The following is a 448,565-nucleotide window of genomic DNA, read 5'->3' on the forward strand; positions in this document are numbered from 1 at the left end:
TCGCCGCCTTCGGTGACGGTGGTTTTATCCACGGTCAGGGTGGCGACCACTTCGGTTTCGGTGTCATTCACGACTACCGAAGCATCACCGCCGATCACCAGGTTCTCGAAGGATTTGCCGTCCACAGTGGCGGTATCGATGCCCATGGGCACGGTTTCGCCGTCTTTGTAGACGTCGTCGCCTTGCGCGGCACGTTCGTACGGAACGCTCAACTCGCCAGCCTTGATAACGACAACAGCGCCGTTTTTGAGGGTCACGGTCAAATCGTGATCCAACTTCTGGCTGACGCTGACGGTGAATTTCTGTGCTTGGTTCTCGAAGACCGGGCCGTCGCCAGTGATCGAAACAGTCACCTTGTCGCCTTCGCCGGTTGGCTGATCGGTAACGGTGGTGGTGTGCTCTTTCGGATCGAGAGTCAGTTTCTCGAAGTCATCGGCGCCATCAACACCGACGAGTTTGTTGACCAGCGAAGGTTGGCCGCCGGTGAACACGTCATTGGTGGTTTGGACGACCACAGTACCGGTGGTTTCGCCGGCCTTAACGTTAATTTTGGTGCCGTCGCTGAGGGTGAAGGTCAGTGGACCATGGCTCTCCATCGGCAGGCCGGCCTTGTTGGTCAGCGTGACGGTGTAAGTCACGTCGCCGCCTTCGGTGACGGTGGTTTTATCCACAGTCAGGGTGGCGACCACTTCGGTTTCGGTGTCGTTCACGACTACCGAGGCATCACCGCCGATCACCAGGTTCTCGAAGGATTTGCCGTCCACGGTGGCGGTGTCGATGCCCATGGGCACGGTTTCGCCGTCTTTGTAGACGTCATCGCCTTGAGCAGCGCGCTCGTAAGGAACGCTCAACTCGCCAGCCTTGATAACCACGACTGCGCCGTTTTTCAGGGTCACGGTGAGGTCATGGTCGAGTTTTTGGCTGACCGAAACGGTGAATTTCTGCGCTTGGTTCTCGAAGACTGGACCATCGCCAGTGATCGAAACAGTCACCTTGTCACCTTCGCCGGTCGGCTGATCGGTAACGGTAGTGGTGTGTTCTTTCGGATCGAGGGTCAGTTTCTCGAAATCGTCTGCGCCATCAACACCGACGAGTTTGTTCACCAGCGAAGGTTGGCCGCCAGTGAACACATCGTTGGTGGTTTGGACGACCGCAGTACCGGTGGTTTCGCCGGCCTTAACAGAGATTTTGGTGCCGTCGCTCAGGGTGAACGTCAGCGGGCCGTGGCTCTCCATCGGCAGGCCGGCTTTGTTGGTCAGCGTGACGGTGTAGGTCACGTCGCCGCCTTCGGTGACGGTGGTTTTATCCACAGTCAGGGTGGCAACCACTTCGGTTTCGGTGTCGTTCACGACTACCGAAGCATCACCGCCGATCACCAGGTTTTCGAAGGACTTGCCATCCACAGTGGCGGTGTCGATGCCCATTGGGACGGTTTCGCCGTCTTTATAGACGTCGTCGCCTTGAGCGGCACGCTCGTACGGAACGCTCAACTCGCCAGCCTTGATAACCACGACTGCGCCGTTTTTAAGGGTCACGGTCAAATCGTGATCCAACTTCTGGCTGACGCTGACGGTGAATTTCTGTGCTTGGTTCTCGAAGACTGGACCGTCGCCAGTGATCGAAACAGTCACCTTGTCACCTTCGCCGGTCGGCTGATCGGTAACGGTGGTGGTGTGTTCTTTTGGATCGAGGGTCAGTTTTTCAAACTGCTCCACGCCCATGCCTTCAACGCCTACCAGCTTATTAACCAGCGCTGGCTGGCCGCCAGTGAACACGTCATTGGTGGTTTGGACGACAGCAGTACCGGTGGTTTCACCTGCTTTGACGGAGATTTTGGTGCCGTCGCTCAGGGTGAACGTCAGCGGGCCATGGCTCTCCATCGGCAGGCCGGCCTTGTTGGTCAGCGTGACGGTGTAGGTCACGTCGCCGCCTTCGGTGACGGTGGTTTTGTCCACGGTCAGGGTGGCAACCACTTCGGTTTCGGTGTCGTTGATCTGCACCTCGGCGCTGTCGCCGATCACCAGGTTTTCAAAGGTCTTGCCGTCTACCGAGGCGTCGGTGATGCCCAGTTCCACGGTTTCGCCGTCTTTGTAAACGTCGTCGCCCTGCACGGGCAGGGTGTAGGTGGTTTGGGTTTCGCCGGCCTTGATGACGACGCTTTCGCCGTTGCTCAGTTTGACGGTGAGGTCGTGGTCGAGTTTTTGGTCGACTTTGATGGTGAAGGTCGGGGCGGCGTTTTCCAGGACATCGCCGGCGCCTTCGATGGTGACGGTCACGGTGTCTGGGGTGTCGGTGATGGTGGTCACCGCCGGGGTCGGGTTGGGCGCCAGGTCTTCGAAGTTGCCGCCGGTGGTGCCGGTGATGGTGGTTTCGACGGTACTGCCGTTGACGTAGACGTCATTGGCCGGCGTCGGGAAGCTTACGGTGCCGGTGGTTTGGCCCGCTTCGATGGTGATGACCGCGCCGTTGGACAGGGTCACGGTCATCGCGGTGCCGGCCGGGTTGGTCAGGGTCGCGGTGTAGGTGATCGAACCGCCTTCGGCCACGGTATTGGTGGCGGTCAGGGTCAGGCCGGTGGTGTCTTTGGAGTCGGTGATGGTGGTCACCGCTGGCGTCGGGTTGGGCACCAGGTTTTCGAAGTTGCCGCCGGTGGCACCGGTGATGGTGGTGGTGACGGTGCTGCCGTTGTTGTAGACGTCGTTCGGCGCGGTCGGCACGTTGACGGTGCCGGTGGTCTGGCCCGCGTCGATGGTGATGGTGGTGCCGTTGGACAGCGTGACGGTGACCGGCGTCTGAGCCGGGTTGGTCAGGGTCGCGGTATAGGTGATCGCGCCGCCTTCAGTAATAGAAGGGTTCGACGTCAGGGTCACGGTGGTGGTGTCGATGGTGTCGGTGACTTGGGTCACGGCCGGTGTCGGGTCGACGGTCAGCACCAGGCCGCCACCGCCGGTGGTGCCGGTCACGGTGACGGTGATCTGGCCCGGGTCGATGTAAACGCTGTCGTTCGGCGCCAGCGGCACATTGACGCTGCCGGTGGTTTGGCCGGCCGGGATGACGATGACCGAGCCGTTGGACAGGGTGATGACCAGGTTGGTGGTCGGTGCCTGCGTCACGTTGGCGGTGTAGACGAGTACGCCACCGGCTTCAGTGATGGTCGGTGTGGCGCTGAGGGTCAGGGTCGAGTCGCGCGGCACCAGGGTGTTGCTGGTGTCGGTGGGCTGGCCGCCGAGGATCTGGTTGGTCGCTGCTGCACCGTTACCCAGGCCTTCGGTGGGGAAGCCGATGGTGGGGTCAACCCGGCCTGCGGTGGCATCCAGCACCACGAAGCTGTGGCCGCCGCCTGCCGCACCGCTGTTGCCCGTGCCGGTGTTGCCGGCCGCGGTGGCTTCCAGGTCAGTGGTCGGGTCGACGCCCGCGACGATGGCTTGCTGCAGTTCTTCAACTGACGGCGCCGATTGCGCAGTGGCCTGGGCCAGGTCGGTGGTGGAGTCCGGCGCGGTGCCGCTCCACTGGGTGTCACGGCCCAGGTCGAGGGTGCGGCCGTCGGCCAGCTCGAGCGTGGCGGCACCGGACAGGCCGGTGTCTACCTGGTCGCCTGCAAAGAGGCGATCACCTTCAATCAGTACACGCCGAATGCCCTCGGGGGACACAACGAAAACTTGGCCAACAATGCTTTTGACGATGGCAACAACACTGCTCATTGAAGATTCTCCAGGTACCGTTCAGTAGACGTCCATGTGCCTGATGAGCATTGGCCCGATCAGACTGGATGTAAGTTCAAAATGTTTTGACGCTTCTATTCGTCAATTATTTGGCTATATTTTTTAGAAATTAACTTTATGCCAAACTATTGACCTTCTGGGTGCCATCCTAAACAATCGCCCCAGTAATGTCACATTGATATTTACGCGGCGACCTGTCCTACAGTGTGTGATCCAGTTCCGATTTTGAACTTTCCGACATACGGTCATTACGGTTGCTATTTTCCGAGACAGCGCCCCATGGAGCTGTGATTTGAGACAAGAAAGTCCTAGGAATCTTTAACATGCGTTCGCACTTGTTCAAGGCAATACCGTTCGTCCTCGCAGCCGGCTTCGTACAGGCCCAAAGCCTGCCCCAAGCGATGCAGCAAGCGCTGGATGTCCACCCGGAAATCCAGGCTGGCGTAAACAGTCGCCTGGCGGCTGACTATCAGTTGAAAGCAGCCAAGGGCGGCTACCTGCCCAAGGTTGACCTGCTGGCCGGTTATGGCCGCGAAGGCACCGACAGCCCGGGTTCCCGTGCCGGTAGCCCGCGCAACGACTGGGAGACGCTCAACCGCAGTGAGTCGAGCCTGCGCCTGTCGCAAATGGTTTTTGACGGTTTTGCGACGTCCAGCGAAGTGGGGCGTCAACAAGCCAACGTGAACTCGCGCGCCTACTCGTTGCTCGGTTCGTCCGAACGTACGGGTTTGACCGTAGCCCAGGTTTACCTGGATGTCCTGACCCGCCGCGAATTCGTGCGCCTGGCTGAAGACAACCTGAGCAACCACGAACGCGTCTACGACCAGATCAAGCTGCGCACCCAGCGCGGTGTTGGCAGCCGCGCCGACCTCGACCAGGCCGAAGCGCGCCTGGCCCAGGCCCGCAACAACCTGATTACCGAACAGACCAACCTGGCCGATGCCCAGACCAACTACCTGAGCGCAGTCGGCCAGTTGCCCGATCAGCTGGAGCGCCCGGCACCGTTCATGGCGTTGCTGCCGGCGAACCTGGATGAAGCCCGCCGCCAGATGCTGGAAAACAGCCCGATCCTGCGCTCGGCCGAGTCCGACATCGTCGCCGCCGAGAAGCAGTACGAAGCCGCCAAGTCGACCTTCTACCCGCGCTTCGACGCTGAGCTGGGCCGCACCGCCGACAACAACCTGGACGGCACCGAAGGGCACAACAACGAATGGCAGGCCATGCTGCGCATGCGCTTCAACCTGTTCGCCGGTGGTAGCAACAAGGCTGACCTGGAATCGAAGTCCTACCAGTCCAACCAGGCCCTGGATATCCGCAACAACGCCTTGCGCGTGTTGAACGAAGAGCTGGGCCTGGCCTGGAACGCGCTGGAAAACGCCAACGCCCAGGTGCCGATTGCCCAGCAGTATGTGGACTACAGTACAAGCGTTCGCACCGCTTACCAGAAGCAGTTCAGCCTCGGTGAGCGAACCCTGCTCGACTTGCTCGATAGTGAGAACGAACTGTTCACCGCTTCGCGCCGCTTGGCCGAAATCAAAAACACACAGTTATTTACTCAATATCGAATCAAGGCGACCATGGGCGAGTTGCTCAAGAGCCAGGGAGTGGTCGCGCCGATGGCCTCCGTCGTACAGAACGACGTGAAGCCCAAGGTGCAATTGCCTGGGATGAATTGAGTAGAACCTCATTGTCCAATCGGTAGAGAGTGTCCAGCGTGGAATCAGAAGTTAGTCGAGTTCATCTCAGTCATGATCCACGCACGCTGCACGACGATCCGTTACTGGATGGTCTGATGGCGTTGTGCACACTGCATCAGAAGCCTGCCAGCGCGGCGATGCTGACCACCGGTCTGCCATTGCCCGCGCAGCGCCTGAGCGTCGAGTTGCTGCCCCGCGCAGCTGCCCGCGCCGGCCTGCAGGGGCGGGTGTTGCAACGCAAGCTGGAGCAGATCCCCGAAATCGCCATGCCGGCCCTCCTGTTGCTCAAGGAAGGTCGCAGCGCCGTGCTCGTCGGCTGGGACGGCGACAATGCGCGCCTGCTGCTCAGCGAGAGCGATGGCGGCGAAGTCAGCGTCAACCGCGAAAAACTGGCTGACGACTACAGCGGCCAAGTGTTCTTCGCCCAACCCCAACACAAATTCGACGTGAACCACGGCACGCTGATCCCGCGCGCGCGCTCTTGGTTCCGCGACACCTTGAAGCGCTCGCGCTGGCTGTATGCCGATGCGATCGCCGCCAGTTTCCTGATTAACGTCATCGCCATGGCCGCCCCGCTGTTCGTGATGAACGTCTACGACCGCGTGGTGCCCAACCAGGCCGCTGCGACCCTGTGGGTGCTGGCCATCGGCATCACCGGCGCCTATATCTTCGACCTGATCCTCAAGAGCCTGCGCAGCCTGTGCCTGGACCTGGCGGGCAAGAAGACCGACCTGATTATCTCGGCCACGCTGTTTGAACGCATCGTCGGCATGTCGATGAAGTTCCGCCCGGCGCGGGTCGGCAGCTTTGCCCAGAACATCCATGAGTTCCAGAGCCTGCGCGACTTCCTCGCCTCGCTGACCCTGGCCAGCCTGATCGATTTGCCGTTCACCCTGCTGATCTTCATGGTCATCGGCATTCTCGGCGGGCACTTGGTGTGGATTCCGGTGCTGGCCTTCCCGATTGCCCTGGGCATCGGCTACGCCTTGCAGAAACCGCTGATGGCGACCATGGAGCGCACCATGGCCCTGGCCTCGGAGCGCCAGTCGAGCCTGATCGAAACCCTCGCCGGGCTGGACGCGGTAAAGGTCAACAACGCCGAAAGCGAACGCCAGTACCAGTGGGAACAGACCATCGGCACCCTCAGCCGCCTCGAGTTGCGCGTGAAGATGCTCTCGGGCCTGGCGATGAACATCACCCTGCTGATCCAGCAACTGGCTGGCGTCATCATGATCGTCTTCGGTGTGTACCAGATCATCGACGGCAACCTCAGCATGGGCGGCCTGATCGCCTGCTACATGCTTAGTGGCCGGGCGCTGAGCCCGCTGGCCTCGCTGTCCGGGCTGCTGACCCGCTACCAGCAGGCCAAGGTGACCATGGTCTCGGTCGACCAAATGATGGAACTGCCCCAGGAGCGCAATTTCGAAGAGCGCCCCCTGAGCCGCAAAACGGTGCAGGGCGCCATCGAATGCCGCCAGCTCAACTTCACCTACCCGAACCAGCAGAACGCTGCGCTCAAGAACATCAACCTGGTCATCAAGCCCGGCGAGAAAGTCGGCATCATCGGCCGCAGCGGCTCGGGCAAAAGCTCCCTGGCCAAGTTGCTGGTGGGCCTTTACCAGCCTGACGATGGGGCTTTGCTGGTGGACGGCGTGGACATCCGCCAGATCGACATCAGCGAGCTGCGCCACAACATCGGCTACGTGCCGCAAGACATCCAACTGCTGGCCGGCACCCTGCGCGATAACCTGGTGTCCGGCGCCCGCTATGTAGAAGACGAACTCGTCTTGCAAGCCGCCGAACTGGCCGGCGTGCACGAATTCGCCCGCCTTCACCCGCAGGGCTACGAGCTGCAAGTGGGCGAGCGCGGGCAGAACCTCTCGGGCGGGCAGCGGCAAAACGTCGCCCTGGCCCGGGCGTTGCTGCTCAACCCGCCGATCCTGCTGCTCGACGAACCCACCAGCGCCATGGACAACACCGGCGAAGAACGCTTGAAGCAACGCCTGCAAGCGGTGGTGGAAAACAAAACCGTGGTGCTGGTCACGCACCGTGCCTCCCTGCTGTCGCTGGTCGATCGCCTGTTGGTGATCGACCGTGGGCAAATTCTCGCCGACGGCCCTAAAGCCGTTGTGATGGAAGCGTTGAAGAAGGGGCAGATCAGTGTTGCTTAAGTCCGGTTGGAAAGATTCGATTCTGCGTTACTTCAAAGGCTCCGACTCCCTGCAAGGCCAGCCGCTGCCGGAGGTCAACAAGGCGTTGATCGAAGACGCCCCGCGCGTGGTGCGCCTGACCATCTACGGCATCATCGGCTTCTTCCTGTTCATGCTGCTGTGGGCCAATTTCGCGGTGATCGACGAAGTGACCCGCGGCGACGGCAAGGCGATTCCCTCGTCCAAGCTGCAAAAAATCCAGAACCTGGAGGGCGGCATCGTCGCCGAGCTGTTCGTCAAGGAAGGGCAGATCGTCGAAGCCGGCGCGCCGCTGATTCGCCTCGATGACACCCGGTTCGTCTCCAACGTCGGCGAGACCGAGGCCGATCGCCTGGCCATGCTGCTGCGGGTGGAGCGCCTGAGCGCGGAGGTCGAGGACCGCCCGCTGAGCTTCCCCGAAGACGTGATGAAAGCCGTGCCGGTGCAGGCCGACAACGAAAAATCCCTGTACGAAAGCCGCCGCCAGCAACTGCTCGACGAGGTCGGCGGGTTGCAGGAGCAGTTGATCCAGCGTCAGCAGGAGCTGCGTGAGTTCAGCTCCAAACAGGCGCAATACCGCCAGCAACTGAACCTGCAACGCCAGGAAATCAACATGTCCGAGCCGTTGGTGGCTCAGGGCGCGGTATCGCCGGTGGAAGTGCTGCGCCTCAAACGCGCCGAAGTCGAAACCCGTGGCCAGTTGGACGCCACCACCCTGGCGATCCCCCGCGCCGAATCGGCGATCAAGGAAGTGCAGCGCAAGATCGACGAAACGCGCGGCAAGTTTCGCAGCGAAGCCTTGGGCCAACTCAACGAGGCGCGCACCGACCTGAGCAAGGCCAGCGCCACCGGCAAGGCTTTGGAGGACCGCGTCAGCCGAACCCTGGTGACCTCGCCGGTACGCGGCATCGTCAAGCAGCTGCTGGTCAATACCATCGGCGGCGTGATTCAGCCGGGCAGCGACCTGGTGGAAATCGTGCCCCTGGACGACACCCTGCTGGTGGAAGCGAAAATCCGCCCGCAGGACATCGCCTTCCTGCACCCGGGCCAAGAGGCGGTGGTCAAGTTCACCGCCTACGACTACACCATCTACGGCGGCCTCAAGGCCAAGTTGGTGCAGATCGGCGCCGACACCATCACCGACGAAGACAAGAAAACCACCTACTACATGATTACCCTGCGCACCGAGCGCAGCCACCTGGGCACTGACGACAAGCCGCTGATTATCATCCCCGGCATGGTGGCCACGGTGGACATCATCACCGGCAAGAAAAGCGTCTTGAGCTACCTGCTCAAACCAATCATCCGCGCCCGCGCCGAGGCCTTGCACGAGCGCTGATGGGGCATTGGAGCGGCGCTCTAGCGGTGGGTGCTGGGTTTGGGGGCGGGGTGGGTAGGGAGGCGTCGGTTCGACTGCGCGGCGGTGGTGCCAGGTTCACGAGGGTTGGGACGGGCCCTTGGCCTTGAGCACCTTGACCACTTCCGTGACCAGGTTCACCACGATCACCCGTTCCTCGGTGGGCAGGCTCTGAATCAGTTCGTTGACGCTCTGTGAGTGGCTGTGGGCATCATTGGCACTGGCGCGTACCAGGTCGCTCAGCGAACACTCCAGCACTTCCGACATCTGTTGCAGGCGCGTCAAGGAGATGGAGATCACTCCGTTTTCCATGCGGCTGATGGTTTCCTTCTCCACTCCAATGGCCTCGGCCATGTAGGCCTGTGTCAGGCCCTTGGCCTTACGGCGAAACGCAATGGTTGCCCCGACTCTATGTGCCACCGTGCGTTCTTTCATGCGTGTTTAACCTCTTGCGTCATCATCCTTATCGTTAAGCGACAGTTTCCGGGCTTACTCCGTTCAAACGAATGATGTAATACGACTATGGTATTGATGCCTTGCGTCATGCTTTATTTGATTCAGATCAAAAAACAGCCGTAGGATTGGCGACATATTAGATAGTGGCCTTTAAATGGCTCCGGCTTTTCGACCATGGGATTTCATCTGCATGCTGACCCATTTGAAGATACGAACAGGGATGCTCTGGGTGTTGGCGCTGTTCGTCTGCGCGTTGCTGGTTTCCTCCCTGACCAGTTGGCGCAGCTCCATGAACAGCGATGCGCAGATCGAACGCCTGCATGAGGTCGGCGTTACCCAGAACAGCCGGGTGCACCTGGCCTACCTGCGTTTGCTGCGCTCACGGGTGGGAATGGCGGGTGCTTTCCTGGAGGCACGCGCCGGCGACAGCGAGAAGGCCGCCGCCAGCCTGCAGCGGGCCAAAACCTTGTTCGAGGAAGCGCTGGTGTTTTTCGAGGCGTTCAGCGCCCAGGAAAAAAAGCACCCGTCGGCCCTAGACATCGCCGCCCTGCAGCAGGCCTTTGCGGTGTATCGCAGCACCCTGAATGAACAGATGCAGGCCCTCAAGGACGGCTCCGAGGAGCGCTACATCGCGGTCAACCTCAAGGCCCGCGCCGCCAACGACAGCTTCGACACCGCCCTGACGGCATTCGAGCAGGCCCTGGATGCGCAAACCGTCGCGATCATGGACGAGGCGCACACGCGCTACAGCGTGGCCCAGGTCCAGGCCGTGGTGTTGCTGCTGATTGCCGGGTTGCTGGCGGCCGGTTGCTGGTGGTTTATCGCCACCCGGGTGCTGCGCCCGCTGCGCGAGGCCGGGCGCCATTTTGAGGAAATCGCCGCCGGGGATTTGCGCCACCCCATCGACGCCCAGTCGAACAATGAAATCGGCCAACTGTTCAACGGCTTACAGCAGATGCAGGCCAGCCAGCGCCAGACCATCGAACAGATCAGCCATTGCGCCCATCAGTTGGCCAGCTCTGCCGAACAACTGAGCCGGGTCACGGTGGAAAGCAATCGCGGCCTGCACCAACAGCACAACGAACTGGAGCAGGCCGCCACCGCCGTGACCCAGATGACGGCGGCGGTGGAGGAGGTGGCGCGTAATGCCGTTTCGACCTCCGAAGCCTCCAGCGCCACCAACCAATTGGCCGGGGAGAGCCGGCGCCAGGTGCAAACCAGCCTCGACGAAGTCGATGCCATGAGCCGCGAGATCAAGACCAGTTCCGACCTGGTGCAAGACCTGGCGGTCCAGACCCGGGATATCGGCCGGGTGCTGGAAGTGATCCGCAGCATTTCCGACCAAACCAACCTGCTGGCCCTCAATGCCGCCATCGAGGCCGCCCGTGCCGGCGATGCCGGACGTGGTTTCGCGGTGGTGGCCGACGAGGTGCGCACCTTGGCTTATCGCACCCAGGAATCGACCCAGGAAATCGAGCAGATGATTGCCGGTATCCAGACCGGCACCCACCAGGCCGTGGAGGCCATGGACGCCAGCACCCGCCGCGCCGGCACCACGTTGCTGGCCACGGAAGCCGCGGGCCAGAGCCTGGAAGAAATCTTCCTGGCGGTGAGCCAGATCACCGAACGCAACCTGGTGATTGCCAGTGCCACGGAGGAGCAGGCCAAGGTTGCCCATGAGGTGGACCGCAACCTGCTCAACATCCGCGAGCTATCGACCGTGGCGGCCGAAGGGGCCCACCAGACCAGTTCCGCCAGCGGCGAATTGTCGCGCCTGGCGTCGGAGTTGAGCGCCATGGTCAGGCATTTTAAGACCTGACCCGGCGGCTGCCACACAGGGCAGTGCAACCGGTATGCAATCCCAGGGGATGGGGCCCGGCGTAAAGATAAAAACAACAGTTGTCAGCAGGACGCACCCATGTCGAACCTCCAAGATCTCTCGCACATCTTCATCCAGACGTTGGAGCAGAGCATTGATAGCGTGGTGGTCATCGATCAGCGCAATCAGGTCATTCTGTTCAACGCCGCTGCTGAAAAGCTCTGGGGCTACCGTCGCGACGAGGTGCTGGGCCACAACGTCAGCCTGTTGGTGCCGCAACTGATCCGCGCCGATCACGACAGCTACATCGACAAAAACCGCGTGACGGGCATCAACCGGATTGTCGGCACCAGCCGCGTCGTGCTGATCGAGCGCAACGACGGCGGGCGGCGCTGGGGCGCGATGTCGATCTCCAAGGTCGAGACGCCCGGGCAACAGCTCTATACCGCGTTTATCAAAGACATCACCGACCAGCATGAGGAGCGCGAGAGGCTGTTCCTGCTGTCGTTGGTGGTCGATACCACGCAAAACGCCATCATCCTCACCGACAATCAATTTCGCATTGTTTACATCAACGAGGGCTTTACCCGCCTGTTTGGCCACCAGGCCGAGCAGGTGCGCGGCAAAAGCCCCTGCCAGGTGATTGCCCCGGACCTCGACCCGCTGGCGCAGACCGCCCTGCATGAGGCCCTGAAGCGCGGCCAATCCCACCAATCCCAAGTGGTGGGCTACCACCTCGACGGTTCGCGGGTGTGGTGCGACGTCACCTCCCATCCGGTGTGCGATGCCCAGGGTGTGCTGCTTAACAGCGTCAGCGTCCTCAACGATGTGACCCACTCGCGGATGCCCGAGGTTTTGCGCCACAAAATGCTCGAAGCCATGGTCCAGGAGGCGTGCCTGGAATCATTGATGAGCCTGGCGTGCCGGGAGGTCGAGCGCATCGCTCCGGACGTGATCGCCACGGTGCTCAGTATCGATGCCCAGGGCGCGCTGCATACCCTGGCGGCACCGAGCCTGCCTGCGAGTTACGGCGCGGCCCTGGAAGGGCTGGCCATTGGTCCGGCCATTGGCTCGTGTGGGGCCGCCGCATTTCGCGGCGAAGCCGTGATGGTCAGCGATATTGCCAGCCACCCGAACTGGGAAGACTTCCGCGACCTGGCCCTCCCGCTGGGGTTACGGGCCTGTTGGTCGACGCCGATAAAATCCAGCTCGGGGCGCGTGCTCGGCACTTTTGCCTTCTATTACCGGCAACCCGGCGAGCCCAGCGAGCTGCATCGCTTGCTGGTCAACGCCAGCATTCAGTTGTGTGCCCTGGCCCTGGAGCGTGAAGAGTCGCGCGCCCACATCCGGCAACTGGCCTTCTACGACGAATTGACCGGCCTGCCCAATCGCAACCTGTTGTACGCCCGGGCCGACCAGGCCATCGCCGAGGCGGGGCGCAACCATACGCAGCTGACCGTCCTGTTCGTTGACCTGGACCGCTTCAAGCAGGTCAACGATTCACTGGGGCATGCGGCCGGGGATGAATTCCTGCGCATCACCGCCCGGCGTTTGAGCGAACAGCGCCGCCAGGTAGACATTGTCAGCCGGTTGTCGGGCGATGAGTTTGTGCTGGTGCTCCCGCGGTGCGGGCCACAGCAGGCAGTGGCGGTGATCGAAGAGCTGCGCAAGAGCCTGGCGACGCCTTGCCAGATCGCCGGCGTGGTGCTGACCCCCTCGGCCAGCATCGGCGCCAGCCTGTTTCCCGAGGACGGGCGCACCATGGCCACACTCTTGCATCGCGCGGATATGGCCATGTTCCAGGCCAAGACCCGCGCACGCGGCAGTGTGAGTTTTTTCAGCGAGGGGCTGGACCAACTCGCCCGGGGGCGGCTCAACCTGGAAACCGCGCTGCGCCAGGCCATCAAGCAGAAAACCTTTTTCCTCATGTATCAGCCCCAGATCGACCTGCGCACCGGGGCCTTGTACGGCGTCGAAGCCCTGGCCCGCTGGCATCACGCGCAACTGGGGCATATCTCGCCCACCTGTTTTATCCCCCTGGCCGAAGAATGCGGGTTGATCGGCGAGTTCGGGCAGTGGGCGCTGCGCGAGGCGTGCCAGCAGTTGGCGGCTTGGCGGCGCGAAGGGTTGGCGGTGCCCTGTGTCTCGGTGAACCTGTCGCCGACCAATTTCCACAACCGGCAGTTGCCCATGCTGATCGGCGAAATCCTCGCCCAGCATGGGCTCACGGTGGCCGACCTGACCCTGGAAATCACCGAAAGCGTGGTGATGGACAGCAACCCCGATACCCTCACCACCATCAATGAGGTCCACGCCATGGGCATTTGCCTGGCGATGGACGATTTCGGCACCGGCTATTCGAGCCTCAGCTACTTGCGGCGTATCCCGATTCAAGAGCTCAAGCTTGACCGCAGTTTCGTCCACGACCTGGAGCACGACACCACCAGCCAGGCCCTCAGCGAGGCGGTGATCCGTATTGGCGAAAGCCTCAAGTTGCGTGTGGTGGCCGAAGGCGTCGAAACCGCAGCCCAACAACGGGTGCTCCAGCAGCAGGGCTACCAGGTGGCCCAGGGCTACCTGATCTCCCGGCCCCTGCTGGCCGAGGCATTCGGCCCTTGGCTGCAAAGCCGACGGCTGGCGCTGACTGAGGGCGATACGGTGCCTGGCTAGGCAAGCTGCTAGCATTGCGCCTGGCTCAATCTTCAACTTTTGTGAGTGCCTGGCATGCAGCTTCCCGATCTGAACCTACTTGTCGCCCTCGACGCCTTGCTCGACGAGGGCAGCGTGGTGGGCGCCGCGCGGCGCATGAACCTCAGCCCGGCGGCGATGAGCCGCACCCTGACGCGGATTCGCGAAGCGGTGGGCGACCCGATCCTGGTGCGCGCCGGGCGTGGCCTGGTGCCCACGCCCAAGGCCCTGGAACTGCACAACCAGGTGCGCGCCGTGGTGGAGCAGGCGGCGCGGGTGTTCCGCTCGGCCGACCAGGTAGACCTGCGCACCTTGCGTCGGCGCTTCAACATCCGCGCCAATGACTTTTTCGTCGGCGTGTACGGCGGGCGCCTGTTCGCCGCCATGGACCGCGAGGCGCCCCATTGCGAACTGCGCTTCGTGCCCGAGGGCGACGCTGACGACGAGGCGCTGCGCGAAGGGCGCATCGACCTGCGCATCAGCAACTCCCGCCCGCAAACCCCGGAAGTGAAGGTGCAGAACCTGTTCTCCACTACCTTCGTCGGCCTGGCCCGGGAAGATCACCCGCTGTTCGACGGGGAAATCACCGCCGAACGTTTTGCCGGGTTTGCCCATATCAGCATGTCGCGGCGCGGCATCGCCCGCGGGCCCATCGACACCGCGCTCAACGAGATGGGCCTGGAACGGCGGGTGGCGGTGATCGCGCCGAGCTTCCACGCGGCGATGTTCGCCTTGCCCGACTCGGACCTGATCCTGCCGGTGCCCAAGGAAACCATTTCCAGCGTCACCCGCCTGGGCCTGCGCCTGCGCGCCTTCGACCTGCCGATCCCGTTATCGACCCTGATGCTCACCCAGGCCTGGCACCCGCGCTACGACAAAGACCCGGCCCACAAATGGCTGCGCGAAACCCTCAAGTCCACCTGCGATGAAACCTGGTCGCAGGCGCAGCCAAGGTGAGAAAAGCCTTCACCCGCCATGGGAACGGGGCCTAAGGCCAGCCCCCACCCCTTGTGGGAGCGGGCCCCGCCCGCGATGAGGCCGGGGCAGGCGATGCACCTGCGGCGGATGGAATACCGCCATCGCGAGCAGGCTCGCTCCCACAGTGGAAAGTGAATACCTGCCACAAATCCCACCCACACCACAGTTGAACTGTGGGAGCGGGCCCGGCCCGCGATGAGGCCGGGGCAGGCGATGCACCTGCGGCGGCTGGAATGCCCCCATCGCGAGCAGGCTCGCTCCCACAGTGGAAAGTGAATACCTGTCACAACTCTCACCCACACCACAGTTGAACTGTGGGAGCGGGCCCGGCCCGCGATGAGGCCGGGGCAGGCGATGCACCTGCGGCGGCTGGAATGCCGCCATCGCGGGCAAGCCCGCTCCCACAGGGTTCATTTGTTACACCGCGGTCATTGTTCCCACAGGGATAGTGTTTAAACCGTTCTGCGCAATTGCTGCGCGGCACGCACTTATAAGCTGCCAATAAGTCAGTTTTCGTCAGCTATCAGCGTTCTTAAACTGCTCCGGTATTTCTCAACCGGAGTTGTGCTGCTTATGAGTTCCCTTGCTGTCGCCGCGCCTGCTGCTGTTGCGGCACCCGCCAAGCCGGCAGCCGCGGCGCCGCCGGTGTTCGGGCCGCGGATCATCATCGGTTTGGTGGGTGTGTTGCTGGCGGTGCTGGTGTCGGGCCTTAACGAGATGGTCACCAAGGTTGCCCTGGCCGATATCCGTGGTGCGTTGTACATCGGTTACGACGAAGGCACCTGGCTGGTGGCCTGCTACACGGCCACGTCCGTGGCGGCCATGGCCTTCGCACCCTGGTGCTCGGTGACGTTCTCCCTGCGCCGTTTCACCCTCGCGGCCATGGGCCTGTTCACCGTGCTGGGCGTGCTGTGCCCCTTTGCCCCCAACTACGAAAGCCTGTTGCTGCTGCGCACTGTGCAAGGCCTGGCCGGTGGCGCGCTGCCGCCGATGCTGATGACCGTGGCCCTGCGTTTTTTGCCCGCCAACGTCAAGCTCTATGGCCTGGCCGGTTATGCCCTGACCGCCACCTTCGGCCCCAGCCTGGGCACGCCGCTGGCGGCGCTGTGGACCGAATACGTCGGGTGGCAGTGGGCGTTCTGGCAGATCGTCGCGCCGTGCCTGTTGGCCATGGCGGCGGTGGCCTACGGCTTGCCCCAAGACCCGCTGCGCCTGGAGCGCTTCAAGCAATTCAACTGGCGCGGCCTGCTGCTGGGGTTCCCGGCGATCTGCATGTTGGTGATCGGCCTGTTGCAGGGCAATCGCCTGGATTGGTTCGAGTCAGGCCTGATCTGCACCTTGCTCGGCGGCGGGGCCCTGCTGTTGGTGCTGTTTCTGGTCAACGAATGGTCGCAACCGATCCCGTTTTTCAAGTTGCAGATGCTGGGGGTGCGCAATTTGTCGTTCTCCCTGCTGACCCTGGCCGGGGTGCTGATGGTGCTGCTGGCGGTCATCCTGATTCCGTCGGCCTACCTGGCCCAGGTCCAGGGCTATCGGCCCTTGCAAACGGCGCCGGTGATGCTGGTGATGGCGCTGCCGCAATTGATCGCGCTGCCGCTGGTGGCGGCCCTGTGCAACCAGCGCCGGGTCGATTGCCGCTGGGTGCTGGGGATTGGCCTGGGGATGCTGGCGCTGTCCTGCGCCGGCGGCACTCAACTGACCTCGGCCTGGATCCGCGACGACTTTTACGTGCTGCAACTGCTGCAGATCTTCGGCCAGCCCATGGCCGTGCTGCCGCTGCTGATGCTCTCCACCGGCAGCATCACGCCCATGGAAGGGCCCTACGCCTCGGCCTGGTTCAACACGGTCAAGGGCCTGGCGGCCGTGGTCGCCACCGGGGTGCTGGACGCCCTGACCACCGCGCGCCTGCACTTTCACTCCACCCACCTGGTGGACCGCCTCGGCAACTCGCCGTGGGTCGAAGGCAACCCTGCCGACCTTGCCCGGCGCCTGCACCAGCAAGCCCTGGTGCTGACCTCGGCGGACTTGTACGCCTGCATGGCCGTGCTGGCCGGCGCGATGATCCTGCTGATTTTCTGGCTGCCGACGCGGATCTACCCACCGCGCGCGCCCATTTGAATGCTTAACGACACAGAAGGTTGTTTATGACGATTTCCACGAAACACACCATCGCCGCTTCGGCGGCGGTTTTGGCCCTGGGTGCGCTGCTCTACGTGCTGGCCCCCGGCCTGTTCGGCCACGGCACGCGCCAGACCACCAACGACGCCTTCGTTGCTGCCGATTTCACCCTGGTGGCGCCCCGCGTGGCCGGGTTCATCAAGGAAGTGCTGGTGGACGATAACCAGCAGGTCAAGGCCGGGCAGTTGCTGGCCCTGATCGATGACCGCGACCTGCGCGCCGCTGCCCTGGCTGCGGCGGCGCAAACCGAAGTCGCCAGCGCCCAGTTGCAAAACGCCCGCGCCACCCTGGAACGCCAGGCCTCGGTGATCGCCCAGGCCCAGGCGCAAGTGGTGGCCGACCGTGCGCAAATGGCCTTCGCCGAGCATGAGTTGGCGCGCTACAACCACCTCGCCGGGGTGGGCGCGGGCACGGTGCAAAACGCCCAGCAGGCGCGCACGCGCATCGACCAGGCCACCGCGCAACTGGCCCATGCCACGGCGGTGCTGGCCGCCGAACGCAAGCAGGTGGAAATCCTCAGCGCCCAGTGCGACGCCGCCGAAGGTGGCCTCAAACGCGCCCATGCGGCGCTGGAGATGGCCAGTTACGAGCTGTCGTACACGCGCATTGTCGCGCCGGTGGACGGCATGGTCGGCGAACGGGCGGTGCGGGTCGGCGCCTACGTTACGCCGGGCAGCAAGATCCTCGCCGTGGTGCCGCTGGAACAGGCCTATGTGGTGGGCAACTTTCAGGAAACCCAGCTGATTAACGTGGCGCCGGGGCAGATGGTGCAGGTGCGTGTCGACAGCCTCGACGGCGAGGCCCTCAGCGGCCGCGTGCAGAGCATTGCCCCGGCCACCGGCGTGACTTTCGCGGCGGTTAAACCGGACAACGCCACGGGCAACTTCACCAAAGTGGTGCAGCGCATCCCGGTGAAAATCCTCCTCGACCCCGGCCAACCGCTGGTTGAGCGGCTGCGGGTGGGCATGTCGGTGGAGGCGAGCATCGACACCCACAGCTCGGCCACACAGGTGCGCGAGGTGAGCCAGCGATGAAACGCCTCAATCTTCTGCCGGGCCTGCTGACGTTGGCGATGTTGTCGGCCTGCACGGTGGGCCCGGATTTCCAACGCCCCGAGGCGCCGTCCATCGAACGCTGGAACACCCCACCCACCCCGGCCGCCAGCCAAGCGGTGAGCAGCGCCCTGGCCGAACACTGGTGGGAAGTGTTCCAGGACCCGCAATTGGCCAGCCTGAGCCGCCGCGCCCTGAGCGACAACCTGGACCTGCAACTGGCCAGCAGCCGCTTGCAGCAAAGCCGCGCCGTGCGGCAGGTGACCACCGCCAGCCAGTACCCGTCCACCAGCGCCAACGGCGGCTACGCGCGTAAACGTAACAGTGGTGAAGGCTTGAGCGACCCCTCGGGGCATAACGGCAACAGCGCCTTCAACCTGTGGGAGGGCGGTTTCGCGGCGGCTTGGGAGCTGGACTTCTGGGGCCGCGTACGGCGCGAAACCGAAGCCGCCGACGCGACCCTGGAGGTGGCGCAAAACGACCGGCGCGGCGTGTTGCTCGCCGTGCTGGCCGACACCGCGCAGAGCTATATCCAACTGCGTGGCGTGCAGAGCACCCGGGCCGTCACCGAGCAGAACCTGGAAGTGGCCAACCGCAGCCTGATGCTCTCGCGCATGCGCCAGGCCGATGGCGTGGCGACCCAACTGGACGTGGCCGAAGCCGCCGCGCAAGTGGCCGCCATCGAATCGCGCCTGCCGGTGCTGCGCCAGCGCCAGGACCAACTGATAAACGCCCTGAGCCTGTTGCTGGGGGAGGGCCCGCAAGCCCTGCAAGCCGAACTGGCCGCCGCCGCGCCGGTGCCCCAAGCCCCGGCCCAACTGGCCATCGGCTTGCCCTCGCAGTTGGCGCGCCGCCGCCCGGATATCCTCCAGGCCGAAGCGCGGCTGCACGCCGCCACCGCCAGCATCGGCGTGGCCAAGGGCGACTTCTACCCGCGCATCACCCTGTCGGGCAGTTTCGGCTCGCAAGCCATGCAGTTGTCGAATTTCGGCACCTGGGGCTCGCGTCAGTTCGCCATCGGCCCACAGTTCAGCCTGCCGCTGTTCGACGGCGGGCGCCTGCGCGGCATGCTCAAGCTGCGCGAGGCCCAGCAACAGGAAGCGGCGCTGGGCTATCAGCACACCGTGCTGCGGGCCTGGCACGAGATCGACGATCAACTGACGCGCTACAACGCCAGCCAGTTGCAGCGCGAGCACCTGGCCGAAGCGGTCAGCCAGAACCGTATCGCCCTGTTGGCCGCGCAGCAGCAGTATGTCGAAGGGGTGGTGGATTTCATCAACGTGCTCACGGTGCAAAGCGCCTTGCTCGCCACCCAGGAACAACAGGTCGAGAGCCAGGTGAACGTGTCGCTGGCCATGGTCGGGTTGTACAAGGCCTTGGGCGGGGGGTGGGAGTCGGTGTACCCGTTGCAGGCCGAGGAAGCAGCTTTGTAGGGCGCTCGCGTAGGGCTGTTCCTGATTCCCTGCTGCTTCACAAAATGCCCGGATGGCGGGCTTAACATCACGGGCCGTTTCCTTCACGAGCCCTTGTAGCCATGCCTACGATCGACCCCCCCTGTGTCCCACCCCTGGCCGACAGCCCTTGCGCGCCGGCCAGGGCGCGGTTTTTCTACGTCGTCGCACCGAGCAAATTCGTCATCCTGTTTGTGGCGACCTTTGGTTTCTACTTTCCGTACTGGAGCTACAGAAACTGGCGGCGCTACCGCGATACCACTGGCATCAAGGTGATCCCGTGGCTGCGGGCGGTGTTAAACGATTTGTTCATCTATTCGCTGGTAATGAAGATCGATCGCCAGGTGCAACGGCTGGCCGAGCCTCCCCGTTGGCATCCTCGGCTGCTTGCCCTGGCGATCATTCTCACCGCTCTGGGCGGCTCGATTCAGGTCTGGGTGCCCAATAACTTGCTGGGGCTGGCCGCAGGCCTGGGGGTGTTCGTGCTGCAAACTTACTGGTTGCTATGCGTGCAAAAAGCCATCAATGCGGTGGAGGGTGACCCGCAAGGGCAGGCCAATGCCCGGCTCAGCGGCCTCAATAGGCTATGGGTGGCGCTGGGGGGGTGTGTCTGGTTCCTCACCCTGGGTTCGGTGGCGTTAGAGCTGAGGTAAACCAAGCCCTCGCGGCGCCTATGGTAAATGGCCCTTTGCCTGCCCCCATACAAAAGTGTAATGATAATTGCTATCAATCATGTGTGTGGACCCTTCCATGGATGCAACCACTGACGGCAAGGCGCAGTTGCATCGCCTTTACCGTGACCACCATGGCTGGCTGCAAGGCTGGCTGCGCAAGCGCCTGGGCGACCGCGAGCACGCCGCCGATGTGGCCCAGGACACCTTCCTGCGCCTGCTGGTGTCGGGGCGTTTTCCGGGGCACCTGGAAAGCCGCAGCTACCTGACGCAGATCGCCCGCAACCTGGTGATCGACCAGTGGCGGCGCCTGCGCATCGAGCGCGCCTACCTGGAAAGCATCGCCCACCTGCCGGAACCGGAGTCGCCGTCCTTGGAAACCCGTGCCTTGATCCTCGAAACCCTGATGCAGATCGACGCCATGCTCGACCGTATGCCGGAAAAAGTGCGCCAGTCGTTCCTGCTTTCGCAGTTCGAAGGGCTGACCTACGCTGAAGTCGCCGAGCGCCTGGGGGTGACGGTCAGTTCGGTGCAGAAGTACATGATCCGCGCCATCCAGGCCTGCTATCAGGTGGTCTACGAGCAATGAGGGCGCAGCGCGAAGCGCCGATTGCCCCGGCGATCGTCGAGCAGGCCAGCGAATGGCTGATGTTGCACTGGGGCGGTGAGCTGGATGCCGAACAGCGCCAGGCCTTCGCCCGCTGGAAAACCGCCCACCCGGACCACCACCGCGCCTGGGCGCGCCTGCAACAGTTGCAGCAAACCCTGAGCGGGGTGCCCGCCGAAAGCGCCCGGGCGGTGCTGCGCGATGCCCCCGACCAGCAGCGCCGCGCCGCCCTCAAACTGCTCGGCGTGCTGCTGGTGGCGGGCGGCGGCTACGCGGTGCAGGGCAGCCAGCCGTGGCGTAACGCCATGGCTGGCGAGCGCACGGCGGTGGGCGAGGTGCGCCACCTGACCCTGGCCGACGGCACGCGCCTGGACCTCAACAGCGACACGGCGGTGGATTTGCGTTACAGCGCCCGCGAGCGGCGTATCACCCTCATCAGTGGCGAAATCCTGCTCAACAGCGGCCACGACGCCACCCGCCCACTGATCGTCGAGACCCAGGCCGGCGACATCCAGGCCCTGGGCACCCGCTTTGCGGTGCGTGATGCGCAGGGCGGTACGCGGGTCGATCTCTATGAAGGCCAATTGCATGTACGCCCGCAACATGCTGCTGCGCAGTACCTCAACGCCGGCGACAGCCTGTGGTTCAACGCCGCCCAGACCGGTGCGGTGCGCGCCGCCGACCTCAATGCCAGCACCTGGAGCCAGGGCCGCCTCACCGCCGAACGCCAGCCGTTGGGGCAGTTTATTGCCGACCTGGCGCGCCATCGCCCGGGCTGGCTGCGCTGTGACGCCGCCGTGGCTGGGCTGCTGCTCACCGGCGTATTTCCCCTCGACGACAGCGACGCCATCCTCGCCGCGCTGGAGCAATCGCTACCGGTGCGGGTAGAAGCCGTGACGCGGTATTGGGTGACGGTCAAGGCGCTAGGGTGAGCAAGCGGGCTTGCCCGCGTTGGGGTGCGAAGCGGTCCAAACATCGGTGTGGCGGCCCAGAAAAAGCTTAGGGTTGCTGCGTCCCCCCAGCCCGGGCAAGCCCGCCTGCTACGGGCCCTGCACGCCTTCAAAAAAAACTTCCCAGCGCCTTGTCGGTTTTGCCGAGTTATCCGGGATACCTCTTGAAAGCAAATCAAGAAGCATTCTCATGGGGAGTTCTGGAATGCCACACCGCCCGACGTCGTCTCGTACATTGTCCCGCCACCTGCGCCGTGGGCTGTTTGTCAGCCTGCTGGCCGCCGTGCCGCTGGCGTCCACCCTGGCCGTGGCCGCGTCGGCCCAGGCCGGGGAGGCGCGCCAATACAACATCCCGGCGGGTAACCTCGACCAGGCCCTGAACCGCTTTGCCAGCACGGCGGGCATTTTGCTGTCGGTGGACGCGCAATTGACCGCCGGCAAGCGCAGCCCCGGCCTGCAAGGGCGCTACGACACGGCCCAGGGCCTGGAGCAATTGTTGGCCGGCAGTGGCCTGCTGGCGCTCGAATCCCAAGGCAGTTGGTCGCTGCAAGCCGTGCCCCAGAGCGGTTCGCTGCAACTGGGCGCCACCCGTATCAACGCCGCCGAGGCCGCGGAAAGTGCCTGGGGCCCGGTCGAAGGCATCGTCGCCAAGCGCAGCGCCACCGGCAGCAAGACCGACGCCGCGCTGACGGAAATCCCCCAGACCATCAACGTCGTCACCGCCGCCGAGATCAAGTCCCGGGGCGCGCAAAGCATCGTCGAAGCCCTGCGCTATACGCCCGGCATCACCGGCGGTGGCTTTGACGACCGGGTGAAGTTCTTCGACGAACCAACTTCGCGCGGTATTTCTCCTACACCTCTTTACCTCGACGGCTTGCACCTGCCCTACGGCGGCGGCAGCACCGGTGGTGCGTTGCAGATCGAACCCTATTCCCTGGAGCGCATCGAGGTGCTCAAGGGGCCGGCCTCGGTGCTCTACGGGCAGAACCAGCCTGGCGGCATCGTCAACATGGTCAGCAAACGCCCAACCGAAACCGCCGTGCGCCAAGTGGTGTTGGAGGCAGGCAGCTACGACCATAAAAGCGTCGCCGTTGACCTCGGTGGGCCGCTGGACGAGGAGGGCAAGTTCCTCTATCGCCTGACCGGCCTGGCCAACGACTCCAATGGCGAGATCGACTACTTCGAGCAGAAGCGCCAGTTCCTCGCCCCCAGCTTTACCTGGAACGCCAGCGACGACACGCGCCTGACCGTGTTCGCCCAGTACCAGAAGGACGACGGCGTGCCCGAGGCCCAGGGCCTGCCGGCCTCCGGCACCCTGTTCCACAACCCCAACGGCAAGATCGACCGCGACGTGTTCATCGGCGAGCCGGGCATCAACAAGTACAACCGCGAGCAGTACGTGCTGGGCTACGAGTTGTCCCATCGCCTCAACGACGTCTGGACCCTCAAGCAAAACGCCCGTTACGCCACGGTCGACGACCACTACCGCGCGCCGTTGCACGGCTACCGCTTCGTCACCAACCCCCTCACCGGGGCCAACGACCAGCGTTACCAATCGCGCTTCGGGGTCAACTGGAAGCAGGAAAACCAGGTGTTTGGCGTGGACAACATCGCCCAGGCCGAATTCGACACCGGCGCCCTGAACCACACCGTGATCCTGGGCGTGGACTACTACCACTCCAACTCCGACTTCCACGGTTTGTATGACCGCAACGGCGCGGCCATCGACCTGTTCACCCCCACCTACGGCCAACGCATGAACTGGAGCGGGCCGCAGAGCTGGGACCGCACCATCGACCAGACAGGCTTCTACGCCCAGGACCAGATCAAGCTCGACCGTTGGGTGTTCGTCATCGGCGGGCGCTACGACCTGGCCAAGGGCGACAACTACCAGACCCTGTCGGCGGTGGAAACCCACAGCACCACCCGCGACGAAAAATTCAGCGGCCGGGGCGGCATCGTCTACCTGTTCGATAACGGCATCGCGCCGTTTGTCAGCTACAGCGAATCCTTCCTGCCGCAACTGGGCACTGGCGTGGGCGAAAAACCCTTTGAGCCGACCACCGGCAAGCAATACGAAGCGGGCGTGAAGTACCAACCGCCGGGGCAGAACAGCTTCGTGCAGATCTCGGCCTACCAGATCGACCAGGAAAACATGCTCACCCCAGACCTGGCCAACCCCGGCCATAGCAAACAGGTCGGCGCGCTGCGTTCCAAGGGCATCGAGCTGGAAGCCAAGGGCGAAATCAGCGAAGCCTTCAACGTGATCGCCTCGGTGTCGCGCAACGACGTCAAGTACACCAAGGACAACGACGGCCGCGAAGGCCGCCACCCGGCCAACCGCCCACCCGTGACCGCCGCGTTGTGGCTTAACTACACCCTGCTGGGCGACACCCCATTGGCCGGCCTGGGCGCGGGCATCGGCGCACGCTACGTGCGCGGCAACTACGGCGACGACTACGACGGCGCGTTCCAGATCCCGTCCTACACCGTCTACGACGCCAACATGAGCTACGACCTGAGCCAATCGCCGCTCAAACTCAAAGGCGTGAAACTGGGCCTGACCGTGCAAAACCTGGGCGACAAAACCTACGTCGCCAGTTGCGGGAGTTCGGTGGACTGCTACTACGGCGAAGGCCGCACCGTGGTGTCGAACTTGACGTATGACTGGTAAGGGCCACCCGCGCCGGGCGTGATGGCGGGCGCCTTGCCCGTGGCAACCCGTAACGCAAACTGACGCGCCTGGGGCACCTCGTGGTTGACCAGGCGCCGCCTCCAGCCAACGGGGCGGGTGGCGGGTGTTTGAATTCGGGGCAGTGCAGGCCAGGCGGGTTCGCCTGGCCTGCATTTAACGATCAAAGTGTTGGCCTGGACTGGTCCGGGCTCCAGAGCCAGAAGGTGTAGCCGTAGTCGCCTTCCAGTTTGGGAAAAATCGCGCCATCGCGAAAATACTGCCGCGAACCTTCACGGGCGGGGCTGAACCACCAACCGGCGTGGGGGCACGGCTCGCCGCTGGCTTTGCGCGGCGGGTGCTGCGGTTCGCTGCCGGGTGCATCGGCCATGGCGTCGGGGTCGCTGTCTTCAAACTCGCCTTCGAGAAGTTCGACGAAGTACCACTCGCAGGGGCGGTAAGTGAAGGAGTCGGATTGCACTTGATAACGGGCCGAAAAAATGGGATCCGTAAAAACACCCTTATATTGGTTTTGTGCAATAAATTTTGAAAAACCGTCCTCATCGCCCCACAAGCCTGCGCGGCCCAAGGTTTTCAAGACATCCAGACCTAATTCATTGAATGTTTGACATTCTTCCAGTGTCTTCCACATCCCTTCGCCGCCTCCGGTCCAGGCAAATTGCAGGGCACCCAGAGGATCATCTTGAGACACATAGACGCCGGTACGTGGCGGAACTTCCCCGGTTTTACCTTCAATATCCATATGCACTTTGAATTTTGGCAACCGCGGAAACTGTCCTTTGATTTGCTGCCAAATTGACCAAAATGTCATATCGCTCCAGTCCCGCTCCATAACACCGTCAATCTTGTAACCGTACGAGAACACCTCATTGGCCCGTTCGCGAAACTCGTTTTCCTGCTCTGCAGTGGCCCATTGCATTGAAAACTCGCCCAGCATATGGGCACATTGATTGGTTCCCGTGATGCCGTAGCACTGGTCGGCGCGCTTGGCCATATCCCACATGGTGTTTTCCCTGTACTCGATCAAGGCTGGAAACCCGCCGGTGCTCCAGTTGGCTGCAGTATCGCGCACGCCCCAGCGTTCGCTGACCATCAGGGGGTCGAGAATAGAGCGCCGCTCTAGAAGCATCTCGGCCATAACAATCAGCTCCTCGATTTTCGGCAACAACGCGTCCAGGTAACTTTGCGACGAGTAGTAATAAAGCATCGCCGCTTGGCGTTTTTGCCACAGGGACAGGTGATAAGTCGGGGACATCGGATAAAGCGGATTCATTTTTTAAACTCCGTTATTTGACCGGGCAAGTTGGGCAGGCCGAGGCGCACGTTATTAAGTTGGGTATCAAAGTCGGTCATGCCCCAGGTGGTATCAAAGGGGCCGCTGATGGCGGGGTGATTGATTTTTTCGCGCAGGCACTCATAGAACTCCTGTTCTTGTGGCGACAGGTTCTTGTAACGCTCGTAGTTCATGTCCGGCGCAGGTTCCATGCGACCGGTCTGGCGATCTACGCGGTAGTAGGTCAGGGTGTCGAAGGCTTCAGCGGTGCTTTCGCCGGCGCTGTTGCGGATGAACTTGGCATCGAACTTGATTTGCTCCCAGCCGCCCTCTAGATAGCGATCCGGCAAACCAGCCTTGGGCGCTTTGACCTGGGACGCCGCGGGGCCTTTCCAGACCTTGAGGGTTTCCCCAGCCTTGAGTTCGTACACCACGAACTGGCCGTTGACGTTCCAGTCCGGCCACACCGCCAGGTACTTGCGCCAGGCAGACTTGGGGTTGGCTGAATCCATGATTTGCTTGAACACGGCTTCCGTGACCCAGTCCTGTGCGCTGGCGACACTGCCGGGGCCTATGATGCGGTAAAGGCGTAGGGGGCCTTTGAGTTCAGCCGCCACCATGCCTTCGGCGAAGGTTCTGATCTGCTTATCATCGAGGCGTGGAAAGCCCAGACTGACGGCCCTGTTTATCTCGGCCATCATGGAGTCATCTGGTTTCAAAGGCTTAAACACCCCCGGCTTCCCCCGACTCAACCACCCCGGCAACGGCTTCGCATCCCGCATCAATTTCACCGCCCGCGCCTCGGGCAATCCGCCGTGAAAATGCACATTCACCGTGTTCAGGATCGCCCGATGCTGCATCAGGTGTTCCATTTCCAACCGGCGGATCACGATGTCGAGGGCGTCGCGTATCGGTTGCAGGGCTTTGCCGATATGGGCATTGGCTTGCAAACGCACGGCCTTGACCATGTTCAGGGTTTGCTCGGCCTTGGCGGCGGCCCCGGGGACGTATTTGACTTTGCCCAGCAAAGTGTTGAGCAGGGCAATGCCCCGGTCGAAGGCGTGCAGCAACCTCAAGACGTCTATTTGGTTGCGCACCTTTTTGATGGCGTCGGCCAGTGTCTGGAACACCTGGCCCCATTTCATGCCACGCCAGTACTTCACCACTTCCTTTTTACGCAGCAGGGTGATGACCCAGGTCATCGCCTCGTCCACGGCCTGCTCCACGGCATGGCCCCCCGAGCGGCGGATGAACAGGAAGAAGATTTTCAGCACGCCCTTGACCAGGGAACCGAGCACCGGAAACAGGCCGATCAGGGTCAGGCACAGGCCGACCCAGGCCCAGGTGTTGCTGTGGTCTTTTTGCAGTTCGCGGCAGTTGGCGACCAAATCGCGCATGTCGCAGACCTGGTCCACCAAGGGCACCATGGAAACCGCCGCGTCGAAGGCGATTTGCCCGGTGCTGCGGTCTTGGTTGAAATCCCCCTGGATCGCCTCCCACACCCAAAGGGCGGTATCGACACTGGCGTCGAAGAGTTTTTCCGGGGCACCGGTGATGTACGCCAGGGCGACGCGCATGTTGTCGGCGGGGACAGTGGGTTCTGGGGGAGAGGATGGCGGCATGGCACGCACTCGCGCAGGACAAAACGCGATGCTAGCGAGGCAATTTATTGCGCGAAATCAGACCAAACGGACGCGATTGGTGGGAATCGGCCTACGACAATTCGTAACGCTGGCCGTGGTTATTGCGAACAGGCTCGTACACAAGGGGCCCTTGGCGATGAGTACAAGGGCGAAAGCCTCCAGGGCCCCAGGCTGAGCTACTTCCCCCGTGCCAACGCCAACAACTGCTCGCGCCACCGCGCGTTGGCCGGCAGGGCCAGGAAGGAGCCGTTGAGCAGGGTGGCACGGGCCGGGTAGCAGAAGGGCGCGCCGTCGAGGTCGAGCACTTCACCGCCCGCGCCTTCAAGCACGCCTTGGGCGGCGGCGGTGTCCCATTGCGAGGTGGGCGCCAGGCGCGGATAGCAATCGGCCGCGCCTTCGGCCAGCAGGCAGAATTTCAGCGAGCTACCGATATTGGCCAGGTGCAGTTCACCCAGGCTGGCGCCCAGGCCTGCGAGCAGGCGTTCCTGCTCGGGGCTGGAGTGGCGGCGGCTGGCGACCACGGTGAACGGCTGTGCGGGCGGTGGTGTGTCGCGTACCCGGATCGGTTGCGCCTCGGCGCCCGGTTCTGCACGCCAGGCGCCTAGGCCCGTACCGCCGAAGTAGCAGCGGCCGTTGCTGGGCATCGACACCACGCCAAACACCACGCGGCCCTGTTCGATCAGGGCGATGTTGACGGTGAATTCCTCGCTGCCGCTGATGAACTCCTTGGTGCCGTCCAACGGGTCCACCAGCCACCAGCGCTGCCACGTGGCGCGCACGTTTTGGGGGATATCGGCGTCCTCTTCGGACAGTACCGGGATGCTTGGGTCCAGCGCCGTCAGGCCGGCGAGGATCAGGTGATGGGCGGCGAGGTCGGCGGCGGTTACCGGCGAGTCATCGGCCTTGGCGGTAACGGCCACATCGGCACGCCAGAACGGCAGGATCGCTTCGCCCGCCTGGTGCGCGAGCTCAATCACCGGGGCCAGCAACGGGTGGGGGAAATGTGGGCTCATGGCTGGAACACTCCGCGTTCGATCAGCAGGTCGCGGGCCAGGTACAGCGCGGCGAGGGCGCGGCCTTCGGTGAAGTCGGGGTTTTGCGCCAGGGCCGAGAGTTCGCGCAGGTTGACCCGGTCAACGCGCATCGGCTCCGGCTCGTCGCCTTCGAGGCGCTCGGGGTACAACTCGGTGGCCAGTACCACCTGGATTTTCTGGCTCATGTAGCCGGGCGACAGCGACAGCTCGGTCAGGTGCTCCAGTTGATGGGCGCCAAAACCGGCCTCTTCCTTCAACTCGCGCACCGCAGCGGCGAGGATGTCTTCGCCCGGCTCGATCAGGCCCTTAGGCAGCGACAATTCGTACTCGCCCGTGCCGCCGCAGTACTCCTCCACTAGCACCGCGTGCTCGTCGTCCACCATTGCCACGATCATCACCGCGCCATACCCGACCCCTTTGCTGACCAGCCGCTCATAGGTGCGTTCCACGCCGTTGGAGAAGCGCAACTGCAACTCTTCGACGCAAAACAGGCGGGTGGTGGCGACAACTTCGCGGGCGAGGACGGTGGGTTTCTGGCGCATGGCGGCTCCTATACATGAACGCGGTACTATACCCCGGCTTTTGTGAATGTCTGTGCCCCGTCTACCGTGTGAGAACCTCCCCATGCCCTTATTGCCCTGGCGCGACATCGATACCGTTCTGCTGGATATGGACGGCACGCTGTTGGACCTGCACTACGACAACCACTTCTGGATGGAACACCTGCCCGAGCGCTACGCCCAGCTGCATGGCGTGAGCCGGGCCATGGCCGAGTTGGAGTTGCAGCCGTTGTTCGAGCGCAACGCCGGGCAGTTGCAGTGGTATTGCCTGGATTTTTGGAGTGCGGAACTGAAACTGCCGGTGCGCGAACTGAAGCTGGAAACTGCCCACCTGATCGCCCTGCGCCCGGACGCCGACACCTTCCTGGCGGCCCTGCGCCGGGCCGGCAAGCGTGTGGTGCTGATTACCAACGCGCACCGCGACTCGCTGTCGCTGAAGCTAGAAAAGGTCGAGCTGGCGCCGTATTTCGAGCGGCTTATCAGCTCCCACGACTACGGCTTCGCCAAGGAGAGCCCGCACTTTTGGGATGCTTTGCACGCCGACATCGGTTTTGACCCGGCCCGCAGCCTGTTTATCGACGACACCTTGCCCATTCTGCGCAGTGCTCGGGACTACGGCGTGGCGCACTTGCTGGCGGTCAGCCAACCCGACAGCCGCAAAGGCCCCAAGGACACCGCCGAGTTCGCGGCGGTGGGGGATTATCGGGAATTGATCGAGGGTTTGTAGGCCGCAAGGGCCTAGCCAAAAACACTGTGGGAGCAGGCCCGCTCCCACAGGTTCAGATCTGCTTCAAGTGCAGGTTTATGCCTTACTGCGGCGGAATCCGCAGGCTCTGGCCCGGGTAGATTTTGTCCGGGTGCGAGAGCATCGGCTTGTTGGCTTCGAAGATTTTGTTGTAGAGGTTGGCGTCGCCGTAAACGGTCTTGGAGATCGCGCTCAGGGTGTCGCCTTTTTTCACCACGACGAAACGGGTGGCGGCCACGATGGGGGCGGCGCTGGTGACGGTGATCTGGTCATCGACCGTTTCCACGCCGGCAATGTTGCCCACGGCCAGCAGGACTTTCTCTTTCTCTTCCTGGGTGGCGACTTCGCCGGTGAGGGTGACGGTGCTGCCATCGACCTCAGCGTGCACGTTAGGGTTGCCCAGCCCGACCTTGCTGATGTGCTCTTTCAACTGCTCGCTGGCGTTGGCATTGCCGGGGGTCAGCAGGTCGATCAGTTTTTCGCCGGCTTCTTTCACAAAGCTGAAAAGACTCATGGTCACGCTCCTTAGGTTGAGGTCCGGGGTTGTTGCCCAGTCGCAGAAGACTAGACCAGCGGCGCGGGGCTAAGTTGCGATCCGACCAAATGCCTCGCTCACCTCCCAAGCGCGCTAGAATCCCCGGCCACTCGCGCCCAGGAAGTGAAGATGGACATCAAGCAGCTCAAATTCCTCATCGCCCTCGACGAAACCCGGCATTTCGGCCAGGCCGCAGCGCGGTGCCATATCACCCAGCCCACCCTGTCGATGCGCCTGCGCAGCCTGGAAGAAGAATTGGAGCTGCCGCTGGTCAATCGCGGCCAGCGCTTTGAAGGCTTTACCGCGCCGGGCGAGCGCGTGCTGGCCTGGGCGCGCACGGTGCTGGCGGCCTACGACGGTTTGCAGGCCGAGGCGGCGGCGTGTCGCGGCAACCTGGTGGGCACCTTGCGCCTGGGCGTGGTGCCGCTGTCGAGCTTCGACCCGCTATCGCTGATGCAGCGCCTGCACGCCGAGCACCCGAGCTTGCGTTTCGAGCTGTCGGCCTTGAGTTCGGAGCAGATCCTGGAGCAACTGGCGAGCAATCGCCTGGACCTGGGCGTGTCGTACCTCGAGCGCCTGGATACCGAGCGTTTCGATGCCCTGGCCCTGGGCGAAACCCGCATGGGCCTGCTTTACGATCAGCGGTTTTTCAGCTTCGGCGAAGCGCCGCTGAGCTGGGAAGCGCTGATCGAACTGCCCCTGGGCATGCTCACCAGCGGCATGCACTTTCGCCAATCCATCGACCACAACTTCCACAGCCGTGGCCTCAACCCGCAGCCGCTGCTGCAAACCGACGCCGTCCATCAGTTGCTGCAAGCGGTACACGGTGGCCTGTGTTGCGCAGTGATGCCGCTGGACGGCGGCCTCGAAGCGCTGACCGACCACCTGCGCCTGCAACCGATCGAACAGGCCAAGACCCTGGCGCGCCTGGGCCTGATTATGCGGCGCGGGGCGCCACGCTCGGCGTTGGCGGAAGCCTGTTTTGCGCTTTACGGGAAATCGGACGAGGCTGTTTGATCGACCGGATCTATCGGCACATCGGTAGTAGCAATTAGACGCGACACTTTGACGCGCCTAGGCTTACCGCTACTTAACCTGCCGGTACGCCCCCCATGAACGCCAAGCGCCCGGTTTGCGCGGCGCCCGCCCTGCCTGTGGCCGCGCCCGCCGCCAGCCAGCCCTACCAGTACAGCGACATTACCCAACACCACCAGGCCGGCACCGACCTGGCCGAAGAAGTGGCGCTGGCCATCGCTTACAACGGCATCAGCCAGGCCGTGATGCTGGTCACGCCCACCGACCTTGAAGACTTTATCGTCGGTTTCAGCCTCGGCAGCGGCATCGTCGAAGACGTTCACGACATCTATGACCTGCAACTGAGCGGCGACGGCTCCGCCCGCTACGCCCAGGTGCAGATCGCCAGCCGTGCCTTCTGGAACCTCAAGCAACAACGCCGGCAATTGGCCGGCACCAGCGGTTGCGGCCTGTGCGGCGTGGAAGCGGTCGAGCAGGCGCTGCCCGACCTCGCCGTGCTGCCCGGCGCACCGTTGCCACCGGCCCATTGGCTTGAAGGCTTGCGCCAACGCATCGGCCAATTCCAGCCCCTGGGCCAGCACTGCGGCGCGGTGCACGCGGCGGTGTTCATGGACGGCCAGGGCCAGTTGCTGTTGGGCCGCGAAGACATCGGCCGGCACAACGCCCTGGACAAACTTATCGGCGCCTTGGTGCGCCAGAACATTCCCATGGCCGGGGGGCTGGCGATTGTCACCAGCCGCTGCAGCCTGGAATTGATCCAAAAAGTGCTGCGCGCGGGCATCCAAACCCTCGTCAGCCTGTCGTCGCCCACAGGCCTTGCCGTGCAATGGGCGCGCCGACATCAGCTCAACCTCATCCATTTGCCGCAAAAAAGCGCACCGCGGGTGTATAGCCCCGCGCAGGAGACGCCCGCGTGAGCAATCATCATCAAGCCGATATTCCCCCCACCCCGCGCTACAAGCCCTACAAGGGTGCCGCCGGCGGCTGGGGCGCGTTGGTCAGCGTGGCGCAAGCCTGGTTGACCAGCGACAACGCCCTGAAAAACCTGCGCATGATGCTCAAGACCAACCAGAACGGCGGTTTCGACTGCCCCGGTTGTGCCTGGGGCGACTCGCCGGAAAGCGGCGTGGTCAAGTTCTGCGAAAACGGCGCCAAAGCCGTCAACTGGGAAGCCACCAAGCGTCGGGTCGATGCCGCGTTCTTCGCCAAACACAGCGTCAGCGCCTTGCTGGAGCAGAGCGACTATTGGCTTGAATACCAGGGCCGCCTCACCGAGCCGATGCGCTACGACGCCGCCACCGACCGCTACGTGCCCATCACCTGGGACGCGGCGTTCGCCCTGATCGGCAAGCACCTGCTCAACCTCGACAGCCCCAACCAGGCCGAGTTCTACACCTCGGGCCGGGCCAGTAACGAGGCGGCGTACCTCTACCAGTTGTTCGTGCGTGCCTTTGGCACCAACAACTTCCCGGACTGCTCCAACATGTGCCACGAGGCCAGCGGCGTGGCCCTGGCGCAGAGTGTCGGGGTGGGCAAGGGCACGGTGACCTTCGATGACTTCGAGCACGCCGACGCGATTTTCGTCCTGGGGCAAAACCCCGGCACCAACCACCCGCGCATGCTCGAACCGCTGCGCGAAGCGGTGAAGCGCGGCGCCCAGGTGGTGTGCGTCAACCCGCTCAAGGAGCGCGGCCTGGAACGCTTCCAGCACCCGCAGCACCCCATCGAGATGCTGACCAACGGCGACAAGCCCACCAACACCGCCTACTTTCGCCCGGCGTTGGGCGGCGACATGGCGCTGCTGCGCGGCATGGCCAAGTTCCTCCTGCAATGGGAGCGCGAGGCGCAGTTGGCCAACGCCCCGGCGGTGCTCGACCACGACTTTCTCAACGCCCACACCGCCGGCGTGCTGGAGTACCTGGCGGTGGTCGATGCCACGTCCTGGGAGGCGATTGTCGAGCAGTCCGGCCTGAGCCTGGCGGACATCGAGCAAGCGGCGCGCATGTACGCCAAAGGCAAGAACGTGATTATGTGCTGGGCCATGGGCATCACCCAGCACCGCCATTCGGTGCCGACCATCCAGGAAATCGCCAACCTCATGCTTGTGCGCGGCAACCTCGGCCGCCCGGGCGCGGGCCTGTGCCCGGTGCGCGGCCACAGCAACGTGCAGGGCGACCGCACCATGGGCATCAACGAGCGCCCGCCGGCGTTCTTTCTCGATGCCCTGGAGCGGCGCTTTGAGTTCAAGGTGCCGCGCCAACACGGCCACAACGTGGTCGAAGCCATCCACGCCATGCTCGATGGGCGCGCCAAGGTGTTTATCGGCCTGGGCGGCAACTTCGCCCAAGCCACGCCGGACAGCCCGCGCACCTTCCAGGCCCTGGGCAATTGCGATTTGACGGTGCAGATCAGTACCAAGCTCAACCGCAGCCACCTGGCCCACGGCAAGGAGGCGCTGATTTTGCCGTGCCTGGGCCGTACCGATATCGACGTGCAGGCCCAAGGCCCGCAAGCGGTGACGGTGGAAGACTCGTTCAGCATGGTCCACGCCTCCAACGGCCAGTTGCAGCCGCTTTCAGCGCAGATGCGCTCGGAACCGGCGATCGTCGCCGGCATCGCCGCCGCCACGCTGGGCGCCCACCCGGTGGACTGGAATTGGTTGGTGGCCGACTACGGGCGCATCCGCGACCTGATCGCCGACACCATCCCAGGCTTCAAGGACTTCAACGAGCGGGTGCGCAACCCCGGTGGCTTCTACCTGGGCAACTCGGCCGGCGCGCGGCGCTGGAACACCCCGTCGGGGCGCGCCAACTTCCGCGCCAACGCCTTGCCGCTCGACTTGGTGGACGAACGTACCCGCGCCACAGGGGTGCTGCCGGATCTCATCATGCAGTCGATGCGCTCCCACGATCAGTACAACACCACCATTTATGGCCTGGACGACCGCTATCGCGGGGTCAAGGGCCAGCGCAAAGTGCTGTTCGTCAACGAAGCCGACATCATCCGCCTAGGCTTCAAGCCGGGGGAGCAGGCCGACATCGTGTCGATCTGGAACGATGGCCGCGAACGCCGGGTCAAGGGTTTTACCCTGTTGGCCTTCGACATCCCCGCCGGGCAGGCCGCTGCGTATTACCCGGAAGTGAACCCGTTGGTGCCCCTGGAAAGCACCGGCGACGGCAGCCACACCCCCACCTCGAAATTCGTCGCCATCCGTTTGGAAGCGGCGAGCGAGACGGGGTTGATAATGGCCAGGTCGGCTTAGGCGAGGGGAGGCGGCGGGTGATGGCGCTCTCAGGATCGCCATCGCGGGCGAGCCCGCTCCCACAAAAAAGGCCGCTTCCTGTAGGAAAGCGGCCTGTCGCAAGCAGTAAAAGACCGACTGAAAAGTATTAAGTTCCATAGTTAAAACAATAACTTAGTGAATTGTGTACAAGTCGTGCTACTCGTCGGATTTCGATTGTAAGCCCCCCGCCACAGCCTCAGGATCGCGCCGTCATTCCCTTGAGGTTTCCCTGATGAAGTTCTCCTCGATTCTCTTGTTGTCCCTTAGCCTGGCCAGTGGCGTCGCCGCTGCCGGTGGCACCACCGAAGCAGGCGTGGGCGGCGCATTGGGCGGGGTTTTAGGCTCGGTGGTCGGTCAGTCTTTGGGCGGCAACACCGGTTCGACCATCGGCGCGGCGCTGGGTGGCGCGGGCGGTAGTGCGGTGGGTGCGGACAAACGCAGCCGCGGCGAAGCGGCCATTGGCGGCGCCCTGGGCGCGGCTGGCGGCAACGTGGTTGGGCGCAGCGTAGGTGGCAGCACCGGCAGCCTGATCGGCGCAGCCGCTGGCGGTGGCGCGGGCGGTGCGTTGGGCAACTACATGGGCAACAAAAGCGATGACGACGACCGCCGCCACAGCAGCAGCCGTGGCCGTGATGACCGCCGTTACTACCGCGACGACCACCCCGGCCGCGGCCACGCCTATGGCCATCGCAAGCACAAGAAGCACGATCGTCATCGTTGAGTGCATAACTGCCTGCCACACCCTTGTGGGAGCGAGCCTTGCTCGCGATGGCGGTGTTTCATGACGGCCTGATAGGCCGCCATCGCGAGCAGGCTCGCTCCCACCGGGGGGCGCCATGCCCCTCCTTAACAATCACCCCACCAACCGCTCCATCGCTTCGCGCAGGCGCGCCGGGATGGGCACCGGTTGGTTGCTGGCGCGGTCGACGAACACGTGGACAAAGCGCCCCGCCGCGCAGGCGTCGGTTTCGCCGGCCTTGAACACGGCCAATTCGTATTGCACTGAGCTGTTGCCCAACTTGCCCACCCGCAGGCCAACCTCGATGGGCTCGGGGAAGGCGATGGAGGCGAAGTAGTCGCAGGCCGAACTCACCACAAAGCCCACCACCTCACCGTCATGGATATCCAGCCCGCCCACTTCGATCAGGTAGGTGTTCACGGCCGTGTCGAAAAAGCTGTAGTAGGTGACGTTGTTCACATGGCCATAGGCATCGTTGTCGTGCCAGCGCGTGGTGATGGGCTGGAAGTGGCGGTAGTCGGCGCGTTGCGGCATGGAGTCGGGCATGGGCGTCTCGGCGAGGGAAGGTGGCCCAGCACATTCGCCGATTGCCCCGCGCAACTCAAGCGCGGCACTGCACCAGGGTCTGGCGTTGCCCGCCGTCGACCTGGTTGGCGTCCGCCAGCCAGCGCTCAAACCCGGCCCTTACCGTTGGCCATTCGCCGTCGATGATCGAGTACCACGCGGTGTCGCGGTTTTGCCCCTTGACCACCATGTGTTGGCGGAACACCCCCTCGAAGGTGAAGCCCAGGCGTTCGGCAGCCTGTTTGGAGCGGGCGTTGGCGTTGTTGCACTTCCATTCCAGGCGCCGGTAGCCCAGGGCGAAGGCCTCGCGGGCCAGCAGGTAGACCGCCTCGGTGCTCTTGGGCGAGCGCTGCATCGGCGCGCCGAAGGCGACGTGACCGATCTCGATGCGGCCCTGGGCCGGGACGATGGACATCAGGCTCAACAGGCCCTGCGCCTGGCCACTGGCGCGCTCGACCACGGCGAAGCTGTACGGGTCGCTGCCCGCCGCGTGGTTGGCCAGCCAGGCATCGAACGCCGCGCGCTCGGCAAACGGGCCGTAAGGCAGGTAGTCCCACAGTTTCGGGTCGGCGCCGGGGCCTTGCAGGGCGCGCCACAGGTCATCGCCATGGCGCGCGGGGTCGAGTTTTTCCAGGCGGATAAAACGCCCTTCCAACAGTTGGGCCGAGGGCGGCGGGGCGCCCTTGAAGTCAGCGGGTGAAGTGCTCATGCAACTCTCCTAGAGGGCGTGGCGGAACTGGATAAAGCCTGGGCGCTCGGCCATGCGTTCGTACAGCGCGATGGCGGTGGCGTTGCTCTCGTGGGTCAGCCAGTGAACCTTGGCGCAGCCTGCCGCGGCCGCCGTGGCGTAGACATGCTCGATCATCTGGCGGCCCACGCCGGTGCCGCGGGCGGCGGCGCTGACGAACAGGTCTTGCAGGTAGCACGAGTTGCCGATGCTCCAGTTGGAGCGATGGTAGATGAAGTGCACCAGCGCCAGTGCCTGCCCGTCGCGCCAGGCGAGGGCGGCGTGGGTCGGCTCGGCGGGGTCGAGCATACGCTGCCAGGTGCTGTGCATGACGGCCTCTTCGAGTTCGGTGTTGTAGAACTGCAAATAGGCCTGCCACAGGGGTAGCCACGCGGCGTGGTCGGCGGCGGTGACGGGGCGGATCTCAATGGGATGCATGTTGGCTCCTTAACGCATCAGGTGGGCGAGGCTGTGGTCACGTACATCGGTGCTGGCGCCCAGGCCTTCACGCACGCCGGCGATGTCGGCCGCGCTGCGCTGTTGGCCAAGCTTGCGCAGGCCCTTGAGGCGCTGGATGGGCAGGGCGAAACCGACGATGGCCTTGAGCATGCCATCGATGTACTCGGGCGGCGCGTCGCTTACCGCCCAGGGCTGGGCGCGGCCGCGTTCGTGGTGGTCGGTGAGGCGGCTGACCAGCGCCAGCAAACCGTGGCGGTCGCTGAACAGCTTGGCCTGGCCATGGGCGTGCACGGCGGTGAAGTTCCAGGTGGGCACCACTTTGCCGTGCTCGGCCTTGCTCGGGTAGAACGAGGGGCTGATGTAGGCGTCGGCACCGGGGAAGACCACCAGCACCGGATTGCCAGCGGCCAGGTCGCGGCTTTGCGGGTTGGCCTTGGCCAGGTGCCCGTGCAGCGTGCCGTGCTCGCCTTGGCTGGGCTCGAACAGCAGCGGCACATGGCTGGCGTGCAGGCCTTGCTCGCCGTGGGTGATGACGATCGCCAGGCGTGTGTCGTGGATGTGCTGGTGCAGGTGCGGCAGGTCGAACTCGGCGGCGTCGGGAGGCGTGGTCATGGAGAAACTCCTTGGCGAATGCCTGCATCCTAGGCAGGCTAATGGTCCGTTGTAAGAGCCACTTAGGCGCTATTTCATAGGTCCAATGCCATGAGCCAGCCACCGCTGTCCTTCAACCCCGCCGGGATCGAACTCGACCGCCGCCAGGGCCTGAGCCTTCAGCTTTACCAGGCATTGCGCCAGCGCGTGCTGGACGGGCGCTTGAGCAGCGGCACGCGGCTGCCGGCCAGCCGCGACCTGGCCCTGGCCTTGACGATTTCGCGCAACAGCGTGGTGCGTGCCTATGACCAGTTGTATGCCGAGGGCTTTATCGAGAGCCGGGTCGGTGATGGCACTTATGTGGCGCAACTGCCGCAACGGCTGAGCCCGGCGAACGTGTTATCCACAAAACTATCCACAGGGTTTTCAACAGGCTTATCCCCAGGGTTATCCACAAATGCGGTGGATTTACCTGGGTTTTCGTCCAGTAAAGTTATCCACAGCAGTGCCCTGGAGCGCCTTGATCGGCACTATTTGCCCGCCCCGGCCAGTGGCGCGCCGAAGGCGTTTCGGGTGGGTGTGCCGGCCTTCGATCTGTTCCCGTTCGAGGTGTGGGCCAAGCTGAATGCGGCTTTCTGGCGCAACCCGGATCTAGAGCAACTGTGTTATGGCGACCCGGCGGGGGACATGCGCCTGCGGGAAATGATCGCCGCGTATTTGCGTAACTCCCGCGGTTTGCAGTGCCGCGCTGAGCAAATAGTAATCACCAGTGGCGCGCAGCAAGGCATTAGCCTTTGTGCACAGCTGCTGGTGGAGCCTGGCGCCGGGGTGGCTGTGGAAAACCCCGGCTACCGCGCCGCTGGCCATGCCTTCGCTATTGCCGGGGCGCGGCTGCACGGCGTGGCGGTGGACAGCGAAGGCCTCGATTGCGCGGCGCTGGCGCGTTTAAGCGATTGCCGCCTGGCCTACGTGACGCCGTCGCACCAGTACCCCACGGGGGTCATCATGAGCCTGGCCCGGCGCCTGGAGTTGTTGGCCTGGGCCGAGCGCAGCGGGGGCTGGATCGTGGAAGACGACTACGACGGCGAGTACCGCTTCAGCGGCGCGCCCTTGGCGCCTTTGGCGGCGCTGGATCGCCAGGGCCGGGTGCTGTACGTCGGCACGTTCGGCAAAGTGGCGTTCCCGGCGCTGCGCCTGGGTTACCTGGTGCTGCCGCCGACCCTGGTGGACGCCTTCTCCCGGCGCCGGGCGCTGGATGTGCGGCATTCGGAGGTCAGCACCCAAGCGGTGATGGCCGAGTTTATCGCCGCCGGGCATTTCCAGCGGCATATCCGGCGCATGCGCCGCGCCGCCCTGAGCCGGCGTAACGCCTTGCTGGCGGGGTGGCCGGCAGACATTCCCGGCGTCGCCAACCTGCCCAGCGTGGCGGCGGGGTTGCACGTGATGGTGCGGGTCCAGAGCCTGGCCCGCGAGCAAGAGCTGTTGGCCCAAGCCGCACGCGTGGGGGTGGAAATCAATGGCCTGAGCAGCTATTGCCTGGGGGACGGGCCGCCCCAGCACGCGGGGCTGGTGCTGGGGTTCGCGGCGGTGCCCGAGGCGGCCATCGCCGATGCGCTGGCGCGCCTGCGCCGGGCCTGGCGCTAGGGCATAACCGGTTACCGCTGGCGGGCGGGTGGGCAGGGCTAAGTTGGCGGCTCCTATCATTGACGGAGCCTGCCGATGGAGCAGCCTGAAACCGCTATACCGAACGCCCCTGTGGATAACGCCATCTACCTGTCTGCACGCTTGCCCCTGGAGCGCACCTTTGCTGCGCGCCCGACTTTGGCCGATACCGCGCGGGCTTTTTTGCAGCAACAACTGGCCGAGGATTTCCCCGAGCTGAACATCGACGTCGCCAAGGCGCAGCTATTGCTGCCGCAATGGGGCCAGGAGCAGGGCCGCGCGGTTTTCCTGGGCTACACCACATTGACGTTGGTTGAGGTGCTGATCCAGCAGTTTCTCCAGGTGGCCCCTGCGACTTGGCCACCCGACAGCCTGTTGTCGTTGACGCCCATGCTGGAAGCCCCGGTCGGTGTCGCTGTCGACTTGGCCGACCTCAAGGCCTGCCTCCAAGAGTGGGCGCCCCTGTTGCTGGAGCACTACCAGCAACGCCTGGTGGATTACTGGGGCGAACCGATGGACGACGGCTTTAGCCCCTGGTTGTGGATGTCCAACCTGTTCAAAAGTGATGTGCAACAAGCCGCCGGGTTGCTCGACCCCCTGGGGCAGGAGACGGTCCAGGCTGTCCTGGACTTCCCCCTGGCCTCGGTGCGTCAGCAACAGCCTGGGCTGGAGACGAGCCAGGCGTACATCTGCCTGGTGGATAACGCCGACCGCGGCCCGGTGGGTACGGTCATGGGGCTGGTGTTGACGCGCACCTTTGGTGAGCATGAGCGGGTCTTGCTGTACACGCCGGTGGCCGGGCTCGAGGTGTTCGGCTCTCTTGAGGCGCTGGAGGACACCTGGCTGGGCCAGCCCAGTGACGCCGACCTGCGCTTGCACAATTACGAGACGCCGAACGACATTTTCGACACCCTCGCCTTGCAGTTGCTGGAGCGCCAGTTGCGCCTGATCGAGGCCATCGAACCCAGCCATTACGCCGACAGCGCCGCCCTGGGCCAAGTTTTGGCCGAGATCGGCAGCGTGGTGAGCCTGTTGGGCGGGTTTGGTGTTGGCCATCAGCCTGCGGGCGGGTCGATCCCGCCGTGGTTGAGGCAGGCCGAGCCGGGCGAGCGCCAGGCAGTCAGCCGCCAATTGACGGCGTTGGCGCAGATTGCCGAGCACTCGGGCGGGCAATCCTACCTGCGGGGCATTCCAAGCATTGGCGACTATGGCGCCAAAGCCCTGAAAACCGAGTTGCTCAAGCGTTATCCGGGGCAGGTGGACCTGCGCATCGATGACATCGAAATCACCCTGTACCACGTCGTCAACACGCCATTTGAGGCCATGGACCCGCCGTTCCCGCCAGTGCGTTATGAGCCGCGCACGTCGGGGCTGGTGGAACTGGCGCTGCACAGTGCCAGCGGCTTTCCCCAGGTACGCGCCAGCGTCCGCTATGGCGGTGGTGAAGCGCCGCCGTGGCTGACCTACGATTTTTTACGCGAGTGGGCGGTGGCGGCCGATATCGGCGCGCACTACCCGGCGTTGTTACAACAGCGCCTGTTGGACGATCCGGCCGAGCGGACCTGGCGCCAGCAAGTGTTCTGCGACCACATGCAGGTGTTGCTGCCGTTGCAGGCGCTGGAACTCAAGGCCAAGGGCCAGCTCACCCCTGCCCAGTACGAGGCCGTGGTAGCGGTGTTGCGGCCCGATGCGGCCCAGCGGCGAGTGGGCGGCGTGGAGCAAGTGGTGCGGCCTTTGGCCTTTGGCCTGTCGGGGCTTTCGCGGCGTGACGAGGTGCGCGCGACGTTTTTGGTCGGCCCCAGGGACGTGCGCCAAGGCCCGTGGGTGCTGTATCAAGCCGGCCACGGGGGCGCCATGCGGGGTTTCGCGGCACTGGGCCAAGTGCTCGATGCGCTGCGCGAGGAGCCGATGCTGGCGGCCAGTGTGCTGGCCGCCATGACGCCCGAGGGGCGGGTCGTTTATGGCAACGACGGTTTTCGTCAGCCGCACCTGGCGCGCCTGCTGGAGAGCGATTGGGAGGTGAGCATACAAGCGCCGCAGGTCGAGTTCGACACCACGCTCCTGGCGCAGGATTTCTGCACTTCGCTGTACCGGGATGTCGCGGTGAAGCTGGTGGAACAGGCCCGCCAGAGCGCGCTCTCGAGTGCCGACGACCGTTGGCAGCGCTATGAAAACCTGGCCTGGACCCTGTTTGACCTGTTTTTGCCCCTGGCTACGGGTACACCGGCCCGCTTGGGGTTACTGACGCAACTGGCGGCCAGCCTGAAGGCCTCTACCGATCCGCAGATCGAGCAGGCCCAAGGCATTGGCATGACCGTCGGCGTGCTGCTCAACCTGGCGCTGTTGCTGAGCCACGAACACCCGGGCGGGGTGCTTGCCGAGGAAGTGCCGGCGATGCCCCCCAGGTTATCCGCAGCGCAATTGCGTGAGGGCTTGCCCGCCGTGCTGGCGCGGCATCCGGGGGGCCAGGGGCGGCTGCTCTACGAGTACACCCAAGACCAAGGCGTTGCTTCGCCACGCCAGTTGCTGAGCTTGAACACCTTCCGTGCGCCAGTGGGCCCGCGCACGGGAACACGGCTAGAGGAGGACGGGCTCAAAGGCCTTTACCGCAAAGGCACGCAACTGTTTGCCCAGGTCGATGGTTACTGGTTCTACGTGGTGTCCACGCCCAACGGGGTGGTAATGGCCGACGCGCTCAACGGTCATCGCCGGGGCCCTTACCTGCAAGCAGATACCGCTGGCCGCTGGACGCTGGCCTCCGTCCCGCGTTTGCTGGGTGGGGTGAGCCAGAGGCAGCGCCTGGTGAAGCGTCTCGATAGCCTGGAGTTAGAGGGGCGAAAATTGCTCGCCAGCGTGAACGGAGAGATGGACGAGGCCCAACGCCTGGCTGATGCCGGGCACCTGAGTGCCGATGTGCAAGACATCCTCACGAGTAAGGTAACGACCTTGCGCAGCAAGGCGACGGATCTTGAGTCACTCGTTCCCCGCCTGGGCGACAAGGTGCCCGTGGCCCTGATCGACGGGTTGCGCAAGGGGGCCGCCCGCCTCGAAACGCTGGCGCAGGATCTGGTGGTGAGCATGGCGTTGAGTCGCCCGCCGAGCATCGCTGCGCTGTTGCGGCTGGGGGAGCTGCACCAGATCCGGAGTGTGCGCAAAAAAGGCGAGCGGGTGGACCTGTCCCAAGGCTCGGTGGGCGACTTTTTACAGGAGTACGAAATTCGCCTGCCTCAAGGCGTGTGCTGGTATGCCCACTTTCACTATCGACAGCGTGATGCGAACGTGCAGGACTATTTCGCCGGGCATCTGAAAACCGCCGCGCAGCGCGGCCAGGGCGTGGAGTACCAACGGGCGCAGCAGGCACAGGGCCGGGTGGTGGAACCGATTCTGCGGGTGCCGATCAGCAATGACGTGGCCCAGCGTCTGATCTTCAATCCGGCGTCCGAGCCACGCTAGCCAGGCCCGGGGCGTGCGCGGCACGCCCCGGGTACCTCAACTCTTGACGTTGAAAAACAATCGGGTGGCCTGCTCTAGATTGATTTCACTGCGGTAGTAGGCGATCCGTTGTTGCTCATCCAGCCCCTGCAAGGGCTCGGGGGCTGGCACCCAGATGCGTTCGCTGGAGGCGATCAGACGTGCGGAAATGAAGGCCTTGGCCGGTGTCCACGAAGTGGAATAGCGAAAGTGCGCGTACCACAGGACCTGGTGGGTCTTGGCGTCGCTGATGCTGTATTCGTCGAGGAAGTCGGGCTGTGGCGCCTTGATATGGCGCCGGGTGACGTTTTTCTCAATGATGATCCGCCCTTGGTTGTTCAACCATTCGAGGTTGGCGATGGTCGGCGGTTGGCGCTTGAGCATCGTCAGCATGTGGGTGTTGGCCTGTTGGTAGAGGCTGTCGATGGATTCATCCAGGGCCTTCTGGATGTTGGCTGCTGACCGTGAGCCGCTCTCGGTGGCATTGCTGCGGGTCAACGCCTGTTCGATGGCGTCGCGGACCGTCTCCAGGCGCTGGGCGTGTTGGTGAAACAGGAACTCGATACCGATGGCGGTGCGGCCCGGCAGGCTAGCAAGGGCGTTGGCGCGCTGCTTGAAGTCGGCCAGGCTGTCGAGCAGGGACTGGCCTGCGTTGAGGCTGGTGTCCAGATCCGGGGTGGCGGTGGGGGTGTCGACGGTTTCCAAGTGCTGGACCCAGACGCCCGGTTGTTTTTCATGGAAGGTGGCGATCACCTTGTTAGTCAACGGCGAGGTGATGTCCACCAGGCCGGTTTCCAGGCCGATCGCCGAGATCCGTGGCTCGCCGATGAGTACGCCGTTGTAGCGGGTTCTGATGAACTTGCGTCGTGGCCGTGGCGCGACGGACGGCGGGCGGGCTCGAGTGCGCAGCAGGCTGCGTTCGTTGTGCAGCCGCGCCAGGCGTCGGGTGGCGTGTTTGCGATATTCCTTGAGCCGCGTGCGCAGGTGGTCAAGCGATGCCTGAACGACGTGTTCCGTGTAATCCTCGGGTAAATCGATAATGCGTTCATCGAGTACGTCAAATTGCTCAATCAGGCTGCCCAGGGTTTCGATGCGTTCATCCAGGCGGCTTTCGTTACGCTCTTGTGCAGTGTCGCGCAGGCTCTGGATGGCGATGTCGGCGGCATCGACGATCTGGTCGAGGGTGGTCCAGGCAGCCGGCATGCTGTGCACCGACTCCGGGGCCAGGCACAGATTGCGGGCCAGGGTCACTTGCAAGGCCTTGAGGTCATCGCTGCTGTAGGCGGGCAGGTGGCGTTGGGTTTCGCGCACCAGCAGCATGCCGTCGCGGGCCAGTTCCTTGAGTTCGGTGAAGCGTGATTGCACGTAGTCCAGGCGCGCGATCATGTCCTGGCACATCTCGTTCATTTCCCGGGCGTCGTCGATATGGCGTTCCTGGGGCGCCTGGGCCTGGCGCTCGATCTGTTCGAGGACCGCTTTGATCCGCGGGGTGAAAGTGATGAGGCGCTCCTGGATGCCGGCACCCGTGAGTTCCAGTTGGACACGTAGGTAGCCGATGGACTTTTGCTGATAGTCGGCTGTAGTGGCGAGGACATTGAGCGCCTTGAGCTTTTGCAGAGCGTTCTCGTAATCGGTGCGCTGGCGCTGGAGGGTTTGCAGGTACGCCTCGCGCTGGGCCGTGGCCGATGTGGACGGGGCATCGAGCAGTTCCTGGCGGCTTTGTTGCAGTTGCTTGCGGGCTTGGGCTTTGTTGCGCTCGAAGGTGGCAAGGTCGTTGCGCAGCGCCGTGGCCTGGGCTTGGGCCTCGGCCCGGGCTTTGACGATGATGGCCTTGGGGCCGCCGCCGCGTAGGCGCAGGCGGACATCGACGAACCATTCGCCCTTGGCGTTATGGGTCAGCAGTGGCCCGGTGCGGCCCTCCTGCCGGGGGTTGTGGATCATCACGTTGCCGTCTTCCTCCTGCACCTGGAACCAGCGTTCGCCTATAGGCGCGTAGAGCTTGTTATCGAGGCGGTAGAGATGCTGGTAAGGGCCGGGTGTGGGGTCTGGCTGGGCCAGGCCTTCGGGCGGGGCCACCCCCAAACCGTCGAGCAGCCTGACCAGGTCGTTGGGTGCCCGGTTAAGGGCTCCGCTGGTGACGAGCGGCGGGATGTGCCCGGGAGGGAGGTCCTGGGCGGGCATGGTAGCCAGTTGCCGAACCGGGCCTTTTTCCGCCTTGCCAAGCGGTTCGCTTTCTGGCGCGGCGCGCAGGGCGGGGCGATTGCGTTGGGCGATGTGCAACGTGATCGCCATTCCCAAATTGAGAAACAGGTCAGCCAGGACACTCCATTGGACAGCGGTGTCGTGCTGCTCCTGGGCGTCGGCGAGGGCTTGCAATTGATCCAGCACCTGCCAGATCCAGGCGCCGATGCCCACGGTGGGGCCCAGGAACGGCAGGGCGCAATTGAAGATCAACCAACCGGCGTGCTTGAAGGTGGCCCAGCGGCTATCGGCGTTGGACACCGACTGGCGGTTGGCCAGTTCCACCAGCGCCTTGGCGTTTGCGGTGAACAGAGCTGCGAAGATGTCGCCCGCCACGGTGTCTTCGCCCAAGGCCAGGGGGCCGCTCATGCTCCAGAGTTTGTCCGGTTCCACGAGGACATCCACGACGGTCCAGGGCGAGGGTAATGGTGGGGGAAAGACGTAGCGAGCGTAGTCCTCGCGCACCGCATCCGGCAGCCAGGCCAGCACCGATTCGCGCAGGCTGGCCGATTGCTGGATGGCATAGATCAGGTTGGCCGGCGATGGGTGTTGGCTCAATGGCTGGTCCAGGAGCGGGCGGTACAGCAGGCACGGGCCGCTGGTCATGTCCCGGGGGCCAATGACGAACATGTTGGCGACCACGTCTGCGGGTTTGCCGGTGCGGCGCGAAGGGGCGAAGGCCAGCGGCCGGATTACGATGGTTTGACCGTTGACCCGCTGATCGGATGCTTCGCTAGCCATCAGCGCCACTACGTAGCGATAGCCGCGTTCGTCTATTCCCGCCTCGTTGCAAATCTTGCTTTGCAGGGCCAGGAGCGGCAGTTGGATGCGCAGGTGGTTGCTGAACAGCGCCTGGCGCCGTAGGGATTGCTGGGGGTCGTCGAGCAGCTTTTGCTTGACGAGCGCCGGGTAGGCGCTGCCCAGGTCCATGGCGGTGACGAGACCTTCGATGTAGTCCACGGTCATCCAGTTGGGCACGCTGACTCCCTCGGCGCCCTGGATGCTTTTATTGCCCAAGGGCAGGGCAATCAAGTTCTGCAAGGCCAGGTCGGCGAAGCTCAACAGCGTGGTTTGCACCTGGCCCGGAATAAATGAGCCCCACATCACCAGGCTTTCGACGCGCATCCGGTAGCGCTCCAGTTGCAGGGTCGTGGCTTGCGGATGGTCTTTGAGGATGGCGGCGCGCAAGGCGTCCAAGGCATAGGTGTGGATCGGCGGGATGTCGTCTTGGTAGGTTCGGCCCGCGTTGCCGCGGTGCAGGGCGGCAAGGTCCTTCAGGTGCCTTGAGTAAAAGGTCAGGTCGGCGGTTGAGGCGTCGGTCAGCCACTGCGGCATGGCGCTGTAGAACCACGACAGGTTGGGCTCTGCTGCAGCGCTTTGGCCCTCGCTACTGACCGGGCTGCTGAGCACGGCCTGGCCTGCGTCAAGCGGATGATCGGGGGAAAACCCGATGCGCTTGATGGCGTCGATCTGGTAGGCAATCAGGGCGCAGGCCTGCTGGTCGAAAAAATTTCCCTCGGGCTCGACCAGCCGCCACTTCAGTTTCTGGTAGGACAGCGATGAATCCAGATGCCCGGGCAGGGACAATTCCAGCTCCGCCATGGACTTGAACCATTCGTAGCCGTTCAGCAGGGAGTAGGTGAGGATGATGCGCCGGTCGTAAGTGTCGCCGATCAGCACCGCGATAGGGGGGGCTTCCAGGTGTTCGTTCTGGCTTTGTACCACCCGGTCGAAATCGATCAGGTACGCCCTGCTGTTGAAGGGGTCGTTAGCCTGGCGGTCGATGCGGTTCGGGTATTCGTGCAGCTTGCGCGCCAGGCTGCACTCGAGGTCGTTCCAGGTGTCGCTTTTTTCCACGCCCCACAGGCTGCGCAAGGAGCCGGCCAGTTCATGCCAGCGCGGTTGGCCATCGCTGTTAAGGCTGTTCCAGTATTCGATCTGTTGCTCCTGGTAAGCGCTGAGCATGACGGGGGCGAGGATGTTTATCAGGTTGGCGATTTCGCAGATGCGCACAGGCAACTGGGCCGCAGGCTCTACAACCGGTGGTTGGGTGAGGAAGTGGACGCCTTCGATGTAGATCAACGGGATGTCTTGCACCGACTGGCGGGCGAGGATGTTGGCCAGGGTTTCGTACTGGGTAGGCGTGGCGACGACCTGATCTTCGACAATGTCCCAGGCGGGGCTGCCGACCAGGGTGGTGGCCGGGTCGATTTCCAGGGTTGGATACAGCTGCTGCAAGGGTTCGAGCAGCAATTTTGCCGCAACCTCACGAAAGGCCGGGCCGACGCACAATTGGGTGACGATGGCTTCTGTAGAGATCAGCGGCGAAAGGTGTTGAGGGGCGGGTGGGGTTGGTATGGGCATCGAGTGTTCCTGTCTTGCCGTTGGGAATGGGGCACCGAAGGACGGATTGCGGTTTCCCAAGGCTAGGCAGCGGCAAGACAGGCACGGCGGTAACTATTTAGTGGCCCGGTTGCAGCTCCCCACACAGGTCCAGCTCCACCAGGCGCCGCACCTCGGCGGTCGGCAGGCTCGCCCCCAGCAGCGCGTGTAATTTGCCGAACGCCGCTTCGCGGGTCATGCCGCCGCCAGACAGCACGCCGACGCCGCGCAAACGGCTGCCAGCCTCGTAGACGTCCAGCGTCACGCCTCCTTCATGGCACTGAGTGATGGCCACGACCACGATCCCGGCGTCATGGGCCCGTTGCAGGCTGGCGAGAAAGAAGGGGTCGTCGCTGGGCCCGGTGCCGCTGCCGAAGCATTCGAGCACCAGCCCGGCGATACCGCTGCCCAGCACGGCGTCGAGGGTGGTGGCGCCGATGCCGGGGAACAGCGGCAATACGGCAACACTGGCTAGTTGCCTGGGTTGGCGATAGCCCAGCGCTGCGGGAAGGGACGAAGCCGGCACGCCGCCGCCCTGGCGGTTGAGGCGGGCGAACGGGTGGCGGCCGAAGCTGCGGATTTTCGCGCAGTGGGTGGGGGCCAGCAGTTCACCGTGGAAGTACAACTGCACCCCCGGCGCCAGGCCCTGGCCGAGGGCGACCAGCGCACCGCCGAGGTTTTCCCAGGCATCGCTGTCGGCCACGCCGGCCGGCAGCATGGAACCGGTGAACAGCACCCGCGCCGGCAGGCCGAGCAACTGGAACGCCATGGCGGCGGCGCTGTAGGCCAGGGTGTCGGTGCCGTGCAGGATCAGCACACTGTCGCAGCCCTGGCCATCCACCGCCTCGATCACCGCTTCGCGCAGTTGCTGCCAATACGCGGGGTTCATGTTGGCGCTGTCGATCAACGGCGTCATTTCGCGAAAGTGCCACGCCGGCACCACGAGGTCGGGTTGGCTGTGCAGGTGTTCGCGCATGCGCGCTTCAAAACCGGCTGCCGGGGCCAGGCCATGGGCGCTGGCCTGCATGCCAATGGTGCCGCCGGTGTAGAGCACCATCACGCGCTGGGCGGCGGGGTAGGCGTTGGGAAGCATGGGCGAGTCTCCGCGAGAGATGACGGGGGAGCGGGCCGGGCGGCGCTCTGCTTGCGCGCGATGGCGGTGTATCAGGCACGCGAGGGGCCGATTGGCCTGGCCACATCGCGGGCCAGCCCGCTCACAGAGGGTGCACTTTAGCTGAGGAGGGCGCCAGGGATCGACAGGCAAAAAAAAGGGCTTGGAGAGTGATCTCCAAGCCCTCAAAAGGTGAGAGGTGTCTAGTCCCTCAACCTGGTGAGCGGTGCAACAGCGTTTAGGCCTTCAGGGGCACCAGACGCGGGGCGATCATGTTTTCCGGGCGCAGGATGTCGGCGAGCATGGCGTCGTCGAGCAAGCCTTCTTCGCGCACCAGTTCCAGCACGCCGCGGCCACTTTCCAGGGCGATGCGGGCGATGCGGGTGGCGTTTTCATAGCCGATGTAGGGGTTCAGCGCGGTGACCAGGCCGATGGAGTGCTCCACCAGTTCGCGGCAGCGCTCTTCGTTGGCGGTGATGCCGACGATGCAGTGCTCGCGCAGCATGTCCATGGCGCGTTGCAGCAGGCGGATCGAGTCGAAGATCTTGAACGCGATCAGCGGCTCCATCACGTTGAGTTGCAACTGGCCGCCTTCGGCCGCGATGGTCAGGGCCAGGTCGTTGCCAATGATCTGGAACGCGACCTGGTTGACCGCTTCCGGGATGACCGGGTTGACCTTGCCGGGCATGATCGAGCTGCCGGGTTGGCGTGCTGGCAGGTTGATCTCATTGATGCCGGTACGCGGGCCGCTGGACAGCAGGCGCAGGTCGTTGCAGATCTTCGACAGCTTGACCGCGGTGCGCTTGAGCATGCCGGAGAACAGCACGAAAGCGCCCATGTCGGAGGTGGCTTCGATCAGGTCGGCGGCCGGTACCAGCGGCTGGCCGCTGATGAGCGCCAGGCGCGACACGGCCAGGTGCTGGTAGCGCGGGTCGGCGTTGATGCCGGTGCCGATGGCGGTGCCGCCCAGGTTGACTTCGGTCAGCACTTCCGGGGCCAGGGTCTTGAGGCGCGCCAGGTCTTCGCCCAGGGTGGTGGCGAAGGCGCGGAATTCTTGGCCCAGGGTCATCGGCACGGCGTCTTGCAGTTGGGTGCGGCCCATCTTCAGGACGTGGCTGAACTCTTCACCCTTGGCGGCGAACGCCTGGATCAGGCTGTCGAGGCTGGCCAGCAGCGCGTCGTGGCCCAACAGCAGGCCCAGGCGGATGGCCGTCGGGTAGGCGTCGTTGGTGGACTGCGCCATGTTCACGTCGTTGTTGGGGTGCAAGTATTGGTATTCGCCTTTCTGGTGGCCCATGGCCTCCAGCGCGATGTTGGCGATCACTTCGTTGGCATTCATGTTGGTTGAAGTGCCAGCGCCGCCCTGAATCATGTCCACCACGAACTCTTCGTGGAAGTCGCCGCGGATCAGGCGCGCACAGGCTTCGCTGATGGCCGCGTGTTTGGCCGCACTTAAGTGGCCCAGTTCACAGTTGGCGTCGGCGGCAGCCTGCTTGACCATCGCCAGGCCCACGACCAGCTTGGGGTAGTGCGAGATCGGAACACCGGAGAGGCGGAAGTTGTTCACCGCCCGCAGGGTTTGGATGCCGTAGTACGCTTGCGCGGGTACTTCGAGTGCGCCAAGCAGGTCTTTTTCAGTGCGGAATGATGCAGCAGAGGACATGATGGAAACCATCTCAATATGGACCCGGTCTGTGCCGGAACGCTGCCAATGCTAGGCTTGGCGGCATTTTTGGGCCAATGCCATTAAATACTGGCCTATGCACAAACGGCATACGGTGGGTGTGACCCGGGTATGATGCCGAGCGTGTGACCTAAATTGGTGCGTGTGTCCGGGAGGACGTGATGAATCTGGAAAGTAAATGGCTCGAGGACTTTAGCGCCCTGGCCGCCACCCGCAGTTTCTCCCAAGCAGCGGAGCGACGTTTCGTCACCCAGCCCGCGTTCAGCCGGCGCATCCGCAGCCTGGAGGCGGCGCTGGGCCTGACCCTGGTCAACCGCTCGCGCACGCCGGTGGAACTGACGGCGGCGGGGCAGTTGTTTTTGGTCACCGCGCGCACGGTGGTCGAACAGTTGGGTGAAGTGCTGCGCCATTTGCATCACCTCGAAGGCGGGCAGGGCGAAGTCATGCAGGTGGCGGCCGCCCACTCCCTGGCGCTGGGGTTTTTTCCGCGCTGGATCGCCCAATTGCGCAACGAAGGCCTGAACATCGCCACGCGGCTGGTGGCCACCAACGTCGGCGACGCGGTGCATGCCCTGCGCGAAGGTGGCTGCGACCTGATGCTGGCCTTTTACGACCCCGATGCGGCGATGCAGATGGACCCGGAGATTTTCCCCTCCCTGCACCTGGGGCACACCGAGATGCTTCCGGTGTGCGCCGCCGACGCCAGCGGCAAACCGTTGTTCGACCTCGAAGGCGAGGCCAGCGTGCCGTTGCTGGCCTACAGCGCCGGGGCCTTCTTGGGGCGCTCGGTGAACCAGTTGCTGCGCCAGCGGGCGCTGCGCTTCACCACCATTTATGAAACCGCCATGGCCGACAGCCTCAAGAGCATGGCCCTGGAAGGCCTGGGCATCGCCTGGGTGCCGCAATTGAGCGTGCGCGCCGAGTTGGCGCGGGGTGAGTTGGTGGTGTGCGGCGGGCCGCAATGGCACGTGCCGCTGGAGATCCGCCTGTACCGCTGTGCCCTGGTGCGCAAGGCCAACGTACGGTTGTTGTGGCGCAAGCTTGAAGGGGGCGCGGCGCACCCTCCGGCGAGCCAGCCCCCAGAGTGATTTTGTGGTGCCTGTACTGACTTCACGGTCAATAAAACCGCCACTTTGCGCCGTTTGACGGATGGTCAGCAAAGGGGCTGTTTATCTGTTTCATTGCGGTATACTGCGCGGCCTTCGGCCGGCTCGACTGGCCATAATTCGTACAACAAGCCACGCACATTGCGTGGCTTGTTGTTTTTTGACGCGCCTGCGGGCGCCCAGAGAGAAGAGGCACGACGATGAGTGCATTGGTTGGCGTCATCATGGGCTCCAAGTCCGATTGGTCCACCCTTAGCCACACCGCCGATATGCTGGAAAAACTCGGCATCCCCTACGAGGTGAAAGTGGTCTCCGCCCACCGCACCCCGGACCTGCTGTTCCAGTACGCCGAAGAAGCTGAATCGCGGGGCATCGAGGTGATTATCGCCGGTGCCGGCGGCGCGGCCCATTTGCCGGGCATGTGTGCGGCCAAGACCCACCTGCCGGTGCTGGGCGTGCCGGTGCAGTCGGCCATGCTCTCGGGCGTCGATTCGCTGCTGTCGATCGTGCAGATGCCGGCCGGCATCCCGGTCGCCACCCTGGCCATCGGTAAGGCCGGCGCGATCAACGCCGCGCTGCTGTCGGCGAGTATCCTGGGCGCCAAGCACCCGCAGTTCCACGCGGTGCTCAAAACCTTCCGTGCTGAGCAGACAGACAGCGTGCTGGACAATCCAGACCCACGCATCGCCTGAGGTTATTGACGATGAAGATCGGTGTAATCGGTGGCGGCCAACTGGGCCGCATGCTGGCCCTGGCGGGTACCCCGCTGGGCATGAATTTCGCTTTCCTGGACCCGGCGCCGGACGCCTGCGCCGCCACTTTGGGCGAGCACCTGCGGGCCGACTACGGCGACCAAGACCACTTGCGCCAATTGGCCGACGAAGTGGACTTGGTGACCTTCGAGTTCGAGAGCGTACCGGCTGAAACCGTGGCCTTCCTGTCGCAGTTCGTGCCCGTGTACCCGAGCGCCGAAGCGTTGCGCATCGCCCGTGACCGCTGGTTCGAGAAGAGCATGTTCAAGGATTTGGGCATCCCCACGCCGGCGTTCGCCGACATCCAGTCCCAAGCCGACCTGGACGCCGCCGTGGCCGCCATCGGCCTGCCGGCCGTGCTCAAGACCCGCACCCTGGGCTACGACGGCAAGGGCCAGAAGGTTTTGCGCAGCGCCGCCGATGTGGTCGGCACCTTCGCCGAACTGGGCAGCGTTGCCTGCCTGCTCGAAGGCTTTGTGCCGTTCACCGGCGAAGTCTCACTGATCGCCGTGCGGGCCCGCGATGGCGAAACCCGCTTCTACCCGCTGGTACACAACAGCCATGAGAGCGGCATCCTCAAGCTCTCCGTGGCCAGTACCGACCACCCGTTGCAGGCCCTGGCCGAAGACTATTCCAGCCGTGTGCTCAAGCACCTGGACTACGTGGGCGTGATGGCGTTCGAGTTCTTTGAAGTGGACGGCGGCCTCAAGGCCAACGAGATCGCGCCACGGGTGCACAACTCCGGGCACTGGACCACCGAAGGCGCCGAGTGCAGCCAGTTCGAAAACCACCTGCGCGCCGTTGCCGGCCTGCCGTTGGGTTCGACCGCCAAGGTCGGTGAAAGCGCGATGCTCAACTTCATCGGCAGCGTGCCCGACGTGGACAAGGTGCTGGCCATCGACGATTGCCACCTGCACCACTACGGCAAGGCGTTCAAGGCCGGGCGCAAGGTCGGCCACGCCAACCTGCGCTGTGCCGATGCGGCCACGCTGGAGCGCCAGATCCTCAGGGTGCAGGCGCTGATCGCCGAGTAACCCGTGTGGCATGGCGGGAACCATTGCGGCCCCGCCGCCCTCTGATGGCAGGATGCCAAAGTCTGGCTAGGCTTGGATCTATCTCACTTATCCAGAGGGCAATGCCATGGGAATTATCGGAACCATTTTTATCGGCCTGATCGTCGGCTTGCTGGCACGTTTCCTCAAACCGGGCGATGACAGCATGGGCTGGATCATGACCATCCTGCTGGGCATCGCCGGTTCGCTGGCGGCCACTTATGGCGGCCAGGCGCTGGGCATTTATGAAGCAGGCCAGGGTGCAGGCTTCCTCGGTGCGCTGGTGGGCGCCGTGGTGCTGCTGGTGATCTACGGCCTGGTGAAAAAGAACTGATTCATCGCAACAAGGCCCTCTGCGCTGCGCAGGCGTTGAGGGCTAGAATGCCCGGCGACCGTTCCTTCCTCTATTTGCCGAGCCCTTCATGCGCCGTCTTCTCCTGACTTTCCTACTCCTGGGCTGCGGCCTGGCCCATGCCAGCGAACTGGCGGAAACCGACTGGCTGGAGCTGATGCCCAAGTCGGACCAGCTCGCCCTGGAACAAATGCCGGACATCGACCACAACTCCCCCGAGGCCAATGGCACCTTCAACGAAAAGGGTGGCTTGAAGCAGAGCAAGGGCTTGCCGGCGGTGATGTACTCGAACAAGACCGTGGCGGCGATGAACAACAAGGCCATTCGCCTGGGCGGCTACCCGGTGCCGCTGGAAACCGACGCCAAGGGCCGTAGCACGTTGTTTTTTCTGGTGCCCTATCCGGGCGCGTGCATCCACGTGCCGCCGCCGCCGCCCAATCAACTGGTGCTGGTGCGCTACCCCAAGGGCTTGAAACTGGACGACATCTACACGCCGCTGTGGGTGACCGGCACCCTCAAGGTTGAAGCGGTCAGCAACGACCTGGCCGACGCGGCCTATGCGCTGGACGCGGCCAAGGTGAAGGTGGTGCAGGAGGCGGATTTGTAGGGGAAGGCTCTGTCATGAGTGGGAGCAGCGTCTGTGGGAGTGGGCGAGCCTGCTCCCACAGTGGATTGCCGCTGTAGTTGCGCACCCACAGAGTTGGCGCCGGTTACAGGGCAATGCCCATAACACTCACCCCCAGCGTATGGCTGGCCCCCGGCGCCAAGGTCACCACGTCGTCCAGCACATTGGCGGTTTCGATGCACAGCATGCGCTGCCAGCCGTCGTCGGCCATGTCGGCCAGGTGGGCGGCGCGTTCGCTCCAGGGGTTCCAGACCACTGCCGAGCGTGAGCCGCGGCTGGTCAATTGGATGCGGCGCTGCCAGTGCGGGTCGAGGATGCTCAGGTGTGGGGGCGCATCGAGGTAGATGCGGTCGGTTTCCCCGGCAAAGTGCAGGTCGCCCCGTTGGGTGAGGGTTTTCCAGTCGTCCAGGGTTTCGATGTAGCGGAGCCCGTCCACGCCTTGCACCTGCACATTGCGCACGTCGCTGACGGCGAAATAGGTGTGCAGCGCCTGGCTGAGGGTCACCGCGTCGGCGCCCAGGTTATGGCTGGTGAGGTCAATGTGCAGTTGCTCGTCGAGGCGGATGCTCAGCTTCAGCTCGACCCGGTGCGGCCAGCCCGGTAGGCCGGTTGCGGCTTGGGGCAGGGCGAAGTCGATCTTCAGCGCCTGGCCTTCGCTTTCGATGCCGCTCAGTGACCAGTCCATGGCACGTACCAAGCCGTGGGCGCTGGCCGGTTGTTCGCCGCTGTACATCGCCTGCACGCTGTGCGGGTTGCGTGCCAGGTTGCCGAACCACGGCCAGCACACCGGTACGCCGGCGCGGATGGCTTTGCCGGTGGTGAAGGTGGCGCGGTCGTTGAGCCACACCAGCGGCGGTTGCCCGGCCCGTTGATAACTGAGGATATGCGCGCCTTGCTGGGCCACCAGCAATTCGGCCCCCGCATGGCGGATGCGCCAGCAGTTCAGCTCATCGAGTTTTACCGCTTCAACAGTGGGCGTGGGCATGGTGCGCATCTCTTGGCAGGCAGGGGCGGGCGTTGGTTCAGCGGGCCCGGGAAGGTACCGAACGGGTGCGCCCGCTGCCGTCGATGGCGACGAACACGAACACCGCTTCGGTGACTTTGCGCCATTCGCTGGACAGCGGATCGTCGCTCCACACCTCGACCATCATCTGGATCGAGCTGCGGCCGATTTCCAGGGCCTGGGTATAAAAGGACAACTGCGCGCCCACCGCCACCGGCACCAGGAATGCCATGCGGTCGATGGCCACGGTCGCCACGCGCCCGCCTGCCACCTTGCTGGCCATCGCCGTGCCGGCGAGGTCCATCTGCGCCACCAGCCAACCGCCGAAAATATCGCCAAAACCGTTGGTTTCACGGGGCAGGGCGGTGATTTGCAAGGCCAGGTCGCCTTGGGGGATTGGATCTTCTTGTTCGAGCTCTATCATGCCGGAGGGCCTCTGACCCGTAATACATCAGGAGAATAGCCGTCTTCAGGAAAAACGATTCAGCCCCGAACATACTGCGTTCGTCACGTTCTTCATAAGGCGAACTAAGGAAAACTCTGCGAAACCGCCTGGCCCGGTGCCCGGGGGCGTCATTAGGCGTTTTCGCACAGCAATCCTTTGAGGTAGCAAGGCAGCGAGTATATCGGTGGATAGACCCCGCGACGACCGTCCGGTTCGCATTTTGGCCCTCTATTACGCGGCTGTATGTGCTTTTTAGAACAATTTGCTATCGTGCCGAACCCGCCCAGGCTTCAACCAGCGTTGTTGAGCTTGCAGAACCGACTATAAGAGAAGCCTTGCCATGACCAGCGTGCCCTCCAGCACTGCACAGCCTGTGCAGCCCGCCCGTCCCTTGACGCGCAACGATTACAAGACTTTGTCCCTGTCCGCCCTGGGCGGTGCGCTGGAGTTCTACGACTTCATCATCTTCGTGTTTTTCGCCACGGTGGTGGGCAAGCTGTTCTTCCCCGCGGACATGCCCGAATGGCTGCGCCTGATGCAGACCTTCGGCATCTTCGCCGCCGGTTACCTGGCGCGGCCCCTGGGCGGCATCGTCATGGCGCACTTCGGCGACCTGCTGGGGCGCAAGAAGATGTTCACCCTGAGCATCTTCATGATGGCCGTGCCGACCCTGATTATGGGTTTGCTGCCCACCTACGCGCAGATCGGCATGTGGGCGCCGATCCTGCTGCTGGTAATGCGCGTGATCCAGGGCGCGGCCATTGGCGGCGAAGTGCCAGGGGCCTGGGTGTTCGTGTCCGAACACGTGCCACAGCGCCATGTCGGCTACGCCTGCGGCACCCTGACGTCGGGGCTGACGGCGGGGATCCTGCTGGGCTCGCTGATGGCCACGGCGATCAACAGCCTCTATACCCCCGAGGAAGTCGCCGCCTACGCCTGGCGGATTCCGTTCCTGATGGGCGGCGTGTTCGGCCTGTTTTCCGTGTACCTACGCCGCTGGCTGCACGAAACCCCGGTGTTCGCCGAGCTGCAACTGCGCAAGGCCCTGGCCGAAGAAGTGCCGCTGCGGGCGGTATTGCGTGACCATCGCGGTGCCATCGTCATTTCGATGCTGCTGACCTGGCTGCTGTCGGCCGGGATCATCGTCGTGATCCTGATGACGCCCACCGTGTTGCAAACCGTCTACCACTTCGCGCCCACCACCGCGTTGCAGGCCAACAGCCTGGCCATCGTGTTCCTGAGCCTGGGCTGCATCGCCGCCGGCGCGCTGGCGGACCGCTTTGGCGCCGGGCGGGTGTTCGTGGTGGGCAGCGGTTTGCTGTTGCTCAGTTCCTGGACCTTCTACCACAGCCTGTTCAACCACCCGGACTGGCTGTTCCCGCTGTATTCGCTCACCGGCCTGTTGGTGGGCACCATCGGCGCCGTGCCCTATGTGATGGTCAAGGCGTTCCCGGCGGTGGTGCGCTTTAGCGGGTTATCGTTCTCCTATAACCTGGCCTACGCGATCTTCGGTGGCTTGACCCCGATGGTGGTGACCCTGCTGCTCAAGGAAAGCCCGATGGGCCCGGCCTATTACGTGGCAATCATCTGTGGCGTGGGGATGCTGGTGGGTGCGTACCTGTGGAAGCAGGGGCGCTAGCAGTGAGGGCTTATCGCGGGCGGGCCCGCTCCCACACAGGCCTGCGTTGAACCTGCGGGCTTGCCCGCGATGAACGATGCCTCGGTAGCCGGCCCCTAGCCAGATAATGGCCTTTCATCTAATTGTCATATTCCAGCCATAGAGTGTTCACACGGCCTGCTGATACTTGGCCCCGAATAACACACCCTATCTGCTAGGAGTAAGGCATGAAACTGAAGCGTTTGATGGCGGCAATGACGTTTGTCGCTGCTGGCGTAGCGACTGCCAATGCGGTTGCCGCTGTTGACCCTGCTATCCCGAGCTACACCAAGACCACTGGTGTGTCGGGCAACCTGTCCAGCGTCGGTTCCGATACCCTGGCCAACCTCATGACGTTGTGGGCCGAGCATTACAAAAAAGAATATCCGAACGTCAACATCCAGATTCAAGCCGCTGGCTCCGCCACCGCGCCACCTGCGCTGACCGAAGGCACCTCTAACCTGGGCCCGATGAGCCGCAAGATGAAGGACACCGAACTGGCGGCCTTCGAGCAGAAGTACGGCTACAAGCCGACCGCCATCCCGGTGGCAGTGGATGCCCTGGCCGTGTTCGTGCACAAGGACAACCCGATCAAGCACCTGACCATGGAACAGGTCGATGCAATCTTCTCCTCCACTCGCCTGTGCGGCGCCAAGGCTGACGTGAAAACCTGGGGCGACCTGGGCGTGACCGGCGACCTGGCCAACAAGCCAGTGCAACTGTTCGGCCGTAACTCGGTATCCGGCACCTACGGCTACTTCAAAGAAGAAGCCCTGTGCAAAGGCGACTACAAGCCCAACGTCAACGAGCAACCAGGCTCGGCGTCGGTTGTGCAGTCGATCAGCTCTTCGCTCAACGGCATCGGTTACTCGGGCATCGGCTACAAGACCGCCAGTGTGAAAACCGTGGCCCTGGCCAAGAAGGGCGGCACTGACTTCATCGAAGACACCGAAGAAAACGCCCTGAACGGCAAGTACCCGCTGTCGCGCTTCCTCTACGTGTACATCAACAAAGCCCCGAACAAGCCTCTGGCTCCGCTGGAAGCCGAGTTCGTGAAACTGGTGCTGTCCAAGCAGGGCCAGGAAGTTGTGGTCAAAGACGGCTACATCCCGCTGCCAGCCAAAGTCGCCGCCAAGGCACTGGCTGACCTGGGTCTGAAATAAGGCGCATAAGCCTGCATTACCCGGTGTAGCGCCGGGCCCACCCAGGCCCGCCTACACCCTTCAATTTTTCGGTCCGCTGCCAGTACCCACGGGCGGCGGATTTGTTGCGTCACTGCATTGTCATCTTTCTGTCATACAGGATCGCTAGGGTGTGCGCATGAATGATCTGGCCAATTCCCCCATGACTACGACTTCTCCTCCCAAGCGAATTGATTTCAATACGCCTGAGCTGCAACGCAAGCGCCGCATCCGCGCGTTTAAAGATCGCCTGACCCGCTGGTACGTCCTGGTGGGCGGGCTGGCCGTTCTCGCGGCTATCACCTTGATTTTCTTCTTCCTCGGCTACGTGGTGATGCCGCTGTTCCAGGGCGCCGATCTGACCGCCAAGGACCCGCTCGCCCCGGCCTGGATGCAGGACGCCGGCAAGCCCCTGATGATCTCGCTCGAAGAGCAGAACCAGGTTGCCATGCGGGTTTCCGACAAGGGCCAGGCCCTGTTTTTTGACCTCGACAGCGGTGCCGAACTGAGCCGCGTAAGCCTGCCGATCCCGGCCGGTGCCAGCGTCTCGTCCATCGGCGAAGACCAGCCTGGCAGCCCGCTGGTGGTGGTCGGCCTGTCCAACGGCCAGGCGCTGGTGTTCCGCCACACCTACAAGGTCACCTACCCGGACAGCAAAAAAACCATCTCGCCCGCCATTGAGTACCCTTACGGCGAAGCGCCGATTGCCCTCGATGAGCAAGGCCGCAGCCTGGAGCACGTGAGCCTCAATGCCACCGACACCACCCTGGTGCTCGCCGGCTCCACCGGTTCGCAGTTGCATGTGCTGTCGCTGACCAGCGAAGAAAACATGATGACCGGCGAAGTCACCAGCGAGCAGGCGCGCATCGACCTGCCGCAGATGACCGAGCCGGTCAAAGCCATCTTCATCGACCCGCGCCAGCAATGGCTGTACGTGGTCAATGGCCGCGCCCAGGCCGACGTGTTCAGCCTGCGCGACAAGAGCCTCAACGGCCGCTACAAACTGCTTGAGGACGGCGAGGCGCACGTCACCGCCAGCACCCAACTGGTGGGCGGCATCTCGCTGATCGTCGGCGACTCCAAGGGCGGCCTGGCCCAGTGGTTCATGGCCCGCGACCCGGACGGCGAACAGCGCCTCAAGCAGATCCGCACCTTCCAGATGGGCACCGCGCCTATCCTCGAAATCACCGCCGAAGAGCGCCGCAAGGGCTTTGTCGCCCTGGACGCCGCTGGCAAGCTCGGCGTGTTCCACAGCACCGCGCACCGCACCTTGCTGGTGGACCAAGTGGTCGACGGCGCCGGGATTTTCGGCCTGTCGCCACGGGCCAACCGCGTGATCGTCGAAGCGGGCGGCAAGCTGCAACCGTTGCTGCTGGACAACCCGCACCCGGAAGTGTCCTGGAGCGCGCTGTGGAGCAAGGTCTGGTACGAGAACTACGACGAGCCCAAGTACGTCTGGCAATCGACCGCCGCCAACACCGATTTCGAGCCCAAGCTGAGCCTCTCGCCGCTGACCTTCGGCACGCTCAAGGCCGCGTTCTACGCGATGCTGCTGGCCGCGCCGCTGGCGATTGCCGCCGCAATCTACACCGCCTACTTCATGGCCCCGGGCATGCGCCGCAAGGTCAAACCCGTGATCGAGCTGATGGAAGCCATGCCCACGGTGATCCTCGGCTTCTTCGCCGGCCTGTTCCTGGCGCCGTATGTCGAAGGGCACTTGCCGGGCATTTTCAGCCTGCTGATGCTGCTGCCGATCGGCATCCTGGTCGCCGGTTTCACCTTCAGCCGCCTGCCCGAATCGATCCGCCTGAAGGTCCCGGAAGGCTGGGAAAGCGCATTGCTGATCCCGGTGATCCTGTTCGTCGGCTGGCTGTCGCTGTACATGAGCCCGTTTATGGAGAACTGGTTCTTCGGCGGTGACATGCGCATGTGGATCTCCCACGACCTGGGCATCACCTACGACCAGCGCAACGCTCTGGTGGTGGGCCTGGCCATGGGCTTTGCGGTGATCCCCAACATCTATTCCATCGCCGAAGACGCCGTGTTCAGCGTGCCGCGCGGCCTGACCCTGGGCTCGCTGGCCCTGGGCGCCACGCCGTGGCAGACCATGACCCGCGTGGTGATCCTCACCGCCAGCCCGGGGATTTTCTCGGCGCTGATGATCGGCATGGGCCGCGCGGTCGGGGAAACCATGATCGTGCTGATGGCCACGGGCAACACCCCGGTCATGGAAATGAACCTGTTCGAAGGCCTGCGCACCCTGGCCGCCAACGTCGCGGTGGAAATGCCCGAATCGGAAGTCGGCGGCAGCCACTACCGCGTGCTCTTCCTCTCGGCGCTGGTGCTGCTGCTGTTCACCTTCGTCATGAACACCCTCGCCGAACTGATTCGTCAGCGTCTGCGCAAGAAATATTCGTCGCTTTAACAAAGGTAGAAGTCTGTGAAACAGAACTCCCTGAAAGGTTGGTTCAAGAGCGGCGCCCCAGGCGTCTGGATCAGCGGTGGCGCGGTTTCCATCGCGGTCATCATGACCATCGGCCTGCTGGCGGTCATCGCGGTGCGCGGCCTGGGCCATTTTTGGCCGGCCGACCTGGTCCACGCCAACTACGACGTACCGGGCCAGGCCAATCACCTGATCGTCGGTGAAGTGGTGCAGAAGGAAGAAGTGCCACGCGCCCGTCTCAAGAGCGCCGGCCTGCCGGTGCCCGATGACGGCCCGGAATTCATGACCCGCGAGCTGATTAAAGTCGGCAACCGCGACATCAACGGCACGGACTTCACCTGGATCGTCGGCGATTGGCTGACCAACCAGACCACCCCGCGCGAGCTGATGGCGCTGGAGCGCCGCGAGTGGGGCAACTTCTATGGCTACCTGGTCAACGTCAAGGAGGCCGGCAAGGTGGTAGCCGAAGGCGAAGCAGCCTGGCCCGAACTGCAAGCACGCATCGAGCGCGTGAGCAACCTGGCCGCCCAGCTCAAGACCCTGGAAAAATCCGATATCGGCGCCATCAACGCCGGCCTTGAGCGGGTGCGCCTGCACGGCCGCAAACTGGAACTGGCCGGCACCCTCGACGCCGCCGCCCAGGCTGATATGGACGCCGACCGCGCCGAACTGAACAACCGCTACCAGGCCATCGAGGCACAACTGGCCGACCTGCACGCCCAGTTCAACCGCGACAGCCTCACCGCCCGCGACGCCAACGGCAAAGAAATCGAGATCGACATCGGCAAAGTGGTGCACGCCTACCAGCCGAACGCCATGGGCACCTTCACCAAAATTGGCTTCTACTTCAGCAAGGTCTGGGAGTTCCTCAGCGACGACCCCCGTGAAGCCAACACCGAAGGCGGGATCTTCCCGGCGATTTTCGGCACCGTGATGATGACCCTCATCATGGCCATGATCGTCACCCCGTTCGGCGTGCTGGCGGCGGTGTACCTGCGTGAATATGCCCGCCAGGGCACCATGACCCGGTTGATCCGCATTGCGGTGAACAACCTGGCGGGCGTCCCGGCCATCGTCTACGGGGTATTCGGCCTGGGCTTCTTCGTCTATGTGCTGGGTGGCTCGGTGGACCGTTTGTTCTTCCCCGAAGCCTTGCCAGCACCGACCTTCGGCACCCCGGGCCTGCTCTGGGCGTCCCTGACCCTGGCGCTGCTGGCGGTGCCGGTGGTGATCGTGGCCACCGAAGAAGGCCTGGCGCGCATCCCGCGCACCGTGCGCGAAGGCTCCCTGGCCCTCGGCGCGACCAAGGCCGAGACCCTGTGGAAGATCGTGCTGCCCATGGCCAGCCCGGCGATGATGACCGGCATGATCCTCGCCGTGGCCCGCGCCGCGGGCGAAGTGGCGCCGCTGATGCTGGTGGGCGTGGTCAAGTTGGCGCCGTCGCTGCCCCTGGACGGCAACTACCCGTACCTGCACTTGGACCAGAAGATCATGCACCTGGGCTTCCACATCTATGACGTCGGCTTCCAGAGCCCCAACGTCGAGGCCGCGCGGCCGCTGGTGTACGCCACGGCGCTGTTGCTGGTACTGGTGATTGCCACACTTAACCTGTCAGCGGTGTGGATCCGTAACCACCTGCGCGAAAAATACAAAGCGTTGGACAGCTGAAGCTGTTAGCGGCAAGCGGCAAGCTACAAGCCGCTTTTGCTCAAACCTTGTAGCTTGCAGCTAAAAACTTGCAGCTAAAACGTACGTTTAGTCACAAGCGGCCAGCTACAAGCCGCCTTTGCTCAAATCTTGCGGCTTGCAGCTAGAAGCTTGCAGCTACAAACGGAGTGCGACCATGCAACACGAAACACACAGCCACGGCATCAACATGTCGGCCCTGGGCCGCGACAAGCAGAGCCTGAACCTGGACCAGGAAACCGTGGCCATTGAAGTGCCCGGCCTGAGCCTGTTCTACGGCGAAAAACAGGCGCTGTTCGACGTCAGCATGAACATTCCCAAGCAGCGCGTGACGGCGTTTATCGGCCCGTCCGGCTGCGGCAAATCCACGTTGCTGCGCACCTTCAACCGCATGAACGATTTGGTGGACGGCTGCCGCGTCGAGGGCGCCATCAACCTGTACGGCAACAACATCTACCGCAAGGGCGAAGACGTGGCCGAACTGCGTCGCCGCGTCGGTATGGTGTTCCAAAAGCCCAACCCGTTCCCCAAGACCATCTACGAAAACGTGGTCTACGGCTTGCGCATCCAGGGCATCAATAAAAAACGCGTGCTCGACGAAGCCGTGGAATGGGCGCTCAAGGGCGCGGCGCTGTGGGATGAGGTCAAGGACCGTTTGCACGAATCGGCCCTGGGCCTGTCCGGCGGCCAGCAGCAACGCTTGGTGATCGCCCGCACCATCGCGGTGGAACCGGAAGTGCTGCTGCTCGACGAACCCTGCTCGGCACTCGACCCGATCTCGACCCTGAAAGTCGAAGAACTGATCTACGAGCTCAAATCCAAGTTCACCATCGTCATCGTTACCCACAACATGCAGCAAGCGGCGCGGGTGTCCGACTACACCGCGTTCATGTACATGGGCAAACTGGTGGAATTCGGCGATACCGACACCCTGTTCACCAACCCGGCGAAAAAACAGACCGAAGACTACATCACCGGTCGCTATGGCTAGTTGGGGGGCAGCTACGGGCCGCAAGCTTTAAGCGGCCAGTAAGCGCGGTTCAACGCAGCGCCACCGATCAACTTGCAGCTTGTAGCTTGTGACTTACAGCTTTTGCGGAGCAAAACCATGATTTCGAAGGAAGGTTTAACCCATCACATTTCCGCCCAGTTCAACGCTGAACTGGAGGAAGTGCGCAGCCACCTCCTGGCCATGGGCGGGTTGGTGGAAAAGCAGGTCAATGACGCCGTGACGGCGCTGATCGAGGCGGATTCCGGCCTGGCCCAGCAGGTGCGCGAGATCGACGACCAGATCAACCAGATGGAACGCAACATCGACGAAGAGTGCCTGCGCATCCTCGCCCGTCGCCAACCGGCGGCGTCGGACCTGCGGCTGATTATCAGCATCTCCAAATCGGTGATCGACCTGGAGCGTATCGGCGACGAAGCCACCAAGATCGCCCGCCGTGCCATCCAGTTGTGCGAAGAAGGCGAAGCGCCACGTGGCTACGTCGAAGTGCGTCACATCGGTGACCAGGTACGTAACATGGTGCGCGATGCCCTGGACGCCTTCGCCCGCTTCGACGCTGAACTGGCCCTGTCGGTGGCCCAGTACGACAAGATCATCGACCGCGAATACAAGACCGCCCTGCGCGAGTTGGCCACCTACATGATGGAAGACCCGCGCTCCATCTCCCGGGTACTGAGCATCATCTGGGTGTTGCGTTCGCTGGAGCGCATTGGCGACCACGCGCGCAATATTTCCGAGTTGGTGATCTACCTGGTGCGCGGCACCGACGTGCGCCATTTGGGCCTGGCGCGTATGAAGGAAGAAGTTGAAGGCACCAGCGCTGAAAAGGCTAATGTTCCGGGCAAAGCTGACGATAAGTAAGGTTGCCCAGTAAAAGCGCCCGGCCCTCTGGCCGGGCGTTTTTGTTTGCGGTTTTTGAATTCATAGCACCCGCGAACGAAAAAAGTCCCGGCGTGACTGAAGAGTTTTGGCGAATTGCCATCAGCCAGCGTTATGCTTGCCGGGATTTTAAAAGGGGTGGTCGATGAGTAAGGTCAGTGTGTTGGTGGTGGACGACGCTTCGTTCATTCGTGACTTGGTGAAGAAGTGCCTGCGCAACTACTTCCCGGGCATCAAGATCGAAGACGCGGTGAACGGCAAGAAGGCCCAGGCCATCCTGGCCCGCGAGTCGTTCGACCTGGTGCTGTGCGACTGGGAAATGCCGGAAATGTCGGGCCTGGAACTGCTGACCTGGTGCCGTGGCCAAGAACAGCTCAAGGGCATGCCGTTCGTGATGGTCACCAGCCGTGGCGACAAGGAAAACGTTGTCCAGGCGATCCAGGCTGGGGTCTCCGGTTATGTGAGCAAACCCTTCACCAACGAACAACTGCTGACCAAGGTCAAGCAGGCGCTGAACAAGGTCGGCAAGCTCGACACCTTGATGAACAGCGCGCCAACCAAGATGAACTCGGCGTTCGGCAACGACTCCCTCAGCGCCCTGACCGGCGGCAAGGCCGAAGTGGTCAAGCCTTCCGCACCGGTGGTGCCGTCCAAGGGCCTGCTCAACAGCCCGCCGGTCAAGTCCGCTGCGCCGAGTGTCACTGGCGGTCGTGGCCAGGGCCAGTTGCGCCTGCCCAGCGGCACCCAAACCTGCGTGATTAAGGCCTTGAGCATCAAGGAAGCACTGTTGGTGGTTAAACGCACCGACACCCTGCCGCAGATCCTCGACAGCGCCGTGCTCGACCTGGAGCAGGGCGAAAACGCTGAAATCGCCCGCCTCAACGGCTACCTGCACGCGGTTGTCGCCCACGAGCCCAAGCCCGACAGCGAATGGCTGCAACTGACCTTCCGCTTCGTCGACCAAGATGCGCAGAAACTCGACTACATCTCCCGCCTCATTGCCCGCGGCACGGCGCAAAAGCACTTCGTCCCCGGCGCCTGACCCCGTAGCAAGCGGGCGAACCCGCTTGCTACATGGACAGACATCCCTTGGGGCTTTTGCAGCGTGCCTGGTTCGCGCCATCATCGAGCCTTTGCGTTGAGGAGATGCCAGCGATGATCTGCGAACTGTGCGAGGGCGTGAGCCAAGGCTTTGTCGAGGGCGGGCGGCTAGTGTGGCTGACCCAGGGCATCCAACTCACCCAGGTGGCCGACGACGCCACGGACGAAGAACGGCGCTGCTATCAACTGCTGCTGGGCTCGGGGCTGGTGTGGAAAGTCGATCACCTGGACGAATACGGCCAACCCTGGCTGGCCCTGCAATGGAGTGCCGAGCACTGGGAAACCCTACGGCCCGCGCCCGGCAGCTTTCGCTGGGTGGACACGGGCGCGGCTTACCCGGTACTGCAATTGAACGCCGCCGCGCCGGCGTCCTGAACTTGCAACATTGGCCCCCTACGCTGATGGATTGCAGCTGCTAGGCTGCTTTCACGTCTTTTCTGACAGAGCGTCGTCCCATGTTCGCGCGCGTGCTTGTTTTCTGTGGTCTGTGCCTGGCCGCCACTTGTGCGGCGGCCATGACGATCTACAAGTCCACCGACGCCAATGGCGTGGTTTCCTACAGCGACCGACCGTCACGCGGGGCCCAGCCGTTCGTGTTCCGCGACCGCATGGTTGAACGCCTGGAGCGCCAGGTACGCCTGGATATCAAGCAGCACAAGGGCGTGGACAGCGTGTTCGTGCGCAATGACCTGTACGCCCCGGTGGAAATCGAGCTGAGCTTTGCCGGGTTGAAAAATGTCAGCGGCGCGCCGCCGGGGCCCATCCGCCAGATCCTGCCGGCGCGCAGCAACCAGCGCCTGGCGCTGCTCACGGCCACGCGGGCCGGTAAGCCGCTGGCCTACACCCCACGGCTGCGTTACTCGCTGGGCGACCCCTCAGGCGTCGCCCAGGCCTATCGCTACCCGTTGCCCTGGCGGGGGGGGCCGTTTCGCGTGAGCCAGGGCGCCAATGGCAGCTACAGCCATTTCGGCGCCAAGAGCCGCTACGCCATCGATATCGCCATGCCCGAAGGCACGCCGATCATCGCGGCGCGTGGCGGGGTGGTGGTGAAAACCGAGAACGGCCAGAGTGGCCGCGGCACCGACCCGGCCGGCAATTTCGTGCGGGTGCTGCACGACGACGGCACCATGGGCGTGTACCTGCACCTCAAGCGCGGTTCGGTGAGTGTGCGCGAAGGCCAACGGGTGGCGGTGGGCAGCGCCCTGGCCCTGTCGGGCAACACCGGCAACAGCAGCGGCCCGCACCTGCATTTTGTGGTGCAGCGCAATACCGGGCTGGGGCTGGTGTCGATCCCCTACCAGTTCAACCAACCGTTGGGGGCTTTGCCCAACTTTGCGTTGGGCGGGCAGTGAGGGCGTTGATTAATCGAGCATCAACACCTTGGCCAGGACGATTTTCGGGCCTTTCATCTTTTTGATGATGATGCGCAGCCCTTCGACTTCCAGCACTTCTTCCTCTTCCGGCACCCGCTTGAGGGTTTCGTAGACCAACCCGGCCAGGGTTTCGGCTTCGATGTGGTCCAGGTCGATGCCCAGCAGGCGTTCGACCTTGAACAGCGGCGTGTCGCCGCGCACCAGCAGCTTGCCGGGTTGGTAGGCGAGGATGCCGCGCTCGGTCTTGCGGTGTTCGTCCTGGATGTCGCCCACCAGCACTTCGAGCACGTCTTCCATGGTTAGGTAGCCGATGACATTGCCGTCGGCTTCTTCGACCAGGGCGAAGTGCGAGCCGCCCTTGCGGAACTGTTCCAGCAACTGCGACAGCGGCAGGTGCCGCGAGACGCGTTCCAGCGGGCGGGTCAGCTCAGCCAGGTTGAACGATTCGGGGATGTGGTCCAGGGCCGCCAGTTCCAGCAGCAGGTCCTTGATGTGCAGCAGGCCGACGAACTCGTTGCGCTCAGTGTCGTACACCGGGTAGCGGCTGAACTTGTGGCGACGGAACTGGGCGAGGATTTCCTTGAGCGGCGCGTTGAACTCGATGCTCACCAGGTCTTCGCGGGAGTTGGCCCAATCGACCACTTCCAGTTCACCCATTTCCACGGCCGAAGCCAGTACGCGCATGCCTTGGTCGCTGGGGTCCTGGCCACGGCTGGAGTGCAGGATCAGCTTGAGTTCTTCGCGGCTGTAGTGGTGTTCGTGGTGCGGGCCGGGCTCGCCTTGGCCGGCGATGCGCAAAATGGCGTTGGCGCTGGCGTTGAGCAGGTAGATGGCCGGGTACATGGCCCAGTAGAACAGGTACAGCGGCACGGCAGTCCACAGCGACAGCAGCTCGGGTTTGCGGATCGCCCAGGACTTGGGCGCCAACTCGCCGACCACGATGTGCAGGTACGAAATGATGAAGAACGCGGTAAAGAACGACACGCCTTTGACCACTTCAGCCGATTCCACACCCACGGCGCTGAGCAGCGGCTCCAGGATGTGGGCGAACGCCGGTTCACCGACCCAGCCCAGGCCCAGGGAGGCGAGGGTGATACCCAGTTGGCAGGCCGACAGGTAGGCGTCGAGTTGGCTGTGCACGGTGCGCAGGATGTGCCCGCGCCAGCCATTCTGCTCGGCGATGGCCTCTACGCGGGTCGAGCGCAACTTGACCATGGCGAACTCGGCCGCAACGAAGAAGCCGTTGAGCAGAACCAGGACAAGTGCAAAAAGAATCATGCCGAAATCGGCGAACAGTGTTGCGAAGGTCAAGCCAGGGGAAGGGTCCATGATGGAGTTTTGCGGGTTCCGTCTAATCAAAAAGGGGGTGTTACGGGCCTGCTGAGCAGGCGCAAGTCAGGCAATGTAGCGGCTGATAGGGCGCTTGCCTAGTGGCCTTTAGGTGCTGCGGGCAATCTGGGCGACTTGCTGGCGGCCATCGCAGGCAAGCCAGCGCCCACTTGAGGCTGGCGCCTTAACCCGCTCAGTCCGGGTCGGCCAGCAACACCCGCGTGACCTGCGCCGGGGCGAAATGGCAGGTGAACGTGCTGCCGTGGCCCGGCACGCTGCTGATTTCCATGCGCGCGCGGTGGCGCAGCAGCACGTGCTTGACGATGGCCAGCCCCAGCCCGGTGCCGCCGGTGTTGGAGTTGCGGCTCGAATCGACGCGGTAGAAACGTTCGGTCAGGCGCGGCAGGTGCTTGTTGTCGATGCCGATGCCTGAATCCTGCACGCTCAGGTGCGCGCCTTGCTCGTCGCCCCACCAGCGCACGCGGATGTTGCCCTCGGCGGGGGTGTACTTGACCGCGTTGAACACCAGGTTGGAAAACGCACTGCGCAACTCCGCCTCGCTGCCCTTGAGCGCCAGCCCGGGGTCGGCCTCCAGTGTGATGCGTTGGTTGCGTTGGCCGGACAAGGCCTGGGCGTCGTTTTTGATCGATTGCAGCAGGGTATCGACCGCCACGGGGTGGTTGTCGGAGGGGTAATCGGTGGCTTCGAGCTTGGCCAGCAGCAGCAAGTCGTTGAGCAACGTCTGCATGCGCCCGCCCTGTTGCTGCATTTGCTGCAAGGCGCGGCCCCAGCGCGGGTTCACCTCCTCGACGTTGTCGAGCAGGGTTTCCAGGTAGCCGCAGATCACCGTCAGCGGCGTGCGCAGTTCGTGGGAGACGTTGGCGATGAAGTCTTTGCGCATCTGCTCCAGTTGATGGATGCGCGTCACGTCGCGCACCAGCATCAGGTGTTCGTTGTTGCCGTAGCGGGTGATGTAGAGCTGGATACGCAGGCGATCGTTGGTGGGCGAGGGGATTTCCAGCGGCTCGGCGTAGCTGTCCTGCTCGAAATACTCCTTGAAGCGCGGGTGACGTACCAGGTTGGTCACGGGTTGGCCGCTGTCCTGTGGGGTCTTGAGGCCCAGCAGGGTTTCGGCGGCGCGGTTCCACCATTCCAGGTTGCCGTCGCTGTCGAGCATCACCACCGCGTCCTTGAGGGCGGCGGTGGATTCCTGCACGCGGTCGATCACCGCTTGCAAGCGCCCGCGCACCCGTTGATCGCGGCGTTGCAGGTGATAGATGCTGTCGAACACCTCGCCCCACAGCCCATAGCCATCGGGCGGTGGCTCGTCGGGTTTGTGCTGGCGCAGCCACTCGTGCAGGCGCAGGAGCTGCTTGAGAGTCCAGCCCAGGTACACCGCCAGGCCAATGGCCAGGCTCCAGCCGTAGTAGCCACTCATCAGCCCCACCAGCAGGCAACCGGTGGTTAACAGCAGCATGTGGCGGATCAGGGTGCCATGCCAATTCTGGTTCACTTTGAATCCTTCAAAGCAGCTGCAAGTTTTGAGCTGCAAGCTTCAAGTTAGAGCGATCCGGCTTTTTCTTGCCGCTGGCCGCTAACCACTCGCAACTGCCTTCAACCTTTTGTCGAAAAGCGATAACCAGTGCCACGCACGGTTTGCACCAGGTTCTCGTAAGCCTCGCCGAGGGCTTTGCGCAGGCGCCGGATATGCACGTCCACCGTGCGTTCTTCGACGTAGACGTTGCCGCCCCACACCTGGTCGAGCAGTTGGCCGCGGGTGTAGGCGCGTTCCTGGTGGGTCATGAAAAATTGCAACAAGCGGTATTCGGTAGGGCCCATTTCGGCGGGTTTGCCGTCGATGGTCACGCGGTGGCTGATAGGGTCGAGCAGCAGGCCGCCGACTTCGATCGGCGCTTCGCCATCGGTGGGGCCGGCGCGGCGCAGCACGGCCTTGAGGCGTGCCACCAGTTCGCGAGGAGAAAACGGTTTGGTGATGTAGTCGTCGGCGCCCACTTCCAGGCCCTGGATCTTGTTGTCCTCCTCGCCCTTGGCCGTGAGCATGATGATCGGGATATCCCCGGTCAGCTCATCGCGCTTGAGGCGCCGGGCCAACTCGATGCCCGAGGTGCCGGGCAGCATCCAATCCAGCAGGATCAGGTCGGGCTTGCGGTCGACGATGATGGCATGGGCCTGCTGGGAGTTTTCTGCCTCCAGGCAGTCGTAGCCGGCCATTTCCAACGCAACGGCGATCATCTCGCGGATGGGCGCTTCGTCGTCAACGATCAGAATGCTCCTGCCAACCATGCTCAATCCTCTTGTCATTTAACTGTCTTGCGCCGCATTAGATAACGGAATTATTGCAGTCGTGTGACAGTATTTTTGGCCCCCGGCGTAGGAGGGGTTCCTGAACTAAGCTTGGAGTCCGAATCCTCACCACCACAAAAGGACGGTTTCCATGACTTACTCCTGCAAAGCCCTACTGGCCGCCGCGGCGCTCATTCTCCCGAGCCTGGCGCTGGCTGCCGACCCGGCGATGAGCCAGGACGGCGTGTTGGTCGATCACCAGGGTATGACCCTCTATACCTTCGCCAAGGACGCCGACGGCAAGTCCATGTGTAACGACAAGTGCGCCACCAACTGGCCACCGCTGGCCGCCGCTGCCACCGACAAGGACATGGGCAAGTGGACGGCGATCAAGCGTGACGACGGCACGATGCAATGGGCCTATGGCGGCAAACCGCTGTACACCTTCGTGATGGACAAGCAGGCCGGGGACAAGACCGGCGACGGCAAAATGGACGGCGCCTGGAAAGTGGCCAAGCCGTAGCTTGGGTCGAGTCGCCGCCCGCTCCCACAGCTGAAGAGTGCCACCCCTGTGGGAGCGGGCCAGCCCGCGATAGCGATCTAAAACACGGCCCCGCCAACAGCCCTCAACGCACCCCGTAGTCCAGCACAATCCCGACGAAAATCGCCAACCCCGCCCAGTGGTTATGCAGAAACGCGCGGAAGCACTTTAGGCGGTCGCGGTCGCGGGTGTACCAGAACTCCCAGGCAAAGCAGCCGAGCGCCACCAGCAACCCGGCGTGGAACCAGGCGCCCAGCTCAAAAGCCGAACCGGCCAGCAGCAGGCAACCCAGGGCCAGCACTTGTAGGGTCAGGATAATGGCGCGGTCGGCGTCGCCGAACAGAATGGCGGTGGATTTGACCCCGATGCGCAGGTCGTCGTCGCGGTCGGTCATGGCGTAGTAGGTGTCGTAGCCCACGGTCCACAGCAGGTTGGCGATCCACAACAACCACGCGGTGGCAGGCAGGCTGCCGGTTTCGGCGGTGAACGCCATCGGGATGCCCCACGAAAACGCCGCGCCCAGCACCACTTGCGGGTAATAGGTGTAGCGCTTCATGAACGGATAGCTGGCCGCCAGGGCCAGGCCGCCGAACGACAGCCAGATCGTCGCCGCGTTGGTCAGCAGCACTAGCAGGAAGCTGATAGCCATCAGCACCGCAAAAAACACCAGCGCTTCTTTAGAAGTGATCTTGCCGCTGGCCAGCGGCCGTTGTTCGGTGCGTTTGACATGGCCGTCCACCTTGCGGTCGGCCCAGTCGTTGATGACGCAGCCGCCGGCGCGGGTCAGCACCACGCCCAACACGAAAATCACGATGTTGGCCAGGGACGGCGAGCCCTTGCCGGCGATCCACAACGCCCACAGGGTCGGCCATAGCAGCAGGTAGATGCCGATGGGCTTGTCCATTCGCGTGAGCTGGACAAAGTCCCAGGCGCGGGGGTTGAGGTGGTTCAGGGATTTGAGCAGGCGTTGGTACATCAGCTGTTCTCCTCGGTGGCACAGGCGGCGTGCCAGAGGGCCGGCAGGAAGATTTCCGCCACCAGGACGCTGAGGGCGCCGCGATCGAACCGCGAACGGCGGCCCCACAAACCACTGGCCTGGCACTCGGCCGGCAGCCACTGGCGCGGGTAGTGGCAAACCTCGATGGCGCGCCGCTGGAACGCCTGGTCGCAGAACAGCAACTCGCCCAACGAGCGGCTGCCCAACTCGTCCATGTTCAAGCCGCCATCCTGCAAGGCGCTGCGCGCCGCCACGCTGCGGGCGAACACCCAGGCCTTGCCGTGGCCGCGCAGGTACACCTCGCGCACCCAGCCTTCGCTGCCGGTGGGCAGTTGCAGGGTGGCGCACTCGTCGTCGCGCAGCACCTGCCAGCCCTCGAATAGCGGGGTGACGCTGAAGGCGTCGTGGGAGAGCGCCGTCAGGCGCCGGGTCAGGGAGCCTTCGTCGAACAACCAGGCGAGGGGTTGCGCAGCGGGGAGGGGCGATAACTGGCTGCGGGGCAGCCAGACAGCGAGCATTGAATGCGGCACGGCGGGTCATTATTGGCAGCAAATGAGGCGGCGAGCTTAACATGCTGCCCGGCGATTTTGCCCGGTGGGCTGCGGTATGTGCGTCGAACGTGCTTGCATCTGTTGATCCCGATCAGTACAAAACGCCCTGAGCCGAACGGCAACCCAAGCCTTATCCCAAACCGTCTATCGACCGTTCGCGCCTGCAAAAGCCTGAGAAACCGAGGAAGTAAGCAATGAAGAAGTGGCAATGTGTGGTCTGCGGCCTGATCTATAACGAAGCGGACGGCTGGCCGGATGATGGCATCCTCGCCGGTACGCGCTGGGAAGACGTCCCGGCAGATTGGCTGTGCCCAGACTGCGGCGTTGGCAAAACGGATTTTGAAATGATCGAAATCGCCTGATTTCACTCATCCAACAACAAGGAGAAAGCAATGAGCGCACCTGTCGTCATCATCGGTACCGGGCTGGCGGGCTATAACCTGGCACGGGAGTTTCGCAAGCTCGACAGCGACACCCCGTTGCTGTTGATTACCGCCGATGACGGCCGCTCCTACTCCAAACCCATGCTCTCCACCGGTTTTGCGAAAAACAAGGAAGCCGATGGCCTGAGCATGGCCGAACCCGGCGCCATGGCCGAACAGCTCAAGGCCGAGGTTCGCACCCATACGCGCATCAGCGGCATTGACCCGGGCCACAAACGCCTGTGGATCGGCGAAGAGGCGGTGGCCTACCGCGACCTGATCCTGGCCTGGGGCGCGGAAACCGTGCGCGTGCCGGTGCAGGGCGACGCCGGCGAGTCGATTTTTCCCATCAACGACCTGGAAGACTACGCGCGCTTTCGCGCCGCAGCGGCCGGCAAGCGCCGCGTCCTGGTGCTGGGCGCCGGCCTGATTGGCTGCGAGTTCGCCAACGACCTGATCCTGGGCGGCTACGAAGTGCAACTGGTGGCACCGTGCGAGCAGGTGATGCCAACCCTGCTGCACCCGGCCGCCGCCGCTGCGGTACAAGCCGGGCTTGAAGGCATTGGCGCGCGTTTCCACCTGGGGCCGGTGCTCAATCGCCTGCAACGGGTGCCCGAGGGGCTTGAAGCGCACCTGTCTGATGGCCAGGTGATTGCTTGCGATGTGGTGGTATCGGCCATCGGCCTGCGCCCGCGTATCGACCTGGCGGCTGCGGCAGGCCTGGTGGTCAACCGGGGCGTGGTGGTGGACCGCCACCTGCAAACGTCCCACGCCAATATCTATGCCCTGGGCGACTGCGCCGAGGTTGATGGCTTGAACCTTCTGTACGTGATGCCGTTGATGAGCTGCTCCAAGGCCCTGGCACAGACCCTGGTGGGCAACCCGACGGCGGTCAAATACGGGCCGATGCCGATCACGGTGAAAACCCCGGTCTGCCCGCTCGTGGTCTCCACCCCGCCAAGGGGCGCGGAAGGCAACTGGACCGTCGAAGGCCAGGGCGGCGACATCAAGGTGCTATGCCGTGCCGCCGACGGCCAATTGCTTGGCTATGCCCTCACCGGCGCGGCGCTGATGGACAAACTGGCGCTGAACAAGGAACTTCCGGCGTTGCTGGCGTAAATACAGGTCGTTCTGTCGGATACACCCCGCTTTTGCGCCGACAAAGCACCCAAGTAGACTGGCGCCCCTGTCGGGCGCGTGCCATCCTCACACCCGTCTGCCGCAGCGTAGAGCCTGCGGTGCCTTGGCGCCGCCCTCCGGGGGCGGCACGGACATAACAACAAAAAACCGTCAAAGAGGCTTCACCTATGCGCAAACCAGATCTCGCAGCCGCCATCGCCGAAAAAGCCGATCTCACCAAAGAACAGGCCAACCGCGTACTCAACACAGTGCTTGAAGAAATCACCGGCGCGCTGCACCGCAAGGACAGCGTCACCCTGGTAGGTTTCGGCACGTTCCTGCAACGCCACCGTGGCGCGCGCACCGGCAAAAACCCGCAGACCGGTGAGCCGGTGAAAATCAAGGCCAGCAATACCGTCGCGTTCAAACCGGGCAAATCGCTTAAAGACAGCGTCAACCCGTAACTCCCCCGCGGAATTGAAAAATGGGCACGCCAACCGGGTTGGGTGCCCATTTTTTGTGGGCGCGGATTAACCCCGGAGAGGTTTAAATGCGTGACCTGGTAGTCATCAGCCGCAAAAAACACACCATCTGCGCCTAACGATCAGTAACTGTGGTGTTCTTTAACCAACTCGCTAAACTGCGCCGGCCGTTCATTTTTCTATTGAGGCTGTGCCCATGAAATTTCGTTTTCTTCTGTGGATGCTGGGTTTGCTGATGGGCAAGGCCAGCCGCACCAACCCGGCGTTTCAGCAGCAATTGGGTGACAAGGAGCTGGTGTTCCAATTACAGACCCTGGACGGCAAGGTGGCGCGTCACTTCCTGGTCAAGAACCAACGCATCACCAGTAAATCCGGGCTGTACCCGGAACCGGCGTTCGCCATCGCCTTCAAGGATGCCGCCTACGGCTTCGCCACGATGCAGGCCAAGAACAAGCAATTGGCGTTCATGACCGGCATTCAGGACAAATCGATCCAGATCAAAGGCAACCCGGCGCTGGTGATGTGGTTCCAGGGCCTGACCAAATACCTCAAGCCCCGCAAGGCCAAGCCCAAGGCGTGACAGTTGTCACAGCCTCGGGTTGGATTGATCGGGACTCCACTGCCAGAAAGTCGTGCCGAAGTTGCTGTCGCCGATGGCGGGGAAAGGAGTGCCTTGTTGGAAGTAACGGCGGGAATTGACTTGGGCGGGGGTGAACCACCACCCGGACTGGGGGCAAAGTTCGCCGGCGGCTTTGCGTAACACCGGCTCCGGTGGCGCTGTTTGGGCTTGTTTTAGGGCTTCGGCTTTTGCCACGCTCTCCATCGAAGGTACGGGCACGCCCGTGACCATGGTGGGGTCTTGATAACTTTCCAGGATGGGTAAGCCCAGGGCTCGTGCTTGTTCTTCTGCCTTGATTCGCAGGAGTAAGGCGCCTGCTAGGGTTGTGGCGTATTTGGCGCGTGTGGCTTCGTTGGGATGGCTGGCGCCGCTTAGGCTGTTAGTTGTTTGGAGGATGACATTCAAATTGTCAAGAATACGTCTTTTAGAACTCTCTGTACGGAAGTCTCGCATATAGCGGACTTCCAATAACATGCCTTCGGCCTGCCATAGCCAATTAAAGTCCCCCTTGAGATTTTGCCATTCCTCCCAGGTAAGTTGATAGTTAGGGTCGGCCAAAAGTGGCGATATCAACTTCGGGTCCATGTCGGTTGTTTGTGTTTGGTAGTTGCTTTTGAAACGATAGGTTATACGTCCAGTTAGGCGGGGGTCACTCAGCATAATGTATCGTTGCCAACCGACGGCTTGAATGCTGGCCTGAAGATTCATTACTAATTCATAAACCTGCCGATCATATGCTTCAAGCTGCGGGTCAGTCATTTTTTCAAAAAGTGGAGCGTCGGGAAGTTCGATGCTCATATCGACTTCGTCCGCCCCATAAGTGTCGCGGGCGTTGTCGTAGAAAAGGACCATGTAGGCATAGGGGAATATTAAACCGTATTTTGGATGCCTAAGCTTTGGCTGAGCATTTTGAGCTGTATAGAACAGGACGCTGTTCACCCCGGAGCGTTGAATGGAAAAATTGGCACGTTGGACAATGGCATCACCTTGTTCGCCTAATGCGAACTCGAGCACACGAGTATTCATAAGGGAATTCCTATAGTTGGCGGAAGATCTATCAGTTGATAAATAGGTGCTCGCAAATTTAACGATAAGGACAGATATTAGTAGCAGTCCGACGCCCAGTAACCACCGGTGCTGATGTCGACGCATGATTAGGCCTCCTTCCAAGCTGCAATTACCTGCATCTGCTCAATCATGTAGAGGCGGAACTGGCCGTCAAAATCACGACCTTTTGTCATCAGATAATGGTACTGCTTGAGGATGGCCATTACATATTTCATCCTTGCCTCTGGGTCGTAGAGTTTTCCCTGCTTCAAACCCATAGTGACCGTCACGTCTTCTTCCGTAAGCCCATAGGGCTGTAACTCACGAATTTCAATCTCCCGGGTAATCATGGGCGCGGTATTAAATACTAATGTCGGATCCTTCGTTCCCACCAAGTTCCAAAGCCTGCGCCCCAAGTCATTACTATCGATAGCCAGTTCAAACTCAGGGTGGCTATAAATCATCGCTTGCAAGTGAATATTTTGTTCGTGCTTCAGAAAGTGCTCGGCGCTTTTGAAAGCTTGGTCTTCCTTGGATCTATTAGGCGTCGTTTTTTCAGCTGTCTCATATTCTTCAATCCAACGAAACCCCTCTTTCAAAGGCGCTGTCGCCCTGCACTGATTAATTTCCGCCAACGCGCCTTTATCGTCGGTCAGGTTCATCTGCCAGTTGAGGTGGCGGATATCTAACTTGCGCAGGTTCTTTTCCATATCCAGGCGCAAGGAAGTGTTTTCCCCCAGGGCCCAAGGCATGGCTTGTACCTGTTGGGTGATGACCGGGTCGTAGGTGGTGACATCCCGGCAATCGACATCGCGAAAGAACGCCTCGCGGCCAAACTTGCGCCAATAGAGTATCCACGGGGTGATTTCGAGAAACAGCCAGAAGTTACCCTTGAGCAAGTAGTAGTAACTGACCCGAGACATGAGCCTGGCGTCGGCCATGAAATGATCGAATTTACTTTCGGCGAACTCGATGCCGTCTACCACTTGCTTGGCGGCAAATGCGGCGAGGCCGGCCCAGTAAAAGCGGCCCTGATGTTCGGTGCCTTCATCGTCCAGGAACAGTTGGGCATAGTTGCCGGCGGTGCGTTTGGCGCGCCTTAAGGCTTTGGGCACCAAGACGTTGTTTTGCGCCAACAGGGCGATGCTTTGCGCTTGCACCAGGGACCATAGGTCGCAGCAGGTGACAATCGCGTCTTCGGTGGCGCCTTCTTCCGCGCGGGTGTAGGCCTTTTTCAGGATTCGGCCTTTGACGTAGGTGACGCCTTCTTCGGTGTCGATAATCCAGGGTGTGGTCATGTTTACCTGCTTATAAGGTCGGGTTGGATTGATCGGGACTCCACTGCCAGAAAGTCGTGCCGAAGTTGCTGTCGCCGATGGCGGGGAAAGGAGTGCCTTGTTGGAAGTAACGGCGGGAATTGACTTGGGCGGGGGTGAACCACCACCCGGACTGGGGGCAAAGTTCGCCGGCGGCTTTGCGTAACACCGGCTCCGGTGGCGCTGTTTGGGCTTGTTTTAGGGCTTCGGCTTTTGCCACGCTCTCCATCGAAGGTACGGGCACGCCCGTGACCATGGTGGGGTCTTGATAACTTTCCAGGATGGGTAAGCCCAGGGCTCGTGCTTGTTCTTCTGCCTTGATTCGCAGGAGTAAGGCGCCTGCTAGGGTTGTGGCGTATTTGGCGCGTGTGGCTTCGTTGGGATGGCTGGCGCCGCTTAGGCTGTTAGTTGTTTGGAGGATGACATTCAAATTGTCAAATAGGGGGGTGTCGGAGTTTTCTGTGCGGATGCCAGGGCTATACCTGACCTTAAGTAACATTCCGTCAGCTTGCCAGTACCATATGAATCCATTTTTCAACGACTTCCAATCTTCCCAGGATAATCGGTAATCAGGATCAGCCAAAAATGGCGATACGAGTTTTAAACTCGCAACGCTGGGTTGGTTTAAATGACCCTCTTTAAAGTGATAGGTTGTGCGTCCAGTTAAACGGGGGTCGCTCAGCATAATGAATCGCTTCCAGCCGACGGCTTGGATGCTGGCCTGAAGGGCCATTACTAATTCATATAACTGGCGGTCATAGATTTCTAGTTCTGCATCAGAGATTTTTTTCAAGATGGGCCTCTTGGGAAGGTCAAGGCGCATATTGACTTCATCCACTCCGTAAGTATCGCTAGCATCATCGTAAAAAAGCACGGTGCTGGCGAGAGGGAAGGTCAGCCCGTGCTTAGGATGTTTCAGGCGATATTGCATATTTCGAGCGGTATAAAATAGTGCGCTGCTCACACCTGAACGTTGAATAGAAGAACTTGCGCGTTGGATGATAGTGTCCCCTTTTTCGCCTAATGCGAATTCAAGCACGCGTGAGTTCATGAAAGGGCTCCAGTTACTGGCAGTAGAATAAGCTGCTGGTAGATGGGTAGTTGCGTATTCAACAGTGAGGCCTAGCGCTAATAACAGCCCTACCCCCAATAACCTGGTGCGGGTATGTAGGTGCATAATTAGGCTTCCTTCCAAATTGCGATTGCCTGCATTTGTTCAATCATATATGACCGATATTGTCCCTTGTAATCTCGGCCTCCAATCATTAGTCGGTGGTATTGCTCGAGGATGTCCATAACGTATTCCATCCTTGCCTCTGGCTCGTAGAGACTTCCTTGTGCCAGCCCCATAGTAACCGTCACGTCTTCTGCCGTAAGCCCATAGGGCTGTAACTCCCGAATTTCAATTTCCCGGGTAATCATGGGCGCAGCATTAAATACTAATGCCGGATCCTTCGTTTCCACCAAGTTCCAAAGTCTGCGTCCCAAGTCGTTGCTATCTATAGCCAATTTAAACTCGGGATGGTTATAAATAATCGCTTGCAGGTGGATATTTTGTTCGTGTTGAAGGAAGTAATCTGCGCTCTTGAATGCTAGCTCCTCCCTGAGTTCTTTTGAGCCCGGCTCATTAACGGTTTCATACGCCTCAACATAACGAAACCCCTCTTTCAAAGGCACTGTCGCCCCGCACTGCTTAATTTCTGCCAGCGCGCCTTTATCGTCGGTCAGGTTCATCTGCCAGTTGAGGTGGCGGATATCTAACTTGCGCAGGTTCTTTTCCATATCCAAGCGCAAGGAAGTGTTTTCCCCCAGAGCCCAAGGCATGGCTTGTACCTGTTGGGTGATGACCGGGTCGTAGGTGGTGACATCCCGGCAATCGACATCGCGAAAGAAAGCCTCGCGGCCAAACTTGCGCCAATAGAGCATCCACGGGGTGATTTCGAGAAACAGCCAGAAGTTACCCTTGAGCAAGTAGTAGTAACTGACCCGAGACATGAGCCTGGCGTCGGCCATGAAATGATCGAATTTACTTTCGGCGAACTCGATGCCGTCTACCACTTGCTTGGCGGCAAATGCGGCGAGGCCGGCCCAGTAAAAACGGCCCTGATGTTCGGTGCCTTCATCGTCCAGGAACAGTTGGGCATAGTTGCCAGCGGTGCGTTTGGCGCGCCTTAAGGCTTTGGGCACCAAGACGTTGTTTTGCGCCAACAGGGCGATGCTTTGCGCTTGCACCAGGGACCATAGGTCGCAACAGGTGACAATCGCGTCTTCGGTGGCGCCTTCTTCCGCGCGGGTGTAGGCCTTTTTCAGGATTCGGCCTTTGACGTAGGTGACGCCTTCTTCGGTGTCGATAATCCAGGGTCGGGTCATCATCTGTCTCCTGGGTGCTGGCTCAGGGTGATTCAGCTTTCCCCTGGGTCTTGGGGTAGGCCATTTGTGCTTGTTGGGGGGCAATCATGTGAGGTGAGGGCTCGGTGAGCGGGCGCTTTTTGAGGTGCGCAGAAGTGCCCGCCGTCAGCGCAGGCGCTGCTAGGCCGGGTGGCTTTTGGGTTGTTGACTGGGAGGCGGGAGTACGCACGGTAGTGCGGGCCGCGTTGGGCCGCTTGGGTTGATTGCCAGCGGCGTGGCTGGCCGCTTAGCAGGGCCAGTTGCAATGGCTGCGAGGGCATCGCGTTTACCTTCTTGGGGTAAGACGCGAGATGGTAGCGATGGTTTTCTGGCCGGAAAATCAGACCGAGGGGACGTGTCGAGTGGGAATCTACTTACGCGAAGCCATGTGCTCTGCTGACATCAGTTGAACAAGTCGAGCCTGGACGAGCGTCCAGGCCCGCAAGGGCCGCCTAACGTCAGTGCTGGCTGAACTGCGACGCCAGTTCGCGCAGCAGGACTTCGGCGTCCAGCACTTTGCTGACCACGTCTTCAGCCTTGTCGCGGCTCAGGCCGACGCGTTCGAGCAGGGCTTCGGGGATTTCTTCGTCGGGGCCGGAGCCGATGCCGCGCCCACGCAGCAGGCGCACGGCCAGGCACACCAGGTTCGGGTACTCGGCGTAGTCACCGTCGTAGCTGGGGTCGTGCTGGAAGCGCAGGGCAGTGCACAGTTCCGGCGGCATGTCCCAGTAGCGCATCAGCCAGGCGCCGATCTGTTCGCGGCTGATGCCCAGCAAGTGCTGCTCGATGTAGCTGTGGCACAGGTGCGGGTTGACCTCCAGGTGGCGGCAGATCAGCGAGAAGTGCGGGGGGAAGACGTGGGCCAGCAGCAGGTAGCCGAAGTTGTGCAAAAGGCCGGCGAGGTAGGTCAGGCCGGCTTCGGGGCGCTGCGCGCGTGGCATGGCTCGGGTCAGGCCTTCGATCACGGCAGCGGTGTAGATCGACTGCTGCCAGTACGGCGTGTTGGTCTGCGGCTGGTCCTTGGGCAGGCTCAGGGTTTTGCCCAGAGCCAGGCCCAGCGCCAGGTTTATCACCAGGTCAAACCCAAGCACGCGGACAATGGCGTCTTCGACTGAACGAATTTTGCCCGGCGAGGCGTAGTACGGCGACGCTGCCCAGCTCACCACTTGGGCGGCCAGGGCCGGGTCGGTTTCCACCACGCCGGTGATGTCGTCGATGGTGGCGTTGGGGTCCACGCGCAACTTGATGATTTTTTGCGCTGTCTCGGCCAGTGGCGGGATTTCCAGGGTGGCTTCCAGGCGTTGCTGGATGCGCCGCGCCGTGAAGGCCTGCATGGCGAGGGTGATTTCCTCGCTGTCGTCGTGGGGGCGGTCGAGGTTGGGATGAATGGTGTTCAGGGCTTCGCCGAAGTTACCGGCGCTGGCCTTGGTCAGCATGGTCTTGAAGGCTTCGTTGGTGATTTCCAGCAACAGGCCCGGTTCACCCGAGTGGATAAGCAGGGAGGGCTGGTGCAGCAGGCTTTCTTCGTACAGGCAGGGCGAACTGGTCAGCGCCGGTAGGCCCGGCAGCAGGCTCAGGCTGTGTTTGCCGAGCATGCGTTCCAGGCGATCCAGGGGCACGGCGGTGAGGCGCCGGCCTGTCAGCTCGGTGAGGCGGTTGAGATCCAGCAATTGGCTTTGCGGGAACAGCACCATCAGCGCGCCGATGGCATCGTCCAGCAGCACGGCCTGGACTTTGCGCGCCGGGTTCAGCGCCGCGTGGTCCAGCACTTCGGTGTAGGGGATGTCCAGCTTGCCGAGCAGCAGCCGGATAACAGACGGAGCGTGCGGGGTTGCTGGGGAGATGGCAACTTCTGTCATGGTCTGTATCCCTTTTCTTACAATGCCAGGAGTATAACCAGCTTGGTTGCACCCTTGTCTCTTTAACTGGGATTCGATTCACACCTGGCCGTATTGCTGGCCGTGGCGTAACCAGCGCTCTAGCAACGGGCTGACGTGTTGCGGCCAGCGTTCCAGCAAGGCCTGGGCGGCATCGCGCACCGCTGGCAGCAGGTCTGCGTCGCGCATCAGGTCGGCGACTTTGAATTGCAGCAGGCCGGTCTGCCGGGTGCCGAGCATTTCCCCGGGGCCGCGTAGCTCCAGGTCTTTTTCGGCGATGACGAAACCGTCGTTGGTCTCGCGCATGATGCCCAGGCGCTGGCGGCCGATCTGCGACAGCGGCGGGTGATAGAGCAGCACGCAGTGGCTGGCGGCGCTGCCCCGGCCGACGCGCCCGCGCAACTGGTGCAGTTGCGCCAGGCCCAGGCGTTCGGGGTTTTCGATAATCATCAAGCTGGCGTTGGGCACATCGACACCGACTTCAATCACCGTGGTCGCCACCAGCAGTTGCAGTTCGCCGGCCTTGAACTGGGCCATCACCGCGGCTTTTTCCACAGGCTTCATGCGCCCGTGAATCAGGCCGACGCGCAATTCGCCCAGGGCGCTGGTGAGGTCCTCGAAGGTGGTTTCGGCGGCTTGGCAGGTGAGTTCTTCGGACTCTTCGATCAGCGTGCACACCCAGTACGCCTGGCGGCCCTCGGCGCAAGCGGCGCGCACCCGTTCGATGACTTCGATGCGCCGGGTGTCGGTAATCAGCACCGTGTTCACGGGGGTGCGCCCGGGGGGCAGTTCGTCGAGGACCGAGGTGTCGAGGTCGGCGTAGGCGCTCATGGCCAGGGTCCGCGGGATGGGGGTGGCGGTCATGATGAGCTGGTGCGGGCACATGCGCCCGCCGACGCCTTTCTGGCGCAGGGCCAGGCGCTGCTGCACGCCGAAGCGGTGCTGCTCGTCGATGATGACCAGGGCCAGGTTCTTGAACTGCACTTCGTCCTGGAACAGCGCATGGGTGCCCACCACCATCGGCGTGCCGCTGGCGATCTGTTCCAGGGCGGCGGTGCGGTGTTTGCCCTTGAGCTTGCCGGCCAGCCACGCGGTTTCGATCCCTAGGGGTTCGAGCCAGCGGGTGAAGTTGAGGAAGTGTTGTTCGGCGAGAATCTCGGTGGGCGCCATTAGCGCGACCTGGTAACCCGCCTCCAAAGCTTGCAGGGCCGCGAGGGCGGCGACCACGGTTTTGCCCGCGCCGACATCGCCCTGGATCAGACGCAGCATCGGCTCGCGCTGGTTCAGGTCGTAGGCGATTTCATTGCCCACCCGCTGTTGCGCGCCGGTGGGTGGGAAGCCCAGGTTGGCCAGGTATTTGGCCGGCAACACCTTGGCCTTGGGCAGCACCGGTGCGCGCAAGGAGCGCAGGCTTTCGCGCAGGCGTTGCTGGGATAGCTGATGGGTCAGCAGTTCCTCGAACGCCAGGCGATGCTGGGCCCAGTGATGCCCCAGGGCCAGCTCATCCACATCGGCGTCGGCCGGCGGGTGATGCAGGTAGCGGATCGCGTCGGCCAAGGGCGCCAGTTGGTAGTCGCGGGCCAGTTCGTCCGGCAGCCAGTCGGGCAGGCTGCTGGGGCCGAGTAGGGTCAGGGTCTGCTGGCACAACTGGCGCAGGCGTTGTTGGGTCAGGCCTTCGGTGAGCGGGTAGATCGGCGTCAGGGTCTGGTCCACGGGCGGCGGTTCGTCGCCGCTGATGGCGCGGTACTCGGGGTGGTAGATCTCCAGGCCCGAGGCGCCGGGGCGGGCCTCGCCGTAGCAGCGGATGCGGGTGCCGCGCTTGAGGCCTTCTTTTTGCGCGTTGCTGAAGTGGTAAAAGCGCAGGCTCAGGCCGCCGGTGCCGTCCTGCAAGCGCACCAGCAGGCTGCGGCGCTTGCCCATGACCACGTCGGCGCCGCTGACGGTGCCTTCGATCACCGCGTCCTGGCCCGGGCGCAGGTGGCCGATGGGCACTACGCGGGTGCGGTCCTGGTAGCGCAAGGGCAGGTGGAACAGCACATCCTGGAGGTTTTCCAGGCCGACTTTGGCCAGTTTTTCGGCCATGGCTTCGCCGACACCCTTGAGTGCCGTGACGGGCACGTTCGACAGCTGTGTCATGGCCGCGTCTTAGCTCGCGGCGGGCGGCTTGGCCACCGAGCACAGGCGGATCGAGTCGGCGAGGATTTCGATGGCTTTGGGCCTTGGGAAACTGGCGCGCCAGGCAATCGCCACGGTGCGGAACGGCACCGGCGGGGTCAGTGGGCGTACTTCGATCACGCCGGGGGCGTAGTGATGGCTGTCCACGGCCGAGAGCGGCAGGATCGAAATTCCCAGACCCGAGGCGACCATGTGGCGGATGGTTTCCAGGGAGCTGGATTCCACCGTGGTGTGGCGGTTGCCGTCGTTGCCCTTGGCGGTGGTGGGGCAGGCTTCGAGCACCTGGTCGCGGAAGCAGTGGCCTTCGCCGAGCAGCAGCAGGCTCTTGTCGTTGAGCAGGCTGGCGTCGATGGTGGCTTTCTGGGTCCAGGGGTGCGAGCTGGGCATCAGTACGTAGAACGGCTCGTCGTAGAGCGGCAGGGTCAGCACGTCCGCCTCGTTGAACGGCAGGGCGATGATGATCGCGTCCAACTCGCCGTTGCGCAGTTTGTCGCGCAGCACGTGGGTGAAATTTTCTTCGATGTACAACGGCATCTGCGGGGCGACCCGGTGCAGTTGCGGGATCAAGTGGGGGAACAGGTAGGGGCCGACGGTGTAGATCGCGCCGACTTTCAACGGCGCGGTCAGCTGGTTTTTCCCGGCTTGGGCCAGTTCGCGGATGCCTTGGGCTTGCTCCAGTACCTTTTGGGCCTGGGCGACGATGCCTTCACCCACAGGGGTCAGGCGCACCGCGCTTTTGCTGCGCTCAAAAATCAGCACACCGAGTTCGTCTTCAAGCTTCTTGACGCCTACCGACAGGGTCGGCTGGCTGACGTGGCAGCGCTCGGCCGCGTGGCCGAAGTGTTGCTCTTGGGCGAGGGTAACGATGTAGCGTAATTCTGTGAGGGTCATAGCGGGCGTCCATGAGGTTGCGGGCCAAGCATAACGGCTGCAATCGATAGACGCACGTTATCAGACTGAGGGCGAAGAGCGACACCGGGCAATCTGTCTTTGTGTTTGCAGATGCGCGAAGGGCACCTTGTCGGTGCCCTTCGGGGTTTGCGGCAGCGGTCAGCGGCGACGTTTTTCGATCGAATAAACGAACGGTGCGACGATCTCGATGGAGCCATTGCTCAGCATGTCGGCCGGCGGCTTGGGCAGCGGTTGGGCGCGGCGGATCATTTCCAGGGTGGCCCGGTCCAGATCGGCGTTGCCCGAACGCCCTACCAACTCGTAGGACAACACTTTGCCTTCGCCATCGACCACGAAGCGCAGACGGTTCAAACCTTCCTTGCCACGGGCCTGGGCACCGGGCGGGTACTTTTTGTACTTGGCCAGGTGCCCCAGCAGGGTGCTCTGCCAACTGGCCTTGGCCGCCAGTTGGGCAGGCGAAGGGCCGGGCGCCGGTTGGGCGGACTTGTCCGTTGGCGCGTTGGTTGGCGGGGCGTCGCTGGGTTTTTCCTCGGAAGGTTTTTCCTTGGGCGGCTCCGGCTGCTTCTCAGGCTTGGGCGGTTGTGGCTTGGGCTTGGGTTTGACCGGTTTGGGCACGGAGATCGTCGGTTTCGGCGCCTCCGCGAGTTTTGGCAACGGCAGTTCCTCTACCGGGGCCGGGGGTTGGGGCGGCGTCACGACCTTGGGCGGTGCGGGCGGAGGTGGGGCCGGAACCGGCGCCAACTCCACCAGCATCGCCATCGGCGGCAGTTCGACCGGCTGTGGCGACGTCCAGTTGAGCGCGAGAACAACCGCGACCGCATGGACGCCCAGCACCAGTGCCAGGCTACCGCTGTAACGCGTCAGCTTTTGGCGCGTTGTCATCATTTCTTGGCTGCCGTCTCAAGTCCGACCAGGCCGACCTTCAAGTACCCGGCCGCCCGCAGGGCATCCATCACACTCATCAGGTCGCCGTAATCCACGCCTTTATCGGCCTGGAAGAAGATCGTCGTGTCCTTTTTGCCTTGGGTGCGGGCATCGAGGGTGGCGCCGAGGCTTTCGGCTTTCACTTCGTCTTCGCCCAGGAACAGTCGCTGATCGGCCTTGACGCTGAGGAACACCGGTTTCTCCGGCCGCGGCGCCGGTTTGGCGGTGGAGGCGGGCAGGTCAACCTTGATGTCCACGGTGGCCAGCGGGGCGGCCACCATAAAGATGATGAGCAGTACCAACATCACGTCGATGAACGGGGTGACGTTGATTTCATGGTTCTCGGCCAGATCGTCGTCTGCGCCTTCTTTCAAATGCAGGCCCATGGCCGATTACCCCACTTTCACCATATGCGGTTGCGAGCCGCGCTCAGGCGGCAGGTGGTCGAGGTCACGGCTGACCAGCAGCAGGACTTCGGCAGAGGCGTCAGAGACTTGGGCCTTGTAGCCGGCGATGGAGCGGGCGAACACGTTGTAGATCACCACCGCAGGGATAGCCGCGACCAGGCCCAGGGCAGTGGCCAGCAGGGCTTCGGCAATGCCGGGGGCGACGACGGCCAGGTTGGTGGTCTGGGTTTTGGCGATGCCGATGAAGCTGTTCATGATGCCCCACACGGTGCCGAACAGGCCGACGAAGGGCGCGGTGGAACCAATGGTGGCCAGCACGCCGGTGCCGCTGCTCATGTTGCGACCGCAGGCAGCGACCAGGCGCTCGAGGCGGAAGCTCACCCGTTCCTTGATGCCTTCTTTCTCGCGGCTATTGGCCGACAGGCGCATTTCTTCCAGGGCGTCGTGCACCAGCAGGTTGGCCAGGGTGCCTTCCTTGGCCGCAGTGGTGCTGGCTTCCTTGAGGGTGGTGGCTTTTTTCAGGGCCAGGATTTCACCGCGCAGGCGACGCTTGGCGCCCAGCAGCTCAAAGCCCTTGGCGATCCAGATGGTCCAGGTGATGATCGAGGCGATGGCCAGGCCGATCATCACGATTTTCACGATGATGTCGGCGTTCTGGTACATGCCCCATGGCGACAGGTCATGGGCCATGCCCAGGGTGTTGTCGGCTTCCAGCACTTCGCCTTCGCCATCGGCGGGCAGGTTGGCGTCTTGCGCCAGGGCCGGGTCGGCGGCAACCGGGGTCACGACTGGCGCAGCGTCGGTGGCAGGCGCGGGGCTGTGGTCGGTGCTCTCATGGGTAGCAGCCGGCGCCGCGGCAGCGGCCGGTGCCGCTTGGTCCGCATAGGCCGCAGTCGGTGCCAGCAACAGGCTGAGCAACAGCGCTGTTACCATGCGCCACGTGCGCGAAGGGCTAGAAAGCTTGGTTGGCGAAGCGGGGAGTTGATTGCTTGTCATGCTGGCCGGACCTGAGAGGGAAAAGGGGTAAATGTCCTTCTAGGCCTCGTGGGGCCGAGAACAAATGGGCGGCCATTATTGCAAGTAATTCTTGTTAACAGAAGCAATAGACTGTCTTTTTTTCCTACGAAGCCCGCCGCTCGTCATCTGACGAAGCTAGGCTGGGCCATTATTTGAGGGGTTTTTGATGTCCGTTCCTTCGGTGTTGATCGCCGGTTGTGGCGACGTTGGCGGGCGTTTGGCGACGCAAATGCTGGCGAAAGGATGGCAGGCTTACGGAATGCGTCGCACGACCGCGAGGTTGCCCGCCGGGGTCACGGGTATCGCTGGGGATTTGTTCAGCGCGCAATGCCCGGCCCAGTGGCCGACTGGCGCCGTGGACTACCTGGTGTATTGCGCCACGGCCACCGAACACGACGAGGCAGGTTACCGCGCGGCTTACGTCCAGGGGCTGGAACATGTGCTGGGTTGGCTCGAGCAGCACGGCCAGGCGCCCAAGCGCCTGCTGTTCGTCTCCAGCACCAGCGTCTATGGCCAGCAAGAGGGCGAGTGGATCGACGAAACCTCGGCCACCGAGGCGCGTGGCTACTCCGGGCGTTTGATGCTTGAGGCCGAGCAGGTCGCCGCGCGCAGTGGCATCCCCGCCAGTGCGGTGCGCCTCACCGGCATTTACGGCCCAGGGCGCAACGCACTGCTGACCCAGGTGCGCCAGGGCTATCGCGTGGCCATCGAGCCGCCGTTGTTTGGCAACCGCATTCACGTCGACGACGCAGCGCGGCTGTTGGCCTTCTTGTTGGAGGCTGATCGCCAAGGGGCGGCGCTGGAGGATTGCTATATAGGTGTCGATGACACGCCGGCGCCGCTGGCTGAGGTGGTTGCCTGGTTGCGCGATTACCTGGGTGTCAGCCAGTGGGCCGATGAGGTCAGCGTGCGCCGGGCCAGCAGCAAGCGGTGCTCCAACGCGCGGGCGCGGGCCCTGGGGTGGGCGCCGCTATACCCGAGTTTCCGCGAAGGCTACGCGGCCATCCTCGCGCAGGAGGTGTAGCCGCTGCCGCGGGTTACTGTTTTTCCAGCAGCCACTGGCGTGCGCCGGGGGACAGGGAAGGCATTTCGTCCGCCAGGGCACCGTTGATCGCCTGGAAAATTTCCAGTTGGTCACCCTTGCGGGCGAAGATCCACGAGTTGCCCTGGTTGCCTTGTTGCAGCCAGATGCTGTCGTTGCTACCGCTCATGGATGCGCAATCGCCCGCCAGGCACAGGGCGTAGCGGTCGGCGCCGACCATGCCGTCGATCCGGCCATCCGGCTGGAACTGCACGGTGCCGCCTTCGCCCGGGCCACTCAGGACTTTCCAATGGCCACCCATGTAGGTGGCGTAGAGTGCGCGCTCGAAACTGGCGCCCAGCGGCGCGCCGGCAGGCACGGTGGTGTCCTGGGCGCGCTCGAAGGTTTGTGCAGGGTCCGTGTCGGCCGCCGCTTGCAGCAATTGCTTGCCGTCGCGCTTGAGCTCGACGGACGAGCCGCCGTAGAAGTCGACTTTCCAGGCCCCGGACTGTTCGCCGGCCAGTTTGCCTTCGACATTTTCGAAGCCGTTGGTGAAGCGCGCCTGAGCGGCTTTGGTGTTGATGTCCCATTCCAGGTTTGGGCCGTTGGCCTGGAGGGTTTCGCGCAATGACTCGCCTTTGGCGGCGGCATCGATTGCCACCTGGTTGATCCAGGTGCCACTGATATCACGGTCGGCGGGATCGCTGGCGCAGCCGCCGAGGAACACGGCGAGCAATGAGAGAGCAAGCGCTTGGCGCATGATGGAATCCTTTCAAAACGAAAATGGCGCAGCACGAGGGCTGCGCCAATACCTGCGGACGCCGCTTACTCGATGACGAGAATGGCGTCCATTTCAACCTGCGAACCCTTGGGCAGCGCAGCGACACCGATGGCGGCGCGGGCCGGGTAAGGCTGGTCGAAGTATTTGCCCATGATCTCGTTGACCTTGGCGAAGTGGCTCAGGTCGGTGAGGAAAATGTTGAGTTTGACGATGTCCTTGAACGAACCGCCCGCCGCTTCGGCCACAGCCTTGAGGTTCTCGAACACCTGGACGGTCTGGGCTTCGAAGCCTTCGACCAGCTCCATGGTTTTTGGGTCCAGGGGAATCTGGCCGGACATGTAGACAGTGTTGCCAGCCTTGATCGCCTGGGAGTAAGTGCCGATGGCTGCCGGCGCTTTGTCGCTGGTGATAACGGTCTTGGTCATGTTGGGTTCCTTGTTATGAAGGGCTTACGCACGCATGCGGGTGATGCGGGTGACGCCGGTGAGGGCGCGCAGTTTCTTGATGACTCGGGCCAGGTGCACGCGGTCATGCACGCTGACAACCAGTTGGACCACGCTGATGCGGCCATCGCGCTCATCCATGCTGATTTTCTCGATATTGCCGTCGGCGGCGTTGACGCTACTGGCCAGCAGGGCGATCAGGCCGCGTTGGTGCTCCAGCTCGACGCGCAGCTCGACGTTGAATTCGCCGGTGACGTCCTTGGCCCAGGAGAGCTGGATACATTTTTCCGGGTTGTGGCGGATTTCGCTGATGTTGCGGCAGTTATCCAGGTGCACGACCATGCCTTTGCCCGCGGACAGGTGGCCGACAATCGGATCGCCGGGGATCGGTGTGCAGCACTTGGCGTAGCTGAGCACCAGGCCTTCGGTGCCGCGGATCGCCAGTGGGCCTTCGGGGCTGGGCAGTTGTTCGCCTTCACCCAGCAGGCGGCGGGCGACCACGTAGGCCATGCGGTTGCCCAGGCCGATGTCTTCGAGCAGGTCTTCGATCAGTTCCAGGCGGTACTCGTGGAGCATGGCCTGGATGCGCTCGGCCGGGATTTTGTCCAGGGCGCTGTCGAAGCCGTTGAGGACCTTGTTCAGCAGGCGCTCGCCGAGGCTGATGGACTCGGAGCGGCGTTGCAGCTTGAGGGCGTGGCGGATGTGCGTGCGGGCCTTGCCGGTGACCACGAAGTTGAGCCACGCCGGGTTGGGCCGCGCGCCGGGGGCGCTGACGATTTCGACGGTGGAACCGCTCTGCAGGGGTTCGGACAGCGGCGCGAGGCGACGATTGATCCGACAGGCGATGCAGCTGTTGCCCACATCGGTGTGCACCGCGTAGGCGAAATCCACCGCCGTAGAGCCTTTGGGCAGCTCCATAATCCGGCCCTTGGGGGTGAAGACGTAGACTTCGTCCGGGAACAGGTCGATTTTTACGCTTTCGATGAATTCCAGGGAGTTGCCGGCACGTTGCTGCATTTCCAGCACGCCTTTGACCCATTGGCGGGCGCGGGCGTGAGTGCCCTTGGGCTGCTCGTCGCCGGTGGATTTGTACAGCCAGTGGGCGGCGATGCCGTTGTTGGCCATTTCTTCCATTTCGCGGGTGCGGATCTGGATTTCGATCGGCACGCCGTGCATGCCGAACAGCGTGGTATGCAGGGACTGATAGCCGTTGGCCTTGGGGATGGCGATGTAGTCCTTGAAGCGCCCCGGCAGCGGTTTGTACAAATTATGTACAGCCCCGAGCACCCGGTAGCAGGTGTCGACCTTGTCAACGATGATGCGGAACGCGTAGACGTCCATGATCTCGTTGAAGGCCCGGCGCTTGCCGCGCATCTTTTTGTAGATGCCGTAGATGTGCTTCTGGCGCCCGCTGACCTCGCCCTGGATGCCGTCGATGGCGAGGCAGTGGCTGAGGGATTCCTCGATTTTGTTGACGATTTCCTTGCGATTGCCTCGGGCGCGCTTGACGGCTTGGTAGATGCGCGCCGAGCGCATGGGGTGCATGGCCTTGAAACCGAGGTCCTCGAACTCGATGCGGATACTGTGCATGCCCAGGCGGTTGGCGATGGGCGCATAGATTTCCAGGGTTTCTTTGGCGATGCGCCGACGTTTTTCGCCGGACAGCACTTCCAGCGTGCGCATGTTATGCAGGCGATCAGCCAGCTTGACCAGGATCACGCGGATATCGCGGGCCATGGCCATGGCCATTTTCTGGAAGTTCTCGGCCTGGGCCTCGGCCTTGGTCTCGAAATTCATCTGGGTCAGTTTGCTGACCCCGTCGACCAATTCGGCCACGGTTTCACCGAACTGCGCTTGCAGCGCCTCTTTGGCAATACCGGTGTCTTCGATCACGTCATGGAGCATGGCGGCCATCAGGCTCTGATGGTCCATGTGCATGTCGGCAAGAATGTTCGCCACGGCAAGAGGGTGCGTGACGTATGCCTCGCCGCTACGGCGGCGTTGGCCGTCGTGGGCTTGTTCGGCGTAGAAATACGCTCGGCGGACCAGATTGACCTGGTCCGTGCCGAGATAGGTCGATAAGCGATCGGCGAGGGCGTCTATGCTCGGCATGATGACTCCTGCCGTAGGCTGTGACCCTGCGCCGTGCTACGTCGACCGGGCATAGGCTTAGACGGCCTCGTTGGACTCGTCCTCGAACGCTGCGAACAGCGGTTCGTCTTCGACGATTTCGGCCTCGGCGATCACGGCGTAGCTCATCAGGCCAGCGGCGATTTCGCGCAGTGCCATTACGGTCGGCTTGTCATTTTCCCAAGCCAGCTTTGGCTCTTTGCCACCGGTTGCCAATTGACGAGCACGCTTGGTAGAGAGCATGACCAGCTCAAAGCGGTTATCCACGTGTTCTAGGCAGTCTTCAACGGTTACGCGGGCCATGGTATTCCTCGTAGCAAATGCAATATGCGCGCAGCCCGAATGGGCGAGCGGACTCAACAGTTTAAAAAATCACCAGCAATTAGGGAAGCGCTGATTTGTCGCTCGCCATGGCAAAGCGCTACAAGTGCCAATGTAAGGCCCTTGCAGCCGTTTTGGAAAGTGCTGTTTAACCCAGCAGTTCGGCGAGCAACTTGCCAAAACGCTGCTGTTGGCGCTTTTGCTGGAGCTGATTGGCACGGAAAATCGCTTTCAGATCGTCCAGCGCATGGGTGAACTCGTCGTTGATGATGAGGTAGTCATAGTCCACGTAGTGGCTCATTTCGCTGACGGCTTCACGCATGCGCCCGTCGATAATCTCGTCGCTGTCCTGGCCGCGGTTGGTCAGGCGCTGGTGTAGAGCTTGCAGCGAGGGCGGCAGGATGAATATCGAGCGGGCCTGGGGCATCAGCTTGCGCACTTGCTCGGCGCCTTGCCAGTCGATTTCCAAGATCAGGTCGTGGCCTTCGTCGAGGGTCTGCTGCAAGTGGCTCTGCGAGGTGCCGTAGAGGTTGCCGAACACCTCGGCGCGCTCCAGGAAGTCGCCGTGTTCGATCATTTTCACGAACTCGCTGCGTTCGACGAAGTGGTAGTTCACGCCATTCACTTCACCGGGGCGCATGGCCCGGGTGGTGTGGGAGACCGAGACGCGGATTTCCGGGTTGGCGTCGGTGAGGGCCTTGACCAGGCTGCTTTTGCCCGCGCCCGAAGGGGCGGAAATGATGTAAAGGGTGCCGGTGCTGTGGGTCATGGAGGGTGCCTTACTCAATATTCTGTACTTGTTCGCGCATTTGCTCGATCAACACTTTGAGGTTGACCGCCGCTTGGGTGCTGCGCGGGTCGAAGGCTTTGGAGCCCAGTGTATTGGCTTCGCGGTTGAGTTCCTGCATCAGGAAATCCAGGCGCCGACCGGCGGCGCCGCCGGCCTTGAGGACGCGGCGCACTTCGAGGATGTGGGTGCTTAGGCGGTCGAGTTCCTCGGCCACGTCGTTTTTCTGCGCGAGCAAGACCATTTCCTGCTCCAGGCGCTGCGGGTCGAGGTCGGCCTTCATGTCGGCGAAGCGGTCGAGCACCTTCTGGCGCTGGGTGGCGAGCATGTGTGGCACCTGCACGCGCAGGGTCGCCACGTCTTCTTCTATGGCGTCCAGGCGTTCGTGAATCAGGCGTGCCAGCTCCGCGCCTTCGCGCTGGCGGCCGGCCTTGAGTTCTTTGAGGCCTTGGTTGAACAAGGCCAGTGCCTGGGCGTTGAGGGCCTGCGGGTCGGTGGCGTCGGCTACCAGCACGCCGGGCCAGGCCAGCACTTCCAGCGGGTTGAGGGCGGCCGGTTGTTTTATCAGGCTGGCCACGGTTTCGGCGGCGGCGACCAGTTGGGCGGCGCGCTCGCGGTCAACTTGCAGGGGTTTGCCGGTGCTTTCCTCGGTAAAGCGCAGGGTGCATTCGAGCTTGCCCCGCGATACGCCCTGGCGCAGCGCCTCGCGCACGGCGCCTTCGAGGTCGCGAAAGGATTCGGGCAGGCGTAGGTGAGGTTCCAGATAACGGCTGTTGACCGAGCGCAACTCCCAGCTCAGGGTGCCCTGGGTGCCGGCGTTCTCGACGCGGGCGAAGGCGGTCATGCTGTGCACCATGGCAGGTACCTCGCGATTCGGAACCGCCGCTGGACGGGGCCGATGGATAAATGATGGCCAACAGGCATTGAAGGGGCCGGATTGTAGCGCAGAGCGGCGGATGCTCCCAAGCCGGGCGTGGCCCACCGGTCACAGCACGGTTTTTTAGGCGTGCCCCGTGGGCGTGGTCGGCACTATAATGCTCGGCAGTTTTCCGTCCCCGTACAGGTGTTCCCCTATGAAACGTCCAAGTGGTCGCGTTGCCGATCAGCTTCGCTCGATCCGCATTACCCGCAACTACACCAAACACGCCGAGGGCTCTGTACTGGTCGAATTTGGTGATACCAAAGTGATTTGTACGGTCAGCGTCGAGAACGGCGTGCCGCGTTTCCTCAAAGGCCAGGGCCAAGGCTGGCTGACCGCCGAGTACGGCATGCTGCCGCGCGCTACTGGCGAGCGTAACCAGCGCGAAGCCAGCCGTGGCAAGCAGGGTGGCCGCACCCTGGAAATCCAGCGTCTGATCGGCCGTTCCCTGCGCGCCGCGCTGGACATGTCCAAGCTTGGCGATGTGACTCTGTACGTCGATTGCGATGTGATCCAGGCCGACGGCGGTACCCGCACCGCATCCATCACGGGCGCCATGGTGGCCTTGATCGACGCGCTGAAAGTCATCAAGAAGCGTGGTGGCCTCAAGGCTGGCGACCCGCTCAAGCAGATGATCGCGGCGGTGTCCGTGGGCATGTACCAAGGCGAGCCGGTGCTGGACCTGGACTACCTCGAAGACTCCGCAGCCGAGACCGACCTTAATGTGGTCATGACCGGTACCGGCGGTTTCATCGAAGTGCAAGGCACTGCTGAAGGCGCGCCATTCCAGCCTGAAGACCTGACCGCCATGCTGGAGTTGGCGAAAAAAGGCATGGCTGAAATCTTTGAATTGCAAAAAGCGGCCTTGGCCGACTGATTGCGCCTCACCCTTAAGGAGCGTGTGATGAGCGATGAACTGCAACCCGTGCCGACTTTAAGCCGCGAGGTCCGTCAGTGGGCGATGTTCTGTCACTTTTCCGCTTTCCTGGGGATGTGGTTCCCGTTCGGCAGCCTGATCGGGCCGTTGATCCTGTGGCAGGTCAAGCGTGAGGTGGACCCGTTCATCGACGCCCAGGGCAAGGAAGCGCTGAACTTTCAGATCACCGTGGCCATCGCCTCGGCCATCTGTTATTTGCTGATGTTCGTGCTGATCGGCTTTGCCCTGCTGGCGTTGGTGCTGATTGGCGCACTCGTGCTGACCATCATTGCCGGGATCAAGGCCAACGAAGGTGTGGCTTATCGCTACCCTTTCACTTGGCGCCTTATCAAGTAGGCTGCGGCAGGATTCACGGCCACAAAAAAACCGACAGCGATGTCGGTTTTTTTGTGGCTGCGAAAAGATGCTTAGATGGTCAGCGTCCAGTCGTAGTCCACGATCAGCGGCGCATGCTGCGAGAACCGTGGCTGGCGCGGCAGGCGCGCGCTACGCACGAAGCGACGCAGGCCGGGGGTCAGTAACTGGTAGTCGAAACGCCAACCCAGGTTGAGCATCTCGGCTTGTTCGTTGTCCGGCCACCAGCTGTATTGGTCGCCTTCGCGGCTGACTTCGCGCAGTGCATCCACGTAGCCCATGTTGCCAACGATCTCGTCCATCCAGGCCCGTTCCGGTGCCAGGAAGCCGGGGGATTGCTGGCTGTCGCGCCAGTTTTTTATGTCCAGCTTCTGTTGCGCCACATACAGCGAGCCACAGTAGATGTACTCGCGGCGTTTACGACGCTGTTTGTCCAGATAACGGGCGAAATCGTCCATTAGCTTGAACTTTTGGTTCAGCTCTTCATCGCCGTTCTGCCCTGATGGAAGCAGCAAGGTCGCGATGCTGACCTTGTCGAAATCGGCTTGCAGGTAGCGCCCGTAGCGGTCGGCTGTCTCGAAGCCGAGGCCGCTGATGACCGCCTTGGGTTGCAACCGCGAATACAAAGCCACGCCACCTTGGGTGGGAACTTCGGCATCACAGGCATAAAGGAAGTAGCCATCCAGTTGGAAGGCTGGGTCGTCCAGTTCAAAGGCGGAGGCGCGGGTGTCCTGCAGGCAGATGACGTCGGCATTCTGAGCTTGTAGCCAACTGAGCAAACCACGCTCGACTGCAGCCTGAATACCATTGACGTTCACACTGATGATCCGCATAAATGGCCCCAAAAATCGCGTGCGTGTATGATACCCGAGCTCTACCTAATTAGCTAAAGCCGTGGTATCTGGGGTTTTTTCATGCAGGCGTATCAGCGCGATTTCATTCGTTTTGCCATCGATCGCGGGGTTTTGCGCTTCGGTGAGTTCACCCTCAAGTCCGGGCGTACCAGCCCATATTTCTTCAACGCAGGTCTTTTCAACTCGGGTTCGGCACTGGCCCAGTTGGGGCGTTTCTACGCGGCCGCCATCGTTGAAAGCGGTATTGGCTTCGATGTGCTCTTTGGCCCGGCCTACAAAGGCATTCCCTTGGCGGCGACCACGGCCGTGGCTTTGGCCGAACACCACGGGCGCGACCTGCCCTGGTGCTTCAATCGCAAGGAAGCCAAGGCCCACGGTGAGGGCGGCAGCCTGGTGGGCGCACCGTTGACCGGCGAGGTGCTGATTATCGATGACGTGATTACCGCCGGCACCGCGATCCGCGAGGTGATGCAGATCATTGCTTCTCAGGACGGCGCCAAGGCCGCCGGCGTGCTGATCGCCCTCAACCGCCAGGAGCGCGGCAACGGTGAGTTGTCGGCTATCCAGGAAGTGGAGCGCGATTTCGGTATCCCGGTCATCAGCATCGTGTCGCTGAACCAGGTGCTGGAGTTCTTGGCCGATGACCCCGAGCTCAAGCAGCACTTGCCTGCCGTACAGGCCTATCGCGAGCAGTTCGGCGTCTGATTGGCGCTGTTAAAAAAAGACCCCGCTCAGCCAGGCTGAGCGGGGTCTTTTTGCATGCGCCGCGGCTTAAGGGCGCTTGCGATTGCTGATAAGGGTGCCCACACCGGTGTCGGTGAAGATTTCCAGCAGAATCGCATTGGGCACGCGGCCGTCAATAATCAGCGAACTGCCGACGCCACCTTGTACCGCCTCCAGCGCGCAGCGGATCTTGGGCAGCATGCCGCCGTAGATGGTGCCGTCGGCGATCAGGTCGTCGACTTGCTGGGTGGTCAGGCCCGTCAGGACTTGCCCGGACTTGTCCATCAGGCCGGCGATGTTGGTCAGCAGCATCAGCTTCTCGGCTTTGAGGGCCTCGGCTACCTTGCCCGCCACCAGGTCGGCGTTGATGTTGTACGACTCGCCGTTGGCGCCCACGCCGATCGGCGCGATCACGGGGATGAAATCACCCTTGACCAACAGGTTCAGCAGGTCGGTGTTGATGCCGACCACTTCGCCGACGTGGCCGATATCGATGATTTCCGGCGTGGTCATTTCCGGGGTCTTGCGGGTGACGGTGAGTTTTTTCGCGCGGATCAGTTCGGCGTCCTTGCCCGTCAGGCCGATGGCGCTGCCGCCGTGGCGGTTAATCAGGTTGACGATGTCCTTGTTGACCTGCCCGCCGAGGACCATTTCCACCACGTCCATGGTTTGCGCGTCGGTCACGCGCATGCCATCAACGAAATGGCTCTCGATGGACAGGCGCTTGAGCAAGTCACCGATCTGCGGGCCGCCGCCGTGCACGACCACCGGGTTGATGCCCACGGCCTTCATCAGCACGATGTCGCGGGCGAAGCCGGTCTTGAGCTCTTCGCTCTCCATTGCGTTGCCGCCGTATTTGATGACCAGCGTCTTGCCGACGTAGCGTCGAATATAGGGCAGCGCTTCGGATAGAACCTTGGCGGTGTTGGCAGCGGCGTCGCGTTCGAGGGTCATTAAGGGCTCCGGCAAAACGAGGGATTAGTCGATCAGAACGGCAGTTGAAGGTTGGGGGCTACACGTTTCAATTGGGCGTGGAACACGTCCTTGATGCGTTGCAATTCGGCGTCGTTGTCGGCCTCGAAACGCAGCACCAGCACCGGTGTGGTGTTGGAGGCGCGAACCAGGCCCCAGCCCTGTGCATAGTCGACCCGAACACCGTCGATGGTGGTCAGGTTGGCGCCGGCGCCCCATTGTGCGTCGTGCAGCGCGTCAATGATGCTGAATTTGCTCTCTTCGGTCACATGGATATTGATTTCCGGCGTGGAAATATCGTTCGGGAAGGTCTGGAACAGGTCTTCGCAGCTTGCCGTTTCCTTGCTGAGGATTTCCAGCAGGCGCGCGGCGCTGTAGATACCGTCGTCAAAGCCGAACCAGCGTTCCTTGAAGAACACGTGGCCGCTCATCTCGCCTGCGAGCAGGGCGCCGGTTTCTTTCATCTTCTTCTTGATGAGGGAGTGGCCGGTTTTCCACATCAGCGGGCGGCCGCCGTATTCCTGGATAAGGGGCGTGAGGCGGCGGGTGCATTTGACGTCGAAGATGATTTGCGCGCCCGGGTTGCGGGCTACCACGTCCCGCGCGAACAGCATCAACAGGCGATCCGGGAAGACGATGCTGCCGGTATTGGTCACCACGCCGACGCGGTCGCCATCGCCGTCGAAGGCCAGGCCCAGGTCGGCGTTGGCTTCCTTGACCTTGGCGATCAGGTCCACGAGGTTTTCCGGCTTGCCCGGGTCCGGGTGATGGTTGGGGAAATTGCCGTCTACCTCGCAGAACAGCGGGATGACTTCGCAGTTCAGCGCTTCAAGCAATTGCGGGGCGATCACGCCAGCGGCGCCGTTGCCGCAATCGACCACCACTTTGAGGCGGCGCGCGAGTTTGACGTCGTCGATGATGTGCGCGGCGTAGCGTTCAAGGATTTGCACCCGGGTCACGCTGCCTTCGCCACGGGTCAGGTCGTTGGTCTTGAGGCGGGTGTGCAGGGCCTGGATTTGTTCGTTGGCCAGGGTGTCGCCGGCGATGACGATCTTGAAGCCGTTGTAGTCCGACGGGTTGTGGCTGCCGGTGAGCATGACCCCGGATTTACCCGCCAGCACGTTGGCCGCGTAGTAGAGCGCGGGGGTGGGCACCAGGCCCACGTCGCTGACGTGGCAACCGCTGTCGCATAGGCCCTGGATCAGTTGCTCGACCAGTTCCGGGCCGGACAGGCGACCGTCGCGGCCGACCGAGATGTGCGGTTCGCCCTGGGCCAGGGTCTGGGCGCCGATGGCCCGGCCGATCCAGTAGGCGGTTTCGCCGGTCAGGGTTTTGGGCACCACGCCACGGATGTCGTAGGCGCGAAAGATGCTGTCGGGAAACGCAGGTGCTACGGGGGCTGCATGGCTCATCGCTGAGGTTGCTCCAACTCAAAGGTTGCTGGACGGGACGACGAACGGCTCGCCGGCGGGTTCAAACTGAAGGGTATGACGGCGTTTTCGCCACAGAGTTCGTGGTGTGAAATGGCCACCCCGGCGGTTGGGGTGGCCTGGTCGGGGCCACTCAGTGGCTGCCGGAGTGACCGAAACCACCAGCGCCGCGCTGGGATTCATCGAAGGTTTCGACCAACTCGAAGTGCGCCTGCACCACGGGCACCAGAACCAGTTGGGCGATGCGCTCGCCCACGGCGATGTTGAATGCGGTCTGGCCACGGTTCCAGCAGGAGACCATCAACTCGCCCTGGTAGTCGGAGTCGATCAGCCCCACCAGGTTGCCGAGCACGATGCCGTGCTTGTGGCCCAGGCCCGAGCGCGGCAGCACCAGTGCGGCCAGGCCTGGGTCGCCGATGTACACCGACAGGCCGGTGGGGATCAGCAGGGTCTGGCCCGGCTCAAGGACGGTGTCTTGCTGGAGCATCGCGCGCAGGTCGAGGCCGGCGGAGCCGGGCGTGGCGTACTGGGGCAGGGGGAATTCGCTGCCGATGCGGGGGTCGAGGATCTTGGCTTGCAAAGCGTGCATGGTGTTAAACCTGGTTCAGTCGGTCGGCGATAAAAGCAATCAGTTGGCGGGCAATCTTGCCCTTGCTGGTCTGGGCGAAAAGGGTGGCGTGCAGTTCGCGGTCGATCACGCTGCAGGCGTTTTCCTCGCTGTTGAAACCAATGCTGGGGTTGGCCACGTCGTTGGCGACGATCAGGTCGAGGTTCTTGTCTTTGAGTTTGCGCGCGGCGTAGTCCAGCAGGTGTTCGGTCTCGGCGGCGAAGCCGACGCTGAAGGGGCGGTCCGGACGGGTTGAGATGCTGGCCAGAATGTCCGGGTTGCGCACCATTTGTAGTAACAGGCCGTCGCCGTTTGTAGGGTCTTTCTTGAGTTTTTGCGGGGCAACCACTTCGGGGCGGTAGTCCGCGACTGCTGCCGAGGCGATGAATAGGTCGCATGGCATCGCAGCTTCACAGGCGGCGAGCATGTCCCGAGCACTGACCACGTCGATGCGGGTGACGCGGTCCGGGGTCGGCAAGTGCACGGGGCCGGTAATCAGCGTGACGCGGGCGCCTGCTTCCACCGCGGCTTCGGCCAGGGCGAAGCCCATTTTCCCGGAGCTGTGGTTGGTGATGTAGCGCACCGGGTCGATGTTTTCCTGGGTCGGCCCGGCGGTGATGAGCACGTGCTTGCCGGTCAGCGCCTGGCGCTGGAAGCAATTGGCAGCGCAGTCCACCAGGTCGTTGGCTTCGAGCATGCGGCCCATGCCGACGTCGCCGCAGGCCTGGCTCCCGGAGCCCGGGCCGAACACACGCACGCCACGGCTTTCCAGCAACTGGGTGTTGGCCAGGGTGGCCGGGTCGCGCCACATGGCTTGGTTCATCGCGGGGGCGATGGCGATGGTGGCGTCGGTGGCCAGCACCAGGGTGGTCAGCAAATCGTTGGCGATGCCTTGGGCCAGGCGCGCAATCAGGTCAGCGGTGGCGGGCGCGATCAGCACCAGGTCGGCCCAGCGGGCCAGTTCGATATGACCCATTGCCGCTTCGGCGGCCGGGTCGAGCAAGTCCAGGTGAACCGGGTGCCCGGACAACGCTTGCATGGTCAGCGGGGTGATGAACTCACTGCCGCCGCGGGTCATGACCACACGCACTTGCGCACCCTGGTCGATGAGCCGGCGAACCAGCTCGGCGCTCTTGTAGGCAGCAATGCCGCCGCCAACGCCCAGAACAATGCGTTTCCGATACAGCCGCTGCATAGGCCTGCCTTTGAGTTCAGTGATGACTGCGCGCGATGTCCCTCCCCAGGCCAAATCACGCGCAAAAAAGATGGGCTACGATAACACAGCGACCGCTATGGAACAGCGGCGCCCATCCACAAGGAGGTGCTATGAGCATCCGCAATTGGCCTGCCGCGGAGCGTCCGCGAGAGAAGCTTTTGGAGTCCGGCGCGGCGACGCTTTCTGATGCTGAACTGCTGGCGATTTTTCTGCGTACCGGGGTAACGGGCAAGAGCGCCGTCGATCTGGCGCGCCACCTGCTCCTGCAATTCGGCAGCCTGCGGGCGCTGTTGGAGGCGGATCTGCCGGCGTTCAGTCGACAGCTGGGGCTTGGGCCGGCTAAGTTCGCCCAATTGCAGGCTGTGCTGGAAATGGCGCGCCGGCACCTGGCAGAAAAGCTCCAGCGCGAATCGGTACTGGAGAGCCCGGAGGCAGTGCGCGACTACCTCAAGGCGTTACTGCGCCATGAACCCCATGAGGTGTTTGGTTGCTTGTTCCTGGACGCCAAGCACCGGGTGCTGGCGTTTGAGTCGCTGTTTCGCGGCACCATCGACAGCGCCAGCGTCTACCCCCGGCAAGTGGTCAAACGGGCGCTGGCGCACAACGCCGCGGCGTTGATCCTGGCCCACAACCACCCTTCGGGTGTCGCCGACCCCAGCCCTGCGGACCGGGTGCTGACCAAGCGCCTGCAAGAGGCGCTGGAGTTAGTTGACGTGCAGGTGCTGGACCACATCATCGTCGGGGGCGAAGACCCGATATCCATGGTGGAGTACGGCTGGATGTGACGATGCGGCGCCCATCATTTGACGCTGACTTTCGAAAAGTCCTGACGGCCGAATGGGCTGACCGAATAGCCTTCGATATTTTTGCGGGTCAGGGCAAACGCAGTGGGGTGCGCCAGGGGTACCCACAGCGCCTGTTGCTGGATTTGCGTCTGCGCCTGTTCGTACAACTTGCTGCGTACACCTTGCTCGCTGGTGGTCTTGCCAGCGCTGATGAGCTTGTCCAGGCCTGGGTCGCAGTAACGGGCGAAGTTGGTGCCCGATTGCACGGCCGCGCAGGAAAACTGCGGGGTCAGGAAGTTGTCCGGGTCGCCGTTGTCGCCGGCCCAGCCCATGAACAGCAGGTCATGTTCCCCGGCCTTGGCCCGACGAATTAGTTCGCCCCACTCGATCACGCGGATTTCCGCTTGGATGCCGACCTCTGCCAGGTCCGCCTGGAGCAATTGCGCGCCAAGGCTGGGGTTGGGGTTGAGCAGGCTGCCGGAGGGGCGCGTCCAGAGAGTGGTTTTGAAACCGTCCTTGAGGCCGGCCTTGGCCAGTAACTCCCGAGCCTTGGCAGCGTCGTGGCCATAGCCCGGCAACTCCTTGGCGTAGCTCCAGGTATTGGGTGGGTAAGGGCCGTTGGCGGCTTCGGCGGTGTCCTCGAACACGGCTTTGAGGTAGCTGGTTTTGTCGAACGCCAGGTTGATCGCCTGGCGCACTTGCGGTTTGTCCAGAGGCGGATGCTGGCTATTGATGGCGATGAATGCGGTCATGAATGCGGGCGTGTGCTCGACCTTGAGCGTCGGGTCCTGCCGGGCGGTGTTCACGTCCAATGGTTTGGGCGAGAGGGCGATCTGGCATTCATTGCGTCGCAGCTTTTGCAGCCGAACGTTGGCATCGGGGGTGATGGCGAAAATCAGATTGTCGACCGCAGGCTTACCGGCGAAGTAGTCGCGGTTGGCCTTGTAGCGGATCACTGCGTCTTTTTGAAAGCGCGTGAAAATAAACGGGCCACTACCGATTGGCTGATTGTTGAGCTTCTCGGGCGTGCCGGCCTTGAGCAATTGGTCGGCATACTCGGCGCTATAAATAGAGGCGAAACCCATGCTCAGGGTGGCCAGAAAGGTGGAGTCCGGGTGGTCGAGGGTAAAGCGCACAGTGAGAGGGTCGAGGGCGTCGATCTTTTTAATCAGCGCGGGCAACTGCATCGATTGCGCATGTGGGAAGCCGCTTTGTGCGATTTTGTGCCATGGGTTTGCAGGATCAAGCATGCGGTCGAAGCTGAACTTCACGTCTTCGGCGGTCAGCTCGCGGCTGGGGTTAAAGTAGTCCGTTTTATGGAACTTCACCTGCGGATGCAGCTTGAACACATAGCTGAGGCCATCCGGGGAAATTTCCCAGCTGTCGGCCAGGCTGGGGACTACCTTGCCACTGGCGGTATCGAAGTCCACGAGGCGGTTCATCAATACATCGGCCGAGGCGTTGGTGGTGGTCAGCGAGTTGTACTGCACCACGTCGAACCCTTCCGGGCTGGCTTCCGTGCACACGCTCAGGGCGGCGGCATGGGCCAGCGGGCTTAGGAACGGAGCCAGCAGCAGGGGCAGGGCGGCGAGACGCATATTCGGTGTCCTTTGCAGATCGAGGGCCCATCTGCGCGCGCAGTCTGGAAAAGTCCTACCCTAGTGGCGTCTTTTGGAAATGACTATCCTATTTTTCATTTTGTTTCGGGCAGTGCATTTACGTCATCGACCGCGGGTCATTGGTCGGTTTTTTGTTTTTGTTGAATCGCTCCCGCACGGCGCCTGCGATGGTTGTGGGGCCCCGGCTGCTGGAGGGCGTTTACTCCGGAGATGGCGGTCGGGCCTTGGCGGGCGGGCGCAAGACCGCCTCGGGCGATGAGCGGCGCAGCGTATTTCGGTTGTTTGGCGGGCGCTCTAGCGCCGATAAAGCAGCCGTCGCGCAAAAGCAAAATCACATGGGCTGTTGTTGCTCTGAGGTCTTTCTGGTATAAAGCAGCGCTCTTTTCTAGGGGCCCGGTTCCTTCGCTTGTAGGTGTAGCCGGTAAGACCCTTAAAGAAACGCGGCGCCTGGCGCCAAATGACTGAGAGATTAAGCGGCCAACCCATGCCGGGTTGGGCATGTGGTTTTAGAGGGCTGAGGCATGTCGAGAGTCTGTCAAGTTACCGGTAAGGGTCCGGTGACTGGGAATAACATTTCCCACGCAAACAACAAAACCCGTCGTCGTTTCCTGCCAAACCTGCAGCATCACCGCTTCTGGGTTGAAGAAGAGAAACGTTTCGTGCGTCTGCGCGTATCTGCCAAAGGCATGCGTATTATCGACAAGCGTGGCATCACTGTCGTGCTGGCCGAAATCCGCCGTGCTGGCAAGATCTAAGGGAGCTAAATCATGCGTGAATTGATTCGTTTGATCTCGAGCGCCGGTACTGGTCACTTCTACACTACCGACAAGAACAAGCGCACGACTCCGGACAAAATCGAGATCAAGAAATATGATCCGGTTGTTCGTAAGCACGTGATCTACAAAGAAGGCAAAATCAAGTAATTGATTTGGCCTCCTTTAAGAAAAAGGCCCGTATCGCGAGATACGGGCCTTTTTCTTTGCCTGTTTTTACTCAGCCGCAGTTGATGCTACGGATAATCTTGTCGGCATCGGTTTGCAGGTTTATGCGGGTTGGGCGTCGATCCCAGGTGGATGGGAATCGTGGGCCGGTGAACCTTACCTGTGCTCCATTGGCCTTTTGACGAACCTCGGCGAGCAGCTCTTCGGTGGCGAGCATACCGATGGCGTATTGAGCGATAGAAATATCGCATGTGTTATCGGGCATTTTTTGCTTCCTTGCGTGACTGTTCATGGGGAAGCGCCCTATCGATCAACCGGCGAATACCGCTTCCTGCGATATTCGGTAGCGATTGGATTTTCAGAGCGCTGAAAACAGTGTGGTCGCCAAGTCATGAATTGCCTGGCCTGGGTTCTGCATAAGTGTTTCCAGATGCTGCCTGGTGAAGGCGCCGTCAGGCTTTTTGCTCGAACACCACGTAGATTTTCCGACAGGGTTGTAACACTTCCCAGGTGCCTCGGAACCCGGCCGGAATCACAAATCGGTCCCCCGCCCGCAGGGTCTTTGCATTGCCGTCGTCGTCACGCAGGACGGAGACGCCCTGGATGATCTCGCAGTATTCATGTTCGGTGTAATTGACCCGCCATTGCCCGGCATCGCCCTCCCATACGCCCGCGTTCATCTGGCCGCAGGGGCTGTTGTAGTGGTTGTAGAGGGTTTGCTGTGGGTCGCCCTTGAGGATTTTTTCCTCGGTGGGGCGATAGCGTTCCGCTGGGGTATTGGCTTGGCTGAAGTCGACAATCTCTTGGATACCCATTGCTGTTTTCTCCCGTGATTGCGGCGCGGACGGCTGAAAAGTCCGAAGTCTATGTTTATTAAAATGAACATCGCAAGGCGCTGCAGGGGCCTTGTGTCAAATATATTGAAACTTTGGCGGCCGCTGGTTTAGGGTGGCGGTTGCCTTGGGCCGATGTGAAGGCTGGCCGGGCAGAATTCCTGAAGGTGCCTGCATAGAACGCACAGCGCCTGTATTCAACAAGAGGAGGACACACGTATGACCACCCTGACTCGTGCCGACTGGGAACAACGTGCTCGTGATCTGAAGATCGAAGGCCGTGCCTATATCAATGGCGAATACACCGCTTCGGTTTCTGGCGACACCTTTGAATGTATCAGCCCGGTTGATGGCCGGCTGCTGGGCAGCATCGCCAGTTGTGACGTCGCCGATGCGCAGCGCGCTGTGGAAAACGCTCGTGCCACCTTCAATTCCGGCGTGTGGTCGCGCCTGGCGCCGAGCAAGCGTAAAGCCACCATGATCCGCTTTGCCGCCCTGCTCAAGGACAACGCCCAAGAGTTGGCCCTGCTTGAAACCCTCGACATGGGCAAGCCCATCAGTGACTCCCTGGGCATCGACGTGCCCGGTGCTGCCCAGGCCTTGAGCTGGAGCGGCGAGGCGATCGACAAGATCTACGATGAAGTGGCTGCCACGCCCCATGACCAATTGGGCTTGGTTACCCGTGAGCCTGTGGGCGTGGTTGCGGCCATTGTGCCGTGGAACTTCCCACTGATGATGGCCTGCTGGAAACTCGGCCCGGCGCTGTCCACCGGTAACTCGGTGGTGCTCAAGCCCTCTGAAAAGTCACCGCTGACGGCCATCCGTATCGCTGCATTGGCGGTTGAAGCGGGTATTCCCAAGGGCGTGCTCAACGTGTTGCCGGGTTACGGCCACACCGTGGGCAAGGCCCTGGCCCTGCATAACGATGTCGATACCCTGGTGTTCACCGGCTCCACCAAAATCGCCAAGCAACTGCTGATCTACTCCGGCGAATCCAACATGAAGCGGGTGTGGTTGGAGGCGGGCGGCAAGAGCCCGAACATCGTATTTGCCGATGCCCCGGACCTACAGGCCGCGGCCGAGTCTGCCGCCGGCGCTATTGCCTTCAACCAGGGCGAAGTCTGCACCGCTGGCTCGCGCCTGCTGGTGGAGCGCTCGATCAAGGATAAATTCCTGCCGCTGGTGATCGAGGCGCTCAAGGGCTGGAAACCCGGCAACCCGCTGGACCCGGCCACCAATGTCGGCGCGCTGGTCGATACCCAGCAGATGAACACCGTGCTGTCCTACATCGAGTCCGGCCATAGCGATGGCGCCAAACTGGTGGTGGGTGGCAAGCGCATTCTCCAGGAAACCGGTGGCACCTATGTTGAGCCAACGATTTTCGACGGCGTCAGCAATGCGATGAAAATTGCCCAGGAAGAGATCTTTGGCCCGGTGCTATCGGTGATTGCCTTCGACTCGGTCGAGGAAGCCATCGAGATTGCCAACGACACGCCTTATGGGCTGGCGGCGGCGGTGTGGACGTCCAATATCTCCAAGGCGCACCTGACAGCCAAGGCGTTGCGTGCGGGCAGTGTGTGGGTCAACCAGTACGATGGCGGCGATATGACCGCACCGTTCGGTGGCTTCAAGCAGTCCGGTAATGGCCGTGACAAGTCGCTGCACGCCTTTGACAAGTACACCGAACTGAAGGCGACCTGGATCAAGTTGTAACCTGGCAACCCCGCCCAGAAACAGGCCGCGCCCCATGTCGCGGCCTGTTGTGCTTCTGGTGAGGCATTTCGCCATCAAGCTCACTTCCTCTCTTACTTCGAGCGCGAGGCTACGGTGCGGTCAGAATTTTCTGCTGTAATTAGCGGAATGTGCGGCATTGCCCTATACCCAAAGCCATGAATTGCCATAGTGATAGTCAATCATCTGCGGCTTCCTGAACGGGGGAAGGGCGGCTATGATGGGCCACGTTTTTTTGCTTACAACCTGGAGACTTCCATGAGCAGCGATCTTATCAAACACGTTAGCGACGCTAGCTTCGAGGCTGACGTACTCAAGGCCGAAGGCGCTGTATTGGTCGATTACTGGGCTGAGTGGTGTGGCCCTTGCAAAATGATCGCGCCAGTCCTGGACGAGATTGCTGAAACCTACAAAGGCAAACTGACCGTTGCCAAGCTGAACATCGACGAAAACCAGGAAACGCCAGCCAAGCATGGCGTGCGTGGTATCCCGACGCTGATGCTGTTCAAGAACGGCAATGTCGAAGCCACCAAGGTCGGTGCGCTGTCGAAGTCGCAGTTAGCAGCCTTCCTCGACGCCAACATCTAAGCCTGATGAAAAGCCCCGCAAATTGCGGGGCTTTTCATTGTTCAGGGCTAGACGCTCCTAAATTCAGGTGTTACATTCGGCCCCGCACTGGTTTCTCCATTGCCCCCTGCAAGCCGTCGCCGACGCTCTCCTTTCGATTAGTACGCGATCCTGTCGCCTTCTCCGCGGCGCGGCCTCATTAAGCCAAAAGCTTAATTTCCCCCCCCTCCATAAATGATTACGTCATTCCTATATGAATCTGACTGAACTCAAGCAAAAGCCGATTACCGAACTGCTCGAATTGGCCGAACAGATGGGCATAGAAAATATGGCCCGTTCGCGCAAGCAGGACGTGATTTTCTCTCTGCTCAAAAAGCACGCGAAAAGCGGCGAGGAAATCTCCGGTGATGGCGTGCTGGAGATTCTCCAGGACGGCTTCGGCTTCCTGCGCTCCGCTGACGCTTCCTATCTGGCGGGCCCCGACGACATCTACGTCTCGCCGAGCCAGATCCGCCGTTTCAACTTGCGCACCGGTGACACCATCGTTGGCAAGATCCGCCCTCCCAAGGAAGGCGAGCGTTATTTCGCACTGCTCAAGGTCGATACGATCAACTTTGATCGTCCCGAGAACGCGAAGAACAAGATTCTCTTCGAGAACCTGACCCCGCTGTTCCCGACCGTGCGCATGAAAATGGAAGCCGGCAACGGTTCCACCGAAGACCTGACCGGTCGCGTGATCGACCTGTGTGCGCCCATCGGCAAGGGCCAGCGCGGCCTGATTGTGGCTCCGCCGAAAGCGGGCAAGACGATCATGCTGCAGAACATCGCCGCCAACATTGCGCGCAACAACCCGGAAGTTCATCTGATCGTGCTGTTGATCGACGAGCGCCCGGAAGAAGTGACCGAAATGCAGCGCACCGTGCGCGGCGAAGTGGTTGCCTCGACGTTCGACGAGCCGCCAACCCGCCACGTGCAGGTTGCCGAAATGGTGATCGAGAAGGCCAAGCGCCTGGTCGAGCACAAAAAGGACGTGGTGATCCTGCTCGATTCCATCACCCGTCTGGCCCGTGCCTACAACACCGTGATCCCGAGCTCCGGCAAGGTCCTCACCGGTGGTGTCGATGCCCACGCCCTGGAAAAACCGAAGCGTTTCTTCGGCGCTGCGCGCAACATCGAAGAAGGCGGTTCGCTGACCATCATCGCCACCGCGCTGGTTGAAACCGGCTCGAAGATGGACGAAGTGATCTACGAGGAGTTCAAGGGCACCGGCAACATGGAGCTGCCTCTGGATCGCAAGATCGCGGAAAAACGCGTCTTCCCGGCCATCAACATCAACCGTTCCGGCACCCGCCGCGAAGAGTTGCTGACCGCCGACGACGAGTTGCAGCGCATGTGGATCCTGCGCAAGCTGCTGCACCCGATGGACGAAGTCGCGGCTATCGAGTTCTTGATCGACAAGCTGAAACAGACCAAGACCAACGATGAGTTCTTCCTGTCGATGAAACGCAAGTAATTCGAGCGGGACCGCAAAAGGCCGGGGAAACCCGGCTTTTTGCTGTCTGACCCTTTATCATCGGGCAGCTCACTATTCGTAACAGTTGGCTTCGGCGCTAAACTCGTGCCCCGAACGCCACGGCCAAAACGAGGCTCAAGCATGCAGTATCGCGACTTGCGCGACTTTATCAGCGGTCTGGAAACGCGCGGCGAACTCAAGCGCATCCAGGTTCCGGTGTCTCCTGTGCTGGAAATGACCGAGGTCTGCGACCGCACCTTGCGTGCCAAAGGCCCGGCCCTGCTCTTTGAAAACCCCACCGGCTACGACATCCCGGTGCTCGGCAACCTGTTCGGCACTCCCGAGCGCGTGGCCCTGGGCATGGGCGCCGAAGCGGTCAGCGAGCTGCGCGAAATCGGCAAATTACTGGCCTTTCTCAAGGAGCCGGAGCCGCCCAAGGGCCTGAAAGACGCTTGGTCCAAGCTGCCGATCTTCCGCAAGATCATCGCCATGGCGCCCAAAGTGGTCAAAGACGCGGTGTGCCAGGAAGTGGTCATCGAAGGTGACGACGTCGACCTGGCGATGCTGCCCGTGCAGACCTGCTGGCCTGGCGATGTCGGCCCGCTGATTACCTGGGGCCTGACCGTCACCAAAGGCCCGAACAAGGACCGCCAGAACCTGGGCATCTACCGCCAGCAGGTGATTGGCCGCAACAAGGTCATCATGCGCTGGCTGAGCCATCGCGGCGGTGCGTTGGATTACCGCGAATGGTGTGAAAAACATCCGGGCCAGCCGTTCCCTGTTTCCGTGGCGCTGGGGGCGGACCCGGCCACCATCCTGGGTGCCGTCACCCCGGTGCCCGACAGCCTTTCCGAATACGCCTTCGCCGGGTTGTTGCGTGGCAACCGCACCGAACTGGTGAAATGCCGCGGCAACGACCTGCAAGTGCCGGCCACCGCCGAGATCATCCTCGAAGGCGTGATCCACCCTGGTGAAATGGCCGACGAAGGCCCTTACGGCGACCACACCGGCTACTACAACGAAGTCGACAGCTTCCCGGTGTTTACCGTCGAGCGCATCACCCACCGTATCAAGCCGATCTACCACAGCACCTACACTGGCCGCCCGCCCGATGAGCCGGCGATCCTCGGCGTGGCGCTGAACGAAGTGTTCGTGCCGATCCTGCAAAAGCAGTTCCCGGAAATCACCGACTTCTACCTGCCGCCCGAAGGCTGTTCATACCGCATGGCGGTGGTGACCATAAAGAAGCAGTACCCGGGGCACGCCAAGCGCGTGATGCTGGGGGTCTGGTCGTTTTTGCGGCAGTTCATGTACACCAAGTTCGTTATCGTCACCGACGACGACATCAATGCCCGGGACTGGAACGACGTGATCTGGGCCATCACCACGCGCATGGACCCCAAGCGCGACACGGTGATGATCGACAACACGCCGATCGACTACCTGGACTTCGCCTCGCCGGTGTCCGGCCTGGGCTCGAAAATGGGCCTGGATGCCACCCACAAATGGCCCGGTGAAACCACCCGCGAGTGGGGCCGGGTTATCGTCAAGGACGAGGCGGTCACCCGCCGGATCGATGCCATCTGGAATCAGTTAGGAATAGATTGATGCGTGTAACCTTGCAGCCCTCCGGAGCAGTGCTTGAGATATTGCCCGGCGAGCGGATCCTCGATGGCGCACGGCGCCTGGGCTACGAATGCCCGCAAAGCTGCCGCAATGGCAATTGTCACGTGTGCGCCGCGCTGCTGGTTGAAGGCCGCGTGCAACAGGCCGGCGCGGTGCGCGACCACGGCGAGTTCTACACTTGCATTGCCGAGCCGCTGGAAGACTGCATCGTGCTGTGGGATGGCGTGCTTGCGCTGGGAGAACTGCCGGTGCGCAGCCTGTCGTGTCAGGTCAGTGAGTGCGTGGAGGTGGGCGGCGATGTCTGGCGTGTGCGCTTGCGCACCCCGGCCGGCAAAGCGCCGCGTTACCACGCCGGGCAGTACCTGATGCTGGAGCGCGAGAATGGCGAGAAATCGGCCTTCTCCCTGGCCTCCGCCCCCCACGCCGGGCGGGATCTGGAACTCCATGTACTGGTGCGTGAAGCCAGTGCGCAAACCCTCATCGAGCAACTGCAACGCAACCCATTGGTGCGAGTGGAAATGCCGTTTGGCGACACTCACTTGTCGCAACTGCCGGACGGCCCCCTGGTGCTGATCGCGGCCGGCACAGGCATGGCGCAGATGCACAGCCTGATCGAGCACTGCCGCGCCAAGGGCTTCAAGCATCCGGTGCATCTGTACTGGGGTGTGCGCCGCCCGCAAGATTTCTACGCCATCGAACACTGGGACCAATGGCAGCAACTGCCCAACCTCTACCTGCACAAAGTGGTCAGTGACCTGTGTGGCTGGGACGGGCGCTGCGGCATGCTGCATGAGGCGGTGTGCGAAGACATCCAGGACCTGTCCTCGGTTTACGTCTATGGCAGCGGCTCGCCGGCAATGATCTACGCCACCCTCGATGCCCTGGTGGACGCCGGCATGGACCCCCACCAAATGCGTGCGGATGTATTTGCCTACGCTCCTCGCGACTGAATCCTGGCGCGTTATAACTCCCTATATAGCTGATCGGTATTTATTCAAATGGATAGATATCGTTAGGCTATATAAAACAAAGGTTGAATTTAAAAACTGTGCCATGGCACTTAATTTGCCTTAAAACTTATGTGCCTTATTGTTACAGCGGTGCGTTCTATTAAGTAATTCTTCACTGCGGGGAGCTCAACGCTATTCGCCATGAGTGCCATTGAATCTGCTCTTGTGAATCCGGTTTATCCGCCGCGGCTCGATCTGGGGTCGCCCCTCACCCACGAACAACTGATGAGCTCGATGCAGGCCACCCTGGCCCGCCATCGCGGTGGCCCGGTGTGGCTGTTTGCCTACGGCTCGTTGATCTGGCGCCCCGAATGCTCGGCGGTGGAACGGGTGCGCGGCCGGGTCCATGGCTATCATCGCGGCCTTTACCTGTGGTCCCACGAACACCGTGGCACACCGGAACGCCCCGGCCTGGTCTTCGGCCTGGATCGCGGCGGCTCGTGCAGCGGCTTCGCCTACCGACTCCCGCAAGAGCAATTGCAAGATTCCCTCTACGCCCTCTGGCAGCGCGAAATGCCCGTGCCGTCCTACCGGCCCCACTGGCTCAACTGCCGTCTTGAAGACGGTACGCGCGTGCAGGCCCTGGGGTTCGTACTGGAGCGCCACCTGCCCAGCTACGCCGGCAACCTGCCCGACAGCGTGCTGAGCCAAGTCTTCGAAAGTGCCTGCGGCCGTTATGGCACCACCCGTGACTACGTCGAGCAAACCGTCAATGCCCTACGCAGCCACGCCATGCCTGACCGTAACCTGGAAGCCCGCCTCAAGCGCTGCCGCGACGTGGCACAACAGACGCTGGCGGCCAGTATCTGACGGCTAACTCCTCCTTTCTGGGCATTGACGGGTGCTTTGCCAGATAGCGCGTTAGAGCCCACTCGAAAACATATGTTTGATGAGCGGGCGCGCCATTGCAGAGAGGCTAGAGCAGTGTGAAAAACCGGGGGATGTGGGTTAGTTGTCCTGGCGGACAAGCGATGGCTTGTAAGAGGGGAGCCCGAGCCACCCCTACGGCAGCCCGGGCCCTCCAACCACCGATCAGCGCACCTGCACCACTACTTTACCCACGGCTTTGCGTTGGCCGAGGTCGTTGATGGCTTGGGCGGCGTTGCTCAGAGGGTAGAGCTGCGAGACCAGGGGTTTGAGCTTGCCTTCGGCGAACCAGCCGAACAGTTGCTGGAAGTTGGCGGCGTTGTCCTGGGGCTGGCGTTGGGCGAAGGAGCCCCAGAACACGCCGACCACCGCCGCGCCTTTGAGCAGGGCGAGGTTGACCGGCAGTTCGGGGATACGCCCGCTGGCGAAGCCCACCACCAGCAGGCGGCCGTTCCAGGCGATGGCCCGGATAGCCTGGTCGAAGAGGTCGCCGCCCACCGGGTCGTAGATCACGTCGGCGCCGTTGCCGTCGGTGAGGCGTTTGATTTCGTCCTTGAGGTTAGTGGTGGTGTAGTTGATGAGTTCATCGGCGCCGGCGGCTTTGGCCACGGCGAGTTTTTCTTCGCTGCTGGCGGCGGCGATCACGCGTGCGCCCATGGCTTTGCCGATTTCCACGGCGGCCAGGCCCACGCCACCAGAGGCGCCGAGCACCAGCAGGGTTTCGCCCGGTTGCAGGTGGGCGCGCTGCTTGAGGGCGTGCATGGAGGTGCCGTAGGTCATGCTGAAGGCGGCGGCGGTGTTGAAGTCCATGGCGGCGGGGATCGGCAGGACGTTGTAGCCCGGCACCGCGACTTGTTCGGCGAAGCTGCCCCACCCGGTCAGGGCCATGACCCGGTCACCGACCTTGAGGTGGCTGACCTTCTCGCCCACGGCGCTGACCACGCCTGCGGCCTCGCCGCCCGGGGAAAACGGGAAGGGCGGTTTGAACTGGTACTTGCCCTCGATGATAAGGGTGTCCGGGAAGTTGACCCCGGCGGCATGTACCTCGAGCAGGATTTCATTCTTCTTGGGCTCGGGACTTGCGACGTCTTCCAGCACCAGCGTTTCGGCGGGGCCGAAGGCTTTGCACAGCACGGCTTTCATCAGGGCTATTCCTTTGGGAGTGATGGCCGATAAGTGTAGGTGTGGGTGTCGGGCGGTCAACGAGCATGCCCGGCCCTGATAGCTGGCCATAAGCTTGTACTTAAGTGGCGGATCGCTATCCTAGTGGCCAGTGTGGCCATAGGCCTCAAACCGGATAAGGAGTGAATTGTGAAAGCGTGGATCCTGTTGCTGCTGGCCCTGTCTCTGCCCACGGCCGCGATGGCCGAGGAAGCAGCCAAAGAAGGCGCGGCGCCGAAAGTCAGCTATATCAGCCTGACCCCGCCCTTCGTCGGCAACTATGGCCTGGACGGCAGCCCCAAGCTCAAGGTGTTCAAGGCTGACGTGGCCCTGCGCGTGACGGGCGAGGAGGCGGCCAAAGCGGTCAAGGCCAACGAGCCGTTGATCCGCAATCAACTGGTGGCGCTGTTTTCCCAGCAAACCACCGAAACCATGAGCAACGTCGAGGCCAAGGAAAAGCTGCGCCAGGAAGCGCTCAAGCAAACCCAGCAAGTGATGAACGACGAAACTGGCAAGCCCATGGTCGATGACCTGCTGTTCAACAACCTCATCATCCAATAACCCGCCGTGTAGCAAGCGGGCTCGCCCGCGCTGAAGCGCACCGCGCGCCTAGTGCCCGTTGCTCACCTTCAAGACGCCAGGCTCTTGCGAAACCGCGCCAGGGCAATGGCGAAGAACAGCAGCCCGATCCCCGCCAATGCCAGCAAGTCCGGCCACACCACGCTCACCCCCGCGTCGCGGAACAGAATCGCCGCGCTGAGGCTGACGAAGTGGGTCGAGGGCGAGCCCTGCATCACCCATTGCAGCCATTGCGGCATGCTGTCTAGCGGCGTGCTGCCGCCCGACAGCAGCAGCATCGGGATGATGACCGGGATCGCCAGCAAGCCGAATTGCGGGGTCGAGCGCGCCAGGGTGGCGAGGAAGATCCCTAATGCGGTGCTGGCGAACAGATACAGCGCCGTGACCAGCAGAAACAGGGTCAACGAGCCCGCCAACGGCACGCCGAGGGCGCCCTTGACGATCACCTCCAGCGACACCCAGGTGCACAGCACCACCACCAGCATGTTGCTCCAGATTTTCGCCAGCATGATTTCCAGCGCGGTCAGCGGCAGCACCAGCAAGTGGTCGAGGGTGCCGTGTTCGCGTTCGCGCAGCAGCGCGGTGCCGGTGAGCACGATGGCCAGGATGGTGATGTTGTTGACGATCTGGATCACCGCCAAGAACCAGCCGCCCTCCAGGTTGGGGTTGAACAGTGCACGGGCGGTCAGCAGTGCCGGGGCTTTGTTGGCTGATTCGCTGGGGCTGGCGTAGTTGAGCAGTTCGCGCTGGAAGATCCGGCCGATATAGCCGGCGCCCATGAACGCCTGGCTCATAGCCGTGGCATCAACGTTGACCTGCACCGCCGGGGCGCGCCCGGCCAGCAGGTCGGCCTGGAAATTAGCCGGCACGTTGATGACAAAGGTGTATTGGCCGCTGTCCATGACCTTGTCCAACTGATCGTAGGGCAGCAGCACGGCGCTCTGGAATTCCGGCGGTTGCAGGGATTCGGCGAGCAGGCGCGAGAGGTGGCTGTGGTCTTCATCCACCAGGGCCACGCTGGCGTTGTGCACGCCAATCACCGAGCCGGCGGCGGGCATGTAGATGGCCACGGTGAAGGCGTACATCAAGAACAGCAGCAGAACGCTGTCGTGGCGCAGGCTGGTGAGCTCTTTGAGCCCCAAGCGCAGGATGTGGGCGAACGCGTGCATCAGGCCTCCTGCTTTTTCAGCATGACCAGGCTCAGCCCGGTGAACCCGAGGAAGAACCCGACCAACGCTAGGCATTGCGGCCACAACTGGCGCACGTCCAGGGCCTTGGTGAAGGTGCCGACGGCGATGTCGAGGAAGTAGCCGGCCGGGAACAGCATGCCCATGGCCGCCGCCGCGCCTTCCAGGGACGAGCGCGGCACGATCAGCCCGGAGAACTGAATGGTCGGCAGGCTGGTGATAATCATGGTGCCCAGGATCGCCGCGATCTGGGTGCGGGTGAACGCCGAGATCAGCAGGCCCATGCTGGTGGTCGCCAGCACGTACAAGGTGCCGCCCAGGGCCAGGGTCAGGCCGCTGCCCTTGAATGGCACACCGAATAGCCAGCGGTTCATCGCCGCCAGCAGCGCCAGGTTAATCAGGCTCACGGCCAGGTACGGCGCCTGTTTGCCCAAGAGAAACTCCAGGCGCGTGAGTGGCGTGGCATAGAAGTTGGTGATCGAACCCAACTCCTTCTCGCGCACGATGCCCAGGGCGGTGAGCATGGCCGGGATAAACGCCAGGATCAGCGCCATCACGCCGGGGCCGATGGCGTTGACGCTGACCACATCCTGGTTGTAGCGAAAGCGGGTTTCCAGTTTGGCCGCGGGCATCGCTGCCAGCGCCGGGCTGCTCTGCTCGGCCAGTTGCACGAGGTTGGCCTGGTGCACCGCTTCTACGTAGTTGCGGCTGGTTTCGGCGCGAAACGGCATGCCGCCGTCGAGCCACGCCGCCACCGCCGGTTGCCGCCCGGCGTAGAGGTCGCGGCCGAAACCGGGCGGGATCTCCAGCGCCAGTTTGATTTCCGAGCGCTGCAAGCGTTGGTGCAGCTCTTTGGCATCCTGAATCGGCGCCTGCTCGGCAAAGTAGCGCGAGCTGCGGAACGCCTCCAGGTAGGTGCGGCTTTGCGGGGTCTGGTCCTGGTCGTAGACGGCGAAGGCGAGTTTCTCCACGTCCAGGGAAATGCCGTAGCCGAAAATCACCATCATGAAAATCGCCCCCAGCAGAGCGAACGCCAGGCGCACCTTGTCGCGCATCAGCTCCTTGCCTTCGCGGCTGGCCACCGCGATCAGGCGCGCCAGGCTGAAGCCGCGCTTACCCACGGGGAGCGGCTCGCTCTTGTGGGCGCCTGGCGTGCCAGTGCTGGCGTTCGCGGGAGGGCTGCTGGCCGGTGCCTCGGGTTGCTTCTGCGCGTCTTCCAGGCAGCGCACGAAGGCGGCCTCCAAGGTATCGCCGTGGAACTGGCGCTGCAGCGCCTCGGGCGGATCGCAGGCCAGCACCCGGCCGGCGTGCATCAGGGAGATGCGGTCGCAGCGCTGGGCTTCGTTCATAAAGTGGGTGGAAAGGAAAATCGTCACCCCTTGCTCGCGGGACAACTCGATCAGCAGGCGCCAGAAGTCGTCGCGGGCCGCCGGGTCGACGCCGGAAGTGGGTTCGTCGAGGATCAGCACTTCCGGGCGATGCAGCACCGCCACCGCCAACGACAGGCGCTGGCGCACGCCCAGGGGCAGGGCGCCGGACTGTTGCTCGGCCATGTCGCCCAGGCCAAAGCGTTGGATCAACTCCTCGATACGCGGGCCGCTTTCGGCCTTGGGCAGGTCGAACAACTGGGCATGCAGCACCAGGTTCTGGCGCACGCTGAGTTCCCCGTACAGGGAGAAGCTCTGGGACATGAAACCCACGCGCTTGCGGGTCGCCAGGTCCTTGGCGTTGACCGGGTTGCCCAGCAGCGTGGCGCTGCCTTCGGTGGCGGGCATCAGGCCGGTCAGCACCTTCATGGTGGTGGTCTTGCCGCAGCCGTTGGAGCCGAGGAAACCGAAAATCTCGCCGCGGCCGATGGCGAAGCTGACCTTGTTCACTGCGGTGAAATCACCGAAGCGCAGTGTCAGGTCGTGGGCCTCGATGGCGATTTCGGCGTTGTCGCTGACCCGTGGCGGGATCACCAACGGCTTGCTGTTGTGGGCGCTGTCGCCCTGGAAGTAGGTGAAGGCTTCGTCGAGCTTGCCGCTGGGGGTGACCGAGGCCAGTTCGGCGCTCAGCCCGTCGGCGATCAATTTGCCGCGGTCGAGCATCAGGCAGTGCTCGAACTGCTCGGCCTCTTCCATGTAGGCGGTGGCCACCAGCAGGGTCAGTTGCGGGCGCTGGCGGCGCACGTCGTCCACCAACTCCCAGAAACGCCGGCGTGACAGCGGGTCGACGCCCGTGGTGGGTTCGTCGAGGATCAGCAGGTCTGGCTCGTGGATCAACGCGCAGCACAGGCCCAGCTTCTGCTTCATGCCGCCCGAGAGCTTGCCCGCCGGGCGCTCGGCGAAACTGGCCAGGTCCGTGGCCAGCAGCAGGCTGTGCATGCGTTCGTCGCATTCGGCCTTCGACAAGCCGAACAGGGTGGCGAAAAAGCGGATGTTTTCGCTGATCGACAGTTCCGGGTAGAGGTTGCCGCCCAGGCCCTGGGGCATGAAGGCGATGCGCGGGTAGAGGCTGTTGCGGTGGCGGCGCTGGGTGATGGCGCCGCCGAGGACGTCGAGTTGGCCCTGTTGGAGTTTCTTTACCCCGGCGATCAGCCCCAACAGGCTGGACTTGCCCGCGCCGTCCGGGCCGATGAGCCCGCAGCGCGTGCCGCTGGGCAGGCTGAAGGCGATGTCGATCAGGGCTTGCTGTTTGCCGTAGCGGTGGTTGAGGCCGACGGCTTGCAGGGCCAGGGCGCTCATTGCAGGTTAGCCGGCCAGTCCACGGTCGCCGTGCGTACATAGCCGGCGCCGGGCATGCCCGGTTTCGCCTGGGGCACGGCACTGGGTTGGGTCAGTTTCAGCTTGACGCGAAACACCAGTTTTTGCCGCTCGTCGCGGGTTTCCACCTCTTTGGGGGTGAACTGCGATTTGGCGGCGACGAAGCTGATGCGCGCGGGCAGCGGTTGGTTGGGCAGGGCGTCGAGCACGATGCGGCCTTCGTCGCCCACGGTCAGGCGCCCGGTGACCGAGGCGGGCAGGTAGAGGTTCATGTATTGGTCATTGGGGTCGATCAGCAACAACACCCGCCCGCCAGCGCCGAGCACTTCGCCCGGTTCGGCCAGGCGCAATTGAATGATGCCGTCGATGGGCGCGCGCAGGCTGCTGTCATCGATTTCGCTGGTCAGTTGCGCCACCTGCGCCTCGCTGGCGGTGATGGCGGCCTTGACCGCCGCGACCTGGGCTTGCGCCGCGAGCACGGCGGCATTGCCGGTGTTGAGGCGGGCCTGTTGCTGGTCGATGATCTGGCGGCTGGCGAAGCCACGCTTGAACAGCTCCTGGGAGCGGCCCAGTTCCTGATGGGCCAGCAGTTGTTCGCTCTGGCGCAACAGTACGTTGGCTTGGGCCGCGGAGAAGTTTTCCTGGGCGCGTATCACTTCGGCTTCGGCCTGGTTGCGCTGGGCTTCGAGGGTGCGGGTGTCCATGCGTGCCAGCAGTTGGCCCTTGAGCACCTTGTCGCCTTCATCGACACGCACTTCGGCCAGCCGCCCGGGGATTTTGCTGGCGATCTGCACTTCGGTGGCTTCCAGTCGGCCATTGCCCATGCTCAAGCCTTCGGGGAGGCGATCCTGGGAGGATTTCCAGTAGCCAAAGGCACCGGCGCCCACCAGTAGAACCAGGAGCGAACAGGCGAAGAGACGAGATGAGCGATGGTTTGTCGACATAGGGGAAGGCATCCTGCAGCGGTAGCGTCCAAGTTTGGCTGGTTCGCACTTCTGGCGAGTTGATATCAGTCAAATGAGGGGCAAGCCTACCCCGATTGTGCGCAGGATGCATGGGCCTTGGATGTGACTGGCAAGTTCTCGCCCATTCAGCGCAGGGCTAGCACTGCCGCCCACTGCGCGGCGGTCACCGGCATCACCGAGAGGCGGCTGCCTTTTTGCACCAGGGGCATTTCGGCCAGTTCGGCCTGTTGCTTGAGGTAGCCCAGGCCCAAAACCTTGGGGAACGTCTCGACGTGGGCCACGTCCAGTGCGCTCCAGGGGTTTTTCTCGGCGCTGGCCTTGATGTCGTAGTAATGGCTTTGCGGGTCGAGGGCCGTGGGGTCCGGGTAGGCGCCTGCGACAATGCGCCCGATTCCCGCGATGCCCGGTTCAGGGCAACTTGAGTGGTAGAAGAAAAACTCGTCACCTGCGGCCATGGCCCGCAAGAAGTTGCGTGCCTGGTAATTGCGCACGCCATCCCACCGGGTCTGGCCGAGCTTCGCCAGGTCCTGGATCGAGAGTTCGTCCGGCTCGGATTTCATCAGCCAATAGGCCATGGGGCACTCCTGAAAGGGCAAATGCGCGAATTTTATGACAAACCGACAGTCGGTTGACGTCAAGGTTTGCGTGTCAGTTCACGTTATCGCAGAATGCCGGACTTTTAAGCTTGACGCTGCTGCACGGCCTATAAACGGAAACCGATGCTGTCATCGTGTGTGATCTGCCTTGAGGGGGGCAATCGATGAAACGCAAACCGGATTTGCTCTGGGTTTTGGTTATTTTGTTCGGTTTGGGCGTCGTGACCACCGGTTATGCACAGAGCCTGTGGGCCAACAAAGTCGATGCGCCGATTGAAGTGACCCAGCAGGCTCCCGGCTTCAAGCGCTGAACCACCTCTCCCCAGGCGCCTACCGCGCCACGTACCATTTGCGATCGGTTACCGTGCCTTGCAGCGGGACGTCCCAACTGGCCTGATCCAACTTTTCGACCTTTTGGCATTCGTGGGCCAGCCCCAGCAGCGTCGGCTTGCGCCAGCTTTTGCGGCGCGCCAGGTACGCGAGGCTGCGGTCGTAGAACCCGCCGCCCATCCCCAGGCGCCCGCCCGTTTCATCGAAGCCGACCAACGGCAACAGCACCAGGTCCAGGGCCCAGGCCTTGCGCTGGCGGGCGACATTGACCCGCGGTTCGAGGATGCGAAAGCGGTTGGGCTTGAGCTTTTCGCCGGGGCGAACGCGTTGGAATGCCATTTTCGTGCGTGGCCAGGCGCTGAGTACCGGTAGGTAGGTGGCCTTGCCGCGCCGCTGGGCCGCGCGCAGCAGCAGGCGCGGGTCGATTTCACCGTCGGTGGGCAAGTACAGGGAAATATGTTGGGCCCGGCGCCAAACCGGGTGTTGCGCCAGTTGCCGGTACAACCCGTGCGCCGCCCGGCGCTGTTGGCGGGCGGTGAGGGCGCGGCGGGCTCGGCGCAGCATGCGTCGAAGTTGCGGGCGTGAAAGCGGCGCAGGTTCGGTCATGGTGATCGGCTGTCGAGGTGGGCCGCCCGCTGGGCATGCCGGTGATAAAACAATGCCAGTTGCGAGAACTGGCATTGGATTGAATTCAGGCTCCCCGGATGAACCGCTGCCGACTTAGCCCTTGAACCCGAAAGTTCAAGGTGGAAGATGCAGTAGGCTTTAAGGCTTTCCGTCTAGCGGACATGCACACCAGCCCAACGTGCAACTTCCAGGGTAGTGCGAATCGGCTCAGGGACATCGCCAGCTGGCAAGCACCCCAGGGAGTGGCGCGAGTATACCCCAAGCGGTGACATCATTCAGCCTTTGCTGACGTCCGGGTCGTTGGACAACGCCTGGTCGACACGGTCGAGCAGGTCGCGCACCTGCTCGCGGGTCGAGCCGCTGGCCTGCACGTCCGGGCGTTCCTGGCTGTGCAGCAGGTCGTGGGTGATGTTCAGCGCGGCCATTACGGCGATACGGTCGGCGCCGATGACTTTGCCGCTGCTGCGGATCTTGCGCATCTTGTCGTCCAGGTAACGGGCGGCGGCCAGCAGGTGGCTGCGCTCTTCCTGGGAGCAACTGACGGAATACTCTTTGTCGAGGATCTGCACGGTGACGCTATTGCTTGAACTCATGAGTCTTGCTCCAAGGCCTTGAGGCGCGAAATCATCGATTCGACCTTACGCCGGGCGATTTCGTTTTTTTCAATGAGGTGCGCGCGTTCCTCGCGCCAGGTCTTTTCCTGAGCTAATAGGAGTCCGTTCTGGCTCTTTAGTTGCTCGACTCGGGTAATTAGCAATTCGAGTCTGGCCATCAGCGCGTGCAGGTCGGTGTCTTCCATTGTGTCCACTAAAAATGTGTCTGATGGGCGGCAACTGCCGGGCAGCCTTTAATGGTCTTGGCGAGTCTGTCGTTGTAGGATACAAGCCCTTCATTCTAGACATAGCGCCGCTTGGCGCCTAGCAGCCCATGCCCATTCAGAATTCCCCGTACCAAGCCTTCGCCACCCTGCTCACCACCAGTGGCCACCCCGTCTCGCCTGCCGAACTGCATGGCCTGTTGCTGGGGCGCAGTTGCGCCGGCGCGGGCTTTGAAGCCGACAGTTGGTTGGCCGACGCCGCCGAACTGCTCGAAGGCGAACCGCAGGACAACGTGCGCAATGCTCTGATCGGCTTGCAGGAGATGGTCAAGGGCGAGCTGACCGGCGACGACATGACCGTTGTGCTGCTGTTGCCCACCGACGACGCACCCCTGGCCGACCGTGCCGCTGCGCTGGGCCAATGGTGCCAGGGCTTCCTCACCGGTTTCGGCCTGACCCGCCGCGCCTACGCGTTGAGCACCGAAGCCACCGAAGTGCTGCAGGACCTGGCCGCCATCGCCCAGGTGCAGGACGCCCTCGAAGAGTCCGATGACGGCGAGAGCGACTACATGGAAGTCATGGAATACCTGCGTGTGGCGCCGCTGCTGCTGTTCACCGAAACCAAGAAAACCGACGAGTCGGCCGCCAAACCGTCGCTGCATTGACCGCGTGAGAGGGAACCCCGTCTGCCCATGATCCATATCCCGAAATCGGAATACACCCGCCGCCGCAAGGCGCTCATGGCGCAGATGGAACCCAACAGCATCGCGATCCTGCCCGCCGCCGCGGTGGCGATCCGCAACCGCGACGTCGAGCACGTCTACCGCCAGGACAGCGATTTCCAATACCTCAGCGGCTTCCCCGAGCCCCAGGCCGTGCTGGTCCTGATGCCCGGCCGGGTGCACGGTGAGTACCTGCTGTTCTGCCGCGAGCGCAACGCCGAGCGCGAGTTGTGGGACGGTTTGCGCGCCGGCCAGGAAGGCGCGATCCGCGACTTTGGCGCCGATGACGCCTTTCCCATCACCGACATCGACGACATCCTGCCGGGCCTGATCGAAGGCCGCGACCGGGTGTATTCGGCCATGGGCAGCAACCCGGAATTCGACCGCCACCTGATGGACTGGATCAACGTCATCCGCTCTAAAGCGCACCTTGGCGCCCAGCCACCGAACGAATTCGTTGCCCTGGATCATCTGCTCCACGACATGCGCCTGTATAAATCGGCGGCAGAAGTGAAGGTGATGCGCGAAGCGGCGCGGATTTCCGCCCAGGCCCACGTCCGTGCCATGCAGGCCAGTCGGCCGGGGCTGCACGAGTTCAGCCTGGAAGCGGAGCTGGATTACGAGTTCCGCAAGGGCGGGGCGAAAATGCCCGCCTACGGCTCCATCGTGGCCGCCGGGCGCAACAGCTGCATCCTGCACTACCAGCAGAATGACGCACTGCTCAAGGACGGCGACCTGGTACTGATCGACGCGGGCTGCGAGATCGACTGCTACGCCAGCGACATCACCCGCACCTGGCCGGTCAACGGCAAGTTTTCTCCTGAGCAGAAAGCCATTTACGAAGTGGTGCTGGCGTCTCAGGAGGCCGCTTTTGCCCAGATCGCGCCCAATAAACACTGGAACCAGGCCCACGAGGCCACCGTTCGGGTGATAACCACCGGGCTGGTGGAGCTTGGGCTGTTGCAGGGTGAAGTGGACGAATTGATCGCCAGCGAGGCCTATAAGGCGTTCTACATGCACCGCGCCGGCCATTGGCTGGGCATGGACGTGCATGACGTAGGCGAGTACCGCGTAGGCGGGCAATGGCGCGTGCTGGAAGTCGGCATGGCGCTGACGGTGGAACCGGGCATCTACATTGCGCCCGACAACCTCAACGTGGCGAAGAAATGGCGCGGCATTGGCGTGCGCATCGAGGATGACGTGGTAGTGACCAAACAAGGTTGTGAAATCCTGACCGGCGGCGTACCGAAAACCGTCGCCGCCATCGAGGCCTTGATGGCCGCTGCCCGGGTGCCTGTGGCATGAGCCGCGTTCATCTGGCAATCATCGGCGGTGGCCTGGTGGGCGCGAGCCTGGCGCTGGCGTTGCAGGCCGGGGCCAAGGCCCGCGGTTGGAAAATCGTCCTGATCGAACCCTTCGCCCCCGGCGACAGCTACCAGCCCAGCTATGACGCCCGCTCCTCGGCGCTGTCCTATGGCGCCAAGCAAATCTACCAACGCCTGGGCCTGTGGCAGGAAGTCTCGCGCCGCGCCGAGCCGATCAAGCAAATACACGTGTCCGACCGCGGGCGGTTTTCCACCGCGCGGCTGTCGGCGATGGAAGAAGGTGTGCCGGCCCTGGGCTACGTGGTGGAAAACGCCTGGCTCGGCCAATGCCTGTGGCAGGGCCTGGACAAGGACGTCATCAGTTGGCGGTGCCCGGCCCATGTCACCCGCATGGAGCCGCTGGCCGATGGCTATCGCCTCACCCTGGACGACGAAACCACCCTTGAATGCGACCTCGCGGTATTGGCCGACGGTGGCCGCTCGGGGCTGCGCGAGCAATTGGGCATCGGTGTGCGCCAGCGCCCTTATAACCAAAGCGCGCTGATCGCCAACGTCACCCCCAGCGAAGCCCATAACGGCATGGCTTTCGAGCGCTTCACCGACGACGGCCCGATGGCCCTGCTGCCGCTGCCGGAAAACCGCTGCGCGCTGGTCTGGACCCGCGTCGGCATGGACGCCAAGCGCTTGGCGGAGCTGGACGAGCGCAGTTTCTTGAGCGAATTGCAGGGCGTGTTCGGCTACCGCCTCGGCACCCTCAAGCACGTCGGCGCGCGGCACCTCTACCCGCTGACGCTGGTGGAGGCCGAAGAGCAAGTGCGGCCCCATCTGACGGTGCTGGGTAACGCGGCCCACAGCCTGCACCCCATCGCCGGGCAGGGCTTCAACCTGTCCCTGCGCGATGCCCAGGCCCTGGCCGATGCCTTGCTGGCCAGTGAATTGCCACCGGGTGACTTCCCCACGCTGCAAGCCTATCGCGAGCGCCAGCGCCTCGATCAGCAGCTCACCGTGGGCTTTTCCGACCAGGTCACGCGCCTGTTCGGCAGCACCCAACCCTTGGTGTCGTTTGGCCGCAACCTTGGCCTGCTGGGCCTCGACCTACTGCCGCCCGCCAAACGCTGGTTCGCCCGCCAGGCCATGGGCCTGGGCACCCGGCCCGATATCTAAGTTGCGCGCCCGGCGTGTGCCGGCGCGGCTCACTACAACCCTTTAGGTGCGACGCAAGTCGCCCGCGAGACAGGCTTAAAGCATGGACATGCGCGCAGATCTGCTGATTGTCGGGGCCGGAATGGTCGGGAGCGCCCTGGCGCTGGCGTTGCAGGGCAGTGGCCTGGAGGTGCTGTTGATCGACGGCAGCCCTCTGAGCGTCAAACCCTTCGACCCCCAGGCCCCCTTCGAGCCACGGGTGAGCGCCTTGTCGGCCGCCAGCCAGCGGATTCTCGAACGCCTCGGCGCCTGGGACGGCATCGCCCACCGCCGCGCCAGCCCCTACAACCAGATGCACGTGTGGGACGGCAGCGGCACCGGGCAGATCCACTTCTCGGCGGCCAGCGTGCATGCCGAGGTGCTGGGCCATATCGTCGAAAACCGCGTGGTCCAGGACGCTTTGCTGGAGCGCCTGCACGCCTGCGACCTGGGCCTGCTGGCCAACGCGCGCCTGGAGCAGATGCGCCGCTCCGGCGACGACTGGCTGCTGACCCTGGCCGATGGCCGCACCTTGCGCGCGCCCCTGGTGATTGCCGCTGATGGCGCCCACTCCGCCGTGCGCCGCCTCACCGGGTGCGCGACCCGCGAATGGGATTACCTGCACCACGCCATTGTTACCAGCGTGCGCAGCAGCAAGGCGCACCAAATGACCGCGTGGCAGCGCTTCACCGACACCGGGCCGCTGGCCTTTCTGCCGTTGACGCGTGATGGCCAGCAAGACTGGTGCTCCATCGTCTGGTCCACCACACCCAGCGAAGCCGAACGTTTGATGACCCTGGACGAGGAGGCCTTTTGCCGCGAACTGGAGCGCGCCTTTGAAGGACGCCTGGGCACGGTGCTCAGTGCCGACGGGCGGCTGTGCGTGCCCCTGCGCCAGCGCCACGCCAAGCGCTACGTGGCCGAAGGCCTGGCGCTGATCGGCGACGCGGCGCACACCATCCACCCGTTGGCCGGGCAGGGCGTCAACTTGGGCTTTCTCGATGCGGCGGTGCTGGCCGAGGTGCTGCTCAACGCCGCCAGCCGTGGCGAGCGCCTGGCGGACGTGAAAGTCCTCAGCCGCTTCGAGCGTCGGCGCATGCCCCACAACCTGGCGCTAATGAGCGCGATGGAAGGCTTCGAACGCCTGTTCCAAGCCGACCAACTGCCGCTGCGCTGGCTGCGCAACACCGGGCTGAAAATGGTCGAGCAAATGCCCGAGGCCAAGGCCCTGTTCGTGCGCCAGGCCCTGGGCCTGAGCGGCGACCTGCCGGAGCTGGCCAAGGCTTGAGTGGGCAATATCTGAGCGGACACTGCGGGCCCTGCAACATCCAGTAACGCCTGGGCTCAGTGATCGATTGAGAACGTAAATGTGAGTCCTTATCATTTGACCCCCTCCTGACTACGAGAGACCGCTCCCATGTTGGCACCCAAGCGCCTGCTCACTGCCCTCGCACTGACCCTGATTGGCACCACCGCCCAGGCGGCCGACGAGGTGGTGGTCTACTCCTCGCGCATCGACGAACTCATCAAACCGGTATTTGACGCCTACACCCAGGAAACCGGGGTCAAGATCAAGTTCATCACCGACAAAGAAGCGCCGCTGATGCAGCGCATCAAGGCCGAGGGTGAAAACGCCACCGCCGACCTGCTGCTCACCGTTGACGCCGGCAACCTGTGGCAGGCCGAGCAGATGGGCATCCTGCAACCGTTCACCTCGCCGGTGATCGACGCCAACATTCCCAGGCAATACCGTGCGTCCAGCCACGCCTGGACCGGCCTGAGCCTGCGGGCGCGGACCATCGCCTACTCCACCGCGCGGGTCAAACCCGGTGAACTGACCACCTACGAAGCCCTGGCCGATAAACAGTGGGAAGGGCGCCTGTGCCTGCGCACCGCGAAAAAGGTCTATAACCAGTCGCTGACCGCCACCCTGATCGAAACCCACGGCGAGGCCAAGGCCGAGGAAATCATCAAGGGCTGGGTCAACAACCTGTCTACCGATGTGTTCTCTGACGACGTCGCGGTACTGGAGGCGATCAACGCCGGGCAGTGCGACGTGGGCATCGTCAACACCTACTACTACGGGCGCCTGCACAAGCAGAAGCCGGACCTGGGCGTGAAACTGTTCTGGCCCAACCAGGCTGATCGCGGCGTACACGTGAACCTGTCGGGCATCGGCCTGACCAAGCACGCGCCGCACCCGGCAGCGGCCAAGGCCCTGGTGGAGTGGATGACCACCGCCCCAGCGCAGAAAATCTTCGCCGACGTGAACCAGGAATTCCCGGCCAACCCGGCCGTGGCACCGTCCGCCGAAGTGGCGGGGTGGGGCAAGTTCACCGCCGATTCGCTGCCCGTGGAAGTCGCCGGCAAGCGCCAGGCGCAAGCCATCCGCCTGATGGATCGCGCTGGCTGGAACTGAGTACAATCTGTAGCGCAGCGTAATGCCCGTGTGGGAGCGGGCCTGCTCACGATAGCGGCCAGTCAGCCGAAACCTTGGTTGACTGAGCCATGCGTATCGCGAGCAGGCTCGCTCCCACAGTGTTTTGTGCCGCTCCCCAGTCCGCCCTCTGAGAGAGTTTTTTCTTGGCCCATCCCGCCCAACGCCGCTGGTATCCCCTGGTTTTTGCCGTCGCCGCGCTGGTGTTGCTGCCGCTGAGTGTGCTGCTGCTGTCGTGGCAGTCGGTCGATACGCAGATCTGGTCGCACCTGTGGCAAACCCAGATGCCGCGCCTGCTGGGCAACACCCTGACGCTGGTGCTGGGGGTGGGCGTGGGTGTGACGCTGCTGGGGGTGAGCCTGGCGTGGTTGACCAGCCTCTGTGAGTTCCCCGGCCGGCGCTGGCTGGACTGGGCATTGATGCTGCCCTTCGCCATCCCCGCTTATGTATTGGCCTTTGTCTTTGTCGGCCTGCTGGATTTCTCGGGGCCGGTGCAAAGCCTGCTGCGCGAGTGGTTCGGCACGGGCCTGCACCTGCCGCGGGTGCGCTCCACCGGCGGGGTGATCCTGGTGCTGGTGCTGGTGTTCTATCCCTACGTTTACCTGTTGGCGCGCACGGCGTTCCTGGCCCAGGGCAAGGGCCTGATGGAAGCGGCGCGGGTGCTCGGCCAATCGCCGTGGCAAGCGTTCTGGCGCGTGGCCCTGCCCATGGCGCGCCCGGCCATTGGCGCGGGGGTGGCGCTGGCGCTGATGGAAACCCTGGCGGATTTCGGCGCCGTGTCGGTGTTCAATTTCGATACCTTCACCACGGCCATCTACAAGACCTGGTACGGCTTTTTCAGCCTCTCCAGCGCCGCTCAGCTGGCCAGCCTACTGTTGCTGGCGGTGATGCTGGTGCTCTATGGCGAACGCCGCGCCCGGGGCGCCAGCCGCGCCAGCAACGAGCGCCCGCGGGGCAAGGCGCTGTATCACCTGCGCGGTTTCAAGGCCCTGGCCGCCAGCGGTTGGTGCCTGTTGGTGTTCGCCTGTGCGTTCGTCATCCCGATGCTGCAATTGCTGGTGTGGTTCTGGCAACGCGGGCGCCTCGACCTCGACGAACGCTACGCCGCCCTTATCAGCCACACCCTGTACTTGGGCGCTATGGCTGCGTTGATTACCGTCAGCGTGGCCCTGGTGCTGGCCTTCGCCCGGCGCCTGGCGCCGACCCGGGCGATTCGTTCCGGGGTCAGCCTGGCGAACCTGGGCTACGCCTTGCCGGGTTCGGTGCTGGCGGTGTCGATCATGCTGGCGTTCAGCTACCTGGACCGCGTGCTGGTGATCCCGGCCTCGTCCTGGCTGGGCGGTGCCGGTAAGCCATTGCTGCTGGGCAGCCTGGCGGCGCTGTTGCTGGCGTATCTGGTGCGTTTTATCGCAGTGGCCTACGGGCCGCTGGAGAACAGCCTGGGGCGAATCCGCCCGTCATTGCCCGAAGCGGCACGTAGCCTGGGTGTCAGTGGGCCGCGACTGTTTTTCAAAGTGTATCTGCCGTTGTTGCTGCCCGGCACCCTGAGTGCGGCGCTGCTGGTGTTCGTCGATGTGCTCAAGGAAATGCCCGCCACCCTGCTGATGCGCCCGTTCGGCTGGGACACCCTGGCGGTGCGGGTGTTCGAGATGACCAGCGAGGGCGAGTGGGCGCGGGCGTCGTTGCCGGCCCTGACCCTGGTTTTGGTCGGCCTGTTACCGGTGATCGGATTGATCCGCCGCTCGGCGCATCGAACGGGCTAGGTGCTAGTCCTACACCTTGCGGCTACAATGCGCCGCATTCGGTGCGGTCCGCCTGACCGGCCGGGTCGCTGAAAGCCGTCGCAAGCCCTGTATTGCGGGGCTTTTGCCAGCACAGCGCCCGCGCACCTTCGCCACGCCCGGAAGGAGAAACCCATGGGACAGCGCACGCCTCTGTATGACCTTCATCTCGCCCTCGGCGCGAAGATGGTCGATTTTGGCGGTTGGGATATGCCTTTGCATTACGGCTCGCAAGTCGAGGAGCACCACCAGGTGCGCCGTGACTGCGGGGTTTTCGATGTATCCCACATGACCGTGATCGACGTCGCCGGCCCCCAGGCCAAGGCGTGGCTCCAGCATTTGCTGGCCAATGACGTCGAACGCCTGCACAGCACCGGCTCTGCCTTGTACAGCGCCATGCTCAACGAGCGTGGCGGCGTGGTGGACGACATGATCGTCTACCGTCTCGACGAGGGTTACCGCTTGGTGGTCAACGCCGCGACCCGCGACCAGGACGTGGCCTGGATGCACGCGCAACTGGGCGCCTACCAGGTGCAACTGCATGAGCGTACCGAGTTGGCGATGCTGGCGATCCAGGGGCCCCATGCCCGGCACAAGATCGCCGAACTGGTGAGCCAGCCCCGCGCCGCCATGATCCAGCAACTCAAGCCCTTTGAAGGCCACGCCGATGGCGACTGGTTCATCGCCCGCACCGGTTACACCGGCGAGGATGGCCTGGAGATCCTCCTGCCGGCCGACCAGGCCCCGGGGTTTTTCAACGACCTGGTGGGCGCCGGCATTTCCCCCATCGGCCTTGGCGCCCGTGACACCCTGCGCCTGGAGGCCGGCATGAACCTCTACGGGCAGGACATCCACCAGGACGTCTCGCCGCTGGCGGCCAACATGGCCTGGAGCATCGCCTGGGAGCCGGCCAGCCGTCATTTCATCGGGCGCAGCGCCCTAGAGGCCGAAAAAGCCGCTGGCGTGGCGACCAAACTGGTGGGCCTGGTGCTGGAAGAACGCGGTGTTCTGCGTGCCCATCAGGTGGTGCGCATCGCCAATGTTGGCGAAGGTGAGATCACCAGTGGTAGTTTCTCCCCTACGCTTAGCAAGTCGATTGCCCTGGCCCGCGTGCCGATGGCGACCGCTGACCGTGGCGAAGTGGAAATCCGTGGCAAGTGGTATCCGGTTCGTGTGGTCAAGCCCACGTTTGTGCGGCACGGCAAAGCCTTGATCTAACTCCCTATTGGCGGGTATCAGCCGCTGACATTTCTTCTTGAGGACACCGAATATGAGCAATATCCCTGTCGATCTACGGTTTGCTGAAAGTCACGAATGGGCCCGCCTGGAAGCTGATGGCACGGTGACCGTCGGGATCAGCGACCACGCCCAGGAAGCCTTGGGCGATGTGGTGTTCGTGGAGCTGGCCGAAATCGGCAAGGTGTTCGCGGCGGGCGATCAGGCCGGTGTCGTTGAGTCGGTGAAAGCCGCTTCCGATATCTATGCCCCGGTGGCCGGCGAAGTGATCGCGGTCAACGAGGCGCTCACTGGCGAGCCTGAATTGCTTAACAGCGCGCCCTATGATTCGTGGATCTTCAAGCTCAAGCCGAGCGACAAAGGTGAGCTGGACAAGTTGCTGGACGCTGCTGGCTACAAAGCCGTTCTCGGCGAGTAAGCCCCACGCGGCACCCCAAAGCCCCGACCTGTCGGGGCTTTTTGCTTTTTGCACGCAGGCCCCGGCGACGATTTTGCCGCCGGGCGCGGGCGGGCCCGCTTATTACTAGGTTGTTTGGGCTGCGCTGCATCGCCCCACGCCAGGGCCCACAAGTACTGGCCGACGGTGAACCGGGCGACCGCCATTTGTTCTGCGCCTGTGTGCCGCTGGAGGATTACCGCCAGGCACAAAAAACCGCTCATCGAGAGCGGTTTTTTTCATCGGGTGTCGCGGGTTTACTCGGCGACGGCGTTCTTGGCCAGGATGGCGTTTGCCAGTTCCATGTCTGTGGCGGCCAGGCCTGGGTTGTCGGCACGCACTTTCTGCATGGCGGCTTCCAGGTACGGCCCGCGGATACCACCGTCGCTGGCCACGAAGCTGCCGGCGTCATCCTGGGCGGCGACGATCAGCTTGTGATCCTTGAAGGTCAGGTAGGTGGAGCCAGTGGTGGCGCCTGAGGAAATGACGTTACGCCAGAAGCTGTCGGCCATTGCCGAACCGACAGGAAGGGACAGCAGGGCAAGGGTGGCGACAGCAATTTTGAGACGCATGATGGGTGACTCCAGCTGGGTTATCTGAAGGGTTTGATGCCCAATAGCCCAGTGGAGTTCCGTTGCCATCAGTCGATGCGTTCTACCTGAAGAATGACGCCATCCTGTGCGATAACTCGCACCTGGGCGCCGACGGGTGCGTCCGGGCCCTTGGCCATCCACACACTGTCCGCGACCTTGATCTTGCCGCGCCCGCCGGTAATGGCTTCATGCACGGTGAAGGTGCGGCCGATCAGTTCCTGGCCGCGCAGGTTGAGGTTGGGTTGGTCGCTGGCGCGCACCGCGCTGCGCTGGCGTCGCCACCAGTACAGGGCGGTCAGCACCGAGAGCAGGCCAAACAACAGGAACTGCATTTCCCAGGACAGCTCGGGCATCAGGAACGTCAGCACGCCAACCGCGGCGGCGGCGAGGCCGATCCACAGCAGGTAGCCGCCGGCACCGAACACTTCGAGGATCAACAGCACGGTGCCCAGCGCCAGCCAGTCCCAGAACGACAGTTGTTGCAGGAATTCCCACATGGCGTTGGCCTCAGGCCTTCTTGCTGTCGAAGGTGGCCTTGACGATCTCGCCGATGCCGCCCACCGCGCCAATCACCTGGCTGGCTTCCAGTGGCATCAGGATCACTTTGCTGTTGTTGGCCGAGGCCAGTTTGCCCAGGGCATCGATGTACTTTTGCGCGACGAAGTAGTTGATCGCTTGCACGTTGCCGGTGGCGATGGCTTCGGACACCACCTGGGTGGCGCGGGCTTCGGCTTCGGCCTGGCGCTCGCGGGCTTCGGATTCGAGGAATGCTGCCTGACGTTCACCCTCGGCTTCGAGGATCTGCGCCTGCTTCTTGCCTTCGGCGGTCAGGATCGCGGCGGCACGCAGGCCTTCGGCTTCGAGGATTTGTGCGCGCTTGACCCGTTCGGCTTTCATCTGCCCGGACATGGCGGCCATCAGGTCGGCGGGCGGGCTGATGTCCTTGATCTCGATCCGGGTGATCTTGATGCCCCACGGCGCTGTCGCTTCATCGACGGTGCGCAGCAGTTTTTCGTTGATACCGTCACGCTGGCTGAGCATGGCGTCCAGCTCCATGGAGCCGAGCACGGTACGGATGTTGGTTTGCAGCAGGTTGCGGATGGCGTGTTCGAGGTTGTTCACCTCGTAGGCGGCCTGGGCGGTGTTGACCACCTGGAAGAAGCACACGGCGTCGATCTGCACGGTGGCGTTGTCGGCGGTGATGACTTCCTGGGGCGGGATGTCCAGCACGCTTTCCATGACGTTGATCTTGCGCCCGATGCGGTCCATGACCGGGATGATGATGTTCAGGCCTGGCTTGAGGGTGTTGGTGTAGCGGCCGAAGCGCTCGACGGTCCATTGGTAGCCCTGGGGCACCACTTTGAAACCCATGAAGACGATGGCGATGGCCAAGCCGACGAAAAGCAGAAGCACTGTACCGATTTGCATAACCGTTCCCTGTTCAAGTTTTAATCAAGTGCACGCGAGGGGTGTGATTGTAGCGAGGTGTTTAAAGCAGAAGAACCCGTTCATACGGCTAGCATCATCCCGCCACACAAAAGCCCTCGGCTTCGCCCGTCGCCGGTTCGGCCTGGGGCGTGACCCGCAGCACTTCTTCCAGGGTGGTCAGGCCCCGGGCAACGCTTTGCGCACCGGCCAGGCGCAGGCTGCGCATGCCTTCCTTCAGCGCCTGGCGGCGCAGGGCCAGCAGGTCGAGGTCGGTATGCACCAGGGCCTTGAGGGCGTTGCTCATGGGCATGATTTCGTAGATTCCGGCGCGCCCGCGGTAGCCGGTGTGCCGGCATTCCAGGCAGCCTTCGGCGCGGTGGGCGCCGTCCGGCACCGGCATTTGCCAGGGTTGCACCAGGTTGTCCCAGGCCAGGGGCTCCAGGCTCAAGGGCTGCTTGCAGTGCGGGCAGAGGCTGCGCAGCAGGCGTTGAGCCATGACTCCCAGCAGCGTCGCGCGGATGAGGTAAGGCGCCACACCCAGCTCCAGCAGGCGGCTGATGGCGCTGGGTGCATCGTTGGTGTGCAGGGTGGAGAGCACCAGGTGTCCGGTCAGCGCGGCCTGGATCGCCATTTCAGCGGTTTCCAGGTCGCGGATCTCACCGATCATGATGATGTCCGGGTCTTGGCGCATGAGCGCGCGGATGCCGCTGGCGAAGGTCAGGTCGATGTTGGCCTGCACCTGCATCTGGTTGAAGGCCGGTTCGACCATTTCTATCGGGTCTTCAATGGTGCACAGGTTGATTTCGCTGTTCGCCAACTGCTTGAGGGTGGTGTAGAGCGTGGTGGTCTTGCCCGAGCCGGTGGGGCCGGTGACCAGGATGATGCCGTGGGGCTGGCGGATCATCGGCTGCCAGCGTTGCAGGTCCTGGGGGCCGAGGCCCAGTTGCTCGAAATCCTTGAGCAGCACCTGGGGGTCGAAGATGCGCATTACCAGTTTTTCGCCGAATGCGGTGGGCAGGGTGGCCAGGCGCAACTCCACCTCGCTGCCCTCGGGGGTGCGGGTCTTGACCCGGCCATCCTGGGGCTGGCGCTTTTGTGCGACGTTCATCCGCCCCAGGCTCTTGAGGCGGCTGACCACGGCCATCAGCACGTGGGGCGGGAACTGATAGACGGTGTGCAGGATGCCGTCGATGCGAAAGCGCACGCTGCCCTGCTGCTGGCGCGGCTCGAGGTGGATATCGCTGGCGCGCTGGGCAAAGGCGTACTGGAACAGCCAATCGACGATATTGACGATATGGCTGTCGTTGGCGTCCGGTTCCTGGTCGTTGGCGCCCAGGTTGAGCAGTTGCTCGAAGCTGGCCGGGGCGTTGCCGGTGTGGTCGTTGGCGCCGCTGACGGATTTGGCCAAGCGGTAGAACTCCAGGGTCAGGCGCTGGATCTCGACAGGGTTGGCCACCACGCGGCGGATCGGCCGCTTGAGCACATGGGTCAGGTCCGCCTCCCAGGCGTGGAGGTAGGGCTGGGCGCTGGCCACGGTCACGGCGTCGGCATCGACGGCCACTGCGAGGATGCGGTGGCGCTGGGCGAAGGTGTAGGACATCAGCGGCGTGACGGCGGCGACGTCGATGCTCAGCGGGTCGAGGCGCAGGTACGGCTGCTGCGCTTGGCGGGCGAGCCACGCGGTGAGTTGCTCCAGGCCCAGGTGTTGGCCGGGCAGGCGCGGGTCGGCCAATTGTTGGGCGGCGATAAATTCCAACGGGTGTTGCGTCTGGGCGCTGCTGTCGTGGCGGGCGGCGAGGGTACGTTCGGCATCGGGCTGGCTGAGCAGGCCTTGGGCGACTAGATCGCGCAGCAGGTCATTGAGGTCCAGCCAGCGATCCTGGCCATGGCGTGTAGCGGGCATGGGAATTCCCTCCTGGAATGCGCTCGCCAGCGAGCTAGGTATCCAAGACTAGCCGTGGTCGATGGCGCTGTGCTGTACGCCTGCGACTCAAGCGTTGCGGGAGTTTTCCGACGGTACTTACCCCGCCGCGTGCGCAGGTTCAGCCCAGGTCGCCTCGGTTTTTTCCAGGGTCACCGTGTAGACGCTAATCAGGTTGCGGAGTTTTTCCCCGATCACCTGGGCCCGGTGCCAGCTCAAACCATCGACCTCGATATCGATGGCCAGCAGGTCGTCTTCGCGCACGGCACCCACCTGGCAGGGCGTCAGGCACTGCAAGGCGAAATGGTTGAGCACCCGGCACAGCACGTCGGGTTCGGCCTCGGCCAGCAGGTGGTAGCGCGCCCGGCAATGGGCGTTGCCCACGTGCCAGGCGTCGGCGCGGGTGGTGGTGTGGACGGCTTCGAGCGGGGGCACGGCGGGTCTCCTCAATGGTGGGAGAAATATTTACATGGGTTTGGTGGTTTTTCTTGCCTATGATCGGCCTATCTAGGGTGTGTACGACTTGTTCAATTCTTAAAATTGCTGATTGGGGGTTTTTATATGCATAGCGAACTGGACGCCTACGACCGCCGCATCCTGGCGCTGCTTCAGGCAGACGCCTCGCTCTCCAGCGCGCAGATCGCTGAGCAGGTGGGGTTGTCGCAGTCGCCGTGCTGGCGGCGGATTCAGCGGCTCAAGGAGGAGGGTGTGATTCGCGCCCAGGTGACGCTGCTGGACCGCAAGAAAATCGGCCTCAACACGCAGATCTTCGCCGAGGTCAAACTCAACGCCCACGGGCGCTCCAACTTCACCGAGTTCACCGACGCCATTCGCGGTTTTCCCGAGGTGCTGGAATGTTATGTGCTGATGGGCGCAGTGGACTTCCTGTTGCGCATCGTCACCGCCGATATCGAGGCCTACGAACGGTTTTTCTTCGAAAAACTGTCCATGGTGCCGGGTATTCAGGAGGTCAACTCGATCGTTGCCCTCTCTGAGATCAAGTCCACCACCTGCCTGCCGGTGTGAGGCCTAGAGCGTTGGCACCAACAGTTGCTCGTAAAGGGCGCCGGTGATGTTGAGCAGGTCGCTGCAACCGCGGCTGTGGGGCACCTGTTCCAGTGGGTCGCGGCCCTCGCTGCCCGCCAGGCGGATAACCGGGTCGCAGTGCACCACGCCCAGCAGTTGCCGGCCCAGGCGTTTTTTCAGCACTTGGCACATGTCCAGGTTGAAGGAGCTGGTGATGTCGACGCGGTTGATGACGAAGTAGCTCTGCGGCGGGTTGTCCTGCTCCAGATACGGCAGCAACAGGCGTTCCATGTAGTTGGCGTAGCGGTAGGACGAGGTGTCGGCCAGGGTCACCACTAAGGCTTTGTCGGCCAGGCCTAGGGCTTGGCTGAGGTAGGGCGATTCGCCGGCGGGGGTGTCGATGATGACCAGGTCGCGTTCCTCAAGGTTCATCGCCGCCAGTTGCCGGGCGAGCCAGAGAGGGTCTTGGCGCAGGTGCTTTTCCAAGTCGCGTTGTTGCTCGCAGGTGGCGTTGCCAAAGGCCAGCACCCGGCTGTCGGCGAACCCGCCCAGGCTAGCGTCGCGCCAGTTTTTCCCGTGCTGCTGGGCGTGGATCAGGCCTGTGGCGGTGGCGGTGGCACCGAGCCGTGCAGCCAGGGCGTTTTTTGGGTCCAGGTCGAGAGCGAAGGTTTGCCCGCGTGGCAGTTGCAGGGAACTGGCCAGCGCTGCCACCAGGGTGGTCTTGCCCACGTTGGGGCGGGCCGAGGTGACGACGATGACGCGGGCCTTAAGGGCGCCGGGTGCAGGTTCAAGGGGTTGGCCGAAGGCGTTGGTGCGCGGGGCGGCAGGTGGACGCGCGGCGGTCGGCGGGCGTAGGTCAACGGGCGTGGCTTGCGGGCACTCAGTGTTGCTGGCCCCGGGATGGGTCATGTTGTCCTCACGCTTCACGCTGGTTCTTCCTGGTTAATCGTCAGTCACTTAAAAGCAAAAAATGGGCAAAGAGCGTCCGGAGGCCGGCAGTGTCAATGTCCATTTTTTTTGTACGAGTACTCTGTGATATCAGCGTGACAGTGTCATTATTTTGTTGTTTTTATCGGATCAAATCCGACGAACGGTAAGTTGTCATAAATATGGCGTTTATTTGACGGTCGGTGACCTGTCATTCAGCCCCACGACGGCGGCCAACCGTTACAAAAAAGGGCAGTGCAGGGCGATCGTCCCTGGCACTGCCCTTTTTCAAAACCCTGCGCTTAGAGGCGCAGCAGGGTTTTCCAGGCGCGGTTTTGGTACACCGCAATGGCCTGATGCTTGCGCACGTCCAGGGACTCTTCGGTGATTGGCTCGTTGGCCAGTTGCTGCAACTTGTTCAGCTCGCCGTAGAGGCGATCCAGTTCCGGGATTTCCAGCACGTGGCGGGCGTGGTGCAACCAGGCCTGGATGCGCTCGATGCGCGGCAGTTGCTCGGCCAGGTCTTCGGGTTGCTGCTGGTAGCGTTGCAGTTGCAGGGCCACGGCTTCGTCGCCCAGCAGGCGCGGCAGCCAACTGCTCAACTGCGCGGCGCCCTGGCGGTTGCCACGGGTGTTGCGCTCGGCGGTCCAGGTGCGGGCCAGCAGCCAGCGCGAGGCGTTGAGGGAGAACTGGCCCCAGCGCGGGTCCTGGAGTTCTTCGAGGAACTGCTCCGGCGCGGCTTTGCGCACGTCTTCGTCGTCTTGCCCGGCCTGGACCAGCGGGCGCCAGTCTTCGAGCAGGGCGTCCAGGGCCAGGCGCAGTTCGCTGGTGGCCTGGCGCGGCGCAGCCTGGCCGAGGCTGGCGATCAGGGCGCGCATTTCGGCGAGGTTGTCCACCCAGTCCTGTAACAGGCGCCAGTGGCCATTGAAGCGATATTGCTCGGCCAGGCGCTGGCTGCTGCCCAGCAAGTGCCAGCTCAGGGCGGCGAAGGCGTCGTCCAACGGCGTTTCGGCACTCAGTTGTGGTGCCGGCAGGCTCAGGGAATAGCTGTTGGCGTCGAACAGGCGATAGCCGCGCTCGGCCTTGCTGATGTCGCACGGCATCAGCGCCAGGGTGGCGGCCAGTTCGGCGGCCAGCTCCAGCAGGGCGCTGGGTTCGCCTTCGCGCAGTTCCAGCTCCAGCTCACAGATTTCTTCTTTCTGTTTACCGGCGATCACCAGGCCCAGGTCCAGGGCTGCTTCGATCACCACCTTGGCCTTGCCACGGCCCCAGGCGATTTCCGCGCGCTCGCGCACGAAGTCGGTGGTGAAGATCGGCTTGAGGGTTTTTTTGTCCAGCTCGGCCAATTGCTCGGGCCAGCATTCGCCGTCGAGTTTCTTCACGTCGAGCTTGGCTTTGGGCAGGTCCCAGTTGTATTCGTTGCGCTCTGACAGGCCTGCAACGCTTTGCCCGCGGGTTTTGAGGGTCTGGATGATGGCCTCGCCATCCTTGCGCAGGCGCAGGGCCACCTTGGCCTGGGCCAGGTCGCGCTCGGGGGTGTCGAAGTATTGGTTCATCAACTCACGGCGTTCCCAGCCACTTTTGTTGCGTTTTTTCAGTAACGGGTGCTCGCGCAGGGCAGCGAGGGTTTCGCGGCTGACGCGCAGTTTGATTTCGGTTTCTTTGTGCATGGCCGGAAAATCCAGGATCGGGAGCGCAGCCGGAGGGAATGTGTGGCTGCCAAGGCCGTGCAGTGTACAGGACTCGCCGGCCCAGGGTCGGCCAACGGTTTATTGTGCGGCGAAGATGGCACTATGATGAGACTCATTGCCTTCCAGGAGCCCGCGCATGCCTTTGCCGTCGATGAAAGACCAGTTCGCTGCGCTGATTGCCGCGCCCTCGGTGAGTTGTACCCAGGCGCACCTGGACCAGTCCAACCGTGGCGTGATCGACCTGCTTGCCACCTGGCTGGGTGATTTGGGTTTTGCTTGTGAGCTCCAGCAGGTCAGCCCGGGCAAGTTCAACCTGTTGGCCAGTTACGGCAGTGGCCCCGGTGGCCTGGTGCTGGCCGGGCATAGCGACACTGTGCCTTTCGACGAAGCGCTGTGGCAGACCGATCCGCTGAAACTGACGGAAATCGACGGCCGCTGGGTAGGCCTGGGCAGTTGCGATATGAAAGGGTTTTTCGCTCTGGCCATCGAGGCGGTGTTGCCGCTGTTGGGCCAACCCTTCAAGCAGCCGCTGCTGATCCTCGCCACTTGCGATGAAGAAAGCTCCATGGCCGGCGCCCGTGCCCTGGCCGAGGCGGGTCGGCCCCTGGGCCGTGCGGCGGTGATCGGCGAGCCGACCGGGCTCAAGCCGATCCGCTTGCACAAAGGGGTGATGATGGAGCGCATCGACATCCTCGGACGCAGCGGCCATTCCTCCGACCCGCGCCTGGGCCACAGTGCTCTGGAAGCCATGCACGACGCCATGGGCGAACTGCGCGGCCTGCGCCTGGCGTGGCAGCGCGAATACCGCAACCCACAGTTCTCGGTGCCCCAGCCGACGCTCAACTTCGGCTGCATCCACGGTGGCGACAACCCCAACCGCATCTGCGGCCAATGCTCCCTGGAATTCGACCTGCGGCCCTTGCCGGGCATGGACCCGGCCGCCCTGCGCGCGGCCATCCGGCAGAAGCTTGAACCGGTGGCCGAGCGGCATCAGGTGCAAATCGACTACGCGCCGCTGTTCCCCGAAGTGCCGCCCTTCGAGCAACGCGAAGACGCCGAGCTGGTGCAACTGGCCGAACGTCTAACCGGCCATCGCGCGCAAGCAGTAGCGTTTGGCACCGAAGCACCTTATCTTCAGCGCCTTGGCTGCGAGACGCTGGTGCTCGGCCCGGGCGATATCGCCTGCGCCCACCAACCGGGGGAATACCTCGAAATGTCACGTTTGCAGCCTACCGTGCATCTATTACGTCAACTGATCCAACACTACTGCCTGACCCCGGCCTGATCCGCCGGTTGCCAGCCCCCGACCCCAAGGAGAGTGCGCGTGTTGCCAAGCCTGTTCCGACGATAACCAACAGCCCGCTGTGCGTTTTGTGCCCACCCTTTTTTCGGCTGCTTTTTATTACAGGTTCAGGTCATGCCCGAATACGTCAATTGGCTTCGTCACGCGTCTCCCTACATTAATGCCCACCGCGACTGCACCTTTGTGGTGATGCTGCCCGGTGACGGCGTCGAGCATCCCAACTTCGGCAATATCGTCCACGACCTGGTGCTGCTGCACAGCCTGGGCGTGCGTTTGGTGCTGGTCCACGGCTCGCGCCCGCAGATCGAAACCCGCCTCGCCGCCCGTGGCCTGATCCCCCATTACCATCACGGCATGCGCATCACCGACGCCGCGACCCTGGAATGCGTGATCGACGCCGTGGGCCAGTTGCGCATCGCCATTGAAGCGCGGCTGTCCATGGACATGGCCGCCTCGCCCATGCAGGGCTCGCGCCTGCGGGTGGCCAGCGGCAACCTGGTCACCGCGCGGCCCATCGGCGTGCTTGAAGGCGTCGACTACCACCATACCGGTGAGGTGCGCCGGGTTGACCGCAAGGGCATCAATCGCCTGCTGGACGAGCGCTCCATCGTGCTGCTGTCGCCGTTGGGCTATTCGCCCACCGGGGAAATCTTCAACCTCGCCTGCGAAGACGTGGCTACCCGCGCCGCCATCGACCTGGGTGCCGACAAATTACTGCTGTTTGGCGCCGACACCGGCCTGATCGACGCTGATGGCCGCTTGGTGCGCGAGCTGCGCCCGCAACAGGTGCCCGCGCACCTGGCGCGCCTGGGCAGCAACTACCAGGGCGAATTGCTCGACGCGGCCGCCGAGGCCTGCCGTGGCGGTGTGGCCCGCAGCCATATCGTCAGTTATGTGGAAGATGGCGCGCTGCTGACCGAGCTATTCACCCGTGACGGCGGTGGCACCCTGGTGGCCCAGGAGCAATTCGAGTTGGTACGCGAGGCGGCCATCGAAGACGTCGGTGGCTTGCTGGACCTCATCAGCCCCTTGGAAGAACAGGGGATTTTGGTGCGCCGCTCGCGGGAAGTGCTGGAGCGGGAAATCGAGCAGTTCAGCGTGGTCGAGCGCGAGGGCATGATTATCGCCTGCGCGGCGCTGTATCAGATCGCCGACTCGGACGCCGGCGAACTGGCGTGCCTGGCGGTCAGCCCGGAATATCGCCACGGTCGGCGCGGCGACGAATTGCTCGAGCGCATCGAAAGCCGCGCCCGGGCCCAGGGCCTCAAAACCCTGTTCGTGCTCACCACCCGCACCGCCCATTGGTTCCGCGAACGCGGCTTCGTGCCCAGCAGCGTCGAACGCCTGCCCTCGGCGCGGGCGTCGCTGTACAACTACCAGCGCAACTCGAAGATCTTCGAAAAGGCACTTTGATAGAAGGCCGAGTTCGGTTCCTCTGGTAGCGAGCCTGCTCGCGATGACGCTCTACCCGCCAACATCCTCGTTGGCTGGCACTCGGTTATCGCCAGCAGGCTCGCGCCCCTAGAGGCCGATTGCCCCTCAATGCGCGATGAACTTCGCACTCACATACGGCCCATAGTCGGGCAGCACCGTTTCGACCTTGCCTTGTTCCTTGAGAAACCTGGCCGTTTCGCCAATTGCCTTGGCCGTGCCGCCGTCCAGCAGCGCGCTGCTTTTTTGCGCCTGGGCGTCGGGGAAGGTGGAGCCGGCGAGCAGTTCAGGGATGTCGGCGGCGTTGGCGCCGGTCAGTTTGGCGATTTTTTGTACAGGCACCGATTCGGCCGTCCAGGTGGCTTTGTTCGCTGCATAGTCAGCGAACGCATCCAGGGTCACTTTGGCGAATTGGGCAATCACCTCGGGGTGCTTCTCGGCGTAATCCTTGCGCGCCACCCACACCTCAAACGTCGGTGCGCCCCATTGGCCGACTTGGGCGGCGTCGGTCAGGGTCTTGCCGTTTTTGCGGATTTCCCCCAGGGCCGGCGACCAAACGAACGCGCCGTCGATGTCGCCGCGCTTCCAGGCTGCGGCAATCTGCGCCGGTTGCAGGTTCACCACTTTTACTTGCGAGGTGCTCAGGCCCCAATGCTTGAGGGCGCCGAGCAGGCTGTAGTGGGAGGTGGACACGAACGGCGTGGCGATGGTCTTGCCGATCAGGTCTTGAGGTTTGTCGATGCCGCTGCCGTTGCGCACCACCAGAGCCTCGGCGGCGTTGATCTGCGCGGCCACTAGAAAGGTGACGATCGGCACATTGCGTGACGCGGCGGCGGCCAGGGGGCTGGAGCCCAGGTTGCCGATCTGCACATCCCCCGAGGCAATGGCTGCGACCACCTCCGGGCCGCTGTTGAAGCGGCGCCAGTCGATCGCCTGGCCGGTGGTTTTCTCGTACAGGCCATCGGCCTGGGGGACTTTGCTGGGGTCGATGCCGGTTTGATAGCCCACGGTGAGGTCGGCGGCATGGGCGGCAAACGCCACGGCCAGCGAGGCGAAAAGGGTGGCAAATTGACTCAGAACGACGGGTTTGGCCATGATGGCGCGCCTTTTTTGACGGAATTGATTTACGTCAAAGCTAAGCGATCTAAAAAACGTCTAATAAATATCTTTTAAGAATTAGCTTATGTGCCGATACGCTTTTATTCGGCCCGTTTTGCTTTATTCCTGAAAGGTATGAAAAAGAACGAAACAATTCTTTTTGGGTTTATGGAAAACTCATTACCCTAGGGGCGAATTGGCAGCGGTTAGACCTTGGTCGTAGACATAAGTGGTTACGATTGACTTATCAGTCACGGTCTGGCGCTAATCGCGCATCTGTGGATCCCGGGCTTCAGACCCAGGACCAAAGAACACAAGAATTAGAAACGAGAGGAGCGAAACATGAACAAGTCCACGTTGGCCCTGGCTGTTGCCGTTGGGGTGTTGGCACAGCAAGCTGGCGCCGCCGGTTTTATCGAAGACAGCAAGGCGAGCATCACTGCCCGCAACTTCTACATCAACTCAGATAACCGTGATGGCACCGCCAATCCTTCCAAGCAGGAAGAATGGGGCCAGGGTTTCATCTTCAACTTCGCTTCCGGCTACACCCAAGGCACTGTGGGCTTTGGTGTGGACGCCATCGGCCTGTACGGCGTCAAGCTCGATTCGGGCAAGGGCACGCACTACAACGCCAACAGCGCGGGCAAGGGCGGCCTGGTGTTCCCAAGTGACAGCGACGGCCGTGCCGTGGACGATTTCAGCAGCCTGGGCCTGACCGCCAAGGTCAAGGTGTCCAAGACTGAACTGCGCCTGGGCACCCTGCTGCCAAAACTGCCGGTGGTGACTTCCAACGATGGTCGCCTGCTGCCGCAGACCTTCGAGGGTGGCCAGATCACCTCCAACGACATCGAGAACCTGACCCTGGTCGGCGGTAAGTTGGAACACGCCAAAGGTCGTAACTCGACCAACAACGACTCGCTGACCATCGCGGGCTCCAACGGCGCCACCACCACCAAGACCTCGAACAAGCGCAGCAACGAGTTCTACTTCGCCGGTGGTGACTACAAAATCACCAAAGACCTGACTGCCCAGTACTACTACGGCAACCTGGAAGATTTCTACAAACAGCACTTCCTGGGCCTGACCCACAACTGGGCACTGCCAGTGGGCGCGATCAAGAGCGACCTGCGTTACTTCAACAGCAGCTCCGACGGCAAGAACGGCAACCAGGAAGGTCGCTTGGCCGGCTACCGTTCCAGCGGCTACCAGAACAACGGTGGTGAAGTGGACAACCGTACCTGGAGCGCCAAGTTCACCTATAGCCTGCAAGGCCACGCGGTCAGCGCCGGCTACCAGCGCGTCAACGGCACCAGCGACTTCCCGTTCCTGAACCAGGGTGACGGTGCTTCGGCCTACCTGATTACCGACTCCCAGATCGGCAAGTTCCAGCGTGCCGGCGAGCGCACCTGGCTGGCTCAGTACGCCTATGACTTCGCCGCTATCGGCGTGCCTGGCCTGACCACTTCTGTGATCTACCTCAAGGGCGACAACGTGGCGACCTCGGCCGGCGACAAGGGCGAGTGGGAACGCGACTTCAACCTCGGCTACGTGGTGCCCGAAGGTACGTTCAAGGGCGTGGGCCTGGCGTGGAAAAACGCTTCCCTGCGTTCCGACGTGGCGCGTAACCAAGACGAAAACCGTCTGATCGTCAGCTACACCCTGCCGATTCTGTAACCCCGCTTCAAAACCCCCGCCCGGCGCTATGCCGGGCGGGGCGTTTCACTTGCTCTCCCGCCTCTTTCTCCCAACCCTGCCAGCCTGTTTCGCGGGCGGATGGCGCGTGGACGTCGGGCCGTTCTGGCCACCTTTTAATATTCTTTTATGATCTAAATAAATCGATATTTATTCTTTTTAAATAAATTCCCTGGCAGGCACAGTAGGCTCAAACCGCACTCACCAGGAGCACCACCATGAGCCTTCGACTCGGCGATATCGCCCCCGACTTTGAACAGGATTCCAGCGCCGGCACCATCCGCTTCCACGAGTGGCTGGGCGATAGCTGGGGCGTGCTGTTTTCCCACCCGGCGGACTTCACCCCGGTGTGCACCACAGAGCTGGGTTTCACCGCCAAGCTCAAGGACGAATTCGCCCAGCGCGGCGTCAAGGCCATTGCCTTGTCCGTGGACCCGGTGGACTCGCACCACCGCTGGATCGAGGACATCAACGAGACGCAGAACACGATCGTCAACTTCCCGATCCTGGCCGATGCCGACCGCAAGGTTTCCGACCTTTATGACCTGATCCACCCCAACGCCAGCGACACCCTGACCGTGCGCTCGCTGTTCGTCATCGACCCGAATAAAAAGATTCGCCTGACCATCACCTACCCAGCCAGCACCGGGCGCAACTTCCACGAAATCCTGCGGGTGATCGACTCGCTGCAACTGACCGACCACTACAAAGTCGCCACCCCGGCCAATTGGCAGGACGGCGACGAGGTGGTGATCGTGCCCTCGCTCAAGGACGAAGACGAAATCAAGAAGCGCTTTCCCAAGGGCTACCGCGCAGTGAAGCCGTACCTGCGCCTGACGCCGCAGCCTAACCGCTGAGCTGGACGCCAGGTGGGGGCGAACTTATCCACAAAGCAGGGGATTTCAGGCCGTTTACGCGGCCTTTTTTTATGGGGGGTAGAAAGCCATTTGCATATTCATTTAAAGAATAAACAAATGAATAAATATGATTTATGGATATAAAAAACACCTGTTAAGGTCTGTCCATCGCAGCGAGATCGCCCACGGCGAATCGCCATAACCCTGAGGAATTATCTGCATGCTGGTCGTCTCTATCGGTGGCAGCCCCAGCCAACGCTCCCGTTCCGCAGTGCTGCTGGATCTCTCCAAACGCTGGCTGCAGCAACAGGGCGTGGAGGTGGTGAGTTATCAGGTGCGTGACTTTGCGGCCGAAGACTTGCTCCACGCGCGGTTCGACAGCCCCAAGGTCATCGACCTGCTGCAACAGATTGAAAATGCCGATGGCTTGCTGATTGCCACGCCGGTGTACAAGGCCTCGTTCGCCGGTGCGCTCAAGACCATCCTGGACCTGCTGCCCGAACGCGCCCTGAGCCACAAAGTGGTGCTGCCCATGGCCACCGGCGGCAGCATCGCCCACATGCTGGCGGTGGATTACGCGCTCAAACCGGTGCTGTCGGCGCTCAAGGCCCAAGAGATGCTCCACGGCATCTTTGCCGAGGACAGCCAGATCGCCTACGGCGAAGGCAGCGCGCAACCGCAACTGGTGCCGGTGCTGGAAAAACGTTTGCACGAGGCCCTGGAGCAGTTCTACAGCGCCCTGGCGCGGCGGCCCAAGCCCCTTGACCCGCGGTTGCTGAATGAACGTTTGTTGAGTGCTCGCTGGAGCATTTGAGCCTTACCCAATACCGCTTTACCTCGCCTTACTTGGCCGCTAACGGCTCAGCAGGCGCAACCACTACCCAACCGCAAATAGGAGAGCGCCATGCGCCCTGTAATTTTGCGTCGCGGTCTGGTCGCGCTGTTTGCTGCGGCTGTGTCCTTCGGCGCCATCGTTCAAGCCCACGCGGGCGAAACCCTGCGTATTGGCTATCAGAAGTACGGCACCCTGGTGCTGCTCAAAGCCAAGGGCACCCTGGAAAAACGCCTCGCCGCCCAAGGCGTCGAGGTGCAATGGACCGAATTCCCCGGCGGCCCGCAATTGCTCGAAGGGCTTAACGTGGGCTCTATCGACTTTGGCGTGACCGGCGAAACCCCACCCGTGTTCGCCCAGGCTGCCGGCGCCGACTTGCTCTACGTTGCCTACGAGCCGCCAGCCCCCACCAGCGAAGCCATCCTGGTGCCCAAGGGCTCGCCGATCCAATCGGTGCAAGACCTCAAGGGCAAGAAAGTGGTGCTCAACAAAGGCTCCAACGTGCATTACCTGCTGGTGCGCGCCCTGGCGGATGCGGGCCTCAAGTACACCGATATCCAGACCGTGTTCCTGCCGCCCGCCGATGCCCGCGCCGCGTTCGAGCGGGGCAGCGTCGACGCCTGGGTGATCTGGGACCCGTACCAGGCTGCCGCCGAGCAGCAACTGCAAGCGCGCACCCTGCGTGACGGCAGCGGCATCGTCGATAACCACCAGTTCTACCTGGCCACCAAGCCTTACACCGAAAAACACCCGCACGTGATAAAGGCCCTGGTCGAAGAAGTGCGCGCCGTGGGCGAATGGTCCAAGGCCAACCCTGAAGAGGTGACCCAGCAAGTCGCGCCGCTGTTGGGCCTGCCGGCCGAGATCACCCTGACGTCGGTCAAGCGCCAGGGCTACGGTGCGTTGTTCCTCACCCCCGAGGTGGTCGCCGCGCAACAGAAAATCGCCGACGCCTTCTACCAGCTCAAGCTGATCCCCAAACCGCTGACCATCAAAGACGTGATCTGGACGCCGCCCGCGGCCGTGGCCACAGCGCCTTAATTCGCCTTCCTTAGGAGACCACTCCATGAGCCTCAATATTTTCTGGTTCCTGCCTACCCACGGCGACGGCCATTACCTTGGCACCGCCGAAGGCGCTCGCGCCGTGGATCACGGTTACTTGCAGCAGGTTGCGCAAGCGGCCGATCGCCTGGGCTTTGGTGGCGTGCTGATTCCCACCGGGCGGTCCTGCGAGGACTCCTGGCTGGTGGCCGCGTCGCTGATCCCGGTGACCCAGCGGCTGAAATTCCTCGTGGCCCTGCGCCCGGGGATCATTTCGCCGACGGTGGCGGCGCGTCAGGCCGCGACCCTGGACCGTTTGTCCGGCGGCCGGGCGTTGTTCAACTTGGTGACGGGCGGCGACCCGGAAGAATTGGCCGGCGATGGCTTATTCCTCAGCCACGAAGAGCGCTACCAGGCCTCGGTGGAGTTCACCCGCATCTGGCGCCGCGTACTCGAAGGCGAAACCGTGGACTACGACGGCCAGCACATCAGCGTCAAAGGCGCCAAATTGCTCTACCCGCCGATCCAGCAACCGCGCCCGCCGCTGTACTTTGGCGGTTCCTCGGAGGCGGCCCAGGACTTGGCCGCCGAGCAGGTGGAAATGGTCCTGACCTGGGGCGAACCGCCGGCAGCCGTGGCGGAAAAAATCGAGCAAGTGCGCGCCAAGGCCGCCAAGCTGGGGCGCACCGTGCGCTTCGGTATCCGCTTGCATGTGATCGTGCGGGAAACCAACGAAGAGGCCTGGAAAGCCGCCGACAAACTCATCTCCCACCTGGACGAAGACACCATCGCCCGTGCCCAGGCGTCTCTGGCGCGCTTCGACTCGGTGGGCCAGCAACGCATGGCCGCGCTGCACGGCGGCAGCCGCGACAACCTGGAGGTCAGCCCCAACCTGTGGGCGGGCGTGGGCCTGGTGCGCGGCGGTGCCGGCACGGCGCTGGTGGGCGATGGCCCGACCGTGGCGGCGCGGGTCAAGGAATACGCGGCGCTGGGCATCGACACCTTTATTTTCTCTGGCTACCCGCACCTGGAAGAGTCGTACCGCGTGGCCGAGCTGTTGTTCCCGCACTTGGATGTGGAACGCCCCGAGGTGCCGAAAACCGGCGGCTACGTGAGCCCGTTCGGTGAGATGGTGGCCAACGACATCCTCCCCAAAGCCGCGTCCCAGAGCTGAGGCGTGGTCATGAACAACAAACTTATCCACAGCCTGGCGCCCTGGTTGCTGCCGGTGCTGCTGCTGGCGGTGTGGCAGTTGTCGGTGTCGGCGGGGTGGCTGTCTACGCGGATTCTGCCCGCGCCGAGCGCGGTGATTGGCGCAGGCGTTGAGTTGGTGCGCAGCGGCGATATCTGGCAGCACCTGGCGATCAGCGGCTGGCGTGCGGGCTTGGGGTTCGTCATCGGCGGCGGTATCGGCCTGGCCCTGGGCTTTATCACCGGCCTGTCGAAGTGGGGCGAACGCCTGCTGGACAGTTCGGTGCAAATGATCCGCAACGTGCCGCACCTGGCGTTGATCCCGTTGGTGATCCTGTGGTTCGGCATCGATGAGTCGGCGAAGATTTTCCTGGTCGCCCTGGGCACGCTGTTCCCGATCTACCTCAATACCTACCACGGCATCCGCAACGTCGACCCGGCGCTGGTGGAAATGGCGCGCAGCTACGGGTTGTCCGGGTTCGGCCTGTTCCGCCAGGTGATCCTGCCCGGCGCTTTGCCGTCGATTCTGGTGGGCGTGCGCTTTGCCCTGGGCTTTATGTGGTTGACGTTGATCGTGGCCGAGACCATTTCCGCCAGCTCCGGCATCGGCTACCTGGCGATGAACGCCCGCGAATTCCTGCAAACCGATGTGGTGGTGCTGGCCATCGTCCTTTACGCGGTGCTCGGCAAACTCGCCGACCTCGCGGCCCGTGGCCTGGAGCGCGTGTGGCTGCGCTGGCACCCGGCCTATCAAGTGGCCAAGGGAGGTGCGGCATGACCGCTCAACAACCGCCGCGCCTGCTGCGCGGTATTCCGCTGGCGGTGCGCAAGCTGCAAAAAACCTTCGGCGCGCGCCAGGTGCTGCGCGAAATCGACCTGCATATCCCGGCCGGGCAATTTGTCGCGGTGGTGGGGCGCAGCGGCTGCGGCAAGAGCACCTTGCTGCGCCTGCTCGCCGGCCTCGACCTGCCCAGCGGCGGCGAACTGCTCGCCGGCTCCGCGCCGCTGAGCGCGGCCCGCGACGACACGCGGCTGATGTTCCAAGAGGCGCGTTTGCTGCCCTGGAAAAAAGTCATCGACAACGTGGGCCTGGGGCTCACGGGCAACTGGCGCGCCAAGGCCTTGGAGGCCCTCGACGCGGTAGGCCTTGCCGACCGCGCCGAGGAATGGCCGGCGGCGCTGTCCGGGGGCCAGAAACAACGGGTGGCCCTGGCCCGCGCGCTGATCCATCAACCGCGCCTGCTGCTGCTCGACGAACCCCTGGGCGCGCTGGACGCCCTGACCCGCATCGAGATGCAGCAACTGATCGAACGCCTCTGGCAGCAACATGGCTTCACCGTGCTGCTGGTGACCCACGATGTCAGCGAGGCCGTGGCCATCGCCGACCGGGTGATCCTGATCGAAGACGGCGAAGTCGGCCTGGACCTTGTCGTGGAACTGCCACGCCCCCGGGTCCGCGGCTCCCATCGCCTGGCCACCCTGGAAACCGAAGTGCTTAACCGCGTGCTGTCGCTGCCCGGCAGCCCGCCCGAACCAGAACCCGTGTCACCCCTGCCCACGCAACTGCGTTGGGCGCAATGAAGGCAGTTGCAAGTGTTGAGCTGCAAGCTTCAAGAGGAAGCGCTTTTGCTTTGACTTGCCGCTTGAAGCTTGCCGCTCGCCACTCAATACCGACCCTAGGAGCAACACCATGACCATTAAAGCCATCAACGTGCGCAACCAGTTCAAAGGCACCATCAAGGAAATTGTCGAAGGCGATGTGTTGTCGGAAATCGACGTGCAAACCGCTTCCGGCATCGTCACTTCCGTCATCACCACTCGCTCGGTCAAAGAGCTGGAACTGGTGATCGGTAGCGAGGTGATCGCTTTTGTTAAATCCACCGAGGTTTCCATCGCCAAGTTGTGATCCATGCGCCAGGCACGGCCCCGGACGGCGTGAGCCCTTCGGGGTTTTTTATGGGAGGTTATTTGCTTTTAAAGGGCGTTTTAATGCCTATTAATCAATATAAAGAGCCTTATAGTGCGCTTTATGAATATTTTATTTAGGGTTAATCGGTGCTAGGGTGCGTCTTAAGGGTTTTTAGAGGCACTGAGGCGCGCTTTATGACTGAGTTTTTTCCCATCGAATGCAGCGATAACCTGCACGCCATCGGGCTTTTGGTAAAAAGCCGTCGCCTACAAACCAAGCAGCGCCAGAAGGATCTTGCGCGGGCGTTGGGGGTTTCCGAGCGCAGTTTGCGCAAGATCGAGTCTGGCGACCCCTCGGTGGAGTTGCGCTCATTCATGCTGGTGCTCTGGCACTTGGGGCTGACCGGCGAAGTGTTCCGCAGCCTCGAGCAGTTGGCGTCTTCGTCGCAATTTCAGGTCCATGATCCGCGTGCAGCCGTGCGGGTGCGGTTACCCAAGCCGAAGGGGGAATTCTGATGGGGCGCGCATACATTTACATGGAGCACCCGCAAACGGGCGACGTGCTGACCCTCGGGCGTTTGACCCTCAGCCAGGGGCAGGGCGAGTTCGTCTACGACCCCGACTACGTCGCCACCCAGGGCTGGGTGCCGGACCCGATTCGCTACCCGCTGCGTGAGGAGCCCTTCAGTGCCATCACGAAAAACCAGGGCGTGCCCGGTTTTATCAACGACGCCATGCCTGACGGGTGGGGCGAACGGGTGCTGCGTGATATTGCGCGAGCCGAACTGGCGCCGATCGATTATCTGCTCAAGTCGCCCAACAACGACCGCGCGGGCAACTTGATGGTGGGCACGACACGCCATCCGCCGCCCGGCCTGGGCCGCGAGCCGTTGCCGAGCCTCAAGGGGCTGGCACCATTCATAGAAGCTGCCGAGGCGATTTTCGACAACCAGTTGGACGACGAAGCCATCGCTACGTTGAAGATGCGCAAGCAGCGTTCGTCCCTGGGCGGGGCTCGGCCCAAGCGGACCTTGCAAGATCAGGGGGTGCTGATGCTGGTCAAGCCTCGCGACCGCTATGACAGTTGCGATGTACCGGCGCTGGAGCACGCGTGCATGACCTTCGCAGCCCTCAAGGGCCTGAATGTGGCGCGCACAGCGCTGTATGCGGGCCAGCCATCGACCTTGCTGGTCAAGCGCTTCGATCGCCTGCCGCCCGCCGACAGCGGCCGCCGTATTCCTATGTTGAGCGCCCTGACGTTGCTCGATGCCGATTGGCATGGCGCTGACCACAGCGCCTGGGTGTATGGCGCCTTGGCCAATGAGCTACAGCGCCGGGGCGCGCCGGATGAGGACCGGCATGAGTTGTTCAAGCGCATGTGCTTCAACGCCCTGGTGGGCAACGACGACGATCATCCAAAAAACCACGCGGTGCTTTGGTTGGGGCAAGGTTGGCGCCTGGCGCCGATGTACGACGTGGTGCCGAGCATGGACGGCAGTTCGCCCGCGTACTTGTCGATGGCGGTGGGGCGCGAAGGGCGGGTCATCAACCGCGGCAACCTGCTCAGCCACGCCGCGCATTTTGGCCTGGCACCGCAGCAGGCTAGCGACCTGTTGGACGAGGTCATCGGTTGGGAACCGCAGCTGCGCGAGCACTATGGGCAGCAGCTCGAGGGTGCGGCCCTGGCGTTTGCGCTGTCGGCCATTGGCGCGCAGCGCATGGCTGCCTAGGCCTCAGATCGGGTGTTCGCGCTTGGGCAAATAGGGCGGCAGATACAACCCCAAATAAGCGTCGAACACCCGCATGCCTTCCTCGGCCATGCGCGGGGTGATTTGCCCGTGTTGCTGCACCGAGCGGGCGTAGACGCGGTCGCCCAGTTCCATGGCCAGGGCGAAGACGTCAACGTCATCGGGTAGCCGGGGCAGTTGGAAGTGGTGGTCGAACAACTTGTGCATCAGGTCGCCCAGCTCGATGTCGTGCTGGCGGTCGGCCTGGGTGACTTCGGTGAGGCCGTGCTGGGCGAGGATCAATTGGCGGGCGGCGGCGTCCTGGTCGTAGATGTCCAGCATGCGTTGCTCCACCAGGCGCGAGAGGTCGTGCCAGCCCTTGAGCGGAGCGTGGTCGATGGGCGCTTGCAGGGCCGCGCGGAATGCGGCGTGGATATCGGCGGTCAAGGCTTCGAGCAGCGCCGGGACGCTGGCGAAAAAGTGATAGACCGAAGAAGCCGGAATACCCGCCAGTTTCGCCACGCCATAGATCGACAGGTTGGCCACGCCCTCGGCGGCCAGTAGCGTGCGGGCGGCATCGAGGATGGAGTCGATCCGCGCCTGGCTGCTGGTGCGGGGTTTACGGGGAGTGGCGGGGCGGGTCATCGAAATCTCCTGCAAGGCTGCGGGCATTGTACGTGATGACGTGGTGGTTCTGTCCTACATGAGCGCGCGCATTCCGTGGGCACAAAAAAAACGCCGCGGGCCATGGGCCTGCGGCGTTGTTTTTGAGCGCCAGCGCTTACACGGTGTGCAAGTACCAGTTGTATTCGAGGTCGGAGATGGAGTGTTCGAACTCCTCCAGCTCGCTTTCCTTACAGGCGACGAAGATATCGATGTACTTAGGGTCGATGTACTTGGCCATTACTTCGCTGTCATCCAACTCGCGCAAGGCGTCGCGCAGGTTGTTCGGCAGGCTTTGTTCGTTCTGCTCGTAGCTGTTGCCTTCCACCGGTGCGCCAGGCTCGATCTTGTTGGTCAAGCCGTGGTGCACACCCGCCAAAACCGAAGCCATCAGCAGGTAAGGGTTGGCGTCGGCGCCGGCCACGCGGTGTTCCAGGCGTACCGCGTCGGCGGAACCGGTGGGCACGCGCACGGCCACGGTGCGGTTATCCAAGCCCCAGCACGGCGCGTTCGGCACATAGAACTGCGCACCGAAGCGGCGGTAGGAGTTGACGTTGGGGCACAGGAAAGCCATTTGCGCGGGCAGGGTCTCCAGCACACCGCCGATCGCGTGACGCAGTGCGGCGTTCTGCTCGGGATCCTCGCTGGCGAAGATGTTCTTGCCATCTTTGTCCAGGATCGAAATGTGGACGTGCAAACCATTGCCAGCCTGGCCCGGGTAGGGCTTGGCCATGAAGGTGGTGTCCATTTCATGGTCGTAGGCGATGTTCTTGATGAGGCGCTTGAGCAGTACGGCGTAGTCGCAGGCCTTGATCGGGTCGGCGACGTGGTGCAGGTTCACCTCGAACTGCGCTGGGGCACTTTCCTTGACGATGGCGTCGGCGGGGATGCCTTGCTCTTTGGCGCCTTCGAGAATGTCCTGCAAGCAATCGACGTATTCGTCGAGGTCGTCGATCAGGTAGACCTGTGTCGAGTGCGGGCGCTTGCCGGAAATCGGTGAGCGTGGCGGTTGGGGGCGGCCGTTCACGTTCTCCTGGTCGATCAGGTAGAACTCCAGCTCGAATGCGGCGCAGATGGTCAGGCCCAACTCGTCGAACTTGGCCACGACCTGACGCAATACTTCACGCGGGTCGGCGAAGAACGGCTCGCCTTCGAGTTCGTGCATGGTCATCAACAGTTGCGCGGTAGGGCGCTTCTGCCAGGGTTCATTGCACAGGGTGTCGGGGATTGGATAACAGATTCGGTCAGCATCACCGATGTCCAGGCCAAGGCCGGTGCTTTCCACCGTAGAGCCGTTGATATCCAGGGCAAAAAGGGAGGCCGGCAGGTTGATGCCTTTCTCGTAAACCTTGTGGAGGCTGGTGCGTTCGATGCGCTTGCCGCGCACCACACCATTCATATCCGCAATCAGAAGGTCAACGTACAGAACCTCAGGATGTTCCTTAAGGAACGCGTTCGCTTCGTTAAGCTGAACGGCACGCGGGGGTACCGACATGATGCAACACCTTTGTTGTTAAAAATATCAATCATTGATCTCTTTGGATTCCAGTCAACCCGAACGGCATGCCGAAGTCAAGCGAGGCCTTTTGTGCCCTAAAAAAGCGCTAGCAGGCCATTTTAGGGGCAAATCGGGGCATTTTTTTGCCGTTATGGCGCTGGTCCTTCGCGGGCTTGAGCGGGCCGTGTTGTATTTTTTACGGGGGTGTTGTGTAAAAAAATGAACAAGGCTAAGCTCGATTCAAACCCATAACAGCAATAATACCGGGGTGCTACATGGCTCGCCTGCCCTTAATCGGCGTCACGGCCTGCTCCAAACAGGTCGGTCTGCATGCTTATCACATCAGTGGCGATAAGTACGTCCGGGCAGTGGCCACTGCTGCCAAGGGCTTGCCATTGATTATCCCGTCCCTCGGGCCCCTGCTCGAACCGACCGATATTCTTGACGGTCTGGACGGCCTCCTCTTTACCGGCTCACCCTCCAACGTCGAACCTTTTCATTACCGCGGGCCGGCCAGTGAGCCTGGCACTGCTCATGATCCTGCACGCGACGCCACCACCTTGCCCTTGATCCGCGCGGCCATCGCCGCGGGCGTACCGGTGCTGGGGATTTGCCGTGGCTTCCAGGAAATGAACGTGGCCTTTGGCGGTAGCCTGTACCAGAAGGTGCACGAAGTGCCGGGCATGCTCGACCACCGCGAAGACGACAGCCAACCCGTGGACGTGCAGTACGGCCCCGCACACGCGGTGAGCATTGTGCCGGGGGGCGTGTTGGCAGGGCTGGGCCTGCCGGGGCAGATCCAGGTCAACTCGATCCACAGCCAGGGTGTGCAGCATCTGGCGCCGGGGTTGCGGGCCGAGGCTACCGCGCCGGATGGCCTGATCGAGGCTTTTTCGGTCGTGCAAGGCAAGGCTTTTGCTTTAGGTGTGCAGTGGCACCCCGAATGGCAGGTAAGCTCCAACCCCGACTACCTCGCCATCTTCCAGGCCTTTGGCGAGGCCTGCCGCCAGCGTTCGATACAACGCGACGCCGATGCGTCAAACAACGCCTGACTTAATAAGAAGTCAGGACACTCAGCCCAGAGGCATTTATGAGTAACAACCTCGACCAGCTCACCGATTGGTTGAAAGACCACAAGATCACAGAAGTCGAATGCATGATTAGCGACCTGACCGGGATCACCCGGGGCAAGATCTCGCCGACCAACAAGTTCATCGCCGAAAAAGGCATGCGCCTGCCCGAGAGTGTCCTGCTGCAAACCGTAACGGGCGACTACGTCGAAGACGACATCTATTACGAACTGCTGGACCCGGCGGACATCGACATGATCTGCCGCCCCGACCAGAACGCGGTGTTTGTCGTGCCCTGGGCCGTCGAGCCCACCGCCCAGGTGATCCACGACACCTACGACAAGCAAGGCAACCCCATCGAGCTGTCGCCGCGCAACGTGCTCAAGAAAGTCCTGAAACTCTATGCCGACAAGGGCTGGCAGCCGATCGTGGCGCCGGAAATGGAGTTCTACCTGACCAAGCGCAGCGACGACCCCGACTACCCGTTGCAGCCGCCCGTGGGCCGCTCCGGGCGCCCGGAAACCGGTCGTCAGTCCTTCTCTATAGAAGCGGCCAACGAATTCGACCCGTTGTTTGAAGACGTCTACGACTGGTGCGAGTTGCAGGACCTGGACCTCGATACCTTGATCCACGAGGACGGCACGGCGCAGATGGAAATCAACTTCCGTCACGGCGATGCCCTGTCCCTGGCCGACCAGATCCTGGTGTTCAAGCGCACCATGCGCGAGGCGGCGCTCAAGCACGATGTGGCCGCCACCTTCATGGCCAAGCCCATGACCGGCGAGCCCGGCAGCGCCATGCACCTGCACCAGAGCATCATCGACCTGGAGACCGGCAAGAACGTGTTCTCCAACGAAGACGGCAGCATGAGCCAGCTGTTCCTGCACCACATCGGCGGCCTGCAGAAGTTCATCCCCGAGCTGCTGCCGCTGTTCGCGCCCAACGTCAACTCGTTCCGCCGCTTCCTGCCCGATACCTCGGCGCCGGTGAACGTGGAGTGGGGCGAAGAAAACCGCACCGTGGGCCTGCGTGTGCCGGATGCCGGCCCGCAGAACCGTCGCGTGGAAAACCGCTTGCCGGGCGCCGACGCCAACCCCTACCTGGCGATTGCCGCGAGCCTGTTATGCGGCTTCATCGGCATGGTCGAAGGGCTCAACCCCAGCGCGCCCGTGGTGGGCCGTGGCTACGAGCGACGCAACCTGCGCCTGCCGCTGACCATCGAAGACGCCCTGGAGCGCATGGAAAACAGCAAGACCATCGAGAAGTACCTGGGCCACAAATTCATCACCGGCTACGTCGCGGTCAAGCGGGCCGAGCATGAAAACTTCAAGCGCGTCATCAGTTCGTGGGAAAGGGAGTTCCTGCTCTTCGCCGTCTGATACGCCGGGCGTGGTGCCCAGGCGCCACGCGCTCACTTGGAACCATTAGGAGATTGGTATGACCAGCAACAACCCGCAAACCCGTGAATGGCAAGCCCTGAGCAACGACCATCACCTGGCGCCGTTCAGCGATTTCAAGCAATTGAAAGAGAAAGGCCCGCGCATCATCACCAACGCCAAGGGCGTTTACCTGTGGGACAGTGAAGGCAACAAGATCCTGGACGGCATGGCCGGCCTGTGGTGCGTGGCCATCGGCTACGGTCGCGATGAACTGGCCGATGCGGCCAGCAAACAGATGCGTGAACTGCCGTACTACAACCTGTTCTTCCAGACCGCTCACCCGCCCGTGCTGGAGTTGGCCAAGGTCATCGCCGATATCGCCCCGCAAGGTATGAAGCACGTGTTCTTCACCGGCTCGGGCTCCGAAGGCAACGACACCATGCTGCGCATGGTCCGCCATTACTGGGCGATCAAGGGCCAGCCGAACAAGAAAACCATCATCAGCCGCATCAACGGCTACCACGGCTCCACCGTCGCCGGCGCCAGCCTGGGCGGCATGACCTACATGCACGAGCAGGGCGACTTGCCGATCCCGGGCATCGTCCACATCCCGCAGCCTTATTGGTTCGGTGAAGGTGGCGACATGAGCGCCGAAGAGTTCGGCGTGTGGGCGGCCAACCAACTGGAAGAGAAAATCCTCGAAGTCGGTGTCGATAAAGTCGGCGCCTTCATCGCCGAGCCGATCCAGGGCGCGGGCGGGGTGATCGTGCCGCCAGAAACCTACTGGCCGCGCATCAAGGAAATCCTCGCCAAGTACGACATCCTGTTCGTTGCCGACGAGGTGATCTGTGGTTTCGGCCGCACCGGTGAGTGGTTCGGTAGCGATTTCTACGGCCTCAAGCCCGACATGATGACCATCGCCAAGGGCCTGACCTCCGGCTACATCCCCATGGGTGGCCTGATCGTGCGCGACGAAGTGGTGGCGGTGCTCAACGAGGGCGGCGACTTCAACCATGGCTTCACCTATTCCGGCCACCCGGTTGCTGCAGCCGTGGCCCTGGAAAACATCCGCATTCTGCGCGACGAGAAAATTATCGAGCGCGTGCACAGCGAAACGGCACCGTACTTGCAAAAGCGTTTGCGTGAACTCAACGATCACCCGTTGGTGGGCGAAGTTCGCGGGGTGGGTTTGCTGGGGGCCATCGAGCTGGTCAAGGACAAGGCCACCCGTGCGCGCTATGAGGGCAAGGGCGTGGGCATGATCTGCCGGCAGTTCTGCTTCGATAACGGCCTGATTATGCGCGCCGTGGGCGACACCATGATTATCGCGCCGCCGCTGGTCATCAGCCTGGCCGAGATCGATGAGTTGGTAGCCAAGGCGCGCCTGTGCCTGGACCTGACCCTGAGTGCGTTACATGGCTAAGTGCTAGTCTCTGGGCCAGGGGCGCTCGTCGCGCCTGGCCCAGAGCAAGTTGAAGGAGGGTCTTTTTCTTGAAAGCCTGCCTTGGATCTTGCCAGACTACCCACCGTTCGAGTCGCCCAGGCGTTGGCCACCGGCTCTTGGTGAACAAGAATGTGGATTAAAAGAACAATTGGAGCATGTCGCATGAAGGCAGTAGGAATGAAACACGCAGGCAAGACCCTCCTCGCATTGTCCCTGGCGGGGCTGATGGCGGGTGCAGCTCAGGCCGATGACAAGGTGCTGCACGTCTACAACTGGTCCGACTACATTGCGCCGGACACCATCAAGAAATTCGAGGCAGAGTCGGGGATCAAGGTCGTCTACGACGTATTCGACAGCAACGAAACCCTGGAAGCCAAGCTGCTGGCCGGTAAGTCCGGCTACGACATCGTGGTGCCGTCCAACAACTTCCTGGCCAAGCAGATCAAGGCGGGCGTTTACCTGGAACTGGACAAATCCAAGCTGCCGAACTGGAAAAACCTCAACCCTGACCTGCTCAAGGCTGTTTCGGTCAGCGACCCCAACAACGCCCACGCCTTCCCGTACATGTGGGGCTCGATCGGCATCGGCTACAACGCCGAGAAGGTCAAAGCCGCACTGGGCGCCGACGCACCGACCAACTCCTGGGACCTGGTGTTCAAGCCTGAAAACGCTGCCAAGCTCAAGTCCTGCGGCATCAGCTTCCTCGATTCGCCGACCGAGATGATCCCGGCCGCCCTGCATTACCTGGGCTACCCGACCGACAGCCAGGACAAGAAGCAACTGGCCGAAGCCGAAGCCTTGTTCCTTAAAGTGCGTCCATCGATCGGCTACTTCCACTCCTCCAAGTACATCGGTGACCTGGCCCAGGGCAACATCTGCGTGGCCATCGGTTACTCGGGCGACATCTACCAGGCCAAGGCCCGCGCCGCGGAGTCCAGCGCCAAGGTCAAAGTTGACTACAACATCCCCAAAGAAGGTGCTGGCAGCTTCTTCGACATGGTCGCCATCCCTAAAGATGCGGAAAACGTCGAAGGCGCCTACAAGTTCATGACCTTCCTGATGAAGCCAGAAATCATGGCCGAAATCACCGACGCCGTGCGCTTCCCCAACGGCAACGCGGCGGCCACCCCCCTGGTGGACAAGGAAATCACCAGCGACCCGGGCGTTTACCCACCGGCCGACGTGATGGCCAAGCTGTATGCCATCGCCGACCTGCCGGCCGCGACCCAGCGCCTGCTGACCCGCAGCTGGACCAAGATCAAGTCGGGCAAGTAACCCCGGCGGCTTTGCTGTAGCCGCTGCCAAAGGCCGCGATGGGCACCCGTTTCGGGCCATCGCGGCCGGTGGCAACGGCGACATAAGCCTTCAACGACATAAAAGTTTTGCTGGATCGGTTTATCGAGGGTAAGTTGCGCGCCGGTTTTGTTGTCAGGCAGCGATCAGCTGTCATGTAACGCGGGGCAACTTGGGCCCAACTATTTAAGAGGACCTCCACTTGCCTATTTCTTTATTTCGCAAAGCCTTGTTTGCGGGTGCGGCCCTGATGGCGGCCGCCAGCGTACAAGCAGCACCCACGGTGCACATTTATAACTGGTCGGACTATATCGGCGAGACCACCCTGGCAGATTTCGAGAAAACCACCGGCATCAAACCGGTGTATGACGTGTTCGATTCCAACGAAACCCTGGAAGGCAAGTTGCTGGCCGGGCGCACCGGCTATGACGTGGTCGTGCCGTCCAACCACTTCCTGGGCAAGCAGATCAAGGCCGGCGCCTTCCAGAAACTGGACAAGGCGCAACTGCCCAACTATTCCAACCTCGACCCGGCGTTGCTCAAGCGCCTGCAAAAGAACGACCCGGGCAACCAGTACGCGGTGCCGTACCTGTGGGGCACCAACGGCATCGGCTACAACGTCGAGAAACTCAAAGCACTGGGCATCGACAAGATCGACTCCTGGGCCATGCTGTTCGAGCCGGAAAACATCAAGAAGCTGTCCAGTTGCGGCGTCGCTTTCCTCGATTCCGCCGATGAAATGCTCCCGGCGGTGTTGAACTACATGGGCCTGGACCCCAACAGCCAGAACCCCCAGGACTATAAGAAAGCCGAAGCCAAGATGATGGCGGTGCGGCCTTACGTGACCTACTTCAACTCGTCCAAGTACATCTCCGACCTGGCCAATGGCGACATTTGCGTAGCGGCCGGCTTCTCCGGCGACGTGTTCCAGGCCCGTGCCCGGGCGGCGGAGAACAAGAAAGACTTTGAAATCGCCTACGTGATTCCCAAGGAAGGCGCCAACCTGTGGTTCGACGTGCTGGCCATCCCGGCGGATTCGAGCAACTCCAAGCAAGCCCACGCCTTCATCAACTACCTGCTGACCCCCAAAGTCATCGCCCAGGTCAGTGACTACGTCGGCTACGCCAACCCCAACCCGGCGGCCGACAAGTTGATGGATCAGTCGATCCGCACGGATGAAACGGTTTACCCACCGCAAGACATTGTCGATCGGCTGTTCGTCAACTCGGAACTGCCACCCAAGATCCAACGCGTGATGACCCGTAGCTGGACCAAGGTCAAGTCGGGCAAGTAAGGGGCGGTAGACGCTCAAACTATCCAAGGTTCGCCCGCATGGGGCGAACTGCAAATTTTGTTGGGAGTTTCGTAAATGGCAGTTGCCTCCGGCGCCTACAAGAAAGCCCTCGAGGGCGGCCAAAACCCTAAACAGGTGTTGGTCAAAATCGACCGGGTCACGAAAAAATTCGACGAGACGATTGCCGTGGACGACGTGTCCCTGGAAATCAAGAAAGGCGAAATCTTCGCCCTGCTCGGCGGTTCCGGCTCGGGAAAATCCACCCTGCTGCGCATGCTGGCCGGGTTCGAGCGGCCCACCGAAGGGCGGATCTTCCTCGATGGCGTCGACATCACCGACATGCCGCCCTACGAGCGGCCGATCAACATGATGTTCCAGTCCTACGCCCTGTTCCCCCACATGACCGTGGCCCAGAACATTGCGTTCGGCCTGCAACAGGACAAGATTCCCAAGGCTGAGGTCGAGGCCCGTGTGGCCGAGATGCTCAAGCTGGTGCAAATGAGCCAGTACGCCAAGCGCAAACCCCATCAGCTTTCCGGTGGCCAACGCCAGCGGGTGGCGCTGGCCCGCTCCCTGGCCAAGCGCCCCAAGCTGCTGTTGCTCGACGAACCGATGGGCGCGCTGGATAAAAAACTGCGCTCGCAGATGCAGCTGGAACTGGTGGAAATCATCGAGCGCGTGGGTGTGACCTGCGTAATGGTGACCCACGACCAGGAAGAGGCCATGACCATGGCCGAGCGCATCGCCATCATGCACCTGGGCTGGATCGCGCAGATCGGCAGCCCCATCGACATCTACGAAACCCCCACCAGCCGCCTGGTGTGCGAGTTCATCGGCAACGTCAACATCTTCGAGGGCGAAGTGGTCGAAGACGCCGAGGGCCACGCGCTGATTACCAGCCCGGAACTGGAGCGCAGCATCTACGTCGGCCACGGCGTGACCACTTCGGTGCAGGACAAATCGGTGACTTACGCGATCCGCCCGGAAAAACTGCTCATCACCACCACCCAGCCCGAGTACGAGTACAACTGGTCGCGCGGCAAGGTGCACGACATCGCCTACCTGGGCGGCCATTCGGTGTTCCACGTCGAATTGCCGTGCGGCAAATTGGTGCAGTCGTTCGTGGCCAACGCCGAGCGCCAGGGCCTGCGGCCGACCTGGGGCGATGAAGTGTTCGTATGGTGGGAAGACGACAGCGGCGTGGTACTGCGCTCATGAAAATCCGCAAACTCAAACGCGCCCTGCATCGAATAATCCCCGGTGGCCGGCAACTGGTCATCGGCATCCCGTTCCTGTGGCTGTTCCTGTTCTTCATGCTGCCGTTCTTCATCGTCCTGAAGATCAGCTTCACCGAAGCTGACGTGGCCATTCCGCCGTACACGGAAATCTACAGCTACGTCGACCAGAAGCTGCAAGTGCTGCTCAACTTCGCCAACTACGCGATGCTCACCGACGACGAGCTGTACATCGCCGCGTACCTGGGCTCGCTGAAAATGGCGTTCTTCAGCACCTTGCTGTGCCTGCTGATCGGTTACCCGATGGCCTACGCCATCGCCAGCGCGCGCAAGGAAATGCAAACCGTGCTGGTGCTGCTCATCATGATGCCGACCTGGACCGCGATCCTGATCCGCGTCTATGCGTGGATGGGCATCCTGAGCAACAACGGTTTGCTCAATGGCTTTTTGATGTCGATGGGCCTTATCAGCGAGCCGTTGCAGATCCTCAACACCAACATCGCGGTGTACATAGGCGTGGTCTATTCGTACCTGCCGTTCATGATCCTGCCGCTGTACGCCAACCTGGTGAAGCACGACAACAGCCTGCTCGAAGCCGCATCCGACCTGGGTTCGAGCACCTTCAACAGCTTCTGGAAAATCACCGTGCCGTTGTCGAAAAACGGCATCATCGCCGGCTGCATGCTGGTGTTCATCCCGGTGGTGGGCGAGTTCGTCATCCCCGAGCTGCTGGGCGGCCCGGAAACCCTGATGATCGGTAAAGTGCTGTGGCAAGAATTCTTCAACAACCGTGACTGGCCGGTAGCGTCTGCCCTGGCCGTGGTGATGCTGGCGATCCTGATTGTGCCGATCATCCTGTTCAACCGCAGTCAGGCCAAAGAAATGGAGGGCAAGGAATGAAGCGCTTCAGTTTTTCAAGCCTGATGCTGGTGGTGGGGTTGATCTTCATCTACCTGCCGATGCTGATCCTGGTGATCTACTCGTTCAACGCCTCGCGCCTGGTCACGGTGTGGGGCGGCTGGTCGATCAAGTGGTACGTGGGCCTGCTGGACAACACCCAGTTGATGGGCTCGGTCATGCGCTCCCTGGAAATCGCCTGCTACACCGCCATCGCGGCGGTGGCGCTGGGCACCCTGGCGGCGTTCGTGCTCACGCGCATCACCCACTTCAAGGGCCGCACGCTGTTCGGTGGCCTGGTCACCGCACCGCTGGTCATGCCCGAGGTCATTACCGGTCTGTCGCTGCTGCTGCTGTTCGTGGCCATGGCGCAAATGATCGGCTGGCCGCAGGAACGCGGCATCGTCACCATTTGGATCGCTCACACGACCTTCTGTGCGGCCTATGTGGCGGTGGTGGTGTCGGCACGCTTGCGTGAGCTGGACCTGTCCATCGAAGAGGCGGCCATGGACCTTGGGGCGCGTCCGTGGAAGGTGTTCTTCCTGATTACCATCCCGATGATCGCGCCTTCGCTGGCGGCGGGCGGCATGATGTCGTTCGCCCTGTCCCTGGATGACTTGGTGCTGGCCAGCTTCGTCTCCGGGCCGGGTTCCACCACGTTGCCGATGGAAGTCTTCTCGGCGGTGCGCCTGGGCGTGAAGCCGGAAATCAACGCCGTGGCCAGCCTGATCCTGCTGGCGGTGTCGCTGGTGACTTTCCTGGTCTGGTACTTCAGCCGCCGCGCCGAAGAACATCGCAAACGCGCGATCCAGCAAGCCATCGAAGAAAGCGCCGCCGACTCCTGGAAACAACCCACCGCCCGCCGCCCGGCGGCCTCGGCCCAAGGGTAAGCAGCAAACCAGAGGCACATCCTGTGGGAGCGGGCCTTGCCCGCGATGGGGCCGGTACAGCCGATAGAGGTTTATCGGTAGCAATACCGCCATCGCGGGCGACCGCGCTCCCACAAGCCTCAAGCCCCAGCCACACAAAAACGCCGACGCTGTACCAGCCGTCGGCGTTTTTGTGTGGGCGAACCCGGTGTATCAGAACGCCGGCAGTACCGCGCCGCCGTATTTCTTCTCGATGAAGGCTTTGACCTCTGGGCTGGTCAGGGCCTTGGCGAGTTTCTGGATGGCGGCGGCGTCCTTGTTGTCCGGACGCGACACCAGGTAGTTCACGTAAGGCGAGTCGGAGCCTTCGATCACCAACGCATCCTTGGCCGGGTTCAGGCCCGCTTCCAGGGCGTAGTTGGTGTTAATCATGGCCAGGTCGACCTGGTCCAGCACGCGCGGCAGCAGGGCCGATTCCAGTTCCTTGAACTTGAAGTTGTGCGGGTTTTTGCCGATGTCCTTGGGCGTGGCCAGGGCGTTTTTCGGGTCCTTGAGTTCGATCAGGCCAGCCTTTTGCAGCAGGATCAGCGCACGGCCGCTGTTGCTGCCTTCGTTCGGCAGGGCGATCGTGGCGCCGTCCTTGAGCTCGGACAGGCTCTTGACCTTCTTGGAGTAGCCGCCGAAAGGTTCGACGTGCACGCCGATCACGGTCACTAGGTTCGTGCCTTTGCCTTCGTTGAAGCTTTTGAGGTAGGGCAGGGTCTGGAAGTAGTTGGCGTCCAGACGCTTCTGATCGACCTGCACGTTAGGCTGCACGTAGTCGGTGAAGACTTTGATTTCCAGGTCCACACCTTCTTTGGCGAGGGTGGGCTTAATCAGTTCGAGAATCTCGGCGTGGGGCACGGGCGTTGCGGCAACCACCAGTTTTTCCCCGGCCTGGGCGATGCCCGCAGCCAGCGCAGCCGCCAATGCGGTAAACAACAGAACCTTTTTCATGCAGTGTCCTTATTTGTCGTTGTCGACAACGGCTAAAAAGTGAGGGGCCAGTGAAGGGCTATCACTGGCGTGGAGCGGACAATACCGAGTTTTCATATTCCCGAACAATAATGTTTTTTCACTTTCATATTCCATTTTGTTCACTTGCCACCCCACCCTTGTAGCAAGCGGGCTTGCCCGCGCTCGGTCACGCAGCGGCCGCAAAAAATCGGTCAGGCCCCCCACCGCCGGCGAGCCTGCTTTCTACAACAACACCGCCAGCGATTGCAGGTGTTGTTTGAGGGCTTGGCGTTGGCTGGCGTCGCCACTGCGGGCGATGTGGGTGATGTGCTGCTCGATCGCGGCCAGCGGCTCGGGGCCCTGCGGCAGGTTGAGGTGCTCGGGCAGGATCTCGTCGCCGCTGCTCACCAACAGGGCGAAATGGATGACGTTTTCCAGTTCGCGGGTGTTGCCCGGCCAACTGTGCTGCTCCAGCAGTCGCTGGGCGGCTTCGCTAATCAATGGCACGGGCAAGGCCAGGCGTTGGCTGTAGATGCCCAGGAAGTACTCGGCCAGGGACTCGATATCGCCCACCCGCTCGCGCAGGGCCGGCAGTTCCAGTTGGCCCTCGTTGAGGTAGTTGAACAGCCGCTCATGGAATTTCCCGGCGGCCACCGCTTGGGCCAGGTCGATGCTGGTGGCGGCCACCAGGCGCACGTCCACTGGGCTTGGCTGATGGGCGCCGACGCGGGTCACCTCGTGGTTTTCCAGGGCGGCGAGCAGCTTGATCTGGATCGGCAGCGGCAAGTCGCCGATTTCATCCAAGTACAGGGTGCCGCCGTTGGCCGAGCCGAACCACCCGGCGCGGCTGCTGGCCGAGCCGGTGTAGCTGCCGGCGGTATAGCCGAACAGTTCGGCATCGGCGTAGGTCGGGCTGATGGCGCCGCAGTTGACCGAGACGAACAAGCCGCCGCGGTCGCTGGCGCGGTGGATGTGCCGGGCCAGCAGCTCCTTGCCGCTGCCGGTTTCGCCGCGGATCAGCACGGGCAGGGCGCGGGGCGCCAGTTGTTCGAGTTCGTGGCGCAATTGCCGCGAGCGTGGGTCGACGAACACCAGCGCTTTGGCGCGGATGCTCAGGGGGCTTTTTTCCGCATCGGGAAAGGTCAGCAGCGGCTGACCGAAGGTTTCATGCAGGCTCATGGCAGACTCCCGCCCACGGCGGCCGGGAGACGCGGGGCGTTAACGAAATAAAGGGTTCAAGCGCGGCGCAGGGCGTGTTGTTCCATGCGGTTTTGCAGGCGATAGAGGTAGGCGAAGCCCTGCTCCCAGCGTTGGTGCCCGGACTTCACATTGATATGCCCGGCGCCGCTAAGAATCCCCGCCTCGGCGCCCCAGTTGCGTGCCAGCGCCAGGGCACGGCTGGCGCTGACGGCGCTGTCGTTGTCGGAACTGACCACTTGGCTGGGGAACGGCAGCAGATCGCCGGGGATCGGCGCAAAGTTGCGCAGCGCCGGCGCGCACGCCGGGCGCTCCACATCGGCGGGCGCCACCAGCAGGGCACCGCGCACCTGGCGCAGCAGGCTCACCGGTGCCTGCGCCGCCCAGTGCGCCACCGTGATGCAACCCAGGCTGTGGGCGATGAGGATCACCGGCGTGCTGTCGGCGGCAATCGCCTCGGCCAGCGCCGCAACCCAATCCTCGCGGCGCGGCGTCAACCAATCGGCCTGCTCGACGCGGGCGCTGTTAGGCAAACTGTTCTGCCAATGGCTCTGCCAATGGTCTTCTGGCGATCCTTGCCAGCCCGGCACGATCAGATAGCGAATCGACTCGTTGCGCATGGGGAACCCTCCGGCTGCGTTGTCTTTGCAGCCGAGTATAGGGACGAGTTTTATATTCGTTAAGGAATAAGAAGCTATTTGTTAATAACCAAAAAATTATTTTTTAATGTGCAGCTGCAAGCGGCAAGTCGGAGCGGGGTAGGGCTTTGGCTTGAAGCGTGAAGCTAAAAACGTGAAGCGAAAAAAGGACCGCACCCTGCCAAGGAGACGGTCCGAAAGTCGTGTGAAGGTAATGCTTAGCGGGCGGTAATCACCGACAGCTTGGTAATCCCCGCGCGTTCGATGGCGGCCATGGCGCGCGCCACTTCACCGTAGTTGACGCCGTCGTCGGCCTGCAATTGCACGCGCACGTCGGGGGTCTTGGCCTTGGCGGCCTGTAGGTTGAATTCCAGCAGGTCGGGTTGGATTTCATCCTTGTTGATAAACACCTTGCCGGCACCGTCGATGCTCACCACCAATGGGTCTTTTTGTTCCACCGGGGCCACGGCCTCGGTCTTGGGCAGGTTGATCGGGATGGCGTTGGTCAACAGCGGCGCGGTGACGATAAACACCACCAGCAGCACCAGCATCACGTCCACCAGGGGCGTGACGTTGATTTCGCTCAGCACCTCATCGCTGTCTTGGGTCGAGAAGGCCATATCAGGACGCCTCCTTCACGTTTTGCCCGGCGGCGGGGGCGCTGGTTTTTTGCCCGGCGGGGTGCAGCAGCACGCGGAACGAACTCTTCTGCGCCAGGCTGTAGAAGTCGTGGGCGAAGTCGTCCAGGTCGGCGGCGGTCAGCTTCAAGCGGCGCAAAAAGTAGTTGTAGACCAGTACCGCTGGCACAGCGACCGCGATCCCCACGCCGGTGGCCACCAGCGCTGCGCCGATGGGCCCGGCCACGGTTTCCAGGCTCGCCGAGCCCGCCGCGCTGATGCCCTTGAGCGCTTCCATGATGCCCCACACAGTGCCGAACAAGCCGATGAAGGGCGAGGTGCTACCGATGCTGGCCACCACCGCGAGGCCGGTTTCCAGGGAGCGGCGTTCACGCACGATTTGCTGGCGCAGGGCCCGTTCGAGGCGGTCTTGGTGGTTGATGGCCTGGCTCAGGTCCGCCGTGTGGGGCGCTTCGCCGACCTGGATCGCCGCATAGCCGGCCTGGGCCACACGGGCGGCGGCACCGGGGTGGCTTTCGCTCAGTGGCGCCGCCGAATCGAGGCTGGAGGCGGCCCAGAAGTGCTTGTGGAACTTGCGGTCCTGGGCCTTGAGGCGGGCGAACTGCACCCCTTTGAGCAGGGCCAGGCCCCAGGTGGCGACGGAAAAAACCACCAGCAGCCAGATCACCGCGCTTTCGATGGATTCAAGGGGAGATGCCAGTAATGTCATGGTGTGGTTCCTCTGTGGCGATGGTGCGAGGCGGTGGGCGGGCGTGCATGGGGGGCGGTCGAGCCCGCTCCCCCATAGCGCTTCACCGCCCCTCATCCGTGGTCGGGATTAATGAATCTTGAAATCGATCGGTACGCTGACCCAGCCGTCCTGGGCCACGTCGCCGCGCTTGGACGGGACAAAGCTCCAGCGCTTGACCGCCGCCAGGGCTGCGTCGTCGAGTGGCTGGCGGCCGCTGCTTTTCTGGATCTGGATTTCGCCGGGCTTGCCGCTGGCCAGTACCTGCACCCGCAGCAGCACGGTGCCTTCCCAGCCCCGGCGCTGGGCCAGTGACGGGTACTGCGGTGCCGGGTTCTTCAGGTACGCGGCGTTGGCTGAGGCCGGGGTGACTGGCGCAGGTGCCGGCGGTGCCGGGGCGGCCACCACGGGGGCTGGCGGTTGCGGTGGGGCCGGGGGTTGCTCCACAGCTTTGGGCGCCGGTTTTGGCACAGGCTTGGGCACCGGTTTGGGTGTTGGCTTGGGCACAGGCTTGGGCGGGGGCGGCTTGACCGCCAACTCGTCCTCCACCGGCGGTGGCGGTTCTACCACCGGAGGCGGTGCGGGCTGCGGCGGCGGTGGTTCGACCACGGGCGGCGCGGGTTGGGAAAACTCGATGGTCATCGGTGGAATTTCCGGCGGCACGATGGGCAGCACCGGCGTCGGCTGCTGGCTCACCCAATACAGCACTGCGCCGTGCAGCAGCAGGGCCAGGGCGCCCAGGGCGATGCCTTCGCGGCGGCGCAGCACGCCCTTGGGCGCACGCTGCAACCGCAACTGCCCCAGCGGCAGGCGATGGGGGCGGCCCAGGTCGACCAACTCACCACCCGGTGCCTGGCGCCACAGCACCTCGTGCTTGCTGGCGGTCTGGACGTTGCCCATTGCTTCACTCCTTGGTTGCAGAAAATCGACGTAGCGCCGTGGGCGGCGTCGTCCTGGAGGGAATGATTGGCGGGAGTTATTTATCTCTTAAAGTAATTTTTTGAGTGTTTTATAGGTGTTTATGGAATATGACATTCAAGTGATTCCCGCCAGGCCCCGCCGTTCAAGGCCTGCGGCCAAAACGTCGCTGGCGGCATGCCTTGCCGGCATAAAAAGTATTCGTCAAAGGCATCGTTTTTTTGCGCTGCTGTCGCCTGTAGCAAGGGGGCTCGCCCGTGCTGGAGCGTAAAGCGCTCCTCACCATCGAGAGTTTTCAATATTCCTTTTAGGTCTAGATTGAAAATTTAATAGCCGTTGACGGAATAACCCACAAATCGCTAAAACCCCCTCCACCACTCCTTCCCACGCCCGGACCCCCATGGACCTGCGCCAACTGCGTTACTTCATCGCCCTCAACGAGCACCGCAGTTTCGTTCGGGCCGCCGAAGCCATGGGCATCACCCAACCGGCGTTCAGCCGCAGCATCCAGGGCTTGGAGCAAGAATTCGGCTGTGTGCTGGTGGATCGCGGCCACAAGGACCTGCGCCCCACGCCCGAAGGCCAAGTGGTGCTGCAACACGCGCTGTCGCTGGTGCAGGGGGCGGCGTTGCTCACCAGCCAGGTCACGCAGATGACCAAACTCGACGCCGGCGAGCTGCGTTTTGGCTGTGGCCCGGGCGCGGCGGTGGCGTTGGTGCCCACGGCGGTGGCGCAGTTCATCAGCGCCCACCCCAACGTGCGTACCCGGTTTGCGGTGGATAACTGGGAAAACCTCAGCCGCAGCCTGGGCCGGGAAGATATCGAGTTTTTCATCGCCGATGGCCGCCATTTCGACGCCGACCCCAACTACCAGACCCGCGCCCTCAGCCCCCGGCGCGGGGTGTTTTTCTGCCGCGCCGGGCACCCGTTGCTGGCCAAGGAAAGCCTCTCCACCAACGACCTGTTCGACTACCCGCTGGCCACTACCCTGATGGCGCCGGGGGTGCGCAAGTTGCTCGCCAACCTCAGCGGGCGCACGGATTTTTCCCCCGCCATCGAAACCGAATGCTTTGCCGCGCTGGTCAAGATCGTCGGCCAGTCCCAGGCCATTGGCGTGGGCAGCGCCGAAGCGTTCAGCGAGGCCGCGGCGGGTGGTGCGCTGGTGCAACTGCACTGGCGCAACCTGGCGCCCAACATCGACAGCCTGCAATCGCGTTGCGCCATCGTCAGCCGCGCGGGCTATCGCCTGTCCCCGGCGGCGCGGGCCATGATCGACACGCTGCTGGCCGTGGATGGCGGGCAGGAGAGGGCGCGGGCCTGAGCCCTGCTAGACTCAGGCGCTTGCCCCTTTACGATCTGGAGTTGTTGTCATGGAATCACCTACCCACAGCCTGCCCGCCCTGTTCAAGCAGTTGGGCTTGCCCGAGGACGCGTTGAGCATTGACCAGTTCATCACCAGCCATTCGCCGCTCAAGGCGGATGTGCTCCTGGCCGACGCTTTGTTCTGGACGCCCGCCCAGGCGCAATTTTTGCGCGAAGAGATTCTTGACGACGCTGACTGGGCCGAGATCGTCGACCAATTGAACCTGCTCCTACGCAAGCCCCGCCAAAGCTGAACCGCCCCGCACAAAAGCAGACGAACGCATCGTTTGCCGCGCAGTAAATCCTGGGGCCATTGCTATGCTTTGAACTGTCGGGCCGAGGTGGCGCAAAGCCACTGGGCCACGGTTCAGGCTCGCGTTGGTCATGGGGATTCCAATAATGAAAAACCCTTATGCTCCCGGCTTCTGGTGCGCCATCGTCGCGCTGGTGCTGCTCTCGGCGACTTACTTTTACGGCATCATGCTGGCCCACCAGATCGACAAGGCCCTGGTGTTCCTCGACAGCGTCTGCGCGTTGATCGCGGTGATGGCCATTGCGGTGGTGGCCTGGGCCGCGGTGCAAAACCAGCGCACCCGCAAACGCCAACTCGAACAAGGCAAAACCCGCGTGCTGATCTGGGACACCAAGGTCGCCCTGCGCCGGGTCGAGACCGTGTTCGACCGCTACTTCTGGGGCAGCTACTGGCAGCCGGGGCGCACCTTCCAAGAAGTGATGGGCGAACTCACCGGCACCCCGCTGGAAAAAAGCCTCGAAGCCCTCAAGCAGCAATGCCAAAGCCTCGACCGCCAAGTCGCCGGGCGCCACTGGCTGAACAATGCCCGGGAACTGAGCGACGTCGCCACCGCCATGGCCCGCGAGCGCTATCAACTGGATTTCCACGACCCCCGCGTCGGCGGGCCGGGCAATGCGGTGATAAACCGTGATTTTGAAGTGCTGGTGTACACCTGGACCGCCCGCCTGAAAAGCTTCGACCACCAGCTAGATGCCATGGAAATCGAATACACCTAACACCGTAGAAAGCGGGCTCGCCCGCTTTCTACCTACGAGCGTTTGGCGAACATGCGCGGGTCGTAGCTGAAGTCGTAGACCTCGACCACTTCGATGCGGCTGGCCGCCGGGTGGCGCGGGTTGATGACCAGGTTCTGCTCCAGCGGCAGGATCACCGACGGCACCCGCAGCCCCAGGTAGCGCGCCTCGGTCAGCCACGCGGTGCCGAAATCCATGCTGGGCCGGTCGAACGGGCGCAGGTCCCAGCCCTTGGGCAACTGCTGGGGGGTGAGGTACAGCGTCGGTTCGTCGGGCAGCTCGAAGCAGGTGATCTTTACCGGGTAGTCGGGCATGCGCGTGGCGTGGACGAAGGTTTCCAGGGCGCAAATGGCCGGGCTCAGGCCCATGTACACGGCGGGCACGTCGATGTCGTTCCAGCGCCCGCCTTCCATGGCGGCGCCCGTGCCGCTCAGGTCACGGGCGCGTTTGGCCTTGGCGATCCTCCAGGCGCGCATCAGACCACGCCGCCCCATTCCATGGCGTTGAGCACCCGGCGCACCTGCTTGGCGCCGATTTCCATTTCGCACAGTTCGATGGGGGTCTTGTTGTTCAGTGCCTGGTTCGGTGCGGTCATCCAGGCCACGGCTTTGCCTTGGTCCTCGAACAACTCGGCGGCCTGGGTGGCGATCACCGCGATGCGGTCCAGACGCTCGGACGCCACCGGGCCCAGGGGTTTGTCGTCCTTGCGGCGGCGCTCCAGGGTAGAGAGCGAAGTGTTGAACAGCGCCTCGATCAAGCGGTTGTTGAGGCCGAACGCGGCTTTGGTTTCGTCGATCCACGTGGCGGAAAAACCGTTGAGGATCAGCTCCAGGCGCTGGTTTTCGCTATGGCCGAGCAGCTCCTGGACCATGTTCCAGAACAACGGGTGCTCGGTTTTATCCACAGGCTGCGCGGCGGGCCGGGCGGGTTTACGGACAAGGGATTGAACGCTCATGCTGGCTCCTATCATTTGACGTGCTTTGCTTCGTCAAATGAAGAATAGGCCCGCCAGGCAAAATTTACAGCCCCCGCCAGACCGGCGGTCGCGTCGCCTTCACTGTTTTTCACATGCAAAGTTGCGGTCTGCGGCCAAAGGCAGTGCTAATCTGCCCGGCACTTTCGCACCGTCGAGCCACGGCCCCCAAAGGGTTCAGGGATGAGCGGCGCAGTTTTCAACTACGGATATCGATCGGGAACCACATGAATAAGTCAGCAGGCGTACTGGTAGGGATTGTCGTCGCAGTAGGTGCCATCAGCGCGGGCGGCGCCTGGTACACCGGCACGAAGCTGGAAGGGGTGCTGCAGACCTCCGTGCAGGAGGCCAACAAGGAACTGCAAGCGGCGATGATCGGCTCCAACGGCACCGCCAACCTGGAGCTGGTATCGCTGGAGCGCGGCACCTTCAGCAGCGTGGCGCGCTACCGCCTCAAGGGCCAGGGCGAGATGTTCGGCGACGCGGCCGAGGGCGTGGAGCTGCTGTTCACCGACCGCATCGAACACGGCCCGCTGCCGTTCTCGCGCCTGGTCACCCTGAAGTGGCTGCCGGTAATGGCCACCAGTCATTACTCCCTGGAAAAAACCCCGTTCACCGAAAAATGGTTCGCCGCCACCCACGATGCCTCGCCGGTCAAAGGCGTGGTCAACCTGGGCTACGACCGCTCGGCCAGCGGCAATGTCGAACTGCTGCCCCTGGAACTGGCGCTGGACGAGCAGTCCACCCTGAAATTCTCCGGCCTCAACATGGAACTGGCCGTGGCCGCCGAGGCGCAAAAACTCAAGGCCAATGGCTACATGGACAGCCTCACGGTGGCCACCGTGGCCGAAGACCAGACCCCGGTGCTCATGGAGCTCAATGGCCTGACCCTGGCCAGCGACTTGGCCAAAGGCTCCTTCGGCTACTACCTGGGCCAGAACAACCTGGAGCTCAAGGAAGCCAAGACCACCTTCGGCTCCCAGCAAGCGGTGCTCAGCCTGAAGAAATTCGAAGCCCGCAGCAGCACCGAGGAGTCGGGCAGCAACGCCGCCGGGCGTGCCGTCTACACCATTGGCGACGTGGCCTATAACGGCAAGACCCTGGGCAGCGCAAACATGGCCTGGGGCATCAAGAACCTCGACATCCCCGCCACCCTGTCGCTGATGCAGGTGTATCAGACCAAGCTGCAACCCTATGAAGAGGCTGCTGCGGCTGCTGAAGCGGCGGGCGAGCCCGCGCCGCAGTTGCAACTGAACGAAGCCGAGCAAGCCCAGGTCAAGGCTGGCCTGGAAAAACTGCTGGCCGCCAAACCCCAGGTCGCCCTGGAAAACCTGTCGTTCAAGACCGCCAACGGCGAGAGCCGGATGAGCCTGGTGGTGGACCTGACCCAGCCGCAATCCCTGGAGCTGCCGTCCGCCGAGCTGGGCCAGCAACTGGTGGCGATGCTGGACTTCAACCTGCAACTGTCCAAGCCGATGATCGCCGACGTGGTCGCGGTACAGGCTCAGGTCGAAGGCCTGACGGACGCCAAGGCCATCAGCGAGCAAGCCAACATGACCAGCGAGATGATCGCCGCCATGGCCCTGGGCACCGAGTTGGCCACCCTCGAGGGCACCAACATCGTCTCCAAACTGCACTACACCAACCGCGAAGTGACCTTCAACGGCCAGAAAATGACCGTTGACCAGTTCGTCGGCTTCCTGATGAGCAAACTGGGTGGCGTTGCCGGGGTTCAATAACTTGCGGGGCAGCCCCCTGTGGGAGCGGGCCTGCCCGCGATAGCGGTTTACCCGTCGGGGGCTTCAAGGGGGCCGAGGCCTGTGCGCCACGGCAAGCGTTTCGCGCGCCGCCGCGCCCAGGCCTTAGTGCCCGGCGATGCCCTGTGGTCATGGCTTCGCGGAGCGAAAGCGAGCACTATCGGGGTACTTACTGGTGCATGGGAGGCCAGCCTTGACCCAACGAATCGACCGTATCGCCCAACTGCTCAATTGCCCGGTGCTGGGCGAAGACATCCGCCGCGCGATCACCGACACCCGCAAAGAGGTCCTCACCGACGAAGAGGACGAGAGCGAGCACGACACCGACGACGTCCCAACGCCCAGTAGCAAGGGGGCTCGCCCGCGCCCGGCGGCGCAGCGGCCGTAGAAACCTGCCGGGCACCCCATCGTATAGGGCTGCGCGCACCCAGCGCGGGCGAGGCCCCTTGCCTACAAGGCCTGTTCGTAGGGCCGCGCATTACGGGGCCGGTCAAGAAAAACCCACCGCAGCCATTGGGTCATCGGCAGTTCCACCAGGCGATACATGCTGATCGCCATCAGGTAGCACAGGCCAATCGCCACGGGAGTTATCAGGTAGGCGAGGGCACCCGGGGTGTCTAATACGTGGAACACCTTGTTGAACACCTTCATCACGTACGGGTGGAACAGGTACAGCGAGTAACTGGCATCCCCCAACAGCACCAGGATGGCGGGCAAGCGAACCCCGGCCAGACCATGCACCAACCCCAGGAACGCCACCGTGGCCGGCAGGCCCCAGCAACCAATACGCCCCAGCCACGGCTCCAACGGCGCGGTGAACGGCATGCAGGCGATCGCCGCGACGCCCAGCAGCACCAGCGCCACCCGCACGCCTGGCGCGGGGCCGGCGTTGCGCCAGGCCTGGGTGCGCATATAGAGGACGTAGCAGCCCATCCCCAGGGCGAATTCAGCAAGGATGTCCGAGGTGTAGAACTCCCCCAGCACGGACTCGGGCGTCAGCCCTTTGCCCAGCGCCACCAGGGCCAGCAGCACGCTTGAACAAACGAGCAAACGGTGGCGCTGGCTGACGGCCATGGACAGGGCGAACACCAGGTAGAAAAACATCTCGTAGTTCAGGGTCCAGCCCAGGTAGAGCAGGGGCTGGACGAACTCGCCCTTTTGGTAGGGGATAAACAGCAGCGACTTGATAAGGCCGGGCCAATCGGCCGTGGTGTTGTCCAGCAGGTTGGGCAGCAGCAGGGCGATGGCGAATACGCCGAGGGTGCCGAGCCAGTACAGCGGCACCACGCGAATCACCCGTTTGGCAAAAAAGTGGCGTTTGGACTGGGCCGTGACCAGGGCCATGATGAAGCCGCTTATCACGAAGAAAATATCCACGCCCCAGGCACCGTTACGGAACAGCGGCACATGGAAAATCACCACGGCAGTCGCCGCGATGGCTCGCAAGAGCTGGACGCTGTCCAGTTTATCGGCGGGGGGGGAGGAGGTTGCGGGCATGGGCCGTCCCTGTTCGTCGGCTGGGGCCACGCGACGCCGGGTTCGGCGCCGCGACCTAAGAAGCTTCTGGGGACGACCACGCTTCTTGATGGCCTGGAGTGTAGCAAGCGGGCTAGCCCGCGCTCGGCTGCGCAACAGCCGAAAAACGCCAGGACGCAATAGCACCCCGCACGGCGTGGCCTGTTTCGGCATTTCCTGCAGGCTTGGCGATGATGTCGCGGCAATTGTCTGTGTAGGAGTCATCTTCAGAGCCTGTAAACTCTTTCGCCACCGCGCAGGAGCGCGGTTTGTATATCGATCAAGCGCGAAGAGGATAGGCAATGAGTCTGTGGGATGACCTGAAAAAGAAAGCCGTCGATGCCAACCCCGAACTTGCGGCCAAGGCCGCCCAGGCGCTGACCAAGGCCCGGGACATGGCGGTGGAGGCCGGCCAGAAAGCCGCGCCGGTACTCAAGGACGCTAGCGACAAGGCTGCGGCCTATGCCCAGGAAAAGACCCCCATCCTCAAGGCTCAGGCACTCAAGGCCATCGAAGACGCCAAGCTGCGCCGCGCCGAACTCAAGGAACGCGCCCGGCACGACAAGGCCGCGCGCGACGAAATGATCCGCACCATGTACGACATCAGCCTGGCGCCCGAAGACCCCAACTTCATCGATGAACCGTTCAACCACGACGAACGCCAGCTGCATTTTTTTGTCGTCACCGGGCAAGTCCTCGACACCCAGAAACGCAACCAGACCCACCTCAGCGCCAGCCACTCGCACCACGCCGGCGGCGGCCTGCTGATCGACGGCTACGGCTCCATCGGCGGCAGCTCGTCGTCAATGCACGTGAGCAGCCACAACGTCCAAGAGCATGAATTCTGGGTGCAACTGCGCGACGGCAAGGAAGCCTGCTTCCAGTTCACCAATAGCGACGTGCGCATCCGCACCGGGCAAACCGTCAGCCTGCTGTTCGCGCGCGCCACCGACAGCCAGAACGGCAAAATGGTGGCGCTGTACAACCACAGCTCCCAAGAGAACTTCACCCTCGCCGGCCCGGCCACCATCAACCGCATGTTCAACCTCTACACCGTCGAACCGGGCCTGTTCAACCGCACCGAAGTGACCACCACCCGTAATCGCCTGCTGCAGGAGTTGGAACGGCGGCTGGGGCAATTGGCGCGCTATTGCGCGTTGCATGGCAATTGTGAGGTGCGGGTGATTGAGGGGCAGGGTTGATGACTGATTTGGATACTTGCCAGCCCAAGGTGACGGCCTTCGATCCGTGATTGCACGCAGGAATATTGAGAGGCAGAGGCAAACGATGGAGTGCATAGGGGAAAAAACAATACGAGCGGCCACAGATGCGGATATTCCCGCAATCTTTGATATCCGCACCAGCGTCAAGGAAAACCACCTATCCCATGAGCAGCTAACGCAAATGGGCATAACCCCCGAGGCCATACGGCAGGCCATTTCCCTGGCACCTTGTGTGTGGGTGGCCGAGGTCGAGGGTGTGCCGGTGGGGTTTTCTATGGCTGACCTCGACGACGCCTGCGTGTTTGCCGCGTTCGTCCTGCCTGAGTACGAGGGGTACGGCTTGGGCCGTAGCTTGATGGCACACGCCGAGGCTTTCCTGTTCCAGCACCACCGGGTGATATGGCTGGAAACCGCCGCCGCCAGCCGCGCCAGTGGCTTCTATCGTCACCTGGGCTGGGTGCCGGTGGAAGACTTGCCCGAAGGTGATGTCCGTTTTGAAAAACACCTGGCCTGAGCGCGCAAACGCCAGCGCCAGAAACAACAAAGCCCGCACTAGGCGGGCTTGTTGGGGTGTTGCGATATGGTGCACCAGGCGGGATTCGAACCCACGACCCCTGCCTTCGGAGGGCAGTACTCTATCCAGCTGAGCTACTGGTGCAATGCGGGCGCCATGATACTCATATGCATTGCGGGCGTCCATGCTGCTGAATCGACAGGTGTTTTTTACCCGTCGGGCGGCGGAGGCGGGCGTTGATCTGAAAGTGCCGCCAGGGCGAGGGGTTTTGTTCTTTTTTTCGAACAACCTATTGTCCTTTACCCCCTTTGAACCTAGGATTCGTTTGAGATTTCAAACGCTCTTGTCTGGGTGCTGAACCGCACGCTCGTTCCCGCGTGCGCTGATTGTGCTTCGGCCCGGTGAATGAATTTCCTGACGGCAGCCCTTGAGGCGCCTTTTTTAACAATCAACAATTCGCTCCGCCTTGTGCGGTGCTGTTAAGGAAAGCCTACATGCAGCTCAAAGACACCCAGTTGTTCCGCCAGCAAGCCTTCATCGACGGTGCTTGGGTCGACGCGGACAACGGTCAGACGATCAAGGTCACCAACCCGGCCACCGGCGAAGTGCTGGGCACCGTGCCGAAAATGGGCGCCGCTGAAACCCGCCGGGCCATTGAGGCCGCAGACAAGGCGTTGCCAGCCTGGCGTGCACTGACCGCCAAGGAGCGCGCCAACAAGCTGCGCCGCTGGTACGAATTGTTGATCGAGAACCAGGACGACCTCGGCCGCCTGATGACCCTTGAGCAGGGCAAGCCGCTGGCCGAGGCCAAGGGCGAAATCGTCTACGCCGCCTCGTTCATCGAGTGGTTCGCCGAAGAAGCCAAGCGCATCTACGGCGATGTGATCCCCGGCCACCAGCCCGACAAGCGCCTGATCGTCATCAAGCAGCCGATCGGCGTGACCGCCGCCATTACCCCGTGGAACTTCCCGGCCGCGATGATTACCCGCAAGGCCGGCCCGGCCCTGGCCGCCGGTTGCACCATGGTCATCAAACCTGCCTCGCAAACTCCGTTCTCGGCCCTGGCCCTGGTTGAGCTGGCGCACCGCGCCGGTATCCCTAAAGGTGTGTTGAGCGTGGTCACCGGCAGCGCCGGCGACATCGGCGGCGAGCTGACCAGCAACCCCACCGTGCGTAAGCTGTCCTTCACCGGCTCCACCGAAATTGGCCGTCAACTGATGGCCGAATGCGCCAAGGACATCAAGAAAGTCTCCCTGGAACTGGGCGGCAACGCGCCGTTCATCGTGTTCGACGACGCGGACCTGGATAAGGCCGTCGAAGGCGCGATCATCTCCAAGTACCGCAATAACGGCCAAACCTGCGTTTGCGCCAACCGGCTGTACATTCAGGACTCGATCTACGACGCCTTCGCCGAAAAACTCAAGGTGGCGGTGGCCAAGCTCAAGATCGGCAACGGTCTGGAAGAGGGCACCACCACTGGCCCGCTGATCGATGAAAAAGCTGTGGCCAAGGTCCAGGAACACATCGCCGACGCCCTGAGCAAAGGCGCCACACTGCTGGCCGGCGGCAAACCTATGGAAGGCAACTTCTTCGAGCCGACCATCCTGGTCAACGTGCCCAAGAACGCGGCCGTGGCCAAGGAAGAAACCTTCGGCCCGCTGGCGCCGCTGTTCCGCTTCAAGGACGAGGCCGAAGTGATCGCGATGTCCAACGACACCGAGTTCGGCCTGGCGTCGTACTTTTACGCCCGTGACCTGGGCCGGGTGTTCCGCGTGGCCGAGGCTTTGGAATACGGCATGGTTGGCGTCAATACCGGGTTGATCTCCAACGAAGTGGCGCCATTCGGCGGCATCAAGGCCTCGGGCCTGGGCCGTGAAGGCTCCAAGTACGGGATCGAGGATTACCTGGAAATCAAATACCTCTGCCTGGGCATCTAAGCCCGGCCGGGAATGCTGCAAACGCCAGGGGCACGAGAGCGCTGACCCCTGGCGCGTTCCAAACCGTTATTCGAAGTGGCCGGGAAAGCTGTGGCAGTCGATCATCGCATGCTGGCGTAGTTGCCTCCCCACCACGTAATCCTTGAGCTGCGCCACCCGATGAGTGGCGAATGAGGACTTTATGAGCAAGACAAACGCTTCTTTGATGAAACGCCGCGAAGCCGCTGTACCGCGCGGTGTTGGCCAGATTCACCCGATCTTCGCCGACTCGGCGAAGAACGCCACCGTGACCGACGTCGAAGGTCGCGAGTTCATCGATTTCGCTGGCGGTATCGCGGTGCTGAACACCGGTCACCTGCACCCGAAAATCATCGCGGCGGTCACCGAGCAACTGAACAAACTGACCCACACCTGCTTCCAGGTGTTGGCGTACGAGCCCTACGTGGAGCTGTGCGAGAAGGTCAACGCCAAGGTGCCGGGTGATTTCGCGAAGAAAACCCTGCTGGTCACTACCGGTTCCGAAGCGGTGGAAAACGCCGTGAAGATCGCCCGTGCCGCCACTGGCCGCGCCGGCGTGATCGCCTTCACCGGCGCCTACCACGGCCGCACCATGATGACCCTGGGCCTGACCGGCAAAGTCGTGCCGTACTCGGCGGGCATGGGCCTGATGCCGGGCGGTATCTTCCGCGCGCTGTACCCCAACGAGCTGCACGGCGTGAGCGTCGACGACTCCATCGCCAGCATCGAACGCATCTTCAAGAACGACGCCGAGCCCCGTGACATCGCGGCCATCATCATCGAGCCAGTGCAGGGCGAGGGCGGCTTCTACGTCGCGCCGAAAGCGTTCATGCAGCGCCTGCGCGAGCTGTGCGACAAGCACGGCATCCTGTTGATCGCTGACGAAGTACAAACCGGCGCCGGTCGTACCGGCACCTTCTTCGCCATGGAACAGATGGGCGTTGCCGCCGACCTGACCACTTTCGCCAAATCCATCGCTGGTGGCTTCCCGCTGGCCGGTGTTTGCGGCAAGGCCGAGTACATGGACGCTATCGCCCCCGGTGGCCTGGGCGGCACCTACGCCGGTAGCCCGATCGCGTGTGCCGCGGCCCTGGCGGTGATGGAAGTCTTTGAAGAAGAGCAGCTGCTCGACCGCTGCAAAGCCGTGGGCGAACGCTTGGTGAGTGGCCTCAAGGCGATCCAGGCGAAATACCCGGTGATCGGCGACGTACGCGCCCTGGGGGCGATGATCGCCGTTGAGCTGTTCGACGATGGCGACACCCACAAGCCCAACGCGGCGGCGGTGGCCGCAGTGGTCGCCAAGGCGCGTGAAAAGGGCCTGATCCTGCTGTCCTGCGGCACTTACGGCAACGTCCTGCGGGTGCTGGTGCCGCTGACCTCGCCGGACGAGCAACTGGACAAGGGCCTGGCGATCATCGAAGCGTGCTTCGCCGAGCTGTGAGTGTGAGTTGATCGACAAAAAACCCGCTTCGGCGGGTTTTTTTATGGCTTTGCGCGGTTATTCGGGCTTTGTGCTGTATCGAAAGGCCAGCATTGTCTAAAGTTCAGCCATTGTCTGGAGCGTGCTGATGAAGGCTGTTGATGTACCCGCTGCACCCCGAGTGCTAATCGCGGACGCGGACCCCTGGTCGCGAGACTTGCTCAAGCAGGTCGTGCTGAACGTGCGTTGCGATGCGCGGCTGGATGTGTGCGGTGATGGCCAGCAAGCGCTGGCGCTGTTTAGCGAAAAGCCCTACGACCTGGTGATTGCCGATTGGGAGTTGCCCGGTGTCGATGGGTTGGGCCTGCTGCGCAGCATGCGTCAGCAGCGGCGCAACCCGGTGCTCCCGTTCATGTTGCTCAGCCACCGCAGCGACAGTGCCAGCGTGCGCCAAGCCTTGCCCCTGGCGCCCACCGCTTACCTGACCAAACCCCTGGACATGGAAGGCCTGACCCAGCGTTTGCGGGAGTTGCTGCTGGGCGCGGGCCCGCCGCTGACCTGCGAGGTGCCGGCCCTGGCGCGGGGCATTAGCCTCAATGGCTTTCTGGAACGGCGCCGCGACGTGGCCGATGGCGCGCCGCTGCTGGCTGATGTGCAATTGGCGGTCAAGCGCAGCCTCAACCCCCAAGGCCTGGATCTGAAGGTGCTGGAACAGGAAGTCCGCACCGACCCGCAGATCACCGCCGTGCTGATCGCCGCCGCCAACAGCGCGGCCCAGCATCACGGCAGCGCGGTGCAAACCCTGCCCCAGGCCTTGCAGCGCCTGGGCAGCGGGCAAAGCATGAACCTGATCCTGGGCCTGGCCCTCAAGCGCAGCGCGCGCCTGAGCGACCCGGCGCTGGCCGATTACGCCGAGCGTTACTGGCAACTGTCGCTGCACACCGCCGAATATGCACGCAGCCTGGCCCGCACCCTGGAACTGGACCAGGAGCGCTGTTATTGCGCGGGCATGCTGCATTGCCTGGGCGACCTGGCGCTGCTGCGCTGCCTGCAGGAGTGGTTGCAGGCGGGCGGCGAGTTGGACGACCAGCAAGACGTAGGCGAGGCCCTGGCGCGCTTTGGTGCGGCCTACGGCTCGGCGCTGCGCACCCGCTGGCGCTTGCCCCTGGAACTGCGGGAGTTGATCGCGGCGATCTATCACCTGGGCGGCGGGGTTTACTCGCGCGAAGCCTTGGTGATGAACATGGCCGCCCAAATGGCGCGCCTGCGCACCGCGGACGGCATCGAAGCCCTGGCCGGCAGCAAAACCGCACGCCTGTTGCGGCTCGGCCTGCCGGAGCTGGCGCGCCTGCGTCGGGGCTGATGGCTTTGTAGCAAACGGGCCTCAGCCCAGCGCAATGCGGTTGCCGCCCAGATGCTTGGCTTCGCGGCTGGCGTTTTGTGCGCGCAGGGCCAGGCTTTGCAGGCTCAGGTCGGTGCCGCCGAGGCTGGCCAGGCCCAGGCTGAGGGTAATGCTGAAGTGTTGGCGGTCGTGGTCGAAGCTCAGCCCGTGAATCGTCTGGTGCAGGCGTTCGGCGACTTGCGCGGCCATGTCGGGCGGGCAACCGTTGAGTACGGCGGCAAAGGTTTCACCCTCGAGATGGCGGAACAGATCGCCATGGCGTAAGACCAGACGCCCGCGTTCGGCGATGCGCCGCAGCACGCGCAGGCCCTGGCGCTGGCCGTAGCGGGCGTTGACGTGGGCCAGGTCGTCGATCTCCAGGCGTAAGAATGCCAGTGGGGCGCCCTGCAGGCGCGCTTTGTCGAAGGCCAGGGTGGCGCGCTCGAAGAAGTCCCGGGCGCGCTCGCCCGGCGGCAATAGGCCCGCGCCGGCCATCGGCAACGGCCCGCAAGCGCTGTGTAGGTTCTTATCGATCATCGGCACAATCTCAAAGGGCACGCCGTGCCAGCGGCGAATGGCTCTTTGAGATAAGGGAAAAGGCACGAAGTTCCGCAAGGCGCGCCCGCGAACGGGGCGCGCCGGGGTGCGGGGTCAGGCAGTGGCGGGGCGCAGCGAGTAGGTTTTCAACTGGTCGGCGAACTCACGCAGCGACTGAATACCGCTGGCCTCGGCCTCGTGGATCCACTCCTTGATCGCGGCGAGCATGTCGTGGCCGTTGCTGCTGGTCTTGGCCCAGATCTGCTGCAAGGCCAGGCGTTTTTCGTAGATCACCTTCAGGGCCTGGCTGTGTTCGAGCATGGTCTGGATGCGCACGTGGTGGCGGTCGTCCAACAGGCTGGTTTCGCGCGAGAGCAAGCGCTTGGCACGGTGGAACTGGTGGCGCACCGAGTGGTCGACCCGCTCCAGCTCCTGCTTGACCAGGGGCGCGATCACCAATTTGCGGTACTGGGCCATGATCTGGAAGCGGTTGTTGAGGATCGCCATGGCGGTGTCCATGTCCAGGTGGCCCTTGCCTTCGACGCGGTGGGCAATGGGCGCCACGCGTTGCACCTTGGCCAGGCGCAGGAAGCTGAACACCTTGATCCAGGCCCAACCCAGGTCGAATTCCCACTTTTTGACCGACAACTTGGCCGAGTTGGGGTAGGTGTGGTGGTTGTTGTGCAGCTCCTCGCCGCCCACCAGGATGCCCCACGGCACCAGGTTGGTGGCGGCGTCGCGGCACTCGAAATTGCGGTAGCCCACGGCATGCCCCAGGCCATTGATGACGCCGGCGGCCCAGAACGGAATCCACATCATCTGGATCGCCCAGATGGTGATGCCGATGGTGCCGAACAGCAGCAGGTCGATGATGCCCATGAAGGCCACGCCCAGCAGCGGGAAGCGGGTGTAGAGGTTGCGCTCGATCCAGTCGTCCGGGCAGTTCTTGCCGTAGATGCGCAGCGTCTCGGGGTTTTCTGCCTCGGCGCGGTACAGCTCGGCGCCTTTGCGCAGCACCGTGGACAGGCCCTTGATGACCGGGCTGTGGGGATCGTCCACGGTCTCGCACTTGGCGTGGTGCTTGCGGTGGATGGCGGTCCACTCGCGGGTGTTCTGCGCCGTGGTCAGCCACAGCCAGAAACGGAAGAAATGCTTGAGGCCCGCGTTGAGTTCCAGGGAGCGGTGGGCCGAGTAGCGGTGCAGATAAACCGTGACGCCGATGATGGTCACGTGGGTCATCAACAGGGTGACTGCCACCAGTTGCCACGGCGACAAGTCAAGAAAACCGTTGTACCACATAGGCTGTTTGGCCCTCGATTAAGTAAAGAGACTGCCGACGCATTATCACCATGCCCGCAGATAAAACCAGCCGAGGCGACAGATAACAGTGGCGTAATGATTCTTTCCCCTATAATCCCCAACTTTTCGTAGGGACTCTTGGCTGCCTTATGTCGGTTTCTTCTCGCGACGCCTTACGCGCAGCGCTGCTCTACTTCCTGTTATCGCTGCTCTGGCTGTCGATTACTGGTTATTTATTGAGCAATCACTTGGATGAATCTGCCGACGTGGCGCGTTGGCAGCTCGTCAATGGTGGGCTGTGGACGTTATTCAGTGCCGTGCTGATTTTTGCCGCCCGCAGCGGCTGGCTCAGTTTCCTCGGCATCGACGCCGCCGTGCGCCACCGCAAGGCCGACCGCGAACGCCTGCGCCAGGCCGCTGCCGTGTTCGATTGCACCCGCGAAGGGGTGTTGGTCAGTGACACCAAAGGCCAGATCGTGCACGTTAACCGCGCTTTTGCCGAAATAACCGGTTACCAAAAAGATGAGGTGTTGGGTCGCCAACCCAGCCTGTTCAAGTCCGGTCATCATTCCAAGGCGTTCTACGAGGAGATGTTCGCCACGCTGCAAAGCCATGACGAATGGAGCGGTGAGATCTGGAACCGGCGCAAAGGCGGCGAAATTTACCCGCAATGGCAGACGATCAGGGCCGTTCGCGACGAAAAGGGCCGAGTCTGCCACTACGTCGCGGTGTTTTCCGACATTAGCGCCATCAAGGATTCGGAGCACGAACTGGCCCACTTGGCCCACCACGACCCGCTCACCGGCCTGCCCAACCGTTTGCTGTTCACCGACCGCGCCGCCCAGGCGCTGGCGTCGGCGCAGATCCACAAGCGCGGGTGCGCCTTGCTGATGATCGACCTGGACCACTTCAAGATCATCAACGACAGCCTCGGCCACAACGTCGGCGACCAGTTGCTCAAGGCTGTGGCCGAGCGCCTGCAGGGTATGTTCGGCCCCGGTATCACCCTGGCGCGGCTGGGCGGCGATGAATTTGCGGTGCTCGCCGAGAGCTGTCCGCAACTGATGCAGGCCGCGGCGCTGGCGCAACGGGTGATCGATGGCCTCAAGGAACCGTTCCAACTGGGCGGGCATGCGCTGTTCGTCAACGCCAGCATCGGCATCAGCCTGTTCCCCAGCGACGCCCTGAGCGCCGAGCAACTGCTGCGCAACGCCGACTCGGCGCTGTTCAAGGCCAAGAGCGCCGGGCGCGAGGGTTACGCGCTGTACACCGAAGAACTGACCGCCCACGCCCAGCACCGGGTGGAAATCGCCAGCCAGCTACGCCGCGCCCTCGAACAAGGGGAATTGCGGGTTTACTACCAACCCGTACACGACCTGCGCAGCCGACGCCTGGTGGGGGTGGAAGCGCTGGTGCGCTGGCAGCACCCGGAGCGGGGCCTGGTGGCACCGGCCGAATTCATTCCGATTGCCGAACGCACCGGGTTGATCGCCGAGATCGACGCCTGGGTGCTGCACCAGGCGTGCGCACAGATGTGTGAGTGGCTCAAGGCCGGGGTGGACCTGTCGTTTGTCGCGGTGAATGTCTCCAGCCGTCTGTTCGCCCGCCGAGAGCTGTTCCAACAGGTTGCCCAAGTGCTGCACGACACTGGCCTGGACCCGGCTTTCCTGGAACTGGAAGTGACCGAGAGTGCGGTGATGGAAGACCCGGAAGTGGCCCTGGAGCAAATGCACCGCTTGCGCGAACTGGGCTTGCGCCTGGCCATCGACGATTTCGGTACGGGTTATTCGTCGCTGCTGCGCCTCAAGCGTTTGCCGGTGCAGAAGCTCAAGATCGACCAGGGCTTTGTCGCCGGGCTGCCCTGGGACGAGGACGACGCGGCCATCGTGCGGGTGATAATCGCCCTCGCGCAAAGCATGGGCATGCAGGTCCACGCCGAAGGGGTCGAGCAGGTGGAACAGGCGGCATTCCTGCTCGACCACGACTGCGACCTGGGCCAGGGCTACTGGTTCGGCAAACCCGTGCCCGCGCCGATGCTGGACTGGGCCAATCGACCGCAGATCCCCTGACCGCCCTCTATGGCAGAGAGCCTGCCCTGAGGGAGCGGGCTCGCCCGCACCCAGGCCCTAACGCGCGCTGAAAATGTTTGCCTTCACCGATGCAACACGTACTGCCCGCTAAACCGCACGGCGTCTTCGTCGCTGTCGCTGTTGACCACGCGGGTGTGCAGGGTCAGGCGGGCGCGGCCGTGGCGCCGGTACATGGCCAGGAACTTGCGCCACTGCGCCTCATCCGGCGCTGCGCACAAGGCGATGGCATCGGTGGTGACGGGCAGCGGATAGCTGATCTGCCCTTCCTGAATGACGATGTGCCCCTCGTCGATGCCTTCTTCGCGCAGGCGCAAATGCAGCCAGCCCCAGCCCGCCAGCACGGCGGCGCAGTACAGGCTGCCGCCGAACATGGTGCTCTTGTGGTTGACGTTGGCCGCCAGCGGCAGTTGCAGGCGCAGTTGCGCCGATTGCCAATCGAGCACCTTGAGGCCCATTTCCCGGGTCAGGGGGATGTCGTGGTGCAGCATCGATTCCAGGTGTTGGCGCTCGCGGCTCATTGGCGGGGTCTCGTGGGGTGGGTCAATCCGGGTCATCGGCGTTGTTGTGGCTGTTGGCGTCGGCGAAGTTGAGGCCGTGTTTGCGCAGTTTGTCGTGCAGGGTCTTGCGCGCGATGCCCAGGGCTTCGGCGAGGCTGCGTACGGAGTTGTGCGGGCGGGTCAGTTCGGCGGCGATCAGGTTTTTCTCGAAGGCTTCGACCTGCTCGCTCAGGCCGCCACCCAAGTGGTTGCCCAGGGCCGCGGTGGCGGCGTCGGGTTCCTGGTTGTCGAGGGCCAGTTCCAGGCCCAGGGCAAAGCGTTCGGCGACGTTTTGCAGTTCGCGCACATTGCCCGGCCAGGTGTGGCGCAGCAGCAGCGCCCGCTGCCCCGGTTGCAGGGTTTGCAGGGCCAAGCCGTGGCGGGCGCTGGCTTCGTCGGCGAAATGCTGGAACAGCGCCAGCACATCCTCGCCCCGCTCGCGCAGCGGCGCGATGCGCAGCGGCGCGACGTTGAGGCGGTAATACAGGTCGGCGCGAAACCGCCCCTGGTCGGCTGCTTGGCGCAGGTCTTCCTTGGTGGCGGCGATGATGCGGATGTCCAGCTTGATCTGTTGGTTGCCGCCCAGGCGTTCGACTACCCGTTCTTGCAGCAGGCGCAGCAGCTTGACCTGCACGTCCAGGCTCATGCTTTCGATTTCATCGAGAAACAGCGTGCCGCCGTTGGCGAACTCGAACTTGCCGATGCGGCGTTTTTGCGCGCCGGTGAAGGCGCCGGGTTCGTGGCCGAACAGTTCGCTTTCCACCACCGATTCGGCCAGGGCGCCGGCGTTGATCGCCACGAACGGCCCGTTGCGCCGCGCCGACAAGTCGTGCAGGGCGCGGGCGACCACTTCCTTGCCGGCGCCGGTCTCACCGAGGATCAACACGTCGGCGTGGGTCGGTGCGAGGGCGCCGATCTGCTCGCGCAGGCGCAGCATCGGCGCCGATTGGCCGACCAGGCGCGCGCTCAGCTCGTTGCGCTCGCTCAGGGCCAGGCGCAGGCTGCGGTTGTCCAGCACCAGGCGGCGCAGGTCCAGGGCGCGGCGCACGCTGTCGAGCAGGGCGTCGCTGGCGAAGGGTTTTTCGAGGAAATCGTAGGCGCCGGCGCGCATGGCCTGCACCGCCAGCGGCACGTCGCCGTGGCCGGTAATCAGCAGCACCGGCAGCTCCGGGTCCTGGCCGTGCAATTGGGCCAGCAGCTCCAGGCCATCCATGCCCGGCATGCGGATGTCGCTGACCACCACCCCCAGCCAGTCGCGCTCCAGGCGCGCGGCCACGCCTTGGGCCTCGGCCAGGGCCTGGACCTTGAGGCCGGCGAGGTCGAGGGTTTGGCTCAGGGCCTGGAGCAAGTGGGGATCGTCATCGATCAGTAGCACCTGGGTTCGGTGGTCGATGGGGGCGCTCATGAACTTCGGTCCTCGGGAGGTTGCAGGCTCACGCCCGGTGCGCCGGCACGCAGGCGCAGGGTCAGGAGGGCGCCGCCTTCGCGGTGGTTGGCGAACGACAGTTCACCGCCAAAGGCGCGCATCAGGGTGTCACAGATCGCCAGCCCCAGCCCCAGCCCCTGGGTGCGGGTCTTGGTGGTGTAGAAGGGTTCGCTGGCCCGGCCCAGGGCTTCCATGCAAAAGCCCGGGCCGTTGTCGCGGATGGACAGGGTAACGCCCTCGTCTGTGGCCTGGGCACTGAGCCAGAGTTTGCGCGGCGGGCCTTTTTCGGTGAGGGCGTCGAGGGCGTTGGCCAGCAGGTTGCCCAGCACTTGGCGCAAGCGGGTTTCGCCGGCCTCGACCCACAGGGTGGCGGCCGGCAGGTCGCGGATCAGTTCCACTTCCATGGCGCGCCGGCGTTTGGCCAGCAGGGCCAGGGCATCGTCCAGGGCCGGTTGTAGGGCCACGCTTTCCGGGGCATGGCGGTCGCGGCGAGCGAAGGCGCGCAGGTGGGCGATGATCGAGGCCATGCGCCCGGTCAGTTCGTTGATGAGCTTGAGGTTGCCGCGGGCGTCGTCCAGGCGTTGGTGGTCGAGGAGGATTTCGGCGTTTTCCGCGTAGCTGCGGATCGCCGCCAGGGGCTGGTTGAGCTCGTGGCTGATGCTCGCCGACATGGTGCCCAGGGCCGAGAGCTTACCGGCCTGCACCAGGTCATCCTGGGCACGCACCAGTTCTTGCTGGGCCGTTTCCCGTTCCAGCACTTCTTCTTTGAGGCGCCGGTTCAGCCCTTCGAGGTCGCTGGTGCGCTCGGCCACGCGCATTTCCAGGGTGCGCCGCGCCTTGGCTTCGAAGGCGATGCGGTCCAGGTAATGGCGGCGGCGCTGCATCATCAGCCCCAGCAACAGCATCAACACCAGCAGGGCTGCGCCGCCGATCACCAGCACGGTGCGCACCGGGCGGTCGATCAGGGTGCGCGGGGCGAGGATGCTCACGCTCCAACCGGTTTCGTCGATTTGCTGGACCTGGGTCAGCCACGCGGCGGGGTTGAGGTTCAGCGGCTGCGGGTCGCGGGTGGGGTAGGGCTGCACGGCGGCGATCGATTCGCGCTCGGCTGCGGTCAGGGGGCGGGTTGCGCGAAAGCGCCATTGCGGGCGCGAGGTGAGGATGACCACGCCATTGTGGTCGGTCACCAGCAGTTGCTCGGGGGTGTTGCCCCACAGGCGCTCGGTGTGGTCCAGGTCGACCTTGACCACCAACACGCCCACCACTTGCTCGGCATCGTGCACGGCGGCGGCGAAGAAGTAGCCGCGCTTGCCGGAGGTGGTGCCCAGGCCGAAAAACCGCCCCAGGCGCCCGGCCATGGCTTCGCTGAAATACGGGCGGAAGGCGAAATTGCGGCCGACGAAGCTGTCGCTTTTGTCCCAGTTGGACGCCGCCAGGGTGTTGCCCGTGGTGTCCATCAGGTACATGACTTCGGCGCCGCTCTGCACCGCGATGTTTTTCAGCAACTGGTTGGCGTTGTCCTGGGTCAGGCGATGGTGCGGCGCGGCGATTACCGCCCGCAGCGCCGGCAGGTCACCCAGGGTTTGGGGCATCACCTCGTAGCGGTGCAGGGTGCCCAGCAGGTTGGCGACGTAGAGATCCAGGGTCTGGCGGTTCTGCCCCGCCAGTTCGCTGCGGTAGTAGCGCTCGGCCAAGTGCTCCAGCGGCCACAGCAACGGCGCCAGGCACAGGGCCAGCAGTGCCAGGCTGCGCCAGCGTGGGCGGCGGGGAAGGGTGGGAGTCATAGCGTTCTGATTGCTGTCGGGGCGAGGGGGCATTATGCCCAGTGCTGCCCTGCAAGGCACTCGTGCAGTGCGCTGCGCCAATCGGGCTGGCTGACGCCCCACTGCTGCTGTAGGTGCGAGCAGTCCAGGCGCGAGTTGAGCGGGCGGGTGGCGGGGGTTGGGTAGTCGCGTGTCGGGATCGGCTCCAGGCTGGCACAGGGCCGGCCCATGGCTTGCAGGTGTGCGGCGATGGCCTGGGCGAAGCCGAACCATGAAGTCTCACCGCCCGCGCTCAAGTGGTACACGCCCCACGGCCCGGCGCGGCCGGCCTGCCAGCGTTCGATCAACTGCGCCGTGCTGCGGGCGATGGTAGCGGCCCAGGTAGGCGCGCCGATCTGGTCGGCAACGATGCGCAGGTGAGGTTTTTCTTGCAGCAGGCGTTGCATCGTCAGCAGGAAATTACGCCCATGGGTGGAGTACACCCAACTGGTGCGCAAAATCAGGTGCTGGCCCGCCACGGCGCTGATGGCCTGCTCGCCCGCCCGTTTGCTGCGCCCGTATACGCTCAAGGGGTTGGGCGCATCGGCCTCGGTGTACGGCGCGTTTTTGCTGCCGTCGAACACGTAGTCGGTGGAGTAGTGGATCAACGGAATGCCCAATTCCTGTGCCTGCTCGGCGAAAACCTGGGGCGCCGTGGCGTTGATGGCGAAGGCCAGGTCCGGCTCGCTTTCGGCCTGATCCACGGCGGTGTGGGCGGCGGCGTTGATTATCAGGTGCGGGCGGATGCTCTGTACCTGGTGGCGGATCTGCGCGGGGTCAGCGAGGTCGAGTTGCTCGCGCCCCAGCACCACCAACTCGCCCAAGCCCTTGAGGTGGGTTTGCAGCTCGCGGGAGACCTGGCCGTGCTGGCCGCTGATAAGGATCTTCATGGGAACAGGTCCGCGTCGCGCAGCCACTGGCCGGCCTGATCCTTGGCCGACAATTGCGGCGCCTCGTCCAGTTGCCAGTCGATGGCCAGTGTGGGGTCGTCCCAGCGTAGGCAGCGCTCCGCTTGGGGGTTGTAGTAATCGGTGGTCTTGTAGAGGAACTCGGCCACTTCGCTGAGCACCACAAAGCCATGGGCGAAGCCTTCGGGTACCCACAATTGGCGGTGGTTCTGTGCCGACAACCGCACCGCCACCCACTGGCCGAAATGCGCCGAGCTGCGGCGGATGTCCACCGCCACGTCGAGCACTTCGCCGACGGTGACGCGCACCAATTTGCCTTGGGTGTCTTGCAACTGATAGTGCAGGCCGCGCAGCACCCCTTGGCGCGAACGGGAATGGTTGTCCTGGACGAAATTCAGCTCCAGGCCCGTGGCCTGGGCAAGCGCCCGGGCATTGAAACTTTCGTAGAAAAAACCGCGCTCGTCGCCGAACACGTTCGGCTCGATCACCAGCACGCCGGGCAGTTGGGTAGGGATGACATTCATGCTCAGGCTCCGGCGATCAGGTCTTTGAAGTCACTGTTGCCCAGGCGCTGGCCTTGATAGCTGCCGTCCTGCACATGCTGGCACCACGCAAGGTTGGCCAAGTACCACTGCACGGTTTTGCGCAGGCCACTGGCGAAGGTTTCTTCGGGCACCCAGCCCAGTTCGCGTTCGATCTTGCTGGCGTCGATGGCGTAGCGCTGGTCGTGGCCGGGGCGGTCGGTGACGAAGGTGATGAGATCGGCGAACTGCGCCACACCGGCCGGTTTTTGCGGCGCCAGTTCTTCCAGCAACTGGCAGATGCCGCGCACCACGTCGATGTTCTTCTGCTCGTTGTGGCCGCCGATGTTGTAGGTCTGCCCGACCTCACCTGCGCTGACCACTTTGAGCAGGGCCCGGGCGTGGTCGTCGACGAACAGCCAGTCGCGCACTTGCTGGCCGTTGCCGTACACCGGCAGCGGCTTGCCGGCCAGGGCGTTGAGGATCACCAGCGGGATGAGTTTTTCCGGGAAGTGGAACGGCCCGTAGTTGTTCGAGCAATTGGTCAGCAGCACCGGCAGGCCATAGGTGCGATGCCAGGCGCGCACCAGGTGATCGGACGCCGCTTTGCTGGCCGAGTAGGGTGAGCTGGGGGCGTAGGGCGTGGTTTCGGTGAACAGGTCATCCACGCCATGGAGGTCGCCGTAGACTTCGTCGGTGGAGATGTGGTGAAAGCGAAACGCCCGTTTGTCTGCCTCGGCCAGCGTCTGCCAGTAGGCGCGGGCGGCTTCGAGCAAGGCGTAGGTGCCGACAATGTTGGTCTGGATGAACGCTGCCGGGCCATCGATGGAACGGTCGACATGGGACTCGGCGGCCAGGTGCATGATGGCCTGGGGCTGGAACCGCGCCAGTACGGTGCTGACGGTGGCCTGGTCGGCGATGTCGGCTTGGACGAACTCGTAACGGGTGTTGGTGGCGATGCTGGCCAGGGATTCGAGGTTGCCGGCGTAGGTCAGTTTGTCCAGGTTGAGCACCTCATGATCGGTGTGCTCGATCAGGTGGCGGATCAGGGCCGAGCCAATGAACCCGGCGCCGCCGGTGATGAGAATGCGCATGTCGTGGACCTTCTTTCTGGAGCAGGCGTGGAGCAAAAAGGAGCATAGCCTGTCGCCCCTTGGCGGGCGGCGCAAGGCTGGCGGGAGAATTCGGATAAATCGCAGCCGCGTGTAGGACGACGGCAGGGGCTTGCGTAACCGCCAGCGCAGTGGCGAGATAGGCGCCTGATTCTCAACCCAGGGGTTTTGCTATGTCGCTCGCCACCATGATTCACCGTGCCAGCCTGCCCGGCCCGCAATTCAGCGCGGCCCAGGCACTGGAACTGCTCCAGGTGCATTACGGTTTGAGCGGCACCTTGCAGGCGCTGGGCAGCCAGCAGGATTTGAACTATCGCCTGGACAGCGACCAGGGCCGATACGTGCTGAAAATCTGCCGGGGCGACTACGCCGCCACCGAACTCGCCGCCCAGCACGCGGCGCTCCAGCACCTGGCGGGGCAGGCCGGGCTGCCGGTGCCCCGGGTGCTCGCCGCGCGTAACGGTGCAGACCTGCTGACCCTGGAAGTGGCCGGCGCGCCGGTGCATGTGCGCGTGCTGGAGTACATCGACGGCCGCTCCCTGACCCACCTCAAGCACCTGGGCCCGGAGCTGGTGGCTGGCCTGGGGCGCCTGTGCGGCGAGATGGACCGGGCTTTAGCGACCTTCCAGCACCCAGGCCTGGAGCGCGCCCTGCAATGGGACCCGCAACACGCCCAGGCGTTGATCGCCCATTTGCTGCCGGTGCTGGGCGACGCAGGCCAACAGCAGCAGGTGGCCGCCGCCGCGCAGCAGGCCGAGCAACGTTTGCAGCCGCTGCGGGCGAGCCTGCCGGTGCAGGCGATTCACCTGGACATTACCGACGACAACGTGGTCTGGCAGCGCGATCCCCAGCGCCAATGGCAGTTGCAAGGCGTGATCGATTTTGGCGACCTGGTCCGCACCTGGCGCATCGCCGACCTCTCGGTGACCTGCGCGGCGTTGCTGCACCATGCCGAGGGCGACCCCTTCTATATCCTCCCGGCGATCCGCGCCTATCACCGCGTCAACCCCTTGCTGCCCCAGGAGTTGCAGGCGTTGTGGCCGCTGATCGTGGCCCGCGCGGCGGTGCTGGTGCTCAGCGGTGAGCAGCAAGTGAGCATCGACCCCGGCAACCAGTACAGCCGCGACAACCTGAGCCATGAATGGGAGATTTTCCGCGTGGCCACCTCGGTGCCGCTGGCCCTGATGGAAGCGGCGATTCTCAGCGCCGTCGGCGAGGTGCCCGCACCCGTGGCCAGCGAGGGCTTTGCGCCGTTGTTGCCGGGGCTGGTGGGGCGTGAGTTCGTGTTGCTCGACCTGGGCGTGCTCAGCCCCCATTTCGAAGCGGGCAACTGGGAGCAGGCCGGCATCGATGAGCGTTTGCTGGCCGAAGCGGCGGCCGTGCATGGCCTGGCGGCCAGCCGTTATGGCCAGTACCGCCTCTCGCGCACGCGCATCGACAGCGCGGTGGAACCCGAGACTTGCCCGCTGCACGTGCAGCTCCACGTGCCCTTGGGCACGGCGGTGCAAGCGCCGTTCGACGGCACGTTGCGCAGCCTGGGCGAGGGCGCCGTGCAACTCGATGGCGCGGCGTCGAGCCTGCGTTTATGGGGCGTGGTGCCGTTGCCAGAAGCCGCCACGGCGCTGCGCAAGGGCCAGGCGCTGGGCACGGCCAATGGCTTGTTGCAGGTGCAAGTGTGCCGCAGCGCCGAACTCGACCCGCCGCTCTTTTGCTCACCCACCCGCGCCCCGGCGTGGCAAGCCTTGTGCCCGTCCCCGGCGGCGCTGCTGGGGCTGGCCTGCGATGCCGCGCCAGAAACCGACCCGCAGGCCCTGCTGGCGCGCCGCGAGGCCAGTTTCGCCCGCTCGCAAAAACACTATTACGCCGACCCGCCGCGTATCGAACGCGGCTGGCGCAACCACCTGATCGACATGCAGGGCCGCTCCTACCTGGACATGCTCAACAACGTCGCGGTGCTCGGCCACGGCCACCCGCGCATGGCCCAGGAGGCGAGCCGCCAGTGGTCGCTGCTCAACACCAACTCGCGGTTTCACTACGCGGCCATTGCCGAGTTCTCCGAACGCTTGCTGGCACTGGCGCCGGCCTCCATGGACCGGGTGTTTCTCGTCAACAGCGGCACCGAAGCCAACGACCTGGCGATTCGCCTGGCCTGGGCCTACAGCGGCGGGCGCGACATGCTCAGCGTGCTGGAGGCGTACCACGGCTGGTCGGTGGCCACCGATGCGATTTCCACCTCCATCGCCGACAACCCACAAGCCCTGAGCACCCGCCCCGACTGGGTGCACCCGGTCACCGCGCCCAACACTTACCGTGGGCCGTTCCGCGGCCCCGACAGTGCGCCGGCCTACGTGCGCAGCGTGGAGCAGACCCTGGCCAACCTGGCGCGGCAGCAACGCCAGGTCGCCGGGTTTATCTGCGAACCGGTGTACGGCAACGCGGGCGGGATCTCCCTGCCGCCAGGCTATTTGCAGCAGGTGTACGCCAAGGTGCGCGCCCAGGGCGGCGTGTGCATCGCCGACGAAGTGCAGGTCGGCTACGGGCGCATGGGCAAGTTCTTCTGGGGCTTTGAAGAGCAGGGCGTGGTGCCCGACATCATCACCATGGCCAAGGGCATGGGCAACGGCCAGCCCCTGGGCGCGGTGATTACCCGCCGGGAAATCGCCGAAGCGCTGGAGGCCGAGGGTTACTTCTTCTCGTCTTCGGGCGGCAGTCCGGTCAGTTGCCGCATCGGCATGGCGGTGCTGGACGTGATGGCCGAAGAGAAACTCTGGGAAAACGCCCAAGTGGTGGGCGAGCACTTCAAGGCCCGCCTCCAAGCCCTGACCGAGCACCATCCGCTGGTGGGCGCGGTGCACGGTTCGGGGTTCTACCTGGGCGTGGAGTTGATCCGCGACCGCGCCACCCTGGAGCCGGCCAGCGAAGAAACCGCGGCCCTGTGCGAGCGCCTGCGGGAATTGGGGATCTTCATGCAGCCCACCGGCGATTACCTGAACATCCTCAAGATCAAGCCGCCGATGGTCACCACCCGCCAGAGTGTGGATTTCTTCGTCGATATGCTGTCCAAGGTGCTGGATGAGGGGTTGTAGAGGTCTGCCGTGATGATTTTCAGCGTATGAAGTCAGATTGTTATCGGTAATAAATGCAGCTTTTTAGATGGGTGGATAATTTCAGACTTCAATAGCCGATTTTTATCGGCTATAAAGGCCTCCATATCTACCCGCGTTCCCCGCTCTGTCATCGGCCCCCGTTATCCTGGGCGGCCGACCACCCCCCCAGGAGATGATTCATGAGCCGTATCGTTACCGTCGCCGCCACCCAGATGGCCTGTTCCTGGGACCTCGAAGCCAATATCGAGACCGCCGAGAAACTGGTGCGCGAAGCCGCCGCCAAGGGCGCGCAGATCATCCTGATCCAGGAGTTGTTCGAGAGCCCGTACTTCTGCCAGAAGCCCAACCCCGATTACCTGCAACTGGCCACCCACGTTGACGACAACGTGGCCATCAAGCACTTCCAGAAAATCGCCAAGGAACTGCAAGTGGTGCTGCCCATCAGCTTCTTCGAGCTGGCTGGGCGGGCGCGTTTCAACAGCATCGCCATCATCGACGCCGACGGCAGCAACCTGGGCATCTACCGCAAGAGCCACATCCCGGACGGCCCTGGTTACCACGAAAAGTATTACTTCAACCCCGGCGACACCGGGTTCAAAGTATGGAACACCCGCTACGCGAAAATCGGCGTGGGCATCTGCTGGGACCAGTGGTTCCCCGAGTGCGCCCGCAGCATGGCGCTGCAAGGCGCGGAAATCCTGTTCTACCCCACCGCCATCGGCAGCGAGCCGCATGACAAGACCATCTCCTCGCGCGACCACTGGCAGCGCGTGCAGCAGGGCCATGCCGGTGCCAACCTGATGCCGCTGATCGCCAGCAACCGCATCGGCAACGAAGAGCAGGACGGCTACGACATCACCTTCTACGGCTCCTCGTTCATCGCCAATCAGTTCGGCGAGAAGGTCCAGGAACTCAACGAAACCGAAGAAGGCGTGCTGGTGCACAGCTTCGACCTCGATGAGCTGGAGCACATCCGCAGCGCTTGGGGCTCGTTCCGCGACCGCCGGCCGAACCTGTACGGCGCCCTCAAGACCCTCGACGGTTCTTTGGAGTCCTGATCGCCATGACCACTTTGCACAGCACCCCGCGCGCTGACGGCTTCTACATGCCGGCCGAGTGGGCGCCGCAGACTCAGGCCTGGATGATCTGGCCCGAGCGCCCGGACAACTGGCGCCTGGGCGGCAAGCCCGCGCAGGCCGCCCACGTTGCGGTGGCCAAGGCCATCGCGCGCTTCGAGCCGGTGACGGTAGCGGTGTCGGCGGCGCAATACGAAAACGCCCGGGCGCGCCTGGACGTGCCCAATATCCGCGTGGTCGAGATGTCCAGCGACGACGCTTGGGTGCGTGACACCGGGCCGACCTTCGTCATCAACAACGACGGCCAGGTGCGCGGCGTGCACTGGGACTTCAATGCCTGGGGCGGGTTTGACGGCGGCCTGTATGCGCCGTGGAACCGCGATTGCCAGGTGGGCAGCAAGATCCTCGAAATCGAACGGGCCGCGCGCTACCGCACCGAGGGTTTTGTGCTGGAGGGCGGCTCGATCCACGTCGATGGCGAAGGCACCCTGATTACCACCGAGGAATGCCTGCTCAACCGCAATCGCAATGCGCACCTGAGCCGCGAAGAGATCGAAGCGGTGCTTGGCGCTCATCTGGCTGTGGATAAAGTCATCTGGCTGCCCGATGGCCTGTTCAACGACGAAACCGACGGCCATGTGGATAACTTCTGCTGCTACGTGCGCCCCGGCGAAGTGCTGCTGGCCTGGACGGACGACCCGCAAAACCCCAACTACCCGCGCTGCCAGGCCGCGCTGAAGGTGCTGGAAACCACCACCGACGCCAAGGGCCGCACCTTGGTGGTGCACAAGATGCCGATTCCGGGGCCGCTGTACGCGACCGCAGAAGAGTGTGCCGGGGTGGACGCAGTGGAAGGCAGCCAGGAGCGCAACCCGTCGGTGCGCCTGGCCGGGTCCTACGTCAACTTCCTGATCGTCAACGGCGGCATCATTGCGCCGAGTTTCGACGACCCGTTGGACGAGCCGGCGCGCGAGATTCTCCAGGCGCTGTTCCCCCAGCACGAAGTGGTCATGGTGCCGGGGCGCGAGTTGTTACTGGGTGGCGGCAATATTCACTGCCTTACCCAACAACAGCCTGCGCCGCACAAAGAGTGAGTGAGGTTGTAACAGCCGGTGTCGCCGCCAAGGCGCCGCCGGTGCCCGGCCAACCCCGGTAGAAGTAACCAAACCCGCAGCCGGCCTGAGCTGCGGGTTTTTTTATGTCGATCGTCAGACAATCCCCTGCCTTGGCACAGCTCTTGTATCTGCCTTTAGCGTTAATCCAGGCTGCGACGTTCTGTCATATAGCTTGGATAAGTTGGCCGCTCACAAACCAGGAGAGTGCGTTGAAATGGACGCCAAATTGAATATGGTCTGCGAGCGAACACTGCATCCCCTGGCAATAAATCGCGAATCGCTCCAGGTTCTGGCGCGATGGTTGAAGTCCAATGGAGCGCGCCGGGTTGCCTACAGCGACTCGCGCCGGACGATGATCGAGCGTTACCCGGTTGGGTTGTTCAGCGAAGCTGAAATCCAGGCGCTGTGGGATGTGATGCAAGGATAGACATCAACGGATTGGTACAAGCGCTGCCCGGATGGCAGCGCTTTTTTTTGTTCAGGATTTGCCATTTACCATCCCCGCAGATCCCTCCCTGTGGGTTTTGAGCGCCACCCACTGCAGTGGGAGCGGGCTTGCCCGCGATGAGGCCCGCCTATTCACTGGCCAGGCTGGCGCCATTGCGGGCAAGGCCCGCTCCCACAGGTTTGCCTGGGGTTTTGGGGTTTAGAAGCTATAGGTTCCCGTCACCACCAGGCTGCGCGGTGCGCCGGGTTGGATTTGCGCGGCGCTGGTGGCCGAGGCGTAGTAGGTGCGGTCGGTGATGTTGTTCAGTGCCGCGCGCAGGTCCCAGTCTTTCTGGCGCAAGCCCACCAACGCATCCCAACGGCCGTAGCCGGGTAGTACGGTGGTGTTGGCGTTGTCGGCGAAGCGGTCGCCTTCCAGGGTCAGGCCGGTTTCGGCGTACCAGCCCATGTGTGGTTTCCAGGTCAGGAACAGGCTGCCATTGCGCTTGGCCACGTTGTTGATGCGTTTGCCTTCCTGGCCGTTGTTGTCCTTGACGATGGTGGCGTCTTGCACACCGATGCCGCCACGTAAGTACCAGTTGCCGGTGATGTTGCCCGCGGCCGTCAGCTCGATGCCGCGTGAGCGCTGCATACCGCTGAGCACGGTTTTGGTGGGGTCGTCCGGGTCGGTGGTGCGGCGGTTGTAGAGTTCCAGTTCATACACCGCCAGGGTGGTGCTCAGGCGTTCGTCGAGCCAGTCGCTCTTGACTCCGATTTCTTTCTGCTTGGTCAGCTCCGGGCTCAGGTCGTTGGTATTGCCGGCCGCGCCCGGGGTGATGCCGATCAGGCCGCCGCCCACCGGGGAGAAGGTCTTGGTCCAGGAGGCGTAGAAAGAGTGGTCCTGCAACGGCGTCCAGACCACGCCCAGCCGTGGGCTGGTGCTGTGGCTGTCGCGGTCCTCGGTGAGGCGGGTGAGGTTGTTGGTGGACTCGATATCGAAGGTGTCGTAGCGCAGGCCGGCCAGCAGTTGCCATTGATCGTTGAGGCGCAGTTGGTCTTGCACATACACCGCGCGGCTTTCGACTTCGGTATGGCTGCTGCTGAACAGTGTCATGGCGCCGCGATGCACCAGGCTGCGATCGGGGTTGTACAGGTCCAGGCCCGGTACCGGCAGCACATTGGCGCCTTTGGTGGCGGCGTTGTACAGGGTCGGGTCGCGGCGTTGGCTGCCCAGTTCCAGGCCGGTGAGCAGGCGATGCTCCAGGCCGAAGGTGTCGAAGCCACCCTCCAGCTCCAGGTTGTTGTAGACGTTGCGGGTGGTGAGGTCCTGCTGCCAGTGCTGGCGGGTGACCTTGCCGGTTTTTTTGTCGTAGCCGGTCTGGTAGGTGTTATCGAAGTCGCTGTTGAGCTTGAACACGCCCAGGGTGTGGCGCAGTTGCCAGTTGTCGGCCAACTCGTAGCTGAGCTTGGAGCGCAGGGACTGGGATTTGTCGTCGATAAAATCGTGTTCGCCGCCGTAGGTGGTGTCGCGGCCCACGTCCGCCGGGCGCCCGTTGATGCCGGGGATGCCACGGTCGGGGGTGCGGTTGTAACGGCTGTATTCGTACTGCACCAGCCAATTCAGCTCGGGGGTCAATTGCCAGCTCATGGACGGGGCGAACAACTGGCGGTTGCCGTCCACGCCATCGCGAAAGCTGTTCTGGTCCTCGTTGCCCATGTTCAGGCGCAGGCTGAGGTTGTCGCTGGGGTCGGTGCTCAGGTCGGCGTAGAGGCTGCGCAGGTCTTCGCTACCGCCCTGTGCTTCAAGGGTGGAGCGGCGGCCGAACTGCGGCAGTTTGCTCACCCGGTTGATGATCCCGCCCTGGCTGCCACGGCCATAGAGCACCGCCGCCGGGCCCTTGAGCACGTCTACCCGCTCGATGTTGTGCAGATCGCGCTTGTACTGGCTGTCGTCGCGGATACCGTCCAGGTAGAAGTCGTTGCTGGCGTCGAAACCGCGGATGCGCAGGCTGTCGAAGCGGGTGTCGGCGCCGCTGCTGATATTGGGTTGGCCGCTCAACGCCTTGCCCAAATCGTTGTTGCCGTAGTCCATGACATTGGCGGTTTTCACCGAATCAATCGCTTGCGGCACGTAGCGCACAGGCGTGGCGGTGCGGGTCGCGGTGCTGGTTTGCTTGACGCGTGGGTCGTCGTCCGGCGTATCGGCTTGGGCACTGATGGCGGTGGCGGGCAATACGGTGGTGGCGGCACTGGCAAAACCGGCGCACAGCAAAGTGCAAAGCCCAAGGGAAACGGGCGAAAAGCGGAAAGGGGCAGGCATCGGAAAACGCATCCAAATATGTGAAAAACAGAAGAGGGTGCGAATGATAATGCGTGCTATTTACTCTGGTTAATTATTATTGATTGGCTGTGCAATTTAGATGTTTCGTTATGTTTCTGCGGTCTTTGATGCACAGGGCAAGGGCTTTCAGCCATTTTTACCAGGGGCGTAACAGACAAAAACCCGACACGGTATTTTTCTAAAACGATGGCAGGGCTAGGCTGCTGCTGCGGTTGCAACCCGCGGCCTTTAGCCGCGCGCTGGCGTGCGTCAGCCGTGCTGCACTGGCCGACCCTGTAAAAGAAAGCCGCGCCTTATTGGCCTGGCTTTGCGGGCAGGGTTTCTCGACCTTGGCGCTGGAACAGGACGGCCATTTCCAGCTGATCGATATTGGCCCCTGCTTGGGTAAACCCGCAGTGTTCGCGGCTTGGCAGCGCAAGTCCTGGGGCCGCATCGACACCCCTTTTCAGCGCCCGCGCTGGTGTGCGAAGACGCGGGCTGTGGCGACGCAGCAGCGCAGGCTTGAGTATTCGACCCGGCTAGGTGTAGGTCACGTCTGGCAGCCTTATAAGAAATTGGCCTATTGACAGAAGATTCATGAAATTGACACGTCGTTGAGGGCGCGGATAGGATTCGCCTCAACGCCTGTGGCTATAAGCCATATATCAAAATAATAAGAGGTCCGCCGCGTTGGTTCGTGGGGCGGGCTTTTTTATTTAGGGCCGGGAAAAAGAGCGTTCAAACGCCTCCCTGTCTGCCGTCACAGCGCGTATCAACCCGAAATAAGGAAAATAATATGTTGAATAAGCGGATCGGTCTGATCGCACTGGGGATTTTGAGCGCAACAGCCACTCAGGCAATGGCTAACGAACAAGCCCAGGCTAAGGGCTTCGTTGAAGACAGCAGCCTGAACGTGCTGCTGCGTAACGCCTACATCAATCGCGACAAGAAAGACGGCAACCGTGACCAGCGTGAATGGGGCCAAGGCTTCATCGGCACGTTCAAGTCCGGCTTCACCCAAGGCACCGTCGGCGTGGGCGTTGACGCCTTCGGCCTGTACGGCGTGCGCCTGGACAAAGGCAGCCACAGCGGTGGCGGCGGTATCGACTTCTTCAAATTGGGCGACAGCGGCAACCCGGCCGGCGACCTGGCCAAGGCCGGCGCGGCAGTGAAGTTCCGCTTGTCCAGCACCACCCTGACCTACGGCGACCAAATGCCGGCCCTGCCGGTGCTGAACTACGACAACGGTCGCCTGTTGCCAGAGAGCTACACCGGTACCCTGATTACTTCCAAAGAAATCGAAGGCCTGGAACTGAACGCCGGCCGCTTCACCGCCGAATCGCGTAAAAGCGCCGAAGGCCACGACAGCGGTGGCCTGAAGTCGATCAACGTATTGGGCGGTAGCTACCAGTTCACCGAACAGTTCAAGGGCGCGCTGTACGCTTCCGACGTCGAAGACGTGCTGAAGAAGCAGTACATCAACCTCAACTACGTGTTCCCGCTGGCCACTGACCAGTCCCTGACTCTGGACTTCAACGGCTATCGCAGCAAGTTGGACAGCTCCTACGTCAAAGACAACGGCCTGACCGGCGACGACAACAAAATCTGGAGCCTGGCGGCCACCTACGCCCTCGGCGCTCACTCGTTCACCCTGGCGCACCAGCGCAGCACCGGCGACGCCAACACCGGCTACCCGTACGGCGGCTACCAGAACACAGGTCGCGTCGGTGACGGTGGCAACACCATCTACCTGGCCAACTCCTACTGGTCTGACTTCAACGCCGAAGACGAGCGCAGCTGGCAGTTGGGCTACGGTCTGGACTTCACCACCTTCGGTGTGCCGGGCCTGAGCTACAACTTCGCCTACGTGCGTGGCGACAACATCACCACCTCCACCAGCACCGGTGGTACCGAGCGCGAAATCTTCAACCAGTTCAAGTACGTGGTCCAAAGCGGCCCGGCCAAAGACCTGAGCGTAAGGCTGCGTAGCTCCATCCTGCGGGTGTCGCAAAAATCGGCTGAATACAACGACAGCGGTAACGAGCTGCGTGTGTTCGTCGACTACCCGATCAACGTGTTCTGATGAACGCGTGTGTGACGCTGACCTGAGGGCTGGCTGAACGAAAAAACCCCGACTGGTTCGGGGTTTTTTTATGTGTGATGGTCGTGCAATGGCCAGTCGACTGTGTGTGGTCTACGCTTGCGAAATGCCATTAATGAGCCCTGATCTCGCCGTTTATATGGATAGGAGGCGCTAGCGCCATCGGCGGCAGAGAAGGGCGGCATATGCACAAAGACCATAGGTTTCATGCGTTGGACAGTTTTCGCGGGCTTTGCGCATTGGCGGTGGTGGTCTACCACTTGCGCATCTACGACAGCTTTACCGAGTTGGCTTTCTTTCGGCATTCCTACGCCTTGGTGTCGTTCTTTTTCGTGTTAAGCGGGTTTGTCCTGACCCATGTTTATGGTTCAAGGATGGCGTTCAATTTCAGGCACTTTTTCATCTCCCGAACCTTTCGCCTGTTTCCGCTGCATATCTTCATGCTGGGGATATTTATTGTTTTGGAGTTTGGCAAGGTCCTCGCCTATGACCAGGGCATGTCGTTCAATCACGAACCTTTTAGTGGTAAGTCTGCACCTGCGCAAATATTGCCCAATTTGTTCTTGCTGCAATCCTGGACGCACTGGACCAATCCGCTGTCGTTCAACTTCCCGGCGTGGAGTATCAGCATCGAGTACTACACCTACATGCTGTTTGCCCTGACCCTTGCCCTGACCGGCCAGCGCCGCTTTTTCCTTTGGCTGGCCCTGTGTGGCTGGGCGTTTGCGCTGATCTATCGGCAGAACGAGTTCTTTACCCAAGAGGCATTGCGCGGGGTGTTCTGCTTTTTCGCCGGGGCGCTGTGTTATCGGCTTTTTGCTGTTGTGGCCGGCCGGGTAAAACCGCGGTTCATGGTTTTTACGTTGATCGAGGGCGTTTCTTTGCTGGTCGCCGGGGTGTTGATGGTTGCGGATATTGAACAGAAGTTCCTGGTGGTCTGCCTGTCGTTCTGTGTGGTCGTGGTGGCATTTGCCTTCGAGGCGGGGGCGTTCTCCCGGCTGTGCACGCAGCGCCTGTTTCGCCTGCTGGGTAAGTTGTCCTACTCCATTTATCTGACCCATGCGGCGGTGCTGTTTTGTGTCGTATCGATGTTCATGGTGCTGGAGAAAGTCTTGGGCGTGACGCTGACGTTTAACGGTGCTGAGGCCCGCCACCTGGACACCGGCAATGTGCAGTTGAACAACCTCACTGCCGCGTTGGTGGTGCTGGCCGTGGTGTTTATCTCGTCCTTCACCTATCAGTACATCGAACTCAAGGGCCAGGCGTATGGCCGCTCGCTCATCGGTCGCAAGCCGGCCCTACAGCCTTTGTAAAGAAATAAACCTGATGCAAATCAATTTGATACGCATTTCCTGGGCGTTGAGATACAAAACATTTCAAAACTCCCATGTACAGACGCCAAACGCCGGGCGTAATTTCTCCTACAAGCTGTGCGCTCACACCTGCAAGCGCTGTAAAGGAATTCAGCCTGTAGCACGTCCGGATCGACTACCCACGGGCGGGCACATATAACAATAGAGGGAGCTATCCGTGAACTGCATTTTCTGTGCAATTGTCTCCGGTCACCTACCAGCCAGCGTTGTCTACGAAGACGACCAGTGCCTGGCATTTCTCTCCATTCAGCCGATCACACCCGGCCATGTTCTCGTCATCCCCAAGGCCCATGCCAGTGGCCTGGCCGACATTGCTCCCGATACCTGCGGCCACATGATGCGCATTGGCCAGAAGATGGCCGCCGCGCTACGCAACAGCGGCTTGCTGCTCGATGAGACCCCCTGCGAAGGCATCAACCTGCTGCTGTGCGATGGCGCCGTGGCGGGTCAAACCGTTGGCCACGCGCACCTGCATGTGCTGGCCCGGTACGTGGATGATGGTTTCAACCTGGCCCATGCCAACCTGGCAACCGCACCGTTTGAAGTACTGAGCGAGCGGGCGGCGCGTATCCGTGAATCTTTGAAGTTGCTGTCAGCGTAATACGTAGGATGCCGTTTTAGTGGCAAGACATACCCGGGTTTTCCGGGTTCAGTTGTCTCGGCGTGCGCTGTAAATATTGATGGGCAATTCGATAACTACGCAAGGAGGCGAAGCTATGTATTGAACTGTGGCAGTTGAGTTGTGCCGCTGGGCCGAGCCAAACAATACAGGTCACACTAAGAAGGGGATTCTCATGTCGTCATTCGCGAGCAATAAAATTGCTTTACCTTCCGCAAGCATGCAATTGGTAAAAGATGATTCAGCCGGTTCGGCGATCTACAGCTTCTATGATTCAGTGCTTCAGGATATGTGCCAGTCCGATAAAGTCAAAGTTAGGCAGGTTATAACGCCGGCCGAATTCATCGAGCTTTCCCGTGCCCGTTATCGGTTATACGGGCAGCGCAAAGTGTATTACAAGACACTGTTCGGCGATGCCGTGGACGACACTGTGTGCCTGGACGAATACGACCCGCGTTCTTATGTGTTCGCCTGTTATTACGACGGTGAAATTATTGGCACGCAACGTATTACGCCGTTTCCCCACGAGTCCGGCGAGTTTATCAGCCATGCTGACCTGGTGAAGTTCTCCGGGCCTAATTATGAAAATGAGTGCGTTGAACTGTCGCGCCTCATCGTCGACAAGCATTCGCCGGTAAAAAACGTGGTCAACGCCTTGGCGATGACCGGCGCTTCGCTGGTGGCCCTGCAGGGCGGTTATAAAACCTTCATCACCTACGTCAAGCCACGGCTGGCGCCGAAATTCGACAGTTTTGTGTTCGACCAGGACGGCATTTTCTTCCAGATCCCGGCCCGCGGCGAACATTACTACGCCCTGTACAAAGGCGATTTGCTGCCTTCGGTGACGCCGTTCTTCGGCCTGGAAAGTTGCCCCCCGGACCTGCACGACATTGACGACCTGATGCGCCACACCCTGGCCGCTCGCACCATGCGCCACTCGCTGGCGGTATGAACCCCCTAGAAAAACTAAAACGACGAGGTTGATCGAAGATGGAAGCCAAGAACAAAGAAGCCGTTATCGAATTTTATGAACGTATGTTTGGTAATCGGGAACTTGCGGTCGCCGATACCCATATTGCCGAAGAATATGTTCAGCACAATAACGTGTTTATTCCGCCGCGGCGCGAAGGCTTCAAGACGTACTTCACTCAGTTCTTCAAGACCTTTCCGGAGTCGGGTACCAGTATTGAACGGGTGTGTGCCGAAGGGGACTATGTTTTTCTCTATGCCAAGCACTGGGCCAAACATCGCTTCTTTACCGTCAATTACAAGGTGATCGATATCTACCGTGTCGAAAACGGTGTGCTGATGGAGCACTGGGACACTATCGAAGGCCTCGGCCTGTTCTCCAAGTGCATCTATATCGTCAAATCCGTATTGCGCCTGTAACACCCTAAAAAGTGTCATGAACGATTCATCAACCCGCCAAGGAAGAAAGTGAAATGACTGAAGTTACCGAGTTCCGCAAAGAGCTGAAAGCCGTCTGTGATGAAGAGTGGGCCAAGATCAAATCCGGCCGTTTCTTCCAGATGATGAAACGCCCTGAATTGCAGCGTGATCTTTACGTCAAATCGATTGTTCAGGTGTACCACTACACCAAGAACAACGCGATCAACCAAGCGGTGGCGTGCTGGAACGAGGACCACAAGAAAGTGGGCCTGCTGCGCTTTGCGATGAAGCATGCGTATGAAGAACTGGGCCATGAAAACATGGCGTACAACGACCTGATCGCCATTGGCGTCGACCCGGCCGAGTTCGAAAAACCCATGTTGCCGGCCACCGAGGCGTTTTATGGCTACTTGGATTTCGTCTCTGTGTGCCGCGGCATCATCCCGCGTCTGGGCTACAGCTTCTGGGCCGAAGACAGCTACGAGCACCTTGAGCCGCTGATGGACGTGTGCAAGAACGGCCTCAAACTGACTGACCAACAACTGACCTTCTTTGTGGCTCACGCCATCATCGACGAAAAACACTCCGCCGAAGTCAACGCCGCCATCGACCGTTGGGTCGAGACCGACGAAGAGAAAGCGGCAGTGATGCAAGTGGCGCGCACCACCGTGTACCTGATGGGCAAGATCCTGGAGTCGGTCGCCGACGAGTTCTAAGCTGCGCCGCCCCGCGCAGGCCTGCTTGCGCGGGGCGTTTTTACATGGCGTACACAGAATAAAAACGATGCGTTGGCCGGGACTTGTTGCGTGTGCCCGGCGGGAACGGATCAACCCATGAGGAGGTGCCATGAGTAGCAATAGCGACATGATTACCTGGGGCATGATGCTGCGTAAGATCCCCTCCATCACCCGCGCCATTCCCCGGCTCATCAAGGGTGTCAACGTCACCAAGCTCAAACCCGACCAGCCCTGCGGCCTGGGCTGGGCCTTCGAGCAAGCGGTGCAGCGCAACCCCCACGGCCCGGCGTTGCTCTACAAGGAATGCCGTTTCAGCTACGAACAGGTCAACCAATGGGCCAACCGAATCGCCCATTACCTGCTGGCCCGTGGCCTGAAAAAAGGCGATGTGGTAGGCATCTTCATCGAAAACCGCCCGGAACTGCTGGTCAGCGTCCTGGCCGTGAGCAAGATCGGCGGCATCTGCGCCATGCTCAACACCTCGCAAACCCACAACGTGCTGATCCACAGCCTGAACCTGGTCAACCCGGCGGCCATCATCGTCGGCGAAGAACTGGTCGAGGCGTTCGACGCCGTGCGCAACGAGGTGGCCATCGACGAGCTGAACACTTTTTTTCTCGCCGACACCGACACCACCCGTGACCCGGGCATCGCCCCCGAGGGCTACGTCAACCTGACCCGTGTCAGCGAAGAACACGCCACGAGCAACCCCGTGACCACCGGCCAGGTGTACTTCGACGACGCCTGTTTCTACATCTACACCTCCGGCACCACCGGGTTGCCCAAGGCCGGTGTGTTCAAGCACGGGCGCTGGATGAAGGCCTACGGCAGCTTCGGCATGATCGCCCTGGACATGCGCCCCGACGACATCGTCTATTGCACCTTGCCGCTGTACCACGGCACCGGGTTGTGCGTGAGCTGGGGCTCGGCGCTGGCCGGCGCATCGGGGTTCGCCATCCGCCGCAAATTCAGCGCCAGCCAGTTCTGGGATGACGCGCGCAAGTTCAAGGCCACCACCATTTGCTATGTCGGCGAGCTGTGCCGCTACCTGCTCGACACCCCGCCCGCGCCCAACGACGCCGACAACCCGGTGGTGAAAATGATCGGCAACGGCCTGCGCCCCGGCGTGTGGACCGACTTCAAGGCGCGTTTCAAGATCGAGCGCATCTGCGAGTTGTACGCGGCCAGTGACGGCAATATCGGTTTCACCAATATCCTCAATTTTGACAACACCATCGGTTTTGCCCTGAACGCCTGGTCACTGGTGGAATACGAACACGACACCGGCGAGCCACGGCGTAACGCGAACGGTTTCATGCAGAAAGTCGCCAAGGGCGGCCAGGGCCTGTTGCTGGCCAAGATCGACGACAACGCGCCGTTCGACGGCTACACCGACCCGGAAAAAAACAAAAAGGTGATCCTCTACGACGTGTTCGAGAAGGGCGACCGCTACTTCAACAGCGGTGACCTGATCCGCGACATCGGTTTTGGCCACGCCCAGTTCGTCGATCGCCTGGGCGACACCTACCGCTGGAAGGGCGAGAACGTCTCCACCACCGAAGTCGAAAACATCATGGTGCAGCACCCGCACATCGCCGAAGCCGTGGCCTACGGCGTGGAAATCCGCAACACCAACGGCCGCGCCGGCATGGCTGCCATCACCCCGGCGGCGCCCCTGGAACACCTGGATTTTTGCGAGTTGCTGCGCTTCGTAAAAAGCCAGATGCCGCACTACGCGGTGCCGATGTTCCTGCGTATCAAGACCCGCATGGAAACCACCGGCACCTTCAAGTACCAGAAAACCAAGCTCAAGGCCGAAGCCTTCGACCCCAGCCAGACCGGCGAAGACCCGGTGTACGCCTGGCTGCCCGGCTCCGAGACGTACGTGCCGGTGACGCAGCAGGTGCTTGAGGACATTCACGGGGGCAAGTTCCGCTACTGAACGCTGCTGGGTGTGAGGCGAACAACAAGGCTTGCAGGGATGCGGGCCTTTTTGTTGGGGGCAGAAGAGGCGAATGACTTTGCAACGAAATACCGTTTATCCACAGATTGCCCGATTGGCGGCGGCGGGCTAGCGTTGTATACGTCATTGGCGTATAGATGGGCAAAATGTTATTTATCGAATCCCCGGTTTTTACAGAAGACGTGAATGAGCTTCTCAGTGACGACAGTTACGCGCAGTTCCAGGCGTTTCTGGCCGTTCATCCCACGGCGGGCGATGTGATCCAGGGGACAAATGGATTGCGCAAAATTCGTTGGGTTTCACGTGCCTCAGGCAAGCGTGGCGGGGTCAGGGTGATCTATTACCATCTCTCGTTGGCGTGCCAGATTCGCCTGATTCTCATCTACCGTAAGGGGCTCAAGGACGATCTATCGGCAAGGGAAAAGAGCGTGTTGAGTGAATTAAACAAAGGGTGGAAATGATGGAGAAGAATCTCTTTAACCGTCTGGTCGAAAGCATGACCCAGATGGACGAGATTGATCGCGGCGCGCGCGCGCCCTCGCGCGAATTTCATATCGATGCGCTGCAGATAAAAATGATCCGCAAGGCTACGGGCCTGTCCCAGGCTCGCTTTGCCAAAGCCATCGATGTGCCTGTGGCAACGTTGCAGAACTGGGAACAGGGCCGACGAGAACCAGAAGGCCCGGCGCGCGCCTTGTTGCGGGCGATTCATAACGACCCGGCGCATGTGCTGGCGGCACTTGAGTACTGACAGGGTCGCGCTTTACCCCTTACGCAACACCCGCGCCAACCGCTGCACCGCCGTGTCGATCTCATGGGCGGTCATGGACGAATAGCCCAGCAACCAACCCTGTTGCCGGGCCTCGCCGGCGTATAGGCGGCTCAGCCCCGAGAGTTGCAGGCCGGCGCTGGCGGCTTGGCGCAGGGTCTTTTCCTCCGACCAGCCTTGGGCGAGCAGGCAGGGGATCTGCAAACCGCCCTGGGGGCGCAGGGCGGTGGCGATGCCGCCCAGGTGTTGGCCGATGGCGGCGAGCATGGTTTCCCGACGCCCGGCGTAGAGCTTGCGCATGGCCCGCACATGGGCGTTGTAGTGGCCGTCCTCCATAAAGCGCGCCAGGGTCAGTTGCAGGATTTGCGGGGTGTGGCCGTCCATGATGCTGCGCGCGTAGGTGAAGGGTTTGACCAGCTCCTGGGGCAGCACCATGTAGCCCATGCGCAGGCCCGGGTAGAGGGTTTTGCTGAAGGTGCCGAGGTAGATCGTGCGCTGGTACGGGTCCAGGCCCTGCACGCAAGCCGTAGGTAGGCCGTCGTAGTGGAACTCGCTGTCGTAGTCGTCCTCGATGATCCATTTGCTCTGTTCGGCGGCCCAGCGGATCAGCTCCAGGCGCCGCTCCAGCGGCAGGGTCGCGCCGGTGGGGTATTGATGGGACGGCGTCACGTAGACACAGGGCGCGCCGCTGCGGTCGGCTTGCAGCAGGTCGGTGCGGATGCCCTGCTCATCGACGTCGATGGGCACGACGCGGGTCTCGGCAGTCTCGAAGGCTTTTTTCGCGCCAAAGTAGCCGGGGTTTTCCAGCAGGATCGGTTTGCCCGCGTCCACCAGCAATTGGGCGCAGAGGAACAACGCCTGGCGCGTGCTGCTCAGGATCAGCACCTGCTCGGCGCTGCACTTGGCCCCGCGTTCCAGGTTCAGGTAGGTGGCGATGGCCTTGCGCAGCGGCGCGGCGCCTTGCGGGTCGCCGTGCAGCAGGATGGTGGCGCGGTAGTCCTTCATGGCCTGGCGTTGCAGGCGTTCCCAGACATCGGTAGGAAAACTGCGGGTTTCCGGCAGGCCGGTGGCAAAGGCCTTGAGCACCTGCTGGTCGCTGACGCCGCCGCTGTCGAAGATCATCCGCCCGCGCCGGCTCAGGCCGGTGCCGGGCTCGGCGGCGTCGTGGCGGCTGTCCTGGCGTTTGAGGCGTTGGCGTGCCGCGCCGCGCAACTGGGCGCCCACGGTTTCGCAGACGTAACTGCCCGAGCCCTCGCGGCGCACGATGAAACCGTCGCGGTGCAATTGCCCGTAGGCGTTTTCAACGGTGTCGCGGGCAATGCCCAAGGACTTGGCCAAGGCCCGGGTCGCGGGCAGTTTCAGGCCCGGGCCGAGGGCGCCTTCGATGATGAGCGCACGCAGGGCCCGCTGAATTCGCTGGTGCAGGTCAAGCAGCGCGAACTCGGCATCGTTGAGGCGGATCTTGAGGGTTTCGAGCTCGAAGGTCTTTGCCATGTGGTCTGCCCAACCTGAATAAATTGGCCTGAAAAGGCAGGCCAGTCTATCCGTAGACTCTGCCCCTCGCCACCGGGCGAGCCGTGAGTGGAGGAGGGGCGGGCATGGCAAGGTCACATAACTTCAGCGCGGGGCCGACCGCGTTACCTTTGAGTGTGCTGGAGCAGGCGCACGGAGAATTCTTCGACTTCGCCGGCAGCGGTATGTCGGTGATGGAAATCAGCCATCGCTCGGACCTGTTCATGGAACTGGCCTACCGCGCCGAACAAGACCTACGCGCGCTGCTGCATGTGCCTACGCACTATCAGGTGCTGTTCGTGCAGGGCGGCGCCTCGCTGCAATTTGCCCAGGTGCCGATGAACCTGATGGGCACGAAGGGCAGTGCGGACTACCTGCACACCGGGCTCTGGTCGGGCAAGGCGATCCAGGTTGCGCGGCGCTTCGGTGACGTGCGCATCGCCGCCAGCAGCCAGGAGAGCGATTTTGACCGCATCCCCGGCGCCGCACAGTGGCAGCTCAACCCGCAGGCCGCGTACCTGCATTACACCGAGAACGAGACGGTGCACGGCGTGCAGTTCGCCGCCCCCCCCGAGGCCGGCGTGCCGCTGGTCTGCGATGCCTGTTCCAGCCTGCTGTCCAAACCCATCGATGTCGCCGGCCATGGCCTGATCTACGCCGCCGCGCAAAAGAACATGGGCGCGGCCGGGTTGAGCGTAGTGATAGTCGATGAGGCATTGCTCGACACCGCGTTGGCGTGTACCCCCGAAATCCTCAATTACGCCCACATCGCCCGGGCGCGTTCGATGCTCAATACGCCGCCGACCTTCGCCTGGTACCTCACCGGGCTGACTTTGCAGTGGCTGCGCCGCAGGGGCGGAATCGAGGCCATCCACCAGACCAATCTGGCCAAGGCGCGTGTGCTCTACGCCTGCATCGATGGCAGCGACGGCTTCTACCGCAACCGCGTGCAGGCGCCGTTTCGTTCGATCAACAACGTGCCGTTCGCCCTGGCCGATGCGGCCCTGGAGGCGGACTTCTTGCGCCGGGCCAACCTGCGCGGGCTCAAGGGCCTCAAGGGCCATGCCTCGGTCGGTGGCCTGCGCGCCAGCCTCTACAACGCGGTGACACTGGCGGCGGTCGAGGCCTTGAGCGAATTCATGCAGGACTTCGCCCGCCAACACGGCTAGGCCTGTCGTGAATTGGTCTGGTCAGTGTGCCAAAAGTGCCGGGGCCAGGCAGGCCATTACCGCGTTATAAATCGTCATTCCGTCGAGGCCCGTCGCCTCGTTTTGCCTGGAGCCCCCGCCATCATGTCTTCTTCCGCCTCCCGCTCCCCCGTGCGTTTGCGCGACCTGGTGCACCCGGTTATCGCCGGGTTGATTTCGGTCATCGTCAACTATGGTGGCACGTTCATTCTGGTGTTCCAGGCTGCCAAGGTCGCGGGGTTGAGCCCCGAGCTGACCGCCTCGTGGGTGTGGTCGGTGTCCATGGGTGTGGGCATCACCGGGTTGGTGCTTAGTTGGGTGTCCCGCGAGCCGATCATTACCGCGTGGTCGACGCCGGCGGCGGCATTCCTAGTGGTCGCCCTGAGCACCACGCCCTACGCCGAGGCGGTGGGCGCGTACATGATCTCGGCGGCGGCGTTCGTGTTGCTGGGCTTGTCGGGTTGCTTTGAAAAAGTCATCCGTTTGATCCCGCCGGGGGTGGCCGCCGGTTTGCTGGCCGGCATCCTGTTGCAGTTCGGCATCGGCGCCTTTGGCGGTTTGAGCGTCGATCCGCTGCTGGCCGGGGTGTTGATTGGCGCTTACCTGATCCTCAAGCGCTTTAGCGCCCGCTACGCGGTGGTGGGCATCCTGGCCCTGGGGCTGGCGTTGTTGTTGGCGGGCGGGCGGGTTGATCTGTCGGGGCTGAGCCTGCAACTGGCGAGCCCGGTATTCACGATGCCCGGGTTCTCCCTCAACGCCTTGCTCAGCGTGGCGCTGCCGCTGTTCCTGATTACCCTGACCGGCCAGTACATGCCGGGCATGCTGGTGCTGCGCAACGACGGCTTCAGCACCAGCGCCAACCCCATCGTCACCCTCACCGGCTTCGGCTCGCTGCTGATGGCACCGTTCGGCTCCCATGCGTTCAACATCGCGGCGATCACGGCCGCCATCTGCACCGGCAAAGAGGCCCACGAAGAGCCCTCCAAACGCTGGATCGCCGGGGTGGCGGCGGGGGTGTTCTACATGCTCGTTGGCATCTTCGGCGTGACGCTGGCGGCGGTGTTCATGGCCTTCCCGGCAACCTTCATCACCACCCTGGCCGGCCTTGCGCTGTTGGGCACCATCGGCGCGAGCCTGGCCGGGGCCATGGCCGATACCAAATCCCGCGAGGCATCGTTGGTTACCTTCCTGGCCGCCGCCGCTAACATCACGTTGTTCGGCATCGGCGGCGCGTTCTGGGGGCTGGTGATCGGGTTGTTCGCCTACGTCGTGCTCAACGGCCGTTTGCCGCGCCGCGAGCCCGCCCCTGCCACCCGCGAAGGAGCCGCCAACTGATGCCTAGCCCAACTGATGAAACCCTGCATCAACAACACGGCCGTTATCCGCAGGCCAACAGCGTCGAGGACTTTCGCCGCAACCTGGCCGCCGTGCAGCAGCGCATCGCCGCCGCCTGCGCCCGCGTGGGCCGCGACCCGGCCAGCGTACGCCTGCTGCCGGTGAGCAAAACCTTTGACGAGGCCCACTTACGCCTGGCCTATGCGGCGGGTTGTCGGCTGCTGGGGGAAAACAAAGTGCAGGAGGCGCAACGCAAGTGGGAGGCCATGGCCGACCTGAGCGACCTGCGCTGGTCGGTCATCGGCCACCTGCAAACCAACAAGGCCCGGCAAGTGGCGCGGTTTGCGTCCGAGTTCCAGGCACTGGACAGCCTGCGCGTCGCCCAGGAACTGGACCGGCGCCTGCACAGCGAGGGGCGGCAGTTGGACGTGTTCGTCCAGGTCAACACCTCGGGCGAGGCGAGCAAATACGGCTTGGCGCCGGAGCAGGTTGGCCAATTCCTACAAGCCTTGCCCGGGTTTCCCGCGCTACGAGTGCGGGGGCTGATGACGTTGGCGCTGTTTTCGGCCGATGTCGCACGGGTGCGCCCGTGCTTCGTGCGTTTGCGCGAACTGCGCCAGCGCTTACGCCAGGACGCCCCGGCCGGGGTGGGCCTGGACGAACTGTCCATGGGCATGTCTGGCGATTTTGAAGTCGCCATCGAAGAGGGCGCCACCGTGGTGCGGGTCGGCCAAGCCATCTTCGGCGCTCGGGCCATGCCGGATTCCTATTACTGGCCAACGGCGGACGCCCGCCCCGTTGGCCATGACTGATGCTTTTTCTCTACAGGACGCCAACGCTATGTACGACTCATCCCTGAAACTTGAAGACTTCGACGCCGAGCTATGTAAGGCGATTCATAACGAAGAGCACCGCCAGGAAGATCACGTCGAACTGATCGCCTCCGAGAACTACGCCAGCCCCTTGGTCATGGCGGTGCAGAACTCGGTGTTCACCAACAAGTACGCCGAAGGTTACCCGGGCAAGCGCTACTACAGCGGCTGCGAGTACGTAGACGTTGCCGAGCGCCTCGCCATCGAGCGGGTGTGCCAGTTGTTCGATTGCGACTACGCCAACGTCCAGCCCCACGCCGGCGCCCAGGCCAACGCGGCGGTGTTCCTGGCCCTCATCAACCCCGGCGACACCGTGATGGGCATGAACCTGGCCCAGGGTGGCCACCTCACCCACGGCAACCCGTCCAACTTCTCCGGCCGCCACTACCACATCGTGCCTTACGGCCTCGACCCACAGACCGGGCTGATCGATTACGACGAGATGGAGCGAATCGCCCTGCAAACCCGGCCGAAAATGCTGATTGGTGGCTTCTCCGCCTATTCGCGTTACAAGGATTGGGCACGCATGCGGGAAATTGCCGACAAGGTTGGGGCGATTTTCTGGGTGGATATGGCCCACGTCGCCGGCCTGGTGGCGGCGGGCGAATACCCCAACCCGCTGCCCCACGCCCACGTGGTCACCAGCACCACCCACAAAACCCTGCGCGGCCCGCGTGGCGGCTTGATCCTGTCCAAGGGCCAGGACGCAGCGTTCAACAAGAAGCTCGACTCGGCGGTGTTCCCCGGCGTCCAGGGTGGCCCGCTGATGCACCAGATCGCCGCCAAGGCAGTGGCCTTCAAAGAGGCGCTGGCGCCCGAGTTCAAAACCTACCAGCAGCAAATCGTGGTCAACGCCCGGGCCATGGCCGCCGTGCTGCAACAGCGCGGCTACAGCATCGTCTCCGGCGGCACCGACAACCACATGATGCTCATCGACCTGTCCGCCAAACCCTACACCGGCAAAGACGCCGACGCGGCCCTGAGCAACGCCTACATCACCGCCAACAAAAACTCCGTGCCCAACGACCCGCGCTCACCCTTCGTCACCTCGGGCCTGCGCATCGGCACCCCGGCCGTCACCACCCGCGGCTTCACCGCCCTCGAATGTGAACAACTGGCCGGCTGGCTCTGCGACGTCCTCGACACCCTGGAAAACGGCGGCACCGAACACGTCACCCAACGGGTGCGCGAACAAGTGGTCGCCCTGTGCCGCCGGCACCCGGTCTATCGCTGAAGCCACCGGGCAAACGGACACAAAAAAGGCCTGCTAGGCGCAGGCCTTTTTTGCCGAGTTCTACTTATGGCAGCCCATCCAAACAGAACGGTTTCGAAGCCTGTTTGGATGGGCAGGATATTAGGGCTGTGCGTTGGTTTGCTTTGGGCATTTTAAAAGCCAGAACAGTGTGAGCACCGTCGGCCAAAACAACGTATTGAGGATGTCATGGACGCCTGCCTGCCAGCGCCAGTACCCGAGGCTGACGATATCGTCCCGCCGATCTAGCCACTCGCCAGCACCCGCAAGGGCGAAAACAACCAGCCAACCCACGTAAGGCCTACCTCTTCGGACGACGGCCATCAATGTCAAATAGACCGTCAGCCCCACATAGATATGCAGCGCGTCTTTCGACAGCCCAGTTGCCGACACAATAAACAACTTGATGCTTTGTGCGGTTGAGGTGTCCATACCCACTCATCCTCCGTACACCCGTGCCAGGTTTGGCTTCCATCCGCGTAACGTTAAACCAATCAAGATGGCGAACCAGTGCGCAGCACCCCGTTTCTGCCGAATGACCTGGCCCCTGCCGCCACCCCACAAACCCCTAAAACGAAAAAACCCGCCAGAAGGCGGGTTTTTCGGGGGGTCTAGAGATTTTGAAAGCCTTCTCTGGAACCTTGTATGGTGCCGGCACCAGGAGTCGAACCCGGGACCTACTGATTACAAGTCAGTTGCTCTACCAACTGAGCTATACCGGCGTGTTAGGGCGACGATTATAGCGATTGGCGGGATTCTGTAAACCCCTGAAATCTGACTATTTTTAGCTGGCTCTGCCGCTGCTCGAAACCGCCTCGGTTTGACGGGTATCACCGTCGCAATCACCTGAACTGTCGAGACCACCAGAACCGCTTAAAACACTTCAACACTCTCCTAAGCTTCGAGTGACATTGCGTGTGAGCAAGGTTTTTGAAAGTGAGGAAGAAGTCCTCACCCATGACGCCGATACGCTCAGCCGTTTTGATGCTGAGCAAATCAAATCATGAGCAAAGTTGTGCTTCAACCGCCGAACCTCGGCCGTCAATTGGGGAGGATTTATATCGTCATCGTGACAGTGAAGGCCAGCCCACCTTTTACGGCGAGCCGGCCATTTCTTGGGTCAAACCCCGTTTTTCACCGCATCGATCAGCCCCTGGTCCAGCACTTGGGCCGGTGAGACTTGTACGCTTTGGGTGTAGAACGGCGGCAAGCTCTGGGCCAGGGTGGCGAGTTGTTGGGGGGTGGTGTTGGCCGGTGGTAGGACGTATTGCAGGTTGGAAGGGTAGCTCTGTGGCACGGGGCCTTCCATCGTTGAGCCGTAGGCGCCGAAGGTCATTACGGCTTGTGGGGTGCTGGGGTCCGGGGCGTAGAGGAAGACGAAGGTGCCGTATTTGGGGTGGGTCAGGTATTGCGCGGCTTCGGCGCGCACGGCTGGGTCGGGGTCGTTCATCAGGGTCCAGCGCAGCAGGGCGTAGCCGCGGGTGGTTTGCATGAATGCGGTTTTGATCGGGGACTGGTTTTCCGCGCCGCCCAGGCAGGCGATCAGGTTGCCGAAGGGGTCGAGCAGGGCGACGGCGTTGAAGCTGTCGGCGTTTTGCGCGGTGTTGAGCAGCGGTTGGGCCAGGGTAGCGCCGGGGTCGCGCGGGTTCGGGCAGGTGACGGTGAGGGCGTAGGGGCTCAGTTGGGTCAGGGCTTGGCGCACCTTGCTGTGGGCCGGGAGCGTGGCCGGGTTTTGCAGTTGTGCGGGCGGCAGGCCGCTGTTGTTGCTGGCGTCGCGCACGGTGGTGACGCTGGCGTTGAAGATGGAGGCGGTGAGGTAGTAGGCCGCGCTGTCGATGGTCTGTTGGCTGAATACTGGGCTGTTGGCGCCTTGGTAGGCGCGGCTGACCGGCGCGGCGATGGCGTAGTAGCCCCAGCTGTTCTGCGCCTGCTGGCGCACTGCTGGCGGCAGGGTGGGGAAGCTGAAGGCGCTGTTGTAGTTGATGCCGGCATAGTCGTCGATGGCGCTGACGGCCACGTTGAAACCGGCGGTGAGCAGGGAGCCGGCGCACATGGCGCAAGGGTCCAGGGTAGTGACCACGGTCAGTTGCGCGGGCGCGGGCAGGTTCATCGCGACGCGGTTTTCAAAGTACCAGTCCACCAGTTGCCGCTCGCCGTGGGCGGTCGGGTCGTGGGGCAGGAAGTAGGGCTGCGCGGCGCCCGGAAAGGGCATCAGGACGTTGTTGTGCATGGCGACGATCACGTTGCCGGTGGCGTTGTCGATGATGGCGCCGCCGACGGCGAAGGTCTGTTGCAGGGCGGCGTCGATGGCCTGGTTGGCGACCAGTTCGACGGCTTGTTGCGCACTGTTCACTGTGCTCATGGGTGTTGTGCTCCTTGCGGTGGGCGCCAGGGATCTCTGGCGTTTGAACACCATAGCTGAGCTTTGCAAGGGTGCTTATGACGTTTCGCTAGAGTGCTTATGCACAACGGGTGGGCCAAGTGCGCGGATTTGCCGCGGTTTTGTGGAGCGGTTCGCATTGGGGCCTAACTAACTGTTTTTGCGCCTTTTTATTTTATGAACAAAAAATGACCAGGCTTGATTTACGTCGCAACGCCAGGGATTTACAGGCTTGCCTGAAAAACCATCAACAGAGTTATCCACAGGCTGTGCGGCAGATCAGTCGCGTTCGGCCAGCACCAATAAGTTGCGTGGGGTCAAGGGCGCAGGGCAGAACTGCCCGAGGCGCACGCGGTAGCCGCGCTCCTGCAAAAACAAGGCCCGATCCAGCACCAACCACAGTTCCAGTGGGCGGCGGAACAGGCCCCGCAGCAGTTCTAGGTTGCGCACGTGGGCCAGGCGTTGCCAGCCGGCGGCTTCCAGGGCTGGCCAGTCTTGTTCGGGCACTGTGGATAAGTGCTTGAGGGCGGCCAGGTCGCGGCAGTGGTCGGCAAAGGGTTTGGCCAGCCAAGCGGCGGATAGGGACGGTGTGGGCAGGTAGTCGTCGCTGGCGCGCAGTTGCCGTTGCAGCAGGTCGAAGGCCAGGCGCCGGGCCATGGAGGTGTCGCGCTGGCGTCGGACTCGTGCCCCAGCGGTGACGGTTTCGCTCATCGGCAGCGCCAGATCTTCCAGCGAAAGTTGTAGGGCGCAGGCCTTGGCCGCTGCTGAAAGGGCTTGGTAGCGCTCGCCCTGGATGCGGTTGTAGCAGCACGGGGCGATGGCCAGTTGCCCACAGCCTGCGGCGTTGGCGAGTTGCATCAGGCGCACATGCAGGTCGCCGCAGGCGTGCAAGGCCACTGGGGTGTGGGTGGCATTCAGGCGCAACCCGGCTTCGGCGGCCATGACATCTTGCTGCACATGGCTGGCTTGCAGCCGATGGCGGGCGCTCAACTGCTGGCCGGCCTCGATCAGCGCCGGGTCGTACTCCAGGCAGGTCAGGTGTTGTCCGGGTTGCAGGAGACGGCGGCCTAAGTGGCCTTTACCGGCGCACCAGTCGAGCCAATGGCTGGCGGGGTGCTTGAAGTCCAGGCAGGCGGCGAAGGCTTCGATCTGCTGCCATTTGCGCCCTGGTACATCCACCGCCAGCCGCGCCGCTGCGGGCGTCAACCCGATAACGGGCAGGCTGCCTACCGCGCAGAGTTGGGCTGAACGCTGGGCGAGGTCGGGAAACGGTGCGGGGGCGGCGAGGTGCTGCGGCTGGTTGTGGCTGGCGTCGGCCTCCTCCAGGGAGCGGCCGCGCAGCCACTGGGCCAGCGCTGGGTGGTCGCTTTCCCAGGGCAAGTGGCGGTGGGTGAACGGGCGTGGCCGCCACAGGTCTTGGTGGGCGGTGAGTAAGGCGTCGAGCTCCTGGAACCGGGCGAGCAACTGCTCGCCCTCCAGCACCGTCGGCTCAGCGGCCCTGGCAGGCATCGACGCGTAACCAGCGCTCCAGCAGTTTGAAGCCGCGCACCAGCATGTAGGACATCAGCAGGTAGAACATGCCTGCCGCGAAGAAGATCTCCACCGGCAGGTAGGTGCGGGCAATGATGGTGCGCGCCATGCCGGTCAGTTCCAGCAGGGTGACGGTGCTGGCCAAGGCGCTGGCCTTGAGCATCAGGATCACTTCGTTGCTGTAGGCCGGCAGGCCGATGCGCGCCGCGCGCGGCAGGATGATGTAGAACAGCGCCTTGGGCCGCGACATGCCCAAGGCCCGCGCCGCTTCGATTTCGCCGGGCGGAATGGCTTGGATGGCGCCGCGCAGGATCTCGGCAATGTAGGCGGCGGTGTGCAGGGTCATGGTCGCGGTGGCGCACCAGAACGGATCGCGCAGGTACGGCCACAGGGCGCTGGCGCGCACCGCGTCGAACTGTGCCAGGCCGTAGTAGACCAAAAACAGCTGCACCAGCAGCGGCGTGCCGCGGAAGAAGAAAATGTAGGCATAGGGCAGGGCGCGCACGTACCACAGGCGCGACGAGCGGGCGATGCCTAGCGGGATGGCCAGCAGCAGCCCGACGATGACAGCGATGGCTACCAGTTCCAGGGTCAGCGTGGCGCCCTGGGCCAGTTTCGGCAGCCACTTGATGATGACTTCCCAATTCATTGCGTGCCCCTCGCGAAGCCGCGTGCGGCGCGTTTTTCCAGGAAATACATGCCGATCATGGCCAGCACGGTCAGGCCCAGGTACATGAAGGCGGCGACCATATAGAAAGTGAACGGCTGCTTAGTGAAGGTCACGCCGTTTTGCGCGTGGCGCATGATTTCTTCCAGGCCAATTACCGACACCAGTGCGGTGTCTTTCATCAGGATCATGAACAGGTTGCCCAGCCCCGGCAGGGCGATGCGCCACATCTGCGGCAGGATCAAGCGGGTGAAGATGCGAAATTTCGACAGGCCCAAGGCCACGCCGGCTTCACGGTGGCCCTTGGGGATGGCCAGGATCGCGCCGCGGAACACCTCGGTGGCGTAGGCGCCAAAACACAGGCCCAGGGCAATCACACCAGCAGCGAAGGCGTTGAGGGCGAGGTCGGGGTTGCCGAACCATTCGCCGATCATGCGCATCAGGTTGACGGTGCCGAAGTAAATCAGCAGGACCCACAGCAGTTCCGGGATGCCGCGAACCAGGGTCGAGTACGTGCCGCCCAGCCATTGCAGGGGCTTGTACGGGGAAGTCTTGGCCAAGGCGCCGGCCAGACCGAGCACCAGCCCCAGGCATAGCGCCGTGAGTGCCAGTTTGACGGTCATCAGCGCGCCCGCGGCAAGCGCCGGGCCGAATCCGTAGAGATCGATATTCATGGGTTTTTATTCATACCGCGGCAGGTTTGCCGGCAACCGGCGCCACGGGGGCGCCGGTGGGGCAAGTCAGTATCAGTAGATGCTGAACGGGAAGTACTTGTCGTTGATCTTCTTGTAGGTGCCGTCGGCGATGATTTCCTTCAGCGCGGCATTGAGCTTGTCACGCAGCGGGTCGCCCTTGCGCACGGCAATGCCGATTTCGTCGCTTTCCAGCACGGGCTCGCCCTTGAACTCATAGTTTTTGCCGGCATCGGACTTGAGCCAGTCGTAGTTGACGTACTTGTCGGCCAGGATGCCATCGACGCGCCCGGAGGTCAGGTCCAGGTAGGCGTTTTCCTGGGTGTCGTAGAGACTGACTTTGATGTCGCCGCCGTAGTTATCTTCCAGCCAAGTGCCGGCCAGGGTGGCGCGCTGGGTGCCGATGGTCTTGCCCTTGAGGGAGGCCTTGTCGGTTTTGAAGTCGACGTTTTTCGGCGCGATGAATTGCAGCTTGTTGGAGTAGTAGCGGTCGGTGAAGTCAACGGCCTGCTTACGCTCGTCGGTGATCGACAGCGAGGACACCAGGAAGTCGAACTTCTTGCTGTTCAGGGCCGGGATGATGCCGTCCCAGTCGGAGGTGACCACTTCGCACTCGGCTTTCATCTTGGCGCACAGGGCGTCGCCGATGTCTTTGTCAAAGCCCACGACCTGGCCGCTGGCATCCTTGTTGTTGAACGGCGGGTAGGCCGCTTCGATGCCCATCTTGAGTTTTTCGGCGGCCATCGCGTTGGCCGAGAACACCAGCGTGGCGGCAGCGGCCAGGAGGAATTTCTTATAGCTCTGCATGCGTGTAGCTCCGTTAGCGGTTGCTGGACATGAATTGTTTGCAGCGCGCCGAAAGCGGGTTATCGAACACCTGCTGTGGCGATCCTTGCTCTTCGATCAGGCCTTGGTGAAGGAACACCACTTCACTGGACACCTGGCGGGCAAAGCCCATCTCGTGGGTGACCAGCAGCATAGTGCGACCTTCTTCGGCCAGTGCGCGGATCACACTAAGTACTTCCTGAACCATTTCCGGGTCAAGGGCTGAGGTGGGTTCGTCGAACAAAATGACTTTCGGCTGCATGGCCAGTGTGCGGGCAATGGCCGCGCGTTGCTGCTGGCCGCCGGAGAGTTGCGCCGGGTAGGCGTGGCGCTTGTCGCCGATGCCGACCTTGGCCAGCAGGGCTTCGGCGACCTCGGTGGCCTCGGCCTTGCTTTGCCCCAAGACCCGGCGCGGCGCCTCGATGATGTTGTCGAGCACGCTCATGTGGGGCCAGAGGTTGAAATTCTGGAAGACAAAGCCGATTTCGCTGCGCATGCGGTTGATTTGCTTGCCGTCGGCGGCGATCAGCTCGCCGTTTTTCGCGGCCTTGAGCTTGAGCTCTTCGCCGGCGACAAAAATTTGGCCCTGGTGAGGGTTTTCCAGCAGGTTGATGCAGCGCAGGAAGGTGGACTTACCGGAACCGGAGGAACCCAGGATCGAGATCACGTCGCCGTCGCGTGCGGTCAGCGAAACCCCCTTGAGGACTTCCAGCGAGCCGTAGCGTTTGTGCAAGTTGCGGATTTCAAGCGCGGGCGCGGCCTGGGCCATGTGCGGTCCTCATTGTCTGTTGTGCTCCTGCTGTTGGGCGGCCTTCCTGGCGTGGCGCCAAGCTAGCATAGCGTTCGAATGACAGCCAACAGCCCCGCGCGGCGGAAACGACCAGGGTGCGGCAGGTTGTCGCATCGGCACAGCAGACTGTCGCGCCATCAACAACCGAACACCTGTTTGAACCGTTTTACGGCGGGTGTCGCGTAAAAAAGGTCGCGATGGTGCCAGCTTTGGGCGGGTGTTGGAAGCGTTAAGGGGGCAAAGGTGCGTCTGTGGGGGGCTTTGTGGGAGCAGCCGTAGGAGCCTGGCTTGCCGGCGATAGCGATTGTGAGGCCGCCATCGCGGGCAGGCCCGCTCCCACAGATGCCAGTGCAGGGTTATTGCACCGCTTCCAGCGCCTGGCGGTAGGTGTCCAGGGCGGTGCTGATGTCGGCGATCACTTGCGGGTCTTCGAGCCAGCGCTGGGCGCTCTCGCGGTCGAGGTTGTCGAGCCACATGCGGTAGTCGATCAGCATGTCGGCAGCCAGGTGGGTGGCGGCCATGGCTTCGTCGTCGGCGTTTTCCAGGTCCAGCAGGTCTGGGTGATCATTGATGATGGCGCTCAGGGAGTTGAGCAGTTCCATCAGCATTTCGTGGCGGCCGCTGGTTTCGGCTTCGCGCATGCGGGCGAACATATCCAGCAGGTACTGGGGCATCGGCTCGCCGGGGGCGTTCGGGTCGTCGTGCATGGCGATCGGCGTGCGGCCATTGATGCGCAGTTGCTTGGCTTTGGCCTTGGCGCGCTTGGCGCGTTTTTGCTGCTTATTGACAGATGCCATTGGGCTTAATCCGCTTGCTGTAGGTTGGCGGCCGCGAGCTCTTGCGAGGCGGCGACGTAGTCGGTCTGGAACTGCGCGGACTCGATCCACGCCAGGGCGCTTTCCTCGTCTTCGCCGGTGGTCCACTGCCGGTATTCGAGCAGGGCGCCGATGATGAAGTCGGTGGCGGTCTCCTCACCTTCCTGCTCCACCACCAGGGCGAGCAATGGGTGGGCCAGGAACACCGTGCACATCGCCTGCTGGCTGACGCTCTGGGCGGCGCGCATGAGGTCGAATAACTCGCTCAGGTCCACCGATTCGAAATCGATGCGCGAGTCGTTGGGGTCCAGGTTATCGGTGCTGGGCGCCGTGCGCTGGGCGCGGTTCTGCTTGGCTTTGGTCTTGGCGCGTTGGGCGCGTTTGTGCTGCTTGTTTGCCGATGCCATGGGCATGGGGTCCTGTAGGTGGCGCGAAGGCGAGCATTGAAACGCAGGTGAGGCGAAATCCCAAGGCTTTATGGCGTGAGCGGTGGTTCAGCGCGGGCGATTCTGTTGTGCCTGCCGTAGCCGGCTCGGCCGTGCCTTGCTGTTCGTATTCGACAATCTGCCGGCCAATTTGCCAGCAGTTTGTACCTGCAACACATCAACGGCGCGCCAGGCTTGCTGGCGTGCCTGGCGGATCAGTTCGCCCAGGTGCGGCAGTAACGGCCTACAGGGTGTGCTGCCCAACGGCACTGAAAAAAAGCCGAAGTTTGCGGCTGGTACTGCCCCCGCTCACCCCTGCCGATATTCCCCCGGCGTCAGTTGGGTGCGGCTTTTGAAGGCGCGGTGGAAGGAGCGCGGTTCGGTGAAGCCCAGGTAGTGGGCGATGTCCTGGATCGGCAGGTCGCTGTGGCGCAGGTAGTGTTCGGCCAGCTCCTGGCGCAGGTCGTCGAGGATCTGCTGGTAGCTGGTGCCGGCCTGTTGCAGTTGGCGTTGCAGGGTGCGCACGGTCATGGCGAATTGTTCGGCGACCCGTTCCTTGCGCGGCAGGCCGTCCTTGAGTAGTTGGCGCAGGGCGTTTTTCACCCGCAGCGGCAGCGGCGCGTCCACCAGTTCGGCCATCAGCCCCAGAGCGTGTTCTTCGAGGGTGCGCAGCAGGTTGGGGTCGGCCTGGCGCAGGGGCAGTTGCAGGTACGCCAGGGGCACCAGCAGGGCGGAGCAGGGTTGCCCGAACAGCACCGGGCAGCCGAAAAAATCCTCGTATTGCTCAAGGCGCGTGCCGGCCGGCAGCGGGTGCTCCAGCCACACCGCGCCGGGGGACACCTGGGTGTCGGCGATCCAGCGGGCGTAGAGCATCCACGAGGCCAGCACGCTTTCGATCATGTGCCGGCGCACCTGGGGCGGTTGGTGGCGGCAGTCCCACGCCAGGCGCACATGGTCGGCACCGGCCTCGATGCGGCTGGTGCCCATGTCGCCCACCAGTTTCTCGAACGGCTCGATGCGGCTCATGGCTTCGCCCAGGGTCGCGCAGTTCATGGTGATGTAGCCCAGCACGCTCCAGGAATTGGGCAGCACATAACGCGCCGAGTGCAGGCCGAACAGTGGGTCGCCCGAGGCCTGGCACAGGTGCTCGAGCAGCCGTTCGTGGGCCTCGTTGGGCACGCGCAGGGTGTTGTCGTTCAGTTGCTCGGCGCGCAGGCCCGAGGCGTCGAGCGCAGGGGTGATGGCCACGCCCAGTTGTTCGGCATGGCGCAGGTACTTGAGCAGGGGCGGGATCGAGGTAAAGCCGAGGGGCTGCATGATCGTATTCCTGGCGACGAGTCGTTCGGGTGTCCACGTCCGGGTAATGGGGCTTATGCGCAGCGGGTGAGCTCGTCAGCGCTCTGAAAGGTAATGGCAAACCGCGACTAAAGTAAATGGCGCACCCGCGCTGACTTAATTGGCTACTCCATCTGTCCCGATGGGACAGTCCCGCCCCGCTGGCGGCTGGCTAGTATGGGCGCCAGACGAACGATCCAATAAGAACAGCAAAGGAAGACACGCATGCGACGCTGGAATGGCTGGGGCGAAGAAAGCACAGTGGTGGAACTGCCGGCCCACGGCGCGGCGTTTCTCGCCCAGCGTGTGGGCACCGGGCGGGCACTGCCGGACGCGACCCTGGAACAGGCCCTGGTGCAGGTGCCGCCCTCGCGCCTGGCCGCACACCCCCTGTACAGCCTGCAAGCCCAGGATCGCCTGCTCCACGCCCGCGGCCAGAGCCTGCCCGATTGGCTGGCCCTGCGCGAAGGCAAGCCCGGCCTCTACCCGGACGCCGTGGCCTACCCGCAAAGCGCCGCCCAGGTGCGCGAGTTGCTGGCCCTGGCGGCTGAGCGCGACCTGTGCCTGATCCCTTACGGCGGCGGCACCTCGGTGGCCGGGCACATCAACCCGCTGCACGGCCCGCGCCCGGTGGTCACGGTGTCGCTGGCGCGGATGAATCGCCTGCTCGACCTCGACGAACAAAGCCTGATCGCCACCTTCGAGCCCGGCGCCACCGGCCCGCAAGTGGAAAGCCAATTGCGCGCCCGCGGCTACACCCTCGGCCACTTTCCGCAATCGTGGGAGCTGTCGACCCTGGGCGGCTGGGTCGCCAGCCGTTCCAGCGGCCAGCAATCGCTGCGCTACGGGCGCATCGAGCAACTGTTCGCTGGCGGCACCCTGGAAACCTTCGCCGGGTCGTTGCAGATCCCCGCGTTCCCGGCCTCAGCGGCGGGGCCGGACTTGCGCGAGGTGGTGCTCGGCAGCGAAGGGCGCTTCGGGATCATTTCCCAGGTCAAGGTGCGGGTCACTGCGCTGGCCGACGACGAGCGCTTTTACGGCGTGTTCCTGCCCGACTGGCCCAGGGCCTTGCAGGCGATCCGCCATCTGGCCCAGGCGCGGGTGCCGCTGTCGATGCTGCGCCTGTCCAATGCCGTGGAAACCGAAACCCAACTGGCCCTGGCCGGGCACCCGCGCCAGATCGCCTGGCTGGAGAAGTACCTGAGCTTGCGCGGCGCCAGCGCGGGCAAGTGCCTGCTGACCTTCGGCGTGACTGGCGATCGGCGCCAGAATGCGCTGTCCCTGGCCCAGGCCAAGCGCCACCTCAAGGCGTTCGGCGGGGTGTTCACCGGCACCTTGCTGGGTAACAAGTGGGCGCAGAACCGCTTTCGCTTTCCGTACCTGCGCGAGAACCTGTGGAACGCCGGTTACGTAGTCGACACCCTGGAAACCGCCACCGATTGGAGCAACGTCGACAACCTGCTGAACAAGGTCGAAAGCAGCCTGCGCGATTGCCTGGCCGCCGAGGGCGAGCAGGTGCATGTGTTCACCCACCTGTCCCACGTCTATGGCCAGGGTTCGAGCATCTACACCAGCTACGTGTTCCGCCCGGCGGCGGACTACCCGGCCACCCTGGCGCGCTGGCAGGCGTTGAAGCACGCCGCCAGCCAAACCATCGTCGACAACCACGGCACCATCAGCCACCAGCACGGCGTGGGCAAGGACCACGCGCCCTACCTGGTGCGCGAGAAGGGCGCCCTGGCCATCGCCGCGTTGCACAGCCTGGGCGAGCACTTCGACCCGCAAGGGCGCCTTAACCCTGGCACCCTGCTGGAGCAATGACCGATGACTGCCTGGAACGCCCATTGGCGTGACGCCACCCTGGCGACCCTGGCCGCGCAACCCTGGGACTTGATCGTCATCGGTGGCGGCATCAGCGGCGCCGGCATCCTGCGTGAAGCGGCGCGCCGGGGCTGGCGTTGCCTGCTGCTGGAGCAACGCGACTTTGCCTGGGGCACCTCGAGCCGTTCCTCGAAAATGGTCCACGGCGGCCTGCGCTACATCGCCAGCGGCCAATGGCGCCTGACCCGCGATTCGGTGCGCGAACGCCAGCGCCTGCTGGACGAAGCGCCGGGGCTGGTGGACGCCATGGGCTTCGTGATGCCCCATTACCGTGGCGCTTTCCCCGGGCCGCGGGTGTTTGGCGGCCTGCTGACGGTGTACGACGCCCTCGCCGGGCGGCGCAACCACCGCTTTGTCAGCGCGCCGCAACTGCATTTCCTCGCCCCCGGGGTCAAGGCGCCGGGGCTGTTGGGCGGCTCCTGTTTTGTCGATGCCCTGACCGACGACGCACGGCTGGTCATGCGTGTGCTGGCCGAGGCCCGGGCCGACGGCGCGTGTGTGGTCAACGGTGTGCAGGTGACCGGCCTGCTGCGCGAAAACGGCAGGGTCTGCGGCGTGCAGGCCCAGGACAGCGAAAGCGGCGCGGCCCTGACCCTGGGCTGCCGCATGCTGGCGGTAGCCACCGGCGCCTGGGCCGAACGCCTGCGCCCGCCCAGCGCAGGCAGCCAATTGCGGCCCCTGCGCGGCAGCCATTTGCTGGTGCCGGGTTGGCGCCTGCCGGTGGCCCAGGCGTTGAGCTTTATTCACGCCCAGGACCGGCGCCCGGTGTTTGTCTTCCCCTGGGAAGGCGCGACGGTGATCGGCACCACCGACCTGGACCACCGCGAAGACCTCGACCAGAGCGCGAGCATCAGCACCGACGAAGTGCAGTACCTGCTGGCCGCGTGTGCCCAGCAGTTCCCCCAGGCGCGGGTGACGGCTCAAGACGTGTTGTCCACCTGGTCCGGCGTGCGCCCGGTGGTCGGCAGCGGCGCGGGCAAGCCGTCGAATGCAACCCGCGAGCACGTGCTGTGGCGCGAGCCGGGTTGCGTGACCCTGGCTGGCGGCAAACTGACCACGTTCCGCCCGCAAGCCATCGAGGTGCTGCGCGCCTGCGCCGAGGAACTGGGACGCAGCGTCGAGGATAACGGCGCGCCCGTGTTCGCCCCGGTGCCGGCCCTGGAAATCCCGGGCCTGAACCCCAGCCAATGGCGACGCCTGGCCGGGCGCCATGGCCGTGATCTACCGAGGTTGGCGCAACTGGTGGCGCAATTGGGCAGCGACACCGTGGGCGCGACGGCTACCCTGTGGGCGGAACTGGCCTTCGCCGCCGAACAGGAACTGGTGCTGCACCTGGACGACCTGCTGCTGCGCCGCACGCGCCTGGGCCTGCTGCTGGCCGACGGCGGTGCGGCGTACCTGGGGCAAATCCGCCTCCTGTGCCAACCACGCCTGGGCTGGAACGATGGCCGCTGGGCTGACGAAGAACAGCGCTACCGGGCGCTTTGGCGCAGGTATCACGGCGTCCCGGCCGATGCGCCGCTTTCTACCACCGATTTACTTTGACTGGCTGGCACGGTTCTCCATGAACGACAAAAACTATCTGCTGGCGATCGACAACGGCACCCAGAGCGTGCGGGCCTTGCTGTTTGATCTGCAGGGCAACTTGCTGGGCAAGGGCAAGGTGGAACTGGAGGCCTACTACTCCAAACACCCCGGCTGGGCCGAGCAGGACCCGGATTACTACTGGGCCAAACTGGGCGAGGCCTGCCAGCAGTTGTGGGCGCAGACCGGCGTTGACCGCAGCCAGATCCGTGGGGTGTCCCTGACCACCCAGCGCGGCACCGTGATTAACGTCGATGCCCAGGGCCAGGCCCTGCGCCCGGCGATCCTGTGGCTGGACCAGCGCCAGGCCGAGGTTAAGGGTTCGATCAAAGGCCCGTGGGGCTGGCTGTTCAAGGCCCTCGGCGTGCAAGGCACGGTGGATTACTTTCGCGCCCAGGCCGAGGCCAATTGGGTGGCCCAGCACCAGCCCGACATCTGGAGCAAGACCCACAAACTGCTGCTGCTCTCAGGGTTTCTTACCCACCGCCTGACCGGCAATTTCGTTGACTCGGTGGGCTGCTGCGTGGGCTACCTGCCGTTCGACTACAAACGCCTGCGCTGGGCCGCGCCGCGGGACTGGAAGTGGCAAGCGGTGGCCGTGCGCCCGGAGCAACTGCCCACGCTGCTCAAACCGGGGCAGATCCTGGGCCGCATCAGTGCCGAAGCCAGCCGCCACACCGGCATTCCCGAAGGCCTGGCGCTGATCGCCGCCGGTGCCGACAAGGCTTGCGAAGTGCTTGGCAGCGGGGTGATCGATGCGTCTACCGCGTGCCTGTCCTACGGCACCACGGCGACCATCACCACCACCCGCTCGCGTTACCTGGAAACCGTGCCGCTGATCCCGCCCTACCCGGCGGCGGTGCCGGACCACTTCAACTGCGAGGTGATGATTTATCGTGGCTATTGGATGGTCAGTTGGTTCAAGCGCGAATTCGGCCTGCGCGAAGTGCAGCAGGCCCGCGAGCAAGGGCTGGAGCCGGAGCAGTTGTTCGATGCGCTGGTCAACGCGGTGCCGCCCGGGTCCATGGGCCTGACCCTGCAACCCTACTGGTCGCCGGGCATCCGCGAGCCGGGTACGGAGGCCAAGGGCGCGATGATCGGTTTTGGCGACGTGCACACCCGCGCGCACATTTACCGGGCGATCCTCGAAGGCTTGGCCTATGCCCTGCGCCAGGGCAAGGAACGCATCGAGAAGCGTTCGGGCACCCCGGTCACGCGCCTGCGGGTGGCGGGCGGCGGCTCCCAGAGCGACGCGGCGATGCAACTGACGGCGGACATTTTCGGCCTGCCCGCCGAACGCCCGCACGTCTATGAAGCTTCCGGCCTGGGTGCGGCGATTGCCTGCGCGGTGGGCCTGGGCCTGCACGCGGATTTTGCCACCGCCATCGCCGCCATGACCCGCATTGGCGACGTCTTCGAGCCCGACCCCCAGGCCCAGCGCACCTACGAGCGCTTGTACAAGGAGGTTTACCTGCGCATGTACCGCCAGCTCAAGCCGCTGTACCAGAGCATCCGCGACATCACCGGCTACCCGGCGTGATACCCGGGCAGGTGTGGGGGCCCCACACCTGCTGTTGGCTGCAACCCAACCTCAAAAAAACATGCCCCCGTGTGAGCGAGCCCTGCTCGCGATAGCCGTGGATCAGCCAACACCGGAGCTGAATGTGCCGCTGCCATCGCGAGCAGGCTCGCTTCCACCGTTACCCTGCGCCGCTTTGGCATGGCGCTATCGGTGAGTTTTTTTGGCGGGATCGGACAGTGCCGGTCTGGGGGGCGGTTGTTAGGCTCGGTTGCACTGCCGGTTCATCCAAATAAGAGCGAAAAGCCGATGAAGTTGCCGTTTGTGATCGCCCTGCTGGGGCTTGCCGGGTTTGCTCCCGGTGCGTGGGGGTGGTCCAACCATACGTTGGGCAGTTACCTGGCCTTGCAGGACGTTGCCCCGTTGCGCGAGGCGCCCACAGTGGAAGTCGAGCCCTTGGAGCAATTCCTCGCCCAAGAGCACACGGGCCTGGTGGCGCTGCTGCAAGCCCAGGAAAGCTTCGCCCGCGAGCACTTCGCCGATTACCCGCCGCGCCCGGACGACCTGGCCCTGACCACCACCCCGGCGAGCGACCCGCGCCGTGCGTTCCTCATGGCGTTGCGCGTCAACCCGCAGATCCACCTGGCGCTGATGTTCCAGCCGTTGCCCGGCCAGGACGAGCCCGCGCGTGGCCACCTCAAACCTAGCCAAGTGATGGTGGCGCAGACCCTCTCGCCCTGGGCCACCCAGCGTTTTATCGCCCTGGCGCCGGGGGAGCAGATCGCGCCACTGGCGGTGCTGGCCACGGCGGCGGACGAACCCGACTACGGCCACGACATCAACCTGTTCAGCGACAACCCCGGCGAAGTCGGCGCGCTCTACGGTTTTGGCGTGCAGTCGTTCGGCGACGAGCGCTTTGAGTACAGTTCCCAGGCGCCGTTCCACATCGGCTTTTTCCACGAAAGCGCGGTGATCTACGCCGGCGCGCCGTTCCTCAAGCGCAGTTGGCCGGATTGGCGCATCTACCAGTATTTCGACCTGGCGCGGTTCGCCTTCGCCACTGGCCACCCCTACTGGGGCTACCGCTTCCTCGGCTGGGGCCTGCATTACGTGCAAGACCTGACCCAGCCCTACCACGCCACGCCGCTGCCGGGTGCCGACCTGGCGGGCATGTTGCTGATGGAAGGCAAGGCCCTGGCCGGGTTCGACAGCGAGAAAAAAGCCGCCATCGCCCGCGTCGCCACCCGCCACACCGAAGTGGAGAAATACCAGGGCGCGTGGCTAGAGCAATTGCTGCTGGCCAAGGCGCCGCACCCGATGCTCGCCGCTTACGCCGACACCGCCCGCGACGCCACGTACCCGCCCTACAGCACGGCCTATGCCCGCGACGTGGTGGCCGCCCAAGCCAATGCCCAGGCTGCCGCGTTCGATGAGGCCATCGGCCAGTGGCTGGCGGCGTCCGGCGGGGTGCAGGGCTTTAGCCAGGGCAATCAGCTACAGCGGCAAACCTACGACCACGAACCGCTCAACAGCCAATTGGTCGAGCTGCTGCGGCACATGGGTGCCCACAGCCGCAATTTCGTCAGGGCCGGCATGGGCGCGCACTGACTACTCAACAGAACAGGTCCGAACAGGAGATAACAACAATGACAATCGGTTTGCGGCGACAGGGCAGTGTGGGGTTGGGGCTGGCGGGGTTACTGTGCGCGGCGCAGGGCACCCAGGCCATGGAGTTCAGCGTGCTGGGCAACGAGGTCAAGGGTTCGTTCGACAGCACCCTGTCGTACGGCCAGCTCTGGCGGGTGCAGGGGCGCGAGCAGAGCAATGATGACGTCAACACCAATGACGGCAACCGTAACTTCGATACCGGCATGGTTTCCGAGGTGTACAAGATCACCTCCGAGCTGGAGGCGACTTACCAGAACTACGGCCTGTTCGTGCGCGGCACCGCGTTCTACGACAGCCAGATCATGGACAAGCGCAACGACTACAAGCAAAACAACAACCCGTCCCAGCCCAGCCAAAGCTACCCCAACGACGACCGCTTCACCGACCAGACCCGCGACATCGCCGGCCATCACGTCGAAATCCTCGACTCTTACGTCTACGGCAACTGGGATGTGGGCGACCTGCCCGTGACCGCGCGCCTGGGGCGCCAGGTGTTCAACTGGGGCGAAGGGCTGTTCTACCGCGGCGGCGTCAACACCACCAACCCGGTGGATGCGGCCAAGTACCGCTTGCCCGGCGCCGAGGTCAAGGAAGTGCTGATGCCGGTAGAGGCGGTGAGCTTCAACATCGGCCTGAGCGACAACTTGACCCTGGAAAGCTTCTACCAGTGGAACTGGAAAGAAACCCGTATCGACCCGGTGGGCACTTTCTACGCGCAAACCGACCTGTTCGCCGACGGCGGGCGCACCGGCTACAACGACTTCGGCGGCACCGCCCTGGACACCCCGGTGCCGGTGTTCGGCAACGTCATCGGCCTGTACCAGGGCCTGGGCAACAACCCGGCGCTGGCCAGCGCCCTGGGCAGCACCGGGCTGTATGCCAACGGCGTGACCCCGGCCTACGGCAACACCCTGAAGGTCGCCTCCATCGGCCGCGACTACAACGCCCGTAACGACGGCCAGTACGGTTTCGCCATGCGCTACATCGCCGAAGAACTCAACAGCACCGAGTTCGGCATGTACTTGGTCAACTACCACGCCAAGGAACCGACCATCGCCGCCAACCTGGGCGGCTACAAAGGCATCGACATGGATGCCCTGACCGATATGCTCCGTGGCCTCGCCGGCGCCCAGGCCCAGGCGCTCGCCAATGGCCTGGCCACCGCCGACGTGATGGGCAACATCCAGGCCCACCGCAACTACGCCGAAGACATCCGCATGTACGGCCTGAGCTTCAACACCACCTTGGGCAAGGCCTCGGTGTTCGGTGAAGTGGCCTACCGGCCGAACCTGCCCATCGGCGTGGCGGCCACCAACGACCTGATCGGCGACCTGGCCAACGGCGCGGCTGCGGCTGCGGCGGGGCAAGCGGTGAACATCGGCGGGCAATGGGTGACCCTGGACAGCAACATCGATAACTCCGAGCGGGTCGAGGCGTTCAACACGTCCCTGGGCACCATCTACAACTTCGGCCCGAGCGTGGGCTTCGACTCGCTGTTCGGCATCTTCGAGCTGGCCACCGAGCACCTGCGCGGCAGCAGCCTGAAGTACAGCGCGTGGGATGGCAGCACCCGCCACTACGCGGGCACCGGTAACTACTCCTACGTATCTGGCGGGGAGAAGGACGATCAGGTCAGCGCCAACTCCTACGGCTACACCCTGATGTTCAACGGCACCTGGAACGACGTGTACGCCGGGGTCAACGTCTCGCCCTACGCGGTCTACAAGGACGACTTCAAGGGCAACTCCTACCAGGCCGGCAACTTCATCGAAGGCCGCAAGGCTTACACCCTGGGGGTCAAAGCCACCTACCAGAACAAGCTGGAGGCCGAACTGCAATACACCGAGTTCTACGGCGGCGGGCAAAACAACGGCATCCGCGACCGCGACAACATCGGTTTCAACCTCAAGTACTTCCTGTGAGTGTTCCGGCAGCAGTGCGCCGGGCCCATGGCCGTTATCCGTTTTGGAGTCTTTCCATGTTCAAGCAACACACCCTGATGAACGCCGCCCTGGCGCTGGCCCTGAGCGCGTGCGCCGGCCAGGCGTTGGCGGCGGTCAGTGCGCAGCAGGCGCAGCAACTCAAAACCACCCTCACGCCTTTGGGCGCCGAGCGCGCGGGGAACGCGGCGGGCACCATCCCGGCGTGGGACGGTGGCATCACCCAGGCGCCCAAGGGCTACGAGCCGGGCAAGCACCACATCGATCCGTTCGCCGCCGACAAACCGCTGTTCACCATCACCAAGGCCAACCTGGAGCAATACAGGGGCCAGCTCACCGTGGGCCAGATCGCCCTGTTCAACAGCTACCCGGACAGCTTCCAGATGCCGGTCTACCCCAGCCGCCGCTCCGGCGCGGCGCCGCAATGGGTGTACGACAACACGTTCAAGAACGCCACCAGCGCCACTTTGCTTGAAGGCGGCAACGGCTTTGCCGGGGCCTATGGCGGGGTGCCGTTTCCGATCCCGGCGGATGGGGTGAGCGCGCTGTGGAACCACGTCACCCGCTATCGCGGTACCTACGTGGTGCGCCGCGCCTCGGAAGTGCCGGTGCAGCGTAACGGCAGCTTCTCGTTGGTCACCTCCCAGCAGGAAGCGCTGTTCAACTACTACCGCAAGGACGGCGCCTTCACGGACCTGAAAAACGTGCTGTTCTACTACCTGGCCTTCGTCAAGAGCCCGGCGCGCCTGGCCGGGGGCGCAGCCCTGGTGCACGAAACCCTGGACCAGATCAAAGAGCCGCGCCAGGCCTGGATCTACGACGCCGGCCAGCGCCGCGTGCGCCGCGCGCCGAACCTGGCCTACGACACGCCTATCGCCGCCTCCGATGGCCTGCGCACCGCCGACGACACCGACATGTACAACGGCGCGCCGGACCGTTACGACTGGAAATTGGTGGGCAAGAAGGAAATCTACATCCCGTACAACAACTACAAAGTCTCCAGCCCCGACGTGAAGTACGCCGACCTGCTCAAGCCCGGCCACCTCAACCCGCAGTACACCCGCTACGAGCTGCACCGGGTGTGGGTGGTGGAAGGCACCCTCAAGCCGACGGCGCGGCACATCTACTCCAAGCGTGTGTTGTTTCTCGATGAGGACAGTTGGGGCGCGGCGGTGGTCGACCAGTACGATGGCCGAGGCGAGCTGTGGCGGGTGTCGATGGCGTACCTGAAGAACTTCTACGACCTGCCCACCACCTGGAGCGCCCTGGACGTCTTCCACGACCTGCAAGCACGGCGCTACTACGTACAGAACCTGGACAACGAAGAAACCCAGACCGTGGACTTCGCCCAACCCGTGCCGCCGGATTCGTACTTCATGCCGTCGGCCCTGCGCCTGCGGGGTACGCGCTAAGCCCAAGGCTGCGCCCGGGCCTGAAAAGGCCTGGGCGTGCCAGTAAGCGAAGAGAAGAAGGGAACCCAAACCGCAGAAAGCAAAAAACCCGCACTAGGCGGGTTTTTTGTGTGCTTCGGATGATGTTTGCACCACCTGAAGCTAATAAGTGGTGCCCAGAGACGGAATCGAACCGCCGACACGGGGATTTTCAATCCCCTGCTCTACCGACTGAGCTATCTGGGCAACGGGGCGCATTAAACGGGTTTTTCAGGGGGTCGTCAAGCAAGTTTTCTAAAAATATTTAATTATTACCGTCGCTTACGACCCGGCATCGGTTTTGTGGGGTTATTCGGCGGGGGGCACATAGCCTTCGGCCTTGGCGTAATCCTCGCCGCTGAAGAACTTGTCCATTTCGCCTTGCAGGTATTTGCGGTCTTCGGCGTTCATCATGTTCAGGCGTTTTTCGTTGATGAGCAGGGTCTGGTGTTTTTGCCAGTCGCCCCAGGCTTTTTGCGAGACGTGGTCGAAGATGTCCTGGCCTTTGGCGCCAGGGAACGGAGGGCGCTCGAGGGCGGGCAGTTCTTCGTGGTACTTGCGGCACATGATGGTGCGGGTCATGACGACTCTCCTGCGTTCAATACGTCGGCCGCGCGCTTGAGCAGTTTTTTCACCGGGGCGGCAAGGCCCAGGCGCGGCGGGGTGGCGAGGTTATACCAGAGCCAGTCGGCCTCGGCCACGTGGTGGGCCGATTCCTCGACCCGCACCAGCCAGGGCTCGATGGCCAGTTGGAAGTGGCTGAAGGTGTGGATCAGCCCAGGCATTTGCTGCTGTTGGCCCATGTGCAGGGAATGCTGCAGCGCCAGGTGTTCCAGGTCCTGTAGGTCGTCGAGTTCCGGCAGGCTCCACAACCCGCCCCACAGGCCCGTGGATGGGCGCCGGTAGAGCAGAATGGCGCCGTCGCGGTTGGCCAGCAGGGGCATCAGGGTGCGTTTTTGCGGGATGCTCTTGCGCGGCTTGGGGATTGGGTAGCGGGTTTCCAGGCCCAGCAGGTGTGCCTGGCAGCCGGTTTCCAGCGGGCACAGCAGGCAACTGGGCTTGCTGCGGGTGCAGAGGGTGGCGCCCATGTCCATCATCGCCTGGGTGTAGGCGTTGACCCGGTCATAGGGCGTGAAGCGCTCTGCGGTAGCCCACAACGCCTTGGCCACCTTCGGTTCGCCCGGGTAGCCCTCCTGGGCGGTGAAGCGCGCCAGCACGCGTTTGACGTTGCCGTCGAGGATCGGCGCCCGCAGGCCCATGCTCAGGCTGGCGATGGCGCCGGCGGTGGACAGGCCGATGCCCGGCAGTTCGACGAGTTTTTCCACGTCCCGGGGGAATTGGCCGCCATGTTCGGCGACGATGATCTGCGCGGTCTTTTGCAGGTTGCGCGCGCGGGTGTAGTAGCCCAGGCCCGTCCACAGGTGCAGCACTTCATCTTCCGGGGCCTCGGCCAGGGCTTGCACCGTGGGCAGTGCGGCCATGAAGCGGTCGAAGTAGTTGAGCACGGTGCTGACCTGGGTCTGCTGCAACATGATTTCCGAGACCCACACCCGGTAAGGCGTGATGCCTTGTTGCCAGGGCAGGTCGTGGCGGCCGTGGCGGTCGTACCAGCTCAGCACGGCGTTGGAAAACTGCTCGGATGTCATTTTTTGAACAGACCTTTAAGGGCGTTTTTCAACTCGGGGCTGACCTTGTCGCCGAGTTTCTCTTCCAGTTTTTCGCTGAGCTTGTTGCCCGCCAGCTTGGTTGCGACCTGGCCGAGGCCGTCCTTGTCCAGGCGGCAGGCCTTGGCGCCCAGCTCCAGCGGGCCGCGGCAGCGCAGTGGCCACTCGATGCCTTCGTAGCGTGGGTTCACGGCGCAGGCCGGGTCGGGCATGTCGCGCTTGTCGCCTTCGATGATGATGCCCACGCGGTAGTCCATGCCCAGCACGCGCAGGTCGACGTCGCCGTTGCCGTTGACGGTCAGGCCGGGGATGCGCACTTTCAGGTCCGGGTTGCTGGCCACGCCGTTGCGCAGGGTCAGGTTGCCTTTGAGTTCCTGGAAGGGCGTGTCCTTGCCGCGCGGAGTGCCGCTCAGGGTCTTGCGGTTGAGCAGGGCGATGCCTTGGCACAGTTGCTGCTCAAGGTTGGCGTTGACCAGCACGCCGTTGTTGATGACGAAGCCGACGTTGCCATTGAGGCTGTCCACCAGGGCTTTCTGGCTGTTGCCGCTGCCGCTCAGGTTGCTGTCGAGGTTGACCAGGCCTTTGACCTGGGGCACTTGGCCCTGGCTTTCGAGGATGCGTTCGACCGGCACTTTGTTGAGGCGCGTGCGCAGGCTCAGCAGCGGCGCAGCGGGGCGCACGTCGAGGTTGCCGCTGGCCTCGAACGTGCCGTTGTAGAGCTCGCCGCGCAGGTTTTCCAGCTTGAGCACGCCGCCCTGGCCGGAGGCCTTGAGCGCGGCGTTGTGGATCGGCAGTTTGTCGAGGGTCAGTCGGCCGAAGTTGAGGTCGGCGGCGATGTCCAGTTTGCCCAGGCGTTCCACCGGCAGCAGGCGTTCGGTGCTCCAGGCGCCCTTGGTCGGCGCGTCCGGCAGCGGCGTGGTGCCCGCGCCGGCGCTGGCCATGGCGTCCGCCTCGCTGCTCTTGACTTCGGCCTGGCGCGCCACGGCGGCGCTGTTGGCTTGGGCGGATTTGGGCGGCAGGTAGCGGTCGACGTCGAGGGTGTCGCCCTTGAGCTGCACGCGCAGGGATTGCTTGGCGAAGTCGTCGACGGCGATGCGCCCGGTGAAGGTGCTGGCGTCGAGCTTCAGGTTGAGGTCTTCCAGGGCCAGGCTGGTGGGCGTGCCCTTGAGGCGGCTGACCAGTTCGACCTTGCTCAGGCTGCCTTCGCCCATGGCGGGCAGGGTCTGGCCGATGCTGTCGACGAATTTCGTCAGGTCGAACTGGGCAATCGACAGGCCACCGCTGATCTGCGGGGTCTTGTCCAGGTCGTTGACCTTCAGTTCGCCCAGGGCGCGCAACTGGTTGGCGGAGATTTTCAGGCCGTTCCACTCGGCAATGTTGGCGGCCATGTCTACCAGCAACTGGCCTTGGGCGGCGAAGGTCATGGTCTTGCCTTGCAGCGGTTCACCGGAAACTTCGCCGGACAGTTTCATGTCCTCGAACTGATAGCGCTGGAGGGCGCGGTCAAAACGCAGCTCGCCGGCCAGCTCCGAACGTACCCGCACCACGGGTTGGTTGCTGCTCAGGAACGCAGTGAGCTTGAGCGGGATATTGCTGCCTTCGTGGATGGCCCCGGTGCTCAACTGGATGCTCTCGGCGCTTAGTTGCTGGCCGCTTTGTTCGTCGAAGTATTCAACCCGGGCGTTGTTCACGGTCAGGCTGTCGATGTCCAGGCGGATCGGTTGCGCGGGTTTTTCCGGCGCCGGGGCAGGCGTGGCGGGGGTGGTGCTGGCGTCTACTTTCGGCGTGGCGGCGGTGTCGGGCGCCTTGGCCTTGCCGATGTCTTGCCAGTTGCCGTGGCCGTGCTTGTCGCGGTTCAGGCGCAGGTTCAGGCCTTCGACCCGCACGTCGCTCATCTGCACTTCGCGGCGCAGCAGGGGCAGTACGCGCACGGAGAGGCCGAGCATTTGCAGGTCGGCGAACGGCTTGTCGGGGTTGGTCAGGGTGGCGATGCCGGCGTCATGCAGCTCCAGGCCCAGCCAAGGGAAGAGGCTCCAGCCGATGTCGCCATTGAGTGTCAGCTCGATGTGGGCCTTGTCGCGGGCGATCTGGCGGATCTCGTCTTTGTAGTCGTTGGGGTCGAACAGGTGGGTCAGGGCAAAGCCCAGGGCCACGATGACCAGCAACAGCCCGAGAATGACCAGCCCCAGGATTTTGCCAAACGCTTTCATGGGCGCGTCCTTTCAGTGTGTCGAGTGCGGAATTAGCCGGGGAGTATAGCGCCGCCAACCCGGTGCCTGACTACCGGGTACGGTTACAGCAGGTCCAGCGGCAGGTGCAGTTTGGCGGCCAGGGCCTGGGCCTCCAGGTGGCCGGCGGGGGCTTGCAGGCGCAGCTGCGCGCCTTGTTGCGCGGCCATACGCTGGGCTTCGCACACCAGGCGTTCCGCTACTCCACGTCGTCGGGTGATTTTTCGTACGCATAGTTGGGAAAGATGCCAGACCTGCCCCTGGCGTTGCAGGCGCGCCGCACCCAGCAGGCGATCGTTGAAGCGCCCGGCGATCAGGCTAGCCTCGGCCAGGGCGCTTTCGATCAGCTGCAGGTCGTCGGCAAACGGCGCGAATAGCCAGGGCGGCGCGTCGTGGTAGATCTTGCGCAAGTCTTGCTGGTCCTGGTAGGTCGCTTCGTGCAGCGTCTGGACAACGATGGGCATGGGGGTTCCTTGTGCGGGGCAAGTACAGATGGCGCATAAAACGCCGGATCAGCAGGGTTTATCCGCCAGACGCAAATGGTAACCTCTGCCGGTTCGCCCGTCCTTCTGCGGCTTAACGTCGCGTTCTTGGAGCTTCACCCGATAAAACAGCCATGCCTGCGTGCACCAAGGCTGGGGCGAAGTGCGGCCGGCGAACGCTACTCAACATTGGGGGATACAACAAGATGAGCATCAGCACCGAGGCTGGCAGCATCGCTGCGCAGCCCGCGTTCCTGGCCAAGGAGCGCATTATTGCCAAGCCCGGGTTCAACCGTTGGCTGGTTCCGCCGGCCGCGTTGGCCATTCATTTGTGCATCGGCATGGCCTATGGCTTTTCGGTGTTCTGGATTCCGCTGTCCAAGGCGTGGGGCGTGACCACGGCCGTGGCCTGCGCGCCGGGCACCAGGTTTATCGAGCAGGTTTTTTCGGCGCAGTGCGACTGGCCGATCTCCATGTTGGGCTGGATCTACACCCTGTTCTTCATTTTCCTGGGCTGCTCGGCGGCTGTCTGGGGCGGTTGGCTGGAGCACGCCGGGCCGCGCAAGGCCGGTGTGGTATCGGCGTTGTGCTGGTGCGGTGGCTTGCTGATTTCCGCGCTGGGGGTCTACACCCACCAGATCTGGCTGATGTGGCTCGGCTCCGGGGTGATCGGCGGTATCGGCCTGGGCCTGGGTTATATCTCGCCAGTCTCGACCCTTATCAAGTGGTTCCCCGACAAACGCGGCATGGCCACCGGCATGGCGATCATGGGCTTTGGCGGCGGGGCGATGGTCGGTGCGCCGCTGGCGGCGTTGCTGATGGGCCATTTCGCTTCGTCCACCAGCGTCGGCGTGTGGCAGAGCTTTGTGGTGATGGCGGCGATTTACTTCGTGTTCATGATCGGCGGTGCGCTGGCCTACCGCGTGCCGCCCACCGGTTGGAAGCCTGAAGGCTGGAGCCCACCGGCGAAAAAAACCGCCAACGCGATGATTACCCACCGCCATGTGCATGTGAGCGTGGCCTGGAAAACCCCGCAGTTTGCTTTGGTGTGGCTGGTGCTGTGCCTGAACGTCTCGGCGGGCATCGGCATCCTGGGCATGGCCTCGCCGCTGTTGCAGGAGGTGTTTGCCGGCAAACTGCTGGGCAACGACCTGACCTTCAGCCAACTGGATGCCGCGCAATTGGCGCAGGTCGCCGCCATTGCTGCCGGCTTCACCGGTTTGCTCAGCCTGTTCAACATTGGCGGGCGGTTTTTCTGGGCGTCGTTTTCCGACTACCTGGGGCGCAAGAACACCTATTTCGTGTTCTTTGCCCTGGGTTTTGCGCTGTATGCGCTGATCCCCAACCTCGGCCACCTGGGTAACGTGGCGCTGTTCGTGGCGGCGTTCTGCATCATCCTGTCGATGTACGGCGGTGGTTTTGCCACGGTGCCGGCCTACCTGGCGGACCTGTTCGGCACACAGATGGTTGGCGCCATCCATGGGCGCCTGCTCACCGCGTGGGCGGCGGCCGGGGTGTTGGGGCCGGTGCTGGTGAACTACCTGCGCGAATATCAGTTGAGCATCGGCGTCGAGCGCGCGGCGGCCTATGACATCACCCTGTACATCCTCGCCGGCCTGCTGGTGCTGGGGTTCCTCTGCAACCTGTTGGTGCGGCCGGTGGCGGACAAATACTTCATGACCGACGCCCAACTCGCCGCCGAACAGGCCCTGGGCCACGACAAAGGCGCCGACAGCAGCACGGTGCTGCAATGGCAGGCCAGCGAAAGCAGCCGGCCCTGGGTGGTTGCGGCCTGGCTGGCGGTGGGCGTCCCGTTGGCGTGGGGGGTGTGGGTGACGTTGCAGAAGACGGCGGTGTTGTTTCACTAACCTCCTTTGTGGGAGCGGGCTTGCCCGCGACGGCGGCGTGTCAGAAAAGGTGATGTTGATCGACATTCTGCAAGCGCGGGCAGGCCCGCTCCCACACAAGCCCGCATTCCTCCATCTCGCACGGCAAACCCGGTCCGCTAAAACCAGCTTGTACGCACATGTACACCCCTGACGGCGCGGCTTCCAGCCCATCGGGGATGTGCTCATGAGGTTTCTGTTTGGCGCCCGGGCACCCTATAATGGCCACCTTTTTCGCCCAATGATTTTGCGGAGCTGGTGATGGCCGAACGTAAGGCATCCGTCGAGCGCGACACTCTGGAAACCCAGATCAAAGCCTCGATCAACCTGGATGGCACTGGAAAGGCCCGATTCGATATCGGCGTTCCCTTTCTTGAGCACATGCTGGATCAAATCGCCCGTCATGGGCTGATCGACCTGGATATCGAAAGCAAGGGCGACCTGCATATCGACGACCACCACACGGTGGAAGACGTCGGCATCACCCTGGGCCAGGCGTTCAGCAAGGCCATTGGCGACAAGAAAGGCATCCGCCGCTACGGCCATGCCTACGTGCCGCTGGACGAAGCGCTGTCGCGCGTGGTGATCGACTTCTCTGGCCGCCCCGGCCTGCAAATGCACGTGCCCTACACCCGCGCCACCGTGGGCGGCTTTGATGTGGACCTGTTCCAGGAGTTCTTCCAGGGCTTCGTCAACCACGCCAACGTCACCCTGCACATCGACAACCTGCGGGGCAGCAACACCCACCACCAGATCGAAACCGTGTTCAAGGCCTTCGGCCGTGCGCTGCGCATGGCTGTGGAGCTCGATGACCGTATGGCCGGGCAAATGCCATCGACCAAAGGCGTTCTGTAATGCAGACCGTCGCCGTCATCGACTACGGCATGGGCAACCTGCATTCGGTGGCCAAGGCCCTGGAGCACGTGGGCGCGGGCAAGGTGCTGATTACCAGTGACGCCAACGTGATCCGCGAAGCCGATCGCGTGGTGTTCCCCGGTGTCGGCGCGATCCGCGACTGCATGGCCGAGATTCGTCGCCTGGGCTTCGATGCCCTGGTGCGCGAAGTCAGCCAGGATCGCCCGTTCTTGGGCATTTGCGTGGGCATGCAGGCGTTGCTCGACCACAGCGAAGAAAACGCCGGGGTGGATTGCATCGGCTTGTTCCCCGGCAACGTGAAGTTCTTCGGCAAGGGCCTGCACGAAGACGGCGAACACCTGAAAGTGCCGCATATGGGCTGGAACGAAGTGCGCCAGTCGGTGCCGCACCCGCTGTGGCACGACATCCCGGACCTGGCGCGTTTTTACTTCGTGCACAGCTACTACATCGCCGCCGCCAATGCGCAGCAGGTGGTGGGAAGCGGCCATTACGGCGTCGACTTCGCCGCGGCCCTGGCCGATGGCTCGCGGTTCGCGGTGCAGTTCCACCCGGAGAAGAGCCACACCCATGGCCTGCAATTGCTGCAGAACTTCGCCACTTGGGACGGGCGCTGGTAATGGCCGCGAAAAAAAAGCCGCCGATCCTGACCCTCACCGCCGAGCAGGAAAGCGAGGCCAACCACAAGATCAAGCGCTTCATGCAGGATCGCTTCGAGTTCGACCTGGGCTCGTTCGAGGCCGCGGAAATCCTTGAGCTGTTCACCCGCGAAATCGCCCCGCACTACTACAACCGGGCGATTTTCGACGTGCAAGCGCACCTCAAAGAGCGCTTTGAAAGCATCGAAAGCGACTTATGGGCGCTTGAGAAAAACTAGAGCAGCGGCAAGCTTCGCGCTTCACGCTGCAAGAATTGATACGCATGCCTGCTTGCAGCTTAAAGCTTGCAGCTCGCAGCTCTTTTGACGAAGGAAAAAGCATGCTCATTATTCCCGCTATCGATCTCAAGGACGGCGCTTGCGTGCGTCTGCGCCAGGGCCGCATGGAAGATTCCACGGTGTTTTCCGACGACCCGGTGAGCATGGCTGCCAAATGGGTGGACGGCGGTTGCCGGCGCCTGCACCTGGTGGACCTCAACGGCGCCTTTGAAGGCCAACCGGTCAACGGTGAAGTGGTTACCGCCATCGCCAAGCGCTACCCGAACCTGCCGATCCAGATCGGCGGCGGTATTCGCTCCTTGGACACCATCGAACACTACGTCAAGGCCGGTGTGAGCTACGTCATCATCGGCACCAAAGCCGTCAAGGACCCGGCCTTCGTGGCCGAGGCCTGCCGCGCCTTCCCGGGCAAGATCATCGTTGGCCTGGACGCCAAGGACGGTTTCGTCGCCACCGACGGCTGGGCCGAAATCAGCACCGTGCAGGTGATCGACCTGGCCAAGCAGTTTGAAAGCGACGGCGTGTCGGCCATCGTTTATACCGACATCGCCAAAGACGGCATGATGCAGGGCTGCAACGTCTCCTACACCGCGGCCCTGGCCGTCGCGACACGGATCCCGGTGATCGCCTCCGGCGGCATCCACAACCTGGGCGACATCCAGGCCCTGCTGGACGCCAAGGCCCCTGGCATCATCGGCGCCATCACTGGCCGTGCGATCTACGAAGGCACGCTGGACGTGGCCGAGGCGCAAGCGCTCTGCGATGCGGCAAGCAGCACGTTTTAAGCGGCAAGTTTCCAGCTACAAGCGGCAAGCAAAAGCCAACCGCTTCTACTTGCCGCTTGTAGCTGGCCGCTAATAACTCTTATCGGAGATGAGCCCCCATGGCATTGGCCAAACGCATCATCCCTTGCCTGGACGTGGATAACGGCCGTGTGGTCAAGGGCGTCAAGTTCGAGAACATCCGCGACGCGGGCGACCCGGTGGAAATCGCCCGGCGCTACGACGAGCAGGGTGCGGACGAGATCACCTTCCTGGATATCACCGCCAGCGTCGATGGCCGCGACACCACGCTGCACACCGTCGAGCGCATGGCCAGCCAGGTGTTTATCCCGCTGACCGTGGGCGGCGGCGTGCGCACCGTGCAAGACATCCGCAACCTGCTCAATGCCGGGGCGGACAAGGTGTCCATCAACACCGCGGCGGTGTTCAACCCCGAGTTCGTCGGCGAGGCCGCGCAGCATTTCGGCTCGCAGTGCATCGTGGTCGCCATTGACGCCAAGAAGGTTTCGCTGCCGGGCCAAACCCCGCGCTGGGAAATCTTCACCCACGGCGGGCGCAAACCCACCGGCCTGGACGCGGTGGAGTGGGCGGTGAAGATGGAAGGCCTGGGCGCCGGCGAAATATTGCTGACCAGCATGGACCAGGACGGCATGAAAAACGGCTTCGACCTGGGCGTGACCCGCGCCATCAGCGATGCCCTGGGCATCCCAGTGATCGCCTCTGGCGGTGTCGGCAACCTCCAGCACCTGGCCGACGGCATCCTCGAAGGCCACGCCAGCGCGGTGTTGGCGGCGAGTATTTTCCACTTTGGCGAATACACCGTCCCCGAAGCCAAGGCCTACATGGCGGCCCGCGGGATTACCGTGCGCTAGCACCACTGGCTACTGGACAGCATGGCGGGCTCACGGCACTCTGGGCCACGCCATGGATTTGGGTAACCGTCATGCTCAAACGCTTTCTTCCTGTATTGGCCAGCGCCGCGTTGCTCCTCGCCGGCCCGGCGTGGGCGGCTGAGCCTCACCGCCCCAGCGTGGTGCTGCTGACGGAAAACTTTCCGCCCTACAACATGGCAAAAAACGGTAAGAACTTCGCCCAGGACGAGAATATCGACGGCATCGCCGTGGATATCGTGCGGGAAATGTTCAAACGTGCTGGCATTAACTACAGCCTGACCCTGCGCTTCCCGTGGGAACGTATCTACAAACTGGCCCTGGAAAAACCCGGCTACGGCGTGTTCGTCATGGCGCGACTGCCCGACCGCGAAGCGTTGTTCAAATGGGTCGGCCCCATCGGCCCGGACGACTGGATCATGCTCGCCCGCGCCGATAGCAAAATCACCCTGCAAACCCTGGAGCAGGCGCGCAAATACAAGATCGGCGCCTACAAGGGCGATGCCATTGCCGAGACGCTGACCAAGCAGGGCCTGGCGCCCATCGTGGCGCTACGGGACCAGGACAATGCGCGCAAACTGGTCAGCGGCCAGATCGACCTGTGGGCCACCGGCGACCCGGCCGGCCGTTACCTTGCCCGGCAGGAGGGGGTCACCGGTCTCAAAACGGTGCTGCGTTTCCACAGCGCCGAGTTGTACCTGGCGTTGAACAAGGATGTGCCGGACGAGATCGTCAGCAAACTACAACTCGCCCTCGATCAACTGCGCAAAGAAGGCGAGGTGGAGCGGATCATGGCGCGCTATCTCTGATCGGCCCTGCTGGCACTTGAGTTGAGTTTTATGCCCACCTTGCAGGCGTTGCCCTGTGGATATTCGGTCCAGTAACTGGCCTGGTCATCCTTGTACAACAAGGTTTCCCCTATTTGGCTCCCGTCCTTGCGAAGCAACCTGTAACGGCTCTCGACCAAGTAAAAGGCCAGGGCCGTATTGGGCGCAATATCACTCCAGATGTTCAGGGTTTTTGCTTCTGACCAGCCTTGGGGTGTGGTTATTGCACTCAACTTTGCCGATGCCTTGAAGTGCGTTGCGACTGCCCACGGCGCCCTGATGTCAATTGAGGTTGTTGCGCTAAAGGTATTGGCGGCGGCGCTGTTGATGCCCGTCGTCGTAGACCAGTTATAGCGTTGGGGCGATTCAGCAGTGTTATGCCCGTGGCCGATCAGGATGTAGCGGTCGGTTCTTTCCACTTTATAAGTTGGCGATTGCGATACTTGTTCAAAGGCACTCAGTTGCGGGTCTTTTATCGTGAACCAGGGAAGTTCAGTGAAGCCCGTGCGTGTATTGCTGTCGAGACTTGAAGGTTCGGCATGGCTTGTAAGCTGCGGAGCATCGGCGGGTATGGTTGCCGTCACGGGCATACTGACTCGCAAGGCGTAAGCCGTGGCCATGGTGTTTGGTTTGGTATAGGCGCCAATACCCGCGAACGTGTTCGCGCAGAAGTAGACTTCGCCTGCCAACGCCGCTGGAGGGGTGATGTCCCAGGCACTGAAGTCCTTATCTGCCTGGGAGCCACGGTTGCTCCAGATGAGGTCGCCGATGGATGACTCAATAACCAGGTCTTCGCGCAGGCAGCGCACGGCATCCGTACGGGGCTGCTCCAGCCCATTGCCCACCACCAGGCCCATCGCGACGTAACCGGGTGGCGGTATCGGGCGCCATAGGGACGTGTTCCAACTGCCTTTATGGTTTTGCGTATTGAATCCTTCGCTGTCCCATACCTGCTCATACGAGAGCGGTTCACGTAGCGCGGTGCCTTGAGCACCCTCTATGTCACGCACGATGGGGACCATGTGTTTGTAATTGATGTCATCGAAGTGTGGGTAAATACAGTCTCCGACGGGATGATAGCCGAACAGTTGCTGAGAAATTCTAGGGCGCCAGAAAGTGGCTTTCTGGCTGCCGATTGTTCCTGCCATCGGGTGCCGGTTATTCCATAGGTAAATAAAGTGCTCGGTAAATCCTATTTGCAGATCTTTATATCTAAAGGGGTCCATGGGTTTCGACTCCTGTCATTGCCTTGGATGAGATGTGGCCGGTTAGCGCGGCTTGAGAATATCCACACGTAACGTCGAAGGCTGGTCGGCCTGGTCGTAGGCATAGGTGCAGATTTTGATCGGGTGGGTGTTGGTGCTGACTATCTGGATGAAGTCATCATCGGCGGGAGTGATGGCTTGGTCTTCCAACGGGTGGTGATAAATATCTTCACCCTCATCGTCGTCTTCCGGCTCTGGTCGCGGCAGGGGGATGGCCAGGTAGCCTACAGGGCGTAGGCAGTCAGTGCTGTGGGCTGGGCCCATTTTGTAGGTGTAGCGGCTCATGAAGGGCGGGGCCATTTTCCATTTCACGGTGTAAGCCTGCAGCCCTTCCTTATCGAGGCTGATGCTCACGTCCGGGGTGCGCGCCGGGCCCGGTTCAGCCAGTTCCACTGCCAGGGTCAGGGCATTTTTCATCATGCCGGGGGTGACGGGCTGCTCGGCCGATTCGACGCCGACCACGCACAGCATGTGCATGCCAGTCTGCGGGCCGATGGGGTCGTTGATGTAGGCGTTTTCGGCGGCTACGGGGGCGCTGTAGAGGGCCGGGTTTTCGCAGTCGATGGCGCGGCGCGTGGTTTTGTAGCGGTAGAACGGGGTGTTGATGGTGAACCTCAGGTCCCAGGTGGGGATGATGCTTTTGGAGCCTTTGTTGGCCGTGACGTAGTACTGCTTGATCGGCTGCGGGTTCTTGAAGCCGATGACGGTGGTGGGGTAGAGGTCGCAGGTGTCGATATTGCTGTGCAGCACACCTTCGACAAAACAACTGCGCAGGAAGGTGACCGGGCTGCCGTAGTTGCTGTCGGCGTGGCGAGTGGCGATACCGTTCTTGACCTCGCAGGGGGCGTCGCGTTGGCATTTCTTATCGGCATTGGAACCGCGGGTGCTGGTGCCGAGGATGCCGAAGATCTCGTTGGACTGGCGATTGAGCAGGGGCCCACCGAAGCTGCCCGGGGCAATGCCTTGGCATTGGTTTTTCATCGTTACGCGCCAGACGTAGGGTTGCTCGACGATTTCCGCCGAGGCCTGCTGGGTGCAGGCGGATAGGCGCAGGGTGTCCCAGGCCGGGGCGCTCAGGGCCAGGATGTCGCTGCCGTCTGCGGGTGCCTCTTCAGCCAGTTTCAGCGGGGTGATGCCGTTGTCGATCAGCGTGGCCAGGGCGCTGTCGAGTTCGATGATCGCCAGGTCCACGCCCTGGCTGCTGCTCCACTTCAGGGTTTTGAGGGGATAGGTCTTGAGGGTGGCAAGGGTGTCGTCGAAGTAGTTGAACGAGATGCTGCCCTTGAGCGGCATGTCCTTGTGCACGAACTCGTTGGTGCGGTGGATGCAATGGCTGCTGGTGATGATATAGGCCGGGCCCGTGGCGTTGCCTTCGCCGTTACGGGTGTCGAGCAGGCTGGCGGTGCACAGGGTGTTGGTTTCGTTGCGCACGCGGCCTACGCCGGACCAGTGGCGGTTTTGGCCGCGGTCGTTGGTCAGTAGCCGGGAAGGGGTGAGGTTGGCCAGGTTGGCGCCAAAATCGCTGGGTGAGGCCAGCACGGGGACGCATAGAACGCCTGCGAGCAAGGCGCCGAAAAGTGAAGAGGGTGTGTTCATGTCGCTCCTTATGGGTCAGTGGCACCCCGCCGATTGCGGGGTGGTGCACTACCTAATCAGGAACTGCGGTGCGAAAAGCGGTAGCTATCTATGGGGCCGGCGCTAGCGGTAGGTGCCGTCGTTGCCGTGGGCAGCGCTTGCACGGTTGCTGCGCACGCCGATCATTTGGCGGATGTCGATCCATTCGATACCGCGGGCCTTGAGGCGCGGCAATTCGCGCTGTAAAACCGCCAGGGTCTGCGGGTAAGGGTGGCCGATGATGACCGCCGAACCGTGCTTTTGCGCCAGGACAATGGCGCTTTCAAGCTGCGCGGCGATGGCCGCTTCGGTGCGCTCGTCATCCAGGAACACATCCCGCGAGACGCTGGCCAGGCCGATCTTCTGCGCCTCGGCGGCGGCCACGGTGCTGGCGCTGGTGCGGCTATCGACGAAAAATTTGTGGCGCTGTTGCAGGTCGGCCATCAACCAGGCCATGGCCGGCCGTTGGGCTGTCATGCGGCTGCCCATGTGGTTGTTGATGCCGCTGGTGTAGGGCACGGCCTTGAATGCGGCGTCGAGGCGTTTTTTCAGCTCCTCGATGGGCAGTTCGGGGTGCCAGGCGAACGGCCCGGTGGCCGGGTCCATGGGCATGTGCAGGATGACGATTTTGCCGGCGCGATAGGCTTCGCGGGCGAATTCGGCGGCGTGGGGCGTGTCGGGCATGATCGCCGTGGTGACCGGCCCGGGCAGGGCCAGCACACGCCGATCCCGGGGCAGGTTCTGCCCCAGGTCGTCGATGATAAGGCTCAGGTAGGCCTTGTGGGGCTTGGCTGGGCTGTCGCTCGGCGCCGCCTGGGCGGCGCCGGCCACACAGCCCAGCAGGGCGAGGATCAACCGCAGGCGCATCTCAGTTGCCGCGGGTGATGCTCAGGCCCTTGAGCAGGCTCAGGGCCTGGGCCAATTGGTAGTCGTCGTCCTGGGGCATGGGCTTGGCCTTGGCGCCGGAACCGCTGGGCTTGTCCGCCCCGCCGTTGCCGTTGCCCAGGTGGCCTTGCAGGTCGGCTTCCTTGAAGTATTCGCCGTCCTGCTCGTTGGTGATCTTGGCCTTGCGCACTTCGATGTCGGGCACGATGCCCTGGGCCTGGATCGAGCGGCCGTTGGGGGTGAAATACAACGCAGTGGTGATCTTCAAGGCGCGGTCGTTGTTCAGCGGCAGCACGGTTTGCACCGAACCCTTGCCGAAACTGGTGGTGCCCATGACCACCGCGCGTTTCTGGTCCTGCAAGGCGCCGGCGACAATCTCCGAGGCCGAGGCGCTGCCGCCGTTGATGAGCACCACCATCGGCACAGCTTCGCTTTCGTCCTTGCCGGTTGCGGAGAAGCGCAACTCGGAGTTGGCGATGCGGCCCTTGGTGTAGACGATCAGGCCCTTGGTGATGAAGTGATCGACCACCTCCACCGCCGATTGCAGCACGCCGCCGGGGTTGTTGCGCAGGTCCAGGATCACGCCGCTGAGCTTTTTGCCGTTGTCCTTGCGCAACTTGGCCAGGGCCTTGGACACCTCGTCGCCGGTCTTGACCTGGAACTGCGTGATGCGGATGTAGCCGTAGCCCGACTCCAGCAACTGCGCCTTGACGCTCTTGACCTGGATGGTGGCGCGGGTCAGCGTCACGTCGAACGGCGTGCCGCCGTCGCGCACCAGGGTCAGGGTGATTTTCTCGCCGATCTTGCCGCGCATCTTGTCGATGGCTTCGGTCATGCTCTGGCCACGGGTCGGTTGGCCGTTGATCTTGACGATAAAGTCGCCGGCCTGGATGCCGGCCTTGGACGCCGGGGTGTCGTCAATGGGCGAGACCACTTTGATAAAGCCGTCTTCGACGCCGACTTCAATGCCCAGGCCGCCGAATTCGCCGCTGGTGCTTTCCTGCAATTCGGCGAAGTCTTCGGGGCCCAGGTAGGCCGAGTGCGGGTCGAGGTTGCTGAGCATGCCCTTGATGGCGTTTTCCAGCAGGGTCTTGTCGTCTACCGGTTCGACGTAGGCGGCCTTGATGCGGTCCATGACCTCGGCAAAGGTGCGCAGCTCATCGAGTGGCAGCGGCGCCTTGGTGGTAGCGGCCGCTGGCAGTGGCGCCGTATCGGCGGCAAACGCCAACGGCGCCCCGATCACAATGGCGATCGTCAGGGCCAGCGAGGTGAGGCGGGACAAATGCAGCATGTCGAACTCCTGAGTAAGGCAGCGCGCTTATCCTTGTGCGCGGCACCATTGTGCTGGATCACTCGGGTGACCCTGCTGACGAATAGCGAAATACAGTGCTGGCGTGTCCTGTCCGCCACTGCTGCCGACAGTGGAAATGGACTCGCCGGCCTTGACCACATCCCCGGCGGCCTTGAGCAGCGTCTGGTTGTGGCCGTACAAACTCAAATAACCGTTGCCGTGGTCGAGGATCACCAGCAGCCCGGCGCCGCGCAGCCAATCGGCAAACACCACGCGCCCGCCGTGCACGGCCCGCACCTGGCTGCCGGGCGAGGCGCTAATCATCACCCCGTCCCACTTGGTCCGGGCGTCATCGCCGCGGCCTTCGCCAAATCGCGCAAGCAATCGACCATCAACCGGCCATGGAAGTTTTCCCCGGGCTGAAGCAAATGCGCCGCCGAAGGTCGCACCGGTGCTGGAAACCAGCGCGCCAGGCGTAGCCTTGGCCGGTGTGCGCGGGCTTTGGCCAGCGTCGGCCTGGGCTTCACGCAAACGCTTTTTTTCGGCTTCCTGCTGGGCGATCAGCGCTTTTTGCCGCGCCTCTTCTGCCTCGCGAGCCTGGCGCGCCAGGGTTTCTTCGATGGTCTTGAGGACCTTGGACAGGTCGGCCTGGTCCTGCTGGCGTGCCTGGAGCCTGGCGTCGCGGGCCTTGAGGTCGCCGTTGAGCTTGGCCAGCACTTGCTGGCGCTCCTTGCGGACCTTGTCCAGTTCTTCGCGCTGGCTGTCGAGGCTGCTTTTTTGCACCAGCAACTGCGCCTGTTGCAGGGCGATATCCTGCTCGACGTTGGCCAGTTGGCGCAGGGTTTCGTTGAAATTCTTCAACTGCTCCAGGCGGGCCTGGCTCAGGTAGTCGTAATAGGTGAGGGTGCGGGCGAATTTTTCCGGGTTCTGCTGGTTGAGCAGCAGCTTGAGGTACTCCTGGCGCCCGTTCTGGTAGGCGGCCCGGGCCTGGATGGCGATCAGGCGTTGTTGTTCAACGCGCGCGCTCTGGAGTTTTTTTTTCTCCTCATCGAGCCGTTGCAGCTCGGATTCGCTCTTCTTGAGCTCTTTTTGCAGCGTCTCGACCTGCTTTTCCAGGTTGCCCATTTCGGTTTCGGTGCCGCGCAGGTCTTTCTGCACGCCGGTTTTTTCTTCCTGCAACTTGCCCAATAGCTTTTTCAGCTCGGCAATGTCCTGACGCGTGGCGTCCAACTGTTGTTGGGTCTGCGCACGTTCGTCGGCGAAGGCCGGTTGGAGCAGGCAGGTCAGGGCAAGGGCAATCAGGGCGCGAAGCATAGAGGCGGGCGACACCAGGGAAAGGGACGGCCTAGTATGCCCGCCATGGGCAGCAAAAAAAACGCCCAATTGGGGCTGTGTGATGACTGACCCGAAAAACCCTGGAAACCACGGTAGGAGCGAGCCTGCTTACGATGATGGCGCATCGGGCGACTTGGCCGCTGGATGTGCCGACGTCATCGCGAGCAGGCTCTCTCCCACCGGTTTTTTGGGGGTTAGACGAGGATCGAAGTCCCGGTCATTTCCTTGGGCTGTTCCAGGCCCAGCAGCTTGAGCATGGTCGGCGCGACGTCGGCCAGCACGCCGCCTTCGCGCACCTTGAGGTCGCGCTTGCCGACGTAGATGAACGGCACCGGCTCGGTGGTGTGGGCGGTATGGGCCTGGCCGGTTGACGCGTCGGACATCTGCTCGACGTTGCCGTGGTCGGCGGTAATCAGGGCTTCCCCGCCGACCTTTTCCAGGGCCTGGACGATACGCCCGACGCACAGGTCCAGGCATTCCACAGCCTTGACCGCGGCGTCGAACACACCGCTGTGGCCGACCATGTCGCCGTTGGCGTAGTTGACCACGATCACGTCAAAGCGTTGCTTTTCGATGGCGTCGACTATTTTGTCGGTGACTTCGGGTGCGCTCATTTCCGGTTGCAGGTCGTAGGTGGCCACTTGCGGCGACGGGATCAGGATGCGCTCTTCGCCGGGGAAGGGCTCTTCGCGCCCGCCGGAGAAGAAGAAGGTCACGTGGGCGTATTTTTCGGTTTCGGCGATACGCAGTTGGGTCTTGCCGTTTTTCGCCAGGTAGTCGCCCAGCACGTTTTCCAGGCTGCCCGGGGCGAAGGCCGAAGGCGCGGGAATGCTGGCCGCGTATTGGGTGAGCATGACGAACCCGGCCAGGGCCGGCTGGCGTGCGCGCTCGAATTCCTTGAAGCCGTCCTCGACGAACACCCGGCTCAGCTCGCGGGCGCGGTCGGCACGGAAGTTCATGAACACCACGGCGTCGCCGTCTTCGACCCTGACCGGCGCGCCGATGGCGGTGGCCTTGACGAACTCGTCGCTCTCGCCGCGCGCGTAGGCCGCTTGCAGGCCTTCCTGGGCGGTGGCGGCGTGGAACTGCGCCTGGCCATCGACAATCAGGTTGTAGGCCTGGGCCACGCGGTCCCAGCGGTTGTCGCGGTCCATGGCGAAATAACGGCCGATCAGGCTGGCGATGCGGCCCTTGCCCAGGGTCTTGAAGGTTTCGTCCAGCAGCTCAATGGATGATTGCGCGCTTTTGGGCGGCGTGTCGCGGCCATCGAGGAAGGCGTGCAGGTAGATGTGTTCGGCACCGCGCTTGAAGGCCAATTCGGCCATGGCGATCAGGTGATCCTGGTGGCTGTGCACGCCGCCATCGGAGAGCAGGCCCATAAAGTGCACGGCTTTGCCGGCGGCCACGGCTTTGTCCACGGCGGCGCAGAGGGTCGGGTTCTCGAAGAACTCGCCGTCGCGGATCGATTTGGTCACGCGGGTGAAGTCCTGGTACACCACGCGGCCCGCGCCGAGGTTCATGTGGCCGACTTCGGAGTTGCCCATTTGGCCGTCCGGCAGGCCGACATCCATGCCCGAGCCCGAGATCAAGCCATTGGGCTGCGTGGCGCACAGGTGATCGAGCACCGGTTTTTTCGCGGCGTACACGGCGTTGGATTCGTGGCTGTCACTGTGACCGAAGCCATCGAGAATCATCAGGACCAAAGGTTTGGGCGTGGTAGTCATGGAGTCCACTCGTGGCGAAGTTAAAAGGAGGGCGGTGAAAAAGGGAGTGGCAGTTTAAAGGCAAGTTCAATCCAAGTCACCGCCGGGCGGGGTTTGGTCGGCATTGGCGGCTGTGTATACTGGCCGACATTTTAACGCCCTGGAACCTCCTTCGATGGTTGCTCACCTGATTGAATTTGCCACTAATCACTATCTGCTCGTCGGCGCCTTCGTCGTACTGCTGGGCCTGCTGATCGCTCACCAGATGCAAGGTGGCGGCCGCAGCCTGAGCACGGGCGAGCTGACCGCGCTGGTCAACAAGGACGCCGGCGTGGTGATCGACATCCGCCCAACCAAGGATTTCGCCGCTGGCCACATCGTCGGCGCGCTGAACATCCCCCAGGACAAACTGACCGCGCGCGTGGGCGAGTTGGAAAAGCACAAGGCCAAGACCATCATCCTGGTCGATGCCATGGGCCAGCACGCCGGCACTCACGCCCGCGAACTGGTCAAGGCTGGCTACAACGCCGCCAAGCTGTCGGGCGGCGTGTCGAGCTGGAAAGCCGACAACCTGCCGCTGGTGAAGTGACATGACTGCTGTCGTCGTCTACTCCAGCGATTACTGCCCCTTCTGCTCGCGTGCCAAGCACCTGCTGGCCAGCAAGGGTGTGGCCTTCGACGAGATCAAGGTCGACGGCAAACCCCAGGTGCGCGCCGAAATGGCCCAGAAAGCCGGCCGCACCTCGGTGCCGCAGATCTGGGTCGGCACCACCCACGTGGGCGGCTGTGATGATTTGTTTGCCCTGGACCGCGCCGGCAAGCTCGACGCGCTGCTCCGGGCCTGAGTTCCCAAACCTGAAGACCACGCGATCAAGAAGGATCCGAGATGACTGACGAACAGACTACAGTGGCAAGCGAAGAAGAAACCGCCCCGCAATTTTCCCTGCAGCGCATCTATGTGCGTGACCTGTCCTTTGAAGCGCCAAAAAGCCCGGCGATCTTCCGCCAGGCCTGGGAGCCGAGTGTCGGTCTGGACCTCAACACCCGCCAGAAGGCCCTGGAAGGCGACTTCCACGAAGTCGTGCTGACCCTGTCGGTCACCGTCAAGAACGGCGAAAACGAAGAAGTGGCGTTCATCGCCGAAGTTCAGCAGGCCGGTATCTTCCTGATTAAGAACCTCGACGCCGCGTCCATGAGCCACACCCTGGGCGCGTTCTGCCCCAACATCCTGTTCCCGTATGCGCGTGAAGCGCTGGACAGCCTGGTGACCCGCGGTTCGTTCCCGGCCCTGATGCTGGCGCCGGTGAACTTCGACGCGTTGTACGCGCAAGAACTGCAACGCATGCAGCAGGAAGGCTCGCCGACGGTTCAGTAAGCAGTCCGAACCGCGACGCCGATCCCATGTGGGAGCCGGCCTGTGTGGGAACTGGCACGCCAGCTTCCGCATAGGCCGGCTCCCACATTTGTTATGGGGCCCTTACTTGAAACCCAGTTGTCGCCAGCCCTCATACACCGCCACGGCGACCGTGTTGGACAGGTTCAGGCTGCGGCAGCCTTCGCGCATGGGCAGGCGCAGGCGTTGGCCGTCGGGCAGGGCGTCGAGTACTTCGGCGGGCAGGCCACGGCTTTCCGGGCCGAACAAGAAGGCGTCGCCCTCGGCGAAGCTGGCATCGTGGAAGGGCCGCGAGCCCTTGGTAGTGAAGGCAAACAGGCGCGGCTGGCCCAGGCTTTGAAGGCAACTGGCGAGGTCGGCGTGGCGTTGCAGGGTGGCGTACTCGTGGTAATCGAGCCCGGCGCGGCGCAGGCGCTTGTCGTCCATGTCAAAGCCCAGGGGCTCGATCAAATGCAGGTGGCAGCCACTGTTGGCGCACAGCCTGATAACGTTGCCGGTATTCGGCGGAATTTCTGGTTGAAAAAGGATGACGTGAAACATGCACGGCTCCGAAGGTAATGATGGGCTGCATGATACCCCCCCCGACGACCCGCGGCCGAAGCTATTGCCGCGGGTGTTCGGCTCGCTGGCGATTGTCGGTTTGCTGGTGGGCCTGATGATCGGCCGCCTCACGGCGCCGGAGCCGGTGGAGTTGCAGCAAATCGAGGTGACGGCCGATGGCGTGCAGGTGTGGTTCAACGTCGAGCCCAAGGTGCACGGCGAGCACATCGACGGCACCGTCGCGCTGCTGTTCGACGCTCAGGGCAAGGCGCAGCGCGGGCGGTTGAAGGTCAATGACAAGGACGTGAACTGGCGGGTGCGGGCGGCGGATGCCGGGTTGTTGCTCAACTTCGTCGCGGCGCGGCCCTTGCGGGGCGAGTGGTCCGGCGCCGAGGTCGAGGGGCGCTGGCGCCTGCAAGTGCGCCTGCGGGAGGAATAAAAGAGGGAGTTCCCGGCCTGCCTGTACCAGGGCCCCCAAAAGCATCGGTGCCCGGCGCGTCGTGCGCCCTGGCCCCTATATAAAGAGGGGATTCTTGGCCTGCCTGTACCAAGGTCCCCGAAACTGGGTAGTACCCGTGTTATTGCAGGGGGCGTGCCAGGTCCGTCGTACTGTAGGAAAAAACACTTTTGAATGACCAAAGCCCCGGAATCTGGGGCTTTGGTGTTTTTGCGCAAGGGCGCCGGGGGTAAGACGGCGCACGATGGCGGGGCGAGGCGCTTTGAAATGGTGCGTGGGGGGCAAGAAAACTGTGGGGGTTTTTGTGGGAGCGGGCCTGCCAGCGATAGCGGTAGAGCAGTCGCCATCGCGGGTGCCTGACCCACCGCTATGGTGGGTCAGCCCGCTCCCTTAGAAGGTTGTCTTCGCAGCGCCGTTTTCTAGCTCTCATCCGCCTCGTCATCATCCCCGCCGTCGATTTTCATCCCCAGCTCCTTGATCTTGCGGGTCAGGGTGTTGCGCCCCCAGCCCAGCAGCACGGCGGCGTCGCGGCGCCGGCCAGCGGTGTGCTTGAGCGCGGTTTCGATCATGATCCGCTCGAAGCTCGGCACGGCGCTGTCCAGTAGGCTGGACTGGCCGCGTGCCAGGGCCTGGTCGGCCCATTGGCGCAAGGCTTGCTCCCAGTTGGTGACCGGCGCCGCGTCTTGCGGCAGGTTGAGCAATTCCGGCGGCAGGTCGCCCACGTGCACCTCACGGCCCGAGGCCATGACGGTGATCCAGCGGCAGGTGTTTTCCAGTTGCCGCACGTTGCCCGGCCAGGGCAGGTTTTTCAGGTATTCCTCGGTTTCGCTCTTGAGCAGCTTGGGTTCCACCGCCAGCTCCTGGGCGGCGCGGGCGAGGAAGTGCTTGGCCAGGGTGGGGATGTCTTCACGCCGGTCCGACAGGCGCGGGATGTGGATGCGGATGACGTTGAGGCGGTGGAACAGGTCTTCGCGGAACTTGCCGGCGTGCACCAGGGTTTCCAGGTTCTGGTGCGTGGCGGCGATGATGCGCACGTCCACCTTGACCGGCACATGGCCGCCCACGCGGTAGAACTCGCCGTCCGCCAGTACCCGCAGCAGGCGGGTCTGGGTGTCGGCGGGCATGTCGCCGATTTCGTCGAGGAACAATGTGCCGCCGTCGGCCTGCTCGAAGCGCCCACGGCGCAGGTTGGCAGCGCCGGTGAAGGCGCCTTTTTCGTGTCCGAACAGTTCCGACTCCATCAAGTCCTTGGGTATCGCGGCCATGTTCAACGCGATGAACGGCGATGCCGCACGCGGGCTGTGGCGGTGCAGGGCGTGGGCTACCAGCTCCTTGCCGGTGCCGGACTCGCCGTTAATCAGCACGGTGATGTTGGAGTGGCTCAAGCGGCCGATGGCGCGGAACACCTCCTGCATCGCCGGCGCTTCGCCGATGATTTCCGGGGTGCGGGCCAGGGTGGGCGGCACTTCCAGGCCTTGCTGTTCCTGGGCGTGCTGGTTGGCGCGCTTGACCAGCGACACCGCTTCATCGACGTCGAAGGGCTTGGGCAGGTACTCGAACGCGCCGCCCTGGTAGGAGGCCACGGCGCTGTCCAGGTCGGAATGGGCGGTCATGATGATGACCGGCAGGCGCGGGTGCTGTTCGCGGATCCGCGCCAGCAGGTCCAGGCCACTGGCGCCGGGCATGCGGATGTCGGAGATGATGACGTCCGGTTGCTGGCGGGCCAGGCGGCTCATCACCCCATCGGCGCTGTCGAAGCTCTGGGTGGTCATGCCTTCTTGTTGCAGGGCTTTTTCCAGCACCCAACGGATAGAACGGTCGTCATCGACGATCCACACGGTTTCACTACGGCTCATGTCGATGTGGCTCCTTGTTCCAGTGGCAGAAAGATCGAGAACGTGGTGTGGCCTGGATGGCTGTCACATTCGATCAGGCCCTGGTGCTGGCTGATGATGTTCTGGGTGATGGCCAGGCCTAGCCCGGTACCGTCGGGGCGGCCGCTGACCATGGGGAAGAAGAGGGTGTCCTGCAACTCGGCGGGGATGCCCGGGCCGTTGTCGATGATTTCGATCTTGGTCACCAAGCGATGGCGCACATGGCCGATGGTGAACTGGCGCAGCGCCCGGGTGCGCAGGGTGACGCGGCCCAGGCGCAGCTCGTTCTGGCTGCTGATGGCCTGCACCGCGTTGCGCACGATGTTGAGCACGGCCTGGATCATCTGCTCGCGGTCGATCAGCACGTCGGGGATGCTCGGGTCGTAGTCGCGCACCAGGGTGATGCCGCCCTGGGTCTCGGCCTCCACCAGGCTGGCCACGCGTTCGAGCACTTCATGGATGTTGGTCAGGGCCAGGGACGGCAGCTTGTTGGAGCCGAGCATGCGGTCCACCAGGTTTCGCAGGCGATCAGCCTCTTCGATGATGACGTTGGTGTAGTCCTTGAGGCTTTCGTCGGGCAGTTCGCGGGCCAACAACTGCGCCGCGCCGCGAATCCCGCCCAAGGGGTTCTTGATCTCATGGGCGAGGCCGCGCACCAGCATCTTGCTGGTTTCCTGCTTGGACAACTGCGCTTCCTCCTTGGTGATGCGCAGCAAGCGGTCGCGCGGGTGCACCTCCAGCAATAGCAGGGTGGCGCCGTTGCTCAGGATCGGGGTGACGGCGTAATCGACCGTCAGGGTCTGGCCGGTGAGCGCGGTGAGCATGGCTTCGCGCTTGGTGAACGGGTGGGCCTGCTCCACAGCCTGGCGCAACGAACTCAGGGCCTCGGCGGATTCGGTGAACAGCTCGCTGATAAATTGCCCGTGGCTGCGCTGGCCGCTGATGGCCAGCAGCATCTCGGCCGCCGGGTTCATGTACTCAAGGCGCAGGTCGGCGTTGAGCAGGATGGTCGCGGTGGTCAGGTTGTCGAGAAGCAAGCGGTGCAGTGCGTCGCTGATGGTCATTAGGACCTCTTTTGGAGCATGTCGCGCCCGTAGGGCACGCGCTGGTACGAGGAAAATGCAAAAACCAAACCAAGGCTCCGAAAAGAAGCGCCAAAGCCTTGAAACAGGCGTTTGAGGCGCTGTTTAGTGGCGCACGGCCAATATCGGTGGGTGGTTTCGAACCAAAATGGGCTGGGGAGTTACTTTGTTGAGGTGTGTCGCACCAATATAGTGCATAAGTGCGAAGGCTGCTGGGCGGGGACGTGAGCCTTGGAGGATAGAGGGGCTGAGCCATTTGCCAGGGCGCGAGTGAACCTCTGTGGGGGCGGGCCATCAGCCAGCATCTAGGGTGTATGGGCTGCTGTCATCGCGGGCAGGCCCGCTCCCACTGAGGGTGTTAGAGGGCGCTGTCCTGACGGGTGGTGGAGGTGCTGCCGGTAGTCAGGTGAGTGCAGCCGAACGAGAGGATGCAAGCGATGGGCAGCATGAGTGCCAGGGCGCGGGCGTGTTTGAGCATGGTGTCTTCCTTGGGCGTTGTCGGTTGGGCCGGCAAGCTTACCCAGGGCGACGGGTGGGGAATGCCGGGCGCGGCGGCGCGCGCCAGGGAAGGGCGGTGGTTTTGATGTCAGAGATTTCAGCCATGAAAAAGGCCTCCCGAAGGAGGCCTCTGTTACGCCGCTTGCGCAAGCGTTACCGGATTAGCAGCTGTAGTACAGCTCGTATTCCAGTGGGTGTACGAAGGTGCGGACCTTGATTTCTTCTTCGCTTTTGAGGGCGATGTAGGCATCGATGAAGTCGTCGCTGAACACGCCGCCCTTGGTCAGGAACGCACGGCCCTTGTCCAGTTCTTCCAGGGCTTCTTTCAGGCTGCCGCACACTTGCGGGATTTCCTTGGCCTCTTCAGGCGGCAGGTCGTACAGGTTTTTGTCGGCAGCGTCGCCTGGGTGGATCTTGTTCTGGATGCCGTCCAGGCCTGCCATCAGCAGGGCGGCGAAGCCCAGGTACGGGTTGGCAGCCGGGTCCGGGAAGCGGGCTTCGATACGGCGCGCCTTAGGGCTGGAGACGTAAGGAATGCGGATCGAGGCAGAGCGGTTGCGTGCCGAGTAGGCCAGCATGACCGGCGCTTCAAAGCCTGGGACCAGACGCTTGTAGGAGTTGGTCGAAGGGTTGGTGAAGCCGTTCAGGGCCTTACCGTGCTTGATGATGCCGCCGATGAAGTACAGGGCGGTGTCGGACAGGCCGGCATAGCCTTCGCCGGCGAAGGTGTTTTTGCCATCTTTGCCGATGGACATGTGTACGTGCATACCCGAGCCATTGTCGCCGTACAGCGGCTTAGGCATGAAGGTCGCGGTGCGGCCATAGGCCACGGCCACGTTGTGCACGCAGTACTTGAGGGTCTGAACTTCGTCAGCTTTCTTCATCAGGGTGTTGAACTGCACACCGATTTCGTTCTGGCCGGCAGTGGCCACTTCGTGGTGGTGCACTTCGATGACCAGGCCCATTTCTTCCATGGCGTTGCACATGGAGGTACGGATTTCGTGGTCATGGTCGAACGGCGGAACTGGGAAATAGCCGCCCTTCACGCCCGGACGATGGCCGTGGTTGCCGCCTTCGATGTCCTGGTCGGTCATCCACGAGCCTTGCTCGGAGTAGATCTTGAACATCGAACCGGAGATGTCGGACTTGAATTTGACTTGGTCGAAGATGAAGAACTCAGGCTCCGGGCCGACGAACACAGTGTCGCCGATGCCGGTGGACTTGAGGTATTCCTCGGCGCGGTGGGCGATGGCGCGAGGGTCGCGGTCGTAGCCTTGCATGGTCGAAGGGTCGATCACGTTGCAGACCAGGATCAGCGTTGGGTCTTCGGTGAACGGGTCGAGCACGGCGGTGGAGTCGTCCGGCAGCAGGATCATGTCGGAGGCTTCGATGCCTTTCCAGCCCGCGATGGAGGAACCATCGAACATCTTGCCTTCTTCGAAGAAGGATTCATCCAGCGCATCACGGGCCGGCATGGTCACGTGGTGCTGCGTGCCTTTGGTGTCAGTGAAGCGCAGATCAATCCACTTGACGTCATGATCTTTGATGAGTTGAACCGACTTCGACATATGTCCTCCGGGGTGGATTCGGGCTGGGTAGTGGAGAGCCCTTGGAATGTGGGTGATGCGGGCGCGAATATTCGGCCATGGCAACCTGCCTCACAAGGGAGCAAATTGCATGCCAGTGCCCCGAGTTGGGTTTTGCGCCCCTTTTACGCGCCTATAAACGTGCAAATCGTATAAAGCGCGTTTTTTACGCACTGCAATGTGGCGGCAAATACCGAAAACGCACCAATAAAGTGCGAGCAAAACCAATTGCAGATTAACTGGTTAAAGCTTGAGCAATTTCCGCTATAATCCGCGCCCCCCTTTTTCGGCTGGCCCTGCGCGCGCTGTTTTCATGAAACTAATCGTAAAAGTCTTTCCCGAGATCACCATCAAGAGCCGCCCGGTACGGATGCGTTTCATCCGCCAATTGGCCAAGAACATCCGCACCGTGCTCCGCGACCTGGACCCGGCCGTGGTGGTGAACGGCGTGTGGGACAACCTCGAGCTGGAAACCCGCGTCACCGAGCCCAAAGCCTTGAAGGACATGACCGAGCGCCTGAGCTGCATGCCCGGCATCGCGCATTTTTTGCAGGTCGACGAGTACCCGTTGGGGGACTTCGACGACATCACCGAAAAGTGCCGTTTGCACTTTGGCAGTGAGCTTGAGGGCAAGATTTTTTCCGTGCGCTGCAAGCGCGCCGGCAAGCACCCGTTCAGCTCCATGGACGTGGAGAAATACGTCGGCAGCAAGCTGCGTCGCGAGTGCGGCGCCGCCGGAATCTCCCTCAAGGCGCCGCAAATCGAAGTGCGCATGGAAATTCGCGACCAACGGTTGTTTGTGATCCATAGCCAGCACAACAGCATTGGCGGTTATCCGTTGGGTGCCCTGGAACAGACCCTGGTGCTGATGTCTGGCGGTTTCGATTCCACGGTGGCGGCCTACCAGATCATGCGCCGTGGCCTGATGAGCCATTTCTGCTTCTTCAACCTGGGCGGGCGTGCCCACGAACTGGGCGTGATGGAAGTCGCGCACTTTATCTGGAAGAAGTACGGCAGCTCCCAGCGCGTGCTGTTTGTGAGCGTGCCGTTCGAGGAAGTGCTGGGGGAAATCCTCGGCAAAGTCGATAACAGTCATATGGGCGTGGTATTGAAGCGTATGATGTTGCGCGCTGCCTCGCGGATTGCCGACCGGCTGGACATCGACGCCCTGGTGACCGGCGAGGCGATTTCCCAGGTGTCCAGCCAGACGCTGCCCAACCTGTCCGTGATCGACTGCGTAACCGACAAACTGGTGCTGCGCCCACTGATCGCCAGCCACAAGCAGGACATCATCGACCTGGCCAACGAAATCGGCACCGCCGACTTCGCCAAGCACATGCCCGAGTACTGCGGGGTCATTTCGGTGAACCCCAAGACCCACGCCAAGCGCCCGCGCGTGGAGCACGAAGAGAAAGAATTCGACATGGCGGTGCTCGAGCGTGCGCTGGAGAACGCCAAACTGGTGCCGATCGATCGGGTGATCGACGAATTGGGCCAGGATTTGCAGATCGAAGAAGTCAGCGAAGCCCTGGCCGGCCAGATCGTCATCGACATCCGTCACCCGGATGCCGTTGAGGACGCGCCGCTGGAGCTTGCCGGCATCGACGTACAAGCGTTGCCGTTCTATGCATTGAACGCTCGTTTCAAGGAACTGGACCCTACTCGCCAGTACCTGCTGTATTGCGACAAAGGCGTGATGAGTCGCCTGCATGCCCACCATTTGCTCAGTGAGGGATATGCCAATGTGCGCGTTTATCGACCGAGCTAAGAGCCCGGGGCTGTACGCCTGTGGCCTGCGTCACCGGCCCCCCGACGCCGCCGTCAAGCTGTAACGGCAAGGCCTGACTCTATTGAAAATCGCTGCCACGACCTGTCAGCACACCGAATCCTCTGATCGAGATACACAAGTGATCGAAAATCTACGCAACATCGCCATCATTGCTCACGTTGACCACGGTAAAACCACCCTGGTAGACAAACTCTTGCGTCAATCCGGCACCCTGGAGCGCAACGAGCTCAACGACGAGCGCGTGATGGACTCCAACGACCAGGAGAAAGAGCGCGGTATTACCATCCTGGCGAAAAACACCGCCATCAACTGGAACGGCTACCACATCAACATCGTGGACACCCCGGGCCACGCCGACTTCGGCGGTGAAGTAGAGCGTGTGATGTCGATGGTCGACTCCGTTCTGCTGCTGGTTGACGCACAAGACGGCCCTATGCCGCAAACCCGTTTCGTGACCAAGAAGGCTTTCGAAGCCGGCCTGCGTCCAATCGTGGTCATCAACAAGGTTGACCGTCCGGGCGCACGTCCGGACTGGGTTCTGGACCAGATCTTCGACCTGTTCGACAACCTGGGCGCCACCGAAGAACAGCTGGACTTCAAAGTCGTCTACGCCTCGGCCCTGAACGGCATTGCCGGTCTGGAACACACCGACATGGCCGAAGACATGACCCCGCTGTACCAGTCGATCGTCGACAACGTACCGGCGCCGACTGTTGACCGTGAGGGCCCGTTCCAGATGCAAATCTCGGCACTGGACTACAACAGCTTCCTGGGTGTTATCGGCGTTGGCCGTATCGCCCGTGGCAGCGTCAAGCCGAACACCCCGGTTGTGGCTATCGGCGCCGACGGCAAGAAGCGTAACGGCCGTATCCTGAAGCTGATGGGTCACCACGGCCTGCACCGCATCGACGTTGAAGAAGCCTTCGCCGGCGACATCGTGTGCGTCAGCGGTATGGACTCGCTGTTCATCTCCGACACCCTGTGCCAGCCAGACAATGTCGAGGCGATGAAGCCTCTGACTGTTGACGAGCCAACCGTTTCCATGACCTTCCAGGTCAACGACTCGCCTTTCTGCGGTAAAGAAGGCAAGTTCGTGACTTCCCGTAACATCAAGGAACGTCTGGACAAAGAGCTGCTGTACAACGTGGCACTGCGCGTTGAAGAAGGCGACTCGGCCGACAAGTTCAAGGTATCCGGCCGTGGTGAGCTGCACCTCTCGGTACTGATCGAAACCATGCGTCGCGAAGGCTTCGAAATGGGCGTTGGTCGTCCAGAAGTCATCATCCGTCAGGTTGACGGCGTGAAGCAGGAACCGTTCGAAAACGTCACCATCGACACCCCTGAAGAATCCCAGGGCAAGGTCATGGAAGAGATGGGCCTGCGTAAGGGCGACCTGACCAACATGGTGCCGGATGGCAAAGGCCGTGTGCGTCTGGAATACAACATCCCTGCTCGTGGTCTGATCGGTTTCCGTAACCAGTTCCTGACCCTGACCAACGGTGCTGGCATCCTGACCTCGATCTTCGATCGCTACGACACCATGAAGTCCGGCGACATGTCCGGCCGTCAGAACGGTGTTCTGGTATCGGTAGAAACCGGCAAGGCGCTGACCTACTCCCTGGAAACCCTCCAGGCGCGTGGCAAGCTGTTCGTTGAACACGGTCAAGAGATCTACAACGGTCAGATCGTTGGCTTGAACAGCCGTGACAACGACATGGGCGTCAACCCAACCAAAGGTAAGAAGCTCGACAACATGCGTGCTTCGGGTAAAGACGAAACCATCGCCCTGGTTCCACCTGTTCGCTTCACCCTGGAACAGGCCCTGGAATTCATCCAGGACGACGAACTGTGCGAAGTGACGCCTAAGTCGATCCGCCTGCGTAAGAAGATCCTGGACGAAGGCGAGCGTACCCGCGCTGCCAAGAAAGCCAAGAACTGAGTTAACTCAGGCTGAATGAAAAACGCCCCCGGTCGAAAGGCCGGGGGCGTTTTTTTATGCTTTGGATTTGTAGGCTGGGTTCAGGGCCTTATCGCGGGCAAGCCCGCTCCCACAGGGGCTGCATTTCGATTGTGGGCGCTCCGCTTGCCCGCGATAAGGCCTCTGAGGCGCCTCAGAACCGCTCAATTACCCGCGTGGTGGTCTGGCGCGCCACTTCTTTGGGCTTGTAGGCGCAGTACCCCGGGCGCGGGCCGATTTTCGGGTGGTTGCGGCAGGTGTCCGGGCGCTTGTCATAAATGGTGCACAGGCGGCTCTTACGATCCAGGTACAGGCAGTCGTTGTTGCTCATGCGCTGCAGGGTGAAGATCTCGGATTTCTGGTTGTAGCGCTCCACGATCCCTTCTTTTTGCAGGCGTTTGGCGATGTTCTTCGGCGGGTCGCCGCGCTCGAACTCATCGACTATGCCGATGCGGATCAGATCCTTGATCTTGACCTCCACCGGCAGCGTGCAGCAGCTGGACACGCAGGAGCCGCACATGGGCGCGGAGTATTTGGCCCAGGTATCGAGTCGGTCGATTTCCGCGGCGGCGATCAGGTTGGGCTTCATCATGTGGGGCTTTATACCGGCGTGTGCATCAGGGCGCGCGATCATACCGGGAGTGGTGGATTTTTGAACAACCTTTCGCCGGTTTTTTTCCATGACCGGCCTATTGGCGAGTTATTCGGCACGCGCCCTGCATCCCAGATGCTTATTCGGCCCCCCCTGACAGAAACTGCCGAACCAGAGCGCCCTGTGCCTGTCACACCGTCTAGGCTCAGACAATTTCATGCTCGCCCGAGGTCCTATTGATGACTCAAGAACCACTGGTTGTTCGCGAAGCAGACGTGGCCGCATTTCGCCAGGCTGTCCTGACCAAACTGACGTACGCCGTGGGCAAGGACCCGGATCACGCCTTCGACCACGACTGGTTCGAGGCCATTGCCCTGGCGGCGCGCGACCACATGGTCGAGCACTGGATGGACCACACCCGGCAGATCTACCGCAAGGGCCAGAAGCGCGTTTATTACCTGTCCCTGGAATTCCTCATCGGCCGCCTGCTTTACGACAGCCTGAGCAACCTGGGCCTGTTGGAAGTGGCGCGCGAAGCCCTGGGCGAACTCAACGTCGACCTGGAGCGCATCCGCCTGCTGGAACCGGACGCGGCGCTGGGCAACGGCGGCCTGGGGCGGTTGGCGGCGTGTTTCATGGAAAGCATGTCGACCCTGGGCATTGCCGCCCATGGCTACGGCATCCGTTATGAGCACGGCTTGTTCCGCCAGGCGATTGTCGATGGCTGGCAGCAGGAGCAGACCGAGCACTGGCTGGACTTCGGCAACCCGTGGGAGTTCGAGCGCCCGGAGGTGATCTACCCGATCGGCTTCGGCGGCGCCGTGGAAACGGTCGACGCCGACACCGACGAGCCGCGCCAGGTCTGGTGGCCGGCCGAAACCGTGCGCGCCGTGGCCTACGACACCCCGGTGGTGGGCTGGCGCGGCGCCAGCGTCAATACTTTGCGCCTGTGGCGCGCCCGGGCCATGGAAGACCTGCACCTGGAACGCTTCAATGCCGGCGACCACCTCGGCGCCGTGGCCGAGGTGGCGCGGGCCGAAAGCATCTCCCGGGTGCTTTACCCGGCCGACAGCACCGAAGCGGGGCAGGAACTGCGCCTGCGCCAGGAATACTTCTTCGTTTCGGCCTCGCTCCAGGACCTGCTGCGCCGCCACAAGAACATGCACGGCTCGGTGCTGAGCCTGGGCGAGCATGCCTCGATCCAGCTCAACGACACCCACCCCTCGATTGCCGTGGCCGAGTTGATGCGCCAATTGGTCGACCTGTACGAGATCCCCTGGGACCAGGCCTGGCAGGTCACGGTGCAAACCCTGTCCTACACCAACCACACCCTGCTGCCCGAGGCGCTGGAAACCTGGCCCGTGGGCCTGATGGAACGCATGCTGCCGCGGCACATGCAGATCATCTACCTCATCAACGCCCAGCACATCGACTCGCTGCGCGCCCAGGGCATCCATGACTTCGACCTGCTGCGCGCGGTGTCGCTGATCGAGGAAGACAACGGCCGCCGCGTGCGCATGGGCAACTTGGCGTTCCTCGGCTCCCACAGCGTCAACGGCGTGTCGGGCCTGCATACCCAACTGATGCGCAGCACCGTGTTCGCCCAGTTGCACGGGCTCTACCCGCAACGCATCAACAACAAAACCAATGGCATCACCTTCCGCCGCTGGCTGTACCAGGCCAACCCGCAACTCACCGCGTTGATGGTCCAAGCGCTGGGCCCGGACCTGCTCGACAGCGCCGAGCAGCGCCTGATCGAACTGGAACCGTTCGCCGAAAAAGCCAAATTTCGCAAGCAATTTGCCGAGCAGCGCCTGCACAGCAAGCGCGCCCTGGCGGAAATCGTCCTCGAACGCCTGGGCGTGGCGATCAACCCCGAGGCGCTGTTCGACGTGCAGGTCAAGCGCATCCACGAGTACAAGCGCCAACTGCTCAACCTGCTGCACACCGTGGCCCTGTACCAGGCGATCCGCGCCGAGCCGGGCGTGGACTGGGTGCCACGGGTGAAGATCTTTGCCGGCAAGGCCGCCGCCAGCTACCACCAGGCTAAGTTGATTATCAAACTGACCAACGACATCGCCCGCACCATCAACAACGACCCTACCGTGCGCGGCTTGCTCAAAGTGGTGTTCTTGCCCAACTACAACGTCAGCCTGGCCGAAAGCATCATCCCGGCGGCGGACCTGTCGGAGCAGATCTCCACCGCAGGCTTCGAGGCCTCGGGCACCAGCAACATGAAATTCGGCCTCAACGGCGCGCTGACCATCGGTACCCTGGACGGCGCCAACGTGGAAATGTGCGAGCGCATTGGCGCCGAGCACATGTTCATCTTCGGCCTCAGCGCCCAGCAGGTGGAACAGCGCAAGCGCGACGGCGCGTTCAACGCCGCGCCCGATATCGCCGCGTCCCGGCGCCTGGGCGACGTGCTCCAGGCCATCCGCAGCGGTGTGTTTTCCCACGACGACCCGGCGCGCTACACCGCATTGATCGATGGCCTGATCGATTACGATCGTTTCTTAGTGTGTGCAGATTTCGACGCCTATTGGGATGCCCAGGCGCGCGTCGAGGCCCTGTGGCACGACGCAGACGCCTGGTGGCGCTCGGCGGTGCTCAATAGCGCACGTATGGGGTGGTTTTCGTCCGACCGCACCATTCGCGAATACGCCACCGACATATGGAAAGCCATGGACTAGGCAAGCCCGGCGCGGCCGATATACTCAGCCCCACTGCGCCCCATGCTCCTGTACCCCTGCCCCTGAGTGGGAGCGGGCTCTGCCCGCGATAGCGGTCTGCCGGTCGGTGCAGAACATCGCGAACCACTAGGGATCTCACCATGCAATGGATGTTCATGCTCATCGGCCTGCTGCTGGGCTGGCTGCTCGACGAGGAGCCCGGCGAAGCCCTGGTCGGCGCATTGCTGGGCCTGGGCCTGGGCCAGGCCATCGTCCTCTCGCGCCTGGGCGCGCAAGCGGCAGTGCAGGGCCAGGCCTTGGCCGCGTTGGAGCAACGCCTGGCCCTGGTGGAAAGCCCGGCCGCCGACGTCCAAGCCCCCGCCCCCGCCCCAGTACCGGTAGAGCCTGAACCGGTAGAGCCTGAACCGGTCATGGCCGCTGCGCCCGAACCCACCGCGCCCGCCCAGGAACTGGTCTGGGAACTGCCCGCCGACCTGCCCACCGCCGAGCCAACCCCCGCCGACCCTTGGCAACCCGCGGCGCCACAGCAACCTGCGCCGCCGCGTACACCCAACCTGATCGACCGCGCCATCGCCTCGGCGCGCAACTGGCTGTTGGGCGGCAATACCGTGTTGCGGGTCGGGGTGCTGCTGTTGTTCCTCGGCCTGGCGTTCCTGCTGCGCTACGCCACCGAAGGCGTGGTGGTGCCACTGGAGTTGCGCTACGCCGGGGTGGCTGCCGTCGCCCTCGGCTTGCTGGGCCTGGGCTGGTGGCTGCGCCTGCGCAACCGCCAATACGCCGTGATGCTCCAGGGCGCGGGGATTGGCGTGCTCTATCTCACGGTGTTCGCAGCCATGCGCCTGCACCCGTTGATCGACCCGACCGCAGCCTTGGGCCTGCTGGTGGCGGTGACGGTCTTCTGCGCGATTCTGGCGGTCACCCAGGACGCCCTCGCCCTGGCGGCGGCCGCCGCACTGGGCGGCTTTGCCGCGCCCATCCTTACCTCCACCGGCGCCGGTAGCCACGTGGCGCTGTTCAGCTATTTCGCGTTGCTCAACACCGGCATCCTGGCCATCGCCTGGTTCAAGGCCTGGCGCCTGCTCAATGTGATCGGCTTCGTCGGCACCTTCGGCATCGGCCTGGCGTGGGGCCTGCGCGCCTACACACCGGAACTGCTGTGGAGCACCGAGCCGTTCCTGATTCTGTTCTTCCTGATGTACCTGGCCATTGGCTTGCTATTCACCCGCCGCAGGTTGCTGGAAATGCCCGGTGCCCCGGCCGATGACAGCCGTGCAGCGCTGTTGCAGTGGGCGGCGCGCAAGGGCGATTACGTCGACGGCACGCTGCTATTCGGCCCGCCGCTGGTGGGCTTCGGCTTGCAGTTCGCCTTGGTGCAGCACTTGGAGTTCGCGGCGGCGTTCAGCGCCCTGGCGCTGGGGATCGTCTACATGGCGCTGGCCCGGATGCTGGCGGGCGGGCGCGCCTTGTTGCTGAGCGAAACCTGCCTGGCGCTGGGGGTGATTTTCGCCAGCCTGGCCATCCCGCTGGGCTTGGATGCGCGCTGGACGTCCGCCGCTTGGGCGGTGGAGGGCGCCGGGATCGTCTGGCTCGGCCTGCGCCAACAGCGCGTCATGGCCCGCGCCTTCGCCTTGTTGCTGCAAGCGGGCGCGGCGCTGGCGTTTGTCAGCGAACTGCGGGGCGGCCAGACCAGCCTGCTCGACGCCCCGCCGTTGGGCGCGTTGCTGCTTGGGGTAGCGCTGCTGTTCAGCTTCTGGCAACTGCGCCGCGCCGCGCCCCCACAACGGGCCGTGTGGGAAGGCTGGTTGCTGCCGGGGCTGGCCGGCGCGGGGCTGGGCTTTGTGTACCTGTTGGCGCCGCTGTTGTTCCAGGTGCCCGGCACGACGATCGGCTGGGCGCTGCTGGGCCTGTTGAGTTTACTGGCGGGTTTGCGCCTGGCTTCGCGCACCGTTGTGGCGTGCGCGTTGGCGGTGCAGGTGGGCGCCGGGTTGATGTTCTTCGCGGCGTGGCTGGGGCGGGCGGCGGCGGAAGACGCCACGGTGCTGGCCCACGCCAGTTTCTGGGCGCCGCTGGCCTTGGGCCTGGCGGGGCTGATCGGGGCGTGGCGCCTGCATCGCCAAACCTTGGCCACGGCGTGGCAGCCGCTGGACCTACCGCGTTTGTCTGCCGCGTTGTCGTTGTGGGGCGCGCTCTGGTGGGCCCGGGCCTGGGCCAGCGAAATCCTGCGCTTTGCCCCGACTGACCTGCATACCGCGCTGCTACTGGTGGCACTGGCCCTGAGCATGGCGCTGTGGGCGTGGCTGGCGCTGCGGTTGCGCTGGCCGATGTTGGCCCTGCTGTGCACCGGGTGGGTGCCGGTGGCGGCAGTGGTGCTGGTCGCGGGCTACTTCGAGGGCTATCACCCGGCGGTGGACTTTGGTTGGCTGGCCTGGCCGCTGCTGTTCGCCGTGCATTTCCTCAGCCTGCGGCGCCTGGCGCCGATGTTGCCTGCCAGGGCCTTGAGCGCGGCCCATGTGCTGGGTTGCTGGCTGCTGATCGGCGTGTTGGCGCTGGAATTGCGCTACGCCATGGTGCTGATGGCCGAGCAGTACAACGCCTGGCGCTGGTTGGGCTGGGCGCTGTTGCCCAGCCTGTACCTGGTGCTGGCAGCGCTGCCCCGGGCCTGGCCGTGGCCGGTGTCGGCCTATGCCCGCGAGTACCGGGTGTACGCTGCGCTGCCGCTGGCGGGGTTGATGCTGGTGTGGTTCTGGCTGGCCAACGCCTTTAGCGCGGGCAACGCCGAGCCGCTGCCTTATGTGCCGCTGCTCAACCCGCTGGAGCTGGGCCTGTTGTTCGCTCTGTTCGGCGTGTACCTGTGGTCGCGCAGCGCGGCGGGCCAGTGGGGCCAGTGGGGCCTGCGCGCCGACCACGCACAGCGCCTGGGGCAATTGTTGGTGGGGGTGTCGCTGTTCGCGTTCTTCACCGCGCTGGTGATGCGCGGCGCCCATCAGTGGAGCGGCGTCCCCTTTGAGTTGGATGCGCTGTTGGCGTCGATGCGGGTGCAGGCCGGGTTGTCCATCGTCTGGACCCTCATGGCCCTGGGCTTGATGATCGGCGGCCATTTGCGCCATCGCCGCGAAGTCTGGCTGGTGGGTGCGGCCTTGATCGCGCTGGTGGTGGCCAAGCTGTTTTTTGTCGAACTGAGCAACCGTGGCGGGTTGGCCCGCATCGTCTCGTTTATCGGCGTCGGTGTGCTGTTGCTGGTGGTGGGCTACTTCGCGCCGCTGCCGCCCAAACGTGTGCAAACGCCCGCCAACGCGGGTAACGAAAAGCAAGGAGTGTCGTCTTGATTGCAACGCTGAACCGCGGATGGCTGGGCGCGCTGGGCCTGTGCCTGGCGCTGGCGGCCCAGGCCCAGGACCAACCCGGCGACTTCGCCACCCAAGTACCCCTGACCCTGAGCGGCGACGGCCCGTGGTACCGCCTCGAGTTGCCGCTGGCCGTGCAGATGCTGGCACGCCACAGCGACCTAGCGGACATGCGGGTGTTCAACGCCGCCGGTGAGCCGATGGCCTACGCGGTGGCCCGGGAGCCGGCGCAAACCCATGAACAGCGCAGCCTGCACGAGGTGAAATGGTTCCCGCTGTACAGCGCCGCCGACGCGGCCGAGGCCAAGCCCAGCGTGCGGGTGCAGTCGAACGCCAGCGGCACCTTGGTGCAAGTGGAGCCGTCCACTGAACTTGAGGCCGGCGAGGAAGTGCTGCGCGGTTGGCTGCTCGATACCAGTGCGGTCAAGGCACCGCTGGAGCAGTTGATCCTCGACTGGACCGATCGCGACGGCTTCCAGCGCTTCAGCATCGAGGCCAGCGACGACTTGCAGCGCTGGCGGGCCTGGGGCGAAGGGCAGGTGGCACGGCTGTCGTTCGCCGACGAGCGGGTCGAACAGCATGAAGTCAGCTTGCCCGGGCAACCGGCGCGCTACCTGCGCCTGCTGTGGAACGCCCCGCAAGCGGCGCCGGCGCTCACCTCGGTGCAAGTGCGCAGCACCAGCAGCACGCGCCTGCCGCAGCCGCTGGTGTGGTCGCAACGCCTGACCGGCAGCAGCGTCAAGGACGGCGAATACACCTGGCAACTGCCGGTGGCGCTGAGTGTCGAGCGCTTGCGCCTGGAAATGGGCGAAGCCAATACCCTGGCCCCGGTGCTGCTTTACGGGCGCCGCGACAGCAGCGCGCCGTGGTACTCGCTGGGGGGCGGTTTGTTGTATCGCCTGAGCCAGAACGGCCAAGACGTGGTGCAAGACCAACTGCAGTTGCCCGGGCAGGTTGTGCAGCAGCTCAAACTCGCGGTGGACGGCCGCGGCGGTGGCCTCGGCCTGGCCGCGCCGGCCCTGTACGTGGCGGTGCGCCCCAGCCAGGTGGTGTTCCTTGCGCGCGGTGCGGGGCCCTACACCCTGGCGCTGGGCAGCCCAACGGCGAAAGCGGCAAGCCTGGGCCTGGAAACCCTGATTCCCGATTACCGCCCCGAACGCCTGGCGACCCTCGGCCAGGCTCGGGTGGACGCCAGCGTGCCGGTCGCCAGCGCCCCGGTCGCCGGGCCACTGACCGAGCCGCTACCGATTGTCGCGGGCACCGACTGGAAAAAACTCAGCCTGTGGGCCGTCCTGCTGCTGGGTGTGCTGGCGCTGGCGGGTATGGCGTTCAGCCTGCTGCGCAAACAATAGGCCCGTGTGGCAGCGGGCCCTGCCCGCGATGGGGCCTGTATAGCCGCTGCCTCTCTATCGGCAGGCATGCCACCATCGCGGGCGGGCCCCGCATTCGGGCAAGGATGGTGGCGGCCGCCCAATCTGAACTCAATCCGCTGAATCTCGTCTGATAAGAGCAATTGCCCCCGCACTCGCGTTAAACTGCGCGGGTTTTTCGCCCCCCATCCTCCGGAGCCTTCCATGTCCCGCGTTACCCTGAGTCGCTATTTGATTGAGCAGACCCGCAGCAACAACACTCCTGCCGATCTGCGCTTCCTGATCGAGGTCGTGGCGCGCGCCTGCAAGGAAATCAGCCACGCCGTTTCCAAAGGCGCACTGGGCGGTGTTCTGGGCAGCATGGGCACCGAAAACGTGCAGGGCGAAGTGCAGAAAAAACTCGACGTGATTTCCAACGAAATCCTCCTCGAAGCCAACGAATGGGGCGGCCACCTGGCCGGCATGGCGTCCGAAGAAATGGACAACGCCTACCAGATCCCCGGCAAATACCCCAAAGGCGCGTACCTGCTGGTGTTCGACCCGCTGGACGGCTCGTCGAACATCGACATCAACGCGCCGGTCGGCACCATTTTCTCGGTGCTGCGTTGCCCCAACGAACACCTGAGCCAGAACGAAGCCCTGAACGAAAAGGCCTTTTTGCAGCCAGGCACCCAGCAGGTCGCCGCCGGTTACGCGATCTACGGCCCGCAGACCATGCTGGTGCTGACCCTGGGCGACGGCGTCAAAGGCTTCACCCTGGACCGCGAAATGGGCAGTTTCGTGCTGACCCACGAAGACATCACCATCCCGGCCGCGACCCAGGAATTTGCCATCAACATGTCCAACCAGCGCCACTGGGAAGCCCCGGTCCAGCGCTACGTCAGTGAACTGCTCGAAGGCGAGAGCGGCCCACTGAAGAAGAACTACAACATGCGTTGGGTTGCCGCGATGGTGGCTGACGTGCACCGCATCCTGACCCGCGGTGGCCTGTTCATGTACCCGCGCGACAGCCGCGAGCCGTCCAAACCCGGCAAACTGCGCCTGATGTACGAAGCCAACCCGATGTCGTTCCTCGTGGAACAGGCCGGCGGCGTGTCCACCGACGGCCACCAGCGCATCCTCGACATCCAGCCAGAAGGCCTGCACCAGCGGGTGGCGGTGTTCCTCGGTTCCAAAGAAGAAGTCGAGCGCGTTACGGCCTACCACAAGGAATAAACCATGACCGCGCCCTGGCAGCCGTTGCTTGAATGGTGGTTCGGTGAAGCCGAACAGCCCAACGCAGTGGCTGCACAGAAGGGCGGGTTATGGTTCGGCAAGCGTGACAGCCAGGACCTTGAAGCGCGCACGCGTTTCGCGGCCCTGGTGGAGCAGGCCCTGGCCGGCGAATTGACCGGGTGGACGCAATGTCCCGAGGGTTGGCTGGCCCAGGTGCTACTGCTCGATCAACTGCCACGCATGATCTTTCGCGACACCCCCAAAGCATTTTTCGGTGACCTGCGGGCCCAGGCCCTGGTGGCCCAAGGCATTGCCGCGGATTTCGACCGGCAATTGCCGCCGATCCGCCGCGTGTTCATCTACCTGGTGTTCGAACACTGCGAAAACCTGGCGGTGCAGAACGAAGCGGTTTCGCGCTTCAGCCAACTGCACGACCAACAACCGCCGCACGAGCGCGCCGTGTTCGCCAGCAACCTGGACTACGCCCAACGGCACCAGCAGGTGATCGCTCGGTTCGGGCGCTTCCCCCACCGCAACGACATCCTCGGGCGCGCAAGCACGCCTGAGGAAGTGGCGTTTCTGGCGGGGCCGGGGTCGCGCTTTTAGGCCAGGCTCGCTCCCACAATGGATAGCTTTTGTGTGGGAGCGAGCCTGCTCGCGATAGAGCCCTAACGCTCAGCTCAAATCCTGAAACTGCCCACCAAGTGCTTGAGCCGCGCCGCTTGTTGTTCCAAGTCGGCGCAGGCGCGCAGGGTGGCTTGCAGGTTCTCCACGCCTTCCTGGTTCAGGGTGTTGATTTCAGTGATATCGACGTTGATCGACTCCACCACCGAGGTCTGCTCTTCAGTGGCGGTGGCCACCGATTGGTTCATGCCGTCGATCTCGCCGATGCGCTGAGTCACGCTGACCAACCGCTCGCCGGCCTGGTTGGCGATGCCGACGCTGGTTTCGCTCTGGCGCTGGCTGTCGGTCATGATGCTGACCGCTTCGCGGGCGCCGACTTGTAGTTCCTCGATCATTGTCTGCACTTGCTGCGCCGAGTCCTGGGTGCGGTGCGCGAGGTTGCGCACTTCATCGGCGACTACCGCGAAGCCACGCCCGGCCTCACCGGCGCGGGCCGCCTCGATGGCGGCGTTGAGGGCCAGCAGGTTGGTTTGCTGGGAAATGCTGGTGATGACTTCCAGGATCTGCCCGATGTTCACCGTGTGGCTGTTGAGGGTTTCGATGTTGCCGCACGAATCGCTGATTTTCGCCGACAGTTGCTGCATTGCGCCGATGGTCTTGTCCACCACTTGCTGGCCGTCCTCGGCCAGGCTGCGCGCCTCGCTGGAGTGCTGGGAGGCGAGGGCGGCGTTCTGGGCGATTTCCTGGGCCGCGGCGCCGAGCTGGTTGATGGCCGCCGCGACGCTGCTGGTGCGCGAGGCCTGCTGGTCGGAGTTGAGCATCGACGAGTTGGAGGCGCTGACCACCCGCACTGCCACTTCGTTGACCTGGCCGGTGGCCGAGGCCACTTCGCGGATCGAGCTGTGGATGCGTTCCACGAAGCGGTTGAACGACACCCCCAGCGTGCCGAACTCGTCGTGGCCGTGAATGGTCAGGCGCCGGGTCAGGTCACCTTCGCCTTCGGCAATGTCGTGCATGGCGCGGCCCATGGTCAGCAGCGGCTGCATCAGCAGGCGGATCAGCATGCTCAGCAAAGCGATGATGATGACCACCGCAATCACCATGGCGATGATGGCCGAAGTGCGGAACTCGCCAAGCATGGCGAACGCGGTGTTTTGGTCGAGCACCAGGGCCACGTACCAATCGGCGGACGGCACGCCTTTGACCGGGGTGAGGGCGATGAATTGCGCCTGGCCATCCACCTCGACTTCCTGCAAACCGCTGCGCAGCGCAGGCGTGGCGGCGGGGTAGAGTTCGGCCAAGGTCTTGAGCTGCAACTTGCTGTCCGGGTGGATCAACACTTTGCCTTGGGCGTTGACGATAAAGGCGTGGCCGTGACCGTCGAAGTCCAGGGAGTTGATGATGGCGCTGACGCTGCTCAGGTCGATGTCCGCGCCGCTGACGCCGATGGTTTGGTTCTGGTACTGCACCGGGGTGGCGACGGTGATGACCAGTTTGCCCGAAGAAGCCGAGACGTAGGGTTCGGTGACGATGGTTTGCCCGGCGCCAATGGCGGCTTTGTACCAGCCGCGTACGCGCGGGTCGTAGTCGGCTGGGCGGTTGCCGGTAGGCACCGAGGTCATCGCGCCGTCCTGGCCACCGAAGTAGCTGAGCTGGAAATTGCTGGTGTAGGCGGGCAGGCCGATGCTGCGTGCCAGGTTTTGTGGGGTGGCGCCTTCTACGCCGATCTGCTGGGCCAGGGATTGGGCCAGTTGGATGCGGCCTTCCAGCCAGGTCTGGATATTGCCGGTGGTCAGGCTGCCCAGTTCCTGCATCGAGGTTTCGGTACTGGCGCGCAGGCTCTGGCGCTGGCGGTAATCGTTGAACAGGATGAAGCAGGCGAAGGCCACAGCGACCACCAGGGCGGCGGCCAGGAGGATCTTGTGGCTGAATTTCATGTTTCGGGTCATGGAGGTTTACTACCGCAAAGGCTGGTCGGCGAGAGGGGGGAGGCAATTTGCCACACTGCGGGGGCTTGTGCTGCTTCTATGTCGTCTGGCGGGCGGTAAAGGTGAGGGGTTTTTCGGCAAAACCGACGAAATGTTCGCAGCCCTCAGGAAGTGGCTGATTTATTTGGCAAATGAAGACGTTACCGTTCAAGAAATACCCAGTTACACGGGGAACCAGATGGGGGTTTTCTCTTCTAAGCTTCTGGTTGGCAGCCATGCCTCCCCCTTTCGCCCCAGGAGTTCCACCATGTCGTTGCGATCTATCGCGTTGCTGGCGTTTTGCGTGTTGTTGGCCGCATGCAGCAAGGTCAATCAGGAAAACTACTCGAAACTGTCGGCGGGCATGCCCAAGGCCGAGGTCGAATCCCTGCTGGGCAAACCCACCGACTGTTCCGGCGCCCTGGGCATGTCCAGTTGCACCTGGGGCGACAAAAACAGCTTTATCAGCGTGCAGTACGCCGGTGACAAAGTGTTGATGTTCTCCGGGCAAGGCCTGAAGTAAATCCGGGGCCTGGCGCCCACGGGAGAAGAATAATGATGCGGTTAGTAATAGCTCTTATGGCCGGCCTGGCTTTGGCCGGTTGCGCCACTTCTGGCGATGACGGGTTGGCGCCCAAGACCGTCAACCAGGTTGACCTCAAGCGTTACCAAGGGGCCTGGTATGAACTGGCGCGCCTACCCATGTACTTCCAGCGCAACTGCGCGCAGTCCGAAGCCCATTACAGCCTCAAGCCCGACGGCAACGTCGCGGTGCTCAACCGCTGCCTGACCCAGGACTGGCAATGGGAAGAAGCCCGGGGCACGGCCTCGCCGCAAGTGCCGGGCAAGACCGACAAGCTGTCGGTTGAGTTCGACACCTGGTTCAGTAGGCTGCTGCCGGGTGTGGCCAAGGGCGACTACTGGGTGCTGTACGTCAGCGACGACTACAAGACCGCCATCGTCGGCAGCCCGAGCCGTCGCTACCTGTGGCTGCTGTCGCGGACCCCGGAAATCAACGCGGTCAAGCGTGAAGACCTGCTCAGCCGCGCCCGCCAGCAAGGCTACGACACCACCCGCCTGATCTGGCGCGTCTCGGACCGGCAGATGGCCAAGACCTCGCATTGAGCGAAGAACCCCACCGTCGTAGCAAGCCCGCTTGCTACACAGGGCGTGGGTTCAACCCAGCAACTGCCTCAACACCTGGGTAAAGGCGCGGCGGCTGTCCTCTTCCCCTGCATGATGCCCATCACGGATCACCCACAGCCCATTGACCATCACATCCCGCACCTGGCGGTCGCCGCCGGCGAATAGCCAGCGGTTGAGGATGCCGTCGCCGTCCGCAGTCGCCAGATACGGGTCGTTGCCGTCCAGCACCAGCCAGTCGGCGCGCTTGCCCACGGCCAGGGCGCCGATGTTCTGCCCCAGGGCCTGGGCGCCGCCGTCCAGGGCCGCGTCGTAAAGGGTGCGCCCGACCATCGGTTGGTCGGCGCGATACAGGCGGTTGCGGCGTTGGTCGCGCAGGCGTTGGCCGTACTCCAGCCAGCGCAATTCCTCCACCACGCTCAACGACACATGGCTGTCGGAGCCAATACCCATGCGCCCGCCTTGGGCGAGGAAGTCCACGGCCGGGAAAATCCCGTCGCCCAGGTTGGCCTCAGTGGTCAGGCACAAACCGGCAATGGCCTGGCTCTTGGCCATCAAGCTGACTTCCTGCGGGTTGGCGTGGGTGGCGTGGACCAGGCACCAGCGCTCATCGACCTCAGTGTTTTCGTACAACCATTGCAGCGGGCGCAAGCCGCTCCAGGCCAGGCAATCGTCGACTTCCTTTTGCTGCTCGGCGATGTGGATATGCACCGGGCACTGCTTGTCGCTGGCCGCCAGTACTTCGCTGATTTGCTGCGGCGTGACTGCCCGTAGGGAGTGGAAGCACAGGCCCAGGGCCTGCGCCGGCTTCGCGGCGAGCAGCGGTTGCAGGCTTTGCTGCAGCCGGAGGTAGCGCTCGGTGCTGTTGATGAAACGCCGCTGCCCGTCATTCGGCGCCTGGCCGCCAAAGCCTGAGTGGCTGTAGAGCACCGGCAGCAGGGTCAGGCCGATACCGGCGGCGCTGGCGGCCTGGCTGATTTGCAGCGACAGCTCGGCCGGGTTGGCATAGGGCTGGCCATCCTGGTTGTGGTGCACGTAGTGGAACTCGGCTACTGAGGTGTAGCCGGCCTTGAGCATTTCGATGTACAGCTGGCGGGCGATTACCCCCAGTTGCTCGGGGCTGATCTTGCCGACGAGGCGGTACATCAAATCGCGCCAGGTCCAGAAACTGTCGTTGGGGTTACCTGCCACTTCCGCCAGCCCGGCCATGGCGCGCTGGAACGCGTGGGAGTGCAGGTTGGGCATCCCCGGCAGCAGCGGCCCGCGCAGGCGCTCGGCGCCGTCGGCACTGGCCTGGCTCTGGATATGGGTCAGCACGCCGTCGGCGCTGACCTCAAAGCGAACATCGTTGGCCCAGCCACTGGGCAGCAGTGCGCGTTCGGCAAAGAAGGCGGACATGGTTCAAAACCCCATCGTGATTATTTGTATATACATATACAGACGTTTGCCTGCCCGGTAAACTCCGGCAAGCTAGCAGCCTTTAATCATTCACAAGGATTTCCTGTGCCGACTCCGCCTGCCGTTTCCCCGCTGGCCGCCCAAATGGGTGACAGTCCGGCGCCCTTGTACGCCCGCGTCAAGCAGATGATTACCCAGCAGATCGAAAGCGGAAACTGGCCGCCCCATTACCGCGTGCCGTCCGAGAGCGAACTGGTCAGCCAACTGGGTTTCAGCCGCATGACCATCAACCGCGCCCTGCGCGAGATGACGGCCGATGGCCTGCTGGTGCGCATGCAAGGGGTCGGTACGTTCGTCGCCGAGCCCAAGAGCCAGTCCGCGTTGTTTGAAGTGCACAACATCGCCGATGAGATCGCCTCGCGCGGCCATCGCCACACCTGCAAGGTCGTCACCCTGGGCGAAGAGGCCGCCGGCTCCGAGCGCGCCGTGGCCCTGGACATGCGTGAAGGGCAGAAGGTGTTCCACTCGCTGATCGTGCATTACGAGAACGACATCCCGGTGCAAATCGAGGACCGTTTCGTCAACGCCCTGGTCGCGCCGGACTACCTCGCCCAGGACTTCACCCTGCAAACCCCCTACGCCTACCTGAATCAGGTTGCGCCACTGACCGAAGGCGAGCACGTGGTCGAAGCCATCCTCGCCGACCCCCAGGAATGTGCGCTGCTGCAAATCGAGCCGGGCGAACCGTGCCTGCTGATCCGCCGCCGCACCTGGTCGGGCCGCCAACCCGTGACGGCGGCGCGCCTGATCCACCCCGGCTCCCGTCATCGCCTGGAAGGGCGTTTTCACAAATAAATGAAAAGAAGAGCACCCCATGAGCCACCTGAAGGTTCTGCGCGCGGCTGACTATCCGCGCATGCCCTGGAAAAACGGCGGTGGCAGCACCGAAGAAATCACCCGCGACGCCGGCACCGGCCTGGACGGCTTCGGCTGGCGCCTATCGATTGCCGACATCGGCGAGTCGGGCGGGTTTTCCACCTTCAACGGTTACCAACGCATCATCACTGTGCTGCAAGGCGCAGGCATGGTCCTCACCGTCGACGGCCAGGCCACCCGGCCACTGCGCCCCCTGGACCCCTTCGCCTTCAGCGGCGCCAGCGAAGTTGCCTGCACCTTGCTTGAGGGGGCGATCCGCGATTTCAACCTGATCTACGCCCCCCAGCGCTACCACGCCCGTTTGCAGTGGCTGAGCGGCGAGCAGCGGTTCTTCAGCTCGGCAGGCACCGTGCTGGTGTTCAGCGTGAGTGAAAACCTGGAACTGACCGTGGTGGGGAACCGCGAGCATCTGGGGCGTCATGACTGCCTGCAAGTGGACGGTAATGTTGAGTTGTTGGAGATCGCCAGCGACGGTGCGTGCTGCATCATCGAACTGACCCCAGCCTGATCCGGGTTCAAGCACCCGCCCATGGCAGGTGCAACCTGGCGTAGTCCACTTCCCACCAATCGCGTCCGTTTGGTCTGATTTCGCGCAATAAATTGCTTCGCTAGCATCGCGTTTTGTCCTGCGCGAGTGCGTGCCATGCCGCCATCCTCTCCCCCAGAACCCACTGTCCCCGCCGACAACATGCGCGTCGCCCTGGCGTACATTACCGGCGCCCCGGAAAAACTCTTCGACGCCAGTGTCGATACCGCCCTTTGGGTGTGGGAGGCGATCCAGGGGGATTTCAACCAGGACCGCAGCACCGGGCAAATCGCCTTCGACGCGGCGGTCTCCATGGTGCCCTTGGTAGACCAGGTCTGCGACATGCGCGATTTGGTCGCCAACTGCCGCGAACTGCAAAAAGACCAAAGCAACACCTGGGCCTGGGTCGGCCTGTGCCTGACCCTGATCGGCCTGTTTCCGGTGCTCGGTTCCCTGGTCAAGGGCGTGCTGAAAATCTTCTTCCTGTTCATCCGCCGCTCGGGCGGCCATGCCGTGGAGAAGGCCGTGGACGAGGCGATGACCTGGGTCATCACCCTGCTGCGTAAAAAGGAAGTGGTGAAGTACTGGCGTGGCCTGGAGTGGGGCCAAGTGTTCAAGGAACTGGCTGACGCCATCAAGAAGGTGCGCAACCAGATAGACGTCTTGAGGTTGCTGCACGCCTTCGACCGGGGCATTGCCCTGCTCAACACCCTACTGGGCAAAGTCAAATACGTCCCCGGGGCCGCCGCCAAGGCCGAGCAAACCCTGAACATGGTCAAGGCCGTGCGCCTACAGGCCAATGCCCATATCGGCAAAGCGCTACAACCGATACGCGACGCCCTCGACATCGTGATCCGCCGGCTGGAAATGGAAGACCTGATGCAGCATCGGGCGATCCTGAACACGGTGAATGTGCACTTTCACGGCGGATTGCCCGAGGCGCGGGCGGTGAAATTGATGCGGGATGCGAAGCCGTTGCCGGGGTGGTTGAGTCGGGGGAAGCCGGGGGTGTTTAGTCCCGTCGATCCGAAGGACTACATAGACGAGGTAAACAGAAGAGCCGCCCAAGGATTTCCGCGCCTCGATGATAAGCAGATCCAAACCTTCGCCAAGGGCTTGGAGGCGGATGAACTCAAAGGCCCCCAACGCCTTTACCGCATCTTAGGCCCCGGCAGTGTCGCCAGTGCCCAGGACTGGGTCACGGAAGCCGTGTTCAAACAAATCATGGATTCAGCCAACCCCAAGTCTGCCTGGCGCAAGTACCTGGCGGTGTGGCCGGACTGGAACGTCAATGGCCAGTTCGTGGTGTACGACCTCAAGGCCGGGGAAACCCTCAAGGTCTGGAAAGGCCCCGCGGCGTCCCAGGTCAAGGATGGGGAAGTCGAACTAGGTGACCTTTATCTGGAGGGCGGCTGGGAGCAACTCAAGTTCGATGCCAAGTTCATCCGCAACAGCGCCGGCGAAAGCACCGCTGAAGCCTTCGACACCCTGACCTACTACCGCGTGGATCGCCAGACCGGTCGCATGGAACCTGCCCCGGACATGAACTACGAGCGTTACAAGAACCTTTCGGCAGAAGAGCAGGAGTTCTATGAGTGCCTGCGCGAAAAAATCAATCACCCCGCCATCAGCGGCCCCTTTGATACCGCCTGGGGCATGACCGACTTTGATGCCCAACTTAATAACGTGCGCCTCGGCCTGCCCAACTTGCCCGGCCAAGTAACGGAGTTTAAAAAATGAATCCGCTTTATCCGATGACCCCGACTTATCACCTGTCGCTTTGGCAAAAACGCCAAGCGGCGATGCTCTATTACTACTCGTCGCAAAGTTACCTGGACGCGTTGTTGCCGAAGATCGAAGAGTTGATCGTTATGGCCGAGATGCTTTTAGAACGCCGTTCGATTCTCGACCCCCTGATGGTCAGCGAACGCTGGGGCGTGCGCGATACCGCAGCCAACTGGAGCACCGGCGGTTTTCCAGCCTTGATTGCCTACAGGCAAAGCACGATGTGGCATATGGCCAAGCGCGTCGACCAGTGCTACGGCATCACGGGAACCAATCAATGCGCCCATATGCTGGGCGAGTTCTCGATGCAATGGGCCACCGCAGAACAGGAGAAAGCGTTTCGCGAGCGGGCCAACGAGGTGTTTTCCTACGGTTTTATGATTGACGGAGTTATGAAACGCAACTGGAGCGATTTAACTTTCTGGATTATTTGGCAGGAACTCAAAGAACAATTTCCTCGTTTGCCGAAATTCAAAGTGCATATGGATATTGAAGGTAAAACCGGGGAAGTTCCGCCACGTACCGGTGTTTATGTCTCTCAGGATGATCCTCTGGGTGCCCTGCAATTTGCCTGGACCGGAGGCGGCGAAGGTATGTGGAAAACGCTGGAAGAATGCAAAACGTTCAATGATATAGGCCTGGACGCCTTGAAAACCTTGGGACGCGCAGGCTTGTGGGGCGATGAAAACGGACTTGCAAGGTTCATTGAGCAATCGCCCTATAAAGGCGTCTTTAAAGAGTCGTACTTCTACGCTCGTACCCGAGTACAAGTTCACTCTTTCACCGAACGCCCCTGCAAGTGGTACTTCGTCGAACTTCTCGAAGGCGAGTTTGAAGACAGCGACCCCGACGCCATGGCCGACGCGCCCGGCAGCGAGCCGCAGCACCCGCCGCGCAAAGCCAGCGGCGAGCCGTGCCCCCACGCCGGTTGGTGGTTCAGCCCCGCCCGTGAAGGTTCGCGGCAGTATTTCCGTGATGGCGCAATTTTTCCCAAGCTGGAAGGCGACTACGGCTACACCTTCTGGCTCTGGAGCCCGGATCAGTCCAGGCCAACACTTTGATCGTTCACCGCCATTGCGTTTACCTGCTACCTCGCCCTTCTCGGTTGTTACTGAACGCCCCATTCGGGGGCGTTTCCTTGCTTCGGTAACAACGTGTTCGTCGTTGTTGATTTCTCTTGTCGTGCTCTGAATTTCTCAGACTCCCTTGATCCACGGGCTCTACAACCCTGCCCAGAACTTTTCTGAAGCTCGGATTTGCAAGTTGGCCGCATGATTGCATATGCTTGTATGTACAAGTAAAGACGTATGCGTATGAGTCGCGCCGACTCAACCATCGTCCCCTGATTCGCCGTTGTGCAGTGGTTGCGCACTGGCTTGCTCGCCCGCCGCCCGGGTTGGTTTGGATTGATTGCTGAGGAGTTTTTTCGTGTCTGACAATAGCCAAAAGCCTACGAAGTACCGTGACGTTGAAATCCGCGCCGCCCGCGGCAACACGCTGACCGCCAAGAGCTGGTTGACCGAAGCGCCGCTGCGCATGCTGATGAACAACCTCGACCCGCAAGTGGCCGAGAACCCCAAGGAACTGGTGGTGTACGGTGGCATTGGCCGCGCGGCGCGCAACTGGGAGTGCTACGACAAAATCGTCGAGAGCCTGACCAACCTCAACGACGACGAAACCCTGCTGGTGCAATCGGGTAAACCGGTCGGCGTGTTCAAAACCCACAGCAATGCCCCGCGCGTGTTGATCGCCAACTCCAACCTGGTGCCGCACTGGGCGAGCTGGGAGCACTTCAACGAACTCGACGCCAAGGGCCTGGCCATGTACGGCCAGATGACCGCCGGCAGCTGGATCTACATCGGCAGCCAGGGGATCGTCCAGGGCACCTACGAAACCTTCGTCGAGGCCGGTCGCCAGCATTACGACGCCAACCTCAAGGGCCGTTGGGTGCTGACCGCAGGCCTGGGCGGCATGGGGGGCGCGCAGCCGTTGGCCGCAACCCTGGCCGGCGCGTGCTCGCTGAACATCGAGTGCCAGCAGGTGAGCATCGATTTCCGCCTCAGCAGCCGTTACGTCGATGAGCAAGCCAGCGACCTCGACGACGCCCTGGCGCGCATTGCCAAGTACACCAAGGAAGGCAAGGCCATCTCCATCGCGCTGCTGGGCAACGCCGCCGAGATCCTGCCGGAACTGGTCAAGCGCGGCGTGCGCCCGGACATGGTCACTGACCAGACCAGCGCCCACGACCCGCTCAACGGCTACCTGCCTGCCGGTTGGACCTGGGACGAATACCGCGCCCGCGCCAAGACCGAGCCGGCTGCCGTGGTCAAGGCCGCCAAGCAGTCTATGGCCGTCCACGTCAAGGCGATGCTGGATTTCCAGAAAATGGGCGTGCCGACCTTCGACTACGGCAACAACATCCGCCAGATGGCCCAGGAAGAGGGTGTGGAAAATGCCTTCGACTTCCCCGGTTTCGTTCCGGCCTACATCCGCCCACTGTTCTGCCGTGGCATCGGCCCGTTCCGCTGGGCGGCGCTGTCGGGTGACCCGCAAGACATCTACAAAACCGACGCCAAGGTCAAGGAGCTGATCCCGGACGATGCCCACCTGCACAACTGGCTGGACATGGCCCGCGAGCGCATCGCCTTCCAGGGCCTGCCGGCGCGGATCTGCTGGGTGGGCCTGGGCCAGCGCGCCAAGTTGGGCCTGGCGTTCAACGAAATGGTGCGCAGCGGTGAGCTGTCGGCGCCGATCGTGATCGGCCGCGACCACCTGGACTCCGGCTCCGTAGCCAGCCCGAACCGCGAAACCGAATCGATGCAGGACGGTTCCGACGCCGTGTCCGACTGGCCGCTGCTCAACGCCCTGCTCAACACCGCCAGCGGCGCGACCTGGGTCTCACTGCACCACGGCGGCGGCGTCGGCATGGGCTTCTCCCAGCATTCGGGCATGGTCATCGTGTGTGATGGCACCGACGAAGCGGCCGAGCGGATCGCGCGCGTGCTGCACAACGACCCGGCCACAGGCGTGATGCGCCACGCGGATGCGGGCTATCAGATCGCCATCGATTGCGCCAAGGAACAGGGCCTGAACCTGCCGATGATTACTGGCTAAAGGCCGCGCTTTATTTGCCCGCCAGGCTGGCGTGCCGGAAACTGCACGCCATTGTTTATCGCGGGCGCTGCCTCAAGCCCCACCGCATCGTTGTCGTAGGTAGAAAACGGGTTTGCGTAGCGGCCCTAAAAAGCGAAGGAGCGCTACGCACTTCAGTGCGGGCGAGCCTGCTTCCTACACGCGAGCAGGGCCAGGCAGGCCGGGTTCCCACAGGAACCGGGCGAGATTTCAGAACAATCCACAGCCGGCGAGCCGTTGCGTGCCACGGGCTGTTAATAAAACTCTCAAAAGGAGCACGAATGTGACTGCGCTAAACCTTATCCCAGGCCAGCTGACCCTTGCCCAACTGCGTGCCGTTTACCAGAACCCGATCACCCTGAGCCTGGATGACAGCGCCTCGCAACAGATCGAAGCCAGCGTGGCCTGCGTGGAGCAGATCCTGGCCGAGAACCGCACCGCGTACGGCATCAACACCGGTTTCGGCCTGCTGGCCTCGACCCGCATCGCCAGCGAAGACCTGGAAAACCTGCAACGCTCCCTGGTGCTATCCCACGCCGCCGGTGTGGGCGAGCCGATCAGCGACGCCCTGGTGCGCCTGATTATGGTGCTCAAGGTCAACAGCCTGAGCCGTGGTTTCTCCGGCATCCGTCGCTTGGTTATCGATGCGCTGATCGCCCTTATCAATGCCGAGGTTTACCCGCACATCCCGCTCAAAGGTTCGGTGGGCGCTTCCGGCGACCTCGCGCCTTTGGCCCATATGTCCCTGGTGCTGCTGGGCGAAGGCAAGGCCCGCTACAAAGGACAATGGCTGAGCGCGACCGAGGCGCTGAAAGTCGCCGGCCTGACGCCGCTGACCCTGGCCGCCAAAGAAGGCCTGGCGCTGCTCAACGGCACCCAGGTGTCTACCGCTTATGCCTTGCGCGGTTTGTTCGAGGGCGAAGACCTGTTCGCCGGCGCCCTGGCCCTGGGTGGCCTGACCGTTGAGGCGGTGCTGGGTTCGCGCTCGCCGTTCGACGCACGCATCCACGCCGCCCGTGGCCAGAAAGGCCAGATCGACGCCGCTGCCGCGTACCGCGACCTGCTGGGCGAGCGCAGCGAAGTGTCCGATTCGCACCACAACTGCGACAAGGTCCAGGACCCGTACTCCCTGCGTTGCCAGCCGCAAGTCATGGGCGCCTGCCTGACCCAGTTCCGCCAGGCCGCCGAGGTGCTGAGCATCGAAGCCAACGCCGTGTCGGACAACCCGTTGGTGTTCGCCGCCGAAGGCGACGTGATTTCCGGTGGTAACTTCCACGCTGAACCGGTGGCCATGGCCGCTGACAACATGGCTTTGGCCATCGCCGAAATCGGCTCCCTGAGCGAGCGCCGCATCTCGCTGATGATGGACAAGCACATGTCCCAGTTGCCGCCGTTCCTGGTGGCCAACGGTGGGGTGAACTCCGGTTTCATGATCGCCCAAGTGACTGCCGCAGCCCTGGCCAGCGAAAACAAGGCCTTGGCTCACCCGCACTCGGTGGACAGCCTGCCCACTTCCGCCAACCAGGAAGACCACGTCTCCATGGCCCCGGCCGCGGGTAAGCGTTTGTGGGAAATGGCTGAGAACACCCGTGGCGTGCTCGCCGTGGAATGGCTCGCTGCCGTCCAGGGCCTGGACCTGCGCGATGGCCTGAAAACCTCCAGCAAACTGGAGCAAGCGCGCACCCTCCTGCGCAGCAAAGTCCCGTTCTATGAGAAAGACCGCTTCTTCGCCCCGGACATCAACGCCGCGAGCGAACTGCTGGCCTCCCGTTGCCTGAACGAACTGGTCCTGGCCAAGTTGCTGCCGAGCCTCTGACACCCAGGTGTAGCAAGCGGGCTTGCCCGCGCTCGGCAGCGTAGCGGCCGTCAATAGTCGCACAAGCCACTATTTGAAGTGGCTGCTACGCACCCCAGCGCGGGCAAGCCCGCTTGCTACCGGTTCAGTCAGCCCATTGGTTTTCTCTGACAAAAACAATTAAGGACGAGAAATGCAACAGCAAGCATCCGGTTTGAAACGCGGGCTATCGGCCCGCCACATTCGCTTCATGGCACTGGGGTCGGCCATCGGCACCGGGCTGTTCTACGGCTCCGCCTCGGCCATCCAAATGGCTGGCCCAGCGGTATTGCTGGCGTACCTGATCGGTGGCGCGGCGGTGTTCATGGTCATGCGCGCCCTCGGTGAGATGGCAGTGCACAACCCGGTGGCCGGTTCGTTCGGCAAGTACGCCAGCACCTACCTGGGGCCGATGGCGGGCTTCATCCTGGGTTGGACCTACGCTTTCGAGATGATTATTGTCTGCCTCGCCGACGTCACCGCGTTCGGCATTTATATGGGCTTCTGGTTTCCCGAAGTGGCGCGCTGGGTCTGGGTGCTGGGCATCGTGTTCCTGATCGGCGGCCTGAACCTGTGCAACGTCAAGGTCTTCGGCGAGATGGAGTTCTGGCTGTCGCTGCTCAAGGTGGCGGCCATCGTCGCGATGATCCTCGGTGGTTTCGGCATCATGCTGTTTGGCATCAACTCGGCCAACGCCGAACACGCCACCGGGGTGAGCAACCTGTGGGCCCACGGCGGCTTCATGCCTAACGGCATCGGTGGCTTGATTGCATCGTTCGCGGTGGTGATGTTCGCCTTCGGCGGCATCGAGATCATCGGCATCACCGCCGGCGAAGCCAAGGACCCGCAACGGGTGCTGCCCAAGGCGATCAACGCCGTACCGCTGCGTATCCTGCTGTTCTACGTGTTGACCCTGTTCGTGCTGATGGCCATTTACCCGTGGCCGCAAATCGGCAGCCAGGGCAGCCCCTTCGTGCAGATCTTCGATCACCTGGGCATCAGCTCGGCGGCGACCATCCTCAACATCGTGGTGATTTCGGCGGCGGTGTCGGCCATCAACAGCGACATTTTTGGCGCGGGCCGCATGATGTACGGCCTGGCGGAGCAGGGCCATGCGCCCAAGTGCTTCTCCAAGCTGTCGCGCCAGGGTGTGCCGTGGATGACCGTGGTGGTGATGGGCGCAGCGCTGCTGGGCGGCGTGGTGCTCAACTACCTGATCCCGGAAAACGTGTTCCTGGTCATCGCTTCGATCGCCACCTTCGCCACCGTGTGGGTGTGGCTGATGATCCTGCTGACCCAAGTGGCCATGCGCCGCTCCATGAGCCGCGAAGAAGTCGCGCAGCTGCAATTCCCCGTACCGTTCTGGCCCTACGCGCCGGCGGCGGCGATTGTGTTCATGCTGTTCGTCTTCGGCGTGCTGGGCTACTTCCCGGACACCCAGGCTGCCTTGCTGGTAGGCGCGGTGTGGATCGTGCTGCTGGTGATCGCCTATAAGGTGTGGGTCAAACCGGTGACCGGGCAACCGGCCCTGGTCAGCCCCGACCCGGCCCTGTCCCACCGATAAGTTATGGAGGCTGTAATGAAGACTCTTTGGCAGCATTGCCACGTCGCAACCATGGCCCAGGGTACTTACTCGATCATCGAGGATGCCGCCATCGTGACATCCGGCGCGCACATCGAGTGGATCGGCCCGCGTGGCGCGCTGCCGGCGGGGCATTACCCCCATGTCGAAGACCTTGCGGGGGCCTGGGTTACGCCGGGCCTGATCGACTGCCATACCCACGCGGTGTTCGGCGGCAACCGCAGCGGTGAGTTCGAGCAACGCCTGCAAGGCGTGAGCTACGCCGAGATCGCCGCCCAGGGCGGCGGCATCGCCAGCACCGTGCGCGCTACCCGGGCTGCCAGCGAAGACGAACTCTTCGCCAGCGCCCGCAAACGCTTGCACAGCCTGCTGCGCGATGGCGTGACCACGGTGGAAATCAAGTCTGGCTACGGCCTGGACCTGGCCAACGAGCGCAAGATTTTGCGGGTGATCCGCCGCCTCGGCGAGCAGTTGCCAGCCACGGTGCGCAGCACCTGCCTGGCGGCCCACGCCTTGGCGCCCGAATACGCCGGGCGCGCCGACGCCTACATCGAGCATATCTGCGCCGAAATGCTCCCGGCCCTGGCGGCTGAAGGCCTGGTGGATGCGGTGGATGCGTTCTGCGAGTACCTGGCGTTCTCTCCGGCCCAGGTCGAGCGGGTGTTTATCGCCGCGCAAAAACTCGGCTTGCCGGTGAAGCTGCACGCCGAGCAACTGTCGTCGCTGCACGGTTCGAGCCTGGCGGCGCGCTATCAGGCGCTGTCGGCCGATCACTTGGAGTTCATGACCGAAGCCGACGCGGCGGCCATGGCCACGTCCGGCACGGTGGCGGTGTTGCTGCCCGGGGCGTTCTACTTTCTGCGCGAAACCCAGTTGCCGCCCATGGATGCCCTGCGCAAGCACGGCGTGAAAATTGCCATCGCCAGCGACCTCAACCCCGGTACATCGCCGGCGTTGTCGTTGCGCCTGATGCTGAACATGGCCTGCACCTGTTTTCGCATGACCCCGGAAGAGGCCCTGGCCGGCGCTACCCTGCACGCGGCAAAGGCCCTGGGCCTGGAGCACAGCCACGGCTCATTGGAAGTGGGCAAGGTGGCAGATTTCGTGGCCTGGCAAATCGATCGGCCGGCCGACCTGGCGTATTGGCTGGGCGGTGACCTGGAAAAACGCGTCGTGCGCCACGGCGCCGATGTCACGTTGTAGGAGAGGGCAGTGGATAAGGTTCTGAACTTCAAACAAGGCCGGGTGCCGCTGCTAATCAGCATGCCCCACGCCGGCGTGCGCCTGACCCCGGCGGTCGAGGCCGGCCTGGTGCCGGCGGCGCAAAGCCTGCCCGATACCGACTGGCACATTCCGCAACTCTACGAGTTTGCCGCCGAACTGGGCGCCAGCACCCTGGCCGCCGAGTATTCGCGTTTTGTCATCGACCTCAACCGGCCCGACGACGACAAGCCTTTATATGTCGGCGCCACCACCGGGTTGTACCCGGCGACGCTGTTTGACGGCCAGGCGTTGTTCCGCCCGGGGCTGGAGCCCAGCGCCGAGGAGCGTGCCACCTACCTGGCGCAGATCTGGGCGCCGTACCACCGCACCCTGGCGCAGGAACTGGCCCGGCTCAAGGCGCAATTCGGCTACGCGCTGTTGTTCGATGCCCACTCGATCCGCTCGGTGATCGGCCATCTGTTCGACGGTAAGTTGCCGGATTTCAACCTCGGCACCTTCAACGGCGCCAGTTGCGACCCACAGTTGGCGGGCAGGCTGGAGGCCATCTGCGCCGGGCACCCGGCCTATAGCCATGTGCTCAACGGGCGCTTCAAGGGCGGGCACATCACCCGCCACTACGGCAACCCGGCCGAGCATATCCACGCCGTGCAACTGGAGCTGGGCCAGTGCACTTATATGGAAGAGTTCGAGCCGTTCCGCTACCGCCCAGACCTCGCCGCGCCCACCCAAGTGGTGCTCAAGGAACTGCTGCAAGGGCTGCTGGAATGGGGGCAAAGGCGCTACGCCTGAGTGGCGCGGCCATCGTGGGCAGGCTCGCTCTCACCCCCAGTGAGTGGTGCTTGAAACTTAGGTGAAAACCTGTGGGAGTACGCCTGCTTGCGATCGGTTTTTTCAACCAGTACACAGGCGCGCTGACGTGGCACACGCCCGCTGCCACAGGTCAGGGCATGCTCATTACGCGATTCGGGTTTATGATGCCCCACGGCAGATTAATGGAAGTCCCCCCCGGGCGGACCCGACCCCTCACGGAGCGCGCAATGCAGACTTTGTACCCGCAGATCAAACCCTACGCCCGGCACGATCTGGCCGTCGATGACATCCACACCCTGTACGTCGACGAAAGCGGCTCGCCACAAGGTTTGCCGGTGGTGTTCATCCACGGTGGCCCGGGTTCCGGGTGCGACGCGCAAAGCCGCTGCTATTTCGACCCCAACCTGTACCGCATCGTCACCTTCGACCAGCGCGGTTGCGGGCGCTCCACGCCCCACGCGAGCGTGGAAAACAACACCACCTGGGATCTGGTCGCCGACCTTGAGCGCATCCGCGAGCACCTGGGCATTGAAAAATGGGTGCTGTTCGGCGGTTCCTGGGGCTCGACCCTGTCCCTGGCCTACGCCCAGACCCACCCGGACCGTGTACTGGGGCTGATCGTGCGTGGGATTTTCCTGGCTCGCGAGCAGGACATCGAGTGGTTCTACCAGGTGGGCGCAAGCCGTCTGTTCCCCGACTACTGGCAGGATTACATCGCCCCTATCCCGCTGGACGAACGCGACGACCTGCTAGGCGCTTTCCACAAGCGCCTCACCGGCAACGACCAGATCGCCCAGATGCACGCCGCCAAGGCGTGGTCGCTGTGGGAGGGCCGCTGCGCCACGTTGCGCCCCAACCCGCTGGTGGTCGACCGCTTCAGCGAGGCGCAGCGTGCCTTGTCGATTGCCCGCATCGAATGCCACTACTTCACCAACAACACGTTCCTTGAGCCCAACCAACTGATCCGCGACATGCACAAGATCGCCCACTTGCCCGGGGTGATCGTGCACGGGCGCTACGACGTCATCTGCCCGCTGGACAATGCCTGGGAACTGCACCAGAACTGGCCCAATAGCGAGTTGCAGATTATTCGCGATGCCGGCCACGCCGCCTCCGAGCCGGGTATCACCGATGCCCTGGTACGGGCGGCCGACCAAATGGCCCGGCGCCTGCTCGACCTGGCGCCCGAGGAAGCATGAAGGGCCTGTTGCAGCGCGTACGCGGTGCGCGGGTGGACGTGGCGGGGGAGGTGGTCGGCGCCATCGACCAAGGGCTGTTGGTATTGGTGGCCATCGAGCCCCAGGACACCCGCGCCAGCGCCGACAAACTGCTGCACAAGTTGCTCAATTACCGGGTGTTCAGCGATGCCGACGGCAAGATGAACTTGTCCCTGGCCCAGGTGGAGGGCGGCTTGTTGTTGGTGTCGCAGTTCACCCTGGCCGCCGACACCCACAGCGGCCTGCGCCCGAGCTTCTCCACCGCCGCGCCGCCGGCACTGGGTGAAGAACTCTTTGGTTATTTATTGAGCAAAGCGCAGCAGGTGCATGGCAATGTGGCATCAGGTAGATTTGGTGCCGATATGCAGGTGCATTTGGTCAATGACGGCCCTGTGACCTTTCTCCTACAGGCCTGAAAGCGCTTGAAACATGTTTTTACGGCTGTTTCGGCCCGAAAGCGGGGGGTTTACCCATAAATACTTTGTTACCCCTGATGCGTTGTCACGCGGCCTACTAGATAATCGCGCGCTACGGGGATCAGCGTTCGTTGGTCCATTTTGATTTAGGTAGAGACTTGTCCGGAACCGCGTGGGGAATCATTTGCCCCCCGCGGAGTCCGAACAATGCTCGCCAACTTGGCAAAAGTGGCATGCGGGGTCGGATTTTTCATACAGCCGACCGCGACGGCACTTTATCTGGCCGTTGGTTTTTTGATCTGTTTTCGGCGAGGGTTGCTCGTGATTGTTAGTCCCTGTAATGCACCAAAGTTGTCTGCCAAACGGTTTCGTAACGCACTGGCGGCGGGTTCTGCCCTGCTTTGCCTGCTCAGCGCCGGTCAAATATGGGCATTCAACCTGGATGATGTAGCGGCCAAGGCCAAAGAGTTGGCGGCACAAAAGTACGAAGCCCCGCGCAGCAATCTGCCGAACGAATTTCGTGAAATGAAGTTCGCGGACTATCAGAAAATTCGCTTCCGTACCGAAAAAGCCGAATGGGCCGATCAGAAAACCCCGTTCAAGCTGTCCTTCTATCACCAGGGCATGCACTTCGATACGCCGGTGAAAATCAACGAAGTGACGGCCAATACCGTCGAACCGATCAAATATGATCCGACTCGCTTCGACTTCGGCGACGTCAAGTTCGACCCCAAAGCCACCGAACAACTGGGTTACGCGGGTTTCCGCGTGCTGTACCCGATCAACAAGGCGGACAAGCAAGACGAGATCATGACCATGCTGGGCGCGAGCTACTTCCGCGTCGTGGGCAAGGATCAGATCTACGGCCTCTCGGCCCGTGGCCTGGCCATCGATACCGCGTTGCCGTCCGGTGAAGAATTCCCCCGTTTCACCGAGTTCTGGATCGAACGCCCGAAAACCGGCGACAAGCACCTGGTGATTTTCGCCCTGCTGGATTCGCCGCGTGCCACGGGTGCCTATCGCCTGATCCTGCGTCCGGGCAGCGATACCATCGTTGACGTCAAATCGCGCATGTACCTGCGTGACAAAGTCAGCAAACTGGGCATCGCCCCGCTGACCAGCATGTACCTGTTCGGCGCCAATCAGCCGTCGAAAGTACTCAACTATCGCCGCGAACTGCATGACTCCAGCGGTCTGTCGATCCATGCCGGCAACGGCGAGTGGATCTGGCGCCCACTGAACAACCCTAAACACCTGTCGGTGAGCAACTTCTCCGTGGAAAACCCGCGCGGTTTCGGCCTGTTGCAACGCGGTCGCCACTTCAGCCACTACGAAGACCTCGACGACAACTACGAAAAACGCCCAAGTGCCTGGATCGAGCCGGAAGGTGACTGGGGCAAAGGCACCGTGGACTTGGTGGAAATCCCTACCGCCGACGAGACCAACGACAACATCGTTGCGTTCTGGAGCCCGGAAAAAATGCCCGAGCCAGGCCAGCCGCTGGATGTCAGCTACCGCCTGCACTGGACCATGGACGAAGCCGCCCTGCATTCGGATGACAGCGCCTGGGTCATGCAGACCCTGCGTTCCACCGGTGACGTGAAGCAGTCCAACCTGATCCGCCAACCCGACGGCAGCGTGGCCTACCTGGTGGACTTCCAGGGCCCGTCCTTGGCCAAGTTGCTGCCGGACGCCACCGTGCGTAGCCAGGTCAGCGTCGGCGACAACGCCGAAGTCGTCGAAAACAGCGTGCGCTACAACCCTTACACCAAGGGCTGGCGCCTGACCCTGCGCCTGAAGATCAAGGACGCGGGCAAGGCTACTGAAATGCGTGCCGCCCTGGTGCGTGACATGGTGGTCGCCGAGCCGGTGCAAGACACCGCGCACGTCATCAAGGCTGACAAGGTCGCGGCCAAGCAAAGCGAAAAAACCGCGAAGAAGGACCCGCAGCCGGAAACGGCACCTGCGGCCACCGCCACCCCGGAGCCGGTCAAGACTGAACAAGTGCTGACCGAGACCTGGAGCTACCAGTTGCCAGCCGATGAGTAACCCTCAAGCCCGGCCAGAGACTCTGTTCGAGTACCTGGCGCACCTACCGCTGAGTGACGAGCAACGCGCCGAATTGGCGGGTTGCCGGTCGTTCAGCGAGCTGCACGAACGTCTCTCGTCCGCGTCTTTCGACGCCCCCGCCGAGGCCGCCCAGGCTTCGGTGGGCAGCCGTTTGCTGCTCAACAGCGCCGAAGAGCTGGAAGAGGCCGAGATGCTGGCCCTCGATTCGGCAGGCCGGGTGTGCCTCAAGGCCACGCCGCCGATCCGCCGCACCAAAGTGGTGCCGGAGCCGTGGCGCACCAATATCCTCGTGCGTGGCTGGCGGCGCCTGACCGGGCGCAGCAACCCGCCGTTGCCGCCCAAGGACGAGCGCGTCCTGCCGGCGGCGCGCTGGCGCACTGTCGGTTCGATCCGTCGCTACATTTTGTTGGTGTTGATGCTGGGCCAGACCATCGTCGCGGGCTGGTATATGAAAGGCATCATGCCTTACCAGGGCTGGTCCTTCGTTGACCTTGAAGAAGTCCTGCACCAACCGCTGATGCAAACCGCCACCCAAGTGCTGCCCTATGCCTTGCAAACCAGCATCCTGATTCTGTTCGGGATTCTGTTCTGCTGGGTGTCGGCCGGTTTCTGGACGGCGCTGATGGGCTTCCTCGAGTTGCTCACCGGCCACGACAAATACCGCATCTCCGGGGCCAGCGCCGGCAACGAGGCGATCCCGGCCAATGCGCGCACTGCGTTGGTGATGCCGATCTGCAATGAAGACGTGCCCCGGGTATTCGCTGGCCTGCGCGCCACCTTCGAGTCGGTGGCCGCCACGGGCGATCTGGACCGCTTCGACTTCTTCGTGCTCAGCGACAGTAACGACAGCGACATCTGTGTGGCCGAGCAACAGGCCTGGCTGGACGTCTGCCGCGAAGCCAAGGGCTTTGGCAAGATTTTCTACCGTCGCCGTCGCCGTCGGGTTAAGCGCAAAAGCGGTAACCTCGACGACTTCTGCCGTCGCTGGGGCGGCGACTACAAGTACATGGTGGTGCTCGACGCCGACAGCGTGATGAGCGGCGAATGCTTGACCAGCCTGGTGCGCCTGATGGAAGCCACGCCGGACGCTGGGATCATCCAGACCGCGCCCCGTGCCTCTGGCATGGACACTCTCTATGCGCGCATGCAGCAGTTCGCCACCCGCGTATATGGCCCGTTGTTCACCGCCGGCCTGCACTTCTGGCAGTTGGGCGAATCCCACTACTGGGGCCACAACGCCATTATCCGGATGAAGCCGTTCATCGAGCATTGCGCCCTGGCGCCATTGCCGGGCAAAGGCGCGTTCGCCGGGGCGATCCTGTCCCACGACTTCGTTGAAGCCGCGCTGATGCGCCGTGCCGGTTGGGGCGTGTGGATCGCCTACGACTTGCCCGGCAGCTACGAAGAACTGCCGCCGAACCTGTTGGACGAACTCAAGCGTGACCGTCGCTGGTGCCACGGTAACCTGATGAACTTCCGCCTGTTTTTGGTCAAGGGCATGCACCCGGTGCACCGCGCGGTGTTCCTGACGGGGGTGATGTCTTACCTGTCGGCGCCGTTGTGGTTCTTCTTCCTCGTGCTGTCCACCGCGCTGCTGGCGGTCAACACGCTGATGGAGCCGCAGTATTTCCTGGAGCCGCGCCAGCTCTATCCGCTGTGGCCGCAATGGCACCCGGACAAAGCCATCGCGCTGTTCTCCACCACCATCGTGCTGCTGTTCCTGCCCAAGTTGCTGAGCATCATCCTGATCTGGGCCAAGGGTGCGAAAGAGTTCGGCGGCAAGTTCAAGGTGACCCTGTCGATGCTGCTGGAGATGCTGTTCTCCATGCTGCTGGCGCCGGTGCGCATGATCTTCCACACCCGTTTCGTGCTGGCCGCGTTCCTGGGCTGGGCCGCAACCTGGAACTCGCCGCAGCGTGACGACGATTCCACGCCGTGGAGCGAAGCGGTCAAGCGCCACGGCCCGCAAACCCTGCTCGGGTTCTTCTGGGCGCTGTTGGTGATCTGGCTCAACCCAAGCTTCCTCTGGTGGCTGGTGCCGATCGTCGGTTCGCTGATGCTGTCGATCCCGGTATCGGTGATTTCCAGCCGTGTGGGCCTGGGCCTCAAGTCCCGCGACGAAAGCCTGTTCCTTATTCCCGAGGAATACGCCCCGCCCCAGGCCTTGCTCGCCACCGACCAGTACACCCATGAAAACCGCTGGCACGCCCTCAAGGACGGTTTCATCCGTGCCGTGGTCGACCCGCAGCAGAACGCCCTGGCTTGTGCCCTGGCCACGTCCCGTCACGGGCAGGCCGAGCCGATAGAGGTGCTGCGCACCGAACGGGTGAGCCATGCCCTGAAAGTCGGCCCGCAAGGGCTGGCCAACAACGAACGCCTGGCGCTGCTCAGCGACCCGGTCGCCCTGGCCCGTTTGCATGAGCAGGTCTGGAGCGAAGGGCACGAAGCCTGGCTCAGTGCCTGGCGGCAGTCGATCAAGGCTGACCCCCATGCGCCGTTGCTGCCGCTCAAACCGGCCATCACCCAGGCGTTGCCCGCCTGACCTGAACCCCGCGACCTGAACCTCGCGGGGTTTTTGTTTGTGGGGCGACGGGTTTCACGGCTCTATGTTGGGATATGTCCTACGGCTATTTGTGCTTCAAGCAACAACAATTGCCGCCCAGACCTTTGTGCCGTCGGGGGAGTGGGTTAGCATCGCTCCCCGTATGGGTGTCACAAAACTATGTATCTGCCGGTTTCCCACAAGGAAACCCAAGGCGCACTCGCCTCAAACAATAAAATGGCTTAGGGGACTTGATGATGAAGAAGTATCTTTCGATGCTGCTGCTCGGCGTCACGGCACTGGTTTCGGTCAACGCGGCGCAGGCTGGCGCCATCGACGACGCGGTCAAGCGCGGCACGCTGAAGGTGGGCATGGACCCGACCTACATGCCGTTCCAGATGACCAACAAACGCGGCGAGATCATCGGCTTTGAAGTGGACCTGCTCAAGGCCATGACCAAGGCCATGGGCGTCAAGCTGGAAACCGTTTCCACCGGCTACGACGGCATCATCCCGGCCCTGCTGACCGACAAGTTCGACATGATCGGCAGCGGCATGACCCTGACCCAGGAACGCAACCTGCGCCTGAACTTCAGCGAACCCTTCATCGTGGTCGGCCAGACGTTGCTGATCCGCAAGGAACTGGAAGGCACCATCAAGTCCTACAAAGACCTGAACAGCGCTGACTACCGCATCACCTCCAAGCTTGGTACCACTGGCGAAATGGTCGCCAAGAAGCTGATCTCCAAAGCCAAATACCACGGCTACGACAACGAGCAGGAAGCCGTGCTCGACGTGGTCAACGGCAAGGCTGATGCCTTCATCTACGACGCGCCGTACAACGTGGTCGCGGTGAACAAGGTCGGCAACGGCAAACTGGTGTTCCTCGACAAGCCGTTCACCTTCGAGCCCCTGGCGTTCGGCCTGAAGAAAGGTGACTACGACAGCCTGAACTTCATCAACAACTTCCTGCACCAGATCCGTGAAGACGGCACTTACGATCGCATCCATGACAAGTGGTTCAAAGACACCGCTTGGCTAAAAGACATGGAGTGAGGCTATGCAGGGCGGTGGGGTGTCAACGGCAACCCGCTGCCCTTGTCGCGAGCAGGCTCGCTCCCACAATTGACCTACTTGGTCCGGTGTGGGAGCGAGCCTGCTCGCGATAGAGGCCTCCCAGGCGACATACATTTCGGATCCTGCAATGAAACAAAAAAAAGCCCAATGGCCCTGGCACGTTTTGACCGTGCTGGTGCTGATCGGCCTGGCTGGCGCGTTGTATTACGCCACCTCGCTGATGTCATACGAATGGCGATGGAACCGCGTTCCCCAGTATTTCGCCTACCACGCTGAAGAATCCCAACGAGCGGCAGAGATTTCCACCGTCAGCGAAGTGGTGCGCAACGGCGGCAAGGCGCAAGTGACCCTGCGCAACGACGCGGGGGCCGAGCAGCACGTGACGGTCGACGACAACAGCCTGCAAGTGGCCCGCGGCGATGACGTGGCCGAAGGCGACGTGATCGGCGTAACCCGGCACTGGGCGGCCGGCCCGCTGCTGTGGGGCTTGTGGACCACGCTCTGGCTGTCGGTGGTGTCCGGCGTGCTGGGCCTGGTGATCGGCCTGGCCACGGGCCTGTGCCGGTTGTCGAAAAACCCGACCCTGCGCGACCTGTCCATCGTCTACATCGAGTTGGTGCGCGGCACGCCGCTGCTGGTGCAGATCTTCATCTTCTACTTCTTCATCGGCACGGTGCTCAACCTGTCCCGGGAGATTGCGGGCATCGCTGCGCTGTCGCTGTTTACCGGCGCCTATGTGGCGGAAATCATCCGCGCCGGGGTGCAGTCCATCACCCGTGGCCAGGACGAGGCGGCCCGTTCTCTGGGCCTGAGTGCTGGCCAGTCGATGCGCCATGTGGTGCTGCCGCAAGCCTTCAAGCGAGTGCTGCCACCGCTGGCCGGGCAGTTCATCAGCCTGGTCAAGGACACCTCGCTGGTGTCGGTCATCGCCATCACCGAACTGCTCAAGAGCGGGCGCGAGGTCATCACCACGTCCTTCTCGCCGTTCGAGATCCTGTTCTGCGTGGCGGGCCTGTACCTGTTGATTAACCTGCCGCTGTCGAAAATCGCCAGCCGGCTTGAGCGGAGGCTCGCGCAAAGTGATTGAAGTCCGCGATCTGGTAAAAGTCTTCGACACCCGCGGCCAAGTCGTGCGCGCCGTAGACCACGTCACCACCCAAGTGGCGAAGGGCGAAGTGCTGGTGGTGATCGGCCCGTCGGGTTCGGGCAAGTCCACCTTCCTGCGCTGCCTCAATGGCCTGGAAGAGTTCGACGCCGGCTCGGTCAGCATCGATGGCCTGCAACTGGCCGACCCCAAGACCGACGTCAACGCCTACCGCCGCGAAGTCGGCATGGTGTTCCAGCATTTCAACCTGTTCCCCCACATGACCGTGCTGGAAAACCTGTGCCTGGCACAGAAAGTCGTGCGCAAGCGCGGCAAGGCCGAGCGTGAGGCCAAGGCGCGGGCGCTGCTGGAGAAGGTCGGTATCGGGCAAAAGGCCAACGAGTTTCCCTCGCGCCTGTCCGGCGGCCAGCAGCAGCGGGTGGCCATCGCCCGGGCGTTGGCCATGGACCCTAAGGTCATGCTGTTCGACGAACCCACCTCGGCGCTCGACCCGGAAATGGTCGGCGAAGTACTTGATGTGATGAAAACTCTGGCCCTGGAAGGCATGACCATGGTCTGCGTCACCCACGAAATGGGCTTTGCCCGGGAAGTGGCAGACCGGGTGCTGTTTTTCGACCACGGCAAGTTGCTCGAAGATGCCCCTCCGGCGGAGTTCTTCGCCGCCCCGAAAGACCCTCGCGCCCAAGCGTTTTTGCGTCAGGTCCTGTAAAGGCGGGCCGGGGCCTTTGGCCCCGGTTCGGCTTCATACCTTGAACTTCTCCACCAATCGCTGCAAATGCGTACCCAAACGCGCCAGTTCGATACTGGACGCTGCGGTCTCTTCGCTGGCCGCCGAAGTTTGCTCGCACACTTCGCGCACATTCATCACATTACGGTTGATCTCTTCGGCCACGCTGCTTTGTTCTTCGGCGGCGGCGGCGATCTGTGGGTTCATTTCCTGGATGCTGGCCACGGTGCGGGTAATGTGGTTCAGCGCTTCCCCTGCACGGCGGGCCAGTTCGACACTGCTGTGGGTCAGGCTCTGGCTGTTGGCCATGATGCTGGCGACCTGTTGGGTGCCGTTTTGCAGGCTTAGGATCAGTTGTTCGATTTCTTCGGCCGATTGCTGGGTGCGCTGCGCGAGGCTGCGCACTTCGTCGGCGACCACCGCGAAACCGCGCCCGGCCTCCCCCGCGCGGGCTGCCTCGATGGCTGCATTGAGGGCCAGCAGGTTGGTTTGCTGCGAGACCGACTTGATGACGTCCAGCACGCTGCCGATGCGGCCGCTTTCCTGCTGTAACTGCTCCATGGCCTGCCCGGAATGGCTGACCTCGCTGGCCAGGTGCTCGATCTGGGCGATGGCTTCGCCGACCACGCGATCGCCCTGGCCAGCATGCTGGTCGGCTTCCACAGCGGCCCGGGAGGCTTGCTCGGCATGTAGAGCCACCTCGCGAGCCGTGGCGACCATCTGAGTCATGGCCGTGGCCACTAATTCGGTTTCTTCCTTCTGGCTGTTGACCCCCGCACTGGTTTGTTCGGTGACCGCCGACAGTTGCTCGGCGGCGCTGGCAATCTGGATCGCGCCTTCGCCGATATCGCCAATCAGGCTGCGCAGGTTCAGCGTCATGTTGTGCATGCTGCGCTGCAGGCGCCCCAATTCGTCGCGGCGCCGGGTGTCGAGGTCCTGGCGCAGATCGCCCTGGGCGATGCGGTTGGCCGCTTGCAGGGTTTGGTGCAGGGCCACGGTGATCCGCGCGGAGATCAGCCACGCGGCGAACATGCCGATCAGGATCGCGACGGCGGTGACCGCGGCCAGCAAGGTGTTGGCGTAATCAGCCTGGTTAGCGGCCTTGCGCAATTGATCCCGGCTCAGATCGCCACTCTCGCTGAGCAGGGCGTCGAGTTGCTGGGCCATTTTTTCATGGGTCGTTTCAGTGCCCAGTTGCGCATCCTTCATGAGGCTGATCTGGGTGCGGTAATCGAGCAGCGCAGCTTTGAGGGGGGCCATGTGGGCGGGCAACGCCTGCAACTGCGCTTCGGCGCGTTCCACGGCAGCGAGGCCGTTGATAACGGTATCGGCGTAGCTTTGCAGGGACGTGGCGATCCAGGCTGGGCTCAGCACATGGTCTTCGACTTGGGCCATAGCCTGGCGCAGTTGCTCTACGGGTTTGAGGGCTTGCTGGTCGTCCTGGTTGGGCAGGTCGCTGGCGAACCGGGCGACGGCTTCGCTGGTGCGCTTGGCGCTAAGTTTGAGTTGGTTGCGGGCTGTTTCGCGTTGCTCGATGGCCGGCGCCAGTTCCCCCAGGCGATTCCTGAAGTTGCCGACATACCCGGCGCTGACTTGGATTTGCCTGAGGTTGACCGGGTCTTTGAGGCGCAGCGCGATACTGTCCAGTTGCTGGTCGATCTTCGCTAGATGACGGCTGATGGCCTCCAGGTTCTTGGGGGAACTGGAGTCCTGGTAAATGATGTGGGCGTTGCGCAGGTCTTTGCTGCTCAGGCCTAACTGGGCCAGCTCGGTCAGGGTCTGCGAACGAAAGAGCACCGTGCCCAGGGCGCTCCAACCCGTGAGGGCGATGGCCAGGGTCAGGAGCAGGATCAGGCCGAAGCCCAGGGCAAGTTTGAGGGGGACATTGATGTTGTCCACGGCGCGGGTCAGCCAACGAAACATGATGAACCTCCGACGATTCAAGAAGGGCATGGCGCTGCGGCTGACGGGTGTCAGGAGAGGAGCGCATGTCCTTGTTGATCGGCGTCAGCCCTGTAAGCCTCGACCTGAAAATTGCGTAAGAAATTTCAGAAAAGAGCCCTCCGGACAGAGGGCTTTGGGGGAGGTTTTTTGTGGGTGGCAACGGTCTTACCCCTACCACTCAGGGCCGCCATCGCGAGCAGGAAAATGAAAATCCCACCCACACCACAGTTCACCTGTGGGAGCGGGCCTGCCCGCGATGACGGCAGCCCATGCAGAGCCAACCCTGGCTGATGTACCTACGGGGTATCAGACCTTAAACCGCCCCACCAGGCTTTGCAGGTGTACGCCCAGGCGCGCCAGTTCGGCGCTGGAGGCGGCGGTTTCTTCGCTGGCGGCCGAGGTTTGTTCGGACACGTCGCGCACGTTGAGCACGCTGCGGTTGATCTCTTCGGCCACGGCGCTTTGCTGCTCGGCAGCGGCGGCGATCTGCTGGTTCATCGCCTGGATCGCCGAGACGGTGCGCGTGATGTTGTCCAGCGAGCCCCCGGCGCGGCGGGTCAGTTCCACGCTGCTGTCGGTGAGGGTGCGGCTGTTGTCCATGATGGTCGCCACCTGCTGGGTGCCGCTTTGCAGGCCGACGATCAGCTCTTCGATTTCCTCGGTGGATTTTTGCGTGCGCTGGGCCAGGCTGCGCACTTCATCGGCGACCACCGCAAAACCACGGCCCGCCTCGCCGGCGCGCGCCGCTTCGATGGCCGCGTTGAGGGCCAGCAGGTTGGTCTGTTGCGCCACCGATTTGATGACGTCCAGCACGCTGCCGATCTTGTCACTCTCGCGTTGCAGATGGCTCATGGCCTCGGTGGAGTTGCCCACCTCGGTGGCCAGGCGTTCGATCTGGGCGATGGCCTCGCCAACGACCTTGTCGCCTTCGCGGGCCTGCTGGTCGGCGGCCACGGCGGCTTCGGAGGCTTCCTCGGCGTTGCGCGCCACTTCCTGCACGGTGGCGGCCATTTCGTGCATGGCGGTGGCCACTTGGTCGGTTTCGACTTTCTGGCTGTTGACCCCGGCGCTGGTCTGCTCGGTCACGGCCGACAGTTCTTCGGCGGCGCTGGCGATTTGCGTCACGCCGTCGCTGATGCCGCCAATCAACTCACGCAGGCTCACGGTCATGCGCTGCATGGCCTGTTGCAGTTGGCCGAGTTCGTCGCGGCGCTGCACATCCAGGTCGTGGCTGAGATCGCCAGAGGCCACGCGCTCGACCACTTTGAGGGTCTGCTGCAGGGGCGTGACGATCTGCCGGGTGATGCTCCACGCGGCGAACAGGCCGAAGGCCAGCGCCAGCACGGTGGCCAGCATCAGGGTGCTTTTCGCGCTGGCCGCTTCGCTGTCGCGCTTGGCGGTTTGCGAGACGGTCAGTTGGTTGCTCAGGTCCATCAGGCGCGTGCCCTGGTCGGCCATGTGCTTGAGGGCTGCGACGTTGGCTTCCTGGGCCTGGGCGAACTGGGTGACGGCCACCCGGTAGCCCTTGAGTGCCTCGCTGGCCTGTTGCAGGTGGGCGATGTGCTGCTCGGGCAGCGCGGCGGGCAGGCCGGTGAGGTAGGCCAGGGCGTTGTCGACGGCCTCGAGTGCCGGTTGCAGGGCCTCGGCCTTGGTGCTGAAGGTGTAGCCGCGCACTTGGAAGCGCGCTTGCTGGATCAGCTTGCTCAACTCGATGACGCTGTTGAACTGCGCCACGCTTTCGCCTTGCAGCAGGGATTTTTCCACCTGCGCCACGCTGGCCATCGCCGCATTAGCGGTGGCGATGAGCTGGGCGCGGTTGGCTTCCCGGTTCTGGTTGGCCTCGGCCAAATTGACGAAACCGCGCTTGTACTCGGCCACGGCGGCCTGTTGCTGGCCGATCAGCGTGACGTCTTCGGGGTGGGTGATGTAGGTGCGGGCCTGTTGCAGGCTGGCATCGAGTTTATTCAACAGGTCGCTGACCGCCTCGGTGCCTTGTTCGCCGTGGTGCAGTTCGTAGGTCAGGCGCGCGGCACGCAGGTCTTTGGTCAGTTCATTGAGGCTGGAAATAAAGCCCAGTTTGTCGCCGCGTTCGATCACATGGCCCAGGCCGGTCCAACCGGTCAGGGTAATCAGCAGGGTGAGGAGCAGCACCAGGCCGAAGCCGATGCTGAGTTTCAGATTGACACTCACATTTCCCAAGCTATGGGCTAACCACCGGTACATGCTGTAACTCCCTGAAAAGACAACTGGTTCTATAAGGGATTTATCGGCCGTCGCTGTGGGTTCTGTAGGATTTGGATGTAAGACCTTTGTCTGTAACTGGAGCGGCCCGCTTGCTACAGGAGCGTTTAGAACAACCGTGAGAGCAGCGCCGTGACGGCGGTTTCGACCCGCAGGATACGCTCGCCCAGTTGCACCGGTTGCAGGCCGGCCTTGGCCAGCAGGTCGATTTCGTAGGGGATCCAGCCACCCTCGGGGCCGATGGCCAGGGTCACCGGTTCGTCGAGGCCGCGCGGGCACGGCGGGTAAGGGCCGGGGTGGCCGACCAGGCCCAGGGTATCGGCGGCCAGGGCGGGCAAGCGGTCTTCGACAAAGGGCTTGAAGCGCTTCTCGATGATGACCTCGGGCAGCACTGTGTCTCGCGCTTGTTCCAGGCCCAGGATCAATTGCTCGCGCACGGCGGCAGGTTCCAGGAACGGGGTTTGCCAGAAGCTTTTTTCCACCCGGTAGCTGTTGACCAGCACCACCCGCGGCACGCCCATGGCGGCGGCGGTTTGCAGCACGCGGCGGAGCATTTTCGGCCGGGGCAGGGCCAGCAGCAGGGTCAGCGGCAGCTTGGCCGGCGGCGGTTGGTCGAGGCTGATCTGCAACTCGGCTTCATGGCTGTCCAGGCGCAGCAATTGCGCCGAACCCATCAAGCCGCCAATGCGCCCGACCCGCAAGCTGTCGCCGACGGCGGCGCGGTGTACTTCCTGCATATGGGTCAGGCGCCGCCCGCCCAGCACGGCGCGGTCCGGCGCGATGAAGTCGGCCTCTTCGAGCAGCAGCAGGTTCACGCTTGGGTCGCTGGCGGCTGGTCTTGGGGTTCACTGTCCGAAGGCGGGTCGTCGGGGTGCTCGCCGCGCTTGCTGACCAGGCTGCCAAAGAGGATGCCGATCTCGAACAGCAACCACATGGGGATCGCCAGCAGGGTCTGGGAGAAGATGTCCGGCGGGGTGAGGATCATGCCCACCACGAAGCAGCCGATGATGACGTAGGGGCGGATCTTCTTCAGGTACTTGACGTCCACCACGCCAATCCACACCAGCAGCACCACCGCGACGGGGATCTCGAACGCCACGCCAAAGGCGAAGAACAGCGTCATCACGAAATCGAGGTAGCTGGTGATGTCGGTCATCATCTCGACGCCCGCCGGGGTGGCGGCGGCGAAGAATTTGAAGATCAGCGGGAACACCAGGAAGTAGGCGAACGCCATGCCGGTGTAGAACAGCAGGATGCTCGACACCAGCAGCGGCACGGCAATGCGTTTTTCGTGCTTGTACAGGCCCGGCGCGATGAAGCCCCAGATCTGGTGCAGGATCACCGGGATCGCGAGGAACAGCGACACCATCATCGTCAGCTTCAGCGGCGTGAGGAACGGCGACGAGACGTCCGTGGCGATCATCGTCGCGCCGACAGGCAGGTAATCGCGCAGCGGCGTGGAGACGAAGGTGTAGATCTGCTGGGTGAAGGCAAACAGCCCGGCGAAGATCACGAAAATCGCCGCGACACAGCGCAGCAGGCGGGTTCGCAGCTCGGTGAGGTGCGAGACCAGCGGCATGTGCTGGTCGTGTTCCGGTTTATCAGCGCTCATGGGGCTCGCGGCGGCAAAGTGGGCTCGGAAGCGGCGGTGGTAGCCGCCACGGATTCTGTCGGGGTAACAACCGCAGCAGGCTCGACGCTAGGCGCGGCGGGCGGTTCCTGTACCGGCGGGGTGAACGTGCCGGGGTTTTTCTGCTGCGGGTTGAGGATATTGCGGGCCTCTTGCTCCAACGACAGGATGTGCTCGTTGTGCAATTGCCGGCGAATCTCGTCGGCGCCGATTTCCCGTTCAACTTCATTCTTGATTGCGTTGAAGCTGCGTTTCAGGCGCCCGACCCACAGGCCTGCGGTGCGCGCAGCACCCGGCAGGCGCTCGGGGCCCAGCACCAGCAGGGCGACGAGGCCGACGAGCAGCAGTTCAGAGAAGCTGATACCGAACATTTATTGGGTGCTCACAAGTCTTTGCGGATCGGCTCTTCGACTTTTTGCGCCTGCACGTCGATCGTGTGCGGCTGGCTCAGTGGCGAAGCCTGGGGCTGCACCGGCGGCACGGGTTGCGCCGTGGATGCGTTGGGTTCGGCCGGTTTTTCGTCGTCGTTCATGGCTTTGCGAAAGCCCTTGATCGATTCGCCGACATCGGTGCCCAGGTTTTTCAGTTTCTTGGTACCGAACACCAGCACCACGACAACCAGAATGACGACCCAGTGTTTCCAGTCAAAAATGCCCATGTTGCGTTTCCTCTCTAGAAGTTGAATTCAGGTGGACGGGCGCGAGGCTTTCTCGGTATGCCCGCTGGTGCCAATGCGTCGTTCCAGTTCATCGAGCACGGCCTGCGGGTGCTGCCCCAGTTGGGCGAGCATGACCAGGCTGTGGAACCAGAGGTCAGCAGTTTCGTAGATGACATCGCTGCAGTCACCGCTGATGGCGGCATCCTTGGCGGCGATGATCGTCTCGACCGATTCTTCGCCGACTTTTTCCAAAATCTTGTTCAGGCCCTTGTGGTACAGGCTGGCGACGTAGGAACTGTCGGCGCTGGCGCCTTTGCGCTCTTCGAGCACCTGGGCCAGGCGGGTCAGGGTGTCAGTCATGTTTGTGGTCCGAATAAATGGCGTGCGGGTCTTTGAGTACCGGGTCGACGGTTGCCCAGGCACCGTTTTCAAAGACACGATAGAAGCAGCTCTGGCGGCCGGTGTGGCAGGCGATACCGCCAACCTGCTCGACTTTCAGGATGATGACGTCGGCGTCGCAGTCCAGGCGCAGTTCATGCAAATGCTGCACGTGGCCGGACTCTTCGCCCTTGCGCCACAGCTTGCCACGCGAACGTGACCAATAAATGGCGCGGTTCTCGGCGGCGGTCAATTGCAGCGCTTGGCGGTTCATCCACGCCATCATCAGCACGCGCCCGGTCTTGTGATCCTGGGCGATTGCTGGCACCAGGCCATCGGCGTCCCATTTGATCTCGTCCAGCCAGTTATTCATTTTCAGTTCCTGAAAAAGCTGCGAGCTTGAAGCTTCAAGCTGCAAGTAAAAGCTTACTAACCTAGGTCGCGCCGCCGATTCGCTTGCAGCTTGCAACTAATTCGCTTCAGTGTGCCAGCCGATACCCCGGCTGGCTATCGGCGCACGACCAGATACAAGCCCACGGCCACCATCACGCCGGCCGGCCAGTGGCCTGCTTCACCGAGCGGACCGCCCGCCGCCAGCACCGCGCCACCTGCCAGGTGCGCGGCGCCCAGCAGGCGCAGGAACCAGTCGTCCTTGCGCCGATGCCAGGGTGGCGCGGGGTCCGCGGCGTGGGGTTGGGACATGCGTTCCAGCAGGTCGCGGGTCATGTTGGCCAGGTGCGGCAATTGCTCGACCTGGCTTTGCAGGTTGCCCAGTAGGGTCTTGGGGCTGACGCGTTCGCGCATCCAGCGTTCCAGGAACGGCTGGGCGGTGTTCCACAGGTCCAGGTCTGGGTAGAGCTGGCGGCCCAGGCCTTCGATGTTGAGCAGGGTCTTTTGCAGCAGCACCAATTGTGGCTGCACTTCCATATTGAAGCGCCGGGCGGTCTGGAACAGGCGCATCAGCACTTGGCCGAAGGAGATGTCCTTGAGCGGCTTTTCGAAGATCGGCTCGCACACGGTGCGGATCGCCGCCTCGAACTCATTGAGCTTGGTCTCGGCCGGCACCCAGCCCGAATCGATGTGCAGTTGCGCCACGCGGCGGTAGTCGCGCTTGAAGAAAGCGAACAGGTTGCGGGCCAGGTAGTCCTGGTCCTGGGGCGTCAGGCTGCCGACGATGCCGCAGTCGATGGCAATGTACTGCGGGCTCCAGGGGTTCACGGTGCTGACGAAAATATTGCCCGGGTGCATGTCGGCGTGGAAGAAACTGTCGCGGAACACTTGGGTGAAGAAAATCTCTACGCCGCGTTCGGCCAGGGCCTTCATGTCGGTGCGCTGGTCGGCCAGGGTCGCCAGGTCGGTGACCTGAATGCCATAGATGCGCTCCATCACCAGCACTTTGGGGCGGCACCAGTCCCAATAAACCTGCGGCACGTACAGCAGCGGCGAGCCCTCGAAGTTGCGCTTGAGCTGGCTGGCGTTGGCCGCCTCGCGCAGCAGGTCGAGTTCGTCGTAGATGGTTTTTTCGTAGTCCTGCACCACGTCCACCGGGTGCAGCAGGCGGGCGTCGGCGGAGAGTTTTTCGGCGGCGCGGGCGAGGATGAACAGCCACGCCAGGTCCTGGGCGATGATCGGCTTGAGGCCCGGGCGAATGACCTTGACCACTACTTCTTCACCGCTTTTGAGCTGCGCGGCGTGGACTTGCGCCACCGACGCGGAGGCCAGTGGTTCGATGTCGAAACGGCTGAAGACGTCGCTGATCTTCTGCCCCAGTTGCGCTTCGATCAGATCGACCGCCACTTGCGAGTCGAACGGCGGCACGCGGTCTTGCAGGCGCATCAGTTCGTCGGCGATGTCTTCGGGCAGCAAGTCGCGGCGTGTGGAGAGGATCTGCCCGAACTTGATGAAGATCGGCCCCAGATCCTGCAACGCCAGGCGCAGGCGCGCGCCACGGCTCAGGTCCAGGGGCTTGCGCGGGAACCAGCGCCACGGCAAGGCATAGCGCAGGGCCAGCAGGAACCAGGGCAATGGGAGGTCGAACAGCAGGTCATCGAGACGGTAGCGGATCACGACGCGCTGGATGCGCAACAAACGGCGGACGGCAAGCAGCTTCATGCGTTATCGCTTGAATCAAGGGATCGGGAAAGGCGCTCGACACGCGCCTCAAGGCGTTCCAGATCGAGTTTGATCCGGTCCAGTTCGCTAAATCGGGCTTCGGCTTCGCGCAGGCCTACAAGGGCACGGGCTTCTTCACTCAGGTACTCGCCCAGGTTCTGGTTCAGGCTGGCGAACCCCTGGCTGTACCAACGGCTGCGGCTGCGCAAATGGCCGCCGATCAACTGCGTGGCGACGGGGCCAAGCCAGCGCGAGAGCTCGTACTCCCAGTCCAGCTCCAGGTCTTGCAGCACGGCGGCCAGGTCCAGCAGTACCGCGCTGTCGCCGTCGAGTTCGACGTCGGGGCCGTGCAGGATCGCGGTCTTGTCCTTGCTCAGGGCCAGGCTCAGCAAGCTCGACGCGGGGGCGCGCAAGGTGCAATCGGCGTCGGCGGCCCAGTTCGCGGCCAGCATCAGGCCTTCATCACTGGGCAGGATGAACAACTGCAAGGCCGGGCTGCGGCAGTCGACGGCGATCACCTTGCCGTTCAAATGACCCAGGCGCGGCAGAGCCGTGCTGTCGAGGCGCAGGACGCGGTTGAGGCCGTGTTCGACCCCCGCCAGCAGGCCGCTGAGCAACATCAGGGCTTGATGCCGCGGTGTAGGGCGACGATGCCCGAGGTCATGTTGTGGTAAGTCACGCGGTCGAAACCGGCCTCGACCATCATCGACTTCAGGGTTTCTTGGTTGGGGTGCATGCGGATCGATTCGGCCAGGTAGCGATAACTTTCCGGGTCGTTGAGGATCAGCTTGCCGACCATCGGCATGAACGCGAAGGAGTAGGCGTCATAGACCTTGGACATCAGCGCGTTGGTGGGCTTGGAGAATTCGAGCACCAGCAGGCGACCGCCCGGTTTGAGCACCCGCAGCATGGAGCGCAGGGCGTCTTCCTTGCGGGTCACGTTGCGCAGGCCGAAGGCGATGGTCACGCAATCGAAGTGGTTGTCGGGGAACGGTAGCTTTTCAGCGTCGGCCTGGACGAACTCGATATTGCCCGCCACACCGCGATCGAGCAGGCGATCACGGCCGACCTTGAGCATGGATTCGTTGATGTCGGCCAGCACCACTTGGCCGGTCGGGCCGACCAGGTGCGAGAACTTCAGGGCCAGGTCGCCCGTGCCGCCGGCGATGTCCAGCACGCGGTTGCCGCTGCGCACGCCGGACAGCTCGATGGTGAAACGCTTCCACAGGCGATGCATGCCGCCGGAAAGCACATCGTTCATCAGGTCATATTTACTGGCGACCGAGTGGAATACTTCGGCGACTTTTTCCGCTTTCTGGCTTTGCGGGACGTTTTTGAAGCCGAAGTGAGTGGTAGGTTCGGCATCACTGCCTTTGTGCGAATCAGTCATATCGCTGTCACCAAAAGAGAATGCCGGCCATTCTAATCCCGGTGGCGGGCTTTGTCTTGGCAAGGCTGAAGGTAAGATAGGCAATCGCCGGGACGTTTTGACGCAGGTCAGGATCGATCCGGCAAACCCCGATAAAACAGGAGTTAGCCAATGGCCCGTATAAATGTTGAGCGTGCCCACGACCTGGGTTTGCAAGCCGCCCGCGAGAAAGCCCAGGTACTGGTGCAGAAACTGGCCGACCAGTATGGGCTGCAGCCCCAGTGGGCGGGGGACACGGTAAAACTCAAGCGCTCCGGGGTCGCCGGCGCGGTGGAAGTAGGCGAGAAGTCGATCCGGGTGAATGTGGAGCTGGGGCTGTTGATGTCGGCGATGAGCGGCACCATCAAGGCCGAAATCGAAAAGGCGTTGGACAAGGCGCTGGCCTGAGTGGGGTTTTGTGTGGGCGCCGGCTCGCGCCCGCAAAGACTGTTTGTGATGTACGTCAGTTGTTAGGGTGCCGTTTCTAATTAATCTCACTACTTTGTGCCCTAGCCCCAATTTCGTGGGCGGTTCCTCAAACCTTTTTGCGCGTGAGGTGCACCATGGCCAAAGTAAGTCTGAAGAAAAAAGTCGATGCTCAGCCAACCACTCTGAGCGAAGTTAAATCTTATGCCCGCAAGATCTGGTTGGCCGGCCTGGGTGCCTACGCCAAAGTCGGCCAGGAAGGCACCGAGTATTTTCATGAGTTGGTCAAGACTGGCCAAACAGTTGAAAAGAAAGGCAAAAAAGTTGTGGCTGAACAACTGGAAGCCGCTAATAGCCAAATCGATAACGTCAAAGATGATGTTGGCAGTTTCAAAGGCCGGGTCGAAGTTCAACTCGATAAAGTCGAAAAAGCTTTTGACGCCCGTGTCGCCAGTGCCTTGAATCGCTTCGGCATTGCGTCTAAACATGATGTTGAGACACTCTCTGCTAAGCTCGATGGGCTGACGGCATTGCTCGAACGTGTCGCGCGTAAACATTAAGGAGAACGGGATGGCTGTTAAAAAGAAGTCTGAGAAAGAAGGCAACTCGTGGGTCGGGAAAGTCGAAGACTACTCCCGCAAAATCTGGCTTGCTGGTTTAGGCGTGTATTCCAAGATCGATGCTGACGGTTCCAAGGTATTTGAAAGCCTGGTCAAGGACGGCGAAAAAGCCGAGAAACTGACCAAGAGCGTTTTGGGCAAGAAAGTGGATGCCGCCAAGGACTCCGCCAGTTCGGCCAAGTCCCGCGTCGGTGATGTCAAAGACCGCGCCCTGGGCAAATGGGGCGAGTTGGAAGAAGCCTTCGACAAACGCCTGAACAGCGCCATTTCCCGTTTGGGTGTCCCGAGCCGCAATGAAGTGAAGGCGCTGCACAGCAAGGTCGATACCCTGACCAAGCAGATCGAGCGCCTGACCGGTGCTTCGGTCAAACCCGTCGCGGCGAAAACTGCAGCGGCCAAGCCTGCGGCAAAAACCGCGGCCAAGCCTCTGGCCAAGGCTGCTGCCAAACCAGCCGCTAAAGCAGTAGCCAAGCCGGCGGCGAAAACCGCAGCCGCCAAGGCTGCTGCAAAACCGGTGGCCAAGCCTGTCGCGGCCAAGGCTGCGGTAAAACCTGCTGCCAAGGCCCCGGCCAAACCGGCAGCGGCGAAAAAACCAGTCGCCAAGAAGCCTGCCGCGCCTAAACCCGCGGCCGCCAAGCCAGCCGCAGCAGCCAAGCCTGCTGTGGCCAGCCCGGCGCCGGCAGCAGCGCCAACGCCCGCCCCGACTGTGGCGCCAACCCCGGTGCCAACCAGTCAGTCCTGATTTTGCAGGGCATGCAAAAACGCCCGGCCTGTGAAGGTCGGGCGTTTTTGTTTGGGCGCCGGGCAGGATTCAGGCAGGTTCCTCCAGATAACGCAGGGCCATGTTCTCCGTGGCGACCTTGACCGGCGCTAGCAAGTGCGGGGCCACCAGCATCATGATCTGGTAGACCACCACCCGTACCTGGCCTTCGCGGTCGAGAATGCGCTGGTAGTCCAGGGAAAACAGCAGGGTCATGGTGACTTGTTCTACCAACTGCCCCAAGGCTTGGGTATCGCTGACCAGTTGCCCCTGGGCCTTGAGCCGCGCCAGTAGGGAGGCCAGGGCACGTTTGAGGGCGTTGAGCAGGTTGCGGATGCCCTTGGCCAGTTTTGGCAGGCGGCCGGCCAGGTTGGACAGGTCCTGGAACAGAAAGCGGTAGTGGGCCAGGCGTTCGACGATCAAATGCAGGAACAGCCAGTAATCCTCGGCGGCCAGTTGCGCGTCGGCGGGCGGGTCGAGCAGGGGCATGAGTTCTGCCTGGAAACGCTCGAACAAGCCCAGAATCAGCGGTTCCTTGCCGTGGAAGTGGTAGTAGAGGTTGCCGGGGCTGATCCCCATTTCATTGGCCACTTCCATGGTCGAGACGTTCGGTTCGCCCTTGTCGTTGAACAACTGCAGGGCGCATTCCAGGATCCGGTCGCGGGTTTTCATCCAGTCTTCTTAGTGGTTGGGCGTTCAGCGCACATGAATATAAGTGCCGGGGGCGGCTTCCATCGGTGGGTAATGCTGATTGCCCAAGGCCATCAGCGTTTCGCGCTGGGTGCCCGAGCGTTCCTGGACCCATTCGAGCCAGCGCGGCCACCAGCTACCGTCAACGTGGTTGGCGTCGTAGTACCAGGCGCGTGGGTCGCTGCTCAGCTTGGGGTTTTCGATGTAGTTGGCCTTGGGGTGGCCGGGTGGGTTGAGGATGCTTTGCACGTGGCCGCTGTTGGAGAGCACGAAGCGCCGCTCGCCACCGAGCAGCAGGGTCGAGCGGTACACCGCGTCCCAGGGCGTGATGTGATCGTTGATCCCGGCCACGCTGAAGCTATCGACGTTGACCTTGGACAGGTCGATCGGCGTGCCGCACACCTCCAGCCCGCCGGCGTGGCTGAGGGGGTTGTGCTTGAAGAAATCCAGCAGGTCGCCGTGCAGCGCGGCGGGCAGGCGCGTGTTGTCGTTGTTCCAGTAAAGGATGTCGAAGGGCGGCGGCGCCTTGCCCAGCAGGTAGTTGTTGACCCAGTAGTTCCAGATCAGGTCGTTGGGCCGCATCCAGGCGAACACCCGCGCCATGTCCCGACCGTCGAGTACACCCTGCTGGTAGGAGCGGCGCTTGGCGGCTTCCAGGGTTTGTTCGTCGACGAACAGGGTGGCGGGGCTGTCCAGCTGGCTGTCGAGTAGGCTGACCAGGTAGCTGGCGCTGGCGACGCGCCGCAACTGGCGTTTGGCTTGCAGGTGGCCTTGCAGGGCGGCGATGGTCAGGCCCCCCGCGCACGCGCCCATCAGGTTGACCTCGCGGCTGCCGGTGATCGCACGGCAGACGTTCATCGCCTCTTCGGCGGCCTGCACGTAGCTGGACAAGCCCCACTCGCGGTGGCGCACGTCGGGGTTGCGCCAGCTAATCATGAATACCTGCAGGTTATTTTTCAGCGCGTACTGGACGAAGCTGTTGGCCGGGCTCAAGTCGAAAATGTAGTACTTGTTAATCTGCGGCGGCACCACCAGCAGGGGTGTGGCGTACTGTTTTTCGCTCATGGGCTTGTACTGGATCAGCTCCAACAGCTCGTTGCGAAACACCACCGAACCGGGCGTGGTGGCGACGGTCTTGCCGACCTCGAAGGCGTGCTTGGTGATTTGGCTGGGCAGGCCGTTGTTGTGCAGCAGGTCGTCGAACAGATGGCCGATGCCACGCACTACGCTGTGGCCGCCGGAGTTGAGCAGCTCCTTGACCGCCAACGGGTTGAGCAGGGTGTTGGAGGGCGACACGGCGTCGTTGAGCAGGGCAAAGGCGAAGTGGGCGCGGGCGCGGTCGTCGTCGCTCATGCCGCTGTCGTCGATCCAGCTCTGGCTCTGCTTTTGCCAGCTCAGGTAGGCCTGCAGGCTGCGCCGGTAAAACGGGTTGAGTTGCCAGGTAGGGTCACTGAAGCGGTTGTCCTGGGGGGAGGGTGTGTGCAGGGTTTCGCCCAGCAATACGCGGCCCAGTTGCCCGCCCAAGGCCAGGGCATGACGGGCGCTGTGCAACGGGTGGCGCAAACCATGGGAAGCGACGCTGCGCAGTGTGGAAAACAGGTCACGGCCACGCAGGCCGCTGATCGCACTGTGGGCGTTGAACAGCGTAGCGGGGGTCGGCAGCACGCCCGGCGCGGGTTTTTCTCGCATGAGTCAACACTCCTTCGTCAGCCATCAACAAGCCCAAGACAGACAACATAGTTGTTGCGCGCCATTTGCGCCGGGCAGCCAGCCTCCTAGGCCTTGCCCGCGGGCGCCGGGTGCGGGTGCATGACGGCCCGCTGCCGCTCCTGTTGGAGAAATTTCATGATGATCGGTGCGACGGCTTCGGCCCGGGTAATCAGGAACAAATGGCCATCGTCGATTATGTGTAGCTGGGCGTTGGGAATTCGCCAGGCCAGCATGCGCATATTGACCAGCGGGATCAGCGGGTCGTCGTCGCCGGCCAGCACCAGGGTGGGCTGATGGATCTTGTGCAGCCAGTGGATGCTGGTCCAACCGAATCCGGCGAACAATTGCCAGTAGTAGCCCAGCTTGCCGGCCGAGCGCACCTTGCTGGCATGGTCGGCGGCGAGGTTGGGGTCGCGGCGGAACGAGCCGCCGTAAATCATCGGTGCGATGCGGATCACATGGGACGGTTGGATATAGCGCCGCGGGCTGGCCATCATCCACAGTACTTTCGGCTTGCCGGGCACCATGAATGCCCCGGCCGCCGTGGCCGCCAGCACCAGTTTCTTGCAGCGCTCGGGGTAGTCGTGGGCGAACTGTTGGGCCAGCGCGCCGCCCCAGGACACGCCAATCACATTGACCTGGCCGTAATCCAGGTAGTCGAGCATGCGCGCCGTGAGCTTGGCCAACCCGGGAAAGCGGTAGGGCCGGCTGGGCGTCGAGGAGCCGCCGACACCGGGGACGTCGAAGGCGATCACCTCCAGGTCCGGGTCCAGGGCCTGGACGAACGGGAACACCAGCTCCAGGTTGGCGCCGATGCCGTTGAAAATCAGCAAGGGCGTCAAGTGAGGCTTGCCGGGACGTACGGCGGTGCGGATGGTTTGGCCATCCAGATCGACCGTACGGAAGATGAACGGTTGCGGCATGCTTGAAGCCCTATGGGTCAGTTTTTCATCGTTGCTTGTGGGGGCGAGCAGGCTCGCTCCCACAGACTGCCGGTGTTTCGCTTATCGCTCGTGAACGTAGGTGCCCGGCGCCGCTTCGGCGGCCGGATAAGTTTTGCTGCCCAGGCTGGTGGGGGCCTTTTTCAGTTTGCCCGAGCGCTCGGCCTGCCAGGCTTGCCAGTGCAGCCACCAGGAATCGGTGTGCTTGGACGAATTCTCCTGCCAGGCGTTGGCGTCGGCGGGCATATCGGTGCTGGTCATGTAGCGCGATTTCGGGTTGCCCGGCGGGTTCAGGATGCTCTGGATATGGCCGCTGCTGGACAACACGAACTCCACCTTGCCGCCAAACAACTGGGCGGACTTGTAGCAGGACTTCCACGGCGTGATGTGGTCATTGGTGCCCGCCAGGGAATACACGTCGGCGGTGACCTGCTTGAGGTCGATGGGCGTGCCGCACACCTCCAGGGCATTGGCGCGCACCAGGGGGTTGTTCTTGAACATCTCGATCAGGTCGCCGTGGAAGGCAGCCGGCAAACGCGTGGTGTCGTTGTTCCAGAAGAGGATGTCGAACACCGGTGGCTCATTGCCCAGCAGGTAGTTATTGACCCAGTAGTTCCAGATCAGGTCGTTGGGCCGCATCCAGGCAAATACCTTGGCCATGTCGCTGCCTTCGAGCACGCCGGCCTGGTAGGAGTGGCGCTTGGCCGCTTCCAGGGTCTGCTCGTCGACGAACAGCGCCACCTGGGTGTCCAGGGTAGTGTCCAGCACGCTCACCAGCAGGGTCAGGGCGTTGACCTTCTTCTCGCCCAGCGCCGCGTAGTGGCCCAGCAGCGCAGTGCAGGTAATGCCGCCGGAGCAGGCACCAAGCATGTTGACGTCTTTGCTGCCGGTGATCGCGGTGACCACGTCCACCGCCTCCTTGAGCGCGTCGATATAGGTCGAGAGGCCCCATTCGCGCTGGGCCTTGGTGGGGTTGCGCCAACTGACGATAAAGGTCTGCACGTTACTGCGCAGGCAGAAGCGCGCCAGGCTCTTATCGGGGCTCAGGTCAAATACATAGAACTTGTTGATCTGCGGCGGCACCACCAGCAGCGGGCGTTCGTGCACTTGCTCGGTAATGGGGCGGTACTGGATCAGCTCCAGTACGTCGTTGCGAAACACCACCGAGCCTTCGGTGGTGCCCAGGCTTTTGCCCACTTCAAAGGCGCCCATGTTCACCTGGCTGGGCATGCCGCCGTTGTGCACCAGATCCTTGGCCAAGTGGGAGAGGCCATCGAGCAGGCTCTTGCCACCGGTTTCGAAGAAGCGTTTGACCGCCGCCGGGTTGGCGGCGCTGTTGGTGGGCGCCATGGCTTCGGTCATCAGGTTGATGACGAAGTGGGCACGGCTGATGTCTTGTTCCGAGAGGCTGCTGTCGCCGATCCAGTCGTGCAGTTCCTTGCGCCACGCCAGGTAGGTTTGCATATAGCGTTTGTACAGCGGGTTCTGGCTCCACGCCGGGTCGTTGAAGCGGCGGTCGTCGCTTTCCGGCGCCAGGGTGGATTTGCCGAACATCACGTTCTTGAGTTCTACCCCAAAGTGCGCGACGTGTTTGACGCTGTGCAACGGTTGTTTGATAGCTTGGGTCAGCACCATGCGAGCAGAAGTAAGCAGGTCTTTTTTACGCAAGCCGATAACAGGATTAAGCCCCAGTGTGTTTTCCGAGGCCTGGCGTTTCAGGTCATCATTATTCTTGTTACTCATCTACGACGCTCCATTGTCCGACAGACGAGTACCGGGACCTGCTGTGCAGTAACACAGCCAATGCCAGGTACTACTGCTCGGGTGACCGTGAATTCTGCTTCAGCTGTTTTTAAGACAGAGAACACTGCAGGGAACTTGCCAGCTCCATTGGTTACCCGAGTTTAATTTTTTTCGCAAGCAGGCCAATCATTGACCATGCAGCCGAACATTCAAGCAGATGAAATTAGAAAATGCCCTCTAAAGAGTAAGACCGTTGAGTTAGAGCATTAGCCGTACAACAGATTCACTCGGGTCGCGGGACTTTCCGGCAACTTTCAAGGCTTCAAGATAATCGGCCCACAGTGCGTCTTGGCGCTGCGCCAATTGGTAGAGGTAGTCCCAGGTGAACAGGCCGCTGTCGTGGCCGTCGTCGAAGGTCAGTTTCAGTGCGTACTGGCCGGCCGGTTCGACCTTGCTCAGGCCAACGCCGATTTTGCCAAATTGCAGGACAGGATTGCCGTGGCCCTGGACCTCGGCGGAGGGGGAATGCACCCGCAGGAACTCGGCGGGGAGGGTGTACTCCTCGCCCGAGGCATATTTGAGGGTCAGGGTTTTCGAGGCTTTGTGCAGCTTTATATCGGTGGGAAGCGGGGTCATGGCAGGGGTCCGAAGCGACAAACGTCAAGCTGCAAGCTACAAGCTGTAAGGCGCTGATGTCCACCTTGCAGCTTGTAGCTCAAAGCTGGCCGCTCTAAAGAATGTAGCGGGACAGATCTTCGTTCTGCGCCAATTCGCCCAAGTGGCTGTTGACGTAGTCGGCATCGATCTTGATCGGTTGGGCATCCTGGGCACTGGCCAGGTCGCCGGCGCTGAACGACACCTCTTCGAGGAGGCGCTCGAGCAGGGTGTGCAGGCGCCGGGCACCGATGTTCTCGGTTTTCTCGTTAACCTGCCAGGCAATCTGCGCCAGGCGCTTGATGCCATCAGGCTGGAACTTGATGACCAGGCCTTCGGTTTTGAGCAGTTCGCGGTATTGCTCGGTCAGGGAGGCATGGGGCTCGCTGAGGATGCGCTCGAAATCTTCCGGCGACAGGGCCTTGAGCTCGACGCGGATCGGCAGGCGACCTTGCAGTTCCGGCACCAGGTCGCTGGGTTTGCTCAGGTGGAACGCGCCGGAGGCGATGAACAGGATGTGGTCGGTCTTGACCATGCCCAGCTTGGTATTGACCGTGCAGCCTTCGATCAGCGGCAGCAGGTCGCGTTGCACGCCCTCGCGGGATACATCGACGCCACCGGAGTTACCGCGTTTGGCGACCTTGTCGATTTCATCGATGAACACGATGCCGTGCTGTTCGACGGCTTCCAGGGCCTTGGCCTTCAATTCTTCTTCGTTGACCAGGCGACCGGCCTCTTCGTCGCGCACCAGTTTCAGCGCTTCCTTGACCTTGAGCTTGCGGTTTTTGCGCTTACCCTTGCCCATGTTGGCGAACAGGTTCTGCAACTGGTTGGTCATTTCTTCCATGCCCGGCGGCGCGGAAATGTCGACACCGGCCACCTCGGCCACTTCGATCTCGATTTCCTTGTCGTCCAACTGGCCTTCGCGCAGGCGCTTGCGGAACAGTTGGCGGGTGTTGGAATCCTGCGAAGGCGCGGCGTCTTCGTTGAAACCCATGCGCGCCGGGGGCAGCAGGGCGTCGAGGATGCGCTCTTCGGCAGCGTCTTCGGCGCGGTGGCGGACTTTGGTCATTTCCTGCTCGCGCAGCAACTTGATGGCGGCGTCGGCCAGGTCACGGATGATCGACTCGACGTCGCGGCCCACATAGCCGACTTCGGTGAACTTGGTCGCTTCGACCTTGATGAACGGGGCGTTGGCCAGTTTCGCCAGGCGTCGGGCGATTTCGGTCTTGCCCACGCCGGTGGGGCCGATCATCAGGATGTTCTTGGGAGTCACTTCAACGCGCAGCTCTTCAGGGAGCTGCATGCGCCGCCAGCGGTTGCGCAGGGCAATGGCGACGGCGCGCTTGGCGTCGTCCTGGCCGATGATATGGCGGTTGAGTTCGTGGACGATTTCGCGGGGAGTCATGGACATAGTAGTTGGGTCCTCAAGCAGGAAGGGCGCCGGTAACGGCTTATTCCGCGAGGTCCTGCTCCTCAATGGTGAAGTTGTGGTTGGTGAATACACAAATGTCGCCGGCGATGCCGAGGGCGGTTTCGACGATGTCCCGGGCCGACAGGTCAGTTTTCTTCAGCAGCGCGCTGGCCGCAGCCTGGGCGTAACCGCCGCCGGAACCCATGGCGATCAGGCCATCCTCGGGTTCAACCACGTCGCCGTTGCCGGTGATGATGAGGGACGCGTCCTTGTTGGCGACCGCGAGCATGGCTTCGAGGCGGCTCAGGGAGCGGTCGGTGCGCCATTCCTTGGCCAGTTCGACGGCGGCACGGACCAAGTGGCCCTGATGCTTCTCAAGCTGGCCTTCAAAGCGTTCGAACAGGGTGAAGGCATCGGCGGTGGCACCGGCAAAACCGGCAATCACCTGGCCGTGGTACAGGCGGCGAACTTTCTTCGCGTTGCCTTTCATCACGGTATTGCCGAGGGAAACCTGGCCGTCGCCGCCCATGACGACTTTGCCGTGGCGGCGAACTGAAACGATGGTGGTCAAGGGAGAGTCTCCACGCAGCGGGGCGAAAATGCCCTGGTGGGAACTCATATGGGGGTGGCGGCGGGTTTTTCAACCGTGGCGGACAAGTGGCGGCGGGTTGCCTGGAGCGAGTGTGGGAGCGGGCCTGCCCGCGATAGCGCCGTGTCAGTCGCTCTATTGGGCGAGTGATTCAGTGCCATCGCGGGCAAGCCCGCTTCTACAGGGTGTGTCTTGGCAGATGCCCGGTCAGCGGCTCTGGCGCTGTTGCAGCAGTAGGTTGCTGAAGCCGCTGCCGGCCAGTTGCTTCTGGGCCACGGTCAGTTGCTCACGGTTGCTGAACGGCCCCACCAGCACCCGGTACCAGGTTTCATCCTTCACCGTGCCGGACTCCACCGAAACCGCTTGGCCCAGCAGGATGATCTGCGCGCGCACTTTGTCGGCGTCTGCCTCTTTGCGGAACGAACCGGCCTGGAGGAAGAACTTGGTCACCGGCGCCGCTTTCGCCACCGGTGGCGCGGGCGGCGGGGTGATACCGGCGAGGGCAGCCTGGGCGCGGGCGGTATCGATCTTCGCCGCTTCTTCCGGGGTCACGGGGGTGGTTGGCACCGGTTGTGGCGTCGGCAGGGTTTTCTCCGGCACGGCTTCGGGCGGCACGATCACTTCGGACTCGGGCAGCAAGGTATAGAAGTCGTACTTAGGCTTGACCGGTTGCTGTGGGCTGGGCGGTGTTTTGTTGGCTTCGGCGGCACGGGTGGCTTTCTGCTGCTCTTGCTTGACCCGTTTGACGTCGTCGCCCTGGCCCGGCTCAAGTTTCATCAGGAACACGATGAATGCGCCCACGGTCAGGCCGATGGCCAGCCACAGCCAGCCCGGGATCGGCTGCTTGGCCGGGGCCTGGTAACGGCTGGCGCCACGCTTGGGTGCAGGTTTTTTCTTGGCGGCCAACTTACATGCGCTCCAGGGTTTCCAGGCCCAAGAGTTCCAGGCCTTGCTTGAGGGTGCGGCCGGTCAGGGCGGCCAGGCGCAAGCGGCTCTGCGTCTGGGCCGGGGTGTCGGCGGCGAGGATCGGGCAGTTCTCGTAGAAACTGGAGAACAGGCCGGCCACGTCGTACAGGTAGGCGCACAGGGTGTGCGGCGTGCCCTTGTCGCAGACATTGTTGAGTACTTCGCCGAACTGGGCGAGTTTGGCGGCCAATTCCTGCTCGTGGGCGGCTTGCAGCACGATCTGCCCGTCCACTTCGCTGAAATCCTTGCCCAGTTTGCGGAACACCCCGGCGACGCGGGTGTAGGCGTACAGCAGGTAAGGCGCGGTGTTGCCTTCAAAGTTGAGCATTTGCTCGAAGTTGAAGCTGTAGTCGCTGGTGCGGTGCTTGGACAGGTCGGCGTATTTCACCGCGCCAATGCCCACCACGCGGGCGATGTGGCGCAGTTCGTCCTCGGCCAGCTCTGGGTTCTTTTCCTTGACCAGGGTGTAAGCGCGGTCCTGGGCTTCGGTGAGCAGGTCGATCAGTTTGACGGTGCCGCCGTCGCGGGTCTTGAAGGGGCGGCCATCGGCGCCGTTCATGGTGCCGAAGCCCATGTGTTCCATTTCCATCGGGTGGGTCACGAAACCGGCCAGGCGCGCCACTTCAAACACCTGCTGGAAGTGCAGGGCCTGGCGTTGGTCGACGAAGTACAGCGCGCGGTCGGCCTTGAGCACACCGCTGCGGTAGCGCACGGCGGCGAGGTCGGTGGTGGCGTACAGATAGCCGCCATCGGCCTTGACGATGATGACCGGCAGCGGTTCGCCGTCAGCGGTCTTGAACTGGTCGAGGAACACGCACTGCGCGCCGTTGCTTTCCACCAGCAGGCCCTTGGCCTTGAGGTCGTTGACCACGTTGATGAGGTCGTCGTTGTAGGCGCTTTCGCCCATCACGTCGGCCATGGTCAGTTTGACGTTGAGCAGTTCGTAGATTTTCTGGCAGTGGGCCAGGGAGATGTCCCGGAATCGCGACCACAGCGCCAGGCACTCGGCGTCGCCGGCCTGCAACTTGACCACCAGGGCGCGGGCGCGGTTGGCGAACGCTTCGGATTCGTCGAAGCGTTTTTTCGCGGCGCGGTAGAAGTTTTCCAGGTCCGACAGCTCATCGCTGGTGATCGGGTTTTCTTCCAGGTAGGCCATCAGCATGCCGAACTGGGTGCCCCAGTCGCCCACGTGGTTCTGGCGGATCACGGTGTCGCCGAGGAACTCCAGGACGCGCGCCACGCCGTCGCCGATGATGGTCGAGCGCAGGTGGCCGACGTGCATTTCCTTGGCCAGGTTCGGCGCCGACAGGTCGATGGCCACGCGTTGCAGCGGGCCGGCCTTGCGCACGCCGATTTTTTCATCGGCCAGGGCCGCGTCCAGGCGTGCGGCCAGGGCTTGGGTGTTCTGGAAGAAATTGAGGAAGCCTGGGCCCGCGATTTCGGCCTTGCTGACGTTCTCGTCGGCGGGCAGCGCGGCGATGATTTTTTCCGCCAGGTCGCGCGGCTTCATGCCCGCGGGCTTGGCCAGCATCATGGCGATGTTGCTGGCGAAATCGCCGTGGGTCTTGTCTCGGGAGTTTTCCACCTGGATCGCCGGCGTCAGGCCTTCTGGCAACACACCTTCATTGACGAGTTGGGTGAGGGCTTGTTGGATCAACTGACGAATGGTGTCTTTCATGGTCTTCTCTTTCGACCGCAAGCGGCGGCGCGTCGGTGCGCAGGTGGAAAAACTGGGCATTATCCGTTGCCGGGGCGGGCTTGCCAACCGTGCAAAGGGGTTTGAGTGGCAAGTGGCTAGCTGCAAGCGGTCAGTAAGCGCGGATGTGCTGCTAACTTCAAGCGTGTGGCTGGCCACTGGGCCCGGCCCCGCTGAAGTTAGTACAAGTCGACGGGGTCTACATCCAGCGACCAGCGTACCGCCCGGCCGCTGGGCATCTGCTCCAGGGCCAGCAGCCAACTGCCCAGCAAGCGATGCAGCGGCGCGCGGGCGCTGGCTTGCAGCAGCAATTGGGCGCGGTAGCGCCCGGCGCGGCGCTCCATGGGCGCGGGCACCGGGCCGAGCAGTTCGATGCCGCCCAATTGCAATTGGGCCAACAGTTCTTTTGCCACGCTGCACGCTTCGTCCAGGAACGCCTCGGCCTGCCCAGGCTTGTGTGCCTCGGCGCGCAACAGGGCGAGGTGGGCGAAGGGCGGCAGGCCGGCGGCGCGGCGTTCGCTCAGGGCTTGTTCGGCAAAGGCGAAATAGCCTTGTTCGGTCAGTTGGATCAGCAGCGGGTGGTCGGCCAGGTGGGTCTGGATGATGACTTTGCCCGGCTCTTCGGCCCGCCCGGCACGGCCCGCAACCTGGACGATCAACTGGGCCATGCGCTCGCTGGCGCGGAAGTCGCCGGAGAACAGGCCGCCATCGGCGTCGAGGATGGACACCAGGGTCACCCGGGGGAAGTGATGGCCTTTGGCGAGCATTTGCGTGCCCACCAGGATGCACGGTTGGCCCTTCTGGATGGTGGCGAACAACTGGTTCATCGCGTCCTTGCGCGACGTACTGTCGCGGTCCACCCGCAGTACTGGGTAGTCGGGGAAGAGTATCCCCAGGCGTTCCTCGGCGCGCTCAGTGCCTGCGCCAACGGGACGCAGGTCGACTTTGCCGCATTGCGGGCAATGGCGCGGCACGCGCTCGACGTGGCCGCAGTGATGGCAACGCAGTTCGCCGGAGCGTTGGTGCACGGTCATGCGGGCGTCGCAGCGATCGCATTCCGACATCCAGCCGCAGTCGTGGCACAGCAGCGTTGGCGCAAAGCCGCGGCGGTTGAGGAACACCAGCACCTGCTGGCCGGCGGCCAGGGTCTGGCCGATGGCTTGCTGCATGGGGCCGGAAATCCCGCTGTCCAGTGGGCGACTTTTTACGTCAAGGCGTAGGAAACGCGGCTGTTTCGCCCCGCCAGCGCGCTCGTTGAGGTGCAGTAAGCCGTAGCGGCCGATGTAGGCGTTGTGCAGGCTTTCCAGTGAGGGCGTGGCGGAGCCGAGCACGATGGGGATGTTTTCCTGGCGCGCGCGCACCAGGGCCAGGTCGCGGGCGTGGTAGCGCAGGCCTTCCTGCTGTTTATAGGAACCGTCGTGTTCTTCGTCGACGATAATCAGCCCCGGGTTTTTCATCGGCGTGAACAGTGCCGAACGGGTGCCGATAATAATGTCGGCATCGCCGTCGCGGGCGGCGAGCCAGGCCTCCAGGCGTTCGCGGTCGTTGACCGCCGAGTGCACCAGGGCAATGCGTGCATTGAAGCGCTGCTCGAAGCGCGCCAGGGTCTGCGGGCCCAGGTTGATTTCCGGGATCAGCACCAGCGCTTGCTTGCCGGCCTCCAGGGTTTCGCGGATCAACTGCAAATAGACTTCGGTCTTGCCACTGCCGGTGACCCCGGCCAGGAGAAAGGCGTGGAAGCTGTCCGCCCCGGCGCTGATGGCCTCGAACGCGGCACGTTGCTCGGGGTTGAGGGGTAATTCCGGTTGCGCCAGCCAATGTTCGTGGCGCGCTTCGGGGGCGTGCTTGCGGATTTCCACCTGCACCAGCTCCTTGGCCAGCAGCAGGTCGAGGCTGTCTTTGCTGAGCATTAACTTGCTCAGCAGTTGATGGGCCACGCCGTGGGGGTGCTGGGCCAGGGTCGCCAAGGCCTCGCGCTGGCGCGGCGCGCGGGCGATACGCGGGTCGTCGGCGCGGGCACCGGGGGCCACCGACCAGAAGCGCTCCTGGCGGGCCTCGGCCAGTTCGCCCTGGCGCAGCAGTACCGGCAGCGCCCAGCTCAGGGTGTCGCCCAGGCTGTGCTGGTAATACTGGGCGGTCCACAGGCACAACTTGAACAGCGCCGGCGGTAGCGGCGCCGTGGCGTCGAGGATGGCCAGCGCCGGTTTGAGCTTCTCGGCGGGCACTTCGCTGTGCTCGGCGATTTCGACCAGGATGCCGATCATCTCCCGGCGCCCGAAGGGTACGCGCACGCGCATGCCCGGCTGCAATTGGGCCCGCAGCACCCCCGCAGGGGCACGGTAGTCAAACAGGCGGCGCAGCGGCGAAGGCAGGGCGAGGCGCAAAATGGCGTCGGGCACGCGGGGGTTTCTCGGTAAGCAGATGTTTAGAAGGCCCGGAGCCTAGCAGACGGGCGGTGCAGTGTCCCCTGTCTGGGGGGGTGGATTTTCTGATGAGGAGCACTTCGCACCGCTTGCGCGATCAGGCTCGTCTGGTAGAATCCGCGGCCTAATTACGTGCGGTGTTCAACAATAGTGTTGTGCGGCGGCACGCTAGCCCGAGGAAACACCATGAAAGCCGATATCCATCCAGCGTACGAAACCATCGAAGTAACTTGCAGCTGCGGCAACAAGTTCGAAACCCGTTCGAACCTGTGCAAGCCACTGGGTACTGACGTATGCAACGAGTGCCACCCGTTCTACACCGGTAAGCAGAAGACTCTGGATACTGGCGGCCGTGTACAGCGCTTCGCCGATCGTTTCGGTGCTTTTGGCGCGAAAAAGGCCTAAGGCCGATCAACTTGGGAAGCCCTCGCGGCTTTTCCTCGCTGATGAAAAAGGCGTCCCTCGCGGGCGCCTTTTTTATGTCTGCGATTTGGCTCCCCGGCGCCCAGGCCTTCTGCCCTGCGCCCGAGGGGCTGACGCAGGTCGAGGTACAGCGGGTGGTCGATGGCGACACCCTGCGCCTCAAGGATGGCCGCAGCGTACGCCTGATCGGCCTTAATGCCCCGGAGCTGGGCAAGCAAGGTCGCACCGACGAGCCCCTGGCGGTTGCCGCCCGCCAACGCCTGCAAGCCCTGGTGCGCGAGAGCCGCAACCGGGTGGCGCTGCGCCCCGGGCGCGAGGGTAAGGATCGTTATGGCCGCACCTTGGCCCATGTCTATGGCGCCAGCGGCGCCAACCTTGAAGCGCAATTGCTCGCCGAAGGCCTGGGGTTCCAAGTGGCGGTGGCGCCCAACATCGATTTAGTCACCTGCCAGCAAGCGGCAGAACGCCACGCCCGGCAAGCGGGCCTGGGGGTGTGGCGCCCGTCACCGGTACTCAACGCGCAGCAGATCACGCGGGCCGGGTTCGCCGTGCTCAGCGGTCGGGTGAGTGCGGTGGAGCGTAATCGCGGTGGAATTTGGATTCAGTTGCAGGATTCGGTTGTGCTGCGCGTTGCACCCAATCTGCTCAAGCAGTTCGACGTCGCCGCCCTCGAGCGCCTCAAAGGCCAGTTAATAGAGGCCCGGGGCTGGGTGCTCGACCGCTCGCGGCGCGGCGGTTTGCAGCCGGGTCAGGCGCGTTGGCTGCTGCCATTGACGCACCCAAGCATGTTGGATGCAGGTAAATAACGAAAAGTTGTAGACATTTTTGGCGTCGATTGTGAACAGTGTAGCCCTTGTGTTCCGTGGCTCTTGGCCGAAAGTCGTAGCCTAGGGCTCTTGACACCGGTGACCGGGCAGTCTTGTAGGGACTTTCGCAGGCGAGTATCCTCGGCGATCCGTCGTCCAACAGTAAAAGCGGAATGCCGATTATGTCTGACTTGAAAACTGCCGCTCTCGAATATCACGCCCATCCTCGTCCAGGAAAGCTGAGTGTCGAGCTCACCAAAGCCACTGCTACCGCCCGCGACCTGTCGCTGGCCTACAGCCCCGGTGTGGCGGAGCCTGTGCGTGAAATCGCGCGTGATCCCGAGCTGGCCTACAAGTACACGGGCAAGGGCAATCTGGTTGCAGTCATTTCCGATGGCACCGCGATTCTCGGCCTGGGTAACCTTGGCCCGCTGGCGTCCAAGCCTGTTATGGAAGGCAAGGGCGTACTGTTCAAGCGTTTTGCCGGTATCGATGTCTTCGACATCGAAGTCGACTCCGAAAGCCCACAGGCCTTCATCGATACCGTCAAGCGCATCTCCATTACCTTCGGCGGTATCAACCTGGAAGACATCAAGGCACCGGAGTGCTTTGAGATCGAACGTGCTCTGATCGAGCAGTGCGACATTCCAGTGTTTCACGATGACCAGCACGGCACCGCGATCGTCACCGCGGCCGGCATGATAAATGCCCTGGAAATCGCAGGCAAAACCCTGCCTGAAGCCAAGATCGTCTGCCTGGGCGCCGGCGCCGCCGCCATCTCCTGCATGAAGTTGCTGGTGAGCATGGGTGCCCAGATCGAAAACATCTTCATGGTCGACCGTACCGGCGTGATCCACTCCGGCCGCGATGACCTGAACCAGTACAAAGCGGTATTCGCCCACGCGACCGAAAAACGCACCTTGTCCGACGCGCTGGAAGGCGCGGACGTGTTCGTTGGCCTGTCGGGTCCGAACCTGCTGAGCGCTGAAAATCTGCTGCGCATGGCGCCCAACCCGATCGTGTTCGCATGCTCCAACCCGGACCCTGAAATCGCTCCGGAACTGGCTCACGCCACCCGTAACGACGTCATCATGGCCACCGGCCGTTCGGACTACCCGAACCAGGTCAACAACGTACTGGGCTTCCCGTTCATCTTCCGCGGTGCCCTGGACGTTCGCGCCAAGCGCATCAACGAAGAAATGAAAGTAGCTGCCGCCAACGCCCTGCGCGAACTGGCCAAGCTGCCGGTGCCACAGGAAGTGTGCGACGCCTACGGCGGCATCAAGTTGGAATTCGGGCGTGAGTACATCATTCCCAAACCAATGGATGCCCGCCTGATTACCGTGATCTCCGATGCCGTGGCCAAGGCCGCGATCGAGACCGGTGTAGCTACCCTGCCGTACCCGAAGAACTACCCGCTCAAAAGCGTCGATGACGTTTTTAACGGTTAACAGCAGCACCATAAAAAAACCCGGCCTCTGAGCCGGGTTTTTTTATGGGGGAGCAGTTGCAAGTTATTAGCGGCAAGCGGCAAGTAAGAGCGGGTTGCGTCGCTGTTGCTTGCAGCTAAAAGCTTGCCGCTGCTCCTTGCTGTTTTAAAACAGATCGATGGGCGCCGCCTCGTCCGCCGGCAGCGGGCTGCCCGGGGCGCTGCCGCCTAGCTCGTTGACCGAGGGCGGGGTGTCTTCGCTCTTGAACAGCTCGAAGTAGGCGTTGGGGGTGCCGGGTGAGGCGGCACGGCCGCTGACTGGGTCTACCCGCAGGCTGAGGATGCCTTCCGGCTCGCTTTGGGTGTGGGCTGGCTTGCCCTTGAGGGCGGCGCCCATGTAGTTGATCCAGATCGGCAGCGCAACGGTGCCGCCGTACTCACGGCGCCCGAGGCTTTCGGGCTGGTCGAAACCGGTCCATACCGTTGTCACGTAATCGGCGTTGTAGCCGGAGAACCAGGCGTCCTTGGACTCGTTGGTGGTGCCGGTCTTGCCCGCCAGGTCGGTGCGGCCCAGGGACAGGGCGCGGCGGCCGGTGCCGAGTTTGATGACGTCCTGCAGCATGCTGGTGAGGATGTAGGTGGTGCGGCCATCGACAATGCGCTCGGCCACCAATGGGGTCTGCACTGCAGGCGCCGGGGCTTCGCCGGGGGTGGCATCGACGGTGAAGCTGTCGGAGGCTGGCGCGGCGATGCCATCGCTGGCGGCGGTGTTGCCGGGGACGCTGGCCGGGTTGGCGGTGAACAGGTTCTCGCCGTTGCGGCTTTCGATCTTGTCGATGATGAACGGGGTGATCTTGTAGCCGCCATTGGCGAAGGTGCTCCAGCCCGTGGCGATTTCCATCGGCGTTAGGGTCGCCGTGCCCAGGGCCAGGGACAGGTTGGGCGGCAGGTCCTGCTTGTTGAAGCCGAACTTGCTGATGTAGTCGATGGTGCGGCCCACGCCCATGCTTTGCAGCAGGCGGATCGACACCAGGTTGCGCGACTTGTACAGCGCCTCGCGCATGCGGATCGGGCCGAGGAAGGTGTTGGTGTCGTTTTTCGGGCGCCAGACTTTGTCCAGGTACTCATCGACAAACACGATCGGTGCATCGTTGACCAGGCTGGCGGCGGTGTAACCGCTGTCCAGGGCCGCGCTGTAGACGAAGGGCTTGAAGCTCGAGCCGGGTTGGCGCTTGGCCTGGATGGCGCGGTTGTAGTTGCTTTGCTCGAAGGCGAAACCGCCGACCAGCGAGCGGATCGCGCCGTTTTGCGGGTCCAGGGACACCAGCGCGCCTTGAGCGACCGGGATCTGGCTGAACTTCAGCGACCCGTCGGCCTGGCGTTGCACGCGGATCAAGTCGCCGACCTGGGCCACGTCCGCCGGTTGTTTTGGGTTGGCGCCCATGCTGTTGGTGTTCAGGAAGGGCCGCGCCCACTTCATGCTGTCCCAGGCCACATGCGCCTGGCCGGTGCGGGTCAGCACTTGCAGGCCGGTTTTTTCGACCTCGATGACAATCGCCGGCTCAAGCCCACTGAAGGTGCGCTGCTTGGTCAACTCCAGGGTCCAGGCTTCGCGGGTCTTGCCTGGCAGGCGCGATTCCGGGCCACGGTAGCCGTGGCGCTGGTCGTAGGTCATCAAGCCTTCGTGCAGGGCGGTGTTGGCCATTTCCTGCAGGTTGCTCGGCACCGTGGTGGTTACGCGAAAACCTTCGGTGTAGGCGTCGCTGCCGTAGCGCCCGACCATCTCGGCGCGGGCCATTTCGGCGATGTACGGCGCGTTCACTTCAGGCGTGGGCACGTGATAGCTGGCGTTGAGTGGCTCGTTCAGGGCGATCTGGTACGACGCCTCATCGATCTTGCCCAGTTTGTACATGCGCCCCAGGATCCAGTCGCGGCGCTCCTTGCTGCGCGCCGGGTTGGCCAGCGGGTTGAACCGCGAAGGGGCCTTGGGCAGGCCGGCGATCATCGCCATCTGCGCCAGGGTGACGTCGCGGATCGATTTGCCGTAATACACCTGCGCCGCCGCCTCGATCCCGTAGGCGCGGTTGCCCAGGTAGATCTTGTTGACGTACAGCTCCAGGATCTCGTCTTTGGTCAGCTGCCGCTCGATCTGCAGTGCCAGGAGGATTTCCGTGGCTTTGCGCGAGAAGCTGCGTTCGCTGGTCAGGAAGAAGTTTTTCGCCACCTGCATGGTGATGGTGCTACCGCCGGACTGAATGTGCCCGCTCTTGACCAGTTGGGTGGCGGCGCGCATCAGGCTGCTGGGGTCGACGCCATGGTGGTTGGCGAAGTTGTCGTCTTCAGCACTTAGTAACGCATTGATGAAATTGGGGGGAATGTCGGCGAACAGGATCGGAGTACGGCGCATTTCGCCAAATTCTGCGATCAACTTGTTGTCGCTGCTATACACCCGCAGGGGAATCTGCAACTGGATACTTCGCAGCGCCTCTACCGACGGCAACCCGGGACTAAGATAGAGAAACGCGCCGCTCAGGCCCAGCACCAGAGCGCAGACGACGGCGACGAACGACCATCCGAAAAACTTCAGCAGACGAATCAAGGCTTTTGGATTTCCAGAGAAGAGAATGAATTGAGCGTCGAGTGATTAGCGCCAAACTGTGGCGACTCACGCTTGAGATAAAAACCGGAAAAAACGCTGGGCATTATAAGCATTTTTCGACAGGCGCAGTCATTTGCGCTTGTCAGCCCGCGCGGCCATGGAACGGCGCGCCTTTAACCGAGTTCTCCAACTCCGCAACGTCATAAGGAAATGATCGTGCCAGGACTCTTCGGCAATAAAAACGGCAGGCTGCTGGGTATTGATATCGGCGCCACTTCTATACGGCTGGTGGAACTGAGCCGTTGCGGCACCGGTTTACGGCTCGATGCCTACGCCATCGAGCCACTGCCCCCCGGCGTGGTGGTCGAACGTAATCTGCTCGATACCCAGGGCGCAGCCCAGGTGCTCTCGCGGCTGTTGCTCAAGGCTGGCACCGCTTTGAAGGAGGGCGCCAGCGCCGTGGGCGGCGCGGCGGTCATCAGCAAAACCCTGGAGCTGGAAAGTGGCCTCGGCGAGGCGGACATGCAGGCCGCGATCATGCTCGAAGCCGAGCAGTACATTCCCTATCCCCTTGAAGACGTCGCCATCGACTTTGAAGTCCTGGCCTGTCCCGCGCTTGAGCCCGGGCGGGTGTCGGTGTTGCTGGCCGCTTGCCGCAAGGCGGATGTCCAGGCCCGCGAAGCGCTGCTGGCCCTGGCCGGCCTGCGGGCCCGGGTGGTGGAAAGCGAAACCGATGCCCTGGAACGTGCGTTGGCGCGGCTCGATGGGGTTAATGACCCGGGTGTCGTCGCCGTGGTCGATGCAGGCATCAGCACCACGACCTTGAGCCTGGTCCGCGAGGGGCGCATCGTCCAGGTTCGCGAGCTGCTGTTGGGGGCCTTCCCACAGGGTGGCGCGGCTGTGGAGGACTTCCAGCTTGAACTGAGCCAGCAAGTCTCCCGGGCGTTGCAGGCGTTTATGGCGCTCGATCAGGCCACGGCGGTCGAGCATTTGGTGTTAACCGGCGAAATGGCAGCGTATCCGGGGCTGGTGCAAGGCGTTGGGCAGACGTTGGGGCTGCCGGCGCTCGTCGCCAACCCGTTTCACGACATGGCCCTGGGCGATCAGGTCGATGCCTGCGCGCTAGCCACTGATGCGCCGGCGCTGATGGTGGCCTGTGGGTTGGCCATGCGGAGTTTCGACTGATGGCCAGGATTAACTTTTTGCCCTGGCGCGAGGCCCGTCGCCAGGCGCGGCGCAAGGAGTTCATCGTCATTGCGCTGGGCGCGATGCTGGGGGCTATGGCAGTGGTGCTGCTGGTTGGCCAGTACCTCGACAGCGCGAGCCGACATCAGTCGGTACGCAACCTGGCGCTGGGCCGGCAAATCGCAACGCTGGACGAACAGGTTGCACGGTTCGATGAACTCAAAGCGCAGCGCCAGGTATCGATGGAGCGCCTGAGAGTGATTCAGGGTTTACAGGGCGACCGCCATCGTGGCGGGCGGATACTTGAGCAGTTGGTTCACGTCTTGGTTGACGGTGTGTACTTCACCGAAGTGGCCATGGGCGGCCAGACCCTGTCGATTGTCGGGGTCAGTCAGTCGAACCCGCAACTGGCCGAGTTGATGCGCAAACTTGCGGCCTCTGATTTGTTCGAGGCGCCGACCCTCGAACAAATCCGGGCAACCGGCGGGCAAGCGCATGTAGGGGCTTTCCAGCTGACCGTAGCCCAGGCTCGGCCGAGCGTGGCGGGGGGAGTGCAATGAACGCGATGCAATGGTCGGGCGACCTGACGTTGAGCAACCTGGGGGACTGGCCGCCCATCGCCAAGGTTGCGGCGGTCGCCCTGTTGCTGTGCCTGGTGCTGGCATTGGGCTACGGCATCTACCTTAAGCCCATGAGCCAACACCTTGAGCGGCTGCGCATGGATGAACGACGCCAGCAGGAGCGGCTCGCCGCCAAGACGCGGCTGGCCGCGGACCTGGAGCAGTACCAGGCGAAGATGCAGCTTATGCAGCACAGTTTCGAGGGGTTGCTGCGCCAGCTCCCGGCGGGCAGCGAAGTGCCGGATTTACTGGACGATATCACCCGGACGGCGACTGGCAGCGGCTTGGTGTTTGAGGAAATCAAGCTGCTGGCGCCGGTGGAGCAAGCGTTTTACCGCGAGTTGCCGATGCAGGTTGTCGTCATCGGCGCCTATCACGACCTCGCCACCTTCGTTAGCCGTTTGGGCGCGTTGCCGCGAATCGTCACCTTGCATGACTTCCAGATCGGCCCTGTGGTGGTTGGCAGCGAGTCGCCGCTGCGCATGGCGTTGCAGGCCCGGACTTACAGCTACGACCCGGCGGAGCAGCAGCCATGAACCGCGGCCTATGGATGGCCAGTGTGCTGGCGGCAATCTCCGGTTGCAGCAGCGACAGCGCCGAGCAGGTTGCCAGCTCGGCTACCAGCACACTTAGCCTGCCATCGACCATTGAGCCTGCTGCGTTGCCGGACGTTGGGCCAGCCTTCATCTATAAGGCCGCGGGGTTGCGCGACCCCTTCCGCTCTTCGGCTGTGGAGCTGGTGCCGCGCCCAGCGGTGGCGCGCGCGCAGGTACAGCCTGATCCGACGCGGGGAAAGCACTTTTTGGAAGGCTTTGCTCTGAAGCAGTTCGAAATGGTCGGCACGCTCTCCAACGCGGGTGCGTCTTTTGTGCTGCTACGTGGGCCGGGCGGTGTACACCGATTGAAGGTGGGCGACTACCTGGGCCGCAACGACGGGCGGGTGGTGGCCGTGGGTGAGCGGCATGTGGAGGTCATCGAACTCGTTCCCGAGGGCGAGGAGGGCTGGCTGGAACGCTCTCGAATCCTCGCTTTGAAAGCACACTCCTGAAGGGAATCGGAACCATGAAAAGGACTCTTTCATCCTGTGTGATGGCGCTATGGATGGCGTCGGTGCAGGCAAACGTAACCGATCTCCCTGCCTTGGGTGGGTGGGGTGGCCAGTACAGTGGCGAAAAGCTGTCGCTGAACTTCCAGGACATTGAAGTACGTTCGGTGCTGCAAGTGATCGCCGACTTCACCCGGCTCAATCTGGTGGCCAGCGATGCGGTGCAGGGCAGTATCACCCTGCGCTTGCACGAGGTGCCTTGGGATCAGGCACTGGACATCGTCCTCAAGACCAAGGGCCTGGATCAGCGCAAAGTCGGCAACGTGCTGTTGGTAGCGCCCGCGGATGAAATCGCCGCCCGCGAGCGGCTGGAACTGGAGTCGCAACGCCAGGTGGCGGACCTGGCGCCGCTGCGTCGGGAACTGCTGCAAGTCAACTACGCCAAGGCCAGCGACATTGCGAAGCTGTTCCAGTCGGTGACCGGTGCCGAGGTCAGTGCTGAAGGGCGGGGCTCGATCACAGTGGACGAGCGCACCAACAACATCATTGCCTACCAGACCCAAAACCGCCTCGACGAACTCAAGCGCATCGTCGCGCAGCTGGATATCCCGGTGCGCCAGGTGATGATCGAGGCGCGCATCGTCGAGGCGGATGTGGGCTACGACAAAAGCCTGGGGGTGCGCTGGGGCGGCTCGATCCGCGGTGGCGGGCGCTGGAGCGCGTCCGGTACCGGCGCGTCTTCGGACGAGGGCGAAGCCAGTTCGCCTTTTGTTGACCTGGGTGTGGCCAATCGCACATCCGGCATCGGCGTGGCCTACATCAAGGACAACCTGCTGTTGGACCTTGAACTGACCGCCATGGAGAAGACTGGCAACGGGGAGATCATCTCCCAGCCCAAAGTGGTGACCTCCGACAAGGAGACCGCCAAGATTCTCAAGGGCACGGAAATCCCCTACCAACAATCGGCCAAGGACGGCGCGACCTCGGTGTCGTTCAAAGAGGCGTCGCTGTCCCTGGAGGTCACGCCGCAAATCACCCCGGACAACCAGATCATCATGGCGGTCAAGGTCACCAAGGATGAGCCCGATTACCTGAACCGCCTCAATGACGTCCCGCCGATCAGAAAAAACGAAGTCAACGCCAAGGTGTTGGTGGCCGATGGCGAGACCACTGTGATTGGTGGCGTGTTCTCAAATACTCAAAGCAAGGTCATAGATAAGGTGCCATTTCTCGGCGATGTGCCGTATCTTGGCCGCCTTTTCCGAAGGGATGTTGTTTCGGATAAAAAATCCGAGCTGCTGGTGTTCCTGACTCCCCGTATCATGGACAACCAGGCGATTGCTGCGAGTCATTGATTCTGTGCGAAATTTGATTCTTGTTGGGCCAATGGGTGCCGGTAAAAGCACCATTGGCCGCTTGCTGGCCAAAGAGCTGCGCCTGCCGTTCAAAGATTCCGACAAGGAAATTGAATTGCGCACGGGCGCCAATATCCCGTGGATCTTCGATAAAGAAGGCGAACCGGGTTTCCGTGACCGTGAAGAGGCGATGATCGCCGAACTCTGCGCCCTTGATGGTGTGGTGCTGGCGACCGGCGGTGGCGCGGTCATGCGCGAAGCCAATCGCCGCGCCCTGCATGCCGGCGGGCGTGTGGTTTACCTGCATGCCTCGGTGGAGCAGCAGGTGGGGCGCACCGCACGGGACCGCAATCGGCCATTGCTGCGTACCGCCGATCCGGAAAAGACCCTGCGCGACTTGCTGGCGCTGCGCGACCCGCTCTACCGGGAGATCGCCGACCTGGTGGTGCAAACCGATGAGCGGCCGCCGCGAATGGTGGTCCTGGACATCCTCGCCCGTCTGCAACAGCTGCCTCCCCGTTAAAGCGCGCGGCGAAATGCGCTATCCTCGGCGTCCGGCCGTGGGCGCCCAGGCTCGTGGCTTATGGCTATCAAGTGACGTCACAACACCGCGTGTTGCCGGCCTCTAGGCTGGGGCAAAACGCCAGCTTTCATTTTCACTGTGGGGATACATGCAGACACTTAAGGTCGATTTAGGCGAGCGCAGCTACCCGATTCACATTGGCGAAGGTTTGCTGGGGCGAACCGAGCTGCTGGCGCCGCACATTGCCGGGCGGCAAGTGGCGATTATCTCCAATGAGACGGTTGCGCCACTGTACCTGGAGCGCCTGGCCCGCAGCCTTGAGCAGTTCTCGGTGATCTCCGTGGTGCTGCCCGATGGCGAAGCCTTCAAGACCTGGGAAACCCTGCAACTGATTTTCGACGGCTTGCTCACCGCGCGGCACGACCGCCGCACCACGGTGATTGCCCTGGGCGGCGGTGTGATTGGCGATATGGCCGGTTTTGCGGCGGCGTGCTACCAGCGTGGCGTGGATTTCATCCAGGTGCCGACCACCTTGCTGTCCCAGGTCGATTCGTCGGTGGGCGGCAAGACCGGCATCAACCACCCGCTGGGCAAAAACATGGTGGGCGCCTTTTACCAGCCCAATGTGGTGCTGATCGATACGTCCACCCTCACTACCTTGCCGCCGCGCGAACTGTCGGCGGGCCTGGCGGAAGTCATCAAGTACGGCCTGATTTGCGATGAGCCGTTCCTGACCTGGCTGGAAGAAAACGTCGAGCGCCTGCGGGCCCTGGACCAGCAGGCGCTGACCGTCGCCATCGAGCGCTCCTGCGCGGCCAAGGCCGCCGTGGTGGGCGCCGATGAGCGTGAGTCCGGCGTGCGCGCCACCCTCAACCTGGGCCATACCTTCGGCCACGCCATCGAAACCCACATGGGCTATGGTGTTTGGCTGCACGGTGAGGCGGTGGCGGCGGGTACGGTCATGGCCCTGGAAATGTCCAGCCGCCTGGGCTGGATTACCGAGCAGGAGCGTGATCGCGGCATTCGCCTGTTCCAGCGCGCCGGTTTACCGGTGATGCCGCCGCAGGAGATGAGCGAAGCCGATTTCCTCGAACATATGGCAATTGACAAGAAAGTGATCGACGGTCGTTTGCGTCTGGTGCTGTTGCGCCGCATGGGCGAAGCCGTAGTGACCGACGATTATCCGAAAGAGATTTTACAGGCCACGCTGGGAGCGGATTACCGCGCCCTGGCTCAGCTCAAAGGTTAACAAGATCCCGATGACTAGTTTGCACGCCGACGAGGCTTTCCTCGGCCATTACCAGTTGAGCCACGACCCTTTCGCTCCACGGGTGCCTGGCTTCAAGTTTTTCCCTGCCCAGCGCAAACCTGTGCTGGGGCAGTTGCATCACCTGGCCCGCTACAGCCAGTTGCTGCTGGTGGTCACCGGCCCCCAGGGCAGCGGCAAGACCCTGCTGCGCCAGGCGTTGGTCGCCAGCACCAACAAGCAATCGGTGCAAAGCGTGGTGGTGTCGGCCCGTGGCGCTGGCGATGCGGCCGGCGTGCTGCGCCAGGTGGCCCAGGCGCTGAACGTGGCCCAGGCGCAAATCGGGGCGATTTTGGCGCAGGTGGTGCAACTGGCGCTGACCGGGCAGGAAGTCTACCTGCTGGTGGATGACGCCGAGCAGCTTGACGAGTCCGCCCTTGAGGCGCTACTGGCGCTGGCCGCAGGTGCCCCGGAAGGCCGGCCGCACGTGTTCCTGTTTGGCGAGTCGTCGCTGATTGCGGGCCTGGAGCAATTGAACACCGAGGAAGAGCGTTTCCACGTCATCGAATTGCAGCCCTATACCGAGGAAGAAACCCGCGAATACCTGGCCCAGCGCCTGGAAGGGGCCGGCCGGGGTATCGAACTTTTCACCGCGGATCAGATCTCTGATATTCACGAAGGCTCCGACGGCTGGCCTGGCATCATCAACCAGGTGGCCCGGGATGCAATGATCGAAGCCATGATTGCCAGCCGCTCAGCGGTCAAGCGTCCAAGTATGGGGTTCAACATGCCGAAGAAACATGTATTGGCGATATCCGCCGTTGTGGTGGTGGCCGTCGCGGCGGCCTGGTTGCTGCCAGGTCGCAGCAAGGCCCCGACCACCGGCGCGCCCGCGACCGAGCAGGCGCAACTGCCTCTGGGCCAGGGCACGCCGCAACCCAACGCCAGTGGCGGCCCAGCGGTGGAATTCGCCGGTTCGTCGCAGCCGATGCCGTTGCCGCTGGTCGGGCAGTCGCAACCGGTGATGCGTGGTCCGTTGGCCGAAGCAGCTGGCGGGATCAGCGAAGGTGACGATGGCGTGCCGGTGGAAGGCTCCAGCGCTACGCCGCCGACCGTCACCACCATCGCGCCACCTGCCGGCGAAACGCCGAGCCCGGCCCCCGTGCCGGCGACCCGTCCGGTGCCAACCCCTGAGCCCACTCAAGTCGCCGTCGCCAAACCTGCGCCTGTGGCCAAGCCGGTTCCCGCTCCAGCCGCCAAACCTGCGGACAAACCTGTGACCGTGGCCAAGGCGTCTGCCGGCGGTAGCTGGTACGCCGGCCAGGCCCCGGGCAACTACGTGGTGCAGATCCTCGGCACCAGCTCCGAAGCCACGGCGCAGAAGTTCGTCAAGGAGCAGGGCGGCGAATACCGCTATTTCAAGAAAGTCCTCAATGGCAAGCCGCTTTTTGTCATTACCTACGGCAACTTCGCCAATCGTGATGCCGCCGTTACTGCTATCAAGGCCTTGCCAGCGAAGGTTCAGGCTGGTAAACCTTGGCCTCGCACTGTCGCCAGCGTTCAACAGGAACTGGCCACAACTCGCTGAAGATCCGGCGGCCTTACCCAGGCCGCCCTCCCGGCACCTCAAAAAAAACCGCATGTGCGTGCTGCCCCTCCAGGCCGCGCGCTTTGTGGTGTCTGCGTCACAGTGGCTTTTGAGTCGTAGCGGTTGAAACCAAAAAAGTTTTGACTAGCACAGCGTATAGCTTTAAACCTTTCATAAATGCGACACGGATTTACGATAAGTCGTCGGAATTTGTGAGCGTTCGTGTCGGTGTGTACAATGACCTCCCTTTTGCCCCCGCAAAGCTGGCGTACGTTCGGCGCGGATGGCAAGTGGTTGAATTAAAAAGAAATTTGCCTCTATAAAGCGGCAGCCTGGTGAGAAAGTGTCTATGAAAGCAGGTCTGTACCAACCCGATGAATTCAAGGATAACTGCGGTTTCGGCCTGATAGCCCATATGCAGGGCGAACCCAGTCATACCCTATTGCAAACGGCCATCGAGGCCCTGACCTGCATGACCCACCGCGGTGGGATTAATGCGGACGGCAAGACCGGCGACGGTTGCGGTCTGCTGATTCAAAAACCCGACCTGTTCCTGCGCGCAGTCGCCCAGGAACACTTCGGCGTCGATTTGCCGCGCCAGTACGCGGTGGGCATGGTTTTTTTCAACCAGGACCCGGTCAAAGCCGAGGCGGCTCGCGAGCACATGAACCGCGAGATCCTCGCCGCAGGCCTGCAATTGGTGGGTTGGCGCAAAGTGCCGATCGACACCAGCGTCCTCGGGCGCCTAGCCCTGGAGCGCTTGCCGCAGATCGAGCAGGTGTTCATCGGTGGCCAAGACCTGAGCGATCAGGAAATGGCCATCAAGCTGTTCACTTCCCGTCGCCGGTCGTCGGTGAGCAACGCCGCCGACACCGACCACTACATCTGCAGCTTTTCCCACAAGACCATCATTTATAAAGGCCTGATGATGCCGGCGGACCTCACCGCCTTCTATCCAGACCTCAATGACGAGCGCCTGCAAACCGCGATCTGCGTGTTCCACCAGCGCTTTTCTACCAACACCCTGCCGAAATGGCCGCTGGCCCAGCCATTCCGCTTCCTCGCCCACAACGGCGAGATCAACACCATCACCGGCAACCGCAACTGGGCCCTGGCCCGGCGCACCAAGTTCGCCAACGACTTGATGGACCTCGAAGAGCTCGGCCCGCTGGTCAACCGCGTGGGTTCCGACTCCTCCAGCATGGACAACATGCTGGAACTGATGGTCACCGGCGGCATCGACCTGTTCCGTGGCGTGCGCATGATTATTCCGCCTGCGTGGCAGAACGTCGAAACCATGGACCCGGACCTGCGGGCGTTCTACGAATACAACTCCATGCACATGGAGCCCTGGGACGGCCCGGCCGGCGTGGTCATGACCGATGGTCGCTACGCCGTGTGCCTGCTCGACCGCAACGGCCTGCGCCCGGCGCGCTGGGTCACCACCACCAATGGCTTCATCACCCTGGCCTCGGAAATCGGCGTGTGGAACTACCAGCCCCAGGACGTGATCGCCAAGGGCCGTGTAGGGCCTGGGCAGATCTTTGCCGTAGACACCGAAACCGGGCAGATCCTCGACACCGACGCCATCGACAATCGTCTCAAGTCCCGTCATCCGTACAAGCAATGGCTGCGCAAGAATGCCCTGCGTATCCAGGCCACCATGGAAGACAACGACCACGGCTCGGCTTTCTACGATGTCGATCAGCTCAAGCAGTACATGAAGATGTACCAGGTCACCTTCGAGGAGCGTGACCAGGTGCTGCGCCCACTCGGCGAGCAAGGCTACGAAGCGGTCGGCTCCATGGGTGACGACACACCGATGGCCGTGCTGTCCCAGCGCGTGCGTACGCCGTACGACTACTTTCGCCAGCAGTTCGCGCAGGTCACCAACCCGCCGATCGACCCGCTGCGCGAAGCTATCGTCATGTCCCTGGAAATCTGCCTGGGGGCCGAGCGCAACATCTTCCAGGAATCGCCGGAGCACGCCTCGCGCGTCATCCTCAGCTCGCCGGTGATTTCCCCGGCCAAGTGGCGTTCGCTGATGAACCTTGATCGCCCGGGCTTTGAGCGCCAGGTCATCGACCTCAATTACGATGAAAGCGTCGGTTTGGAAGCGGCGGTGCGCAACATCGCCGACCAGGCCGAAGAGGCGGTACGCGCCGGGCGCACGCAAATCGTGCTCAGCGACCGCCACATCGCCCCGGGCAAACTGCCGGTGCACGCTTCCCTGGCTACCGGTGCGGTGCACCATCGCCTGACCGAAAAAGGCCTGCGCTGCGACTCCAACATCCTGGTGGAAACCGCCACCGCCCGCGACCCGCACCACTTCGCGGTGTTGATCGGTTTCGGCGCCTCGGCGGTGTATCCGTTCCTGGCCTACGAAGTGCTGGGCGATTTGATCCGTACCGGTGAGGTGCTGGGCGACCTCTATGAGGTGTTCAAGAACTACCGCAAGGGCATCACCAAGGGCCTGCTCAAGATCCTGTCGAAAATGGGCATTTCCACCATCGCCTCGTACCGCGGTGCGCAACTGTTCGAGGCCATCGGCCTGTCCGAAGAAGTGTGCAACCTGAGCTTTCGTGGCGTGCCGAGCCGGATCAAGGGCGCGCGCTTCGTTGACCTGGAAGCCGAGCAGAAAGCCCTGGCCGCCGAAGCCTGGAGCCCGCGCAAGCCGATCCAGCAGGGCGGTTTGCTCAAGTTCGTCCACGGTGGCGAGTACCACGCCTACAATCCGGATGTGGTCAGCACCCTGCAAGCCGCCGTGCAGCAGGGCGACTACAGCAAGTTCAAGGAATACACCACGCTGGTGGATAACCGCCCGATCTCGATGATTCGCGACCTGTTCAAGGTCAAGACCCTCGAGACGCCGCTGGACATCAGTGAGATCGAACCTCTGGAATCGGTGCTCAAACGCTTCGATTCCGCCGGTATCTCCCTCGGCGCCCTGTCCCCGGAAGCCCATGAAGCCCTGGCCGAAGCGATGAACCGCCTCGGTGCGCGCTCCAACTCTGGCGAAGGCGGCGAAGACCCGGCGCGCTACGGCACCATCAAAAGCTCGAAAATCAAGCAAGTGGCCACGGGCCGTTTCGGCGTGACTCCGGAATACCTGGTCAACGCTGAAGTGCTGCAAATCAAGGTTGCCCAGGGCGCCAAACCGGGCGAGGGCGGGCAACTGCCGGGCGGCAAGGTCAATGGCCTGATCGCCAAGCTGCGTTATGCGGTGCCGGGCGTGACCCTGATTTCGCCGCCGCCGCACCACGACATCTATTCGATCGAAGATTTGTCGCAACTGATTTTCGACTTGAAGCAGGTCAACCCCAAGGCCCTGGTTTCCGTGAAACTGGTGGCCGAGGCGGGCGTGGGCACCATCGCCGCGGGCGTGGCCAAGGCCTACGCGGACCTGATTACCATCTCCGGCTACGACGGCGGCACCGGCGCTTCGCCGCTGACCTCCATCAAGTACGCGGGCGCGCCGTGGGAACTGGGCCTGGCCGAAACCCACCAGACCCTGCGCGGCAACGACCTGCGTGGCAAGGTCCGGGTGCAGACCGACGGCGGCCTGAAAACCGGCCTGGACGTCATCAAGGCCGCGATTCTCGGCGCCGAGAGCTTCGGCTTCGGCACCGCACCGATGATCGCCCTGGGCTGCAAATACCTGCGCATCTGCCACCTGAACAACTGCGCCACAGGCGTGGCCACCCAGAATGAAAAACTGCGCAAGGACCACTACATCGGCACCGTCGACATGGTGGTCAACTTCTTCACCTACGTGGCCGAAGAAACCCGCGAGTGGCTGGCCAAACTGGGCGTGCGTACCCTCGAAGAACTGATCGGGCGCACCGACCTTTTGGAGGTGCTCGAAGGCCAGACGCCCAAGCAGAACCACCTGGACGTGACCCCGCTGCTGGGCAGCGACCACGTGCCGGCGGACAAGCCGCAGTTCTGCCAGGTCGAGCGCAACCCGCCATTCGACAAAGGCCTCTTGGCCGAGAAAATGGTCGAGATGGCCACCGCGGCCATCAACGACCTCAGCGGCGCCGAATTCGCCCTGGATATCTGCAATTGCGACCGCTCCATCGGCGCCCGCATCTCCGGGGAAATCGCGCGCAAGCACGGCAACCAGGGCATGGCCAAGGCACCGATCACCTTCCGCTTCAAGGGCACGGCCGGGCAGAGTTTTGGCGTGTGGAACGCCGGCGGCCTGAACATGTACCTCGAAGGCGACGCCAACGACTACGTGGGCAAGGGCATGACCGGCGGCAAACTGGTCATCGTTCCTCCCAAGGGCAGCGTCTACAAGACGCAGGACAGTGCCATCATCGGCAACACCTGCCTCTACGGCGCCACTGGCGGCAAGTTGTTCGCTGCCGGCACGGCGGGCGAGCGCTTCGCGGTGCGCAACTCCGGCGCTCACACCGTTGTAGAAGGCACCGGCGATCACTGTTGCGAATACATGACCGGCGGCTTCGTCTGCGTGCTGGGCAAGACCGGCTACAACTTCGGCTCAGGCATGACCGGCGGTTTCGCCTACGTGCTCGACCAGGACAACACCTTCGTTGACCGGGTCAACCACGAACTGGTGGAAATCCAGCGCATCAGCGGCGAAGCGATGGAAGCCTATCGCAGCCACCTGCAGCGTGTGCTGGACGAGTACGTTCAAGAGACCGACAGCCCATGGGGCCGCGAGCTTGCCGAGAACCTGGACGACTACTTGCGTCGTTTCTGGCTCGTCAAACCCAAAGCGGCGAGCCTCAAGTCGTTGCTCTCCAGCACGCGTGCCAATCCGCAATAGGGCACAGCTGCACGCGGCGAGTTTCAAGCCGCAAGTTAACAGCAGTGCGCGACTGGCCTGCCACCGTGATTGTCTTGCAGCTTGAAGCCTGGCGCTTCGAGCTGCTGCTAAGAGGTTTTGAAAATGGCTGAACGTCTGAATAACGACTTCCAGTTCATCGATGTCGGGCGCAAAGATCCGAAGAAGAAGCTGTTGCGTCAACGCAAGAAAGAGTTCGTGGAGATCTACGAACCGTTCAAACCCCAGCAGTCGGCCGACCAGGCCCACCGCTGCCTGGGTTGCGGCAACCCCTATTGCGAATGGAAGTGCCCGGTGCACAACTTCATTCCCAACTGGCTGAAACTGGTGGCCGAGGGCAACATCCTCGCCGCCGCCGAGCTGTCGCACCAGACCAACACCCTGCCGGAAGTCTGCGGCCGGGTGTGCCCGCAGGATCGCCTCTGCGAGGGTGCCTGCACCCTCAACGACGGTTTCGGCGCGGTGACCATCGGTTCGGTAGAGAAGTACATCACCGACACCGCGTTCGCCATGGGCTGGCGCCCGGATATGTCCAAGGTCAAACCCACCGGCAAGCGCGTCGCGGTGATCGGCGCCGGCCCGGCGGGCCTGGGCTGTGCCGACGTGTTAGTGCGCGGCGGCGTGACCCCGGTAGTGTTCGACAAAAACCCGGAAATAGGTGGCCTGCTGACCTTCGGCATCCCCGAGTTCAAGCTGGAAAAAACCGTGCTCAGCCACCGTCGCGAAGTGTTCACGGGCATGGGCATCGAGTTCCGCCTCAATACCGAAGTGGGCAAGGACGTGACCATCGAGCAATTGCTCGAAGAATACGATGCCGTGTTCATGGGCATGGGCACCTACACCTACATGAAGGGCGGCTTTGCCGGCGAGGACTTGCCGGGTGTCTACGACGCCCTGGATTTCCTGATCGCCAACGTCAACCGCAACCTGGGTTTTGAAAAAGCCCCGGCAGACTTCATCGACATGAAAGGCAAGAAAGTCGTGGTCCTGGGCGGCGGCGACACGGCGATGGACTGCAACCGCACCTCGATCCGCCAGGGCGCCAAGTCGGTGACCTGCGCCTATCGGCGTGACGAAGCGAACATGCCGGGTTCGCGCAAAGAGGTGAAGAACGCCAAGGAAGAAGGGGTGAAATTCCTCTACAACCGCCAGCCGATCGCCATCGTCGGTGAAGACCGGGTCGAAGGCGTGAAAGTGGTCGAAACCCGTCTCGGCGAACCGGACGCCCGTGGCCGTCGCAGCCCGGAGCCGATTCCCGGTTCCGAAGAGATCATCCCGGCGGACGCCGTGGTCATCGCTTTTGGCTTTCGGCCAAGCCCGGCGCCGTGGTTCGAGCAGTTCAGCATCCAGACCGATAGCCAGGGCCGCGTCGTGGCGCCGGAGCAGGGCCGGTACAAGCACCAGACCAGCAACCCGAAAATCTTCGCCGGTGGCGACATGGTGCGCGGCTCCGACCTGGTGGTGACGGCGATCTTCGAGGGGCGCAACGCCGCCGAAGGGATCCTCGACTACTTGGGCGTCTGACGACGTTAGCTGCCAGTTCCAAGCTGCAAGCTGCAAGTGGAAGCAACCACGCTTTTGACTTGCCGCTTGTAGCTTGTCGCTAGTCACTGTCTTTCTCTGTCTCGCTCTGAGAAAATGCCCGCACTTTTTTTGCGGATGCCGACATGACTGCCCTGAAGAACGACCGTTTCCTACGTGCCCTGCTCAAGCAACCTGTAGACGTCACTCCGGTGTGGATGATGCGTCAAGCCGGGCGCTACCTGCCGGAATACCGCGCTAGCCGCGCTAATGCCGGTGATTTCATGAGCCTGTGCATGAACCCGGAGTTCGCCTGCGAAGTCACCCTGCAGCCATTGGACCGCTACCCACAACTGGACGCGGCCATCCTTTTCTCCGACATCCTGACCATCCCCGACGCCATGGGCCAAGGCCTGTACTTCGAGACCGGCGAAGGCCCGCGCTTCAAGAAAGTCATCAGCACCCTGGCCGACATCGAAGCCTTGCCGATCCCCGATCCGCACAAGGACCTGGGCTACGTCATGGATGCGGTCAGCACTATCCGCCGTGAGCTCAACGGCCGCGTGCCGCTGATCGGGTTCTCTGGCAGCCCCTGGACCCTGGCCACCTATATGGTCGAAGGCGGCTCGTCGAAGGATTTCCGCAAGACCAAGGCCTTGCTCTACGACAACCCGCAGGCCATGCACCTGCTGCTGGACAAGCTCGCGCAGTCGGTTGTCAGCTACCTCAATGGCCAGATCATGGCTGGCGCCCAGGCTGTGCAGATTTTCGACACCTGGGGCGGCAACCTGTCGGCGGCGGCGTACCAGGAGTTCTCCCTGGCCTACATGCGCAAGATCGTCAGCGGCCTGATCCGCGAGCACGAGGGCCGCAAGGTGCCGGTGATCCTGTTCACCAAGAACGGTGGCCTGTGGCTGGAAAGCATCGCCGACGCCGGTGCCGATGCCCTGGGCCTGGACTGGACCTGCGACCTGGGCAATGCCCGTGAGCGCGTGGGCAGCAAGGTTGCCCTGCAAGGCAACATGGACCCCACCGTGTTGTACGCCAAGCCTGAAGCCATCCGTACTGAAGTCGGGCGCATCCTGGCCAGCTATGGCAAAGGCAGCGGCCACGTGTTCAACCTCGGCCATGGCATCACCCCGGAAGTCGATCCGGAGCATGCGGGCGCGTTCCTGCGGGCCGTGCACGAGTTGTCGGCGCAATACCACGAATAAGCTGTCCTGATGTTGCCAAAGCCTGTCCCGCCCCGTGCCGGACAGGCTTTTTTATGGAGAAAAATCGGATGGCAATTGTTTAAAACGTTTTTTCTTGTAAGAGGTTTTTCTTTATTTGTCAGACGTGGCAAATACAAGGAATGGTCCTGCTTTTAGCGGTTATTTGCCCTACATAGAATTTTTATCTACTCCAGTAAGGTTCCAGCCCTTGCTGGGCGCCGTCCGAGCGAGGTTGCGAGCCTAGGTGTCGGCACGATGCCTGCTTTTCTATAAGTTGTCTGGAATCCATCCCATGATTAGAACTGTCCGAAAGTGCGGCATTTTTTCTGCCTGCACGTCATCCATGATCTTTTTCTCGGCCCTGTTAGCGTCGCAAGGCGCCCAGGCCCACGGTTACCTGGAAGTACCGCCCTCGCGGGCGCTGGCTTGCCAGAAGGGCCTGAATACCAACTGTGGCGGCGCGCAATACGAACCGCAAAGCGTTGGCGAAACCTTCAAGGGCTTCCCGGCGGGTGTGGGCGGTGCGCCCTTGCAAGGGCCGGTTGATGGCAAGATCGCCAGCGGCGGTGCCTCGCTGTTCTCCGCGCTGGACGCCCAGTCCGCTTCGCGCTGGTACCAGAGCGAAATCAAGGATCGCAACATCGATTTCCAGTGGCGTTACACCGCGGTCCACCCGGCCACCAAGCACGAATACTTCATCACCCGTAACGGCTGGAACCCCAATGCAGCCCTCACCCGTGCTTCGTTTGAAAGCACCCCGTTCTGCACCGTCGACGGCGGCAACCAGAAACCGGTTTCCGGTGCCCGCCACAGTTGCGTGCTGCCCGACGACAAGGCTGGCCCCCACATCGTTCTGGCCATCTGGACAGTGGGCGACACCGACGCCGCGTTCTACAACGTCGCCGATGTGAACATCCTCGCTGAAACGGCACTGCCTGGCGGCTGGTCGGCGGTGGGCAGCATCGCCCCGGCAACCCGCTTGCTGGTCGGCGACAAGGTCAAGGCCCGGGCGTTTTCCGCCGAGGGTGAGAGCCCGGCCTACAGCGTCGAAATCAGCATTGACAGCGCCGAAGACGGCGCCCCGGAAAACTGGGGCTTCAAACTGGCGGAAAAAATCAATGCCACCCACAGCCTCGTGCGCGCCGGTGTGCGTGACGAAAGCGGTAATGTTGAACCGGCCAAAGGCACCAACAGCCTGTACGCGCAAAAGGATAGCGGCGTGACCCGCTTTGAGGTGCAACTGCAGATGGTTGAAGATGCCGGCGCACGCCTGGCGGTATCTTCGCAACAAGCTGAGTATGTGCTGGACAAAGGCCGCGTGCGGATGGATTTCGGCGCGCTGAGCAACCGCAAGATGAACGTCGAAGCGACTCTGTTCGACGCCAGCAACAAGCCTGTTGGCGTGACCACCGCGCTGCTCGATGGCTCGACGATGCTGGCGATGGATGTGCGCAGCAACCCGGGTGTACACACCCTTACTCTGGTCGGCACCACCGCCGATGGCCGTACCACGCGCCAGGATACCCAGTCCGTTAACCTGACCGGCGAAGGCCTTGGCATCGAGCATGACTTTGTGTTCCCGCAAGGCATCGACCAGTACACCGCTGGGACCAAGGTGCTGCAAGCCAAGACCAACGAAGTCTTCGAGTGCAAGCCGTTCCCTGCGTCTGGCTACTGCAAGCAGTACAGCCCGACTGCCGCAGGCTTCGAGCCAGGTGTAGGGGAGCACTCGCACATGGCCTGGGACAAACTCTGACGCTATCAGGGTGGGCGGCCCGCAATGGGCCGTCCGCAACCTGATCCTTCTGTGAATGTCGACGTGAAAAAAATGCTCTCGGGATTGGCCAAACACTGCGCCGGCAGGCGCCTGGGCAATGGGTTGCTGCTGGTGCTGCTGCTCGGCGGTGGTCTGTTCCTGGCCTGGCGCGAATGGCTGTTCCGCCAGGACCTGCGTGTGCCGCTGCCGGTAGCGGTTACACCCGCCACGCCCAGCGTCGCGTTTGACAGCACGGCGCTGGCCAGCGTCCTGGGCTTTGCCGCCGCCACCGCGCCCCGGCCTACTGCCGAGCCGCTGACCTTGCACGCCAGTGTGCTGGTCAGCCCTGGCCCGTCCAAAGCCTTGCTCGCCCATGCCCAGGGAGCGCGGTTTTACCTGGAGGGCGAACGCCTGCCGGGCGGTAGCGTCCTGCGCCGCGTGGCCTCTACTTATGTGGTGCTGTGGAACAAGGGCCGCGAAGAGCGGTTGGCCTTGGCGTCAAGCGCCGAGCCTTTCCTGCGCCGGCTCGACCCGGCCCACCGCGTGTCACCCGTTACCGCTTCCGAGCGTTTTCTGCGCCCGTTTCCGGGCCGTCCGAGTAATACCACTGATGAATAACTTCACCGGCGTGCCCGCTTTGCGCCAACTCATGTTTCTTTGCGCCCTGGCCATGGTGCTCTTTCACGGCGCGCTCAAGGCTGCCCCCGCGCAATGGCAGTTGGCGATGAACAACGCCGAACTTCGAGATATCGTCGAAGAAATCTCGACCATCCTGGGTACCACCGTGGTACTCGACCCGCGCGTGTCCGGCCGGGTCACGGTGATGTCGCACCAGCCCCTTGACCGCGAAGGTGTGCGGCGCCTGTTCTATTCGGTGCTCGATGCCCACAACTTCACGGTGATCGACGAAGGCGACCGCATCCTGATTACCCCGGTCAGCGAAGCCAAGACCCGTGCGGGGCAGGGCGGGGCGAACCCGGCCAGCGCGGCGCAATTTGTCACCCGGGTCATCGCCCTGGGCAGCGCCAGCGCTGCCGACCTCACCGGGTTGCTGCGCCCACTGGTGTCAGCCAACGGCTACGTCGGCCCGTCGGTATCGGCCAATGCCCTGGTGATTACCGACACGGCGGCCAACGTGCAGCGCCTGGCCGGCGTGGTGCAGCAACTCGACTCGGGGCAGAACAACCGCCACACCGTGGTGCAATTGCGCCATGCCCTGGCCGGCGAAGTGGCGCCGGTGGTTGAGGCATCCTTGGGCAAGCGCAACGCCGAGACGGCGATCCAGGTGCTGGCCGACCTGCGTGGCAACCGTTTGGTGGTGATCGGCCCGGCCACGGTACGCCAGCGCTTGATCGAACTGGTGCGCGGCCTCGACGTCCCTGCCGCCGCCAGCCAGGGCAACGCTCGGGTGATTCGTCTGCGCCACAGCGACGCCGGGCAACTGGCGCAAGTGCTGGAAACCATGGGCCAGGGGCGTAGATCCGCCCAGGCCAGCGGCGGCGCCAAGGACCCGTCGACCGAGGGCAGCTTCATCATCAAGGCCGACGAAAGTCAGAATGCTCTGGTGTTGCTCGCCGAGCCCGCGCAGCTCCGTACCATCGAAAACATCGTGCGCGAACTCGATCAGCCCCGCGCCCAGGTACTGATCCACGCCGCCATCGTCGAGATATCCGGGGACATTGCCGAAGCGGTCGGCGTGCAATGGGGCGTCAACACCGGGGGTGCCCAGGGCTTTATCAACTTTCCCGGCACCAACATCCCGATCGTCGGTGGGTTGACCTTCGACGATAAGCAAGCGGCCCCCGAAGGCGCGCTCTTGCACCTGGGCAGCGACCGCTTCGGCGCGCTGATTTCCGCCCTGGCCAGCAACACCCGCAGCAACCTGCTGTCCACGCCCAGCCTCCTGACCCTGGACAACCAGGAAGCGCACATCATCGTCGGCCAGAACGTGCCGTTCAAAACCGGCTCCTACGCCACCAACAGCAACGGTGCGGACAACCCCTTCACCACGGTTGAGCGCAAGGACGTGGGCATCAGCCTGAAGATCAAGCCGTATATCAATGAAGGTTCGACCCTGCGCCTGGAGGTCGAGCAGGAAGTGTCGGACATCGCCCCGGCGGTTTCGGGCATCGATTCCTCGGACCTGATAACCAACAAACGTGCGCTTAAAAGCACGATCCTCGCCGATGACGGCGAGATCATCGTCATTGGCGGGCTGATCCGCGACAGCGTGCGCACCCAGAAAAGCGGCGTGCCGCTGTTGCGCGACATCCCCTACCTGGGCGCGCTGTTTCGCTGGAGCCGCGACACCCAGACCAAAAGCAACCTGATGGTGTTCCTGCGGCCGACCATCGTGCGCAGCAAAAGTGATTTGGCCGAGGTTAGCCAGCAGCGCTACAACGCGCTGCGCGAACTGAGCCAACCCGGCGCGCGGGAAAGCAACTCGCTGTTGTTGCCGGCCGACGCCCGGGAGCTGTTCGAGCCGCCCGCCCAGGCGCCCGTATTTGACCTGCGCAAGGGCGCGCGATGAGCCTGCCCAGCGAGTTGCCCTTCGGCTTCGCCCGGCGTTTTGGCGTGCTGCTGGACCACAGCGGTGCCGAGGCTTGCCTGGCCCTGCGCGACGATGCTCCGCTCACCGCGTTGGCGGAGGCACGGCGGGTGTGCGGGCGCGACCTGCCGTGGCGGGTGCTGGCGGCGGACGCGTTCGCTGCGCGCCTGGCTGCCACCTATCGTGAAGGCCAGAGCGCGGCCGAGCAGGTAGCCCAGGGCCTGGACGAAGAACTCGACCTCCTCAGTCTGGTCGAGCAAGTGCCGCAGACCGCCGACCTGTTGGAGCAACAGGGCGACGCGCCGATCATCCGTCTCATCAATGCCCTGCTCAGCGAGGCGATGCGCGAGCAGGCGTCCGATGTGCACCTGGAAACCTTCGAGCACTACCTGTCGGTGCGCCTGCGGGTCGATGGCCAGTTGCGCGAGATCTTCCGCCCGCGGCGTGAGCTGGCGCCCTTGTTGGTGTCACGGCTCAAGGTCATGGCGCGCCTGGATATCGCCGAAAAACGCGTGCCCCAGGATGGCCGCATGGCCCTGCGCCTGGCCGGGCATGAGGTGGACGTGCGGGTTTCAACCCTGCCGTCGGCCCACGGTGAGCGGGTGGTGCTGCGCTTGCTCGATAAACAGGCCGGGCGCCTTGAATTGCCACGCCTGGGTATGCCCGCCGACACCCTGGCGGCGCTGCGCCAGTTGCTCGGCAAGCCCCACGGTATCGTCCTGGTGACCGGCCCCACGGGTTCGGGCAAAACCACCAGCCTGTACGCCGCCCTGAGCAGCCTCAACGACCAGACGCGCAACATTCTCACCGTGGAAGACCCTATCGAATACCACTTGCCGGGCATCGGCCAGATGCCGGTCAACCCGAAAGTGGACATGACCTTCGCCCGAGGCCTGCGGGCGATTCTGCGCCAGGACCCGGATGTGGTGATGGTCGGTGAAATCCGCGACCGCGAGACGGCGCAAATCGCCGTGCAAGCCTCGCTCACCGGGCACCTGGTGCTGTCGACCCTGCACACCAACAGCGCGGTGGGTGCGGTCACCCGGTTGCTCGACATGGGCGTGGATGCCTACCTGCTGGCCTCGTCCCTGGTGGGCATCCTCGCCCAGCGCCTGCTGCGCACGCTGTGCCCGCACTGCAAGGCGCCGTACCTGGCCGACGCCGCCGAGTGCCAGCGCCTGGGCCTGGCGGTAGCGCCGCAATTGTTCCGCGCCGTGGGGTGCGAGCAATGCCAGCACGGTTATCGCGGGCGTATCGGTATCTATGAACTGATAAGCATCGGCGGGCCGCTGGCCGCGCTGATCCACCAGGGCGCCAGCGAACAGGCCCTGGCCGACGTGGCGCGCCAGCACTCGCGCAGCCTGTTTCAGGACGGCCGGCAACGGGTGCTTGACGGCCTGACCAGCCTCGATGAGTTGCTGCGCGTGACCCAGGAGGCCAACTGATGCCCATCTTCGATTACCGCGCCCAGGACGCCCGAGGCCAGCGCTGCAAGGGGCAGTTGGAGGCGGACAATCCGCGCCAGGCCCGGCAACGGTTGCGTGAGCAGGGTTTCTGGCCCCATTCGGTGAGTGAAGTCAGCGCCGCGCCCGGCACGGAAGCCACCCCCCAGGGCGGCCGCTTGAGCGCCGCCGACCTGGCCTTGGTGACCCTGCAACTGTCCACCCTGGTGCAGGCCGGGTTGCCGTTGGAAGAAGCCCTGCACGCAGTGGCCAAGCAGAGTGCCAAGCGCCGGGTCGCGGCCTTGCTCGCGGCGGTGCGGGCCCGGGTGACGGAGGGCCATGCTCTGGCCACCGCGTTGGGGTATTTCCCCCGCGCCTTCCCCGAACTGTTCCGCGCTACGGTGGCGGCGGGCGAGCGCTCCGGGCACCTGGGCCAAGTGCTGGAGCAACTGGCCAGCTACACCCAGGCGCGCCAGGCCTCGCGACAGAAAATCCAGATGGCGTTGGTGTACCCGCTGATCCTGATGCTCGCCAGTGTGGCCATCGTCAGCTTCCTACTGGGGTACGTGGTGCCGGATGTGGTGAAGATTTTCGTCGATAGCGGCCAACCGCTGCCGTGGCTGACCCGTAGCCTGATCGCCCTGAGCGACGGCGTGCGTAGCCATGGCCTGTGGCTGCTAGGCGCCCTGGCGCTGGCGTTGATGCTTGGGCGCTGGAACCTACGCCGCCCGGGTTGGCGCCTGCGCTGGCATCAGGTGTTGCTCGACATGCCCGTGCTGGGTGGCCTGTGGCGGGCGATGGAGGCGGCGCGGTTTGCCAGCACCCTGGCGATCCTCGGCAAAAGCGCTGTACCCCTGGTGGATGCCCTGGAAATCGCCGCCGCAGTGGTGGGCAACCTGACCATCCGCGCTCGCATGCTCGCCGTTGCCCGCGCGGTGCGTGAAGGCACCACCCTGACCCGGGGCCTGGAACGCAGCGGCGACATCCCGCCGATGATGCTGCACCTGATCGCCAGCGGTGAACGGGCCGGTGAACTCGACGCCATGCTCGAACGCGCCGCGCAGCAGCAGGAAGCCAGCCTGGCGGCGCGCATCGCCTTGGTGGTGAGTTTGTTCGAGCCGGCGATGCTGGTGCTGATGGGCGCCGTCGTGCTGCTGATCGTCCTGGCGATCCTGCTTCCAATCCTCAGCCTCAACCAATTGGTGAACTGACCCATGCAAACCCAACGCACAGTTTCTCGCCGCGCCCAACGCGGTTTTACCCTGATCGAAATCATGGTGGTGGTGGTCATCATCGGCATCCTGGGGGCCATTGTGGTGCCGCAGTTCATGAGCCGCCCGGACCAGGCCAAGGCCACGGCCGCCCGGGTGGATATCCAGGCGATTTCCACGGCACTGGAAATCTATCGCCTGGACAACGGCCACTACCCCTCCACCCAGCAAGGCCTGGAGGCGCTGAAAAAACGCCCCACTGGCACGCCCGTGGCCCGCGGTTGGAACCCCCAGGGCTATCTGAAAACCCTGCCGACCGACCCCTGGGGCACGCCCTACCAGTACCTCAACCCCGGGGTGCGGGTGCTCGATGGCGGCTACGACCTGTATTCCCTGGGCGCTGATGGCGGAGTCGGCGGCGACGGCCCGGCGGCCGACCTCGGCAATTGGGGGGAGTGAGCCATGCGTGCCTCTTGCCAGGGTTTCACCTTGCTGGAACTGATGCTGGTGGTGGTGTTGGCCGGGGTGTTGCTGGGTGTGGCCAGCCTGGCCTTGGGCAATGGCCCGGCGCGCCAGGCCCGCCAGCAGGCCCACGCCATGGCCGGCCTGATCGAGCAATTGCGCGAGCGGGCAGTGCTCGATGGCCGCGAATACGGTTTGCGGGTGGGTGCCGAAGGCTACCAGTTGCTGCGCTACGAGACGTTGGGCTGGGAACCGCGTGGGCCGCTAAAGCGCTGGCCCGCCAATGTGCGCCCGTACCTGGTACAAGAGGATCGGCCCCTGTACCTGGGCCAGGAGACGGACACGCCGCAATTGCTGATCCTCAGCAGTGACGAAATCAGCCCCTTTCGCCTGACCCTGGAACACGATGGCAAGGTCCTGGCGAGCCTTTACAGCGATGGCGTGGGCGATGTGGTGGTCGATGGCTAGGCGCACCGTGGGCGGTTTCACCTTGCTGGAAATCATGGTCGCTCTGGCGGTGTTCGCCACCTTAGCGGCGGCGGTGTTCTCCGCCAGCCACGCTGTCATCGGCCAGGGGCGGGGTGTGGAACAGCGCCTCTTCGCCGCGTGGCTGGCAGACAACCGCTTGAACGAGTTGCGTCTGGAAAAAAACCTGGCGCTCGGCCAGCACACCCGTCAAGTCAGTCTGGATCGCCGTGACTGGCACGTACAGCAACACCTCAGTGCCACGGCGGATAGGCGCTTGCTCAAGGCCGAGGTGGCCGTCAGCCTGGTTGGCCAGGAACACGTCGTATACCGCACCACTGGCTGGATTCCCGCGCCATGACCCGGCGCCAGGGCGGTTTCACCCTGCTGGAGCTGCTGATCGCCCTGACGATCTTCGCCTTGCTCGGGCTCGGCGGCTGGCGCCTGTTCGACGCCGTGGTGCGTGTGCAGCAGGCCACCCAGAGCCACGAACAGGCGCTGCGCGGCCTGCAACGGGCGGTGGCGGTGATTGAGCGCGACGTGCTGCACATCATCGCCGAGCAACCGGTGGTGCTGAGCGCCACCGGGTTGCACTTGCAGCGCGGCAATTGGCGCAACCCGCTGGACTTGCCGCGCAGTGAGCGCCAGGCCCTGAGCTATCGCCTGGACAACGGCGTGCTCTGGCGCGACAGCCGAGCCGAGGGCGATGACCGGGTGCAACGGCAAAAACTTCTCGACGATGTGCGCCACCTGCGCTGGCGCCTGTATGACGCGCAGCAGGGCTGGCGCAACGAATGGCCGCCCGGGCCCAAGGCGCCGCTGGCGTTGGAAGTGCAGTTGTCGAGCGGGCGCTTCGAGGGTATCCGCCGGGTCTTGCTGCTGCCGGCGGGGCTGCCATGAATCGTCGGCAAACCGGCGTGGCGCTGATTAGTGTGTTGCTGGTGATGAGCCTGGCGCTGCTGATCCTCGGCGCGGTGCTGCACAGCCATCGCCTGCTGGTCAAAAGCAGTGCGCAACAGTTGCAGCAACTGCACCTGCGCCAACTCGCCACGGCCGGCGAAGCCTGGGCCTTGCGCCTGTTGCAGGATTCCCCGCGCGGCGCCAACCCGACCTTGGACCTGAGCCAGGAATGGGCTCGTGCGGTGCCGGGGTTCGACACGAACCAGGCCCAGGTACAGATCGAAATCCACGACTTGGCCGGGCGCTTGAACCTCAATCGGCTGCTGGCCGGGGGGCGGGTCGATCAGGTCACACTGGAGCGTTGGACGCGATTGTTGGCGCTGCTCGACCTGCCGCCACTGGTGTTGCCGCAGGCCGGCGCGCTGCACGAGCTGAGCCAATTGCGCTTGCTGGCGGGTATCGACGGCCTCTTCCTGCAGCAACTGGAGCCTTGGGTGGCCCTGTTGCCCGCGGATGCGGCATTCAACGTCAACACCGCGCCGGCGCTGCTGCTGCGCACCCTCGGCGACCTCGACGACGCCACTGCCCAGGCCTTGGCCCGCCAGCGCGAGGCCGACCCTTGGGCGACGGCCCAGGCCTTCACCCGCGACCCGCTTTTGGCGGGGCTTGAGGTCAATGGCCATGGCTTGGGCGTGGACAGCCGCTGGCTGCGTATCGAGGTTTCGGTGAGCGACGGTGATGGCCACTTGCGCCTGAGCAGCGACGTGGAGCGCGACGCCAAGACCGGCCAACTGAACGTCCTGCAACGCCGCCTGCTTCCTTCCATCGACCCGAGGCTGCCATGAACCCCTGGCTCTACCTGAATGCCACTGGCCTGCACGAGCCTTCGCTCGACTGGCCCTGCTACCTGCCGGCCAGCGGCCAGTGGCAGCCTTTGCGCGACGCTGCCCAGGCCCTGGATGGGCAGGCGGTAAACCTGCTGCTGCCCATGGAAGCGTGCAGCTGGCTGCGCAGCGAGCCTTGGCCGGGCAAGCGCCGGCCCGCCGTACAAGCGGTCGCCTTCGCGGTGGAAGAGCAGTTGGGCGAAAGCCTGGAGGCATTGCACCTGAGCGTTGGCGCGCGCGATAGCGAGGGCTGCTACCCGGTGCTGGTGGTGGGCCGCGAGCGCTTTGCCCACGTGCTCGCGTTGCTGGCCGAGGCAGGCGTGGAGGTGCGCGGGGTGTACGTCGATGCCGACCTGCTGCCCACGGATCAGGCGTGGGGTGTGCGTTGGGCGGGTCGCTGGTTGCTGGGCGGGGCGTTGCCGGCACGCCTGGCGCTGACGGATGAGGCGCTGGCGCTGCTGCGCCCGAGCCTGCCCGCGACCTTACAGTGGCGCGACGACGGCGCCCTGGCGCCCTGGCCGTTTCAAGGCGCGGCCACGGCCATCAACCTGCGCCATGGTGAATTCGCCCCGCGTCGCCGGCCGCTGCCCTGGCGCCTGGGCGCGGCGACTTTGCTGGGCTTGGCGCTGCTGGCCTGGGCAGCGGCCGAAGTGCGCTTGAGCTTTTTACACAGCGAAACCCGCCAGCTCCAGGCCCGCAACGAAGCGCGCTTCAAGGCGCTGTACCCGCAGCAAAGCCGTATCGTCGATTTGGCCGCGCAGTTGCAGGCCCAGCAGAACCGGGGCGCGCAGCCCCAGGGTGGGCGCATGGCCGAGTTGGTCCGCCTCACCGAACAAGTGATCGGCGCCAGCACGGTGCAGGTGCGGCGCATTGAGTTGCGTACGGGCGAGGGTTGGAAAATCCAACTCGACGCCAGCAGCTTCGCCGAACTGGAACAACTGCGCGAACGAGGCCGCGAACAGGGCCAGGCGTTGCGCCTGGACAGCGCGAGCAAGGACGGCGACCGGGTGCAGGCCACCCTGGTGGTGGAGGCGGGCGCATGAGGGCATTAATGCAGCATTGGCGGCGTTTGTCGCGCCGCGAGCAAGGGTTGCTGCTGGGTTTGGCGCTGTTTATCGGCGCGGTGCTGGCCTACAGCCTGATCGGGCAACCGACCCGCCAACGCCTGCACACCGCCGAACGCCAGTATCAGCAACAACGCGTGCTGGCGGCGCAACTGGCAGGGGCGCAGCCAGCCCGGGCCGAATCGGCCGCCGACGGCCGGCCCTTGTCGCTGCGCATTAGCGAGAGCGCCAGCGCGGCGGGGCTGCACGTGGAGCAGATGGAGGTGGACGACGAAGGCCTGGAACTGACCCTGGCGGGCGAGGCCCGGGCCGTGTTGCAGTGGTTGGCTCAGGTTGAACGTGAGGGCGCCACGTTACACGGCCTGACCCTGGAAAAACGCGAAGACCTGCTGCAAGCGCGGTTGCAGCTCAGGTAGCCGCCCCCGGCAATGGCGCCAGGCGCGCCAGTTTTAGCGCCACCAGCAGGGCCAGCATCAGCAGGGTCGCGATGAACAGGCCAATGCCATTCCAGCCGCCCCAATGCCAGAACACCCCGCCCGCCGTGCCAGCGATGCTGGAGCCGGCGTAGTAGCTGAACACATACAGCGACGAGGCCTGGCCCTTGGCGTGGGTGGCGCGGCGGCCGATCCAACTGCTGGCCACCGAATGGGCGCCGAAGAAGCCGAAGGTGAATACCACCATGCCAATCAACACCAGGCTCAGCGGCGCGAACATCGTCAGCCCGATGCCGCCCAGCATCAGCACGATGGTGCCCCACAGCATCTTGCGCCGCCCGTAGGTGTCGGCCAGGGCACCGACCTGGGCCGAGCTATAAATCCCCGAGAGGTACACCACCGACAGCAGGCCGACGAACGCCTGGCTCAAGTGGTACGGCTCGGCCAGCAGGCGATAGCCGATGTAGTTGAACAGGGTGACGAACGCGCCCATCACCAAAAAGCCTTCGAGAAACAACCACGGCAGGCCGGCGTCTTTGAATTGCAGGGTGAAGCCTTCGAGCAAACTACGCGGTTGCAGCGAGCGGGCGCGGAAATTGCGCGAATCGGGGAGCAACTTCCAGAAAATCACCGAGGCCGCCAGGGCTAGCACGGCGATCACCAGCATGGCCGTGTGCCAACTGACGAAATCGATCAACACCCCGGCGACCAAGCGCCCGCTCATGCCGCCAATGGCATTGCCGCCGATGTACAGGCCCATGGCCAGGCCCAGGTGCTGCGGGTGGATCTCCTCGCTCAGGTAGGTCATGGCCACCGCCGCCAAACCGCTCAACGACAGCCCGGTGAGGGCGCGCATCAGCAGCACGCCTTCCCAGGTGGGCATCAGGGCGCTGGCCAAGGTGCACAGGGTGGAGGCGAACAGCGCCGCCACCATCATCGGCTTGCGCCCAATGCGGTCGGAAATCGGCCCGGTTACCAACAAACCGATGGCCAGCATGCCGGTGGCCACGGACAGGATCAGGCTGCTGCGCGCCGCGTTGATCCCATATTCAGCCGACAGCAGCGGCATCATCGGTTGCACGCAATAGAGCACGGCGAACGTGGCGAAGCCGCCGGCGAACAGCGCCAACACCGTGCGCATGAACAGGGGCGTGCCTTTTTCGATGTAGAGGTCGTTGAGTTCGGCCACCGCATCGCCCAGGGGCGCGGGCGGGATTTCGTGGGCCAGGGGAGCGGCAGCAGTTTTCACGGAGGGCCTCGCGGGAGGGGCAAGCGGTCAGGCGATGGAAAAAGCATATAGGCGGCGAATGATTCAATCCAATATATTGTTCGACCTGTTTGATATGTTTAACGACTCAATGGAGGCTTTATGGAATTGCGCCATTTGCGCTACTTCATCGCGGTGGCCGAAGAGCTGCATTTCGGCCGTGCAGCCCAAGTGCTGGGCATCTCCCAGCCGCCGCTGAGCCAGCAGATCCAGGCCCTGGAGCAGGAAGTGGGGGCGCGCTTGTTCGAGCGCACTAACCGCCGGGTGGAACTCAGCGAAGCGGGGCGGCTGTTTTTGGAGGAGGCGCGGCTGGTGCTGGCGCAAGTGGACAAGGCCGCTGACGTGGCCCGGCGCGCGCAACTGGGGGAGTTGGGCGAACTGAAGGTCGGGTTCACCTCCTCGGCGCCGTTCAATTCCACCATTCCCCAGGCCATTTTTGCCTTTCGCCAGCGCTTCCCGGCGGTGCACCTGCACCTGCGGGAGATGAGCAGCACCCAAGTGGCGCAAGCCCTGGTGGACGAAACCATCGATGTGGGGCTGATGCGGCCGTTGCCGTTGGCCGATTCCCTGGATGTTGTCGAGCTGATGCGCGAGCCCCTGGTGGCGGTGCTCAGCGCTACCCATCCGCTGGTGCAGGGCAGCGACGAGGGCCTGTTCCTCGCGGCGCTGGCCCAGGAGCCCTTTGTGTTTTTCCCGCGCAGCTACGGCAGCGGCCTGTACACCCAGTTGCTGAGCCTGGCCCGCGACGCCGGGTTCAGCCCCCATTTCGCCCAGGAAGCGGGCGAGGCGATGACCATCATCGGGCTGGTGGCGGCGGGGTTGGGGGTGTCGGTGCTGCCGGCGTCCTACCGGCGCATCCGCATCGACGGCGTGGTCTACCGCCCGCTGCTGGACCCCAAGGCGATATCGGCGGTGTGGCTGGTGCAACGCAAGAACCAGCGCTCGCCCATGGCCAAGGCATTCGTGGAGTTATTGACCCGTAAGGCTGAAAACTAAGGCGCCGCCCTGTGTGGGGCCTTGCCCGCGATGGCGGTGTGCCAACCACCATGTACAGGGTCAGACCCACCCCTATCGCGGGCTAGGCCCGCCCCCACAGTTGAACGTGTTCATTTTTCCTCTGTGGGAGCGAGCCTGCTCGCGATGGCGGCACGCAGTGGCGGTGACGAATGGCAGGGGTGTCACAGTTGCTCTCACTGGGATATGAGGCGGCACAAAGGTCAGACAAATGCCAGCGAGGTAGCGAAGCAGCGACGCGGCCTACTACACTCGGGAATTCTTTAGTACACGGAGGTTTGTCATGCGGCGCGTGGTGTTCAATCAGAAAGGTGGCGTGGGCAAGTCCAGTATTGCCTGCAACCTGGCGGCGGTGAGCGCCAGTGAAGGCTATCGAACCCTGCTGGTGGATCTCGATGCCCAGGCCAACTCCACCCAATACCTCACCGGGCTGACCGGCGAGGACATTCCCATGGGCATCGCCGACTTTTTCAAGCAAACCCTGTCGTCCGGGCCGTTTGCCAAGAAAAACAAGGTGGATATCTACGAAACGCCGTTCGATAACCTCCATGTGATTACCGCCACGGCGGAACTGGCCGACTTGCAGCCCAAGCTTGAGGCCAAGCACAAGATCAACAAGCTGCGTAAGTTGCTCGATGAGCTGTCAGAAGATTACGACCGCATCTACCTGGACACCCCGCCAGCCCTGAACTTCTACGCGGTGTCGGCGTTGATTGCCGCTGATCGTGTGTTGATCCCCTTCGATTGCGACAGCTTTTCCCGCCAAGCCCTGTATGGCCTGCTGCGCGAGATCGAAGAACTCAAGGAAGACCACAACGAAGGCCTGGAAGTGGAAGGCATTGTGGTCAATCAGTTCCAGGCCAGGGCCAGCCTGCCCCAGCAGATGCTCGACGAACTGATCGCCGAGGGCCTGCCGGTGTTGCCGGTGTACCTGGGCAGTTCGGTGCGCATGCGCGAATCCCACCAGGCCAACCTGCCGCTGATCCACCTCGACCCGCGGCACAAACTCACACAGCAGTTCATCGAGTTGCACAACCTGCTGGAAAACGCCTGACGCCTCCCGGCGCCAATGCTTAGGCGATACCGTGCCCGCGCAGCCAGCCCAGGAGCTGCTGCAACGGCAACGCGCCGCTCTGGCGCGCCACTTCGCGGCCATTCTTGAAGAGAATCAGGCTGGGGATCGAACGAATCGCCAATTGCCCCGACAACTGCGGGTTGGCTTCGCTGTCGAGTTTGGCGAAGCGGCATTTGCCGCTCAGTTGCGCGGCGGCCTGGGCAAAGGTCGGTGCGAACGACTTGCACGGCCCGCACCAGTCGGCCCACACATCCACCAACAGCGGCAGGTCGCCCTTGATCTGGCTGGCGTAGTCGCCCTGGGTCAGGTCGAACGGTGTGCTCAGTAGCACGCCGGCCTTGCAGCGCCCGCACTTGGGCGCGTCCCCCAGGCGTTGGGCGGGGATGCGGTTGAGCCCGTTGCAGTGGGGGCAGGGGATCAGCAGAGGGTCGGTCATGGCGCGGCTCCAGGGCAGTGGCGGTAGACAGCTATCTGGAGCCAAAGCCTGCGCTAATCAAGGGGGGCTATTGCAGCGGCCAGAACCACGGGATCACCAGCATCGCCACCAGCATCATCAGGATGTTGAGCGGGATGCCGATGCGCAGGAAGTCGCTGAACTTATAGCCGCCGGCGTTATATACAAAGGTATTGGTCTGGTAGCCGATGGGCGTGGCGAAGCTGACGCTGGCGGCGAACATCACGGCCACCACGAACGGCCGTGGGTCGACGCCCAGTTGTTGCGCCACGCCGATGGCGATGGGGGTCAGCAGCACCGCCACCGCGTTGTTGGAGAGGATTTCGGTGAGGGTGGTGGTCAGCAGGTAGATGAAACCGAGCATCAGCAGCGGCCCCGGGTTAGGGATCGCAGCCATGGTGGAGCTGACTACCAGGTCGATCAGGCCGACCTTGTCCATGGCGATGCTGATGGCCAGCATGCCGAAAATCAGGCTGAGGATTTTCCAGTCCACCGCTTTGTAGGCGTCTTCCACGTCCAGGCACCGGGTGGCGATCACGACCACGGCCGCGATCAGCGCCAGGCCTTCGATCGGCATGAGCTCGAACGCGGCCAGCAACATCACCGCCAGGGTGGCGATGATGGCGATGGGCGCCTTGTCGCGGCGATAAGCGCGCTCCTGCACGGTATTGAGGCTAATCAGGTCGCCATTGTCGGCGAAACGGCGGATTTGCGAGGGCGTGCCCTCCACCAGCATGACGTCGCCGAATTGCAGGTGCAGGTCGTCGAGGTTGCCTTGGATGTTTTCGTCCTGGCGGTGCACGGCCAGCACGTTAATGCCGTAGCGCGCGGTCAGGTCGAGGTCGCGCATGGGCCGGTGGCTGTAGCGCGAACTGCGCCCCACGATGGCTTCGGCGAGGATCACGTCGTGGCTGCTGATGGTCTCGAAGGCTTCGCCACGGTTGAAGCTCAGGCGCCCGCTTTCGCGCAACTCGACCACATCCTGGACTTGCCCGTGCAGCACGAGGCGGTCGCCGCTGGCCAGTTGGGTGGTGGAGCAGGGCGTGCTCAGTTCCTGTTCTTCGCGAAAGATTTTCAGCACTTGCAGGCCGCTGCCGCCGTTGAGGTTGGCCTCGGCCAGGGTCTTGCCGATCACCGGTGAGTCGTGGGGCACCAGCAACTCGCTCATGAAGGTGCGGGCCAGGTCCGGGCGCAATTGCTTGGACAGGCTGTCGCGGTCGGGCAGCAGGCGATTGCTGAACAGCATCAAGTAGACAAAGCCCACGGCGGCGAACATTAGCGCCGCCGGGGTGATCTCGAACATGCCGAACGGCGCCAGCCCGGCCTTGCGCGCCACGCCGTCGACGAGAATGTTGGTCGAGGTGCCGATCATGGTCAGCATGCCGCCCAGCACCGTGGCATAGGACAGCGGGATCAGCAGTTTCGACGGCGAGGTGCTGGAGCGCTTGGCCAGGGCAATGGCCACCGGGGTGAGGATCGCCACCACCGGGGTGTTGTTGAGGAACGCGGAAATCACCAATGCGGTAATCATCAACCCGCCCAGCACCCGCAGCGGCCGGTCGCCCACCAGGTTGCCCAGCCAGTTGCCTAGGGCGTCGATGCAACCGGTGCGCTCCAGCGCCGCCGAGAGCACGAACATGCAGGCGATGGTCACCGGCGCCGAGTTGCTCAGCACGCCGAGCACTTCGCTGGGGCTGAGGATCTGGGTCACCAGCAGGGCCGCGACACCAATGGCGGCGACCACATCGGCGCTCCATTTTTCGCGCACGAAGGACACCAGCAGCCAAAGCAACAGGGCGGCGACAAACAACAGGGGTAGCGAGTCCCAGGACATCGGGCTTCCTTTGGCGGACGAATCTCGTATGAGGTATCGGGCGCGCTCGGGGCGGCCGCGGGCGACACCTTAGAGAGCCGCGCTTAGAGAGTCTAAGACTGATTGGATTGGTTGATATGCAATTTGGTTATTGAGTGCCGCCAAGGTTTACAGCGGCGTGCCCAGCAACACAAGGGACGGGGCGAATTGCACTTGCACCGGTTTGCCCGCCACCAGGGCCAGCTCGCGCAATTGCTCGGCCTCGGCCAGGGCACAGAGGGTTTGGCCGTTGGGCAGGGCGATGCGCACTTCGCTGGGGCCGCCCTCGGCGTCGAGGATCTCATCGATCAGGCCCAGCAGGCAGTTGTGCCCAGCGATGGGGGCCTGGTCGGCGCCCAGCAATTGCAGCCACCCGGCCTTGATGAGGGCCACCACCTGGGTGCCAACGTGCAGTTCCAGGCGTTGGGTGCTGTCGCGGGTGATCTGCGCCTGGATGGTCAAGCCGGCGGCCAGTTCCAGGCTAATCAGGTCGTTGCGGCCCTGGCTGTCGATGCGCTGGACCTTGCCATGCAACTGGTTGCGCGCGCTGGTGCGCAGCATCAGGCGCCCGAGCAGGTCGAGGTCGCTGGCGTCCTCGGCCGCTTCCAGCACCTGAGCCTGCAAGGCCTGCAAACGCTGATACAGGCGCAGCACCCGCAGCCCTTCTTCGGACAACCGCGCACCGCCGCCGCCCTTGCCGCCGACGCTGCGTTCCACCAGGGGCTTGTGGGCCAGGTTGTTGAGTTCGTCGATGGCGTCCCAAGCCGCCTTGTAGCTCAGGCCGGCGCTTTTCGCGGCGCGGGTGATCGAGCCCTGGTCGGCGATGTGCTGCAACAGGGCAATGCGCTGCGGGCGGCGGACGAAATGTTGGGACAGCGGTGACGGTACGGGCATGGCGGCGTGCTACTAACGGCTGGAGTGAGGGGACGTTGGCCGCTTGGCGCTTGAGAGTCAAGTCAGCGCGGGCCTTCGGGCTTGGGCGTGCGGGCCAGGCAATACACATCGACCCGCGCCGCGCCGCCCGCCCGCAGCAGGCGCGCCAGGTTGTGGGCGGTGGCGCCGGTGGTCAACACGTCGTCCACTAAGGCCAAGTGGCGGCCGTGCACCTGGGCCTCGGGTGCCAGGGCAAAGGCGCGGCGCAGGTTACGTTGCCGGGCCTTGGCCGACAGCCCTTGCTGGGTGGGCGTCTCCAGCGGGCGCAGGAGCCAGTGCGGCTGCTCGGGGATGTGCAGGCGTTCGCTCAACCATCGCGCCAGCAGGGCGGACTGGTTGAAGCCGCGCTCGCGCAGGCGCCGGGTGGCCAGCGGCACGGGTAGCAGCAGGTCGGGGCGGGGCAGGCCTTCATCAAAGCGATAGCGCAGGAGTTGGCTGAGAAGTTCGGCCATCATGCGGCCATATGGCCAGTTTGCCTGGTGCTTGAAACGGCTCACCAGGCTGTCCACCGGGAAGCCGTAGGCCCAAGGCGCAACCACTTGTTGGAATGCGGGAGGTCGCTTCAGGCATTGGCCGCAGGTCAGGCCCGCCATGGCCAATGGCAGGGCGCAGCGCAGGCAGTGATCGCCCAACCACGGCAGCTCGCTCTCGCACGGCGTGCAAATGGCTTGAGGCGTACCGGTGGATTCATCGCAAAGCAAACAGGATTGGTTGCTTTTTAACCAGATGTAAACCTGGTGTTTGTCGCGTGGTTGACAGCGCATGGCTCTTCCTTAACTATGCCGAACATCCGTGTCACGACTGTGGGTATCGCCGCCCGGTCGTCTGCCCAGCATAAACAAGGAAATCCGCCGATGAGCGCCAGCATCACCGCCAAACTGCGTCACGATTGGTCTTTGGCCGAAGTCAAGGCGCTGTTCGTTCAGCCCTTCAACGACCTCTTGTTCCAGGCGCAAACGGTGCATCGCGCGCATTTCGACGCCAACCGCGTGCAGGTTTCCACACTGCTGTCGATCAAGACCGGCGCCTGCCCGGAAGACTGCAAGTACTGCCCACAGTCCGGCCACTACAACACCGGGCTGGAAAAAGAAAAGCTGATGCAAGTGCAGCAGGTCCTCGAAGAAGCGGCCCGGGCCAAGGCCATCGGCTCGACGCGTTTTTGCATGGGCGCGGCGTGGAAGCACCCGTCCGCCAAGGACATGCCCTACGTGCTGCAAATGGTCCAGGGCGTCAAGGCCATGGGCCTGGAAACCTGCATGACCCTGGGCCGCCTCGACCAGGAACAGACCGAGGCGCTGGCCCAGGCCGGGCTGGATTACTACAACCACAACCTCGACACCTCGCCGGATTTCTACGCCAACATCATCACCACCCGCACTTACAGCGAGCGCCTGCAAACCCTGGCCTACGTGCGTGATTCGGGCATGAAAATCTGCTCCGGCGGCATCCTGGGCATGGGCGAATCGCTGGACGACCGCGCCAACCTGCTGATCCAACTGGCCAACCTGCCACAGCACCCGGAATCGGTGCCGATCAACATGCTGGTCAAGGTTGCGGGCACGCCCCTGGAAAACGCCGAGGATGTCGACCCGTTCGACTTCATCCGCATGCTGGCCGTGGCGCGCATCCTCATGCCCCAATCCCACGTGCGCCTGTCGGCCGGGCGCGAGGCGATGAACGATCAGATGCAGGCCCTGGCGTTTTTTGCGGGCGCCAACTCGATTTTCTACGGCGACAAACTGCTCACCACCGCCAACCCCCAGGCCGACAAGGACATGCAACTGTTCGCGCGCCTGGGCATCGCCCCCGAAGCCCGCGAAGAGCACGCCGACGAAGTGCACCAAGCTGCCATCGAACAAGCGCTGGTGGAGCAAAAGAGCAGCGAGCTGTTCTACAACGCGGCGCTCTGACCGGCCCGAAACAACGGTGGGCGCGAACCGGCGCCCACTGCTTGATTGCTTCCTGCTTTGATCCCCTTTCGAGGCCCCCATGCCCTTCGATCTTCCCGCACGCCTGGCCGCTCGGCGCGCCGCTAACCTCTACCGCCAGCGTCCGCTGCTGGACAGCCCGCAAGGGCCACAGGTGGTGGTCGATGGCCAGCCCTTACTGGCGTTCTGCAATAACGACTACCTGGGCCTGGCCAATCACCCGCAAGTGATCCAAGCCTGGCGCGCCGGGGCCGAGCGCTGGGGCGTGGGCGGCGCAGCGTCGCATCTGGTGGTCGGCCATGCGGGCCCGCACCACGCGCTGGAAGAAGCCCTGGCCGAATTCACCGGGCGGGCGCGGGCGCTGCTGTTCACCACCGGCTACATGGCCAACCTCGGGGCGGTGACTGCGCTAGTGGGGCAGGGCGACACGGTGCTGGAAGACCGCCTCAACCACGCCTCCCTACTGGATGCCGGGTTGCTGTCCGGGGCGCGTTTCAACCGCTATCTGCACAACGACGCGGCCAGCCTGGCCAAGCGCCTGGAGCGCGCCACGGGCAATACCCTGGTGGTCACCGATGGCGTATTCAGCATGGACGGCAATTTGGCCGACCTGCCGGCCCTGGCCCGCGAAGCCCGGGCCAAGGGCGCGTGGCTGATGGTGGACGACGCCCACGGCTTCGGCCCGTTGGGCGCCACGGGCGGCGGTATCGTCGAGCATTTTGGCCTGGGCGCGGAAGAGGTGCCGGTGCTGGTCGGCACCCTGGGCAAGGCGTTCGGCACCGCCGGGGCGTTCGTTGCCGGCAGCGATGACCTGATCGAAAGCCTGATCCAGTTCGCCCGGCCTTACATCTATACCACCAGCCAACCGCCGGCCTTGGCCTGTGCCACCCTCAAGAGCCTGGAGCTGCTGCGCAGCGAACATTGGCGGCGCGAGCACTTGAACGGCCTGATCCGCCAGTTCCGCCGGGGCGCCGAGCAGATCGGCCTGCAACTGATGGACAGCTTCACGCCGATCCAGCCGATCCTGGTGGGCGACAGCGCCCGTGCCGTGCGCCTGTCTCAGCGCTTGCGCGAGCGAGGCCTGATGGTCACCGCGATCCGCCCGCCCACCGTGCCGGCCGGCAGCGCCCGGTTGCGCGTGACCCTGACCGCCGCCCACAGCGAGGCGCAGGTACAGCTACTGTTAAATGCACTGGCCGACTGCTTTGCCGAACCTGGACCGGAGCCTACTGATGCGTGATCGACTGATTCTGCTGCCGGGCTGGGGCCTGGGCGTCTCGCCGCTGGAACCCTTGGCGGCGGCGCTGCGGGGCCTGGACGAACACCTGCGGGTGGAGATCGAGCCGCTGCCGGCGCTGTTGTCCTGCGACCCCGAGGAGTGGCTCGACGAACTCGACGCCAGCCTGCCCGATGACGCCTGGCTCGGCGGCTGGTCCCTGGGCGGCATGCTTGCCTCGGCCCTGGCGGCGCGCCGTGGCGAGCGCTGCTGTGGCCTGCTGACCCTGGCCAGCAACCCGAGTTTTGTCGCCCACGAGCACTGGCCCAGCGCCATGCCGGGCGAAACCTTCGACGCCTTCCTCAGCGGTTGCGCCAGCGACCCGCGCCAGACCCTCAAACGCTTCAGCCTGCTGTGCGCGCAAGGCGCCGAAGACGCCCGAGGCCTGGCGCGGCTGATGCTGGCGGCCGCGCCGGCCACCGCGCCCGACGTGTTGTTGGCAGGCCTGGAGTTGTTGGCGCAACTGGATACCCGCCAAGCCCTGCAAGCCTATCGCGGCCCGCAGTTGCACCTGTTCGCCGGCCTCGACGCGTTGGTGCCCGCCGAAGCCGCCGGTGACCTGCTGGCGTTGCTGCCGGATATAGAGGTGGGTCTGATCGAACAGGCCAGCCACGGTTTCTTGTTGGAAGACCCCCATGGAGTGGCGGGTGCGATCCAAGCGTTTTTGCATGAGTGTGCCGATGACTGATTTAGCCTTGCCGCGCCTGAGCGCCGTGTTGCCCGACAAACGTCAGGTGGCGGCCTCGTTTTCCCGGGCGGCGGCCACTTACGACAGCGTCGCCCAGTTGCAACGCGGGGTGGGCGACGCCTTACTGCAACGCCTGCCCCAGGGCTTGCGCCTGGGGCGCTGGCTCGACCTGGGCTGCGGCACCGGCCATTTCAGCCGCGCCCTGGCCCGGCGTTTTACCGGCAGCGAAGGGGTGGCGCTGGATATCGCCGAAGGCATGCTCAACCACGCGCGGCCTTTGGGCGGCGCGGCGCATTTTGTCGCCGGGGATGCCGAGCGTTTGCCGTTGCAGGCTGGGAGCTGCGACCTGGTGTTCTCCAGCCTGGCGGTGCAATGGTGCGCCGACTTCGCCACGGTGCTCAGCGAAGCGCGGCGGGTACTGAAGCCGGGCGGCGTGCTGGCCTTCGCCAGCCTGTGTAGCGGCACCTTGGCCGAGTTGCGCGACAGTTGGGCGGCGGTAGACGGCCAGGTGCACGTCAACCGCTTCCGCGAACGGGGCGACTACCAACGCCTGTGCGCGGCCAGTGGCTTGCGGGTCGTCAGCCTGCAGGTGCGGGCGCAGGTGCTGCATTACCCCCACGTGCGCAGCCTGACCCACGAACTCAAGGCCCTCGGTGCCCACAACCTCAACCCGGGGCGCCCGGGCGGGCTGACCGGGCGGGCGCGCCTGCTCGGCTTGATTCAGGCCTATGAGCAGTTCCGCCAGCCCCAGGGCTTGCCCGCGACTTACCAAGTGGTCTACGCCGTGCTGGAGAACCCCTTATGAGCGCCGCTTACTTCATCACCGGCACCGACACCGATGTCGGCAAGACCACCATCGCCGCCGGCCTGCTGTACGCCGCGCGGTCGGCGGGGCTGAGCACCGCGGCGGGCAAACCGGTGGCCTCCGGGTGCGAGGTGACGGCCAAGGGCCTGCGCAACGCCGATGCCCTGGCGCTGCTGGCCGAATGCACGCTGGCGCTTGCCTACGAGCAGGTGAACCCGGTGGCGTTCGCGCCGGCCATCGCCCCGCACCTGGCGGCGCGCGAAGCCGGCGTGGCGTTGACGGTGCAATCGCTGCTGGGGCCGATGCGCGACATCCTCGCCCTGCAGGCCGATTTCACCCTGATCGAAGGCGCCGGTGGTTGGCGCGTGCCGTTGGCGGGCCAGGACAACCTGTCGGACCTGGCCATGGCCCTAGGCTTGCCGGTGATTTTGGTGGTGGGTGTGCGCCTGGGCTGCATCAGCCATGCCCTGCTCAGCGCCGAAGCCATCGCCCGCGATGGCCTGCAACTGGCCGGTTGGGTGGCCAACATCATCGACCCCAATACCTCGCGGCTGGAAGAAAACCTCGCCACCCTGGCCGAACGCCTACCGGCGCCGTGCCTTGGGCGGGTGCCGACCCTCAAGGTGGCCAGTGCCCAAGCCGTGGCCGAACACCTGCAACTGGACCTGCTGGATTAGCCACGGGGAAGATTTTGCCTATGGTGGCGCCCCGTGCCATTAGTGTTATTGACGGGCCTTTTGCCGGTGACTCTGCTTCAATGATGGCTGTTTGCCCTTTTAAGGATTGAGTGCTCCCATGAATATCTCCGGGAATACCGCGTTTTATTCCGGCGTCAGCGCCATCCAGACCGGCTTGAACCGCGTCGATCAGGCGGCCGGCCAGATCGCCGGCCAAAGCGTCGACCGCACGCCTGCTGGCTTTCAGGTCGATCGCGCGCAGCAATCAGACATGGCCAGCGACCTGGTGGACATGGCCCAAGGCAAGATCCAGGCAGAACTGGGCGTAAAAGTCGCCAAGGCCTCCGACGAAGTGCTCGGCACCCTGATCGATACTTACGCTTAAGCCCTTCCCCCGACCCTGACGCGGCGTTGCCCGTGTCAGGCGTTTAGCTTCGCCTTTATCCCTCTGAAATATTTTGCGGCATTCGCTGCAGGCAACTGTGTGCCCGTGTGTGCGGCGAGCCTAGACGAATGGCGCATCCACGATGCTTGACAAGGTTTGGTCGTAAACGTATGTTTCAAACAACTGTTTGACCGTTACAACAAATCCATACGGTCGTTCATCCCCGGTTACATAAGCAGAGGTTTATCGCTATGCCTGACTACAAGGCCCCCTTGCGTGATATTCGCTTCGTTCGTGACGAACTGCTCGGCTACGAAGCGCATTATCAGAGCCTTCCGGCTTGCCAGGACGCTACCCCCGACATGGTTAACGCCATCCTCGAGGAAGGCGCCAAGTTTTGTGAACAGGTGCTGGCACCGCTGAACCGCGTGGGCGACCTGGAAGGTTGCACCTGGAGCGAGTCGGGCGTGAAGACGCCGACCGGCTTCAAGGAAGCCTACAAGCAATTCGTCGAAGGCGGCTGGCCGAGCCTGGCCCATGACGTCGAGCACGGTGGCCAGGGTCTGCCTGAGTCCCTGGGCCTGGCGGTCAGCGAAATGGTCGGCGAGTCGAACTGGTCGTGGGGCATGTACCCAGGCCTGTCCCACGGCGCGATGAATACCATCTCCGAGCACGGTACGCCTGAGCAGCAAGAGGCCTACCTGACCAAGCTGGTTTCCGGCGAATGGACCGGCACCATGTGCCTGACCGAACCGCACTGCGGCACCGACCTGGGCATGCTGCGCACCAAGGCCGAACCTCAGGCCGACGGCTCCTACAAAGTCACCGGCACCAAGATCTTCATCTCGGCCGGCGAACACGACATGGCCGACAACATCGTCCACATCGTCCTGGCTCGCCTGCCCGATGCACCGGCCGGCACCAAAGGCATTTCCCTGTTCATCGTTCCCAAGTTCATGCCTAACGCCGATGGCAGCATCGGTGCGCGCAACGCAGTCACCTGCGGTTCCCTGGAACACAAGATGGGCATCCACGGCAACGCCACCTGCGTGATGAACTTCGACGCGGCCACCGGTTTCCTCATCGGCCCGGCGAACAAAGGCCTGAACTGCATGTTCACCTTCATGAACACCGCACGCCTGGGCACCGCGCTGCAAGGCCTGGCCCACGCGGAAATCGGCTTCCAAGGCGGCCTTAAATACGCCCGCGATCGCCTGCAAATGCGCTCCCTGACCGGCCCTAAAGCGCCGGACAAAGCCGCTGACCCGATCATCGTGCACCCCGATGTGCGCCGCATGCTGTTGACCATGAAGGCATTCGCCGAAGGCAACCGCGCGATGGTGTACTTCACCGCCAAGCAAGTGGACATCGTCAAATACGGCGTCGACGAAGAAGAGAAGAAGAAAGCCGACGCACTGCTGGCTTTCATGACTCCGATCGCCAAGGCCTTCATGACCGAAGTCGGTTTTGAGTCCGCCAACCACGGCGTGCAGATCTACGGCGGCCACGGTTTTATCGCCGAATGGGGCATGGAGCAGAACGTTCGCGACAGCCGCATTTCCATGCTGTACGAAGGCACCACCGGCATCCAGGCACTCGACCTGCTGGGCCGTAAAGTGCTGATGACCCAGGGCGAAGCGCTCAAAGGCTTCACCAAGATCGTGCACAAGTTCTGCCAGACCAACGAAGGCAACGAAGCCGTCCAGGAATTCGTCACGCCGCTGGCTGCACTGAACAAAGAGTGGGGCGAGTTGACCATGAAGGTCGGCATGGCCGCGATGAAAGACCGCGAAGAAGTCGGTGCCGCCTCGGTGGATTACCTGATGTACTCCGGTTACGCCTGCCTGGCCTACTTCTGGGCCGACATGGCACGCCTGGCGGCGGAAAAACTGGCGGCCGGCACCAGCGAAGAGGCGTTCTACACCGCCAAGCTGCAAACCGCGCGCTTCTACTTCCAGCGCATCCTGCCGCGTACCCGTACCCACGTGGCCACCATGCTGTCGGGCGCCAACAACCTGATGGACATGAAAGAAGAGGACTTCGCACTGGGCTACTAAGCCCCGGCGAATTCACCTCTAGCGCCGCCGCCCCCTCGGGAGCGGCGGCCTGCACCCCGCGAGAGCCTGGCTTTCGCGGGGTGTTTTTTTTGCGGCGCGGTCAGGCTCGGGCAGCGGCTCTCCACCGCGTTTTTTGGCGCCCGCCATGTGCCCCAAAAAAACTTGACCTAAACACTCAGGGATTCGCCACGGCGGCCGTTAACGTGATGGCAATGTGCTGTGTGTCACATTGCCTGTGCTTAACTGCCAAAGAAGCAGGCACAATGCCATCTATCTAACCGACGAGTCGGAGCTTTACCCTTGCCGCGTTCTTCCGCTGTACGTTTGAGTCATTTCGTCCCTTCTTTAGTACTGCTGCTGACCGGGCTTGCGGCCGCCTACGTCAAGGAACTCAACGTCTTCTTCACCTCGCTGTTCAACGTGTTGCCGACCCTGGTGCTGTTGCTCGGCGGTGCGTACTGCGCGGTTTACCGACGCCAGCGCGAACTGTTTCTGATGGTCACGGTGTACATCGCCTACTTCCTGCTGGACACCCAGACCGACTACTTCCGCGATAACGGCGTGGTACGTGCGGATGCGGCGGTGGTGTTCCACCTGTGTTGCCTGTTGCTGCCGCTGTTGTATGGCCTGTTCGCCGCATGGCAGGAGCGCACGCACCTGTTCCAGGACATGGTGGCGCGGTTCGCGGTGTTGCTGGTGTTCGGCAGCGTGGCCCTGAGCCTGGAGCAGAGTTACCCCGAGGCGTTGCTCAATTGGCTGGCGGAGATCCGTTGGCCGGCGCTGCACGGCGCGTGGATGAGCCTGATCCAGTTGTCGTACCCGGTGTTCCTCGCCGCGTTCGTGTTGCTAGGCGTGCAGTATTGGCGCCATCCGCGGCCGTTGCACGCGGCGCAATTGGTGGGCCTGCTGGGGTTGTTTTGGATGCTGCCCAAAACCTTCATCCTGCCGTTCACCCTGAACATCCTGTGCAGCCAGGTGATGTTGATGATCGCCGCCGCAGTGGCCCACGAGGCCTACCAAATGGCCTTTCGTGATGAGCTGACCGGCCTGCCGGGGCGGCGCGCCCTCAACGAGCGTTTGCAGCGCTTGGGCCGCAACTACGTGCTGGCGATGAGCGACGTCGACCACTTCAAGAAATTCAACGACACCCACGGCCACGACGTTGGCGACCAGGTGCTGCGCCTGGTGGCCAGCAAACTGTCGAAGATCGGCGGCGGCGGGCGCGCGTACCGCTATGGCGGCGAAGAGTTCGCCCTGGTGTTCGCCGGCAAGACCCTGGAGGAATGCCTGCCGCACCTGGAGGTGATCCGCGAAGCCATCGCCACCTACAACATCCACCTGCGCAACCCCGACAGCCGCCCCCAGGACGACCAACAGGGCCGCCAGCGCCGCGCCGGTGCGGCGGCGACCACCGTGGCCGTGACGGTCAGCATCGGTGCCGCCGAGCGCCAGGAGCAACGCACCCCCGAAGAGGTGCTCAAATCCGCCGACCAGGCGCTGTACAGCGCCAAGGGCGCGGGCCGCAATTGCGTCATGGCGTTCGGCCAGGCGCGGCGCGGCGCGGTGCGCATGGACGAAGCTGCGGGTTGAGTGATGATGGCGCATTCAGCGCCCGCACGGTGATTGTCGGGTGTGGTGGGCGGCAGTAGGTTGGAGCGATCTGCCGCCGGAGAAACCACCATGCCCGAGTACAAAGCTCCCCTGCGCGACATGCGCTTTCTGATCGACCACGTGTTTGATTTCCACGCCAACTACGCCGCGTTGGGGGCCACGGACGCCAGCCCGGACATGGTCGATGCAATCCTCGAAGAGGGCGCCAAGTTCTGCGAAAACGTGCTGGCGCCGCTCAACCGCAGCGGCGACGAAGAGGGCTGCCACTTCGACAACGGCGTCGTCACCACGCCCCAGGGCTTCAAACAGGCGTTCGCCCAGTACGTCGAGGGCGGCTGGCATGGCCTGGCGGCGGACCCGGCCTACGGCGGCCAGGGCTTGCCCCATTCCTTGGGGCTGGTCATCAGCGAAATGGTCGGCTCCAGCAACACCTCCTGGGGCATGTACCCGGGCCTGACCCACGGCGCGATGTCGGCGATCCACGCCCACGGCACCGAGGCGCAAAAACAGCTGTACCTGAACAAACTCACCGCCGGCCAATGGACCGGCACCATGTGCCTGACCGAAGCCCATTGCGGCACCGACCTGGGCATCATCAAGACCCGCGCCGTGCCCCAGGCCGACGGCAGCTACGCGGTGTCCGGCAGCAAGATTTTCATCTCTGCCGGTGAGCACGACCTGAGCGACAACATCATCCACCTGGTGCTGGCCAAGCTGCCGAACGCGCCGGCCGGCACCAAGGGTATTTCCCTGTTCATCGTGCCCAAGTTCCTGCCCGATGCGGCGGGCGAGGCGGGGGCGCGCAATGGCGTGAGCTGCGGCTCGATCGAACACAAAATGGGCATCAAGGCTTCGGCCACCTGCGTGCTGAACTTCGACGAGGCCCAGGGCTTTCTGATCGGCGAGGCCAACAAGGGCCTCAACTGCATGTTCACCATGATGAACCACGCTCGCCTGGGCACCGGCATGCAGGGCTTGTGCCTGGGGGAAGCGAGCTTCCAGGGAGCGATCAAGTACGCCAACGAGCGCCTGCAAATGCGCGCGCTGACCGGCCCCAAAGCGCCGGACAAGAGCGCCGACCCGATCATCGTCCACCCCGACGTGCGGCGCATGCTGCTGACCATGAAAGCCTTCAACGAAGGCAACCGCGCCCTGACCTACTTCACCGCGCAACTGCTGGACGTGGCCCACCTGGGCGCGGACGAGGCACAACGCCAGGACGCCGAAGACCTGCTGGCGTTTCTCACGCCGATCTGCAAGGCGTTCATGACCGAAACCGGGCTGGAAGTGACCAACCACGGCATGCAGGTGTTTGGCGGCCACGGTTTCATCCGCGAATGGGGCATGGAGCAACTGGTGCGCGATTGCCGTATCGCGCCGATCTACGAAGGCACCAACGGCATCCAGGCCCTGGACTTGCTGGGGCGCAAGGTGCTGGGCAGCCAGGGCAAATTGCTGCGCGGCTTCACCAAAATCGTGCATAAGTTCTGCGAAGCCAACAGCGGCCACCCGCAGTTGGGTGCCTATGTCGCTCAGCTCAATGGCCTGAACCAGCAGTGGGGCGAATTGACCACGAAGGTCGGCATGGCCGCGATGAAAAACCCTGACGAAGTGGGCGCCGCCGCCCTGGATTACCTGATGTACAGCGGCTACATCATCCTCGCCTACCTGTGGCTGCGCATGGCCCTGGTGGCTCAGGCGCAATTGAACGAGGGCAGCGGTGACGGCGATTACTGCCAGGGCAAACTGGCAACGTGCGAGTTCTACTTCAAGCGCCTGCTGCCACGCACCGCCGCCCATCGCGCCGCCATCGAAGCGGGCAGCGATTGCCTGATGAAACTGCCGGCGGGGTTGTTTGCGCTGTAAGAGGAACGGTGTGAGCGGGCCGCGCGGCGCTCCGCTCGCCCGCGATAGCATTGGCTCAACCAGCACTGATGTTGGATATGCCGCCGCCATCGCGGGTGAGCCCGCTCCCACAGTGGAACTGTGGTGTGGGTGAGGTTTTCATTTTTTCTCTGTGGGAGCGAGCCTGCTCGCGATGGCGGCACGCAGTGGCGGTGATGAGTGGTAGGGGTAACACAGTTGCTTCCACAACGCGGTTTCCCTTCTTTTTGGTGACCAAAAATAACAAATAAGTCACGAGGCGACCCTATGTGTCGCAAAAGTTGTTCGGGTACACTCGGGGCCTTGTTGACACCCGATCCCACGAATCACTTTTCACGTTCCCACGAGGTTTGCCATGGCTGACTACAAAGCGCCCCTGCGCGATATGCGCTTCGTCCTCAATGAAGTTTTCGAGGTCGCCAAACTCTGGGCCGAGCTGCCTGCACTGGCCGACAGCGTTGACGCTGAAACGGTCGAGGCGATTCTCGAAGAGGCCGGCAAGGTCACCAGCAAAAGCATCGCACCCCTGAGCCGCAGCGCCGACGAAGAAGGCTGCCGCTGGAACGATGGCGTGGTTACCACCCCGCAAGGCTTCCCCCAGGCTTACCAGACCTACGCCGAAGGCGGCTGGGTAGGCGTGGGCGGCGACCCGGCGTTCGGCGGCATGGGCATGCCCAAAGCCGTGTCGGCCCAGGTCGAAGAGATGATTAACTCCTCCAGCCTGGCCTTTGGCCTGTACCCGATGTTGACCTCCGGCGCCTGCGTTTCGATCAACGCCCACGCCAGCGAAGAGCTCAAGGCCGCGTACCTGCCGAACATGTACGCCGGCGTTTGGGCCGGCTCCATGTGCCTGACCGAGCCCCATGCCGGCACCGACCTGGGCATTATCCGCACCAAGGCCGAGCCGCAGGCCGACGGTTCCTACAAGGTCAGCGGCACCAAGATCTTCATCACTGGCGGCGAACACGACCTCACCGAAAACATCATCCACCTGGTGCTGGCCAAGCTGCCGGACGCCCCGGCCGGGCCCAAAGGCATCTCGCTGTTCCTAGTGCCCAAATTCATGGTCAATGCCGACGGCAGCCTGGGTGCGCGCAACCCGGTGACCTGCGGCTCCATCGAACACAAGATGGGCATCCAGGCATCCGCCACCTGTGTGATGAACTTCGACGAAGCCATCGGCTATCTGGTGGGCGAGCCGAACAAAGGCCTCGCGGCGATGTTCACCATGATGAACTACGAGCGTCTGGGCGTGGGTATCCAGGGCCTGGCCTCCGGCGAGCGCTCGTACCAGAACGCCATCGAATACGCCCGCGATCGCCTGCAAAGCCGTTCGCCGACCGGCCCGCAAGCCAAGGACAAAGTCGCCGACCCGATCATTGTCCACCCGGACGTGCGGCGCATGCTGCTGACCATGAAAGCGGCGAACGAAGGCGGCCGTGCGTTCTCCACTTACGTCGCCATGCAGCTCGATACCGCCAAGTTCAGCGAAGATGCTGCCACACGCAAACGCGCCGACGACCTCGTGGCGCTGCTGACCCCCGTGGCCAAGGCCTTCTTGACCGACCTGGGCCTGGAAACCGCCGTGCACGGCCAGCAGATTTTCGGCGGCCACGGCTATATCCGCGAATGGGGCCAGGAGCAACTGGTGCGTGACGTACGCATCACCCAGATCTACGAAGGCACCAACGGTATCCAGGCGCTGGACCTGGTGGGGCGCAAGATCGTCGGCAGCGGCGGCGCGTTCTATAAATTGTTCGCTGACGAAGTGCGCCATTTCACCGCCACCGCCAGTGCCGACCTGGGCGAATTCACCAAGCCGTTGAACGACGCGGTGGACAACCTCGACGACCTGACGGCATGGCTGCTGGACCGCGCAAAGGGCAACCCGAATGAAATCGGCGCCGCGTCGGTGGAGTACCTGCAAGCGTTCGGCTACATGGCTTACGGCTACATGTGGGCACTGATGGCGAAGGCGGCATTGGGCAAGGAAACCCAGGACGACTTCTACGCCAGCAAACTGGGCACGGCGCGCTTCTACTTCGCCCGCCTGCTGCCGCGTATCCATTCGCTGAGTGCTTCGGTCAAGGCCGGCAGCGAATCGTTGTTCCTGTTGGATGCGGCGCAGTTCTGATGTTTGTAACGCCATGTAAGCATTCTCTTACGTGGCGTGCTGCCGTTCTCCCATATCGGCAGATTGGATCCACAGCTAATCTACTGTTCATGGACGTCGCGCAGGAAGCGCACAAGTAACAACACGGACACGTAGGATTCTGCCAGGACGGCGGAGTGAAATGGATGTCAGGGAAACAGTCTGCAAAGCCCCGCTTCGGCGGGGTTTTCTTTTGCCCGCGAAAAAGTCGCGGCTACAACACGTCCAGGGCCGTCGGCCCGTTCAAGCGCCCGTCCGGGCCGTTCATCACCTCTTCCAGCAGGTTGCGCAGCAACGCTAATGACACTTGCTGGCGCTGCATGTCGCGGCACACCAAGCCCACCTTGAGCAGCACCCGTGGCTCGCTCAGCGGTTTCCACAGCAGCGCCTGATTACCGTGGGCCTGTTGCGAGCGCCCGGGCAACACCGTGGCCAAGCGTGTGTGGGGCAGGCTGTCGAGAATCCCCGCCATGTTGTTCAACTCAGCCTGCACCTGCGGGCGGCGGCCGAGGCTGGCCAGTTGCGCCTGCCAGATTTGTCGCACCTGGAACTCCTCCCCCAGCAGCAACATCGGCAATTCCGCGGCTTGGCTCATGGAAACTTTCTTGAATTCGCGCAGCGGATGATCCTCGGGGATGACCAGCGTCAGTTCATCTTCGTACAACAACACGCCGTGCAAACCGGGCTGGCGCGGCGGTAGATAACTGATGCCGATGTCCAGCGAGCCATTGAGCAAGCGCCGTTCGATCTCCAGCCCCGTGAGTTCGTAGATCTGCACCACCAAGTGCGGTTGGGCCTGGCGCACCCGTTCGAGCATTTGCGGCACCAGGCTGGTGTGCACGGTTTGCAGCACGCCAATGGCCAGGGTGCGCAGGGCCTGGCCCTGGAAGTTGCGCAGGGCCTCGCGGGCGCGTTGCATGCCGTCGAGCAAAGGCAGGGCGTGGTTGTACAGAGTGTGTGCGGCGAGGGTCGGCAGCAGGCGTTTGCTGCTGCGCTCGAACAGGCTCACGTCAAGGTTCTGCTCCAGTTGGCGGATCTGCTGCGAGAGCGCCGGTTGGGAGATCGACAGGCGCTCGGCGGCCCGGCCCACGTGGCCTTCTTCATACACCGCGACGAAATAACGCAGTTGCTTAAAATCCATAAGTTTTACTTATCGAAAATGCTGAAAAAACGAAATGGCCGTTTGCCGCCAAGGCGCCTAGTCTAACCCTATTCACAGGGCTTACAGGGCCATAAAGCAAGATGAACAGCGTGTGCGTGGAAGGGGTTTACATAGGCAAGGCAAAAAACCTCGGGCAGGGTTTGGTCAGTGACACGGATAAACACCGGGTTGCAAACCGGCTCTGGTTGTGGCCACAGGGCCTGGGCAGCGACGAACACGGCGACCCGCGCTTCCATACCGGCCCCGAACGGGCGCTGCATCACTACCCCGCCGAGCACTACGCCTACTGGCGCAAACGTTATCCACAGATCGACTGGTGCGCGCCAGCTTTCGGCGAAAACCTCTCCTCCCGTGGCCTGAGCGAAGAACACGTGTGCCTGGGTGACCTGTTCCGCTGGGGCGGTGCCTTGCTGCAAGTCAGCCAGCCGCGCTCGCCGTGCTATCGCCTGAGCCACCGCTGGGGCCTGCTCGACTTGCCGCAACAAGCCCAGGACAGCGGCCGCTGCGGCTGGTTCTACCGCGTGCTCAAGCCCGGTTTTGTCAGCGCCGACCAGCCTTTCGAGCTGATCCAGCGCAGCTACCCCGGCTTGACCGTGGCCTGGGCCCTGCGCAGCTTTTATCAGGAGCCGCTGGAACACGCCGGGCTGAAAAAACTGGTGGACTGCCCGGCGCTGTCCTCACGCTGGCGCGACATTGCCATTAAGCGCATGCGCAGCGGCCGCGTCGAAGACTGGACCGCGCGCCTGTTGGGGCTGCCCCTGGAAGGCCTGCGCGCATGAACCTGTTCAACTTGCGTCGCAACCCCCCGAGCCTGGATGACCTGGTGACCAGTCCCTGGCAATCGTCTCCCCGCGACAACCTTTCAAGTGAGTGCCTGATGCCCAGTGTGGAACGGCCCCAGCAAATATTCGTGCGTGGCCAGGGGTCCTGGCTGTGGGACAGCGAAGACCGCGCCTACCTGGATTTCATCCAGGGCGCGGCGGCCAACACCCTTGGCCATAGCCCTTCGGCACTGGTCAAGGCCATGACCGCCCAGGCCCAGGCGCTGATTAACCCCGGCGCGGGTTTCTACAACCGTGGCCTGCTTAACCTGGCCGAACGCCTGTGCCACAGCACCGGCAGCGACCAGGCCTACCTGCTGGGCAGCGACAGCGAAGCCCGCGATGCGGCCATTCAACTGGCGCGCAAGTGGGGCCGCTTGCACCGTGGCGGCGCGGCGCGGGTTATCCGGGTCGGCCAGGACTACGCGCCAGCCTTCAACGACTTGCCCGCCCTGCACGCCGATGTCGACGCGCAAACCGTGGCGATCCTGCTCGAACCGCTGCAAAGCACCCCCCAGGTAGAGGCGGCCAGCGAGCATTACCTCAAGGGTGTGGAGCGGCTGTGCCGGGAATTGGGCATCTTGCTGATCCTGGACGAAACCCACACCGGCATGGGCCGTTGCGGCACGTTGCTGGCGGAACAGGCCTACGGTGTGCTGGCCGATATCGTCATCCTCGGCCAAGGCCTGGGCGGCGGCGTGCCCCTGGCCGCCCTGCTGGCGCGGGGCCAGGCCTGCTGCTTTGAAGTGGGCGAGGTGGGCGAACAGCACCACGGCAACGCGCTGACGATGGCCGCAGGCCTGGCGGTGCTCAACAGCGTGCTGGACAACGGCTTCCTGGCCCATGTACGCGAGAGCGGCCATTACCTGGGCGAAGGCCTAGCGCGGCTGGCCAACCGCTATGCGCAAAAACAGGTGCAAGGCTGCGGGCTGCTATGGAGCGTGCAACTGGCCGACGACTCGGCGGATGCGGTGGTCAAGGCCGCGCGCTACGAAGGCCTGCTGCTCAAGGCTTGCGCTCCGGACAGCCTGAGCTTCACCCCGGCCCTGACCGTCAGCAAAGGCAACATCGACGAAATGCTCCTACGCCTGGCCCGCGCCTTCGCCCGGGTGCGCACCGCGCAATTGCAATGCCGCAAGGGCATCGCCGTCTGAACCCACGCAATTCCCGAACCGTCTCGCGGTAATAACGCACGCCTCCTGCCTGATTTTTTCGGCAGGGGGCGTTTTTTTTACCGGGTTTTGCACCGGGCCACGTGCGGCTTGGAACCGGCCTGTGGCAGTGGTGTTTTAGCGGGGCTGGCAGGGATTGCCCGCTCGCGGCACCTGACGGGTTGCGATTCATCACTTGATTACATACCACTTGGTGGTATGGTTGTGGGAATGGATGTCCATGACGTTAAGACTGTTCAAGACCAAACGCTTTGCTACCCAAGCCCGCAAGGCCTGGATTTCTGACGCGGACCTGCGCCAGGCCTTCAGGGAAATCCTGCAGGGGCGCGTGGACAACCTCGGTGGCGGGGTGTGGAAAAAACGCCTCAACAGCAATCGCCATCGCTCGATTGTGCTGGCCAGCGGCGGGCGCTACTGGGTTTATCAATGTCTGTTCGCCAAGCAGGACCAGAGCAATATCAGCCCTGATGAGCTGTTGGCGTTTCGCGAGTTGGCCAAGGCCTACGAAGGGTTGAGCGAAGCGCAGGTCGAGGCGTTGTTGGCGATGAACGAATTTATGGAGTTAGACGATGAGTAAGAAATTCAAGAGTGAGGCCCTCGAATCGGTCCACGAATCGGCCAGCGCGTTGCTGGCCGTGGGGGCGATCAGCAAGACCACCATGCGCCAGTTCGACGCGGCGTGCTTGGCGCCGGTGCCGGCGCAGATTTCCCCGCAGCAAATCCAGCAACTGCGCGAGCGCAACAATGTCAGCCAACCGGTGTTTGCCCGTTACCTCAACACCAGCGCGTCCACGGTCAAACAGTGGGAAGCGGGGGACAAGCACCCCAGCGGTATGGCGCTCAAGTTACTGAGCATCGTGCAAAAACATGGCCTTGAGATATTGGCCTGAGAAGGGCGCGGCACTGAACCCTGGCGTTGGGGGGCGGTCGATTGATTGTCCGGCTCCCATGAGCCGATTTTTTCAGGAGCTGCCCCATGGACTTTATCCGCATCATCATCGCCATTCTGTTGCCGCCGCTGGGTGTGTTCCTGCAAGTGGGTTTCGCCGGCGCGTTCTGGCTGAACATCCTCTTGACCTTGTGCGGCTACATCCCCGGCATCATCCATGCGGTGTACATCATCGCCAAGCGCTGACGTTGTTGTAGGAAGCGGGCTGGCCCGCTTACTACAACAGCACCTCGCAATAAAACAACCACTCCTGTTCCAGCGCATGGGCCTGGTTGTGGGCTTTGCGAAAGCCGTGGCGTTCGTCCGGGTAATAGTGGGCTTGGGTGCGAATGCCGTTGGCTTGCAGGGCCGCGAGCATGTCGCGGGTCTGTTGTGGCACGACCACGGCGTCCAGTTCGCCCTGGAAGAAAATCACCGGCACGCTGATGTTCCCCGCGTGGAGCAGCGGCGTGCGGGCCGCGTAACGTTGGGCATCCTGCTCGGGGTCGCCGATCAACCAATCCAGGTAATCGCTCTCGAATTTGTGGGTGGTACGGGTCAGGGCCTGCGGGTCGCTGACGCCGTACAGGCTTGCGCCGCCACGGAACACCTCGGTGAGCGCCAAGGCGCACAGGGTGGTGTAGCCGCCCGCACTGGCGCCGCGAATGAACGCCCGTTCGCCATCGATCAAGCCTTCCCCGGCCAAGTGGCTGACCACGGCGCAAGCATCTTCCACATCCACTTCGCCCCAACTCAAGTGCAGCGCTTGGCGATAGGCGCGGCCGTAACCGCTGCTGCCGCGGTAGTTGAGGTCGGCCACGGCGAAGCCGCGTTGGGTCCAGAACTGGATACGTGGGTCGAACACCGGGTAGCAAGCTGACGTCGGGCCGCCGTGGACGAACACCAGCAGCGGTGGTTTCGTCGCGCCGTCGCTGGGCGGGTAGAAGAAGCCGTGGGCCTCGCCGTTGCCGCTGGGGTAGCGCAGCGGCTGGGGTTGGCTGATGCGCTCGGCGGGCAGGGGCGCGCTGCCGCCGGCGAGGATGTGTACGCTGCCGCTCTGGCGGTCGATAGCGATCACGGCGGCCGGGGCCAAGGGCGAGGCGGCGACCGCGTAGAGTCGTTCTTCGTCCAGGGCCAGGCTACGAAAACGGCTGTAGGCGCCGGTAAAGTCCCTCCACTCACCTGCGCCGTTGCGGATGCCGAGGCGGCCGAAACCCGCTTCGCACCAACTCGCCAGGTAACCGCCATCGGCCAAGGGCTGCCAGGTGCTGGCGCCCAGTTGCCACGGCGCCGGGCCGTGGTCCGCCGCTGCCGCAGGCAACGGGCGCAGGCCGGATACACACTCCACCCACGGCTGCCAGAACCCGGCTCGGTCGCTCAGGCAATGGAGCCGCGAGGCGGCGTCGAAGCGCGGTTGCTGCAAGGACTCCTCGGCAGCGTCGCCGGCCACGCAGCGCGGCGCGGCCCATGGCTGGCCTTGCTGGCGTTCGGCGAGCATCAGGCGTGTGGCGGTCCAAGGCTGGTGCGGGCGGCTCCATTCGATCCAGGCCAGGCGCAGGCCATCGGGGCTGAGGGTGGGCGCGGCGTAGAAATCGGCCCCTTGCGCCAGCACCTGGCGCGTGCCGTCTTGCAGGCTGAAACTCACCAACCGATGCTGGTTGCCATCTTCTTCCAAGGCCAAAACCTGGCCAGTTGCCCAGTGCAGGTCGCCGTAGCGGCGCGTGCCCAGGGTCAGTGGCGCCGGCGCGCTGCCGTCGAGGGCTTGGCGGTACAGCTGCTGGTCGGCCTCATTGACGAACACCAGGCCTTGATCGCTCAGGCAGAACGCGCCGCCGCCGTATTCGTAGACACGGCTGCGCACGCTGAACCCCTCGGGCGTCAGGCAACGGGCCGCGCCGCCCTGCCAGTGCCAGATACGGCTTGCGCCGTCGCCGGGGTTGTACTGGTTCCAGAACAGCCCTCGGGCGTCGGCGCACAGCTCGGCGAAGTCCGTGCCGGCGGCCACCGCGGCGGTCGCGCTCATGGGCTCAAATTTTGGCGATAAGGCGTGAGTTCCGTTCATTGCGAAAGGCCAGTTGCGAGATGGATTGGCCAGCCTGCTCGGCTTCGGCGCGGGCGGCAAGGATCATGGGGTGGTGGGGGGATTTGCTGCACACCGGGTCGGCGTGGCTGGCGTCGCCCGTGAGCATGAAGGCCTGGCAGCGGCAGCCGCCGAAGTCCTGTTCCTTTTCATCGCACGAGCGGCAGGGTTCGGGCATCCAGTCGTAGCCGCGATAACGGTTGAAGCCGAACGAGTCGTACCAGATGTGTTGCAGGCTGTGCTCGCGCACGTTGGGGAACTGCACCGGCATTTGCCGCGCGCCGTGGCAGGGCAGCGCGGTGCCGTCCGGGGTGACGGTCAGGAACAGGTTGCCCCAGCCGTTCATACAGGCCTTGGGGCGTTCTTCGTAGTAGTCCGGGGTGACGAAGATCAATTTGCAAGGGTGGCCTTGGGCCTCCAGTTGGGCGCGGTAGTCGTTGGTCACCCGTTCGGCGCGCACCAGTTGCTCGCGGGTTGGCAACAGCCCGGCGCGGTTGAGCTGGGCCCAGCCGTAGAACTGGCAGGTGGCGAGTTCGACGAAGTCGGCCTCCAGGGCCAGGCACAGCTCGATGATGCGTTCGATCTGGTCGATGTTGTGCCGGTGGGTGACGAAGTTGAGCACCATCGGGTAGCCATGGGCCTTCACGGCGCGGGCCATGGCCAGTTTCTGCGCGAAGGCTTTTTTCGAGCCGGCCAGCAGGTTGTTCACCTGCTCGTCGCTGGCCTGGAAGCTGATCTGGATATGGTCCAGCCCGGCCTCTTTGAAATCGCGGATTTTCGCCTCGGTCAGGCCGATGCCGGAGGTAATCAGGTTGGTGTAGAAGCCCAGCCTGCGGGCTTCGCCGATCAGCTCGGCAAGGTCCTGGCGCACCAGCGGCTCGCCGCCGGAAAAGCCCAGTTGCGCCGCGCCCATCTCCCGCGCTTGCGCCATCACTTGGAACCACTGCGCGGTGCTCAGCTCCTGGCCCTGGGCGGCGAAATCCAGCGGGTTGGAGCAATAGGGGCATTGCAGCGGGCAGCGGTAGGTCAGCTCGGCGAGCAGCCACAGCGGCAAGCCGACGGCGGGTTTGGGCGGCAGGTGTTCAGGCCAGTTCGATCCAGTGCTGGGCACGGGCGACCTCCATGAATTGCTCGATGTCGTCACCGAGTTCGGCTACATCCGGGAACTGCCGGGCCAGTTCACCGATGATCGCCGCCACATCGCGGCGGCCATCGATCAGGCCACCGATCAGGGCGGCGCTGTCGTTGAGCTTAATCATGCCTTCGGGGTACAGCAGCACATGGCCACGCTGTGCCGGTTCGTACTGGAAGCGGTAGCCGCGGCGCCAGCGCGGGGTGTGGCGACGGTCCAGGCTCATGGCGTGACTCCCCGGTGCCAGGCGCGCTGCGTGGTGACGCTGTGGTAGGGCGGGCGGTCGAGCTCGTAGGCCATGGTCATGGCGTCGAGCATGGTCCAGAGGATGTCGAGCTTGAATTGCAGGATGTCCAGCATGCGCTCCTGGCCCTCGCGGGTGCGGTAGTGCTGCAGGGTGATCGCCAAACCGTGCTCCACATCGCGCCGCGCCTGGCTCAGGCGATTGCGAAAGTATTGGTAGCCGGCCGGGTCGATCCAGGGGTAGTGCCGGGGCCAGGCGTCCAGGCGCGATTGGTGGATGTGGGGGGCGAAGAGTTCGGTCAGGGAGCTGCTGGCGGCTTCTTGCCAGCAGGCGCGGCGAGCGAAGTTGACATAGGCGTCCACCGCGAAGCGCACGCCAGGCAGTACCAATTCCTGGGAGCGCAGTTGCTCCGGGTCCAGCCCCACGGCTTGGCCCAGGCGCAGCCAGGCTTCGATGCCGCCCTCTTGGCCGGGGGCGCCGTCGTGGTCGAGCAGGCGTTGCAGCCATTGGCGGCGCACGTCGCGGTCAGGGCAATTGGCCAGGATCGCGGCGTCTTTGAGCGGGATGTTCACCTGGTAGTAGAAGCGATTGGCGACCCAGCCCTGGATCTGTTCGCGGCTGGCCCGGCCCTCGTACATCGCCACGTGATAGGGGTGGTGCACGTGGTAGTAGGCGCCCTTGGCACGCAGTGCGTGCTCGAACTCGGCGGGGGACAGCGGGGTGTCGGTCATCGCGGGGCTCCGGTGAGGGCTGTGGGGAGGCAACCCCAGGCTTCACCGGATCGTGGAACGGGCGTGCGCGGCGCTCAATAGTCTTTGCGTCGTAGAGCGCCTACGCCTTTTGGCCTAGACCGCCACCGTTTGCCAGGGCGCACCGGGGCTCTGGCCGCTGGCCAGGCAGCGCCAACCGCCGACACGCTCGTTCAGGCGCCGGGCCGCGGCCAGCAGGCTGTGGCGGTTCAGCGCCAGGATGGCCGTTTGCAGTTGCCCCAGGTACTGCGGCCCATGGCCGGCCAACCGAGCGTGCCAGAGCAAATCGGCGGTGATGGGCAGGGTCATGGCGCGGGTGTCGTAATGGCCGGCCACGTCCTGCAACTGCTGGTGCAGGGCCGCGTCGTCGAGGGCAGCGATGCGGCTGGGCAACTGGGCGAGGAAGGCTTCGATGTGCGCCAGGATGCCCGCCACCGGCGTGTGCGGCGATTGCACACCGAACACGATGCCGAGCTGGCCGTTGAACGGGCGCAGGCCACAGAACACCCCGTAGCCCAGTTGCAACTCGACCCGCAGGCGTTGGTAGAAAGCGCTGTGGCACAGCTGCGCCAGCGCGCGCCATGCGGCTTCGTCGGCGAGGTCTTGGGTGGGCGCGGGGCAGAACAGCAGCAAGGCGTGTTCGCCGGATGCGTTGGCAACGGTGCTCCAGCGCTGCTCGCCCATAAGGGAGGGCGGCGTGTCGAGTTGGCTGTCGGGGATGCCCGGGGCACTGCCGAGGACTGCGCTGATGGCCGTTAGCACACTGGCCGGCAGGGCCACGGCCAAGCCATCGCGGCGGGCCTCGCGCCACAGGCTGTGCAGATCGCTGTCGCTTGGCGGCGCCATGGGCCGGCAATGCCGCGCCAGCAGGCAGGCCAGGTGGTGAAGGGGCATCAGCGTGGCGTGTGAGGTGTGGGCGGGCGCGGCTTGGGGTTCGTCGAGGCAGCGTATGGCCTGCTCCAGCACGGCAGCGAAGGCGTGATGGCGGCCGCTGAGGGTAAGCAGGCAGTGCTCGCCATGGAGGCTCAGTTCCAAACGGACCCCCGCTTGCCCGGCCTCGCGCGCAAGCGGTTCGAGGCGCTGGTTCAGGGCGCTGGTGCGCTGCTCTGCCAGGGCCGCAGGCAGGCGCCAGCGCAGGTAGAGCGCGCCGTCGCGGCCATCGCTGGGCAGGGCTTGGCTGATGTTCAGGCTGGAATGTTCGCGCCGGCCCCGTGTGCGGTCCTGGGCAAACGTGCGCAGGCCACGGTGGGCGCTGGTCTGGCCGCGAATCAGGCCGGCGCGCGGCGCCTCGCTGGGGGGTTGCAGGAAAGGGTTCGGCGCGGGCAGGTGCCACGTCTCGGTCGCCGTTGTGCCCGGTAGCCATTGGCGCAGCAGGCCCTTGAGGGCGGCGATGGCCGCTTCGCTCATGTGGGCTTGCAGCGGTTCTACCCCCAAGCGCGACAGCGCCAGGGCACCGGCGGTTTCACGTTTGCACTGTTGCAGCAAGGCGTATTCCTCGCACAGCGGCGCCCAGTCGGCATCGCGCAAGAAGGCCAGCCAATCGAGCAGCAAGGTGCCGATCTCGGTGCCTTGGTCGACGTCGGCCGGTAGCTCACAACCGACGTGCAGCAAAACCTGCCCGCCGAACTGGTACTGCGGCGCAGCGCTCAGGGTGGTCGCCCAACCGCGTTGCTGCAGTTGCGCCATCACGCCGCCGGGTTTCGGGTTGTTAAGCCAGGTACAGAGAAAATCCAGGGCCTGGGCCGCCACTGCCGGGGCGGCGTGGCCGGCGAACAGCAGGTTGAGGCGCCCCGGGGTGATGTGTGGGTGGACGTGTTGCCCCGCCGCCATCAGCGGCGGTGGCGGCGTTTGCGGTTGATGGGCGCCGCTGTTCTGTTCGGCGGCAAAGCGCAGCGCCAGGGCCTTGAGTTCGTCCAGGGGCTGGGGCCCGGCCAGGCTCAGGGTCATTTGAGCGCTGCGATAAAACTGTTCGTAGAAACCGCGTAACGCCTGCTGGAAAGCCGGGTTGGGCACCGGCAGGCTGAAGCGGTTGCCCGAGTGAAAGGCGCGCAGCGGATGGGCCGCATTCAGGCCATTGAGCAGCAGCGTTTCACCCTGGGATTGCTCATCCCGGGCCCAGGCAATGAACTCGGCGTGCAGCACCTCGCGCTCGCGCAACTGGTCGGCCAGGCTCAGACGCGCGTGGGCGAGCATGTCGCTCAGGCGCTCGAGGGCGGCGGGGAAGGCGTGGGGCACCAGCTCGATAAAGAAGTCGGTGGTGCGCGCCTGGGTACTGGCGTTGAGCAGGCCGTTTTGGGCCTGCACAAAGGCCATCAAGCCCTGGGCGATCGGAAAGCGCTCGGTGCCCAAAAACAGCAGATGCTCAAGAAAGTGCGCCAGCCCCGGCCAGGCCTGTGGCGCGTCGTGGCTGCCCGCCGCGACCCGCAGCGTGGCCGCGCACCGCGTGAGGTGCGGGGCGCTGTGCAGAGAAATTCGCAGCCCGTTGGCCAGGGTTTCGCAGTGGGGAGGGGGCAGAGTGGGCACGGGCATGGGCGCTTCCAGAACGGTGAAGCGCCCATGCTAGCGGATCAGCGCCGGTTGAGCTCGCCATAAAGCTCGGGGCGGCGGTCGGCCAGATACGGCGTGGCGGCCCGTGAATCCAGGAGCAGTTGGCGCTCCAGGGTGGCGACGATCAGTTCCTCGCCCAACCCGGCGTGGGCGATGCGGCTGCCGTTGGGGGCAGCGATGCTGCTTTGCCCACAGTAGCGGATCGCGCCTTCCTCACCGCAGTAGTTGGCGTAGGCCACATAGCACTGGTTTTCATAGGCGCGGGCGCGCACGGTGACGTCGGCGACAAAGTCGTAGGGCACCATGTTGGCGGTCGGCACCAGGATCAACTCGGCCCCGGCCAGGGCCAGGCGCCGGGTATTTTCCGGGAACTCCAGGTCGTAGCAAATCAGCAAGCCCAACTGCCAGCCCTTGAACTCGATCACCGGCAAGTCAGCGTTGCCGGCGCTGAACATGCCGTGGTCGAGTTCGCCGAACAAATGGCTTTTGCGGTAGTTGCACAGGCTGTGGCCGTTGGCGTCGATCAACTGCACGGCGTTGTAGATGTGGCCGTCCGCGGCGCGCTCCGGGTAGCCATAGAGGATGGCCACGCCGCTGGCCTGGGCGATCTGCGCAATGCGCTGGGCGCTGGCGCCGTCGCGGGCCTCGGCCAGGGTGCTGACCGCGTCGCTGCCGATGTTGTAGCCGGTGAGGAACATCTCCGGCAGCACCAGCAGGTCGGCCCCTGCCGCCTCGTGGGCGAAGCGCTGCAGGCGTTGCAGGTTGCCCGCCACCTCCAGCGGCTGCGGCGGGCATTGGTACAGGGCTAGGCGCATGGCGGGGGCTCCTCAGTCGGCCAGGGCAATCGGCCCGATATCGGCGAACACATCGCCGGGGCCGGGGTTTTCGGCGTGGGTCTTGCCGCCGAAGTGGGTCATGATGCCCCACACCGCGTTGAGCGAGGTCTGCACCGCGCCTTCGACCCAGGCCGGGGTCCAGGACACATCGTCGCCAGCGATGAAAATACCCTTCTGTGCGGCGGGCATGTCTTGCTGCATGAAGTGCGCGTACATGCGCTGGTTGTAGCGGTAATGGCCCGGCAGCGCGCCCTTGAAGGCACCGAGGAAATGCGGGTCGGCCTCCCAGGACACGGTGATCGGGTCGCCGATGATGCGCGCGGCGATGTCGACCTTGGGGTAGATCTTCTTCAGGGCGTCGAGGGCCAGCTTCACCCGCTTGTCGATGGGTTGGGGGAGCATTTTCAGGGCGTCGCTCATCCACGAGTACGACAGGCAGATCACCCCTGGCTTGTCGTCGCCGTTATCAAACAGGTAGGTGCCGCGGGTCAGGCGATCGGTGAGGGTCATGCTCATCAGGTCGCGGCCGGTCTCTGGGTCTTTGTCTTTCCAAAATGGCCGGTCGACCATGACGAAGGTCTTGGACGACTGCATGTAGCGCGTGCGGTCCAGGGCCATCCACATTTTTTGCGAGAACAGCGACTCTTCGCACTCGATCTGGGTGGTCAGCAACCAGCTCTGGCAGGTGGTCAGCACGGCGGCGTATTCGCGGGTATCGCCCCAGTTATCGGTGACGCTGAAACGGCCATCGGCGGCGCGGGCGATACGCTTGACCCCGGTACGCGGCGCGCCGTGGTGCAACGTGCTCAGGCTGGTGCCGGCGGGCCAGTGGGCGCAGCGCTCGGGCACGTGGCGCCAGATGCCCAGCGGCACCTGCTCGACACCGCCGACCACCAGGTGCTGGTGATCGTCGCAATTGGTCATTACCACGCGGAAGATTTCCAGCATGGAATTTGGGAAATCCGAATCCCAGCCGCCCGTGCCGAAACCGACCTGGCCAAACACCTCGCGGTGCTGGAACGACAGCTTGGCGAACGCCTTGGACGTGGCGACAAAATCGTAGAACGTGCGGTCATCCCACAGCGGCACCAGGGTGTTCCACAGCTCTTTGAGGCGCGGTACATCGCGCTCGCGGATGGCTTGCTGGATGTCACCGAAGCGCGAGCCGTCCTCCAGGGCATCGGCCCAGGCGTCGGCCACTTCCTGGAACAGCGCCGGCAGGTCGGCGAGTTTTTGCGCGTAGTAGGTTTCGCCTTCGAGGTCGATCACGGTACTGCCGGAGGCGGGCGTCAACGGGTTGGGGAAGGGCTTGGTCTCAAGGCCGAGCTTGTCGACGTAGTGGTAGAACGCCGTGGATGACACCGGAAACCGCATACCGCCCAGCTCGGCGATCACGCCCTCGGCGCCTTCAAACGCCTGGGAGCGCAAGCGCCCGCCCATTTTCGAAGCCTCGTACACCACAGGCTTGAGGCCCAGCTTCATCAACTCGTAGGCCGCCACCAACCCGGCGATGCCGGCGCCGACAATCGCCACCTCGGTGCCGTGCTGGGCGGCGGGAATACTGCCCAGGCCGGCCGGGTGCTCGATCCAGTCGTCAAAGGCGAAAGGGAAATCCGGGCCAAAAATGGTGATTGGTTTTTTACCGTCTGCAGGGTGGCGATTGTTCTTATTGGAAGGGTTCATGGCGGACCTGGCTGGCGACTCGAACGGGCACGACCCGCTGAGTATAGGAAAGATGCCGGCCATTCTAGGCAGCGTTGCGCCCGTTAATAAGACGCAGAGTGCTGTCGTATTGGTTTGTTTTCAGGCGATATGACGAAGTTGGCGGGCATTTCGACCAGTGTCGCCCTTCAAATCGGCTGGCCGCGGTCGATCTTGTGGCTGAGGATGATCGAGGTGGTGGTTTTTTCCACCCCTTCGACACTGCCGATCTGGTCCAGCAATTGGTCCAGTTGCTCCGGCGATTCGGTGCGCAGCCACGCCACGTAATCGAACTCGCCACTCACCGCGCACAACTGCTGCACCTGGGCCATGGCACTGAGGCGGCGCAGCACGTCCTTGCCACTGCGCGGCTGCACTTTGATGCCGACATACGCCTGCAACCCGCCATCGGCCAACCGCGTGCCCAGGCGCACGCCATAACCGGTGATGACCTTGCTCTTCTCCAGCCGCGCCAACCGCGACGTCACCGTGGTGCGCGCAATACCCAACTGCCGCGCAAGCATGGCCACGCTTTCGCGGGCATTGATTTGCAGTGCGGCGATCAACTGACGGTCGATTTCATCAAGAACGACGGGGCGCGAATCAGGCAAGGTGCTCTCCAGCGGCGGACGGCAATGGGCGTGCATCTTAGCGCGTGAACGCTTGGCCCGTAGGGGCAACCTGCGAAAACACAAAAGCCGCGCAATGCGCGGCTTTGAAGGTGGTGGGCCCACACGGACTTGAACCGTGGACCAAAGGATTATGAGTCCTCTGCTCTAACCAACTGAGCTATAGGCCCTCAGTAGGCCGCGGATTATAACGATGGTTTCTCGGCTGTGCTATCCGAAAAGTCTGAAAGGGTGCTGCGAAGAAAGGCTGCGGCGAATTCCTCGGCGGGCAGGGGCAGGCTGATGATGTAGCCCTGGATCTGTTCGCAGCCTTCGGCGGCGAGGAAGGCTTGTTGGGCGTGGGTTTCCACGCCTTCGGCGATGACGGTCAGTTGCATGCTGCGGCCCAGGGCGATGATGGCGCGCACGATGGCGCCGTCGTGGGTGTCGTCGGGCAGGCCGCGGACGAAGGACTGGTCGATCTTCAAGAAGTCCAGGGGCAGGCGCTTGAGGTAGCTCAGGGATGAATAGCCGGTGCCGAAGTCGTCGATGGCCAGTTGTACCCCCAGGTGTTTGAGCTGGTGCAGCACGGCCAGGGCTTCTTCGGCCTGGCTCATGATGAAGTTTTCAGTGATTTCCAGTTGCAGCAGTTCGGGTTTGAGGCGGTTGTCGTGCAGCAGTTGTTCAATACGTGCCAGCAGGTTGGGCTGGCGCAGCTGGGCCCCGGCGAGGTTCACCGACAGTGGGCCGAAGCTGTCGTAGCACAGGTGCCAGGCGTGCATCTGCTGGCAGGCTTGCTCCAGCACCCAGTCGCCGATTTGCAGGATCATGCCGTTTTCTTCGGCCAGGGCGATGAAGTGTTCGGGTGGCACTTCGCCGAAGGTGGGGTGGTGCCAGCGCAGCAGTGCTTCGGCGCCCACCAGGCATTGGTCGCGCAGGCTGAATTTTGGTTGGTAGTACAGCGACAGTTCGTTGCGCTCGATGGCGCGGCGCAGCTCGTGTTCCAGGGCGATGCGTTCGCTGGCCTGGGCGGTGAGGTCGCAGGTGTAGCTTTCGACGCGGTTACGGCCCTTGGATTTGGAGCGGTACATGGCCGCGTCGGCGTTTTTTACCAGGGTGGCGACGTCGCAGCCGTCCTGGGGGTAGAGGCTGGTGCCGATGCTGGCGCTGATGAAGAACTCGTGCTCGCCGGCCTGGAACGGTGCGCCAAAGCAGCAGAGCAGTTTGTTGGCGACGGTTTGCGCGTCGCTGGCGTGTTGCAGGCCCGGCAGCAGGATGATGAATTCGTCGCCGCCCAGGCGTGCCACGGTGTCGATGTCGCGCAGTTGCTCCTTGAGGCGCACGGCGATGCCCTTGAGCAGCAGGTCGCCGACCGGGTGGCCGAGGCTGTCGTTGATGTGCTTGAAGCGGTCCAGGTCGAGAAACAGCACGGCGCCGTGGCCGCCGTTTTCCTGTTGATGGTTGAGGGCGCTGAGTAGGCGGCTCTCGAACAGGGTGCGGTTTGGCAGGCCGGTGAGAGGGTCGTGGTGGGCCTGGTAATCGAGCCGCGCCTGGGCGTGCTTGAGGCTGGAGATGTCGGCAAATACCGCGACGAAGTGGGTGATGAACTTGTCGCGGTTGCGCACGGCGCTGATGGTCAGCCAACTGGGGTACAGCTCGCCGTTTTTACGGCGGTTGGAGATTTCCCCTTGCCAGTGGCCTTCGGCCGTCAGTTGATGCCACATGGCCGCATAGAAGGCGCTGTCGTGCAGGCCAGAGGCCAGTAATCGCGGTGTGTGGCCTAGGGCTTCGGTCTCGCTGTAGCCGGTGATTTCGGTGAAGGCGCGGTTGACGGCGCTGATGTGCTGCTGGGTGTCGGTTATCAGCACGCCTTCGGCGGTGCTTTCGAACACGGTGGCGGCCTGTTGCAGTTTCTCCTGCATCAGGTGGCGTTCGGTGATGTCGCGGGCGATGGTCAGCATGCAGTTGTCGTCGCCGATGGGCAGTGGGCGGCTGGACATTTCGCAGAGGCGGATCTGGCCGTCGTTGCGGCGTATATGGCAGCGGAAGTCGCGCACGAAGCCATCCCGTTGCAGCATATCGAGCATCTGCTTGCGCTCATTGAGGTTGACCCAGATGCCCAGGTCCAGGGTCGAGCGGTCCAGAGACAGGGCGCTGTTGAACCCGGTGATGCGGCTAAAGCCTTCGTTGACTTCGATCAGCAGGCCATCGCGCTGGCGGCTCAGGAGCAAACCGTCGGGCGAGGCGTGGAAAGCCTTGGCGAACTTCTCTTCCGAGGTTTGCAATTGCCGTTGGGTTTCCTTGAGCTGGCTGATATCACGTACCACGACCACCAGGGCGGGGGTGGTATCGAGGTCGAAGGGCTCGGCAGAGATCAGGCCGGTGAACAGTTGCCCGTTACTGCGGCGAAAGGGCATTTCGAGGTTGCGGATGCTACCGCCCTGCAAGCGTTGCAGCAGGCCCGGGCCGACCCCGGGGATGCCCCAGATGTTCAGGTCGGTAGCGGTTTTGCCGATGACCTCTGCCGCACTGAGGCCGATCTGTTCTTCAAAGGCGTTGTTAACCTCCAGCAGGCAGCCGTCGCTCAGCCGCGCGATCACCAGAATGTCCGGGCATTGCTGGAACACCGAGGCGAATTTCTGCTCGGACAGGCGCAAGGCCTCTTCGGTGTGCTTGGCTTCGCTGATGTCGATCATCAGGCCGCGCAGGACTGGCTCGTGGCCGTGTTCGATCAGGCTGACGATGTCGCGCACCCACAGGCAGCGACCGTCGGCGGTGATGACGCGGTAGTCGATGCTGTGGTCGCGCCCGGCCAATACTTCCCGGTCGCAGAACGTCTGGGCGCGGGTCAGGTCGGCGGGGTGGATGATGTTGCGCCAGAAGCCCGGGACCAGCCAGTTGGACAGCGGATAGCCGAGCAGGGCTTCGGCATGGGGCGAGACGTAGCTGTAGGTGAAATCGCTGATACGCGCTTCCCAGGCAATGGCCGAAAGGCTCTCCACCAGGCCGCGGTAGTGGTACTCGCTGCTGCGCAGTTCCTGTTCCAGGGCCACGCGCCGGGCGATTTCCGAGCTGAGTCGGCGATTGATGCGAATGACCACGGCCAAAATAGTGAACACCAGGGTCAGACCGGGGAGGCCGTAGATCAGCAGGTCGGACCAGAAAGCACGGTGGTCAAGGACATTGCCGACCCAGCGCTCATGGATGTTGCTGACTTCCTCCGGGCTCAGGTCGGCCAGCACTTTATCGAGGATACCGACGAGGATTTTGCTGTCCTGGGGCACAGCCATGGCCAGTTGATAGCGATACGGTGTTTCGCCACTGACGTACATGCCTTCGAGCTTGAGCTGGCGCAGGCTCCAGACGCTGGACGCGAGGTCGCCGACCACGGCGTCCACTTGGTCGGTGGCCAGGGCTTGCAGGGCCGAGCTGACGTTGGGCAACGCTACCAGGTTCAGGTCCGGATGTTGGGTGCGCAGCAGTTCGTGGGGGGCGTAGTTCTCCACCACCGCCACTTTCAGGCCATACAGGTCCTGGAGTTTGCGCGGCTGGGGCCCGCCTTCGTGGGCGAGGATGACGATGGGGAAATCCAGGTACGGACGAGTGAACGCCAGATAGCCCTGGCGCTCCGGCGTGGACATGATGCCGGGCAGCAAGTCCAGCTTGTTTTGCCGGGCCTGTTCCAGCACCTGGCTCCAGCTCACGGGCTCCACTGGCGTAACGGCGACACCGAGGCGTTTTTCGATCAGGCTGATGTAGTCGGCAGCAAGGCCCTGGTAGCGACCTTCTTCGTCGCGGTACTCGAACGGCGGCCACGAAGCATCAACACCCAGGCGCAATTGCGGGTGGGAGGAAAGCCAGCCACGCTCTTCATTGGTGAGAGTCAACGCGCCAGCTGTTGCGGTCCAGGTCAGCAGCGACAGCAAAAGCACAGTCGACAGTCTGGGCATCACACTCTCGGAGGGCTTGGGAGGGAATGGTTCGAGTGTAGACGGGCAATGGCATGCGGGGATTTTATCGGCATATAGCAAAACCCCCAGCCAGGCTGGGGGTTTTGTTATCACTCGTCGAGGAAGGAGCGCAAATGCTCGCTTCTCGTCGGATGGCGCAGCTTGCGCAGCGCCTTGGCTTCGATCTGGCGAATCCGCTCACGGGTAACGTCGAACTGCTTACCGACTTCCTCAAGGGTGTGGTCGGTATTCATGTCGATGCCGAAGCGCATGCGCAAAACCTTGGCTTCACGTGCAGTGAGGCCGGAGAGGACTTCGCGCGTTGCTTCTTTAAGGCTCTCAACGGTGGCGACATCGATTGGCGACTGCATGGTCGAGTCTTCGATGAAGTCACCCAGGTGGGAGTCTTCGTCATCACCGATCGGGGTTTCCATGGAGATCGGCTCTTTGGCGATCTTCAGTACCTTGCGGATTTTGTCCTCAGGCATTTCCATGCGCTCGCCCAGCTCTTCCGGGGTCGGTTCGCGACCCATTTCCTGCAGCATCTGGCGGGAAATACGGTTGAGCTTGTTGATCGTCTCGATCATGTGCACCGGAATACGGATGGTGCGGGCCTGGTCGGCGATCGAGCGAGTGATCGCCTGACGGATCCACCAGGTGGCATAAGTCGAGAATTTGTAGCCGCGACGGTATTCAAACTTGTCTACCGCTTTCATCAAGCCGATGTTGCCTTCCTGGATCAGGTCGAGGAATTGCAGGCCACGGTTGGTGTACTTCTTGGCGATGGAGATCACCAGACGCAAGTTCGCTTCCACCATCTCTTTCTTCGCGCGGCGGGCCTTGGCCTCACCGATCGACATGCGACGGTTGATGTCCTTGATCTCGGAAATCTTCAGGCCGGTTTCAGCTTCCAGCGCGCTCAGCTTCTGCTGGCAGCGAACGATGTCCGGCTGCAGGCGCGCAATGGCTTCGGCGTATTTGCTCTTACCCTTGGCCAGTGCGTCGGTCCAGCTTTCGTCAACTTCATTGCCGGGGAACTGGCGCAGGAAGTCGGCACGCGGCATCCGTGCATCACGAACGCACAGTTGCATGATGGCGCGCTCTTGCTGGCGCAGGCGATCCAGGGCGCTACGAACGCGCTCTACCAGGCCTTCGAACTGCTTAGGCACCAGTTTGATCGGCATGAACAGCTCAGCCAGCAGCAACAGCTCGACGATAGTCTGCTTGTGGTCGCGACCGTGCTTTTTCAGGGCCTTGCGGGTCACTTCCATCTGGTCGGAGACAGCGCCAAAACGCTGTGCGGCGACAATCGGGTCGGGACCGCTTTCAACTTCTTCTTCGTCGTCGGTGCTGGCTTCAGCTTCTTCGTCTTCGGTCTCGTCATCCGCTTTCGCGGTTTTCGGGTCGACAGGCGGAGGCACTTCAGCAGCAGGCGGCGCAATGCCGTCGTCCGGGTCGATATAACCGCTCAGGACGTCGGACAGGCGGCCACCTTCGGTGGTGACGCGAGTGTACTCGGAGAGAATATGGTCAACTGTGCCAGGGAAGTGCGCGATTGCGCCCATCACTTCACGGATGCCTTCTTCGATACGCTTGGCGATTTCAATTTCGCCTTCACGTGTGAGGAGCTCTACCGTACCCATTTCACGCATATACATGCGCACAGGGTCAGTGGTGCGGCCAATGTCGGTCTCGACCGCTGCCAACGCGGCGGCTGCTTCTTCAGCGGCTGCCTCGTCGGTATCGGCGTCGGCCAACATAAGGGCGTCCGCATCCGGAGCACTCTCGTGTACGGGAATCCCCATGTCATTAATCATGCGGATGATGTCTTCCACCTGTTCCGGATCTGAAATATCCTCCGGCAGGTGGTCGTTGACCTCTGCGTAAGTCAGATACTTCTGCTCACGACCCAGGGTGATCAACTCTTTGATACGAGACTGCTGTTGCGCTTTTCCGGACATAACACCCTATCCACTGAAGGTCTTGGCGGGCAAAAAACAAGCCGAGGATTATACCTGAGCTATGACCTCACGCGCCAGTTGAGGTCGGGTTTGATGTGGAAACAGTGCGACTGAGAAGGTCGCGCAATTGGTTTTTCTCTTCGGCACTCAATTCACTTTGGCGTGCTTTTCTCAGAAGTTGTTCCAGATTTCGCTCACGTTGGCGAGCTGACAAGCTAGTTATGGTGTCGAAAAACTGTTGTTCAAGGTTATCGCCATCAATCAGCCACTCCTTTTCTGCCAGCGCTCTGAGCAGGCGACCTTGTTCGGTGCCGTGCCAGCGTGCAATCAGTTGAAATGAGTTTAGCTTAGGATTCTTCTGTACGGCCTCGAGCAGTGCCACCAGCAACTGTGTGTTGGTGTGGTCCTCGGCAGCAAAGTGCCCGGCGTCCTCGACTTTTTTTGCCAGTTGCGGGTGATGCAGCAAAGTGCGCAGGGCGGCCAAGGTCGGCGGCTCCACGGCGGCCGGGATGCGCGGTGCTCTTGGTTGGTCACGATCACCGCCGCGCTTGCCCTTTTTATCCCAGGGCTTGTTCTCCCACTTTTTACCGCCGGCCCCTGGTTTTTTCGGGCTCCACTCCTGCTGGGGGGCATACGCCTCATGGGGCTGGTGGTAGTCGGCGTAATCGGGCACCGCGTCGTAGTTGATGCCAGGGTCGTAAGCGGGTGGTGCCTCTTGTGGCGCGCTGTGCACTAGCTGGCTAACGGCTTCGCTGTTGAGGCCGGTGATTTCGCTCAGGCGCTGGCGCATCAGGGTGCGCAGGTTGGCTCCCGGGACTTTGTCGATCAGCGGCGCGGCGAGGGTGGCCATGTGGGCCTTGCCTTCGAGGGAGCGCGGGTCGGCCTCTTCGGTCAGTTGCTGGAAGAAATAATCGGCCAGCGGCTGGGCGTGCTGGTTGATCCGTGCGCGGAACGCATCAGTGCCCTCGGAGCGCACCAAGGTATCGGGGTCTTCGCCTTCGGGCAGGAACAGGAATCGCGCGCGCCGCCCGTCTTGCAGGCTGGGCAGTGTTGCTTCCAGAGCCCGCCATGCGGCGTTGCGGCCGGCCTGGTCACCGTCAAAGCAGAACAGCACGCTGGGCACCACGCGGAACAGGCGCTTGAGGTGCTCTTCGCTGGTGGCGGTGCCCAGGGTCGCCACCGCATTGCGTAGGCCTTGCTGCGCCAAGGCGATGACATCCATATAGCCTTCGACGACGATGATTTCGTCAAGGTTGCGGTTGTTCTTGCGTGCCTCGAACAGGCCATACAGTTCCTGGCCCTTGTGAAACACCGGGGTTTCCGGTGAGTTCAGGTACTTGGGCTTGTCGTCGCCCAGCACGCGGCCACCGAACGCGATGATCCGGCCACGGCTGTCGCGGATCGGGAACATCACCCGATCACGAAAACGGTCGTAGCGCTTGCCGGTCTCGGCGTTTTCGACCAGCAGGCCGGCGTCGATCATGGCCTTTTGCTGCAAGGTGTCGCTGCTCAAGTGCTTGAACAGGTTGTCCCAACCTGGCGGGGCAAAGCCCAAGCCAAAATCGCGGGCGATCTCGCCGGTCAGTCCGCGGCCCTTGAGGTAGTCCACGGCAGCTTTGCGTGCGGGATGACTCTTGAGGGCCTGACGGTAGAATTCCGCGGCGGCGGTCAGAAGGGGGTAGAGCGGCGAGTCGGTGGGTTGCCGTGGCTTGTGTGGGCGACCGCTTTCTTCACGGGGGATTTCCATGCCGGCGGCTTTGGCCAGTTCTTCGACGGCCTGGGGAAAGTCCAAGTTGTCGTGGTCCATGATGAAGCCAAGGGCATTGCCGCCGGCGCCGCAGCCGAAGCAGTAGTAGAACTGCTTGTCGGGACTCACGCTAAAAGACGGGGTTTTCTCTTTGTGGAATGGGCAGCAGGCCGTGTAGTTCTTGCCGGCCTTCTTCATTTGCAGGCGCGAGCTGACCACGTCGACGATGTCGGTGCGGTTCAGAAGGTCGTCAATAAAGCTCTGGGGAATTAGCCCGGCCATGGCGTTCTCGTCATCACTGCGAAAATTAGACCCAGCGCACGCGGTCGATGTCGGGTTGATCCGAGGCGCAATGGTAGGCGGCTCGACCGGATGTCGTGTGCGTATTCGCTCTAGGGGAGTGTATCTGTCGAAAATTCACTGGCGTTAGCGCCGATCAGTATTCGACCAGTTGAAAGTGCTGCGCTGAATCCGGCAATGGCCAGTGACGGGCCTCGGATAGCTCAAAAAAGCGGGCACAGGAGATCGTGCCTTGGGCTGATCGTCTGCTTGGGAAACAGTGGGGTGTGCTCGTCAGTAGCCTTTGTAAGGCTCGTCAGAAAAGACGTGCACCGCTGGCAAAAGAGCCAGGTCTGACGTGGTGAAGCGATTTTGTCTCGGTCGCGTCGGCGGCGTTGACGGTAAAGCATCCAACGATATCCGCAAATGCCAATAGCCCGGCTGAGGGCCGGGCTTGGCAGAAGCTTGCTACGAACGTCTGTGTATTAGTACAGACGAACGGCGCGGCGCTGCTCGCGCTGAACTTTCTTCGCGTGACGCTTAACAGCGGCTGCTGCTTTACGCTTACGCTCGGAAGTCGGCTTCTCGTAAAATTCGCGGCTACGAACTTCAGCCAGAACACCGGCTTTTTCGCAGGAGCGCTTGAAACGACGCAGAGCTACGTCGAAGGGTTCGTTCTCTTTAACTTTGACGGCTGGCATCCAGAGCTACCTTCATTCATTACCGGGGTCAACATCCTCGCGGCAAAAATGCACTTGAAGACGTCGGTTTTTAAGGGTTGCGGATGTTAACCCCTCATCGCCCGGAATGCAAAGCCTCTGATCGAAAAGCGCTGGTCGGGGGGCAAAGTGGCGACTATTATGCGCGCCTTCGAATTTAGCCTCTACAAGGCGCCAACCCATGCTAGTACTGGGATTAGAAACCTCCTGCGACGAAACCGGCGTTGCACTTTACGACAGTGAGCGGGGCCTGCTGGCCGACGCACTGTTCAGCCAGATCGACCTGCATCGCGCCTATGGTGGCGTGGTGCCAGAACTGGCCTCGAGAGATCACGTCAAACGCATGCTCCCCTTGATCCGCCAAGTGTTGGCTGAGGCAGACTGCGTGCCTACCGAGATCGATGCCATTGCCTACACCGCAGGCCCCGGGCTTGTCGGCGCGTTGCTGGTGGGTGCCTCCTGCGCCCAGGCGCTGGCATTTGCCTGGGGTATTCCGGCGCTGGGCGTGCACCATATGGAAGGCCACTTGCTGGCGCCAATGCTGGAGCCGCAACCGCCCGAGTTTCCGTTCGTCGCTTTGTTGGTTTCCGGCGGCCATACCCAGTTGGTTCGGGTCGATGGCATTGGCCAATACGAGCTGCTGGGGGAGACCTTGGATGATGCTGCCGGGGAAGCCTTCGACAAAACCGCGAAAATGATGGGCCTCCACTATCCGGGCGGCCCGGAGATTGCGCGCCTGGCCACCCAGGGTACTGTCGGGCGTTTTGTGTTTCCGCGACCAATGTGTGATCGCCCTGGGCTTGATTTCAGCTTCAGTGGCTTGAAAACCTTTGCCCTCAACACGTGGCAGCAGGCTGTCAGCGCTGGAGACGACAGTGAACAAACCCGCTGCGACATCGCTCTGGCGTTCCAGCAGGCGGTGGTGGAGACTTTGACCATCAAGTGCAAGCGCGCGCTCAAGCAGGCCGGCCTCAAGCGTTTGGTGATTGCCGGTGGCGTGAGTGCAAACAAGGCATTGCGCCTGTCGCTGGAAAAAATGCTCGGTGACATGAAGGGCGACGTTTACTACGCCAGGCCGGAGTTCTGCACCGATAACGGCGCGATGATTGCTTTTGCAGGCTGTCAGCGCTTGCAGGCCGGCCAGCATGAAAGCCTGGCAATTACCGTGCAGGCGCGCTGGCCGATGGAGCAGCTTTCGCCGCTTTAAGACGCTGTTACCGGTCATCCTGAGCGGCGTTCATCTTTCGTATTCAGAAATGCCGTTCGCGCCCGGCAAACAGGTCGCGTAAATTGCCGCGATGGCGCCAGACGATCAGCACCGTGAGCACGCTCATCGGTAGCAACGCCGCCGGCTCTTGCCAGGCCAGTAATGGCAGGGTAAGTGGCGTGGCGATCAGGGCGGCCAGTGAGCTGGTGCGGGTGAGATAGAAGGTCAGCAGCCAGGCGCCGATGGCCAGCAGCGCCGCTGGTGGGTAGAGCCCCAGCAGCATTCCGGCCGCGGTCGCCACGCCCTTGCCGCCGTGAAAGCGGAAGTACAGCGGGAACAGATGGCCGATAACCGCATACAGCCCTACCCAGGCCTGTTGTTGCAGTGACAGGCCGGCGAGGTTGGCAATCAGTACGGGCAGCAAGCCTTTGCACAGGTCGCCAAGCAGGGTCAGAATCGCCAGCTTCTTGCCGGCCACGCGCAGCATATTGGTGGCGCCGGCGTTGCCTGAACCGCTCATCCGCGGATCGGGGGTTCCGGTCAGGCGACTGAGCAGGATGGCAAAGGACAGAGAGCCGAGCAGGTAGGCGAGGATCGCCAGTAACCAAAACATGCTAACTATTCCGGGCGGGGACGCCCTGAGTCTAACGGCGCATTGCGCCCTTGTCGTGCTGCGGAGAAGAGTGCTTGGACAGAGTGTTTATCGAAGGCCTGGAAGTCGACACCGTGATTGGTGCCTACGACTGGGAACGAGGCATCCGACAGTGCTTGCGCCTTGATCTGGCTTTCGCCTGGGATAATCGCCCGGCCGCCGCAGGTGATGACCTGACACTGGCGCTCGACTATGCCAGCGTGTCGTCACGCATCCAGGCGTTTGCCGAGCAGGCGCAGTTCCAATTGGTCGAGACCTTTGCCGAGCGTTTGGCGCAGGTGTTGATGAGCGAGTTCGGTATAACTTGGTTGCGCCTCAAAGTGACCAAGCCCGGCGCAGTGGCTGCCGCTACCGGAGTGGGCGTGGAGATCGAGCGCGGATGTCGCTGACTCAGGTGTTTTTAGGGCTGGGCAGCAATGTCGAGCGTGAGCGCCACTTGCGGGCCGGCCTGGACGCTCTGGACAGTTTTCTGGTGGATCTCCGCTGCTCGGCGGTATTCGAGAGCCAGCCAGTGGGGATCAAAAGCGGGCCGTTCTTCAATTTCGTGGTGTCGGCGCTTACCGACCTGCCGTTGATGGAGTTGGATCGCCGTTTGAAGCATATCGAGGCGGATAACGGCCGTTACGCCCCTGATCGTAGAGGTTTGCCGCTGGATATTGACGTACTACTGTACGGCGACTTGGTGGGCAACTTCGACGGTTTGATCCTGCCGCGTGCGGAAATCCTCAAGAATGCCTTTGTCCTGTGGCCGCTGTCGTTGATCGCTCCGGATCGGCTGCACCCTGGTGCTGGCCTGAGCTTCGCTGCATTGTGGCGTGACGCGCAGATCGACCAGGTGCTGGCGCCGGTCGCGTTTGAGTGGCGCGGCCAGCCTCTGACCGCTGCTCATTTGTTGTGACCGGCTCGGCCTCGCAGCCGAGCACTCACCCGGCGTTGGTTTCAGGCTGACGCCGCTTCCTTGTAAGCCTTCAGGGCGTTGAGGCGCTCCTGCTTCAGGGCCTCCCCCAGTTCGGGGCCCTTGAATCCTTTCTCCAGCAAGGGCTGCACTGCCACACCGCGCGCCGCACTGGCCGCGCCGCGCAGGTAATCGGCCTGTGGATAACTGCGCTGCTCAAAGCCCTTGCGCCCACGGGCGTCCATTTCGCAGGCGACGATGAATTCTTCGAAGCGTTGCGGCCGGCGGTAGACGTCAAAACTTTGCAGCAGCTCCAGCAGGGTTGAGGGCTTCAGCTCTAGGGCGCGGTGACCGTGGGTGTGATATTGGCCGACTAAAAGCGCCAATTCCTGGCAGTCCCGTGGCGCCTTGAAGCGTTCGTTGACGGTTTTTATCAGCTTCAGGCCTTTGTGTTCGTGGGCAATGTGCCTTGGCCATTCGCTTTGGGGCGTGAGGCCTTTGCCTAAATCGTGCAGCAAGCAGGCCCAGCGTACTGTCAGCGGTTGTTGGTGCTGGGCGGCTTGCTCCAGAACGCTCAGGGTGTGCACGCCGCTGTCGATTTCCGGGTGGTGGACCTCGGGTTGCGGTACGCCAAACAGAGCGTCCACCTCAGGTAGCAAGACCTTCAAGGCTCCGCAATCGCGCAGAACCTGGATAAATACCTGTGGTTGTTCTTCCATCAATGCGCGGGAAATTTCTTTCCAACTGCGCTCCGGGGTCAGAGCTTGCAGTTCGCCGGACTCGCTGAGCCGACGCATCAATTCCATGGTCTCCCGGGCCACGGTGAAACCGAGCCCGGCATAGCGGGCGGCAAAACGAGCGACGCGCAGAACTCTGAGGGGATCTTCGGCGAATGCGGGGGAAACGTGACGTAAAACCCGGCCGGCCAGATCTTGTTGGCCGTTATAGGGATCGGTCAGATTACCGTGATCGTCCTCGGCCATTGCGTTGATGGTGAGGTCGCGGCGAATCAGGTCTTCTTCGAGGGTGACTTCGGGGCTGGCATGAAAGGTGAACCCGCCGTAGCCGCGCCCGCTCTTGCGTTCCGTGCGGGCCAGGGCATATTCCTCGCCGCTTTTGGGGTGCAGGAACACCGGAAAATCAGCGCCGACTGGGCGAAAGCCTTTGGCGAGCATTTCTTCGGTGGTCGCGCCCACTACAACCCAATCGATATCGGTGACAGGCTGGCCGAGCAAGCGGTCACGCACGGCACCGCCAACTTTATAAATCTGCATGAAAAACCTCCGTTAGCGCGACAGGATAACCCTTGTGCCGCATTTGCGGAGGCTCGGTAGAGGGTCAGAGGTGGATGACGGCGAGGTCCAGACGCCCGTAATCGTTCTCACTGTGTTCGTTGCGGGGTGGCACATGGTGGGTTTTCATCACTTGTTCGCCTTGCAGGGTTTCGAGGTGGATATCGAAGCCCCACAGCCGATGCAGGTGTTTGAGCACTTCCTCGGTGGATTCTCCCAGGGGTTTACGGTCGTGTTGCTGGTGGCGCAGGGTCAGGGAGCGGTCGCCGCGCACATCGATGCTGTAGATCTGCACGTTGGGTTCGCGGTTGCCCAGGTTGTATTGGGCCGCCAGGGTTTCGCGAATAGTGCGGTAGCCGGGTTCGTCGTGGATGGCAGGCACTAGCAGGTCATCTTTCTGGTCGTCATCGAGGATGCTGAACAGTTTGAGGTCGCGGATCACCTTGGGCGACAGGTACTGAAGTATGAAACTCTCATCCTTGAAGCTGCTCATGGCGAACTTGATGCTCGATAGCCAATCGGTTCCGGCCAGCTCCGGGAACCAGTGGCGGTCTTCTTCGGTCGGCTCCTCGCACATGCGACGAATGTCCCGGTACATGGCAAACCCCAGCGCATAGGGGTTGATGCCGCTGTAGTAGGGGCTGTCGAAACCCGGCTGCATGACCACGCTTGTATGGGAAGTGAGGAACTCCATCATGAAGCCGTCGGTGACCAGCCCCTCGTCGTACAGATCGTTCATCAAGGTGTAGTGCCAGAAGGTCGCCCAGCCTTCGTTCATGACCTGGGTTTGGCGCTGTGGATAAAAATATTGGGCGATCTTGCGCACGATACGCACGATCTCCCGTTGCCATGGCTCCAGCAACGGTGCGTGTTTTTCGATGAAATACAGGATGTTTTCCTGAGGTTCGGCGGGGAAGCGTGCATTGTCTTTATCGCTGTACTTGTCCGCGCCCTTGGGGATAGTGCGCCACAGATCGTTGATCTGTTTTTGTAGGTGCTCTTCACGATCCTTCTGCCGGCGCCGTTCTTCCTCGGCGGAGATGGGGTAAGGACGTTTGTAGCGATCGACGCCGTAGTTCATCAGGGCGTGGCAGGAGTCCAGCAGATCTTCCACCGCATCGATGCCGTGGCGCTCCTCGCATTGCATGATGTACTGCTTGGCGAACACCAGGTAATCGATGATGGAACTGGCGTCCGTCCACGTGCGGAACAGGTAATTGCCCTTGAAAAAACTGTTGTGGCCATAACAGGCGTGGGCCACCACCAGGGCTTGCATGCAGATGGTGTTTTCCTCCATCAGGTAAGCGATGCAGGGGTCGGAGTTGATGACGATTTCGTAGGCCAGCCCCATCTGCCCGCGACTGTAGGACTTTTCGGTACTAAGAAAGTGCTTGCCATAGGACCAATGGTGATAGCCCAACGGCATGCCTACGGAGGCGTAAGCGTCCATCATTTGTTCGGCGGTAATAACTTCGATCTGGTTGGGGTAGGTGTCGAGGGCATAACGATCCGCGATGCGGCTGATTTCGCGGTCGTAGGCCTGGATCAGCTCGAACGTCCATTCCGAGCCGGTGGAAATGGGTTGGCGTTTCTGCTCTTTGGCGGTCATGTCACTAACCTGCGCTGGAAGAGTTCACGGAAGACCGGGTAGATATCGCCGGCCGAGACCAGTTGTTGCTGGGCAAAGGTGTCAGAGAAGGCTTCAGCGATGCGTTCGTACTCAAACCACAGGGCTTGATGTTCGCGCGGGGTGATTTCGACGTAAGTGTAGTACTGCACGAACGGCATGATCTGGTTAATCAGGATGTCGCGGCAGATCGGCGAATCGTCATTCCAGTTATCGCCGTCCGAGGCCTGTGCGGCGTAGATGTTCCATTCATTGCTGGGGTAGCGTGCGGCCATTATTTCCTGCATCAGCTTCAAGGCGCTGGAAACGATGGTGCCGCCGGTTTCGCGTGAGTAGAAGAACTCCTCTTCGTCCACTTCGCGGGCGCTGGTGTGATGGCGAATGAATACCACGTCGATCTTGTCGTAGTTCCGCTTGAGGAACAGGTACAGCAGGATGAAGAAGCGCTTGGCGATATCCTTGGTCGCTTGTGTCATCGAGCCCGAAACGTCCATCAGGCAGAACATCACCGCCTTGGAACTTGGGTTGGGTTGCTTTATCAGGAGGTTGTACTTGAGGTCGAAGGTGTCGAGGAAGGGCACGCGATGGATGCGGGCGCTCAGGCGCTCGATCTCCGTCTCCAGCTCTTGAATATCGCCGAAATTATCGGGTTCTTCACGCTTCAGACGCTCAAGCTCGACTTTGGCGTCCTTGAGTTTGGCCCGGCTGCTGCCGGACAGGGCAATACGCCGTGCATGGGCTGAGCGCAGGGTACGGATGATGTTGATGCGCGAAGGGTTGCCTTCGTTGCTAATGCCGGCGCGCACGGTCTTGAAGGTGTCGGTGCCGGTCAGGTTGCGTTTGACCAGGTTGGGCAATTCCAGGTCCTCGAACATGAATTCGAGGAACTCTTCCTGGGTGATCTGGAAGACAAACTCGTCCATGCCTTCGCCGGAGTTGCCGGCCTTGCCAGGCCCTTTGCCACTTCCTCCGCCTGGTGGGCGTGGGATGTGCTCGCCGCTGGTGAATTCCTTGTTGCCAGGGTGAACCACGGTCTGCTTGCCGCCGCGGCCGTGATGAAGCACTGGCTCATCAATGTCGCGGCCAGGGATGCTGATTTGCTCGCCGTGTTCCATGTCGGTGATGGAGCGACGGCTGACGGCTTCTTCGACGGCTTTTTTGATGTGGTCACGGTAGCGCCGCAAGAAGCGCTGGCGGTTAACCGTGCTCTTGTTCTTGCCATTGAGGCGTCGGTCGATCACATAGCTCATAGGGCCCTCCGGGCAGCTTCAAGTTGTGAGCTGCAAGTTGCAAGGTGAAGCAAATGCCCGCATGTCTGGGCTACAGCCTGTTTCCTTGCAACTTGTGGCTTGGAGCTTGCAACTGCTTCACTGCGATTTTCTGACCCGCAGATACCACTCAGAAAGCAGCCGCACCTGTTTGTCGGTATAACCGCGCTCGACCATGCGTGTGACGAAGTCGTTGTGTTTTTGTTGGTCCTCTTTGCTGGCCTTGGCGTTGAAACTGATGACCGGCAGCAGATCCTCGGTGTTGGAGAACATTTTCTTCTCGATCACCACCCGCAGTTTTTCGTAGCTGAGCCAAGTTGGGTTTTTGCCGTTGTTGTTGGCCCGTGCGCGCAGGACGAAGTTGACGATTTCGTTGCGGAAATCTTTCGGATTGCTGATGCCGGCCGGCTTTTCGATTTTTTCCAGTTCTTCGTTCAGGGCGACGCGGTTGAGGATCTCGCCGGTTTCCGGGTCGCGGTATTCCTGGTCCTGAATCCAGAAATCGGCATAGAGCACGTAGCGGTCGAAGATGTTTTGCCCATATTCGCTGTACGACTCCAGGTACGCGGTCTGGATCTCTTTGCCAATGAATTCGATGTAGCGCGGCGCCAGGTACTCCTTGAGGAAGCGCAGATAGCGTTCGCGGGTTTCTGCCTGGAATTGTTCCTGTTCGATCTGTTGTTCCAGCACGTACAGCAAATGAACCGGGTTGGCGGCAATTTCGTGGGGGTCGAAGTTGAAGACTTTGGACAGGATCTTGAACGCGAACCGGGTCGAGAGGCCGTTCATGCCTTCGTCAACGCCGGCGCTGTCGCGGTACTCCTGGATGGACTTGGCTTTCGGGTCGGTGTCCTTGAGGTTCTCTCCGTCGTAGACGCGCATTTTGGAGTAGATGTTGGAGTTTTCCGGCTCCTTGAGGCGTGACAGGACGGTGAACTGCGCGAGCATCTTCAAGGTGTCGGGGGCGCAATGGGCTTTGGACAGGGAGCTGTTGAAGAGCAACTTGTCGTAGATCTTCACTTCGTCGCTGACCCGCAGGCAGTAAGGGACTTTGACGATGTAGATACGGTCGATGAAGGCTTCGTTGTTCTTGTTGTTGCGGAAGGTGTGCCACTCCGATTCGTTGGAGTGGGCCAGCAGGATGCCGGTGAACGGAATCGCCCCCAGGCCTTCGGTACTGTTGTAGTTGCCTTCCTGGGTGGCGGTGAGTAGGGGGTGCAACACCTTGATCGGCGCCTTGAACATCTCGACGAATTCCATCAGGCCCTGGTTGGCCCGGCACAGCGCGCCCGAGTAGCTGTAGGCGTCGGCGTCGTTCTGTGGGTATTCCTCCAGTTTGCGAATGTCCACCTTACCCACCAGGGCGGAAATGTCCTGGTTGTTTTCATCGCCCGGTTCGGTTTTGGCGACGGCGATCTGGTTGAGGACCGAAGGGTACAGCTTGACCACGCGGAATTGGCTGATGTCGCCGCCGAACTCGGCCAGGCGCTTGGTAGCCCAGGGCGACATGATGGTGTTTACGTAGCGTCGTGGGATGCCGAAGTCCTCTTCGAGGATCTGGCCATCTTCGGTGGCGTTGAACAGCCCCAGCGGAGACTCGAAAACCGGTGAGCCCTTGATGGCATAGAAGGGTACTTTTTCGATCAGTTGCTTGAGTTTTTCCGCCAGGGAAGACTTGCCGCCCCCGACAGGGCCCAGCAGGTAGAGGATTTGCTTTTTCTCTTCCAGGCCCTGGGCCGCGTGGCGGAAGTAGGAAACGATTTGGTCGATGCACTCTTCCATGCCGTGGAAGTCTTCAAACGCCGGGTAGCGCCGGATCACTTTGTTGGAGAAGATCCGCGACAACCGTGAGTTGGTCGAGGTGTCCAGCAACTCCGGTTCGCCGATGGCCAGTAGCAGGCGTTCGGCGGCAGAGGCGTAGGCGCTGCGATCCTTCTTGCACAGTTCCAGGTACTCCTGAAGGGAGAATTCTTCCTGGCGTGTGGACTCGAAGCGTTGTTGGAAGTGGCTAAAAATACTCATGACGTCACCTCGCTCGATACGTGGAGCCGACGTCGGATCAGTCAGTCGATGCTGGTCAGCCCCCGCAAACGCAGTGGCTGCTTATCCCCCCAGAACACCTTCAAAGCTTTCGATCTGGAAAGCTAATCCCGATGACCCACACGCCGGTGTACCGGCTCTCCCCTGTTTTGGATGGCCTGTGGCTAAGGATAGTTCGGAATCCGGGAGGTCAAGGGCGAATACACAATTAGTTCGCGCCTACCGTTCGTCAGCCCACGGCGGGCGTGGGCTGCAGCGCTGTAAAAAATTATTCCTGGGGGCTTGGCTCGGTTTCTGTCGGATAAGTCGCACGCCACAGTTCAAAACCGCCATCCAGGCTGTAGACGTCCGAGAAACCCTGGCTGACCAGATAGGCCGCAGCACTTTGGCTGGAGTTGCCGTGATAGCAGACAACCACCGTGGGGGCGTCGAGGTCGGCGCCGCGGATGAAGTCGCTGATGGAGTGATTATCCAGGTGCTTGGCACCGTTGATGTGGTCCGCTGCATAGATTTGCGGGTCGCGGATATCGACCACGACCGCGCCTTGCGCGCGCAGAGTCTGGGCTTGTTCGGGAGGGATGCGTTTGAATTCGCTCATGGCGGGCTCCTAGGTTCGGGTGGGGGCGCGGTCAGCGTTTTACCGCAGCCTGGACGTGAGGGGTGGGTTGGGCGGCCTTGGCATGGCCTTCGGCGTCGCAGTCGCAGCTCAGGCGCTCGCCAGTGTCGATATTGAGCAGGGTCATGGCGCCGCCCCACACGCACCCGGTGTCGAGGGCGAAGATGCCGGGCTCGTTGCATTGGCCTTCGAGCGCCGCCCAATGGCCGAAGATGATTTTCACGTCTTGGGTCTTGCGGTCTTTATGGCGAAACCATGGCGCGTAACCCGGCGGCGCGGTGTCGGCGCCTTCCTTGCCCTTGAGGTCGAGCTTGCCTTCGGCGGTGCAAAAGCGCATGCGGGTGAAGTAGTTGGTGATAACCCGCAGGCGGGTCACGCCCTTGAGGTCGTTATCCCATTTGCTTGGCTCGTTGCCATACATGCCGTCGAGGTAGGGGGCCACGAGACTATCGTCGCGCAGGGCTTGCTCGACTTCCGCTGCGCACTTGAGGGCCTTTTTCAGGCTCCACTGTGGCGCGATGCCGGCATGTACGAGGGCGATGTTGCGCTGCTCGTCGTAGTGCATCAGTTTTTGTTGGCGCAGCCATTCCAGCAGTTCAGGGCGATCCGGCGCTTCGAGGATTTCGCGCAGGGTATCGCCCTTTTTCAGGCGCTCGATGTTATGGCCGACCGCCAGCAGGTGCAGGTCATGGTTGCCCAGCACACACACCAGGGACTGGCGGATGCTGTACAGGAAACGCAGGGTTTGTAGCGACTCAGGGCCGCGGTTGACCAGGTCACCGACCAGCCACAAGCGATCCTTGGCTGGGTCGAAGCTGACTTGGTCGAGTAGGCATTTGAGAGGTTCCAGGCATCCTTGCAGGTCACCGACAGCGTAGGTCGCCATTAATGCAGGGCTCCGGGCACCGCCAGGCGAAAGGGCGCGATGATGGCGTCGAAGTGTTTGCCGTCTTCGGCGAGCATCTGGTAACTGCCCTGCATGTTGCCCACGCGGGTAGTCATTACCGTGCCGCTGCTGTAGGTGTGGCTTTGGCCGGCGGCGATCAGCGGTTGCTGACCCACCACGCCAGCGCCACGAACTTCTTCGACATGACCGTCGCCGTCGGTGATGACCCAATGCCGCGACAGCAACTTGGCCGGGAGTTGGCCATTGTTGTGCACGGTGATGGTGTAGGCGAAGGCAAAGCGGTTTTGCTCGGGTTGCGATTGTTCTGCCAGAAAGCGGGTGACGACGCTGACGTCGACCTGATAACGAGGATCGGACATGCAAAAGGCCTTAGGAAGCAAAGCGGAGCGCGGGACAGGACTGGTTGAGTCAGTCTAGGCCAAGTATCGGGTAGTAAACCAGACATGAGGCCTGGTGTCTTACCCGATCACGCGGGCGCCTTGTCAGTCGGCGCGCGGGGCTGCAGCGAGTTGATCGCTCAGGGCATCGGCCAGGCGCACGAACGCCGCGAGGTCCAGTTGCTCCGGGCGTAGGCTGCCGTCAACGTCGCAGGCTTGGATCTCGTCGGTGCTGAGCAGGTTTTTCAGGGTGTTGCGCAAGGTTTTGCGGCGCTGGTTGAAGGCTTCGCGAACGACCCGTTCGAGCATGCGGTGGTCCTTGGCCGGATGCGGCAGCACGGCGTGGGGCACCAGGCGCACGATGGCCGAGTCGACTTTAGGCGGCGGGTTGAACGCCCCTGGGCCGACGTTGAACAGGTGTTCGACCTTGCAGTGGTACTGAACCATGATCGACAAACGACCCCAGTCACCGCCGCCAGGCCCGGCCGCGAGGCGTTCGACCACTTCCTTTTGCAGCATGAAGTGCATGTCGCGGATCAGGCTGGCGTTATTCAGCAGGTGAAAAATCAGCGGCGTGGAGATGTTGTACGGCAGGTTGCCCACCACCCGCAGGCTGCCGGGCGCGGCGTTGAGGCTGGTGAAGTCGAACTTCAGCGCATCGCCCTGGTGCAGGTTGAAATTGCTTTTGCCGGCGAACTGCTGGTTGAGGATCGGGATCAGGTCTTTGTCCAGTTCCACCACATCAAGCTGGCCGCCGCTGTTGAGCAGGCCTTCGGTCAAGGCACCCTGGCCCGGGCCGATTTCCAGCAGGCGATTGTCGGGTTTGGCGTTGATGGCCCGCAAAATGCGGTCGATAACGCCGGCATCGTGCAGGAAGTTCTGGCCAAAGCGCTTACGCGCCCGGTGTTGGTAGTGCTCGGTCATAAACAAGTCTCGGCCATCTGGTAGGCGGTTTGCAGGGCGACTTTCAGGCTGCCGGTGTCGATTTTGCCGCTGCCGGCCAGATCCAGGGCAGTGCCGTGGTCGACTGAGGTGCGGATGATCGGCAGGCCGAGGGTCACGTTGACTGCCGCGCCGAAACCTTTGTATTTCAGTACGGGCAGGCCCTGGTCGTGGTACATCGCCAGCACTGCGTCGCAGTGCTCCAGATATTTGGGGGTAAACAGAGTGTCGGCGGGCAGGGGACCGCGTAGGTCCATACCTTCGGTGCGCAGACGCTCCAGGGTGGGTTCGATGATGTCGATTTCTTCATGGCCCAGGTGTCCACCTTCACCGGCATGGGGGTTGAGCCCGCAGACCAGGATACGTGGCCGGGCAATGCCGAATTTTTGTTGCAGGTCGGTGTGCAGAATCCGCGTGACCCGCTCCAGGCGCTGCGCGGTGATCGCATCGGCCACCTGGCGCAGGGGCAGGTGAGTGGTCACCAGCGCCACACGCAAACCGTGGGTCGCCAGCATCATCACCACTTGCTCGGTGTGGGTCAGGTCGGCGAGGAACTCCGTGTGGCCGGAAAACGGGATGCCGGCTTCATTAATAACGCCTTTGTGCACGGGCGCCGTAATCATCGCTGCGAAATACCCATCGACGCAGCCTTGGGCTGCACGTGTCAGGGTTTCGAGGACGAACGCTGCGTTGGCTTGGTTCAGCTGTCCGGCCACGACCTTGGCCTGTAGCGGGGTGTCCCACACATAGAGGCTGTTGGCGGGGGCCGGGCTGTCGGGCCAGTTGCCCGGTGCGACGGGCAGTAAATCGACAACCACGCCCAGTTGCGCGGCCCGCTCAAGGAGCAGGTCGCGGCTGGTGATGGCGATCAGGGGATGTGGCTGGGGTTGCGAGGCGAGCAACAGGCACAGGTCTGGACCAATGCCCGCCGGCTCGCCGGGTGTCAGCGCGAAACGCTTGGGTTTCACTGCTGCGCCTGGTCGGCGCCAGGCAGTTTGATTTCAACGTAGGCTTCGTCGCGGATCTGGCGCAGCCAGGTTTGCAGCTCTTCGTCGTATTTGCGGTTACGCAGCACGGTCATCGCTTGCTGCTCGCGGGCCTGGTTGGTGCTGTCGGTGGCGCGGCGGCCAAGGACTTCCAGGACGTGCCAGCCATAAGGGCTCTTGAACGGCTTGGACAGCTGACCTTGTGGGGTCTTGGCCATCACTTCGCGGAACTCGGGCACCAGGGCGTTGGGGTCGATCCAGTTGAGATCGCCGCCGTGCAACGCAGAACCCGGGTCTTCGGAGAAGTTCTTCGCCAGTTCGGTGAAGTCTTCGCCCGCTACGATGCGGTCGTAGAGCTTCTGCGTCAGGCGCTTGGTTTCTTCTTCGCTGCGGATTTCGCTCGGTTTAATCAGGATGTGGCGCACATGCACTTCGTCACGGACCTGAGCTTCACCGCCACGCTTGTCGAGGATCTTCAGGATGATGAAACCGCCCGGTGTGCGCATCGGCTCGGTCACGTCGCCCACGGCCATGGTGCTGAGCATGCGGTCGAACGGTGGTGGCAATTGTGCGGCTTTGCGCCAGCCCATATCGCCGCCTTCCAGCGCGGTTTCACTGGCGGACTTAGCAATGGCTAACTGACCAAAGTCAGCGCCTTGCTTGAGTTGCTGATACACGTCGCCAGCCTGGCGTGCTGCGGCCTGAATGGCTTCGGAGTTGGCGCTTTCCGGTGTCGGGATGAGGATGTTGGCCAGGCGGAACTCTTCGGAGAGCTGCATCTTGCCCAGGTCCGAGGCGAGGAAGTTCTTCACTTCCTGTTCGGTGACCTGCACACGCTCAGCCACGCGGCGCTGGCGCACACGGCTGATAATCATCTCGCGGCGCACTTGGTCGCGGGCGTCTTCATAAGACAGACCGTCGCGGGCCAGTGCGGCGCGGAACTGCTCGACGCTCATGTTGTTGCGTTGCGCGATGGTGCCGATGGCCTGGTTCAGTTCTTCGTCGGTGATGCGGATGCCGGAGCGTTCGCCGATCTGCAGTTGCAGGTTTTCGACGATCAGGCGCTCCAGCACTTGCTGGTCCAACACGCCCGGAGGCGGCAGGCCGGCACCGCGCTTGGCGATGGTTTGCTGCACTTCGTGGACACGCTGGTCCAGTTGGCTCTGCATCACCACGTCGTTGTCGACGATGGCCACGACTCTGTCTATGGACTGCACGGCGGCGTTGGCGGCCGTGCCCAGGAACAGCGCGCCCAGCATCAGCGGGCGCAGAGAATCAGAAAGCTTGGTCTTCACGTTCACGATAACCTTGGATGCCTTGGTCGAGGAAACTCTCTACTTTGGCGCCGGTCACGCCGCCGAGTCCCTTGAGAACAATTTGGAGGAAGATGCCATGGTCGCCACGTTCGTTTTCCGGGGCTTCCTGGCTGAATTCGTCGTACTTGACCCAGTAACGGCTAATCAGGCGCAGTTTCCAGCAGCAGTTGTCGTACTCGAAACCACCGAAGGCTTCCAGGGTACGGTTGCGGTTGTAGTCATACTGCCAGCGGCTGATGGCGTTCCACTGCGGCACGATCGGCCAGATCACCGAGAAGTCGTGCTGTTGGATCTTGTAGTAGTCCTTCACATAGCCTGCAGTGCCAGGTGTGCCGTAGTCGCCGCCAAACTTCCAAGTACCGCTGTTCTGGTCATAGCGGATCTGGTCGTTGCGATAGCGATAACCGGCGTTGATGACCTTGTTCGGGTTGTCTTCCGGCTGGTAGTGGAACATCGCGCTGCCGGAACGTGGGCTGCCGCTATCCGGGTCCCAGTTGTAGTCGGCGGTGGTGCGCCAGTCGCGGTTGAAGCGGAACTCGTATTCCAGTGCGTAAGGCGAGACGTTGGACTGTGCATCGTCGCGGGTCTTGGCATTGATGCCTGGCAATTGAACTTCACGATCCTTGAAGTACAGGGCCTGGCCGATGCTGATGCGCTGGCGCTCAAAGCCGTTGTCTTCGATCCAGCGGTTGGTTACGCCCAGGGACAGCTTGTTCTCATCGCCTACACGGTCGGAGCCGGAGAAGCGGTTGTCACGGAACAGCGAGGCGTAGTTGAAGGTGCTTTCGCCAGTATCGAATACCGGGATGTCTTCCTGGTTTTCTTCCGGGACGTATAGATAGAAGAGGCGCGGTTCAAGAGTTTGACGGTAGTTTTTGCCGAACCATTGAGTGTTACGGTCGAAGTACAGGCCGCTGTCAACGCTGGCGATAGGTACGCCGCGGTTCTGAGAGCTACTGAAGTCTCCACCGATATAGTCTTCGCCTTTAAGAGCTGCTCTATTTTTGGCGGTTATGATGTCGCCTTTGCCTTTGCCATCGAGGCTCAGGTCGTACTGGGTGTACTTGTACTTGAGCGCAGGCTTGATGAAACCATAGGACCAGTTCAGCGGGAGACTGACAGTTGGCTCCAGATCCAGGCGGTTACCGTTTGCGCGAGCCAATCCACTGACATTTCTGTCCAGACGATAGACAGGATCACCATTCGGTTTTTGCCACACACCATCTTCATTGGTGTAGATACCGTTGTTCAAATCCCGATCAAACCGCACGATTTCCGTGTTGTAAGCGAAATTGAAGCCGCCCGGGTGGACCGGCAGCGCACCATTGAAGGTGATCTGCGGCAAGCGGTTGTACGGCGTGATGTTGGAAACCGTCGCCAACTCGTAGGCCTGGGCGTTGATCCGGGCGGCGTAATTGTCGCCACGGTAGGTCACGGCGCCTTGCTGGTTGATAAAGGTACGGCTGTCTACGCCGATCTGATCGCTTTGCAGGTCCTGGAAGTAGTACGGGTCGCTGATCTTGGTGTAATCGACCTCGGTCATGACGCGCGAATCAAGACCACCCTTGTGCTGCCAGTTGAGCAGGTAGCGGGTCTTCTCGGAGTCGGACTGCTTCTTGCGGTCGTCGTTGTCGTCGTTGAGGTACGCGGCGCCGAACTGACCTTCGCTGCTTTTGGTCAGGTAGCGGAATTCGCCTTCCATCAACAGGCCGCGTTTGCTCATGTAGCGCGGGTACAACGTGGCATCGTAGTTGGGCGCGATGTTGAAGTAGTACGGCGTGACGAGCATAAAGCCCGTGTCGCTGCCGCTGCCGATGGTCGGCGGCAGGAAGCCGGACTGGCGACGGTCATCGATCGGGAAGTAGATGTACGGGGTGTACAGAACCGGGATGTCCTTGACGCGCAGCGTGACGTTGGTCGCGGTGCCGAAGCCAGTGGCCGGGTTCAGGGTGATGTTGTTGCCTTTGAGCTGCCAGGCGTTGCTGTTGGGTTCGCACGAGGTGTACGTACCATCCTTGAGGCGGATGATCGCGTTCTCGGCACGCTTGGCGTACAGCGCGCTGCCGCGGATACGCGACTTGTGCAGCACGTACTCGGCGTTGTCGACCTTGGCTTCGCCGGTGTCGAGCTGGATGTCGGCGTGGTCGCCCACCAGCAGGGCACCGTTGTCACGGACGCGCACGTTGCCGTTGAGTTCACCACGGTTTTCGGCCTGATACAGGTTGGCCTCGTCGGCCTCCACCTGCATGCTGCCCTGGCGCATGACGACGTCACCGGCCAGGGTCGCGACCTGTTGTTCCTGCTCGTAACGCGATGCCTTGGCGCCGATGAAGGTCGGGGCATCACTTTTATTCGTCTTGTCATTCATGCCAGGACGAATCGGTTCGATATAGGAACCAGAGCAATAAGGACCGGTCTCGGCCAGTTGCGCGGCGGTCAGTTGTTCACGCGGGACCCAGTCCAGGTGGCTGTAGTCGGCACTGCGCGACTTAAGGCCGCGGCCCTTGGCTTCGGTAACCAGCGTAGTTTGGGCGGCGGTTTCGCCACCGCTGCTGGTGCCGGCCGGGCTGTCGCCGCCCGAACTGAGCGCGGCACCGTCATGCACGGGGCGCGGCGGCAGTTGAGCCGCTGGAGCTTTAGGCGCGCAGTCCCAGGCACCCGAAGCAGAGACTGAGCAGTCATACTGTTCCGCGGCGACCACGAACGAAGTGGCTAGAGGTTGCAGGGCCAGCAGACTGCCGGTAACCAACAACGGAAATTTTTTACGAAACGCGGGGGATTTCAATGCCATCTTATTAGTCCGGGCTTCCTGCGTGCCATCTGCCCGCGGTGTGGGCCGCACGCCTCTCGATGGTCTGAAAAAGATGCTGGATAATAAAGCATGACCCGCTTGACGGCTAGCGCCGTCGGAGACCCTTGTAATGCCTGACCAAGATGTACGCTTGCAACACCTGAAAGTTTGGCTCGATGAGCAGTTGGCAATGTTGTTCAGCGCCCAAGGTTGGGGTGCCGTGCCCCCGGCCACGTTGACCGCGGCCAGCAGCGACGCGAGTTTTCGCCGTTATTTCCGTTGGCAAGGCGAGGGCCGCAGCTTTGTGGTCATGGACGCGCCGCCGCCCCAGGAAAACTGCAAACCCTTCGTGGATATCGCCGCGATGTTGGCGAAATCGGGCATTAACGTGCCGAAAATTTACGCCCAAGACCTGGCGCGCGGTTTTCTTTTGCTCAATGACCTGGGCAACCAGACCTACCTGGATGTGATCGACGGCGAAAATGCCGATGCGCTGTTCAAGGATGCCTTGCAGGCGTTGCTGGCCTTGCAGCAGTTGCCGATGGACGCGCCGCTGCCCAGTTACGACGTGGCGTTGTTGCGCCGGGAGTTGGAGTTATTCCCCGAGTGGTACGTCAAGCGCGAGCTGGGCGTGGTGTTCGATGCGCGTCAGCAGGCCTTGTGGCAAGAGGCCAGTGACCTGCTGATCGACAGCGCCCTGGCCCAGCCCAAGGTTCTGGTGCACCGCGACTTTATGCCGCGCAACCTGATGCTGAGCGAACCCAACCCGGGGGTGCTGGATTTTCAGGACGCGGTCTACGGCCCGGTGACTTACGACGTGACGTGCCTGTTCAAGGACGCCTTTCTCAGTTGGCCCCAGGCGCGGGTGGAAGGCTGGCTCAAGGATTACTGGCAGCAGGCCGCCAACCTGGGCATTGCGGTGCAGGCGCAGTTTGATGATTTCCTGCGGGCCAGCGACCTGATGGGCGTGCAGCGCCATTTGAAAGTGATCGGCATTTTTGCCCGCATCTGCCACCGCGACGGCAAGCCGCGCTACCTGGCGGATGTGCCGCGCTTCTTCTCTTATATAGAAGCGGTGCTGGCCCGCCGGCCGGAGCTGGCGCAACTGGGCGAGTTGCTTGCGAGCCTGCGCGCTGGAGCGGCGCGATGAAGGCGATGATCCTGGCGGCGGGCAAGGGCGAGCGCATGCGCCCCTTGACCCTGACCACGCCCAAGCCGCTGATCCCATTGGGCGGCATACCGTTGATCGAGCATCACCTGCGGGCGCTGGCGGCGGCGGGGTTTCGCGAAATCGTGATTAACCACGCCTGGCTCGGCCAGCAAATCGAAGACTACCTGGGCGATGGCCAGCGCTTGGGCTTGAGCATCCGCTATTCCCCCGAAGGTGAGCCGCTGGAAACCGGCGGTGGGATTTTCCGCGCCTTGGCGCTGTTGGGCGATGAGCCGTTCGCGGTGGTCAACGGCGATATCTGGACCGACTACGACTTGCGCGCCCTGCGTCGGCCGCTGCAAGGGTTGGCGCACTTGGTGATGGTGGACAACCCGCCCCATCACCCCAGCGGCGGTGACTTCTGCCTGGAAAACGGCCGCATCCACGACGCTACACCGGGCTCGACCGCGCTGACCTTCAGCGGCATTTCGGTGCTCCACCCGCGCTTGTTCGCCGGTTGCGAGGCCGGGCCGTTCAAGCTGGCGCCGCTGTTGCGCAGCGCCATGGCCCAGGGCCTGGTGAGTGGCGAACACCTGCAAGGCCAATGGGTGGATGTGGGCACGCCTGAACGTTTGGCCCAGGCTGAACTCCTGCTGCAAGCGAGGCGCTGAGATGTTGTGGCCAGGGACTCTGATTGGAGCCGGAGCGGGTTTTGCCATTGCCAGCATTCCGGGGGCCATGTTGGGCGCTTTATTGGGGCAGGCGCTGGACCGGCGCCTGCAACTGCACAGTTGGGCCCATGTGCGCGAGCGGTTGGGCGGGCGCCCGGCGCTGCGCAATGACGAATTGTTGTTCGTGTTGCTGGGGCGTTTGGCCAAGAGTGACGGCCAGGTCGTCGATGGCCATATCCAGCAGGCACGCCAGGAAATGCGCGCCCTGAGCCTGAGCGAGCCGGCGCAGAAGCGTGCCATTGCGGCGTTCAATCGCGGCAAGGCTGGAGGGGATCGCCTGCGAGGCTATCTGCGCCACTTGCGGGCCCAGCCCCACGCGGCCGAGGGCGTGTTGCGCGCGTGTTGGCGCATGGTTTGGGCCGATGGCCGGATGGGCGCCGCCGAGCGTGAGTTGATCGCGGCGTGGGGCAAGTGGCTGGGCTGGACGCCGCAGCAGGTGCAGGCGCTGGCCAGTGAATACGACCCGCAGCGCAAACCGCTTACCCACAGCACCGGGACTTATCAGGAGGCGTTGCGCCTGCTGGGCGTAACCTCCACCACTGAGCCTGCGCAGATCAAACGCGCCTACCGGCGCCTGCTCAGCCGCCATCACCCGGACAAGGTCGCCGGCACCGGCGCCACGGCGCAGCAAGTGCGCGAGGCGACGGAGAAAACCCGCGACTTGCACAGCGCCTATACGATGATTCGCCAGCGCCGGGATTTTCGGTAGGTCAGGTGCGCGCGAGTGTGTGTGGGAGCCCGCTCGCGATAGCGGTGGTTGGGCTTGGCTGTGCCGGCCTTATCGCGGGCAAGGCCGGCTCCCACTTTTCATTTTCCTCTGTGGGAACGAGCCTGCTCGCGATAGCGGCACTGGCAGTGGCAAGACAGTTTCCCACCGTGTTTTGAATCAACCTTGCGTTGGCTGCGGGCTCAACCAACCCCGCACCCGGCGGAACAGTTGTTCCTGTTCGGCGGCGCTGTTGCCGGGCAGGGTCTTGAGGGTGATCTGCTTGAAGTTCGCGGACTTGCTGCGCTTGCTGGCCTGGGCGCGTTCCCGGGCGGCGCTGCGCGCCAGCTCGGTGTCTTTGTAGAAAATATCGGCGATGGCCACTTTCAGGGTTGGGGTCAGCTCGACCAGAGGCGGCTGGGCGTTGATCGGGGCCTTGGCGGCGATCATCAGCAGTTTTTCGATTTGCGGCGGTTGTTTTTCGCTCAGGTAGCGGGCCGCCCAATAGGCGCCGGTGCCGTGGCCCAGTAGCACGATGCTGCGGGCGTTTTGCTGCTCGGCGTAGGCGATGGCGGCATCGATGCGGGCGAAGATGCGCTCGGCGTCGGCCTTGATCGTGTCGGTGACCGGTTCGGGGCTGTCAGCCAGGGGCGCTTCACCGCCGGCAGCCTGTTCGATGGGCGGCGCGGTGGCAGCGTCCTTGCTGCTGGTGTCGGCGCTTACGGCGGGCGGGGCGGCTTCTACCACCCGGGCTTGGCTGGCGTTGCTCAACAGGTCAGGCAGGGTCAGGCTCAGGCTGCTCCACGCGGCATCGGGCAATTTGGTGCGCAAAGGGCCGATAACTTGCGGCCAGTCAGCCGTTTCGCCCGCGCCTGGGACGATAATCACCGCGCCCTTGGGCTCGCCGGCGTTGGCCGGTTTCCACAGGGCCAGGAAAGTATCGCTACCGGTTTGTAGCTGTTGCTGCTCCTGGGCGGGAATAATTCGCTCAAGTGCGGCGGCATCTTCCTGACTACGCTCTAGCAGCGGCTGGCGCTGGGGGGCTGGTTCTTCGACGGGTTTTTCCGTGGCGGCGGGCGCTGGGTCGGCGGCCTGCACGGAAAAGGCACAGGGCAGGATCAGCGACAGGCACAATGCTGGCAGTGCCGAGCGGTAGACAGGGGGCATCGGATTTTCCAGGCCAGAAATATTCCCGGCAGCCTAATGGGTTGGTCAGTATTTGTCAGTGTGCGAGCGTTCAGATGATGCGTTATTGCTGCCTTTGGGTTATCGGCTGTTTTGTTTTTCCCTTGATGGCGTGGGCCGCGCCCGAGCCACCCGTGGCGTTGGCGCCGTTGAATGCCGAGCAGCGCCAATGGCTGGCCGAGCACCGCGAGCTGCGCGTGGGCGTGGTGCTGCAAGCGCCTTACGCGCAATTCGACCGGCGCCTGCAACGCCTGTCCGGGGCCAACGTGGAACTGATGCAGTGGCTGGCCAAGTCCCTGGAGGTGGAACTCACCTGGCGCAACTTCAACGACCAGGCGCAACTGGACGCGGCGGTGCGCAACGGCGAAATCGACCTCGCCCCGGGCCTAAGCCAGACCCCGGCGGGCCTGCGTTTGTGGCATTTTTCCGACCCCTACATGCGTGTGGCGCAGTTGATCGTCAGCGAGGGCAAGGGCGCCGGCGCGGTGGAGCTGGAGAAACTCGACAACCAGGCCCGCGTCGCCGTGCGCATGCCCAGCACCGTGGCCGACTATTTGCGCACCACCTACAGCCACCTCAACCTGCAAGGCGTGCCGCTGGAGCGCCAGGCCCTGCAACTGCTGCTTAGCCAGCAGGCGCGCTACGCGGTGGTGGACGAGGCGCAGCTCAGCCGCCTGTCGGTGGAGCCGGAGTTCGCCGGGTTGGCGGTGGTCGGTGATATCGGTTTGCCGCAGTTGCTGCGTATCGCCACGCGCCGCGACTGGCCGCAGCTCTCGGCGGTTGTCGAAAGCGCACTGCACGCCATCCCTGCGCGCAACCTGGAGCAACTGCACAACCGCTGGCTGCAACCCAAGTACCCGCGCCTGACCGAATCCCGCGGGTTTTGGCAGAACCTGTGCCTGTTGCTGGGGGCGTTGCTGCTCAGTTGCATGGCCATCGTGACGTGGCAGCGGCGCCAGCAGCACAGCCTGGAGCAACGCCTGCTGGCGGCCAAGGCCGATATTGCCCAGCGCGAGGCCAGCGAAGAAGCGCTGCGCCTGACCCAGTTTTCCATCGACCAAAGCACCGTGGGCATCCTTTGGGTCAATTGGGACAGCCACGTGCGCTACGCCAACCGGGCGGCGCAAACCATGCTCGGCTACCCCGACGGCGGTGTGATCGACCGGCCGCTGATCGACTTCGAGCCGGGCCTGCACATGGACCGCTGGTTGACCCTGTGGAAGCGCGCCCGCGCCAGCGAGGACGGGCCGCAAACCTTTGAGAGCAACTGCGTGCGCGCCGATGGCAGCATTCTGCCGGCGGACGTTTCCCTGAGTTTCTTGCGCTTTGGCGGCGGCGAATACCTGGTGGTGTACCTCAACGACGTCACCGAGCGCCGCCGCGCCCTCGCCGCGTTGCAGGAGAGCGACGCGCGGCTGCAAGGCATCGCGGCGAACGTGCCGGGGTTGGTGTTCCGCCTGGAGCGGGCGCCGGTGACCGGCCAGATCGACTTTGCCTACATCAGCGAAGGCAGCGAGAGCCTGGTGGGTTACTCGCCGGCCGTGCTGCGCCACCGCGACATGGGCTTGCGCAGCCTCGTCCACCCCGACGACAAGGCCAGTTATCACCGCACCCAGGACCAGGCCCTGGACACCGACAGCGACTGGTCGTGGCAGGGCCGTATCGTCACCCGCCAGGGCGGCCAGCGCTGGGCCGAGATCAAGGCCATCACCCGGCGCCTGGAGGATGGCGCGGTGGTGTGGGACGGCATCGTCTGGGACATCAGCGAGAGCAAGCGCATCGAGCTGGAGCTGGCCAGCTCCCGCGAGCAATTGCGCGAGTTGTCGGCGCACCTGGAGAGCGTGCGCGAAGAAGAAAAAGCCCGGATCGCCCGGGAAGTGCACGACGAACTGGGGCAGATGCTCACCGTGCTGAAGCTGGAAACCTCCATGTGCGAACTGGCCTACGCCCAGCTCGACCCGGGGCTACACGAACGCCTCAACAGCATGAAACGCCTGATCGCCCAGCTCTTCCAACTGGTGCGCGACGTGGCCACGGCGCTGCGCCCACCGATCCTCGATGCCGGGATCGCTTCGGCCATTGAATGGCAGGCGCGCCGGTTCGAGGCGCGCACCCAGATCCCGTGCCTGGTGCAGGTGCCGGACAACCTGCCGGCCCTCAGCGACGCCAAGGCCATTGGCTTGTTCCGCATCCTTCAGGAGGCATTGACCAACGTCATGCGCCACGCTCAAGCGCATACTGTCGAATTGACATTGACCCTGGAGGGTGGTGATTTGTGCCTCTGCGTTAGCGATGACGGCGTAGGATTCATCGCCCCTCTCGGTAGGCCAACATCTTTTGGTGTGGTAGGTATGCGCGAACGGGTGCTGATTATGGGCGGTAGCCTGAACCTGGACAGCGAACCGGGGGAGGGTACGACCTTGAGTGTGCGGGTGCCGGTGGATGGGTAGGTGCCCCCACAGCCGCTGATCTCCCCTACGAAGCGGTACTCGCCATCAGACCAATAAAAGGAAACCCCTGTGATCCGTGTACTGGTAGCCGAAGACCACACCATCGTGCGTGAGGGCATCAAGCAGTTGATTGGCCTGGCCAAGGACTTGCTGGTGGTGGGGGAGGCGAGCAATGGCGAGCAGTTGCTCGAAACCCTACGCCACGTGCCCTGCGAAGTGGTGCTGCTGGATATCTCCATGCCCGGCGTCAATGGCTTGGAGGCGATCCCGCGGATCCGTGCGCTGAACAACCCGCCGGCGATCCTGGTGTTGTCCATGCACGACGAAGCGCAAATGGCCGCGCGGGCGTTGAAGGTGGGCGCGGCCGGCTACGCCACCAAGGACAGCGACCCGGCGCTGCTGCTCACGGCCATCCGCAAGGTGGCGGCGGGCGGGCGCTACATCGACCCGGATCTGGCCGACCGCATGGTTTTCGAGGTGGGCCTGACGGACTCGCGGCCCCTGCATTCGTTGTTGTCCGAGCGCGAATTCTCGGTGTTCGAGCGCCTGGCCCAGGGCGCCAACGTCAACGACATCGCCCAGCAACTGGCCCTGAGCAGCAAGACCATCAGTACCCACAAGGCGCGGTTGATGCAGAAACTCAACATCACCTCCCTGGCCGAACTGGTGAAGTACGCCATGGAACACAAGCTGCTGTAGATAGCAGGTGGGCTGAGGACGCCATCGCCAGCAGGCTCGCTCCCACAAAAAATCTCTCAGTTATCCATTTGCGACATCCTCCAACCCCCCGCGCTTGCAGCTTGCCGCTCAATACGTGCGTCTGCTCTTACCTAATCCCGCCATCCGTGTAGGGCGTTCCCTACACTGAAATTTCCATAGGGCCTAGGCGAATCTCTCCTACGCCCCGATTTGCCGGTGTTTGCGCCTCCTCTAGTCTGGGTCCATGGCAGTCCCAACGATCAAGAACAAAAGGTGCGGGTATGAGCGAGGTCGATTCAAGCGCTGTGGCCAATGACGTGCTGGTCAGCTTTCGTGGCGTGCAAAAGAGCTATGACGGCGAGAACCTGATCGTCAAAGACCTCAACCTGGAAATCCGCAAGGGCGAGTTCCTCACCCTGCTCGGGCCTTCGGGGTCGGGCAAAACCACCAGCCTGATGATGTTGGCCGGGTTCGAGACGCCCACCAGCGGCGAGATCCAGCTCGCCGGGCGCGCCATTAACAACGTGCCGCCGCACAAGCGCGATATCGGCATGGTGTTCCAGAACTACGCGCTGTTCCCCCACATGACCGTGGCCGAGAACCTGGCGTTCCCACTGTCGGTGCGCGGTTTCAACAAGACCGACACCAGCGAGCGGGTCAAACGGGTGCTGAGCATGGTGCAACTCGATGCCTTCGCCCAGCGCTACCCGGCGCAACTCTCCGGTGGCCAGCAGCAGCGGGTTGCACTGGCCCGGGCGTTGGTGTTCGAGCCGCAACTGGTGCTGATGGACGAACCCCTCGGCGCGTTGGACAAACAACTGCGCGAACACATGCAGATGGAAATCAAGCACCTGCACGAGCGCCTCGGCCTGACCGTGGTGTACGTGACCCACGACCAGGGCGAAGCCCTGACCATGTCGGACCGGGTAGCGGTGTTCCACCAGGGCGAAATCCAACAGATCGCCGCCCCGCGCACCCTCTACGAAGAGCCCAAGAACACCTTCGTCGCCAACTTCATCGGCGAAAACAACCGCCTCAATGGCCGCTTGCACAGCCAGGACGGCGAGCGCTGCGTGGTCGAACTGGTCCGTGGCGAGAAGGTCGAGGCGCTGGCGGTCAACGTCGGCAAGCCTGGCGAGCCGGTGACCCTGTCGGTGCGCCCGGAGCGGGTCAGCCTCAACGGCGCCAGCGCCAGCTGCACCAACCGTTTTTCCGGGCGGGTGGCCGAGTTCATCTACTTGGGCGACCACGTCCGCGTTCGCTTGGAAGTCTGCGGCAAGACCGACTTCTTCGTGAAACAACCGATTGCCGAACTGGACCCGACGCTGGCAGTCGGCGATGTGGTTCCGCTTGGCTGGCAGGTGGAGCACGTTCGCGCGCTCGACCCACTTCTAGAGGCGAACTGATCGCCCACAGGCTTTACCCCCAACCCTGCACGTGGAGAGAACAATAAATGTTGAGATCCCTGAAATTCAGCGCCCTGGTCATGGGCATGATCGGTGCGGCACACGCGATGGCGGCAGGCCCGGACCTGACCGTGGTGTCCTTTGGCGGGGCGAACAAGGCAGCGCAGGTCAAAGCCTTCTACGCACCCTGGGAAGCGGCGGGCCACGGCAAGATTGTGGCCGGCGAGTACAACGGCGAAATGGCCAAGGTCAAGGCCATGGTCGATACCAAGAGCGTGTCGTGGGACCTAGTGGAAGTCGAGTCGCCGGAGCTGTCGCGCGGTTGCGATGAAGACATGTTTGAGCCCCTGGACCCAGCACTGGCGGGCAAGGCCGAAGACTTCGTCAAAGGCGCGATCCAGCCTTGCGGCGTGGGCTTCTTCGTGTGGTCGACGGTGATGGCGTACAACGCCGACAAGCTGAAAACCGCGCCCACCAGTTGGGCGGATTTCTGGGACACCAAGCAGTTCCCGGGCAAACGTGGCCTGCGCAAAGGCGCTAAGTACACCCTGGAATTCGCGCTGATGGCCGACGGCGTCGCGCCCAAGGACGTCTACAAAGTACTGGCCGGCAAGGATGGCCAGGACCGCGCCTTCAAGAAACTCGACGAACTCAAGCCCAGCATCCAGTGGTGGGAAGCGGGCGCCCAGCCGCCGCAGTACCTGGCCTCCGGTGACGTGGTGATGAGCTCGGCCTACAACGGCCGGATCGCTGCGGTACAGAAGGAAAGCAACCTGAAAGTGGTGTGGAACGGCGGCATCTACGACTTCGACGCCTGGGCCATCCCCCGTGGCCTGAGCAAGGAGCGCGCCGACGCGGCGAAGAAATTCATCGCCTTCTCCGTGCAGCCTCAGCAGCAGAAGACCTACTCGCAGAACATCGCCTACGGCCCGGCGAACACCCAGGCTGTGCCGCTGCTGGACAAGGACATCCTCAAGGACATGCCTACCACCCCGGAAAACATCGCCAACCAAGTGCAGATCGACGTCAGCTTCTGGGCCGACAACGGGGAGCAACTGGAGCAACGCTTCAACTCCTGGGCGGCTAAGTAACGCTTAAAGCTTGGGTGTTGCTGTGGGAGCGAGCCCTGCTCGCTCCCACAGTGGGACGAAGCAGCCAACCATACCCGGGCGGTCCGCCTGGGCAACGATCAAAGATTTGTGGAGTTCGCCATGGCCATCGCCGTTCCCTTGAACGAGGTCACCAGCCCCAACCTCAAGCAGCGCCTGGCCCGGGCCGAGCGGCTTAACCGCTGGAAGGCCCAGGCCCTGATCGCGCCATTGGTGCTGTTTCTGTTGCTGGTGTTCCTGGTGCCGATCGTGGCGCTGCTCTACAAAAGCGTCGGCAACCCGGAAGTGGTCGCCGGCTTACCGCGTACCGTGGTGGCAGTGGCCGGTTGGGATGGCCGTGGCTTGCCCGGCGAGGCGGTGTACCAGGCTGCCAGCGAAGACCTGGCGCAAGCGCGCAAGAATCAAACCCTGGGCGATCTGTCCAAGCGCCTGAACATGGAGTTGGCCGGCTACCGCAGCCTGCTGACCAAAACCGCCCGGGCGTTGCCGTTCGCCACGCCACCGGCCTCGTATAAAGATGCGATGGAAGCCCTGGATGAGCGCTGGGGCGACCCGGCCTACTGGCAGGCGATCCGCCGCAACACCAGCAGCCTGACCCCGTACTACCTGTTGGCGGCGGTGGACCACCGCATCGACGACCTCGGCGAAGTGGCCCCGGCCACGCCCGACCAGGCGATTTACCTGGATATCTTCGCGCGCACCTTCTGGATGGGCCTGGTGATTACCGCCATCTGCCTGGTGCTGGCCTATCCGCTGGCCTACCTGCTGGCCAACTTGCCGGCACGCCAGAGCAACCTGTTGATGATCCTGGTGCTGCTGCCGTTCTGGACCTCCGTGTTGGTGCGGGTGGCAGCGTGGATCGTGCTGCTGCAATCGGGCGGGCTGATAAATGGCGCATTGATGGCCATGGGCGTGATCGATAAACCCCTGGAGTTGGTGTTCAACCGGGTCGGCGTGTACATCTCGATGGTGCACATCCTGCTGCCGTTCATGATTTTGCCGATCTACAGCGTGATGAAGGGTATCTCCCCGACCTACATGCGCGCGGCGATTTCCCTGGGTTGCCATCCGTTCGCCAGTTTCTGGCGGGTGTACTTCCCACAGACCTACGCCGGTGTGGGCGCCGGGTGCCTGTTGGTGTTCATCTTGGCTATCGGCTACTACATCACCCCGGCGCTGCTGGGCAGCCCCAACGATCAGATGGTCAGCTACTTCGTCGCGTTCTACACCAACACCAGCATCAACTGGGGCATGGCGACCGCGCTCGGCGGCCTGTTGCTGCTGGCGACCATCGTGTTGTACCTGATCTACAGCTGGTTGGTGGGCGCCAGTCGCCTGCGCCTGAGCTGAACCTGAGGAGAATGAAATGCTGAGCCCCTACATGTCGCCCATCGAACGGGTGTGGTTCTACAGCTTGCGCATTCTTTGCGGGCTGATCCTGTTGTTCCTGATCCTGCCGGTGCTGGTGATTATTCCGCTGTCGTTCAACTCCGGCAGTTTCCTGGTGTACCCGTTGCAGGGTTTCTCCCTGCACTGGTACCAGGACTTCTTCGCCTCGGCCGAATGGATGCGCGCCCTGAAAAACAGCATCATCGTCGCCCCGGCGGCGACGGTGCTGGCCATGATCTTCGGCACGTTGGCGGCGATTGGCCTGACCCGTGGCGACTTCCCCGGCAAGGCGCTGGTGATGGCCCTGGTGATTTCGCCGATGGTGGTGCCGGTGGTGATTATCGGCGTGGCGAGCTACCTGTTTTTCGCCCCGCTGGGCCTGGGCAACAGCTTCTTCTCGTTGATCGTGGTGCATGCGGTGCTGGGTGTGCCCTTTGTCATCATCACCGTGTCGGCGACCTTGCAGGGGTTTAACCACAACCTGGTGCGGGCGGCGGCCAGCCTGGGCGCCTCGCCGCTCACCGCGTTCCGCCGGGTGACCCTGCCGCTGATTGCGCCGGGGGTGATTTCCGGGGCGCTGTTCGCCTTTGCCACCTCCTTCGATGAAGTGGTGGTGACCCTGTTCCTCGCTGGCCCCGAGCAAGCGACCCTGCCGCGGCAGATGTTCAGCGGTATCCGCGAGAACCTCAGCCCTACCATCGCCGCCGCCGCGACGATGCTGATCGCCTTCTCGGTGATCCTGCTGCTGACCCTGGAATGGCTGCGTGGGCGCAGCGAGAAATTGCGTACGGCGCAGGTGTAGTTGCCCCTTTAGGAGCGGGCAGGCCAGCTCCCACAGTTCAACTGTGGTACGGGTGGGATTTTCATTTTTCCTCTGTGGGAGCGAGCCTGCTCGCGATGGCGGCACGCAGTGGCGGTGACGAAGAGTAGGGATAAGACAGTTGCTCCCACAGAGGGAACCTGCGGTGATCCCTCGACCATGATCTGGAACAACACACTGGACACCCCGGGCAGGCAAGCTATCGTCCACCCCCACATGGACCGATCATCGCCGTGCGCACGCCAAAGCATGAGGTATACAATGCGCGCCACCGTGATCCTGCTCAAAAAAGGTGCGTCATGCAGCCCTTCGCTATTGCTCCGTCGATTCTCTCCGCCGATTTCGCTCGCCTGGGCGAGGAAGTGGACAACATTCTCGCCGCTGGCGCCGACATCGTGCACTTCGATGTCATGGACAACCATTACGTCCCCAACCTGACCATCGGCCCGATGGTGTGCGCCGCGCTGCGCAAGTACGGCATCACCGCGCCCATCGACGCGCACCTGATGGTCTCGCCGGTAGACCGCATCATCGGCGACTTCATCGAAGCTGGCGCGACCTACATCACCTTCCACCCGGATGCCACCATCCACGTTGACCGCTCCCTGCAAATGATCCGCGAAGGCGGCTGCAAGGCGGGGCTGGTGTTCAACCCGGCGGCGTCGCTCGACTCGCTCAAATACGTGATGGACAAGGTCGACATGATCTTGCTGATGAGCGTCAACCCAGGCTTCGGCGGGCAGAAGTTCATCCCCGCGACCCTGGATAAACTGCGCGAGGCGCGCGCCCTGATCGATGCGTCGGGGCGCGATATCCGCCTGGAAATCGACGGCGGCGTGAACGTCGGCAACATCCGTGAAATCGCTGCGGCGGGCGCCGACACCTTCGTCGCCGGCTCGGCGATTTTTAATGCCCCGGACTACCGTGAAGTGATCGCCAAGATGCGCGCCGAACTGGCTCTGGCCCGCCCATGAGCGGCTTTGAGCAGCTGTTCCCCGGCAGCCTGCCGCGCCTGGTGATGTTCGATCTGGATGGCACGTTGATCGATTCGGTCCCGGACCTGGCGGTGGCGGTGGATCACATGCTGCTCAAGATGGGCCGCGCCCCGGCCGGCCTCGACGCGGTGCGCCAGTGGGTCGGCAACGGTGCGCCGGTGCTGGTGCGCCGGGCGTTGGCGGGGGGCATTGAGCATGGTGAGGTCGATGACGTCGAAGCCGAGCATGCCCTGGAGATTTTCATGGAGGCCTACGCCGACGGCCATGAGCTGACGGTGGTCTACCCCGGCGTGCGCGACACCCTCAAGTGGCTGCACAAGCAGGGCGTGGAAATGGCCCTGATTACCAACAAGCCCGAGCGCTTCGTCGCGCCGTTGCTGGACGAGATGAAGATCGGCCGGTACTTCCGCTGGATCATCGGCGGCGACACCCTGGCGCAAAAAAAGCCCGACCCGGCGGCGTTGTTTTTCGTGATGAAAATGGCCAACGTCCCTGCTTCGCAATCGTTGTTCGTCGGCGATTCGCGCAGCGACGTGCTGGCGGCGAAAGCGGCGGGGGTCAAGTGCGTGGCCTTGAGCTACGGCTACAACCACGGGCGGCCGATTGCCGAAGAGTCGCCGACTCTGGTGATCGACGACTTGCGCCGGCTAATTCCCGGTTGCCTGGACTCGGGCGCCGGGGTAACGTTGCCCGACGTCGCCCAACCCTGTTCTGGAAACCCCATCGTGGTGGTCACTCGCAAACTCTGGATGAAAGTCATCAAGGCCCTGGCCCGCTGGCGTTGGCGCGCCTGACTCGAGCCTGGCCGTTCATCCGGCCCGTTTTGCACACCTGACCGTTAGACCCTCCTGCCACGAGGCACCCCATGATCCGCGAAGAATTCCTGCGTTTGGCCGCTGCCGGCTACAACCGTATCCCGCTTGCCTGCGAAACCCTCGCTGACTTCGACACGCCGTTGTCGATCTACCTGAAACTGGCCGACCAGCCCAACTCCTACCTGCTGGAGTCGGTGCAGGGCGGCGAGAAATGGGGGCGCTACTCGATCATCGGCCTGCCCTGCCGCACGGTGTTACGGGTGCACGACCACCACGTCAGCGTGACCCTGGACGGCGTCGAGGTTGAAAGCCACGACGTTGCCGATCCGCTGGCCTTCGTCGAGCAGTTCAAGGCGCGCTACAACGTGCCGACCATCGCCGGGCTGCCGCGTTTCAATGGCGGTTTGGTGGGCTACTTCGGCTACGACTGCGTGCGCTATGTGGAAGAACGCCTGGGCAAGTGCCCGAACCCGGACCCGCTGGGCGTGCCAGACATTCTGCTGATGGTGTCCGACGCGGTGGTGGTGTTCGACAACCTGGCGGGCAAGATGCACGCCATCGTGCTGGCCGACCCGGCCCAGGAAAACGCCTTCGAGCAGGGCCAGGCGAGCCTCGCCGCGTTGCTGGAAAAACTGCGCCAGCCCATCACCCCGCGCCGGGGCCTGGACCTGAGCCGCCCGCCCGCCGCAGACCCGGTGTTCCGCTCCAGTTTCACCCAGGGTGATTACGAGCGCGCGGTCGAGACCATCAAGCAATACATCCTGGCCGGTGACTGCATGCAGGTGGTGCCGTCGCAACGCATGTCCATCGACTTCAAGGCCGCGCCCATCGACCTGTACCGGGCGCTGCGCTGCTTCAACCCGACGCCTTATATGTACTTTTTCAACTTCGGCGACTTCCATGTGGTCGGCAGTTCCCCGGAAGTGCTGGTGCGGGTCGAAGACAACCTGATTACCGTGCGCCCCATCGCCGGCACCCGGCCACGGGGCGCCACCGAGGAAGCGGACCTGGCGCTGGAACAGGACCTGCTGTCCGACGACAAGGAAATCGCCGAACACCTGATGCTGATCGACCTGGGCCGTAACGACACCGGGCGCGTCTCGGAAATCGGCTCGGTGAAACTCACCGAGAAAATGGTCATCGAGCGTTATTCCAACGTGATGCACATCGTCTCCAACGTCACCGGCGAGCTCAAGGCAGGCCTGAGCGCGATGGACGCGCTGCGGGCGATCCTGCCGGCAGGCACCTTGTCGGGTGCGCCGAAAATCCGCGCGATGGAAATCATCGACGAACTGGAGCCGGTCAAGCGTGGCGTGTACGGCGGAGCGGTGGGGTATTTCGCCTGGAACGGCAACATGGACACCGCCATCGCCATCCGCACGGCGGTTATCAAGGACGGTGAACTGCATGTGCAGGCCGGCGGCGGCATCGTCGCCGACTCGGTGCCCGCGCTGGAATGGGAAGAAACCCTGAACAAACGCCGCGCGATGTTCCGCGCCGTCGCCCTGGCCGAGCAAACGCCGCAGGGGTGAGGGTTCGCCGTCGTTTGTGTGGGAGCGGGCAAGCCTGCTCCCACAGTGAGTGTGCAGTGGCGTTTAGAAATCCAGGCTTACGCCCACACTCACACCCTGTTGGGTGAAGTCATCGTCCTTACGCAGGTTGTAGCTACCGCGTAGGGCGAGGTCAGCGGTCAGTTTGTGGCTGACGCCCAGGCTCAAACGGTTCAAGTCGCTTTGCGGGGTGTAGCCCTCGAGCGTGAAGTCGTTGGCGGGCAGGCTGTTGAGGGCGATTTTCAGGTGCTGGGTGTCGTCCTCGAACTCCCGCTCGTGGGCCACTTCGCCAAATACCAGGGTTTGTGGCGTGAGCTGGTACTTACCCTGCAAGCCAACGCCCAGGCGCTTGGAGGTGCGGGTCTGGTCATCGAAGGTCAGGGCCGTGGCGCTGGCGCCGTTCTCCGAGTAACCGTCCACCTCCACCCGCGCATAGTCGGCGCTGACGAACGGCGACAGATGCCAAGGGCTCGCGGCGGACTGGGCGATGTCATAACCGGCGCGGGTGCTGAAGGCCCAAAGGTCGCCCTTGGTGTCGCCTTTCTCGCCGCCGGCGGCAACGCCCAGGTCGAACTTGCGCTTGAGGTTGTCGTAATCCAAGTGCCCGGCGGTCAGGGCGGCATCGGCCCACCAGCGGTTCTGCTGAAATTGCGCGAACGCGGTACCCAGGTAGCTGTTGAGTTTGTAATCCGAATCGCGGTTGCCCGCCTCCAGGCTCTGGCGGTAGAACCCGGTGGCCAGGCCCACGCGCCAGGCGTCGTTGAGGCGGTAGCTGCCGCCCACCGTCAGGTTGTAACCACTGCCGTCGGCGCTGGCGGCGCTGCTCTGGCTGTCGATGTCCAGATGCTGGCCACCGGCGGCGACCATCGCCCGCCATTGGCCCACGCCTTGCCAGTTTTCCCAGTCGGCCTGCCATTGGTTGCGCAACTCGTCCTGGTGGGCGCGGAGCGTGCCTTGGGCCATTTCCGGTAGCAGAGTGATTTCCCATGGTGCGGACAGCAGCGAGTAGGCGTAGTCGGCGATCAGGCGTTGGCCGGCCTCGGTGGGGTGCACCGAGTCGTTGTAGATCAGCTTCGTTGGATCGGGCGTGGCGCTGTTGATGCCGTACACCGCGTTTTCGGTGCAGCTCTTGCCGCTGAAGCAAGTGGCGCTGAGGTTCTGGTCGGCGGCCAGGCCAAAGCGTGCGGGGTCGGCGAAGGTTTCCTTGAGCATCAGCGGCACGTTAAGCGGGATGATTTGGGCGTCGATACTGGTCAGGCGCTGCACCAGTTCCTGGTTGAAGGCGCCGCTCAGGCGCGTGCCGAAGTCTTGTAGGCCGCTGCCGTTGAGGGCGGGGGTCAGCCCCAGGTCGGGCAGCAGCCACACCATCACATACTTGGCCCCGGCCGTTTGCAGGGCTTGAGCGCTGTCGGCCAGCCGCCCGGCCGCAGCGTAGGCCTGTTCCTCATTGAGGATGCGACCCTGGAGAAAGTCGTTACCGCCGCCGGAAAGGTAGTACAGGGCCTTGGGGTCGGCCCGCAGGTTGTTCGCCAGGTAGCCGGGGCGGCTTCTGTCGCCGGTGTCGGACACGGTGGTGATCGAGTCGAGAATCTGGTCGGTGCGGTAGCCGCCTACCGCCCAGTTGTTGCCATCTACCTGGCCTTGGCTGGCGCGGATGGCGGAGGTTGAGGCGGCCAGTTCATCGGCGGAAAACCCCAGTTTGCCCCCCAGGATTTGCGTCGAGTTGGCGCTGCGCTCTTCACCGCTGCCGTCCTTATAGGTCGGGCCAACGCGGTTGGTGTAGCGCTGGGTCGAGCCGGCGGGGCCGTCCGGGTCGGCGAACTGGCCGGCGTCGTTGAGGCTGTCGCCAAACACAATGAAGTTGGAATAAGGGGAGGGCGCGGCAAGGGCTTGGGCGCAAGCGATGCTGAGCAGGACGCCCGCGACGGGTACGAACAACGTCTGTTTAATCATGTTCAAGTCCGTTTATTTATTGTTGTTGTAAGCGAAACGACAGTACCAAAAGCGTTTGTGTTTTAGCTATGGCTAATGGCTGCCATTGATGTTTGTCCCTGCCGGGCCTGTGGCTTATTGCGCCCTCTGCCAAGCTAAGCTACTGTGCCGGAACGTATGAACGAGACTTCCTCCGTGTTAATCATCAACAACCTCTTGATGCTCATCGTCAAGGCTCACGCCCGCTGGCGTTGGCGCGCCTAACTTTTCTCTGCCGGCCTGGCCGGACCTGTACCGATTTGCCTTCTTGACCTGTGGAACCTGCCGCTTGTGCTGATGCCGTCCTAGCGGGCGCCAATGCGCTGCGCAACCTGGTCAAACTTTCGAAGGCCGTATTAAAAGTCAGTGAATTCAAGAGGTTGAAATTTTCATGTTGCTGATGATCGACAACTACGACTCCTTTACCTACAACGTTGTGCAGTACCTGGGCGAATTGGGTGCCGAGGTAAAAGTCGTGCGCAACGACGAGCTGACCATCGCTCAAATCCAAGCCCTCAACCCTGAACGCATCGTTGTCTCCCCGGGCCCCTGCACCCCGACCGAAGCGGGCGTGTCCATCGAAGCTATCAAGCACTTTGCTGGCAAGTTGCCAATACTGGGTGTGTGCCTGGGCCATCAGTCTATTGGCCAGGCCTTTGGCGGCGATGTAGTCCGTGCCCGACAGGTGATGCACGGTAAGACTAGCCCGGTATTTCACGAGGACAAGGGTGTGTTCGCCGGCCTGAACCATCCGCTGACGGTTACCCGTTACCACTCCCTGATCGTCAAGCGCGAAAGCTTGCCTGACTGCCTGGAAGTGACCGCGTGGACCCAGCACGACGACGGCACCGTCGACGAGATCATGGGCTTGCGCCACAAAACGCTGAACATCGAGGGTGTGCAATTTCACCCCGAGTCGATTCTTACCGAGCAGGGCCACGAACTGTTCGCCAACTTTTTGAAGCAAAGCGGCGGCACGCGCTAAGGACTTTCCATGGATATCAAGACTGCCCTGAGCCGTATCGTCGGCCACCTGGACCTGAGCACCGATGAGATGCGCGATGTGATGCGCGAAATCATGACCGGGCAATGCTCCGACGCCCAGATCGGCGCTTTTATGATGGCCATGCGCATGAAGAGCGAGAGCATCGACGAAATCGTCGGCGCGGTCTCGGTGATGCGCGAGTTGGCGGACAAGGTCGAACTCAAGACCCTCGACGGTGTGGTCGATGTGGTGGGCACCGGCGGTGACGGTGCGAACATCTTCAACGTGTCCACTGCCTCCTCCTTTGTGGTGGCGGCCGCTGGCTGCACCGTGGCCAAGCACGGCAACCGTGCGGTGTCGGGCAAGAGCGGCAGTGCCGACCTGCTGGAAGCGGCCGGGATCTACCTGAACCTGACGCCGGTGCAGGTGGCACGCTGCATCGATAACGTGGGCATCGGCTTCATGTTCGCCCAATGCCATCATGGCGCAATGAAGCACGCCGCCGCGCCGCGCCGCGACCTGGGCCTGCGCACCCTGTTCAACATGCTTGGCCCGCTTACGAATCCGGCTGGCGTGAAACATCAGGTGGTCGGGGTGTTCACCCAGGCTTTGTGCCGGCCGTTGGCTGAAGTCTTGCAACGCCTGGGCAGCAAGCATGTGCTGGTGGTGCACTCCCAGGATGGCCTGGACGAATTCAGCCTCGCCGCGCCCACCTTCGTGGCCGAGCTGAAAGATGACGTCATAACTGAATACTGGGTGCAGCCCGAGGACCTGGGTATAAAAAGCCAGAGTCTGTTCGGCCTGGTGGTGGAGAGCCCGGCGGCGTCGCTGGAGCTGATCCGCGATGCCCTGGGGCGTCGTAAAACCGAGAACGGCCAGAAAGCCGCGGAAATGATCGTGCTCAATGCCGGTGCCGCGCTCTATGCCGCCGACCATGCCAGCAGCCTCAGAGAGGGCGTCGCCCTGGCTCATGATGCGCTGCACACCGGCCTGGCCCGGGAGAAGCTCGAAGAGTTGGGCGCGTTCACCGCCGTATTTCGCATGGAGAATGAAGGATGAGTGTGCCGACGGTTCTGGAAAAGATACTCGCACGCAAGGTTGAGGAAGTCGCCGAGCGCAGTGCTCGCGTCACTCTGGCCGAGTTGGAGACCCTGGCAAAAGCCGCTGATGCCCCACGTGGTTTCGCCAAGGCCTTGATGGAACAAGCCAAGCTCAAGCAACCGGCAGTGATTGCCGAAATCAAGAAGGCCTCGCCCAGCAAGGGGGTGATCCGCGAAGACTTCGTGCCGGCCGATATCGCTAAAAGCTATGAGAAGGGTGGGGCGACCTGCTTGTCGGTGCTGACCGACGTGGATTACTTCCAAGGCGCCGATGCGTACCTGCAACAGGCGCGCGCCGCGTGCAGCCTGCCAGTGATCCGCAAGGACTTCATGATCGACCCTTACCAGATCGTCGAAGCCCGGGCCTTGGGCGCCGATTGTGTGCTGTTGATCGTTTCCGCCCTGGATGACGTGAAAATGGCTGAGTTGGCGGCCGTGGCCAAAAGCGTCGGCCTCGACGTGCTGGTCGAGGTACACGACGGTGATGAGCTGGAGCGTGCGCTCAAGACCCTCGATACGCCGCTGGTGGGGGTTAACAACCGTAACCTGCACACTTTTGAGGTCAACCTGGAAACCACCCTCGATTTGCTGCCGCGCATCCCCCGTGATCGCCTGGTAATTACCGAGAGCGGTATTCTCAACCGCGCCGATGTGGAGCTGATGGAAATCAGTAATGTGTACTCATTCCTGGTGGGCGAGGCGTTCATGCGCGCGCAAAGCCCGGGGGCCGAATTGCAGCGTCTGTTTTTCCCTGAACGCGGCGTGCCGGTGACCGGCTCCACCCTCGACTGATCGACGACCCTTCAAAAAAACCGGCCCCGCCGGTTTTTTTGCATCTTGCCCAGGACTTACCGCCATGACCCAGCCCCTTGCCCTGACCGTCGAAGCCGGCCTGCTCGCTGAACAGGACCTATTGGCCGCCGTGTGCGCTGGCGAACAGGAGTGTGGCCTGTTGTTCTGGCAGCCCAGCGACCGGGCGTTGGTCATGCCCCGGCGGCTGAGTCGCCTGCCCGGGTTCGCAGCGGCCAGCGAGGTATCGGCGGCCAACGGCTGGCCGGTGCTGCTGCGCGAAACCGGTGGTGAGCCGGTGCCGCAGTCGGCGGCGACGGTCAACATCGCTTTGGTCTACGCGCCGCCGCGCAGCGAAGGCGACCACGGGCGGATCGAAACCGCTTATCGGCGCCTGTGCGTCCCTATCTGCGAACTGCTGGCGGAGTTGGGCGGCGATGCGTCGTTGGGGGAGATCGAGGGGGCCTTTTGCGACGGGCGTTTCAACGTCAACCTTGAAGGCCGGAAAATGGTCGGCACCGCGCAGCGCTGGCGCCAAAGCAAGGGCGGCCAACGTCCAGTGGGGTTGGTGCATGGGGCGTTGTTGCTCGATGACGAGCGCGAGGCGATGGTGGCAGCGGTCAACGATTTCAATGAGGCCTGTGGCCTAGAGCAACGGGTGCGCGCCCAAAGCCATATCGCCTTGCATGAGCGCTTCGCCGCACCCCACGCCTTTGCGCGGTTGGCGGTGCTCTATCAGCAAATGCTGGCCCAGGTGATGGCCGCCTAGCGGGTGCCGAACACCACCATGGTTTTGCCTTTGACGCTGACCAGGTTGCGCTCTTCCAGATCCTTGAGGACGCGACCGACCATTTCCCGCGAGCACCCGACAATCCGCCCGATTTCCTGACGGGTCACCTTGATCTGCATCCCGTCAGGGTGGGTCATGGCGTCGGGCTGTTTGCACAGCTCCAGCAGACAACGGGCCACGCGCCCGGTCACGTCGAAAAAAGCCAGGTCGCCCACCTTGCGCGTGGTGTTGCGCAGGCGCTGGGCGATCTGGCCGCTGAGCACATAGAGAATGTCCGGGTCTTGCTGCGACAGTTCGCGGAACTTGTTGTAGCTGATTTCCGCCACATCGCACTCGACCTTGGCCCGAACCCAGGCGCTGCGTGTCTGTTCATGGCCGGCCTCTTCAAAAAGGCCCAACTCGCCGAAGAAATCCCCCGGGTTGAGGTAGGAAATAATCATCTCCCGGCCATCTTCGTCTTCGATCAGGATCGTTACCGAGCCCTTTATAAGGAAGAACAGGGTGTCCGAGCGATCGCCCGCGCAAATGATGTTGCTCTTGGCCGGGTAGCGTTTGCGCTGACAGTGCATCAACAGCTTGTCGAGGTTCTTAATCTTGGGGGTTGGGGCAATAGCAACCATGGTTGTATCCCGAAAAGACTGCACGGTGGTTTCGATTGTTTTTTGTTGAGGGCGAGAGATTACAGGTTGTCGAGGGCGCGCCATTCATTTGGCGCCAGCTTAACAGACACATTCTGAGAAGAATCGGATTTTATCTATCGTCGCCGCAACTTCCTGCCGGGTGCAAAACACAGCCGTTCCAGGGCCCTGTGCTAAGCTGGCGACCCTTTTTTTACAGTGGAGTCTTGGCCATGAAGGCACGTATTCAATGGGCTGGGGAAGCCATGTTCCTGGGCGAATCGGGCAGTGGCCATGTGGTGGTCATGGACGGCCCGCCCGAAAGCGGTGGCCGCAACCTGGGCGTGCGGCCCATGGAAATGCTGCTGCTGGGCCTGGGCGGTTGCAGCAACTTCGACGTGGTTAGCATCCTCAAGAAATCCCGCCAAGCCGTGGAAAGCTGCGAAGCCTTTCTCGAGGCCGAGCGTGCGAGCGAAGACCCGAAAGTGTTCACCAAGATCCATCTGCATTTCGTGGTCAAGGGCCGTGGGCTGAAGGAAGCCCAAGTCAAGCGTGCCATCGAGCTGTCGGCCGAGAAGTATTGCTCGGCGTCGATCATGCTGGGGGCCGCCGGCGTTGCCATCAGCCATGACTACGAGATCGTCGAGTTGGGCTGAATCGACACTCAAGGCTTCATAAATGCGGTGCAGACTCTGGCGGTCACTTGCTGAGGTCTGCATAATGCGCCACTTTTTTCAGGGCCGTGATTGCCGCAGGGCAAGCCGCTGGTCCGAACAGACAACCAAAATCGCCATCGCGAAGAGGTGTTAACCGTCCTACGCAGGTACTGCGCAAGTATCTGACGGGCATGCTTGATAACGCGGCCGGGCCGCAGTTCATATAGAGAGTTTTTAAACGGTGAAAAGCAAACTCAAGCTCCATGGGTTCAACAACCTCACAAAGACCTTGAGCTTCAACATCTATGACATCTGCTATGCGGAAACCCCGCAAGACCAGCAGGCATACGTTGAATACATCAACCAGATGTACGACGCAGAACGCCTCACGCAGATCCTCACGGAAGTTGTCGATATCATTGGTGCCAACATCCTGAACATCGCCCGTCAGGATTACGATCCCCAAGGCGCCAGTGTGACCATCCTGATTTCCGAAGAGCCGGTGACCCCGACCGAGAGTCAGATTGAAGAGTCTCCGGGGCCAATCCCAGAAATCATCCTGGCCCACCTCGACAAGAGCCACATCACGGTTCACACCTACCCGGAAATCCACCCGGTAGACGGTATCGCGACGTTCCGCGTGGATATCGACGTGTCGACCTGTGGTGTCATTTCACCGCTTAAGGCGCTCAACTTCCTGATTCACCAGTTCGAGTCAGACATTGTCACCGTGGACTACCGCGTGCGCGGTTTTACCCGTGATGTCGAAGGTTGCAAGCACTTCATCGACCACGAGATCAACTCGATCCAGAACTACCTTTCCGAAGACACCCGCGACGGCTACCAGATGACCGACGTGAATGTTTATCAAGAGAACATGTTCCACACCAAGATGCTGCTCAAGGACTTCGAGCTGGACAACTACCTGTTCGGCGACGCCACCAGCAACTTGTCCACCGAACAACGCGCCCAGGTGACTGAGCGGGTCAAGCACGAAATGCTGGAAATCTTCTACGCGCGCAATATGCCGAGCTGATTTCTCCAGGCAAAAAGAAGGGCGCCCTGGTGGCGCCCCTTTTTTTGCCTGTAAAAGCGCTGGATCAGATCCGATAGGTGCTTTTGGTCATGACCTTGGCCAGCAGGCTCATGCCGAACTTGACCGGTGCCGGGAAGCGGAAACCGCCAGCCTCCAGGGCGCTTTCGGCGTGGTGTTCTTCGTCGATGCGCATCTGTTCGAGGATGGCCCGAGATTTTTCATCTTCGGCCGGTAATTGCTCCAGGTGTTCGTTCAAGTGCTTGCACACCTGGTGCTCGGTGGCGGCCACGAAGCCCAGGCTGACTTTGTCGCTAATCAGCCCCGCCACCGCGCCAATACCGAACGACATGCCGTAGAACAGCGGGTTGAGGATGCTGGTATGGCTGCCCAGTTGGCGGATGCGCTGTTCGCACCAGACCAGGTGATCGATCTCTTCCTCGGCGGCATGCTCCATGGCGGCACGCACCTGCGGCAGTTTCGCGGTGAGGGCCTGGCCTTGGTACAGCGCCTGGGCGCAGACCTCGCCGGTGTGGTTGATGCGCATCAGGCCGGCGACGTGGCGGGTGTCCTCGTCGCTCATCGCGGCGTCCGGTTGCAACAGGGCGGGCGATGGGCGGTACGGCTGGCCGCTGAACGGCAGCAGGGTGCGCATCGCGGTATCGGCTTGGAGCAGGAGACGGTCAATGGGCGAGTAGTGACGTTGGGTAGTCATGCTGACCTCCGGGAAGAAACACGGCGGGCAGTTTAACCCAATAGGCGTGGGAAGGTTTGCGCTGGGTCATTGCCGTTGAGGAGTGGGAGCCTGCCGGTGAGGGCAGGCTCGGGGGGCTTGGGCGGTGAGGATCAGCCCGGTGGCCAGTTCATCTGGCGCTGGCCGAGGACGTGCATATGGATGTGGTACACGGTCTGGCCGCCTAGCTCGTTGCAGTTCATCACGACGCGAAAACCTTCCTCGCAGCCCAATTCCAGGGCCAGGCGCTGAGCTGTGAACAGAATATGGCCGGCCAGGGCCTTATCGTCTTCGGTCAGGTCGTTGAGGGTGCGTACCGGTTTTTTCGGGATCACCAGGAAGTGGACCGGTGCCTGTGGCGCGATATCGTGGAAGGCCAGGACCTGGTCGTCTTCGTAGATGATCTTCGCGGGTATTTCCCGGTTGATGATTTTGGTGAACAGAGTATCCACAGCTATCTCTCCATGGTGAAAGTCGGGGTTGAGTGTACCCACGCGCCCGGCGTGCGCCCAGCCTGTTACCGCGGGCAACAGGCTTTGTTGGCGGCGCCGGTGAGGATGCGGGTCAGCCAGCGCGGGCCGAGGCGTGGCAGGAACGCCAGCCAGCGGTTGCGCCGCCCGGGGATGATGATGGCGCGGTTCTTGTCCAGGGCGCGCACGGTGTACAGCGCGACTTCCTCGGGGCTCATCAGGCGATCGCGGCTTTCCAGCCTGCTGGCATCGAGTTGCGCGTTGCAAAAAAACGCCGTGCGGGTAGGGCCGGGGCACAGTACCGAAACCTTTACCGCGCACTTTTTCAGTTCTTCGCGCAGGCCTTCGGAAAAACTCAGCACATACGCCTTGCTGGCGCTGTAGCTGCTCATCCATGGCCCAGGCGCGAACGCGGCCAGCGAGGCGACATTGAGGATCTGCCCGCCGCCCTGCAGGGCCATGGCGTTGCCGAGGGCGTGGCACATGCGTGTGGTGGCCAGGATGTTCACTTCGATCAGGTCTTGCTCGGTCATCCAGTCCTGTGCCAGGAATGGGCCGCAGGTGGCCATGCCGGCGCAATTGACCAGCAGGTCTATCTGTCGGTCGCCTTCTTCGAGCTCCAGCAAAAAACCGGACAAGCGCAGCGGCTCGCCCAGGTCGCAGGCGCGGAACAGCACTTCCACGCCAAAGCGCTGGGTCAGCTCGGTGGCGATGGCTTCCAACGGGTCACGCTGGCGGGCCACCAGAAGCAGGTTACGGCCGCGCCTTGCCAGCGCTTCGGCCATGGCCAGACCTATGCCGCTGGAGGCGCCAGAGATCAGAGCGTAACGGGTCATGCAATTCTCCATCGCAACGGCGCGGCCCCGATGACGGTGATGTCAGCGGGGCCGCGGGTGTTCATTCTGCGCAGAGTCTACAGGTTCGCCGGTGTGTATTGCCGGATTGCTGTGGCAGCGAGGGTCAGCTTTATAGCGTCAGCAGCGTGGCGAGAATGCCGGTGACGGCCACCAGGATGAACAGCGCGAGCAACACCAGCCACAGCAGGCAGAGCACTTTGACCGATGTCGTGTTCGGCGGCGGTGGTGGGCCGTAGCGGTTATCGCCTTCGTTGCCCGGCAACACGGCAATCACCAGCGGAAAAAAACTGCCCACAACGGGTACAAAGTTCAGCAGCCACAGCCACCCTGACCAACCGAGGTCGTGCAGGCGTTTCACGCTGATGGCGATGTTCGCAAAGACATAGGGGATGAGCACCAGCAGGCCGAACAGCGTCCCCACGATCAAGCGATCCGTGGAGAACAGGAACGAGGTGATGAGTAGCGGAAGCACACCCACCAGCAGCGCGGCCATGGTCCAGGCCAGATAACGCAGGCGCCCGATACGTCCCTGGACGGTGAATACCTTGAGCTCATCGTATTTGCCGGTGCGTGGGGCGATGCTCGGTTGCGGTGGCGCATAGGGCGGTACTGGGTCTGCCACTGGCGCAGGTGCCGTAGCGAGCGGTAGCGCAGCGGCGGGAACGATGGGCGCCTCAACTTCCGGCTCTTGCGCTTCGATGCGCGGGTCGATGCCGGTTTTGTGCAGCGCATCCAGGTAGGAGAGTGCATCCACGTGGCTGAGGTCGCGTTTGAGTGCCACCGGGGTGCCGTTGAACAGGTCTTCGACGGCGGCGAGGTCACTTTTGAATAGCTGCGCCAGATTGAGTTTGGCGGTGGTGGGCTCGACGCCGTTCAGCAGTTTGCCATCGAAGACGATCCGGTAACGGGTTTCACTCATGCAGGGCATCCTTGTCTGGGGATAGGAAAGGGCCGCAGAGTTTAAGGCCAGCCGAGTTGGGCTGGCCGAAAAATCATTTCAGATTACTGCGGCCAGCGTTCCGGCAGTTTGGCCGCCAGGGCCTGGGCGGCGCGGTATTCCTGGTCCAGGCGTGCAACCAGTTGATCGACGCTGGGCAGGTCGGTGATTTCGCCCACGCCCTGGCCTGCCGACCACACGGTTTTCCAAGCCTTGGCTTCATCGCTCAGGGGCTTGAGCTTAGAGCCGAAGTTGACCTCGCCCTTGCCCTGCAAGGCCGCCATGTCGAACCCGGCGTTTTCCAGGCTCTGGCGCATGAAACTGGCCGGCACGCCAGACACGGCGGCGGTGTGCACGATGTCGGCAGCTTTTGAGCTGAGCAGCATCTCCTTGTAGGCATCCGGCGCGTGGCTTTCGGTGGTGCCGATAAACCGCGTGCCGAAGTAGGCTAGGTCCGCCCCGAGGACTTGAGCGGCGAGAATTTCGTGGCCGTGGTTCAGGCACCCGGCCAGCAGCAAGGTCTTGTCGAAGAACTGACGGATCTCGGCAATCAACGAAAACGGGCTCCAGGTGCCCGCATGTCCACCCGCCCCGGCGGCAACGGCGATCAAGCCATCGACGCCTGCTTGCGCGGCTTTCTCGGCGTGGCGCCGGGTAGTGACGTCGTGGAACACCAAGCCGCCGTAGCTGTGTACCGCGTCTACCAACTCCTTCACCGCCCCCAGGCTGGTGATGATGATCGGCACCTTGTGCTCGATGCAGATCGCCAGGTCGGCCTCCAGGCGCGGGTTGCTGTGGTGCACGATCAAGTTGACGGCGTAGGGGGCGGGGTTCTCCATCTGCGCCAACCCGGCTTCGATTTCCTCCAGCCAGGCCTTGAAACCGCTGCTTTCGCGTTGGTTCAACGCCGGGAAACTGCCCACCACGCCATTACGGCAGCAGGCGAGCACCAGTTGCGGGTTGGAAATCAGGAACATAGGTGCGGCCACCACAGGCAGGCGCAAGCGTTGTTCGAGCAGAGCGGGCAGCGACATTGGAAGTACCCCAAGTGATTGTGACTGATAGGTATTAGAACGGCCGTACAACGACCAAAATGACGATAGCCAGCAATATCAGAACCGGGACCTCATTGAACCAGCGATAAAAGACATGGCTGCGGGTGTTTTCGCCACGGGCGAAACGTTTTACCTGCGCGCCGCACATGTGGTGGTAGCCGATCAGCAGCACGACCAGGGTCAGCTTGGCGTGCATCCAGCCACCCTGGCCAAAGTAGCCGCTGGGGTTGAGGCTAATCAGCCAGCCGCCGAAGATCAGCGTCGCCACCATGGCGGGCCCCATGATGCCGCGGTACAGCTTGCGCTCCATGATGCTGAAGCGTTCCTTGCTAACGGCGTCCTCACTTTGCGCGTGATACACGAACAGGCGCGGCAAGTAGAACAGGCCGGCAAACCAACAGACGACACTGACGATGTGAAAGGCTTTGAGCCATAGATAAAGCATTTTTAGTTATTTCCAGGTTCACGGTAGGCGCGATAGTAGAGGCTTGGGAGTGTGCCCGTCACCTTGGCGGTTGTGGCCGAACGGCGCGGCCCCTATTATCGACGGCTTTCCAGTGGGTTCGTTGAGGGCAGGTTTATGGTCAAGGTCGGTATCGTCGGCGGCACGGGTTACACCGGTGTCGAACTGCTGCGTCTGTTGGCGCAGCATCCGCAGGCGCAAGTGGTGGTCATCACTTCGCGATCCGAGGCAGGCCTGGCCGTTGCCGATATGTACCCGAACCTGCGCGGCCACTACGATGGCCTGGCATTCAGCGTGCCGGACACCAAGACCCTGGCGGCTTGCGATGTGGTGTTTTTCGCCACCCCGCACGGCGTCGCCCATGCCCTGGCGGGCGAGCTGCTGGCCGCGGGCACTAAGGTGATCGACCTGTCTGCCGACTTCCGCCTGCAGGACGCCGATGAGTGGGCCAAGTGGTACAACCAGCCCCACGGCGCCCCGCAGTTGCTGGAAGAAGCGGTGTACGGCTTGCCGGAGGTCAACCGCGAGCAAATCAAGCAAGCGCGCCTGATCGCTGTGCCGGGCTGCTATCCGACCGCCACCCAGCTGGGTTTCCTGCCGTTGTTGGAGGCGGGGTTGGCGGATACCACCCGCCTGATCGCCGACTGCAAGTCGGGCGTCAGCGGTGCAGGGCGTGGTGCCAGTGTCGGCTCGCTGTACTCTGAAACGTCGGAAAGCATGAAAGCCTATGCGGTCAAAGGCCACCGTCACCTGCCGGAAATCCGCCAGGGCCTGCGCCGTGCAGCAGGCAAAGAGGTCGGGCTGACCTTCGTGCCGCACCTGACACCGATGATCCGCGGCATTCACTCCACCCTCTACGCGACGGTGGTGGACCGTTCCGTCGACCTGCAAGCGCTGTTCGAGAAGCGTTATGCCAATGAGCCGTTCGTCGATGTGATGCCGGCCGGCAGCCACCCGGAAACCCGCAGTGTGCGCGGCGCCAACGTCTGCCGTATCGCGGTGCATCGCCCGCAGGACGGTGACTTGGTGGTGGTGTTGTCGGTGATTGATAACCTGGTCAAGGGTGCTTCGGGGCAGGCCGTGCAGAACATGAACATCCTGTTTGGCCTGGACGAGAAGCTGGGCCTGTCCCACGCAGGCATGTTGCCCTAACAGTAGATGCAAGCCGCGAGCTTCACGTTGCAAGCCTGAGGCTCGCGGCTTGAAGCTTGCCACTGCGGCCATAATAGTTGACCGTTTTTCTGGGAGAAGCGGATAATACGCGCCATCACGCAATATGGCGGCGTAACGCCGGGAGATATCAGCATGAGCGTCGAATCCTTCACCCCCACGGCTTTGCAATTCACCCACGGTGCAGCGCACAAGGTGAAGAGCCTGGTCGATGAAGAGGGTAATGATCGCTTGAAGCTGCGCGTATTCGTTACGGGCGGCGGTTGTTCAGGGTTTCAATACGGTTTTACTTTCGATGAAGACGTGGCCGATGACGACACCATCATCGAGCGCGAGGGCGTCAGCCTGGTGGTTGATCCGATGAGTTTTCAGTACCTGGCAGGTGCCGAGGTGGATTACCAGGAAGGTCTGGAAGGTTCGCGTTTCGTGATTAAGAACCCGAATGCCACGACTACTTGCGGTTGTGGCTCTTCATTCTCGATCTGATCCACAGCGTCTACTCAACGCCGCACTCCCGTCAGGGCTTGCGGCGTTTTGCTATGTGGCGTTCAGGCGGGGTAGATGGCGCCGAGCACCCGTAGTCCGCGAGCGCCGGTGACGCTGGGGCGGTTGGCGGCGATGCCTTCCAGGCAGCAATGTGCCAGCCAGGCAAAGGCCATGGCTTCGACCCAGTCGGGGTCAACGCCGTAAGCGGCGGTGCTGCTGACTTTCGCGCCAGGCAGCAGGCCTGCAAGGCGTGCCATTAGTGCCCCATTGTGGGCGCCACCACCGCAGACCAGCAGTTCTTGGGTATCGCTTTGAGCGGTCTGCAGCGACTCGACGATGGTGCGTGCGGTCAGCTCCAGCAGGGTCGCTTGCACGTTTTCACTGGGCAGTAACGGTAACCGCGCCAGGTGTGCCTGTAGCCAAACGAGGTTGAACACCTCGCGGCCGGTGCTCTTGGGGCCGGTCCCTTGGAAGAACGGGTCGCTGAGCAGCGCGTTCAGCAGGTGCGGATCCACCAAGCCACTGGCGGCCCACTGGCCGTCGCGGTCGAAATGCTCGCCGCGTTGGTGATGAATCCACGCATCCAGCAAGACATTTCCCGGGCCGCAATCGAACCCGGCGACGGGTTTGCCCGCTTCAATCAGGCTCAGGTTACTGAAACCGCCGACATTCAATACCGCCCGATTGCCTGCGCTGCGTTCAAACAGCGCTTCGTGGAAGGCTGGCACCAACGGCGCACCCTGGCCGCCAGCAGCCACGTCGCGGCTGCGGAAATCGCTGACGACCATGATGCCCGTCAGTTCAGTCAGCAGCGCGGGGTTACCGATCTGCACCGTGAAACCACGGGCAGGTTCATGGCGGATGGTTTGCCCATGGCTGCCAATCGCCCGAATATCTTGGGGGTTAAGTTTTTGCTGCTCGAGGAGGCGATGAATGCCTTGCGCGGCCAACTCCACCCAATGCTGCTGGGCGATGGCGGAGCGAGCGATCTCGTCAGGGCCGCTGGTGCATAGGCCCAGCAACTCGCTGCGCATGGCCTCGGGCATGGGGATGTAGTGGGTGGCGACCAGCTTGATCGCGGGGGCTTGCTCGATCAGCGCGATGTCCAGGCCATCGAGGCTGGTCCCGGACATCACGCCTATATAGAGCGACATGGCTTAGCGCTTGCTCGAAGCCAGCATAGTGGCTTTCTCTTGGTCCATGCGTGCCATCAGCGGTTGGCTCTGTTGCAGGAAACGGCCGCGCTCGGCTTTGGCGATGGGGTCGGCCATGGGCAGCTTCTGGCCCAGCGGATCGACGTGGACGCCGTTGACCTGGAACTCATAGTGCAAATGCGGGCCGGTGGACAGGCCGGTTGTGCCGATATAACCAATCACCTGGCCTTGCTTGACGTTGCCGCCGGTCTTGACGCCTTTGGCGAAGCCCTGCATGTGGCCGTACAGCGTACGGTAGGCGTTACCGTGCTGGATGATGACTGTGTTGCCGTAGCCACCGCGACGCCCGGCCAGCAGGACCTTACCATCGCCGGCGGCCTTGATCGGGGTGCCACGGGGTGCGGCGTAGTCTACGCCCTTGTGGGCGCGGATTTTGTTCAGGATCGGGTGTTTGCGGCCCATGGAGAAGCGGGAGCTGATACGGGCGAAATCCACAGGGGTGCGGATAAAGGCTTTGCGCATGCTATTGCCATCGGCGGTGTAATAGCTGCTGGAACCTTGCTTGTTGGTGTAGCGCACGGCGGTGTAGGTCTTGCCGCGGTTGGTGAAGCGTGCGGAGAGGATAGGGCCGGTGCCGACGGTCTTGCCGTTGACGACTTTCTGCTCATAGATCACATCGAACTCGTCGCCCTGGCGAATATCCTGGGCGAAGTCGACGTCGTAGCCAAATACGCTGGCCATATCCATGGTCAGCTTGTGCGAGAGGCCGGCGCGAGCGGCCGATTGCGAGAGAGAGCTGTTGATTACGCCGTGGACGTAGGCTGAGCGCACGGTGGGTTTGGCGGTGATGCGATTGAACGCATATCCGTTGGCGCCCTTTGTCAGCGTGATGCTTTCCAGGTCGCTGATCTTGCTGTGCAGGTTATTCAACTGACCGTCTGCGCCCAGCTCGAATTCGAGTTTCTGGCCGTGCTTGAGCTGCGTGAACTGCTTGGCCTGCTTGCCGCTGGCCAGTACTTCATGCACGGCAGTGGTGGGCAGGCCAACCTTGGCGAATAGGGTGGAAAGCGTATCGCCCTTGGCGACCACTACTTCTCTATGGTTGGGTGCTGCTTTCTCTTCGGTGACCACTGGCGCCGGGGCCGCTTGAGCGGTTTGCGAGGCGTCTTGATCGCTGCTTTCGATCTGGGCGAATGGCGATGCTGACACTTCAGTTGTGGCTTGGGCGGCGTCGGCAGTGTCTTGGTCTTGTGTCAGTTGCTCAGCAGGGCTATCCAACTCAAGACTCAAGGTCGTTCGTTTGGCTTCTACATCACTGGACGGAAATACCAGGAGCGCCAGGCTGAGGAGGGCGGCGATGCCACTTGCAGCGAGCAGGTGGGTCTTCGGATAAAGCGGCGGCGCTTTAGACGGTTCAGTGGTCATAGGTAATTTTGACTTTGAGAAGATGAATTGGAAAAGATGAATGACATGATGAAGACGAAATAACTGTATAAAATATAACCAAATCATCTGTGACGCAAGCGCGTGAACGCCGACTTCGTGGATTGCCTTCTGTGCGCCGGGCAAAACTTGTAATTAGTCCCTGATCTTGTATGGTTGGTTCCCTTTGAATCTGAGCCTTGCGGGTCTGTTATGAAGTCGGTTGAAGAGCAGCTAGCGCTGATCAAACGTGGTGCGGAAGAACTGTTGGTCGAGGCTGAGCTGATCGAGAAGCTCAAGCGTGGCCAGCCTTTGCGTATTAAGGCCGGTTTCGATCCGACCGCCCCGGACCTGCACCTGGGGCATACCGTGCTTATTAATAAGCTGCGCCAGTTCCAAGATCTGGGCCATCAGGTGATTTTCCTGATCGGCGACTTCACCGGCATGATCGGTGATCCGAGCGGCAAAAGCACCACGCGCCCGCCCCTGACTCGCGAGCAAGTGCTCGACAACGCCGAGACCTACAAAACTCAGGTGTTCAAAATCCTGGATCCGGCCAAGACGGAGGTTGCCTTCAACTCCACTTGGATGGACAAGATGGGGCCTGCGGACTTCATTCGCCTGACCTCCCAGTACACCGTTGCTCGCATGCTCGAGCGCGACGACTTCGATAAGCGTTACTCCACCAATCAACCTATCGCTATCCACGAGTTCCTCTATCCATTGGTTCAGGGCTACGACTCGGTTGCCCTGCGCGCGGATATTGAGCTCGGTGGCACCGATCAGAAGTTCAACCTATTAATGGGGCGCGAGTTGCAGCGTGCCTACGGTCAGGAGGCTCAATGCATTCTGACTATGCCTTTGCTGGAAGGGTTGGATGGCGTCAAGAAGATGTCCAAATCCCTGGGTAACTATGTTGGGATCCAGGAAGCGCCGGGTGTGATGTACGGCAAGTTGGTGTCGATCCCCGATGCGCTGATGTGGCGCTACTTTGAACTGCTCAGCTTTCGCTCCATGGATGAGATCAATGCGCTGCGGGCAGATGTCGAGGCGGGCGCCAATCCTCGTGACGTCAAGATCAAGTTGGCGGAAGAAATCGTCGCGCGCTTCCATGGCGAAGAGGCGGCCGCAAGCGCGCATCGTGCGGCAGGTAATCGCATGAAGGATGGCGAACTGCCGGATGATCTGCCGGAAGTCGAATTGACGGCCGCCGAAGCGATGCCGATCGCTGCCGTTCTTAATAAAGCAGGCATGGTGAAAAACTCGGCAGTGGCGCGTGACCTCTTGGGGTCTGGTGGTGTGCGTATTGATGGTGAGGTCGTGGATCGCACCTTTATATGCGAGCTGGGCGCTACCTATGTTTGCCAGGCGGGGAAGAAGGCATTTGCGCGTATTACGCTTAAAGCTGAATAAACCCTGAATTAACGGTTGACGGCGATTTATATCTGTCTATAATTCGCCCCACTTCCGGCGCAGTCAAAACGGAAAACTCCTTGGTAAACAAAGAGTTATGCAGGTTTCGACAGCGCGGAGCTTCAGGTCATCGAAGCCCGAAAGGAGTTGAAAAAGAGGTGTTGACAGCAGCGAGTAACGCTGTAGAATTCGCCTCCCGCTAACGAGTGATCGTCAGCGCAAGTGGTTGAAGTTGTTAAAGATTTCCCAGCGAAACTTTGAAGG

The 448,565-nt window shown here is 62.8% G+C and carries 394 protein-coding genes, 4 tRNA genes, 1 other RNA gene and 4 pseudogenes; 225 read left to right on the forward strand and 178 right to left on the reverse strand.

What is annotated here, in order from left to right; all coding sequences use genetic code 11:
* The coding region (locus tag CKW13_RS10885) for a retention module-containing protein (RefSeq protein WP_141233971.1) at positions 1 to 3,701 on the reverse strand (3,701 nt) is incomplete at its 3' end.
* 344 nt (positions 3,702 to 4,045) lie between these two features.
* Between CKW13_RS10885 and CKW13_RS10890 the strand changes: the two genes are divergently transcribed.
* The 3 genes from CKW13_RS10890 to CKW13_RS10900 are packed head-to-tail and all read left to right on the forward strand — an operon-like array spanning position 4,046 to position 8,947.
* Positions 4,046 to 5,398 carry a TolC family outer membrane protein gene (locus tag CKW13_RS10890; protein ID WP_095108614.1) on the forward strand — a complete coding sequence of 451 codons (1,353 nt, stop codon included), beginning with the start codon at positions 4,046 to 4,048 and terminating at the stop codon, positions 5,396 to 5,398.
* 38 nt (positions 5,399 to 5,436) lie between these two features.
* Complete coding sequence (locus tag CKW13_RS10895) at positions 5,437 to 7,590, forward strand: type I secretion system permease/ATPase (RefSeq protein WP_095108997.1); 2,154 nt, start codon at positions 5,437 to 5,439, stop codon at positions 7,588 to 7,590.
* Positions 7,580 to 8,947 (forward strand): HlyD family type I secretion periplasmic adaptor subunit, encoded by a 1,368-nt coding sequence (locus CKW13_RS10900; protein ID WP_095108615.1) that lies wholly within the window; start codon positions 7,580 to 7,582, stop codon positions 8,945 to 8,947. Before CKW13_RS10895 ends, CKW13_RS10900 begins: the two co-directional genes overlap by 11 nt.
* Before the next feature lie 96 nt (positions 8,948 to 9,043).
* Here the strand turns inward: CKW13_RS10900 and CKW13_RS10905 are convergent, their stop codons facing one another.
* On the reverse strand, positions 9,044 to 9,400 hold the full coding sequence (locus CKW13_RS10905) for a helix-turn-helix domain-containing protein (RefSeq protein ID WP_095108616.1): 357 nt from the start codon (positions 9,398 to 9,400) through the stop codon (positions 9,044 to 9,046).
* 211 nt (positions 9,401 to 9,611) lie between these two features.
* On the opposite strand from CKW13_RS10905, the gene CKW13_RS10910 reads away from it, so the two are divergent.
* From CKW13_RS10910 to CKW13_RS10955, 10 genes are all read left to right on the forward strand, one after another.
* Positions 9,612 to 11,240, forward strand: coding sequence for a methyl-accepting chemotaxis protein (locus tag CKW13_RS10910; RefSeq protein WP_095108617.1), 1,629 nt, complete (start codon positions 9,612 to 9,614; stop codon positions 11,238 to 11,240).
* A 99-nt stretch (positions 11,241 to 11,339) separates the two neighbouring features.
* The gene (locus CKW13_RS10915; RefSeq protein ID WP_095108618.1) at positions 11,340 to 13,910 is read left to right on the forward strand and encodes an EAL domain-containing protein; all 2,571 of its coding nucleotides are present in this window, start codon (positions 11,340 to 11,342) and stop codon (positions 13,908 to 13,910) included.
* A 54-nt stretch (positions 13,911 to 13,964) separates the two neighbouring features.
* Positions 13,965 to 14,885: a LysR family transcriptional regulator gene (locus CKW13_RS10920; RefSeq protein WP_095108619.1), complete on the forward strand. Its 921-nt coding sequence runs from the start codon at positions 13,965 to 13,967 to the stop codon at positions 14,883 to 14,885.
* A gap of 594 nt (positions 14,886 to 15,479) precedes the next feature.
* The gene (locus CKW13_RS10925) at positions 15,480 to 17,024 is read left to right on the forward strand and encodes an MFS transporter (protein ID WP_095108620.1); all 1,545 of its coding nucleotides are present in this window, start codon (positions 15,480 to 15,482) and stop codon (positions 17,022 to 17,024) included.
* A gap of 26 nt (positions 17,025 to 17,050) precedes the next feature.
* Positions 17,051 to 18,118: an HlyD family secretion protein gene (locus CKW13_RS10930; protein WP_095108621.1), complete on the forward strand. Its 1,068-nt coding sequence runs from the start codon at positions 17,051 to 17,053 to the stop codon at positions 18,116 to 18,118.
* Positions 18,115 to 19,569 carry an efflux transporter outer membrane subunit gene (locus tag CKW13_RS10935; protein ID WP_095108622.1) on the forward strand — a complete coding sequence of 485 codons (1,455 nt, stop codon included), beginning with the start codon at positions 18,115 to 18,117 and terminating at the stop codon, positions 19,567 to 19,569. The genes CKW13_RS10930 and CKW13_RS10935 overlap by 4 nt, the downstream gene beginning before the upstream one ends.
* A gap of 101 nt (positions 19,570 to 19,670) precedes the next feature.
* Positions 19,671 to 20,240, forward strand: coding sequence for a hypothetical protein (locus tag CKW13_RS10940; protein ID WP_095108623.1), 570 nt, complete (start codon positions 19,671 to 19,673; stop codon positions 20,238 to 20,240).
* A 97-nt stretch (positions 20,241 to 20,337) separates the two neighbouring features.
* Complete coding sequence (locus tag CKW13_RS10945) at positions 20,338 to 20,847, forward strand: sigma-70 family RNA polymerase sigma factor (RefSeq protein WP_095108624.1); 510 nt, start codon at positions 20,338 to 20,340, stop codon at positions 20,845 to 20,847.
* Positions 20,844 to 21,797 carry a FecR domain-containing protein gene (locus tag CKW13_RS10950; RefSeq protein WP_095108625.1) on the forward strand — a complete coding sequence of 318 codons (954 nt, stop codon included), beginning with the start codon at positions 20,844 to 20,846 and terminating at the stop codon, positions 21,795 to 21,797. Before CKW13_RS10945 ends, CKW13_RS10950 begins: the two co-directional genes overlap by 4 nt.
* A 223-nt stretch (positions 21,798 to 22,020) precedes the next feature.
* Positions 22,021 to 24,489, forward strand: a complete 2,469-nt coding sequence (locus CKW13_RS10955; protein WP_095108626.1) for a TonB-dependent siderophore receptor — start codon at positions 22,021 to 22,023, stop codon at positions 24,487 to 24,489.
* Between the two features lie 181 nt (positions 24,490 to 24,670).
* On the opposite strand, the gene CKW13_RS10960 is transcribed toward CKW13_RS10955, so the two are convergent.
* From CKW13_RS10960 to nudE, 4 genes are all read right to left on the reverse strand, one after another.
* The gene (locus tag CKW13_RS10960) at positions 24,671 to 25,780 is read right to left on the reverse strand and encodes a hypothetical protein (RefSeq protein WP_141233972.1); all 1,110 of its coding nucleotides are present in this window, start codon (positions 25,778 to 25,780) and stop codon (positions 24,671 to 24,673) included.
* Positions 25,777 to 27,402 (reverse strand): hypothetical protein, encoded by a 1,626-nt coding sequence (locus CKW13_RS10965; RefSeq protein WP_095108628.1) that lies wholly within the window; start codon positions 27,400 to 27,402, stop codon positions 25,777 to 25,779. Before CKW13_RS10965 ends, CKW13_RS10960 begins: the two co-directional genes overlap by 4 nt.
* Before the next feature lie 197 nt (positions 27,403 to 27,599).
* Positions 27,600 to 28,436: a 3'(2'),5'-bisphosphate nucleotidase CysQ gene (cysQ, locus tag CKW13_RS10970; protein ID WP_095108629.1), complete on the reverse strand. Its 837-nt coding sequence runs from the start codon at positions 28,434 to 28,436 to the stop codon at positions 27,600 to 27,602.
* A complete protein-coding gene (gene nudE, locus CKW13_RS10975) occupies positions 28,433 to 28,999 on the reverse strand; it encodes an ADP compounds hydrolase NudE (RefSeq protein ID WP_095108630.1) in 567 nt (188 codons plus the stop codon). Before nudE ends, cysQ begins: the two co-directional genes overlap by 4 nt.
* A gap of 82 nt (positions 29,000 to 29,081) precedes the next feature.
* On the opposite strand from nudE, the gene yrfG reads away from it, so the two are divergent.
* Positions 29,082 to 29,744, forward strand: coding sequence for a GMP/IMP nucleotidase (yrfG, locus tag CKW13_RS10980; RefSeq protein ID WP_095108631.1), 663 nt, complete (start codon positions 29,082 to 29,084; stop codon positions 29,742 to 29,744).
* Positions 29,745 to 29,826: 82 nt separating this feature from the next.
* On the opposite strand, the gene lysM is transcribed toward yrfG, so the two are convergent.
* Positions 29,827 to 30,276, reverse strand: coding sequence for a peptidoglycan-binding protein LysM (gene lysM, locus CKW13_RS10985; RefSeq protein WP_095108632.1), 450 nt, complete (start codon positions 30,274 to 30,276; stop codon positions 29,827 to 29,829).
* Positions 30,277 to 30,426: 150 nt separating this feature from the next.
* Here lysM and CKW13_RS10990 point away from each other — a divergent pair, with 150 nt between their 5' ends.
* The 4 genes from CKW13_RS10990 to CKW13_RS11005 all read left to right on the forward strand — a co-directional run bounded on the left by CKW13_RS10990 (position 30,427) and on the right by CKW13_RS11005 (position 35,336).
* On the forward strand, positions 30,427 to 31,314 hold the full coding sequence (locus CKW13_RS10990) for a LysR family transcriptional regulator (RefSeq protein ID WP_095108633.1): 888 nt from the start codon (positions 30,427 to 30,429) through the stop codon (positions 31,312 to 31,314).
* A gap of 95 nt (positions 31,315 to 31,409) precedes the next feature.
* The gene (fdhD, locus tag CKW13_RS10995; protein WP_095108634.1) at positions 31,410 to 32,249 is read left to right on the forward strand and encodes a formate dehydrogenase accessory sulfurtransferase FdhD; all 840 of its coding nucleotides are present in this window, start codon (positions 31,410 to 31,412) and stop codon (positions 32,247 to 32,249) included.
* Positions 32,246 to 34,594: an FdhF/YdeP family oxidoreductase gene (locus CKW13_RS11000; RefSeq protein ID WP_095108635.1), complete on the forward strand. Its 2,349-nt coding sequence runs from the start codon at positions 32,246 to 32,248 to the stop codon at positions 34,592 to 34,594. The genes fdhD and CKW13_RS11000 overlap by 4 nt, the downstream gene beginning before the upstream one ends.
* A 253-nt stretch (positions 34,595 to 34,847) precedes the next feature.
* Positions 34,848 to 35,336, forward strand: a complete 489-nt coding sequence (locus CKW13_RS11005) for a glycine zipper domain-containing protein (RefSeq protein WP_095108636.1) — start codon at positions 34,848 to 34,850, stop codon at positions 35,334 to 35,336.
* Between the two features lie 132 nt (positions 35,337 to 35,468).
* Here CKW13_RS11005 and CKW13_RS11010 read toward each other — a convergent pair whose 3' ends face one another.
* Genes CKW13_RS11010 through CKW13_RS11025 form a run of 4 tightly spaced genes read right to left on the reverse strand, consistent with a single transcriptional unit; the run spans position 35,469 to position 37,716 of the window.
* A complete protein-coding gene (locus CKW13_RS11010) occupies positions 35,469 to 35,900 on the reverse strand; it encodes a thioesterase family protein (protein WP_095108637.1) in 432 nt (143 codons plus the stop codon).
* A gap of 55 nt (positions 35,901 to 35,955) precedes the next feature.
* The gene (locus tag CKW13_RS11015; RefSeq protein ID WP_095108638.1) at positions 35,956 to 36,627 is read right to left on the reverse strand and encodes a GNAT family N-acetyltransferase; all 672 of its coding nucleotides are present in this window, start codon (positions 36,625 to 36,627) and stop codon (positions 35,956 to 35,958) included.
* A 9-nt stretch (positions 36,628 to 36,636) separates the two neighbouring features.
* Positions 36,637 to 37,083: a GNAT family N-acetyltransferase gene (locus CKW13_RS11020; protein ID WP_095108639.1), complete on the reverse strand. Its 447-nt coding sequence runs from the start codon at positions 37,081 to 37,083 to the stop codon at positions 36,637 to 36,639.
* 9 nt (positions 37,084 to 37,092) lie between these two features.
* Positions 37,093 to 37,716: an FMN-binding negative transcriptional regulator gene (locus CKW13_RS11025; RefSeq protein ID WP_095108640.1), complete on the reverse strand. Its 624-nt coding sequence runs from the start codon at positions 37,714 to 37,716 to the stop codon at positions 37,093 to 37,095.
* Positions 37,717 to 37,806: 90 nt separating this feature from the next.
* Here CKW13_RS11025 and CKW13_RS11030 point away from each other — a divergent pair, with 90 nt between their 5' ends.
* Both CKW13_RS11030 and CKW13_RS11035 read left to right on the forward strand, forming a co-directional pair.
* On the forward strand, positions 37,807 to 39,339 hold the full coding sequence (locus tag CKW13_RS11030; protein WP_095108641.1) for a PLP-dependent aminotransferase family protein: 1,533 nt from the start codon (positions 37,807 to 37,809) through the stop codon (positions 39,337 to 39,339).
* A gap of 75 nt (positions 39,340 to 39,414) precedes the next feature.
* Entirely contained in the window at positions 39,415 to 42,810 is a 3,396-nt protein-coding gene (locus tag CKW13_RS11035; protein ID WP_095108642.1) for a dermonecrotic toxin domain-containing protein, read from the forward strand.
* Between the two features lie 36 nt (positions 42,811 to 42,846).
* Here the strand turns inward: CKW13_RS11035 and CKW13_RS11040 are convergent, their stop codons facing one another.
* The 3 genes from CKW13_RS11040 to CKW13_RS11050 form a co-directional block, all read right to left on the reverse strand.
* A complete protein-coding gene (locus CKW13_RS11040; protein WP_095108643.1) occupies positions 42,847 to 47,433 on the reverse strand; it encodes a hypothetical protein in 4,587 nt (1,528 codons plus the stop codon).
* Positions 47,434 to 47,530: 97 nt separating this feature from the next.
* Complete coding sequence (locus CKW13_RS11045) at positions 47,531 to 48,544, reverse strand: asparaginase (RefSeq protein ID WP_095108644.1); 1,014 nt, start codon at positions 48,542 to 48,544, stop codon at positions 47,531 to 47,533.
* 256 nt (positions 48,545 to 48,800) lie between these two features.
* Positions 48,801 to 50,225, reverse strand: coding sequence for an aspartate ammonia-lyase (locus CKW13_RS11050; protein ID WP_095108998.1), 1,425 nt, complete (start codon positions 50,223 to 50,225; stop codon positions 48,801 to 48,803).
* Positions 50,226 to 50,407: 182 nt separating this feature from the next.
* On the opposite strand from CKW13_RS11050, the gene CKW13_RS11055 reads away from it, so the two are divergent.
* The 5 genes from CKW13_RS11055 (at position 50,408) to CKW13_RS11075 (ending at position 54,115) form a co-directional block, all read left to right on the forward strand.
* Positions 50,408 to 51,334, forward strand: a complete 927-nt coding sequence (locus CKW13_RS11055; protein WP_095108645.1) for a LysR substrate-binding domain-containing protein — start codon at positions 50,408 to 50,410, stop codon at positions 51,332 to 51,334.
* A 218-nt stretch (positions 51,335 to 51,552) separates the two neighbouring features.
* The gene (gene purE, locus CKW13_RS11060; protein WP_007920220.1) at positions 51,553 to 52,044 is read left to right on the forward strand and encodes a 5-(carboxyamino)imidazole ribonucleotide mutase; all 492 of its coding nucleotides are present in this window, start codon (positions 51,553 to 51,555) and stop codon (positions 52,042 to 52,044) included.
* Positions 52,045 to 52,055: 11 nt separating this feature from the next.
* Positions 52,056 to 53,138, forward strand: a complete 1,083-nt coding sequence (locus CKW13_RS11065) for a 5-(carboxyamino)imidazole ribonucleotide synthase (protein ID WP_095108646.1) — start codon at positions 52,056 to 52,058, stop codon at positions 53,136 to 53,138.
* A gap of 106 nt (positions 53,139 to 53,244) precedes the next feature.
* On the forward strand, positions 53,245 to 53,490 hold the full coding sequence (locus tag CKW13_RS11070; protein WP_095108647.1) for a GlsB/YeaQ/YmgE family stress response membrane protein: 246 nt from the start codon (positions 53,245 to 53,247) through the stop codon (positions 53,488 to 53,490).
* A gap of 88 nt (positions 53,491 to 53,578) precedes the next feature.
* On the forward strand, positions 53,579 to 54,115 hold the full coding sequence (locus tag CKW13_RS11075; RefSeq protein ID WP_095108648.1) for a DUF3299 domain-containing protein: 537 nt from the start codon (positions 53,579 to 53,581) through the stop codon (positions 54,113 to 54,115).
* A 103-nt stretch (positions 54,116 to 54,218) separates the two neighbouring features.
* Here the strand turns inward: CKW13_RS11075 and CKW13_RS11080 are convergent, their stop codons facing one another.
* Entirely contained in the window at positions 54,219 to 55,118 is a 900-nt protein-coding gene (locus CKW13_RS11080) for a D-hexose-6-phosphate mutarotase (protein WP_095108999.1), read from the reverse strand.
* 37 nt (positions 55,119 to 55,155) lie between these two features.
* A complete protein-coding gene (locus CKW13_RS11085) occupies positions 55,156 to 55,560 on the reverse strand; it encodes an acyl-CoA thioesterase (RefSeq protein ID WP_003176975.1) in 405 nt (134 codons plus the stop codon).
* 361 nt (positions 55,561 to 55,921) lie between these two features.
* On the opposite strand from CKW13_RS11085, the gene CKW13_RS11090 reads away from it, so the two are divergent.
* The 9 genes from CKW13_RS11090 (at position 55,922) to CKW13_RS11130 (ending at position 66,889) form a co-directional block, all read left to right on the forward strand.
* Positions 55,922 to 57,220, forward strand: a complete 1,299-nt coding sequence (locus tag CKW13_RS11090; protein WP_095108649.1) for an MFS transporter — start codon at positions 55,922 to 55,924, stop codon at positions 57,218 to 57,220.
* Between the two features lie 206 nt (positions 57,221 to 57,426).
* The gene (locus tag CKW13_RS11095; protein WP_095108650.1) at positions 57,427 to 58,401 is read left to right on the forward strand and encodes a phosphate ABC transporter substrate-binding protein PstS; all 975 of its coding nucleotides are present in this window, start codon (positions 57,427 to 57,429) and stop codon (positions 58,399 to 58,401) included.
* 409 nt (positions 58,402 to 58,810) lie between these two features.
* Positions 58,811 to 60,844 carry an ABC transporter permease subunit gene (locus CKW13_RS11100; RefSeq protein WP_176465099.1) on the forward strand — a complete coding sequence of 678 codons (2,034 nt, stop codon included), beginning with the start codon at positions 58,811 to 58,813 and terminating at the stop codon, positions 60,842 to 60,844.
* Between the two features lie 15 nt (positions 60,845 to 60,859).
* Positions 60,860 to 62,530 (forward strand): phosphate ABC transporter permease PstA, encoded by a 1,671-nt coding sequence (gene pstA, locus CKW13_RS11105; RefSeq protein WP_095108652.1) that lies wholly within the window; start codon positions 60,860 to 60,862, stop codon positions 62,528 to 62,530.
* 175 nt (positions 62,531 to 62,705) lie between these two features.
* The gene (gene pstB, locus CKW13_RS11110) at positions 62,706 to 63,539 is read left to right on the forward strand and encodes a phosphate ABC transporter ATP-binding protein PstB (protein ID WP_095108653.1); all 834 of its coding nucleotides are present in this window, start codon (positions 62,706 to 62,708) and stop codon (positions 63,537 to 63,539) included.
* 117 nt (positions 63,540 to 63,656) lie between these two features.
* Complete coding sequence (phoU, locus tag CKW13_RS11115) at positions 63,657 to 64,418, forward strand: phosphate signaling complex protein PhoU (protein ID WP_095108654.1); 762 nt, start codon at positions 63,657 to 63,659, stop codon at positions 64,416 to 64,418.
* A gap of 163 nt (positions 64,419 to 64,581) precedes the next feature.
* Complete coding sequence (locus tag CKW13_RS11120; protein ID WP_095108655.1) at positions 64,582 to 65,478, forward strand: response regulator; 897 nt, start codon at positions 64,582 to 64,584, stop codon at positions 65,476 to 65,478.
* A gap of 113 nt (positions 65,479 to 65,591) precedes the next feature.
* Positions 65,592 to 65,912 carry a hypothetical protein gene (locus tag CKW13_RS11125; RefSeq protein WP_095108656.1) on the forward strand — a complete coding sequence of 107 codons (321 nt, stop codon included), beginning with the start codon at positions 65,592 to 65,594 and terminating at the stop codon, positions 65,910 to 65,912.
* Between the two features lie 80 nt (positions 65,913 to 65,992).
* Positions 65,993 to 66,889 (forward strand): peptidoglycan DD-metalloendopeptidase family protein, encoded by an 897-nt coding sequence (locus tag CKW13_RS11130; protein ID WP_095108657.1) that lies wholly within the window; start codon positions 65,993 to 65,995, stop codon positions 66,887 to 66,889.
* Positions 66,890 to 66,898: 9 nt separating this feature from the next.
* On the opposite strand, the gene CKW13_RS11135 is transcribed toward CKW13_RS11130, so the two are convergent.
* The 3 genes from CKW13_RS11135 to phoB all read right to left on the reverse strand — a co-directional run bounded on the left by CKW13_RS11135 (position 66,899) and on the right by phoB (position 70,543).
* On the reverse strand, positions 66,899 to 68,239 hold the full coding sequence (locus tag CKW13_RS11135; RefSeq protein WP_095108658.1) for a hemolysin family protein: 1,341 nt from the start codon (positions 68,237 to 68,239) through the stop codon (positions 66,899 to 66,901).
* Between the two features lie 193 nt (positions 68,240 to 68,432).
* Entirely contained in the window at positions 68,433 to 69,716 is a 1,284-nt protein-coding gene (phoR, locus tag CKW13_RS11140) for a phosphate regulon sensor histidine kinase PhoR (RefSeq protein WP_256576582.1), read from the reverse strand.
* A gap of 137 nt (positions 69,717 to 69,853) precedes the next feature.
* The gene (gene phoB, locus CKW13_RS11145) at positions 69,854 to 70,543 is read right to left on the reverse strand and encodes a phosphate regulon transcriptional regulator PhoB (RefSeq protein ID WP_095108660.1); all 690 of its coding nucleotides are present in this window, start codon (positions 70,541 to 70,543) and stop codon (positions 69,854 to 69,856) included.
* Positions 70,544 to 70,694: 151 nt separating this feature from the next.
* Between phoB and CKW13_RS11150 the strand changes: the two genes are divergently transcribed.
* Positions 70,695 to 71,066, forward strand: coding sequence for a hypothetical protein (locus CKW13_RS11150; RefSeq protein WP_095108661.1), 372 nt, complete (start codon positions 70,695 to 70,697; stop codon positions 71,064 to 71,066).
* A gap of 103 nt (positions 71,067 to 71,169) precedes the next feature.
* On the opposite strand, the gene ubiA is transcribed toward CKW13_RS11150, so the two are convergent.
* Positions 71,170 to 72,060, reverse strand: a complete 891-nt coding sequence (ubiA, locus tag CKW13_RS11155; protein WP_095108662.1) for a 4-hydroxybenzoate octaprenyltransferase — start codon at positions 72,058 to 72,060, stop codon at positions 71,170 to 71,172.
* Positions 72,060 to 72,611 carry a chorismate lyase gene (locus CKW13_RS11160; protein ID WP_095108663.1) on the reverse strand — a complete coding sequence of 184 codons (552 nt, stop codon included), beginning with the start codon at positions 72,609 to 72,611 and terminating at the stop codon, positions 72,060 to 72,062. Before CKW13_RS11160 ends, ubiA begins: the two co-directional genes overlap by 1 nt.
* 215 nt (positions 72,612 to 72,826) lie before the next feature.
* Here CKW13_RS11160 and CKW13_RS11165 point away from each other — a divergent pair, with 215 nt between their 5' ends.
* From CKW13_RS11165 to CKW13_RS11180, 4 genes are all read left to right on the forward strand, one after another.
* Positions 72,827 to 72,994: a rubredoxin gene (locus CKW13_RS11165; RefSeq protein ID WP_095108664.1), complete on the forward strand. Its 168-nt coding sequence runs from the start codon at positions 72,827 to 72,829 to the stop codon at positions 72,992 to 72,994.
* A gap of 30 nt (positions 72,995 to 73,024) precedes the next feature.
* On the forward strand, positions 73,025 to 74,173 hold the full coding sequence (locus tag CKW13_RS11170; RefSeq protein ID WP_095108665.1) for an NAD(P)/FAD-dependent oxidoreductase: 1,149 nt from the start codon (positions 73,025 to 73,027) through the stop codon (positions 74,171 to 74,173).
* Between the two features lie 188 nt (positions 74,174 to 74,361).
* Complete coding sequence (locus tag CKW13_RS11175; protein WP_095108666.1) at positions 74,362 to 74,637, forward strand: HU family DNA-binding protein; 276 nt, start codon at positions 74,362 to 74,364, stop codon at positions 74,635 to 74,637.
* A 214-nt stretch (positions 74,638 to 74,851) separates the two neighbouring features.
* Positions 74,852 to 75,235, forward strand: a complete 384-nt coding sequence (locus CKW13_RS11180; RefSeq protein WP_095108667.1) for a helicase — start codon at positions 74,852 to 74,854, stop codon at positions 75,233 to 75,235.
* Positions 75,236 to 75,241: 6 nt separating this feature from the next.
* On the opposite strand, the gene CKW13_RS11185 is transcribed toward CKW13_RS11180, so the two are convergent.
* The 10 genes from CKW13_RS11185 to exbB form a co-directional block, all read right to left on the reverse strand.
* Positions 75,242 to 76,300 carry a hypothetical protein gene (locus tag CKW13_RS11185; RefSeq protein ID WP_095108668.1) on the reverse strand — a complete coding sequence of 353 codons (1,059 nt, stop codon included), beginning with the start codon at positions 76,298 to 76,300 and terminating at the stop codon, positions 75,242 to 75,244.
* 128 nt (positions 76,301 to 76,428) lie between these two features.
* Positions 76,429 to 77,619 carry a DUF2515 family protein gene (locus tag CKW13_RS11190; RefSeq protein WP_095108669.1) on the reverse strand — a complete coding sequence of 397 codons (1,191 nt, stop codon included), beginning with the start codon at positions 77,617 to 77,619 and terminating at the stop codon, positions 76,429 to 76,431.
* 10 nt (positions 77,620 to 77,629) lie between these two features.
* Positions 77,630 to 78,688 (reverse strand): hypothetical protein, encoded by a 1,059-nt coding sequence (locus tag CKW13_RS11195; RefSeq protein ID WP_095108670.1) that lies wholly within the window; start codon positions 78,686 to 78,688, stop codon positions 77,630 to 77,632.
* Between the two features lie 128 nt (positions 78,689 to 78,816).
* A complete protein-coding gene (locus CKW13_RS11200; RefSeq protein ID WP_095108671.1) occupies positions 78,817 to 80,007 on the reverse strand; it encodes a DUF2515 family protein in 1,191 nt (396 codons plus the stop codon).
* A 476-nt stretch (positions 80,008 to 80,483) separates the two neighbouring features.
* The gene (locus CKW13_RS11205; protein ID WP_095108672.1) at positions 80,484 to 81,884 is read right to left on the reverse strand and encodes an aminoacyl-tRNA deacylase and HDOD domain-containing protein; all 1,401 of its coding nucleotides are present in this window, start codon (positions 81,882 to 81,884) and stop codon (positions 80,484 to 80,486) included.
* A 78-nt stretch (positions 81,885 to 81,962) separates the two neighbouring features.
* On the reverse strand, positions 81,963 to 84,038 hold the full coding sequence (gene recG, locus CKW13_RS11210; protein WP_095108673.1) for an ATP-dependent DNA helicase RecG: 2,076 nt from the start codon (positions 84,036 to 84,038) through the stop codon (positions 81,963 to 81,965).
* A 9-nt stretch (positions 84,039 to 84,047) separates the two neighbouring features.
* Positions 84,048 to 84,968, reverse strand: coding sequence for a hydrogen peroxide-inducible genes activator (locus CKW13_RS11215; RefSeq protein ID WP_095108674.1), 921 nt, complete (start codon positions 84,966 to 84,968; stop codon positions 84,048 to 84,050).
* Positions 84,969 to 85,127: 159 nt separating this feature from the next.
* The gene (locus CKW13_RS11220) at positions 85,128 to 85,874 is read right to left on the reverse strand and encodes an energy transducer TonB (protein WP_095108675.1); all 747 of its coding nucleotides are present in this window, start codon (positions 85,872 to 85,874) and stop codon (positions 85,128 to 85,130) included.
* A complete protein-coding gene (exbD, locus tag CKW13_RS11225; RefSeq protein WP_095108676.1) occupies positions 85,871 to 86,299 on the reverse strand; it encodes a TonB system transport protein ExbD in 429 nt (142 codons plus the stop codon). The genes CKW13_RS11220 and exbD overlap by 4 nt, the downstream gene beginning before the upstream one ends.
* 6 nt (positions 86,300 to 86,305) lie before the next feature.
* Positions 86,306 to 87,316 (reverse strand): tonB-system energizer ExbB, encoded by a 1,011-nt coding sequence (gene exbB, locus CKW13_RS11230; protein ID WP_095108677.1) that lies wholly within the window; start codon positions 87,314 to 87,316, stop codon positions 86,306 to 86,308.
* 187 nt (positions 87,317 to 87,503) lie between these two features.
* On the opposite strand from exbB, the gene CKW13_RS11235 reads away from it, so the two are divergent.
* Positions 87,504 to 88,361, forward strand: a complete 858-nt coding sequence (locus CKW13_RS11235) for an SDR family oxidoreductase (protein WP_095108678.1) — start codon at positions 87,504 to 87,506, stop codon at positions 88,359 to 88,361.
* Between the two features lie 13 nt (positions 88,362 to 88,374).
* On the opposite strand, the gene CKW13_RS11240 is transcribed toward CKW13_RS11235, so the two are convergent.
* From CKW13_RS11240 to CKW13_RS11265, 6 genes are all read right to left on the reverse strand, one after another.
* On the reverse strand, positions 88,375 to 89,118 hold the full coding sequence (locus tag CKW13_RS11240; protein WP_095108679.1) for a hypothetical protein: 744 nt from the start codon (positions 89,116 to 89,118) through the stop codon (positions 88,375 to 88,377).
* Positions 89,119 to 89,183: 65 nt separating this feature from the next.
* On the reverse strand, positions 89,184 to 89,564 hold the full coding sequence (locus CKW13_RS11245) for a RidA family protein (protein WP_003229509.1): 381 nt from the start codon (positions 89,562 to 89,564) through the stop codon (positions 89,184 to 89,186).
* A 24-nt stretch (positions 89,565 to 89,588) separates the two neighbouring features.
* Positions 89,589 to 91,694, reverse strand: coding sequence for a bifunctional GTP diphosphokinase/guanosine-3',5'-bis pyrophosphate 3'-pyrophosphohydrolase (gene spoT / locus CKW13_RS11250; RefSeq protein WP_095108680.1), 2,106 nt, complete (start codon positions 91,692 to 91,694; stop codon positions 89,589 to 89,591).
* A 57-nt stretch (positions 91,695 to 91,751) separates the two neighbouring features.
* Positions 91,752 to 92,015, reverse strand: a complete 264-nt coding sequence (gene rpoZ / locus CKW13_RS11255; protein WP_095108681.1) for a DNA-directed RNA polymerase subunit omega — start codon at positions 92,013 to 92,015, stop codon at positions 91,752 to 91,754.
* Positions 92,016 to 92,181: 166 nt separating this feature from the next.
* Positions 92,182 to 92,802 (reverse strand): guanylate kinase, encoded by a 621-nt coding sequence (gene gmk / locus CKW13_RS11260; RefSeq protein WP_095108682.1) that lies wholly within the window; start codon positions 92,800 to 92,802, stop codon positions 92,182 to 92,184.
* A gap of 10 nt (positions 92,803 to 92,812) precedes the next feature.
* The gene (locus CKW13_RS11265; protein WP_095108683.1) at positions 92,813 to 93,676 is read right to left on the reverse strand and encodes a YicC/YloC family endoribonuclease; all 864 of its coding nucleotides are present in this window, start codon (positions 93,674 to 93,676) and stop codon (positions 92,813 to 92,815) included.
* A 217-nt stretch (positions 93,677 to 93,893) separates the two neighbouring features.
* On the opposite strand from CKW13_RS11265, the gene rph reads away from it, so the two are divergent.
* On the forward strand, positions 93,894 to 94,616 hold the full coding sequence (gene rph / locus CKW13_RS11270) for a ribonuclease PH (protein ID WP_095108684.1): 723 nt from the start codon (positions 93,894 to 93,896) through the stop codon (positions 94,614 to 94,616).
* Positions 94,617 to 94,643: 27 nt separating this feature from the next.
* The gene (locus CKW13_RS11275) at positions 94,644 to 95,012 is read left to right on the forward strand and encodes a DUF4870 domain-containing protein (protein WP_095108685.1); all 369 of its coding nucleotides are present in this window, start codon (positions 94,644 to 94,646) and stop codon (positions 95,010 to 95,012) included.
* A 71-nt stretch (positions 95,013 to 95,083) separates the two neighbouring features.
* Here CKW13_RS11275 and CKW13_RS11280 read toward each other — a convergent pair whose 3' ends face one another.
* Positions 95,084 to 95,863: an exodeoxyribonuclease III gene (locus CKW13_RS11280; protein WP_095108686.1), complete on the reverse strand. Its 780-nt coding sequence runs from the start codon at positions 95,861 to 95,863 to the stop codon at positions 95,084 to 95,086.
* An 81-nt stretch (positions 95,864 to 95,944) separates the two neighbouring features.
* On the opposite strand from CKW13_RS11280, the gene pyrE reads away from it, so the two are divergent.
* The gene (gene pyrE, locus CKW13_RS11285) at positions 95,945 to 96,589 is read left to right on the forward strand and encodes an orotate phosphoribosyltransferase (protein WP_095108687.1); all 645 of its coding nucleotides are present in this window, start codon (positions 95,945 to 95,947) and stop codon (positions 96,587 to 96,589) included.
* A gap of 66 nt (positions 96,590 to 96,655) precedes the next feature.
* On the opposite strand, the gene argB is transcribed toward pyrE, so the two are convergent.
* From argB to coaBC, 4 genes and pseudogenes are all read right to left on the reverse strand, one after another.
* Positions 96,656 to 97,561, reverse strand: coding sequence for an acetylglutamate kinase (argB, locus tag CKW13_RS11290; protein ID WP_095108688.1), 906 nt, complete (start codon positions 97,559 to 97,561; stop codon positions 96,656 to 96,658).
* Between the two features lie 32 nt (positions 97,562 to 97,593).
* Positions 97,594 to 98,970: pseudogene (locus CKW13_RS11295) on the reverse strand (phosphomannomutase/phosphoglucomutase); the annotation flags it as partial.
* Between the two features lie 172 nt (positions 98,971 to 99,142).
* Positions 99,143 to 99,598 carry a dUTP diphosphatase gene (gene dut / locus CKW13_RS11300; protein WP_095108690.1) on the reverse strand — a complete coding sequence of 152 codons (456 nt, stop codon included), beginning with the start codon at positions 99,596 to 99,598 and terminating at the stop codon, positions 99,143 to 99,145.
* 4 nt (positions 99,599 to 99,602) lie between these two features.
* Positions 99,603 to 100,811: a bifunctional phosphopantothenoylcysteine decarboxylase/phosphopantothenate--cysteine ligase CoaBC gene (gene coaBC, locus CKW13_RS11305; protein ID WP_095108691.1), complete on the reverse strand. Its 1,209-nt coding sequence runs from the start codon at positions 100,809 to 100,811 to the stop codon at positions 99,603 to 99,605.
* A 131-nt stretch (positions 100,812 to 100,942) separates the two neighbouring features.
* Here coaBC and radC point away from each other — a divergent pair, with 131 nt between their 5' ends.
* Positions 100,943 to 101,617, forward strand: a complete 675-nt coding sequence (gene radC, locus CKW13_RS11310) for a DNA repair protein RadC (RefSeq protein ID WP_095108692.1) — start codon at positions 100,943 to 100,945, stop codon at positions 101,615 to 101,617.
* 14 nt (positions 101,618 to 101,631) lie between these two features.
* On the opposite strand, the gene CKW13_RS11315 is transcribed toward radC, so the two are convergent.
* Positions 101,632 to 103,215 carry an ABC transporter substrate-binding protein gene (locus CKW13_RS11315; protein WP_095108693.1) on the reverse strand — a complete coding sequence of 528 codons (1,584 nt, stop codon included), beginning with the start codon at positions 103,213 to 103,215 and terminating at the stop codon, positions 101,632 to 101,634.
* A gap of 542 nt (positions 103,216 to 103,757) precedes the next feature.
* Here CKW13_RS11315 and rpmB point away from each other — a divergent pair.
* Together rpmB and rpmG are read left to right on the forward strand one after the other, a co-directional pair.
* On the forward strand, positions 103,758 to 103,991 hold the full coding sequence (gene rpmB / locus CKW13_RS11320; protein ID WP_019410280.1) for a 50S ribosomal protein L28: 234 nt from the start codon (positions 103,758 to 103,760) through the stop codon (positions 103,989 to 103,991).
* A 12-nt stretch (positions 103,992 to 104,003) separates the two neighbouring features.
* Complete coding sequence (rpmG, locus tag CKW13_RS11325) at positions 104,004 to 104,159, forward strand: 50S ribosomal protein L33 (protein WP_003177274.1); 156 nt, start codon at positions 104,004 to 104,006, stop codon at positions 104,157 to 104,159.
* Positions 104,160 to 104,229: 70 nt separating this feature from the next.
* Here rpmG and CKW13_RS11330 read toward each other — a convergent pair whose 3' ends face one another.
* Both CKW13_RS11330 and CKW13_RS11335 read right to left on the reverse strand, forming a co-directional pair.
* Entirely contained in the window at positions 104,230 to 104,442 is a 213-nt protein-coding gene (locus CKW13_RS11330) for a peptidase inhibitor (RefSeq protein ID WP_095108694.1), read from the reverse strand.
* 187 nt (positions 104,443 to 104,629) lie between these two features.
* Positions 104,630 to 104,992, reverse strand: coding sequence for a cupin domain-containing protein (locus tag CKW13_RS11335; RefSeq protein WP_095108695.1), 363 nt, complete (start codon positions 104,990 to 104,992; stop codon positions 104,630 to 104,632).
* Between the two features lie 237 nt (positions 104,993 to 105,229).
* Here CKW13_RS11335 and CKW13_RS11340 point away from each other — a divergent pair, with 237 nt between their 5' ends.
* From CKW13_RS11340 to CKW13_RS11365, 6 genes are all read left to right on the forward strand, one after another.
* Complete coding sequence (locus CKW13_RS11340; RefSeq protein WP_095108696.1) at positions 105,230 to 106,723, forward strand: aldehyde dehydrogenase; 1,494 nt, start codon at positions 105,230 to 105,232, stop codon at positions 106,721 to 106,723.
* Between the two features lie 276 nt (positions 106,724 to 106,999).
* Entirely contained in the window at positions 107,000 to 107,329 is a 330-nt protein-coding gene (gene trxA / locus CKW13_RS11345; protein ID WP_003206727.1) for a thioredoxin TrxA, read from the forward strand.
* A 232-nt stretch (positions 107,330 to 107,561) separates the two neighbouring features.
* A complete protein-coding gene (gene rho / locus CKW13_RS11350; RefSeq protein WP_095108697.1) occupies positions 107,562 to 108,821 on the forward strand; it encodes a transcription termination factor Rho in 1,260 nt (419 codons plus the stop codon).
* 141 nt (positions 108,822 to 108,962) lie between these two features.
* A complete protein-coding gene (gene ubiD, locus CKW13_RS11355; RefSeq protein WP_095108698.1) occupies positions 108,963 to 110,429 on the forward strand; it encodes a 4-hydroxy-3-polyprenylbenzoate decarboxylase in 1,467 nt (488 codons plus the stop codon).
* Complete coding sequence (locus CKW13_RS11360) at positions 110,429 to 111,397, forward strand: CDP-6-deoxy-delta-3,4-glucoseen reductase (protein ID WP_095108699.1); 969 nt, start codon at positions 110,429 to 110,431, stop codon at positions 111,395 to 111,397. The genes ubiD and CKW13_RS11360 overlap by 1 nt, the downstream gene beginning before the upstream one ends.
* 201 nt (positions 111,398 to 111,598) lie before the next feature.
* Positions 111,599 to 112,267, forward strand: coding sequence for a gamma-glutamylcyclotransferase (locus CKW13_RS11365; RefSeq protein ID WP_095108700.1), 669 nt, complete (start codon positions 111,599 to 111,601; stop codon positions 112,265 to 112,267).
* 222 nt (positions 112,268 to 112,489) lie between these two features.
* Here CKW13_RS11365 and CKW13_RS11370 read toward each other — a convergent pair whose 3' ends face one another.
* On the reverse strand, positions 112,490 to 113,467 hold the full coding sequence (locus CKW13_RS11370; protein WP_095108702.1) for an NADPH:quinone oxidoreductase family protein: 978 nt from the start codon (positions 113,465 to 113,467) through the stop codon (positions 112,490 to 112,492).
* 168 nt (positions 113,468 to 113,635) lie between these two features.
* Here CKW13_RS11370 and CKW13_RS11375 point away from each other — a divergent pair, with 168 nt between their 5' ends.
* On the forward strand, positions 113,636 to 114,046 hold the full coding sequence (locus tag CKW13_RS11375) for a flagellar basal body-associated protein FliL (protein ID WP_095108703.1): 411 nt from the start codon (positions 113,636 to 113,638) through the stop codon (positions 114,044 to 114,046).
* A gap of 68 nt (positions 114,047 to 114,114) precedes the next feature.
* On the opposite strand, the gene CKW13_RS11380 is transcribed toward CKW13_RS11375, so the two are convergent.
* From CKW13_RS11380 to CKW13_RS11395, 4 genes are all read right to left on the reverse strand, one after another.
* Entirely contained in the window at positions 114,115 to 115,233 is a 1,119-nt protein-coding gene (locus CKW13_RS11380; RefSeq protein ID WP_095108705.1) for an ABC transporter permease, read from the reverse strand.
* Positions 115,233 to 117,977, reverse strand: coding sequence for a ribosome-associated ATPase/putative transporter RbbA (gene rbbA, locus CKW13_RS11385; RefSeq protein WP_095108707.1), 2,745 nt, complete (start codon positions 117,975 to 117,977; stop codon positions 115,233 to 115,235). The genes CKW13_RS11380 and rbbA overlap by 1 nt, the downstream gene beginning before the upstream one ends.
* A complete protein-coding gene (locus CKW13_RS11390) occupies positions 117,974 to 118,939 on the reverse strand; it encodes an HlyD family secretion protein (RefSeq protein ID WP_095108708.1) in 966 nt (321 codons plus the stop codon). The genes rbbA and CKW13_RS11390 overlap by 4 nt, the downstream gene beginning before the upstream one ends.
* A gap of 146 nt (positions 118,940 to 119,085) precedes the next feature.
* Entirely contained in the window at positions 119,086 to 119,535 is a 450-nt protein-coding gene (locus CKW13_RS11395) for an EVE domain-containing protein (protein WP_095108710.1), read from the reverse strand.
* A 185-nt stretch (positions 119,536 to 119,720) separates the two neighbouring features.
* Here CKW13_RS11395 and CKW13_RS24445 point away from each other — a divergent pair, with 185 nt between their 5' ends.
* Positions 119,721 to 119,867: a hypothetical protein gene (locus tag CKW13_RS24445; RefSeq protein ID WP_095108711.1), complete on the forward strand. Its 147-nt coding sequence runs from the start codon at positions 119,721 to 119,723 to the stop codon at positions 119,865 to 119,867.
* A gap of 19 nt (positions 119,868 to 119,886) precedes the next feature.
* Here CKW13_RS24445 and CKW13_RS11405 read toward each other — a convergent pair whose 3' ends face one another.
* The 4 genes from CKW13_RS11405 to CKW13_RS11420 all read right to left on the reverse strand — a co-directional run bounded on the left by CKW13_RS11405 (position 119,887) and on the right by CKW13_RS11420 (position 121,312).
* A complete protein-coding gene (locus tag CKW13_RS11405; protein ID WP_095108712.1) occupies positions 119,887 to 120,492 on the reverse strand; it encodes a 5-formyltetrahydrofolate cyclo-ligase in 606 nt (201 codons plus the stop codon).
* Positions 120,493 to 120,579: 87 nt separating this feature from the next.
* Positions 120,580 to 120,758: non-coding RNA, 6S RNA (ssrS, locus tag CKW13_RS11410), on the reverse strand.
* A 30-nt stretch (positions 120,759 to 120,788) separates the two neighbouring features.
* Positions 120,789 to 121,106: a cell division protein ZapA gene (locus CKW13_RS11415; protein WP_095108713.1), complete on the reverse strand. Its 318-nt coding sequence runs from the start codon at positions 121,104 to 121,106 to the stop codon at positions 120,789 to 120,791.
* Entirely contained in the window at positions 121,103 to 121,312 is a 210-nt protein-coding gene (locus tag CKW13_RS11420; RefSeq protein WP_017125437.1) for a TIGR02449 family protein, read from the reverse strand. Before CKW13_RS11420 ends, CKW13_RS11415 begins: the two co-directional genes overlap by 4 nt.
* A 128-nt stretch (positions 121,313 to 121,440) precedes the next feature.
* Here CKW13_RS11420 and CKW13_RS11425 point away from each other — a divergent pair, with 128 nt between their 5' ends.
* From CKW13_RS11425 to CKW13_RS25005, 9 genes and pseudogenes are all read left to right on the forward strand, one after another.
* Entirely contained in the window at positions 121,441 to 121,995 is a 555-nt protein-coding gene (locus CKW13_RS11425; protein WP_095108714.1) for a YecA family protein, read from the forward strand.
* A gap of 27 nt (positions 121,996 to 122,022) precedes the next feature.
* Complete coding sequence (gene pepP, locus CKW13_RS11430) at positions 122,023 to 123,357, forward strand: Xaa-Pro aminopeptidase (protein WP_095108715.1); 1,335 nt, start codon at positions 122,023 to 122,025, stop codon at positions 123,355 to 123,357.
* A complete protein-coding gene (gene ubiH, locus CKW13_RS11435) occupies positions 123,354 to 124,541 on the forward strand; it encodes a 2-octaprenyl-6-methoxyphenyl hydroxylase (RefSeq protein ID WP_095108717.1) in 1,188 nt (395 codons plus the stop codon). Before pepP ends, ubiH begins: the two co-directional genes overlap by 4 nt.
* A gap of 88 nt (positions 124,542 to 124,629) precedes the next feature.
* Positions 124,630 to 125,847: a 2-octaprenyl-3-methyl-6-methoxy-1,4-benzoquinol hydroxylase gene (locus CKW13_RS11440; RefSeq protein ID WP_176465100.1), complete on the forward strand. Its 1,218-nt coding sequence runs from the start codon at positions 124,630 to 124,632 to the stop codon at positions 125,845 to 125,847.
* Positions 125,848 to 125,976: 129 nt separating this feature from the next.
* A complete protein-coding gene (locus CKW13_RS11445) occupies positions 125,977 to 126,978 on the forward strand; it encodes an extracellular solute-binding protein (RefSeq protein ID WP_095108719.1) in 1,002 nt (333 codons plus the stop codon).
* A 164-nt stretch (positions 126,979 to 127,142) separates the two neighbouring features.
* A complete protein-coding gene (locus CKW13_RS11450; protein WP_095108721.1) occupies positions 127,143 to 128,759 on the forward strand; it encodes an iron ABC transporter permease in 1,617 nt (538 codons plus the stop codon).
* A gap of 153 nt (positions 128,760 to 128,912) precedes the next feature.
* The gene (gcvT, locus tag CKW13_RS11455) at positions 128,913 to 129,995 is read left to right on the forward strand and encodes a glycine cleavage system aminomethyltransferase GcvT (protein ID WP_095108723.1); all 1,083 of its coding nucleotides are present in this window, start codon (positions 128,913 to 128,915) and stop codon (positions 129,993 to 129,995) included.
* A 52-nt stretch (positions 129,996 to 130,047) separates the two neighbouring features.
* Positions 130,048 to 130,431 (forward strand): glycine cleavage system protein GcvH, encoded by a 384-nt coding sequence (gcvH, locus tag CKW13_RS11460; protein WP_095108724.1) that lies wholly within the window; start codon positions 130,048 to 130,050, stop codon positions 130,429 to 130,431.
* A 129-nt stretch (positions 130,432 to 130,560) separates the two neighbouring features.
* Positions 130,561 to 130,655, forward strand: a pseudogene (locus CKW13_RS25005) (hypothetical protein); the annotation flags it as partial.
* A gap of 51 nt (positions 130,656 to 130,706) precedes the next feature.
* On the opposite strand, the gene CKW13_RS11465 reads toward CKW13_RS25005, so the two are convergent.
* The 5 genes from CKW13_RS11465 to CKW13_RS11485 all read right to left on the reverse strand — a co-directional run bounded on the left by CKW13_RS11465 (position 130,707) and on the right by CKW13_RS11485 (position 134,826).
* A complete protein-coding gene (locus tag CKW13_RS11465; protein ID WP_095108725.1) occupies positions 130,707 to 131,021 on the reverse strand; it encodes a DUF2388 domain-containing protein in 315 nt (104 codons plus the stop codon).
* A 68-nt stretch (positions 131,022 to 131,089) separates the two neighbouring features.
* Entirely contained in the window at positions 131,090 to 131,539 is a 450-nt protein-coding gene (locus CKW13_RS11470; protein WP_095108726.1) for an NfeD family protein, read from the reverse strand.
* Positions 131,540 to 131,549: 10 nt separating this feature from the next.
* The gene (locus tag CKW13_RS11475; RefSeq protein WP_095108727.1) at positions 131,550 to 132,470 is read right to left on the reverse strand and encodes an SPFH domain-containing protein; all 921 of its coding nucleotides are present in this window, start codon (positions 132,468 to 132,470) and stop codon (positions 131,550 to 131,552) included.
* A 94-nt stretch (positions 132,471 to 132,564) separates the two neighbouring features.
* On the reverse strand, positions 132,565 to 134,373 hold the full coding sequence (locus tag CKW13_RS11480) for a GspE/PulE family protein (RefSeq protein ID WP_095108728.1): 1,809 nt from the start codon (positions 134,371 to 134,373) through the stop codon (positions 132,565 to 132,567).
* 117 nt (positions 134,374 to 134,490) lie between these two features.
* Entirely contained in the window at positions 134,491 to 134,826 is a 336-nt protein-coding gene (locus tag CKW13_RS11485; protein WP_095108729.1) for a hypothetical protein, read from the reverse strand.
* 126 nt (positions 134,827 to 134,952) lie between these two features.
* On the opposite strand from CKW13_RS11485, the gene CKW13_RS11490 reads away from it, so the two are divergent.
* On the forward strand, positions 134,953 to 135,417 hold the full coding sequence (locus CKW13_RS11490; RefSeq protein ID WP_095108731.1) for an Lrp/AsnC family transcriptional regulator: 465 nt from the start codon (positions 134,953 to 134,955) through the stop codon (positions 135,415 to 135,417).
* Between the two features lie 3 nt (positions 135,418 to 135,420).
* Here the strand turns inward: CKW13_RS11490 and bcsQ are convergent, their stop codons facing one another.
* Together bcsQ and CKW13_RS11500 are read right to left on the reverse strand one after the other, a co-directional pair.
* The gene (gene bcsQ / locus CKW13_RS11495; RefSeq protein WP_095108732.1) at positions 135,421 to 136,344 is read right to left on the reverse strand and encodes a cellulose biosynthesis protein BcsQ; all 924 of its coding nucleotides are present in this window, start codon (positions 136,342 to 136,344) and stop codon (positions 135,421 to 135,423) included.
* 302 nt (positions 136,345 to 136,646) lie between these two features.
* Entirely contained in the window at positions 136,647 to 138,014 is a 1,368-nt protein-coding gene (locus tag CKW13_RS11500; RefSeq protein WP_095108734.1) for an inorganic triphosphatase, read from the reverse strand.
* A gap of 157 nt (positions 138,015 to 138,171) precedes the next feature.
* On the opposite strand from CKW13_RS11500, the gene argE reads away from it, so the two are divergent.
* Complete coding sequence (argE, locus tag CKW13_RS11505) at positions 138,172 to 139,320, forward strand: acetylornithine deacetylase (protein WP_095108735.1); 1,149 nt, start codon at positions 138,172 to 138,174, stop codon at positions 139,318 to 139,320.
* 132 nt (positions 139,321 to 139,452) lie between these two features.
* Positions 139,453 to 140,751, forward strand: coding sequence for an amino-acid N-acetyltransferase (gene argA, locus CKW13_RS11510; RefSeq protein ID WP_095108737.1), 1,299 nt, complete (start codon positions 139,453 to 139,455; stop codon positions 140,749 to 140,751).
* 126 nt (positions 140,752 to 140,877) lie between these two features.
* On the opposite strand, the gene tauA is transcribed toward argA, so the two are convergent.
* Positions 140,878 to 141,864, reverse strand: coding sequence for a taurine ABC transporter substrate-binding protein (gene tauA, locus CKW13_RS11515; protein ID WP_095108738.1), 987 nt, complete (start codon positions 141,862 to 141,864; stop codon positions 140,878 to 140,880).
* Positions 141,865 to 142,209: 345 nt separating this feature from the next.
* Here tauA and CKW13_RS11520 point away from each other — a divergent pair, with 345 nt between their 5' ends.
* The 10 genes from CKW13_RS11520 (at position 142,210) to CKW13_RS11565 (ending at position 151,118) form a co-directional block, all read left to right on the forward strand.
* On the forward strand, positions 142,210 to 143,541 hold the full coding sequence (locus CKW13_RS11520) for an OprD family porin (RefSeq protein WP_095108739.1): 1,332 nt from the start codon (positions 142,210 to 142,212) through the stop codon (positions 143,539 to 143,541).
* 236 nt (positions 143,542 to 143,777) lie between these two features.
* Entirely contained in the window at positions 143,778 to 144,416 is a 639-nt protein-coding gene (locus CKW13_RS11525; protein WP_095108740.1) for a peroxiredoxin, read from the forward strand.
* Between the two features lie 220 nt (positions 144,417 to 144,636).
* Positions 144,637 to 145,230, forward strand: a complete 594-nt coding sequence (ssuE, locus tag CKW13_RS11530) for an NADPH-dependent FMN reductase (protein ID WP_095108741.1) — start codon at positions 144,637 to 144,639, stop codon at positions 145,228 to 145,230.
* Between the two features lie 90 nt (positions 145,231 to 145,320).
* Positions 145,321 to 146,289: a sulfonate ABC transporter substrate-binding protein gene (locus CKW13_RS11535; protein WP_095108742.1), complete on the forward strand. Its 969-nt coding sequence runs from the start codon at positions 145,321 to 145,323 to the stop codon at positions 146,287 to 146,289.
* A 25-nt stretch (positions 146,290 to 146,314) separates the two neighbouring features.
* Complete coding sequence (gene ssuD / locus CKW13_RS11540; RefSeq protein ID WP_095108743.1) at positions 146,315 to 147,463, forward strand: FMNH2-dependent alkanesulfonate monooxygenase; 1,149 nt, start codon at positions 146,315 to 146,317, stop codon at positions 147,461 to 147,463.
* Positions 147,464 to 147,472: 9 nt separating this feature from the next.
* The gene (gene ssuC / locus CKW13_RS11545) at positions 147,473 to 148,258 is read left to right on the forward strand and encodes an aliphatic sulfonate ABC transporter permease SsuC (RefSeq protein ID WP_095108744.1); all 786 of its coding nucleotides are present in this window, start codon (positions 147,473 to 147,475) and stop codon (positions 148,256 to 148,258) included.
* On the forward strand, positions 148,255 to 149,061 hold the full coding sequence (gene ssuB, locus CKW13_RS11550; RefSeq protein WP_095108745.1) for an aliphatic sulfonates ABC transporter ATP-binding protein: 807 nt from the start codon (positions 148,255 to 148,257) through the stop codon (positions 149,059 to 149,061). The genes ssuC and ssuB overlap by 4 nt, the downstream gene beginning before the upstream one ends.
* 109 nt (positions 149,062 to 149,170) lie before the next feature.
* Positions 149,171 to 149,386, forward strand: coding sequence for a molybdopterin-binding protein (locus tag CKW13_RS11555; RefSeq protein WP_003213899.1), 216 nt, complete (start codon positions 149,171 to 149,173; stop codon positions 149,384 to 149,386).
* A gap of 197 nt (positions 149,387 to 149,583) precedes the next feature.
* Complete coding sequence (locus CKW13_RS11560) at positions 149,584 to 149,904, forward strand: helix-turn-helix domain-containing protein (protein WP_095108746.1); 321 nt, start codon at positions 149,584 to 149,586, stop codon at positions 149,902 to 149,904.
* Entirely contained in the window at positions 149,904 to 151,118 is a 1,215-nt protein-coding gene (locus tag CKW13_RS11565; protein ID WP_095108747.1) for a type II toxin-antitoxin system HipA family toxin, read from the forward strand. Before CKW13_RS11560 ends, CKW13_RS11565 begins: the two co-directional genes overlap by 1 nt.
* Positions 151,119 to 151,121: 3 nt before the next feature.
* Here CKW13_RS11565 and CKW13_RS11570 read toward each other — a convergent pair whose 3' ends face one another.
* Positions 151,122 to 151,760: a TetR/AcrR family transcriptional regulator gene (locus CKW13_RS11570; protein ID WP_095108748.1), complete on the reverse strand. Its 639-nt coding sequence runs from the start codon at positions 151,758 to 151,760 to the stop codon at positions 151,122 to 151,124.
* A 136-nt stretch (positions 151,761 to 151,896) separates the two neighbouring features.
* Positions 151,897 to 153,273, reverse strand: coding sequence for a glutamine synthetase family protein (locus CKW13_RS11575; protein WP_095108749.1), 1,377 nt, complete (start codon positions 153,271 to 153,273; stop codon positions 151,897 to 151,899).
* 278 nt (positions 153,274 to 153,551) lie between these two features.
* On the opposite strand from CKW13_RS11575, the gene CKW13_RS11580 reads away from it, so the two are divergent.
* From CKW13_RS11580 to CKW13_RS11615, 8 genes are all read left to right on the forward strand, one after another.
* Complete coding sequence (locus CKW13_RS11580; RefSeq protein WP_095108750.1) at positions 153,552 to 154,328, forward strand: gamma-glutamyl-gamma-aminobutyrate hydrolase family protein; 777 nt, start codon at positions 153,552 to 153,554, stop codon at positions 154,326 to 154,328.
* Between the two features lie 38 nt (positions 154,329 to 154,366).
* Positions 154,367 to 155,725: a glutamine synthetase family protein gene (locus tag CKW13_RS11585; protein ID WP_095108751.1), complete on the forward strand. Its 1,359-nt coding sequence runs from the start codon at positions 154,367 to 154,369 to the stop codon at positions 155,723 to 155,725.
* A 58-nt stretch (positions 155,726 to 155,783) separates the two neighbouring features.
* A complete protein-coding gene (locus tag CKW13_RS11590; RefSeq protein ID WP_095108752.1) occupies positions 155,784 to 157,148 on the forward strand; it encodes an aspartate aminotransferase family protein in 1,365 nt (454 codons plus the stop codon).
* Between the two features lie 198 nt (positions 157,149 to 157,346).
* Complete coding sequence (locus CKW13_RS11595) at positions 157,347 to 158,444, forward strand: polyamine ABC transporter substrate-binding protein (protein ID WP_095108753.1); 1,098 nt, start codon at positions 157,347 to 157,349, stop codon at positions 158,442 to 158,444.
* Between the two features lie 220 nt (positions 158,445 to 158,664).
* Complete coding sequence (locus CKW13_RS11600) at positions 158,665 to 159,756, forward strand: polyamine ABC transporter substrate-binding protein (protein WP_095108754.1); 1,092 nt, start codon at positions 158,665 to 158,667, stop codon at positions 159,754 to 159,756.
* A gap of 75 nt (positions 159,757 to 159,831) precedes the next feature.
* Positions 159,832 to 160,974 carry an ABC transporter ATP-binding protein gene (locus CKW13_RS11605; protein ID WP_095108755.1) on the forward strand — a complete coding sequence of 381 codons (1,143 nt, stop codon included), beginning with the start codon at positions 159,832 to 159,834 and terminating at the stop codon, positions 160,972 to 160,974.
* Positions 160,975 to 161,009: 35 nt separating this feature from the next.
* On the forward strand, positions 161,010 to 161,891 hold the full coding sequence (locus tag CKW13_RS11610; RefSeq protein ID WP_176465101.1) for an ABC transporter permease subunit: 882 nt from the start codon (positions 161,010 to 161,012) through the stop codon (positions 161,889 to 161,891).
* Positions 161,888 to 162,778: an ABC transporter permease subunit gene (locus CKW13_RS11615; protein ID WP_095108757.1), complete on the forward strand. Its 891-nt coding sequence runs from the start codon at positions 161,888 to 161,890 to the stop codon at positions 162,776 to 162,778. Before CKW13_RS11610 ends, CKW13_RS11615 begins: the two co-directional genes overlap by 4 nt.
* A gap of 192 nt (positions 162,779 to 162,970) precedes the next feature.
* Here the strand turns inward: CKW13_RS11615 and CKW13_RS11620 are convergent, their stop codons facing one another.
* From CKW13_RS11620 to CKW13_RS11645, 6 genes are all read right to left on the reverse strand, one after another.
* Positions 162,971 to 163,753: a MetQ/NlpA family ABC transporter substrate-binding protein gene (locus tag CKW13_RS11620; RefSeq protein ID WP_095108758.1), complete on the reverse strand. Its 783-nt coding sequence runs from the start codon at positions 163,751 to 163,753 to the stop codon at positions 162,971 to 162,973.
* A 243-nt stretch (positions 163,754 to 163,996) separates the two neighbouring features.
* Positions 163,997 to 164,932, reverse strand: coding sequence for a sigma 54-interacting transcriptional regulator (locus CKW13_RS11625; RefSeq protein ID WP_095108759.1), 936 nt, complete (start codon positions 164,930 to 164,932; stop codon positions 163,997 to 163,999).
* Between the two features lie 56 nt (positions 164,933 to 164,988).
* Complete coding sequence (locus tag CKW13_RS11630; RefSeq protein ID WP_095108760.1) at positions 164,989 to 165,570, reverse strand: alpha/beta hydrolase; 582 nt, start codon at positions 165,568 to 165,570, stop codon at positions 164,989 to 164,991.
* A 236-nt stretch (positions 165,571 to 165,806) separates the two neighbouring features.
* Positions 165,807 to 166,208: a biopolymer transporter ExbD gene (locus CKW13_RS11635; RefSeq protein ID WP_095108761.1), complete on the reverse strand. Its 402-nt coding sequence runs from the start codon at positions 166,206 to 166,208 to the stop codon at positions 165,807 to 165,809.
* A 1-nt stretch (position 166,209) separates the two neighbouring features.
* Entirely contained in the window at positions 166,210 to 166,935 is a 726-nt protein-coding gene (locus CKW13_RS11640; protein WP_095108762.1) for a MotA/TolQ/ExbB proton channel family protein, read from the reverse strand.
* A 108-nt stretch (positions 166,936 to 167,043) separates the two neighbouring features.
* Positions 167,044 to 167,853: an energy transducer TonB gene (locus CKW13_RS11645; RefSeq protein WP_095108763.1), complete on the reverse strand. Its 810-nt coding sequence runs from the start codon at positions 167,851 to 167,853 to the stop codon at positions 167,044 to 167,046.
* 418 nt (positions 167,854 to 168,271) lie between these two features.
* Between CKW13_RS11645 and CKW13_RS11650 the strand changes: the two genes are divergently transcribed.
* From CKW13_RS11650 to CKW13_RS11660, 3 genes are all read left to right on the forward strand, one after another.
* Positions 168,272 to 169,192 (forward strand): LysR family transcriptional regulator, encoded by a 921-nt coding sequence (locus CKW13_RS11650; protein WP_095108764.1) that lies wholly within the window; start codon positions 168,272 to 168,274, stop codon positions 169,190 to 169,192.
* Positions 169,193 to 169,241: 49 nt separating this feature from the next.
* The gene (locus CKW13_RS11655) at positions 169,242 to 169,487 is read left to right on the forward strand and encodes a DUF2789 domain-containing protein (RefSeq protein ID WP_095108765.1); all 246 of its coding nucleotides are present in this window, start codon (positions 169,242 to 169,244) and stop codon (positions 169,485 to 169,487) included.
* 145 nt (positions 169,488 to 169,632) lie between these two features.
* On the forward strand, positions 169,633 to 170,262 hold the full coding sequence (locus CKW13_RS11660; protein WP_095108766.1) for an NADH:ubiquinone oxidoreductase subunit N: 630 nt from the start codon (positions 169,633 to 169,635) through the stop codon (positions 170,260 to 170,262).
* Positions 170,263 to 170,294: 32 nt separating this feature from the next.
* Here the strand turns inward: CKW13_RS11660 and CKW13_RS11665 are convergent, their stop codons facing one another.
* Together CKW13_RS11665 and CKW13_RS11670 are read right to left on the reverse strand one after the other, a co-directional pair.
* Positions 170,295 to 170,756 (reverse strand): RES family NAD+ phosphorylase, encoded by a 462-nt coding sequence (locus CKW13_RS11665; protein WP_095108767.1) that lies wholly within the window; start codon positions 170,754 to 170,756, stop codon positions 170,295 to 170,297.
* Positions 170,756 to 171,235 carry an antitoxin Xre/MbcA/ParS toxin-binding domain-containing protein gene (locus tag CKW13_RS11670; protein ID WP_218192051.1) on the reverse strand — a complete coding sequence of 160 codons (480 nt, stop codon included), beginning with the start codon at positions 171,233 to 171,235 and terminating at the stop codon, positions 170,756 to 170,758. The genes CKW13_RS11665 and CKW13_RS11670 overlap by 1 nt, the downstream gene beginning before the upstream one ends.
* 245 nt (positions 171,236 to 171,480) lie before the next feature.
* Here CKW13_RS11670 and CKW13_RS11675 point away from each other — a divergent pair, with 245 nt between their 5' ends.
* Positions 171,481 to 172,992: a YdgA family protein gene (locus tag CKW13_RS11675; protein WP_095108768.1), complete on the forward strand. Its 1,512-nt coding sequence runs from the start codon at positions 171,481 to 171,483 to the stop codon at positions 172,990 to 172,992.
* Positions 172,993 to 173,203: 211 nt separating this feature from the next.
* Positions 173,204 to 173,398 carry a hypothetical protein gene (locus tag CKW13_RS11680; protein ID WP_095108769.1) on the forward strand — a complete coding sequence of 65 codons (195 nt, stop codon included), beginning with the start codon at positions 173,204 to 173,206 and terminating at the stop codon, positions 173,396 to 173,398.
* A gap of 62 nt (positions 173,399 to 173,460) precedes the next feature.
* Here the strand turns inward: CKW13_RS11680 and CKW13_RS11685 are convergent, their stop codons facing one another.
* Entirely contained in the window at positions 173,461 to 174,507 is a 1,047-nt protein-coding gene (locus CKW13_RS11685) for an acyltransferase (RefSeq protein WP_176465097.1), read from the reverse strand.
* 320 nt (positions 174,508 to 174,827) lie between these two features.
* On the opposite strand from CKW13_RS11685, the gene CKW13_RS11690 reads away from it, so the two are divergent.
* Complete coding sequence (locus tag CKW13_RS11690) at positions 174,828 to 175,727, forward strand: hypothetical protein (RefSeq protein WP_095108771.1); 900 nt, start codon at positions 174,828 to 174,830, stop codon at positions 175,725 to 175,727.
* A gap of 85 nt (positions 175,728 to 175,812) precedes the next feature.
* Entirely contained in the window at positions 175,813 to 176,262 is a 450-nt protein-coding gene (locus tag CKW13_RS11695; RefSeq protein ID WP_095108772.1) for a GNAT family N-acetyltransferase, read from the forward strand.
* A 67-nt stretch (positions 176,263 to 176,329) separates the two neighbouring features.
* Here CKW13_RS11695 and CKW13_RS11700 read toward each other — a convergent pair.
* Positions 176,330 to 176,406 (reverse strand) — tRNA-Arg (locus tag CKW13_RS11700).
* A gap of 350 nt (positions 176,407 to 176,756) precedes the next feature.
* On the opposite strand from CKW13_RS11700, the gene gabD reads away from it, so the two are divergent.
* From gabD to CKW13_RS11715, 3 genes are all read left to right on the forward strand, one after another.
* Positions 176,757 to 178,199, forward strand: coding sequence for an NADP-dependent succinate-semialdehyde dehydrogenase (gene gabD, locus CKW13_RS11705; protein ID WP_095108773.1), 1,443 nt, complete (start codon positions 176,757 to 176,759; stop codon positions 178,197 to 178,199).
* Positions 178,200 to 178,380: 181 nt separating this feature from the next.
* Positions 178,381 to 179,658: a 4-aminobutyrate--2-oxoglutarate transaminase gene (gene gabT, locus CKW13_RS11710; RefSeq protein WP_095108774.1), complete on the forward strand. Its 1,278-nt coding sequence runs from the start codon at positions 178,381 to 178,383 to the stop codon at positions 179,656 to 179,658.
* Positions 179,659 to 179,785: 127 nt separating this feature from the next.
* Entirely contained in the window at positions 179,786 to 181,000 is a 1,215-nt protein-coding gene (locus CKW13_RS11715) for a response regulator (protein WP_095108775.1), read from the forward strand.
* A gap of 21 nt (positions 181,001 to 181,021) precedes the next feature.
* Here the strand turns inward: CKW13_RS11715 and CKW13_RS11720 are convergent, their stop codons facing one another.
* Together CKW13_RS11720 and desA are read right to left on the reverse strand one after the other, a co-directional pair.
* Positions 181,022 to 181,576 carry a GGDEF domain-containing protein gene (locus tag CKW13_RS11720; protein WP_256576571.1) on the reverse strand — a complete coding sequence of 185 codons (555 nt, stop codon included), beginning with the start codon at positions 181,574 to 181,576 and terminating at the stop codon, positions 181,022 to 181,024.
* Between the two features lie 93 nt (positions 181,577 to 181,669).
* Entirely contained in the window at positions 181,670 to 182,854 is a 1,185-nt protein-coding gene (desA, locus tag CKW13_RS11725) for a delta-9 fatty acid desaturase DesA (protein ID WP_095108777.1), read from the reverse strand.
* Positions 182,855 to 183,003: 149 nt separating this feature from the next.
* Here desA and dibA point away from each other — a divergent pair, with 149 nt between their 5' ends.
* Positions 183,004 to 184,923, forward strand: coding sequence for a phosphodiesterase DibA (gene dibA, locus CKW13_RS11730; protein ID WP_095108778.1), 1,920 nt, complete (start codon positions 183,004 to 183,006; stop codon positions 184,921 to 184,923).
* An 83-nt stretch (positions 184,924 to 185,006) separates the two neighbouring features.
* On the opposite strand, the gene CKW13_RS11735 is transcribed toward dibA, so the two are convergent.
* The 6 genes from CKW13_RS11735 to rfbB are packed head-to-tail and all read right to left on the reverse strand — an operon-like array spanning position 185,007 to position 191,231.
* On the reverse strand, positions 185,007 to 185,462 hold the full coding sequence (locus CKW13_RS11735) for a YiiD C-terminal domain-containing protein (protein WP_095108779.1): 456 nt from the start codon (positions 185,460 to 185,462) through the stop codon (positions 185,007 to 185,009).
* Positions 185,463 to 185,484: 22 nt separating this feature from the next.
* Positions 185,485 to 186,885, reverse strand: coding sequence for a sigma-54 dependent transcriptional regulator (locus CKW13_RS11740; protein ID WP_095108780.1), 1,401 nt, complete (start codon positions 186,883 to 186,885; stop codon positions 185,485 to 185,487).
* Entirely contained in the window at positions 186,882 to 188,690 is a 1,809-nt protein-coding gene (locus CKW13_RS11745) for an ATP-binding protein (RefSeq protein WP_095108781.1), read from the reverse strand. The genes CKW13_RS11740 and CKW13_RS11745 overlap by 4 nt, the downstream gene beginning before the upstream one ends.
* A 32-nt stretch (positions 188,691 to 188,722) precedes the next feature.
* The gene (rfbD, locus tag CKW13_RS11750) at positions 188,723 to 189,598 is read right to left on the reverse strand and encodes a dTDP-4-dehydrorhamnose reductase (RefSeq protein WP_095108782.1); all 876 of its coding nucleotides are present in this window, start codon (positions 189,596 to 189,598) and stop codon (positions 188,723 to 188,725) included.
* Positions 189,595 to 190,140: a dTDP-4-dehydrorhamnose 3,5-epimerase gene (rfbC, locus tag CKW13_RS11755; RefSeq protein WP_095108783.1), complete on the reverse strand. Its 546-nt coding sequence runs from the start codon at positions 190,138 to 190,140 to the stop codon at positions 189,595 to 189,597. The genes rfbD and rfbC overlap by 4 nt, the downstream gene beginning before the upstream one ends.
* Before the next feature lie 2 nt (positions 190,141 to 190,142).
* Positions 190,143 to 191,231 (reverse strand): dTDP-glucose 4,6-dehydratase, encoded by a 1,089-nt coding sequence (rfbB, locus tag CKW13_RS11760; RefSeq protein WP_095108784.1) that lies wholly within the window; start codon positions 191,229 to 191,231, stop codon positions 190,143 to 190,145.
* A gap of 191 nt (positions 191,232 to 191,422) precedes the next feature.
* On the opposite strand from rfbB, the gene CKW13_RS11765 reads away from it, so the two are divergent.
* The 4 genes from CKW13_RS11765 (at position 191,423) to CKW13_RS11780 (ending at position 196,974) form a co-directional block, all read left to right on the forward strand.
* Entirely contained in the window at positions 191,423 to 194,335 is a 2,913-nt protein-coding gene (locus tag CKW13_RS11765) for an aminotransferase (protein WP_095108785.1), read from the forward strand.
* A 200-nt stretch (positions 194,336 to 194,535) separates the two neighbouring features.
* A complete protein-coding gene (gene aguB / locus CKW13_RS11770) occupies positions 194,536 to 195,414 on the forward strand; it encodes an N-carbamoylputrescine amidase (protein WP_095108786.1) in 879 nt (292 codons plus the stop codon).
* Between the two features lie 5 nt (positions 195,415 to 195,419).
* Positions 195,420 to 196,526 (forward strand): agmatine deiminase, encoded by a 1,107-nt coding sequence (aguA, locus tag CKW13_RS11775; RefSeq protein ID WP_095108787.1) that lies wholly within the window; start codon positions 195,420 to 195,422, stop codon positions 196,524 to 196,526.
* A gap of 235 nt (positions 196,527 to 196,761) precedes the next feature.
* On the forward strand, positions 196,762 to 196,974 hold the full coding sequence (locus tag CKW13_RS11780; RefSeq protein WP_095108788.1) for a hypothetical protein: 213 nt from the start codon (positions 196,762 to 196,764) through the stop codon (positions 196,972 to 196,974).
* A 219-nt stretch (positions 196,975 to 197,193) separates the two neighbouring features.
* Here CKW13_RS11780 and CKW13_RS11790 read toward each other — a convergent pair whose 3' ends face one another.
* Positions 197,194 to 199,293, reverse strand: coding sequence for a TonB-dependent siderophore receptor (locus CKW13_RS11790; protein WP_095108790.1), 2,100 nt, complete (start codon positions 199,291 to 199,293; stop codon positions 197,194 to 197,196).
* A 233-nt stretch (positions 199,294 to 199,526) separates the two neighbouring features.
* Between CKW13_RS11790 and CKW13_RS11795 the strand changes: the two genes are divergently transcribed.
* From CKW13_RS11795 to CKW13_RS11840, 10 genes are all read left to right on the forward strand, one after another.
* Positions 199,527 to 199,880: a hypothetical protein gene (locus tag CKW13_RS11795; protein WP_141233973.1), complete on the forward strand. Its 354-nt coding sequence runs from the start codon at positions 199,527 to 199,529 to the stop codon at positions 199,878 to 199,880.
* Between the two features lie 209 nt (positions 199,881 to 200,089).
* Positions 200,090 to 201,376, forward strand: coding sequence for an OprD family porin (locus tag CKW13_RS11800; protein WP_095108792.1), 1,287 nt, complete (start codon positions 200,090 to 200,092; stop codon positions 201,374 to 201,376).
* Between the two features lie 203 nt (positions 201,377 to 201,579).
* Positions 201,580 to 202,707 (forward strand): acyltransferase, encoded by a 1,128-nt coding sequence (locus CKW13_RS11805; protein WP_095108793.1) that lies wholly within the window; start codon positions 201,580 to 201,582, stop codon positions 202,705 to 202,707.
* Between the two features lie 217 nt (positions 202,708 to 202,924).
* Positions 202,925 to 203,368: an HIT family protein gene (locus CKW13_RS11810; RefSeq protein ID WP_095108794.1), complete on the forward strand. Its 444-nt coding sequence runs from the start codon at positions 202,925 to 202,927 to the stop codon at positions 203,366 to 203,368.
* A gap of 193 nt (positions 203,369 to 203,561) precedes the next feature.
* Complete coding sequence (locus CKW13_RS11815) at positions 203,562 to 204,338, forward strand: hypothetical protein (RefSeq protein ID WP_256576572.1); 777 nt, start codon at positions 203,562 to 203,564, stop codon at positions 204,336 to 204,338.
* Positions 204,339 to 204,376: 38 nt separating this feature from the next.
* A complete protein-coding gene (locus CKW13_RS11820) occupies positions 204,377 to 204,775 on the forward strand; it encodes an ester cyclase (RefSeq protein WP_095108796.1) in 399 nt (132 codons plus the stop codon).
* A gap of 53 nt (positions 204,776 to 204,828) precedes the next feature.
* Positions 204,829 to 205,491: an iron-containing redox enzyme family protein gene (locus tag CKW13_RS11825; RefSeq protein ID WP_095108797.1), complete on the forward strand. Its 663-nt coding sequence runs from the start codon at positions 204,829 to 204,831 to the stop codon at positions 205,489 to 205,491.
* Between the two features lie 130 nt (positions 205,492 to 205,621).
* The gene (locus CKW13_RS11830; RefSeq protein WP_095108798.1) at positions 205,622 to 207,454 is read left to right on the forward strand and encodes a long-chain-acyl-CoA synthetase; all 1,833 of its coding nucleotides are present in this window, start codon (positions 205,622 to 205,624) and stop codon (positions 207,452 to 207,454) included.
* 167 nt (positions 207,455 to 207,621) lie between these two features.
* Positions 207,622 to 207,936 carry a hypothetical protein gene (locus tag CKW13_RS11835; RefSeq protein WP_095109002.1) on the forward strand — a complete coding sequence of 105 codons (315 nt, stop codon included), beginning with the start codon at positions 207,622 to 207,624 and terminating at the stop codon, positions 207,934 to 207,936.
* On the forward strand, positions 207,936 to 208,226 hold the full coding sequence (locus CKW13_RS11840) for a DNA-binding transcriptional regulator (protein WP_095109001.1): 291 nt from the start codon (positions 207,936 to 207,938) through the stop codon (positions 208,224 to 208,226). The genes CKW13_RS11835 and CKW13_RS11840 overlap by 1 nt, the downstream gene beginning before the upstream one ends.
* A 12-nt stretch (positions 208,227 to 208,238) precedes the next feature.
* Here the strand turns inward: CKW13_RS11840 and CKW13_RS11845 are convergent, their stop codons facing one another.
* Positions 208,239 to 209,738 carry a PLP-dependent aminotransferase family protein gene (locus tag CKW13_RS11845; RefSeq protein ID WP_095108799.1) on the reverse strand — a complete coding sequence of 500 codons (1,500 nt, stop codon included), beginning with the start codon at positions 209,736 to 209,738 and terminating at the stop codon, positions 208,239 to 208,241.
* Positions 209,739 to 209,842: 104 nt separating this feature from the next.
* Between CKW13_RS11845 and serC the strand changes: the two genes are divergently transcribed.
* The 4 genes from serC (at position 209,843) to glyA (ending at position 214,384) form a co-directional block, all read left to right on the forward strand.
* Positions 209,843 to 210,925, forward strand: coding sequence for a 3-phosphoserine/phosphohydroxythreonine transaminase (serC, locus tag CKW13_RS11850; protein WP_095108800.1), 1,083 nt, complete (start codon positions 209,843 to 209,845; stop codon positions 210,923 to 210,925).
* A gap of 123 nt (positions 210,926 to 211,048) precedes the next feature.
* Positions 211,049 to 212,278 (forward strand): benzoate/H(+) symporter BenE family transporter, encoded by a 1,230-nt coding sequence (locus CKW13_RS11855; RefSeq protein ID WP_095108801.1) that lies wholly within the window; start codon positions 211,049 to 211,051, stop codon positions 212,276 to 212,278.
* Positions 212,278 to 213,090 carry a YggS family pyridoxal phosphate-dependent enzyme gene (locus tag CKW13_RS11860; protein WP_095108802.1) on the forward strand — a complete coding sequence of 271 codons (813 nt, stop codon included), beginning with the start codon at positions 212,278 to 212,280 and terminating at the stop codon, positions 213,088 to 213,090. The genes CKW13_RS11855 and CKW13_RS11860 overlap by 1 nt, the downstream gene beginning before the upstream one ends.
* 28 nt (positions 213,091 to 213,118) lie before the next feature.
* Complete coding sequence (gene glyA, locus CKW13_RS11865) at positions 213,119 to 214,384, forward strand: serine hydroxymethyltransferase (protein WP_095108803.1); 1,266 nt, start codon at positions 213,119 to 213,121, stop codon at positions 214,382 to 214,384.
* Between the two features lie 120 nt (positions 214,385 to 214,504).
* Here glyA and CKW13_RS11870 read toward each other — a convergent pair whose 3' ends face one another.
* The 11 genes from CKW13_RS11870 to CKW13_RS11925 all read right to left on the reverse strand — a co-directional run bounded on the left by CKW13_RS11870 (position 214,505) and on the right by CKW13_RS11925 (position 223,843).
* Positions 214,505 to 214,834 carry a hypothetical protein gene (locus CKW13_RS11870; RefSeq protein WP_095108804.1) on the reverse strand — a complete coding sequence of 110 codons (330 nt, stop codon included), beginning with the start codon at positions 214,832 to 214,834 and terminating at the stop codon, positions 214,505 to 214,507.
* Between the two features lie 214 nt (positions 214,835 to 215,048).
* Positions 215,049 to 215,124: transfer RNA gene (locus CKW13_RS11875), tRNA-Thr, on the reverse strand.
* A gap of 398 nt (positions 215,125 to 215,522) precedes the next feature.
* On the reverse strand, positions 215,523 to 216,764 hold the full coding sequence (locus CKW13_RS11880) for a nucleoside deaminase (protein ID WP_095108805.1): 1,242 nt from the start codon (positions 216,762 to 216,764) through the stop codon (positions 215,523 to 215,525).
* A 297-nt stretch (positions 216,765 to 217,061) separates the two neighbouring features.
* A complete protein-coding gene (locus CKW13_RS11885; RefSeq protein WP_095108806.1) occupies positions 217,062 to 218,291 on the reverse strand; it encodes a methyltransferase in 1,230 nt (409 codons plus the stop codon).
* On the reverse strand, positions 218,272 to 218,961 hold the full coding sequence (locus tag CKW13_RS11890; protein ID WP_095108807.1) for an ABC transporter permease: 690 nt from the start codon (positions 218,959 to 218,961) through the stop codon (positions 218,272 to 218,274). The genes CKW13_RS11885 and CKW13_RS11890 overlap by 20 nt, the downstream gene beginning before the upstream one ends.
* Positions 218,958 to 219,653 (reverse strand): ABC transporter permease, encoded by a 696-nt coding sequence (locus CKW13_RS11895; RefSeq protein ID WP_095108808.1) that lies wholly within the window; start codon positions 219,651 to 219,653, stop codon positions 218,958 to 218,960. Before CKW13_RS11895 ends, CKW13_RS11890 begins: the two co-directional genes overlap by 4 nt.
* A 72-nt stretch (positions 219,654 to 219,725) precedes the next feature.
* Positions 219,726 to 220,478: an ABC transporter substrate-binding protein gene (locus CKW13_RS11900; RefSeq protein WP_095108809.1), complete on the reverse strand. Its 753-nt coding sequence runs from the start codon at positions 220,476 to 220,478 to the stop codon at positions 219,726 to 219,728.
* Positions 220,479 to 220,491: 13 nt separating this feature from the next.
* Entirely contained in the window at positions 220,492 to 221,265 is a 774-nt protein-coding gene (locus CKW13_RS11905; RefSeq protein WP_095108810.1) for an ABC transporter ATP-binding protein, read from the reverse strand.
* A gap of 377 nt (positions 221,266 to 221,642) precedes the next feature.
* Positions 221,643 to 222,083, reverse strand: a complete 441-nt coding sequence (locus tag CKW13_RS11910) for a hypothetical protein (RefSeq protein WP_095108811.1) — start codon at positions 222,081 to 222,083, stop codon at positions 221,643 to 221,645.
* Between the two features lie 5 nt (positions 222,084 to 222,088).
* Complete coding sequence (locus tag CKW13_RS11915) at positions 222,089 to 222,508, reverse strand: hypothetical protein (RefSeq protein ID WP_095108812.1); 420 nt, start codon at positions 222,506 to 222,508, stop codon at positions 222,089 to 222,091.
* 327 nt (positions 222,509 to 222,835) lie between these two features.
* Positions 222,836 to 223,843, reverse strand: a complete 1,008-nt coding sequence (locus CKW13_RS11925) for an AraC family transcriptional regulator (protein ID WP_095108813.1) — start codon at positions 223,841 to 223,843, stop codon at positions 222,836 to 222,838.
* A 243-nt stretch (positions 223,844 to 224,086) separates the two neighbouring features.
* On the opposite strand from CKW13_RS11925, the gene CKW13_RS11930 reads away from it, so the two are divergent.
* The 6 genes from CKW13_RS11930 (at position 224,087) to CKW13_RS11955 (ending at position 233,865) form a co-directional block, all read left to right on the forward strand.
* The gene (locus tag CKW13_RS11930; protein ID WP_095108814.1) at positions 224,087 to 225,682 is read left to right on the forward strand and encodes an FAD-binding oxidoreductase; all 1,596 of its coding nucleotides are present in this window, start codon (positions 224,087 to 224,089) and stop codon (positions 225,680 to 225,682) included.
* Positions 225,683 to 225,685: 3 nt separating this feature from the next.
* Entirely contained in the window at positions 225,686 to 227,287 is a 1,602-nt protein-coding gene (locus tag CKW13_RS11935) for a glycerol-3-phosphate dehydrogenase/oxidase (RefSeq protein WP_095108815.1), read from the forward strand.
* A gap of 19 nt (positions 227,288 to 227,306) precedes the next feature.
* The gene (locus CKW13_RS11940; RefSeq protein ID WP_095108816.1) at positions 227,307 to 228,866 is read left to right on the forward strand and encodes an FGGY-family carbohydrate kinase; all 1,560 of its coding nucleotides are present in this window, start codon (positions 227,307 to 227,309) and stop codon (positions 228,864 to 228,866) included.
* Between the two features lie 288 nt (positions 228,867 to 229,154).
* Entirely contained in the window at positions 229,155 to 230,453 is a 1,299-nt protein-coding gene (locus tag CKW13_RS11945) for a phospholipase (protein ID WP_095108817.1), read from the forward strand.
* Positions 230,454 to 230,491: 38 nt separating this feature from the next.
* Positions 230,492 to 232,435: a DUF1302 domain-containing protein gene (locus CKW13_RS11950; RefSeq protein ID WP_095108818.1), complete on the forward strand. Its 1,944-nt coding sequence runs from the start codon at positions 230,492 to 230,494 to the stop codon at positions 232,433 to 232,435.
* A 56-nt stretch (positions 232,436 to 232,491) separates the two neighbouring features.
* Positions 232,492 to 233,865 carry a DUF1329 domain-containing protein gene (locus tag CKW13_RS11955; RefSeq protein ID WP_095108819.1) on the forward strand — a complete coding sequence of 458 codons (1,374 nt, stop codon included), beginning with the start codon at positions 232,492 to 232,494 and terminating at the stop codon, positions 233,863 to 233,865.
* Positions 233,866 to 234,014: 149 nt separating this feature from the next.
* Here CKW13_RS11955 and CKW13_RS11960 read toward each other — a convergent pair.
* The 5 genes from CKW13_RS11960 to CKW13_RS11980 form a co-directional block, all read right to left on the reverse strand.
* A tRNA-Phe gene (locus CKW13_RS11960) sits at positions 234,015 to 234,090 on the reverse strand.
* Positions 234,091 to 234,192: 102 nt separating this feature from the next.
* Complete coding sequence (locus tag CKW13_RS11965) at positions 234,193 to 234,465, reverse strand: oxidative damage protection protein (protein WP_095108820.1); 273 nt, start codon at positions 234,463 to 234,465, stop codon at positions 234,193 to 234,195.
* Entirely contained in the window at positions 234,462 to 235,529 is a 1,068-nt protein-coding gene (gene mutY / locus CKW13_RS11970; protein ID WP_095108821.1) for an A/G-specific adenine glycosylase, read from the reverse strand. The genes CKW13_RS11965 and mutY overlap by 4 nt, the downstream gene beginning before the upstream one ends.
* Positions 235,526 to 237,757: an AsmA family protein gene (locus CKW13_RS11975; protein ID WP_095108822.1), complete on the reverse strand. Its 2,232-nt coding sequence runs from the start codon at positions 237,755 to 237,757 to the stop codon at positions 235,526 to 235,528. The genes mutY and CKW13_RS11975 overlap by 4 nt, the downstream gene beginning before the upstream one ends.
* An 83-nt stretch (positions 237,758 to 237,840) precedes the next feature.
* Positions 237,841 to 238,239: an acetyl-CoA sensor PanZ family protein gene (locus CKW13_RS11980; protein ID WP_095108823.1), complete on the reverse strand. Its 399-nt coding sequence runs from the start codon at positions 238,237 to 238,239 to the stop codon at positions 237,841 to 237,843.
* A 224-nt stretch (positions 238,240 to 238,463) separates the two neighbouring features.
* Between CKW13_RS11980 and CKW13_RS11985 the strand changes: the two genes are divergently transcribed.
* The 7 genes from CKW13_RS11985 to CKW13_RS12015 all read left to right on the forward strand — a co-directional run bounded on the left by CKW13_RS11985 (position 238,464) and on the right by CKW13_RS12015 (position 244,434).
* Entirely contained in the window at positions 238,464 to 240,125 is a 1,662-nt protein-coding gene (locus CKW13_RS11985) for an OFA family MFS transporter (RefSeq protein WP_095108824.1), read from the forward strand.
* 279 nt (positions 240,126 to 240,404) lie between these two features.
* Positions 240,405 to 240,998 (forward strand): imidazoleglycerol-phosphate dehydratase HisB, encoded by a 594-nt coding sequence (gene hisB / locus CKW13_RS11990; protein WP_095108825.1) that lies wholly within the window; start codon positions 240,405 to 240,407, stop codon positions 240,996 to 240,998.
* Complete coding sequence (hisH, locus tag CKW13_RS11995; protein WP_095108826.1) at positions 240,998 to 241,636, forward strand: imidazole glycerol phosphate synthase subunit HisH; 639 nt, start codon at positions 240,998 to 241,000, stop codon at positions 241,634 to 241,636. Before hisB ends, hisH begins: the two co-directional genes overlap by 1 nt.
* Complete coding sequence (locus CKW13_RS12000; RefSeq protein ID WP_095108827.1) at positions 241,636 to 241,893, forward strand: DUF2164 domain-containing protein; 258 nt, start codon at positions 241,636 to 241,638, stop codon at positions 241,891 to 241,893. Before hisH ends, CKW13_RS12000 begins: the two co-directional genes overlap by 1 nt.
* Before the next feature lie 101 nt (positions 241,894 to 241,994).
* On the forward strand, positions 241,995 to 242,738 hold the full coding sequence (gene hisA, locus CKW13_RS12005) for a 1-(5-phosphoribosyl)-5-[(5-phosphoribosylamino)methylideneamino]imidazole-4-carboxamide isomerase (protein ID WP_095108828.1): 744 nt from the start codon (positions 241,995 to 241,997) through the stop codon (positions 242,736 to 242,738).
* Positions 242,739 to 242,836: 98 nt separating this feature from the next.
* Entirely contained in the window at positions 242,837 to 243,607 is a 771-nt protein-coding gene (gene hisF, locus CKW13_RS12010) for an imidazole glycerol phosphate synthase subunit HisF (protein WP_095108829.1), read from the forward strand.
* Between the two features lie 71 nt (positions 243,608 to 243,678).
* The gene (locus CKW13_RS12015) at positions 243,679 to 244,434 is read left to right on the forward strand and encodes an ABC transporter substrate-binding protein (RefSeq protein ID WP_095108830.1); all 756 of its coding nucleotides are present in this window, start codon (positions 243,679 to 243,681) and stop codon (positions 244,432 to 244,434) included.
* On the opposite strand, the gene CKW13_RS12020 is transcribed toward CKW13_RS12015, so the two are convergent.
* The 6 genes from CKW13_RS12020 to gpmI form a co-directional block, all read right to left on the reverse strand.
* Positions 244,425 to 245,678 (reverse strand): Vps62-related protein, encoded by a 1,254-nt coding sequence (locus CKW13_RS12020; RefSeq protein WP_095108831.1) that lies wholly within the window; start codon positions 245,676 to 245,678, stop codon positions 244,425 to 244,427. The two genes, CKW13_RS12015 and CKW13_RS12020, sit on opposite strands and share 10 nt — an antisense overlap.
* 42 nt (positions 245,679 to 245,720) lie before the next feature.
* The gene (locus CKW13_RS12025; RefSeq protein WP_095108832.1) at positions 245,721 to 247,313 is read right to left on the reverse strand and encodes a trypsin-like peptidase domain-containing protein; all 1,593 of its coding nucleotides are present in this window, start codon (positions 247,311 to 247,313) and stop codon (positions 245,721 to 245,723) included.
* Positions 247,314 to 247,415: 102 nt separating this feature from the next.
* Positions 247,416 to 248,198: a divergent polysaccharide deacetylase family protein gene (locus CKW13_RS12030; RefSeq protein WP_095108833.1), complete on the reverse strand. Its 783-nt coding sequence runs from the start codon at positions 248,196 to 248,198 to the stop codon at positions 247,416 to 247,418.
* A gap of 1 nt (position 248,199) precedes the next feature.
* The gene (locus tag CKW13_RS12035; protein WP_095108834.1) at positions 248,200 to 249,507 is read right to left on the reverse strand and encodes a S41 family peptidase; all 1,308 of its coding nucleotides are present in this window, start codon (positions 249,505 to 249,507) and stop codon (positions 248,200 to 248,202) included.
* Between the two features lie 27 nt (positions 249,508 to 249,534).
* Entirely contained in the window at positions 249,535 to 250,821 is a 1,287-nt protein-coding gene (locus CKW13_RS12040; protein WP_095108835.1) for a murein hydrolase activator EnvC, read from the reverse strand.
* A gap of 215 nt (positions 250,822 to 251,036) precedes the next feature.
* Positions 251,037 to 252,566: a 2,3-bisphosphoglycerate-independent phosphoglycerate mutase gene (gene gpmI, locus CKW13_RS12045; RefSeq protein ID WP_095108836.1), complete on the reverse strand. Its 1,530-nt coding sequence runs from the start codon at positions 252,564 to 252,566 to the stop codon at positions 251,037 to 251,039.
* Between the two features lie 154 nt (positions 252,567 to 252,720).
* Here gpmI and CKW13_RS12050 point away from each other — a divergent pair, with 154 nt between their 5' ends.
* From CKW13_RS12050 to secB, 3 genes are read left to right on the forward strand one after another with little or no spacing between them, the layout of a single operon-like run.
* Positions 252,721 to 253,134: a rhodanese-like domain-containing protein gene (locus CKW13_RS12050; RefSeq protein ID WP_095108837.1), complete on the forward strand. Its 414-nt coding sequence runs from the start codon at positions 252,721 to 252,723 to the stop codon at positions 253,132 to 253,134.
* 1 nt (position 253,135) lies between these two features.
* Positions 253,136 to 253,390: a glutaredoxin 3 gene (grxC, locus tag CKW13_RS12055; RefSeq protein WP_095108838.1), complete on the forward strand. Its 255-nt coding sequence runs from the start codon at positions 253,136 to 253,138 to the stop codon at positions 253,388 to 253,390.
* Between the two features lie 41 nt (positions 253,391 to 253,431).
* Positions 253,432 to 253,920, forward strand: a complete 489-nt coding sequence (gene secB / locus CKW13_RS12060) for a protein-export chaperone SecB (protein WP_095108839.1) — start codon at positions 253,432 to 253,434, stop codon at positions 253,918 to 253,920.
* Between the two features lie 102 nt (positions 253,921 to 254,022).
* Here the strand turns inward: secB and CKW13_RS12065 are convergent, their stop codons facing one another.
* A complete protein-coding gene (locus tag CKW13_RS12065; RefSeq protein ID WP_095108840.1) occupies positions 254,023 to 254,478 on the reverse strand; it encodes a tRNA (cytidine(34)-2'-O)-methyltransferase in 456 nt (151 codons plus the stop codon).
* On the opposite strand from CKW13_RS12065, the gene CKW13_RS12070 reads away from it, so the two are divergent.
* Positions 254,477 to 254,917: a hypothetical protein gene (locus CKW13_RS12070; RefSeq protein ID WP_095108841.1), complete on the forward strand. Its 441-nt coding sequence runs from the start codon at positions 254,477 to 254,479 to the stop codon at positions 254,915 to 254,917. The two genes, CKW13_RS12065 and CKW13_RS12070, sit on opposite strands and share 2 nt — an antisense overlap.
* 437 nt (positions 254,918 to 255,354) lie before the next feature.
* Here the strand turns inward: CKW13_RS12070 and ntrC are convergent, their stop codons facing one another.
* The 3 genes from ntrC to glnA all read right to left on the reverse strand — a co-directional run bounded on the left by ntrC (position 255,355) and on the right by glnA (position 259,957).
* Positions 255,355 to 256,791 carry a nitrogen regulation protein NR(I) gene (ntrC, locus tag CKW13_RS12075; protein WP_095108842.1) on the reverse strand — a complete coding sequence of 479 codons (1,437 nt, stop codon included), beginning with the start codon at positions 256,789 to 256,791 and terminating at the stop codon, positions 255,355 to 255,357.
* A complete protein-coding gene (gene glnL / locus CKW13_RS12080; protein ID WP_095108843.1) occupies positions 256,788 to 257,873 on the reverse strand; it encodes a nitrogen regulation protein NR(II) in 1,086 nt (361 codons plus the stop codon). Before glnL ends, ntrC begins: the two co-directional genes overlap by 4 nt.
* Positions 257,874 to 258,550: 677 nt before the next feature.
* Positions 258,551 to 259,957, reverse strand: coding sequence for a type I glutamate--ammonia ligase (gene glnA / locus CKW13_RS12085; protein ID WP_095108844.1), 1,407 nt, complete (start codon positions 259,955 to 259,957; stop codon positions 258,551 to 258,553).
* 331 nt (positions 259,958 to 260,288) lie between these two features.
* Here glnA and thiI point away from each other — a divergent pair, with 331 nt between their 5' ends.
* Positions 260,289 to 261,743, forward strand: coding sequence for a tRNA uracil 4-sulfurtransferase ThiI (gene thiI / locus CKW13_RS12095; RefSeq protein WP_095108845.1), 1,455 nt, complete (start codon positions 260,289 to 260,291; stop codon positions 261,741 to 261,743).
* 139 nt (positions 261,744 to 261,882) lie between these two features.
* The gene (gene typA, locus CKW13_RS12100) at positions 261,883 to 263,703 is read left to right on the forward strand and encodes a translational GTPase TypA (protein WP_095108846.1); all 1,821 of its coding nucleotides are present in this window, start codon (positions 261,883 to 261,885) and stop codon (positions 263,701 to 263,703) included.
* 172 nt (positions 263,704 to 263,875) lie between these two features.
* Here the strand turns inward: typA and CKW13_RS12105 are convergent, their stop codons facing one another.
* On the reverse strand, positions 263,876 to 264,313 hold the full coding sequence (locus CKW13_RS12105) for a YkgJ family cysteine cluster protein (protein ID WP_095108847.1): 438 nt from the start codon (positions 264,311 to 264,313) through the stop codon (positions 263,876 to 263,878).
* Between the two features lie 239 nt (positions 264,314 to 264,552).
* On the opposite strand from CKW13_RS12105, the gene CKW13_RS12110 reads away from it, so the two are divergent.
* The 5 genes from CKW13_RS12110 to CKW13_RS12130 all read left to right on the forward strand — a co-directional run bounded on the left by CKW13_RS12110 (position 264,553) and on the right by CKW13_RS12130 (position 273,541).
* Positions 264,553 to 267,006 (forward strand): glycogen/starch/alpha-glucan phosphorylase, encoded by a 2,454-nt coding sequence (locus CKW13_RS12110; RefSeq protein ID WP_095108848.1) that lies wholly within the window; start codon positions 264,553 to 264,555, stop codon positions 267,004 to 267,006.
* 140 nt (positions 267,007 to 267,146) lie between these two features.
* Positions 267,147 to 270,332 carry a DUF2339 domain-containing protein gene (locus CKW13_RS12115; RefSeq protein ID WP_095108849.1) on the forward strand — a complete coding sequence of 1,062 codons (3,186 nt, stop codon included), beginning with the start codon at positions 267,147 to 267,149 and terminating at the stop codon, positions 270,330 to 270,332.
* Entirely contained in the window at positions 270,329 to 271,702 is a 1,374-nt protein-coding gene (locus CKW13_RS12120; protein ID WP_095108850.1) for a DUF3999 domain-containing protein, read from the forward strand. The genes CKW13_RS12115 and CKW13_RS12120 overlap by 4 nt, the downstream gene beginning before the upstream one ends.
* A 222-nt stretch (positions 271,703 to 271,924) precedes the next feature.
* On the forward strand, positions 271,925 to 272,935 hold the full coding sequence (locus CKW13_RS12125; RefSeq protein WP_095108851.1) for a class 1 fructose-bisphosphatase: 1,011 nt from the start codon (positions 271,925 to 271,927) through the stop codon (positions 272,933 to 272,935).
* A gap of 3 nt (positions 272,936 to 272,938) precedes the next feature.
* Entirely contained in the window at positions 272,939 to 273,541 is a 603-nt protein-coding gene (locus tag CKW13_RS12130) for a DUF924 family protein (protein ID WP_095108852.1), read from the forward strand.
* Positions 273,542 to 273,615: 74 nt separating this feature from the next.
* Here the strand turns inward: CKW13_RS12130 and CKW13_RS25010 are convergent, their stop codons facing one another.
* Together CKW13_RS25010 and CKW13_RS25015 are read right to left on the reverse strand one after the other, a co-directional pair.
* On the reverse strand, positions 273,616 to 274,380 hold the full coding sequence (locus tag CKW13_RS25010) for a methyl-accepting chemotaxis protein (RefSeq protein ID WP_371856232.1): 765 nt from the start codon (positions 274,378 to 274,380) through the stop codon (positions 273,616 to 273,618).
* Between the two features lie 93 nt (positions 274,381 to 274,473).
* Positions 274,474 to 275,508: pseudogene (locus CKW13_RS25015) on the reverse strand (cache and HAMP domain-containing protein); the annotation flags it as partial.
* 286 nt (positions 275,509 to 275,794) lie between these two features.
* Here CKW13_RS25015 and CKW13_RS12140 point away from each other — a divergent pair.
* Both CKW13_RS12140 and CKW13_RS12145 read left to right on the forward strand, forming a co-directional pair.
* Complete coding sequence (locus tag CKW13_RS12140) at positions 275,795 to 276,049, forward strand: hypothetical protein (RefSeq protein WP_095108854.1); 255 nt, start codon at positions 275,795 to 275,797, stop codon at positions 276,047 to 276,049.
* Between the two features lie 32 nt (positions 276,050 to 276,081).
* Positions 276,082 to 276,651, forward strand: coding sequence for a lipocalin family protein (locus CKW13_RS12145; RefSeq protein ID WP_095108855.1), 570 nt, complete (start codon positions 276,082 to 276,084; stop codon positions 276,649 to 276,651).
* Positions 276,652 to 276,702: 51 nt separating this feature from the next.
* Here CKW13_RS12145 and CKW13_RS12150 read toward each other — a convergent pair whose 3' ends face one another.
* The gene (locus CKW13_RS12150) at positions 276,703 to 278,067 is read right to left on the reverse strand and encodes a formimidoylglutamate deiminase (RefSeq protein ID WP_095108856.1); all 1,365 of its coding nucleotides are present in this window, start codon (positions 278,065 to 278,067) and stop codon (positions 276,703 to 276,705) included.
* 144 nt (positions 278,068 to 278,211) lie between these two features.
* Between CKW13_RS12150 and hutC the strand changes: the two genes are divergently transcribed.
* The 16 genes from hutC to CKW13_RS12230 all read left to right on the forward strand — a co-directional run bounded on the left by hutC (position 278,212) and on the right by CKW13_RS12230 (position 299,031).
* Positions 278,212 to 278,922, forward strand: a complete 711-nt coding sequence (gene hutC / locus CKW13_RS12155) for a histidine utilization repressor (RefSeq protein ID WP_176465098.1) — start codon at positions 278,212 to 278,214, stop codon at positions 278,920 to 278,922.
* Positions 278,923 to 278,941: 19 nt separating this feature from the next.
* Positions 278,942 to 279,511: a HutD family protein gene (locus CKW13_RS12160; RefSeq protein WP_095108858.1), complete on the forward strand. Its 570-nt coding sequence runs from the start codon at positions 278,942 to 278,944 to the stop codon at positions 279,509 to 279,511.
* A gap of 135 nt (positions 279,512 to 279,646) precedes the next feature.
* Positions 279,647 to 281,269, forward strand: coding sequence for a hypothetical protein (locus CKW13_RS12165; RefSeq protein ID WP_095108859.1), 1,623 nt, complete (start codon positions 279,647 to 279,649; stop codon positions 281,267 to 281,269).
* Positions 281,266 to 282,375, forward strand: a complete 1,110-nt coding sequence (locus tag CKW13_RS12170; RefSeq protein ID WP_141233974.1) for a hypothetical protein — start codon at positions 281,266 to 281,268, stop codon at positions 282,373 to 282,375. Before CKW13_RS12165 ends, CKW13_RS12170 begins: the two co-directional genes overlap by 4 nt.
* 367 nt (positions 282,376 to 282,742) lie before the next feature.
* A complete protein-coding gene (gene hutU / locus CKW13_RS12175) occupies positions 282,743 to 284,428 on the forward strand; it encodes a urocanate hydratase (RefSeq protein ID WP_095108861.1) in 1,686 nt (561 codons plus the stop codon).
* Positions 284,429 to 284,729: 301 nt separating this feature from the next.
* Positions 284,730 to 286,262 (forward strand): histidine ammonia-lyase, encoded by a 1,533-nt coding sequence (gene hutH / locus CKW13_RS12180; RefSeq protein WP_095108862.1) that lies wholly within the window; start codon positions 284,730 to 284,732, stop codon positions 286,260 to 286,262.
* A gap of 172 nt (positions 286,263 to 286,434) precedes the next feature.
* Positions 286,435 to 287,844, forward strand: a complete 1,410-nt coding sequence (locus tag CKW13_RS12185) for an amino acid permease (protein ID WP_095108863.1) — start codon at positions 286,435 to 286,437, stop codon at positions 287,842 to 287,844.
* A gap of 15 nt (positions 287,845 to 287,859) precedes the next feature.
* On the forward strand, positions 287,860 to 289,065 hold the full coding sequence (gene hutI / locus CKW13_RS12190; RefSeq protein ID WP_095108864.1) for an imidazolonepropionase: 1,206 nt from the start codon (positions 287,860 to 287,862) through the stop codon (positions 289,063 to 289,065).
* Between the two features lie 9 nt (positions 289,066 to 289,074).
* Positions 289,075 to 289,875, forward strand: coding sequence for an N-formylglutamate deformylase (gene hutG / locus CKW13_RS12195; RefSeq protein WP_095108865.1), 801 nt, complete (start codon positions 289,075 to 289,077; stop codon positions 289,873 to 289,875).
* A 248-nt stretch (positions 289,876 to 290,123) separates the two neighbouring features.
* A complete protein-coding gene (gene pip / locus CKW13_RS12200) occupies positions 290,124 to 291,095 on the forward strand; it encodes a prolyl aminopeptidase (RefSeq protein WP_095108866.1) in 972 nt (323 codons plus the stop codon).
* Positions 291,092 to 291,529, forward strand: a complete 438-nt coding sequence (gene dtd, locus CKW13_RS12205; RefSeq protein WP_095108867.1) for a D-aminoacyl-tRNA deacylase — start codon at positions 291,092 to 291,094, stop codon at positions 291,527 to 291,529. The genes pip and dtd overlap by 4 nt, the downstream gene beginning before the upstream one ends.
* A gap of 321 nt (positions 291,530 to 291,850) precedes the next feature.
* Positions 291,851 to 293,578 carry a glucan biosynthesis protein G gene (locus CKW13_RS12210; RefSeq protein WP_218192053.1) on the forward strand — a complete coding sequence of 576 codons (1,728 nt, stop codon included), beginning with the start codon at positions 291,851 to 291,853 and terminating at the stop codon, positions 293,576 to 293,578.
* Positions 293,571 to 296,141, forward strand: coding sequence for a glucans biosynthesis glucosyltransferase MdoH (gene mdoH, locus CKW13_RS12215; RefSeq protein WP_095108869.1), 2,571 nt, complete (start codon positions 293,571 to 293,573; stop codon positions 296,139 to 296,141). The genes CKW13_RS12210 and mdoH overlap by 8 nt, the downstream gene beginning before the upstream one ends.
* Before the next feature lie 257 nt (positions 296,142 to 296,398).
* Positions 296,399 to 297,196 (forward strand): transporter substrate-binding domain-containing protein, encoded by a 798-nt coding sequence (locus CKW13_RS12220; RefSeq protein WP_095109003.1) that lies wholly within the window; start codon positions 296,399 to 296,401, stop codon positions 297,194 to 297,196.
* Between the two features lie 148 nt (positions 297,197 to 297,344).
* Entirely contained in the window at positions 297,345 to 298,304 is a 960-nt protein-coding gene (locus CKW13_RS12225) for an amino acid ABC transporter permease (protein ID WP_095108870.1), read from the forward strand.
* Positions 298,297 to 299,031 carry an amino acid ABC transporter ATP-binding protein gene (locus CKW13_RS12230; RefSeq protein WP_095108871.1) on the forward strand — a complete coding sequence of 245 codons (735 nt, stop codon included), beginning with the start codon at positions 298,297 to 298,299 and terminating at the stop codon, positions 299,029 to 299,031. Before CKW13_RS12225 ends, CKW13_RS12230 begins: the two co-directional genes overlap by 8 nt.
* Positions 299,032 to 299,064: 33 nt before the next feature.
* On the opposite strand, the gene CKW13_RS12235 is transcribed toward CKW13_RS12230, so the two are convergent.
* From CKW13_RS12235 to ubiE, 11 genes are all read right to left on the reverse strand, one after another.
* Positions 299,065 to 300,972 carry a methyl-accepting chemotaxis protein gene (locus CKW13_RS12235; protein ID WP_095108872.1) on the reverse strand — a complete coding sequence of 636 codons (1,908 nt, stop codon included), beginning with the start codon at positions 300,970 to 300,972 and terminating at the stop codon, positions 299,065 to 299,067.
* A 327-nt stretch (positions 300,973 to 301,299) separates the two neighbouring features.
* The gene (locus CKW13_RS12240; protein ID WP_095108873.1) at positions 301,300 to 303,216 is read right to left on the reverse strand and encodes a methyl-accepting chemotaxis protein; all 1,917 of its coding nucleotides are present in this window, start codon (positions 303,214 to 303,216) and stop codon (positions 301,300 to 301,302) included.
* A 125-nt stretch (positions 303,217 to 303,341) separates the two neighbouring features.
* Entirely contained in the window at positions 303,342 to 304,049 is a 708-nt protein-coding gene (locus CKW13_RS12245) for a 16S rRNA (uracil(1498)-N(3))-methyltransferase (protein WP_095108874.1), read from the reverse strand.
* The gene (gene tatC, locus CKW13_RS12250) at positions 304,046 to 304,846 is read right to left on the reverse strand and encodes a twin-arginine translocase subunit TatC (protein WP_095108875.1); all 801 of its coding nucleotides are present in this window, start codon (positions 304,844 to 304,846) and stop codon (positions 304,046 to 304,048) included. Before tatC ends, CKW13_RS12245 begins: the two co-directional genes overlap by 4 nt.
* Entirely contained in the window at positions 304,843 to 305,235 is a 393-nt protein-coding gene (gene tatB / locus CKW13_RS12255) for a Sec-independent protein translocase protein TatB (protein WP_095108876.1), read from the reverse strand. The genes tatC and tatB overlap by 4 nt, the downstream gene beginning before the upstream one ends.
* 11 nt (positions 305,236 to 305,246) lie before the next feature.
* Complete coding sequence (locus tag CKW13_RS12260) at positions 305,247 to 305,522, reverse strand: twin-arginine translocase TatA/TatE family subunit (RefSeq protein ID WP_095108877.1); 276 nt, start codon at positions 305,520 to 305,522, stop codon at positions 305,247 to 305,249.
* Between the two features lie 27 nt (positions 305,523 to 305,549).
* Entirely contained in the window at positions 305,550 to 305,882 is a 333-nt protein-coding gene (locus tag CKW13_RS12265) for a phosphoribosyl-ATP diphosphatase (protein ID WP_095108878.1), read from the reverse strand.
* Positions 305,875 to 306,273 (reverse strand): phosphoribosyl-AMP cyclohydrolase, encoded by a 399-nt coding sequence (gene hisI, locus CKW13_RS12270; protein ID WP_095108879.1) that lies wholly within the window; start codon positions 306,271 to 306,273, stop codon positions 305,875 to 305,877. The genes CKW13_RS12265 and hisI overlap by 8 nt, the downstream gene beginning before the upstream one ends.
* A gap of 134 nt (positions 306,274 to 306,407) precedes the next feature.
* Entirely contained in the window at positions 306,408 to 308,012 is a 1,605-nt protein-coding gene (gene ubiB / locus CKW13_RS12275; protein WP_095108880.1) for a ubiquinone biosynthesis regulatory protein kinase UbiB, read from the reverse strand.
* Positions 308,009 to 308,632 (reverse strand): SCP2 domain-containing protein, encoded by a 624-nt coding sequence (locus tag CKW13_RS12280; RefSeq protein ID WP_095108881.1) that lies wholly within the window; start codon positions 308,630 to 308,632, stop codon positions 308,009 to 308,011. The genes ubiB and CKW13_RS12280 overlap by 4 nt, the downstream gene beginning before the upstream one ends.
* Positions 308,632 to 309,402: a bifunctional demethylmenaquinone methyltransferase/2-methoxy-6-polyprenyl-1,4-benzoquinol methylase UbiE gene (gene ubiE / locus CKW13_RS12285; protein WP_095108882.1), complete on the reverse strand. Its 771-nt coding sequence runs from the start codon at positions 309,400 to 309,402 to the stop codon at positions 308,632 to 308,634. The genes CKW13_RS12280 and ubiE overlap by 1 nt, the downstream gene beginning before the upstream one ends.
* A 150-nt stretch (positions 309,403 to 309,552) precedes the next feature.
* Between ubiE and CKW13_RS12290 the strand changes: the two genes are divergently transcribed.
* From CKW13_RS12290 to CKW13_RS12300, 3 genes are all read left to right on the forward strand, one after another.
* Complete coding sequence (locus tag CKW13_RS12290; RefSeq protein WP_095108883.1) at positions 309,553 to 309,828, forward strand: polyhydroxyalkanoic acid system family protein; 276 nt, start codon at positions 309,553 to 309,555, stop codon at positions 309,826 to 309,828.
* Positions 309,829 to 309,983: 155 nt separating this feature from the next.
* A complete protein-coding gene (locus CKW13_RS12295; RefSeq protein WP_095108884.1) occupies positions 309,984 to 310,406 on the forward strand; it encodes a phasin family protein in 423 nt (140 codons plus the stop codon).
* 10 nt (positions 310,407 to 310,416) lie between these two features.
* The gene (locus CKW13_RS12300) at positions 310,417 to 311,208 is read left to right on the forward strand and encodes a phasin family protein (RefSeq protein WP_095108885.1); all 792 of its coding nucleotides are present in this window, start codon (positions 310,417 to 310,419) and stop codon (positions 311,206 to 311,208) included.
* A 69-nt stretch (positions 311,209 to 311,277) separates the two neighbouring features.
* On the opposite strand, the gene CKW13_RS12305 is transcribed toward CKW13_RS12300, so the two are convergent.
* From CKW13_RS12305 to CKW13_RS12350, 10 genes are all read right to left on the reverse strand, one after another.
* On the reverse strand, positions 311,278 to 311,898 hold the full coding sequence (locus CKW13_RS12305; RefSeq protein ID WP_095108886.1) for a TetR/AcrR family transcriptional regulator: 621 nt from the start codon (positions 311,896 to 311,898) through the stop codon (positions 311,278 to 311,280).
* Positions 311,899 to 311,922: 24 nt separating this feature from the next.
* Positions 311,923 to 313,605, reverse strand: a complete 1,683-nt coding sequence (gene phaC / locus CKW13_RS12310; protein ID WP_095108887.1) for a class II poly(R)-hydroxyalkanoic acid synthase — start codon at positions 313,603 to 313,605, stop codon at positions 311,923 to 311,925.
* 86 nt (positions 313,606 to 313,691) lie between these two features.
* Positions 313,692 to 314,549, reverse strand: coding sequence for a poly(3-hydroxyalkanoate) depolymerase (phaZ, locus tag CKW13_RS12315; protein ID WP_095108888.1), 858 nt, complete (start codon positions 314,547 to 314,549; stop codon positions 313,692 to 313,694).
* Between the two features lie 81 nt (positions 314,550 to 314,630).
* Positions 314,631 to 316,310: a class II poly(R)-hydroxyalkanoic acid synthase gene (gene phaC, locus CKW13_RS12320; protein WP_095108889.1), complete on the reverse strand. Its 1,680-nt coding sequence runs from the start codon at positions 316,308 to 316,310 to the stop codon at positions 314,631 to 314,633.
* 258 nt (positions 316,311 to 316,568) lie between these two features.
* Positions 316,569 to 316,946 (reverse strand): gamma-butyrobetaine hydroxylase-like domain-containing protein, encoded by a 378-nt coding sequence (locus CKW13_RS12325; protein ID WP_095108890.1) that lies wholly within the window; start codon positions 316,944 to 316,946, stop codon positions 316,569 to 316,571.
* 94 nt (positions 316,947 to 317,040) lie between these two features.
* Entirely contained in the window at positions 317,041 to 318,378 is a 1,338-nt protein-coding gene (gene hslU / locus CKW13_RS12330; RefSeq protein WP_095108891.1) for an ATP-dependent protease ATPase subunit HslU, read from the reverse strand.
* Positions 318,379 to 318,418: 40 nt separating this feature from the next.
* Positions 318,419 to 318,949, reverse strand: a complete 531-nt coding sequence (gene hslV, locus CKW13_RS12335; RefSeq protein ID WP_095108892.1) for an ATP-dependent protease subunit HslV — start codon at positions 318,947 to 318,949, stop codon at positions 318,419 to 318,421.
* 225 nt (positions 318,950 to 319,174) lie between these two features.
* Entirely contained in the window at positions 319,175 to 319,873 is a 699-nt protein-coding gene (locus tag CKW13_RS12340) for an SPOR domain-containing protein (protein ID WP_095108893.1), read from the reverse strand.
* Position 319,874: 1 nt separating this feature from the next.
* Positions 319,875 to 321,611 carry an arginine--tRNA ligase gene (argS, locus tag CKW13_RS12345; protein WP_095108894.1) on the reverse strand — a complete coding sequence of 579 codons (1,737 nt, stop codon included), beginning with the start codon at positions 321,609 to 321,611 and terminating at the stop codon, positions 319,875 to 319,877.
* A 197-nt stretch (positions 321,612 to 321,808) separates the two neighbouring features.
* Entirely contained in the window at positions 321,809 to 324,028 is a 2,220-nt protein-coding gene (locus CKW13_RS12350; RefSeq protein ID WP_095108895.1) for a primosomal protein N', read from the reverse strand.
* Positions 324,029 to 324,238: 210 nt separating this feature from the next.
* Between CKW13_RS12350 and rpmE the strand changes: the two genes are divergently transcribed.
* The 3 genes from rpmE (at position 324,239) to CKW13_RS12365 (ending at position 326,732) form a co-directional block, all read left to right on the forward strand.
* Positions 324,239 to 324,457: a 50S ribosomal protein L31 gene (gene rpmE / locus CKW13_RS12355; RefSeq protein WP_010213765.1), complete on the forward strand. Its 219-nt coding sequence runs from the start codon at positions 324,239 to 324,241 to the stop codon at positions 324,455 to 324,457.
* Positions 324,458 to 324,498: 41 nt separating this feature from the next.
* Positions 324,499 to 325,281: a thermonuclease family protein gene (locus tag CKW13_RS12360; protein WP_095108896.1), complete on the forward strand. Its 783-nt coding sequence runs from the start codon at positions 324,499 to 324,501 to the stop codon at positions 325,279 to 325,281.
* Positions 325,282 to 325,463: 182 nt separating this feature from the next.
* Positions 325,464 to 326,732 (forward strand): malic enzyme-like NAD(P)-binding protein, encoded by a 1,269-nt coding sequence (locus CKW13_RS12365; protein ID WP_095108897.1) that lies wholly within the window; start codon positions 325,464 to 325,466, stop codon positions 326,730 to 326,732.
* A gap of 144 nt (positions 326,733 to 326,876) precedes the next feature.
* On the opposite strand, the gene CKW13_RS12370 is transcribed toward CKW13_RS12365, so the two are convergent.
* Positions 326,877 to 329,306, reverse strand: a complete 2,430-nt coding sequence (locus CKW13_RS12370; RefSeq protein WP_371856233.1) for a penicillin-binding protein 1A — start codon at positions 329,304 to 329,306, stop codon at positions 326,877 to 326,879.
* Positions 329,307 to 329,519: 213 nt separating this feature from the next.
* Between CKW13_RS12370 and pilM the strand changes: the two genes are divergently transcribed.
* The 23 genes and pseudogenes from pilM to gspM all read left to right on the forward strand — a co-directional run bounded on the left by pilM (position 329,520) and on the right by gspM (position 355,567).
* A complete protein-coding gene (gene pilM / locus CKW13_RS12375; protein WP_095108899.1) occupies positions 329,520 to 330,494 on the forward strand; it encodes a type IV pilus assembly protein PilM in 975 nt (324 codons plus the stop codon).
* Entirely contained in the window at positions 330,494 to 331,054 is a 561-nt protein-coding gene (locus CKW13_RS12380) for a PilN domain-containing protein (protein ID WP_095108900.1), read from the forward strand. Before pilM ends, CKW13_RS12380 begins: the two co-directional genes overlap by 1 nt.
* Positions 331,051 to 331,650, forward strand: a complete 600-nt coding sequence (locus tag CKW13_RS12385; RefSeq protein WP_095108901.1) for a type 4a pilus biogenesis protein PilO — start codon at positions 331,051 to 331,053, stop codon at positions 331,648 to 331,650. The genes CKW13_RS12380 and CKW13_RS12385 overlap by 4 nt, the downstream gene beginning before the upstream one ends.
* Complete coding sequence (locus tag CKW13_RS12390) at positions 331,647 to 332,162, forward strand: pilus assembly protein PilP (RefSeq protein WP_095108902.1); 516 nt, start codon at positions 331,647 to 331,649, stop codon at positions 332,160 to 332,162. The genes CKW13_RS12385 and CKW13_RS12390 overlap by 4 nt, the downstream gene beginning before the upstream one ends.
* A gap of 113 nt (positions 332,163 to 332,275) precedes the next feature.
* Positions 332,276 to 333,514: pseudogene (locus tag CKW13_RS12395) on the forward strand (type IV pilus secretin PilQ); the annotation flags it as partial.
* A gap of 4 nt (positions 333,515 to 333,518) precedes the next feature.
* On the forward strand, positions 333,519 to 334,037 hold the full coding sequence (aroK, locus tag CKW13_RS12400; protein WP_095109004.1) for a shikimate kinase AroK: 519 nt from the start codon (positions 333,519 to 333,521) through the stop codon (positions 334,035 to 334,037).
* A gap of 148 nt (positions 334,038 to 334,185) precedes the next feature.
* The gene (gene aroB / locus CKW13_RS12405) at positions 334,186 to 335,286 is read left to right on the forward strand and encodes a 3-dehydroquinate synthase (RefSeq protein WP_095108904.1); all 1,101 of its coding nucleotides are present in this window, start codon (positions 334,186 to 334,188) and stop codon (positions 335,284 to 335,286) included.
* Between the two features lie 10 nt (positions 335,287 to 335,296).
* A complete protein-coding gene (locus CKW13_RS12410; protein WP_095108905.1) occupies positions 335,297 to 336,871 on the forward strand; it encodes an SPOR domain-containing protein in 1,575 nt (524 codons plus the stop codon).
* 349 nt (positions 336,872 to 337,220) lie between these two features.
* A complete protein-coding gene (gene gltB, locus CKW13_RS12420; RefSeq protein WP_095108906.1) occupies positions 337,221 to 341,666 on the forward strand; it encodes a glutamate synthase large subunit in 4,446 nt (1,481 codons plus the stop codon).
* 123 nt (positions 341,667 to 341,789) lie between these two features.
* Positions 341,790 to 343,208: an FAD-dependent oxidoreductase gene (locus tag CKW13_RS12425; RefSeq protein ID WP_095108907.1), complete on the forward strand. Its 1,419-nt coding sequence runs from the start codon at positions 341,790 to 341,792 to the stop codon at positions 343,206 to 343,208.
* A 143-nt stretch (positions 343,209 to 343,351) separates the two neighbouring features.
* A complete protein-coding gene (hemE, locus tag CKW13_RS12430) occupies positions 343,352 to 344,419 on the forward strand; it encodes a uroporphyrinogen decarboxylase (RefSeq protein ID WP_095108908.1) in 1,068 nt (355 codons plus the stop codon).
* 343 nt (positions 344,420 to 344,762) lie between these two features.
* Positions 344,763 to 346,175 carry an N-acetylglucosamine-binding protein GbpA gene (gbpA, locus tag CKW13_RS12435; RefSeq protein WP_095108909.1) on the forward strand — a complete coding sequence of 471 codons (1,413 nt, stop codon included), beginning with the start codon at positions 344,763 to 344,765 and terminating at the stop codon, positions 346,173 to 346,175.
* 72 nt (positions 346,176 to 346,247) lie between these two features.
* On the forward strand, positions 346,248 to 346,793 hold the full coding sequence (locus tag CKW13_RS12440; protein WP_141233975.1) for a type II secretion system protein N: 546 nt from the start codon (positions 346,248 to 346,250) through the stop codon (positions 346,791 to 346,793).
* Entirely contained in the window at positions 346,786 to 348,705 is a 1,920-nt protein-coding gene (gene gspD / locus CKW13_RS12445; protein ID WP_095108910.1) for a type II secretion system secretin GspD, read from the forward strand. The genes CKW13_RS12440 and gspD overlap by 8 nt, the downstream gene beginning before the upstream one ends.
* Entirely contained in the window at positions 348,702 to 350,168 is a 1,467-nt protein-coding gene (gspE, locus tag CKW13_RS12450; RefSeq protein ID WP_095108911.1) for a type II secretion system ATPase GspE, read from the forward strand. Before gspD ends, gspE begins: the two co-directional genes overlap by 4 nt.
* Positions 350,168 to 351,376 (forward strand): type II secretion system inner membrane protein GspF, encoded by a 1,209-nt coding sequence (gspF, locus tag CKW13_RS12455; protein ID WP_095108912.1) that lies wholly within the window; start codon positions 350,168 to 350,170, stop codon positions 351,374 to 351,376. The genes gspE and gspF overlap by 1 nt, the downstream gene beginning before the upstream one ends.
* Before the next feature lie 3 nt (positions 351,377 to 351,379).
* Entirely contained in the window at positions 351,380 to 351,835 is a 456-nt protein-coding gene (gene gspG / locus CKW13_RS12460) for a type II secretion system major pseudopilin GspG (RefSeq protein ID WP_095108913.1), read from the forward strand.
* Between the two features lie 3 nt (positions 351,836 to 351,838).
* A complete protein-coding gene (gene gspH, locus CKW13_RS12465) occupies positions 351,839 to 352,306 on the forward strand; it encodes a type II secretion system minor pseudopilin GspH (protein ID WP_095108914.1) in 468 nt (155 codons plus the stop codon).
* On the forward strand, positions 352,299 to 352,664 hold the full coding sequence (gene gspI, locus CKW13_RS12470; protein ID WP_095109006.1) for a type II secretion system minor pseudopilin GspI: 366 nt from the start codon (positions 352,299 to 352,301) through the stop codon (positions 352,662 to 352,664). Before gspH ends, gspI begins: the two co-directional genes overlap by 8 nt.
* Entirely contained in the window at positions 352,661 to 353,203 is a 543-nt protein-coding gene (gene gspJ, locus CKW13_RS12475; RefSeq protein WP_095108915.1) for a type II secretion system minor pseudopilin GspJ, read from the forward strand. The genes gspI and gspJ overlap by 4 nt, the downstream gene beginning before the upstream one ends.
* Positions 353,200 to 354,048: a general secretion pathway protein GspK gene (locus CKW13_RS12480; protein ID WP_095108916.1), complete on the forward strand. Its 849-nt coding sequence runs from the start codon at positions 353,200 to 353,202 to the stop codon at positions 354,046 to 354,048. The genes gspJ and CKW13_RS12480 overlap by 4 nt, the downstream gene beginning before the upstream one ends.
* Positions 354,045 to 355,130 carry a type II secretion system protein GspL gene (gene gspL, locus CKW13_RS12485; RefSeq protein ID WP_095108917.1) on the forward strand — a complete coding sequence of 362 codons (1,086 nt, stop codon included), beginning with the start codon at positions 354,045 to 354,047 and terminating at the stop codon, positions 355,128 to 355,130. Before CKW13_RS12480 ends, gspL begins: the two co-directional genes overlap by 4 nt.
* Entirely contained in the window at positions 355,127 to 355,567 is a 441-nt protein-coding gene (gene gspM / locus CKW13_RS12490) for a type II secretion system protein GspM (RefSeq protein ID WP_095108918.1), read from the forward strand. Before gspL ends, gspM begins: the two co-directional genes overlap by 4 nt.
* On the opposite strand, the gene CKW13_RS12495 is transcribed toward gspM, so the two are convergent.
* Positions 355,560 to 356,834: an MFS transporter gene (locus tag CKW13_RS12495; RefSeq protein WP_095108919.1), complete on the reverse strand. Its 1,275-nt coding sequence runs from the start codon at positions 356,832 to 356,834 to the stop codon at positions 355,560 to 355,562. The two genes, gspM and CKW13_RS12495, sit on opposite strands and share 8 nt — an antisense overlap.
* Positions 356,835 to 356,954: 120 nt before the next feature.
* Here CKW13_RS12495 and CKW13_RS12500 point away from each other — a divergent pair, with 120 nt between their 5' ends.
* Both CKW13_RS12500 and CKW13_RS12505 read left to right on the forward strand, forming a co-directional pair.
* Positions 356,955 to 357,848, forward strand: a complete 894-nt coding sequence (locus CKW13_RS12500; protein WP_095108920.1) for a LysR family transcriptional regulator — start codon at positions 356,955 to 356,957, stop codon at positions 357,846 to 357,848.
* A gap of 301 nt (positions 357,849 to 358,149) precedes the next feature.
* Positions 358,150 to 358,920 carry a ParA family protein gene (locus tag CKW13_RS12505; protein ID WP_095108921.1) on the forward strand — a complete coding sequence of 257 codons (771 nt, stop codon included), beginning with the start codon at positions 358,150 to 358,152 and terminating at the stop codon, positions 358,918 to 358,920.
* Positions 358,921 to 358,939: 19 nt separating this feature from the next.
* Here CKW13_RS12505 and trxC read toward each other — a convergent pair whose 3' ends face one another.
* The 4 genes from trxC to CKW13_RS12525 all read right to left on the reverse strand — a co-directional run bounded on the left by trxC (position 358,940) and on the right by CKW13_RS12525 (position 362,944).
* A complete protein-coding gene (trxC, locus tag CKW13_RS12510) occupies positions 358,940 to 359,377 on the reverse strand; it encodes a thioredoxin TrxC (protein WP_095108922.1) in 438 nt (145 codons plus the stop codon).
* A gap of 67 nt (positions 359,378 to 359,444) precedes the next feature.
* Positions 359,445 to 361,229 carry an SLC13 family permease gene (locus CKW13_RS12515; RefSeq protein WP_095108923.1) on the reverse strand — a complete coding sequence of 595 codons (1,785 nt, stop codon included), beginning with the start codon at positions 361,227 to 361,229 and terminating at the stop codon, positions 359,445 to 359,447.
* 147 nt (positions 361,230 to 361,376) lie between these two features.
* Complete coding sequence (locus CKW13_RS12520) at positions 361,377 to 362,141, reverse strand: TOBE domain-containing protein (RefSeq protein WP_095108924.1); 765 nt, start codon at positions 362,139 to 362,141, stop codon at positions 361,377 to 361,379.
* 62 nt (positions 362,142 to 362,203) lie between these two features.
* Positions 362,204 to 362,944 carry a ComF family protein gene (locus tag CKW13_RS12525; RefSeq protein WP_095108925.1) on the reverse strand — a complete coding sequence of 247 codons (741 nt, stop codon included), beginning with the start codon at positions 362,942 to 362,944 and terminating at the stop codon, positions 362,204 to 362,206.
* Positions 362,945 to 363,034: 90 nt separating this feature from the next.
* Here CKW13_RS12525 and bioB point away from each other — a divergent pair, with 90 nt between their 5' ends.
* The 10 genes from bioB to CKW13_RS12575 all read left to right on the forward strand — a co-directional run bounded on the left by bioB (position 363,035) and on the right by CKW13_RS12575 (position 375,625).
* The gene (bioB, locus tag CKW13_RS12530; RefSeq protein WP_095108926.1) at positions 363,035 to 364,090 is read left to right on the forward strand and encodes a biotin synthase BioB; all 1,056 of its coding nucleotides are present in this window, start codon (positions 363,035 to 363,037) and stop codon (positions 364,088 to 364,090) included.
* A 79-nt stretch (positions 364,091 to 364,169) separates the two neighbouring features.
* Positions 364,170 to 365,348: an 8-amino-7-oxononanoate synthase gene (gene bioF / locus CKW13_RS12535; protein ID WP_095108927.1), complete on the forward strand. Its 1,179-nt coding sequence runs from the start codon at positions 364,170 to 364,172 to the stop codon at positions 365,346 to 365,348.
* Positions 365,341 to 366,072, forward strand: coding sequence for an alpha/beta fold hydrolase (locus CKW13_RS12540; protein ID WP_095108928.1), 732 nt, complete (start codon positions 365,341 to 365,343; stop codon positions 366,070 to 366,072). Before bioF ends, CKW13_RS12540 begins: the two co-directional genes overlap by 8 nt.
* Positions 366,065 to 366,877, forward strand: a complete 813-nt coding sequence (gene bioC / locus CKW13_RS12545) for a malonyl-ACP O-methyltransferase BioC (protein WP_095108929.1) — start codon at positions 366,065 to 366,067, stop codon at positions 366,875 to 366,877. Before CKW13_RS12540 ends, bioC begins: the two co-directional genes overlap by 8 nt.
* Entirely contained in the window at positions 366,874 to 367,554 is a 681-nt protein-coding gene (gene bioD, locus CKW13_RS12550; protein WP_095108930.1) for a dethiobiotin synthase, read from the forward strand. Before bioC ends, bioD begins: the two co-directional genes overlap by 4 nt.
* Before the next feature lie 118 nt (positions 367,555 to 367,672).
* Positions 367,673 to 367,939, forward strand: coding sequence for a pyrroloquinoline quinone biosynthesis protein PqqE (locus tag CKW13_RS12555; RefSeq protein ID WP_095108931.1), 267 nt, complete (start codon positions 367,673 to 367,675; stop codon positions 367,937 to 367,939).
* Between the two features lie 251 nt (positions 367,940 to 368,190).
* The gene (locus CKW13_RS12560; RefSeq protein WP_095108932.1) at positions 368,191 to 369,996 is read left to right on the forward strand and encodes a phenylacyl-CoA dehydrogenase; all 1,806 of its coding nucleotides are present in this window, start codon (positions 368,191 to 368,193) and stop codon (positions 369,994 to 369,996) included.
* Positions 369,997 to 370,296: 300 nt separating this feature from the next.
* Positions 370,297 to 371,586, forward strand: a complete 1,290-nt coding sequence (locus CKW13_RS12565; RefSeq protein ID WP_095108933.1) for a GGDEF domain-containing protein — start codon at positions 370,297 to 370,299, stop codon at positions 371,584 to 371,586.
* Positions 371,587 to 371,676: 90 nt separating this feature from the next.
* Positions 371,677 to 373,473: an acyl-CoA dehydrogenase C-terminal domain-containing protein gene (locus tag CKW13_RS12570; protein WP_095108934.1), complete on the forward strand. Its 1,797-nt coding sequence runs from the start codon at positions 371,677 to 371,679 to the stop codon at positions 373,471 to 373,473.
* A gap of 373 nt (positions 373,474 to 373,846) precedes the next feature.
* On the forward strand, positions 373,847 to 375,625 hold the full coding sequence (locus CKW13_RS12575; protein WP_095108935.1) for an acyl-CoA dehydrogenase C-terminal domain-containing protein: 1,779 nt from the start codon (positions 373,847 to 373,849) through the stop codon (positions 375,623 to 375,625).
* A 232-nt stretch (positions 375,626 to 375,857) separates the two neighbouring features.
* On the opposite strand, the gene CKW13_RS12580 is transcribed toward CKW13_RS12575, so the two are convergent.
* Positions 375,858 to 376,784: a LysR family transcriptional regulator gene (locus CKW13_RS12580; RefSeq protein ID WP_095108936.1), complete on the reverse strand. Its 927-nt coding sequence runs from the start codon at positions 376,782 to 376,784 to the stop codon at positions 375,858 to 375,860.
* Between the two features lie 101 nt (positions 376,785 to 376,885).
* Between CKW13_RS12580 and CKW13_RS12585 the strand changes: the two genes are divergently transcribed.
* From CKW13_RS12585 to CKW13_RS12605, 5 genes are all read left to right on the forward strand, one after another.
* Positions 376,886 to 377,584: an MOSC domain-containing protein gene (locus CKW13_RS12585; RefSeq protein WP_095108937.1), complete on the forward strand. Its 699-nt coding sequence runs from the start codon at positions 376,886 to 376,888 to the stop codon at positions 377,582 to 377,584.
* Positions 377,581 to 378,780 carry an aminotransferase class III-fold pyridoxal phosphate-dependent enzyme gene (locus CKW13_RS12590; protein ID WP_095108938.1) on the forward strand — a complete coding sequence of 400 codons (1,200 nt, stop codon included), beginning with the start codon at positions 377,581 to 377,583 and terminating at the stop codon, positions 378,778 to 378,780. Before CKW13_RS12585 ends, CKW13_RS12590 begins: the two co-directional genes overlap by 4 nt.
* A gap of 238 nt (positions 378,781 to 379,018) precedes the next feature.
* Positions 379,019 to 379,375, forward strand: coding sequence for a type II toxin-antitoxin system RelE/ParE family toxin (locus CKW13_RS12595; protein ID WP_095108939.1), 357 nt, complete (start codon positions 379,019 to 379,021; stop codon positions 379,373 to 379,375).
* Entirely contained in the window at positions 379,368 to 379,688 is a 321-nt protein-coding gene (locus tag CKW13_RS12600) for a DNA-binding transcriptional regulator (protein WP_095108940.1), read from the forward strand. Before CKW13_RS12595 ends, CKW13_RS12600 begins: the two co-directional genes overlap by 8 nt.
* A gap of 86 nt (positions 379,689 to 379,774) precedes the next feature.
* Complete coding sequence (locus tag CKW13_RS12605) at positions 379,775 to 379,933, forward strand: YqaE/Pmp3 family membrane protein (protein WP_095108941.1); 159 nt, start codon at positions 379,775 to 379,777, stop codon at positions 379,931 to 379,933.
* 31 nt (positions 379,934 to 379,964) lie between these two features.
* Here the strand turns inward: CKW13_RS12605 and CKW13_RS12610 are convergent, their stop codons facing one another.
* The 13 genes from CKW13_RS12610 to rpsU form a co-directional block, all read right to left on the reverse strand.
* On the reverse strand, positions 379,965 to 381,788 hold the full coding sequence (locus CKW13_RS12610; protein WP_095108942.1) for a S9 family peptidase: 1,824 nt from the start codon (positions 381,786 to 381,788) through the stop codon (positions 379,965 to 379,967).
* The gene (gene pqqE / locus CKW13_RS12615; RefSeq protein WP_371856234.1) at positions 381,754 to 382,884 is read right to left on the reverse strand and encodes a pyrroloquinoline quinone biosynthesis protein PqqE; all 1,131 of its coding nucleotides are present in this window, start codon (positions 382,882 to 382,884) and stop codon (positions 381,754 to 381,756) included. The genes CKW13_RS12610 and pqqE overlap by 35 nt, the downstream gene beginning before the upstream one ends.
* Before the next feature lie 4 nt (positions 382,885 to 382,888).
* Positions 382,889 to 383,164 (reverse strand): pyrroloquinoline quinone biosynthesis peptide chaperone PqqD, encoded by a 276-nt coding sequence (gene pqqD / locus CKW13_RS12620; protein WP_095108944.1) that lies wholly within the window; start codon positions 383,162 to 383,164, stop codon positions 382,889 to 382,891.
* Positions 383,161 to 383,913: a pyrroloquinoline-quinone synthase PqqC gene (pqqC, locus tag CKW13_RS12625; protein WP_095108945.1), complete on the reverse strand. Its 753-nt coding sequence runs from the start codon at positions 383,911 to 383,913 to the stop codon at positions 383,161 to 383,163. The genes pqqD and pqqC overlap by 4 nt, the downstream gene beginning before the upstream one ends.
* Positions 383,914 to 384,027: 114 nt before the next feature.
* A complete protein-coding gene (pqqF, locus tag CKW13_RS12630) occupies positions 384,028 to 386,460 on the reverse strand; it encodes a pyrroloquinoline quinone biosynthesis protein PqqF (RefSeq protein WP_095108946.1) in 2,433 nt (810 codons plus the stop codon).
* Positions 386,461 to 386,498: 38 nt separating this feature from the next.
* Positions 386,499 to 387,293 carry a carbon-nitrogen hydrolase family protein gene (locus tag CKW13_RS12635; RefSeq protein WP_095108947.1) on the reverse strand — a complete coding sequence of 265 codons (795 nt, stop codon included), beginning with the start codon at positions 387,291 to 387,293 and terminating at the stop codon, positions 386,499 to 386,501.
* Between the two features lie 12 nt (positions 387,294 to 387,305).
* On the reverse strand, positions 387,306 to 388,997 hold the full coding sequence (locus tag CKW13_RS12640; RefSeq protein ID WP_095108948.1) for an NAD(P)/FAD-dependent oxidoreductase: 1,692 nt from the start codon (positions 388,995 to 388,997) through the stop codon (positions 387,306 to 387,308).
* A 167-nt stretch (positions 388,998 to 389,164) separates the two neighbouring features.
* The gene (locus CKW13_RS12645) at positions 389,165 to 389,626 is read right to left on the reverse strand and encodes an Lrp/AsnC family transcriptional regulator (protein ID WP_095108949.1); all 462 of its coding nucleotides are present in this window, start codon (positions 389,624 to 389,626) and stop codon (positions 389,165 to 389,167) included.
* Positions 389,627 to 389,737: 111 nt separating this feature from the next.
* A tRNA-Ile gene (locus CKW13_RS12650) sits at positions 389,738 to 389,814 on the reverse strand.
* A 15-nt stretch (positions 389,815 to 389,829) separates the two neighbouring features.
* Complete coding sequence (locus CKW13_RS12655; protein ID WP_095108950.1) at positions 389,830 to 393,573, reverse strand: bifunctional diguanylate cyclase/phosphodiesterase; 3,744 nt, start codon at positions 393,571 to 393,573, stop codon at positions 389,830 to 389,832.
* A gap of 110 nt (positions 393,574 to 393,683) precedes the next feature.
* Positions 393,684 to 395,534, reverse strand: coding sequence for an RNA polymerase sigma factor RpoD (gene rpoD, locus CKW13_RS12660; protein WP_095108951.1), 1,851 nt, complete (start codon positions 395,532 to 395,534; stop codon positions 393,684 to 393,686).
* Between the two features lie 67 nt (positions 395,535 to 395,601).
* Positions 395,602 to 397,563: a DNA primase gene (dnaG, locus tag CKW13_RS12665; RefSeq protein WP_095108952.1), complete on the reverse strand. Its 1,962-nt coding sequence runs from the start codon at positions 397,561 to 397,563 to the stop codon at positions 395,602 to 395,604.
* Positions 397,564 to 398,045: 482 nt separating this feature from the next.
* Entirely contained in the window at positions 398,046 to 398,261 is a 216-nt protein-coding gene (gene rpsU, locus CKW13_RS12670; protein ID WP_002551877.1) for a 30S ribosomal protein S21, read from the reverse strand.
* A 199-nt stretch (positions 398,262 to 398,460) separates the two neighbouring features.
* On the opposite strand from rpsU, the gene tsaD reads away from it, so the two are divergent.
* Positions 398,461 to 399,486, forward strand: a complete 1,026-nt coding sequence (gene tsaD, locus CKW13_RS12675) for a tRNA (adenosine(37)-N6)-threonylcarbamoyltransferase complex transferase subunit TsaD (RefSeq protein WP_095108953.1) — start codon at positions 398,461 to 398,463, stop codon at positions 399,484 to 399,486.
* A gap of 43 nt (positions 399,487 to 399,529) precedes the next feature.
* Here the strand turns inward: tsaD and plsY are convergent, their stop codons facing one another.
* A complete protein-coding gene (plsY, locus tag CKW13_RS12680) occupies positions 399,530 to 400,099 on the reverse strand; it encodes a glycerol-3-phosphate 1-O-acyltransferase PlsY (RefSeq protein ID WP_095108954.1) in 570 nt (189 codons plus the stop codon).
* Positions 400,100 to 400,173: 74 nt separating this feature from the next.
* Between plsY and folB the strand changes: the two genes are divergently transcribed.
* Both folB and folK read left to right on the forward strand, forming a co-directional pair.
* The gene (gene folB, locus CKW13_RS12685; protein ID WP_095108955.1) at positions 400,174 to 400,527 is read left to right on the forward strand and encodes a dihydroneopterin aldolase; all 354 of its coding nucleotides are present in this window, start codon (positions 400,174 to 400,176) and stop codon (positions 400,525 to 400,527) included.
* Positions 400,518 to 401,036, forward strand: a complete 519-nt coding sequence (folK, locus tag CKW13_RS12690; RefSeq protein ID WP_095108956.1) for a 2-amino-4-hydroxy-6-hydroxymethyldihydropteridine diphosphokinase — start codon at positions 400,518 to 400,520, stop codon at positions 401,034 to 401,036. The genes folB and folK overlap by 10 nt, the downstream gene beginning before the upstream one ends.
* A 41-nt stretch (positions 401,037 to 401,077) precedes the next feature.
* Here the strand turns inward: folK and CKW13_RS12695 are convergent, their stop codons facing one another.
* The 11 genes from CKW13_RS12695 to CKW13_RS12745 form a co-directional block, all read right to left on the reverse strand.
* Positions 401,078 to 402,307, reverse strand: a complete 1,230-nt coding sequence (locus CKW13_RS12695; RefSeq protein WP_095108957.1) for a multifunctional CCA addition/repair protein — start codon at positions 402,305 to 402,307, stop codon at positions 401,078 to 401,080.
* Between the two features lie 64 nt (positions 402,308 to 402,371).
* On the reverse strand, positions 402,372 to 403,934 hold the full coding sequence (locus CKW13_RS12700) for a SpoVR family protein (protein WP_095108958.1): 1,563 nt from the start codon (positions 403,932 to 403,934) through the stop codon (positions 402,372 to 402,374).
* On the reverse strand, positions 403,931 to 405,202 hold the full coding sequence (locus CKW13_RS12705) for a YeaH/YhbH family protein (RefSeq protein ID WP_095108959.1): 1,272 nt from the start codon (positions 405,200 to 405,202) through the stop codon (positions 403,931 to 403,933). Before CKW13_RS12705 ends, CKW13_RS12700 begins: the two co-directional genes overlap by 4 nt.
* Before the next feature lie 117 nt (positions 405,203 to 405,319).
* On the reverse strand, positions 405,320 to 407,242 hold the full coding sequence (locus CKW13_RS12710; protein WP_095108960.1) for a PrkA family serine protein kinase: 1,923 nt from the start codon (positions 407,240 to 407,242) through the stop codon (positions 405,320 to 405,322).
* 286 nt (positions 407,243 to 407,528) lie between these two features.
* Positions 407,529 to 407,858 carry a thiosulfate sulfurtransferase GlpE gene (gene glpE, locus CKW13_RS12715; protein WP_095108961.1) on the reverse strand — a complete coding sequence of 110 codons (330 nt, stop codon included), beginning with the start codon at positions 407,856 to 407,858 and terminating at the stop codon, positions 407,529 to 407,531.
* 31 nt (positions 407,859 to 407,889) lie between these two features.
* Entirely contained in the window at positions 407,890 to 408,762 is an 873-nt protein-coding gene (locus tag CKW13_RS12720) for a symmetrical bis(5'-nucleosyl)-tetraphosphatase (RefSeq protein WP_095108962.1), read from the reverse strand.
* Positions 408,762 to 409,142 carry a Co2+/Mg2+ efflux protein ApaG gene (gene apaG / locus CKW13_RS12725; protein ID WP_095108963.1) on the reverse strand — a complete coding sequence of 127 codons (381 nt, stop codon included), beginning with the start codon at positions 409,140 to 409,142 and terminating at the stop codon, positions 408,762 to 408,764. The genes CKW13_RS12720 and apaG overlap by 1 nt, the downstream gene beginning before the upstream one ends.
* 123 nt (positions 409,143 to 409,265) lie before the next feature.
* Entirely contained in the window at positions 409,266 to 410,084 is an 819-nt protein-coding gene (gene rsmA, locus CKW13_RS12730) for a 16S rRNA (adenine(1518)-N(6)/adenine(1519)-N(6))-dimethyltransferase RsmA (protein ID WP_095108964.1), read from the reverse strand.
* Positions 410,081 to 411,070 (reverse strand): 4-hydroxythreonine-4-phosphate dehydrogenase PdxA, encoded by a 990-nt coding sequence (gene pdxA, locus CKW13_RS12735; protein WP_095108965.1) that lies wholly within the window; start codon positions 411,068 to 411,070, stop codon positions 410,081 to 410,083. The genes rsmA and pdxA overlap by 4 nt, the downstream gene beginning before the upstream one ends.
* Positions 411,067 to 412,383 carry a peptidylprolyl isomerase SurA gene (gene surA, locus CKW13_RS12740; RefSeq protein WP_141233976.1) on the reverse strand — a complete coding sequence of 439 codons (1,317 nt, stop codon included), beginning with the start codon at positions 412,381 to 412,383 and terminating at the stop codon, positions 411,067 to 411,069. The genes pdxA and surA overlap by 4 nt, the downstream gene beginning before the upstream one ends.
* Positions 412,364 to 415,195, reverse strand: a complete 2,832-nt coding sequence (locus tag CKW13_RS12745; RefSeq protein ID WP_095108966.1) for an LPS-assembly protein LptD — start codon at positions 415,193 to 415,195, stop codon at positions 412,364 to 412,366. The genes surA and CKW13_RS12745 overlap by 20 nt, the downstream gene beginning before the upstream one ends.
* Before the next feature lie 130 nt (positions 415,196 to 415,325).
* Here CKW13_RS12745 and CKW13_RS12750 point away from each other — a divergent pair, with 130 nt between their 5' ends.
* From CKW13_RS12750 to CKW13_RS12760, 3 genes are read left to right on the forward strand one after another with little or no spacing between them, the layout of a single operon-like run.
* Entirely contained in the window at positions 415,326 to 416,345 is a 1,020-nt protein-coding gene (locus tag CKW13_RS12750) for an aminoglycoside phosphotransferase family protein (RefSeq protein ID WP_095108967.1), read from the forward strand.
* Positions 416,342 to 417,016 carry an N-acetylmuramate alpha-1-phosphate uridylyltransferase MurU gene (gene murU / locus CKW13_RS12755; RefSeq protein WP_095108968.1) on the forward strand — a complete coding sequence of 225 codons (675 nt, stop codon included), beginning with the start codon at positions 416,342 to 416,344 and terminating at the stop codon, positions 417,014 to 417,016. The genes CKW13_RS12750 and murU overlap by 4 nt, the downstream gene beginning before the upstream one ends.
* A gap of 1 nt (position 417,017) precedes the next feature.
* Positions 417,018 to 417,785 (forward strand): TerB family tellurite resistance protein, encoded by a 768-nt coding sequence (locus CKW13_RS12760; RefSeq protein ID WP_095108969.1) that lies wholly within the window; start codon positions 417,018 to 417,020, stop codon positions 417,783 to 417,785.
* Positions 417,786 to 417,962: 177 nt separating this feature from the next.
* Here CKW13_RS12760 and CKW13_RS12765 read toward each other — a convergent pair whose 3' ends face one another.
* Positions 417,963 to 418,949 (reverse strand): alpha/beta hydrolase family protein, encoded by a 987-nt coding sequence (locus CKW13_RS12765; RefSeq protein WP_095108970.1) that lies wholly within the window; start codon positions 418,947 to 418,949, stop codon positions 417,963 to 417,965.
* Positions 418,950 to 419,023: 74 nt separating this feature from the next.
* Here CKW13_RS12765 and CKW13_RS12770 point away from each other — a divergent pair, with 74 nt between their 5' ends.
* The 9 genes from CKW13_RS12770 to trpE all read left to right on the forward strand — a co-directional run bounded on the left by CKW13_RS12770 (position 419,024) and on the right by trpE (position 430,182).
* Complete coding sequence (locus CKW13_RS12770) at positions 419,024 to 421,417, forward strand: PAS domain S-box protein (RefSeq protein ID WP_095108971.1); 2,394 nt, start codon at positions 419,024 to 419,026, stop codon at positions 421,415 to 421,417.
* A gap of 69 nt (positions 421,418 to 421,486) precedes the next feature.
* Positions 421,487 to 422,116, forward strand: a complete 630-nt coding sequence (locus CKW13_RS12775; protein WP_003210977.1) for a response regulator transcription factor — start codon at positions 421,487 to 421,489, stop codon at positions 422,114 to 422,116.
* Positions 422,117 to 422,397: 281 nt separating this feature from the next.
* Complete coding sequence (locus CKW13_RS12780) at positions 422,398 to 423,522, forward strand: ABC transporter ATP-binding protein (protein ID WP_095108972.1); 1,125 nt, start codon at positions 422,398 to 422,400, stop codon at positions 423,520 to 423,522.
* Between the two features lie 47 nt (positions 423,523 to 423,569).
* Positions 423,570 to 424,613 (forward strand): ABC transporter substrate-binding protein, encoded by a 1,044-nt coding sequence (locus CKW13_RS12785; protein WP_095108973.1) that lies wholly within the window; start codon positions 423,570 to 423,572, stop codon positions 424,611 to 424,613.
* Between the two features lie 120 nt (positions 424,614 to 424,733).
* Positions 424,734 to 425,981: an ABC transporter permease gene (locus CKW13_RS12790; protein WP_095108974.1), complete on the forward strand. Its 1,248-nt coding sequence runs from the start codon at positions 424,734 to 424,736 to the stop codon at positions 425,979 to 425,981.
* A gap of 16 nt (positions 425,982 to 425,997) precedes the next feature.
* Positions 425,998 to 426,822: an ABC transporter permease gene (locus CKW13_RS12795; protein ID WP_095108975.1), complete on the forward strand. Its 825-nt coding sequence runs from the start codon at positions 425,998 to 426,000 to the stop codon at positions 426,820 to 426,822.
* A gap of 317 nt (positions 426,823 to 427,139) precedes the next feature.
* Entirely contained in the window at positions 427,140 to 427,814 is a 675-nt protein-coding gene (gene rpe, locus CKW13_RS12800; protein ID WP_095108976.1) for a ribulose-phosphate 3-epimerase, read from the forward strand.
* Positions 427,811 to 428,629 carry a phosphoglycolate phosphatase gene (locus CKW13_RS12805; RefSeq protein ID WP_095108977.1) on the forward strand — a complete coding sequence of 273 codons (819 nt, stop codon included), beginning with the start codon at positions 427,811 to 427,813 and terminating at the stop codon, positions 428,627 to 428,629. The genes rpe and CKW13_RS12805 overlap by 4 nt, the downstream gene beginning before the upstream one ends.
* Positions 428,630 to 428,700: 71 nt before the next feature.
* Positions 428,701 to 430,182 (forward strand): anthranilate synthase component I, encoded by a 1,482-nt coding sequence (gene trpE / locus CKW13_RS12810; protein WP_095108978.1) that lies wholly within the window; start codon positions 428,701 to 428,703, stop codon positions 430,180 to 430,182.
* 63 nt (positions 430,183 to 430,245) lie between these two features.
* Here the strand turns inward: trpE and estP are convergent, their stop codons facing one another.
* Entirely contained in the window at positions 430,246 to 432,153 is a 1,908-nt protein-coding gene (gene estP / locus CKW13_RS12815; RefSeq protein ID WP_095108979.1) for an esterase EstP, read from the reverse strand.
* A 409-nt stretch (positions 432,154 to 432,562) separates the two neighbouring features.
* Between estP and CKW13_RS12820 the strand changes: the two genes are divergently transcribed.
* The 4 genes from CKW13_RS12820 to CKW13_RS12835 all read left to right on the forward strand — a co-directional run bounded on the left by CKW13_RS12820 (position 432,563) and on the right by CKW13_RS12835 (position 435,814).
* Positions 432,563 to 433,156 (forward strand): aminodeoxychorismate/anthranilate synthase component II, encoded by a 594-nt coding sequence (locus CKW13_RS12820; protein ID WP_095108980.1) that lies wholly within the window; start codon positions 432,563 to 432,565, stop codon positions 433,154 to 433,156.
* Positions 433,157 to 433,165: 9 nt separating this feature from the next.
* A complete protein-coding gene (trpD, locus tag CKW13_RS12825; RefSeq protein WP_095108981.1) occupies positions 433,166 to 434,215 on the forward strand; it encodes an anthranilate phosphoribosyltransferase in 1,050 nt (349 codons plus the stop codon).
* Complete coding sequence (trpC, locus tag CKW13_RS12830; protein WP_095108982.1) at positions 434,212 to 435,048, forward strand: indole-3-glycerol phosphate synthase TrpC; 837 nt, start codon at positions 434,212 to 434,214, stop codon at positions 435,046 to 435,048. The genes trpD and trpC overlap by 4 nt, the downstream gene beginning before the upstream one ends.
* A 64-nt stretch (positions 435,049 to 435,112) precedes the next feature.
* Positions 435,113 to 435,814 (forward strand): lipoate--protein ligase family protein, encoded by a 702-nt coding sequence (locus tag CKW13_RS12835; protein ID WP_095108983.1) that lies wholly within the window; start codon positions 435,113 to 435,115, stop codon positions 435,812 to 435,814.
* On the opposite strand, the gene crp is transcribed toward CKW13_RS12835, so the two are convergent.
* The gene (gene crp / locus CKW13_RS12840) at positions 435,811 to 436,455 is read right to left on the reverse strand and encodes a cAMP-activated global transcriptional regulator CRP (protein WP_095108984.1); all 645 of its coding nucleotides are present in this window, start codon (positions 436,453 to 436,455) and stop codon (positions 435,811 to 435,813) included. The genes CKW13_RS12835 and crp overlap by 4 nt on opposite strands.
* Positions 436,456 to 436,685: 230 nt before the next feature.
* Here crp and CKW13_RS12845 point away from each other — a divergent pair, with 230 nt between their 5' ends.
* A complete protein-coding gene (locus CKW13_RS12845; RefSeq protein ID WP_095108985.1) occupies positions 436,686 to 437,108 on the forward strand; it encodes an OsmC family protein in 423 nt (140 codons plus the stop codon).
* Between the two features lie 241 nt (positions 437,109 to 437,349).
* Positions 437,350 to 438,144, forward strand: a complete 795-nt coding sequence (speD, locus tag CKW13_RS12850; RefSeq protein WP_095108986.1) for an adenosylmethionine decarboxylase — start codon at positions 437,350 to 437,352, stop codon at positions 438,142 to 438,144.
* A gap of 64 nt (positions 438,145 to 438,208) precedes the next feature.
* On the opposite strand, the gene coq7 is transcribed toward speD, so the two are convergent.
* From coq7 to hemJ, 6 genes are all read right to left on the reverse strand, one after another.
* A complete protein-coding gene (gene coq7 / locus CKW13_RS12855; protein ID WP_095108987.1) occupies positions 438,209 to 438,856 on the reverse strand; it encodes a 2-polyprenyl-3-methyl-6-methoxy-1,4-benzoquinone monooxygenase in 648 nt (215 codons plus the stop codon).
* Positions 438,857 to 438,987: 131 nt separating this feature from the next.
* Positions 438,988 to 439,326: a histidine triad nucleotide-binding protein gene (locus CKW13_RS12860; RefSeq protein WP_017128660.1), complete on the reverse strand. Its 339-nt coding sequence runs from the start codon at positions 439,324 to 439,326 to the stop codon at positions 438,988 to 438,990.
* A 65-nt stretch (positions 439,327 to 439,391) separates the two neighbouring features.
* Complete coding sequence (locus CKW13_RS12865) at positions 439,392 to 440,180, reverse strand: SDR family oxidoreductase (RefSeq protein ID WP_095108988.1); 789 nt, start codon at positions 440,178 to 440,180, stop codon at positions 439,392 to 439,394.
* Between the two features lie 130 nt (positions 440,181 to 440,310).
* On the reverse strand, positions 440,311 to 441,120 hold the full coding sequence (locus CKW13_RS12870; RefSeq protein ID WP_095108989.1) for a DUF805 domain-containing protein: 810 nt from the start codon (positions 441,118 to 441,120) through the stop codon (positions 440,311 to 440,313).
* A gap of 83 nt (positions 441,121 to 441,203) precedes the next feature.
* Positions 441,204 to 442,172, reverse strand: coding sequence for a nitronate monooxygenase family protein (locus CKW13_RS12875; RefSeq protein ID WP_095108990.1), 969 nt, complete (start codon positions 442,170 to 442,172; stop codon positions 441,204 to 441,206).
* Positions 442,173 to 442,206: 34 nt separating this feature from the next.
* Entirely contained in the window at positions 442,207 to 442,638 is a 432-nt protein-coding gene (hemJ, locus tag CKW13_RS12880; protein WP_095108991.1) for a protoporphyrinogen oxidase HemJ, read from the reverse strand.
* Positions 442,639 to 442,773: 135 nt separating this feature from the next.
* Here hemJ and argC point away from each other — a divergent pair, with 135 nt between their 5' ends.
* On the forward strand, positions 442,774 to 443,808 hold the full coding sequence (gene argC / locus CKW13_RS12885; RefSeq protein WP_095108992.1) for an N-acetyl-gamma-glutamyl-phosphate reductase: 1,035 nt from the start codon (positions 442,774 to 442,776) through the stop codon (positions 443,806 to 443,808).
* Positions 443,809 to 443,961: 153 nt separating this feature from the next.
* Complete coding sequence (erpA, locus tag CKW13_RS12890; RefSeq protein ID WP_095108993.1) at positions 443,962 to 444,312, forward strand: iron-sulfur cluster insertion protein ErpA; 351 nt, start codon at positions 443,962 to 443,964, stop codon at positions 444,310 to 444,312.
* Between the two features lie 62 nt (positions 444,313 to 444,374).
* On the opposite strand, the gene CKW13_RS12895 is transcribed toward erpA, so the two are convergent.
* On the reverse strand, positions 444,375 to 445,466 hold the full coding sequence (locus tag CKW13_RS12895; protein WP_095108994.1) for an anhydro-N-acetylmuramic acid kinase: 1,092 nt from the start codon (positions 445,464 to 445,466) through the stop codon (positions 444,375 to 444,377).
* A gap of 3 nt (positions 445,467 to 445,469) precedes the next feature.
* A complete protein-coding gene (locus tag CKW13_RS12900) occupies positions 445,470 to 446,891 on the reverse strand; it encodes a peptidoglycan DD-metalloendopeptidase family protein (RefSeq protein WP_095108995.1) in 1,422 nt (473 codons plus the stop codon).
* A 210-nt stretch (positions 446,892 to 447,101) separates the two neighbouring features.
* On the opposite strand from CKW13_RS12900, the gene tyrS reads away from it, so the two are divergent.
* On the forward strand, positions 447,102 to 448,301 hold the full coding sequence (gene tyrS, locus CKW13_RS12905; RefSeq protein WP_095108996.1) for a tyrosine--tRNA ligase: 1,200 nt from the start codon (positions 447,102 to 447,104) through the stop codon (positions 448,299 to 448,301).
* Positions 448,302 to 448,565: the final 264 nt, after the last annotated feature.

Source organism: Pseudomonas sp. Irchel 3E20 (assembly GCF_900187645.1).
Classification (GTDB): domain Bacteria; phylum Pseudomonadota; class Gammaproteobacteria; order Pseudomonadales; family Pseudomonadaceae; genus Aquipseudomonas.

What these genes read in the sequence shown, in the direction of transcription:
- CKW13_RS10890 (WP_095108614.1), top strand. Translation starts at nt 4,046, where the DNA reads ATGCGTTCGCACTTGTTCAAGGCAATACCGTTCGTCCTCGCAGCCGGC.
- CKW13_RS10905 (WP_095108616.1), bottom strand. Translation starts at nt 9,400, where the DNA reads ATGAAAGAACGCACGGTGGCACATAGAGTCGGGGCAACCATTGCGTTT.
- CKW13_RS10910 (WP_095108617.1), top strand. Translation starts at nt 9,612, where the DNA reads ATGCTGACCCATTTGAAGATACGAACAGGGATGCTCTGGGTGTTGGCG.
- CKW13_RS10915 (WP_095108618.1), top strand. Translation starts at nt 11,340, where the DNA reads ATGTCGAACCTCCAAGATCTCTCGCACATCTTCATCCAGACGTTGGAG.
- CKW13_RS10920 (WP_095108619.1), top strand. Translation starts at nt 13,965, where the DNA reads ATGCAGCTTCCCGATCTGAACCTACTTGTCGCCCTCGACGCCTTGCTC.
- CKW13_RS10925 (WP_095108620.1), top strand. Translation starts at nt 15,480, where the DNA reads ATGAGTTCCCTTGCTGTCGCCGCGCCTGCTGCTGTTGCGGCACCCGCC.
- CKW13_RS10930 (WP_095108621.1), top strand. Translation starts at nt 17,051, where the DNA reads ATGACGATTTCCACGAAACACACCATCGCCGCTTCGGCGGCGGTTTTG.
- CKW13_RS10935 (WP_095108622.1), top strand. Translation starts at nt 18,115, where the DNA reads ATGAAACGCCTCAATCTTCTGCCGGGCCTGCTGACGTTGGCGATGTTG.
- CKW13_RS10940 (WP_095108623.1), top strand. Translation starts at nt 19,671, where the DNA reads ATGCCTACGATCGACCCCCCCTGTGTCCCACCCCTGGCCGACAGCCCT.
- CKW13_RS10945 (WP_095108624.1), top strand. Translation starts at nt 20,338, where the DNA reads ATGGATGCAACCACTGACGGCAAGGCGCAGTTGCATCGCCTTTACCGT.
- CKW13_RS10950 (WP_095108625.1), top strand. Translation starts at nt 20,844, where the DNA reads ATGAGGGCGCAGCGCGAAGCGCCGATTGCCCCGGCGATCGTCGAGCAG.
- CKW13_RS10955 (WP_095108626.1), top strand. Translation starts at nt 22,021, where the DNA reads ATGCCACACCGCCCGACGTCGTCTCGTACATTGTCCCGCCACCTGCGC.
- CKW13_RS10960 (WP_141233972.1), bottom strand. Translation starts at nt 25,780, where the DNA reads ATGAATCCGCTTTATCCGATGTCCCCGACTTATCACCTGTCCCTGTGG.
- CKW13_RS10965 (WP_095108628.1), bottom strand. Translation starts at nt 27,402, where the DNA reads ATGCCGCCATCCTCTCCCCCAGAACCCACTGTCCCCGCCGACAACATG.
- cysQ (WP_095108629.1), bottom strand. Translation starts at nt 28,436, where the DNA reads ATGAGCCCACATTTCCCCCACCCGTTGCTGGCCCCGGTGATTGAGCTC.
- nudE (WP_095108630.1), bottom strand. Translation starts at nt 28,999, where the DNA reads ATGCGCCAGAAACCCACCGTCCTCGCCCGCGAAGTTGTCGCCACCACC.
- yrfG (WP_095108631.1), top strand. Translation starts at nt 29,082, where the DNA reads ATGCCCTTATTGCCCTGGCGCGACATCGATACCGTTCTGCTGGATATG.
- lysM (WP_095108632.1), bottom strand. Translation starts at nt 30,276, where the DNA reads ATGAGTCTTTTCAGCTTTGTGAAAGAAGCCGGCGAAAAACTGATCGAC.
- CKW13_RS10990 (WP_095108633.1), top strand. Translation starts at nt 30,427, where the DNA reads ATGGACATCAAGCAGCTCAAATTCCTCATCGCCCTCGACGAAACCCGG.
- fdhD (WP_095108634.1), top strand. Translation starts at nt 31,410, where the DNA reads ATGAACGCCAAGCGCCCGGTTTGCGCGGCGCCCGCCCTGCCTGTGGCC.
- CKW13_RS11005 (WP_095108636.1), top strand. Translation starts at nt 34,848, where the DNA reads ATGAAGTTCTCCTCGATTCTCTTGTTGTCCCTTAGCCTGGCCAGTGGC.
- CKW13_RS11010 (WP_095108637.1), bottom strand. Translation starts at nt 35,900, where the DNA reads ATGCCCGACTCCATGCCGCAACGCGCCGACTACCGCCACTTCCAGCCC.
- CKW13_RS11015 (WP_095108638.1), bottom strand. Translation starts at nt 36,627, where the DNA reads ATGAGCACTTCACCCGCTGACTTCAAGGGCGCCCCGCCGCCCTCGGCC.
- CKW13_RS11020 (WP_095108639.1), bottom strand. Translation starts at nt 37,083, where the DNA reads ATGCATCCCATTGAGATCCGCCCCGTCACCGCCGCCGACCACGCCGCG.
- CKW13_RS11025 (WP_095108640.1), bottom strand. Translation starts at nt 37,716, where the DNA reads ATGACCACGCCTCCCGACGCCGCCGAGTTCGACCTGCCGCACCTGCAC.
- CKW13_RS11030 (WP_095108641.1), top strand. Translation starts at nt 37,807, where the DNA reads ATGAGCCAGCCACCGCTGTCCTTCAACCCCGCCGGGATCGAACTCGAC.
- CKW13_RS11035 (WP_095108642.1), top strand. Translation starts at nt 39,415, where the DNA reads ATGGAGCAGCCTGAAACCGCTATACCGAACGCCCCTGTGGATAACGCC.
- CKW13_RS11040 (WP_095108643.1), bottom strand. Translation starts at nt 47,433, where the DNA reads ATGCCCATACCAACCCCACCCGCCCCTCAACACCTTTCGCCGCTGATC.
- CKW13_RS11045 (WP_095108644.1), bottom strand. Translation starts at nt 48,544, where the DNA reads ATGCTTCCCAACGCCTACCCCGCCGCCCAGCGCGTGATGGTGCTCTAC.
- CKW13_RS11050 (WP_095108998.1), bottom strand. Translation starts at nt 50,225, where the DNA reads ATGTCCTCTGCTGCATCATTCCGCACTGAAAAAGACCTGCTTGGCGCA.
- CKW13_RS11055 (WP_095108645.1), top strand. Translation starts at nt 50,408, where the DNA reads ATGAATCTGGAAAGTAAATGGCTCGAGGACTTTAGCGCCCTGGCCGCC.
- purE (WP_007920220.1), top strand. Translation starts at nt 51,553, where the DNA reads ATGAGTGCATTGGTTGGCGTCATCATGGGCTCCAAGTCCGATTGGTCC.
- CKW13_RS11065 (WP_095108646.1), top strand. Translation starts at nt 52,056, where the DNA reads ATGAAGATCGGTGTAATCGGTGGCGGCCAACTGGGCCGCATGCTGGCC.
- CKW13_RS11070 (WP_095108647.1), top strand. Translation starts at nt 53,245, where the DNA reads ATGGGAATTATCGGAACCATTTTTATCGGCCTGATCGTCGGCTTGCTG.
- CKW13_RS11075 (WP_095108648.1), top strand. Translation starts at nt 53,579, where the DNA reads ATGCGCCGTCTTCTCCTGACTTTCCTACTCCTGGGCTGCGGCCTGGCC.
- CKW13_RS11080 (WP_095108999.1), bottom strand. Translation starts at nt 55,118, where the DNA reads ATGCCCACGCCCACTGTTGAAGCGGTAAAACTCGATGAGCTGAACTGC.
- CKW13_RS11085 (WP_003176975.1), bottom strand. Translation starts at nt 55,560, where the DNA reads ATGATAGAGCTCGAACAAGAAGATCCAATCCCCCAAGGCGACCTGGCC.
- CKW13_RS11090 (WP_095108649.1), top strand. Translation starts at nt 55,922, where the DNA reads ATGACCAGCGTGCCCTCCAGCACTGCACAGCCTGTGCAGCCCGCCCGT.
- CKW13_RS11095 (WP_095108650.1), top strand. Translation starts at nt 57,427, where the DNA reads ATGAAACTGAAGCGTTTGATGGCGGCAATGACGTTTGTCGCTGCTGGC.
- CKW13_RS11100 (WP_176465099.1), top strand. Translation starts at nt 58,811, where the DNA reads ATGCAGGACGCCGGCAAGCCCCTGATGATCTCGCTCGAAGAGCAGAAC.
- pstB (WP_095108653.1), top strand. Translation starts at nt 62,706, where the DNA reads ATGCAACACGAAACACACAGCCACGGCATCAACATGTCGGCCCTGGGC.
- phoU (WP_095108654.1), top strand. Translation starts at nt 63,657, where the DNA reads ATGATTTCGAAGGAAGGTTTAACCCATCACATTTCCGCCCAGTTCAAC.
- CKW13_RS11120 (WP_095108655.1), top strand. Translation starts at nt 64,582, where the DNA reads ATGAGTAAGGTCAGTGTGTTGGTGGTGGACGACGCTTCGTTCATTCGT.
- CKW13_RS11125 (WP_095108656.1), top strand. Translation starts at nt 65,592, where the DNA reads ATGATCTGCGAACTGTGCGAGGGCGTGAGCCAAGGCTTTGTCGAGGGC.
- CKW13_RS11130 (WP_095108657.1), top strand. Translation starts at nt 65,993, where the DNA reads ATGTTCGCGCGCGTGCTTGTTTTCTGTGGTCTGTGCCTGGCCGCCACT.
- CKW13_RS11135 (WP_095108658.1), bottom strand. Translation starts at nt 68,239, where the DNA reads ATGGACCCTTCCCCTGGCTTGACCTTCGCAACACTGTTCGCCGATTTC.
- phoR (WP_256576582.1), bottom strand. Translation starts at nt 69,716, where the DNA reads ATGCTGCTGTTAACCACCGGTTGCCTGCTGGTGGGGCTGATGAGTGGC.
- phoB (WP_095108660.1), bottom strand. Translation starts at nt 70,543, where the DNA reads ATGGTTGGCAGGAGCATTCTGATCGTTGACGACGAAGCGCCCATCCGC.
- CKW13_RS11150 (WP_095108661.1), top strand. Translation starts at nt 70,695, where the DNA reads ATGACTTACTCCTGCAAAGCCCTACTGGCCGCCGCGGCGCTCATTCTC.
- ubiA (WP_095108662.1), bottom strand. Translation starts at nt 72,060, where the DNA reads ATGTACCAACGCCTGCTCAAATCCCTGAACCACCTCAACCCCCGCGCC.
- CKW13_RS11165 (WP_095108664.1), top strand. Translation starts at nt 72,827, where the DNA reads ATGAAGAAGTGGCAATGTGTGGTCTGCGGCCTGATCTATAACGAAGCG.
- CKW13_RS11170 (WP_095108665.1), top strand. Translation starts at nt 73,025, where the DNA reads ATGAGCGCACCTGTCGTCATCATCGGTACCGGGCTGGCGGGCTATAAC.
- CKW13_RS11175 (WP_095108666.1), top strand. Translation starts at nt 74,362, where the DNA reads ATGCGCAAACCAGATCTCGCAGCCGCCATCGCCGAAAAAGCCGATCTC.
- CKW13_RS11180 (WP_095108667.1), top strand. Translation starts at nt 74,852, where the DNA reads ATGAAATTTCGTTTTCTTCTGTGGATGCTGGGTTTGCTGATGGGCAAG.
- CKW13_RS11185 (WP_095108668.1), bottom strand. Translation starts at nt 76,300, where the DNA reads ATGAATACTCGTGTGCTCGAGTTCGCATTAGGCGAACAAGGTGATGCC.
- CKW13_RS11190 (WP_095108669.1), bottom strand. Translation starts at nt 77,619, where the DNA reads ATGACCACACCCTGGATTATCGACACCGAAGAAGGCGTCACCTACGTC.
- CKW13_RS11195 (WP_095108670.1), bottom strand. Translation starts at nt 78,688, where the DNA reads ATGAACTCACGCGTGCTTGAATTCGCATTAGGCGAAAAAGGGGACACT.
- CKW13_RS11200 (WP_095108671.1), bottom strand. Translation starts at nt 80,007, where the DNA reads ATGACCCGACCCTGGATTATCGACACCGAAGAAGGCGTCACCTACGTC.
- CKW13_RS11205 (WP_095108672.1), bottom strand. Translation starts at nt 81,884, where the DNA reads ATGACAGAAGTTGCCATCTCCCCAGCAACCCCGCACGCTCCGTCTGTT.
- recG (WP_095108673.1), bottom strand. Translation starts at nt 84,038, where the DNA reads ATGACACAGCTGTCGAACGTGCCCGTCACGGCACTCAAGGGTGTCGGC.
- CKW13_RS11215 (WP_095108674.1), bottom strand. Translation starts at nt 84,968, where the DNA reads ATGACCCTCACAGAATTACGCTACATCGTTACCCTCGCCCAAGAGCAA.
- CKW13_RS11220 (WP_095108675.1), bottom strand. Translation starts at nt 85,874, where the DNA reads ATGATGACAACGCGCCAAAAGCTGACGCGTTACAGCGGTAGCCTGGCA.
- exbD (WP_095108676.1), bottom strand. Translation starts at nt 86,299, where the DNA reads ATGGGCCTGCATTTGAAAGAAGGCGCAGACGACGATCTGGCCGAGAAC.
- exbB (WP_095108677.1), bottom strand. Translation starts at nt 87,316, where the DNA reads ATGACAAGCAATCAACTCCCCGCTTCGCCAACCAAGCTTTCTAGCCCT.
- CKW13_RS11235 (WP_095108678.1), top strand. Translation starts at nt 87,504, where the DNA reads ATGTCCGTTCCTTCGGTGTTGATCGCCGGTTGTGGCGACGTTGGCGGG.
- CKW13_RS11240 (WP_095108679.1), bottom strand. Translation starts at nt 89,118, where the DNA reads ATGCGCCAAGCGCTTGCTCTCTCATTGCTCGCCGTGTTCCTCGGCGGC.
- CKW13_RS11245 (WP_003229509.1), bottom strand. Translation starts at nt 89,564, where the DNA reads ATGACCAAGACCGTTATCACCAGCGACAAAGCGCCGGCAGCCATCGGC.
- spoT (WP_095108680.1), bottom strand. Translation starts at nt 91,694, where the DNA reads ATGCCGAGCATAGACGCCCTCGCCGATCGCTTATCGACCTATCTCGGC.
- rpoZ (WP_095108681.1), bottom strand. Translation starts at nt 92,015, where the DNA reads ATGGCCCGCGTAACCGTTGAAGACTGCCTAGAACACGTGGATAACCGC.
- gmk (WP_095108682.1), bottom strand. Translation starts at nt 92,802, where the DNA reads ATGACCCACAGCACCGGCACCCTTTACATCATTTCCGCCCCTTCGGGC.
- CKW13_RS11265 (WP_095108683.1), bottom strand. Translation starts at nt 93,676, where the DNA reads ATGGTGCACAGCATGACCGCCTTCGCCCGCGTCGAGAACGCCGGCACC.
- rph (WP_095108684.1), top strand. Translation starts at nt 93,894, where the DNA reads ATGAAACGTCCAAGTGGTCGCGTTGCCGATCAGCTTCGCTCGATCCGC.
- CKW13_RS11275 (WP_095108685.1), top strand. Translation starts at nt 94,644, where the DNA reads ATGAGCGATGAACTGCAACCCGTGCCGACTTTAAGCCGCGAGGTCCGT.
- CKW13_RS11280 (WP_095108686.1), bottom strand. Translation starts at nt 95,863, where the DNA reads ATGCGGATCATCAGTGTGAACGTCAATGGTATTCAGGCTGCAGTCGAG.
- pyrE (WP_095108687.1), top strand. Translation starts at nt 95,945, where the DNA reads ATGCAGGCGTATCAGCGCGATTTCATTCGTTTTGCCATCGATCGCGGG.
- argB (WP_095108688.1), bottom strand. Translation starts at nt 97,561, where the DNA reads ATGACCCTCGAACGCGACGCCGCTGCCAACACCGCCAAGGTTCTATCC.
- dut (WP_095108690.1), bottom strand. Translation starts at nt 99,598, where the DNA reads ATGCACGCTTTGCAAGCCAAGATCCTCGACCCCCGCATCGGCAGCGAA.
- coaBC (WP_095108691.1), bottom strand. Translation starts at nt 100,811, where the DNA reads ATGCAGCGGCTGTATCGGAAACGCATTGTTCTGGGCGTTGGCGGCGGC.
- radC (WP_095108692.1), top strand. Translation starts at nt 100,943, where the DNA reads ATGAGCATCCGCAATTGGCCTGCCGCGGAGCGTCCGCGAGAGAAGCTT.
- CKW13_RS11315 (WP_095108693.1), bottom strand. Translation starts at nt 103,215, where the DNA reads ATGCGTCTCGCCGCCCTGCCCCTGCTGCTGGCTCCGTTCCTAAGCCCG.
- rpmB (WP_019410280.1), top strand. Translation starts at nt 103,758, where the DNA reads ATGTCGAGAGTCTGTCAAGTTACCGGTAAGGGTCCGGTGACTGGGAAT.
- rpmG (WP_003177274.1), top strand. Translation starts at nt 104,004, where the DNA reads ATGCGTGAATTGATTCGTTTGATCTCGAGCGCCGGTACTGGTCACTTC.
- CKW13_RS11330 (WP_095108694.1), bottom strand. Translation starts at nt 104,442, where the DNA reads ATGCCCGATAACACATGCGATATTTCTATCGCTCAATACGCCATCGGT.
- CKW13_RS11335 (WP_095108695.1), bottom strand. Translation starts at nt 104,992, where the DNA reads ATGGGTATCCAAGAGATTGTCGACTTCAGCCAAGCCAATACCCCAGCG.
- CKW13_RS11340 (WP_095108696.1), top strand. Translation starts at nt 105,230, where the DNA reads ATGACCACCCTGACTCGTGCCGACTGGGAACAACGTGCTCGTGATCTG.
- trxA (WP_003206727.1), top strand. Translation starts at nt 107,000, where the DNA reads ATGAGCAGCGATCTTATCAAACACGTTAGCGACGCTAGCTTCGAGGCT.
- rho (WP_095108697.1), top strand. Translation starts at nt 107,562, where the DNA reads ATGAATCTGACTGAACTCAAGCAAAAGCCGATTACCGAACTGCTCGAA.
- ubiD (WP_095108698.1), top strand. Translation starts at nt 108,963, where the DNA reads ATGCAGTATCGCGACTTGCGCGACTTTATCAGCGGTCTGGAAACGCGC.
- CKW13_RS11360 (WP_095108699.1), top strand. Translation starts at nt 110,429, where the DNA reads ATGCGTGTAACCTTGCAGCCCTCCGGAGCAGTGCTTGAGATATTGCCC.
- CKW13_RS11365 (WP_095108700.1), top strand. Translation starts at nt 111,599, where the DNA reads ATGAGTGCCATTGAATCTGCTCTTGTGAATCCGGTTTATCCGCCGCGG.
- CKW13_RS11370 (WP_095108702.1), bottom strand. Translation starts at nt 113,467, where the DNA reads ATGAAAGCCGTGCTGTGCAAAGCCTTCGGCCCCGCCGAAACGCTGGTG.
- CKW13_RS11380 (WP_095108705.1), bottom strand. Translation starts at nt 115,233, where the DNA reads ATGCACGCGTTCGCCCACATCCTGCGCTTGGGGCTCAAAGAGCTCACC.
- rbbA (WP_095108707.1), bottom strand. Translation starts at nt 117,977, where the DNA reads ATGAGCGCCCTGGCCCTGCAAGCCGTCGGCCTCAACCACCGCTACGGC.
- CKW13_RS11390 (WP_095108708.1), bottom strand. Translation starts at nt 118,939, where the DNA reads ATGTCGACAAACCATCGCTCATCTCGTCTCTTCGCCTGTTCGCTCCTG.
- CKW13_RS11395 (WP_095108710.1), bottom strand. Translation starts at nt 119,535, where the DNA reads ATGGCCTATTGGCTGATGAAATCCGAGCCGGACGAACTCTCGATCCAG.
- CKW13_RS24445 (WP_095108711.1), top strand. Translation starts at nt 119,721, where the DNA reads ATGAAACGCAAACCGGATTTGCTCTGGGTTTTGGTTATTTTGTTCGGT.
- CKW13_RS11405 (WP_095108712.1), bottom strand. Translation starts at nt 120,492, where the DNA reads ATGACCGAACCTGCGCCGCTTTCACGCCCGCAACTTCGACGCATGCTG.
- CKW13_RS11415 (WP_095108713.1), bottom strand. Translation starts at nt 121,106, where the DNA reads ATGAGTTCAAGCAATAGCGTCACCGTGCAGATCCTCGACAAAGAGTAT.
- CKW13_RS11420 (WP_017125437.1), bottom strand. Translation starts at nt 121,312, where the DNA reads ATGGAAGACACCGACCTGCACGCGCTGATGGCCAGACTCGAATTGCTA.
- CKW13_RS11425 (WP_095108714.1), top strand. Translation starts at nt 121,441, where the DNA reads ATGCCCATTCAGAATTCCCCGTACCAAGCCTTCGCCACCCTGCTCACC.
- pepP (WP_095108715.1), top strand. Translation starts at nt 122,023, where the DNA reads ATGATCCATATCCCGAAATCGGAATACACCCGCCGCCGCAAGGCGCTC.
- ubiH (WP_095108717.1), top strand. Translation starts at nt 123,354, where the DNA reads ATGAGCCGCGTTCATCTGGCAATCATCGGCGGTGGCCTGGTGGGCGCG.
- CKW13_RS11440 (WP_176465100.1), top strand. Translation starts at nt 124,630, where the DNA reads ATGCGCGCAGATCTGCTGATTGTCGGGGCCGGAATGGTCGGGAGCGCC.
- CKW13_RS11445 (WP_095108719.1), top strand. Translation starts at nt 125,977, where the DNA reads ATGTTGGCACCCAAGCGCCTGCTCACTGCCCTCGCACTGACCCTGATT.
- gcvT (WP_095108723.1), top strand. Translation starts at nt 128,913, where the DNA reads ATGGGACAGCGCACGCCTCTGTATGACCTTCATCTCGCCCTCGGCGCG.
- gcvH (WP_095108724.1), top strand. Translation starts at nt 130,048, where the DNA reads ATGAGCAATATCCCTGTCGATCTACGGTTTGCTGAAAGTCACGAATGG.
- CKW13_RS11465 (WP_095108725.1), bottom strand. Translation starts at nt 131,021, where the DNA reads ATGCGTCTCAAAATTGCTGTCGCCACCCTTGCCCTGCTGTCCCTTCCT.
- CKW13_RS11470 (WP_095108726.1), bottom strand. Translation starts at nt 131,539, where the DNA reads ATGTGGGAATTCCTGCAACAACTGTCGTTCTGGGACTGGCTGGCGCTG.
- CKW13_RS11475 (WP_095108727.1), bottom strand. Translation starts at nt 132,470, where the DNA reads ATGCAAATCGGTACAGTGCTTCTGCTTTTCGTCGGCTTGGCCATCGCC.
- CKW13_RS11480 (WP_095108728.1), bottom strand. Translation starts at nt 134,373, where the DNA reads ATGCCCGCTACACGCCATGGCCAGGATCGCTGGCTGGACCTCAATGAC.
- CKW13_RS11490 (WP_095108731.1), top strand. Translation starts at nt 134,953, where the DNA reads ATGCATAGCGAACTGGACGCCTACGACCGCCGCATCCTGGCGCTGCTT.
- CKW13_RS11500 (WP_095108734.1), bottom strand. Translation starts at nt 138,014, where the DNA reads ATGCACAAAGAAACCGAAATCAAACTGCGCGTCAGCCGCGAAACCCTC.
- argE (WP_095108735.1), top strand. Translation starts at nt 138,172, where the DNA reads ATGCCTTTGCCGTCGATGAAAGACCAGTTCGCTGCGCTGATTGCCGCG.
- argA (WP_095108737.1), top strand. Translation starts at nt 139,453, where the DNA reads ATGCCCGAATACGTCAATTGGCTTCGTCACGCGTCTCCCTACATTAAT.
- tauA (WP_095108738.1), bottom strand. Translation starts at nt 141,864, where the DNA reads ATGGCCAAACCCGTCGTTCTGAGTCAATTTGCCACCCTTTTCGCCTCG.
- CKW13_RS11520 (WP_095108739.1), top strand. Translation starts at nt 142,210, where the DNA reads ATGAACAAGTCCACGTTGGCCCTGGCTGTTGCCGTTGGGGTGTTGGCA.
- CKW13_RS11525 (WP_095108740.1), top strand. Translation starts at nt 143,778, where the DNA reads ATGAGCCTTCGACTCGGCGATATCGCCCCCGACTTTGAACAGGATTCC.
- ssuE (WP_095108741.1), top strand. Translation starts at nt 144,637, where the DNA reads ATGCTGGTCGTCTCTATCGGTGGCAGCCCCAGCCAACGCTCCCGTTCC.
- CKW13_RS11535 (WP_095108742.1), top strand. Translation starts at nt 145,321, where the DNA reads ATGCGCCCTGTAATTTTGCGTCGCGGTCTGGTCGCGCTGTTTGCTGCG.
- ssuD (WP_095108743.1), top strand. Translation starts at nt 146,315, where the DNA reads ATGAGCCTCAATATTTTCTGGTTCCTGCCTACCCACGGCGACGGCCAT.
- ssuC (WP_095108744.1), top strand. Translation starts at nt 147,473, where the DNA reads ATGAACAACAAACTTATCCACAGCCTGGCGCCCTGGTTGCTGCCGGTG.
- ssuB (WP_095108745.1), top strand. Translation starts at nt 148,255, where the DNA reads ATGACCGCTCAACAACCGCCGCGCCTGCTGCGCGGTATTCCGCTGGCG.
- CKW13_RS11555 (WP_003213899.1), top strand. Translation starts at nt 149,171, where the DNA reads ATGACCATTAAAGCCATCAACGTGCGCAACCAGTTCAAAGGCACCATC.
- CKW13_RS11560 (WP_095108746.1), top strand. Translation starts at nt 149,584, where the DNA reads ATGACTGAGTTTTTTCCCATCGAATGCAGCGATAACCTGCACGCCATC.
- CKW13_RS11565 (WP_095108747.1), top strand. Translation starts at nt 149,904, where the DNA reads ATGGGGCGCGCATACATTTACATGGAGCACCCGCAAACGGGCGACGTG.
- CKW13_RS11570 (WP_095108748.1), bottom strand. Translation starts at nt 151,760, where the DNA reads ATGACCCGCCCCGCCACTCCCCGTAAACCCCGCACCAGCAGCCAGGCG.
- CKW13_RS11575 (WP_095108749.1), bottom strand. Translation starts at nt 153,273, where the DNA reads ATGTCGGTACCCCCGCGTGCCGTTCAGCTTAACGAAGCGAACGCGTTC.
- CKW13_RS11580 (WP_095108750.1), top strand. Translation starts at nt 153,552, where the DNA reads ATGGCTCGCCTGCCCTTAATCGGCGTCACGGCCTGCTCCAAACAGGTC.
- CKW13_RS11585 (WP_095108751.1), top strand. Translation starts at nt 154,367, where the DNA reads ATGAGTAACAACCTCGACCAGCTCACCGATTGGTTGAAAGACCACAAG.
- CKW13_RS11590 (WP_095108752.1), top strand. Translation starts at nt 155,784, where the DNA reads ATGACCAGCAACAACCCGCAAACCCGTGAATGGCAAGCCCTGAGCAAC.
- CKW13_RS11595 (WP_095108753.1), top strand. Translation starts at nt 157,347, where the DNA reads ATGAAACACGCAGGCAAGACCCTCCTCGCATTGTCCCTGGCGGGGCTG.
- CKW13_RS11605 (WP_095108755.1), top strand. Translation starts at nt 159,832, where the DNA reads ATGGCAGTTGCCTCCGGCGCCTACAAGAAAGCCCTCGAGGGCGGCCAA.
- CKW13_RS11615 (WP_095108757.1), top strand. Translation starts at nt 161,888, where the DNA reads ATGAAGCGCTTCAGTTTTTCAAGCCTGATGCTGGTGGTGGGGTTGATC.
- CKW13_RS11620 (WP_095108758.1), bottom strand. Translation starts at nt 163,753, where the DNA reads ATGAAAAAGGTTCTGTTGTTTACCGCATTGGCGGCTGCGCTGGCTGCG.
- CKW13_RS11625 (WP_095108759.1), bottom strand. Translation starts at nt 164,932, where the DNA reads ATGAGCCTGCATGAAACCTTCGGTCAGCCGCTGCTGACCTTTCCCGAT.
- CKW13_RS11630 (WP_095108760.1), bottom strand. Translation starts at nt 165,570, where the DNA reads ATGCGCAACGAGTCGATTCGCTATCTGATCGTGCCGGGCTGGCAAGGA.
- CKW13_RS11635 (WP_095108761.1), bottom strand. Translation starts at nt 166,208, where the DNA reads ATGGCCTTCTCGACCCAAGACAGCGATGAGGTGCTGAGCGAAATCAAC.
- CKW13_RS11640 (WP_095108762.1), bottom strand. Translation starts at nt 166,935, where the DNA reads ATGACATTACTGGCATCTCCCCTTGAATCCATCGAAAGCGCGGTGATC.
- CKW13_RS11645 (WP_095108763.1), bottom strand. Translation starts at nt 167,853, where the DNA reads ATGGGCAACGTCCAGACCGCCAGCAAGCACGAGGTGCTGTGGCGCCAG.
- CKW13_RS11650 (WP_095108764.1), top strand. Translation starts at nt 168,272, where the DNA reads ATGGACCTGCGCCAACTGCGTTACTTCATCGCCCTCAACGAGCACCGC.
- CKW13_RS11655 (WP_095108765.1), top strand. Translation starts at nt 169,242, where the DNA reads ATGGAATCACCTACCCACAGCCTGCCCGCCCTGTTCAAGCAGTTGGGC.
- CKW13_RS11660 (WP_095108766.1), top strand. Translation starts at nt 169,633, where the DNA reads ATGAAAAACCCTTATGCTCCCGGCTTCTGGTGCGCCATCGTCGCGCTG.
- CKW13_RS11665 (WP_095108767.1), bottom strand. Translation starts at nt 170,756, where the DNA reads ATGCGCGCCTGGAGGATCGCCAAGGCCAAACGCGCCCGTGACCTGAGC.
- CKW13_RS11670 (WP_218192051.1), bottom strand. Translation starts at nt 171,235, where the DNA reads ATGAGCGTTCAATCCCTTGTCCGTAAACCCGCCCGGCCCGCCGCGCAG.
- CKW13_RS11675 (WP_095108768.1), top strand. Translation starts at nt 171,481, where the DNA reads ATGAATAAGTCAGCAGGCGTACTGGTAGGGATTGTCGTCGCAGTAGGT.
- CKW13_RS11685 (WP_176465097.1), bottom strand. Translation starts at nt 174,507, where the DNA reads ATGCCCGCAACCTCCTCCCCCCCCGCCGATAAACTGGACAGCGTCCAG.
- CKW13_RS11690 (WP_095108771.1), top strand. Translation starts at nt 174,828, where the DNA reads ATGAGTCTGTGGGATGACCTGAAAAAGAAAGCCGTCGATGCCAACCCC.
- CKW13_RS11695 (WP_095108772.1), top strand. Translation starts at nt 175,813, where the DNA reads ATGGAGTGCATAGGGGAAAAAACAATACGAGCGGCCACAGATGCGGAT.
- gabD (WP_095108773.1), top strand. Translation starts at nt 176,757, where the DNA reads ATGCAGCTCAAAGACACCCAGTTGTTCCGCCAGCAAGCCTTCATCGAC.
- gabT (WP_095108774.1), top strand. Translation starts at nt 178,381, where the DNA reads ATGAGCAAGACAAACGCTTCTTTGATGAAACGCCGCGAAGCCGCTGTA.
- CKW13_RS11715 (WP_095108775.1), top strand. Translation starts at nt 179,786, where the DNA reads ATGAAGGCTGTTGATGTACCCGCTGCACCCCGAGTGCTAATCGCGGAC.
- desA (WP_095108777.1), bottom strand. Translation starts at nt 182,854, where the DNA reads ATGTGGTACAACGGTTTTCTTGACTTGTCGCCGTGGCAACTGGTGGCA.
- dibA (WP_095108778.1), top strand. Translation starts at nt 183,004, where the DNA reads ATGTCGGTTTCTTCTCGCGACGCCTTACGCGCAGCGCTGCTCTACTTC.
- CKW13_RS11735 (WP_095108779.1), bottom strand. Translation starts at nt 185,462, where the DNA reads ATGAGCCGCGAGCGCCAACACCTGGAATCGATGCTGCACCACGACATC.
- CKW13_RS11740 (WP_095108780.1), bottom strand. Translation starts at nt 186,885, where the DNA reads ATGAGCGCCCCCATCGACCACCGAACCCAGGTGCTACTGATCGATGAC.
- CKW13_RS11745 (WP_095108781.1), bottom strand. Translation starts at nt 188,690, where the DNA reads ATGACTCCCACCCTTCCCCGCCGCCCACGCTGGCGCAGCCTGGCACTG.
- rfbD (WP_095108782.1), bottom strand. Translation starts at nt 189,598, where the DNA reads ATGAAGATCCTTATCAGCGGCCAGCACGGCCAGGTCTCCCGCGAGCTG.
- rfbC (WP_095108783.1), bottom strand. Translation starts at nt 190,140, where the DNA reads ATGAATGTCATCCCTACCCAACTGCCCGGCGTGCTGGTGATCGAGCCG.
- rfbB (WP_095108784.1), bottom strand. Translation starts at nt 191,231, where the DNA reads ATGCGCATTCTCATCACCGGCGGCGCCGGGTTCATTGGCTCGGCCCTG.
- CKW13_RS11765 (WP_095108785.1), top strand. Translation starts at nt 191,423, where the DNA reads ATGTCGCTCGCCACCATGATTCACCGTGCCAGCCTGCCCGGCCCGCAA.
- aguB (WP_095108786.1), top strand. Translation starts at nt 194,536, where the DNA reads ATGAGCCGTATCGTTACCGTCGCCGCCACCCAGATGGCCTGTTCCTGG.
- aguA (WP_095108787.1), top strand. Translation starts at nt 195,420, where the DNA reads ATGACCACTTTGCACAGCACCCCGCGCGCTGACGGCTTCTACATGCCG.
- CKW13_RS11780 (WP_095108788.1), top strand. Translation starts at nt 196,762, where the DNA reads ATGGACGCCAAATTGAATATGGTCTGCGAGCGAACACTGCATCCCCTG.
- CKW13_RS11790 (WP_095108790.1), bottom strand. Translation starts at nt 199,293, where the DNA reads ATGCCTGCCCCTTTCCGCTTTTCGCCCGTTTCCCTTGGGCTTTGCACT.
- CKW13_RS11800 (WP_095108792.1), top strand. Translation starts at nt 200,090, where the DNA reads ATGTTGAATAAGCGGATCGGTCTGATCGCACTGGGGATTTTGAGCGCA.
- CKW13_RS11805 (WP_095108793.1), top strand. Translation starts at nt 201,580, where the DNA reads ATGCACAAAGACCATAGGTTTCATGCGTTGGACAGTTTTCGCGGGCTT.
- CKW13_RS11815 (WP_256576572.1), top strand. Translation starts at nt 203,562, where the DNA reads ATGTCGTCATTCGCGAGCAATAAAATTGCTTTACCTTCCGCAAGCATG.
- CKW13_RS11820 (WP_095108796.1), top strand. Translation starts at nt 204,377, where the DNA reads ATGGAAGCCAAGAACAAAGAAGCCGTTATCGAATTTTATGAACGTATG.
- CKW13_RS11825 (WP_095108797.1), top strand. Translation starts at nt 204,829, where the DNA reads ATGACTGAAGTTACCGAGTTCCGCAAAGAGCTGAAAGCCGTCTGTGAT.
- CKW13_RS11830 (WP_095108798.1), top strand. Translation starts at nt 205,622, where the DNA reads ATGAGTAGCAATAGCGACATGATTACCTGGGGCATGATGCTGCGTAAG.
- CKW13_RS11835 (WP_095109002.1), top strand. Translation starts at nt 207,622, where the DNA reads ATGTTATTTATCGAATCCCCGGTTTTTACAGAAGACGTGAATGAGCTT.
- CKW13_RS11840 (WP_095109001.1), top strand. Translation starts at nt 207,936, where the DNA reads ATGGAGAAGAATCTCTTTAACCGTCTGGTCGAAAGCATGACCCAGATG.
- CKW13_RS11845 (WP_095108799.1), bottom strand. Translation starts at nt 209,738, where the DNA reads ATGGCAAAGACCTTCGAGCTCGAAACCCTCAAGATCCGCCTCAACGAT.
- serC (WP_095108800.1), top strand. Translation starts at nt 209,843, where the DNA reads ATGGCAAGGTCACATAACTTCAGCGCGGGGCCGACCGCGTTACCTTTG.
- CKW13_RS11855 (WP_095108801.1), top strand. Translation starts at nt 211,049, where the DNA reads ATGTCTTCTTCCGCCTCCCGCTCCCCCGTGCGTTTGCGCGACCTGGTG.
- CKW13_RS11860 (WP_095108802.1), top strand. Translation starts at nt 212,278, where the DNA reads ATGCCTAGCCCAACTGATGAAACCCTGCATCAACAACACGGCCGTTAT.
- glyA (WP_095108803.1), top strand. Translation starts at nt 213,119, where the DNA reads ATGTACGACTCATCCCTGAAACTTGAAGACTTCGACGCCGAGCTATGT.
- CKW13_RS11870 (WP_095108804.1), bottom strand. Translation starts at nt 214,834, where the DNA reads ATGGACACCTCAACCGCACAAAGCATCAAGTTGTTTATTGTGTCGGCA.
- CKW13_RS11880 (WP_095108805.1), bottom strand. Translation starts at nt 216,764, where the DNA reads ATGAGCACAGTGAACAGTGCGCAACAAGCCGTCGAACTGGTCGCCAAC.
- CKW13_RS11885 (WP_095108806.1), bottom strand. Translation starts at nt 218,291, where the DNA reads ATGCCTGCCAGGGCCGCTGAGCCGACGGTGCTGGAGGGCGAGCAGTTG.
- CKW13_RS11890 (WP_095108807.1), bottom strand. Translation starts at nt 218,961, where the DNA reads ATGAATTGGGAAGTCATCATCAAGTGGCTGCCGAAACTGGCCCAGGGC.
- CKW13_RS11895 (WP_095108808.1), bottom strand. Translation starts at nt 219,653, where the DNA reads ATGAATATCGATCTCTACGGATTCGGCCCGGCGCTTGCCGCGGGCGCG.
- CKW13_RS11900 (WP_095108809.1), bottom strand. Translation starts at nt 220,478, where the DNA reads ATGCAGAGCTATAAGAAATTCCTCCTGGCCGCTGCCGCCACGCTGGTG.
- CKW13_RS11905 (WP_095108810.1), bottom strand. Translation starts at nt 221,265, where the DNA reads ATGGCCCAGGCCGCGCCCGCGCTTGAAATCCGCAACTTGCACAAACGC.
- CKW13_RS11910 (WP_095108811.1), bottom strand. Translation starts at nt 222,083, where the DNA reads ATGGCATCTGTCAATAAGCAGCAAAAACGCGCCAAGCGCGCCAAGGCC.
- CKW13_RS11915 (WP_095108812.1), bottom strand. Translation starts at nt 222,508, where the DNA reads ATGGCATCGGCAAACAAGCAGCACAAACGCGCCCAACGCGCCAAGACC.
- CKW13_RS11925 (WP_095108813.1), bottom strand. Translation starts at nt 223,843, where the DNA reads ATGCAGCCCCTCGGCTTTACCTCGATCCCGCCCCTGCTCAAGTACCTG.
- CKW13_RS11930 (WP_095108814.1), top strand. Translation starts at nt 224,087, where the DNA reads ATGCGACGCTGGAATGGCTGGGGCGAAGAAAGCACAGTGGTGGAACTG.
- CKW13_RS11935 (WP_095108815.1), top strand. Translation starts at nt 225,686, where the DNA reads ATGACTGCCTGGAACGCCCATTGGCGTGACGCCACCCTGGCGACCCTG.
- CKW13_RS11940 (WP_095108816.1), top strand. Translation starts at nt 227,307, where the DNA reads ATGAACGACAAAAACTATCTGCTGGCGATCGACAACGGCACCCAGAGC.
- CKW13_RS11945 (WP_095108817.1), top strand. Translation starts at nt 229,155, where the DNA reads ATGAAGTTGCCGTTTGTGATCGCCCTGCTGGGGCTTGCCGGGTTTGCT.
- CKW13_RS11950 (WP_095108818.1), top strand. Translation starts at nt 230,492, where the DNA reads ATGACAATCGGTTTGCGGCGACAGGGCAGTGTGGGGTTGGGGCTGGCG.
- CKW13_RS11955 (WP_095108819.1), top strand. Translation starts at nt 232,492, where the DNA reads ATGTTCAAGCAACACACCCTGATGAACGCCGCCCTGGCGCTGGCCCTG.
- CKW13_RS11965 (WP_095108820.1), bottom strand. Translation starts at nt 234,465, where the DNA reads ATGACCCGCACCATCATGTGCCGCAAGTACCACGAAGAACTGCCCGCC.
- mutY (WP_095108821.1), bottom strand. Translation starts at nt 235,529, where the DNA reads ATGACATCCGAGCAGTTTTCCAACGCCGTGCTGAGCTGGTACGACCGC.
- CKW13_RS11975 (WP_095108822.1), bottom strand. Translation starts at nt 237,757, where the DNA reads ATGAAAGCGTTTGGCAAAATCCTGGGGCTGGTCATTCTCGGGCTGTTG.
- CKW13_RS11980 (WP_095108823.1), bottom strand. Translation starts at nt 238,239, where the DNA reads ATGCCCATCGTTGTCCAGACGCTGCACGAAGCGACCTACCAGGACCAG.
- CKW13_RS11985 (WP_095108824.1), top strand. Translation starts at nt 238,464, where the DNA reads ATGAGCATCAGCACCGAGGCTGGCAGCATCGCTGCGCAGCCCGCGTTC.
- hisB (WP_095108825.1), top strand. Translation starts at nt 240,405, where the DNA reads ATGGCCGAACGTAAGGCATCCGTCGAGCGCGACACTCTGGAAACCCAG.
- hisH (WP_095108826.1), top strand. Translation starts at nt 240,998, where the DNA reads ATGCAGACCGTCGCCGTCATCGACTACGGCATGGGCAACCTGCATTCG.
- CKW13_RS12000 (WP_095108827.1), top strand. Translation starts at nt 241,636, where the DNA reads ATGGCCGCGAAAAAAAAGCCGCCGATCCTGACCCTCACCGCCGAGCAG.
- hisA (WP_095108828.1), top strand. Translation starts at nt 241,995, where the DNA reads ATGCTCATTATTCCCGCTATCGATCTCAAGGACGGCGCTTGCGTGCGT.
- hisF (WP_095108829.1), top strand. Translation starts at nt 242,837, where the DNA reads ATGGCATTGGCCAAACGCATCATCCCTTGCCTGGACGTGGATAACGGC.
- CKW13_RS12015 (WP_095108830.1), top strand. Translation starts at nt 243,679, where the DNA reads ATGCTCAAACGCTTTCTTCCTGTATTGGCCAGCGCCGCGTTGCTCCTC.
- CKW13_RS12020 (WP_095108831.1), bottom strand. Translation starts at nt 245,678, where the DNA reads ATGGACCCCTTTAGATATAAAGATCTGCAAATAGGATTTACCGAGCAC.
- CKW13_RS12025 (WP_095108832.1), bottom strand. Translation starts at nt 247,313, where the DNA reads ATGAACACACCCTCTTCACTTTTCGGCGCCTTGCTCGCAGGCGTTCTA.
- CKW13_RS12030 (WP_095108833.1), bottom strand. Translation starts at nt 248,198, where the DNA reads ATGCGCCTGCGGTTGATCCTCGCCCTGCTGGGCTGTGTGGCCGGCGCC.
- CKW13_RS12035 (WP_095108834.1), bottom strand. Translation starts at nt 249,507, where the DNA reads ATGCTGCATTTGTCCCGCCTCACCTCGCTGGCCCTGACGATCGCCATT.
- CKW13_RS12040 (WP_095108835.1), bottom strand. Translation starts at nt 250,821, where the DNA reads ATGCTTCGCGCCCTGATTGCCCTTGCCCTGACCTGCCTGCTCCAACCG.
- gpmI (WP_095108836.1), bottom strand. Translation starts at nt 252,566, where the DNA reads ATGACTACCACGCCCAAACCTTTGGTCCTGATGATTCTCGATGGCTTC.
- CKW13_RS12050 (WP_095108837.1), top strand. Translation starts at nt 252,721, where the DNA reads ATGGTTGCTCACCTGATTGAATTTGCCACTAATCACTATCTGCTCGTC.
- grxC (WP_095108838.1), top strand. Translation starts at nt 253,136, where the DNA reads ATGACTGCTGTCGTCGTCTACTCCAGCGATTACTGCCCCTTCTGCTCG.
- secB (WP_095108839.1), top strand. Translation starts at nt 253,432, where the DNA reads ATGACTGACGAACAGACTACAGTGGCAAGCGAAGAAGAAACCGCCCCG.
- CKW13_RS12070 (WP_095108841.1), top strand. Translation starts at nt 254,477, where the DNA reads ATGCACGGCTCCGAAGGTAATGATGGGCTGCATGATACCCCCCCCGAC.
- CKW13_RS12065 (WP_095108840.1), bottom strand. Translation starts at nt 254,478, where the DNA reads ATGTTTCACGTCATCCTTTTTCAACCAGAAATTCCGCCGAATACCGGC.
- ntrC (WP_095108842.1), bottom strand. Translation starts at nt 256,791, where the DNA reads ATGAGCCGTAGTGAAACCGTGTGGATCGTCGATGACGACCGTTCTATC.
- glnL (WP_095108843.1), bottom strand. Translation starts at nt 257,873, where the DNA reads ATGACCATCAGCGACGCACTGCACCGCTTGCTTCTCGACAACCTGACC.
- glnA (WP_095108844.1), bottom strand. Translation starts at nt 259,957, where the DNA reads ATGTCGAAGTCGGTTCAACTCATCAAAGATCATGACGTCAAGTGGATT.
- thiI (WP_095108845.1), top strand. Translation starts at nt 260,289, where the DNA reads ATGAAACTAATCGTAAAAGTCTTTCCCGAGATCACCATCAAGAGCCGC.
- CKW13_RS12105 (WP_095108847.1), bottom strand. Translation starts at nt 264,313, where the DNA reads ATGATGAAGCCCAACCTGATCGCCGCCGCGGAAATCGACCGACTCGAT.
- CKW13_RS12110 (WP_095108848.1), top strand. Translation starts at nt 264,553, where the DNA reads ATGACTCAAGAACCACTGGTTGTTCGCGAAGCAGACGTGGCCGCATTT.
- CKW13_RS12115 (WP_095108849.1), top strand. Translation starts at nt 267,147, where the DNA reads ATGCAATGGATGTTCATGCTCATCGGCCTGCTGCTGGGCTGGCTGCTC.
- CKW13_RS12125 (WP_095108851.1), top strand. Translation starts at nt 271,925, where the DNA reads ATGTCCCGCGTTACCCTGAGTCGCTATTTGATTGAGCAGACCCGCAGC.
- CKW13_RS12130 (WP_095108852.1), top strand. Translation starts at nt 272,939, where the DNA reads ATGACCGCGCCCTGGCAGCCGTTGCTTGAATGGTGGTTCGGTGAAGCC.
- CKW13_RS25010 (WP_371856232.1), bottom strand. Translation starts at nt 274,380, where the DNA reads ATGCTCAACTCCGACCAGCAGGCCTCGCGCACCAGCAGCGTCGCGGCG.
- CKW13_RS12140 (WP_095108854.1), top strand. Translation starts at nt 275,795, where the DNA reads ATGTCGTTGCGATCTATCGCGTTGCTGGCGTTTTGCGTGTTGTTGGCC.
- CKW13_RS12145 (WP_095108855.1), top strand. Translation starts at nt 276,082, where the DNA reads ATGATGCGGTTAGTAATAGCTCTTATGGCCGGCCTGGCTTTGGCCGGT.
- CKW13_RS12150 (WP_095108856.1), bottom strand. Translation starts at nt 278,067, where the DNA reads ATGTCCGCCTTCTTTGCCGAACGCGCACTGCTGCCCAGTGGCTGGGCC.
- hutC (WP_176465098.1), top strand. Translation starts at nt 278,212, where the DNA reads ATGGGTGACAGTCCGGCGCCCTTGTACGCCCGCGTCAAGCAGATGATT.
- CKW13_RS12160 (WP_095108858.1), top strand. Translation starts at nt 278,942, where the DNA reads ATGAGCCACCTGAAGGTTCTGCGCGCGGCTGACTATCCGCGCATGCCC.
- CKW13_RS12165 (WP_095108859.1), top strand. Translation starts at nt 279,647, where the DNA reads ATGCCGCCATCCTCTCCCCCAGAACCCACTGTCCCCGCCGACAACATG.
- CKW13_RS12170 (WP_141233974.1), top strand. Translation starts at nt 281,266, where the DNA reads ATGAATCCGCTTTATCCGATGACCCCGACTTATCACCTGTCGCTTTGG.
- CKW13_RS12185 (WP_095108863.1), top strand. Translation starts at nt 286,435, where the DNA reads ATGCAACAGCAAGCATCCGGTTTGAAACGCGGGCTATCGGCCCGCCAC.
- hutI (WP_095108864.1), top strand. Translation starts at nt 287,860, where the DNA reads ATGAAGACTCTTTGGCAGCATTGCCACGTCGCAACCATGGCCCAGGGT.
- pip (WP_095108866.1), top strand. Translation starts at nt 290,124, where the DNA reads ATGCAGACTTTGTACCCGCAGATCAAACCCTACGCCCGGCACGATCTG.
- dtd (WP_095108867.1), top strand. Translation starts at nt 291,092, where the DNA reads ATGAAGGGCCTGTTGCAGCGCGTACGCGGTGCGCGGGTGGACGTGGCG.
- mdoH (WP_095108869.1), top strand. Translation starts at nt 293,571, where the DNA reads ATGAGTAACCCTCAAGCCCGGCCAGAGACTCTGTTCGAGTACCTGGCG.
- CKW13_RS12220 (WP_095109003.1), top strand. Translation starts at nt 296,399, where the DNA reads ATGAAGAAGTATCTTTCGATGCTGCTGCTCGGCGTCACGGCACTGGTT.
- CKW13_RS12225 (WP_095108870.1), top strand. Translation starts at nt 297,345, where the DNA reads ATGAAACAAAAAAAAGCCCAATGGCCCTGGCACGTTTTGACCGTGCTG.
- CKW13_RS12235 (WP_095108872.1), bottom strand. Translation starts at nt 300,972, where the DNA reads ATGTTTCGTTGGCTGACCCGCGCCGTGGACAACATCAATGTCCCCCTC.
- CKW13_RS12240 (WP_095108873.1), bottom strand. Translation starts at nt 303,216, where the DNA reads ATGTACCGGTGGTTAGCCCATAGCTTGGGAAATGTGAGTGTCAATCTG.
- tatC (WP_095108875.1), bottom strand. Translation starts at nt 304,846, where the DNA reads ATGAGCGCTGATAAACCGGAACACGACCAGCACATGCCGCTGGTCTCG.
- tatB (WP_095108876.1), bottom strand. Translation starts at nt 305,235, where the DNA reads ATGTTCGGTATCAGCTTCTCTGAACTGCTGCTCGTCGGCCTCGTCGCC.
- CKW13_RS12260 (WP_095108877.1), bottom strand. Translation starts at nt 305,522, where the DNA reads ATGGGCATTTTTGACTGGAAACACTGGGTCGTCATTCTGGTTGTCGTG.
- CKW13_RS12265 (WP_095108878.1), bottom strand. Translation starts at nt 305,882, where the DNA reads ATGACTGACACCCTGACCCGCCTGGCCCAGGTGCTCGAAGAGCGCAAA.
- hisI (WP_095108879.1), bottom strand. Translation starts at nt 306,273, where the DNA reads ATGAATAACTGGCTGGACGAGATCAAATGGGACGCCGATGGCCTGGTG.
- ubiB (WP_095108880.1), bottom strand. Translation starts at nt 308,012, where the DNA reads ATGAAGCTGCTTGCCGTCCGCCGTTTGTTGCGCATCCAGCGCGTCGTG.
- CKW13_RS12280 (WP_095108881.1), bottom strand. Translation starts at nt 308,632, where the DNA reads ATGTTGCTCAGCGGCCTGCTGGCGGGGGTCGAACACGGCCTCAACCGC.
- ubiE (WP_095108882.1), bottom strand. Translation starts at nt 309,402, where the DNA reads ATGACTGATTCGCACAAAGGCAGTGATGCCGAACCTACCACTCACTTC.
- CKW13_RS12290 (WP_095108883.1), top strand. Translation starts at nt 309,553, where the DNA reads ATGGCCCGTATAAATGTTGAGCGTGCCCACGACCTGGGTTTGCAAGCC.
- CKW13_RS12295 (WP_095108884.1), top strand. Translation starts at nt 309,984, where the DNA reads ATGGCCAAAGTAAGTCTGAAGAAAAAAGTCGATGCTCAGCCAACCACT.
- CKW13_RS12300 (WP_095108885.1), top strand. Translation starts at nt 310,417, where the DNA reads ATGGCTGTTAAAAAGAAGTCTGAGAAAGAAGGCAACTCGTGGGTCGGG.
- CKW13_RS12305 (WP_095108886.1), bottom strand. Translation starts at nt 311,898, where the DNA reads ATGAAAACCCGCGACCGGATCCTGGAATGCGCCCTGCAGTTGTTCAAC.
- phaC (WP_095108887.1), bottom strand. Translation starts at nt 313,605, where the DNA reads ATGCGAGAAAAACCCGCGCCGGGCGTGCTGCCGACCCCCGCTACGCTG.
- phaZ (WP_095108888.1), bottom strand. Translation starts at nt 314,549, where the DNA reads ATGCCGCAACCGTTCATCTTCCGTACGGTCGATCTGGATGGCCAAACC.
- phaC (WP_095108889.1), bottom strand. Translation starts at nt 316,310, where the DNA reads ATGAGTAACAAGAATAATGATGACCTGAAACGCCAGGCCTCGGAAAAC.
- CKW13_RS12325 (WP_095108890.1), bottom strand. Translation starts at nt 316,946, where the DNA reads ATGACCCCGCTTCCCACCGATATAAAGCTGCACAAAGCCTCGAAAACC.
- hslU (WP_095108891.1), bottom strand. Translation starts at nt 318,378, where the DNA reads ATGTCCATGACTCCCCGCGAAATCGTCCACGAACTCAACCGCCATATC.
- argS (WP_095108894.1), bottom strand. Translation starts at nt 321,611, where the DNA reads ATGAAAGACACCATTCGTCAGTTGATCCAACAAGCCCTCACCCAACTC.
- rpmE (WP_010213765.1), top strand. Translation starts at nt 324,239, where the DNA reads ATGAAAGCCGATATCCATCCAGCGTACGAAACCATCGAAGTAACTTGC.
- CKW13_RS12360 (WP_095108896.1), top strand. Translation starts at nt 324,499, where the DNA reads ATGAAAAAGGCGTCCCTCGCGGGCGCCTTTTTTATGTCTGCGATTTGG.
- CKW13_RS12365 (WP_095108897.1), top strand. Translation starts at nt 325,464, where the DNA reads ATGTCTGACTTGAAAACTGCCGCTCTCGAATATCACGCCCATCCTCGT.
- pilM (WP_095108899.1), top strand. Translation starts at nt 329,520, where the DNA reads ATGATCGTGCCAGGACTCTTCGGCAATAAAAACGGCAGGCTGCTGGGT.
- CKW13_RS12380 (WP_095108900.1), top strand. Translation starts at nt 330,494, where the DNA reads ATGGCCAGGATTAACTTTTTGCCCTGGCGCGAGGCCCGTCGCCAGGCG.
- CKW13_RS12385 (WP_095108901.1), top strand. Translation starts at nt 331,051, where the DNA reads ATGAACGCGATGCAATGGTCGGGCGACCTGACGTTGAGCAACCTGGGG.
- CKW13_RS12390 (WP_095108902.1), top strand. Translation starts at nt 331,647, where the DNA reads ATGAACCGCGGCCTATGGATGGCCAGTGTGCTGGCGGCAATCTCCGGT.
- aroB (WP_095108904.1), top strand. Translation starts at nt 334,186, where the DNA reads ATGCAGACACTTAAGGTCGATTTAGGCGAGCGCAGCTACCCGATTCAC.
- CKW13_RS12410 (WP_095108905.1), top strand. Translation starts at nt 335,297, where the DNA reads ATGACTAGTTTGCACGCCGACGAGGCTTTCCTCGGCCATTACCAGTTG.
- gltB (WP_095108906.1), top strand. Translation starts at nt 337,221, where the DNA reads ATGAAAGCAGGTCTGTACCAACCCGATGAATTCAAGGATAACTGCGGT.
- CKW13_RS12425 (WP_095108907.1), top strand. Translation starts at nt 341,790, where the DNA reads ATGGCTGAACGTCTGAATAACGACTTCCAGTTCATCGATGTCGGGCGC.
- hemE (WP_095108908.1), top strand. Translation starts at nt 343,352, where the DNA reads ATGACTGCCCTGAAGAACGACCGTTTCCTACGTGCCCTGCTCAAGCAA.
- gbpA (WP_095108909.1), top strand. Translation starts at nt 344,763, where the DNA reads ATGATCTTTTTCTCGGCCCTGTTAGCGTCGCAAGGCGCCCAGGCCCAC.
- CKW13_RS12440 (WP_141233975.1), top strand. Translation starts at nt 346,248, where the DNA reads ATGCTCTCGGGATTGGCCAAACACTGCGCCGGCAGGCGCCTGGGCAAT.
- gspD (WP_095108910.1), top strand. Translation starts at nt 346,786, where the DNA reads ATGAATAACTTCACCGGCGTGCCCGCTTTGCGCCAACTCATGTTTCTT.
- gspE (WP_095108911.1), top strand. Translation starts at nt 348,702, where the DNA reads ATGAGCCTGCCCAGCGAGTTGCCCTTCGGCTTCGCCCGGCGTTTTGGC.
- gspF (WP_095108912.1), top strand. Translation starts at nt 350,168, where the DNA reads ATGCCCATCTTCGATTACCGCGCCCAGGACGCCCGAGGCCAGCGCTGC.
- gspG (WP_095108913.1), top strand. Translation starts at nt 351,380, where the DNA reads ATGCAAACCCAACGCACAGTTTCTCGCCGCGCCCAACGCGGTTTTACC.
- gspH (WP_095108914.1), top strand. Translation starts at nt 351,839, where the DNA reads ATGCGTGCCTCTTGCCAGGGTTTCACCTTGCTGGAACTGATGCTGGTG.
- gspI (WP_095109006.1), top strand. Translation starts at nt 352,299, where the DNA reads ATGGCTAGGCGCACCGTGGGCGGTTTCACCTTGCTGGAAATCATGGTC.
- gspJ (WP_095108915.1), top strand. Translation starts at nt 352,661, where the DNA reads ATGACCCGGCGCCAGGGCGGTTTCACCCTGCTGGAGCTGCTGATCGCC.
- CKW13_RS12480 (WP_095108916.1), top strand. Translation starts at nt 353,200, where the DNA reads ATGAATCGTCGGCAAACCGGCGTGGCGCTGATTAGTGTGTTGCTGGTG.
- gspL (WP_095108917.1), top strand. Translation starts at nt 354,045, where the DNA reads ATGAACCCCTGGCTCTACCTGAATGCCACTGGCCTGCACGAGCCTTCG.
- gspM (WP_095108918.1), top strand. Translation starts at nt 355,127, where the DNA reads ATGAGGGCATTAATGCAGCATTGGCGGCGTTTGTCGCGCCGCGAGCAA.
- CKW13_RS12500 (WP_095108920.1), top strand. Translation starts at nt 356,955, where the DNA reads ATGGAATTGCGCCATTTGCGCTACTTCATCGCGGTGGCCGAAGAGCTG.
- CKW13_RS12505 (WP_095108921.1), top strand. Translation starts at nt 358,150, where the DNA reads ATGCGGCGCGTGGTGTTCAATCAGAAAGGTGGCGTGGGCAAGTCCAGT.
- trxC (WP_095108922.1), bottom strand. Translation starts at nt 359,377, where the DNA reads ATGACCGACCCTCTGCTGATCCCCTGCCCCCACTGCAACGGGCTCAAC.
- CKW13_RS12515 (WP_095108923.1), bottom strand. Translation starts at nt 361,229, where the DNA reads ATGTCCTGGGACTCGCTACCCCTGTTGTTTGTCGCCGCCCTGTTGCTT.
- CKW13_RS12520 (WP_095108924.1), bottom strand. Translation starts at nt 362,141, where the DNA reads ATGCCCGTACCGTCACCGCTGTCCCAACATTTCGTCCGCCGCCCGCAG.
- CKW13_RS12525 (WP_095108925.1), bottom strand. Translation starts at nt 362,944, where the DNA reads ATGCGCTGTCAACCACGCGACAAACACCAGGTTTACATCTGGTTAAAA.
- bioB (WP_095108926.1), top strand. Translation starts at nt 363,035, where the DNA reads ATGAGCGCCAGCATCACCGCCAAACTGCGTCACGATTGGTCTTTGGCC.
- bioF (WP_095108927.1), top strand. Translation starts at nt 364,170, where the DNA reads ATGCCCTTCGATCTTCCCGCACGCCTGGCCGCTCGGCGCGCCGCTAAC.
- CKW13_RS12540 (WP_095108928.1), top strand. Translation starts at nt 365,341, where the DNA reads ATGCGTGATCGACTGATTCTGCTGCCGGGCTGGGGCCTGGGCGTCTCG.
- bioC (WP_095108929.1), top strand. Translation starts at nt 366,065, where the DNA reads ATGACTGATTTAGCCTTGCCGCGCCTGAGCGCCGTGTTGCCCGACAAA.
- bioD (WP_095108930.1), top strand. Translation starts at nt 366,874, where the DNA reads ATGAGCGCCGCTTACTTCATCACCGGCACCGACACCGATGTCGGCAAG.
- CKW13_RS12555 (WP_095108931.1), top strand. Translation starts at nt 367,673, where the DNA reads ATGAATATCTCCGGGAATACCGCGTTTTATTCCGGCGTCAGCGCCATC.
- CKW13_RS12560 (WP_095108932.1), top strand. Translation starts at nt 368,191, where the DNA reads ATGCCTGACTACAAGGCCCCCTTGCGTGATATTCGCTTCGTTCGTGAC.
- CKW13_RS12570 (WP_095108934.1), top strand. Translation starts at nt 371,677, where the DNA reads ATGCCCGAGTACAAAGCTCCCCTGCGCGACATGCGCTTTCTGATCGAC.
- CKW13_RS12575 (WP_095108935.1), top strand. Translation starts at nt 373,847, where the DNA reads ATGGCTGACTACAAAGCGCCCCTGCGCGATATGCGCTTCGTCCTCAAT.
- CKW13_RS12580 (WP_095108936.1), bottom strand. Translation starts at nt 376,784, where the DNA reads ATGGATTTTAAGCAACTGCGTTATTTCGTCGCGGTGTATGAAGAAGGC.
- CKW13_RS12585 (WP_095108937.1), top strand. Translation starts at nt 376,886, where the DNA reads ATGAACAGCGTGTGCGTGGAAGGGGTTTACATAGGCAAGGCAAAAAAC.
- CKW13_RS12590 (WP_095108938.1), top strand. Translation starts at nt 377,581, where the DNA reads ATGAACCTGTTCAACTTGCGTCGCAACCCCCCGAGCCTGGATGACCTG.
- CKW13_RS12595 (WP_095108939.1), top strand. Translation starts at nt 379,019, where the DNA reads ATGACGTTAAGACTGTTCAAGACCAAACGCTTTGCTACCCAAGCCCGC.
- CKW13_RS12600 (WP_095108940.1), top strand. Translation starts at nt 379,368, where the DNA reads ATGAGTAAGAAATTCAAGAGTGAGGCCCTCGAATCGGTCCACGAATCG.
- CKW13_RS12605 (WP_095108941.1), top strand. Translation starts at nt 379,775, where the DNA reads ATGGACTTTATCCGCATCATCATCGCCATTCTGTTGCCGCCGCTGGGT.
- CKW13_RS12610 (WP_095108942.1), bottom strand. Translation starts at nt 381,788, where the DNA reads ATGAACGGAACTCACGCCTTATCGCCAAAATTTGAGCCCATGAGCGCG.
- pqqD (WP_095108944.1), bottom strand. Translation starts at nt 383,164, where the DNA reads ATGAGCCTGGACCGTCGCCACACCCCGCGCTGGCGCCGCGGCTACCGC.
- pqqC (WP_095108945.1), bottom strand. Translation starts at nt 383,913, where the DNA reads ATGACCGACACCCCGCTGTCCCCCGCCGAGTTCGAGCACGCACTGCGT.
- pqqF (WP_095108946.1), bottom strand. Translation starts at nt 386,460, where the DNA reads ATGCCCGTGCCCACTCTGCCCCCTCCCCACTGCGAAACCCTGGCCAAC.
- CKW13_RS12635 (WP_095108947.1), bottom strand. Translation starts at nt 387,293, where the DNA reads ATGCGCCTAGCCCTGTACCAATGCCCGCCGCAGCCGCTGGAGGTGGCG.
- CKW13_RS12640 (WP_095108948.1), bottom strand. Translation starts at nt 388,997, where the DNA reads ATGAACCCTTCCAATAAGAACAATCGCCACCCTGCAGACGGTAAAAAA.
- CKW13_RS12655 (WP_095108950.1), bottom strand. Translation starts at nt 393,573, where the DNA reads ATGCCCAGACTGTCGACTGTGCTTTTGCTGTCGCTGCTGACCTGGACC.
- rpoD (WP_095108951.1), bottom strand. Translation starts at nt 395,534, where the DNA reads ATGTCCGGAAAAGCGCAACAGCAGTCTCGTATCAAAGAGTTGATCACC.
- dnaG (WP_095108952.1), bottom strand. Translation starts at nt 397,563, where the DNA reads ATGGCCGGGCTAATTCCCCAGAGCTTTATTGACGACCTTCTGAACCGC.
- rpsU (WP_002551877.1), bottom strand. Translation starts at nt 398,261, where the DNA reads ATGCCAGCCGTCAAAGTTAAAGAGAACGAACCCTTCGACGTAGCTCTG.
- tsaD (WP_095108953.1), top strand. Translation starts at nt 398,461, where the DNA reads ATGCTAGTACTGGGATTAGAAACCTCCTGCGACGAAACCGGCGTTGCA.
- plsY (WP_095108954.1), bottom strand. Translation starts at nt 400,099, where the DNA reads ATGTTTTGGTTACTGGCGATCCTCGCCTACCTGCTCGGCTCTCTGTCC.
- folK (WP_095108956.1), top strand. Translation starts at nt 400,518, where the DNA reads ATGTCGCTGACTCAGGTGTTTTTAGGGCTGGGCAGCAATGTCGAGCGT.
- CKW13_RS12695 (WP_095108957.1), bottom strand. Translation starts at nt 402,307, where the DNA reads ATGCAGATTTATAAAGTTGGCGGTGCCGTGCGTGACCGCTTGCTCGGC.
- CKW13_RS12700 (WP_095108958.1), bottom strand. Translation starts at nt 403,934, where the DNA reads ATGACCGCCAAAGAGCAGAAACGCCAACCCATTTCCACCGGCTCGGAA.
- CKW13_RS12705 (WP_095108959.1), bottom strand. Translation starts at nt 405,202, where the DNA reads ATGAGCTATGTGATCGACCGACGCCTCAATGGCAAGAACAAGAGCACG.
- CKW13_RS12710 (WP_095108960.1), bottom strand. Translation starts at nt 407,242, where the DNA reads ATGAGTATTTTTAGCCACTTCCAACAACGCTTCGAGTCCACACGCCAG.
- glpE (WP_095108961.1), bottom strand. Translation starts at nt 407,858, where the DNA reads ATGAGCGAATTCAAACGCATCCCTCCCGAACAAGCCCAGACTCTGCGC.
- CKW13_RS12720 (WP_095108962.1), bottom strand. Translation starts at nt 408,762, where the DNA reads ATGGCGACCTACGCTGTCGGTGACCTGCAAGGATGCCTGGAACCTCTC.
- apaG (WP_095108963.1), bottom strand. Translation starts at nt 409,142, where the DNA reads ATGTCCGATCCTCGTTATCAGGTCGACGTCAGCGTCGTCACCCGCTTT.
- rsmA (WP_095108964.1), bottom strand. Translation starts at nt 410,084, where the DNA reads ATGACCGAGCACTACCAACACCGGGCGCGTAAGCGCTTTGGCCAGAAC.
- CKW13_RS12745 (WP_095108966.1), bottom strand. Translation starts at nt 415,195, where the DNA reads ATGGCATTGAAATCCCCCGCGTTTCGTAAAAAATTTCCGTTGTTGGTT.
- CKW13_RS12750 (WP_095108967.1), top strand. Translation starts at nt 415,326, where the DNA reads ATGCCTGACCAAGATGTACGCTTGCAACACCTGAAAGTTTGGCTCGAT.
- murU (WP_095108968.1), top strand. Translation starts at nt 416,342, where the DNA reads ATGAAGGCGATGATCCTGGCGGCGGGCAAGGGCGAGCGCATGCGCCCC.
- CKW13_RS12760 (WP_095108969.1), top strand. Translation starts at nt 417,018, where the DNA reads ATGTTGTGGCCAGGGACTCTGATTGGAGCCGGAGCGGGTTTTGCCATT.
- CKW13_RS12765 (WP_095108970.1), bottom strand. Translation starts at nt 418,949, where the DNA reads ATGCCCCCTGTCTACCGCTCGGCACTGCCAGCATTGTGCCTGTCGCTG.
- CKW13_RS12770 (WP_095108971.1), top strand. Translation starts at nt 419,024, where the DNA reads ATGATGCGTTATTGCTGCCTTTGGGTTATCGGCTGTTTTGTTTTTCCC.
- CKW13_RS12780 (WP_095108972.1), top strand. Translation starts at nt 422,398, where the DNA reads ATGAGCGAGGTCGATTCAAGCGCTGTGGCCAATGACGTGCTGGTCAGC.
- CKW13_RS12785 (WP_095108973.1), top strand. Translation starts at nt 423,570, where the DNA reads ATGTTGAGATCCCTGAAATTCAGCGCCCTGGTCATGGGCATGATCGGT.
- CKW13_RS12790 (WP_095108974.1), top strand. Translation starts at nt 424,734, where the DNA reads ATGGCCATCGCCGTTCCCTTGAACGAGGTCACCAGCCCCAACCTCAAG.
- CKW13_RS12795 (WP_095108975.1), top strand. Translation starts at nt 425,998, where the DNA reads ATGCTGAGCCCCTACATGTCGCCCATCGAACGGGTGTGGTTCTACAGC.
- rpe (WP_095108976.1), top strand. Translation starts at nt 427,140, where the DNA reads ATGCAGCCCTTCGCTATTGCTCCGTCGATTCTCTCCGCCGATTTCGCT.
- CKW13_RS12805 (WP_095108977.1), top strand. Translation starts at nt 427,811, where the DNA reads ATGAGCGGCTTTGAGCAGCTGTTCCCCGGCAGCCTGCCGCGCCTGGTG.
- trpE (WP_095108978.1), top strand. Translation starts at nt 428,701, where the DNA reads ATGATCCGCGAAGAATTCCTGCGTTTGGCCGCTGCCGGCTACAACCGT.
- estP (WP_095108979.1), bottom strand. Translation starts at nt 432,153, where the DNA reads ATGATTAAACAGACGTTGTTCGTACCCGTCGCGGGCGTCCTGCTCAGC.
- CKW13_RS12820 (WP_095108980.1), top strand. Translation starts at nt 432,563, where the DNA reads ATGTTGCTGATGATCGACAACTACGACTCCTTTACCTACAACGTTGTG.
- trpD (WP_095108981.1), top strand. Translation starts at nt 433,166, where the DNA reads ATGGATATCAAGACTGCCCTGAGCCGTATCGTCGGCCACCTGGACCTG.
- trpC (WP_095108982.1), top strand. Translation starts at nt 434,212, where the DNA reads ATGAGTGTGCCGACGGTTCTGGAAAAGATACTCGCACGCAAGGTTGAG.
- CKW13_RS12835 (WP_095108983.1), top strand. Translation starts at nt 435,113, where the DNA reads ATGACCCAGCCCCTTGCCCTGACCGTCGAAGCCGGCCTGCTCGCTGAA.
- crp (WP_095108984.1), bottom strand. Translation starts at nt 436,455, where the DNA reads ATGGTTGCTATTGCCCCAACCCCCAAGATTAAGAACCTCGACAAGCTG.
- CKW13_RS12845 (WP_095108985.1), top strand. Translation starts at nt 436,686, where the DNA reads ATGAAGGCACGTATTCAATGGGCTGGGGAAGCCATGTTCCTGGGCGAA.
- coq7 (WP_095108987.1), bottom strand. Translation starts at nt 438,856, where the DNA reads ATGACTACCCAACGTCACTACTCGCCCATTGACCGTCTCCTGCTCCAA.
- CKW13_RS12865 (WP_095108988.1), bottom strand. Translation starts at nt 440,180, where the DNA reads ATGACCCGTTACGCTCTGATCTCTGGCGCCTCCAGCGGCATAGGTCTG.
- CKW13_RS12870 (WP_095108989.1), bottom strand. Translation starts at nt 441,120, where the DNA reads ATGAGTGAAACCCGTTACCGGATCGTCTTCGATGGCAAACTGCTGAAC.
- CKW13_RS12875 (WP_095108990.1), bottom strand. Translation starts at nt 442,172, where the DNA reads ATGTCGCTGCCCGCTCTGCTCGAACAACGCTTGCGCCTGCCTGTGGTG.
- hemJ (WP_095108991.1), bottom strand. Translation starts at nt 442,638, where the DNA reads ATGCTTTATCTATGGCTCAAAGCCTTTCACATCGTCAGTGTCGTCTGT.
- argC (WP_095108992.1), top strand. Translation starts at nt 442,774, where the DNA reads ATGGTCAAGGTCGGTATCGTCGGCGGCACGGGTTACACCGGTGTCGAA.
- erpA (WP_095108993.1), top strand. Translation starts at nt 443,962, where the DNA reads ATGAGCGTCGAATCCTTCACCCCCACGGCTTTGCAATTCACCCACGGT.
- CKW13_RS12895 (WP_095108994.1), bottom strand. Translation starts at nt 445,466, where the DNA reads ATGTCGCTCTATATAGGCGTGATGTCCGGGACCAGCCTCGATGGCCTG.
- CKW13_RS12900 (WP_095108995.1), bottom strand. Translation starts at nt 446,891, where the DNA reads ATGACCACTGAACCGTCTAAAGCGCCGCCGCTTTATCCGAAGACCCAC.
- tyrS (WP_095108996.1), top strand. Translation starts at nt 447,102, where the DNA reads ATGAAGTCGGTTGAAGAGCAGCTAGCGCTGATCAAACGTGGTGCGGAA.